At 66.2% G+C, this 457,953-nt stretch carries 453 protein-coding genes, 4 tRNA genes and 3 pseudogenes (1 of these 460 only partly in view); 128 read left to right on the plus strand and 332 right to left on the minus strand.

The features are described from left to right. Positions 1–21 precede the first annotated feature (21 nt). Positions 22–216: a hypothetical protein gene (locus JVX90_RS13680; RefSeq protein ID WP_205329288.1), complete on the plus strand. Its 195-nt coding sequence runs from the start codon at positions 22–24 to the stop codon at positions 214–216. Here the strand turns inward: JVX90_RS13680 and JVX90_RS13685 are convergent. From JVX90_RS13685 to JVX90_RS13890, 42 genes and pseudogenes are all read right to left on the minus strand, one after another. After that, positions 201–1,265 (minus strand): hypothetical protein, encoded by a 1,065-nt coding sequence (locus tag JVX90_RS13685; RefSeq protein ID WP_205329289.1) that lies wholly within the window; start codon positions 1,263–1,265, stop codon positions 201–203. The genes JVX90_RS13680 and JVX90_RS13685 overlap by 16 nt on opposite strands. A 1-nt stretch (position 1,266) precedes the next feature. Further along, positions 1,267–2,340 carry a hypothetical protein gene (locus JVX90_RS13690; RefSeq protein ID WP_205329290.1) on the minus strand — a complete coding sequence of 358 codons (1,074 nt, stop codon included), beginning with the start codon at positions 2,338–2,340 and terminating at the stop codon, positions 1,267–1,269. Next, positions 2,340–3,497 (minus strand): hypothetical protein, encoded by a 1,158-nt coding sequence (locus tag JVX90_RS13695; RefSeq protein ID WP_205329291.1) that lies wholly within the window; start codon positions 3,495–3,497, stop codon positions 2,340–2,342. The genes JVX90_RS13690 and JVX90_RS13695 overlap by 1 nt, the downstream gene beginning before the upstream one ends. After that, positions 3,497–4,402, minus strand: coding sequence for a hypothetical protein (locus JVX90_RS13700; protein WP_205329292.1), 906 nt, complete (start codon positions 4,400–4,402; stop codon positions 3,497–3,499). Before JVX90_RS13700 ends, JVX90_RS13695 begins: the two co-directional genes overlap by 1 nt. Beyond that, the gene (locus tag JVX90_RS13705; protein ID WP_205329293.1) at positions 4,395–9,767 is read right to left on the minus strand and encodes a hypothetical protein; all 5,373 of its coding nucleotides are present in this window, start codon (positions 9,765–9,767) and stop codon (positions 4,395–4,397) included. The genes JVX90_RS13700 and JVX90_RS13705 overlap by 8 nt, the downstream gene beginning before the upstream one ends. Positions 9,768–9,786: 19 nt before the next feature. Beyond that, entirely contained in the window at positions 9,787–10,134 is a 348-nt protein-coding gene (locus tag JVX90_RS13710; protein WP_205329294.1) for a hypothetical protein, read from the minus strand. A 137-nt stretch (positions 10,135–10,271) separates the two neighbouring features. Further along, positions 10,272–10,589 carry a hypothetical protein gene (locus JVX90_RS13715; protein ID WP_008380816.1) on the minus strand — a complete coding sequence of 106 codons (318 nt, stop codon included), beginning with the start codon at positions 10,587–10,589 and terminating at the stop codon, positions 10,272–10,274. A 21-nt stretch (positions 10,590–10,610) separates the two neighbouring features. Next, a complete protein-coding gene (locus JVX90_RS13720; RefSeq protein ID WP_205329295.1) occupies positions 10,611–10,811 on the minus strand; it encodes a hypothetical protein in 201 nt (66 codons plus the stop codon). A 100-nt stretch (positions 10,812–10,911) separates the two neighbouring features. After that, the gene (locus JVX90_RS13725) at positions 10,912–11,589 is read right to left on the minus strand and encodes a hypothetical protein (protein ID WP_205329296.1); all 678 of its coding nucleotides are present in this window, start codon (positions 11,587–11,589) and stop codon (positions 10,912–10,914) included. 82 nt (positions 11,590–11,671) lie between these two features. Then, positions 11,672–12,058, minus strand: coding sequence for a DUF3168 domain-containing protein (locus tag JVX90_RS13730; protein ID WP_205329297.1), 387 nt, complete (start codon positions 12,056–12,058; stop codon positions 11,672–11,674). After that, the gene (locus JVX90_RS13735) at positions 12,055–12,375 is read right to left on the minus strand and encodes a hypothetical protein (RefSeq protein ID WP_205329298.1); all 321 of its coding nucleotides are present in this window, start codon (positions 12,373–12,375) and stop codon (positions 12,055–12,057) included. Before JVX90_RS13735 ends, JVX90_RS13730 begins: the two co-directional genes overlap by 4 nt. Continuing rightward, positions 12,375–12,698, minus strand: coding sequence for a hypothetical protein (locus JVX90_RS13740; protein WP_205329299.1), 324 nt, complete (start codon positions 12,696–12,698; stop codon positions 12,375–12,377). The genes JVX90_RS13735 and JVX90_RS13740 overlap by 1 nt, the downstream gene beginning before the upstream one ends. Continuing rightward, a complete protein-coding gene (locus JVX90_RS13745) occupies positions 12,698–13,081 on the minus strand; it encodes a Gp19/Gp15/Gp42 family protein (protein WP_205329300.1) in 384 nt (127 codons plus the stop codon). The genes JVX90_RS13740 and JVX90_RS13745 overlap by 1 nt, the downstream gene beginning before the upstream one ends. Continuing rightward, a complete protein-coding gene (locus JVX90_RS13750; protein ID WP_205329301.1) occupies positions 13,074–13,340 on the minus strand; it encodes a hypothetical protein in 267 nt (88 codons plus the stop codon). The genes JVX90_RS13745 and JVX90_RS13750 overlap by 8 nt, the downstream gene beginning before the upstream one ends. After that, positions 13,340–14,248, minus strand: a complete 909-nt coding sequence (locus tag JVX90_RS13755) for a major capsid protein (protein ID WP_205329302.1) — start codon at positions 14,246–14,248, stop codon at positions 13,340–13,342. The genes JVX90_RS13750 and JVX90_RS13755 overlap by 1 nt, the downstream gene beginning before the upstream one ends. 14 nt (positions 14,249–14,262) lie before the next feature. Then, positions 14,263–14,637 (minus strand): capsid cement protein, encoded by a 375-nt coding sequence (locus JVX90_RS13760; protein ID WP_205329303.1) that lies wholly within the window; start codon positions 14,635–14,637, stop codon positions 14,263–14,265. A gap of 12 nt (positions 14,638–14,649) precedes the next feature. Further along, entirely contained in the window at positions 14,650–15,231 is a 582-nt protein-coding gene (locus JVX90_RS13765) for a hypothetical protein (protein WP_205329304.1), read from the minus strand. Between the two features lie 355 nt (positions 15,232–15,586). After that, complete coding sequence (locus JVX90_RS13770) at positions 15,587–17,113, minus strand: hypothetical protein (protein WP_205329305.1); 1,527 nt, start codon at positions 17,111–17,113, stop codon at positions 15,587–15,589. Further along, entirely contained in the window at positions 17,110–18,504 is a 1,395-nt protein-coding gene (locus JVX90_RS13775) for a phage portal protein (RefSeq protein WP_205329306.1), read from the minus strand. The genes JVX90_RS13770 and JVX90_RS13775 overlap by 4 nt, the downstream gene beginning before the upstream one ends. A 13-nt stretch (positions 18,505–18,517) precedes the next feature. Further along, positions 18,518–20,116 (minus strand): hypothetical protein, encoded by a 1,599-nt coding sequence (locus tag JVX90_RS13780; RefSeq protein ID WP_205329307.1) that lies wholly within the window; start codon positions 20,114–20,116, stop codon positions 18,518–18,520. Further along, the gene (locus tag JVX90_RS13785; protein WP_205329308.1) at positions 20,113–20,526 is read right to left on the minus strand and encodes a hypothetical protein; all 414 of its coding nucleotides are present in this window, start codon (positions 20,524–20,526) and stop codon (positions 20,113–20,115) included. The genes JVX90_RS13780 and JVX90_RS13785 overlap by 4 nt, the downstream gene beginning before the upstream one ends. Positions 20,527–20,704: 178 nt before the next feature. After that, complete coding sequence (locus JVX90_RS13790) at positions 20,705–20,998, minus strand: HNH endonuclease (RefSeq protein ID WP_205329309.1); 294 nt, start codon at positions 20,996–20,998, stop codon at positions 20,705–20,707. Beyond that, positions 20,995–21,408, minus strand: coding sequence for a hypothetical protein (locus JVX90_RS13795; protein WP_205329310.1), 414 nt, complete (start codon positions 21,406–21,408; stop codon positions 20,995–20,997). Before JVX90_RS13795 ends, JVX90_RS13790 begins: the two co-directional genes overlap by 4 nt. Beyond that, positions 21,405–21,824, minus strand: a complete 420-nt coding sequence (locus tag JVX90_RS13800) for a hypothetical protein (RefSeq protein ID WP_205329311.1) — start codon at positions 21,822–21,824, stop codon at positions 21,405–21,407. Before JVX90_RS13800 ends, JVX90_RS13795 begins: the two co-directional genes overlap by 4 nt. A 1-nt stretch (position 21,825) precedes the next feature. Then, positions 21,826–22,935: a hypothetical protein gene (locus JVX90_RS13805; RefSeq protein WP_205329312.1), complete on the minus strand. Its 1,110-nt coding sequence runs from the start codon at positions 22,933–22,935 to the stop codon at positions 21,826–21,828. A gap of 11 nt (positions 22,936–22,946) precedes the next feature. After that, positions 22,947–23,315 carry a hypothetical protein gene (locus tag JVX90_RS13810; protein ID WP_205329313.1) on the minus strand — a complete coding sequence of 123 codons (369 nt, stop codon included), beginning with the start codon at positions 23,313–23,315 and terminating at the stop codon, positions 22,947–22,949. Further along, a complete protein-coding gene (locus JVX90_RS13815) occupies positions 23,312–23,635 on the minus strand; it encodes a hypothetical protein (RefSeq protein WP_205329314.1) in 324 nt (107 codons plus the stop codon). The genes JVX90_RS13810 and JVX90_RS13815 overlap by 4 nt, the downstream gene beginning before the upstream one ends. A 132-nt stretch (positions 23,636–23,767) precedes the next feature. After that, positions 23,768–23,914, minus strand: a complete 147-nt coding sequence (locus JVX90_RS13820) for a hypothetical protein (protein ID WP_205329315.1) — start codon at positions 23,912–23,914, stop codon at positions 23,768–23,770. A gap of 258 nt (positions 23,915–24,172) precedes the next feature. Next, positions 24,173–24,931: a hypothetical protein gene (locus JVX90_RS13825; RefSeq protein WP_205329316.1), complete on the minus strand. Its 759-nt coding sequence runs from the start codon at positions 24,929–24,931 to the stop codon at positions 24,173–24,175. Beyond that, a complete protein-coding gene (locus JVX90_RS13830) occupies positions 24,928–25,086 on the minus strand; it encodes a hypothetical protein (protein WP_205329317.1) in 159 nt (52 codons plus the stop codon). Before JVX90_RS13830 ends, JVX90_RS13825 begins: the two co-directional genes overlap by 4 nt. Continuing rightward, positions 25,083–25,229, minus strand: a complete 147-nt coding sequence (locus JVX90_RS13835; RefSeq protein ID WP_205329318.1) for a hypothetical protein — start codon at positions 25,227–25,229, stop codon at positions 25,083–25,085. Before JVX90_RS13835 ends, JVX90_RS13830 begins: the two co-directional genes overlap by 4 nt. Next, positions 25,226–25,654 (minus strand): RusA family crossover junction endodeoxyribonuclease, encoded by a 429-nt coding sequence (locus tag JVX90_RS13840; protein WP_205329319.1) that lies wholly within the window; start codon positions 25,652–25,654, stop codon positions 25,226–25,228. The genes JVX90_RS13835 and JVX90_RS13840 overlap by 4 nt, the downstream gene beginning before the upstream one ends. After that, positions 25,647–26,705, minus strand: coding sequence for a hypothetical protein (locus JVX90_RS13845; RefSeq protein WP_205329320.1), 1,059 nt, complete (start codon positions 26,703–26,705; stop codon positions 25,647–25,649). The genes JVX90_RS13840 and JVX90_RS13845 overlap by 8 nt, the downstream gene beginning before the upstream one ends. Next, positions 26,702–27,049 carry a hypothetical protein gene (locus JVX90_RS13850; protein ID WP_205329321.1) on the minus strand — a complete coding sequence of 116 codons (348 nt, stop codon included), beginning with the start codon at positions 27,047–27,049 and terminating at the stop codon, positions 26,702–26,704. The genes JVX90_RS13845 and JVX90_RS13850 overlap by 4 nt, the downstream gene beginning before the upstream one ends. 188 nt (positions 27,050–27,237) lie before the next feature. Then, entirely contained in the window at positions 27,238–27,381 is a 144-nt protein-coding gene (locus JVX90_RS13855) for a hypothetical protein (protein WP_205329322.1), read from the minus strand. Further along, positions 27,378–27,626, minus strand: a pseudogene (locus JVX90_RS20600) (DNA translocase FtsK); the annotation flags it as partial. The pseudogene JVX90_RS20600 and the gene JVX90_RS13855, both read right to left, overlap by 4 nt. Before the next feature lie 842 nt (positions 27,627–28,468). Next, a complete protein-coding gene (locus JVX90_RS13865; RefSeq protein ID WP_205329324.1) occupies positions 28,469–29,356 on the minus strand; it encodes a hypothetical protein in 888 nt (295 codons plus the stop codon). Further along, complete coding sequence (locus tag JVX90_RS13870) at positions 29,353–30,240, minus strand: YqaJ viral recombinase family protein (protein WP_205329325.1); 888 nt, start codon at positions 30,238–30,240, stop codon at positions 29,353–29,355. The genes JVX90_RS13865 and JVX90_RS13870 overlap by 4 nt, the downstream gene beginning before the upstream one ends. Then, positions 30,237–30,539: a hypothetical protein gene (locus JVX90_RS13875; RefSeq protein ID WP_205329326.1), complete on the minus strand. Its 303-nt coding sequence runs from the start codon at positions 30,537–30,539 to the stop codon at positions 30,237–30,239. The genes JVX90_RS13870 and JVX90_RS13875 overlap by 4 nt, the downstream gene beginning before the upstream one ends. Positions 30,540–30,819: 280 nt before the next feature. Then, positions 30,820–30,963: a hypothetical protein gene (locus tag JVX90_RS13880; protein ID WP_205329327.1), complete on the minus strand. Its 144-nt coding sequence runs from the start codon at positions 30,961–30,963 to the stop codon at positions 30,820–30,822. 20 nt (positions 30,964–30,983) lie between these two features. Further along, positions 30,984–31,136, minus strand: a complete 153-nt coding sequence (locus tag JVX90_RS13885) for a hypothetical protein (protein WP_205329328.1) — start codon at positions 31,134–31,136, stop codon at positions 30,984–30,986. Next, positions 31,136–31,570 carry a hypothetical protein gene (locus JVX90_RS13890; protein WP_205329329.1) on the minus strand — a complete coding sequence of 145 codons (435 nt, stop codon included), beginning with the start codon at positions 31,568–31,570 and terminating at the stop codon, positions 31,136–31,138. The genes JVX90_RS13885 and JVX90_RS13890 overlap by 1 nt, the downstream gene beginning before the upstream one ends. 119 nt (positions 31,571–31,689) lie before the next feature. Here JVX90_RS13890 and JVX90_RS13895 point away from each other — a divergent pair, with 119 nt between their 5' ends. Then, positions 31,690–32,370, plus strand: a complete 681-nt coding sequence (locus tag JVX90_RS13895; protein ID WP_205329330.1) for a hypothetical protein — start codon at positions 31,690–31,692, stop codon at positions 32,368–32,370. A 5-nt stretch (positions 32,371–32,375) separates the two neighbouring features. Here the strand turns inward: JVX90_RS13895 and JVX90_RS13900 are convergent, their stop codons facing one another. Both JVX90_RS13900 and JVX90_RS13905 read right to left on the minus strand, forming a co-directional pair. Further along, positions 32,376–33,185 (minus strand): phage antirepressor KilAC domain-containing protein, encoded by an 810-nt coding sequence (locus JVX90_RS13900; RefSeq protein ID WP_205329331.1) that lies wholly within the window; start codon positions 33,183–33,185, stop codon positions 32,376–32,378. A 58-nt stretch (positions 33,186–33,243) separates the two neighbouring features. Beyond that, complete coding sequence (locus tag JVX90_RS13905) at positions 33,244–33,516, minus strand: helix-turn-helix transcriptional regulator (RefSeq protein ID WP_205329332.1); 273 nt, start codon at positions 33,514–33,516, stop codon at positions 33,244–33,246. A gap of 217 nt (positions 33,517–33,733) precedes the next feature. Between JVX90_RS13905 and JVX90_RS13910 the strand changes: the two genes are divergently transcribed. From JVX90_RS13910 to JVX90_RS13925, 4 genes are read left to right on the plus strand one after another with little or no spacing between them, the layout of a single operon-like run. Then, positions 33,734–35,980 (plus strand): hypothetical protein, encoded by a 2,247-nt coding sequence (locus JVX90_RS13910; protein ID WP_205329333.1) that lies wholly within the window; start codon positions 33,734–33,736, stop codon positions 35,978–35,980. Between the two features lie 36 nt (positions 35,981–36,016). Beyond that, positions 36,017–37,030, plus strand: coding sequence for a hypothetical protein (locus JVX90_RS13915; protein ID WP_205329334.1), 1,014 nt, complete (start codon positions 36,017–36,019; stop codon positions 37,028–37,030). Between the two features lie 13 nt (positions 37,031–37,043). Then, positions 37,044–37,607, plus strand: coding sequence for a hypothetical protein (locus JVX90_RS13920; protein WP_205329335.1), 564 nt, complete (start codon positions 37,044–37,046; stop codon positions 37,605–37,607). A gap of 38 nt (positions 37,608–37,645) precedes the next feature. Beyond that, entirely contained in the window at positions 37,646–38,098 is a 453-nt protein-coding gene (locus tag JVX90_RS13925) for a hypothetical protein (RefSeq protein ID WP_240193906.1), read from the plus strand. A gap of 25 nt (positions 38,099–38,123) precedes the next feature. Here the strand turns inward: JVX90_RS13925 and JVX90_RS13930 are convergent, their stop codons facing one another. Continuing rightward, positions 38,124–39,551, minus strand: a complete 1,428-nt coding sequence (locus tag JVX90_RS13930) for a recombinase family protein (RefSeq protein WP_205329336.1) — start codon at positions 39,549–39,551, stop codon at positions 38,124–38,126. Between the two features lie 32 nt (positions 39,552–39,583). On the opposite strand from JVX90_RS13930, the pseudogene JVX90_RS13935 reads away from it, so the two are divergent. Next, positions 39,584–39,982, plus strand: a pseudogene (locus tag JVX90_RS13935) (MinD/ParA family protein); the annotation flags it as partial. Positions 39,983–39,994: 12 nt separating this feature from the next. Here the strand turns inward: JVX90_RS13935 and JVX90_RS13940 are convergent. After that, complete coding sequence (locus JVX90_RS13940; protein ID WP_205329337.1) at positions 39,995–41,248, minus strand: NAD(P)/FAD-dependent oxidoreductase; 1,254 nt, start codon at positions 41,246–41,248, stop codon at positions 39,995–39,997. A gap of 123 nt (positions 41,249–41,371) precedes the next feature. On the opposite strand from JVX90_RS13940, the gene JVX90_RS13945 reads away from it, so the two are divergent. The 3 genes from JVX90_RS13945 to JVX90_RS13955 all read left to right on the plus strand — a co-directional run bounded on the left by JVX90_RS13945 (position 41,372) and on the right by JVX90_RS13955 (position 44,575). Further along, positions 41,372–42,238, plus strand: coding sequence for a LysR family transcriptional regulator (locus JVX90_RS13945; RefSeq protein WP_205329338.1), 867 nt, complete (start codon positions 41,372–41,374; stop codon positions 42,236–42,238). 105 nt (positions 42,239–42,343) lie between these two features. After that, a complete protein-coding gene (locus JVX90_RS13950) occupies positions 42,344–43,978 on the plus strand; it encodes an AMP-binding protein (protein ID WP_205329339.1) in 1,635 nt (544 codons plus the stop codon). Between the two features lie 42 nt (positions 43,979–44,020). After that, the gene (locus tag JVX90_RS13955; protein ID WP_205329340.1) at positions 44,021–44,575 is read left to right on the plus strand and encodes a hypothetical protein; all 555 of its coding nucleotides are present in this window, start codon (positions 44,021–44,023) and stop codon (positions 44,573–44,575) included. Positions 44,576–44,595: 20 nt separating this feature from the next. Here JVX90_RS13955 and JVX90_RS13960 read toward each other — a convergent pair whose 3' ends face one another. The 9 genes from JVX90_RS13960 to infA all read right to left on the minus strand — a co-directional run bounded on the left by JVX90_RS13960 (position 44,596) and on the right by infA (position 50,133). Next, complete coding sequence (locus JVX90_RS13960; protein ID WP_205329341.1) at positions 44,596–45,186, minus strand: TetR/AcrR family transcriptional regulator; 591 nt, start codon at positions 45,184–45,186, stop codon at positions 44,596–44,598. A 231-nt stretch (positions 45,187–45,417) separates the two neighbouring features. Continuing rightward, positions 45,418–46,251 carry a tRNA pseudouridine(38-40) synthase TruA gene (gene truA / locus JVX90_RS13965; RefSeq protein WP_205332428.1) on the minus strand — a complete coding sequence of 278 codons (834 nt, stop codon included), beginning with the start codon at positions 46,249–46,251 and terminating at the stop codon, positions 45,418–45,420. 62 nt (positions 46,252–46,313) lie between these two features. Further along, complete coding sequence (rplQ, locus tag JVX90_RS13970) at positions 46,314–46,997, minus strand: 50S ribosomal protein L17 (RefSeq protein ID WP_205329342.1); 684 nt, start codon at positions 46,995–46,997, stop codon at positions 46,314–46,316. A gap of 65 nt (positions 46,998–47,062) precedes the next feature. Then, positions 47,063–48,115, minus strand: coding sequence for a DNA-directed RNA polymerase subunit alpha (locus tag JVX90_RS13975; RefSeq protein ID WP_008375922.1), 1,053 nt, complete (start codon positions 48,113–48,115; stop codon positions 47,063–47,065). Positions 48,116–48,189: 74 nt separating this feature from the next. After that, positions 48,190–48,795 (minus strand): 30S ribosomal protein S4, encoded by a 606-nt coding sequence (gene rpsD, locus JVX90_RS13980; RefSeq protein WP_008375923.1) that lies wholly within the window; start codon positions 48,793–48,795, stop codon positions 48,190–48,192. 21 nt (positions 48,796–48,816) lie between these two features. Beyond that, complete coding sequence (gene rpsK / locus JVX90_RS13985) at positions 48,817–49,224, minus strand: 30S ribosomal protein S11 (protein ID WP_006895581.1); 408 nt, start codon at positions 49,222–49,224, stop codon at positions 48,817–48,819. Continuing rightward, positions 49,224–49,592, minus strand: coding sequence for a 30S ribosomal protein S13 (gene rpsM / locus JVX90_RS13990; protein WP_008375925.1), 369 nt, complete (start codon positions 49,590–49,592; stop codon positions 49,224–49,226). The genes rpsK and rpsM overlap by 1 nt, the downstream gene beginning before the upstream one ends. Before the next feature lie 175 nt (positions 49,593–49,767). Then, a complete protein-coding gene (gene rpmJ / locus JVX90_RS13995; RefSeq protein WP_024332746.1) occupies positions 49,768–49,881 on the minus strand; it encodes a 50S ribosomal protein L36 in 114 nt (37 codons plus the stop codon). 30 nt (positions 49,882–49,911) lie between these two features. After that, on the minus strand, positions 49,912–50,133 hold the full coding sequence (infA, locus tag JVX90_RS14000; RefSeq protein WP_007616247.1) for a translation initiation factor IF-1: 222 nt from the start codon (positions 50,131–50,133) through the stop codon (positions 49,912–49,914). A 246-nt stretch (positions 50,134–50,379) separates the two neighbouring features. On the opposite strand from infA, the gene JVX90_RS14005 reads away from it, so the two are divergent. From JVX90_RS14005 to JVX90_RS14020, 4 genes are read left to right on the plus strand one after another with little or no spacing between them, the layout of a single operon-like run. Beyond that, entirely contained in the window at positions 50,380–50,787 is a 408-nt protein-coding gene (locus tag JVX90_RS14005; protein WP_205329343.1) for a phage holin family protein, read from the plus strand. Continuing rightward, positions 50,784–51,413, plus strand: coding sequence for an SIMPL domain-containing protein (locus JVX90_RS14010; protein WP_205329344.1), 630 nt, complete (start codon positions 50,784–50,786; stop codon positions 51,411–51,413). Before JVX90_RS14005 ends, JVX90_RS14010 begins: the two co-directional genes overlap by 4 nt. 1 nt (position 51,414) lies before the next feature. Continuing rightward, positions 51,415–51,867, plus strand: a complete 453-nt coding sequence (gene dtd / locus JVX90_RS14015) for a D-aminoacyl-tRNA deacylase (RefSeq protein WP_205329345.1) — start codon at positions 51,415–51,417, stop codon at positions 51,865–51,867. 53 nt (positions 51,868–51,920) lie between these two features. Next, positions 51,921–53,156 (plus strand): glycosyltransferase 87 family protein, encoded by a 1,236-nt coding sequence (locus tag JVX90_RS14020; RefSeq protein ID WP_240193907.1) that lies wholly within the window; start codon positions 51,921–51,923, stop codon positions 53,154–53,156. On the opposite strand, the gene JVX90_RS14025 is transcribed toward JVX90_RS14020, so the two are convergent. The 10 genes from JVX90_RS14025 to rpsH all read right to left on the minus strand — a co-directional run bounded on the left by JVX90_RS14025 (position 53,142) and on the right by rpsH (position 59,154). Beyond that, complete coding sequence (locus JVX90_RS14025; protein WP_205329346.1) at positions 53,142–53,564, minus strand: hypothetical protein; 423 nt, start codon at positions 53,562–53,564, stop codon at positions 53,142–53,144. The two genes, JVX90_RS14020 and JVX90_RS14025, sit on opposite strands and share 15 nt — an antisense overlap. Before the next feature lie 17 nt (positions 53,565–53,581). Then, positions 53,582–54,376, minus strand: coding sequence for a type I methionyl aminopeptidase (map, locus tag JVX90_RS14030; RefSeq protein ID WP_205329347.1), 795 nt, complete (start codon positions 54,374–54,376; stop codon positions 53,582–53,584). Positions 54,377–54,386: 10 nt separating this feature from the next. Continuing rightward, positions 54,387–54,935, minus strand: coding sequence for an adenylate kinase (locus tag JVX90_RS14035; RefSeq protein ID WP_008375937.1), 549 nt, complete (start codon positions 54,933–54,935; stop codon positions 54,387–54,389). Then, entirely contained in the window at positions 54,932–56,263 is a 1,332-nt protein-coding gene (gene secY, locus JVX90_RS14040; RefSeq protein WP_205329348.1) for a preprotein translocase subunit SecY, read from the minus strand. Before secY ends, JVX90_RS14035 begins: the two co-directional genes overlap by 4 nt. Before the next feature lie 216 nt (positions 56,264–56,479). After that, positions 56,480–56,920, minus strand: a complete 441-nt coding sequence (gene rplO / locus JVX90_RS14045) for a 50S ribosomal protein L15 (RefSeq protein ID WP_205329349.1) — start codon at positions 56,918–56,920, stop codon at positions 56,480–56,482. A 3-nt stretch (positions 56,921–56,923) separates the two neighbouring features. Beyond that, positions 56,924–57,103, minus strand: coding sequence for a 50S ribosomal protein L30 (gene rpmD, locus JVX90_RS14050; protein WP_006895590.1), 180 nt, complete (start codon positions 57,101–57,103; stop codon positions 56,924–56,926). A 2-nt stretch (positions 57,104–57,105) separates the two neighbouring features. Then, positions 57,106–57,762, minus strand: a complete 657-nt coding sequence (gene rpsE, locus JVX90_RS14055; protein ID WP_008375941.1) for a 30S ribosomal protein S5 — start codon at positions 57,760–57,762, stop codon at positions 57,106–57,108. Positions 57,763–57,805: 43 nt separating this feature from the next. After that, positions 57,806–58,201 carry a 50S ribosomal protein L18 gene (gene rplR, locus JVX90_RS14060; RefSeq protein ID WP_205329350.1) on the minus strand — a complete coding sequence of 132 codons (396 nt, stop codon included), beginning with the start codon at positions 58,199–58,201 and terminating at the stop codon, positions 57,806–57,808. Between the two features lie 3 nt (positions 58,202–58,204). Beyond that, positions 58,205–58,741, minus strand: coding sequence for a 50S ribosomal protein L6 (gene rplF / locus JVX90_RS14065; RefSeq protein WP_205329351.1), 537 nt, complete (start codon positions 58,739–58,741; stop codon positions 58,205–58,207). Between the two features lie 14 nt (positions 58,742–58,755). Beyond that, on the minus strand, positions 58,756–59,154 hold the full coding sequence (gene rpsH, locus JVX90_RS14070) for a 30S ribosomal protein S8 (RefSeq protein WP_008375945.1): 399 nt from the start codon (positions 59,152–59,154) through the stop codon (positions 58,756–58,758). Positions 59,155–59,532: 378 nt separating this feature from the next. On the opposite strand from rpsH, the gene JVX90_RS14075 reads away from it, so the two are divergent. Beyond that, the gene (locus tag JVX90_RS14075) at positions 59,533–60,504 is read left to right on the plus strand and encodes a hypothetical protein (protein WP_205329352.1); all 972 of its coding nucleotides are present in this window, start codon (positions 59,533–59,535) and stop codon (positions 60,502–60,504) included. Between the two features lie 32 nt (positions 60,505–60,536). On the opposite strand, the gene JVX90_RS14080 is transcribed toward JVX90_RS14075, so the two are convergent. The 7 genes from JVX90_RS14080 to JVX90_RS14110 all read right to left on the minus strand — a co-directional run bounded on the left by JVX90_RS14080 (position 60,537) and on the right by JVX90_RS14110 (position 67,131). Beyond that, on the minus strand, positions 60,537–62,213 hold the full coding sequence (locus JVX90_RS14080) for a hypothetical protein (protein ID WP_205329353.1): 1,677 nt from the start codon (positions 62,211–62,213) through the stop codon (positions 60,537–60,539). 146 nt (positions 62,214–62,359) lie between these two features. Then, positions 62,360–63,370: a high-affinity nickel-transport protein gene (locus JVX90_RS14085; RefSeq protein WP_205329354.1), complete on the minus strand. Its 1,011-nt coding sequence runs from the start codon at positions 63,368–63,370 to the stop codon at positions 62,360–62,362. Further along, a complete protein-coding gene (locus JVX90_RS14090; protein WP_205329355.1) occupies positions 63,367–64,107 on the minus strand; it encodes an urease accessory protein UreD in 741 nt (246 codons plus the stop codon). Before JVX90_RS14090 ends, JVX90_RS14085 begins: the two co-directional genes overlap by 4 nt. Further along, positions 64,100–64,771, minus strand: a complete 672-nt coding sequence (locus tag JVX90_RS14095; protein WP_205329356.1) for an urease accessory UreF family protein — start codon at positions 64,769–64,771, stop codon at positions 64,100–64,102. The genes JVX90_RS14090 and JVX90_RS14095 overlap by 8 nt, the downstream gene beginning before the upstream one ends. After that, the gene (locus tag JVX90_RS14100) at positions 64,771–66,480 is read right to left on the minus strand and encodes an urease subunit alpha (protein WP_205329357.1); all 1,710 of its coding nucleotides are present in this window, start codon (positions 66,478–66,480) and stop codon (positions 64,771–64,773) included. The genes JVX90_RS14095 and JVX90_RS14100 overlap by 1 nt, the downstream gene beginning before the upstream one ends. After that, on the minus strand, positions 66,480–66,818 hold the full coding sequence (gene ureB, locus JVX90_RS14105) for an urease subunit beta (protein WP_205329358.1): 339 nt from the start codon (positions 66,816–66,818) through the stop codon (positions 66,480–66,482). The genes JVX90_RS14100 and ureB overlap by 1 nt, the downstream gene beginning before the upstream one ends. Before the next feature lie 10 nt (positions 66,819–66,828). Then, positions 66,829–67,131: an urease subunit gamma gene (locus tag JVX90_RS14110; protein ID WP_205329359.1), complete on the minus strand. Its 303-nt coding sequence runs from the start codon at positions 67,129–67,131 to the stop codon at positions 66,829–66,831. Between the two features lie 153 nt (positions 67,132–67,284). Between JVX90_RS14110 and JVX90_RS14115 the strand changes: the two genes are divergently transcribed. Together JVX90_RS14115 and JVX90_RS14120 are read left to right on the plus strand one after the other, a co-directional pair. Next, the gene (locus JVX90_RS14115; protein ID WP_205329360.1) at positions 67,285–68,646 is read left to right on the plus strand and encodes a wax ester/triacylglycerol synthase domain-containing protein; all 1,362 of its coding nucleotides are present in this window, start codon (positions 67,285–67,287) and stop codon (positions 68,644–68,646) included. A gap of 52 nt (positions 68,647–68,698) precedes the next feature. Further along, a complete protein-coding gene (locus JVX90_RS14120) occupies positions 68,699–68,881 on the plus strand; it encodes a hypothetical protein (RefSeq protein ID WP_205329361.1) in 183 nt (60 codons plus the stop codon). Here JVX90_RS14120 and JVX90_RS14125 read toward each other — a convergent pair. Beyond that, complete coding sequence (locus JVX90_RS14125; RefSeq protein WP_240194181.1) at positions 68,875–69,495, minus strand: TRIC cation channel family protein; 621 nt, start codon at positions 69,493–69,495, stop codon at positions 68,875–68,877. The genes JVX90_RS14120 and JVX90_RS14125 overlap by 7 nt on opposite strands. 165 nt (positions 69,496–69,660) lie before the next feature. Between JVX90_RS14125 and JVX90_RS14130 the strand changes: the two genes are divergently transcribed. Beyond that, positions 69,661–69,900 (plus strand): hypothetical protein, encoded by a 240-nt coding sequence (locus tag JVX90_RS14130; RefSeq protein ID WP_205329363.1) that lies wholly within the window; start codon positions 69,661–69,663, stop codon positions 69,898–69,900. Further along, the gene (locus JVX90_RS14135) at positions 69,897–71,267 is read left to right on the plus strand and encodes an AIM24 family protein (protein ID WP_205332430.1); all 1,371 of its coding nucleotides are present in this window, start codon (positions 69,897–69,899) and stop codon (positions 71,265–71,267) included. The genes JVX90_RS14130 and JVX90_RS14135 overlap by 4 nt, the downstream gene beginning before the upstream one ends. Before the next feature lie 37 nt (positions 71,268–71,304). Here JVX90_RS14135 and JVX90_RS14140 read toward each other — a convergent pair whose 3' ends face one another. From JVX90_RS14140 to JVX90_RS14150, 3 genes are all read right to left on the minus strand, one after another. Beyond that, positions 71,305–72,180: a glycosyltransferase family A protein gene (locus JVX90_RS14140; protein WP_205329364.1), complete on the minus strand. Its 876-nt coding sequence runs from the start codon at positions 72,178–72,180 to the stop codon at positions 71,305–71,307. Positions 72,181–72,341: 161 nt separating this feature from the next. Beyond that, positions 72,342–73,202, minus strand: coding sequence for a glycosyltransferase family A protein (locus JVX90_RS14145; protein WP_205329365.1), 861 nt, complete (start codon positions 73,200–73,202; stop codon positions 72,342–72,344). A gap of 48 nt (positions 73,203–73,250) precedes the next feature. Then, positions 73,251–74,132 (minus strand): glycosyltransferase family 2 protein, encoded by an 882-nt coding sequence (locus JVX90_RS14150; protein WP_205329366.1) that lies wholly within the window; start codon positions 74,130–74,132, stop codon positions 73,251–73,253. Positions 74,133–74,625: 493 nt separating this feature from the next. On the opposite strand from JVX90_RS14150, the pseudogene JVX90_RS20605 reads away from it, so the two are divergent. From JVX90_RS20605 to JVX90_RS14165, 4 genes and pseudogenes are all read left to right on the plus strand, one after another. Continuing rightward, positions 74,626–74,874 (plus strand): annotated as a pseudogene (locus JVX90_RS20605) (AMP-binding protein); the annotation flags it as partial. 76 nt (positions 74,875–74,950) lie between these two features. Then, entirely contained in the window at positions 74,951–75,406 is a 456-nt protein-coding gene (locus JVX90_RS20610; protein WP_240194197.1) for a hypothetical protein, read from the plus strand. 81 nt (positions 75,407–75,487) lie between these two features. Continuing rightward, positions 75,488–75,637 carry a hypothetical protein gene (locus JVX90_RS14160; RefSeq protein WP_205329368.1) on the plus strand — a complete coding sequence of 50 codons (150 nt, stop codon included), beginning with the start codon at positions 75,488–75,490 and terminating at the stop codon, positions 75,635–75,637. Beyond that, positions 75,610–75,918: a diguanylate cyclase gene (locus tag JVX90_RS14165; protein WP_205329369.1), complete on the plus strand. Its 309-nt coding sequence runs from the start codon at positions 75,610–75,612 to the stop codon at positions 75,916–75,918. Before JVX90_RS14160 ends, JVX90_RS14165 begins: the two co-directional genes overlap by 28 nt. Here JVX90_RS14165 and JVX90_RS14170 read toward each other — a convergent pair. The 8 genes from JVX90_RS14170 to JVX90_RS14205 form a co-directional block, all read right to left on the minus strand. Further along, positions 75,906–76,817: a LysR family transcriptional regulator gene (locus tag JVX90_RS14170; protein WP_205329370.1), complete on the minus strand. Its 912-nt coding sequence runs from the start codon at positions 76,815–76,817 to the stop codon at positions 75,906–75,908. The two genes, JVX90_RS14165 and JVX90_RS14170, sit on opposite strands and share 13 nt — an antisense overlap. 146 nt (positions 76,818–76,963) lie before the next feature. Further along, positions 76,964–77,149, minus strand: coding sequence for a type Z 30S ribosomal protein S14 (locus JVX90_RS14175; RefSeq protein WP_008375971.1), 186 nt, complete (start codon positions 77,147–77,149; stop codon positions 76,964–76,966). A gap of 1 nt (position 77,150) precedes the next feature. Then, positions 77,151–77,729 carry a 50S ribosomal protein L5 gene (gene rplE, locus JVX90_RS14180; protein WP_008375972.1) on the minus strand — a complete coding sequence of 193 codons (579 nt, stop codon included), beginning with the start codon at positions 77,727–77,729 and terminating at the stop codon, positions 77,151–77,153. A 2-nt stretch (positions 77,730–77,731) separates the two neighbouring features. After that, complete coding sequence (gene rplX, locus JVX90_RS14185; RefSeq protein WP_008375973.1) at positions 77,732–78,049, minus strand: 50S ribosomal protein L24; 318 nt, start codon at positions 78,047–78,049, stop codon at positions 77,732–77,734. Between the two features lie 3 nt (positions 78,050–78,052). Beyond that, positions 78,053–78,421, minus strand: a complete 369-nt coding sequence (gene rplN, locus JVX90_RS14190; RefSeq protein ID WP_008375974.1) for a 50S ribosomal protein L14 — start codon at positions 78,419–78,421, stop codon at positions 78,053–78,055. A gap of 210 nt (positions 78,422–78,631) precedes the next feature. Then, complete coding sequence (locus JVX90_RS14195) at positions 78,632–79,696, minus strand: hypothetical protein (RefSeq protein ID WP_205329371.1); 1,065 nt, start codon at positions 79,694–79,696, stop codon at positions 78,632–78,634. Further along, positions 79,681–80,913, minus strand: coding sequence for an ATP-binding protein (locus tag JVX90_RS14200; protein ID WP_205329372.1), 1,233 nt, complete (start codon positions 80,911–80,913; stop codon positions 79,681–79,683). The genes JVX90_RS14195 and JVX90_RS14200 overlap by 16 nt, the downstream gene beginning before the upstream one ends. Positions 80,914–80,929: 16 nt before the next feature. Further along, entirely contained in the window at positions 80,930–81,211 is a 282-nt protein-coding gene (locus tag JVX90_RS14205; RefSeq protein WP_240194182.1) for a LuxR C-terminal-related transcriptional regulator, read from the minus strand. Positions 81,212–81,439: 228 nt separating this feature from the next. Here JVX90_RS14205 and JVX90_RS14210 point away from each other — a divergent pair, with 228 nt between their 5' ends. After that, on the plus strand, positions 81,440–81,895 hold the full coding sequence (locus JVX90_RS14210; RefSeq protein WP_205329374.1) for an SRPBCC family protein: 456 nt from the start codon (positions 81,440–81,442) through the stop codon (positions 81,893–81,895). 59 nt (positions 81,896–81,954) lie between these two features. Here JVX90_RS14210 and JVX90_RS14215 read toward each other — a convergent pair whose 3' ends face one another. Next, positions 81,955–82,602 carry a response regulator transcription factor gene (locus JVX90_RS14215; RefSeq protein WP_205329375.1) on the minus strand — a complete coding sequence of 216 codons (648 nt, stop codon included), beginning with the start codon at positions 82,600–82,602 and terminating at the stop codon, positions 81,955–81,957. Positions 82,603–82,765: 163 nt separating this feature from the next. Between JVX90_RS14215 and JVX90_RS14220 the strand changes: the two genes are divergently transcribed. Both JVX90_RS14220 and JVX90_RS14225 read left to right on the plus strand, forming a co-directional pair. Next, positions 82,766–83,521, plus strand: coding sequence for an acetoacetate decarboxylase family protein (locus tag JVX90_RS14220; protein WP_205329376.1), 756 nt, complete (start codon positions 82,766–82,768; stop codon positions 83,519–83,521). Between the two features lie 61 nt (positions 83,522–83,582). Next, positions 83,583–84,065 (plus strand): hypothetical protein, encoded by a 483-nt coding sequence (locus JVX90_RS14225; RefSeq protein WP_205329377.1) that lies wholly within the window; start codon positions 83,583–83,585, stop codon positions 84,063–84,065. Between the two features lie 54 nt (positions 84,066–84,119). On the opposite strand, the gene JVX90_RS14230 is transcribed toward JVX90_RS14225, so the two are convergent. The 25 genes from JVX90_RS14230 to JVX90_RS14350 form a co-directional block, all read right to left on the minus strand. Continuing rightward, the gene (locus JVX90_RS14230; protein WP_205329378.1) at positions 84,120–85,187 is read right to left on the minus strand and encodes a hypothetical protein; all 1,068 of its coding nucleotides are present in this window, start codon (positions 85,185–85,187) and stop codon (positions 84,120–84,122) included. After that, positions 85,184–86,350, minus strand: a complete 1,167-nt coding sequence (locus tag JVX90_RS14235) for an ATP-binding protein (RefSeq protein WP_205329379.1) — start codon at positions 86,348–86,350, stop codon at positions 85,184–85,186. The genes JVX90_RS14230 and JVX90_RS14235 overlap by 4 nt, the downstream gene beginning before the upstream one ends. After that, positions 86,347–87,405 carry a hypothetical protein gene (locus JVX90_RS14240; protein ID WP_205329380.1) on the minus strand — a complete coding sequence of 353 codons (1,059 nt, stop codon included), beginning with the start codon at positions 87,403–87,405 and terminating at the stop codon, positions 86,347–86,349. The genes JVX90_RS14235 and JVX90_RS14240 overlap by 4 nt, the downstream gene beginning before the upstream one ends. Further along, the gene (locus JVX90_RS14245; protein WP_205329381.1) at positions 87,402–88,640 is read right to left on the minus strand and encodes an ATP-binding protein; all 1,239 of its coding nucleotides are present in this window, start codon (positions 88,638–88,640) and stop codon (positions 87,402–87,404) included. The genes JVX90_RS14240 and JVX90_RS14245 overlap by 4 nt, the downstream gene beginning before the upstream one ends. A 54-nt stretch (positions 88,641–88,694) precedes the next feature. After that, positions 88,695–89,042, minus strand: coding sequence for a hypothetical protein (locus JVX90_RS14250; protein WP_205329382.1), 348 nt, complete (start codon positions 89,040–89,042; stop codon positions 88,695–88,697). Between the two features lie 262 nt (positions 89,043–89,304). Then, a complete protein-coding gene (locus tag JVX90_RS14255) occupies positions 89,305–89,526 on the minus strand; it encodes an MbtH family protein (RefSeq protein WP_205329383.1) in 222 nt (73 codons plus the stop codon). Between the two features lie 69 nt (positions 89,527–89,595). After that, positions 89,596–108,042: a non-ribosomal peptide synthase/polyketide synthase gene (locus JVX90_RS14260; protein WP_205329384.1), complete on the minus strand. Its 18,447-nt coding sequence runs from the start codon at positions 108,040–108,042 to the stop codon at positions 89,596–89,598. Between the two features lie 37 nt (positions 108,043–108,079). Then, positions 108,080–125,683 (minus strand): non-ribosomal peptide synthetase, encoded by a 17,604-nt coding sequence (locus tag JVX90_RS14265; protein WP_205329385.1) that lies wholly within the window; start codon positions 125,681–125,683, stop codon positions 108,080–108,082. 27 nt (positions 125,684–125,710) lie between these two features. Further along, positions 125,711–133,621, minus strand: coding sequence for a non-ribosomal peptide synthetase (locus JVX90_RS14270; RefSeq protein WP_205329386.1), 7,911 nt, complete (start codon positions 133,619–133,621; stop codon positions 125,711–125,713). A gap of 179 nt (positions 133,622–133,800) precedes the next feature. Next, positions 133,801–134,625, minus strand: coding sequence for an ABC transporter permease (locus JVX90_RS14275; RefSeq protein ID WP_205329387.1), 825 nt, complete (start codon positions 134,623–134,625; stop codon positions 133,801–133,803). Further along, complete coding sequence (locus JVX90_RS14280; RefSeq protein WP_205329388.1) at positions 134,622–135,440, minus strand: ABC transporter permease; 819 nt, start codon at positions 135,438–135,440, stop codon at positions 134,622–134,624. The genes JVX90_RS14275 and JVX90_RS14280 overlap by 4 nt, the downstream gene beginning before the upstream one ends. Next, positions 135,437–136,888, minus strand: coding sequence for an ATP-binding cassette domain-containing protein (locus JVX90_RS14285; protein WP_240193908.1), 1,452 nt, complete (start codon positions 136,886–136,888; stop codon positions 135,437–135,439). Before JVX90_RS14285 ends, JVX90_RS14280 begins: the two co-directional genes overlap by 4 nt. A 392-nt stretch (positions 136,889–137,280) precedes the next feature. Next, positions 137,281–137,562, minus strand: a complete 282-nt coding sequence (rpsQ, locus tag JVX90_RS14290; RefSeq protein ID WP_008376011.1) for a 30S ribosomal protein S17 — start codon at positions 137,560–137,562, stop codon at positions 137,281–137,283. After that, complete coding sequence (gene rpmC / locus JVX90_RS14295; protein ID WP_008376012.1) at positions 137,559–137,792, minus strand: 50S ribosomal protein L29; 234 nt, start codon at positions 137,790–137,792, stop codon at positions 137,559–137,561. Before rpmC ends, rpsQ begins: the two co-directional genes overlap by 4 nt. Then, positions 137,792–138,208 (minus strand): 50S ribosomal protein L16, encoded by a 417-nt coding sequence (gene rplP / locus JVX90_RS14300; protein ID WP_008376013.1) that lies wholly within the window; start codon positions 138,206–138,208, stop codon positions 137,792–137,794. The genes rpmC and rplP overlap by 1 nt, the downstream gene beginning before the upstream one ends. Before the next feature lie 3 nt (positions 138,209–138,211). Beyond that, the gene (gene rpsC / locus JVX90_RS14305; protein WP_205329389.1) at positions 138,212–139,024 is read right to left on the minus strand and encodes a 30S ribosomal protein S3; all 813 of its coding nucleotides are present in this window, start codon (positions 139,022–139,024) and stop codon (positions 138,212–138,214) included. A gap of 3 nt (positions 139,025–139,027) precedes the next feature. After that, entirely contained in the window at positions 139,028–139,435 is a 408-nt protein-coding gene (rplV, locus tag JVX90_RS14310; protein WP_008376016.1) for a 50S ribosomal protein L22, read from the minus strand. Between the two features lie 2 nt (positions 139,436–139,437). After that, complete coding sequence (gene rpsS, locus JVX90_RS14315; protein ID WP_045823701.1) at positions 139,438–139,719, minus strand: 30S ribosomal protein S19; 282 nt, start codon at positions 139,717–139,719, stop codon at positions 139,438–139,440. 16 nt (positions 139,720–139,735) lie between these two features. Further along, positions 139,736–140,572, minus strand: a complete 837-nt coding sequence (gene rplB, locus JVX90_RS14320) for a 50S ribosomal protein L2 (RefSeq protein ID WP_205329390.1) — start codon at positions 140,570–140,572, stop codon at positions 139,736–139,738. Between the two features lie 30 nt (positions 140,573–140,602). Beyond that, the gene (gene rplW / locus JVX90_RS14325; protein WP_205329391.1) at positions 140,603–140,908 is read right to left on the minus strand and encodes a 50S ribosomal protein L23; all 306 of its coding nucleotides are present in this window, start codon (positions 140,906–140,908) and stop codon (positions 140,603–140,605) included. A 2-nt stretch (positions 140,909–140,910) separates the two neighbouring features. After that, on the minus strand, positions 140,911–141,567 hold the full coding sequence (gene rplD / locus JVX90_RS14330; protein WP_205329392.1) for a 50S ribosomal protein L4: 657 nt from the start codon (positions 141,565–141,567) through the stop codon (positions 140,911–140,913). After that, on the minus strand, positions 141,564–142,220 hold the full coding sequence (gene rplC / locus JVX90_RS14335) for a 50S ribosomal protein L3 (RefSeq protein ID WP_205329393.1): 657 nt from the start codon (positions 142,218–142,220) through the stop codon (positions 141,564–141,566). Before rplC ends, rplD begins: the two co-directional genes overlap by 4 nt. Positions 142,221–142,236: 16 nt before the next feature. Continuing rightward, a complete protein-coding gene (rpsJ, locus tag JVX90_RS14340) occupies positions 142,237–142,542 on the minus strand; it encodes a 30S ribosomal protein S10 (protein ID WP_003938093.1) in 306 nt (101 codons plus the stop codon). Positions 142,543–143,082: 540 nt separating this feature from the next. Next, a complete protein-coding gene (locus JVX90_RS14345; protein ID WP_205329394.1) occupies positions 143,083–144,012 on the minus strand; it encodes a type IV toxin-antitoxin system AbiEi family antitoxin domain-containing protein in 930 nt (309 codons plus the stop codon). A gap of 82 nt (positions 144,013–144,094) precedes the next feature. Then, positions 144,095–144,829, minus strand: coding sequence for a class I SAM-dependent methyltransferase (locus JVX90_RS14350; protein WP_205329395.1), 735 nt, complete (start codon positions 144,827–144,829; stop codon positions 144,095–144,097). Between the two features lie 46 nt (positions 144,830–144,875). On the opposite strand from JVX90_RS14350, the gene JVX90_RS14355 reads away from it, so the two are divergent. From JVX90_RS14355 to JVX90_RS14370, 4 genes are all read left to right on the plus strand, one after another. After that, complete coding sequence (locus tag JVX90_RS14355; RefSeq protein WP_205329396.1) at positions 144,876–145,373, plus strand: hotdog fold domain-containing protein; 498 nt, start codon at positions 144,876–144,878, stop codon at positions 145,371–145,373. A gap of 18 nt (positions 145,374–145,391) precedes the next feature. After that, on the plus strand, positions 145,392–146,120 hold the full coding sequence (locus JVX90_RS14360) for a thioredoxin domain-containing protein (RefSeq protein WP_205329397.1): 729 nt from the start codon (positions 145,392–145,394) through the stop codon (positions 146,118–146,120). Positions 146,121–146,275: 155 nt separating this feature from the next. Continuing rightward, entirely contained in the window at positions 146,276–147,016 is a 741-nt protein-coding gene (locus tag JVX90_RS14365) for a thioredoxin domain-containing protein (protein ID WP_240193909.1), read from the plus strand. 6 nt (positions 147,017–147,022) lie between these two features. Next, positions 147,023–147,679, plus strand: a complete 657-nt coding sequence (locus JVX90_RS14370) for a vitamin K epoxide reductase family protein (RefSeq protein ID WP_205329398.1) — start codon at positions 147,023–147,025, stop codon at positions 147,677–147,679. 77 nt (positions 147,680–147,756) lie between these two features. Here the strand turns inward: JVX90_RS14370 and mftG are convergent, their stop codons facing one another. From mftG to mftE, 3 genes are read right to left on the minus strand one after another with little or no spacing between them, the layout of a single operon-like run. Next, the gene (gene mftG / locus JVX90_RS14375; RefSeq protein ID WP_205329399.1) at positions 147,757–148,971 is read right to left on the minus strand and encodes a mycofactocin system GMC family oxidoreductase MftG; all 1,215 of its coding nucleotides are present in this window, start codon (positions 148,969–148,971) and stop codon (positions 147,757–147,759) included. Beyond that, complete coding sequence (gene mftF / locus JVX90_RS14380; protein WP_240193910.1) at positions 148,968–150,395, minus strand: mycofactocin biosynthesis glycosyltransferase MftF; 1,428 nt, start codon at positions 150,393–150,395, stop codon at positions 148,968–148,970. The genes mftG and mftF overlap by 4 nt, the downstream gene beginning before the upstream one ends. After that, the gene (gene mftE / locus JVX90_RS14385) at positions 150,392–151,105 is read right to left on the minus strand and encodes a mycofactocin biosynthesis peptidyl-dipeptidase MftE (RefSeq protein WP_205329400.1); all 714 of its coding nucleotides are present in this window, start codon (positions 151,103–151,105) and stop codon (positions 150,392–150,394) included. Before mftE ends, mftF begins: the two co-directional genes overlap by 4 nt. A gap of 155 nt (positions 151,106–151,260) precedes the next feature. On the opposite strand from mftE, the gene JVX90_RS14390 reads away from it, so the two are divergent. Then, positions 151,261–152,376 (plus strand): CaiB/BaiF CoA-transferase family protein, encoded by a 1,116-nt coding sequence (locus JVX90_RS14390; protein WP_205329401.1) that lies wholly within the window; start codon positions 151,261–151,263, stop codon positions 152,374–152,376. A 64-nt stretch (positions 152,377–152,440) separates the two neighbouring features. On the opposite strand, the gene JVX90_RS14395 is transcribed toward JVX90_RS14390, so the two are convergent. Together JVX90_RS14395 and JVX90_RS14400 are read right to left on the minus strand one after the other, a co-directional pair. Next, positions 152,441–153,241, minus strand: coding sequence for a mycofactocin-coupled SDR family oxidoreductase (locus tag JVX90_RS14395; protein ID WP_205329402.1), 801 nt, complete (start codon positions 153,239–153,241; stop codon positions 152,441–152,443). Positions 153,242–153,353: 112 nt separating this feature from the next. Then, a complete protein-coding gene (locus tag JVX90_RS14400) occupies positions 153,354–154,475 on the minus strand; it encodes a helix-turn-helix domain-containing protein (RefSeq protein WP_205329403.1) in 1,122 nt (373 codons plus the stop codon). 106 nt (positions 154,476–154,581) lie between these two features. On the opposite strand from JVX90_RS14400, the gene JVX90_RS14405 reads away from it, so the two are divergent. Together JVX90_RS14405 and JVX90_RS14410 are read left to right on the plus strand one after the other, a co-directional pair. Continuing rightward, entirely contained in the window at positions 154,582–156,114 is a 1,533-nt protein-coding gene (locus tag JVX90_RS14405; protein ID WP_240193911.1) for a hypothetical protein, read from the plus strand. Beyond that, on the plus strand, positions 156,111–156,740 hold the full coding sequence (locus JVX90_RS14410; RefSeq protein WP_205329404.1) for a hypothetical protein: 630 nt from the start codon (positions 156,111–156,113) through the stop codon (positions 156,738–156,740). The genes JVX90_RS14405 and JVX90_RS14410 overlap by 4 nt, the downstream gene beginning before the upstream one ends. A 72-nt stretch (positions 156,741–156,812) precedes the next feature. On the opposite strand, the gene JVX90_RS14415 is transcribed toward JVX90_RS14410, so the two are convergent. From JVX90_RS14415 to mftA, 7 genes are all read right to left on the minus strand, one after another. Further along, entirely contained in the window at positions 156,813–157,919 is a 1,107-nt protein-coding gene (locus JVX90_RS14415) for a serine/threonine-protein kinase (protein WP_205329405.1), read from the minus strand. A 15-nt stretch (positions 157,920–157,934) separates the two neighbouring features. Beyond that, positions 157,935–159,053 carry a protein kinase gene (locus JVX90_RS14420; protein ID WP_205329406.1) on the minus strand — a complete coding sequence of 373 codons (1,119 nt, stop codon included), beginning with the start codon at positions 159,051–159,053 and terminating at the stop codon, positions 157,935–157,937. A 4-nt stretch (positions 159,054–159,057) separates the two neighbouring features. Beyond that, positions 159,058–159,357, minus strand: coding sequence for a hypothetical protein (locus JVX90_RS14425; RefSeq protein WP_205329407.1), 300 nt, complete (start codon positions 159,355–159,357; stop codon positions 159,058–159,060). 342 nt (positions 159,358–159,699) lie between these two features. Then, positions 159,700–160,917, minus strand: coding sequence for a pre-mycofactocin synthase MftD (gene mftD / locus JVX90_RS14430; RefSeq protein ID WP_205329408.1), 1,218 nt, complete (start codon positions 160,915–160,917; stop codon positions 159,700–159,702). A gap of 26 nt (positions 160,918–160,943) precedes the next feature. Beyond that, positions 160,944–162,203, minus strand: coding sequence for a mycofactocin radical SAM maturase (mftC, locus tag JVX90_RS14435; protein WP_240194183.1), 1,260 nt, complete (start codon positions 162,201–162,203; stop codon positions 160,944–160,946). A gap of 5 nt (positions 162,204–162,208) precedes the next feature. Next, positions 162,209–162,550: a mycofactocin biosynthesis chaperone MftB gene (gene mftB / locus JVX90_RS14440; RefSeq protein WP_205329410.1), complete on the minus strand. Its 342-nt coding sequence runs from the start codon at positions 162,548–162,550 to the stop codon at positions 162,209–162,211. Next, positions 162,550–162,642: a mycofactocin precursor MftA gene (gene mftA / locus JVX90_RS14445; RefSeq protein ID WP_132992091.1), complete on the minus strand. Its 93-nt coding sequence runs from the start codon at positions 162,640–162,642 to the stop codon at positions 162,550–162,552. Before mftA ends, mftB begins: the two co-directional genes overlap by 1 nt. Before the next feature lie 140 nt (positions 162,643–162,782). On the opposite strand from mftA, the gene mftR reads away from it, so the two are divergent. The 3 genes from mftR (at position 162,783) to JVX90_RS14460 (ending at position 165,042) form a co-directional block, all read left to right on the plus strand. After that, positions 162,783–163,418 carry a mycofactocin system transcriptional regulator gene (mftR, locus tag JVX90_RS14450; RefSeq protein WP_205329411.1) on the plus strand — a complete coding sequence of 212 codons (636 nt, stop codon included), beginning with the start codon at positions 162,783–162,785 and terminating at the stop codon, positions 163,416–163,418. A gap of 140 nt (positions 163,419–163,558) precedes the next feature. Continuing rightward, entirely contained in the window at positions 163,559–164,617 is a 1,059-nt protein-coding gene (locus JVX90_RS14455; protein ID WP_205329412.1) for a ferredoxin--NADP reductase, read from the plus strand. 26 nt (positions 164,618–164,643) lie between these two features. After that, complete coding sequence (locus JVX90_RS14460; RefSeq protein ID WP_205329413.1) at positions 164,644–165,042, plus strand: hypothetical protein; 399 nt, start codon at positions 164,644–164,646, stop codon at positions 165,040–165,042. Positions 165,043–165,115: 73 nt separating this feature from the next. On the opposite strand, the gene JVX90_RS14465 is transcribed toward JVX90_RS14460, so the two are convergent. The 10 genes from JVX90_RS14465 to JVX90_RS14510 all read right to left on the minus strand — a co-directional run bounded on the left by JVX90_RS14465 (position 165,116) and on the right by JVX90_RS14510 (position 173,362). After that, positions 165,116–165,844, minus strand: a complete 729-nt coding sequence (locus JVX90_RS14465; RefSeq protein ID WP_205329414.1) for a DNA alkylation repair protein — start codon at positions 165,842–165,844, stop codon at positions 165,116–165,118. Continuing rightward, positions 165,841–167,037 carry an FAD-dependent oxidoreductase gene (locus JVX90_RS14470; protein ID WP_205329415.1) on the minus strand — a complete coding sequence of 399 codons (1,197 nt, stop codon included), beginning with the start codon at positions 167,035–167,037 and terminating at the stop codon, positions 165,841–165,843. Before JVX90_RS14470 ends, JVX90_RS14465 begins: the two co-directional genes overlap by 4 nt. Before the next feature lie 36 nt (positions 167,038–167,073). Next, positions 167,074–167,592: a hypothetical protein gene (locus tag JVX90_RS14475; protein ID WP_205329416.1), complete on the minus strand. Its 519-nt coding sequence runs from the start codon at positions 167,590–167,592 to the stop codon at positions 167,074–167,076. After that, entirely contained in the window at positions 167,589–168,191 is a 603-nt protein-coding gene (locus JVX90_RS14480) for a hypothetical protein (RefSeq protein WP_205329417.1), read from the minus strand. Before JVX90_RS14480 ends, JVX90_RS14475 begins: the two co-directional genes overlap by 4 nt. After that, entirely contained in the window at positions 168,188–168,691 is a 504-nt protein-coding gene (locus JVX90_RS14485; RefSeq protein ID WP_205329418.1) for a hypothetical protein, read from the minus strand. Before JVX90_RS14485 ends, JVX90_RS14480 begins: the two co-directional genes overlap by 4 nt. Further along, positions 168,688–169,269: a hypothetical protein gene (locus JVX90_RS14490; protein ID WP_205329419.1), complete on the minus strand. Its 582-nt coding sequence runs from the start codon at positions 169,267–169,269 to the stop codon at positions 168,688–168,690. The genes JVX90_RS14485 and JVX90_RS14490 overlap by 4 nt, the downstream gene beginning before the upstream one ends. A gap of 57 nt (positions 169,270–169,326) precedes the next feature. Then, a complete protein-coding gene (locus tag JVX90_RS14495; RefSeq protein WP_205329420.1) occupies positions 169,327–170,232 on the minus strand; it encodes an SDR family NAD(P)-dependent oxidoreductase in 906 nt (301 codons plus the stop codon). A gap of 26 nt (positions 170,233–170,258) precedes the next feature. Beyond that, positions 170,259–170,852, minus strand: coding sequence for a TetR/AcrR family transcriptional regulator (locus JVX90_RS14500; RefSeq protein ID WP_205329421.1), 594 nt, complete (start codon positions 170,850–170,852; stop codon positions 170,259–170,261). Beyond that, positions 170,852–172,192: a cytochrome P450 gene (locus JVX90_RS14505; RefSeq protein ID WP_205329422.1), complete on the minus strand. Its 1,341-nt coding sequence runs from the start codon at positions 172,190–172,192 to the stop codon at positions 170,852–170,854. Before JVX90_RS14505 ends, JVX90_RS14500 begins: the two co-directional genes overlap by 1 nt. A 111-nt stretch (positions 172,193–172,303) precedes the next feature. Further along, positions 172,304–173,362, minus strand: coding sequence for an o-succinylbenzoate synthase (locus JVX90_RS14510; protein WP_240193912.1), 1,059 nt, complete (start codon positions 173,360–173,362; stop codon positions 172,304–172,306). Positions 173,363–173,466: 104 nt separating this feature from the next. Here JVX90_RS14510 and JVX90_RS14515 point away from each other — a divergent pair, with 104 nt between their 5' ends. Continuing rightward, positions 173,467–174,384, plus strand: a complete 918-nt coding sequence (locus JVX90_RS14515; protein WP_205329423.1) for an oxygenase MpaB family protein — start codon at positions 173,467–173,469, stop codon at positions 174,382–174,384. Between the two features lie 80 nt (positions 174,385–174,464). Here the strand turns inward: JVX90_RS14515 and JVX90_RS14520 are convergent, their stop codons facing one another. From JVX90_RS14520 to JVX90_RS14535, 4 genes are all read right to left on the minus strand, one after another. Continuing rightward, the gene (locus JVX90_RS14520; protein WP_205329424.1) at positions 174,465–174,698 is read right to left on the minus strand and encodes a hypothetical protein; all 234 of its coding nucleotides are present in this window, start codon (positions 174,696–174,698) and stop codon (positions 174,465–174,467) included. Positions 174,699–174,817: 119 nt separating this feature from the next. After that, a complete protein-coding gene (locus JVX90_RS14525) occupies positions 174,818–175,210 on the minus strand; it encodes a VOC family protein (RefSeq protein ID WP_205329425.1) in 393 nt (130 codons plus the stop codon). A gap of 75 nt (positions 175,211–175,285) precedes the next feature. Continuing rightward, positions 175,286–175,741 carry a flavodoxin domain-containing protein gene (locus tag JVX90_RS14530; protein ID WP_240193913.1) on the minus strand — a complete coding sequence of 152 codons (456 nt, stop codon included), beginning with the start codon at positions 175,739–175,741 and terminating at the stop codon, positions 175,286–175,288. Positions 175,742–175,779: 38 nt separating this feature from the next. After that, positions 175,780–176,532 carry an alpha/beta hydrolase gene (locus JVX90_RS14535; protein WP_205329426.1) on the minus strand — a complete coding sequence of 251 codons (753 nt, stop codon included), beginning with the start codon at positions 176,530–176,532 and terminating at the stop codon, positions 175,780–175,782. Positions 176,533–176,587: 55 nt separating this feature from the next. On the opposite strand from JVX90_RS14535, the gene JVX90_RS14540 reads away from it, so the two are divergent. Then, on the plus strand, positions 176,588–177,532 hold the full coding sequence (locus tag JVX90_RS14540) for an EamA family transporter (protein ID WP_205329427.1): 945 nt from the start codon (positions 176,588–176,590) through the stop codon (positions 177,530–177,532). Here the strand turns inward: JVX90_RS14540 and JVX90_RS14545 are convergent. From JVX90_RS14545 to JVX90_RS14570, 6 genes are all read right to left on the minus strand, one after another. Continuing rightward, entirely contained in the window at positions 177,529–178,341 is an 813-nt protein-coding gene (locus JVX90_RS14545) for an SHOCT domain-containing protein (protein ID WP_205329428.1), read from the minus strand. The genes JVX90_RS14540 and JVX90_RS14545 overlap by 4 nt on opposite strands. Before the next feature lie 163 nt (positions 178,342–178,504). Then, positions 178,505–179,695: an elongation factor Tu gene (gene tuf, locus JVX90_RS14550; protein WP_205329429.1), complete on the minus strand. Its 1,191-nt coding sequence runs from the start codon at positions 179,693–179,695 to the stop codon at positions 178,505–178,507. A 175-nt stretch (positions 179,696–179,870) separates the two neighbouring features. Next, on the minus strand, positions 179,871–181,988 hold the full coding sequence (gene fusA / locus JVX90_RS14555; RefSeq protein ID WP_205329430.1) for an elongation factor G: 2,118 nt from the start codon (positions 181,986–181,988) through the stop codon (positions 179,871–179,873). A 103-nt stretch (positions 181,989–182,091) separates the two neighbouring features. Continuing rightward, entirely contained in the window at positions 182,092–182,562 is a 471-nt protein-coding gene (rpsG, locus tag JVX90_RS14560) for a 30S ribosomal protein S7 (RefSeq protein WP_008376088.1), read from the minus strand. A gap of 3 nt (positions 182,563–182,565) precedes the next feature. Next, positions 182,566–182,937: a 30S ribosomal protein S12 gene (gene rpsL / locus JVX90_RS14565; protein WP_008376090.1), complete on the minus strand. Its 372-nt coding sequence runs from the start codon at positions 182,935–182,937 to the stop codon at positions 182,566–182,568. Between the two features lie 356 nt (positions 182,938–183,293). Then, a complete protein-coding gene (locus JVX90_RS14570) occupies positions 183,294–183,959 on the minus strand; it encodes a FadR/GntR family transcriptional regulator (protein WP_205329431.1) in 666 nt (221 codons plus the stop codon). Between the two features lie 57 nt (positions 183,960–184,016). On the opposite strand from JVX90_RS14570, the gene JVX90_RS14575 reads away from it, so the two are divergent. Beyond that, positions 184,017–185,264, plus strand: coding sequence for an MFS transporter (locus JVX90_RS14575; protein WP_205329432.1), 1,248 nt, complete (start codon positions 184,017–184,019; stop codon positions 185,262–185,264). Positions 185,265–185,277: 13 nt separating this feature from the next. Here the strand turns inward: JVX90_RS14575 and JVX90_RS14580 are convergent, their stop codons facing one another. The 7 genes from JVX90_RS14580 to JVX90_RS14610 form a co-directional block, all read right to left on the minus strand. After that, the gene (locus JVX90_RS14580) at positions 185,278–186,003 is read right to left on the minus strand and encodes an anti-sigma factor (RefSeq protein WP_205329433.1); all 726 of its coding nucleotides are present in this window, start codon (positions 186,001–186,003) and stop codon (positions 185,278–185,280) included. Then, the gene (gene sigK / locus JVX90_RS14585; protein WP_205329434.1) at positions 185,996–186,637 is read right to left on the minus strand and encodes an ECF RNA polymerase sigma factor SigK; all 642 of its coding nucleotides are present in this window, start codon (positions 186,635–186,637) and stop codon (positions 185,996–185,998) included. The genes JVX90_RS14580 and sigK overlap by 8 nt, the downstream gene beginning before the upstream one ends. A gap of 13 nt (positions 186,638–186,650) precedes the next feature. Beyond that, positions 186,651–187,931, minus strand: coding sequence for a cyclopropane-fatty-acyl-phospholipid synthase family protein (locus JVX90_RS14590; RefSeq protein WP_205329435.1), 1,281 nt, complete (start codon positions 187,929–187,931; stop codon positions 186,651–186,653). Continuing rightward, positions 187,928–188,677, minus strand: a complete 750-nt coding sequence (locus JVX90_RS14595; RefSeq protein WP_205329436.1) for a DUF1365 domain-containing protein — start codon at positions 188,675–188,677, stop codon at positions 187,928–187,930. Before JVX90_RS14595 ends, JVX90_RS14590 begins: the two co-directional genes overlap by 4 nt. After that, entirely contained in the window at positions 188,674–189,996 is a 1,323-nt protein-coding gene (locus tag JVX90_RS14600) for an FAD-dependent oxidoreductase (protein ID WP_205329437.1), read from the minus strand. The genes JVX90_RS14595 and JVX90_RS14600 overlap by 4 nt, the downstream gene beginning before the upstream one ends. A 63-nt stretch (positions 189,997–190,059) precedes the next feature. Further along, complete coding sequence (locus JVX90_RS14605) at positions 190,060–191,403, minus strand: TIGR01777 family oxidoreductase (RefSeq protein WP_205329438.1); 1,344 nt, start codon at positions 191,401–191,403, stop codon at positions 190,060–190,062. Between the two features lie 45 nt (positions 191,404–191,448). Beyond that, positions 191,449–192,120: a fasciclin domain-containing protein gene (locus JVX90_RS14610; protein WP_205329439.1), complete on the minus strand. Its 672-nt coding sequence runs from the start codon at positions 192,118–192,120 to the stop codon at positions 191,449–191,451. 139 nt (positions 192,121–192,259) lie between these two features. On the opposite strand from JVX90_RS14610, the gene JVX90_RS14615 reads away from it, so the two are divergent. Continuing rightward, on the plus strand, positions 192,260–193,996 hold the full coding sequence (locus JVX90_RS14615) for a cytochrome c biogenesis protein DipZ (protein ID WP_205329440.1): 1,737 nt from the start codon (positions 192,260–192,262) through the stop codon (positions 193,994–193,996). Here the strand turns inward: JVX90_RS14615 and JVX90_RS14620 are convergent, their stop codons facing one another. Next, the gene (locus JVX90_RS14620) at positions 193,997–194,881 is read right to left on the minus strand and encodes an exodeoxyribonuclease III (RefSeq protein WP_205329441.1); all 885 of its coding nucleotides are present in this window, start codon (positions 194,879–194,881) and stop codon (positions 193,997–193,999) included. 111 nt (positions 194,882–194,992) lie between these two features. Between JVX90_RS14620 and JVX90_RS14625 the strand changes: the two genes are divergently transcribed. The 3 genes from JVX90_RS14625 (at position 194,993) to JVX90_RS14635 (ending at position 199,389) form a co-directional block, all read left to right on the plus strand. Then, positions 194,993–196,600 carry a helix-turn-helix domain-containing protein gene (locus JVX90_RS14625; protein WP_205329442.1) on the plus strand — a complete coding sequence of 536 codons (1,608 nt, stop codon included), beginning with the start codon at positions 194,993–194,995 and terminating at the stop codon, positions 196,598–196,600. Positions 196,601–196,748: 148 nt separating this feature from the next. Next, positions 196,749–198,245, plus strand: a complete 1,497-nt coding sequence (locus tag JVX90_RS14630; protein ID WP_205329443.1) for an aldehyde dehydrogenase family protein — start codon at positions 196,749–196,751, stop codon at positions 198,243–198,245. Between the two features lie 31 nt (positions 198,246–198,276). Continuing rightward, complete coding sequence (locus JVX90_RS14635) at positions 198,277–199,389, plus strand: NDMA-dependent alcohol dehydrogenase (RefSeq protein WP_205329444.1); 1,113 nt, start codon at positions 198,277–198,279, stop codon at positions 199,387–199,389. A gap of 496 nt (positions 199,390–199,885) precedes the next feature. Here JVX90_RS14635 and JVX90_RS14640 read toward each other — a convergent pair whose 3' ends face one another. The 9 genes from JVX90_RS14640 to JVX90_RS14680 all read right to left on the minus strand — a co-directional run bounded on the left by JVX90_RS14640 (position 199,886) and on the right by JVX90_RS14680 (position 210,510). Further along, positions 199,886–200,353 carry a hypothetical protein gene (locus tag JVX90_RS14640; RefSeq protein ID WP_205329445.1) on the minus strand — a complete coding sequence of 156 codons (468 nt, stop codon included), beginning with the start codon at positions 200,351–200,353 and terminating at the stop codon, positions 199,886–199,888. Positions 200,354–200,495: 142 nt separating this feature from the next. Then, positions 200,496–201,101, minus strand: coding sequence for a TetR/AcrR family transcriptional regulator (locus JVX90_RS14645; protein ID WP_240193914.1), 606 nt, complete (start codon positions 201,099–201,101; stop codon positions 200,496–200,498). After that, a complete protein-coding gene (locus JVX90_RS14650; RefSeq protein WP_205329446.1) occupies positions 201,098–201,895 on the minus strand; it encodes an enoyl-CoA hydratase family protein in 798 nt (265 codons plus the stop codon). The genes JVX90_RS14645 and JVX90_RS14650 overlap by 4 nt, the downstream gene beginning before the upstream one ends. Positions 201,896–201,936: 41 nt before the next feature. Beyond that, on the minus strand, positions 201,937–203,094 hold the full coding sequence (locus JVX90_RS14655; RefSeq protein ID WP_205329447.1) for an acyl-CoA dehydrogenase: 1,158 nt from the start codon (positions 203,092–203,094) through the stop codon (positions 201,937–201,939). 20 nt (positions 203,095–203,114) lie between these two features. After that, positions 203,115–205,112 (minus strand): biotin carboxylase N-terminal domain-containing protein, encoded by a 1,998-nt coding sequence (locus JVX90_RS14660; RefSeq protein WP_205329448.1) that lies wholly within the window; start codon positions 205,110–205,112, stop codon positions 203,115–203,117. Between the two features lie 8 nt (positions 205,113–205,120). After that, positions 205,121–206,716 (minus strand): carboxyl transferase domain-containing protein, encoded by a 1,596-nt coding sequence (locus JVX90_RS14665; RefSeq protein WP_205329449.1) that lies wholly within the window; start codon positions 206,714–206,716, stop codon positions 205,121–205,123. A 34-nt stretch (positions 206,717–206,750) separates the two neighbouring features. Further along, entirely contained in the window at positions 206,751–207,911 is a 1,161-nt protein-coding gene (locus JVX90_RS14670) for an acyl-CoA dehydrogenase family protein (protein WP_205329450.1), read from the minus strand. Positions 207,912–208,001: 90 nt separating this feature from the next. Then, on the minus strand, positions 208,002–209,726 hold the full coding sequence (locus JVX90_RS14675; RefSeq protein ID WP_205329451.1) for an acyclic terpene utilization AtuA family protein: 1,725 nt from the start codon (positions 209,724–209,726) through the stop codon (positions 208,002–208,004). A 1-nt stretch (position 209,727) separates the two neighbouring features. Beyond that, entirely contained in the window at positions 209,728–210,510 is a 783-nt protein-coding gene (locus JVX90_RS14680) for a TIGR03084 family metal-binding protein (protein WP_205329452.1), read from the minus strand. Positions 210,511–210,606: 96 nt separating this feature from the next. Between JVX90_RS14680 and JVX90_RS14685 the strand changes: the two genes are divergently transcribed. After that, a complete protein-coding gene (locus JVX90_RS14685; protein WP_205329453.1) occupies positions 210,607–211,491 on the plus strand; it encodes a PaaI family thioesterase in 885 nt (294 codons plus the stop codon). A 6-nt stretch (positions 211,492–211,497) separates the two neighbouring features. Here JVX90_RS14685 and JVX90_RS14690 read toward each other — a convergent pair whose 3' ends face one another. Continuing rightward, positions 211,498–212,301 carry an SDR family NAD(P)-dependent oxidoreductase gene (locus JVX90_RS14690; RefSeq protein WP_205329454.1) on the minus strand — a complete coding sequence of 268 codons (804 nt, stop codon included), beginning with the start codon at positions 212,299–212,301 and terminating at the stop codon, positions 211,498–211,500. A 201-nt stretch (positions 212,302–212,502) separates the two neighbouring features. On the opposite strand from JVX90_RS14690, the gene JVX90_RS14695 reads away from it, so the two are divergent. The 3 genes from JVX90_RS14695 (at position 212,503) to JVX90_RS14705 (ending at position 215,573) form a co-directional block, all read left to right on the plus strand. Next, entirely contained in the window at positions 212,503–213,720 is a 1,218-nt protein-coding gene (locus tag JVX90_RS14695; RefSeq protein ID WP_205329455.1) for an acetyl-CoA C-acetyltransferase, read from the plus strand. A gap of 87 nt (positions 213,721–213,807) precedes the next feature. Then, positions 213,808–214,518, plus strand: coding sequence for an SDR family oxidoreductase (locus tag JVX90_RS14700; RefSeq protein ID WP_205329456.1), 711 nt, complete (start codon positions 213,808–213,810; stop codon positions 214,516–214,518). Then, complete coding sequence (locus JVX90_RS14705; RefSeq protein WP_205329457.1) at positions 214,515–215,573, plus strand: isochorismate synthase; 1,059 nt, start codon at positions 214,515–214,517, stop codon at positions 215,571–215,573. The genes JVX90_RS14700 and JVX90_RS14705 overlap by 4 nt, the downstream gene beginning before the upstream one ends. A gap of 18 nt (positions 215,574–215,591) precedes the next feature. On the opposite strand, the gene JVX90_RS14710 is transcribed toward JVX90_RS14705, so the two are convergent. The 8 genes from JVX90_RS14710 to JVX90_RS14745 form a co-directional block, all read right to left on the minus strand. Beyond that, positions 215,592–215,888 (minus strand): EthD family reductase, encoded by a 297-nt coding sequence (locus JVX90_RS14710; protein ID WP_205329458.1) that lies wholly within the window; start codon positions 215,886–215,888, stop codon positions 215,592–215,594. Positions 215,889–216,324: 436 nt separating this feature from the next. Continuing rightward, positions 216,325–217,578, minus strand: coding sequence for a hypothetical protein (locus JVX90_RS14715; protein ID WP_205329459.1), 1,254 nt, complete (start codon positions 217,576–217,578; stop codon positions 216,325–216,327). Then, positions 217,578–218,165 carry a nuclear transport factor 2 family protein gene (locus JVX90_RS14720; RefSeq protein WP_205329460.1) on the minus strand — a complete coding sequence of 196 codons (588 nt, stop codon included), beginning with the start codon at positions 218,163–218,165 and terminating at the stop codon, positions 217,578–217,580. Before JVX90_RS14720 ends, JVX90_RS14715 begins: the two co-directional genes overlap by 1 nt. Position 218,166: 1 nt before the next feature. After that, a complete protein-coding gene (locus tag JVX90_RS14725; RefSeq protein WP_205329461.1) occupies positions 218,167–218,358 on the minus strand; it encodes a ferredoxin in 192 nt (63 codons plus the stop codon). A 3-nt stretch (positions 218,359–218,361) separates the two neighbouring features. Continuing rightward, positions 218,362–219,729 (minus strand): cytochrome P450, encoded by a 1,368-nt coding sequence (locus JVX90_RS14730; protein WP_205329462.1) that lies wholly within the window; start codon positions 219,727–219,729, stop codon positions 218,362–218,364. Beyond that, on the minus strand, positions 219,726–220,514 hold the full coding sequence (locus JVX90_RS14735; protein WP_205329463.1) for an SDR family oxidoreductase: 789 nt from the start codon (positions 220,512–220,514) through the stop codon (positions 219,726–219,728). The genes JVX90_RS14730 and JVX90_RS14735 overlap by 4 nt, the downstream gene beginning before the upstream one ends. Positions 220,515–220,520: 6 nt before the next feature. Further along, on the minus strand, positions 220,521–221,771 hold the full coding sequence (locus tag JVX90_RS14740) for a cytochrome P450 (protein ID WP_205329464.1): 1,251 nt from the start codon (positions 221,769–221,771) through the stop codon (positions 220,521–220,523). Continuing rightward, the gene (locus JVX90_RS14745; RefSeq protein ID WP_205329465.1) at positions 221,768–222,352 is read right to left on the minus strand and encodes a TetR/AcrR family transcriptional regulator; all 585 of its coding nucleotides are present in this window, start codon (positions 222,350–222,352) and stop codon (positions 221,768–221,770) included. The genes JVX90_RS14740 and JVX90_RS14745 overlap by 4 nt, the downstream gene beginning before the upstream one ends. Before the next feature lie 154 nt (positions 222,353–222,506). Here JVX90_RS14745 and JVX90_RS14750 point away from each other — a divergent pair, with 154 nt between their 5' ends. The 6 genes from JVX90_RS14750 (at position 222,507) to JVX90_RS14775 (ending at position 227,711) form a co-directional block, all read left to right on the plus strand. Beyond that, on the plus strand, positions 222,507–223,970 hold the full coding sequence (locus JVX90_RS14750) for an aldehyde dehydrogenase (RefSeq protein WP_205329466.1): 1,464 nt from the start codon (positions 222,507–222,509) through the stop codon (positions 223,968–223,970). 60 nt (positions 223,971–224,030) lie between these two features. Further along, the gene (locus JVX90_RS14755; RefSeq protein ID WP_205329467.1) at positions 224,031–224,774 is read left to right on the plus strand and encodes an SDR family oxidoreductase; all 744 of its coding nucleotides are present in this window, start codon (positions 224,031–224,033) and stop codon (positions 224,772–224,774) included. Continuing rightward, positions 224,771–225,655 (plus strand): NAD(P)-dependent oxidoreductase, encoded by an 885-nt coding sequence (locus tag JVX90_RS14760; protein WP_205329468.1) that lies wholly within the window; start codon positions 224,771–224,773, stop codon positions 225,653–225,655. Before JVX90_RS14755 ends, JVX90_RS14760 begins: the two co-directional genes overlap by 4 nt. Next, positions 225,652–226,038 carry a carboxymuconolactone decarboxylase family protein gene (locus tag JVX90_RS14765; protein ID WP_205329469.1) on the plus strand — a complete coding sequence of 129 codons (387 nt, stop codon included), beginning with the start codon at positions 225,652–225,654 and terminating at the stop codon, positions 226,036–226,038. Before JVX90_RS14760 ends, JVX90_RS14765 begins: the two co-directional genes overlap by 4 nt. A 10-nt stretch (positions 226,039–226,048) precedes the next feature. Then, a complete protein-coding gene (locus tag JVX90_RS14770) occupies positions 226,049–226,714 on the plus strand; it encodes a hotdog domain-containing protein (RefSeq protein WP_205329470.1) in 666 nt (221 codons plus the stop codon). An 82-nt stretch (positions 226,715–226,796) separates the two neighbouring features. Next, complete coding sequence (locus tag JVX90_RS14775) at positions 226,797–227,711, plus strand: amidohydrolase family protein (protein WP_240193915.1); 915 nt, start codon at positions 226,797–226,799, stop codon at positions 227,709–227,711. Positions 227,712–227,757: 46 nt separating this feature from the next. On the opposite strand, the gene JVX90_RS14780 is transcribed toward JVX90_RS14775, so the two are convergent. The 10 genes from JVX90_RS14780 to JVX90_RS14830 are packed head-to-tail and all read right to left on the minus strand — an operon-like array spanning position 227,758 to position 238,490. Further along, positions 227,758–228,774, minus strand: coding sequence for a cellulase family glycosylhydrolase (locus JVX90_RS14780; protein WP_205329472.1), 1,017 nt, complete (start codon positions 228,772–228,774; stop codon positions 227,758–227,760). A 2-nt stretch (positions 228,775–228,776) separates the two neighbouring features. Further along, positions 228,777–229,532: a Wzz/FepE/Etk N-terminal domain-containing protein gene (locus tag JVX90_RS14785; RefSeq protein ID WP_205329473.1), complete on the minus strand. Its 756-nt coding sequence runs from the start codon at positions 229,530–229,532 to the stop codon at positions 228,777–228,779. Continuing rightward, positions 229,529–230,776, minus strand: a complete 1,248-nt coding sequence (locus JVX90_RS14790) for an O-antigen ligase family protein (protein WP_205329474.1) — start codon at positions 230,774–230,776, stop codon at positions 229,529–229,531. Before JVX90_RS14790 ends, JVX90_RS14785 begins: the two co-directional genes overlap by 4 nt. After that, complete coding sequence (locus JVX90_RS14795) at positions 230,776–231,513, minus strand: hypothetical protein (RefSeq protein WP_205329475.1); 738 nt, start codon at positions 231,511–231,513, stop codon at positions 230,776–230,778. The genes JVX90_RS14790 and JVX90_RS14795 overlap by 1 nt, the downstream gene beginning before the upstream one ends. Beyond that, positions 231,510–232,214 (minus strand): hypothetical protein, encoded by a 705-nt coding sequence (locus tag JVX90_RS14800; RefSeq protein ID WP_205329476.1) that lies wholly within the window; start codon positions 232,212–232,214, stop codon positions 231,510–231,512. The genes JVX90_RS14795 and JVX90_RS14800 overlap by 4 nt, the downstream gene beginning before the upstream one ends. Then, positions 232,211–232,831: a hypothetical protein gene (locus JVX90_RS14805; RefSeq protein WP_205329477.1), complete on the minus strand. Its 621-nt coding sequence runs from the start codon at positions 232,829–232,831 to the stop codon at positions 232,211–232,213. Before JVX90_RS14805 ends, JVX90_RS14800 begins: the two co-directional genes overlap by 4 nt. Before the next feature lie 8 nt (positions 232,832–232,839). Then, on the minus strand, positions 232,840–234,807 hold the full coding sequence (locus JVX90_RS14810; protein ID WP_205329478.1) for a GDSL-type esterase/lipase family protein: 1,968 nt from the start codon (positions 234,805–234,807) through the stop codon (positions 232,840–232,842). Next, positions 234,800–235,648, minus strand: coding sequence for a glycosyltransferase (locus JVX90_RS14815; RefSeq protein ID WP_205329479.1), 849 nt, complete (start codon positions 235,646–235,648; stop codon positions 234,800–234,802). The genes JVX90_RS14810 and JVX90_RS14815 overlap by 8 nt, the downstream gene beginning before the upstream one ends. Continuing rightward, on the minus strand, positions 235,645–236,787 hold the full coding sequence (locus JVX90_RS14820) for a glycosyltransferase (RefSeq protein ID WP_205329480.1): 1,143 nt from the start codon (positions 236,785–236,787) through the stop codon (positions 235,645–235,647). Before JVX90_RS14820 ends, JVX90_RS14815 begins: the two co-directional genes overlap by 4 nt. Then, positions 236,784–238,490, minus strand: a complete 1,707-nt coding sequence (locus JVX90_RS14830) for a glycosyltransferase (protein WP_240193916.1) — start codon at positions 238,488–238,490, stop codon at positions 236,784–236,786. Before JVX90_RS14830 ends, JVX90_RS14820 begins: the two co-directional genes overlap by 4 nt. A 47-nt stretch (positions 238,491–238,537) precedes the next feature. Between JVX90_RS14830 and JVX90_RS14835 the strand changes: the two genes are divergently transcribed. Continuing rightward, positions 238,538–239,011 carry an acetyltransferase gene (locus JVX90_RS14835; protein WP_205329481.1) on the plus strand — a complete coding sequence of 158 codons (474 nt, stop codon included), beginning with the start codon at positions 238,538–238,540 and terminating at the stop codon, positions 239,009–239,011. On the opposite strand, the gene JVX90_RS14840 is transcribed toward JVX90_RS14835, so the two are convergent. Genes JVX90_RS14840 through JVX90_RS14850 form a run of 3 tightly spaced genes read right to left on the minus strand, consistent with a single transcriptional unit; the run spans position 238,991 to position 242,511 of the window. Beyond that, a complete protein-coding gene (locus JVX90_RS14840; RefSeq protein ID WP_205332439.1) occupies positions 238,991–239,953 on the minus strand; it encodes a GDP-L-fucose synthase in 963 nt (320 codons plus the stop codon). The two genes, JVX90_RS14835 and JVX90_RS14840, sit on opposite strands and share 21 nt — an antisense overlap. Further along, positions 239,941–240,966, minus strand: a complete 1,026-nt coding sequence (gmd, locus tag JVX90_RS14845) for a GDP-mannose 4,6-dehydratase (protein WP_205329482.1) — start codon at positions 240,964–240,966, stop codon at positions 239,941–239,943. The genes JVX90_RS14840 and gmd overlap by 13 nt, the downstream gene beginning before the upstream one ends. 33 nt (positions 240,967–240,999) lie before the next feature. After that, positions 241,000–242,511, minus strand: coding sequence for a sugar transferase (locus JVX90_RS14850; protein ID WP_205329483.1), 1,512 nt, complete (start codon positions 242,509–242,511; stop codon positions 241,000–241,002). 405 nt (positions 242,512–242,916) lie between these two features. Here JVX90_RS14850 and JVX90_RS14855 point away from each other — a divergent pair, with 405 nt between their 5' ends. Further along, entirely contained in the window at positions 242,917–243,939 is a 1,023-nt protein-coding gene (locus JVX90_RS14855) for a TIGR03617 family F420-dependent LLM class oxidoreductase (protein WP_205329484.1), read from the plus strand. Between the two features lie 56 nt (positions 243,940–243,995). Here JVX90_RS14855 and JVX90_RS14860 read toward each other — a convergent pair whose 3' ends face one another. The 3 genes from JVX90_RS14860 to JVX90_RS14870 are packed head-to-tail and all read right to left on the minus strand — an operon-like array spanning position 243,996 to position 248,750. Continuing rightward, entirely contained in the window at positions 243,996–244,733 is a 738-nt protein-coding gene (locus JVX90_RS14860) for an ABC transporter ATP-binding protein (RefSeq protein ID WP_205329485.1), read from the minus strand. Beyond that, entirely contained in the window at positions 244,733–247,447 is a 2,715-nt protein-coding gene (locus tag JVX90_RS14865; RefSeq protein ID WP_205329486.1) for a branched-chain amino acid ABC transporter permease/ATP-binding protein, read from the minus strand. Before JVX90_RS14865 ends, JVX90_RS14860 begins: the two co-directional genes overlap by 1 nt. 58 nt (positions 247,448–247,505) lie before the next feature. Next, the gene (locus tag JVX90_RS14870) at positions 247,506–248,750 is read right to left on the minus strand and encodes an ABC transporter substrate-binding protein (protein ID WP_205329487.1); all 1,245 of its coding nucleotides are present in this window, start codon (positions 248,748–248,750) and stop codon (positions 247,506–247,508) included. A 406-nt stretch (positions 248,751–249,156) separates the two neighbouring features. Between JVX90_RS14870 and JVX90_RS14875 the strand changes: the two genes are divergently transcribed. Next, positions 249,157–249,807, plus strand: coding sequence for a hypothetical protein (locus tag JVX90_RS14875; RefSeq protein ID WP_205329488.1), 651 nt, complete (start codon positions 249,157–249,159; stop codon positions 249,805–249,807). A gap of 25 nt (positions 249,808–249,832) precedes the next feature. On the opposite strand, the gene JVX90_RS14880 is transcribed toward JVX90_RS14875, so the two are convergent. Further along, positions 249,833–250,801, minus strand: a complete 969-nt coding sequence (locus tag JVX90_RS14880; protein WP_205329489.1) for an NADPH:quinone oxidoreductase family protein — start codon at positions 250,799–250,801, stop codon at positions 249,833–249,835. Between the two features lie 45 nt (positions 250,802–250,846). Here JVX90_RS14880 and JVX90_RS14885 point away from each other — a divergent pair, with 45 nt between their 5' ends. Continuing rightward, entirely contained in the window at positions 250,847–251,503 is a 657-nt protein-coding gene (locus JVX90_RS14885; protein WP_205329490.1) for a class I SAM-dependent methyltransferase, read from the plus strand. A 104-nt stretch (positions 251,504–251,607) separates the two neighbouring features. Here JVX90_RS14885 and JVX90_RS14890 read toward each other — a convergent pair whose 3' ends face one another. The 5 genes from JVX90_RS14890 to JVX90_RS14910 form a co-directional block, all read right to left on the minus strand. Beyond that, the gene (locus JVX90_RS14890; RefSeq protein WP_205329491.1) at positions 251,608–252,447 is read right to left on the minus strand and encodes an LLM class F420-dependent oxidoreductase; all 840 of its coding nucleotides are present in this window, start codon (positions 252,445–252,447) and stop codon (positions 251,608–251,610) included. A gap of 67 nt (positions 252,448–252,514) precedes the next feature. Beyond that, positions 252,515–253,573, minus strand: coding sequence for a prenyltransferase (locus tag JVX90_RS14895; protein ID WP_205329492.1), 1,059 nt, complete (start codon positions 253,571–253,573; stop codon positions 252,515–252,517). A gap of 3 nt (positions 253,574–253,576) precedes the next feature. Next, positions 253,577–254,290: a class I SAM-dependent methyltransferase gene (locus tag JVX90_RS14900; RefSeq protein WP_205329493.1), complete on the minus strand. Its 714-nt coding sequence runs from the start codon at positions 254,288–254,290 to the stop codon at positions 253,577–253,579. Next, positions 254,284–255,540, minus strand: a complete 1,257-nt coding sequence (locus tag JVX90_RS14905; RefSeq protein WP_205332440.1) for a glycosyltransferase family 4 protein — start codon at positions 255,538–255,540, stop codon at positions 254,284–254,286. Before JVX90_RS14905 ends, JVX90_RS14900 begins: the two co-directional genes overlap by 7 nt. Before the next feature lie 29 nt (positions 255,541–255,569). Beyond that, positions 255,570–257,237: an FAD-dependent oxidoreductase gene (locus JVX90_RS14910; RefSeq protein WP_205329494.1), complete on the minus strand. Its 1,668-nt coding sequence runs from the start codon at positions 257,235–257,237 to the stop codon at positions 255,570–255,572. 164 nt (positions 257,238–257,401) lie between these two features. Here JVX90_RS14910 and JVX90_RS14915 point away from each other — a divergent pair, with 164 nt between their 5' ends. Continuing rightward, positions 257,402–258,205: an acyl-ACP thioesterase domain-containing protein gene (locus tag JVX90_RS14915; protein WP_205332441.1), complete on the plus strand. Its 804-nt coding sequence runs from the start codon at positions 257,402–257,404 to the stop codon at positions 258,203–258,205. A 19-nt stretch (positions 258,206–258,224) separates the two neighbouring features. Here JVX90_RS14915 and JVX90_RS14920 read toward each other — a convergent pair whose 3' ends face one another. The 3 genes from JVX90_RS14920 to JVX90_RS14930 all read right to left on the minus strand — a co-directional run bounded on the left by JVX90_RS14920 (position 258,225) and on the right by JVX90_RS14930 (position 260,206). After that, positions 258,225–258,779 carry a DUF3558 domain-containing protein gene (locus JVX90_RS14920; RefSeq protein WP_205329495.1) on the minus strand — a complete coding sequence of 185 codons (555 nt, stop codon included), beginning with the start codon at positions 258,777–258,779 and terminating at the stop codon, positions 258,225–258,227. Then, complete coding sequence (locus JVX90_RS14925; protein ID WP_205329496.1) at positions 258,776–259,648, minus strand: DUF3558 family protein; 873 nt, start codon at positions 259,646–259,648, stop codon at positions 258,776–258,778. The genes JVX90_RS14920 and JVX90_RS14925 overlap by 4 nt, the downstream gene beginning before the upstream one ends. Before the next feature lie 168 nt (positions 259,649–259,816). After that, positions 259,817–260,206, minus strand: coding sequence for an SHOCT domain-containing protein (locus tag JVX90_RS14930; RefSeq protein ID WP_008381659.1), 390 nt, complete (start codon positions 260,204–260,206; stop codon positions 259,817–259,819). Positions 260,207–260,362: 156 nt separating this feature from the next. Between JVX90_RS14930 and JVX90_RS14935 the strand changes: the two genes are divergently transcribed. Beyond that, positions 260,363–260,881 carry a DUF4333 domain-containing protein gene (locus tag JVX90_RS14935; RefSeq protein WP_205329498.1) on the plus strand — a complete coding sequence of 173 codons (519 nt, stop codon included), beginning with the start codon at positions 260,363–260,365 and terminating at the stop codon, positions 260,879–260,881. A gap of 105 nt (positions 260,882–260,986) precedes the next feature. Further along, the gene (locus tag JVX90_RS14940; RefSeq protein WP_205329499.1) at positions 260,987–261,439 is read left to right on the plus strand and encodes a flavodoxin domain-containing protein; all 453 of its coding nucleotides are present in this window, start codon (positions 260,987–260,989) and stop codon (positions 261,437–261,439) included. An 8-nt stretch (positions 261,440–261,447) separates the two neighbouring features. On the opposite strand, the gene JVX90_RS14945 is transcribed toward JVX90_RS14940, so the two are convergent. Together JVX90_RS14945 and JVX90_RS14950 are read right to left on the minus strand one after the other, a co-directional pair. Continuing rightward, complete coding sequence (locus JVX90_RS14945; protein ID WP_205329500.1) at positions 261,448–262,299, minus strand: DMT family transporter; 852 nt, start codon at positions 262,297–262,299, stop codon at positions 261,448–261,450. Between the two features lie 72 nt (positions 262,300–262,371). Continuing rightward, positions 262,372–262,890, minus strand: coding sequence for an OsmC family protein (locus tag JVX90_RS14950; RefSeq protein ID WP_205332442.1), 519 nt, complete (start codon positions 262,888–262,890; stop codon positions 262,372–262,374). A 168-nt stretch (positions 262,891–263,058) separates the two neighbouring features. Here JVX90_RS14950 and JVX90_RS14955 point away from each other — a divergent pair, with 168 nt between their 5' ends. The 4 genes from JVX90_RS14955 to JVX90_RS14970 all read left to right on the plus strand — a co-directional run bounded on the left by JVX90_RS14955 (position 263,059) and on the right by JVX90_RS14970 (position 265,153). After that, the gene (locus JVX90_RS14955) at positions 263,059–263,328 is read left to right on the plus strand and encodes a hypothetical protein (RefSeq protein WP_240193917.1); all 270 of its coding nucleotides are present in this window, start codon (positions 263,059–263,061) and stop codon (positions 263,326–263,328) included. Beyond that, positions 263,325–263,807, plus strand: coding sequence for a histidine phosphatase family protein (locus JVX90_RS14960; protein ID WP_205329501.1), 483 nt, complete (start codon positions 263,325–263,327; stop codon positions 263,805–263,807). The genes JVX90_RS14955 and JVX90_RS14960 overlap by 4 nt, the downstream gene beginning before the upstream one ends. A gap of 69 nt (positions 263,808–263,876) precedes the next feature. After that, on the plus strand, positions 263,877–264,356 hold the full coding sequence (locus JVX90_RS14965) for a nucleoside deaminase (RefSeq protein WP_205332444.1): 480 nt from the start codon (positions 263,877–263,879) through the stop codon (positions 264,354–264,356). Beyond that, the gene (locus JVX90_RS14970) at positions 264,356–265,153 is read left to right on the plus strand and encodes an ankyrin repeat domain-containing protein (RefSeq protein WP_205329502.1); all 798 of its coding nucleotides are present in this window, start codon (positions 264,356–264,358) and stop codon (positions 265,151–265,153) included. The genes JVX90_RS14965 and JVX90_RS14970 overlap by 1 nt, the downstream gene beginning before the upstream one ends. 52 nt (positions 265,154–265,205) lie before the next feature. Here JVX90_RS14970 and JVX90_RS14975 read toward each other — a convergent pair whose 3' ends face one another. Together JVX90_RS14975 and JVX90_RS14980 are read right to left on the minus strand one after the other, a co-directional pair. Next, positions 265,206–265,628: a DUF1801 domain-containing protein gene (locus JVX90_RS14975; RefSeq protein ID WP_240193918.1), complete on the minus strand. Its 423-nt coding sequence runs from the start codon at positions 265,626–265,628 to the stop codon at positions 265,206–265,208. Between the two features lie 53 nt (positions 265,629–265,681). Next, positions 265,682–266,683 carry an alpha/beta hydrolase family protein gene (locus tag JVX90_RS14980; RefSeq protein WP_336818832.1) on the minus strand — a complete coding sequence of 334 codons (1,002 nt, stop codon included), beginning with the start codon at positions 266,681–266,683 and terminating at the stop codon, positions 265,682–265,684. Between the two features lie 63 nt (positions 266,684–266,746). On the opposite strand from JVX90_RS14980, the gene JVX90_RS14985 reads away from it, so the two are divergent. Next, on the plus strand, positions 266,747–267,904 hold the full coding sequence (locus JVX90_RS14985) for a DNA polymerase IV (RefSeq protein ID WP_205329504.1): 1,158 nt from the start codon (positions 266,747–266,749) through the stop codon (positions 267,902–267,904). Between the two features lie 60 nt (positions 267,905–267,964). Next, positions 267,965–268,411 carry an SRPBCC domain-containing protein gene (locus JVX90_RS14990; RefSeq protein ID WP_205329505.1) on the plus strand — a complete coding sequence of 149 codons (447 nt, stop codon included), beginning with the start codon at positions 267,965–267,967 and terminating at the stop codon, positions 268,409–268,411. A gap of 128 nt (positions 268,412–268,539) precedes the next feature. Here JVX90_RS14990 and JVX90_RS14995 read toward each other — a convergent pair whose 3' ends face one another. From JVX90_RS14995 to rplJ, 15 genes are all read right to left on the minus strand, one after another. Further along, the gene (locus JVX90_RS14995; RefSeq protein ID WP_205329506.1) at positions 268,540–272,496 is read right to left on the minus strand and encodes a DNA-directed RNA polymerase subunit beta'; all 3,957 of its coding nucleotides are present in this window, start codon (positions 272,494–272,496) and stop codon (positions 268,540–268,542) included. Between the two features lie 60 nt (positions 272,497–272,556). Continuing rightward, entirely contained in the window at positions 272,557–276,057 is a 3,501-nt protein-coding gene (locus JVX90_RS15000; protein WP_008377551.1) for a DNA-directed RNA polymerase subunit beta, read from the minus strand. Positions 276,058–276,388: 331 nt separating this feature from the next. Beyond that, the gene (locus tag JVX90_RS15005; RefSeq protein WP_205329507.1) at positions 276,389–277,114 is read right to left on the minus strand and encodes a hypothetical protein; all 726 of its coding nucleotides are present in this window, start codon (positions 277,112–277,114) and stop codon (positions 276,389–276,391) included. Further along, entirely contained in the window at positions 277,114–277,938 is an 825-nt protein-coding gene (locus JVX90_RS15010) for a hypothetical protein (RefSeq protein ID WP_205329508.1), read from the minus strand. The genes JVX90_RS15005 and JVX90_RS15010 overlap by 1 nt, the downstream gene beginning before the upstream one ends. A 79-nt stretch (positions 277,939–278,017) precedes the next feature. Then, a complete protein-coding gene (locus JVX90_RS15015; protein WP_205329509.1) occupies positions 278,018–279,259 on the minus strand; it encodes an MlaD family protein in 1,242 nt (413 codons plus the stop codon). Further along, entirely contained in the window at positions 279,256–280,590 is a 1,335-nt protein-coding gene (locus tag JVX90_RS15020; RefSeq protein WP_205329510.1) for an MCE family protein, read from the minus strand. Before JVX90_RS15020 ends, JVX90_RS15015 begins: the two co-directional genes overlap by 4 nt. Then, positions 280,590–281,834, minus strand: a complete 1,245-nt coding sequence (locus tag JVX90_RS15025; RefSeq protein WP_205329511.1) for an MCE family protein — start codon at positions 281,832–281,834, stop codon at positions 280,590–280,592. The genes JVX90_RS15020 and JVX90_RS15025 overlap by 1 nt, the downstream gene beginning before the upstream one ends. After that, complete coding sequence (locus JVX90_RS15030) at positions 281,831–282,910, minus strand: MCE family protein (RefSeq protein WP_205329512.1); 1,080 nt, start codon at positions 282,908–282,910, stop codon at positions 281,831–281,833. The genes JVX90_RS15025 and JVX90_RS15030 overlap by 4 nt, the downstream gene beginning before the upstream one ends. Position 282,911: 1 nt before the next feature. After that, positions 282,912–284,000 carry an MlaD family protein gene (locus tag JVX90_RS15035; RefSeq protein WP_205329513.1) on the minus strand — a complete coding sequence of 363 codons (1,089 nt, stop codon included), beginning with the start codon at positions 283,998–284,000 and terminating at the stop codon, positions 282,912–282,914. Then, positions 283,997–285,313 (minus strand): MCE family protein, encoded by a 1,317-nt coding sequence (locus JVX90_RS15040; protein WP_205329514.1) that lies wholly within the window; start codon positions 285,311–285,313, stop codon positions 283,997–283,999. Before JVX90_RS15040 ends, JVX90_RS15035 begins: the two co-directional genes overlap by 4 nt. Before the next feature lie 6 nt (positions 285,314–285,319). Further along, entirely contained in the window at positions 285,320–286,192 is an 873-nt protein-coding gene (locus JVX90_RS15045; RefSeq protein WP_205329515.1) for an ABC transporter permease, read from the minus strand. A gap of 2 nt (positions 286,193–286,194) precedes the next feature. Further along, on the minus strand, positions 286,195–287,001 hold the full coding sequence (locus tag JVX90_RS15050) for an ABC transporter permease (protein ID WP_008377541.1): 807 nt from the start codon (positions 286,999–287,001) through the stop codon (positions 286,195–286,197). Further along, positions 286,998–288,290 (minus strand): ABC transporter ATP-binding protein, encoded by a 1,293-nt coding sequence (locus JVX90_RS15055; protein ID WP_205329516.1) that lies wholly within the window; start codon positions 288,288–288,290, stop codon positions 286,998–287,000. The genes JVX90_RS15050 and JVX90_RS15055 overlap by 4 nt, the downstream gene beginning before the upstream one ends. Positions 288,291–288,687: 397 nt before the next feature. Beyond that, entirely contained in the window at positions 288,688–289,074 is a 387-nt protein-coding gene (rplL, locus tag JVX90_RS15060; RefSeq protein WP_008377539.1) for a 50S ribosomal protein L7/L12, read from the minus strand. A gap of 106 nt (positions 289,075–289,180) precedes the next feature. After that, entirely contained in the window at positions 289,181–289,711 is a 531-nt protein-coding gene (gene rplJ, locus JVX90_RS15065) for a 50S ribosomal protein L10 (RefSeq protein WP_205329517.1), read from the minus strand. A 299-nt stretch (positions 289,712–290,010) separates the two neighbouring features. On the opposite strand from rplJ, the gene JVX90_RS15070 reads away from it, so the two are divergent. After that, positions 290,011–291,177 (plus strand): glycoside hydrolase family 76 protein, encoded by a 1,167-nt coding sequence (locus tag JVX90_RS15070; RefSeq protein WP_205329518.1) that lies wholly within the window; start codon positions 290,011–290,013, stop codon positions 291,175–291,177. Between the two features lie 76 nt (positions 291,178–291,253). Next, positions 291,254–293,287 carry a CocE/NonD family hydrolase gene (locus JVX90_RS15075; RefSeq protein WP_205329519.1) on the plus strand — a complete coding sequence of 678 codons (2,034 nt, stop codon included), beginning with the start codon at positions 291,254–291,256 and terminating at the stop codon, positions 293,285–293,287. Here JVX90_RS15075 and JVX90_RS15080 read toward each other — a convergent pair. The 16 genes from JVX90_RS15080 to JVX90_RS15155 all read right to left on the minus strand — a co-directional run bounded on the left by JVX90_RS15080 (position 293,265) and on the right by JVX90_RS15155 (position 304,917). Continuing rightward, a complete protein-coding gene (locus JVX90_RS15080; RefSeq protein ID WP_205329520.1) occupies positions 293,265–293,756 on the minus strand; it encodes a TIGR04338 family metallohydrolase in 492 nt (163 codons plus the stop codon). The genes JVX90_RS15075 and JVX90_RS15080 overlap by 23 nt on opposite strands. Before the next feature lie 65 nt (positions 293,757–293,821). Continuing rightward, positions 293,822–294,778, minus strand: a complete 957-nt coding sequence (locus JVX90_RS15085) for an L-lactate dehydrogenase (RefSeq protein ID WP_205329521.1) — start codon at positions 294,776–294,778, stop codon at positions 293,822–293,824. Positions 294,779–294,830: 52 nt separating this feature from the next. Then, positions 294,831–295,667, minus strand: a complete 837-nt coding sequence (locus JVX90_RS15090; RefSeq protein ID WP_205329522.1) for a DUF2786 domain-containing protein — start codon at positions 295,665–295,667, stop codon at positions 294,831–294,833. A gap of 62 nt (positions 295,668–295,729) precedes the next feature. Beyond that, entirely contained in the window at positions 295,730–297,016 is a 1,287-nt protein-coding gene (locus JVX90_RS15095) for a hypothetical protein (protein ID WP_205329523.1), read from the minus strand. Next, the gene (locus tag JVX90_RS15100; protein WP_205329524.1) at positions 297,013–298,374 is read right to left on the minus strand and encodes a condensation domain-containing protein; all 1,362 of its coding nucleotides are present in this window, start codon (positions 298,372–298,374) and stop codon (positions 297,013–297,015) included. The genes JVX90_RS15095 and JVX90_RS15100 overlap by 4 nt, the downstream gene beginning before the upstream one ends. Then, entirely contained in the window at positions 298,371–299,777 is a 1,407-nt protein-coding gene (locus JVX90_RS15105) for a condensation domain-containing protein (protein WP_205329525.1), read from the minus strand. Before JVX90_RS15105 ends, JVX90_RS15100 begins: the two co-directional genes overlap by 4 nt. A 420-nt stretch (positions 299,778–300,197) precedes the next feature. After that, positions 300,198–300,908, minus strand: a complete 711-nt coding sequence (rplA, locus tag JVX90_RS15110; RefSeq protein ID WP_205329526.1) for a 50S ribosomal protein L1 — start codon at positions 300,906–300,908, stop codon at positions 300,198–300,200. Positions 300,909–301,005: 97 nt separating this feature from the next. Beyond that, a complete protein-coding gene (gene rplK / locus JVX90_RS15115) occupies positions 301,006–301,440 on the minus strand; it encodes a 50S ribosomal protein L11 (RefSeq protein ID WP_008377528.1) in 435 nt (144 codons plus the stop codon). Between the two features lie 77 nt (positions 301,441–301,517). After that, the gene (gene nusG, locus JVX90_RS15120; RefSeq protein ID WP_240194184.1) at positions 301,518–302,219 is read right to left on the minus strand and encodes a transcription termination/antitermination protein NusG; all 702 of its coding nucleotides are present in this window, start codon (positions 302,217–302,219) and stop codon (positions 301,518–301,520) included. 146 nt (positions 302,220–302,365) lie between these two features. Beyond that, entirely contained in the window at positions 302,366–302,752 is a 387-nt protein-coding gene (secE, locus tag JVX90_RS15125; RefSeq protein ID WP_205329528.1) for a preprotein translocase subunit SecE, read from the minus strand. A 38-nt stretch (positions 302,753–302,790) separates the two neighbouring features. Beyond that, a tRNA-Trp gene (locus tag JVX90_RS15130) sits at positions 302,791–302,863 on the minus strand. Positions 302,864–303,000: 137 nt separating this feature from the next. After that, entirely contained in the window at positions 303,001–304,047 is a 1,047-nt protein-coding gene (locus tag JVX90_RS15135) for a fused (3R)-hydroxyacyl-ACP dehydratase subunits HadA/HadB (RefSeq protein WP_205329529.1), read from the minus strand. 229 nt (positions 304,048–304,276) lie between these two features. Then, the gene (gene rpmG / locus JVX90_RS15140; RefSeq protein WP_008377524.1) at positions 304,277–304,444 is read right to left on the minus strand and encodes a 50S ribosomal protein L33; all 168 of its coding nucleotides are present in this window, start codon (positions 304,442–304,444) and stop codon (positions 304,277–304,279) included. An 89-nt stretch (positions 304,445–304,533) separates the two neighbouring features. Continuing rightward, positions 304,534–304,607, minus strand: a tRNA-Met gene (locus tag JVX90_RS15145). A 35-nt stretch (positions 304,608–304,642) separates the two neighbouring features. Continuing rightward, a tRNA-Thr gene (locus JVX90_RS15150) sits at positions 304,643–304,715 on the minus strand. A gap of 121 nt (positions 304,716–304,836) precedes the next feature. After that, positions 304,837–304,917 (minus strand) — tRNA-Tyr (locus JVX90_RS15155). A gap of 93 nt (positions 304,918–305,010) precedes the next feature. Between JVX90_RS15155 and JVX90_RS15160 the strand changes: the two genes are divergently transcribed. Then, positions 305,011–305,502, plus strand: a complete 492-nt coding sequence (locus JVX90_RS15160) for a YajQ family cyclic di-GMP-binding protein (RefSeq protein ID WP_205329530.1) — start codon at positions 305,011–305,013, stop codon at positions 305,500–305,502. A gap of 168 nt (positions 305,503–305,670) precedes the next feature. Here the strand turns inward: JVX90_RS15160 and htpX are convergent, their stop codons facing one another. Beyond that, positions 305,671–306,540 carry a zinc metalloprotease HtpX gene (htpX, locus tag JVX90_RS15165; protein ID WP_008377522.1) on the minus strand — a complete coding sequence of 290 codons (870 nt, stop codon included), beginning with the start codon at positions 306,538–306,540 and terminating at the stop codon, positions 305,671–305,673. 94 nt (positions 306,541–306,634) lie between these two features. Further along, positions 306,635–307,651: a polyprenyl synthetase family protein gene (locus JVX90_RS15170; protein ID WP_205329531.1), complete on the minus strand. Its 1,017-nt coding sequence runs from the start codon at positions 307,649–307,651 to the stop codon at positions 306,635–306,637. A gap of 103 nt (positions 307,652–307,754) precedes the next feature. On the opposite strand from JVX90_RS15170, the gene JVX90_RS15175 reads away from it, so the two are divergent. Further along, positions 307,755–309,026, plus strand: coding sequence for a geranylgeranyl reductase family protein (locus JVX90_RS15175; RefSeq protein WP_205329532.1), 1,272 nt, complete (start codon positions 307,755–307,757; stop codon positions 309,024–309,026). A gap of 133 nt (positions 309,027–309,159) precedes the next feature. Here JVX90_RS15175 and JVX90_RS15180 read toward each other — a convergent pair whose 3' ends face one another. From JVX90_RS15180 to menD, 3 genes are read right to left on the minus strand one after another with little or no spacing between them, the layout of a single operon-like run. Then, the gene (locus JVX90_RS15180; RefSeq protein WP_205329533.1) at positions 309,160–309,861 is read right to left on the minus strand and encodes a demethylmenaquinone methyltransferase; all 702 of its coding nucleotides are present in this window, start codon (positions 309,859–309,861) and stop codon (positions 309,160–309,162) included. A 10-nt stretch (positions 309,862–309,871) separates the two neighbouring features. Continuing rightward, a complete protein-coding gene (locus JVX90_RS15185) occupies positions 309,872–310,300 on the minus strand; it encodes a hypothetical protein (protein ID WP_205329534.1) in 429 nt (142 codons plus the stop codon). A gap of 11 nt (positions 310,301–310,311) precedes the next feature. Beyond that, entirely contained in the window at positions 310,312–311,982 is a 1,671-nt protein-coding gene (menD, locus tag JVX90_RS15190; RefSeq protein WP_205329535.1) for a 2-succinyl-5-enolpyruvyl-6-hydroxy-3-cyclohexene-1-carboxylic-acid synthase, read from the minus strand. A gap of 26 nt (positions 311,983–312,008) precedes the next feature. On the opposite strand from menD, the gene JVX90_RS15195 reads away from it, so the two are divergent. From JVX90_RS15195 to JVX90_RS15205, 3 genes are read left to right on the plus strand one after another with little or no spacing between them, the layout of a single operon-like run. Continuing rightward, positions 312,009–312,626, plus strand: coding sequence for a class I SAM-dependent methyltransferase (locus JVX90_RS15195; RefSeq protein WP_205329536.1), 618 nt, complete (start codon positions 312,009–312,011; stop codon positions 312,624–312,626). Between the two features lie 56 nt (positions 312,627–312,682). Further along, the gene (locus tag JVX90_RS15200) at positions 312,683–313,933 is read left to right on the plus strand and encodes a saccharopine dehydrogenase NADP-binding domain-containing protein (protein WP_205329537.1); all 1,251 of its coding nucleotides are present in this window, start codon (positions 312,683–312,685) and stop codon (positions 313,931–313,933) included. Beyond that, the gene (locus tag JVX90_RS15205; RefSeq protein WP_205329538.1) at positions 313,933–314,490 is read left to right on the plus strand and encodes a sugar O-acetyltransferase; all 558 of its coding nucleotides are present in this window, start codon (positions 313,933–313,935) and stop codon (positions 314,488–314,490) included. Before JVX90_RS15200 ends, JVX90_RS15205 begins: the two co-directional genes overlap by 1 nt. 46 nt (positions 314,491–314,536) lie before the next feature. On the opposite strand, the gene JVX90_RS15210 is transcribed toward JVX90_RS15205, so the two are convergent. Then, positions 314,537–315,193, minus strand: a complete 657-nt coding sequence (locus JVX90_RS15210; protein WP_205329539.1) for a PaaI family thioesterase — start codon at positions 315,191–315,193, stop codon at positions 314,537–314,539. Between the two features lie 131 nt (positions 315,194–315,324). Between JVX90_RS15210 and JVX90_RS15215 the strand changes: the two genes are divergently transcribed. Both JVX90_RS15215 and JVX90_RS15220 read left to right on the plus strand, forming a co-directional pair. Next, positions 315,325–315,825 (plus strand): hypothetical protein, encoded by a 501-nt coding sequence (locus JVX90_RS15215; protein ID WP_205329540.1) that lies wholly within the window; start codon positions 315,325–315,327, stop codon positions 315,823–315,825. 14 nt (positions 315,826–315,839) lie between these two features. Beyond that, a complete protein-coding gene (locus JVX90_RS15220) occupies positions 315,840–316,787 on the plus strand; it encodes a 1,4-dihydroxy-2-naphthoyl-CoA synthase (RefSeq protein ID WP_205329541.1) in 948 nt (315 codons plus the stop codon). A 195-nt stretch (positions 316,788–316,982) separates the two neighbouring features. Here the strand turns inward: JVX90_RS15220 and JVX90_RS15225 are convergent, their stop codons facing one another. Both JVX90_RS15225 and JVX90_RS15230 read right to left on the minus strand, forming a co-directional pair. Continuing rightward, a complete protein-coding gene (locus tag JVX90_RS15225; protein WP_205329542.1) occupies positions 316,983–317,168 on the minus strand; it encodes a hypothetical protein in 186 nt (61 codons plus the stop codon). Then, positions 317,168–318,226, minus strand: a complete 1,059-nt coding sequence (locus JVX90_RS15230) for an LLM class F420-dependent oxidoreductase (protein ID WP_205329543.1) — start codon at positions 318,224–318,226, stop codon at positions 317,168–317,170. Before JVX90_RS15230 ends, JVX90_RS15225 begins: the two co-directional genes overlap by 1 nt. A gap of 260 nt (positions 318,227–318,486) precedes the next feature. Here JVX90_RS15230 and JVX90_RS15235 point away from each other — a divergent pair, with 260 nt between their 5' ends. From JVX90_RS15235 to JVX90_RS15260, 6 genes are all read left to right on the plus strand, one after another. Further along, a complete protein-coding gene (locus JVX90_RS15235; protein WP_205329544.1) occupies positions 318,487–319,716 on the plus strand; it encodes an inorganic phosphate transporter in 1,230 nt (409 codons plus the stop codon). Positions 319,717–319,748: 32 nt separating this feature from the next. Continuing rightward, positions 319,749–320,021 carry a hypothetical protein gene (locus tag JVX90_RS15240; protein WP_205329545.1) on the plus strand — a complete coding sequence of 91 codons (273 nt, stop codon included), beginning with the start codon at positions 319,749–319,751 and terminating at the stop codon, positions 320,019–320,021. A 12-nt stretch (positions 320,022–320,033) separates the two neighbouring features. After that, positions 320,034–320,345: a DUF3349 domain-containing protein gene (locus JVX90_RS15245; RefSeq protein ID WP_205329546.1), complete on the plus strand. Its 312-nt coding sequence runs from the start codon at positions 320,034–320,036 to the stop codon at positions 320,343–320,345. A gap of 9 nt (positions 320,346–320,354) precedes the next feature. Then, positions 320,355–320,687, plus strand: a complete 333-nt coding sequence (locus tag JVX90_RS15250; RefSeq protein WP_205329547.1) for a DUF3349 domain-containing protein — start codon at positions 320,355–320,357, stop codon at positions 320,685–320,687. A gap of 38 nt (positions 320,688–320,725) precedes the next feature. Continuing rightward, complete coding sequence (gene menE / locus JVX90_RS15255) at positions 320,726–321,856, plus strand: o-succinylbenzoate--CoA ligase (RefSeq protein ID WP_205329548.1); 1,131 nt, start codon at positions 320,726–320,728, stop codon at positions 321,854–321,856. Positions 321,857–321,956: 100 nt separating this feature from the next. Further along, positions 321,957–322,826 (plus strand): 1,4-dihydroxy-2-naphthoate polyprenyltransferase, encoded by an 870-nt coding sequence (locus JVX90_RS15260; protein WP_205329549.1) that lies wholly within the window; start codon positions 321,957–321,959, stop codon positions 322,824–322,826. 28 nt (positions 322,827–322,854) lie between these two features. Here the strand turns inward: JVX90_RS15260 and JVX90_RS15265 are convergent, their stop codons facing one another. The 6 genes from JVX90_RS15265 to JVX90_RS15290 all read right to left on the minus strand — a co-directional run bounded on the left by JVX90_RS15265 (position 322,855) and on the right by JVX90_RS15290 (position 328,618). Further along, the gene (locus tag JVX90_RS15265) at positions 322,855–323,613 is read right to left on the minus strand and encodes a Clp protease N-terminal domain-containing protein (protein ID WP_205329550.1); all 759 of its coding nucleotides are present in this window, start codon (positions 323,611–323,613) and stop codon (positions 322,855–322,857) included. After that, complete coding sequence (locus JVX90_RS15270; RefSeq protein ID WP_008377501.1) at positions 323,606–323,872, minus strand: helix-turn-helix domain-containing protein; 267 nt, start codon at positions 323,870–323,872, stop codon at positions 323,606–323,608. The genes JVX90_RS15265 and JVX90_RS15270 overlap by 8 nt, the downstream gene beginning before the upstream one ends. 64 nt (positions 323,873–323,936) lie before the next feature. Further along, positions 323,937–326,459 (minus strand): FtsX-like permease family protein, encoded by a 2,523-nt coding sequence (locus JVX90_RS15275; protein WP_205329551.1) that lies wholly within the window; start codon positions 326,457–326,459, stop codon positions 323,937–323,939. Next, a complete protein-coding gene (locus tag JVX90_RS15280) occupies positions 326,459–327,142 on the minus strand; it encodes an ABC transporter ATP-binding protein (protein WP_205329552.1) in 684 nt (227 codons plus the stop codon). Before JVX90_RS15280 ends, JVX90_RS15275 begins: the two co-directional genes overlap by 1 nt. 10 nt (positions 327,143–327,152) lie before the next feature. Then, complete coding sequence (locus tag JVX90_RS15285) at positions 327,153–328,262, minus strand: PLP-dependent cysteine synthase family protein (protein ID WP_205329553.1); 1,110 nt, start codon at positions 328,260–328,262, stop codon at positions 327,153–327,155. Continuing rightward, positions 328,259–328,618 (minus strand): DUF4229 domain-containing protein, encoded by a 360-nt coding sequence (locus tag JVX90_RS15290; protein ID WP_205329554.1) that lies wholly within the window; start codon positions 328,616–328,618, stop codon positions 328,259–328,261. The genes JVX90_RS15285 and JVX90_RS15290 overlap by 4 nt, the downstream gene beginning before the upstream one ends. A gap of 189 nt (positions 328,619–328,807) precedes the next feature. Between JVX90_RS15290 and JVX90_RS15295 the strand changes: the two genes are divergently transcribed. After that, positions 328,808–329,032, plus strand: coding sequence for a BldC family transcriptional regulator (locus JVX90_RS15295; protein ID WP_205329555.1), 225 nt, complete (start codon positions 328,808–328,810; stop codon positions 329,030–329,032). 118 nt (positions 329,033–329,150) lie between these two features. On the opposite strand, the gene ccsB is transcribed toward JVX90_RS15295, so the two are convergent. The 15 genes from ccsB to JVX90_RS15370 all read right to left on the minus strand — a co-directional run bounded on the left by ccsB (position 329,151) and on the right by JVX90_RS15370 (position 343,405). Continuing rightward, positions 329,151–330,149 (minus strand): c-type cytochrome biogenesis protein CcsB, encoded by a 999-nt coding sequence (ccsB, locus tag JVX90_RS15300; protein ID WP_205329556.1) that lies wholly within the window; start codon positions 330,147–330,149, stop codon positions 329,151–329,153. 31 nt (positions 330,150–330,180) lie between these two features. Then, entirely contained in the window at positions 330,181–331,791 is a 1,611-nt protein-coding gene (locus JVX90_RS15305; RefSeq protein WP_205329557.1) for a cytochrome c biogenesis protein ResB, read from the minus strand. After that, complete coding sequence (locus JVX90_RS15310; protein ID WP_205329558.1) at positions 331,788–332,597, minus strand: cytochrome c biogenesis CcdA family protein; 810 nt, start codon at positions 332,595–332,597, stop codon at positions 331,788–331,790. Before JVX90_RS15310 ends, JVX90_RS15305 begins: the two co-directional genes overlap by 4 nt. Further along, positions 332,594–333,184 (minus strand): TlpA disulfide reductase family protein, encoded by a 591-nt coding sequence (locus JVX90_RS15315; protein WP_205329559.1) that lies wholly within the window; start codon positions 333,182–333,184, stop codon positions 332,594–332,596. The genes JVX90_RS15310 and JVX90_RS15315 overlap by 4 nt, the downstream gene beginning before the upstream one ends. 5 nt (positions 333,185–333,189) lie before the next feature. Next, positions 333,190–333,816, minus strand: coding sequence for a histidine phosphatase family protein (locus tag JVX90_RS15320; RefSeq protein WP_205329560.1), 627 nt, complete (start codon positions 333,814–333,816; stop codon positions 333,190–333,192). Beyond that, positions 333,816–335,159, minus strand: a complete 1,344-nt coding sequence (hemL, locus tag JVX90_RS15325) for a glutamate-1-semialdehyde 2,1-aminomutase (RefSeq protein WP_205329561.1) — start codon at positions 335,157–335,159, stop codon at positions 333,816–333,818. The genes JVX90_RS15320 and hemL overlap by 1 nt, the downstream gene beginning before the upstream one ends. 74 nt (positions 335,160–335,233) lie before the next feature. Further along, the gene (locus tag JVX90_RS15330; RefSeq protein ID WP_205329562.1) at positions 335,234–336,136 is read right to left on the minus strand and encodes an SGNH/GDSL hydrolase family protein; all 903 of its coding nucleotides are present in this window, start codon (positions 336,134–336,136) and stop codon (positions 335,234–335,236) included. Next, a complete protein-coding gene (locus JVX90_RS15335) occupies positions 336,129–336,677 on the minus strand; it encodes a DUF3093 domain-containing protein (protein ID WP_205332446.1) in 549 nt (182 codons plus the stop codon). The genes JVX90_RS15330 and JVX90_RS15335 overlap by 8 nt, the downstream gene beginning before the upstream one ends. 107 nt (positions 336,678–336,784) lie before the next feature. Further along, positions 336,785–337,255, minus strand: coding sequence for a hypothetical protein (locus tag JVX90_RS15340; RefSeq protein WP_205329563.1), 471 nt, complete (start codon positions 337,253–337,255; stop codon positions 336,785–336,787). Then, positions 337,252–337,800 (minus strand): hypothetical protein, encoded by a 549-nt coding sequence (locus tag JVX90_RS15345; protein WP_205329564.1) that lies wholly within the window; start codon positions 337,798–337,800, stop codon positions 337,252–337,254. The genes JVX90_RS15340 and JVX90_RS15345 overlap by 4 nt, the downstream gene beginning before the upstream one ends. 63 nt (positions 337,801–337,863) lie before the next feature. Further along, positions 337,864–338,841 (minus strand): porphobilinogen synthase, encoded by a 978-nt coding sequence (gene hemB, locus JVX90_RS15350; protein ID WP_205329565.1) that lies wholly within the window; start codon positions 338,839–338,841, stop codon positions 337,864–337,866. 14 nt (positions 338,842–338,855) lie between these two features. Beyond that, positions 338,856–340,478, minus strand: a complete 1,623-nt coding sequence (locus tag JVX90_RS15355) for a bifunctional uroporphyrinogen-III C-methyltransferase/uroporphyrinogen-III synthase (protein WP_205329566.1) — start codon at positions 340,476–340,478, stop codon at positions 338,856–338,858. 117 nt (positions 340,479–340,595) lie between these two features. Continuing rightward, complete coding sequence (hemC, locus tag JVX90_RS15360; protein ID WP_205332447.1) at positions 340,596–341,546, minus strand: hydroxymethylbilane synthase; 951 nt, start codon at positions 341,544–341,546, stop codon at positions 340,596–340,598. Between the two features lie 90 nt (positions 341,547–341,636). Continuing rightward, positions 341,637–342,995: a glutamyl-tRNA reductase gene (locus JVX90_RS15365; protein ID WP_205329567.1), complete on the minus strand. Its 1,359-nt coding sequence runs from the start codon at positions 342,993–342,995 to the stop codon at positions 341,637–341,639. 149 nt (positions 342,996–343,144) lie between these two features. Continuing rightward, positions 343,145–343,405, minus strand: a complete 261-nt coding sequence (locus JVX90_RS15370; protein WP_205329568.1) for a glutaredoxin family protein — start codon at positions 343,403–343,405, stop codon at positions 343,145–343,147. A 132-nt stretch (positions 343,406–343,537) separates the two neighbouring features. Here JVX90_RS15370 and JVX90_RS15375 point away from each other — a divergent pair, with 132 nt between their 5' ends. Both JVX90_RS15375 and JVX90_RS15380 read left to right on the plus strand, forming a co-directional pair. Beyond that, positions 343,538–344,680: an HAD-IB family hydrolase gene (locus JVX90_RS15375; protein WP_205329569.1), complete on the plus strand. Its 1,143-nt coding sequence runs from the start codon at positions 343,538–343,540 to the stop codon at positions 344,678–344,680. Between the two features lie 142 nt (positions 344,681–344,822). Continuing rightward, complete coding sequence (locus JVX90_RS15380) at positions 344,823–345,806, plus strand: type IV toxin-antitoxin system AbiEi family antitoxin domain-containing protein (protein ID WP_205329570.1); 984 nt, start codon at positions 344,823–344,825, stop codon at positions 345,804–345,806. A 48-nt stretch (positions 345,807–345,854) separates the two neighbouring features. Here the strand turns inward: JVX90_RS15380 and JVX90_RS15385 are convergent, their stop codons facing one another. The 9 genes from JVX90_RS15385 to JVX90_RS15425 all read right to left on the minus strand — a co-directional run bounded on the left by JVX90_RS15385 (position 345,855) and on the right by JVX90_RS15425 (position 353,466). Further along, positions 345,855–346,925: a lysophospholipid acyltransferase family protein gene (locus tag JVX90_RS15385; protein WP_205329571.1), complete on the minus strand. Its 1,071-nt coding sequence runs from the start codon at positions 346,923–346,925 to the stop codon at positions 345,855–345,857. 82 nt (positions 346,926–347,007) lie between these two features. After that, positions 347,008–348,063, minus strand: coding sequence for an NAD-dependent epimerase/dehydratase family protein (locus JVX90_RS15390; protein ID WP_205329572.1), 1,056 nt, complete (start codon positions 348,061–348,063; stop codon positions 347,008–347,010). A 55-nt stretch (positions 348,064–348,118) separates the two neighbouring features. Then, positions 348,119–348,220 carry an AURKAIP1/COX24 domain-containing protein gene (locus JVX90_RS15395; RefSeq protein WP_003402602.1) on the minus strand — a complete coding sequence of 34 codons (102 nt, stop codon included), beginning with the start codon at positions 348,218–348,220 and terminating at the stop codon, positions 348,119–348,121. 244 nt (positions 348,221–348,464) lie between these two features. Further along, complete coding sequence (locus JVX90_RS15400) at positions 348,465–348,707, minus strand: helix-turn-helix domain-containing protein (RefSeq protein WP_205329573.1); 243 nt, start codon at positions 348,705–348,707, stop codon at positions 348,465–348,467. Positions 348,708–348,938: 231 nt separating this feature from the next. Continuing rightward, on the minus strand, positions 348,939–349,769 hold the full coding sequence (gene proC / locus JVX90_RS15405; RefSeq protein WP_205329574.1) for a pyrroline-5-carboxylate reductase: 831 nt from the start codon (positions 349,767–349,769) through the stop codon (positions 348,939–348,941). Positions 349,770–349,817: 48 nt separating this feature from the next. Next, positions 349,818–350,687: a thioesterase family protein gene (locus tag JVX90_RS15410; protein WP_205329575.1), complete on the minus strand. Its 870-nt coding sequence runs from the start codon at positions 350,685–350,687 to the stop codon at positions 349,818–349,820. A 6-nt stretch (positions 350,688–350,693) separates the two neighbouring features. Next, a complete protein-coding gene (locus JVX90_RS15415) occupies positions 350,694–351,554 on the minus strand; it encodes a sugar phosphate isomerase/epimerase (RefSeq protein WP_205329576.1) in 861 nt (286 codons plus the stop codon). A 9-nt stretch (positions 351,555–351,563) separates the two neighbouring features. Further along, complete coding sequence (locus JVX90_RS15420; RefSeq protein ID WP_205329577.1) at positions 351,564–352,493, minus strand: hypothetical protein; 930 nt, start codon at positions 352,491–352,493, stop codon at positions 351,564–351,566. 25 nt (positions 352,494–352,518) lie between these two features. Continuing rightward, complete coding sequence (locus JVX90_RS15425; RefSeq protein ID WP_205329578.1) at positions 352,519–353,466, minus strand: Ppx/GppA phosphatase family protein; 948 nt, start codon at positions 353,464–353,466, stop codon at positions 352,519–352,521. A 92-nt stretch (positions 353,467–353,558) separates the two neighbouring features. On the opposite strand from JVX90_RS15425, the gene JVX90_RS15430 reads away from it, so the two are divergent. Next, positions 353,559–354,404, plus strand: a complete 846-nt coding sequence (locus tag JVX90_RS15430; protein ID WP_205329579.1) for a hypothetical protein — start codon at positions 353,559–353,561, stop codon at positions 354,402–354,404. Positions 354,405–354,483: 79 nt separating this feature from the next. Here JVX90_RS15430 and JVX90_RS15435 read toward each other — a convergent pair whose 3' ends face one another. The 7 genes from JVX90_RS15435 to mshA all read right to left on the minus strand — a co-directional run bounded on the left by JVX90_RS15435 (position 354,484) and on the right by mshA (position 361,319). Next, positions 354,484–355,173, minus strand: a complete 690-nt coding sequence (locus tag JVX90_RS15435) for a response regulator transcription factor (RefSeq protein WP_205329580.1) — start codon at positions 355,171–355,173, stop codon at positions 354,484–354,486. After that, positions 355,170–356,339, minus strand: a complete 1,170-nt coding sequence (locus JVX90_RS15440; protein ID WP_205329581.1) for an ATP-binding protein — start codon at positions 356,337–356,339, stop codon at positions 355,170–355,172. The genes JVX90_RS15435 and JVX90_RS15440 overlap by 4 nt, the downstream gene beginning before the upstream one ends. A 118-nt stretch (positions 356,340–356,457) precedes the next feature. Next, positions 356,458–356,763 (minus strand): GNAT family N-acetyltransferase, encoded by a 306-nt coding sequence (locus tag JVX90_RS15445; protein ID WP_205329582.1) that lies wholly within the window; start codon positions 356,761–356,763, stop codon positions 356,458–356,460. A gap of 159 nt (positions 356,764–356,922) precedes the next feature. Next, on the minus strand, positions 356,923–357,669 hold the full coding sequence (locus JVX90_RS15450) for a phosphoglyceromutase (protein ID WP_205329583.1): 747 nt from the start codon (positions 357,667–357,669) through the stop codon (positions 356,923–356,925). 68 nt (positions 357,670–357,737) lie between these two features. Further along, positions 357,738–359,342: an AMP-binding protein gene (locus JVX90_RS15455; protein WP_205329584.1), complete on the minus strand. Its 1,605-nt coding sequence runs from the start codon at positions 359,340–359,342 to the stop codon at positions 357,738–357,740. Between the two features lie 82 nt (positions 359,343–359,424). After that, a complete protein-coding gene (locus tag JVX90_RS15460; RefSeq protein WP_205329585.1) occupies positions 359,425–359,970 on the minus strand; it encodes a YbjN domain-containing protein in 546 nt (181 codons plus the stop codon). A 29-nt stretch (positions 359,971–359,999) separates the two neighbouring features. Further along, entirely contained in the window at positions 360,000–361,319 is a 1,320-nt protein-coding gene (mshA, locus tag JVX90_RS15465; RefSeq protein WP_205329586.1) for a D-inositol-3-phosphate glycosyltransferase, read from the minus strand. Positions 361,320–361,536: 217 nt separating this feature from the next. On the opposite strand from mshA, the gene JVX90_RS15470 reads away from it, so the two are divergent. From JVX90_RS15470 to JVX90_RS15480, 3 genes are read left to right on the plus strand one after another with little or no spacing between them, the layout of a single operon-like run. Then, complete coding sequence (locus JVX90_RS15470; RefSeq protein ID WP_205329587.1) at positions 361,537–362,454, plus strand: zinc ABC transporter substrate-binding protein; 918 nt, start codon at positions 361,537–361,539, stop codon at positions 362,452–362,454. Next, positions 362,451–363,245: a metal ABC transporter ATP-binding protein gene (locus JVX90_RS15475; protein WP_205329588.1), complete on the plus strand. Its 795-nt coding sequence runs from the start codon at positions 362,451–362,453 to the stop codon at positions 363,243–363,245. The genes JVX90_RS15470 and JVX90_RS15475 overlap by 4 nt, the downstream gene beginning before the upstream one ends. After that, a complete protein-coding gene (locus JVX90_RS15480; protein ID WP_205329589.1) occupies positions 363,242–364,096 on the plus strand; it encodes a metal ABC transporter permease in 855 nt (284 codons plus the stop codon). The genes JVX90_RS15475 and JVX90_RS15480 overlap by 4 nt, the downstream gene beginning before the upstream one ends. Before the next feature lie 164 nt (positions 364,097–364,260). On the opposite strand, the gene JVX90_RS15485 is transcribed toward JVX90_RS15480, so the two are convergent. Both JVX90_RS15485 and JVX90_RS15490 read right to left on the minus strand, forming a co-directional pair. Then, positions 364,261–364,758, minus strand: coding sequence for a DUF2599 domain-containing protein (locus JVX90_RS15485; protein WP_205329590.1), 498 nt, complete (start codon positions 364,756–364,758; stop codon positions 364,261–364,263). Further along, positions 364,755–366,326 carry a carboxylesterase/lipase family protein gene (locus JVX90_RS15490; RefSeq protein WP_205329591.1) on the minus strand — a complete coding sequence of 524 codons (1,572 nt, stop codon included), beginning with the start codon at positions 366,324–366,326 and terminating at the stop codon, positions 364,755–364,757. Before JVX90_RS15490 ends, JVX90_RS15485 begins: the two co-directional genes overlap by 4 nt. A gap of 53 nt (positions 366,327–366,379) precedes the next feature. Between JVX90_RS15490 and JVX90_RS15495 the strand changes: the two genes are divergently transcribed. Further along, on the plus strand, positions 366,380–367,120 hold the full coding sequence (locus JVX90_RS15495) for a 5-oxoprolinase subunit PxpA (RefSeq protein WP_205329592.1): 741 nt from the start codon (positions 366,380–366,382) through the stop codon (positions 367,118–367,120). Continuing rightward, positions 367,117–368,022, plus strand: coding sequence for an EamA family transporter RarD (gene rarD, locus JVX90_RS15500; RefSeq protein ID WP_205329593.1), 906 nt, complete (start codon positions 367,117–367,119; stop codon positions 368,020–368,022). Before JVX90_RS15495 ends, rarD begins: the two co-directional genes overlap by 4 nt. On the opposite strand, the gene JVX90_RS15505 is transcribed toward rarD, so the two are convergent. The 6 genes from JVX90_RS15505 to JVX90_RS15530 all read right to left on the minus strand — a co-directional run bounded on the left by JVX90_RS15505 (position 368,013) and on the right by JVX90_RS15530 (position 373,513). After that, positions 368,013–369,383 (minus strand): phosphatase PAP2 family protein, encoded by a 1,371-nt coding sequence (locus JVX90_RS15505; RefSeq protein WP_240193919.1) that lies wholly within the window; start codon positions 369,381–369,383, stop codon positions 368,013–368,015. The two genes, rarD and JVX90_RS15505, sit on opposite strands and share 10 nt — an antisense overlap. A gap of 99 nt (positions 369,384–369,482) precedes the next feature. Further along, positions 369,483–370,442, minus strand: coding sequence for a 23S rRNA (guanosine(2251)-2'-O)-methyltransferase RlmB (gene rlmB / locus JVX90_RS15510; RefSeq protein WP_205329594.1), 960 nt, complete (start codon positions 370,440–370,442; stop codon positions 369,483–369,485). Between the two features lie 3 nt (positions 370,443–370,445). Then, a complete protein-coding gene (gene cysS, locus JVX90_RS15515) occupies positions 370,446–371,840 on the minus strand; it encodes a cysteine--tRNA ligase (protein ID WP_205329595.1) in 1,395 nt (464 codons plus the stop codon). Between the two features lie 11 nt (positions 371,841–371,851). Further along, positions 371,852–372,316: a 2-C-methyl-D-erythritol 2,4-cyclodiphosphate synthase gene (ispF, locus tag JVX90_RS15520; protein WP_205332449.1), complete on the minus strand. Its 465-nt coding sequence runs from the start codon at positions 372,314–372,316 to the stop codon at positions 371,852–371,854. Between the two features lie 49 nt (positions 372,317–372,365). After that, a complete protein-coding gene (gene ispD / locus JVX90_RS15525) occupies positions 372,366–373,001 on the minus strand; it encodes a 2-C-methyl-D-erythritol 4-phosphate cytidylyltransferase (RefSeq protein WP_205329596.1) in 636 nt (211 codons plus the stop codon). A gap of 23 nt (positions 373,002–373,024) precedes the next feature. Continuing rightward, complete coding sequence (locus JVX90_RS15530) at positions 373,025–373,513, minus strand: CarD family transcriptional regulator (protein WP_008377447.1); 489 nt, start codon at positions 373,511–373,513, stop codon at positions 373,025–373,027. A 211-nt stretch (positions 373,514–373,724) separates the two neighbouring features. On the opposite strand from JVX90_RS15530, the gene JVX90_RS15535 reads away from it, so the two are divergent. Next, a complete protein-coding gene (locus JVX90_RS15535) occupies positions 373,725–374,441 on the plus strand; it encodes a copper-binding protein (RefSeq protein WP_205329597.1) in 717 nt (238 codons plus the stop codon). Positions 374,442–374,519: 78 nt separating this feature from the next. Next, entirely contained in the window at positions 374,520–375,899 is a 1,380-nt protein-coding gene (gene radA, locus JVX90_RS15540) for a DNA repair protein RadA (protein ID WP_205329598.1), read from the plus strand. A gap of 32 nt (positions 375,900–375,931) precedes the next feature. On the opposite strand, the gene JVX90_RS15545 is transcribed toward radA, so the two are convergent. After that, complete coding sequence (locus JVX90_RS15545; protein WP_205329599.1) at positions 375,932–376,450, minus strand: PaaI family thioesterase; 519 nt, start codon at positions 376,448–376,450, stop codon at positions 375,932–375,934. A 66-nt stretch (positions 376,451–376,516) separates the two neighbouring features. On the opposite strand from JVX90_RS15545, the gene disA reads away from it, so the two are divergent. Further along, the gene (disA, locus tag JVX90_RS15550) at positions 376,517–377,614 is read left to right on the plus strand and encodes a DNA integrity scanning diadenylate cyclase DisA (protein ID WP_008377443.1); all 1,098 of its coding nucleotides are present in this window, start codon (positions 376,517–376,519) and stop codon (positions 377,612–377,614) included. A gap of 12 nt (positions 377,615–377,626) precedes the next feature. On the opposite strand, the gene JVX90_RS15555 is transcribed toward disA, so the two are convergent. Beyond that, positions 377,627–378,358: a hypothetical protein gene (locus tag JVX90_RS15555; protein ID WP_205329600.1), complete on the minus strand. Its 732-nt coding sequence runs from the start codon at positions 378,356–378,358 to the stop codon at positions 377,627–377,629. 81 nt (positions 378,359–378,439) lie between these two features. Then, positions 378,440–379,096, minus strand: coding sequence for a carbonic anhydrase (locus JVX90_RS15560; RefSeq protein ID WP_205329601.1), 657 nt, complete (start codon positions 379,094–379,096; stop codon positions 378,440–378,442). Here JVX90_RS15560 and JVX90_RS15565 point away from each other — a divergent pair. Continuing rightward, positions 379,095–379,991 carry an A/G-specific adenine glycosylase gene (locus JVX90_RS15565; RefSeq protein ID WP_205329602.1) on the plus strand — a complete coding sequence of 299 codons (897 nt, stop codon included), beginning with the start codon at positions 379,095–379,097 and terminating at the stop codon, positions 379,989–379,991. The genes JVX90_RS15560 and JVX90_RS15565 overlap by 2 nt on opposite strands. Before the next feature lie 7 nt (positions 379,992–379,998). Here the strand turns inward: JVX90_RS15565 and JVX90_RS15570 are convergent, their stop codons facing one another. Both JVX90_RS15570 and JVX90_RS15575 read right to left on the minus strand, forming a co-directional pair. Next, the gene (locus tag JVX90_RS15570; protein ID WP_205329603.1) at positions 379,999–380,802 is read right to left on the minus strand and encodes an alpha/beta hydrolase; all 804 of its coding nucleotides are present in this window, start codon (positions 380,800–380,802) and stop codon (positions 379,999–380,001) included. Between the two features lie 90 nt (positions 380,803–380,892). Then, on the minus strand, positions 380,893–382,374 hold the full coding sequence (locus JVX90_RS15575) for a bifunctional phosphatase PAP2/diacylglycerol kinase family protein (RefSeq protein ID WP_205329604.1): 1,482 nt from the start codon (positions 382,372–382,374) through the stop codon (positions 380,893–380,895). A 231-nt stretch (positions 382,375–382,605) separates the two neighbouring features. Between JVX90_RS15575 and JVX90_RS15580 the strand changes: the two genes are divergently transcribed. The 5 genes from JVX90_RS15580 to JVX90_RS15600 all read left to right on the plus strand — a co-directional run bounded on the left by JVX90_RS15580 (position 382,606) and on the right by JVX90_RS15600 (position 387,280). Then, positions 382,606–382,911, plus strand: coding sequence for an antibiotic biosynthesis monooxygenase (locus tag JVX90_RS15580; RefSeq protein ID WP_205329605.1), 306 nt, complete (start codon positions 382,606–382,608; stop codon positions 382,909–382,911). A gap of 85 nt (positions 382,912–382,996) precedes the next feature. After that, on the plus strand, positions 382,997–384,454 hold the full coding sequence (locus JVX90_RS15585) for an aldehyde dehydrogenase (RefSeq protein ID WP_205329606.1): 1,458 nt from the start codon (positions 382,997–382,999) through the stop codon (positions 384,452–384,454). Positions 384,455–384,549: 95 nt separating this feature from the next. Continuing rightward, positions 384,550–385,233 carry a response regulator transcription factor gene (locus JVX90_RS15590; protein ID WP_205329607.1) on the plus strand — a complete coding sequence of 228 codons (684 nt, stop codon included), beginning with the start codon at positions 384,550–384,552 and terminating at the stop codon, positions 385,231–385,233. Then, positions 385,230–386,531 (plus strand): HAMP domain-containing sensor histidine kinase, encoded by a 1,302-nt coding sequence (locus tag JVX90_RS15595; RefSeq protein ID WP_205329608.1) that lies wholly within the window; start codon positions 385,230–385,232, stop codon positions 386,529–386,531. Before JVX90_RS15590 ends, JVX90_RS15595 begins: the two co-directional genes overlap by 4 nt. 56 nt (positions 386,532–386,587) lie before the next feature. Continuing rightward, positions 386,588–387,280 (plus strand): hypothetical protein, encoded by a 693-nt coding sequence (locus tag JVX90_RS15600; protein WP_205329609.1) that lies wholly within the window; start codon positions 386,588–386,590, stop codon positions 387,278–387,280. 80 nt (positions 387,281–387,360) lie between these two features. On the opposite strand, the gene JVX90_RS15605 is transcribed toward JVX90_RS15600, so the two are convergent. From JVX90_RS15605 to JVX90_RS15660, 12 genes are all read right to left on the minus strand, one after another. Further along, positions 387,361–387,957 (minus strand): hypothetical protein, encoded by a 597-nt coding sequence (locus JVX90_RS15605; RefSeq protein ID WP_205329610.1) that lies wholly within the window; start codon positions 387,955–387,957, stop codon positions 387,361–387,363. Continuing rightward, positions 387,957–388,817 (minus strand): hypothetical protein, encoded by an 861-nt coding sequence (locus JVX90_RS15610; protein ID WP_205329611.1) that lies wholly within the window; start codon positions 388,815–388,817, stop codon positions 387,957–387,959. Before JVX90_RS15610 ends, JVX90_RS15605 begins: the two co-directional genes overlap by 1 nt. After that, a complete protein-coding gene (locus JVX90_RS15615) occupies positions 388,781–390,205 on the minus strand; it encodes an MlaD family protein (protein WP_205329612.1) in 1,425 nt (474 codons plus the stop codon). The genes JVX90_RS15610 and JVX90_RS15615 overlap by 37 nt, the downstream gene beginning before the upstream one ends. Then, positions 390,205–391,497: an MlaD family protein gene (locus JVX90_RS15620; protein ID WP_205329613.1), complete on the minus strand. Its 1,293-nt coding sequence runs from the start codon at positions 391,495–391,497 to the stop codon at positions 390,205–390,207. The genes JVX90_RS15615 and JVX90_RS15620 overlap by 1 nt, the downstream gene beginning before the upstream one ends. Further along, on the minus strand, positions 391,494–392,750 hold the full coding sequence (locus tag JVX90_RS15625) for an MCE family protein (RefSeq protein WP_205329614.1): 1,257 nt from the start codon (positions 392,748–392,750) through the stop codon (positions 391,494–391,496). The genes JVX90_RS15620 and JVX90_RS15625 overlap by 4 nt, the downstream gene beginning before the upstream one ends. A 1-nt stretch (position 392,751) precedes the next feature. Further along, the gene (locus JVX90_RS15630) at positions 392,752–393,927 is read right to left on the minus strand and encodes an MCE family protein (RefSeq protein WP_205329615.1); all 1,176 of its coding nucleotides are present in this window, start codon (positions 393,925–393,927) and stop codon (positions 392,752–392,754) included. After that, positions 393,915–394,970, minus strand: a complete 1,056-nt coding sequence (locus JVX90_RS15635; RefSeq protein ID WP_205329616.1) for an MCE family protein — start codon at positions 394,968–394,970, stop codon at positions 393,915–393,917. The genes JVX90_RS15630 and JVX90_RS15635 overlap by 13 nt, the downstream gene beginning before the upstream one ends. After that, a complete protein-coding gene (locus JVX90_RS15640; RefSeq protein WP_205329617.1) occupies positions 394,963–396,138 on the minus strand; it encodes an MCE family protein in 1,176 nt (391 codons plus the stop codon). The genes JVX90_RS15635 and JVX90_RS15640 overlap by 8 nt, the downstream gene beginning before the upstream one ends. 3 nt (positions 396,139–396,141) lie before the next feature. Beyond that, entirely contained in the window at positions 396,142–396,993 is an 852-nt protein-coding gene (locus JVX90_RS15645) for an ABC transporter permease (protein ID WP_008377425.1), read from the minus strand. A gap of 1 nt (position 396,994) precedes the next feature. Then, complete coding sequence (locus tag JVX90_RS15650; RefSeq protein ID WP_205329618.1) at positions 396,995–397,759, minus strand: ABC transporter permease; 765 nt, start codon at positions 397,757–397,759, stop codon at positions 396,995–396,997. A 96-nt stretch (positions 397,760–397,855) separates the two neighbouring features. Next, positions 397,856–398,746, minus strand: coding sequence for a 3-oxoacyl-ACP reductase (locus JVX90_RS15655; protein ID WP_205329619.1), 891 nt, complete (start codon positions 398,744–398,746; stop codon positions 397,856–397,858). A 125-nt stretch (positions 398,747–398,871) separates the two neighbouring features. Next, on the minus strand, positions 398,872–399,060 hold the full coding sequence (locus tag JVX90_RS15660; RefSeq protein ID WP_205329620.1) for a ferredoxin: 189 nt from the start codon (positions 399,058–399,060) through the stop codon (positions 398,872–398,874). A 123-nt stretch (positions 399,061–399,183) separates the two neighbouring features. Between JVX90_RS15660 and JVX90_RS15665 the strand changes: the two genes are divergently transcribed. Genes JVX90_RS15665 through JVX90_RS15675 form a run of 3 tightly spaced genes read left to right on the plus strand, consistent with a single transcriptional unit; the run spans position 399,184 to position 403,002 of the window. Then, on the plus strand, positions 399,184–400,368 hold the full coding sequence (locus JVX90_RS15665) for an acyl-CoA dehydrogenase family protein (protein WP_205329621.1): 1,185 nt from the start codon (positions 399,184–399,186) through the stop codon (positions 400,366–400,368). Positions 400,369–400,399: 31 nt separating this feature from the next. Continuing rightward, on the plus strand, positions 400,400–401,503 hold the full coding sequence (locus JVX90_RS15670) for an acyl-CoA dehydrogenase family protein (protein ID WP_205329622.1): 1,104 nt from the start codon (positions 400,400–400,402) through the stop codon (positions 401,501–401,503). Then, the gene (locus tag JVX90_RS15675; protein ID WP_205329623.1) at positions 401,500–403,002 is read left to right on the plus strand and encodes an AMP-binding protein; all 1,503 of its coding nucleotides are present in this window, start codon (positions 401,500–401,502) and stop codon (positions 403,000–403,002) included. The genes JVX90_RS15670 and JVX90_RS15675 overlap by 4 nt, the downstream gene beginning before the upstream one ends. Here JVX90_RS15675 and rpsR read toward each other — a convergent pair. From rpsR to rpmB, 4 genes are read right to left on the minus strand one after another with little or no spacing between them, the layout of a single operon-like run. Beyond that, a complete protein-coding gene (rpsR, locus tag JVX90_RS15680; protein WP_240194186.1) occupies positions 402,999–403,193 on the minus strand; it encodes a 30S ribosomal protein S18 in 195 nt (64 codons plus the stop codon). The two genes, JVX90_RS15675 and rpsR, sit on opposite strands and share 4 nt — an antisense overlap. A gap of 26 nt (positions 403,194–403,219) precedes the next feature. Further along, on the minus strand, positions 403,220–403,525 hold the full coding sequence (rpsN, locus tag JVX90_RS15685) for a 30S ribosomal protein S14 (RefSeq protein WP_205329625.1): 306 nt from the start codon (positions 403,523–403,525) through the stop codon (positions 403,220–403,222). Then, positions 403,525–403,692 carry a 50S ribosomal protein L33 gene (rpmG, locus tag JVX90_RS15690; protein ID WP_205329626.1) on the minus strand — a complete coding sequence of 56 codons (168 nt, stop codon included), beginning with the start codon at positions 403,690–403,692 and terminating at the stop codon, positions 403,525–403,527. The genes rpsN and rpmG (JVX90_RS15690) overlap by 1 nt, the downstream gene beginning before the upstream one ends. Continuing rightward, complete coding sequence (gene rpmB, locus JVX90_RS15695) at positions 403,689–403,925, minus strand: 50S ribosomal protein L28 (protein WP_008377414.1); 237 nt, start codon at positions 403,923–403,925, stop codon at positions 403,689–403,691. Before rpmB ends, rpmG (JVX90_RS15690) begins: the two co-directional genes overlap by 4 nt. A gap of 107 nt (positions 403,926–404,032) precedes the next feature. Here rpmB and JVX90_RS15700 point away from each other — a divergent pair, with 107 nt between their 5' ends. Next, positions 404,033–405,346, plus strand: a complete 1,314-nt coding sequence (locus JVX90_RS15700; RefSeq protein WP_205329627.1) for a GTP-binding protein — start codon at positions 404,033–404,035, stop codon at positions 405,344–405,346. 1 nt (position 405,347) lies between these two features. After that, entirely contained in the window at positions 405,348–405,602 is a 255-nt protein-coding gene (locus tag JVX90_RS15705) for a type B 50S ribosomal protein L31 (RefSeq protein WP_205329628.1), read from the plus strand. Positions 405,603–405,744: 142 nt separating this feature from the next. Here the strand turns inward: JVX90_RS15705 and JVX90_RS15710 are convergent, their stop codons facing one another. Both JVX90_RS15710 and JVX90_RS15715 read right to left on the minus strand, forming a co-directional pair. Then, the gene (locus JVX90_RS15710; protein WP_205329629.1) at positions 405,745–406,878 is read right to left on the minus strand and encodes a nitronate monooxygenase family protein; all 1,134 of its coding nucleotides are present in this window, start codon (positions 406,876–406,878) and stop codon (positions 405,745–405,747) included. 32 nt (positions 406,879–406,910) lie between these two features. Continuing rightward, positions 406,911–408,527, minus strand: coding sequence for an acyl-CoA synthetase (locus JVX90_RS15715; protein ID WP_205329630.1), 1,617 nt, complete (start codon positions 408,525–408,527; stop codon positions 406,911–406,913). An 85-nt stretch (positions 408,528–408,612) separates the two neighbouring features. Here JVX90_RS15715 and JVX90_RS15720 point away from each other — a divergent pair, with 85 nt between their 5' ends. After that, the gene (locus JVX90_RS15720; protein WP_205329631.1) at positions 408,613–409,416 is read left to right on the plus strand and encodes a crotonase/enoyl-CoA hydratase family protein; all 804 of its coding nucleotides are present in this window, start codon (positions 408,613–408,615) and stop codon (positions 409,414–409,416) included. A 109-nt stretch (positions 409,417–409,525) separates the two neighbouring features. Beyond that, positions 409,526–409,993, plus strand: coding sequence for a hypothetical protein (locus JVX90_RS15725; RefSeq protein ID WP_205329632.1), 468 nt, complete (start codon positions 409,526–409,528; stop codon positions 409,991–409,993). Between the two features lie 214 nt (positions 409,994–410,207). Here the strand turns inward: JVX90_RS15725 and JVX90_RS15730 are convergent, their stop codons facing one another. Further along, complete coding sequence (locus JVX90_RS15730) at positions 410,208–411,242, minus strand: LLM class F420-dependent oxidoreductase (protein ID WP_205329633.1); 1,035 nt, start codon at positions 411,240–411,242, stop codon at positions 410,208–410,210. Positions 411,243–411,301: 59 nt separating this feature from the next. Between JVX90_RS15730 and JVX90_RS15735 the strand changes: the two genes are divergently transcribed. The 3 genes from JVX90_RS15735 to JVX90_RS15745 are packed head-to-tail and all read left to right on the plus strand — an operon-like array spanning position 411,302 to position 414,554. Next, positions 411,302–412,315 (plus strand): OB-fold nucleic acid binding domain-containing protein, encoded by a 1,014-nt coding sequence (locus tag JVX90_RS15735; protein WP_205329634.1) that lies wholly within the window; start codon positions 411,302–411,304, stop codon positions 412,313–412,315. A 23-nt stretch (positions 412,316–412,338) separates the two neighbouring features. Continuing rightward, complete coding sequence (locus JVX90_RS15740; RefSeq protein ID WP_205329635.1) at positions 412,339–413,379, plus strand: thiolase domain-containing protein; 1,041 nt, start codon at positions 412,339–412,341, stop codon at positions 413,377–413,379. Beyond that, the gene (locus tag JVX90_RS15745) at positions 413,379–414,554 is read left to right on the plus strand and encodes a thiolase domain-containing protein (RefSeq protein WP_205329636.1); all 1,176 of its coding nucleotides are present in this window, start codon (positions 413,379–413,381) and stop codon (positions 414,552–414,554) included. The genes JVX90_RS15740 and JVX90_RS15745 overlap by 1 nt, the downstream gene beginning before the upstream one ends. A 52-nt stretch (positions 414,555–414,606) precedes the next feature. Here JVX90_RS15745 and JVX90_RS15750 read toward each other — a convergent pair whose 3' ends face one another. Beyond that, the gene (locus JVX90_RS15750; RefSeq protein WP_240193920.1) at positions 414,607–414,957 is read right to left on the minus strand and encodes a helix-turn-helix domain-containing protein; all 351 of its coding nucleotides are present in this window, start codon (positions 414,955–414,957) and stop codon (positions 414,607–414,609) included. Positions 414,958–415,015: 58 nt separating this feature from the next. Between JVX90_RS15750 and JVX90_RS15755 the strand changes: the two genes are divergently transcribed. After that, positions 415,016–415,444, plus strand: coding sequence for a DoxX family protein (locus JVX90_RS15755; RefSeq protein ID WP_205329638.1), 429 nt, complete (start codon positions 415,016–415,018; stop codon positions 415,442–415,444). Between the two features lie 76 nt (positions 415,445–415,520). Here the strand turns inward: JVX90_RS15755 and JVX90_RS15760 are convergent, their stop codons facing one another. Further along, positions 415,521–415,958, minus strand: coding sequence for a nuclear transport factor 2 family protein (locus JVX90_RS15760; protein WP_205329639.1), 438 nt, complete (start codon positions 415,956–415,958; stop codon positions 415,521–415,523). 31 nt (positions 415,959–415,989) lie between these two features. Beyond that, positions 415,990–417,216 (minus strand): cytochrome P450, encoded by a 1,227-nt coding sequence (locus JVX90_RS15765; RefSeq protein ID WP_205332450.1) that lies wholly within the window; start codon positions 417,214–417,216, stop codon positions 415,990–415,992. Positions 417,217–417,436: 220 nt separating this feature from the next. On the opposite strand from JVX90_RS15765, the gene JVX90_RS15770 reads away from it, so the two are divergent. Further along, the gene (locus JVX90_RS15770) at positions 417,437–418,600 is read left to right on the plus strand and encodes a steroid 3-ketoacyl-CoA thiolase (RefSeq protein ID WP_205329640.1); all 1,164 of its coding nucleotides are present in this window, start codon (positions 417,437–417,439) and stop codon (positions 418,598–418,600) included. A 4-nt stretch (positions 418,601–418,604) separates the two neighbouring features. Continuing rightward, positions 418,605–419,084 carry a nitroreductase family deazaflavin-dependent oxidoreductase gene (locus JVX90_RS15775; RefSeq protein WP_205329641.1) on the plus strand — a complete coding sequence of 160 codons (480 nt, stop codon included), beginning with the start codon at positions 418,605–418,607 and terminating at the stop codon, positions 419,082–419,084. Positions 419,085–419,176: 92 nt separating this feature from the next. Here the strand turns inward: JVX90_RS15775 and JVX90_RS15780 are convergent, their stop codons facing one another. The 3 genes from JVX90_RS15780 to fadD8 all read right to left on the minus strand — a co-directional run bounded on the left by JVX90_RS15780 (position 419,177) and on the right by fadD8 (position 422,288). Beyond that, positions 419,177–419,596: a MepB family protein gene (locus JVX90_RS15780; RefSeq protein ID WP_205329642.1), complete on the minus strand. Its 420-nt coding sequence runs from the start codon at positions 419,594–419,596 to the stop codon at positions 419,177–419,179. Further along, positions 419,589–420,527 carry a hypothetical protein gene (locus JVX90_RS15785; protein ID WP_205329643.1) on the minus strand — a complete coding sequence of 313 codons (939 nt, stop codon included), beginning with the start codon at positions 420,525–420,527 and terminating at the stop codon, positions 419,589–419,591. Before JVX90_RS15785 ends, JVX90_RS15780 begins: the two co-directional genes overlap by 8 nt. A 135-nt stretch (positions 420,528–420,662) precedes the next feature. Continuing rightward, positions 420,663–422,288, minus strand: coding sequence for a fatty-acid--CoA ligase FadD8 (fadD8, locus tag JVX90_RS15790; protein WP_205329644.1), 1,626 nt, complete (start codon positions 422,286–422,288; stop codon positions 420,663–420,665). 149 nt (positions 422,289–422,437) lie between these two features. On the opposite strand from fadD8, the gene JVX90_RS15795 reads away from it, so the two are divergent. Beyond that, positions 422,438–423,100, plus strand: a complete 663-nt coding sequence (locus JVX90_RS15795; RefSeq protein WP_205329645.1) for a GNAT family N-acetyltransferase — start codon at positions 422,438–422,440, stop codon at positions 423,098–423,100. 238 nt (positions 423,101–423,338) lie between these two features. Here JVX90_RS15795 and JVX90_RS15800 read toward each other — a convergent pair whose 3' ends face one another. Beyond that, on the minus strand, positions 423,339–424,232 hold the full coding sequence (locus tag JVX90_RS15800) for an SDR family oxidoreductase (protein ID WP_205329646.1): 894 nt from the start codon (positions 424,230–424,232) through the stop codon (positions 423,339–423,341). 19 nt (positions 424,233–424,251) lie between these two features. After that, positions 424,252–425,034, minus strand: coding sequence for an SDR family oxidoreductase (locus tag JVX90_RS15805; protein WP_205329647.1), 783 nt, complete (start codon positions 425,032–425,034; stop codon positions 424,252–424,254). A gap of 60 nt (positions 425,035–425,094) precedes the next feature. Between JVX90_RS15805 and echA20 the strand changes: the two genes are divergently transcribed. Genes echA20 through JVX90_RS15825 form a run of 4 tightly spaced genes read left to right on the plus strand, consistent with a single transcriptional unit; the run spans position 425,095 to position 428,610 of the window. Continuing rightward, positions 425,095–425,856, plus strand: a complete 762-nt coding sequence (echA20, locus tag JVX90_RS15810) for a (7aS)-7a-methyl-1,5-dioxo-2,3,5,6,7,7a-hexahydro-1H-indene-carboxyl-CoA hydrolase (protein ID WP_205329648.1) — start codon at positions 425,095–425,097, stop codon at positions 425,854–425,856. A 2-nt stretch (positions 425,857–425,858) separates the two neighbouring features. Next, positions 425,859–426,749: a CoA transferase subunit A gene (locus JVX90_RS15815; protein ID WP_205332451.1), complete on the plus strand. Its 891-nt coding sequence runs from the start codon at positions 425,859–425,861 to the stop codon at positions 426,747–426,749. Further along, on the plus strand, positions 426,746–427,531 hold the full coding sequence (locus JVX90_RS15820; RefSeq protein ID WP_205329649.1) for a CoA-transferase: 786 nt from the start codon (positions 426,746–426,748) through the stop codon (positions 427,529–427,531). Before JVX90_RS15815 ends, JVX90_RS15820 begins: the two co-directional genes overlap by 4 nt. Continuing rightward, positions 427,528–428,610 carry a nitronate monooxygenase gene (locus JVX90_RS15825; protein WP_205329650.1) on the plus strand — a complete coding sequence of 361 codons (1,083 nt, stop codon included), beginning with the start codon at positions 427,528–427,530 and terminating at the stop codon, positions 428,608–428,610. The genes JVX90_RS15820 and JVX90_RS15825 overlap by 4 nt, the downstream gene beginning before the upstream one ends. Positions 428,611–428,804: 194 nt before the next feature. On the opposite strand, the gene JVX90_RS15830 is transcribed toward JVX90_RS15825, so the two are convergent. From JVX90_RS15830 to JVX90_RS15845, 4 genes are all read right to left on the minus strand, one after another. Further along, complete coding sequence (locus JVX90_RS15830; protein ID WP_275889952.1) at positions 428,805–429,812, minus strand: sigma-70 family RNA polymerase sigma factor; 1,008 nt, start codon at positions 429,810–429,812, stop codon at positions 428,805–428,807. Between the two features lie 5 nt (positions 429,813–429,817). Further along, positions 429,818–430,252, minus strand: coding sequence for a VOC family protein (locus JVX90_RS15835; RefSeq protein ID WP_205332452.1), 435 nt, complete (start codon positions 430,250–430,252; stop codon positions 429,818–429,820). A 101-nt stretch (positions 430,253–430,353) separates the two neighbouring features. Beyond that, positions 430,354–430,896 (minus strand): MOSC domain-containing protein, encoded by a 543-nt coding sequence (locus JVX90_RS15840; RefSeq protein ID WP_205329652.1) that lies wholly within the window; start codon positions 430,894–430,896, stop codon positions 430,354–430,356. 29 nt (positions 430,897–430,925) lie between these two features. Beyond that, positions 430,926–431,930, minus strand: a complete 1,005-nt coding sequence (locus JVX90_RS15845; protein ID WP_205329653.1) for a LacI family DNA-binding transcriptional regulator — start codon at positions 431,928–431,930, stop codon at positions 430,926–430,928. A gap of 98 nt (positions 431,931–432,028) precedes the next feature. On the opposite strand from JVX90_RS15845, the gene JVX90_RS15850 reads away from it, so the two are divergent. Then, positions 432,029–433,210, plus strand: coding sequence for an acyl-CoA dehydrogenase family protein (locus JVX90_RS15850; RefSeq protein ID WP_205329654.1), 1,182 nt, complete (start codon positions 432,029–432,031; stop codon positions 433,208–433,210). After that, positions 433,207–434,328, plus strand: coding sequence for a CoA transferase (locus tag JVX90_RS15855; protein ID WP_205329655.1), 1,122 nt, complete (start codon positions 433,207–433,209; stop codon positions 434,326–434,328). The genes JVX90_RS15850 and JVX90_RS15855 overlap by 4 nt, the downstream gene beginning before the upstream one ends. 15 nt (positions 434,329–434,343) lie before the next feature. Here JVX90_RS15855 and JVX90_RS15860 read toward each other — a convergent pair whose 3' ends face one another. Then, positions 434,344–434,697 (minus strand): nuclear transport factor 2 family protein, encoded by a 354-nt coding sequence (locus JVX90_RS15860; protein ID WP_205329656.1) that lies wholly within the window; start codon positions 434,695–434,697, stop codon positions 434,344–434,346. Positions 434,698–434,767: 70 nt separating this feature from the next. Between JVX90_RS15860 and JVX90_RS15865 the strand changes: the two genes are divergently transcribed. Genes JVX90_RS15865 through JVX90_RS15880 form a run of 4 tightly spaced genes read left to right on the plus strand, consistent with a single transcriptional unit; the run spans position 434,768 to position 437,531 of the window. Continuing rightward, positions 434,768–435,646, plus strand: coding sequence for a LysR family transcriptional regulator (locus JVX90_RS15865; protein WP_205329657.1), 879 nt, complete (start codon positions 434,768–434,770; stop codon positions 435,644–435,646). Positions 435,647–435,655: 9 nt separating this feature from the next. After that, complete coding sequence (locus JVX90_RS15870; RefSeq protein WP_205329658.1) at positions 435,656–436,768, plus strand: methyltransferase; 1,113 nt, start codon at positions 435,656–435,658, stop codon at positions 436,766–436,768. 32 nt (positions 436,769–436,800) lie between these two features. Next, the gene (locus JVX90_RS15875; RefSeq protein WP_205329659.1) at positions 436,801–437,229 is read left to right on the plus strand and encodes a nuclear transport factor 2 family protein; all 429 of its coding nucleotides are present in this window, start codon (positions 436,801–436,803) and stop codon (positions 437,227–437,229) included. Between the two features lie 11 nt (positions 437,230–437,240). Then, the gene (locus JVX90_RS15880) at positions 437,241–437,531 is read left to right on the plus strand and encodes a hypothetical protein (RefSeq protein WP_205329660.1); all 291 of its coding nucleotides are present in this window, start codon (positions 437,241–437,243) and stop codon (positions 437,529–437,531) included. Between the two features lie 9 nt (positions 437,532–437,540). On the opposite strand, the gene JVX90_RS15885 is transcribed toward JVX90_RS15880, so the two are convergent. From JVX90_RS15885 to JVX90_RS15905, 5 genes are all read right to left on the minus strand, one after another. Continuing rightward, positions 437,541–438,032 (minus strand): hypothetical protein, encoded by a 492-nt coding sequence (locus JVX90_RS15885; RefSeq protein WP_205329661.1) that lies wholly within the window; start codon positions 438,030–438,032, stop codon positions 437,541–437,543. Beyond that, complete coding sequence (locus tag JVX90_RS15890) at positions 438,029–438,535, minus strand: hypothetical protein (RefSeq protein ID WP_205329662.1); 507 nt, start codon at positions 438,533–438,535, stop codon at positions 438,029–438,031. Before JVX90_RS15890 ends, JVX90_RS15885 begins: the two co-directional genes overlap by 4 nt. Before the next feature lie 98 nt (positions 438,536–438,633). After that, the gene (locus tag JVX90_RS15895) at positions 438,634–439,230 is read right to left on the minus strand and encodes a TetR/AcrR family transcriptional regulator (RefSeq protein ID WP_205329663.1); all 597 of its coding nucleotides are present in this window, start codon (positions 439,228–439,230) and stop codon (positions 438,634–438,636) included. A 70-nt stretch (positions 439,231–439,300) separates the two neighbouring features. Beyond that, positions 439,301–440,569, minus strand: a complete 1,269-nt coding sequence (locus JVX90_RS15900; RefSeq protein ID WP_205332453.1) for an MFS transporter — start codon at positions 440,567–440,569, stop codon at positions 439,301–439,303. A 198-nt stretch (positions 440,570–440,767) separates the two neighbouring features. Beyond that, positions 440,768–441,343, minus strand: coding sequence for a TetR/AcrR family transcriptional regulator (locus JVX90_RS15905; RefSeq protein ID WP_240193921.1), 576 nt, complete (start codon positions 441,341–441,343; stop codon positions 440,768–440,770). 163 nt (positions 441,344–441,506) lie between these two features. Here JVX90_RS15905 and JVX90_RS15910 point away from each other — a divergent pair, with 163 nt between their 5' ends. The 3 genes from JVX90_RS15910 to JVX90_RS15920 all read left to right on the plus strand — a co-directional run bounded on the left by JVX90_RS15910 (position 441,507) and on the right by JVX90_RS15920 (position 444,780). Then, positions 441,507–442,235 carry an IclR family transcriptional regulator C-terminal domain-containing protein gene (locus JVX90_RS15910; RefSeq protein ID WP_205329664.1) on the plus strand — a complete coding sequence of 243 codons (729 nt, stop codon included), beginning with the start codon at positions 441,507–441,509 and terminating at the stop codon, positions 442,233–442,235. Positions 442,236–442,509: 274 nt separating this feature from the next. After that, complete coding sequence (locus JVX90_RS15915) at positions 442,510–443,106, plus strand: MFS transporter (RefSeq protein ID WP_205329665.1); 597 nt, start codon at positions 442,510–442,512, stop codon at positions 443,104–443,106. Positions 443,107–443,115: 9 nt separating this feature from the next. Beyond that, positions 443,116–444,780 (plus strand): thiamine pyrophosphate-binding protein, encoded by a 1,665-nt coding sequence (locus tag JVX90_RS15920; RefSeq protein WP_205329666.1) that lies wholly within the window; start codon positions 443,116–443,118, stop codon positions 444,778–444,780. A 72-nt stretch (positions 444,781–444,852) separates the two neighbouring features. On the opposite strand, the gene JVX90_RS15925 is transcribed toward JVX90_RS15920, so the two are convergent. Beyond that, positions 444,853–445,926: a TauD/TfdA family dioxygenase gene (locus JVX90_RS15925; RefSeq protein WP_205329667.1), complete on the minus strand. Its 1,074-nt coding sequence runs from the start codon at positions 445,924–445,926 to the stop codon at positions 444,853–444,855. 22 nt (positions 445,927–445,948) lie between these two features. Further along, on the minus strand, positions 445,949–447,685 hold the full coding sequence (locus tag JVX90_RS15930; protein WP_205329668.1) for an amidohydrolase family protein: 1,737 nt from the start codon (positions 447,683–447,685) through the stop codon (positions 445,949–445,951). Positions 447,686–447,853: 168 nt separating this feature from the next. Here JVX90_RS15930 and JVX90_RS15935 point away from each other — a divergent pair, with 168 nt between their 5' ends. Continuing rightward, complete coding sequence (locus JVX90_RS15935) at positions 447,854–448,447, plus strand: metallophosphoesterase (protein WP_205329669.1); 594 nt, start codon at positions 447,854–447,856, stop codon at positions 448,445–448,447. 52 nt (positions 448,448–448,499) lie between these two features. Here JVX90_RS15935 and JVX90_RS15940 read toward each other — a convergent pair whose 3' ends face one another. From JVX90_RS15940 to JVX90_RS15965, 6 genes are all read right to left on the minus strand, one after another. Beyond that, entirely contained in the window at positions 448,500–450,008 is a 1,509-nt protein-coding gene (locus JVX90_RS15940) for an aldehyde dehydrogenase family protein (protein WP_205329670.1), read from the minus strand. Between the two features lie 119 nt (positions 450,009–450,127). Next, complete coding sequence (locus JVX90_RS15945; RefSeq protein WP_205329671.1) at positions 450,128–451,117, minus strand: alpha/beta hydrolase family protein; 990 nt, start codon at positions 451,115–451,117, stop codon at positions 450,128–450,130. A gap of 30 nt (positions 451,118–451,147) precedes the next feature. Further along, complete coding sequence (locus JVX90_RS15950; RefSeq protein WP_205329672.1) at positions 451,148–451,780, minus strand: hypothetical protein; 633 nt, start codon at positions 451,778–451,780, stop codon at positions 451,148–451,150. Positions 451,781–452,382: 602 nt separating this feature from the next. Then, entirely contained in the window at positions 452,383–453,540 is a 1,158-nt protein-coding gene (locus JVX90_RS15955) for an acetyl-CoA C-acetyltransferase (RefSeq protein WP_205329673.1), read from the minus strand. A gap of 16 nt (positions 453,541–453,556) precedes the next feature. Continuing rightward, a complete protein-coding gene (locus JVX90_RS15960) occupies positions 453,557–454,390 on the minus strand; it encodes an SDR family oxidoreductase (RefSeq protein ID WP_205329674.1) in 834 nt (277 codons plus the stop codon). After that, complete coding sequence (locus tag JVX90_RS15965) at positions 454,387–455,649, minus strand: acyl-CoA dehydrogenase family protein (RefSeq protein WP_205329675.1); 1,263 nt, start codon at positions 455,647–455,649, stop codon at positions 454,387–454,389. Before JVX90_RS15965 ends, JVX90_RS15960 begins: the two co-directional genes overlap by 4 nt. 42 nt (positions 455,650–455,691) lie before the next feature. Here JVX90_RS15965 and JVX90_RS15970 point away from each other — a divergent pair, with 42 nt between their 5' ends. Beyond that, complete coding sequence (locus JVX90_RS15970; protein WP_205329676.1) at positions 455,692–457,236, plus strand: FadD3 family acyl-CoA ligase; 1,545 nt, start codon at positions 455,692–455,694, stop codon at positions 457,234–457,236. 44 nt (positions 457,237–457,280) lie between these two features. Here JVX90_RS15970 and JVX90_RS15975 read toward each other — a convergent pair whose 3' ends face one another. Further along, positions 457,281–457,953: the 3' portion of an AMP-binding protein gene (locus JVX90_RS15975; protein ID WP_205329677.1), read on the minus strand. It continues 881 nt past the right edge of the window; the window shows 673 of its 1,554 coding nt (coding positions 882–1,554); its start codon lies off the right edge, out of view; its stop codon occupies positions 457,281–457,283.

The raw sequence follows: 457,953 nt of genomic DNA on the forward strand, positions 1-457,953 counted from the left end.
GCCGACATACGGTTGGTGGCTGTGACTAGCGAGAAGACGTTGACGATCACCACACGGCACGGCCCCGAGACTTTCCTTGGCGACCAGTTCGAGCTCGTCGAGGATGCACTTGGGTTCCAAGCAGTGATCGATACGAAGCGGGATGACATCGTGTGGCAGGAATCTGCCGATGCCCGGATCATTTCAGTGACAGGCAGCGATCAGTCGACGATGTAGCGGAGCTGGCCCGTCACTACGAGGCCCTCCGTGTACTGGTTGACGATGCGCGGGTACCCGGTGTCCGGCTGGGCCGGAGACGACGCCGCCGACCGCCACGCCCTCATGCGAACATCCACCGACGACAACGCAGCGAAGATCAGTCCCGACGTCGCCCCCGACGAACACAGGACCTGCGCTCGCCAGTCCATGAGCCCGGTCGCCGGGGTCGCCAGATGTGCCGGGCACCAGCGGTCCGTCGTGCCCGTCCCGACTGGGACGGGCAGCGCGACGCTGATGTTTCCCCACCGAAAGTCCGAACCAGAGGTGCCTTTGCGGATCTCGAACTCGCCGTACAGCATGTTCCGGATGATCTTGTAGCGGCCGACCATGATGCCGCCCGTCCCGAGAACGATGTTGCCGCCGCCCGCCGACGTGAGCTGCGGAGTCCACGTCGACCACGGCTGCAGATTCGACTCGATGACCGACCACGAACCGTCGGCCAATCTGCAGTACCGCCACGCGTTCGTGTCCGTGACGAGTTCGGTGCCGACCGGTGCGTCGACCAGCTGAATCCACTGCGCCTGCAGCGCGTGCAGCGGGCCGCCCTTCCCGCCGTACGGGGCGATCGGGAACACCGCCGACCCTGTGAGTTGACCGGTGTTCGGTGCTACGCGCACTACGGCGAGCGGAGCCTCGTAGACGGTGCCCGGTGTGCGGGTCGGCGTCGGCGGGTTCACCGCGCCCGGCGTGCCCTGCTTGATGTCGAGCACCGCTGTCGACGCACCGAGACCCGCCCACACCAGCCGCAGGACCACCAGGTCGAGGCGGACCTGGCTGCCGGTGTTCGCGGCGAGCTGCAGCTGCCGGGCAGCGGTCTCGACGGTCGACACGCCGCAGACGAGTGCACTGCCGGCGGCGACCTGGACGGTCCGCTGCAGGCCGGTGACCGCAGTGACCTTGAAATCGTCCGGGGTGCGGACCATGAACGGGACACCCGCGCGCGCCCACCGCCCTGCACCGGTCGACTCGGTGACAGTGCCCTGGGTACCGAAATAGGTGATCGCCATGTCAGACCACCGAGTACAGCAGCGACAGGACGATGACCTTCGGGTTGGAGCGAGCGCTTCCGATGAGCGGGATGCCCTTGCCGGTGCCGTTCGTGGAGTCGGTGGCGCGCATCGGCTTCATGCGGCAGTCCGCGCCCGACGTCGGGCTGTACATGAGTGCGGTCGTCTCGCCGCCCTTCACCAGCGCTTGAATCGGCCAGTCCATCAGCGACTCGTCGGTGGTGTACAGGTGGCCTTCGAGCCACCGGTCGGCGAAGTTCGTGTCCGGGCCATAGCCGGGTGGCATGTCGATCGTCAGGTCACCGGCACCGAAGTTCCACCCCGCCGACCCGGTGCGAACCTCGATCTCACCGATCAGGAACTGGTCGACGACCTTGAACCGGCCACGCCTCACACCACCGGTGCCGAGGCTCGCCGTTCCAGCCTGGACGTTGCCGTCGCCCTTGTACCGGATGATCGGGTCGAAGTACTTCCACGGACTGTTGACGTCGGTGACGAGCGTCCACGACCCATCCGAATTGCGGCGGTACGTGCGCGTGGTGCCCTCGATTGCCATCTCCGCCCCGACCGCGCCGTCGGCGATCGCACAGTACGACTCCTGACTGATGCGCATTCGGCCGCCGAGGCCACCGTAGGTCGCGACGTTGAAGATGTTCGGGCTGGTGATCGTCGACACCGACGTGCCGACCGACACGACAGCCAGCGGCATCTCGTACGTCGCCCCTGCCGAGCGAGTGAGCGTCGGGAGGGTGCTTGACCCGGATGTTCCCTGCTTGACCACGATTGACACTGTCGACGACGCACCCGCCCACACCACGCGCAGCACGACGACGTCGAGTCGCGTGCCACCGCTGTTGGCGGCGAACGTCAGTGACATCGCCGCATCAGACTTCACGGTCACGCCGCACACCTGCGCGGTACCGGCGGCGACAGACACAGTGCGGGTGCCTGCGGCGGTGGTGACTCGGAGGTCGTTCGGGCTGTCGACGAGTGCGGGCGGCGCGATCCGGAGGAACCGTCCGGCCTCCTGCGACTCGCTGACCGGGCCTTGGAACCCGGCAGTGGACATCACCATCAGCGTCTCCTTCGTTCTGCGGCGACATTCGCCGCGAGCCTTCGCACCGCCTGGACCACGACGGCCTCGGGTGGTGGGGTGGGCGCGCCGATCTTCGGCGTGTACCCGACTTCCCCGTTGTCGCTGGCAGCGAGCTTGATCTGGCTGATCGGTGACCGCCAGTCGATCCCAGCGACCTGCCCGCCTGCGAGGTCGCCGAGTTGGTAGTCGTCCCACGCTGACCACGGCATCGCGTCCTCGACGGTGAAGTTCGCTGTGATGCCTCCGCGGACTTCGGCGAGCTTCGCCGCGCCTTTCGCGGCGATGTCTGCGGTGCCGGCGTCGACGTAGATCTCGGGGAGCCCGTACTTGCCGAGGCTCGCCGCGAGGTCATCGTTGCGCAGCTGCGTGTACTGCTTGTTCACGCCGTCGCCGGTGCCGCCGATCGTCGCCGTGTGCGCGGTCGGCGCAGTGAACGTCAGGTTGCCTTTGACGAGTTCGGCTTCGTCCCACAGCAGCCACGGCTGGACGCGCATCGGGACCGCATCGACAATGACCGTGCCTGGCGCGACGCCGGAGTCGGCGAGCGCCGGCGGCGGCTCGTCACCCGGGCCGAGCGTCGTCACCGTCAAACCGAGGTTCGCGGCGGCGAGGGCGTCCTCAATGAGTTCAGCGACGGTGTCCATGCGGGCCTTGATCGTGACGACCGGCGAAGGGTCCGGGTCCGGTGCCGGAGCGATGACGATGGGGACGCCGGCGCGGACGACGATGTCGGCGAGGATCGCCTTGATGACGGTCTCGGCTGGGCCGGTGCGGGTGTCGAACTCGGCATAGCCCTGCTGGTTGAGTGTGCCGAGCGGGTTCTGCCGCGCCAACAGCGCCTTGAGCCAGATCCAGTCGTCGACGAGCGTCAGCTCCATCTGCCACGACCCGCGGTTCCGGTCCAACTGCAGGTCGAGTTCGGTCACTCGGCCAGTCCACGGGCGCCGGTGATCGACGCGCGCGAGAACGACCTCGTCGGTCAGGGCTGCGATCGCCCCGAACAGCGGATGCAGCTCTGGGACGATCACACTGCCGGTACCGACCTGGTTCCACGTCCACACCACGTCGAGCTCGGTGTACGGCAGTTCCCCGATGAGCCGGTTGTCACGGTCGGCCAGCGACAGGATCGGCAGCATCAGTACGCCCCCAAGAACATCGGCTCGAGGGTGACTCGCACGTTCGATCCCGGACCAGCCGAAGCCATCTCGACCACGAGCGGCACCTGGTCACCAGCAGGGACAGGCTCGAAGCGACGGTTGTCGAGCTTGTGCCACGCCCGCGCCCCCGACTCGTCGAGCACGTCGCGGCGGATCGGGTTCGTGATGATCGTCAGCCGCTCGCCGTCGCCGAGGAACGGAACTGCCGTTGTCGCACCAGGCGTACCGATCGTCGCCTGCACCGGGCCTGTGATCTCCCACGTGAGCCACGAGTCGACATCGCCAGGGTTGGCGATCTCCACGCCCGACGACGAGTTGTTGCCGGCCGAGATCATCAGCGGTGGCCCCGACCCACCGTAGTAATCGGTCGTTGCGACCTCCTGGTACGGGAAGTCGATCGGGATCGGCTGCCCCTTCCAGAACGGTTCATCGTCGACAAGCTCGATGTCGTACTCTGCGAGTCCGCGAATGTCGGGCATCTTCTTGAGCTTGTGGCCGATCGACTCCAGACGCAGGTCCAGCCAACGCGACTGCCCATCAGCAGTGCAGGTGAGCCTGCCCGCCGCTGTCGGCGACACACTGGCCCGGACGCGACGATCCAACGTCCGCCATGCAGCACCGCTACGGTACTGGCCGCCCAAAGCGGCGACCTCCGCAGATGCGCGGGTATCGCACACCTGCAGAGTCGCCTCCACCGTCGCGGGCTTCCACCGGGTGCCGTTGTAGCGGCGCCCTGCCGGAGTCGGCGTCGTCAGCTGCTCGAAGTCCGGGAACAGGATCCCGTCGATGCCTTCGCCGAGGATGACGCCGGCAGTGCCGTCGAGCCAGTCCCACGTCGACCCGTCGGGGCCGGTCCAGTCGAGCCGGACACCACTGTCAGACAAGAGCCACCTCCTGGCGGATAGCGCGACGAACGGACCTGCGGGCCGTCGCCTGCTGGGCATCTGGATCGATGAGCCACTGGTTCTGCACGTGCTGGCCGACGTACGTCGACCCGGCACGCTCGTCCTCGATCCACCGCTGCGCGATGCCGACGAACGCTTCTGACTCCGACGGCGTCAGGACTGCTTCCGGCTTGCGGAAACCGTTGTAGTGCGCGCTCATGCCAGGCTCCATCCAGCCGCCCTGGTCGTAGCCGAGCTTGGCGACCAAGCCACGGGCTTGCGGCATCGCGTTGCCGTAACGATCCGGATATGCGGACCTTTGCACTGCCTGCGCTGCTGCGCCGGGATCCATCGACCGCCAGTCGATCTGCGACAACGCGTCGAAGAACAGTCCGGCAGATGCGCGCGGGTTCATGCGCTGCTGGAGCGTCCCCCACCCGGCCTGACGCTGCTGGAAGAGACCAACCGAATCGTGGTCTGAACCAACCGCATCGTGCGGGTACTTGAGGCTCTCCGGCACCGCGTGGTTGGCGTACATCTTCAACCCGGTCTCGACGATCGACGTCGCGACACCGATTGCGGCGCCCATCGGCCCCATGTTCCGCAGCTTCGCCGCGGCGATGATCTCCTTGGCGTAGAACTCGCTGCCCGATCCGAGCGGCCCCATGCCGCCCGACGCCAGGAGCTCCTCGACCTTCTTGTCGATCGTCTTCTGCGCCGCGCCTCGCATCGTGTCCCACGTCTTCGGCGGCAGGGTGCCGATCGTGCCCGCACCCTTGAACGCCGCCAAGGACGCGTTCACGCGACTGATGTGCGGCTTCATCGCGTCGGCGACCATCGCACCCGGGTCGATGTACTTGCCGTTGCCCGGAACAAACGACCCGTCGACGATCGCCATGTGGAACCGTCGATTGAACTGCGGATCGTCGGCACCGGTCGCCGGGCCACCGTAGGTCGCGCCGCCACCGGTACCGCCACCGGACTCGACGTTGACGTTCGGCAGACCCGGAACACCACCGAGCGTGCCTGCGGTGTGCGGATCGGAAATGCCGACCGAGAAGCCAGCGCCAAGACCGGGCACCCATGCGCCCTGCTGATCGCCGGGGAACGACATCGTCGCCCACTTGCGCATCATTCCGGAGCCGCCGAGGATGACGTCGGCGATCGACGACATGTAGCCCGAGCAGTCCGTGCCGTGGTGAGTGGCGAAGCTACCGCCCCACTCGTACGGGGTGCCGGACCACTTGCGGGCGAAGTCGTGGCCACGCTTGAGCGCATTCCACGCCGGGGTGCCCATCGCGACGCCGCCCTTGGCGTAGTACGACAGCAGGCCCTCGGGGCCGCCGGGAGTCTTCTTCCCCGACAGCGACTGACGTCGTGCAGATTCGAGCATCCCTGCGCCGCGGGACCAGTTGCCGCCGCCGATGTCCTCGACCATTTTCACCGGTGCGACGAACTCCTTGTTCGACAGCATCGCGGGGATCTTGTCCGACGTCGGACCACCCGGGCCGCGGACGGCGCCACCGGTCGCGAACCGAAGCGGGTACGTCGCCATCGTCTTCGTGCCGATCAGCTCACTGACCGAGTTCCACATGCCGACCAGGCCGTCGTTGAAGACCTGCGTGATCGTGAACCGGACCGGCGCGGCTGTGCCCTCGCGGACCTGCGACCACTGCGTCGCAATGGTGTTCGCCGCCGGACCGAACGAGTTCGCGGTGTTCCACAGAGCGTTGCGTGTCTCGGTGAACGCAGTGTTCATCGGACCTGCCTGGACAGCCCGGATGTTGGCTCCGGCCGCCGACCACTGCGGGTTGATTACGCCATTTACCGACGACACGAACGCCGACCCAGTCTGCGCCAGCGACGCGTTGACCGCGGCGAGCGACGGCGTGATCGTCCCCATCTGTACTGCCGAGATCGTCGACCCGAGAGCCGTCATCGCCGGACCAGCGATCGTGCCGAGTTGCGTCGTCGCTGTCAGAGCAAGCGAGGTCAGCTGGGACTCGACACCGAGAAGCGCCGGGCCGATCAGCGCGGTCGCCGACACGACGGTCTCGCCGAGTGCCCCGACAGCTGCGCCAGCCACTCCGGCACCTGCCCCCGTCACACCACCACCGGCGGCCGGAGCCGCGGCACCAGGACCACCGGTCGCCGTAGCCTGCTGCCCGGTGTTCCCGGCGATCGTCGACAGCAGTGCGACCATCTGCGCGAACGGATCACCCGACGGCGCAGCCGGTGCCGACGTCGGCGTACCGACGGCACCGCCAGTGGCGAACGCTGCGGCGACCTGCGGCTTGAACAGACCGGCGTTGACCTGCGGCTTGAACAGACCGGCGTTGACCTGGTTCATGAAGTCCACGCCGTACTTGCGGACGGCCGCGGTCTTCATCACGAACTCGCCGTTGGACAGCTTCGCGTCGATCTTGTCGTCCGTCGGGCCACCGGCACCCCGAACCGGGCCACCCGACGCCAGGTACGGGATGTCGGGTGTGTCCAGCGACTGCCCGCCGATCTTGAAATCGTTGTCGCCTGGCAGCGGGTTCGGGATGGTGATTTCGGGGAGCTTGAAGCTCAGGTCGTTCCACTTTCGGACGACCCAGTTCACAGCGGACTTGAAACCGTCCTTGATGCCGTCCCACAGTCCGGACGCCGCGTCGCGGACCTTCTGAGGCAGGCCACGGACGAAATCGACGACGGCAGTGAACTTTTCGACGATCCAGTCTTTCGCGTCCCGCGCAGCGTCCTTGATCATCGCTATCGCGAGCTGCATCCGCTCGCCCATTTTCGAGAAGTGGTCGGAGAGCTTCCCCGTCCACTCCGACAGCTTCTCGAGTGCCGGCATCACCAGCGGCATGATCACGTTGCTGATCCACCACGTCATCAGGCGAATCAGCTCGGTGATGATCGGCAGCATGATCTGCGTGTTCATCATGAACATCGGCAGCAGATCGACCGCGATTTTCAGCAGCGGCGGCAGGATCGGAAGCAACGCGTCTACCAGCTGCATGAACGCATCGACCATGGGCGTGATCAGCGGTGTCATCATCTGTATCGCCTGGACAAGGGCGTCGCCGAGGATCTGACCGACCTCGGCCAGGATCGGCGTCAGGGCCTCGATCACTGGGCGCAGTGCCTCGGCGAGTTGCGCGATCAGCGGGGCCGTCGCGTCGACGACGGCCTGGACGATCCCGATCAGTGGCGTCAGGATCGCCGACGCCAACTCGAACAGCGGCGGAAGGAGCGGCGCGACAGCCGCAAGCAGGGACGCCGCGAGTTCGGCCAACTTCGCGAACACGGGACCGGCGATCGGGAGGATCTGCGCGATCACCCGTCCGATGGTCTGAACACCCTGCGACAGCGGCGGGAGGATCGGGATCAGCGCCGTCGCCAACGCCGAGATCACCTGCCCGAGCACAGGGAGAATCGGCGTAAGCGCCTGCGCGAAAGCAGCACCCAGCTGACCCAGCTGCGGCGCGATCATCACAAGGGTGTTGCCCAGAGTCGACAGCAGCGGAGTCAGCGCAGGCATCACGGCGTTCGCGAGCGTCGTCAGGGTCCGGACGACGTCGCCGAGCAGCGGCCCGATCCCGGACTCGAGGAGCACGCCGAACGACTGGAACAGTTGCGTCATCGCGCCGCTGTTGGACAGTTCGGTGAACGCCTGCCCGATCTCGCCGAAGATCGCGCCGAAGCCCTCGCCGAGCTGCTTCGCGACCGGCGCCGCAGCAGCACCGAGATCGAGGACGCCCTGCGTCATGTCGAGAATCCCCGACTTCGCGCCAGCGATGACGCCAGCTGTCGCGGAGAATGCGAGGCCGACCTTGTCGACATTCGCAGGCTGCTGCAGCAGCCCAGCCATGCCGTGCGCGACACCGTTCATCTCGGTCGCGATCCCCGTCAGACCAGTCTTGAGGACAGGGAGATAGGTGGTCGCCAGGCCCTGGATCGACTCGGCAGCACCCTCGAACAGGGCGTCCTGCGTGGCGTGCTTGACCTCGTTCCACGCGTCACTCATGCCGTGGACCGTCTCCACGAACGCACGCGCATTCGGCGACAACTTCGCCAGCGCCTCCGCGACCGGGTCCTTCCCACCAGCCGCCGACGCCGTCGACTTCATTGCATCCGCGAGAGCACGCTGAGCCTCGACGACCTGGTAGTCGGCATCGGCGATGGCCTGCTTGGCCTTGACGACCTGGTCCGACCCTTCAACGCCCTTCTTGTTCGCCTCAGCCGTGTCGGCCGCCAGCCGCTTACCGCGCTTGGCAGCTTCCTCCTGACGCAGGACCGCCTGGTCGAGCGACAGTTGGGCCTTCTCGCGGTCACGCTTGGTGGCCTTCGAGTCGTTCTTGGTCTTGGCGAGTTCGTCGCGGGCGTCGGCGACAGCGATCGCCGCCTCACGCTCGTCGAGCGCGGACTGACGCAACGACATGTTCATGTCGTCGATCTCGCGGCGCGCATCCTTTCGGGCGCGAGTCAGATCCTCCTGGGCCTGCTTCGACCCACGCAGCGCCGTCTGCACACTGTGCTCGGCCGACGCGATGGCCGACGAGTTGTCGACCGCAGCCGCACCCGCGCCACCAGCGTCCTTGCCGAACGCCTTGAACGCCTCGCCGATCCCACGAAGTCCGACCGTGATCGCGCCAATCGCAGGTAGACCCGCAGCGGCCAGACCGGCCAGACCGATCGCGAGACCACCGACCGCGCCACCAGCCAAACCTGCTGCGCCACCGATCCCAGCGACCGCCGCCGTGACGAGCCCAACCTTGCCTGCAGCGGAACCGATCCGGCCAAAAGACGACGTCGCCCGGTTTGCCGAGTTCGACGCGTTGTTCGACGCGTTGTTCAGCTGGTTGAGATGACCGATGAGCTGCTGGAGCGTCGAGTTATCTGTGCGGATCCGGACGACAAGCGGATTGCCGTTGAGCCACGCCTGCATCTGGGCATGCACCGCGTGAAGCGATGCACTCGACCCGTCTACCTGCAGGCTCGTGTGGATCGTCCCCGACGGCAGTGCAGCCAACGCCGCATGGACGGCGGCTGTGTCCACATCGAGGGACGTCGGGATCGTGACCCGCAGATGCTCGACCTGCGCCCGGAAGTGAGCCGCATCGACCTGCAGCTTCGTCGGAACAGTGACGTTGAGGTTCTTGACCTGCTCACGGAACTGGGCCGCCGACACCGACAGCTTCACCGGAACCGTCACCTTGACGGCCTCTACCCGCGACTTGAACGCCGCAACGTCCGGGACGAGATCAACCGAAGCCGTCAGCTTCATCTTCCGCAGGTCCGTCGACGCCTTCTTGTGGAAGCCCGCGAGGGACGGGACCAGCTGAATCTTTGCGCTGGCTGCGGTAAAGGTCGCCACTGATCCCCCTGCTGTTCGGTTATTCGCCCATCATCTGAGCGATGATGTCGTCGGCTTCTTCCTGCTCGAGGACGCGTTTGCGTGCGTCGAGCGCGGCCTGTCGTGCCGTCTTCGGACGTGGCGCCGGTTTCACCGACGGCCGTTTGTTCTTCTTCGCGTGAGGCAACAGCGTCGCGACAATAACCTCGCCGAGACGATCGGTGATGTCCGCGGCGAGATCACGCCACGGATCCCAATCCGCCAGAGCTGGTTTCGGTGCCGATCCGGCCGCCGCGTCGAAGTCCTTGAGCGTGAACTTCTCCGCCCACTCCGCTGCGAGTTCCTCGTCGGAGTCGAGAGCCTTCTTGAACTTCGAGTGCCACGGCAACTGCCACGCGAGGCGGTGAAGTTTGGCCCACGGGTGGACTCCTCGAAAGAAGTCGAGGAGGTCCAGCCCGTTGAGCTCGTGGTGGAGGTCGTACTCGAGTTCGTCACCGAACTCGTCGACGAGCTCGACTGTCTCGATCAGTCGTCGGATGGCACGGCCGAGAGCTTCCGCGCTTTTCCCTTGTCACCGTTGAAGTGATCGAAGATGTCCTGCAGGAGCGACGACAGCACAGACGCCGGCACATCCTCGTAGGCGTCGAGAATCTTCTCGGCCTTCTTCGCGCCGAACAGGATCTCCAGCTGTTCGTCTTCGTCGTCGGTGCGCTTGAGCCGACGCGCCTGTCCGCCGCTGATCTGCTCCACGCGGACGGTCGTGCCATCCGGGAGGTCGAATTCGACGGGCTCACGCTCCGCCTCTCGTACGCGTGCGTCCCAGCCTGCGAGCTTCTTGGCCATGATGGTGTCTCCGATCGGTTGTTACTTGGTGGTGGGCTTGGTGTCCGGCTTCGCAGCCGCGGCGGGAGCCGTCGGCTCGGATGCCGGTGTGGGTGCCTGCTTCGGCACGTCCTTGGGTGCGACGAAGCCGCGCGAGAGCGCGGTGTGCAGCGCGGTCGGCGTCTCGCAGACCCACTGCTCCTTGGTCTTCGGGTGGGTGAGGGTGACGGGAAGGTCAGCCATGATGTCCTCCAGGGGACGGTGTCTCCGATTTCGGGTGGAATGTGGCCCGCGCGGCGCTCGGAGACGGTGACGCCGCGCGGACCACGATCAAAGGGGCGACCTACGGGGTCGCCGGGCCGAAGCCGTGGCCGGCGGTACCGCGGGCCTTGAAGCCCGGTCCGCCGATGAAGAACGCCTCGCTGTAGCCGACGGCCGGGTCAGGCTGGCCGGTCATCGTCATCGGGAACGCGAACTCGTCCTCAGCCGAGAACGACGAGGAGTCGACCTCGGTGATCTGCGCCTTCGGATAGAACCGACCGAAATACGTGGCCTGCGGACCGCTGCGGTCGCGAGCGATGATGAACGCGCGGAAGTCGATCAGACCCGGGGTGATCGGACGCGTGAACGTCACCTCACCGGTGTCCGCGTCGATGACGACACCCGACAGGTCCAGTCCGAAGTACTTCTCGAGCGAAGACCGCTTGAACTCCTGCAGGGCGTAGTTGATCGTGACGTCTTCCTTCTGGACGTCGCGTCGCGTCGGCGACGCGTAGCCCAGCGATTCAGTCTCGGAGATGTCGCGGTCGGCGCCGAACTCGAAGCCGCCGTCCTTCTTGATCAGGCCCGCAGGGATGTAGCCAGTCGGCAGCGTCGACAGGATCGGCGGACCGCCTGCTACACCTGCCTCGGTCATCTTCTCCGGGATCTCCGCGTCGGCTGGTCCGAAGAACAGGACCGCGCGGGTGAACTTCATGATGTTGCCGGCGTTGTCCTTCGCCAGCTGATCGAGATCGGCCATGACGGCCCTCCTCAAGGGTTGAGTGAACGCACCCACGCCGGACAGCGGGGTGCGAGGTGATAGGGAGTTGCGCGCCTGGCGCTTAGATCGGCGGCCGCATGTCGATGCGGACCGTCTGGACGACACGACGGTCGTCCGGGTTCTCTGTCGGGATCTGCTGCCCGGCCACCAGGACACGGGCGTGATCGACCCAGACTCCGGCGACGTCGCCACCAGATGCGAGAGCGTTGATGCGGTCACGGACCTTCGACGCGAGCTCCCACGCCTGGGGTCGGTCGACGTGCCAGACGTCGACCTGCACCTCCGCGCGGTCAGTCACGCCATCGTCGGTGCCACCGATGCGGGTGACGAGTAGGACCGGCAAACGCTGCTCGAAGTCCTTCGGAATCCACTTGCACGCGTACCCGAGATCCGTCAGGAGGTTCTCGGCGACCTGCTCGGCATCCGGGAACCCGACAGCCGCCGTCATGAGCTCAGCTCACGTGCGACGTCGCGGAGAACGTGACGTGCCTTGGATGCTCGGTTACCGAACTCGACAGCGGCGGCGTGCGGCGCGTCAGCCTCAGCCTCTCCGATCCACCGGCCATCGCGACCGCGAACGGTACGGGCCGTCACCGACCCGACGAGTTCACCAGTCTGACGAGGGAGGCGCGCAGCGATCATGATCGCCGCGGTATCCGCCGACTGCTGGGCGAAGTAGCGGAGACCGTTCGACGCCAGCAGCCGAGCCATTCCGGAACGGTCACTGGTGTAGCGGCCACCTGGGGCCGTCCAGTTTCCTACCATCAGTCGACCTCCTCGATCGAGAGTGTCGAGCCAGGACGCCACCCGGTGAATGGGGATTCGACAGGCAGCACCCGGCCGACCGCGTTCCACTTCCCCGGGATTCCTCGAATGATGATCGTGTCGTCCGCACCGATGTCGGGCGTGTGATCGAAGATCAACGTCGCCGTCGTCACGCTGCGGGGTCCACGGTCCGAGGTCTCTGTCGACGATCCCCACTGGACGCCGACATGCTCGATACTGGCCGCCAGGGCCAGGGAGCGGTCGCCGTCCCGGTTGCGGGCACCTCGCCAGACCTCGACGGTCGAGCCGTGCCGGAACTTCATCAGGCTCCCAGCATCGTCATCGAGATCGCACCGCGGTTGAGCCCGAGGGCATCTTCGATCTTCTGCGTGTCGGCAGAGGAGATGTACAGGGCGCCGTCGGGGTTGGCGACCTGTCGGGTCGTCGAGTGCGAGAACCCGAGTGCGGTCTCCGACGCTGTCGTCGATGCCACGCCGGCCTCGTCGTCGTCGACCGACATCGCCCGACGGACCATCGCGCACACGACCATGCGTGCCGCGCCCGCACCGGCGGCGGCGAGCGCCGGGTAGCGGTTCGCGAGCATCTCCGACGCGTCACCGAGCAGCACTGCTGCCCGGCTGAGCTCGGTCGTGTCCATCGGGCGCCACCGATCGACGAGGTCGGTGGTTGTGGCGAAGTCAGCCATTGGCCTTCGCCCGCGTGCGCCGCGGCTTCGGCTCCGGCTCCGGCTCAGGTTCCGGCTCGGGCTCAGGCTCAGGTTCCGGCTCAGGCTCCGGATCCACGAGAGACTCGACGACACGATCACCCACTGCGACTGCCTGCGCAGCGTCAAACGACGCGACGTACTCGTCATGGACATCGATCTCATCTCCACTCTCGGCCGTACGTGGATGCCCCTCGACATCCACGTACGACGCGAGCGTGACGACTACGCGGCGCTTCATCAGCCCGCCAGACCGGTGACCTTGACGACCGAGAACGGGTTCGTCACGACGTACACCGGGCGGACGCTGGACTGGACCCAGGTGCGCTCGGTCTCCTGCTCACGCCAGGTCTCCGTCGACAGCGGCTTCTCCAGACGCTGCTCACCGACCTGACGCTCCGCGACGACCCACGCAGTACCCGCGGGCACCTGGTTCGACGCCACCATGTCGACGTTCCAGTTAGCGAGAACGTCCTTCCACTGGTTGCCGTACACCGTCTGGAACGCCGACTTCTGGTTCGGGTTCACGATCCACAGCGAGAACTGCACGCCCAGCTCAGCCTTGTCGGCGATCAGCTGAGCCGCCGCGAGATCGGCCGCCGGCCAGCCCTGCGCCGACGTCTGACCGGCACCCGAGGTGACGACCGCACCCCAGTTGTGACCGGTCATGGTCTGCGCGGCAGCACCCAAGGCAGTCATCTCCGCGTCGAGGACGCCGAGCGCTCGAGCGTGAATCTTGCGCTGGATGGTGTTCGCCAGGCGCTGGGTGCCGACCTGGATCTGGTTGTTGTCGTTGCGGTCGCGTGCCTCGTCGGTGACGAAGAACTTGCCGCCGAACTTCTCGACCTGCGCGACGCGCGGCTCCTGCCGCTCGAAGTCGACGATCGGGAACTCCGCGCCGGGAGCGACCTGCTGAACGTCGCGGTCACCCTTGACGAACAGGTCGTTCTTGGTCAGCTGGTCGTAGACGACCGCGCCGCCGGAGGTGCCCCCGCCGTTGGCGAAGATCCGGTCGGCGAAGTAGCCCTTGAGCGTCAAGTCCGACAGGTACCGCGTGATGCGGGTCGGCTCCTTGAGCATCAGGTCGACAGTGATGTCGTTGCCAGTCAGCGTGGGAGCCGCGAGCGGGTACTGGATTGCGTTGCTCATGTCTGTCCTCCTTCTCAGTACAGTTCGATGAACACGTCGGCGTCAGCGGTGCCAGCGTCGAGTGCACGGCCGACGGCCGTACCGGAGGCGAGCTTGGCGGCCTTGCCGCCAGCGCCGACCTCGACCTCGTCGCCAGCAGCGAGCGTGCTGCCTGCGGTGACGGGCAGGATCGTCTTGGCGCCACGGATCACCGCGACGGTTCCGTCCTTCGGTGCGTCGAATGCTGCGACGCCGAATGCGAGTGCCCCGGCTGCCGCAGGTGCGACCTTGACGAGCTGGCCCGCCATCGCGCCGGACACGTTGACGAACGTCTTGCCCTTGACCGCAGCGGTCGGCGTCGCGGAGACGTCGGCACCCGGGCGGTACAGGGGAATGGCCTCATTTGCCATGAGGAGATCTCCTTACTGGTTGGGCAGGTGGTTGGGTCGCCACGCTGCCGGGTAGGAGTCGTCCGCGGGTGCGGGCGACTCAGGTGAAGCTCCGGGCTTCAACGACTCCACCGGCCGATCGGTCGGGGGCCGCGCAGAAGCCGAGCGTGCGGCAAGCCGCTTCGCCCGGGCTTCCAGTTCCTCTCGGGTGCCGGACCCGAGGAAGTCGTAATCGTCAGGCGCAATGCCGTACTCAGCAGCGACCGCCGCGAGCTCGTTCTGCGCGCGCAGGTCGGCGAGTTCACGCTCGAGTGCCTCGGCACGTTCGGTCTGTCGCTGCAGGTCGGTCTTGTCGGCCTCCTGCGCCTGCCGCTGCGCTTCGGCGAGCGGCTTCGCGTCCTGGTACTTGGTGCGCCAGTTCGCGGACTCCTTGCGGAGCTTCGCGACCTCGGCGCGCAGGACCTCCGGCGACGCATCGTCGAGCGATCGCGACGTCTCCGGTTCGGCCACCGCGGACGCTCCCGACGTCTCCGTGGTGTGCGGCGCCTGGTCTGCGGGCGGCTCAGCCCCCTCCGGCGACGGTGTCGCGGCAGGGTCGGTGATCGGTGCACTCATGGGTTGCCCTCCTGGGGTGTGATTCGTGTGCAGCACGAGATCCCCGAACCTCGTCGAGGCCGGGGCGGGAATGTGGTGGGTATGAAAAAGCCCCGCAACCAGGGGCTACGGGGCTATCAAGGTGGAAGTTGTTACGCTACGCGGTCGATCACCGCGGCAAAACCGCTCGATCGAAGACTGGCGATGAGCGATGGATCTAGTTCAGCGCGTCGCGCTGCGACGAACCGCGCGACTGCAGATTCTTGCTGTGTCCAATCCGAGTCGAGTACCCCAAGGTGCCGGAGAAGCCCGCGTGACGTCGCTGGCATGTACGAACCTGGTGCCACCAGGACAAGATCGTCCGTGAATCGGCTCATTAGACGCTCCTCCACAGGTCGACGACTATCACCGGCAACGTACTTGATCGATCAACTCCGACTATACGCATCGAGATCCCCGGCGGGAACAAGACTTCGCGCTGGTAGGCCAGCTTCGGATCACCGATCGGGGCGAGGTAAGCCGCTGGTGTCCCCTTCCTCGCGCGTACCCGAATCATCGCGTTTCCTCCGCGTAGTGACGGCTGTGAGAACTCCCTCTCTGCAACCTCTCGGGCGGACGTCGCTGCGGTGAACTGGTTTGGGGTGAACTCTCGTCCGATGAGGCTTTCCAGATCCGACGACTGCATGCCGAACGTCGCTTCACACGAACGGATCCCACGCCACAGCTCGCGATCCTGCGCGAGTTCGTGGGAGTAGACGAGATCTTCCATCTCATCTCGCACGGAGCGAGCTTCCGCATCGTCTGCGGTCGGCTGTTGGACTCGTTGATAGAAGCGGTCAGTCCCTTGCCAGCGTGTGACCGCTTCGATCTCATCAGCGGTTCGTTCTTGGGCCCATCCTGCGAATTCCTGTTCGATGCCTTCGGCGTCGTCGGGATCATCGGCGAACGTAACCGCAGTATCTGCTCCGTTGTCGGGTGGGTCGCCTCCGGACGAAGTCGGATCAATCGCGCCGATGTACTGATCGACGTCACCGTCATCGCGGATCTGGCGGAATCGTTTCTCGAAGTCCTTGCGACCGTCCGATTCGATCCACAGCTGTTCGAGGTTTTCCCACGCGTCCTTGCCGACCCAATCGTCGTCGATATCGAAGACGGGGACGATCAGGCAGTCGCAGCCATCGTGGTACTTGTCCTCTTCCTGGTTCTTTCCTCGGCGCTGCGCCGTCTCCTCGGTCTTGTAGATCGGACCACGCGAAGCGAGCATCGCGCAGAACCCGCACGACTCAGCACCAGTCAAGACTCGCGCCCATCCGATCGGGTCGCCGGACCGCTCCTCCTCAGCCTCGACAGCGGCCTTGACCGTGTCGCGGGCTGCCTGCTCGATGTGCCGGATGATCGCCCGGTCCACCCGCTGGTTGACCTTTTCCACCACCGCCGGGTCACGTCGATTCGACTCGTCGATCTCCACTCGAGCGTGCTCGAGCTCGACACCGAGATCGTCGAGACCCTCGATGACAACGCCGCGGGTCGGCGCAACCTCCAGGCCCTCGACCCTCGCCGTCTGCGTCGGCGTGGCGGGGACTACGTCGAGGCCATCGATCCGGATCTTCGGAGACGTCGCCCGCTCGAGAACGGACTCGATCGCGCCAGGCGGGTAGAACGGTGCCCGGCGCGGCCGCGAGGGCTGACGGCCAGCGCGGACGGCCTCGTCGTTGTAGAACGCCGTCGCCAGCTGTGCTGACTCGTCCCGCGCTCGGCGGACCGGGAACAGGATCTTCTGCGCCGCATCCTCACGCTGCTCGGGCGTCACCGGGACACCGTCGAACAGGAGGATCGACCGCATCTGCTGGCGAACGCGCCGCCAGATCAGATCACGACGGCGCCGATACTCGGTCGGCTTCACGACGTCGGCGGCAACTCAAGACCCGGGCCGCCGTTGAGCATCCCGCGCGCACGATCAGCCTTCTGCCGTGTCCACCCGGGGATGTCCTCCCACAGGGCCTCCGTCGGCACGCCGAGCATCGTCGCGAGCTTCCCCAGCCCGTCGACGGTCTGCGCGAAGCTCCGCGCCGACTGGTCGCGCCAGAGGACCTCGGACGCGAAGTCCTGCGCCGACACCATGTCGCCGGCAATGAACGCGCACGTTCGCAGCACCTGTTCCCAGGATTCGCCGAACGACGTCTCGATCTCGCTGGACTTGCGTTCCTTGCCCGTCTCCAACGCGGCGAGTGTCGCCTCGGAGATGTTGCTGATGCCGTCCAACCCGAGAGCGTGGGCAGGGATCTGTGCGGTCGCCGCGAGGTCGCGGATCGCACCCGCCTTCGACTCATGGAACGGCTTGATGTCCGTCGCGTCGAACTGCCCGACCTTGACGTCCTGGTCCTTGAAGAACCACGTCTCACCGACAGCCTGCCGGAACGCCTCACGCTCATCGGCCGGCATCCACCCCATCACGTACCGCTGCTTGAACGCCTCCCAGTACTGAGCAGTGTTCCCCTCGTACACGGTCTGGTCGATGTTCGACTGGATACCGAGAATCGGCTCGATGATCCCGAACTGCTCCTCACCATCGAGGAGCATCCGGTCACGGAACCGCACGACCGGACACACACCCACACCGTGAGCGCGGCCCTCGATGTAGTCGAAGTTGTCGGCCGACTGCAGCGCCGGGTCCTTCCAACCCATGCCGGACACGTTCGGGGCGCGCTTCGCACCGATGAAGTGCACCTGCTCCTCGTCATAGACGCGGATCTGGTTGCCCTTCACCTCCAACGCCATGATCGGCCAATCCGAATCGACCGGGCCACCGCCAGGCGTCCACTCCATCGGCTCGCCGTACAGCGTCGTCATCTCCCGCGGCGACGTACCGCGCATGAACGCGCCCTCGGCCTTCGGCGCGCCAGCGGGCGCCATCGACGGCAGCACCACCACATAGCTCGTGCCGTAGTGCAGCGCCGCACGGTGCACGCCTGTTTGCCGGGCGTCGAAGCCGTTCTTCTGCCACCACACCCACGCCGGTGACGCGTCCTTCGTCGCGGACGCCAGGTAGTTGTCGACCTTCATGCCCTGCGAGAACACGTCCAGGACCAGCGGCAGGAAGTTGCGCTGCGACCGCGCCGCGATCGCCTTAACGGTCTCCGCCGACGTCGTCTTCGTCGACGCAAACACCTTCGACGCCGCGTTCTCGGTGGTCCACGGCTTCATCGCGTCCGCCAGCGGGTCGAGCCGCTTACGTTCCTCCTCGCGGACCTGCAGAAGGTTGCGAGCTGCGTCGATCGCCTGCAGCTTGTTCACACAGACCTCCTGGTCAGAAGAAGAACGCCTCCCCAGTGCGGGGCTTAGATCGTTTGCCGGACTCTTGAAACTTGGCGCGCGCCATGTCAGCGAGCAGCAGTGCTGCCCAGCCGTCGACCTTGCGTGCCGACTCGCGGTGCTCCTTGCCGAAGCTGAGACCGAAGCTGTTCAGGCGGCGGCGGGCGTTCAGGACGTGCGTCCGAAGTAGGCGATCCAGCGGGGTGCCGGAAGCGACCTTCACCCGCTCATCGAGGACCGATGCGAGCAACGACTCGTTAGCCAGCGTCAGATCGCGTTTCCCACCGCGCATGTCCCAGCCAATCGCCGACCGCGTCGACGCTTTGACTGCGAGCTGGTCGCGGTAGTCGATCGACCAGGCGTCGATGTAGGACTCCCACAGCGCGACGTCGGCGAAGAATGCGACGACGTCGTACTGCTCGAGCGTGTTCCGGACGACGCCGTCAACCTCGGTGCGGTCGACCTCCCAGTCGCGGCCAGCCGGGCCGTCGGGTGCCTGCCAGATGCCGATCGGCTGAATCAGACGGTCCTCGACGCGCATCGCGATCAGGGCGGTCGCGTCGTCGGTCTTGCCGCCGTCGAATCCGAGAACGATCGTGTCGCCCGGGGTCAGGCGGCGGCCTCCGAGATCGGCGAGGCGATCCCACTCGATCGGCGTCAGCAGCGCATCCGACGCCGCGACGACCTGGTTCAGGTAGAAGCGGCGCGACATCTCCACCGGCGTCGCCGGATCGAGGATTTCTTCGACCAGTCGGTCGATGTCGAGCCACACCGAGTCGCCCCGGGCGGCCACGAGCCCGGCGCGCAGCGACTCCCGATCCGCCATCTCCGTCGACGTCGGAGCCTCGGTCGCGTCGTAGTACAACGCCGCCGCCGACCGACCTGTCGAAATGGCCTGCCACGCGTCGTAGTCGAGTTCGGCGACTGAGCCTTCCCCGGGCACATGCGCGTTCTGGATCGCCAAGGCACGCGCGGCGCCGTCTCGGGACTTGCCGAGGTTGCGGGTGACCACGCGCGCCATCTCGATGCCCTGATTCGCATCGATCCAGTGCTGAGTCTCATTCATCAGGCAGAACGAAGGCCGGCCACCCTCAAGGGCTCGCGGCGACGACGTCACCGCTTCGATTCGGCCAGTCCCGCGGACGTACGTGATTTCCTTGCCCAGGTCGACGTTGAACTCGGCGACCGCGTCCTTCGACAGCATCGGGCCGAGGAGCGTCATCGTGTTGCGGGTCTGCTCACGCGAGACCGCCGCGACCTGGATCCACGGTGCCGGGTGCTGCGTCAGGACGCCGTTCACCAGCCTGCAGCGACCGAGCGCCTCGAACCAGATCAGCGCCACAGAGAACGGGTCCTTGCCCCAGCCCTTCATCCGGCGCAACACACCGCGGCGATTGACGAACCGATCCCGCTCGTCGACCTCGTACCAGCGCAGACCAATCCGCAGCTGCTCGCGTGTGAGGCGGAGTGGCTGCCCGGCATCCGGACCGTCCGGCTGCAGCAGCCAGTCAGTGCAGAACTGCGCGAACTCCCAGCCGATCACCGCGGCACGCCCCGTCGGAACCGTGTCCGTCCAGGTGCGGACCGCGGTCATTCGGCTGCGCGGCGGTACTCGTCCATGATCGCGACCTTCGCCGGATCAGCCTCCGGCTCACCGCCACGCTCGAGCTCGATCCGCGCGCGCCGCCGGTCCCCCTCGGTGACCAGCAGCCGCTCGAACGACGAATAGATTGTCTGCAGCGCTACCGCGGACCGCTTGTCCGAGTTCTTGTAGTGCGACAGGTCATCCATCAGCGAGTACGCGAACGCCCAGTCCGACGGCTCATAGAACTCCGCCTGTCCCGAGTCCTTGAGCGACTGCCACAGTCGCTTGGCGATCGGGTGCCACGACGACGCCATTCGCGGCACCGACACGCTGCGCGCGCCGGCCGTCGTGACGACCTCGACATCGGACTTGTTGCGGCGCCGACGTTGGTCGGAGCGTTTCGGGACGGGACCGGGCATGGCAGCTGACCTCCTGGATCAAGCTCAAGGGGCGCGGAAACGCCTCCAGGGCGTCCGCGAGGGTCGATCGAACTCGCAGGTCACAAGGACCCGCAACGGTTGGAACCCGTACACGGCCAGAGGTGCTATGCGTAGCGGCGTGGGTGTGGGGCGGGTCGGGGGTGTACCCCCACCCCTGTCAGGTGAGTCCGGGGTGGGGTTCGGGTTGGCGTGTGCGTTTGGCGGTGCGGATCGCTTGGCCTTCGGCTGCTTCGCGTCGGGTCTTGCGGTCGTGGCAGGTGTCGCAGAGCCATTGGGCGTTGTCGATGGTGTTGTTGCCGCCTCGTGCGGTGTTGCGGATGTGGTCGAGGCGGAGCGGGCAGTTGGTGGCTCCGCATTCGGCGCACTGTGCGGGGAGTTCGCGTTGGGCTTGGCGTCGGACTGCGGCTGGGAAGTCGGTGTGGCGTCGGCCGTCGCGGTTCCATCCGGTCATGTGGGGATCATGTCGATGTAGCCGCTGATGATCTCGTTGGCGGTGGTGACCAGTTCGACCCACAGGTCGATGGTGTCTCCGTCGTTGATGGTTCTGGCGACTGGGGTTGAGGTCGACGTGACGGGTGTCGATGTCGAGTTCACGATGGTCGCTACTTGGGTGCCGTTGACGCGGATGTAGGCGCGTGCCCATGCTCCTGATCGGTTCCAGGTGATGGAGCCGGTGAGTGTGACTGGCCCTGTTCCTGCGGCGATGATGGTGTCGGAGGAGATCACTGCGGGGTAGGTGGTGTCTGATGCGATTGGCATGCGGGCGCCTGCTTGCGGTGGGTTCCAGTTGGTTCCGGTCTTGACTGCCTTCTGTCGCTGCAGTCCGCGTGTGCGGGCTGCTCGGTACCGTGGGCCGATCACGCCATGTCTCCTGCTGCGATCCACTGGTCTGTGCCTCGCTTGCGGAGGGTGATGATCGACCACTGTGCGCGGGTCTTGGTCGTCCCTCCGGCTCCGGCTGTGGAGATGGTGACGCCTGCGCCTGCTGCGGCACTGACCTGCCCAGCTCCGATCTGCACGATCTCGAGGACGGTGCCGATGGGGAATGCGGTGGTGCTGTTGGGCGGGACCGTGACGGTGACTGCGGTGGCAGATGACACTTCGACTGCGCGCCCTTGGTCTCCGAGTACGAGGGTGTAGGTGGCTGTCACTGAGTTGACGGGGACGAGTTGTGCTGCGGTGAGTGCTGTCTGTGAGGCCCAGCGTGCGTCGCCTTGGCCGAGGGTGACGATGTCGTCGGGCGAGACTGCGTCGGGTCCGCGGTACGGGACGCCCATATCAGCTGCGTGCGGACCAGGTGTACTGGTTCGTGGTGGGTGCGGTCTTGAACGTGGCGACGACGGCGTTGGCACCGGACTTGGCGATCTCGACCATGACCTGCTTGCCGGTGGAGGCTTCCCAGATGGTGATCTGGGCGGAGTCGGTGCCGAGGTTGTGGGTGATCGTGGCGTTGGTCGAGCCTGCGGGGACGGTGCCGGATGCGGTCCGGGCGATGGTGGCGTCGACGGCGATGCCGGTGCCGTCGACAGTGATACCGCCGCTGGCCTTGGGGAGCACGGAGAGTGTGCTGCCGGTCTTGGTGAGGCCGTTGCCCGCGGTGATGATCTCGCCGGTGGATCCGGCGACCATGCGGGTCCAGGTCTGGTTGGTGGTGCCGACGGTGATCGCGGCGTCGGAGACGAGGCCCCAGAGGGTGTCGGCTTCGGTGGTGCCTTCGCGGACGGCGACGAGGGTGCCGGGTGCGAGTTCGCCGGTCTCGTCGGCGTCGGTGGTGCGTGACCATGCACCGGCTGCGGCGAGGTAGATGCCGTTGGCGGCGGCGCTGGTTTGTCCTGCGACGAGGATGCGGTCGCCTGCGACGACGGCGACACCGTCGATGGTCTGCGCGCCGGTGAGGGTGATGTTGGTCTTGGCGACGGCGCGGACGGCGTTCTTGATGGCGATGCCGGATGCGGCGGCGTTGGCGACTGCTGCGACGGCGTCGAGCTGTGCCTTGGTGACGGCGTCGGCGGCGCCGGTGCCGGTCGCGAGGTTGGTGATGCGCTGGGTGCCCATCGACACGGCGGCGGTGGGCGCGGCGAACTCGTCGAGGCGCGACGCGATGACGGCGGCGTGGAAGTCGCTGATCGTCGAGGACGACTGGCTTCCGGTGTGGTTCGTGCGGTCGAGAAGCGACGCCTTTGTGGTGCCTTCGAGGGACGTCAGATTCTGCGGCAGCTGCATCCACGCGGCGGACCGGCACACGTAGAAGCGGTCGTCTTGGGTGTTGTAGACGACGTAACCGTTCTGGGCTGCGGTCGCGGTGGGGAGGCCGTTGAGTCGGGGGACGCGGAAGTCCTGGATCTCGTTGCCGCGGAGGTCGATGTCGTTGACGAAGGGAATGGCCATGTCGGTGCTCCTCAGCTGATGATGGCGCGGCCGGTGGCCGGGTGCTTGTGGTCGACGGTGACGGTCCGCCCGTCCGCTGACGTGTTCCAGTCGGCCATGACGTTTTCGCCTGCGGGTGTCGTCGGGTAGATGACGCGGCAGGAGGTGATCTGGCGGCCGAGTGGGTTGTCGATGGTCCAGACGGCGGCGAGCTCGGTCTGGATGTGGGTGTGGTTGAACGCGCCTTCGAGGACGATCTCGGCGTCTTTGCCGGGCGGTCCTGGAACGGGCACGGCGACGAGCGGCGCTGGGTCCGGCAGCGTAGCGGTGGTGACGGCGGGGTGGCGTGGGAGGCCGGTGACGACGTGGTGGCCGTCGCCGAGGCAGATTGGGGCGCTCATACCCACACCACGGACCCTTTGGCCCACACGAAGGGGCCTCGGCCGTCGTCGTAGTCGAGGGTGAGGCGTGCTCGGGTGCGGTCAGCGATCGTGTCGACGGTGTTGCTGTCGATGTCCCAGCGAAGGTGGGCTCCGTCGACGACCGCGGTCCACGTCCACTCGTCTTCTCCGGACGTGAGGAGCAGGGTTGCGGTGGTGCCTGTGGGCCAGTCGACGGGGACGCCTGCGTCGCTTTCGAGGCGGATGGTGTCGATGAAGTCGTCGCCTCGGCAGAGGAGGACTTCGAGGGCTTCGCGTTGGTCGCCGAGGCGCAGGGTCATTGGTCGTCTCGCTGTGCGCTGCAGCCGTGGGGTCGGCAGTCGCCGTGGCGGCGGGTTTGGCAGGGGCGGCAGTAGCGTCCGAGGTCGCCGGAGTCGCCGGGCCAGTGTTCGGGGTGCACGAGGTGGTCGCAGTCAGCCACGGTGGTCCTCCTCGAGGGTGATGCGGATGGTCACGTCGATGCGTGCGCGCCGCAGGATGTCGGTGGTGACTTGGGTGGCGATGGGGCGGATGGCTTCGGTGATCTGGTCGGTGAGCCATGCGGTGATCGATGAGAGCACGGTGTCTCCGCTCGACGGGGGTTGGTTCCTGGGGCGCAGCTCTCCCCTCGCCTCGAAAGGTAGGAGTGGGTCGTGGGCGCCCGCTAAGACTCGGGCGGCGGCACGTGATGGTGCGCGGAGGCTTGGCGCGGCTACTCGCCGAATGGTTGCGCTTTGACGCCCCAGGAATGCCGAAAGGCGCGGAACCATCATGGTTCCCGCGCCTACGGCGTTCAGCCTATCACCGTCGGTGGTGCACACAAGGCAACTGTCGGTGTTTCATCCGGCCCGCTTCTCGCCCGCCGCGATAAGCGCGAGTGCCTCATCCAGCCGGTACCGCCCGCCGCCGTGGTCGGCGAGCCGTCCGCGGCGGATCCAGCTGTTGAGGGTCTCGCGTTTGATGGGCTTCTTCGCGAACATGACCAGCGCGGTCCGCAGTTCGGTCTTGGCGAACAGTCGCGCACCCATCGCGGCTTCGGTCGCCACACGTAGGGAGGGTAGGTCGATGTCCTCTTGGCAGGTGCCGCAGTGGAGGGTGTCGCTGCGGCGGTCGGGTCTGCAGTAGACGCCGGCGCACAGGCCCTTCTGCCCTGCGTCTCGTGGTGCTTGGCAGGGGCCGACGAACTCGCTCGGGGTTGGGCGGTCGATGACGCGCATGAGGCGCTTGTGTGAGTCGCTGATCTCGTCGTATGCGGCGACTGCGTCCTCGGTCTTGGCGAGGTCGATGAGGTGCCGGTCGAGCCACTTCGCCCACGGTGCTGTGCGTTGTTCGCCGGGCCACGGGACAGCGGAGTGCTGACAGATGTGGTCGGCCCAGGCGCGGAGTGTGCCGTGGATGTCGTGGGCGACGTCGCTGGCGTGGAGGTTGATGTCGAGGGGGCGGTCGTCGGAGCGGATGGGGCTGCGGTCGTGGGAGACGACGCGGCAGACGGCGTCGTCGAGTGCTTCGGCTGCCCATTCGTGGATGTCGCGAAGGCGTCCGCTGAGCGTCCGGATGAGGGGACGGTCGAGGTACAGGTGGTCGTCGTCGGTGGTCACTGCTGGCCTCCGGCTGCTGCGGTCAGCAGGGACACGATGATGTGCATGGACTGTACTTCGGTGAATCCGGCGTCGAGGTAGGCGACGAACAGTTCGTGCGTCTGGTGAGCACCTTCCTGCATAGCGGTGAACGGGTCAGCTGGCTGGTCGGTCATTTGGTGGCCTTTCGTGCTGCGCGGATCTGGGCTTGGAGGTCGGTTGCTTCGACGACGACCTGATGGAGGGCGTCGAGGAGTTCGTCGTAGGTCGGGTCGCCGGCGAGGAGTTCGCGGGCGTCCTGCACGGGGTCTGCGCTCATGCGATACCCGCGTGGATGGTGTTGACGGTGATCGCGGCGCCGGAGGGTTCTCCGAGTTCTGCGATCCGTTTGGTGGCGTGGAGGGCGACGACGTGGGAGTCGTCGGCGATCCAGACGCCGGTGATGGCGTCGAGGACTGCTCGGGCGAGTTTGTCGACGTCGGGCCGTTTCACCGCGGGCGGTGTCGACGCTCGTTTCGGTGTCCCCTGCGGGCGTGGCATGACGAATCCGATCGAGACGGAAACCGGGCCCGGCGGGAGGATTCCGCCGCGCCTACGGGCCGATGCAGCGATCTGCTGCCGCCACGGCCCGACGTACTTCGATGACTCGACGAGAATCACTCGGCCGGACTTCGTTCGGCCTTTCGGGGACTTCGAGCCCTGCGGTGCTGGGCGGCCGACGACGAACACGTGACGGTCAGGCATCTGCGGTCTCCGTTTTCCGTGAGGAGGCGCGGACGAACGCTGCGCGGACATCGGCGATGCCGGCTGCGTTGGTCGCGGCCTGTTCGGCGTTGTGGTTGCAGACGCGGCCGTTGGCGTACCCGGTCTCGATGTCGCACATCCCGCAGGCGCGCCGTTCCGCTACTGCGGCTACTGCGATCGCTTCCCGTTCGGCGGCTCGGCGTTCCCGTTCGACGTCGACCTGTGCGGCGTCCCACGCCTCTGCGGAGAGTCGCGCGTCGCGGCACGCACCGCACGGAGGAACCACAATTTCGTCGGCGTGAAGGGGGCATCGAGGAGAGGGCCGCCCGGCCTCGCCCGCGCGCGACGTAACGTCCCCACTCAAGGTGACCCCCTCTTGTTGTTCTGTAGTAGGAGCAGGAGCTGGAGTAGGGCCGGGGTTAGAGCGGGGGTTAGCGGTGTGGGTTAGGTTTTCGGTAACACCGGTGTTGGACGTGGGGTTAGCGGAGGGGTTAGCCCAACCGTTAGCCGAAGGGTTAGAGCGGGGGTTGTCCATGCCGTTCTGGTCGGGGTTACCGCCGGGGTTGAACACGGGCAGCGACCCCGGATCGACCGCCTTCTGATCGAGCATCGACGCGACAGCGTCCCGCGTCCACGACGACGAATCGGGATGCTTCACGCGGATCTTCGCGACCTCGTGAACGACTACGCCTCGCAGGGCCCGCGACGACATCGACGCTCGAGCGTTCGCCATCGACACGGCCATGTTCGGGATCCGCCAGAGGCCGTCGTGCTTGATCCACGACCGGAGGAGGTACTCGCCCGTCTGCTCGTCGACGAGGAGGAACAGACGCTGCGATAGGACTGCGGCGGCGGCCTCCACCATGTCGACGGTGAGGTCGTCGGCGAGGGTCGCGATCCGACCCGGATGCCAGGTCGCCGAGCCGCAGTAGCTGAGATCGGGCGACGTCCACAGTGCGAGATACAGGTGCTGCGCCATCCACGGCAGATCCAGCCAGTCGTCGTCTCCCCAGATCGACAGATTGACCCGGGAGTGGTCCTTACCGCTCACACCTTCACCTTTCGTCTCACGCCGGCGCACTCCGGCAGACCGAGGACCGCAGCCGCGACCGCAGCCTGGTAGTGCCGCTTCCGCCCGCACCCGAGCGGGCAGGGCCTCGCGACCGGGGCACGCCGCTTCTCCACCCACTTCGCGGCGTCATAGTGCTTCCGGCACTTTCCGCCTGCGCAGTACGGTCGGGCGCACCCGTCGACATCGCAGCCACGACCACCGGTCAGCACGATCAGCGGATCGCCGTGGCGCCGGAACCGGGCGTGGTGCTTCTGGCAGAACCCCGACCACACGACGTACACAGGTCGCCCGCACCCTGCGATCGAGCACGGGCCCCACGTCATGACGCCACGTCCATACCTGGCACCTGGATTGCGCCGGTCGACGAGCCGCCAGCACCGCAGAACAGGTCGGTAAGGGTCAGCATGGTTGGCCTTTCATGGCTGGTAGAACGCTGCGAACACAAGGACCGCGATCGCGAGCGTGGTGATGATTAGGTTGATGACGAGCGCCTCGACGTGCGTGCAGCGCTTCACGACGCCTGCTGCACGGGCGTCTGTGCGCGGTCGCAGTCCGGGTGGTGGCCGCCCATCGCGGCGACGTGCCACTCGCAGGACTGGCACCGGCGGTGCTGAGTCCGCTCGTGCGCGGTGAGGACCTTCGGCGGCAGGCTCACTCCGGGTCCGCTTCGTCATCGGGGTCGTCGTCCTGGCTGGTGAGTGACGCGAACAGGACGTCGAGATCCTCGGGTTTGATGAACACTTCGCGGGCCTTCGACCCGTCGGCCGGGCCGACGATCCCGAGGCCCTCCATCTCGTCGAGGAGCCGCCCGGCCTTGGCGAACCCGACGCGCAGCTTGCGCTGCAGCATCGACCCGGACGCGAACTGCGTCGCCACGACGAGTTCGATCGCCTCGAGCAACAGGGCGTCGACCGCCGGGCGGTCTGCCGATGTCGGGACGTCGATCGTCTCCTGCTCACCGTTCGGCGCCGGGGCCTCCTCGGCGATCGGCTTGATCCCCAGGCCCTTCATCAGCGACTTCGACCACTCCGCGACTGCCTCCTCCGAGTCCGGCTCCCCCGACGGTTCGACGTTCAGGTCGGTCGTCGGCAGGTCCGTGACCTCCTCGACCGCCGACGCGAAGATGAACCCGCGCCACTCCTCGCCGATCTGCGCAAGGTGACGGCCCTCCGAATGCAGGCGCCACAACTTGAGGTTGTCGCCGCGACGCTTCTCCACCGCCAGCAGTGCACGCATCGCAGCACCACCCCACGACGTCAGGCGCGTGTCCGGTACCGACACGCCGAGCCTGGTCACCGACGTGTTCCCGGTGTCCTCGAGTGCCTTCACGACTGCCTCGTACGGGAACAGTGCCGGGTCCAGACCGGTGAACGACAGCTCGGTACCGGCGTCGAACAGGGCCGGTGTCTCGCGGATCGTGACCTGCCGGTCCGCGGTGATCTCGACGTCGATCGTGTGGTCGGCGCCGTGCAGTTTCACGGCCGACGCGAACACGGCCTTCACTGCCTTCACGTCGTCGATCGACCACACAGTCGGATCGAGAGTCCCCTGGCCGAGGCACCACGTGTGGCCGCCGACCATCCCCGACGTCGACACACCCGTCATCAGGGTGGTGCGGCCCGGCTCATCCCGCCAGTACCCGACCCGGGTCCGCAGGTGCACGCACTCCAACGAACCGACGCCCGCAGTCGCGATCAGATCGGTCAGGATCGCGAGGAACGCCTTCGTCGACACGGTCGCCTTCATGCCTGGCCCTCCGATGCGTCCTTGGCCTGCTCGTCGCGCAGGAACGTGATCATCTGGGCGGCCTCATCGGCAGTGAGCTGCTCTGTCGTCGTGAGCAGCTCCGAGCGGCCCAACTGCCCGGACAGCCACGCCAGTGCTTCGGTCTTGCTGCCGAGCCCCGGCTCCTTGGACATCAGGTCGACGAGCTCAGTGCGCTGGGCCGACGACGCGAACATCAGGTCAGGAGCCGAGGCGGCGCCCGAGCCTTCGATGCCCAGAGCCTCCATCACGCCAGCGACACCGCGGGCCTTCTGCGCTCTCTTCACGATCGGCGGCCCCTGCTCGAGGTCGAGTTCCTCCTTCGAGTGCGCCAAACCCAGGAGCACGTCGGGTGCGAGGTTCCGTGCGACTTCGGCCTGCGCCTTGGCTCGCAACATCTCGATCGGCATCGACTCGTACAGCTTGTTCGACGTGAACCCCGCCGCCTGCGCGCGTTCGATCGTCCACGTCGAAGTGAACTCGACACCCGAGTCGCCGCGCTTACCCGCCCACGTCACCGACGTGGTCGTCGCCTCGACCTCGGCCATGTGGTGCCCGGCGCCGATGACCTGCGCGACCATCGTCCGCGCGAACATCGCGGGCTTGCCGCGGACGACGAACAAGTTCTGCAGTGACTGCGTCGCCGACAGTCCGACTTCGGATCCGTACATGATCGCTGCGGCGCAGTCGTCGGGCTTGTCCTTGAAGTGCGAAGGAACCATCGACGTCCCTGCGAGGGCCGACCCGAGCTGGTGCGCGGCCTGCAGTGCCTGCGCCTGCTTGAGGAGTCGGTCGATCGCGGCGTCGGACGGGTCCGCCGACGGCACGACAGTGTTATTAGTGTGCTGGAGGTCAGTGCTGGTCATGCTGCGTGCTCCTGAATCTGAGAAAGGTTCTTGGTTGCTGGGTAGAGCGCGATCGAGTGTTTGCCTGCTCGGCGGTCGGCGACCTTGACGTCGCCGACGACGGCGACGCGGGCACGGCCCATCGCGTCGAGGACCTTCGTTTTCGCGCCCCTCGCTGCGGCTTCGATCTCCTTGCGCCGCGCGTCGAGTTCGAGGTAGTCGACCGCGAGGCCCTCGTCGATCTCGATTTCGACGTCGTCGATGTCGGGGTGCAGTGCGCGGACAGTCTCGTAGCAGGTGATCGAGTCGTCGAGGTTCGGTGGCGTCCCCGCCCGCAACGACTCGACCCAAGCGGCGCACCTGGCGACGATCGCTGCAGCGACGGCCTCGTTGAACGGCACCTTGTAGATCCGGGGCATCCCGTACTGCGGCCACACGACGAGATCTGCGTCATCGTGCCACCCTGAGATCAGCTGCTGCGTAAGGACCTGAGCGGCGTAGTCAGCCGGGACCTCACCGGACCCGTCATCGCCGTACTCGTAGAGATCACGTGCAGTCTTGACCTCGACGACGCGCCGCGACCTGCCGCGGCTCGCACGCCGGTCGATCGTCGCCAGATGAGCGAACGGAAGCGACGGATTGCGGAGCTGCACCTCACCCCTCGAGAGACGCCACCCCGCGTGCTTCCACTTCCAGTACTCGGCGGCAGCAGCCTCGGCGGCGTGCCCGTAGTCGTAGTCGTCCTGCTGACGCTCCGACACCGGCGCCGGAGCGACACTGCCGGCCATCTCGTGCCACAGAGTGAACTGCGACTTGAACCGAGAGACGCCCAGGATCGCGGGAACCTTCGACGGCGTGATCAGCCGCAACCACTCCGGGCTGCCCGGCACGATGAACCCCGTCACGATCGGCCTACCTCGGTGAGAATGTGGCTGACGAGCGAGCGCGCCGTGAACTCATCGACGGCCGAACCCGTGTAGTCGACGACGAACTGCACGAGTTCGGCGCGGAGATGGTCGTCCTGCTCGGCGATCTCCACCTCCGTGGCGAACGCTTCGAGACCGGCGACAGACCACTGCGTACCGCTGCCGGTGCGGGTGTTCGCTTCGCGGAGGACGCTCGCGGCGAACCGCAGCTTCGACGGGAACGTGTCGTCGATGACGATGCCGCCGTCGACCAACTGCTCAAGAGCTGGTGTGGTCATTTGGTGTAGCCCTTTCGGCGTGATTCGGCGACCGGACCTGTCGGATTACAGGTCCGTGAGTGAGACATGAACGTGGTGCCAGCACGGGCGCGCGTGTGGGCGGCCTGCACGTTCGTGAGGAGCCGACCACGGAGACGGGACGCGTCGTCCCTGGTGACTTCCCACCGGCCGTCCGACGACGGACGCCAGTCGAGCGCGACCCACCGCTGTTTGAACCTGGCGAAGAAGATCGGGGCGCCGCACGTCCGGCACGGTTTCGACGTCGGCGTGGTCGCCGCTGTCACAGCGCACCCCGCTGCGGGCCGTCGACGAACTCGCCGTCGACGATCTCGACGTCGAGGTGGTCGTCGTCCGTGCCGAGCAAGTACAGGGTGGCGATGGAGGCCCCAGCGAGCCCACCGAGGATGAAGAAGAACAAGTGCATGAAAGGTTCCTTTCGGAAGGTCACGCGTCGGCAGTGCCGCGGCGTGGAGGCTGAGAAGACTGGGGCCGGCGGGCCGTGAGCAGTTCACGGATCCGCGCGAACTGCTCGGGGGTGACGGGCGGTGCGTTCATGGCGTCTTCGCGTGCGGCGGCGAGCGCTTCGGGGCTGAGCATCACGGCACCTCGGCCTCTATCCGTGGCTCCATGCCAACTCCAGTCGTCGGGCGAGCATCCCCGCCCGCCCGACCACCGGCATCTCCTACGCTCGAACTTCCACATTCAGAGCAAGGAGAAGAATCATCATGGAGCTGCGAAACGGTGTTTGGTCCAGCCAATCCCGAGGCGACGACATCCGCGCCATCAAGCGCGCCGCGAAGGAAATCGTCGATCGCACCAACGACGAGGAGATCGAACGACTTGCCCGGCGCATCCAAAGACTGGCGCGCGATGTTGAGAGCGATCTCTAGTACGTGTTTCGCGTAGCCGACCGCAGCAAGTGCAGCCGCACCATTCGTAAGCCGGTCGGCCGGGTCGATCCGCGTCAGATCAGCGAGAGCTTCCGCGTAATCACGGGCATCACTTAGGGCACGGTAGGTATGGTTCGTCATGCTTCTTCGCTTTCGTGAGTGCGGAGGCCACCAGCAGCAGGCGTGCTGTTCTTGGCGGAAGGTCCGCCTACTGCTGGTGCCGAATCAGAGCCCACGTTGCGGGCAGAAGGGATGATGTCGTGGCGGACGCCCTTGGATGGATCGGAGCGGTCGGCGGAACCGTAGGCGCGGTCACCGGCCTCGCGGGGATCTACTTCGGACAGATCGGCAAGAAGACTGGCGAGAAGGCCCAACGCACGGCGGAGACCGCGAACGAGACCGCTGCCGAGGCTGTACGCATCGCCCGCGAAGCGAACCGCATCGCAGTAGAGGCGAACGACCTCGCGAGCGATGCGAACACGATCAGTAAGGACGCGCTCGCCGTCGCTTCGGACCAGCTCGACTACGCCTGGGTCCTCAAGGTCGAGGATGACGGTTCGGCCATCGTGATCAACGACTGCGCCCACATAGCCGTGGGCGCCACCGTCGTCGTCGACGTGAATGGCGAAGTGCAAGCCACCAGGTGCGGCGAGAACGTAGCCGCGTTCAAACAGCTCAGTCTCGACGCAACACGCGCATTCGAGAAGCACATCGAGGAAGTCCGCGCTCACCCCTACCGGAATTCGATCAGCAGCCCGGGCGTCTTCATCACTGGAAGTGCTGGAGACATCATCACAACCACATTCCGGGCGACGATCACGTGGAGCACGGAGTCCGGCGTCGAGCGATCGTGCGTGGTCAAGAACGATGTGCGTCACCGCATGGAGTACGGCGGTACGCCGGTCCGACTGAAGCCCGAGCGGCAAGCCACCAGGCACTGACCCGCTCATGCCGACACCGCCTCAGTGACGAACCGGACCGGCGCCGTTCCACCCATCAACTCGTGGAGCTTGCCGATCCCCTTCGCCGTCACCCGGATCGTCGGAGCCGGAAGCTCGTACTCCCCCGTCTTCGAGTTCAGGAACGGCGTCGCCGGACGCTCCACCAGACGGCCCGTATCGACCGCAGTCTGGTACGCCTCCCAACCACCGCGGTAGGAGCGGACCCGGAAGATCCACTTCTGGTCCGCCATGAACGCGAACAGGCGGTCACGGCCTGTGGTGATCTCCGGATCACGCGAGAGGATCTTCGCCGCCTCCGCGACCGAGAAGTCACCCGACGCGTCAGCGAGGAGCTGCCACGACTTCGCGGGCGCTTCCAGTTCGGCGATCCGGTCGTCCTTCGCGGCGATGATCTGCTGCGCGGCCATGAGGCCGTGAGCCATCGCGAGTTCCGGCGTCGGCTCGGCGACGAACGATCCGGTGCGGCGGATCTCCGGGAGCACAGTCCCGGTGAGCCAGCGGCGGAATGCGACCGCCTCCGGCTTGTCGGAGCGGAGCACCACCTCATACATTCCGGACTCGTTGACGACCGTCATCTGCTGGGTGCCGCCGAGGGTGTCCACCGGGCGGACACCCTTCTGATCGTCGGCGAGCCGCGCCGACACGTTCCGCGGATTGGCGATCGCGACCGCGCTGCAAAGGTCTGCGAGAACGAAACCGACTTCACCGGTACCGAACGCGTCGGCGATCGCGCGGACTGTGGTCGCGTCGTCGTATCTGAACAGCGCGGGTGCGCTGCTACGCTGGTCTTGCACTTCTTCCTCCTTGAAGATCTGCTTCGCCCTCACCTGTTGCCTCAGGTGGGGGCTTTTTCTATGCGATGGCGTGCGTGTGTCCAACGTCCATCAGGACGTTAGACACCGAGGGCTGAACAGGCGCCTCGTGGGCGATGAAGAGTTTCTCCCAGGGCCGCTCGAGGCGCGCAGCGATCGAGATCGCCAGATCCTCGGTGATGTTCTTGAGCTGCCCGGTTTCGAGCTTGTAGATCGTGGTGTGAGTTCGGCGGACCAAGAATGCGAGCTCGCGTTGTGTGAGGCGCTTCTCTTTCCGCGCCCGCCTGAGATCGGCGGGATCTCGGACTTCCATCCAGCATTCCTTCTTTCGAGGTGGGGTGCGTCTTGCGGTTCTCATCTTCAACCTCCGGGTTCCGTTCTGTCAACTGTCACATTGGATGCTAGACACCTTGTTGCCAGCCTGTCAACCGTCAAACAATCCACGTGACGTGGGACGATTGAATCTGTAGTTTCCGAGTGGCGTTTCCGCAGGCTGGAACAACAATTGCAACAGAGGTGACGATCTAGTCGTGAACGAGACAACGCTCCAGGACCTCCTGCTGAAGGCGCGTGACGCTGGCATGAGCTATCGGGCGATGGAGGAGAAAGTCGAGCGGGCAGAACGACGCAACCCGCGCGGAATGAAGATCAGCCGCGCGACAGCGAACAACATCGTTCTTGGTCGCCAGCGCTCCCCCGTGACCGACGAAGTGATCCGGGCAGTCGCCTGCATCGCAGACGTCCCCGAGCATGTCGCGTTCACCGCCGCCGGCCGCCGCACGAACGGATCCCCGTTCGCCGACGAACTTCCTGCCGGTGTCGACGACCTCGACCCGCGTGAACGACGTGTCGCATTGGACTTGCTCCGTGTGCTCATCGCTCAGCGCCAGGAGCTGAACCAGCATGCCGCTGAACCTGCCGATGACACCGCCGATCCGCCGACGGCCCCGCGAGCACAGGGCACCGAAAACCAGAAGATCGTAATGGACCTCCCGCTGGACGTGGCGCGGCAACGAGTCGCAGGCCACCTGGCAACGCGATTCGACGTCAACACGCGCGATCTGATTACGGCTTTCGTCGCCTACGACCTTGCATCTACCACGCTCGCAGACCTCGCCGGAGCACCCGGAAGTGGACAGTTCCAACCGATGATGCTGTGGTCTATCGGACAGATCCGCCTCCCCGAGACGGAGCAGAAGAAACTGCTCAAGTTCTGGTCCAAACGTACGAACCTGCAGCATCTGGACCCAGTAAGCTCCGAGATCTTCGCCAGCGCGCTGGCCGGAAACGTCCCCGCCGAGGTCCCCCACCTGAGCCCCGCCGACCGGTTCGAGATCCAGACCGCAGAAGGGATCCTTCAACGGCGGCTTCGACCGGAACCGCCAGCCAATCTCGAGTTGATCGCAACGGCTGGACAACGTCTGCGGCGCCCGGATTCAACCGCGGCTGATGCCGCCCGCGTGGCAATCAGCCTGCACGACCAGTTCGGGGTCGACCCAGTCCTCGCCTTCGAGTACGTCGTCGAATCATTCGACGGAACGACGCTCGACCATATGCTCGACAAACCGGACTCGACTTTCAACCGGTACGTCGGATGGAAACTCGGGTACCTCACACCCGTGTCAGAGGAGGAACGTCAGCAGTTCGAATCCGCTGACGCAGAGAAGGACTTCCAACGGGACCAAGTCCTTCTGCAGGGCCTCACGGACGGTGGGATTGCCGGTGCGCGCGCGACCTCGGACGACTGGCCCCTCTGGGATCCGAACAAAAAGACCCCGTACAAAAGCGGCATCGACTGGACGAACCGGACGCTCACTCTGTCGTCAATCGCTGGGCACTACACCGTCGGTGACTTGCTCGACGAAGTCGCAGGCATGTCCGACCAGGAGTTGGCGGAGGTGGCGCGACCCGGCACATGGATCGACGCCTACCTTGCGGACGTCAGGCCCGAGCTAATCAACCGCGATTACAACGTGTCCAACCCCGGCGTCGACCCGGCGCTGTGGGACAAGTTCATCGACAGCGTCGCTGAGTACGACGAGTCGGTTCGACGATGGAACATTGCCAATGCCGCTGCCGGCGACGTTCACGCCGGCGTTATCCGGATGCTCACGAACGTCGTGATCGTCTCAGACCGTCTCAACAGGGTCATCGACTACGCTCAGGAACTCGAGCCAGTTGGGGCCCTAGTCGGTTGGTTCGAGCCCCACTTCGGAGCGGCATGGGAGGCGATCGCATCCTTTGACCATCCAGACCTCGACGTCGATCGAGCTTTCATCGACGCAGCATTGCGAAGTGTGCGCAGCACGGAGGAGCGGCTATTCGGGATCCGTTCTGTTCTCACTGCAGCCGCTGATCTAGTCGCGGCCACCGACGCGATCCATGCATACGACCACGAAGTCTGGGCCAGCGGAACAGTCGACTACGTCAAGTACGCGGACCTGTCCGAGCACGTCATAGCAGCGGCGCTCCCCACAATCGCCGACCAGCACGGTCGCGGGCTCGCCAACGACGTCGTCGACCGCCTGCAATCATCCCTCGACGTGCTAAACGGAGCAGACGACGTCGACCCGCGGGTTGCGAAAACCATCGCAAGGCTTGAGAAAGTCATCGAGGTCGCAAAGGAAGCGGCAGCCGGACTCGACTCAACTGACGTCCAAGGCGACTACGCGCTGGTCGCCCGTACCCGCGATCCGCGGTTCCAGCCGCAGGACCCCGACGCATACCGGACTCCGGACCTACCGCCGGACGACGACGGCCCCGAGTTCGGTGCCTGACGACTCCCTCCCCATCCAGCAAGGAGCCCTTCCTTTATGGCAAACAGCTATGGCTATCGCCTGTACAAGTTCGAGATCTACAAGGGGAACGCCCGAAAGCCGCACCCCATGTACATCGAGAATGACAAAGGCGTCGACTGGTGGTACCGCGAGCACCTTGAAGTTGCTGCGCAGCCCTTCGTCGACCGGGCGGTTCACGGGATGCCGCCGCTTCTCAACGGTAATGACCGGAGTCAGGACCTTGACGAGGTTCCAGTCTTCCAACTCGTGTCTGTGGCACTGCGGGGAACCAACCTGTACGGCACAATCCGCCACGGCCGCCCCGGCGGGTACGATCTCGCACTCCCGAAGCCATCACTGGGCGGCGAGGCCACCCCAATCGACATCAGCGATCATTCCCCAACCCGGGAGTACCGATTTGTGGTCTACTTCCCGACCGTTGGCGATGAGGCTGTCCTCGCCGTCGAGGCAGTGTCAGGAGCCTGCCCCGTCCGCTACCTGACGAACTGGGCTCGCCGATGGTCGCAGCTCCACGGCGAGGACCATCCGGTCGACGGTGCGTCTGGGCCGTGGTTTAAGCCGACAGCCCACGCACTCGGGGACCCTCGCCAAATGACCCAGTTCATCGAGAAGAGCACACTTCTCGAGGTCGTCCTCGTGGCAGGCGGCCGGGGGAGGTCACGACTGCGTCGAGACGAAGCTTTCCGCGTGACGAGCACACTGGACGTCCAGGGGAAAGAGTCCGCACTGCGGAAGCTTGAAGGGGCGATCGTGGCAAAGAAGTCAGATGAGGAGATGGCTGCCGAACTCGCGGCGATGCTCGGCCGAGAGGTCGCAGATATCGACCTCGACGACGGATGGATTGTCCTAGACACGGAGTACGGTAGACAGCAGGTCAGCCCCAGTCGCATCCCCGACGTGTTCACCTACCCGATTGCTGAACAACGACCGAGTGACCCTACATTCCACCGTGAGATTGCGGCGAAGGCTGCCACCCTCGCCAGTCACCAGCTGAATAGCACATTCGACTTCACCAACACCGACGAATAGAAAGGCCGGGCCGATGACAGACCGATTCAACCTGAGGCCCCTGTTCGCCGGTCACTGGAAGACGCTCTCGATCGATCAACATGACGAAGAGGAGTCAACCAAACCGGATTGGCTGGCCCGGATCGGTCTACTTCTGCCTGCAGTGACTGTCGGCCTAGTGATGTGGTGCAACGAGGGACGCTTAGCGAACCCCGGAGCCATCCTCGCTGGTGCATCGCTCATGTCCGGAACACTTCTCGCGGTGTTTGCTCAGATAGCGAGCCTCCGCTTGAAGCTAGCTGATCGATTTGAGCGCGGATACAAAGGGGCAGACGCAGACAAAGACGCCCTCGACGAGAGTGTCTCCCACATCCTGTTCGCAGCACTGCTCACGTTCGTGTCCGCCGCCGTCATCACTATCGCGCTATCGATGGCGCCACCGGAGAGCAGGGCGATCACGGGGTTCCCTGCAGCTCTGGCGGGAGCATTGCTGAGCTACGTCCTGCTTCTGATCCTGATGCTGCTCCCGCGACTGCTGTATGCCTACAACAGAGTGAACAAGGTTCGAAGTCAACTCAACGGCTTCTACAAGGAATAACACTCACTTGTCAGACCTGCCCGATATGGTCCGGGCGCATGAAGCTCTGGCACCCGTGGCGGTGGCTCCGTGATCACCATGCCGACGTAGACGTCACGTACACTCCGCTCTGCCACGGTCGGATGGCCGAACTCGACGGCGCCAGGATCCGCTTGGAGTCCAGACTCACACAGGCGGAGCGGCGGTGCAGCCTCACCCACGAGCTTGTCCACATCGAACGCCGAGGCCGTGAACACCCGGACCCCGACGTCGAGGAACAGATCGTCGAACTCGAGTCAGCGCGACGACTGATCACCGTCGACCAACTCGCCGACGCATTCCGATGGCTCCGCTCCCCTGACCTCGCGGATCTCGCCGAACACCTATGGGTGGACGAGCCGACCGCGCAGTGCCGCATGGACCACCTCGATCCACTCGAAGTTGCACAGATCGAGGCCGCATGCGACGGCGACTGGTCGTGGATCCGCCCCGACGTCGCGCGCGGTGCTTGACCGGTCTTCAGCCAACGATGATGCGCTATGAGGTTTGCGCAGGCCGCCAATCGGCACTTCGGCGACGGCGCGATCGAGGTAATGGCGCATCGTCAGGACTAGTGCCGTGCCACCAGATCTGAACCGTGTCCGGATCGAAGTGCTTGCCGCGGACGTTCTTGAACAGTCGAACCTCAGCGAGGGCGTCGATGATCGCGCGCCGCATCATCAGCCCGCTGTCGAGATACGCCTGCCCAGGGTCCGGCGCCGACAGGGCCGCCGACAGGGCGGCCGTCGACTTCGTGCCACCGATCCGAGACTCCACCTCCGCGAGCTGAGCACGGAGACGCTCGACCTTCGCGCGGTGCAGGCGGCCGTCGATCTCGTCTGCCATGTACTCCTCGTCCACGGCCGCGATCCGACCGCGTAGCCGCGTCGACTCCGCGACCAACGGAGCTGAGTCAGGCGCGGCGTCGGCTAGGAGATCGATCGCGTCGTCGCGACGAAGCCGGGCGGCGATCACCACGTTCACGTACTCATCAATGACCGTACGGAGACGCGAGACATGCCCAGTGCACTGATACGAGCGGCCGGACTTCGACGCGACCCGGTAACCGCACTCCCCGCAGATATAGAGACCGCTCCCCTGGTAGCGCCGTGCGACCGGCACAGAGCGTGCCCGACGCTCCGGAGCGTTGATGATGGCGGACGCTCGGTCGAAGTCGACGCCGTCGATCAGCGGCTCCCATTGCGCCTCCACGCCGTCGAGGACTTCACCGTTCAGCGACACCCTCGCCGCATACAGCGGGTTCACCAGGATCGACCGGACCGACGCCGGGTGCCACGCCTTCGCGCCGCGGGTCGGCACACCGTCACGGTCGAGGCGGCGCGCGATGCCCGTTACCGTCTCCCCCGCTATGAACTCCCGGAAGATGCGGCGGACGACGTCCGCCTCCTCCGGAAGGATGTCACCGCCCTGCGTGTAGCCCGTCGGGCGCGGACCTTTCCGCCGCCACATCCCAGCGTTCGCACGTTGAATCTCCGCGCGCTTCTGCCGCGCTGACTTCCGTTCGATCTCACCGCGGGCGACGGCCGCCTTGATGCGCGCGTACATGCGCCCGCCGTCGGTTGTGAGGTCCGCTTCACCGTTCGATGTGACGATCGCCAGTCCTCGTGTCTCGGCGCGGTCGATCCAGTCTTCGAGCTGTCGCGGCTGTCGGGTGAGGCGGTCGAGGTCCCAGCAGACGAGCGCGTCGAACAGTCCGGCGTCGTAGGCGGCGAGTAGCCCGTCGTATCCTGGCCGGCGCACGGTGGAGTCGGACGCGGTGACGGAGTTGTCGGACCAGACACCTGCGACGTCCCAACCTCGTGCGGCGATGATCGCTCGGGCGTCCTCTTCCTGACGCTTCACGCCGAGGCTGTGGCCTGCAGCGTCTAGGCTGATTCGGGTGTAGATCGCGGCGCGGGTTGTCACCGTCGGAGCATAGCTGTTTGTGTTGCTACATGGGAATGTCGAACAGTTCCATGCGCGGTGTCCTCGATCTCGCGGACGCGATCGTGCTGGTCAGCTCGCCCGCGTTGGACGGGGCTCGCAGCGCAGGCGCCACCCTCGATTGGCTGCACGGGCACGGCTACGGGCACCTGATTCCGCGCTGTGTCGTCGTGTTGAGCTCGGCGCGACCCGGGTCGTCGTCGATCGACATCGGCAATCTCATGCAGCACTTCTTGACGCGGTGTCGGGCTGTGCACGCCGTCGCGTACGACGATCACCTCGCCGAGGGCGCCGACGTCGATCTCGACCTTCTCGGCAAGGCGGCGAAGCGGTCGTTCGTGGAACTCGCGGCGACGATCGCCGACGACTTCGGCGGGACGACCCTCCGACGACGACCGCCGTTCGAGGGCTGACCCGGGATCGGATCAGGCGGCGGAGCGGTCGTCCACCTCGGTCGAGGCGACGGGGACAACCTGCTCGAATCCGGGGCGCGCCCGTCCGACGAACGACTTGAACCACGAGGCGACGGCGGCCGCCTGGTTGCGGAATCCCACCAGGTAATACAGGTGGACGCCGAGCCAGGTGATCCAGCCGAGGGCGCCCGTCAGAGTGACTCCGAACGGCGCGTCGACAACTGCGTTGTGCCTGTTGACAACGGCCATGCTGCCCTTGTCGAGATACACGAACTCGGCGCCCGCCGGCTTCTTGCCGCGGATCACGTCGGCGACGAACCGGCCCTGCTGCATGGCGACCGGGCTCTGACCCGGGTACCCCTTGAGGCTTGTCATGTCGCCGATCGCGAACACGTCCGCGCGATCACCCACGGTCAGGTCGTTGTTGACGAGGAGTCGTCCGGCCCGGTCGGTCGCGCACCCGGTCGCCTCGGCGATCACCTTCGCCAAGCCTGTCGCTTGAACACCCGCCGACCAGACGACGGTCCGCGACTCCAGGACGCGCTCGTCGTCGCCGTTGCGTAGCGTCACCCGGCCGTCGCTTATGTCGGTGACGACAGTCCCGGTGAGGACTTCGACACCGGACTTCTCGAGGGTCCGGCGAGCGAATGTCGACAGTTTCCCGCCGTACACCGGAAGGACGTCGTCGGCCCCTTCTACGAGGTACACCTTCGCGGGCACGTCGGTGAAGTGTCTGGTGCTCAACTCACGGATCTGACCCGCGATCTCAACACCGGTCGCACCGGCGCCGACCACCACGTAGGTGTGTGCGTCGACATCGCCTACGGGCTGCGCGAAGCATTCCAACAGGTGAGCGCGCAGGCTGACGGCGTCGTCGAGGGTCTTGAGCGAGAAAGTCCGGTCCGCCCATTCATCGTGCCCGAAGTAGCCCTGGGCCACTCCCGCGGCCGCGACCAGGCTGCGGTAGCGGATCTGCTCGACTCCGGTGTCGGTGCGATAGGTGATCACCTTGTTCTCGGCGTCGACGTCGGTCACATGTCCGCGGACCACCGAGACGCTCTGGCGACTCGCGAGGACATCTGCAATGCTCGGGGCGATCTCCTCCGATTCGAGGACTCCGGTGGCGACCTGGTACAGAAGCGGCTGAAAGAGGTGCTCGTCGGTCGCCGAGATCAGCACGGTCTCGATCTTCGACTTCGCGAGCCGCTTGGCGGCGGCGAGTCCGCCGAATCCGGAACCGATGACAACGACGTCCGTGGTGCGCATTTCCCTCACTCCTGAGCAGATGAACCTTCTACAACCAGAGTGCTAGAACCCTCACACATCAACAAGCTCGTCGAACAGGCGATACCTTCTGGTTTCAATCTGCTTTGTTCATACAATGGCGGAATGGAGTTTCGACAGCTCGAGTACGTGGCCGCCGTCGCGGAGACCGGCGGCTTCTCCCGCGCCGCCCAGCGGTGTTTCGTTTCTCAGTCCGCGATCAGCCACCAGGTCGCCGCCTTGGAACGTGAACTCGGAGCCGAACTCTTCGACCGCAGTCAGCGTCGTGTCCGACTCACTGAGGCGGGCGAGACCCTTCTGCCGTTCGCCCGCGATCTCCTGGCGATGCGTGACGCGGCGATCGCGGCAACTGCACCGCGTCCCGAACGGGTTCGGATCGCGGCCAACATGTCGTTCGCCCGTTCGGCCCTCGCCGCGGTCTCCGCAGTCCGCGAACAGCATCCGGAGGCGGAGATCGACTTCCTGATCAAGCCGTTCACACAGCGCATCGACGCCGTCGCGTCAGGCGAGGCCGATCTCGCATTGATCCGCGGAACCGTCGACCGTGACAATCTGTACCTGGATCCACTGTGGGTGGACCAGCCCGTGATCGCGTTCAACTCCCGCCACCCGCTAGCCGCAGGCGGCCAGGCGCCCAGCCCCAACGATCTCGCGGCATACCCGTTGCTGCTGCCACCGCCGGACCGCCAGGTGCTCCTGCACCGCCTCGTCCAGCAGGCCTTCACTCGTGCGGACGCGGAGATCCAGTTCGGTCCCGAGATCCGTGAGGGCCACTCGGTGGCGTTCGAACTCGTCAATCGCCCCGAGGCGTGGACGGTGCTGTACGAGGACCCGCTGCAACCGGGCATCTCCTGCAGGCGCAGCCTGAGTTTCACGCTGCCCGTGTCCGCGGTCCTTCGTGTGGACGCGAAGCCGAACGCCCTGGTCGCCGAGCTCCTCACCGAGCTGTCGGGAGGATTCCGTCGAACCTGATCGGCACAGAACCTCCCGCCCATCGGACTCAAGTAGTTGACCTGCGTCACACTCGCCGCTAATTTCGTTTCGAGATAGAACGTAATTAACCGACGGGAGTCGACCGTGTCTGACCTCACCACGACCGCCGATCTGCTCCGCGCACGCCGGGACGACGACGCACGCGCGCTCTTGTTCGCCGACTCCGAGTGGACCTGGTCGCAGTTCGTCGTGGAATGCGAACGGCGCGCCGCGGCGATGCGGTCGGTGCACCACGACCTGCCCACCGGCGCCCCCTGGCACATCGGTGTGCTCATGGACAACAGCCCCGAGTACTTGTTTCTGATCGGCGGCGCCGCTCTGGCGGGCGCCACAATCGTCGGCGTCAATCCCACTCGGAGGGGAGCCGAACTCGTCGGCGACGTCGAACGCACCGACTGCGCACTCGTGATCGTCGGCCCGTCGCAGACCGATGTGGCGGCCGACCTCGACGGCCACGTCCGCCTGGTGGCCACCGACTCGCACGAGTACCGACGGCTGCTCGACGTCGAACCCGATGTCACGTCCGAGGGCCCGGCGAACCACACGCTCCTGCTGCTGTTCACCTCGGGATCGACGGGCGCCCCGAAAGCCGTCCGATGCAGTTCTGCGCGGCTCGCCGCCATCGGCATGTTGAACGTGCACGGCATTCGCCGAGACGACGTCGCCTACAACGCCATGCCGCTGTTCCACGGCAACGCCGTGATGAGCGCATGGGCGCCCATCCTCGGAGTCGGCGGGACATACGCACTTCGAGACAAGTTCTCGGCCTCCGGCTTCCTCCCGGACGTGCTGCGGTTCGGAGCCACGTTCTTCAACTACGTCGGACGCTCACTCGCCTACATCCTCGCGCAGCCCGAGCGTGCCGAGGAACGCACCACAGACCTTCGATTCGGGTGGGGAACGGAGGCCTCCGCACGCGACCGCGAAGAGTTCGAACGACGGTTCGGCGTTCCCGTCACCGAGTCGTACGGATCGTCGGAAGGCGTGTGCGTGATCGTCCGTGACGCGTCGACCCCTCGCGGCGCGCTCGGCGTTCCGAACCCGATGCTCGGGATGACGATCCTCAGTGACGCAGGTGAGGAATGTCCCGAGGCCGTCGTCACCGCCGACGGCACACTGGTCAACGGCGCGGAGGCCATCGGAGAGATCGTCGCCCGCGGCGGAGGCGACCGCTTCGAGGGCTACTACAACAACTCCGAAGCGACTGCGGAGAAGATCCGCGACGGGGACTACTGGTCCGGCGACCTCGCCTACCGGACACCCGACGGCGTCTATTGGTTCGCCGGTCGAACAAACGACTGGATACGTGTCGATTCGGAGAACTTCTCCACCGCACCGCTGGAGCGCATCATCGCCCGCTTCGACGGGGTGCGCGGCGTCAGCGCCTACGCCGTGCCCGACCCGCAGACCGGCGACCGAGTGATGGCCGCTCTGGAGACGGACGACACGTTCGATCCGATCGCATTCGCCGCCTTCCTCGACGCCCAACCAGACATGGGCCCCAAGTGGACGCCGCACCTCCTCCGACTGACTGAGCGGTTCCCGTTGACCGGCACCCGGAAGATCGACAAGTCCTCACTCCGCCGGGACGGATGGCGCACACCCGACCGTGTGCTCGTCCGGGACGGCGACCGGTACGTGCCGCTCGACGCAGACGCGGCGACTGCTCTCGAGGCCGCATTCGCCGAACACGATCGCACCCATCTGATTCCGAACTGACAGCACCTCCCCCACAGCCCAACGAGAGTAGGACAAACCCCGATGTCGAAGATCACCATCAATCAAGAAGCACTGTGCGACGTCATCCGCGCACGCATCGAGCGGACCTCGAATCCGCGACACCGCACGATGCTCGAGAGGATGCTCGAGCATGCGCACTACGAGCATCAAGGCCATCTCGACGGCCTGATGGGAACTCTCGGCCCCACGACGAACTACCACTTCTGGAATATGGAAGGAGATGTCGGCCCCAAGGGACTCGACGGTGTCCGTGTGTACTATTCGCACCTCGTCGAAGCGAACGCCCACATCCTCGAGTTCGACTGTGACCGCATGCTGGTCGACGACGACTGCATCGTCATCGAGGGCTGGCTGACCATGATCTCACCCGGTGCCTATGTCGCAGAGAACCCGAATGCGGCGGCGTTCGCCGACGTCACCAAGAATTACCTGGTCAAGATGCGGAATGTGATCTTCTGGCCGTTCGACGAGAACCTCTACATCGTGGGGGAGGACTCGTACACGGGTGGGCCGATGGAATTCCGCGAGCTCGCGGACGACGAGCTTCCCGACGCGTTCCGCGCGCTGATCGCCTGAGACAGGCGATCAGCCACGCGTCAGCAGGGAACGAGGACGCTCCACAGCGCGCGGTGGAGATCCGACCGCCACTGGTCGTCGAGGGCCTGCACCCCGCGCAGCATCACGGCCATCAGGGTCGCACCGAACGCGACTTCGATGAGCAGTGACGGATCGGACTCGATCTCCACCTCGTCGCGAGCGGCGGCGAGCGCCAGCCGTTCGGTCAGGTCTTCCCACACCGCGAAGCGAAGTCGGTCCGTCACCTCGCGCTGCAGGTCGTCGTCGTCGGCGAGTTCGCTGAAAACACCCATCAGGGCGCGGCGCAGCGCAGCGTCGGAGAACAGGCTCGCACAGCCGTCGATCACCGAGTCGAGCTCGTCGTCGAGGGTGGCGTGAGGATTCCGAGGCGGGATCGCGACCTCGACGGGAAACACCACCCGATGGACCAGATGCGATTTGCTGGGCCAACGACGGCGAATGGCGGGCACGGACGTACCCGCTCGCGCGGCGACTTCGGTCAATGTCAGTCCCGCATATCCGACTTCGGCGATGACATCGCGGGCAGCCTCGAGCACAGCGGCGTCGATGCGAGTGTCACGAGGACGCCCCGCGGTCGCGTCGTTCGCCATGAGCGGCCCTTCCTCTGATCGATCGAATCGTCGTATTCCACCTGGTGCCGACGCTTGTCGCGGTTGACGAGATCCGTGCCGTGGCATAAATTACGTTACCAGTCGGAATGTATTGCGATCGTCTCCCGAACGGTTGAATCACACGCTTAAGGCTCCCTCCCGAAGCCCCGACCGGGCCGGGCCGTGCAGACGCGCGGTCCGGCCCACCCCGCAGACCGAGTTCTGTCGGGCTCAGTCCCCGCAGCAACCGCCGCGCAGGTCTGACTCATCGCGTACGTCGCGCGTCAACGCGCTTCGAGCCGCCCACTCCGACTCCGGCGGATAGTCGACCCGCATCAAACAGAGACCGCGGGCCTGTGCCACCGGAACTTGAGCCGAGCGAGTCTTCTCGGACAGCAGTCCGACGCACCAATCCAGATCACGTCGTCCGTCACCGACGACGGCGACCGCTCCAACGAGTGAACGGACCATCGACCAACAGAAGGCATCGGCCTGCACACGTGCCACCAGCACACCGTCGTCGTCACGACGCCACGAGAACTCCTGGAGTTCTCGGATCGTCGTCGATCCCTCCCGAAACCGGCAGAAGGCCGCGAAGTCGTTGAGCCCCACCAGCGAGCCGGACGCGGCGTTCATCAGTTCGAGGTCCAGGCTTCGCTGCCAGTCCGCGGTGATTCGGGCGGCCGTCGGCTCCGCGCCCCACTGCGCATCGGCGAGACGGTATTCGTAGGTTCGAGCCAGTGCGGCGAAACGTGCGTCGAAGTCTGTGGAGACCTGATCGACAGCCTTCACACGGACATCGTCGGGCAGCATTTTGGCGAGACGGCGGACCAGCCGCGACGGATCACCGTCGATCGACCTCGACTGCAGTGACGCGACGGGGACGTCGCAGTGTGCGACCTGCCCGGACGCGTGGACCCCAGCGTCGGTCCGGCCCGCGACGGTCAGTCGAACTGGTGCTCGCACCACGGTGGACAGCGTTTTCTCGATGGTCTCCTGGACAGTGCGGAGTCCGGGCTGGGTGGCCCAGCCGGAGAAGTCGGTGCCGTCGTACCCGATCCGCAGGCGCAGACGACACTGCCCGCCCTCGTCATCGACGAGGACGGGCAGATGCGCGTGCTGAGGAATCAGTCTTCCTGCTGCGACGGCGGCAGCGAGTAGCCTGCAGCCTCCGCGTCCGCCTCAGTGGCGAACCAGATCTCCGCGACGGTCGACTCGTAGAAACGAGTGCCGGGGCGGTGGTACAGCTTCGACTGAGCGTTGCCCTTGATCGGGAAACCCTCGGGCGCAGCGTCGCCTTCGATCGGCTCGTGCGAGCCGGCCGGTGCGTCGGCTGCCGTGTCCGCGACAGCTGCGGGGGCCTCTGCGGCCTCCTTCGCTGCAGGAGCCTCGTCGGCGGCCTTGGCCTTCGACGCGGCCGCACGTGCGACACGGTTGGCCTCGTTCGATGCGGTCGACTCGCGAACCAGCTCGATCACTGCCATGGGGGCGTTGTCGCCCTTGCGCGGCAGCGTCTTGATGATGCGGGTGTAGCCGCCCGGACGCTCGGCGAAGTGCGGGCCGATCTCCGCGAACAGCGTGTGAACGATGTCCTTGTCGCGGATGTCCTTCATGACCTCGCGACGGTTGGCCAGCTGACCCGCCTTCGCGTGGGTGATCAGCTTCTCGGCGTACGGACGGAGCCGCTTGGCCTTCGCTTCGGTGGTGGTGATGCGGCCGTGCTCGAAGAGCGCCGTGGCGAGGTTCGCCAAGATCGCCTTCTGGTGGCTGGCCGACCCGCCGAGGCGGGCACCCTTAGTGGGCTTGGGCATTTCTCTCTCCTAGGAGGGGACTGACCGGTCTCGCGACCGGGAAGTCGTAGTGGTTCTTGCAGCCCTTACAGCTGTTCGGTCTCCGCGAAATCTTCACCGGAATCGGCGTCGTACGACGCCTCGTCCGTCCACGTGCCGGTGGCCGGGTCGTAACCGGCGACCTGCGACGGGTCGAAGCTGGCCGGGCTGTCCTTGAGGGACAGTCCAAGACCGTGGAGCTTCACCTTCACCTCGTCGATCGACTTCTGTCCGAAGTTGCGGATGTCGAGCAGATCCGACTCGGTACGTGCAACCAACTCGCCGACGGTGTGAACACCTTCGCGCTTGAGGCAGTTGTACGAACGGACGGTCAGCTCCAGATCCTCGATCGGCAGCGTGAACGCAGCGATGTGATCGGCCTCGGCGGGCGAGGGTCCGATCTCGATGCCCTCGGCCTCGACGTTGAGCTCACGAGCCAGGCCGAAGAGCTCGACCAGGGTCTTACCGGCCGACGCCAGGGCGTCACGCGCGGTGATGGAGTTCTTCGTCTCCACGTCGAGCACCAGACGATCGAAGTCGGTGCGCTGCTCGACGCGGGTGGCCTCGACCTTGTAGGTCACCTTCAGGACCGGCGAGTAGATCGAGTCGACCGGGATGCGGCCGATCTCTGCGCCGGAGGCCTTGTTCTGCACGGCCGGAACGTAACCGCGGCCCCGCTCGACGACGAGCTCGATCTCGAGCTTGCCCTTGTCGTTGAGGGTCGCGATGTGCAGGTCGGGGTTGTGAACCGTGACGCCTGCGGGCGGCACGATGTCGGCGCCGGTGACGGCTCCCGGACCCTGCTTACGGACGTACATGGTGACCGGCTCGTCCTCTTCGGAGCTGACCACGAGGCCCTTGAGGTTCAGGATGATGTTGGTGACATCCTCCTTGACTCCGGGGACGGTGGTGAACTCGTGCAGGACACCGTCGATGCGGATGCTGGTGACCGCCGCGCCCGGGATGGACGACAGCAGCGTGCGCCGCAGCGAGTTGCCGAGGGTGTAACCGAAGCCCGGCTCGAGGGGTTCGATGGTGAACTTCGAGCGGTTCTCGGCCAGCACCTCTTCGGAGAGGGTGGGTCGCTGTGAGATGAGCATGTGGTGAATTCTCCTTCGTGCCGACCACTATTTGACGGCGTGAAAGCGGGTCTGAACAGCGAGTGCTGTCAGATTTACTTCGAGTAGTACTCGACGATGAGCTGTTCGGTCAGCGGGACGTCGATCTGAGCACGCTCGGGCACCGAGTGCACGAGGATGCGCAGCGTCGACGGAACCACCTGCAGCCAGGCCGGAGGGGTCCGGTCGCCGACGGTCTCCAGAGAGATCTGGAACGGCGTCGACTGCAGCGACTTCTGACGAACGTCGATGATGTCGTACTGGCTCACGCGGTAGCTGGGCACGTCCACGCGGACACCGTTGACGGTGAAGTGGCCGTGGCTGACCATCTGGCGAGCCTGACGACGCGTGCGGGCGATGCCTGCACGGTAGACGACGTTGTCGAGACGGGTCTCGAGGATCTGGAGCAGCACGTCGCCGGTCTTACCCGAGCGGCGGTTGGCCTCCTCGTAGTAACGACGGAACTGCTTCTCCATGACGCCGTAGGTGAAGCGAGCCTTCTGCTTCTCCTGGAGCTGGAGCAGGTACTCCGACTCCTTGATGCGTGCGCGGCCGTGCTGGCCGGGCGGGTAGGGGCGACGCTCGAACGATGCGTCGCCGCCGATCAGGTCGACGCGAAGACGACGGGACTTCTTGGTGGCGGGGCCGGTATAACGAGCCATGTCTTATCTCTTCCTTTCCGCTTAGACCCGGCGCCGCTTGGGCGGGCGGCAGCCGTTGTGCGGCTGCGGGGTCACGTCGGAGATGGTGCCGACCTCGAGGCCGGCGGCCTGCAGCGAACGGATTGCGGTCTCGCGACCCGAACCCGGTCCCTTGACGAACACGTCGACCTTCTTGACGCCGTTCTCCTGAGCCTTGCGAGCGGCGTTCTCGGCAGCGAGCTGCGCGGCGAACGGGGTGCTCTTACGCGAGCCCTTGAAGCCCACGTGGCCGGACGACGCCCAGCTGATCACGTTGCCCTCGGGGTCGGTGATCGAAACGATGGTGTTGTTGAACGTCGACTTGATGTGCGCGTGGCCCAGCGGGACGTTCTTCTTATCGCGACGGCGGGTGCCCTTCTTCGGGCCTGCGCTACGTGACTTCGGAGGCATTACTTCTTCTTCCCGGCGATGGTCTTCTTCGGGCCCTTGCGAGTGCGGGCATTGGTCTTGGTGCGCTGACCATGGACCGGCAGGCCGCGACGGTGACGCAGACCCTGGTAGCAGCCGATCTCGATCTTGCGACGGATGTCGGCCTGCACCTCGCGACGGAGGTCACCCTCCACCTTCACCGAGGCTTCGATGTATTCGCGCAGCTTCGAGACGTCTGCGTCGGTCAGATCCTTCGCGCGCAGATCGGCCGAGAGACCGGTGGCGGCGATGATCTCCTTGGAGGTGGTACGACCAACTCCGTAGATGTACGTGAGTGCGATCTCCAGCCGCTTTTCGCGGGGAAGATCCACACCTGCAACACGTGCCATGTGGGGTGTTCCTTCTGTGTATCTCAGAGGTCTGCTTCCAGTCCGTCCCGAACTCATGCGTCGGGCCCCGGCCTCTGAACCGGGGGTCGGTGTCCACGCGTCTGCGGACACTGGTTCTGGAAGTTCATACGCGGTATTCAGTTGTGTGTTTCAAGCGACCTGTAAAAGGCGCTGATCAGCCCTGACGCTGCTTGTGACGCAGGTTCTCGCAGATCACCATGACCCGGCCGTTACGACGGATCACCTTGCACTTCTCGCAGATCGGCTTGACGCTCGGATTGACCTTCACGTCAGCGTTCTCCTTGTTGAACTTCTCGGGTTACTTGTACCGGTAGACGATTCGTCCACGGGCGAGGTCGTAGGGCGAGAGCTCTACAACGACGCGGTCTTCCGGCAGGATGCGGATGTAGTGCTGCCGCATCTTGCCGCTGATGTGGGCGAGAACCTTGTGACCGTTCTCCAGCTCAATGCGAAACATCGCATTGGGCAGGGGTTCGACAACGCGACCCTCAACCTCGATGGCTCCGTCTTTCTTAGCCATTTCCTCCGCGATTCTCCCGGTCACGTCGCTTTCGCGCGTTACCGAGCCTGGATCCTTCGTGCTTCCGGTACGGTGGCACTGAACGCGAGCCCCTCCCCTACCGGACGTGACAACGCCCGGGCGAGGACATGCGGGAACCCGCGCGACGCACCGAGGTTCGAGTCTACGTCAGATGTGTTGTATCGGCCAACTCCCGGCCAGGACGGTCTCCCGCGCACCTGCGACCACCCGTGCAACACTGGTCTCATGCGTGCATTCCTCATTCGCAGTGCCCTGACGGGCTTTGCACTCTGGGTCGCGGACGTCATCGTCCCCGGCGTCTACTTCGACTTCGGCGGTCTGAGCTCCTGGTGGGCGAAGACCGCCGTCGTCCTTCTCGTGGCGATGGTGTTCGGTCTGGTCAACGGCTTCATCAAGCCCATCGTGCAGGTGCTGTCGATCCCGCTGTACATCCTGACGCTCGGATTGATCCATGTCGTCATCAACGCGCTGATGCTGAACATCACGTCGTGGTTGACGACGGACGTCTTCCATGTCGGCCTCGTGGTCGACGGCATCTTCTGGTCGGGAGTGTTCGGCGCGATCGTGATCTCCGTCGTCGGGTGGATCACCGCGATGCTGCTGAAGGATCGACCGGAGAACCTGTACCGGTGAGCGACGTGGAGCGGACGGTGACCGTCGTCGGGCACGGCGCGGCGGAGACGGTTCCCGACGTGATGCACGTCGACCTCGGTGTGGAATGCCATGCGTACAGCGTCGGCGTCTCACTGCAGGATGCGGGCGCCGCTGTCGCCGATCTGATCGCAACGCTGACCGAAGCCGGCGTGCCGTCCCGTGACATCCAGACGTCCCATCTGTCGGTGCAGCCGCGGTACGGCGACCACGGGCCGAACGGCGCGCCGATCATCGGCTACACGTCGTCGCACACCATGACCGTGGTTCTCCGCGACCTCGAGCGAGTTCCGACCGTGCTCGCCGCAGCCGCCCGCGCAGGCGGTGACGCTGCGCGGATCCAGAACGTGTCGTTCGCGATATCGGACGACACCGGCCTCGCCGCCGCGGCACGCGACGCCGCATTCGCCGACGCCGTCTCCCGCGCCGAGCAGTACGCGATGCTCGCGGGCGCCCGGCTCGGGGCCGTGCAGTCGGTGACGGAAGAACCGGTGTCGGACGTCCGGCCGCTGTACGCCGCACGTGCGATGGCCGCGCCGATGCCGATCCAGGCCGGTTCGTCGTCGGTGTCGGCTTCGGTCACCGTCGTCTTCTACCTGGACGACTGACATGCGTGCGGTTCTGCAACGTGTCAGTTCGGCGTCGGTCATCGTGGACGGAGAGACCGTCGGCTCTCTTGACCTCATCGACGGAGCACAAGGTCTTGTCGCACTGATCGGCGTCACCCACGAGGACGACGACGACGACGCCCGTGCGCTCGCCGACAAGATATGGGGACTTCGCATTCTCGACGGCGACGCCGACCGCCCGCAAGTCGCTGCGGCCGACGTCGACGCCCCGATCCTCGTGATCAGTCAGTTCACTCTGTACGCGAACACCGCGAAGGGACGACGCCCGTCGTGGAACGCCGCGGCGCCCGGATCTGTCGCCGAGCCGCTCGTGGAATCCGTCGTCGACTCGCTCCGCGGTCTCGGGGCCACCGTCTCAACCGGCCGATTCGGCGCACACATGCACGTCGATCTCGTGAACGACGGCCCCGTGACGATCCTTCTCGAGACCTGAATCACTCCTCCCTGATTCGGCGTTTACGCAGGCAGCGCTGGTATTCTTGCCCGGTGCCGACACCGCTGACACTCCGCAATCGCTCCCCGAGGACTCTCGTGATCGCGGCTGTGGTGTTTCTCGCCGCCACCACTGCGATCGGCCTGACGCTGCGGGTCTGGCACGGCTATCTCGACTTGATGGTGTACCGCCTTGGCGCACAGACGTTCCTCGACGGAGACGACGTCTACGGCCCGCTCCCGCCGCTCGACGGGAACATCCACCTGCCGTTCACCTATCCCCCGCTTGCGGCGATCGTGTTCGCACCGTTCGCCGCGATGCCCGCCACAGTCGCCGCAACTGTCATGTTCGTGCTGACTCTCGCGTCCATCGGGCTGACCGTCTGGCTGGTCCTCGACCGCCTGCGTCCGACGATGGATCGCGGAGTCCGTCTCGCAGTCGTCCTGGTGGTACTCGCGTTCGCCCAGTTCCTCGAGCCGGTCCGAGAGACCCTCGGCTTCGGCCAGGTGAACGCAATTCTGATGGCCGCGGTCGCCTTCGACGTCCTCAACCGGTCCGAGAAGTGGCCACGCGGACTGCTGATCGGAATCGCGATCTCGATCAAGCTGACCCCTGCGGGTTTCCTGCTCCTGTTCCTGATCCGGAGGGACTGGCGCGCTTTCGTCACGACGATCTGTTCGACCATCGCATCGATCGGCGTCGCGTGGTTGATCATGCCCGGCGACTCGCACACCTACTGGTTCTCGAAGCTCCGTGAGACCGGACGGATCGGCGCACCGCACTTCGCAGGCAACGAGTCGCTGAAGGGACTCGCATTCCGCCTCGGCCTCGGCGAGACTGCGTCGTCCCTGGTGTGGATCGGCCTGTCCGCGATCGCCGTGGTGCTCGCAGCGATCTGGATGCGCAGGCTGCTCGCAGACGACAACCTCGCGACCGCACTGATCGTGAACGCCGCCGCGGTGCTTCTCGTCTCACCGATCAGTTGGTCGCACCACTGGGTGTGGGCGGTGCCCGCCCTCGTCGTCGCTCTCGACGCCATCGCGAAAGGGCGCCGCGACATCCCGTTCTGCCTGACGACAGGTGCCGCCGTGGTGATGTTCTATGTGGGTCCCCACTGGCTCATGCCTGCCCGCGACGATCGAGAACTGACGTGGTCGTGGTGGCAGCAGATCATCGGTGCGTCGTACGTTCTGGTGACATTCGCCGTGCTCGCGGTCGGTGCGTGGACCGCCCTGTCGAAGCGAACGAGCGGCAGCCGAGACTGCCAACCGGAGTCAGCGACCAGGTAGGTCCGCGATGCACCAGCCGTCGTTGTGCTTCTCCAAGCGCATGGGCAGGTCGGTGCGTACACCACGAGTGTCGAGGACTGCGTCGACCACAGCGCTCGAACCGGTGATCGTGACATCGTTGATGATCGCAGTCGACGGCACCACCACATCACCGGTCGGCTCCGCGACCGCGCTGCGCGCACTCGGCGTCGCCGAACACGATCGACCGACAGCAGCGATGAATGCACCACGCGACAGGTCGTTCACGTAGCCGCGGACCTGTTCTTCAATGAGCTCGCGGTCGGTCAACGCTGCCGGAGGCGACGGTTTGGCCAGTGCGAAGGCTCCAACGATGAGCACCGCCGCTGCGACTGCTCCGACCAGCCACCAGGCGATCCGCCTTGGCGCCGACCTCACTGCGTGAGGCATGTGGTTCGCACGGTGGATCAGGACGGACGGCGAGTCAGAATTCGCGGGCCGTCGGCCGTGACCGCGACCGTGTGCTCCCAGTGCGACGCGCGGGTTCCGTCGTCGGTGACGACAGTCCAGCCGTCGTCGAGCTCGGAGGTCTCCTCCGTGCCCAGAGTCAGCATCGGCTCAACGGCGAGCGTTGATCCGATCACCAGACGCGGGCCACGATTCGGCTTGCCCTCGTTCGGGAGAAACGGCTCCATGTGCATCTCACGACCGATGCCGTGACCACCGTAACCCGCGACGATGCCGAACCGCCTGCCGAACTTCTCACCTGCGGCGATCGTGCCGCGTTCGATGGCGGCGGAGACGTCGGTCAGACGCGCTCCGTCGACCATCGCAGCGATTCCGGCTTCCAGGGACAGACGAGTCGCCTCGTTGAGCTCGTGGTCCGGCGTCGACAGTTCACCGACGCCGAAGGTCCACGCCGAGTCGCCGTGCCAACCGTCGAGAATGGCGCCGCAGTCGATCGACACGAGATCGTGCTCAGCGAGCACGACGTCCTTGGACGGGATGCCGTGGACGACGACCTCGTTGACCGAGCTGCAGATCGATCCGGGGAAACCGTGATAGCCCTTGAACGACGGCACGGCGCCCGCGTCGCGGATCACCGCTTCGGCGACCTCGTCGAGGTCGAGTGTGCTCACACCGACGGCGGCGGCTTCGCGCACCGCCACGAGCGCGGCGCCGACGATCTCGCCTGCCGCTGCCATCGCGTCGAGCTCACCTGCCGAACGGAACGGAACGGCCTTGGGCTTGCGGAATCCCACGGGCGTCCGGTCAGGCCTTGCCGAGCGAGGTCAGGACGCGCTGGTGCACTTCCTGCACGTCGCCGACAGCGTCGATGCGGCTGACGGTCGACGCGTAGTGGTCGAGCAGCGGAGCGGTCTCGGCCGCGTACACCGACATGCGGTTGCGGATGACCTCTTCGGTGTCATCGGCGCGCCCGCGGGCGAGCATGCGCTCGACGACGACGTCGGCGTCGACCTCGAACGACAGGACGCCGTCGAGTGCGGTGCCGAGATCGTCGAGGATGCCTTCGAGTGCAACGGCCTGCTCGGTGGAGCGGGGGAAGCCGTCGAGGATGAATCCGTTGGAGGCGTCGGGCTCGGCGAGACGTTCACGCACCATGTTGATGGTGATCTCCGGCGGTACGAGGTTGCCCGCGTCGAGGTACTTCTTCGCTTCGACGCCGATCGGGGTGCCCTGAGAGATGTTCGCGCGGAACAGATCACCGGTGGAGATGTGCGGAATGCCGAGCGACTCCGACAGCAGCTCTGCCTGAGTGCCTTTACCCGCGCCGGGGGGACCGAGAATGACAAGTCTCACTTGAGGAACCCTTCGTACTTGCGTTGCATCAACTGACTGTTGACCTGCTTGATGGTGTCGAGGCCGACGGCCACGATGATCAGGAGTGCGGTACCACCGAACGGGATGTTCGCTGCGCTACCGCTGCCGATGTCCATGAAGAGGTTGGGGAGGATCGCGATGATGCCCAGGTACAGCGAACCGGGCAGAGTGATCCGGTTGAGGACGTAACCGAGGTACTCGGCGGTCGGGCGGCCGGGCCGAATACCCGGGATGAATCCGCCGTAGCGCTTCATGTCGTCGGCGCGCTCTTCCGGGTTGAACGTGACGGCGACGTAGAAGTACGTGAAGAACACGATCAGCGCGAAGTAGGCGACGATGTGGAAGGCGCTGGACGGGTTGATCAGGTTGTCCTGCATCCACGTCTGCCATCCCGCCACATCGGTGCTGTTCTGCGTCGTCAGCTGGATGATCAGCTGCGGGATGTAGAGCAGCGACGATGCGAAGATGACCGGGATGACACCGGCGGTGTTCACCTTGATCGGCATGTACGTCGACGATCCGCCGTACATCTTTCGTCCGACCATGCGCTTGGCGTACTGGACGGGGATCCGACGCATGCCCTGCTCGATGAACACGACGGCGATCAGGATGATGAGGATCGCGACGCAGACTAGGCCGAATCGCAGGCCGCCGCCACTGTTGAGGATGTTGCGTCCCTCGGAGGGGAGGCGAGCGACGATGCCGGCGAAGATCATCAGCGACATTCCGTTGCCGACTCCGCGCTCGGTGATCAGCTCACCGAACCACATGACGAGCATCGCGCCCGCCGTCATCACCATGACGATGATGACAAGACCGAAGATCGAGCGGTCGGAGATGATCTCCTGCGAGTTGCAGTCCGGGCCCGTGCTGGGGAGCAGGTTGCCGCTCGCGGCCAGCGCGACGATGCCCGTCGACTGGAGCACTGCCAGGGCCAGCGTCAAGTAACGCGTGTACTGCGTCATCTTGTTCTGGCCGGACTGGCCTTCCTTGCGCAGCTGCTCGAACCGCGGGATGACAACAGTGAGCAGCTGAACGATGATGCTGGCCGTGATGTACGGCATGATGCCGATCGCGAACACCGACAGCTGCAGCAGCGCGCCGCCGGAGAACATGTTGATCAGCGAGTAGATCTGACCGGAGTCGCCGCGGCTGGCGGCTTCGACGCATCGGTCGATCTCTTTGAAGTTGACGCCCGGCGACGGCATGGTCGTGCCGAGGCGATACAGCACCAGGATGCCGAGGACGTAGAAGATCTTCTTCCTCAGATCGGGCGTCCTGAAGGTCGCCACGAGGGGGGAAAGCACCAAGTCCTCCTATAAGCACCTGAAACATGCGGGCCTCTGCGGCCTCGGCGTGCTCGGGGCGTCACACTCGAAAAGATTCCAGGGCATTCAGTCGGAGAATGCCCCCACGAACTCTAACAGTCATCCAATCAACGACGGTCAGGTGAGCGCCCACAGGACGGTGTACGTCCCGAGATTGCTCACCTGACCGGCGTGATCAGAAATTCACCGATGTCTTTACAGCTCGGTGGCGGTGCCGCCGGCGGCGACGATCTTCTCCTTGGCGGAGCCGGAGAACTTGTTGGCGGTGATGTTCACCGCAACGGTCAGTTCGCCTTCGCCCAGCACCTTGACCAGTTCGTTCTTGCGAACGGCTCCGGCGGCCACGAGCTCGGCGACACCGATGGTGCCACCCTCGGGGAACAGTGCGGACAGGTCGCCGACGTTGACGACCTGGTACTCCACGCGGTTGCGGTTGGTGAAGCCCTTGAGCTTCGGCAGACGCATGTGCAGCGGCATCTGGCCGCCCTCGAAACGTGCGGGGACGTTCTTGCGCGCCTTGGTGCCCTTGGTGCCGCGGCCTGCGGTCTTACCCTTCGAGCCCTCACCGCGACCCACGCGGGTCTTCTCGGTCTTCGCACCCGGTGCGGGGCGAAGGTGGTGCAGCTTGATGGTCATGACTTAAACCTCTTCGACTGTCACGAGGTGACGGACCACGTTGATGAGACCGCGGTTGATCGGCGTGTCCTCGCGGGTGACGGTCTGGCGGATGCCCTTGAGACCAAGGGTGCGCAGGCTGTCACGCTGGTTCTTCTTGGTACCGATGGTGCCCTTGATCTGGGTGATCTTGAGTTCAGCCATGGTTATGCTCCCTTGTTCGCGGCGGCAGCAGCGCGTGCGCGCAGCATGCCGGCAGGGGTGACCTCTTCGACGGTCAGTCCGCGACGAGCAGCGACCTCTTCAGGCTGCTGCAGCATCTTCAGTGCGGCGACCGTGGCGTGGACGACGTTGATCGCGTTGTCCGAGCCGAGGCTCTTCGCGAGGACGTCGGTGACGCCTGCGCACTCGAGGACGGCGCGAACGGCGCCACCGGCGATCACACCGGTACCCGAGCTGGCCGGGCGGAGCATGACGACGCCTGCTGCGGCCTCACCCTGGACGGGGTGAGTCACGGTGCCGCCGATCAGCGGGACGCGGAAGAAGCTCTTACGAGCCTCCTCGACACCCTTCTGGATCGCCGCGGGAACTTCCTTGGCCTTGCCGTAGCCGACGCCGACCATTCCCTGGCCGTCGCCGACGACGACGAGAGCGGTGAAGCTGAAGCGACGGCCGCCCTTGACGACCTTCGAGACGCGGTTGATGGTGACGACGCGCTCGAGGTGGTTCTTCTCCTCGCGCTCGCGTCCGCCGCGGTTGTCACGACGATCGCCGCGGCCGCGGCCGCGCTCGTTGCCGCCGTTGGCGTTGCTGTTGTTGTTTCCGGCGGGTCCGTTGCCGCCGTCACGCTGACGTCCGGGCATCAGATGTCCCCTCCGTTGTTGGTCATGTCGATCGTGATCATCATTAGAAGCTCAGGCCTCCCTCGCGGGCGGCGTCGGCCAGAGCCGCGATGCGGCCGTGGTACGACTTGCCACCGCGGTCGAAGACGACGGCTTCGACGCCTGCAGCCTTGGCGCGAGCTGCGACGAGCTCTCCGACCTTGGCTGCCTGAGCCGACTTGTCGCCACCGGCTGCGCGGACGTCAGCCTCGATGGTGCTGGCTGCTGCCAGGGTGCGACCGGTCAGATCGTCGATGAGCTGGACGTGGATATGACGGCTGCTGCGCTTGACGGCCATGCGCGGACGCTCGGCCGTGCCGGAGATGTTCTTGCGCAGGCGGAAGTGACGACGCTTGGTCGCAGTGCGACGACGGGTCGAGACGTCCTTGCCGATGGGCTTACGAACGGTTGTTTCACTCATGTCTTACTTACCCGTCTTTCCGACCTTGCGGCGGATCTGCTCGCCTTCGTAGCGGACGCCCTTGCCCTTGTACGGGTCGGGGCGGCGCAGGCGGCGGATGTTCGCCGAGATCTGGCCCACCTGCTGCTTGTCGATGCCCGAGACCGAGAACTTGGTGGGCGATTCCACTGCGAAGGTGATGCCTTCCGGTGCCTCGATCGGCACGGGGTGGCTGTAGCCGAGGGCGAACTCGAGGTCCTTGCCCTTGGCTGCGACGCGGTAGCCGACACCGAAGATTTCCATCTTGCGGGTGTAGCCCTGCGTGACACCGATCACGAGGTTGTTGACGAGAGTGCGCGAGAGTCCGTGCAGTGCACGGCTGCGGCGCTCGTCGTTGGGCCGGGCGACGACGATGGAGTTCTCTTCCTTCGTCACGGTGATCGGCTCGGAGACGGTGAGGTTCAGTTCGCCCTTCGGGCCCTTGACCTTCACGTCCTGGCCGTCGATCGTGACGTCGACACCGGCGGGAATTGCGATGGGATTCTTACCAATACGCGACATTGTTCTACGCTCCCCTACCAGACGTAGGCGAGGACTTCGCCGCCAACGCCCTGGTTCTTAGCCTGGCGATCAGTGAGCAGACCGGACGACGTGGAGATGATCGCCACGCCGAGGCCGCCCAGGACCTTAGGCAGATTGGTGGACTTCGCGTACACCCGGAGACCCGGCTTCGAGACGCGACGGAGACCAGCGATGCTGCGCTCCCGGCTCGGGCCGTACTTCAGGGTGACGACGAGCTTCTTGCCGACCTCTGCGTCTTCGACGCTGAAGTCGGTGATGTAACCCTCGCGCTTGAGGATCTCGGCGATGTTCACCTTGATCTTCGACGACGGGAGGCTCACCTCGTCGTGGAACGCCGAGTTGGCGTTGCGCAGACGTGTCAGGAAGTCTGCGATCGGATCAGTCATGGTCATGGTGTGACCGTCAACCTTTCTCGTAGCGGTTCCCATACAGCAGTGACCTGCGGATTTCTCCGCCTGTTCGCCGGTGGGCCTTCCACGAAGTGGATAGTTGTGCATTGTTCTCGCCTACCGATGCCATTGGCTTTTCGCCGGCACCCGTGAGCTATGAAGTTGTGGCTCCCGGGGGCACACTTCACCCGGGCAACCACACAAGTGTAGGGAACTTGCTGGCCAGAGTCGAATCGAGGCGTCTGAGGCATCGTCGGCTGCTCGCTCCGAGCCCTGTGACCAGATAGCGGTCACGAGACTCGGAGGTAGCGCTACCGCCCGGTATCCACAGATCGCCGGATGGGTCTCGTTTTCATCGCCGCTCGGGTTCACACTGGGCGGATGGGGGACGATCAGCGGGCGTTGGCGCGTCTGGACCAGGTAATTCACGATCAATCCGGGGTTGTGTGCCGACGCCAGGTGCTCGACTGCGGCCTCGACTCCGCGTACGTCCGACGGCGACTACGGCGACGCGCGTGGGTGGCGGTGTTCAGCGGCGTCTACGTGACGCACACAGGGCCCCTCACATGGGTACAGCGCGCGTGGTGCGCACTTCTGCACACTACGCCGTCTGCGCTGTCCCACGGTTCCGCGTGGCTGCTGCTGACTGGACAGGGTCCGATGTCCGGACCGATCCATGTCGCGGTCGACGCCCGACGGAACCTTCGGCGGGTGGACGGCGTCGTCGTCCACTACCGCTCCGACTACGACGACGCGGTTGTCGCGACCGTCGCTCCACCGCGGGTGCGGCTGGAGCCGACGGTCATCGACCTCGCGGCCGACGCGGCGAAGGCAGTCGAGGTGATCGGAGTTCTGTCCGACGCGGTCGGGTCGCGGCGGACCACCGCGATGAGGCTGCTGACTGCACTCGACGCGCGCTGCCGCACCCGGAACGGCGGGTTCATCAGAGAGGTCCTGCAGGATGTGCACGCCGGGACCTGTTCGGTTCTCGAACACGAGTACCTGACCGCCGTCGAACGCGCCCACGGACTGCCCGCTCCCCTACGTCAGGCCCCGACCGGCGTCGGTCGGCCCGGCTTCCGCGACCTGGACTATCCCGAGTGGGGCGTGGTCGTGGAACTCGACGGGCGGCTCGGCCACTCCGACGCGGTGTCGCGGGACCGCGACATGGAACGCGACCTCGACGCAGCCGTCCACGCCGACCGCCGCACCTACCGGATCGGATACGGGCAGGTCCGCGATCGCGCGTGCAGCACCGCCGAGAAGGTTGCGATCGGACTCGGCAAAGGGGGATGGGCAGGCCGACCGCACCCGTGCAGCTCACCGTCGTGCACCTTGCTCCGAGCCGCGTGACCGCATACTGGTCACGCGGCTCGGAGCGAGCTCTACTTCTGTTCCGGCAACACGTGAAGGCCGGTCTTGTCGCAGGCGAGAGCCAGCGAGGAGATGTACTGTTTCGAGCCGTCAGCCGCGGGGACGGCGGACGCGAGCATGTCGGGGCGCTCGAACTCGACGCCGGAGACGCAGCAGAGCAGCTTCTCGTCGCTCGGGTTGCCGTACTCGTCGTACATCGGGAAGTCGATGCCGTCGTCGGTACGACGCAGGTAGTAGCGGCCCTTCGTCGCGACCGCCAGGATCGGAGGCAGCAGCATCGCCAGGATGGCGGCGACCAGCGGGGAGAAGGGCGCGATCCCGTCGCCGAACAGTCCGAAGAACACTGCGATCGACGCACCCGCGGCGACGATCACGGACACGAAGCCCACGGGGTTGACGGCGTACAACATGCCGCGGCGGAACTCCGGGTGCTTGGGGCTGATGCCGAGCAGATACTTGTTGACGACGATGTCAGTGGCGACCACGACGATCCACGCGATGCCGCAGTTCGCGTAGAAGTTCAGCAGCTCGGACAGGAAGCTGAACATGTTCGCCTCCATGAGCACCAGCGCGATGACCAGGTTGACCACAACGAACACCAGGCGACCGGGGTAGGTCTTGGTGACACGTGTGAACGAGTTGGTCCACGCCAGCGAGCCCGAGTAGGCATTGGTCACGTTGATCTTGATCTGCGAGATCACGACGAGGATCACGGCGAGAGTCATCGCCAGCCAGTGCGGCATCATCTCCTCGTAGGTGATCAGGAACTGGTGAACAGGCTGGTTCGCGATGCCCGCGCCGTCGGCGACGTTGGCGATCAGGTAGACGGCGAGGAACAGGCCGACGATCTGCTTGACCGCGCCGAAGAGCACCCAGCCCGGACCGGCGATCAGCACGGCGGACCACCAACGGCGCTTGTTCTCAGGCGTCTTGGGCGGCATGAAACGCAAGTAGTCGATCTGCTCGGCGATCTGAGCGATCAGCGACAGACAGACACCGGCGCAGAGCATGATTCCCGCCCAGCTGACGCCTTCACCGCGAGGGGCGCCGTTCTCGTCGACTCCGGAGAACGCGAGGAACTCACTGACCGAACCCGGATGTGCGGCCAGCAGATAGATGAGCGGACCGACCATCATGACCAGCCACAACGGCGTCGTCCACACTTGAAGTTTCGCGAGCGCCTTCATTCCGTAGATGACCAACGGGAGGACGATCAACGTCGACACGAGATATCCGACCGGCAAGGGGACGGACAGACCGAGCTTCAACCCCTGCGCCATGATCGAGCCCTCGAGGGCAAAGAAGATGAAGGTGAACGACGCGAAGATCAGGTTCGTGACGACCGAGCCGTAGTAGCCGAATCCGCTTCCCCGGGTGATCAGGTCGAGGTCCAGGTTGTACCGCGCCGCGTAGTACGCGAGCGGGATGCCCGTCGCGATGATGACCGCGGCGAACAGGCCGATGCCCCACAGCGCGTTGCCCGTGCCGTGCGCGATGCCGATATTGGCGCCGATCGAGAAGTCGGCGAGGTAGGCGATGCCGCCCAACGCCGATGTCGCGACGACCGCACCGCTCCACTTGCGGTAGCTGCGCGGCGCGAACCGCAGGGTGTAGTCCTCCAGGGTCTCCTTCAGCGCACCTGATTCGGCGCCCTGCGCGGGTTCGACCCGCGTCAACTGATCCGTCATCAAACCTCCACTCGCCGCCAGAAAGATTCTGGTGAGAGGAAAGTTATGCAGTCGGTGTCACGACGACGGTGCGGAAGTGTTTCGTCGGCGATACGGGTCGGTGCGTCGTGTTACGTCCGCGTGGCGGAGCCCTGTTCGACGGCCCGTCAGCGCGTCCGCGGCAGTAGATCGCGGCGCGACGCGAAGAAGACTGCGGCCCAGATGGCGAGGAGGACACCCGTCAGCCAGAAACCGAGAGTTTCGAGGTCAGCGCCGCCGATCCATGCGAACAGTCCGTGCCAGCCGAACTCGTCGACGGCGAGAGCGGACAGTTGGACGCAGGCGATCACAACGGCGACCGCAGCCGATATCCAGGTCATCAACGCGCTGTAGGAGAACAGGCGGGACCGTTCCCCCGCAGGTGACCACTGGTAGGCGCGACGCATCACGGCGCCCTGCACCGTGTCGAGCAGCGACATTCCCGCTGCGAACAGGATCGGGAGAGTGAGCACGGCCCACCAGGGGACCGCGCCGAGCGTCGCTGTTCCGGCCAGCGCCAGCAGCCCGATCTCGGTGGCCGTGTCGAATCCGAACCCGAAGACGAATCCGACGCCGTACATGCGTGTCGGACGGTCGACGGCGGCTTCGAAACGACCGAGCAGACGCCACATGACACCTCCGGGCGCCGCGTCGTCCGAGCTTCGGCGGCGCAGCGACCACACGTTGATGACCGCGATCACCACCAGGAAGATCGACGACACCATCGGCCCCCACACACCGGTGAACTGGTGCAGTCCGGACTCTTCGTCGGACACCGCCCGCCCGAGCGCTCCGATACCGACGACGAGTGCGAGGCAGAGCAGGAACACCACCGATGAGTGACCGAGGGAGAACCACAGGCCGACCGTCGATGCCGGGCGGCCGCGGTCGACGAAGCGGCGTGTGGTGTTGTCGATGGCGGCGATGTGATCGGCGTCGAACGCATGCCGGAGACCGAGCGCATACGCGCTGAGGCCAACGGCGAGGGCCGCCGGTCCGCTTGTCGAGTAGCTGACACCGGAGGGGAGGACGAGCAGCAACAACGCGCCCCAACCGAGGATGTGCAGGCCGACGATGACCCCTACCGCCCACTGCCAGCCCGGATCACGAACTTCCCGGCTCCGGGTCGTCGAGGTCATGTGTTGTCCTCCATCAGGGTTCTCGTCCATCGGTCCCACGTCGGGTCGAGTGGACTCTCGTGCAGGTGTTCACCGAGGTGGCGCGCCAATGCGCCGGGACCGGCCAAGTCCATCACATCACTCGTGTCGATGTCGGATGGTGCGCTATCGCCCGCTCCCGCGAGCAGGATCGACTCCATCACGCGGTGTCCGCCGAGCACACCCGGCTGCGGGTGGTCACCTCGAACGTCGAGAGACTCCACAAGAAGCGGAGTGTCGCCGCAGGTGACGGCGCTTTCGAGGAGGAGTCGGCCGCCACGCTCCCCGGACCGACCGAACACGGTGACCTCGCGGATCACCGCGCGAGCCGATTCCGCCATCGTGACGTCAGTACGTCGGTGCAGGTCTGCGCCGTCGGAGATCACCGTCTCCAGTCCGCGCCAGACGAGCCGGGCACCGGCGTCGAGGACTATTCGGGTGGTCCACCAGGATTCGACACCGTCCGCGTTGTAGACGACGGTCCCGCCGACCTCGCTGAGTTCGAGTAGGCATCCGGCGCCGACGTGGATGTCGAGGCTGATGGTGTCGCCGCCGAGGATCATCGCGCCGCCTGCGACAAGCGCAACACGCGCGGAGTTCTCGGTGCGGCCCAGGAGCCTCGGCACCAGTGTCGCGCCGACTGCCGCCGAGAGTCTCACGCGGGCCCGACCGGGTGCGGCGGTCACTCCGACTGCGGCGCGGAGCGCGGGCTCAGGCACGGAACAACCGATGCGTCGCGCGGGAGTGTCGCTGTGCCCACTCTTCGCTCTGCGGAGTTCCGGCACCGGGGATTCCAGCGGGGTCGGTGATGGCGGCGAGACCCGCGACCTGCGGCTCGGCGTACTCGCAGGTGCCGAGGATCCACGTCGTCGCCTCTGCCGGGTCTCGTGGATCGAGCTTCAGCAGGGCTCCGGCTGCGGTGGCCGCCTCGTCGTAGATCACCACCCGCACGAGTTCGTCGGCGCTCAGCCCCGCCTCCGCGGCGATTGCCCCGACGACGACGGGTCTGCTTGGCGACCACGATGCGGAACGCATGTGGGCCAGGGACGACGCAGCAGGCCACAACCGGAGTGCCAAACGGAGGTATCCCCTGGCCTGGGCGATCGAAGCCTCGCGCACCGCGGGTGCGGGCGTGCGAGCCGCCCAGGCGACATCGACGGCCCGGATGTCGGCGCCGGTGAGCACCGCGTGGCGGGCCGCGACAGCGGTTCCCGCCTCCACGCGAGACGAGGTCGCGGCCCGGGCGCGGAGGAAGTCCGGGACCTCTGACGCCGACAGGCCGCCCATCATCGCAGGCTCCAGACCTGCGGAGTAGGCGTGTCCGCCGGTGGGCAGCCTGCCGTCGGCCAGCAGCATCGCGACCAGAGTCGACGACGATTCCATCAGAACATCGTGTACAACTGCGCCAGCGGAAGGACGTCTGCCGGCGCGGGCGTGACAATCGTTTCGTCGATCGCGATCTCAAACGTGTCGGGCCGGATGTCGATCTTCGGCAGAGCGTCGTTGACCTTCATGTCGGCTTTTCCGGTGGCACGGGTGTCCTTCAACGCGGCGAGTGTGCGGCGGAGCCCGAGCCGACCGGCGAGGCCGTCGTCGAGGGCGTGGGGCGACACGAATGTGAGTGACAGGTCCGCTCCGATCGCGTCGCCGAAGGCGGGGCGCATGAGGACGGGCTGCGGAGTGGGGATGGACGCGTTCGGGTCACCGAGAGCACCCCAGACGATGCTCCCGCCCTTGATCACGATGGACGGTCGGACGCCGAAGAACCGAGGATCCCACAGGGTGAGGTCGGCGAGCTTGCCCTTCTCGATCGATCCGACTTCGTGGTCGATGCCGTGCGCGACGGCGGGGTTGATCGTGTACTTCGCGACGTACCGCTTGGCCCGCAGGTTGTCGGCCACGTCGCCGCCCGGCTCGTCGAGCCTTCCGCGGTGACTCTTCATCACGTGCGCGACCTGCCACGTCCGCGTGATGACCTCGCCGATCCGACCCATCGCCTGCGCGTCGGACGACGTGATGGACAGCGCTCCGATGTCGTGAAGGATGTCTTCGGCCGCGATCGTCGTGGCGCGAATACGGGACTCGGCGAAAGCCAGGTCTTCGGGCACCGCCGGGTTGAGGTGATGGCACACCATGAGCATGTCGAGGTGTTCGGCGACGGTGTTGACGGTGTGCGGGAGGGTCGGGTTCGTCGATCCCGGCAGTACGTTCGGCAGGCTCGCGATAGACAGGATGTCGGGTGCGTGTCCTCCACCGGCGCCTTCGACGTGGAACGCGTGGATGCTTCGGCCCGCGATCGCGTCGACGGTCGAGTCGACGAACCCTGCCTCGTTGAGCGAATCCGAGTGCAGAGCGACCTGCAGGCCCCACTCCTGAGCCGCGCGCAGCGACGCATCGATCGCGGCGGGCGTCGATCCCCAGTCCTCGTGGACCTTGTAGCCCGCGGCCCCGCCGAGGGCCTCTTCCTCCAGTCCCTTCCACGACACCGTGTTGCCCTTGCCGAGCAGGAGGATGTTCACCGGCAACGCGTCGAGCGACCGATGCATCTGCTGCAGGTGCCACGGGCCGGGCGTCACCGTGGTCGCCTTCGAGCCCTCGGACGGCCCCGTGCCGCCACCGATGAGTGTCGTCAGACCTGTTGCGAGCGCTTCGTGAGCCTGTGACGGGGACAGGAAATGAACGTGGGAGTCGATGCCGCCCGCGGTCAGGATCTTCCCTTCGCCCGCGATGACGTCGGTCGACGGTCCGATCACCAGGTCGGGGTGGACCCCGTCCGCGATGTCCGGGTTCCCCGACCGTCCGATGCCGACGATCCGTCCGTCTTTGATCCCGACGTCGGCGCGTTCGATTCCCCACCAGTCGAGAACGATGACATTGGTGATGACGGTGTCGAGCGCACCCTCACTGCTGGGGACGGTCGATTGCGCCATCGACTCGCGGATCGATTTCCCGCCGCCGAACACCGCCTCTTCGCCGCCGGCGGTGTGATCACGTTCGATCTCGATCCAGATGTCGGTGTCGCCCAGCCGGACCTGGTCCCCTGCTGTCGGCCCGTACAGCGATGCGTACGTTCCACGGCCGATGCTCACCATCAGCTGCTCCGCCCTTCGGTTCGGATCACGATGCCGGGAACGAGGCGTCGCCCACGGAATGCGACGGCGGCCACACGCTTGGACGCCCCCGGCTCGAATCGCACGGACGTCCCCGACGGGACGTCGAGGCGGAACCCTTCGACAGCGGCACGGTCGAAGTCGAGTGCACTGTTGGCGTCGGGAAGATGGAGGTGGGACCCGATCTGAACGGGCCGGTCACCGGTGTTGACGACGACGATCTCGCGCCTCTCGTCCGCCGTCCGGTCGGCGTTCAGTTCAATGGTTCCGGGCTTCACCCGGACCGCGCCGGGTCCGGAGGAACGTGGGGTCGAAGCCATGGTCGTCTCCTCAGTCGATCGGGTGATGAATGGTGACGAGCTTGCGACCGTCGGGGAACGTCGCCTCGATCTGGACGTCGTCGATCATCTCGGCGACACCCGGCATCACCTCGTCGCGCCCGAGCACCGTCCGGCCCGTCTCCATCAATTCGGTGACCGGGACGCCTTCCCTGGCGCGTTCGAGCACCCAGGTGGTCAGGAGTGCAACGGCTTCGGGATAGTTGAGCTTCACTCCCCGATCACGACGGTCGCGGGCGACCATGCCGGCCACCGACAAGAGGAGTTTCTCGGTGTCTGCAGGCGTGAAATGCATTCTGCGATACTGCCACGTTCTTCGTTGGCCGGCAGTGTCCGCACCCTTCGAGAATCCACAGCGATGTCATCCGATCAATGGACATTCACGAACCCGCCCATGCAGAATGTCCCACTGCTAGCGTGAGTCGCAGGGGGTTGACGAGAGGCCGCAGTGGAACGCATCGCATTGTCCGACGCCTTGTACCTGTACGGTGACCGGCCTCAAGGCGTGAGCACAGCGGTGACCGGTTGGGTGCTTCCCGAAACAGACGTGGACTCCGAGTCGGTCGTCGATTGGATAGCGGAACGGGCCGCAGCGATCCGACCCCTTCGGCTGTGCGTCGTCCACGCCCTGGGACACATCGGTGACGCCTACTGGAGCGAAGCCAGAGACTTCGACGCACGTGCACACGTCCACGTTCACAGTTGCAGGGACTGGACAGACGTCAAGCGTCTGGCTGTTGAACTGCACGGTCAACCGTTCGACGATCGGCGCCCCCTGTGGGAGGTACACGTCGCCCGCGGTGTCACCGGTGTCGGAGATCTTCCGGGACGACACATGGTGCTCCTCGTCAAGAGGCATCACGCGATCGCCGACGGTGCGCTCATCACCGCTCTCACCGAGAGCCTGCTTCGGCTCGACGTGCCGTCGCCAGAGGTCACCCGTCCGACATCGCGGTTCGCCGTCACCGCCCGCGAACTCGCCGTTCTCCCCCTCCGCCCATTTCTGATCGCCGCCGACGTCGCTCGACTGTTCCGCCTGCACCGCAGGATGGCGGCCGCCGATCGGGCAGCCGATGTGCCTGCCGTGGAACCCTCTCCTCGAACAGAGGTCAACGGGCCCCCCAGTGGGCTGATCGACTTCGACACCGTGTTCTGCTCGATCACTGCCTTGCGCCGGGAGGCCGATCGCATCGGCGGAGTGAGCGTCAACGACGTCGTGCTCACTGCGCTCGGCAGAGCACTGGCGAAGCATCTAGACCGCGACAACCCCCATCTCGTCGCGCAGGTGCCGATCAGCACCGAGCACGGCGCGGACGACGGTGTCCGGAATCATGTCTCACTGTGTTCCGTCGACCTCGGAGTCGGCGCATCCGTGGAAGACGCGTCCCGCGCAGTCCATCGTGCGGTGCGCGCGCAAGCGAAGCGGTTGCGGGCCTCCCCGCACGCGGAGTTGCCTGCCCACCTGCCGAGGCTGCCCGGTTTCGTCTTCACCGCACTGTTCGCCCGTCGGCTGAAGACCGTCGACTACGACGGCCCGACGCTCACTCACACGAACATCAGCAGCCCTCCGCCGTCCTCGTCCGCCGGCCTGAGCATCTGCGGTTCAACCCCGATCACACGATTCTCAGTCGGGTCGCTGGAGGACACCGGCACCAACCACATCATCAGCCGGTTGGACGATCAGCTGAGCATCACAGTCAGCGGCGACCCCCACCAGATCGATCTGCCCGCGTACCTCGCGACGATCCGTCACACGATCAACAGTCTCGGAACGGACTGCGACCAACGGCTGTCGACGTCGAATATGTGACAGCGAAGGGAGTGGCTGTTACATCCGACGAACTGTCGACGATAAATGCGACGTGCATGTTCGACATCAGACCATCAACGGCCTGCGGCGTGGGTACGGCCACACACGTCTCGGGCGGCCGGACGCGGGCTCCGTCAACCGGCGGACTGGGCGTCCGGCGTCACTCGGCGGACTGCGGGCTCCGGACGCCTCGCCGTGGTTGGCGCGACACGGAGTCAATCCGACCGGCTACTGACCATCCGTGTCGTCGACTCGACGAGCGACGTAGTGAGGCCGTGGACCGTGCCATCGGTACTTCAACGCGGCCAGGCGCCCCACGGTGATCAGCGCTGCACAGATGAGACCGATCCACGGCCGGTACCAGTCGAAATGCATGAGCGTCGTGGTGAGGACGGCCCCGATGAACGCCGGGATCGCGTAGAGCGGCTCGTCGGTTCGCAGGATCGCGGGGACTTTGCCGGACAGCATGTCGCGGATGATGCCGCCACCCACACCCGTCGTGAGCCCGAGCAGCGCCGCGGCCGGTGCACCCACTCCCCACGCGTAGCCGACTGCGGTGCCGGTGACCACGAACAGTCCGAGCCCGACGGCATCGGTGACGTCGAGCGGCCAGCGCTGCAGTATCGCGGGCGGATGCCAGAAGAAGATCACCAAGCCGGTCGCCGCGGCCGCCGCCAAGAACCTGAAGTCGGTGAAGGCCACCGGCGGCGTGTTGCCGATCAGCAGGTCTCGGATCACTCCGCCGCCCAACGCCGTGGTGACCGCGAGAAACACGATGCCGACGATGTCGAGGTTCCGTCGGACTGCAAGCAAAGCACCGGAGGCGGCGAATGCGACCACACCGACCATCTCGCCGATCTGATGGACCAACGACGCCGCGTCGTCGATTCCACTGGCCAGAAGAGTATGTGCTGCGCTCACAGCCCACTCCGTTCGTCATCCACGTGTACGAGTATCGGTCATCGAAACGCATACGATGGGGGCGACCCGGTTCGACGAGAAGGCGAGACGCACATGGCCAAGAAGAAGTGGAACGATCTCACCAACCGCCAGAAGAGTCTGATCATCGGCGGAAGCGCTCTGGACGCCGCTCTGCGCGTGTGGGCAGGCCGTGATCTGGCGAGCCGAAGCGCCGCCGAGGTGAACGGACCCAAGTGGCTGTGGGGAGTCGGTCTCTCGGCGGTCAACTCCGCGGGTGTCCTGCCGGTCGTTTATCTGGTGAAGGGTCGTCGCGCGCGCACCTCGGTAGGCTGACTCGCGTGAGATCTCTGTCCCCTGGCGAGAACCAGCCGCTGCCGACGTCGACGGTGGTCATTCAGGTTCGCAGCGCGTCTCCGGTGAACACGTCCGCACTGTTGCTGACCGGAGCAGGCAGGGTCCGATCCGACGCCGACTTCGTGTTCTACAACCAGCCCTCGGCGCGCGGTGTGCAGTACCGCGACGAAGGTCCGGTGGACGTCGTCACCATCGACACCACGGCCATCGAAGGCGCGATCGAGACGATCGCCGTCACCGCGAGCCTCGACGGCACAGGTCCCACCTCATTCGCCACGGCCGGCGTTCTGCAGGCGACCCTGTTCGACGCGAACCGCACCCCGGTGGCCGACTTCGTCGTCCCGGGACTCACCAGCGAGACCGCGGTCGTCTGCCTCGAGGTGTACCGACGCGGCGATGTGTGGAAAGTCAGGGCACTCGGTCAGGGCTACGACACCGGGCTCGCCGGTCTTGCGACCGCGTTCGGCATCACCGTCGACGACCCCGATCCTGTTCCGCAGCAGCCTCGGGTCGCCGACCCGCAGCCGTGGCCCCCGACGCCCGCTCCCACCCCACCCGCCCCTGCCGCGCCGGTCCCGAACCCGGCCGTCGCCCGTCCGTCTGGAGCCCCCATGCAAAGCGAACTGTTCAATCCCGCACACGCCGAGGTGCAGGCGCACGGCATCGCCAAGCAGGGCAGCAAGATGTGCCGGGTCGGCATGAACGGCGAGATCATGGCCCGCCAGGGGTCGATGGTTGCGTACCAGGGCAACCTGCACTTCGAGGCGCTCGGCGCAGGCGGCATCGGCCGAATGATGCGGCAGGCGATGACGGGCGAAGGTGTGCCTCTGATGAAGGTGACCGGGCAGGGCGACCTGTTCCTGGCCGACAACGCGAGTGAGGTCCATCTGATCGATTTGGACGGATCCGATGGTCTGACGATCAACGGCGCCAACGTCCTCGCATTCGACTCCACTCTCCAGTACAACGTGGAGCGCATGCACGGCGCCGGGTCGATGAGCAATGCGGGCATGTTCAACTGTGTCTTCACCGGACGCGGCCGCATCGCGATCACCACCAACGGCACGCCCGTCGTCTTGAACGTCGCCGGCGACACCTTCGCCGACCCGCAGGCTGCGGTCGCGTGGTCGTCGAGCCTGCGGACATCGGTGAAGACGAACGACAGCTTCGGCCTCGGCACCCTGATGGGCCGCAGCACCGGCGAGCGCTTCACGCTCGCCTTCGCAGGCCAGGGCTTTGTTGTCGTCCAGCCGTCCGAGCAGCCTCCGGGCGGCATGATCGGCGGCACCGGACAGGGTCAGGACGCGGGCGTCGGCGGCATGCTCGGCGGCTTCCTCGGGCGTTAGCGCCCGCCTCGATGCGGCTGAGTGGACACGTCGCTGATCAGGTTCGGCGACGTTCGACAGTCACATCGGCGACTTCGACAGGTAACCGCTGGACGAGCCGGGCCGGGCGCCATTTCTGTCGTTCGGGGTCCCACGGGCGAAATATCAGCCACATCACGGTGAAGACGATGAGGCGGAACACCAGATCCAGATACATCTGCCGTTCGCGATGCTTGTTCCCCCGCGCCCGCGCCGTACGGATCCCACCGGTCACGTAGTGCCAGTTCGTCCACGGCGAACGCTGAATCGTACGAGTCGAGGTGGCGACGAACATGGTCGGTGAGAAGAAGATCTTCATCCCTTGCTCCTCCATCGCAAGAGATAAGTCCATGTCCTCCCACACGTCCGCTCGGTTAGTGAGGGTGTCGCGCACTCGTGCCCATGCGGACGCGGTGATCGCATGATTCAGGCCGTGGACCGCGCCGATCGGCCCACCGTTCTCGAACCCTTTCGGAACCTTCCGCGCCTGTCTCTCGATGAATGCGAACGGGGGTCCGTCGTGCACAGTTGTGGGTCCGGTGAGCGCTGAGTACTGCGAGTTCTCCTCATCGTCGAAGAATGATTCGATTGTGGCGGCCCAACCCGGTTCAGCCCAGGTGTCGGCATCTACCCGGGCTATGACGTCGCCGGTCGCCGCGTCATAACCCGCTGCCCGCGCCGCATAACATCCCGGCCGGTCTTCAGAGATGAGGTGTATTGATGGATGCCGCTCAACGTACTCTTCGACGGCGAGCGCAGAACCGTCCGTCGACCCGTTGTCGACGACAATGATTTCGTCGAGTTCCCTAGTCTGGCCGAGTAGTGCGTCCAGACACGCTCCGATGCCGTCGACCTCGTTGTACATCGGTACTACAGCTGAGATAGTCACACTCACTGTCAGCGCCTTCGTTAGATACCCGACTTCATGATGTGTCGGCCCTTTCGAAAGCCGTTGACTCAACGCGGTCGATCGATTCCGTCTGCCGACTCTTCTACCGTAGCCAAATCTGCCCTATCCGCATTCAGAACGAAACATCCGGTCGGCCGAAGTCGCGCTCAGACTAGGTCCACCGGCGATACTCGAGATCGACGCAAGTTGCGCAGGCTCCACTGACGTGAGACAGGGTCGAAGGGCGCGACCAGCGCCCTCATGACGATCAGGTTGATCAGGTTCGGGAAGTACGTCAGGCAAAGCACCGCGACGCCCTTCTTGTCGCCGTGCCGACCTCGAGTACGGAAAGCCGCATGGAGATAGCGGAGATTCGACCCGAAACTTGCGGCGAACCTACGGGCGGACTGCCCCGCCAGGAGGGTCGGCAAGAAGCGGACCACTCCGCCCGATTCGATTACGCCATAGTAGAGGTCGAGGTCTTCGTGGAGATCGTCGTCGTCGAGCAGATGCTGCCGTGCTGCTGTCCAGGCGTTCTTCCGCAGAGCGCAGTTCGCTCCGTACAGGCCGGGAGCTTTCATGTCCCCCCGGCGGGCGGACGTCTTCGCGAGCTTGACCGCTGACCGGCGCATCGGGCCGTCGACCGGCGAATCGTACGGGTATGTCGCACCCATCACCCCGCTCACGTCGGCGTTCGTCATGAAGAAGTCGCGAAGTCGACGCGTCCATTGGGGGTCGAGGCGGGTGTCGGCGTCGATCCGGCCGACCACGTCCCCGGTCGATGAGTCGAATCCCGCCGTGCGCGCCGACCGGACGCCTTGCGTCTTCTCGTCGACGATCCGGAGTGGAAGTCGTCCGAGATATCCCTCGACGACCGCCCTTGTCCCGTCGGTGGAATTGTTGTCAACGACAACCACCTCGTCGATCGGGTGTGTTTGAGCGACAACGTGATCCAGACACAGCCCGATCACGTCCGCTTCGTTGTACACGGGGATGACAAGGCTGAGCCTCATAGTCTCGGAAGGCATGGGCTCAGGCTAGCCTGAATGCCCCAACGGGGGCTAAAGCGGACCAAATCACGGTTGTGAGCACTCCGATCCTGCCGGCTCCCCATGAACCGGAGACATCCGTTCGGACCACGCATTGCGGAACGGGCGCCACGTTCCCGTGACCGGGTCGTACGGGCGGATCAGTACCTGGAGAACTGCTACGTAGATCATCTGCACCGGGAGGACCGCCATGCCCGCCGCAGCGACTCGTTTCTGACCGTGCAGCCATGCGGTGCGCACGCCCGCGATGGCGTACGTGAGATTCGACCGCAACGACATCGCGAACCTTCGCACCGAGACACCCGCCAGCAGTGCTGGAAGTTGACGCACGTCCATCCCGAGCCCCCGCATCGCCCAGTACAAATCGTGATCCTCGTGTGTACCGACCGCACGGACCTGCTCGGCCCTCGCAGCTCGCCACGCGTCCTTGCGCACCATCATGTTCGCCCCGAACATCGTCGTCGCCGGCGGAGCCTCGCGGCGGGCGCGCACAGCCTTCATCGCGGCACCGCGAACGGCCGATCGTGATCGGCGATCGAACGGCGCGTCATGCGAGTAGGCGTAGCCGGACAACGCGACGACGTCCGGGTTGTCGTCGAGGTAACCGATGCCGCGTCGTGCCCAATGTCGATCGATGAAGGTATCCGCATCGATTCGACCGAGGACCTCATGCGACGCTGCCGCGAACCCCGCTTCCCTCGCCCACAGGACCCCCGGCTTCGCCTCCTTGACGATGCGGATCGGCAGACGATCGGAGTACGACTGCGCGATCGCCACCGTGGAATCCGTGCAATTGTTGTCGACGATCAGACACTCGTCGACCGGCCTGCTCTGTGCTGCCACATGGTCGAGACAGCGGCCGATCACTGCCTGCTCGTTGTAGACCGGAATGACGAGCGTCAAACCCACGGGGCGACTCCTCCTGGTTCGTTGGGTGACTCGATCCCTGATCGTAGTCATCCGAACGAATGACAGTTGGGTTATTGGTGAATAACAGTTTCACCGTCCGGCGAAGCCTCAGAACCGAGAGCAAGCAAAGTCCCCTGCCGGATCAAACGGGCGCCGTGCGCCCAATCGAGACGATGCCCACGAGTCGCCAACACCTCAAGCAAACCAGACATTCGCTGCATCGTTACCGTGCGAAGCAGTGGCCCCCGCCACGATTTGCGATCGTTACAGAAAACCCTCGATAACGCCCTGAAATCGTCCGATACCGATGCCTTCAAGCAATCATCACGCAAACGTAGGGTCGCTTACGCCCCCTCCAGATCGCACCTGAACTCAGCTCCTCCCAGGGTTGAGAACTGGCAGTCGTGACGAAAGCTCCCCAATGACCCCCACTTCCCTCGACAGACCGCACGGTCATGTCAGCTCCCCGCCGAACCCCGCATCTCTCCATCGGATGAATGAGGTGTTCGAGCGATCATGCGACCGCACGCCGTCTGCGGTCGCACTCGTGTGCGGCGACGACGAACTCACCTACGCCGAACTCGACGAAGAGGCCAACCAGCTCGCGCACGCGCTACTCGACAGGGGCGTTGGTGTGGACTCACGCGTCGGCATCCTCCTCCACCGCTCGATCGACACCTACGCAGCGTTGCTCGGCGTGCAGAAGGCCGGCGCAGCGTTCGTGCCGATCGACCCGCGAATGAGACCACCAAGGTCACCGCGACATCGCTACGCTCTGCGGCCCTGTACGTTCAGCCCGGCGGCACCATCGCACAGGCGTGGCCGCATCTGCAGGCGACCGCGTCGACCGTACCGAACTTCGTCGCGAACGGGGCGACTACCTCGGGTTCTGCCTCGGTGCGTACCTCGCCACGGCACAGTACGGTTTCGGTGTGTTCGGCGGCACCGCTCGCCGTCACGCGAACGCGCCGGGGTCATTGATCACCACGCTCGGTGCAACCATCGCCGATGTCGACTGGCGCGGTGTTCGCCGCCCGATGTTCTTCCAGGACGGTCCGCAGTTCACCGCGCCGTCAGGTGCCGACATCATCGCCCGCTACCCCGGCGGTGCGGCCGCGGCGCTCGTCAGCTCATACGGAAGCGGTCGCGTCGGGTTGGTCGGTCCCCATCCGGAGGCCACCAAGTCGTGGTTCCCCGCGGGCGCTTCCATCGACTCGCGTGCCGTTGATCCGTCGGCGGCCTACGACTTGATCGCGTCCACCCACCGTCGGTAGCCGAGGGGTCTGTCGTCCCATTTAGTGCAACTGGATTCACGCCCCCGATCGGACGACCCGAGGCGACATACAATCTGGCGGGTGACTGTCGGACTCCCCAGCTTCATCACCGGCGCCCTCCCGAGCCGAATGCTCACTCCGCACGACGAGGCGAATTTCCGCGTCTCATTCAACACGGCGGCCCGCACGTACCGTGCGGAGCTGTGGGTCATCATGATGGTCGGGACGTAGTCGTCGCACGTGTCGGCGGAGAAGAGTTCGCGGTACTCGTCCGCCGATGCGATCGGACCGACCTGTGCAGCGCCGTCGAGGCCGCGAGGCGGAAGCTCTCAACTGTGAGTTCCGACGTGTCGCCTCCCGCAGCTCTCACCCTGTCGGCGGGACTCGCATTCTCCACGGACGAGGACGACCTGATGTCCAGAGCGGACATCCAGCTGTACCGCGCCAAGGCCGAAGGTCGTGATCGGCTCGCTGTCGAGCACGCCGTGGAACCGACTGTTCACTCCGCCTGATCGCGCGCGACATACGCTTTGACCGCGCCGAGCACCACTGCGGCCGCGTCCGCGACTCGGTCGCGCCGTTCCATCGATTCGCGTCGGATGGCGAGGAACACCGTGTTGATCGGGGGCTCGTCCACCTCATGGACCTGGACGAGTAGACCCGAACGGAGTTCGTCTGCGACAAGGTACCGAGGGAGTACCGACATGCCACGTCCACTGAGAACGGCGGCTTTCACAGCGACGAGGTCGGGGACGACAACGCTGGCGTCGAAGACCGGCTCGGCGCCGAACACCATGTTCCAGTACCGCCGAATGATGGCGAGTTCCCGGTTGAAGGCCACAAATGGCGCCGCCGACAGTTCGGCGAGTGACCCCAGCGGAACGTCGAGGTGCGGTGAGGCGACGAGAACGAGTTCTTCGTCGGCAATCGGCGACACTGCGAACACCGCACTCCGCGGGCGCACTGTGGACACGACCATGTCCACAGAGCCGGCTTCGAGGGCTTGGAGCAGCGCGGCAGACGTGTCCGGCGCATATCTGATCCGGGGAAGGCGGTCGCCGACACCGCCGAGCGCGGGGATCAGGCAGGTGACGAGGAACTCGTGAGGACCTCCGATGACCACTTCATGCAACCCGGTCGCCGATCCCTCGTCGGCCACGATTCGGTCGATCTGATCAAGATGGACCGCCAGTTTATTCGCCAGTTCTCGACCGTAGACGGTCGGCTCCGCACCGGTCGTCGTCCGAACGAACAAGTCGCGGCCGAAATGCTCCTCGAGATTCCGGATGTGCGACGTCACCGTCGGCTGCGAGAGTCCGCTCCGTGACGCGGCTTCGCTGAACGTTCCCGCCCGGAAGACGTGCAGGAACGTGCGAAGCTGGTCGAGTGACAGGCGGCGGACAGAGGACACTCGACGATCATTCCACGATCAGGGCGTGGGATTGTGCGTCGCCGTCCTTCCTCCAACACAGAAATGCTCTCGGCCCCGTCTCCACGAAGGAGTCGGGGCCGAGAGCATTGACGTTCGGTGCGCGGACGCTCAGCGCCCGCGAGAAGTCACCAGCTGGACTTCTGCACACCCGGCAGCTCGCCGGCGTGAGCCATGTCACGCAGGCAGATGCGGCACAGGCCGAACTTGCGGTAGACCGAGTGCGGGCGACCGCACTTGTTGCAGCGCGTGTAGGCACGCACGGCGAACTTCGGCTTCTTGGCGGCCTTGTTGACCAGAGCCTTCTTTGCCATGTCAGTTGTCCTTAGCGTTGTTGTCCTTGAACGGGAAGCCCAGGGCACGCAGCAGCGCGCGGCCTTCCTCGTCGTTGGTGGCCGAGGTGACGACGGTGATGTCCATGCCGCGCGGCCGGTCGATGTTGTCGATGTTGATCTCGTGGAACATCGACTGCTCGGTCAGGCCGAACGTGTAGTTGCCGTTGCCGTCGAACTGACGGTCGCTCAGACCGCGGAAGTCACGGATACGCGGGAGGGCGATCGACACGAGGCGGTCGAGGAACTCCCACATGCGGTCGCCGCGAAGCGTGGTGCGGGCGCCGATCGGCATGCCCTCACGCAGCTTGAACTGTGCGATCGACTTGCGTGCGCGACGGATCTCCGGCTGCTGGCCGGTGATCAGAGCGAGATCGGCGACAGCGCCGTTGATGAGCTTGGCGTCACGAGCGGCGTCGCCGACACCCATGTTGACGACGACCTTGACGACGCCCGGGATCTGCATCACGTTGGCGTAGTTGAACTCGCTGTTCAGCGAGTCCTTGATCTCGGCGCGGTAGCGCTGCTTGAGGCGAGGCTGAACCTTCTCAGATGCGGTCATGTTCAGATGTCCTTCCCGGTCTTGCGCGAGATACGGACCTTCTTGCCGGTCTCTTCATCAACGCGGTATCCGACGCGGGTCGGGTTGCCCTCGGAGTCCACGACCATCACGTTCGAGACGTGGATCGGGGCTTCCTGGGTCACGATGCCGCCGGAGCTGGCACCGCGCTCGTTCGCCGACTCAGCGACGTGCTTCTTCATGCGGTTGACGCCCTCGACGAGGACCTTGTCGCGCTGCGGGTAGGCCTCGATGACCTTGCCCTTGGCGCCCTTGTCCTTGCCGGACACGATGATGACGGTGTCACCCTTGTGAACCTTCATGAATCAGATCACCTCCGGTGCGAGCGAAACGATCTTCATGAAGCGCTTGTCGCGAAGTTCGCGGCTGACCGGTCCGAAGATGCGGGTACCGCGGGGGTCGGTCTCGTTCTTGAGGATGACTGCGGCATTCTCGTCGAACTTGATGTACGAACCGTCTGCACGACGGCGCTCCTTGACGGTGCGAACGATGACGGCCTTGACGACCTCACCCTTCTTCACGTTGCCGCCGGGGACGGCATCCTTGACGGTGGCGACGATGACGTCACCAACGCCGGCGTAACGCCGCGACGAACCGCCGAGCACGCGGATGCAAAGGATTTCCTTCGCACCGGTGTTGTCGGCGACGCGCAGGCGGGATTCCTGCTGAATCACTGCTTGTCTCCTTGACCTGGATTTCTATGCCCGCCGGATTTCCGACCCGACGCGCACGGTCTGTCGCCACCAAAACATGCGCCTGCCTGGAATTTCTCCGCGGAAAGCAGATCGACCCCAATGGGTTCGCAAGTCGGTTCGCGGTGCACGCACCGCAGGCAACCGCTCAAGTGTAGGCGAATGTCCCGGTCAGGGCAAAATTCGGCGGCGTCACACCGTCAGGTCGACGGCGCCGAGCTCACGCAGGTCCACACCGCCACCCGACGCGACGGTGATCGTCGCGAAGGCTTGTCGCCCTTCGGGAAGCAGTCGGACGGTCACGTCGTCACCGCTCGACGAGTCGGTCAGTGTCGCGACGGCCGCCGCTCGTGCTGCCTCGAGGCGTCTGTCGTCGCCGTCGGGCCCCGGCAATGAGCCCCGATCGCCCCGATCGTCGAGCAGCACCACTCGCACCTGTCGTTCCCGTGCGGCCCACACTGCGTCGGCGACCATCGGCACATCGAGCCCCGGCGCCCGAATCCGATCGCGGAGTTGCGCTTCGACGAGCCTGCAGTGAACCAGCTCAGTCTCGTCGAGCGCGTCGCCGTCGGCGATGCGCCTGAGCAGAGGCCGGACTCGATCGTCGAGGCGGGCCAGTTCGTGATCCCGGATGGCGCGGACCGCGAGCGCCTTGCTCTCCCGCGTCGCCTGCCTGCGCAGCGCGAAGATCTGTTCGGCACGGGGACCGATGATGGCCGCGAATACAGTCATCATCACCAGTATCCCGAGATTGCCGCTCTGCGGTTCCGTGACGTAGTGGAGAGCGTCCGCTCGTTGCCGCCCGACCATTCCGAGGACCACGGTGACCAGCCCGAAGGCGACCCAACCACTCCCGACCCGACCACGCAGACAGAACAATGCACCGATCACCGCGGTTGCACCCGCGAAGGGCATCATCGCGCCGCGGTTCACCGGAACGATGGCCCAGACGAAGGCCGCCGCGGCGCCCACTTCGGCGATCACCGCCCCGACCGTCGCCCATCGTGCGGCCGGCGTGCCCGGCGCGAACAACAGCAGCCCGAACGCGGCGCCGATCGCACCGAACATCAAAAGGTAGAGCCAGGTGCGCTCCACTCCGCCGCTCATCAGCCCCAGCATGAGGAACACGGCCCACGCAGTGGCCAACGCGACGGCGGCGAAACCCGACTGCAGGCCGATGACGGCGGACGTGTCCTCCCTCTGGTCGGACTGCCACCAGCGCCGCTTATCCGGCGGTTCGATCAAGGTCTCGTCCACGACACCTCGATCATGGTTCCGGCGCCGGGTGTGCTCTGCACACTCGCGTGACCGCCCGGCAGTGTCTCCAACCGCCGGTGCACGCTGAGCGCCAGACCGAGGCGGTCGACGGCGACGGCCGAAGGATCGAAACCGACACCGTCATCAACGACCACGACGGACACACGGTCGGCGTCGACGGTGATCACCACGGCACGTTCGGCGTCCGACCCGGCATGGATCGCGCTGTTGCGCACAGCCTCGCCGACCGCTTCAGCGAGCGCGCGCACAGCGGCTGCCGGCACTCCAACGGTCACCGTGCGCAGCGTGTGCCCGTCTGGCACGTTGACCACGGTGTCGACCTGCGGATCGATGACGGTGCGCAGCCGAGCGACCATCTCCATGTGGGTGACGTGCTCGTCGTCGTAGACATGGTCGCCGGCGAGCGCATCGAGTCGGTCGAGAGCGGACACCGCCAACGCGGCGACTCGCGGATCGCTCGGATCCGAACCCGCAGCCACGAGCGTTGAGATCACGTGATCGTGGATGAGCCCGTCGAAACGAGCGAGTTCAGCGTTTCGGACGTGTGCTTCGACGAGCGCGGCCGCGGTCGACCGAGACCGGTCCAGCGCCGCACCCGACCGCACCACCATCACTGCCGTGCACACGAACAAGGTGGTGAAGACGACGCCGAAGACCGCTTCGCGGACCATGTCGGCGACGTCGGGAGACTCCTGGTGAGCGAGCGCCACGTAGGCGGCGACGGATTTGCCGAGCACGAGGAAACCCAGGGATTGCGGAATCGTGCAGACGAGACACGCTGCGACCGCGGTCAGCCCGACGAAGTCGAGCATCCAGACGGCAGGCGTCGGCGACGAACCGATTCCGACTGCGCCCCACAGGAGTCCTGCCGCGACCACCCCGATCTGAGACAGCAGGACCCACACGGTGATCCACCGAACCGGCTCGGCGACGTAACGAGCACCGAGCAGCATCAGTCCCGGCCCCATCGCCAGCGCGACGCCGACGGGCGGATACCACGCCGCGACGATCGAATCCGCTTGCGCGACCATCATCGGCACTGCGATCAGGGCGTAGACGATGTATCCGCCGCCGACGAACGTCGCCATCACCACGAGGATGCGCACGTGCTCGCTCGCATCGAGACGAAGACGGCTCCGCCCGTCACCTGAATTCCCAGGTTGCGGGCGGAGCCGAGTCAGCGTCTGAGCGGTCACCACAGAGACAATGGTCTCACCAGACGTCGAGCGTGGTGTAGCCGTCCTGCAAAGCGCGGGCCAGTAGATGCGCCTTGGTGGGTGCCGGGCGGGACACCCCGGAGTACTTGGTGCGGATCCGCGAGATGTGGGTGCTCACCGTCGACGCGGAGATGAACAGCTGCGCGGCGGCGTCTTCCTTCGACTCCGCGGCGAGCCAGGCGAGCAGCACTTCCACTTCGCGGGTCGAGAGCGCAGGCCGCACCAGCGGTCCGCCCACAACCGCGAGCGTCGGTGCGCTCTCGACAACTTCCCTCAACGTCGGTGCCGAAACCGTGTCCGAATCGATGAACGGATCAATTTCTGCAACAGTCACCGGTGACCTCCCTGCTAACTCCCCGACGAATGATGAACGACCTGGACTAGCCCTCTTCCAGGCTTGTCGTCAACCGTACGAACACACGACAGTTGCCGGTAGACCCAGAACTAGGGACACCGGAACATGGTCGCCAGACATCGAGTGCCCTCGGGCACTACTGTGGGCGACATGCCTTCGTTCTCGAACTCCCGATCCGTCGCGATCCCCGCGTCCGCCGATGCGATTCACCCGCTCATCAACGATTTCCGCGAGTGGCAGCGGTGGTCGCCGTGGGAGGGTCTCGATCCCGCGCTGCGCCGCACCTACTCGGGACCCGAGTCGGGCGTCGGGGCCACCTACGAGTGGGCAGGCAATTCCAAGGCGGGTGCAGGCACGATGACGATCGTTTCGTCGGACGCCTCGCGCATCGTGGTCGATCTGCTGTTCACCGCGCCGTTCACCGCGAAGAACGTCGCCACGTTCGAGCTCACCCCTGAAGGCACCGGCACCCGCGTCACATGGACGATGTCGGGATCGCGAAACCTGCTCATGTCCATCGGCGGGATGCTGTACTTCGACAAGGCGATCGGCAAGGACTTCCAGCGAGGGCTCGACGCCCTCGCGGAAGCCGTCAGGCAGGGCTGAAGCCCGCGCTCACGGTCGGCGACCGCGAGAAGAGTTCGTCTGAAGGGATGAGCACTACGTCAGTCGCGTCCGCGGTGCGGCATCGGGAGCCAACCGTCTTCGACCGCTCGTTTGAAGAGGTCGAGTTTGGTTCGGGTGGGCCGACCCGCGTCCGCGTACTTCTGGCGGATTCGCTTGAGGTACTCGTTGACGGTGTCCGCGGCGACGCCGAGCTCGCGTCCGACGCTCACCGATGTGCCGCCCGAGGCGTACAGCGTCAGGACCCGCTGCAACTGAGGACTGAGGTCGACGGTGTCCAGATTGGGGTCGCCGTCGATGGCGGCCGCCCACTCGGTGGTCAAGACTTCTTCGCCCGCGCCCGCACTCCGGACGGCGTGCAGGATCTCGTCCTCGGACGCCGACTTCAACACCACGCCGAGTGTGCCGGCACGCGCCGCGGACCGCAGAAGGTCGGGGTGCTCGCCGGAGGTGTACACGACCGTCCCGATGCCGAGGTCCGCAAGACGTTCGACGTTCTCGCGCGGCGTGGTGCCGTCGTTGAGCCGGAGGTCGAGGATCACGACGTCGAGATCGGATGATTTGGACAGCAGTTCCGACACTGTCGCCGCGGCGCATACGAAGTCGAGGTCGTCGTGCGGCTCCAGGATCCGATCGATTCCCCACACCGGTGACGGATGGTCGTCGACCATCCCCACGCGCACCGTCATGTCTTGCGTCCCCTCACCGTCGGTCCCGTGCTACCCGCGAGACTCGTACTTCAACGTAGTCCATTCCACCGACAAAACCGGGCACTCGGCGCAGCAGTAGGGACTTTGTGCCCTAGTCCTCGAAGTGGTTCCAATCCGACACTCGAAACCGTAGCGTCGGACCATGACGTTTTCGAGCCACACTGTCCTGGGAACCTCGGTGTCCATGCCGGTCGAGATCCGTTCGGCACGCTGTTTCATGGCCGGATTCTCCGCATCGGCGACCGCCGTCGACCGCGCCATCGCCGAGCGAGGCGACTCCGATCTGAAGCCGCTCCAGGTCCGTCCCGGGCGCACCATGTGCATGCTCGTGTTCGTCGACTACATCGACGGCGACCTCGGTCCGTACAACGAGTTCGGCGTCTGCTTCCTCGTCGAAGACCCCGGCAGTACCCGACCGTCGAAACTCGGCGCCCTCCGTTCGCTCGTCAAGGGCGACGCCCACGCGTTGATCCACGAACTCCCCGTCGACGGCGACTTCACACTGGCCGCGGGACGCGGGATCTGGGGCTTCCCGAAAGTCCTCGCCGACTTCGACGTCGACCACACCTCTCCGATCAAGACCGGCCGAGTCCTCCAGGACGGGAAGCTGATCGCCGAGCTCGATGTTCGGCGCGGGATCAGTGTTCCCGACAACTCGTCGGAGGCGGTTCTGCAGTCGTATGCGCAACTCGACGGAGTCACACGACGCACTCCGTGGCGTCTGACGTCGACAACCGGGACCCGTACCCGGATCGGCGGCGCCACACTGCGACTCGGTGATCATCCGATGGCGGACGAACTGCGTCGGCTGAAACTCTCGCGGCACGCACTCATGTCGAGCTCGGTGTCCGACTTGTCGATGCGGTTCGAGGACGCGGTGGTGATCACCCGTCCCTGAGCACCCGCGGAAACACGCCGACCACCATGTGTTAGGTTCGCCTTACACGAAAGGACCCCGCATGACTCTCAGCTCCACCTTCCGCCGCCCGCTCGTGGCAGCGGTCGCCCTCGCCGCAGGCGCAGCGATCGCACTGACCGGCTGCTCCAGCAGCGACGACGGCAACAGCTCGAACTCGTCGGCGTCGACGTCGGCCGCGCAGGCAGCCGAGCTGACCGTCGAGCAGGCGCAGACCACCCTGCGCAAGGCTCTCGACTCGAACACACCCGAGGCCGAGCTCGCGGGACTCGTCCAGTTCACCGACCCGTCGGTGCAGACGAAGCTCGTCGATTACAACAAGAAGGCCGCTGCGGCCGGCTACACCCCTGACATCTACACGGTGAAGTCCGTGAAGGTCGACGGCGACAAGGCCACCGCGGTCGTCGCGGTCAAGGGCCCCCATCAGCCTGCCGCTATCGACATGAACTTCGCGTTCGTCAACGTCGACGGCACCTGGAAGCTCGGTTCAGAGGCGGTCACCATGCTCGCCTCCATGATGCGCTGACATTCCACGTCGGCCGACGCGCTCTCACCCACGTCGGGTGAGGGCGCGTCGTCGTCAGGCGGATGCGACGACGTCGCCGGCCGTCCAACCGAGCGCGCCGTCGTCACGACTGCACACGATGCGTTCGACGGAGTCTGCGGTGACCGTGGTGATGACCGCGACATAGTCGCGACCCGGAGGCAGGATGCGGGCCGTGACCGCTCCACGCTCGACGGAGGCGAGGACTCCGGCAAGACCGCGGCGCAGCACGATGAGGTCTTCCGGGGTGAGGGCGCCATCGGCTGGGGTGTCGTCGAACACTCGGACCGCGATTCCACGCAGACGCGCATCGGCGAGCGACTCACGCGTGAGGCCGGAATGCCAGCCTCGACCGCGGACCGAGTCTCGGAGATCCTCCTCCAGCAGCCGAGCGCGGGCGGCCGACTCCTCGTCGAACACGGCGCCGTCGGCGACCCGCTGGACGAACGGGCGGACGTCTGCGTCGAACTGCTCGAGTTGGTCCGCTCGCTCGGACACCGTCGCGCTGGTCACCGCCATCGCGTGCATGGTCTGAGCGCGACGGGCCTCGAGGACGGCCGTCAGCTGCAGCATCGGACGGATCAGGACGGCCATCAGCGTCGACGGCAGCAGGGACACGGCGATCCGCAGTGTCAATTGGCCACCCGCGACAAGCGTTCCCCCGTGCTGCAGTGACCACACTGCGGCCATCACCACCGCGACGACGCTGCTCCCCCATGCGGTGCGCGAGCGTCCGCGCAGTGACAACAGGCCCGCGACGACGGCGAACACGACGAGGGGCGCGCCAGGCTGCACCCACTGGCCTGCGCCACTCGGCGTGGCCCACCAGGACGCCCCGAGGCCCCCTGCAGCCAGAGCGGCGACGGCTGAGGTCACCACCGGCGGCAGCGGGTCTGCGTCGCCGAGGACGACCAGGAAGACACTCGCCCCGAGTGCAAGGGCCCCGACTGCCTCGAGGAGCCACTGCCATCCGTGGCGGGGCTCGGCGAACGCCGTCATGCGTGTGATCGTGTACACGCCGAGCAGGACGAGCAGCATCACGCGGAGTCGCCGGGTGCGCAGTCCGAACATGACGGGAATGCGCACCGTGTCGGCGGCGGTCACTGTCGGCTCCATTCCAGGGACACCATCGTCCCGTCGAACGGCGCAGCCTCGACCGTCGCCGCCCCTCCGGGAAGGGCGTGCATTCGCTGCTGGATGCCGAGGACGATCCCCGATCGGTCCGGCGCGATGCGGGAGGGATCGAATCCTCGACCGTCGTCGACCACCCGGATCCGGACACCGGACCCGCAGACGATTCCGACCACCGCGGTCGACGCGTTCGGTCCGGCGTGAACCACTGAGTTGCCGACGGCTTCGACGAGAGCCGCTCCGACGGTGTCGACGACGGACACCGGCAAGTCGGCGGCGTCCTCGGCGGCCTCGACGGACACCAACAGGTGATCGCCGAATGCGATGACCGCTTCGCGTAGCTGGACGACGGCATCCGATGGAGACACGATTCCCGCCGCCGACGGATCGACGTCTGTTCCGTCGAGTTCGGCGAGGACCGCCTGCGCCTGACGTCGGTGACGTTCGTCCGGTGTGCCCGGGGTGATCTCGCGGAGCACCGCGATCACCTTGTCCCGCACCACGACGTCGAGGCGGTGCCGTTCCTCGACCCGGGCAGCGCGCGCCGCGGCGGCGACACTCTCGGCGAGGACGACGGCCCTCGTCGCGTCCACACTCCGTGCAATGCCCATCGCGGTCCCGAGCATCGCCAGGAACACCGCCACCAGAGAGCCGGTCAACATCTGATTGAAGTACGCGTCGGTGCCGTGACCGCCGAATCCGGCCCGTTGCTGAGCGACGGCCAACATGCTGAGCCCGAGCACCGTGTACGCCGCCGCCCACCGCACGGGAACCAGTGTCGCCAGCGCAACCGCGGGAAGGACGACGGTGTTGGCCGACCACACAGGCGGCGAGCCGAATCCGGCGTAGTCCAAGTGAGTCCACGCGGGGAACCACAGTGCCAGGGCGGCCAGGTTCGCCGCAGCGAGCAGCACCGCAGACCGGAACAGTGCGCGTGATCGACCGGCATCCGGTGCCGCTGCCACCAGCATCACGACAGCCGCACCGAGGATCAGCACAAACGATGTCGGCGTCCACCACACTTCCGTCACTCCCCTGCCGGCGATGATCGCCGGGACGATGGACATGAACGGCACCAACAGGGTGCTGATCGAGACGGTGAGTGCGGCGGCACGCTGCATCCGGTAGACGTTCATGTCTCCACCACCCGGTGGATCCGACCGTCGGCGGTCAGTTCGACGCGGCGACGGACGCTTCCCGAGACCACACCGACGGTGGCGATCGGATCACGTCCGGGTGGTGCGATCCGTGCGACGACGTCACCGCCGGACAGCCCGACGAGTTCTTCTTCGAGAACAAGAGCCGTCGCGTCGACGACGGCGTCGGCGCGCGCGGAGTCGAGTTCGGTCAGTCCGCCGTCATCGAGAACGGTGACCGACACTCCGCTGCGACGCGCGTCCCACACCGCTCGCCGCACCCGCGGCACATCGAGCGCTCTGCCGCGGATTCCGTCGCGGAGGCGGGCCTCGATGAGGCGAGCGTCCGTGACGTCGTCGTCGGTCACCGGATCTCCGTCGACGACCTTGGTCAGCAGCGGGCGGACGCGAGCGTCGATGCGTCGGATGCGGACGTCGCGGGCGGCGATGTCCTCCCGGACGTCGTCGACTCCTTTCCTATCGACCCTTCTACGGTCCGACAGAGCGTGGAGTTCGGCGACTTGAGGTGCGAGGAGCAGCGCGGCCCCGGTCGCGATGAACAGCATGGTGAAACTGGCGCGCGGGAGCACCGCGTTCAGCCATGTGGACGATCCGGTGAGCGGCCCGACGATGACGCCGACGACCGTGTTGATCGCGACGACGACCCACGCGAGCAACAGCCGACCGCGCATCATCAGCACAACGAGCACGATGGTGGCGGTGGACAGCATCGTCTGGAACGGGCCGAGTGCTGCGGATCCCAGAAGAGCCGCCGATCCCCACACCACAGCGACCGCCGCGATCACCGAACCGCAGACGACACCGGCCTGCCTGCCGGTCAGCGCTGACGTCGCCGAACTGACCGTCACCGTCATCGCGACCGCGAGCAGCAGGAATGCGAGGGTCGTCCCGACCCAGGTGACCGCGGTGAAATCGGCGAGGCGACCGGCGACGACAGTCCGCACGCCGAGAGCGACGAAGTAGACCGTGAGCACACCTCCGGCGATCCACTTGCCGGGGAGGTTCTCCAGAAAGTCTCCGGAGGAGCTGCTCACGGACGCTCCCACTGCAGTCGGACTCGGGTTCCGTGGCCGGGAGCGCTGACGATGCTGCTCGATCCGCCTGCGATAGACGCCATGCGTCCGGTGATCCCGAACGACAGTCCGAGCCTTCCCGCGCGGGTGGCCGACGGATCGAAGCCCGACCCGTCGTCCGCGATCGTGACGGTGATCTCCACGTCGGTCACTGCCGCGATGACGACGCACGAGGCGTCCGCGCCTGCGTGGCGATAGAAGTTGCGGACCGCCTCGGCAGTGGCGTCCAGCAGCGCATCGGTCACGTCGGCGTCGAACTGCGCGGTGGCGCCCGGGTCGAGGTCGCCGCGCACGACCACCGCATCGCCGAGGGAGGAGGCGGTGGTCCGGATCCGCTGTACGAACTCTCGGCCGTCGAGCAGATCGGATTGACCGACCGTCGGATCCCACCAGTGGTCGAGTTCGTCGATCACGCCGCCTGCTGCTGCCCGGAGCGCGGGCTCGGGCACTCCGGGTCTCAGCGCCAAGAGGAACGCGATGATCCGATCATGGACCAGGGCGTCCAGTCTGCGGCGATCGACATCGTGAAGGTCCTCGTTCTCGCGGTCGCGTGCCCTCATGAGAGTCGCGGCCCTGGCGAGGTCGAGTCGGCGTGCGAAGATGACGGCGGCGGCCGTCAGCAGCAGGTACACACCGCCGAAGGCGATCGACCAGAACGCTTGCACCCAGAATCGGTAGTCGAGCTGGCCGGTCGACACGAGCGCGGAGGTCGCTTCGCTGAGCGCTACTGCCACAACGAGATTGGCGACCGCGAGAACCGGGCGGCGACCGATCACGAGCGAGATGCTGGCGAGTTCGGGCAGCATGCTGATCCAGACGACGATGGTCTGGCTTCCCGAGTCGAGTTCGACAGTCCGATCGGTCCAAGCGGCGAACCACGACCCGATGACAATGAGGTAGGCGACTGCGCACCCGATTGCGACGTGTCCGAGAAGGTCGGGGCGAGCCGTGACGGCGACTCCGATCAGCGCGAGTCCGCTGCCCACCACCGAGACGATGCTGAGCGGCAACCACCACGGGTCGACCAGATCACCGAAAACTGTGAGCGAACCTGCTGCGGCGAACAGGTAGAAGAGGTATCCGCCACCGATGACCCCCGCGCCGACGGTTTGGAGGGTCTCCGACGCGGTGAGGTCTTTCCGTCGAGGCAGCGGCACTCGGAGCCGAGGCTCCGCATGGGGCGCTGTCCGAGTCATCGCCCCATACTTTCACGCGGCGAACTGCGCCGGAGACGTTACTCCGCGCCGACTTCAGGAGACTGAGCGAAGTCCGCGGCGTCCGACGACCGGCTCCGGGACGTCGCGGCCGAGCCATCCGACGATCTCGGTGAGGGCACGTGCCTGATCAGCCGGTTCGAGGGCGACCAGACCTGGCAAAGCAGTGCAGAGAGCCGCGGTGAGCGCACTCTCGAGAGACATTCCGTGAGTGCCGACGACACGCCGGTAGTCGTTCACGGAAACGGTGAGCGCATCGAAGGTGACCGAGTCACCCGCGTGACGCACAGCGACCATCCAGCCAGCGGTCTCGGCCCGATCGGCGAGGTGCACGCAGAGGTCGGCAATCCACTGGTCGCGGCCACTCTGTGCGATCGTGCTCATCGCTCGGTCCTCCGTTGCTCGGTTAGTCCTTGCTAACCATTCTGGCTGGTAGAACGTTATTTCGCCCTCCTACGCAAGCGTAACTTAACTCGCCAGTAGGAGCTAGGTCGATTCCGTGCCCGATCCGCCCACCATTCGTGCCATCGACATTGTCAGATTCCAGTGGACCACGTGACCAGCGGAAATACCGTAGTTAGCTGGCGTGTCGCCAGTTCGTTATTCAAGTGAGACGTCCATCACACATTGAAAGATGAGGTAACACTCAGCTTGACTTGTCGCTATTCATGGCGTCGATCAAGCTCTGCGGGCGCAGATCCGTCCAGGTTGTCTCGACGTACTCCAGGCACGCCGCACGTGAATCCTCGCCGAACACCTTGGTCCATCCTGCGGGGATGTCCGCAAACGTCGGCCACAGCGAATGCTGGTTCTCGGCGTTCACCAGAACGTAGAAGCGGCCGTCTTCGTCGTCGAACGGGTTGGTCATGTTCATCCTTTCGTAGCGCGTACAACGCGCCGGTCAGCATGGTCCGGTCGACTTTCGACCGAATCCAAGTTAATCACTGTCATCTGTCCGCGCCACGGTTCGCCGGGGCAACAAGGCGTCGTTCACAGCCGGCCCGATGATCGCGAGCGCCTGCGCGTCGGCCATCCCCAGGTGATGGGTCGGCACATCGACATTGTGGACCTCGCCGTCGACGTGATCGCCCCACGCGGCGCGGAAAGTCACCGGATCGGGCTTGTCCTCCGTGGCCGTGAAGAAGTGGACGTCACCGGAGTATCGGCCGGGTCGGTATCCGTTGAGGATGTCACCCGCCGACGCGAAGCTGTCCATGATTCGCTCCACTTGATCACTGTCGAGCAGTCCCATGCTCGCGATCTGATCCCGCACGATCGCCGCCACCTCGTCGGCACTCGCCGCCTGTACGTCGTCGCCGAGATCGAACAGGTCACGCCAGCTTCCGAGCAGATCCCCGACCGTCTCGGCGGTGTCCGGCGTCGAGTCCGGTTCCGACGACTGTTCGACCGTCAGCGACGCATCCATGACGCCGAGATACCCCACGTCGTGGCCTGCCGCCTCCAGCTGACAGGCCATCTCGTAGGCCAGGGTGCCTCCGATCGACCACCCGAGCACGTTGTACGGCCCCTCCGGCTGAACCTCTCGGATCTCGGAGACGTACCTCGCGGCCAGCGAGGCGACGTCAGGCGCCGACTCCTCCCCCGCCACCACATGCGGATCCTGCAGTCCGTACAACGGGCGGTCGTCCAGGTATGGAACGAGGCCACCGAAGAACCACGCCAGGCCGCCCGCGGGGTGGACGCAGAAGAGCGGGGCACGACTGCCGTCGGCGCGGAGCGGGATCAACACCGCTGTGCCACCGGATTCGGCGCCTTCCACTCGAGCAGCGAGGCCGCGCACCGTGGCGTCCTCGAACAGCCACGCGAGCTCCACCGACACTCCGTGCTCGTCACGCAGGCGCGCGACGACTCGAGCCGCGGAGAGCGAATTGCCTCCGAGGTCGAAGAACGACGTCGTCGCGGACACCGTGGCGACGTCGAGCAGGTCTGCGTACACCTTGGCGACCGCCTCCTCCAGCGGCCCGACGGGCGTCACGTACTCGGCAGTCCGGAACACGGGCTCCGGTAGATTCCGCCGATCGATCTTGCCTGCCGTGCTCAACGGCAAGGCGTCGACGATCATCCACGACGTCGGCCGCATGTATTCCAGCAAGTTCTGCGCGGCATAGTCGACGAGGGCCGCTTCAGACAGTTCGTGGCCCTCGACGTACGCGACGAGGACCTGGCCGCCGGACGGCGCGGACGTGACCACAGCCGCCGCTTGGCGGACGCCCGGCGCAGAGCCGAGCACAGCCTCGATCTCACCGAGCTCGATCCGCTGGCCACGCAGCTTCACCTGGAAGTCGGTGCGACCGAGGTACTCGAGTTCGCCGTCGTGATTCCAGCGAACCAGGTCACCGGTGCGGTAGAGCCGTTGTCCCGGTTCCCCGTACGGATCGGCGACGAACCGTTCTGCCGTCAATCCGTAGCGCCCGATGTATCCGCGTGCCACCTGGTCGCCGCCCATGTAGAGCTCACCGGCCACTCCGACGGGAACTTGATGCAGACGCGAGTCGAGGACACGGGCGATCGAGTACGCGGTCGGTCGACCGATGGGGACGACGGAACGACCTGCGGCGATCAGACTCAGCGTGCAGTAGACGGTGTTCTCCGTCGGTCCGTACCTGTTGTGCCCTTCGGCGTCGGGCCACGAGGCACAGATCGCGTCGGACAGGGCAGGAGTGACCGCCTCACCGCCGGTGTGCACGATGCGGACCGAGTTCATTCCGGCGAGTTCGTCGGCAGTCAGCTCCGACACCATCAACGAGAGCATCGACGGGACGAGCATCATGACGCTCACCCGATGGTCGACCACGTGGCGTTGCAGCGCCCACGGATCGCGTTGATCAGCAGGATCGGTCACGACAGTCAAGCCTCCGCAGATGGGACCGCGGAACAGGTCCAGCACCGACGGATCGAAGGTGTAGTCGATCACCATCAGGAACACGTCATCCGGTCCGAATCGGCCGTCGACCACGTCGGTGGCGAGGACGGACATCATGCTCCGGTGGGAGACCGTGACGCCCTTCGGTCGACCGGTCGAGCCCGATGTGAAGATCGTGTACGCCGCGTCGTCCGGTCGCAGCGGTGCACGCCGGTCCGCGTCGCCGACCGGCGTGACGTTCCCGATCACCGGGGCCCTCGTGTCGACCCCGATGACGGAGATCCCGTCGGCGACAGCCCACTCCGGCGGTCCGAGCAGATCGTCCACCAGGAGGATCTCTGCGCCCGCGGTCTCGATCACGTACCGGGCGCGATCGGCCGGTCCGTCGACCACGATCGGAACGTAGAAGCCGCCTGCCGTCATCACCGCGTGCAGGGCGACGAACATCTCGATCGAACGCGGAATGCAGACGGCGACGGCGACATCCGGGCCGACACCCGCGTCGATGAGTCGGCGCGCGAGGACAGTCACGCGGTCCATCAACTCCGCACCGGCGACGGTACGGCCACCCGCCACCAGCAGCGTCGACGTGCGGGCCTGCGGCGGAACGACCTCATGGAGGACGCCGCGCGCCTCTCGCGACGGAAGCGGCGCCGCGCTGTGAGCCCACGAACCGACTCGGCGTTCGTCCTCCTCCGTCAGCACGGGGAGGTCGCCCACGACGGCGGACGGATCGGCGGTGACGACGTCGAGGATGTCGACGAGCGCCGCTGCGACCTGTTCGACGGTGTCCGCATTGAACAGATCGGTCGCATACGTCACCGTCCCCGACCAGTCCGCACCGCCTGCTCGTGACCCGAGCGCAACATTGAGATCCACTCGAGCCGGTTGCTGAAGGTCCCCGGCCGGCTCGACGGACAGCCCACCGGGCTCGACCATCACGTCCCCGGGGCCCTCGTCCGCCTCATCGACGGACAACCACACCTGGCTGAGTGGTGCGAACGCTTCGGACCGGGTCGGATTGAGGACGTCGACGAGCGTCTCGAACGGAATGTCGGCGTTGGCGAATGCGTCGAGATCACCGGAACGGACGTCGCCGAGCAGTTCGGCGAAGGTCGCCCCGCTGTGGACGGTGGACCGCAATGCCAGTGAATTGACGAACATCCCGACCAACGGGTCGAGCACTCGCTGCCCACGCCCCGCGATCGGCGTTCCGACCACCACGTCGTCCGACGACGAGAGCCGTGCGAGAAGGACCGACAGTGCAGCGTGCACAACCATGAACGGCGTCGCTCCGTGTTGCGCGGCGAGCCTTCCGATCCGCTCTCCGACGGAACCCGGAACCGTGAACTCGATCGTCTGTCCGCGCATCGATGCGCGAGGGGGACGCGGACGATCGGTCGGCAGCTCGATGACGTCGGGGACTCCCCCGAGCCGGTCCCGCCAGTACGCCGCCTGCCGTCCCAGAACCGACTCCGGATCGTCTGCGGCTCCGAGGACTGAGTGCTGCCAGAGGGCGAAATCGGCGAACTGGACCGGGAGCGGCGGGAAGTCGGGGACACGTCCGTCTCGTCGCGCGAGGTAGGCGGTCACCACGTCCCGGACCATCGGTCCCATGGACTGACCGTCCGCCGCGATGTGATGCACGACGATCGCGAGGACATGTTCGCCCGGTCCGGTCGCCGCGAGTCGGACGCGGATCGGCAACTGCGTCGCGAGGTGGAACCCACTGGTCACCGCCTCGGTGACCCCGTCGACATCGGACATCGCCCAGTCGAAACGCTCGGCGGCATCCGACACGTCCAGGATCGCCTGCGACGGCGAACCGTCGTGCTCGACGAAGAGTGTCCGCAGCACTTCGTGGCGTTCGAGCACGTCGATGAAGGCGGCCTGCATCGCGTCGACGTCGAGAGGTCCGGTCAAGGTGAGCACCGCCGGAATGTTGTACACACCGGACGACGGATCGAACCTGTTGATGAACCACATCCGCTGCTGCGCGAACGACAGGGGAATCCGCTCCGGCCTGTCGCTCACCGCGACGATCGGAGCGAGGGCGGGTTTCGCGCTCCCGACGAGTTCCACGAGTTCGCGAACTGTCGGCGCTTCGAACACGTCACGAACAGACACCTCGGATCCGAGAGCGTCGCCTGCACGCGCCGCCAAGCGCATCGCAGACAACGAGTTGCCGCCGAGATCGAAGAAGCTGTCGGTGACGCCGATCCGGTCGACGCCCAGCACGTCGGCGAACGCCGCCGCGACTGCGGCCTCGTCCGCGCCGACAGGTGCGACGTACTCACCCGCGGTGAACTCGGGCACGGGCAGCGCCTTTCGGTCGAGTTTGCCTGCACTGTTGAGTGGAATCTCATCGAGTGGCATCCACACCGTGGGTCGCATGTACTCGGGCAGATCGGCGGCGATGGCGTGCCTGACGCCGTCCACATCCAGTACGTCTCCGGGCACACCCGCCACGTACGCGACCAGATGCTCGCCACCGTCCGGTGCCTGTGCGACCGTCACCGACGCGTGGACCACGCCGGGCGCCTGAGCGACGGCTGCCTCGATCTCACCGAGCTCGATGCGCTGACCGCGGAGCTTCACCTGGAAGTCGGTTCGCCCGAGGTATTCGAGCTCACCGGCGTGGTTGCGTCGAACGAGGTCTCCGGTCCGGTACATGCGGCTGCCCGCCGGCCCGAACGGATCGGCGAGGAACCGGTCTGCGGTGAGGTCCGGGCGCGCTGCGTATCCTCGCGCCAACTGCACGCCTGCCACGTACAGTTCGCCGGGCACACCCGCGGCGACCTGATTGAGCCTTCCGTCGAGGACGTACGCCGACGAGTTCCAGACGGGCACTCCGATCGGCACCACGTCGCCGATGGCGTCGAGCTGCTGGTACGTGATCTCAACCGCTGCTTCGGTCGGGCCGTACAGGTTGTAGAGCACCGCTCCCGGCACTTCGGCGCGGGTCTGCGCGGCGACCGACGGCGGCAGTGCTTCGCCCGTCGTCGAGATGATCCGCACCTTGTCGAGCCGGGCGAGGCGTTCGGGCCCGGCGAGTTCGAGGAACACCGAGAGCATCGACGGCACGAAGTGCACCATCGTTGCTCCGGCGTCCGCGATCAGGTCGGCCATGTACACCGGGTCGAGGTGGCCGTCGGGCTCGGCGATCAGCAGCCGTGAACCCTCCATGAGCGGCGCGAACAGTTCGGCGACCGAACAGTCGAACGTGTACGGCGTCTTCAGGACGACAAGATCGTCACCGTCGATCGGGAGCTCGTCCAGTCCCCACCGAAGCCGGTTGACGACCGCGTCGTGAGGCAGGGTCACACCCTTCGGCCGACCCGTCGACCCGGACGTGAAGATCGTGTACGCGGCGTGTTGCGGCAGCAGCGGCGCCCGCCGGTCCGCATCAACGACGGGAGCCACGGATTCGTCGACCGCGCTCTCGCTGTCGACTTCGATCACTGTGACGCCGTCGCCTGCACCGGCGATCGGAGCCGGTGTCGGGAGCCCTGCGTGAACGAGCGCGATCCGCGCACCCGCAGTGGACATCATGTACTCGACACGATCGGCGGGCGCCGAGGTGTCGACGGGCACGTACTGGCCGCCTGCCGCGACCACCGCGTGGATCGCGACGATCAATTCCACCGAGCGCGGGATGCACACCGCCACCGCGACGTCCGGTCCGACTCTCGCGGTGATGAGTTCCCGCGCCAATGTGTTCACACGCGCGCCGAGTTCGGCGTACGCAACGCTCCGATCGCGGAACAGCAGCGCCTCCCGGTGCGGGTGCGCTGCAGCCGCGGCAGCGAGCGCCGATGCGAGGTCTTCGGCCGGAAGCTGTCGTTGCACACCACGCTCGAGTCGTGTGGACTCCGAGATCTCTGCATCGGTCAGCAGTGCGGCGTCACCGACTGGGCCGTCGGTGTCGGCCGTGAGTGCGCCGAGAAGCCCAGCCAGTCGTTCACCGAACGCGACGACCGTCGACGCATCGAACAGGTCGGTCGCATACGTGATGGAACCGTGCCATGGTCCGTCGGTCGTGGAACTGACCGTGATCGTCATGTCGACCTGCGCGGGCGGGTCGACCGGTCTGATCGCGGAGATCACGATGTCACCCGCGGGCAGATCCATATCGGTGGCCGACGCACCGGGGTCGAGTGACAACATCACCTGCGCCAGCGGCGAGAACGCCTCACTGCGCACGGGGTTCACTGCCTCGACGACCGTCTCGAACGGAACGTCGGCGTTGGCGAATGCGTTGAGGACGTCGGCGCGCGTCCGTGCGAGGAGTCCGTCGAAGCTCTCGCCGAGATCAACACGCGACCGGAGGACGATCGTGTTGACGAACATTCCGACGACGGCGTCGAGTTCACGCCGTCCGCGTCCTGCGATCGGGCTGGCGATGGCCACATCGTCCGACGCGGACAACCGCGCCAGCAGCACTGCGAGCGCTGCGTCGAGAACCATGAACGGAGTCGCTCCCCGCTCGGAGGCGACACTGACGATCCGCTCCCCGACCTCGCGGGGAATCTCGAAGTCGGCGACGCCGCCCCGCCCCGATGCGGCCTGCGGCCGAGGACGGTCGGTCGGGATCTCCAGGACGTCCGGGATGCCCGCGAGCGCATCGCTCCAGTAGCCGACCTGGCGGCCCACGATGGACGTGGGATCGTCCGGCTCACCGAGGACTTCACGCTGCCAGATGGCGAAATCGGCGAACTGGACGTCGAGCGGCGTGAACTCCGGCTCACGACCTGAGCTGCGCGCGAGGTATGCGGTGACGATGTCGCCGATCAGCGGCTGAAGTGATTCACCGTCGGCGGCGATGTGGTGAGCGACCAGCGCGAACACATGAGTCGATGCGTCGACGGTGAGCAGACGGCCTCGGATCGGCCAGTCGACCGCAAGATCGAATCCGTCGGTCACCGCCGACGAGATCCCGGAGTCGGAGTCGACGTGTCCCCAGTCGAGACGGCCGTCGACGGCGTCGGCCGGCGCCACGTCCTGATACGGCACGCCGTCGTCGGTCGGGAACGTCGTCCGCAGCACCTCGTGTCGACGGACGACGTCTCCGAGAGCGGTACGGAGCGCGTCCGCGTCGAGCGGACCGGTGATGCGCATGACGACCGGGAGGTTGTATGTGGCAGAAGCCGGCTCGAAGTTGTTGATGAACCACATCCGCTGCTGCGCGAAGGACAGTGGAATTCGATCGGGCCTCGGCTGTGCCCGGGTGACCGGCGGCAACGCGGGCGCGCGGCCGGCGACACGGTGCACCAGAGTGCGGACGGTCGGCGCGTCGAACAGGTCGCGGACCCCGACCTCGACCCCCAGCGCGTCGGACACCCGAGAGACGACGCGCATCGCGGACAGTGAGTTGCCACCCGCGTCGAAGAACGACTCCGTCACCGAGACGTGTCCGGTGCCGAGGACGTCGGCGAACACTGCGGCGACCGCGGTCTCCGCCGGGCCGATCGGCTCCACGTGGTCGACTGCCCCGAACTCGGGCGAGGGCAGGCCTCGCCGGTCGACCTTGCCTGCAACGGTCAACGGCATCTCGTCGACGAGCATCCAGACAGTGGGTCGCATGTACGCCACCAGTCGACGCGATGCGTAGTCGGCGAGTTCGGCTCGATCCAGGTCGTCGCCCGACAGGTAGCCGACAAGGACTTCCCCGCCCGACGGCGCAGTCGCGACGACGACTGCGACGCTGCGGGCTCCCGGAGCGTGCGACAGCACCGACTCGATCTCCCCGAGTTCGATGCGTTGACCGCGCAGTTTCACTTGGAAGTCGACACGGCCCAGATATTCCAGGTCGCCGGACACAGTCCGCACGACGCGGTCGCCGGTCCGGTACATCCGTGTCCCGGCGGGGCCGAACGGATCGGCGACGAAGCGTGTCGCCGACAGATCGGGACGACCGAGGTAACCGAGAGCCAACGGGTCGCCGGTCAGGTACAACTCGCCGGGAACCCCGACGGGCACGGGCCGGAGGCCGTCGCCGAGTACAAGCGCGCCCAGGCCCGGCAGCGGGCCGCCGATGTGGATCGGACCGTCGATGGTCGACGGCTCGGTTCCGGTACCCCAGATCGTCGACTCGGTCGGGCCGTACAGGTTGAAGAACGTTCGACCCGCCCGCACCCATCGATTCCGCAGGTCGGGCGGGCACGCCTCGCCCACGCTGGCCAGGGTCGAGAGCTCCGGAACCTGCTCCGGGTCGAGTCCGTCCATCGTCGAAGGGGTGATCACGGCATGGGTGACCCCGCCTTCCGCGAGGACCTCGGCGAGTTCGTCACCGCCGTACACGTCGGCGGGGCTGATGACGATTCCCGAGCCCGTGCACAGCGCGACCAACTCGAAGATCGATGCGTCGAACGTCGGCGAAGCGACATGCAGCATCCTCGTGGCCGGGCCGAGGTGCAGGATGCGGCGTTGACCGTCGACGAGGTTCGCGAGACCGCGGTGGCTGAGCGCCGCGGCCTTCGGCTTGCCGGTCGATCCCGACGTGTAGATGAGGTACGCGAGATCGTCGGCGTGGACGGCCCGGGTGAGTTCGTCCCGACGGATCGGCTGAGCGGAGTGGTCCGCGACGGTGTTGTCGACGGCCAACCACTCCACGCTGTCAGGCAGGTCCGGTGTCCCGGTGACCGTGAGACCGAAGACTGCGCCGCTGTCGGCGAGAATCTCGTCACGCCGTTGCACGGGCTGCGTCGGATCGATGTTGACGAATGCGGCACCGGCCTTGCTCACGGCGACGACCGCGAGCACAGCGTGAATGCTGCGGCGCATCAGGATGGCGACCAGGTCGCCCGGACCGAGACCGCGGGACAGCAGTTCACGAGCGAGCCGGTTCGTCGCGGCGTCGAACTCGTCGCGCGACATCGACTGATCACCGATGATCAGATCGCTCGGCTCATCCGCACCGTGTGCGTCCCACAACTCGCCGAGCGGGCGCGGCTGCACCGCCGGTGTGGCCGGTGCGGTCAACACGGCGGTCTGTTCCGGTGACACGAGGTCCGCGACGCCCACCCGCGCTGTGTCGGGCGATGCGGTGAACTCGCTGAGGAGCCGAACCAGCGAGTCGGCGAACGACTCGACGGTGTCGGCGTCGAACAGGTCGGTGGCGTACTCGACCTTCAGTCGCCATTCGGCGTCCGTCGCTTCGACTGCGAAATGCAGGTCGAGTCGCGCCGACACGTCGAGTTGGTCGTAGGGGGCCACCCGCAGCGTTCCGGTGTCCACCCCGTCCCCGGCATCGGTCGGCAGGGCGCGGGTGAACTCGAGTGAGACCTGAGCCAGCGGTGCGAACGCCTCGCTGCGGACCGGGTCGACGGCGTCGACGACGGATTCGAACGGCACGTCGGAGTTCGCGAACGCTGTGGCGTCGACGTCACGGACCTGGGCGAGGAGTTCACCGAATGTCATTCCGGGCCGGACCGCTGCCCGCAGCGCCAACGTGTTGACGAACATGCCGACAAGACGTTCCAGGGCTTCCTGGCCACGTCCGGCGACTGCCGTCGAGATCACCACGTCGTCGGCGGCCGACAGTCGTGAGAGCAGTGCCGCGAGACTCGCGTGCAGCACCATGAACTCGGTGGCGCCCGCAGTGGATGCAACTGCCCGAACACGGTGTGCGACGTCGGAGGGAATCAGCGTCGAGACCGACGAACCTCTACCCGACGCGACGGGCGGCCGTGGGCGGTCCGTCGGCAGATCGATGGCGTCCGGTGACCCGGCCAGGGTCTTGACCCAGTGACGCAGCTGACGCGCAACCACGGAACCGTCGTCGTCGACGGCCCCGAGTGCCTCGTGCTGCCAGATCGCAAAGTCGGCGAACTGCACCGGGAGCGGAGCGAACTCGGGCAACCGGCCCGCGACGCGCGACTCGTACGCGGAGACCAGATCGCTGACGAGCGGAGCCATCGACTCCCCGTCCGCAGCGATGTGGTGCGCGACGAGGGCGAATACGTGCTCGTCGGGACCCACACGCCACAGGCGAGCGCGCAACGGCCACTGGTTCGCCAGATCGAACCCGTCGCCCACTGCGGAGATCACCTCGTCGCGCGATTCGACCATCTGCCAGTCCAACCGTGTCGCAACGGTGTCCGCGGGCGCGATCACCTGGCGGGGGGCGCCGTCCACGTCGGGGAACGTGGTTCGGAGCACCTCGTGACGGACCACCACGTCGTCGAGTGCGTGCCGAAGCGCGACGGCGTCGAGGGCTCCGGAGAGCCGAAGCACCGCCGGAATGTTGTACGTTCCGGCACCGGGTTCGAACCTGTTGAGGAACCACATGCGCTGCTGGGCGAACGACAACGGGATCACGTTCGGCCGCGGAGTCACCGCCGTGACAGGCGGCAGCGCCGGGGCGCGGCCTGCGGTTGCTGCGATGATCTCGCGCACGCTCGGCGCGTCGAACAGATCGCGGATCGTCACCTCGACGTCGAGTGCCTCGGAGACTCGCGCGACGAGCCGCATCGCCGACAGCGAGTTGCCGCCGACGTCGAAGAAGTCGTCGGTGACTCCGACGGAGTCGACGCCGAGCACGTCGGCGAAGGCGTCAGCGACGGCTCGCTCCGCGCGCGTGGCCGGAACGACTTGTTCGGTGGTTCCGAACTCGGGTGCGGGGAGCGCTTTGCGGTCGATCTTGCCCGCGGTGTTCAACGCGATGTCGTCGAGCACCATCCACACGGTCGGAACCATGTATCCGGGGAGTGCACGATGCGCCTCCGCCTTGACCGCGTCGACGTCGATCTGTTCCCCCGGTCCGCCGGAGATGTAGCCGACCAGGTGTTCGCCACCGCCGGGTGCCGCGGCGACAGTCGCCGCCGCGTGGACGACGCCCGGGGCGGCGGCGAGCACCGATTCGATCTCCCCGAGCTCGATGCGTTGGCCTCGGAGCTTCACCTGGAAGTCGGTGCGGCCGAGGTATTCGATTCCACCGTCGGGCATACGTCGGACGAGGTCGCCGGTGCGGTACATGCGTGCGCCGGAGTCGCCGTACGGGTCCGCGACGAACCGCTCGGCCGTCAGGTCGCTGCGCGCCGCGTACCCGCGAGCGAGCTGGATGCCGCCGAGGTACAGCTCTCCCGGAACTCCCGCAGGCACAATGCGCAGACGGTCGTCGAGGACGAGGGCGGACGAGTTCCAGATCGGTGTCCCGATCGGCACGGTCGGGTCGTCAGCGCCGACTTCACCGATCGCGTACGCCGTGATCTCGACCGCCGCCTCCGTCGGCCCGTAGAGGTTGTAGAAGAGGGCCGTCGGCCACGCCCGCCTGGTCGCCGCCGCCACTGCGGGCGGAAGTGCCTCGCCGGTCGTCGACAGGATCCGCACCGAATCGAGCGAACGGGCCCGCTCATGACCGACCACGTCCAGGAACACCGACAGCATCGACGGCACGAAGTGCACCATTGTGGCCCGCGTCCTGGCGATCTCGTCGGCGACGTAACCGGGATCGAGGTGCCCGCCGTCGCGCAGCACCACCAGGGTCGCGCCGACCATCAGTGGCGCGAACAGTTCCGGCACCGAGCAGTCGAAGGTGTACGGAGTCTTCTGGACGATCACGTCGGTCGTGTCGATCGGCAATTCGTCGACGCCCCACCAGAGTCGGTTCACCACGGCGTCGTGAGTGAGCGTCACCCCCTTGGGGCGGCCCGTGGAGCCGGAGGTGAAGAGCGTGTAGACCGCGCCGTCACCGCGGACCGGGCGTGTTCGGACGAGCTCCGCCAGGTCGGCAGGAGTGCCGGCCACGGGACCCGACTCGTCGAGAGTCTTGACCCTGACGCCCGCGTCGACGGCCGCAGTGACCACATCGTGGACCCGGTCGGTGTCGGAGACGAGAAGCATCACGGCGCCTGCCGTGCTCAACATGTACTCGGCGCGGTCAGTCGGGGCGCTGAGATCAATCGGCACGAACTGCGCACCTGCCGCCACGACCGCGTGGACGGCGACCATCATCTCCACTGAACGCGGGATGCACACGGCGACCGCGGACTCCCGGTCGACGCCCGCTTCGACGATCTCGCCGGCCAGACGCGCGACGCGTCCGGCGAACTCGCCGTAGCTGACCGTCCGCTCGCCGACGATGAGCGCCGTTGATGCGGGGGCCGCTGCCGCACGCGCCGACAGCGCTGAGCTGATCGACGAGATCGTCGGCAGGATCGGAGGCGGCCCGTCGTGAGTGGCGATCACGGCCGCCTTCTCCGCGTCCGACAGCAGCTCGACGTCCCCGACTGGTCGACCCGGGTCGGAGAGCAGTCCCGTCAGCAGTGATGTGAAGCGTGCAGTCGTGGTCGCGATGCTGCCCGCGTCGAACAGATCGGTGGCGAAGACGACAAGACCGTTCCAGTTCCCCGTGTCGCTCGGCGAGATGACGAACTGCAGATCGACCTGCGCGGGGGGGCTCGGAAGCGGGACTCCGGACACCGTCAGGTCTCCGAGGTCCAGGGAGCTCTCGCTGACCGATGCACCCGGGTCGAACGACAGCATCACCTGAGCGAGCGGAGCGAATGCTTCGCTCCGCGTCGGATTCACAGCATCGACGACCTGCTCGAACGGGACATCTGCATGCGCGAACGCGGCGAGGTCCACTTCGCGTGCCTCTGCCAGCAGCTCTCCGAACGTCATCGACCCGTCGACGTGGGTGCGCAGAACCAGTGTGTTGACGAACATGCCGACCAGCCGCTCGAGTCCGCCCTGTCCACGGCCGGCGACCGGTGTGGCGACCGCGATGTCGTCGGTTCCGGACAGTCGCGCCAGGAGCACCGCGAGGGCTGCATGCAACACCATGAACGGTGTCGCGCCGGTCTGCCTGGCCACCTCGACGACCCTGGCCGCGGTGGCTTCGTCGATCACGAAGTCCGACGTCTCTCCCGCTCCGCTGGCAACCGACGGCCGTGGACGATCGGTGGGCAGGTCGACGACACCCGGCATGGACGCGAGAGTGCTCGTCCAGTAGTCGAGTTGGCGGTCGACGACGGAGCCCCCGTCGCGGTTGCCGCCAAGCACCTGGTGCTGCCAGATCGCGAAGTCGGCGAACTGGAAATCCAGCGGGGTGATGGTCGGCGCATCCCCTGCGGCGCGGGCCGTGTAGGCGGCGACGAGGTCCGCGACGAACGGGCCCATCGACTCGCCGTCGGCTGCGATGTGATGGAGGACGATCGCGATCACGTGCTCATCCGGACCTGACGCAAGCAGTCGGGTGCGCAGAGGCGGACGGTGCACCAGATCGAAGCCTGCTGTCGCCGAGGCTTCGATGTCGGCCGGCGAGTCGACCTCCGCCCAGTCGAGCTGCTCGGAGATCAGGTCCGGCGAACCGACTGCCTGGTACGGGGTGCCGTCGACGTCGGGGAAGGTGGTGCGCAGCACTTCGTGATGTTCGACGACGTCGCACACGGCTGCCCGGAGCGCGGCGACATCCAACCGTCCGGTGAGGCGCAGTGCGAACGGGATGTTGTAGGTGCCCGAATCGGGCTCCAGCCGGTTGATGAACCACATTCGCTGCTGTGCGAACGACAGCGGAACACGCTCCGGACGCACTTCGACCGCTGTGATCGGCGGCAGTGCAGCAGCGCGTTCACCGATCGATGCGGCGAGGTCGCGGACCGTCGGTGCGTCGAACAGGTCGCGAACCGTCAGTTCCACTCCCCACGCGGTGGACAGTCGAGCCACGAGCCGCATCGCGGACAGCGAATTGCCGCCTGCGTCGAAGAACGATTCCGTGACCGAGACACGTTCGATGCCGAGAACGTCGGCGAACACCGCACACCCGGACCGTTCTGCGTCCGTCTCGGGTTCGACGATCTCCGCGGTGCCGAAGTCCGGGGCGGGCAGAGCCTTGCGATCGATCTTGCCCGCGGTGTTGAGCGCGATGTCGTCGACGACCATCCACACCGTGGGGACCATGTAGACGGGCAGTGCTCGCGCCGCCTCGGCTTTCACCGCGTCGAGATCGATCGAGTCTCCCGGCGTCCCGGCGAGGTAACCGACGAGATGTTCGTCGCCGCCGGCAGCCTTCGACACCGTTGCCGCGGCATGGACGACACCCGGCACACCGGCGAGAACCGATTCGATCTCACCGAGCTCGATCCGCTGCCCGCGCAGTTTCACCTGGAAATCTGTGCGCCCCAAGTATTCGATACCACCGTCGGCCATGCGTCGAACCAGGTCGCCGGTGCGGTAGAGGCGTTCTCCCGGCGCACCGTGGGGGTCGGCGACGAATCGTTCCGCAGTCAGGTCGGCACGCGCTGCGTAGCCACGCGCGAGCTGCACCCCGCCGAGGTAGAGCTCCCCGGGGACGCCCACCGGAACACGTCGCAGTCGGGAGTCGAGGATCACCGCAGACGAGTTCCAGATCGGTCGGCCGATGGAGACCGTGTGTTCGTCGCCACGCATCGAGCCGATGCTGAACGCAGTGATCTCCACGGCGGCTTCGGTCGGGCCGTACAGGTTGTAGAACTGCGCGTCCGGCCAGACGCTTCGGGTCTGTGCCGCGAGCGCCGGGGGCAGTGCTTCGCCGGTCGTCGAGACGATTCGGACACTGTCGAGTTCGGCGAGGCGCTGTTCACCGACGATCTCCAGGAACACCGAGAGCATGGAGGGCACGAAGTGGATCATCGTGGCGCGAGTGCGTGCGACCTCGGAGGCCACGTACAGCGGATCGAGGTGGCCGCCGTCGCGAAGCACGACGAGCGTCGCACCCCGCAGGAACGGAGCGAACAGCTCTGGCACCGAGCAGTCGAACGTGTAGGGAGTCTTCTGAATCACCCGGTCGCCGACAGTGATCGGCAGTTCGTCGAGGCCCCACCACAGGCGGTTGAGGACTGCATCGTGGGTGAGGGTCACGCCCTTGGGCCGACCCGTCGAACCCGAGGTGAACAGCGTGTAGGCGGCGTCGGCCCCGCTCAGGACGGGACCTGCGGACACCACGTCGTGCAGTGCACCGGCGGACGCGTCGACGACGTCGTTCTCGTCGACGACGATGACGGGCAGGTGCGCGCCTCTCGCCACGTCTGTGACATCGCGAGCGATGTCGGAGCCGCCCACCAGCAGTGCGTGCGCACCGGATGTGGTCAGCATGTATTCGGCGCGATCGGCGGGCGCCGACAGGTCGATCGGCACGTACTGGGCGCCGACGGCCATCGTCGCGTGCACTGCGACCATCATCTCGACCGACCGTGGAATGCACACGGCGACGGCGCTCCCCCGGCCGACTCCGCTGTCGGCGAGGACTCGTGCCAGTCGAGCGATGCGCGTTCCGAACTCGCCGTACGTCACCTCTCGATCGCCCGCGATGAGTGCGGTCACGTCGGGGGTGCGGTCGATCTGCGCGGCGACGCCTGCCGGGACCGTGGTCACGGCGGGCAGGTCGGCGGCCTCACCCCACTCGACGGCGGCTTCGCCTGCCTCCTGGCTCGCGGTGAGGAGCCGAGCATCGCCGATCACCGTGTCGCCGGGCGACACCAGTTCGGTGAGCAGGGCGACGAAGCGGCTCGCGATCGTCTCAGCGGTCGACGGGTCGAAGAGGTCGACGGCGAACAGCAGCGCGCACGACCACGACTGTCCGGGTTCGGCGGTCCGGACGCCGACGAGCAGGTCGTAGTCGTTCGACTCGATCGTCCCCTCGATCGGGCTGACCGCGACGTCGCCGACCTGCATGTCGACGGCGGACGGAGCGTCCGGCGCCACCGACAGCATCACCTGCGCCAGCGGGGCGAACGACTCGCTTCGAGTCGGGTTGAGAGCTTCGACCAACGCTTCGAACGGGACGTCAGAGGCGGCGAACGCGTCGAGGTCGACCGACCTGACGTGCGCGAGAAACTCCTCGAACGTCGACGACGGCGCCACCGTGGTGCGCAGTACGAGGGTGTTGACGAACATTCCGACCAGCGGGTCGAGATCGCTCTGACCGCGGCCCGCGATCGGCGTCGCCACGGCGATGTCGTCTGTTCCGGACAGACGCGCGAGGAGCACGGCGAGAGCCGCGTGCAGCACCATGAACGGTGTGGCCTTCGAGGCGGCCGCAGTGTCGACGAGTGCGCGCGTGACGCCGGCGGGGAGGTCGAAGGCGACGGAGTCGACCCGACCTGTCGCGACCTGGCGTCGCGGACGGTCTGCGGGCAACGCAAGCACGTCGGGCAGGCCGGCGAGTGCAGTCGTCCATTTCGTGAGTTGGCGTCCGACGACCGAATCGGGGTCGTCGACGTCACCGAGTACGTTGTGCTGCCAGATCGCGTAGTCGGCGAACTGCACCGTCAGCGGTGGGAACGACGGCTCGGTCCCCTCGACGCGAGCCGCGTAGGCCCCGAAGACGTCGCGCAGTAGAGGCCCCATCGACTCGCCGTCCGCCGCGATGTGGTGGACGATGATCGCGAGCACAACCTCGTCTGGACCTGTCCGGAGGACACGGACGCGCAGGGGCAGTTCTCGGGCGAGGTCCCAGCCGGTGCCGAGCACCGCCTCCAACTCGTCCTGCCCGGCGACCGTCGCGATGTCGAGCATGCCCGGGATCGACTCGACCGGGTGAATCACCTGGACCGGGTCGCCGTCGACAGATCCGATGGTGGTCCGAAGGACCTCGTGCCGCCCGACGACGTCAACCAACGCACGCTGCAGGGCGTCGACGTCGACCGGCCCGCTGAGCCGCAACAGCACCGGGATGGCGTACGTCGTCGACTCGGGGTCCAGGCGATTGATGAACCACATGCGCTGCTGAGCGAACGACAGCGGGACCGTCGTCGGCCGCGGCGACACCGCGGTGACCTCGGGCAGTGCGTGGGCCCGGCCGGTCACTGCCTCGACGAGTTCCCGGACCGACGGACTGTCGAAGACGTCGCGAACAGTCACCTCCACTCCGAGAGCGTCGGAGACGCGGGCGGCCAGTCTCGTCGCCGCCAGGGAGTTTCCACCGAGGTCGAAGAAGCCGTCGGTGACGCCGACGGTGTCGACGCCCAGTAGGTCGCCGTACAACGCCGCGACGATGCTCTCCGAGTCGGTGGACGGCGCGATGTATTCGGCGGCCTCTGCCCGCGGTTCGGGCAACGCCCGCCGGTCGACCTTGCCCGCGGAACTGAGCGGCATCTCGTCGAGTGCCACCCACGCGCTCGGACGCATGTAGGGCGGCAGAGCCTGGGCGATCGACTTCTCGACCACGTCGAGGTCGACGGATGCGGGTGCGACATAGCCTGCCAGCTGCTGTCCCGCAGGACCGTCGACCACCGCTGCGGCCGCGTGAACCACCCCGGGGGCCGCAGCGATCGCCGCCTCGACCTCGCCGAGTTCCAGTCGCTGTCCGCGCAACTTGACCTGGAAGTCGGTGCGACCGAGGTAGTCGATCGCACCGCTCGGGGTCCACCTCACGAGGTCACCCGTGCGGTACAACCTCCCACCCGCAGGACCGAACGGATCGGCGACGAATCGTTCGGCGGTCAGATCCGGGCGTGCCGCGTACCCGCGCGCGAGTTGGACTCCGCCGAGGTACAACTCGCCCGGCACACCCGCCGGCACCTGCTGCAACGCCGCGTCGAGGATGTACGTCGTCGTCGCGGGCACCGGACGCCCGATGGGCACCACGGCGTCGTCGAAGGTCACGTGATGCGCGGTGACGTCGACGGCCGCCTCGGTCGGGCCGTACAGGTTGTGCAGTTCGGCGGTGGGAAGGCTGCGAAGCACCGGGCCCGCGACTGCCGCCGTCAGAGCCTCACCAGAGGTGAACACCCTGCGGAGGGAGTCGAGACGTACCAGATCGTCACCTAGGACGTCGGAGAACGCCGCAAGCATCGACGGGACGAAATGGACCGCGGTCACGGCGTGCTCGACGATCAGTTCGGAGAGGTGGCCGGGATCGCCGTGACGTCCCGGTTCGACGAGCACCAGGGGCGCACCGATCGCTGCGGGCAGGAACAGTTCCCACACCGACACGTCGAAGGTGATCGGCGTCTTCTGCAGGAACACGTCGGATTCCGTCAGCTGGTAGAGATCCCGCATCCAGGCCAATCGGTTCACGATCGCCGAATGCGACACTGTGACGCCCTTGGGCCGGCCGGTGGATCCCGACGTGAAGAGCGTGTACGCGGGCGAGTCGCCGTGCAACGGCGAGCGGCGCTCCGCCGCGGTGAACGGCGCGACCTCGGGCACCGGCCCGGAACAGTCGATGCGCAGCGTCCCGTCGCTCTCCGCGGAAGCCGGGCCGACGAGTGTCAGTCGAGCGCCCGACGTCTCGAGCATGTAGTCGATGCGGTCGGCGGGCATGTCCGACCCGAGTGGCACGTAATGACCGCCCGCCAGGACGATCGCATGGATCGCGACCATCATCTCGACGGATCTGTCGATCTGTACGGCGACGGCCACGTCGGGTCCGACCCCCGCAGCGACCAGTTCTCTCGCGAGAGCCGAGGTGCGGCACGTGAACTCGTCGTAGGACACCACCCGAGCACCGTCGATCAGCGCGACCGACTCATCGCTGTCGATCGGCTTGATGCTGTCAGACGCCTTGAGTTCCGGCACCGTTCGTTCCTCGTTTCTCTCGCTGTGGTTCATGCAGTCAGTGCTGGTCCGCGATGCGCATGAGCTCGGGCAGGGTGCGTGGTCGCATTGGTGACACCCCACCGGACGACCATCCGGCGACCGTGTCCGCCTCTGACCCGATCATGATCGACGCGGCGCTGATCGAGTCGGCCGGAGCGGCGGTGAGTTGGTCGAGCAACTCGACCAGCCGTTCCGCGAAACGGACCATCGACGGCTCGTCGAAGAGGTCCGTCGCGTAGATCAACCCCAGATCCCAGTCCCCGTCACCGGTGGTGACAGTGACCGACAGGTCGTACTGCGCAGGGACGACCGGCGGGTCGATCGGTGCGACGGAGAGTCCCTCGACCTGCGCTCCGTCCGAATTGCGGTCGGCGACGAGTGTCAACATCACCTGCGCCAGGGGCGAGAACGCTTCCGAACGGACCGGCGCCAATCGATCAACGACCGCTTCGAACGGTGCGTCGGCGTTCGCGAACGCATCGAGGTCTGTGACGCGGACGTCGTCGAGCAGTTCGCTGAACGGCATCCGAGCCCGAACAGTCGATCGCAGCACGAGGGTGTTGACGAACATGCCCACCAATGGATCCGTCGCCGCTGACCCGCGGCCGGCGATCGGTGTTGCGACGGCGATGTCGTCGGACGCCGAGAGACGAGCCAGCAGGACCACGAGCGCACTGTGGATCACCATGAACTCGCTCACTCCACGGTCCGAGGCGAGGCCGCGGACGCGCTCCGCGACGTCTGCCGGAACGGGCATGGCAACGCTTGCACCGCGGTGCGATGCGACTGCAGGTCGTACCCGATCAGACGGCAGGTCGAGCACATCTGGAACGCCGGTCAACGTCGACTGCCAGTAGTCGAGTTGCCTGCCGACCACGGAGGACGGGTCGTCCGTCGATCCGAACGCCTCACGCTGCCAGATCGCGTAGTCGGCGAACTGCACCTCGAGTGGAACGAATCGCGGTGCCTCGCCTGCGGCACGAGCGAGGTAGGCGGTGACGATGTCGCCGATCAACGGGCCCATCGACTCGCCATCACCGATCAGGTGATGCATGACGGCGAGCAGGATGTGCTCGTGATCGTCCACCCGGAGGAGGCGAACGCGGAACGGGGGCGTCGTCGCAACGTCGAAACCGCTCGCGGCGGCCGCCGCCAACTCGTCGGCCGTGTCCACCGTTCGCCAGTCGGGTTCAACGTCGTCGAGGATGCGCTGCACCGGCTCTCCGTCCACCGACGGGAACACCGTCCGGAGGATCTCGTGCCTTTCGACGACGTCGCGGACCGCCGTGTGCAGGGCGTTCACGTCGAGTTCGCCCTGCAGGCGGACACCGATCGGAATGTTGTACGTCGCGGTGCCCGGCTCGAACTGCTCGATGAACCAGATGCGCTGCTGAGCGAACGACACCGGCAGGCGCTCCGGACGCGGGTCCGCCGGACGCAACGGCGGCAGGCCGCCGGTCCCGGGTGTGGCGCGTGCGGCGAGTTCACGAACCGTTCCCGCCTCGAAGACGTCGCGGACCGACACGGTTCCGCCGATCGCTTCGGACAGTCGAGCGGCCAGACGCGCCGCCGAGAGCGAATCACCGCCGGACGCGAAGAAGTCGGCGGACGCCGACACCTCGACGACGTCGATGCCCAAGACGTCGGCGAACACTCCCGCAACCGTCCGTTCGACGTCTGTGGCAGGTTCGACGAAGTCTGCGGCCTCGACGACAGGATCCGGAAGAGCGCGTTTGTCGAGCTTGCCCACCGGTGTCAGCGGCAACGCGTCGAGAACGGTGATCGACGCAGGAACCATGTGCGACGGGAGACGAGTCGCTGCGAACTCTCGGAGAGTCGCGAGGTCGGTTGATTCCGGCGCGACGACGTACGCCGCCAGCGAGGAGGCGACGGACCCGCCGACGCCGATGACCACCGCGGACTCGACGTCGGGATGATCGGCTAGAACCGTTTCGATCTCGCCGAGTTCGATGCGGAGACCGCGCAGCTTCACCTGGTCGTCGGACCGACCACCGTATTCGAGGGTCAGCTCCCCTGTCGCGGTGCGCACCCACCGGACGACGTCACCCGTCCGGTACATGCGGCGGCCACCTTGATCGTGGGGATCGGCGACGAACCGTTCCGCAGTCAGTCCCGGGCGGTCGAGGTATCCGCGCGACAGGGCGAGTCCGGCGACATACAGTTCGCCGGTGAAGCCCACCGGCACGGGCCGAAGCCGGTCGTCGAGGACCATCAAGTCCACTCCGCCGATCGGCCCGCCTAGCCGGACACGATCACCCGCTCTCATCGCGTCGCTGATCGTGATGCCGATCGTGGTCTCGGTCGGCCCGTACAGGTTGTGCAGGCGTCGACCCACCGACCAGCGGTCGACGACCGTCGACGGCACTGCTTCACCGCCCGCTGCGATCGACCGCAGGGACGGGACGTGAGCCGGGTCCATCGTCGCGAGCACAGACGGCGTCAGGAACGTGTGAGTCGCTCCGACCTGCTCGATGAACGTCTCCAACGGTCGACCGCCGACAGCGTCAGACGGGCGGTACGCGAGCGTGCCCGCGTTGACGGTCGCCAACAGGAGTTCGAGGACCGACGCGTCGAAGCTCGGCGATGCGAAGCCCAGGACAACGGGACCGTCGCCTGCGTCGAGCCGCGCGGACTCTTCGGCGGCGAAGTTGGCCAGTCCCGAATGTGTCACCGCGACGCCCTTGGGCCGTCCGGTGGAGCCGGAGGTGTAGATGACGTAGGCGAGCCCGTCGGTGTGCGCGGGCGCGCCGAGTTCAGCTGCCGTGATCGGGTCTCCGGACAGGCCTGCGACCGACTCCGCGGTGTCCGGCTCGTCGACCGCGTGCCAGGAGAACTCGTGGGCCGGGAGCTCGCCGACCGCGGACGTGGTCAGGCCGAGCACGGCTCCCGAGTCCTCGATCATCCCGGCGACTCGGTCGGCCGGGTAGTCCGGATCGACCGGCACGAAGCAGCCTCCGGTCTTGGCGACTGCCCAGATCGAGACCAACAGGTCCGTCGACCTTCCGATGGCGAGCGCCACCGGCCGCTCGGCCTCGATTCCGCGCTGAATCAGCCACCGAGCGAGTCGGTTCGACTGCGCATCCAGTTCGCGGTAGGTGATCCGACGGCCCTGCCCGTCCACCGCGGCCGCACGGTCCGGCGCGCGCCGTGCAGCGTCGGCGAACAGGTCGGACAGAAGTCGCGGTGCCGCGGGGCCTGCGACCGACACGGGAGTCAGTTCGGCCACGTCGACGACGGGCAGCACGGGCAGATCGGAGGTCGCCGCCGTCGGATCGGCCGCGATCGCCGTGAAGATCTCAACGAGTGCTCGTTCGACGACGGCCACCGCAGCTTCGTCGAACACTCCGGGCAGGTACTTGATCGCCAGGTCGAGTCCGTCCGCGTCGCGCGACGCGGACAGGTTGAGCGGGTAGTGGGTGGCGTCCGACGTGGTCGCCGACCGAACCCGGAGGCCGCCCTCCTCACCCGTGTCCACTCCGGACACCGAGTCCATGTTCACCGGGTACGACTCGTACACGGCCAGGGTGTCGAACAGCACCGGCAGTCCGGTCTGGGCGATCAACGCGGACAGCCCGATCTGCTGATGGTCGAGAACGGACACCTTGTCGTGCTGCATGGCGGCCAGGACGTCGGTGACCGATCGGTCGGGGTCGACGTCGACCACGGCCGGGAGGGTGTTGATGAACAGCCCGATCATGCTCTCGACACCGACCGTGTCGGGTGAACGCCCCGACACGGTCTCGGCGAATGTCACCACTCGATTGCCCGTCATTCGCGACAGGAGGACCGCCCACGCGAACTGGACGACGGTCGCCATCGTCACGCTGCTGCTCTTGCTGACGTTCTCGAGCCCCACCGTGATGTCGTCGGGAAGCACAAATCGACGGTCGGTCGGAGGCAGATCGGTCGTTGTGCCTCCCGGCGCCACGAGGGTCGGCTCCTCGATGGGCGCCAGGACCTCGGCCCAGGCCGCGAGTCCGTCAGTCGTGTCGACGGCCGCGACCGACCGGACGTGTGCTGCGAAGTCGGCCTCGCCTGCACCCGGAAGCGTCTCGGTGTAGGTGCGGCCCGTCGAGTACAGAGCCAGGAGGTCTGCCAGGACCAGCGGGCCTGACCATCCGTCCACCAGGAGGTGATGGTTCGTGATGACCAGTTCGGCGTGCCGGGAACCGACGACCAGAACGGCGCGAATCAGCGGAGGAGTCGCGAGGTCGAAGGGAGTGCTCTTCTCGATCGCCTCGATCGCTGCGAGTTCGCGTGTGAAGGCATCGTCGTCCAGACCAGTGTTGTCGATCACCCGCCAGTCGGGTGCCACCGACGGGCGGACGACCGCCACTGCGGCCCCGCTGTCGGCGCGGGTGAACGAGGAGCGGAGTGCCGCATGCCGAGTCAGCAGGAGTTCCAGCGCGCTTCTGAGCCGGTCTGCGTCGACCTGTCCGTCGAGCGACAACGTCGCCTGGGTGACGTAGACGTCGACCTGGCCGTCTGCGACCATGTCGGCCTCGAAGAAGAGCCCGTTCTGCAGCGGGGTGAGCGGCCAGAGGTCGGCGCCGGGGGCGTCGGCGAGCAACGCATCGATCTGCTGCTGATTCAGAGCCGCACCCGGAACGTCGGACGGGCTCGGCCCCGGATCGGCGCCATCTCCGATCTCGGCGGCGACTGCCTCGAGCTCGGCTGTCCAGCGCGCTGCGATGTCTTCAGCATCGTCGGTGTCGAGGACTCCATGCAGGTAGGAGAGGTCTGCGTGCAACCGCCCGTCGACTGTCGACACATTCATCGAGAGCACGGTGGACGCCGCCATCGCGCCGCTGACGGTCGCGGGCAGCACGGGTGCGTCGGGGGCCGGGAGGAACACGTCGTCGGGCGCATCCGTCCGGGCCGACGAGTTGCCGAGGTAGTTCAGACCGATGCTGGGCAGCGGACGTTCTGCGAGTGCGGAGTCGGCGAGGTACCGGAATGCACCGAAACTCGCAGCGGGACCTGGCCGTCCGAGCAGCGACTCCTTGGCCGACTTGACCGCGTGGATCATGTCGCCGCCCGGGTCGATCGCCACTGGTTCGATCGTGGTGAACCAGCCGACGGTCCGAGTGAGGTCAGCGATCCCATCGGCCCCGCCGACGGTCTCGTCGCGGCCGTGGTTCTCCACCTGGATCGTCACCGGACGGTCGTCGGTGATGCCCCGCTCCGTCTGCCACCCGCGGACGGCGCGAGCGAGCGCCGCGAGCAGCACGTCGTCGGTTCCACTGCGGAAGGCCGCCGGGACCGTGGTCAGGATCGCCTCGGTGGTGTCGGCGTCCACAACCGCCAGGTGATTTCCTTGGCTGCTCCAACGGTCCCGGTCTCGGTCGATCGCTGTGCCGAAGCGGGTGGGCTCCGCAGGCAGCCGCTCGAGCCAGTAGTCGAGCTGGTTGTTGTCGTCGAGCACCGCATCGGCGACCGCCTGTGCCATTCGCCGAGCCGACGTGACCTCCGGTCGGAGAGTGATTGGTGTGCCTTCGGCGTGCTGAGCCCATCCCGTCGCAAGGTCCTCGATGAGGATCGGCCACGAGACCACATCCACTCCGAGGTGGTGAACGGCAAGGACGAGCCGCCCTCGATCGTCGCCGCGGACGAGGACTCCGTGAACGAGTGCACCGCGAGCCGGGTCGAGGGCGGCGAGTGCGGATCGGTGCGCTCCGGCGATGGCGTCGTCGGTGACTTGCGGGACGTCCACGACGCTGACCTGCGCAGGTGAGCCTGCACCGCTCGTGAGCGACCACTCACCGCCCGATTCGACGAGTGTCGCACTGAGCATCGGATGCGCGTCGACCACGGCGTTGAGAACCGTGGCGACGTCGCCGGGGTCCGCGTCGCGGGGCACGCCGAGGACCACCGTCTGAGAGAAGTCGGCGAAGTCGGTCGCGGACTGGGAGTGCTCGAGCATCCATCGGACGATCGGCGGGACGGTCATCGGACCGCGTCCACCGCCGTCGAGTTCGGGCAACACGTCCCGTGCGGAGCCGCCTGCGACAGCTGCTGCCATCGCGCGGACCGTCTTCAGTTCGAAGATCTCTCGCGGGGTCAGGTGGAGCCCCGCCGCCTTCGCCGCCGACGCCAGCTGGATCGACATGATCGAGTCACCGCCGAGTGCGAAGAACGACTCGGTGACGCTCACGCGGTCCTCGCCGAGCAGGCCGGCGACGATACGTGCGAGCGACTCTTCTGCCTCGGACTCCGGTGCCGTGTACGCCGCGGCTTCGGCCGGAGTCGGTGCGGGCAATGCGTCGCGGTCCAGTTTGCCCGCAGGTGTCAGAGGGATCTCGGAGATGCTCACGGCGTGGGCGGGCACCATGTGCGCGGCGAGGCGCGCACCGGCTTCTGCGAGTACGGCATCGGTGTCGACGCTCTGCCCCGGTTTGGCGACGAGATACGCGACGAGCTGGACGTGTTTGCGGTCCCCCGCGGACGAGTCGACGCCGATGACGACGGCCTGCGCGACCCCCGGCTGATCGGCCATGACGGCCTCGATCTCACCGAGTTCCACACGCTGACCGTTGACCTTGATCTGGTGGTCGGCCCGACCCGCGAATTCGATGTCGCCGGACTTGGTCGTTCGGACGAGGTCGCCGGTGGCGTACATCCGGGCGCCGGGTCCGCCGAACGGATCTGCCACGAAGCTCGACGCCGTCAACGCTCCACGACCGAGATAGCCGCGCGCGAGGCCGTCGGCCGACAGGTACAACTCACCGACGACGCCCGCGGGGACCTCGTGGAGGCGAGCGTCGAGGACTCGAGTGGTGAAACCGGTGATCGCCTTGCCGATGGTGACGGGCTTACCGGCCATCATCCGGGAGCGGGTGGCCCACACGGTGGTCTCTGACGGCCCGTAGAAGTTGAAGATCCGACGGCCGCGCTGCGTCCACCGTTCCACGAGTTCGGGCGGGCACGCTTCGCCTGCCGTAGCGAGGTTCCGGACGGTGTCGGCGCGGTCCGGGTCGACGGTCGCCAGGACCGACGGGGTGATCACGACGTCGGTGACCTCGTCCCGTTCGAGGATCTCGGCGAGGGCGTCCCCCGCGTAATCCGCGTGCGGTGCGACCACCAGCGTGTGGCCTGCAAGGATCGCCCACGCCATCTCGAAGAACGATGCGTCGAAGCTCGGTGAGGCGACGTGCAGGATTCGGGTGTCCGGGTCGTCGTCTCGGGAGCCGGTGACCTTGGCGTGTGCATCGGCCAGATCGACGATGCCGGTGTGCGAGACTCCGACTGCCTTCGGTCGTCCCGTGGATCCCGACGTGTAGATCAGGTAAGCGAGATTGGTCAGTCGGACCGAGCCGTTGCGTTCGGCGTCGGCGATGTCGTCGGTGCCCTCGACGGCCGCCTCGAGGTCGGCGAGGTCAGTCCAGTCGCAGGCCGACGCACCGAGACGCTCACGCGTCGCGGCGTCGGTGATTCCGATCTCGACCGCCGAATCGGACAGCATGTACGCGATGCGGTCCTGGGGGTAGGCCGGGTCGATCGGCACGTAGGCGGCGCCCGACTTGATGACGCCCCAGACGGCGAGCACCGATTCGATGGACCGCTCGAGGCCGATCGCCACGACGTCCTCCGGAGCCACGCCCCGCGCAAGGAGAGCACGAGCGATCCGGTTGGTGCGGGACTCGAACTCGTCGTAGTCGAGTTCGACACCGTCACAGATCAGTGCCGGGTGAGTCGGATCCACGTCGCGACGTGCGAGCAGGTCGATGAGCGTTCCCTCGTCGACGTCTCCGCCGAACCCCGTGGCCCGTGGCGCGCGTGGGAGCGCGGACGGCCGGTGCTCAGCGAGCGCGATGTCGCCGACGGCGATGTCCTGATCGGCCACGATCGCCGCCAGAACACGGTTGTACACGTCGGCGAACCCGATGACCGTCGACTCGTCGAACAACGACGTGGCGTAGACGAGCTCGATGCTCATCGGCGACGTCTCGGTGCGTTCTTGCACTGCCGCCATGAGTTCGAACTTCGCATCGACCGTGTCCGGAGCGATCGGTCGGGCCTGGACATCGGCGACGTCCACGACGGCCGTCGAGTCGGCCTTGTCCCCGTAGGTGAAGGTGACCTGCGCGATCGGTGGGAATGCCGCCGATCGTTCCACACCGAGCACCTCGACGAGGTCGTCGAGAGCGACGTCGGCGTTGGCGAACGCATCGAGCACAGTGTCTCGCGTGCCGGTCAGCAGGTCGGCGACCGTGGTCGCCGGATCGACGTCAGTGCGGAGGACCAGGGTGTTGACGAACATGCCGACGACGTCGTCGAGCGCGGCGTCGGTGCGCCCTGCGACGACGGAGCCGACGACTGCGGTCCGGGTCGCCGCGAGGCGCGCGACGGTGACCGCGAACGCGGCCTCGGTGACCATGAACGGTGTCATCCCGTACGCCGACGCCACCGCGTCGACGCCGTCGGCGACCGAGTCGGCGATCGTCGCCACGATCCGCCCGCCCCCGGTCTCGGCGACGGCCGGACGTGGTCGATCCATTGGAAGGTCGAGTGAGGCCGGCAGCGAGGCGAGTTGCGTGCGCCAGTAGGCGGACTGCCGACCGAGCGGCGACGTCAGATCATCGAGCGAACCGAGTGTGCGGTGCTGCCACAGGGCGTAGTCCGCGTACTGGACGTCGAGGGAGTCGTCCGCCGACGTGCCGGTGGCCCTCGCCGCGTACGCGGCGAGGAGATCACGGGCCAGGACGTCGACGGACTCGCCGTCGAATGCGATGTGGTGCACGGTGATCGCGATGGCGACGCCGTCGTCGCCGACCAGGACACGACCGCGGATCGGCAGATCGACGGCGACGTCGAAGCCTGCAGTCGTCGACTCGAGCAGAGCCGAGTAGTCACTTGCGGTGGCCCAGTCGAGGGCGGCCGACGCGTCGGCCGCAGTCCGGACATCCTGAACGGGGCGACCGTCGACGGCCGGGTACACCGTGCGGAGCACCTCGTGCCTGCGCACGACGTCCCGCACGGCCTCGGTGAGCGCCGTGAGGTCGACGTCGCCGGTGAGGCGGAGCGCAAGAGGGATGTTGTAGGCGCCAGACGCCGGATCGAACTGGTTGAGGAACCACATCCGTTGCTGTGCACGTGAGACGGGCACGGGTACCGGCCGAGGATCGACACGAGTCACCGGTGGCAGGGCCGGCGCGCGATCGGCGAGGCGTGCCGCGAGATCGCGCACGGAGGGCGCATCGAAGACGTCGCGGACGGTGACGTCGGCGTCGAGCGCCTCTGAGACACGCGCGACGAGCCGCATCGCCGACAACGAGTTGCCGCCGAGTTCGAAGAAGGACGCTGTGGCCGACACCTCGGCCTCGTCGAGGCCGAGCAGACCGGCGAACACTGCGGCGACGGCTTGTTCCGCGCCCGATGAGGGAGCGACGTGCTCGACGACGGCAGCCGTCGGCGCGGGAAGCGCCTTGCGGTCGACCTTCCCCGAGACGGTGAGCGGAATGGCTGTCATCGGGACCCACGCGGTGGGCCGCATGTAGGCCGGAAGCGCCGACGCGACTGCTGCGATCACGTCGTCCACGTCGACCTCGGCAGGCGCGAAGTAGCCGACGAGCTGCTTACCCGCCGTCGAGTCGACCACGGTCGCCGCTGAGTGCACCACACCGGGTGCCGTGGCGATCGCGGCTTCGACTTCACCGAGTTCAAGTCGCTGACCGCGCAGTTTCACCTGGAAGTCGGTGCGTCCGAGGTAGTCGAGCTCACCGGCGCTGTTCCAGCGCACCGCGTCACCCGTGCGGTACAGCCGCGTACCCGGGGCCCCGAAGGGATCGGCGACGAAGCGTTCCGCCGTGAGGTCGGGACGTCTCGCGTACCCGCGCGCCACCTGCACGCCACCGAGGTACAGCTCGCCCGGCACACCGACGGGTGTCGGTCGTAGTCGCGCATCGAGGACGTACGTCGTTGTGCCCGCGACCGGACGCCCGATCGGGATCACGGGCTCCGCGACTGTCACCGTGTGCTCGGTGACGTCGACGGCGGCCTCGGTCGGCCCGTACAGGTTGTGCAGACCGACTCCCGGCAGGTGCTGCAGGACGGAATCCGCCACGGCGGGCGTGAGCGCTTCACCGGACGCGAACACGTGTCGCAGGGTCGCCAACGACGACACCCGGTCGCCGAGGACGTCGACGAACGCGGCGAGCATCGACGGGACGAAATGCAGCACGGTCACGCCGTGGTGCTCGATGAGGTCGGCGAGGTGTGCGGGATCGCCGTGCCGTCCGGGCTCCGCGATCACCAGCGGAACTCCCTGCACGATCGGCCAGAACAGTTCCCACACCGACACGTCGAACGTCACCGGAGTCTTGTGGAGCACGCGGTCGTCGGCGCCGATCGGGTAGCCCGCCTGCATCCAGGCGAGTCGATTGGCGACGGCCTCGTGCGAGACGGTGACGCCCTTCGGCCTGCCGGTGGAGCCCGATGTGAACAGCGTGTAGAGGGCGTGCGATCCCCGCAACGGCGATGTGCGGTCGGCGTCGGTCAGCGGTTGGACGTCGCCTGCAATGGACGCCGTGGCGTCGACGGCGACAACCGCGGCGTCGAGCGCCGCGACAGAATCGGGCACCAGATCATCCGCGCGAACCAACACGGTGGTCACGCCGGCCGTCTCCGCCATGTAGGCGGTGCGGTCGGCCGGGGCTTCCGGGTCGAGCGGCACGTACTGCCCGCCCGCTGCGACGATGGCGTGCACTCCGACGAGGAGTTCAACACTTCGGTCCATGCATATGCCGACCGCGGTGTCGGGGCCGACGCCGTTCGCGACGAGGGTGCGGGCGAGAACGTTGACGCGGCGGCCGAACTCGTCTCGCGACACGGTGCGGTCGCGGTGGATCACCGCGGGCGCCCCACCCGCGGCCGACGTCGCGGACACACACATGAGCTGATCCACGCCGTCGAGCGAGGGGCCTGCCGATCGCGCGAGGATCTCGTTGATCTCGTCGTCGGCGGTCACCGGGGCATCGCCGACTGGTCGGGTCGGATCGGCGACCAGCGACGCGAGCAGATCGACGTAGGTGGACGCCAACGCCTCGACGGTCGCCCTATCGAACAGGTCCGTGGCGTACACCGCCGAACCCGTCCATTCCTCGCCGGAGGAGACCACGATCGTCAGGTCGCGGTGCGCCGGGATCACCGGCGGTGTGAGCTCGGTGAACGAGACGCCCGCCACCTCGGCGAGGCCACCTCGAACAGAGCCGACCGGGTCGAAGGACAGCATCGTCTGCGCGAGCGGAGCGAACGCCTCGCTCCGCACCGGGTCGAGGGCGTCGACAACGGCCTCGAACGGGACACGTGCATTGTCGAGCGCCTGCAGGTCGACGTCCCGAACGGTGTCGACCAGGTCCTCGAACGGCGTGCCCGGGGCCACCTCGGTCCGGAGGACGAGCGTGTTGACGAACATTCCGACCAGGGCGTCCAACGATTCGTCGCCTCGGCCCGCAGACGGGGTGGCGATCGCGATGTCGGTGGTGGCAGACAGTCGCGCGATCAGCACGGCGAGTGCGGAGTGCAGGATCATGAACGGCGTCGCGCCGCGGGCGCTTGCCAGCGCCTCCACGGCACGGACGACGCCTGCGGGGACCGTGAAGTCCACCGCGTCTCCCCGACCCGAGGCGGCCTCGGGGCGCGGACGGTCCGATGGAAGGTCGATGACAGCGGGCAGCCCGGCGAGCGCGGTCCGCCAGTGATCGAGCTGGCCTGCGATGATCGATCCTTCGTCGGCCGGGTCGCCGAGCACCGCACGCTCCCAGAGCGCGACATCCGCGAATTGGACGGGCAGCGGCGCGAATTCGGGGGCCTGCCCCTGTGCTCGCGCACCGTAGGCGGTCAGCAGGTCGGAGACGAGCGGACCGAGAGACTCGCCGTCTGCGACGATGTGGTGGGCGACGATCGCCAGGATGTGCTCGTCGGAGGCGATCGGCACGAGCCTGGCCCTGATGGGCCGATCGGTACGGAGGTCGAATCCGCGTGCGAGATCGGCTTCGAGGGCGGACCGGTCGTCCAAGACAGCCCAGTCCGGAGTCGGGTCGGACGACACCGACTGGAACGGGACGCCGTCGTTGTCGGGGAACCGGGTGCGGAGGGTCTCGTGACGCGCGATGACGTCGGTGAAGGCGTCCGACAACGCGCCGACGTCGAGTGGGCCGGTGAGTCGGATGACCGCCGGGACGTTGTAGGTCGGCGCGGTCGGATCGAAGCGGTTGATGAACCACATCCGCTGCTGTGCGTACGACAGCGGAATCCGGTCGGGTCGTGGCGAGACAGGCGTCACCGGAGGCAGCGCGGCGCTGTGGCCTGCGATCCGAACGACCAGTTCGCGCACGGTAGGAGCGGAGAACACGTCGTTGATCGACGTCGTGACGCCGAGAGCATCTTCGACGCGTGCCGCGAGTCGCATCGCCGACAGCGAGTCACCGCCGAGGTCGAAGAAGCTGGCCGTCACCGACACCGTGTCGATGCCGAGGACTGCCGCGAACGCCGCCGCGGCGGCGGTCTCTGCGGCGGACTCGGGTTCGACGTGGTCGCCCGCGTCGAGGACGGGTTCGGGGAGCGCGTTCTTGTCGAGTTTGCCGACCGGGGTCAGCGGCAGCGCGTCGAGGAGGGTGATCGACGCGGGCACCATGTGGGCGGGCAGCCGATCGGCGACGAATCGTCTGAGGTCGGAGCCGTCGACCGAGCATTCCGCGCCGACGACGACGTAGCCTGCCAGTGCTGTCGTCACCGATTCACCGCCGGCGTCCCCGGATCCCGATCCGACTCCGACCACAACCGCGGACGTGACGTCGGGGTGCTCGGCGAGGACGGCCTCGATCTCACCGAGTTCGATCCGAAGACCCCTGAGCTTCACCTGGTCGTCGCTGCGTCCCGAGTAGTCGAGCACACGGCGTCCGGCCGAGTCGGTGCGCCATCGGACGAGGTCACCGGTCCGGTACATGCGGTCCCCGACGAGGAACGGGTTCGCCACGAAGCGGTCGGCAGTGAGGCCAGGCCGATCGAGGTACCCGCGTGAGAGCGCCGGGCCGCACACGTACAGCTCTCCGACGACACCGTCCGGCACCTGCCGCAGTCGGCCGTCGAGCACCGCGAATCCGATGCCGGAGATCGGGCCGCCGAGGGTGACGGGCTCACCGACCGCCATCGGCTCGCCGATCGCCACACCGATGGTCGTCTCCGTGGGGCCGTAGAGGTTCTGTACACGACGGAACGGCGTCCACGCGTCTTTCAGCGCCTGCGGCACCGCCTCGCCGCCCGCATAGATCACCCGAAGCGCGGGAAGCGCGAGCGGATCGAGAGTCGACAGGACGGTCGGGGTCAGGAAGGTGTGCGTCACGGCGCTGCGGAGCATCAGCTCGGCGAGTGGTGGGCCGCCGACAGCGTCGGACGGTCGGTACACGAGTGTGCCGCCGCTGACGGTCGCGAGCAGATACTCCAGCACGGACGCGTCGAAGCTCGGGGACGCGAACCCGAGAACTCGCGAGTACTCGTCGGCATTCGAGCGCCGGGCCTCTTCTACGGCGAAGTTCTTCAGACCCGAGTGTGTCACCGAGACGCCCTTGGGTCGGCCTGTCGATCCGGACGTGTAGATGACGTACGCGACGTTGTCGACTCGCGTGGGTCCGACCAGTTCGGCCTCGGCCAGCGGGGACACGTCGTCGGTGGGCGCTTCCGGCGAGTCGATCACCGTCCAGTCGAACCCGGTCGCCGGCAACGAGCCTGCGGCCGCCACGGTGAGCCCGAGGTGTGCGCCCGAATCCTCGATCATCGCCGCGACACGCTCGGCGGGATAGTCGGGATCGATCGGGACGTATCCCGCTCCGGTCTTGGCGACCGCCCAGATCGCGGTGAGCAGGGTGGACGAACGTCCGATGGCCAGTGCGACGAGTGTCTCGGGTCGGGCTCCGAGTGCCAGGAGTCGTCGGGCGAGTGCGTTCGACCTGGCGTCGAGTTGTGCGTACGTCAGGACGGATCCGTCCGGATCGACGACGGCCGAGCGCGGGCCCCACGTGGAGGCCGCGGCGGCGAACATGTCCCGCAGGAGCACCGGCTCGGAGCCGGGGCCGCCGTTGTCGATCTGTGAGGGCACTGAATCGGCCGGCGTCGGCACGTGTGCGGTGCCGGACGGCGAGCCGGCCTTCGCCGTCGTTGTGAGTGGCACGTCGCCGACGACGGTGGTCACATCCGATGTGCACGCGTCGAGGACGTCGACCAGCCAGGTTGTGATGTTCGAGGCCGTCTGCTTGTTGAACAGGTCGGCCGCGTAGATCAGTTCACCGTGCCACGCGCCCGCTTCCGCGCGCTCCACACGGACGAAGAGGTCGACCTTGGCAGGCGCATCGCCGATCGGCGTGGGCTCGATGGTCAGCCCGTCGACTGCACCGGACAGCGCACCACGCACCGACGTCTCGTCGAGGGTCAGCCACACCTGCGAGAGCGGTGCGAACGACGGGGAGCGTTCGGCGTCGACGGCGTCGACGACGTACTCGAACGGCACGTCGGCGTTGGCGAAGGCGTCGAGGTCGGAGCTCTTGACCGTCTCCAGGACGTCGCGGAACGCAGCGTCGGACGGCGTTTCGCTCCGCAGCACGAGGGTGTTGACGAACATGCCGACGAGGGGATCGAGGACGGCCTGTCCGCGACCGGCGATCGGGGTGCCGACGGCGACGTCGTCGTCGCCGGTGATGCGCGCGAGGAGTACAGCGAGCGCCGCGTGGACAACCATGAACGCCGACGCCGACGAAACTGCTGCGACTGCGTCGATCCGGCGAGCCAGGTCGTCGTCGATCACGAAGTCGACGCGGCCGCTCCGACCTGACGCGACCGCCGCGCGGGGCCGGTCGATCGGCAGGTTCTGCACCGACGGCAGGCCCGACAGCTGTTCCCGCCAGTAGGCGAGCTGACGTGCACTGATCGATTCGGGTTCGTCCGGTGCTCCGAGGGCGCGGTGTTCCCAGAGCGCGAAGTCGGCGAAGTGGACGTCGAGTGGTGCGAAGTCGGGCGCCTGCCCGTCCTTGCGCGCCCGGTACGCCGTCAGCAGGTCTGCCACGAAGGGTCCGACGGATTCACCGTCTGCCGCGATGTGATGCATCACGATGGCCACCACGTGCTCGCCTGGCCGAGTCTCGACCACCCGACCGCGAATCGGCAAGTCGGTGGTGACGTCGAATCCGGTGCCGAGAAGAGCGGTGATGTCGTCGACGGAGTCGGCGGTCGACCAGTCGAGCAGGTCGGCGACCGTGTCCGGGGATGCGATCTGTTGGACAGGCGCGCCGGCGACGGTGGGGAACGTGGTCCGCAAAGCGGCCTGCCGAATGACGACGTCGACGACGGCCTCTTGCAGAGCGGCGCGGTCCAGGTCACCGGTCACCGTCAGCAGTGCCGGAATGTTGTAGGCGGCCGACTCGGGGGAACGTCGGTTCACGAGCCACATCCGTTGCTGCGCGAACGACAGCGGAATCGTGTGCGGTCGCGGATCCACGGCGACGATCGGCGGCAGTGCCGGTGCATGACCGACAACGGCTGCCGCGAGTTCGCGCACAGTGGGCGCGTCGAAGAGATCGCGGACCGAGAGTTCAACGTCGAGAGCTTCGCCGACCCGGCCGACGATGCGGGCCGCGGCGAGCGAGTTGCCGCCGAGGTCGAAGAACGACGCGGTGGCGCTGATCGTCTCCACGCCGAGGACTGCCGCGAACTCGGCCGCGACCCGCCGTTCGGCGTCGGTCTCGGGTTCGACGAACTCCTGTGTCCCGAGCTGGGGTTCGGGCAGTGCCCTGCGGTCCAGTTTTCCGTTGACGGTGAGCGGAAGTCGGTCGAGTTCAACGATGACGTCGGGGACCATGTAGGCCGGAACGTGGGCGCCGATCGCCGCTCGCAACGCCGTCTGATCGATGGTCGTGCCGTCTGCGGGCACGACGTAGCCGACGAGGAGGTCGTCGCCGCTCGCGGCCTTGGTGACCATCGCCGCCGCACCCGACACCGCGTCGACGCGAAGCATGCCTGCCTCGACTTCACCCATCTCGACGCGGAACCCGCGCAACTGGACCTGGCCGTCGCTGCGGCCGAGGTATTCGATGGTGTCGCCGCGCCGGATGGCCATGTCGCCACTGCGGTACATGCGGTCGCCCGCCGCGCCGAACGGGTCCGCGACGAACCGGACCGCGGTGAGGTCGGAGCGGTTCTGGTATCCGCGGGTCACCTGCGGGCCACTGACGTAGATCTCGCCCGGAACGCCGTCAGGGGTGTGCTTGAGACGTTCGTCGAGGACATGGACAGTCAGTGCGGGCAGTCCGTCACCCACGTCGGACGCATCCGTGGACTCGACGAGTTCAGCGCTCAGCGCCCGGAAAGTCGTGTGGACGGTCGTCTCGGTGATGCCGTACATGTTGACCACAACGGTCGCCGAGTCAGGGAAGCTGCGGTACCAGCGACGCATCTGCTCGAAGCTCACGGCTTCGCCCGCGAGAATCACGTAGCGGATCGTCGGCGCCGCGACAGCCCGCTCTGCGGCTTCCACGTACTGGTAGAACGCTGACGGCGTCTGGCTGAACACGGTGACGCCTTCGGCTGCGAGCAGCGACACGAGTTGGTTCGGCTCGCGCGCGACGTCGCGGTCGACCACGACCAGACGCCCACCGAACAGGAGCGGCCCCCACAATTCGAACACCGACACGTCGAACGCGTGGGAGTGGAACATCGACCAGACGTCGTTCTCATCGAAGCCGTACTGGATCTGGGCTGCCGCCATCAACGCGACGACGTTGCGGTGTTCGACCTGGACGCCCTTGGGTCGGCCCGTTGATCCCGAGGTGTAGATGACGTAGGCCGACGACGACGGGTCGATGCGCGACGGCAGTGTGCCGGACGACGCCGCTCCGGCTTCGAGGAGCTCGTCGACGTCCCAGCGAGGGAGTTCCAGCCCGTCGAGGCGGTCGCCGACCGAGGAGTCGACGAGCAGCCCGCCGGGCCGAGCGTTGTCGACGATGTAGCCGAGTCGTTCAACCGGGTGCGCCAGATCAAGCGGAATGTATGCTCCGCCCGCCTTCATGATCCCGAGGATCGCCACGGGGAGGTGCACAGTGCGGTCGACGGCCATCGCGACCGTCGTGTCCGCGCCCACTCCACGGTCGACGAGCGCACGTGCGAGAGCGGTCGATCGTGCGTCGAGTTCACGGTACGAGAGCGTCGCACCGTCTCGGTCGACGACTGCGATCCGGTCCGCGAAGCGGCGCGCCGCGGACGCGAACAGACCGGGCAGCGATCCCCAGTCCGACGTTCCGAGCACCGCCTCGGCGGCCGCGCGGAGGCCGGCGACGGCTCCCGCCGCTGCCACGATCGCGTCCACGGGCGACATCTCGGGAGTCTTGACAATCGCGGACACTCCGGCGGTGACTGCTCCGTCGGTGTCGAGGCCTTGTGCGGCCAGGACGCCTGCGGTCGCGGACAGCCGCACATTCAAATCCCCGAACGTGACTGCTCCACCTGGCCCGGCGATCGCCTGGGCAGACGGCTCGACCGCTGCGGCCGCCCCGACCAGCCCGAGGGTGGTCGGCACAGTGCCCCAGTTTGCGCTCAAGGCCGTCGCGTCAGCCACAGTGTTCTTCTCCCATTCGTCGTACAACTATCGTGCGTCTGCGGGTGCGGCGTTCTCACGGAGCATCGCGAGCACACCACCGAGCGCGTCCGGACCGCCCGCAGAGACCGTCGGCAGCAGGCTCATCACGGTCATCGTCAGCAGCGAGTCGCGGTCCGTGCCCGGCATCGCGCCCTCCAGCGCCTCGATCGTGGACCCGATGTCGCCGAACGTGACCGCGGTGCCGTCGAGTTCGGCGGCGACTGCGCTCGGCGTCGCAGTTGCGGCCTCCGCAACCAGTTCGGCCAGGCTCCGCTGCGACTCCTCCTCGACCACGGGCTCCGGTCGGTCGTCGAGCTCGATGTCGCCGACGATCACCTCCGGATCCGCGGCGACCGCCGCAACGACGTGCAGGAACCGATCGACCATCGATTCCGCGGTCGCCTCGTCGAAGAGCTCGGTGGCGTAGATCAGCTGACCGCGGACACCGTCGGCCTCCTCATGATGCTTCGGGTCACTGGGAAGCTTCGGGTCACTGGGGAACAGTGTCAGCTGAACGTCGACCTTCGCCGACGTGAGCCGTTCGTCCTCGGGACTCACAGTCACACCGGCCATCTCCACGACCGGGAACTGCAGATTCTGAAAGACGAACATCGCCTGGAACAGCGACGTGCGCCCGCCGGCCCGGTCGACCGACAGTCGTTCGACGATGTCGTCGAACGCGACGTCGGAGTTTGCCATGGCCGCGAGATCAGCGACCCGCACCCTGTCGAGAACGTCGATGAAACGCTCCCCCGGCTCCACTCGGGTGCGGAGCGCGAGAGTGTTGACGAACATGCCGACCAGCCGTTCGACGAGCGGATGGTTCCGGCCCGCGTACGGGGTGCCGATGACGACGTCGTGCTGCCCGGCCAGTCGCGACAAGAGCACCGCGAATGCGGCGTGCGCGACCATGAAAACCGAGGCGCCTCGCGCCGCAGCGATGTCGTCTAGTGCGCGCATCACCCTGTGGTCGATGCTGAAGTCGACGGCCGAACCGGCGAACGACGGCTGCGTCGGCCTGGTCCGGTCAGTCGGCAGGTCCAGACTCGCCGGCGCGTCGTCGAGCGCATCCTGCCAGAAGTCGAGCTGACGGTCCGCCAGGGTCCGTCCGTCCGCACCGACCGCCGCGAGACGTTCGGCCTGCCAGGCGGCGAAGTCCGTGTACTGAACGGGCAGCTCGGTCCATGTGGGCTCCGCGCCGTCGACGTGGGAGGCGTACGCCGACATCATGTCGGTGGCGAGCGGTGCGATCGACGCACCATCCGCGCTGATGTGATGGATCGACAGCACCAACACGTGGTGCGCGTCGTCCAGACGCAACAGAGCTGCGCGGACGGGGAGGTCGTGCACCACGTCGAACCCGCGACCGGTCACCCCGGCGACGGCATCGCCCAGGTCGCCGACAACGTCGACGACTGTCATCTCGATGCGCGCCACCGCCGTCTCCGCGTCGACGACAACTTGGACCGGACCGTCACCGACCAGCGGATACACCGTCCGCAACGCTTCGTGACGTCTCACGACGTCACCGAGCGCGGCGCGCATCGCGGATACGTCGAGAAGCCCGTCTAGACGCAGTGCCATCGCGATGTTGTACGCGGCGGACTCGGGGTCGTTCTGGTTGACGAGCCACATCGAGCGTTGGGTGCCCGAGGTCGGGACCGGTGCGGTGTCGGTCCTTCGCCGCAGCGGTTCGTCTGTCCCGAACTCGGCACCCGCGAGGAAGGCCGCAAGCTGAGCGGCCGTCGGGTTGTCGAATACGTCGCGGAGCGCGATTCTGCGTCCGCGGAGGGAGCCGAGTCGCCCGCTGACGGCGACAGCGGACAACGACGTTCCACCGATGTCGAAGAAACTCTCGGTGACACTCACACGATCGACGCCGAGTTCAGTCGCGAACACCTCGGCGACCAGCCGTTCGGCGTCGTCCCGTGGCGCGACGAATTCACGCCCCGCAGAGAAGTCGACCGCAGGAAGAGCCGCGCGGTCGACCTTACCGACCGCGTTTGTCGCAAAAGCGTCGACCGGGACGACGGTGTGCGGAACCAGGTGGGAAGGAAGCACATCCGTGGCGTGTGCGCGCAGTCCTTCCAGATCGAGGTCGACGCCGTCCCGTGGAGCGACGTACGACACCAGCACGGTGCCACCGGACGGCCCGTCCATTCCGACGGTCAATGCCGCGGCGACGTCCGGATGAGAGGTCAGAGCGCCGTCGACCTCGCCCGGTTCGACGCGCATGCCGCGGAGTTTCAGCTGGAAGTCGGTACGTCCGAGGTACCGTAGGCTTCCGTCGGACAGTCGCGTGACTCGATCACCCGTCCGGTACATCCTGGTGCCCGGTTGTCCGAACGGCGCGGCGACGAACCTGCTGGTGGTGAGGTCCGGGCGATCGAGGTAGCCCAGGGCCAGCTGGTCGCCCGTCAGGTAGAGCTCGCCGGAGACTCCTACCGGGACCGGCCGAAGTCCCCCGTCGAGCACTAGCGCGCCGACGCCGGGGACGACATCGCCGATCGTCACCTCGTCACCGCCGCGCAGCGGCCCCGCGGCCGTCGCCCAGATCGTCGACTCCGTCGGACCGTACAGGTTGAAGAACCGCCGCCCCGCGGACGCCCAGCGTTCCACCAGGTCCGGGGGGCATGCCTCCCCCACGCTGATCACCGTCTGCAGGCTGGGAAGCGTCGCGGGGTCGAGGCCCGCCATCACCGACGGCGTCATCACCGCGTGAGTGACTGCGCCTCGGGAGATCACGTCGACGAGTTCGTCGCCCGCGAACACTTCCGGAGGGCTCACAACGAGGGCCGCTCCGGAGCACAGAGCCATCGTGATCTCGAATACCGACGCATCGAAACTCTGCGCCGCGACCTGCAACACCGAACTCGCCTGGTCGAGGCCGAGGATCGCACGCTGGTTCTCGATCAGGTTGGCCAGACCCCGATGACTGACGACCGCCGCCTTCGGTTTGCCCGTCGATCCGGACGTGTAGATGAGGTATGCGACATCGTCTGCCCGGACTGCGCGACGCAACTCGCCCGGTGCGACCGCAGCGTCGGGTCCGGTGATGTCCGGGCCCATGATCGGGAGCCAGTCGACGGTACCGACCGGGGACGAACCAAGCCCGAGGATCGCACCCGAGTCGGCGAGTATCTCCACTCGACGTTCATCGGGCAGTGCCGGATCGACGCTCACGAAAGCGGCGCCGGTCCGCGTCACCGCGACCAATCCGACCACCGCTGCGACACTGCGCGGCTCGCTGACGGCGATCACATCTCCCGGTCCGACGCCCCGGTCGAGAAGTGTCCGTGCCAGACGATGTGATGCCGCGTCGAACTCAGCGCGAGTCAGGCTCACTGTCCCGTCCGACACCGCGCCCGGTGTCGTGGCCCCGTGAAGATCCCAGAGTTCCCCGAGCGGGACCGCGGCGACTGCCGGGCTCGCCGACCGGGTGAGCGCAGCGAAGGACCGCTGGTCGACGATGTCGAACGCGCCGACCGGCACCTCGAGCGAGGCGTCGACGAACTGACCGAGCACCCGCAGTACTGCTCTGCCGAACCACCGGGCGGTGGCCTCATCGAACAGGTCCGTCGCGTAGGAGATCTCGAATGCGAGTTCGTCGGCCCTCTCGACGACGGTCACGGACACGTCGTACTTGGCCGCAGGCACTCGGGCGTCGAGGATCTCGAATCCCGTGGTGTCGCCGGCGAAAGCAGACGCCGTGTCGGTGAGCATCGTCAGACCGACCTGGAAGAGCGGGGTGTGCGCGGCGGATCGTGCCGGCGCGAGCGCCTCCACCACTTTTTCGAAGGGCACCGTCGCCCGGGCCATCGCGCGGGCACGGACTCGGTGCGCATCGCGTAGGAAGTCGCCGAGCACTGTTCGTTCGGAGACTCGTGTGCGCAGCACCACGGTGTCGATGAACATGCCGACGAGCCTGTTCAGCCTGTCGTCTCGCCGGCCGTCTACGGCGACGCCGACGGCGATGTCCGATGTTCCGCTGCATCGGGCGAGTACAACCGCTATCGCGGCGTGGATCACCGAGAAAGGGGTGACGCCCGCGGTCTTCGCGAGGTCTCGGACGCCGTTCGTCAAGACTCCGTCGGAGATGAGGTCGACGTAGCCGCCGCGTCCGCTGGCGACCGCAGGTCGCGGACGATCGGTCGGGAGCGGCAGCAATTCGGGTAGGTCGGCGAGTTCGACGCGCCAGAAGTCGAGGTCGTCGGCGACGGTCGTCGAGCCCACCCCGGCGAGATGCTCCTCCTGCCACAGCGCATAGTCGGCGTACTGGAGGCCATCCGCGTCGAGATCGGGCGCATGACCGGCCCGCCGGGCGGCGTAAGCGGCCCCGAGGTCGCTGATCAGCGGAATCAACGACTGTCCGTCTGCCGCGATGTGATGGACGACGACGACGAGCACGTACCCGCGGTCGTCACGGATCAGTCGCGCTCGAAACCCGGCTTCTACCGTGAGGTCGAATCCGGCGTCGGCGATCGCCCTGATCGCGACGTCGATGTCGTCGACCTCGGTCGGCCGCATGTCGATCGCCCGGCGGACGCTCGAGACGTCGTCGATCACTTGGACCTGTGTCCCGTCGTCGACGGTCACGAACCGCGTCCGAAGAATTTCGTGGCGGCTCACGACATCGCGGACCGCCTCGGCGAGCGCGTCGACTGCGACGTCGTTTCCGAGTCGAACGGCTCCGGGCATGTTGTAGGTCGCCGACGTCGGATCGATCTGGTTGACCAACCACAGTCGAGACTGCGCCGTCGACAGCGGGATCCGACTCGGTCGGGGATCGATTCGCACGAGCGGTGAGTCGGCGTCGTGGTCCGTGTGGATCGCACCAGCGGCCAGTTCTGCGAGATCCGCGGCCTCGAACACGTCGGTCAGTCGGAGGTCCACACCGAGACCGTCACGCGCCCGCGTGACGAGCCGTGCGGCGACGAGCGAATTGCCGCCCAATTCGAAGAGGTTGTCACGACGGCCCACTTGATCGACCCCGAGGACGTCCGCGATGATTCCCGCGAGTTCCATCTCTATCTCGGTCTGGGGCGGCTCGTACGCCGCCGTCCTCAGCACTGGCGCCGGGAGTGCACGTCGGTCGGTCTTACCGGACGAGTTGAGTGGGAAATCGTCGAGCACCACTACCGCGGTGGGCACCATGTGCGACGGCAGCCTCCGCCGACTCCACGCGAGGAGCTCGGGCTCCGCGGTGGTCGCCGAACCGACCTTCACGTAACCGACGAGCGTCGGTGTGGCCGCGACGTCGGCTCGGACGACTGCGACGGCCGCGTCGACGGCCGGGTGATCGACGAGGACGGCCTCGACTTCACCGAGTTCAACACGCTGGCCTCGGATCTTCACCTGGAAGTCGGTACGGCCGAGATAGTCCAGGCCGCCTTCCGCGTTCCACCGAACGAGGTCGCCCGTCCGATACATCCGAGTCCCGGACGGTCCCGTCGGGCACGCGACGAACCGTTCACTCGTGAGTCCCGTGCGCCCCACGTACCCGTGTGCGAGTTGTACGCCGGTCAGATACAGCTCACCGGGCACCCCCGGCGGAACCGGAACCAAGCGGTCGTCGAGGACGAGCGCCCCGGTGTTGGGCACCGGGGTCCCGATCGGCGGCATCGTCACACCGTGTGCCACACGGTGTTCGGTGACGTCGACGGCCGCCTCCGTCGGGCCGTACAGATTGACGAGGTCGACGGTTCCGCCGCTGAGCACCTGGTCGGCCGTGTTTCCGGTAAGTGCTTCGCCCGAAGTGAAGATCCGTCGAACGGTGTCGGGAAACAGCGTCTCGTCCATCGGCCTGGATGCGCGGTCGTCGAGATAAACGTCGAGCATCGACGGCACGAAGTGCAGCACCGTCACACTCTCCTCCGACATCACCCGATTGAGATAGATCGGGTCGCGATGCCCGTCCGGCTTCGCGATCACGATCGTCGCGCCCACTGCAAGCGGCCAGAACAGCTCCCATACGGACACGTCGAACGTGTACGGCGTCTTGTACAGAACGTTGTCGTCCGCTGTCAGCGGGTAATGCTCTTCGGTCCAGGCGAGGCGGTTGATCACCGCGTCGTGTGGCACCTGCACGCCCTTCGGGACACCGGTTGAGCCCGAGGTGAAGATGACGTACGCGGCGGCGTTCCCCGGAACCGACACCGTGTCGACGGGTCGGTGCCGTCGACTCCCGAGGACGAAGTCCGGATCGATGACGATCACCGCTTCGGATGCGTTGGTGACGAGGTCTCGGCGGTCCTGAGGATGTGTCGGATCGACGGGAACGTACGCTGCGCCGACGGTGACCACTGCGTACACGGCTGCGAGTTGGTCGATTCCGCGGTCGAGCGACACGACCACCCGATCGCCAGGTCGCACGCCGTCGGCGACCAGCCTTCCGGCGAGCCGTCGCCGACGAAGGTCGAACTCCGCGTAAGTCAGCTGGGTACCGTCGAACCTCAATGCGACGGCGTCCGGGTTCTCGGCGACCCGGCGTTCGAATCGCTCGAGGAGATTCCTGCCCGCCGAGGAGTAGTCGACTGCCGGCCCGGAACTGTTCCTCTCGAGAGCGGCGACGTCGGCGGGCAGCAGCAAGTCGACCTCGCCGATGCTCGTCTCCGGACATGCGACGGCCCGTTCGAAGAACGCGAGGAAACGATCGACGTGTACGGCCAGTTCCGATTCCGTGTACAGGTGCGGATTGCCGTGCAGATCCACAAAGACCGGGGCAGTCGGGCTCGCTTGATAGAAGTTGACTCGCAGGTCTTCGAGGATTCCTGACGAGAGAATGTGGTACTCGACGTCGGCGCCCGTGATGGCGATCGGTTTGTCGAAGAACACCATGTTGACGATCGGCCCGAACGACGCCGTCGCCGCATCACGCATCCCCGCGTCGAGACGGATGTCCTCGAAGCGATAGCGCTGATGCCTCAAGACACCGGTCAACTCGAGTTGAATCTGTGCGATCAGTTCATGGAGGGAGGCGTCTGCCGCGGCGCTGGCACGAACGGGGAGCATGTTCGACACCATGCCGCTGGCCCGCTTGGTCTTGGCTGTCGAACGTCCGGTCACCGGGACGCTCAGCACAACTTCGTCCGTCCCCGTCATCCGGGCGAGGTAGGCGGAGAAGCCCGCCGTGAGAAGCACCGCAAGCGAACTGGACTGCTCGGCGGCGAGTTCGGCGAGGCGTTGTTGGAAGGTCTCGTTGATCATTCGGCCCGCCACCAGATTGATCGGCGACAGGGGCGCGGTGGCGGCATGCTGGGCCAGCGTGACCCGTTCGGGCAGATCGGCGGCGCGCTCCACCCAGTACGCGCGGTCGCGGTCGCGTCGAGACCCGGTCGAATAGGCGATGTCGTCGTCGACGAGTTCCGCGAGATCAGCGTGGGGTTTCGGCTGGAAATCCTCGCCCGCCACTGACGCGTTGTAGCGCTCGACCATGCGCAGCGTGCTGTTGAGAGCTGCGTAGCCGTCGAGCAGCACGTGATGGCCGCGGAGATACCAGAAGGCACGTCCGTCTTCGATACGGATGAGGACGGACCTGGCCAACGACGTTGTGGCGAGCAACTCCACTGGACGCCGATAGTCGGTGTTCATCCATTCCAGTGCTTCGGCGACCGGGTCCTCGGCCGTGCGCATGTCGAGCACTTCGAGCGTGAAATGCATCGAGTAGTCGACAGTCTGCATCGGCGTTCCGTCGATGTCGACGATACGGGTGTACGCACTCTGGAGTTCACGCGCGGACTCGTCGTGAATTCGGATGAGCAGCTCGATGTCGAGGGAGCGGTCACGATCGCGGATGTCGAGGTACTGGCAGACGTTCACCGAGTAGTCGGGCGACATGTTCTCGGCGAACCACATGCCGCGTTGCGCAGCAGTCAGCGGCAACATCGGGCCGGCGGCCCCGCTGCTCGTCTCACTCATCTGTCCTTCACCTCTCCGCTTGTGCGCCGTCTGCACTGCCTGTGCCCGATCATCTGACCGGACCACCATCGCCTTCTCTCCTGCTCACTCGATCGGAGGACCAGTTCCTCTCCATCCAGCTAATTCCATCGTGACCGTTGCATACCCCGAAACGCTCAGAATCACGCCGCCTCGCCATGTCATCTGTTCGTGGCCGCCTTCCGGTAACCGACAAGTGCCGGATAGAGACTCAATCCAACAAAAAGGGCGGCCCACACCGTGAGTTTGATCAGCGGAGCTGTTATCTCACCACCCGCGGCGAGAGCGCGCATCAACTCGATTCCCGGAGTCATCGGCTGATTCGCAACGATCGGCTGCAGCCACCCGGGGTATCCCTCTACCGGCGAGAATCCGGAATTGAAGAACATCAAGACGCTCATGAACAGCCCCAGGAACTGCACCAATGGCGCACCGGGCGGCGAGTTCACAGCGAGCGCGAGGACAAAGACCGCGTATGCCGCTCCGAAGACGATGGGCACGCAGATCAGTCCGATCGCCGCCACCGGGCCTTGGGTGAACCTGAATCCCATCGCGTATCCGACTGCGAGCAGCACCAGGGTGAGAACGAAGATCCGCACCATCTCGGAGGCCACTCGCGAGGTCAGGTCGGCTGCGCGGTGAATGGGAAGCACGTACAGGCGAGCGAGCAGCCCGGTCGCGCCCTCCTTGTTCAGACGGACCGCCGACACCATCGACCCGCCCATCGCGCCGATGAGAATCATCAGAGGCACCGTGCCGTAGAGACTGTTCTGGCCGGTAGCGTCGCCGACAGCGTCGCCGAGGACCACTTTCATCAACACCATGGAGAGACCGGGAACGATCACGGACTGCAGAACGGTCGGCACGTCTCGCACGTACACGAGCAACTGACGCCAGGTCAGCACCGCACTGTGGGTGAGCCAGGCGCGTACAGAGGACTCTCTCGCCACTGGTTTCGTCTGGACGATCTCGTCGACGGCGGTCATCCGCGGGCCTTCCTGACACCCGCTCGGATCATCAGGACCGCGGCGATCGCAATGCCGACGCACCAGAAGACGGTGGGCGCGGCGACCGACCAGGTGAGGGGATCGGGCGAGTCCGCGACGCGCATCACCTGGACGAACTGCGAGATGGGCTGATTTCGCGCGAACGGTTGGATCCATTCGGGAAACCGCGACTCGGGGACGAAGCCGGTCGATGCCATGCCGAGGATCATCGTGGGGAATCCGAGTATCTGGCTGGTGGCCTCAGGACTGTTGGCCACCAGACCGAGCCCGTCGGACAGCAGTGCCAAGAGCATTCCGATTCCGAGCGTCAGAATGAAGAGCGTCGCCGTGCCGGTGAACCCACCATTGGGACGCCAGCCGATCAGAAGGCACGCGACCACGCCGCAGATCATGGAGACGAGAAGCAACGCGACGTTGGTGACGACTCGCGCGGCGAGAGGCACCCAGCCGGGCATCGGCAACACCCGGAAGCGGGTGTTGATGCCCTGGCTGACGTCGAAAGCCGCCCGCATCGCGGCCGACGTCGCCGCGAAACTCATCGCCTGCAACAGGATGATGGGCATGAGGAACGTGCCGTAGTCCATCCCCGGAGTCGAGTCCATGACCTTGCGCAGAGGCAGATAGAAGCAGAGCGCCAGAAAGGCGGGCGCCACGAAGGCGAAGACGAACTCGCCGTTGCGCAGCACCTTGAGCAGACCACGACTGGTCAGGGTCTGCCACTGTCGAAGAGTTCGCGTGCCGGTCGACAGCGGGACGGAATCGGTGATCGCAGGAGGATCAGCCTGTGCGGTCACTGGGCGTCGCTCCCCCCGACATGCGGATCTCCGGCCGCGCGCTCTGCGGTCAATGCGAGGAACACCTCATCGAGCGAGGGGCGGCGCAGCGCGATGTCGGCGAGCGGGATCTTCGCGGCTTCGGTCCGGCGCATCACCTCGGCGAGAGTCTCCGGGCCGTTGGGTGCGGGCACGGACACTGTCCGCTCGTCGAGGTCGGAGTCGTCGACGTCGGTGGGGCCGATGAGGTCGCGCAGGCGTGCACGGAGGCGCGGAAGGTAGGCGGGGTGCGCCGGTGTCACTTCGCAGTACGCGGCGCCGGTCTCCGCCTTCAGCTCGTCAGACGTGCCCTCGGCGATCACACGCCCCTTGTCGATGACGACGATGTTGTCCGACAACATGTCGGCCTCTTCGAGGTACTGCGTGGTCAGCAGGATGGTGACACCGCTGTCGCGAAGCTGCTCGACGAGCGTCCACACGTCCTGGCGACTCCGCGGGTCGAGACCGGTGGTCGGCTCGTCGAGGAACACCACCTCCGGCGAGGTGACGAGTCCGCAGGCGATGTCGATCCGTCGGCGCATACCACCGGAGTACTGTCCGACTCGGCGTCCGGCCGCCTCGGTCAGTGCGAACTCGTCGAGCAGCTCGTCCGCACGCTCCTGCGCCTTCTTCTTGGTGAGGCCGAGCAGCCTCCCGAAGAGGATCAAGTTCTCTCGCCCGGTCAGTGCTTCGTCGAGCGCAGCGAACTGACCGGTGAGCATGATCGACGAGCGGACACCAGACGGATCGTCGACCACATCGTGGCCCGCCACGGTCGCACTGCCGCCGTCCGGCGGAAGAAGTGTGCACAGCATGTTGACCGTGGTGGTCTTACCGGCGCCGTTCGGCCCGAGGATGGCCACGATGGTGCCTTTGGGCACCTGGAAGCTCACGTCGTGCACCGCGGTGAAGTCACCGAACGACTTCTTGAGGTTCTTGGCGACGATCGCATTCGGCACGTCACGGGGAACATCGAGCGAGGCGGGGTCGATCGACGGGAATGCGACGGTCCGCTCGTTGGCCAGGCGCAGCTCGGCCGCCGACTCGATCGGGGCGGGCGGGGTGGCGGACATGACGTTCCATGCAGCATGCCGTGCCCGACGAGGACGCGCCGGAGCGGGCGGCGCGACGGGGACCACCGGCGTCTGCGGCGTGTAGTCAGCGGGTGCGGACACCGCGGAGTAGGCGAGGTTCGGCGCATCCGCGCGGGAAGCCGCCGACACCGGGGACTCGCCGTCGGTCTCGACCGGAGCAGAGTCGGGGGCGGCGGGCTCACGAGTCGCGAGGTCATCTCGCCAGGCACGCAGCTGTCGCAGGATCGGGTCGTCCTCCGGGACCCACGGCATCGTCTGCTCGAGGGGCCCCGAGTCCGGACGCGGTGCTGCCGAGTGACCGGCCCTGCCGGCCGGACGGCCGCCTGCGTCTGACATCGAGTGATCCCCGTCCTGATGATGATTCGTAGTTCTTATGACCCTAGTAAAGATCCCTATGACTATCGCCAACGACCACGTCAGCGTTTCGCAACCCGCGAAGGCTCACATGCCTCGCCTCCCGGTACAGCCATTGGCCCGTCCTCGCCGGACAACCCTGACCAGGAGCGGATTCCTTGCAGCCCAAACACATTCGCTCACACGACACGCGCGAGAAGCAACACGCCGATATTAGCGTGTGCCCTCTCGGGGTAAGCGTGATCGTCGGCATTGAGATCGCATTGGAGAATATGGACCCACTTGCGCCGGACCTATTGTCGGAAACAGGAGAATCGCCCCTTCCCGTTTGGGAAGGGGCGATTCGTCTCGTCATCGCAGAGGATGAGAGGAGGCTACTTGGCCTTCTCCAGGACCTCGACCAGACGCCAGCGCTTGGTGGCCGACAGCGGGCGGGTCTCCATGATGCGAACGCGGTCGCCGACTCCGGCGGTCTCGTTCTCGTCATGCGCCTTGACCTTGCTGGTCGTGCGGATGATCTTGCCGTAGAGCTTGTGGCTCTTGCGATCTTCCAGCTCGACCGTGATGGTCTTGGTCATCTTGTCACTGACGACGTAGCCGATCCGCTCTTTGCGGCTGGCACGCTCTTCGACGTTCACGTTCTGGTCCTCACTCATGCGTCTTCACCTTCCGGTCCGGACGCCAAGCCCAGTTCACGCTCGCGCATGACGGTGTACACACGTGCGATCTCGCGACGCACGGTGCGCAGACGTCGATTGTTGTCGAGCTGGCCGGTTGCCATCTGGAAGCGAAGGTTGAAGAGCTCTTCCTTCGACTCCTTCAGGCGGTCGACCAGATCGGTGTCGCTGAGCTCGCGGAGCTCAGCAGCAGCGATTCCGAGTGCCATCAGAACTGCTCCTCTCTGGTCACGATCCGGGTCTTCATGGGGAGCTTGTGCTGTGCGCGACGCAGGGCCTCGCGAGCGGTCTCCTCATTGGGGTAGGTCATCTCGAACAGCACGCGGCCCGGCTTGACCGGGGCCACCCACCACTCGGGCGAACCCTTACCGGAACCCATGCGGGTCTCGGCGGGCTTCTTCGTGATCGGACGGTCCGGGAAGATGTTGATCCAGACCTTGCCGCCACGCTTGATGTGGCGGTTGATCGCGATACGAGCGGACTCGATCTGACGGTTGGTGATGTATGCACCTTCGAGCGCCTGGATGCCGTAGTCACCGAAGGTGACCTTGGTTCCGCCCGACGCCTGACCCTTCAGGCTGGGGTGGTGCTGCTTGCGGTGCTTGACCCGACGAGGGATCAACATGGGCTAGCCCTCCTGGTTCTCTGCCTGCGCAGGCGCAGGCGCATCGGCAGCCGAAGCCTCGGCGGCCGCGTTGCGGCCGGCCTCGGTGCCGGTCGCCGTGGTGCCCGAGGCACCGCTGCGACGCGGACGGCTGGGACGACGGGGACGACGGTCCTCTGCCGGAGCGGCCGCAGCCAGCTCACGACGACCACCGACGACGTCACCCTTGTAGATCCACACCTTCACGCCGATACGGCCGAAGGTGGTCTTGGCCTCGTAGAGTCCGTAGTCGATGTCGGCGCGCAGCGTATGCAGCGGCACGCGTCCCTCGCGGTAGAACTCCTTGCGGCTCATCTCAGCTCCGCCGAGACGGCCCGAGCACTGGACACGGATGCCCTTGACGCCCGGCTGACGCATGGCCGACTGAATGGCCTTGCGCATCGCGCGGCGGAACGCCACGCGGTTGCTGAGCTGCTCGGCAACGCCCTGCGCCACGAGCTGTGCGTCGGCCTCGGGGTTCTTGACCTCGAGGATGTTCAGCTGAACCTGCTTGCCGGTGAGCTTCTCCAGGTCGCCACGGATGCGATCGGCCTCGGCGCCGCGGCGACCGATGACGATGCCCGGACGGGCGGTGTGGATGTCGACGCGGACGCGGTCACGGGTGCGCTCGATCTCAACCTTCGAGATGCCTGCGCGCTCGAGGCCGGTGCTCAGCAGCTTGCGGACGGCGACGTCTTCCTTGACGTACTCCGCGTACTGCTTGTCGGCGTACCAACGCGAGCTCCAGTCGGTGGTGATGCCCAGCCGGAAGCCGTGCGGGTTGATCTTCTGGCCCACGGTTTAGGCTCCCTTCTTCTTCTGCTGGCGCGAACGAGCACGTCCGCCGTTCTCCGCTGCGGACACGACCACGGTGATGTGGCTGGTGCGCTTACGGATGCGGAACGCACGGCCCTGGGCGCGCGGCTGGAACCGCTTCAGGGTCGGGCCCTCGTCGGCGAATGCCTCCGAGACGATCAGGGTGCGACGATCCTGGCCCTGGTTGTTCTCCGCGTTGGCGATCGCACTGGCGAGCACCTTGTACACGGGCTCGCTGGCAGCCTGCGGTGCGAACCGCAGGATGTCCAGAGCCTCGTCGACGTTCTTGCCGCGGACGAGGTCGATGACTCGACGAGCCTTCATCGGCGTGACGCGAACGAACTTCGCTGTCGCGCGAGCGGTCTGCACTGCGTTATCGGTTTCAGTAGTCATGATTACCGGCGCTTCGCTTTCCGGTCATCCTTGATGTGACCCTTGAAGGTACGGGTGGGGGCGAACTCGCCCAGCTTGTGACCGACCATCGAGTCCGACACGAACACGGGCACATGCTTGCGACCGTCGTGGACCGCAAAGGTGTGACCGATGAAGTCGGGGATGATGGTCGAGCGGCGCGACCAGGTCTTGATGACCTGCTTCGTGCCCTTCTCGTTCTGCACATCCACCTTCTTCAGGAGGTGGTCGTCGACGAACGGGCCCTTCTTGAGGCTGCGTGGCATTTTTTACCTCCTCCTATTATCGCTTGTTCTTGCCGGTACGGCGGCGGCGGACGATCAGCTTGTCGCTGGCCTTGTTCTTGCGGGTGCGGCCTTCAGGCTTGCCCCACGGGCTGACCGGGTGGCGACCACCGGAGGTCTTGCCCTCGCCACCACCGTGCGGGTGGTCGACCGGGTTCATGACCACACCGCGGACGGTGGGACGCTTGCCCTTCCAGCGCATGCGGCCGGCCTTGCCCCAGTTGATGTTGCTCTGCTCGGCGTTGCCCACCTCGCCGACGGTTGCGCGGCAGCGCACGTCGACGCGACGGATTTCACCGGACGGCATACGCAGCGTGGCGTAGGGGCCTTCCTTGCCGAGGAGCTGGATCGACGCACCGGCCGAACGTGCCATCTTCGCTCCACCGCCCGGACGCAGCTCCACGTTGTGGATCTGGGTACCGGTGGGGATGTTGCGCAGCGGCAGGTTGTTGCCGGGCTTGATGTCGGCGTTGGGGCCGGACTCGACGATGTCGCCCTGCTTCAGGTTCTTCGGGGCGATGATGTAGCGCTTCTCGCCGTCGAGGTAGTGGAGCAGTGCGATCCGAGCCGTGCGGTTCGGGTCGTACTCGATGTGAGCGACCTTGGCGTTGATGCCGTCCTTGTCGTTACGACGGAAGTCGATCAGACGGTAGGCACGCTTGTGGCCGCCACCCTTGTGACGGGTGGTGATGCGACCGTGGGCGTTGCGGCCACCGGTGCTGTGGAGCGGACGCACCAGAGACTTCTCGGGGTGCGAACGCGTGACCTCGGAGAAGTCGGCGCCACTCGAACCACGACGGCCCGGCGTTGTCGGCTTGTACTTACGAATTGCCATGAGTGTTAGTCCCTAATCCTTCTCGGGCGGTCAGCTGACCGCTCCTCCGAAGATCTCGATGGGCTTGCTGTCAGCGGACAGCGTCACGATGGCGCGCTTGGTGTTCTTGCGCTTGCCGAAGCCCGAGCGGGTGCGCTTGCGCTTGCCCTGTCGGTTCGCGGTGTTGACGCTGGAGACCTTGACGTCGAAGATCTGCTGGACAGCGATCTTGATCTGGGTCTTGTTCGAATCCGGGTGCACCAGGAAGGTGTACACGTTGTCTTCGATCAGCCCGTAGGCCTTCTCCGAGATCACCGGCGCCAGGATGATGTCACGCGGGTTTGCGTGCGTAGCCATGCCTAGGCCTCCTTCTTGTTCTTGTCGACGAACGCTTCCAGCGTCTCAACGCTGAACACGACCTCGTCAGAATCGAGGACGTCGTACGTGTTGAGCTGATCAGCAGTGATGCCCAGCACGTTCGGCAGGTTCGCGATGCTCTTCCAGCCGGCCTGATCCTCACGGGTCAGGACGACGAGGAACTTGCGACGCTCGCTCAGCAGCTCGAGGAAGGCGCGTGCCGACTTGGTCGACGGCGTCTGTCCTGGGACGAGCTCGGTGATGACGTGGATGCGCTCGCTGCGAGCACGGTCCGACAGGGCGCCACGCAGAGCGGCGACCTTCATCTTCTTGTTGACCTTCTGCGTGTAGTCGCGCGGCTGCGGACCGTGGACGATGCCACCGCCTGCGAACTGCGGTGCACGGGTCGAGCCCTGGCGTGCGCGGCCGGTGCCCTTCTGGCGGTACGGCTTTGCGCCGCCGCCCGAGACCTGTGCGCGCGTCTTGGTCGCGTGCGTGCCCTGACGGCCTGCGGCCTGCTGTGCGACGACGACCTGGTGCATCAGTGCGATGTTGGCGGTCTGATCGAACAGCTCAGCGGGCAGCTCGGCGGTTCCGGCGACGGAACCGTCTGCTGCGCGGACGTCGAGCGTCAACTTGGTTGCGGTTTCGGTGCTCACTTGCTGCCACCCTTCACTGCCTCGCGGACCACCACGACGCCGCCCTTGCGGCCGGGGATCGCGCCCTTGATCAACAGCAGACCGGCTTCTGCGTCCACCTTGTGGACGGTCAGGTTCTGCGTGGTCACCTTGTCGCTGCCCATGCGGCCCGCCATGCGCATGCCCTTGAACACGCGACCGGGGGTTGCACAGCCACCGATGGAACCCGGCGCACGGTGCACGCGGTGCACACCGTGGCTGGCGCCCAGACCGGCGAAGCCGTGACGCTTCATGACACCGGCGAAGCCCTTGCCCTTCGAGGTTCCGGTCACGTCCACCTTGATGCCGTCGGCAAAGATGTCAGCGCCCAGCTCCTGGCCGACCTCGAACTCCGAGATGTCGTTGACACGAAGCTCGGTGAGGTGGCGGCGGGGGGTCACGCCGGCTTTGGTGAACTGGCCCGCGACGGGCTTGGTCACCTTGCGGGGGTCGATGGCGCCGTAGGCGAGCTGGACTGCCGTGTAGCCGTCGCGCTCCAGAGTGCGGAGCTGGGTGACGACATTGGAGCCGGTCGCGATAACGGTCACCGGGACGACCCGGTTGTTCTCGTCGAAAACCTGGGTCATGCCGAGCTTGGTGCCCAGGATGCCCTTGGTTGCGTTCTGCTTGCTCATTTTTTCCGATCCCCCGTCACTGGATGTTGACGTCGACGCTGGCCGGCAGGTCGATGCGCATCAGCGCGTCAACCGTCTTGGGCGTCGGGTCGAGGATGTCGATGAGTCGCTTGTGTGTACGCATCTCGAAGTGTTCGCGGCTGTCCTTGTACTTATGCGGCGAACGGATGACGCAGTACACGTTCTTTTCGGTGGGCAACGGCACCGGGCCGACGACGCGTGCACCCGTACGGGTCACGGTCTCCACGATCTTGCGCGCCGAAGCGTCGATCGCTTCGTGGTCGTAGGCCTTGAGCCTGATGCGGATCTTCTGTCCCGCCACGCTGTGTCCTCTTCCGTCTGGTTTCTCTCGACAGACGAACACCGCGCGACTCACACCCGTGCATGCACGGGCGGCAACTGGGCCACATGACCACCCCCGATGAGATCGGGTGGATCGACGCTGTTCTTCTGTCGTTGTACGCTGCCGGACTATTTCGTCCAGCTGCCGACTTTCGTCGGCTTCGCCTCCGGTACCCCGCGGTCGGGCGTGTCAAGACCGTGTCAATCAGCAAATTGCACGCGTTACACAACCCGGCCCACAGTTGCGGCCCTGGAAGTTTGTGCGCCCCAGTCGGGGCAACCTGACCAGTATGCAGCACCTCGCCCGTGATCTCAAATCGTTCCCGCAGGTCGGATGCAGTGAGATGCGTCTCCCGGTCGATGCCTGAGACGGCAGCGAGGTTCCCGTTCCGTCGCCTCATGGGGTTGTTCGTTTCGACCTACCCGCCTCATCTCGCTCCTACCTGCCTCAATGCGTCCTACCTGCCTGAGCTCAGGCAGGCGAGTCCAGTTGAAGCAGGGAGGAGCGAGATGAGGCAGGTCAGTCGAGCCATTCCCGCAGGATCGCGGCGACTCTGTGGCTCTCCAGGTCGGCCCATACCCACCGGACCATTACCAGCCCGGTGGCCCTCCGCAGTCGGTCTTCCCTGCGCTTCTCCCGGATGACAGCACGAGCTGTCGTCTCCCCTGGGCGAAGCAGACGTCCGTATTTGTGAAGACCGTCGTACTCGGCCATCAAGCGGCCGTGCCACTCGTAGTCGACGACGAAGGTGTCGCCGTCAACAGCATGTTCCACCTGCAGTTCCGGCAACGCGAGGCCGCCTTCGATCATCTGTGCGCGGCTCCACGACTCCCCGACCGACGCGGAACGGCCGTCAGCTACGACAATCGCCGGCCTCGCCTCGCGGGCACCCTTGGTACGACGACGACCGAGCTCGGACTCGATGCTCGCGCGGTCTGCGCCCGCCCGCAATGCGGCGTCGAACACAGTCAAAGCCTGAGCAAATGAGCCGGCCTCAGCAACGTCGACGGCAGTCCGCACGACGTCGGTGACTCGAATGCCGTCGACGTCGACGAGCTGAGCTTCGTCCAGGTGTCCACCGTGGACGTTTCGCCCACCGCGGATCAGTCCGCCGCCACGCGTCAACGAGGTCACGTGGATGTTCTCACGATTCGGCTTCAACAGAGGAAGACCGTGAACCGCGGCTGCGGATTGATGACTCAGCACCGTCGCACCTCCATCCCGCGCGTTGCTGACCGTTGCGATCGAGCGCAGGCGGTAGAGGCGATCTGCACCTTCGGGCCCGTCGAGGTCGACCCCAGCGATCGCATACACGCCGGTCGCGACTCGGATGAGTTCTCCCCGCCGAACCGCCGCGGACAACATCGCATCGGTCCATCCGGCTTCAAGCGCGGCCGCGCGCCTGACCAATCCGAATCGGTCTTGAGGCAACAGCAGTGCAATCGTCATGACGACCCCCTCGTCTTTGTCCGACCATGATCGGACAAAGACGAAATTCACGCGACCATGTTGTCCACAGGCCGTCGCACGACTACCTCGGTTTCAGGACGTAGGCGGTGTAGCCGAAGTCGGAGGCATTGCGGTCGCGGACACCGATCTCGGCCGCAGCGGCGTCGAGAACGTCGGGATCGAAGCCGTCGGCGCGGAGAGAGTCGATGCGTGCGGCGAGGGGGCCGTAGTACTCGTCCCAGTCGGCGTCGGGGAGGACGTAGGTCGCGACCACCCGATAGCCAGCCTCCCACGCCGCAGCGACGTTGCCAGTCGTCGACCGCATGCCTTCGTACTCTGCCCAGAACTCGCGGGCCTCGTCCGACGGAGTGTCGGTGAGCCATTCGCATTCGGTCAGGACGAGGACGCCACGTTCGGACAGCAGCGGACGCCAGGCGCGGAGCGCTGCGTCGAAGCCAATGATGTAGGCCGAGCCTTCGGACCAGAGCAGGTCGACGGTCCCCGGTTCGACGGGGAGGTCGTCCATCGATGCGGCGACGCCGGTCACCTGATCAGCGACGCCCGCACGCGCAGCTCGCTCTGAGAGTCCGGCGAGGAACGGTTCATGCAGATCAATTCCGGTCACCGTGCCGCCGGTCGCGACGGCCAACGGCACCGCCGCCGGACCGGTGCCACACCCCACGTCGAGGATGCGGGGCTGCCCAGGCAGGTCGCCCGCCAATTGCAATAGGAGCCCGAGCGTCGCCTCCGACCCCGGAGCCTCCCGGGGAAGACCGGAGTGGACGTGCATGAACTTGTCGAACTGATCATCGGGCACGCCCGACACTCTAGGAGACACGTCCGGCAGGCGGTAGCCTTCACACATGAGTGAGACCCCGAGTAACACACACCGCGACAGCGCAACGTACGCGCTTCGCCGCAAGCTGCCCGACAACCGACTCGGAGACGCCCTGTTCTCCCTCGGGATGATCGCGCGAGTCCCCTACTTCGGGACGATCCTCCCGCTCGTCGAGGAGATGGAGCCCGGATACTGCCGGGTGACCGCGCCGAAATGGTTCGGCGTCCACAACCACATCGGCACGTTCCACGCCATCGCCGCCTGCAACCTCGCCGAGACCGCGATGGGCATGCTGATGGAGGCGTCCGTCCCGACATCGCACCGGTGGATACCCAAGGCGATGAACACTCAGTACCTGACGAAGGCGAACACGCGGCTCACCGCGCACGCCGAGTTCGCCGAGCCCGTCGACTTCTCGACGATCACCGAGGGAACCGACGTCGTCGTGTCGATCCGCATCCTCGACAAGGAGTCGACCGAGGTGGTCCATTGCGACATCACGACGTGGGTCACGCCGGCCTGACCAGTAGGATCCGAACTCATGGCCGGAACCTCACGTGCCCGATTGGTCCTCATCCTCGCAGCCGTCGTGTTCCTCAGCTCGTGCTCGACAGACGGCAGGCCGGTTCGGGCAGCGAACGAGCCCTTCGGCGGAGACGATCAGACGACGTCGACCACCGACGCCCCAGGCGACGACGAGTCACCGGCAAAGAACGGCGAGGCCTTCCGGGTCTTCGCCGGCACCGGGGCGCCGAAGGTGACAGTGACGGTGATCGCCGACCTCGCATGCCCGGCATGCAAGGTATTCGAATCGACGTTCGGCCCGGTCCTCGACGCCTACCGCGGCGATCCCGACGTTGCCGTCGACTACCGGGTCATCTCGTTTCTCGACCGGATGTCATCGGACAGGTACTCCTCGCGTGCCGCGAACGCCTCGCACTGCGTGTGGCACGCCGCGGAGGCGACACCAGCGCACACCCAGGATTGGCGCGAGTTCCAGAGCATCATGTTCGAGAACCAGCCGCCTGAAGGCGGTCCGGGACTGTCCACCACACAGTTGGCCCAGTTCGCCACGACCGCGGGAATGCCGTCTGCCAATCGTTGCATCCTCGAGTCGAAGCGTTCCTCCGATGTGTCTGCAGTGACCCGCGCGGTGACGAACGACCCGACTTTCCAGGGCACTCCGACAGTGAAGATCAACGGCGACACATACACGCCGACCACACCAACCGCCCTGAAGTCGGCCATCGACCAGGCCAAGCGCAATTGATGTGCCGATCGGACGGGCTCACGGTCGACGCTGAAATCTCCGCAACCTGTCATCAAGTTCTCAGGATGATGCAAGTAGTCTGACTTCGAAGAACGCCACGTCGCGGACGACGGCCCCATGCCCGGCGCGACACGACCCGTGAAGGACCGTCTGCCGTGACCCAGAATCGCCCCAAGATCGTCGATCCCCGTGAGGCCGAACGACGTCGTTCACTGATGTTCAAGATCGGCGCAGCCGTAGTCCTGATCGCCATCGCCGCGGGTGTCGCCATCTGGGCGGTTGTGAGCAACCAGGAAGACGACAACGTCAGCGCATCCGGGACCCCGTCAGTCGTGAACCAGGACGGCGCGATCCGCATCACCACCGCGCCGAAGGGCTCCACCCCCAAGGCAGTCTTGACCATCGTCGAGGACTTCCAGTGCCCCGCCTGCAACTCATTCGAGCAGAATTTCGGCTCCACGGTGAACGAGCTCGCGAAGAATCCGAACGTCGCGATCGACTATAAGCCGATCATCTTCCTCGACCGTGGACGCGATACGAACTACTCGGCGAACACCGCGAACGCCTCCATGTGTGTCGCTGAAGCCACGGGCAAGAACGGCGACATGGCGTCCTGGAAGAAGTTCCACGACCTCCTGTTCGCGAACCAGTCCGAAGAGGGCGGCCCGGGACCGAGCGCAGACTCGCTGAAGAGCTGGGCTAAGGACGCGGGTGCGGGCGGCGCGGGTCAGTGCATCGATGACAACCGGTTCGGCGCATGGCTGAACGCTCGCAGCACCGAGATCCTGAAGGACCCGGGCTTCAAGGGCACGCCGTGGGTGCGACTCAACGGCACCACCGTCGAGCTCTCGACGCCGGACGCGCTGTCGGCAGCTGTCCTCGCCGCAGCCAAGTAGCCCGACATGACTGATCAGGAGGCGGCCGCCGCCCCGGAGCCGAGCACAACGGACGTCGCGCCGGCCGAGGACCACAACAACACTGCTTCGCTCACCGAGCGGCGGTCGGTGTCGACCGTCGCCGCGTGGGCCCTGTTGGTCCTGGGAGTCCTCGGACTCGCCGCGGCCGCGATGCTGACGATCGAACGCATCGAACTGCTGATCAACCCGCAGGCCGATCTTTCCTGCAACTTCAACCCGATCATCTCCTGCGGATCGGTGATGGAGACCGCTCAGGCGCGATTCTTCGGGTTCCCCAACCCGATCCTCGGTCTGCCCGCGTTCGCCGTCATCATCACCACCGCGGTCCTGTCGATCGGCCGAGTGAAGCTGCCGCGCTGGTACTGGATCGGTCAGACGATCGGTGCGTCGCTCGGATGGATCTTCGTCCACTACCTGATCTTCCAGAGCGCCTTCCGCATCGGCGCGCTGTGCCCGTACTGCATGGTGGTCTGGACGATCGTCCCGATCATCTGGGCGATCAGCCTGTCGCGTTCACTTCCGGACTCCACACTCGGACGTTCGGTCCGTGAATGGCTCGTCGTGCTGTTGCCTGTCTGGTACGTCGGTGTCCTGTGTGTCATCGGCGTCAAGTTCTGGGACTACTGGAGCACGCTCTTCTGAGCTGCAGACGCATCAGTTTCTCGCCCCGGTCACCCGCGCGATTCGCTCAGGTGACCGGGGCGAGTTTGCGTTGTGGGTCAGTTCCAGCGGGCCGCTATGAGAGCGGCGAGCATGACGATTGTGGCGTGCGGGCCGCTGGAGAGCGGGCCTGGCAGGATCGAACCGTCGATCACACGGAGTCCGAGTACCCCGTCGACGCGACCGTCCGCGTCGACTGCGGAGCCCGCCGGCAGCGTCCCCCACGCGTGCTGAGACATCCCGACTGTCGGGTCCACCCGAACCGATCCGGGCTCGACAAGGTCGGCGAACTCCGCCGATCCGAGCATCCGCACGACTGTCTCGACACCGGCGGACAGTCGGTTCGCTGAATCGGCGTCGGGTTCGCCCAGGTCGACGATGCCGTTCGCCACCGTGCCCTGAGCTCCGGCCATGTCCGCCACTCCGATCGGGACGCCCGTCGGGTCGAGCGAGGTGAACTCGGCGAAGTCGTTGGAGTACGGCCTGATCTCCAGACCTTCGGGAGTGTGAATCACCGTCTGCAGCAGCGCGGTCGACGTCAGGACTCGTCGGGGTGTGAACCGGACGATGCGCTCAGCGTGTTCGTGCAACGGCATAGGTCCGATGATCGGCGCCATCAACGACGACGTCCCGATCGTCCCTGCGCACATCACGACCTCGCCGGCACTGATCGTCTCTCCCGCATCGGTCAGGACGCCAACCGTCTTTCCTGCTCGGACGAGCAGACGAGCGGCCGAGGTGTCCGCGCGGACGGCGAGGTTCGGGCGGCCGGTCACGAGCAGGTTCGCCGTCGTCCATCGGTTCCCGTTGATGCTGTTGGTCCGCACTCGGTTGACCCCGATCCGAGGCCACACGCTGTCCTGTTGGGGACCCGCCCACGCTTCGATCGCCCGTGGAACCTCGCCCAACTCCGTGTCGCTGAACCGCCGGACTCGCATGATTCGCTCGGTCTCGGCGAACGCGGCCTCGATCTCCTGGAGCGTCCACGGCCAGTCGGTGTAGTCCGTTCGATGGCCGCGGAGAAAGTAGCCGCCGTTGATCGCCGACGACCCGCCGAGCCCCCGACCGCGGACCATCGGCCGCCCACGTCGCTCGACGATCTGCACCGCGCGCACCGGATGGTCGATCGGAAGCCGGTTCATGCTGGACTCGAACACAGCGCCCGGGCCCGACTCCACCATCAACACCTGGCGAGACGGGTCACGCGAGAGATACTCGGCGACAACACATCCCGCCGATCCCGCACCGACGACCAGTACGTCGGGCGTTGTCATCGGCGCGAGATCACCGGGCGTAGAGCACCGACGTCACGGCGGGCGATCACACCCTGCCACAGGCCTGCCCCATACGCGAGATCATCGAGGCGACGGAACACGATGTAGTGCAGTGGGCTCATCACCGGCGTCTCCGGGTCGACCAGCTGATTCCGCACCCACATCGCCAGCGCCTCGACCACTGCGACCCATCCGAACCACACTCGGAACCGGCGACTCACCGCACACGCGACCAACGACACCGGCCAGTAATGACGCAGCACCGCCGCCGCCACCTGGAGAAGTCCGAAACCGAACGCCCGACCCGTGTTGACCGCCGCGATCCTCTCCCGGTGCGGGACGTGTGCCACCGCGCGCGTCGTGTTGCGGCAGACGATCGCCGCGATCACCACCGCGACCAACATGCCGATGCGAGTTCGAGTCGCGAGTGCGACGACGCCCGCCGCGATCGGCGCAGTCATCACGAGGGGCGCCGCGAGTTCTCCGTGTCGGAGTGCGAGCTCGGCGGCACCGGTTCCGTAGAAACGTCGCCGATTGAGCATGCCCGACAACGACTCTCGGTGGTCGTGTGCCACTTCGGCGATGGGGTCGTAGCGGATGCGCCATCCAGCCTGGTGCGTCCGCCAGCAGAGGTCGACGTCTTCGGCGACACGAAGCGACTCGTCGAACGACAGGAAACCCGCACGGCGCACCACCATCGCCGCGCTCGGCACGTATGCGAGCGGCGTCCCAGGAGCGACCAGCGCTTCCCGCGGTCCCATGTCGAGCGAGGAGAACCGGTTGGCGTAGTCCGCGACGGACGACGTCGAGTCGCTCCCCGCCGCCACCGTCTGCAGTCCCACGATTCGGGGCGCGACTATTGCGACGGTGGGATCGGCGAAGTGCCCGAGCAGCATCGTCAGCCAGTCTCCGGTCGGCACGGTGTCGGAGTCGAGGAAGGCGACGAACTCAGTCGATGCCGCTGCGACTCCGGCGTTGCGGGCAGCCGCCGGACCACGATTCTCGTCGAATCGGATCAGTCCCACCTGTCCGCCGACCTCGATCGGGATGTCGGAACCGTCGTCGACGACGATGACCGACGCCTCCTGGTCTGACAATGCGTTGAGCAGTCTGTCGACTCCGGACTGGTTGCCGCGCACCGGAATCACCACGGTCACGTCGCCGACGCACGGTCCGGACATCGGACGCGGATGAGCGATGCCCGCATCGAGGAGACGGCGGGCCAGCACCTGAGTCCCGACATCAGCGACCGCGATCCGACCGTCCACGGACGTCATTCCGAGCGCTGGATCGGACAGTTTCATCACCCTCATCGGTGACCCGCCGACGAGGTAGCGGAGGTTTCCGCGCCGTGCGCACCGCGGATCGATCTGCACCTGGAAGCCGCTCGGCAGCACGGTGCTCGTCGGACCTGACGTCTTCACATCAGCCGCCCGTCGTCGCCGACAATCCACGACACCACCGACGCGGCGAGTGCACGCGACCGATCGTCGAGCATGTGCTCGCCCCGGGCGGCGTCGGCTCGCGTGGGGTCGCCGAGCACTCCCGTCGGGGCCACCGCGGCCACTCCGCCCTCACGCAGCGCCGTCATCAACGTGGCGATCGGCTCGGTGTTTCCGGGCGCGAGTTCGGACGTCCGGACCGCATCCGGGTCCACTGCCAGGAGGACAGAGGTCTCGGTGTCCCCGGCGTGTGCGTCGGCGCCGCGGAACGCGCACGGCCACCATGCGACGTCTCGCCCCTCGTATCGCAGGAGACGCACCGCGGCGGCCAACGCCGTCGCGTTGCCGCCGTGTCCGTTGACGAAGACGATTCGCTTGGCCCATCGACACGCACTGCGGCCGTACTCGACGATCAGTCGTTCCATCACGTCCCCGCCGATCGAGACGGTGCCGGGGAATCCCTCGTGCTCGCCGGAGGCGCCGTACGCGATCGCGGGGGCGATCATCGCGTCGAGGACGACTTCGGTCAGTGTCAGCGCGCGGATCGCGACCTCACTGGCGATTCGCCCGTCCGTGTCCATCGGGAGATGGGGTCCATGCTGTTCGACGGCCCCGACGGGGACGAGGATCGTCAGTTCCCTGTCGATCACGTCAGTCCACGTCGACGACCCCAATTCACGCACTGGCGTCATTCGGACAACCCTACCGATCACAACGCGTCTCGTCAGTACCCGAGTCGGACGAGATCGGTGACCCACGCCCGGACAAGTCCACTTATGCGGCGTGTGTAATGCTGAGTGAAACCAGGTGATTCACAGCACTCACCCGACTTCATCGGAGGCACTGCATGACCCCTACGACGAACCGCGCGCCCTCGGGCCGTTCCGGCCCGCTCGCGAACATTCGTGTCATCGAATTCGCAGGCATCGGCCCCGGCCCCCATGCCGCCATGCTCCTCGCCGACCTCGGCGCCGACGTCGTCCGCGTCCAGCGCCCCGGTGAACTGCCCGACCCCAACCGCAACGCCGACGCACTGCTCCGCGGACGCCGCGTCGTCGAAGCGAATCTGAAGAACCCTGCCGACCGAGAGACGATCCTCAACCTCGTCGCTAAGGCCGATGTTGTGATCGAGGGCTTCCGCCCGGGCGTCATGGAACGCCTCGGGTTCGGCCCCGACGACCTCGCGCAGGTCAACAGCAGTCTCGTCTACGGCCGCATGACCGGGTGGGGACAGGAGGGCCCGCGAGCGAATCTCGCAGGCCACGACATGAACTACATCTCGCTCACCGGCATGCTCCACGCGATCGGCCGCCCGGACGAGAAGCCCACTCCCCCGCTCAACCTCGTCGGCGACTTCGGCGGCGGTTCGATGTTCCTGGTCATGGGCATCCTCGCAGCACTGGTCGAGCGCAGCGTCTCGGGCAAGGGTGAGGTGATCGACGCCGCGATGTGCGACGGCGCATCGGTGCTCGGCCAGATGATGTGGGCCTTCCGCGGCACCGGACTGTGGCAGGACCGCCGCGGTGTGAACCTCCTCGACACCGGCGCCCCGTTCTACGAGGTGTACGAGACCTCCGACGGCAAGTGGATGGCCGTCGGCGCCATCGAACCGCAGTTCTACGCCGAGCTCATCAAGGGCCTCGGGCTCGACCCGGAAGCCATTCCGCACCAGATGGACTTCTCGAAGTGGCCCGAGCAGCGTGCGATCTTCGAGGAGACGTTCAAGACCAAGACCCGCGACGAATGGGCTGCGATCTTCGAGGGCACCGACGCGTGCACGTCGCCGATCCTGGACTTCCTCGAAGCCCCGAACGACCCGCATCTCGCAGCCCGCGGCTCTCTCGTGGAGATCGACGGCGTGATGCAGGCTCAGGTAGCTCCCCGATTCGCGCGCTCGGTGACCGAGACGCCCACCGGCCCGCACCGCACCGCGACCGACCCCGCCACCCTCTGGCAGGACTGAAATTCACAACGACTGCGGCCCACCGGAAATCCGGTGGGCCGCAGTCGTTGTTTCGAGCCAGTTGTCAGACCTTCGTCGCGCCCATGTCGATCTGGAACTCGGCGCCGGTGACCGCGGCCGCCGTCGACAGGTACAGGACTGCGTCGGTGAGGTCGTCGACGCTGGCGACCGGGTAGTGGTCCATCATCGACGGGAAGTGGCGGCCCCACTTCTCGAACGCGGCGAACGCCGACGGATCTTCGAGGCCCATCGGGGTGTGGACCGCGTAAGGGTGGACCGTGTTGACCCGGATCCTCTGGTCGCCGAGTTCCTTGGCTGCGGTCTGTGCGAGGCCGCGGAGTCCGAACTTCGACGCCGAGTACGACGCCTGCGCCGGCATCGCCTTGATGCCCGCACACGACGAGACGATGACGATGCTTCCGCCGTTGCCTGCCGCGATCATCGCGGGAATCGACGCCTTGAGCGTCTTCCATGTGCCGACGAGGTTGACGTCGACGACGTCGGTGAACTGATCTTCGGTCATCTCCCAGGTGAGGCCCCAGGTGAGGATGCCCGCGTTGGCGACGACATGGTCGAGGCGACCGAATTGCTCAACACCGTCGGCTACGAGCTGCTGCTGGAATTCGAGGTCGCGAGTGTCGCCCTGGCGAGCGAGGATCTTGCCACCGGTCTCTTCGACGAGGCGGATCGTCTCGGCGAAATCGTCGGCCGTCGCAGGAGGGTACGTGGTGTGGTCGGCGACGCGGTCGGCGATGTCCATGCCGATGATCGATGCGCCTTCCTTCGCAAAGCGAATGGCGTGGTTGCGCCCCTGACCACGAGCGATACCCGTGATGTACACGACCTGACCGTCGAGATTCCCCATTTGCCGTCACACCTTCCAGTTACACGTACGAATGGCCGAACTGTAACACGTTCTACTTGTCCTGATCGGGGTTCACCGGGCACCGGCACTTCGACAGCGAACGATCACGCGTTCAGCCGTCGACTGTCGACCCGACCGTCGCCAGAGCCGCCCAGATCTCGGCCTGAGCGCTCGGCGCGCGCCACCCGCCACCCAACAGGGCATCGACCCGGGACAGCCTGTTGCGCACCGTGTTCGGATGGACTGAAAGCCGCCGTCCGGCCCCGTCGATCGACCAGCCGCTCCCTTGCCATTGTCGGACCGTGTCAACCAAGTCGTGGCGGTCGTCAGCACGCAGCGGGTCGAGCCAACGGCGGCGCAACCGCTCTCCGAGGAGCGGGTCTTCGAACATCGGCACAAGCAAGCCGAGATCATCGAGCGAATGAACTCCGGGTCCACTCAGCTTCACGGCCACCCGGCAAGCGCGCTCGGCATCGGAGAGGGCGTCGGCGAGGTCGGATAACGTTCCGGGCCGAGACGAGCCGATGACCAGTGCGCCGACCGGTCGGGGCCTGCTGTTGACGAGACCGACCAGCACGTCCTGTTCACCGACCCACACGCCCGCCCCGGAATGACTGAAGCGAAGCGTTGCGGCGTCGACAACAAATCCACCCCCCGCACTGCGCGCCACCACGGCGAACCACCGCGCGCTCAGGTCGACCCCCGCACGGTCGCCGAGCGCGCGGATCAAACCTGGGTCGCGACGTTCGCGCAAGGCCGTCAGCAGCTCCGCTGCGGCCTGGTCTGCATCCGCGGCACGACGAGCAGCCTTCCCCAGCCCCTCCGCCGCCCAGACTGCGATCTGTTCCGCCCAGGCACGCGCCCGAACCATCGCCTCGAGCCGGGTCTCCGCATCCACACCCGCCTGAGCAGCTCGTTCCATGACTGACGCCTCAACCACACGCGCACCCAGCAGAACGGCGGCAGTCAGATCCTCCGTCGCGATTCCCGCCGCGGCACCCTGCACTCCTGTGCCATACGCGGCATCCCGATCCGCCTCCGTCGGGACCCCGAAGGAATCACCGAGAATACTGCGCTCAAGAATGCGGTTCATTCCGATCCAGACCTCGCTCGACGGGCTCGCCCCGTACGACACCAGCCTGGTGGTGACAGTCGCCGCGACTGCGCGCACAAGATCGTCGCGATCGTTCCAGACCGCTTCAACAAACGGCCGCATCACTGCCGAGACGTCCATGGCCAACATCCAAGCAGATCTCGTGTGAACAGCCACAAGAATGTCAGCAAATCCATGTGAAATTCTCCAAGATGAGGCCCTAGAACGCGTTCTAGCGTTTTCTACTGTGAAAACTCTTGTTGCTTTCGGGGCCCGTTCCACGGTAGCCGCCGCGGGTGTCGGGCTGATCCTCCTCTCGGCAGCCTCTCCGGCACCTGCAGTCGCCCGCCCCGGCGAACCCAGCACGACGTGTGTGCCCGTCGGCACCGCACAGCTTCCGCCCGGCCTACCGCCGAACACCTCGACGGCGGGCTTGCAGAAGCTGCGGCCGACCAATCGACCTGGCCTCCCTCGCACCGTGGAGCTCCGCACGCCGAAGCAGAGCTTCAATCAGCGGTGGGAGTTCACATTGGCGGGAGGCGATCTGTTGACTCGACAACGAGGCGGGAGCACGTGGCGGGTGCTCGGACTGCCCGGATGCCTGCGCGATCGACTGACCACGATCTCTGTCGACGACGACGAGATGCTCGCCGCCGATCGTCATGGCCGGGTGTTCACCCTCGACAACCTCCTGCGCGAGCCCGCGACCTGGAATTGGACGCGAGCGTGGGGAGCGCCGCTGTGGCAAGGAGACGGCACCCGGCTCCCAGCAACCACCGGCGACCGATGGTCCTGGTCGGTCTCGTCGCCATGGACGACTAAGACCTTCTCGGACGATGCGGGCACCAATCACCCACTCGGCCAGGGGAAGGTCTCGCACATCATCGCACTCGTCGGCGACGGAAGCAGGATCGTCACACAAGACCCATGGCTGGCAGACGACTACAGCTACGAGATCGGTTCCCCGCACAACGGCCGATTCCAGTCGGAGGCGCTGTCGGCGTCAGGATCGACGACGTTCATCATCAACAAATACGGCGACATGTACACGCGCCTCTACGACTTCGACAATTCCGGCTCTGACATCGTGTTCTACCGCTACTCGTGGGCCGACCAGCGAGGTAAGCCCGATGCCCCCGATCTCGGCTCGCAGCGTTTGAACCCGACGTATGCAGCCGTCCAACTGCCGTCGCCGGGTTGGCGTCAGCAGCCGAAGATTCCGGGCGAGATCACCTCGTCGATCTCGATCCACCAGACCGGCAGCGGTTCGCAGTCACGTGAACTCCGTGTCGAGGGCCGGAACTACGGCTTTACCGGTTTCTGGCACAAGCCGATCTACGGCAGCTCGTGGTCATTCACCCAGAGCGGTCGCCCGCTGCGCAAGCCACTTCTGGACAACTCTCCCGAGGATCGCAGTCTGCAGACTCTTGCCGCTCCATCGACCAAGTCGTTCACCGCGGCACTGCCCGTCCGTGGCAACGCCTCGGGGTACAAGCTCGAGGTCGATGAGTTCAACTGGGCCGCCTCCGCTCGTACCGCCACGGTGACCGCACCGACCGGCACGACCTTCACGGTTGTCCTGCACACGGTCGACGGGCTGCGTCAGCTCCCCATCCCGCAGGGCCTCTCGTCCACCCCGCGCGACATGTACGGTGCGATCGAACTCGCACCGGGTCAGAGCTCAACGGCGGCGAAGACGTTCAAGAAGCGCTGGCTCGGCGGAGCCGCGGTCTCACCGATCCAGATGACAATCACCAACCGATCGATGGTCATCCGATGACGCAGAATGCCCTCGACGCGCTCGAGACACTGCGGAGTGCAGCGAACTTCCAGTGGTCGATCGTCCCGATCATGGTGATCGTGATCTGGCTGTACGCCAACGAAGTGGAGAAGCGGAACTGGGGCGTCGTGTTCGGCGGTCTCGCGCTGCTCGCCGCCGACACGTTCAACGAACTGTGGAACTCGGCGTTCTTCCATATCACCGACCGCGCACCCGTGTGGGGTGCGCCCGGACACTCGTCGTTCCAGATCCTCATCGGATGGAACATCGAGATCGTCCTCATGTTCGCGACGCTCGGTCTTGCTGCAGCGAAGATGCTGCCGAAGGACCAGTCGATGCGCATCGCGGGTGTGCCGAATCGGTGGGTGCTCATCGCGGTCAATGCAGCGCTCGCCGTCGGCATCGAGGTGGTGCTCAACAGGATGGGTGTACTGACCTGGGACTGGTCATGGTGGTCGCCGCAGTTCCCGTTCATCGTGTGGCTCGTCGGCTACGTACCGTTCTTCGCCGCCTGCTTCTGGGTTCACGACATGTCGAACAACCGCAAGCGCGCCATCGCCGTCGGTTCGATGCTCGGAGCCAACGCCGCGTTCGCAACCGTCCTCGGCGCGGTCGGCTGGCTCTGATCCCAGAATGACGACAAGTGACCGTCCCGGACGGATTGCGTCACTAACAGTCGGCCCGAACGTCCGTCGTGATCACGCTACGGCAACGGCGAGGACAAGCAGGAGGAAACAAAGCGCGGCACATCCGACCATGACGACGCCCCTCGTCGGTAGCGGCTGCCCGGGCGGCGGAGGCGACAACACCGGCTCGGGCGACCCGTTCACGCCGGCCGCTGTCGCTAATTCAGGATCGATGCGAGTCTTCCTGAGTACGTCGGCGCTGTTCAGACGGTGCAGGCGCGCCGCGACGACGCCTTGCCGGGAAGAGTCTGCCTGCCGGAGCCCACGGGTGAATGTCAATGCGGCAGCGAGATCAGCAGCGAATGCGCGACAGTCGGGGTAGCGGTCGACCGGATTCTTGCTCATCACCTTCCGGAGCACCTGATCGACGACGGGGGCCAATTCCCGGTTGTGCATCGCCACTGAGGGAACTGGATGAGAAAGATGCCCGGAGACCACGTCCGGCAGATCGTCGAAGTTGTATGGCGGCCTACCTGTCAGCAGGTGGTAGGCGGTGCAGCCGAGAGCGTACTGGTCGGTCGCGGGGACCAGAGGCCCGTCCAGGAGTCGCTCAGGCGCGGTGTAGTCGACCGATCCGACGAGGGAGTCGACAGTGGTGATCCGCGTCGCGTCGTCGATGGGTCGAGCGATTCCGAGATCGGTGAGGTGGACCGAGGTGACCGTGCCTTCCCCACTGCCGAGGAGGATGTTGGCGGGCTTCACATCTCGGTGGATCACGCCCTCACTGTGAGCATAGTCGAGTGCGCTCGCGACGATCTGGACGATCTGAGCGACTGCGTTCGGGCGGAGCGGGCCGAACTCACGCACCCGGCGGAGCGCGTCGTCACCCTCGACGTATCGCAGCGAAATCCACAGCCGCCCTCGGTCCTCCCCTCGATCGTGGACGCCGACGATCGCCGGATGATCCAACCGCGCCGCCAGATCTGCTTCGCGTTCGAATCTCCTCCGGAACTCCCGGTTGTCGACGTGTTCGGGACTCAGGACCTTGAGCGCGACGACCCTGGGGAGACGTGGGTGCTGCGCCTGGTAGACCTCGCCCATACCTCCCCTCCCGACGATCCGCACGATCCTATGCCCGGCGAACAGATCGTCGGGTGCCAGCTCCGTGGTCGATGTCATGACTTCGGGCCCTTCCTACTTGATGTAATCGCCGACGCAGAGTGTGTCGACGGAATGGCTCGGCAATCCGCTTCGTTGCTCGGCCTGTCCGATCGCAGCCTGCTGTGCCGATGGTCGGTCGAAGCTCGTAGCGGCGACATAGCCGGGGGCAACCGGATCAGGGGCGGACATGGGTGCCGCAATCGCTGCACAGCCGGACGTGAACGATACGAGCACCCACGACCGAGGGTCATATCCCCAGCGACTCTGCGCCGAGGCGGAGAGTGATGCCGCGGTTCGATAGTCGCGAAACGCATAGCTTCGCCCCTGCGGGTCGACTGCGAGGCCCCAGGTCGAGCCCACGTCTTCCGCCGACCCCGAATCCGGTGATGTCATTTCACGGCGGAAGGAGTCCCCGGTTATCGTCTGCTCCTGCACGCTCCGAGTGGGATCGTGGGCGACCAGGTACCCGACTCCGGCTGCGGCCAGGACCGCGGACACTGCGATTCCAGCGGCAGCTCGCCGTCGAATGTAAGTGCGCCGAATAGGACGACGTTGCCGCTGATTAGGAGAGTGATGACGCTGGTCGTCCTGCCCTTTGACCTCGACTCCGAAGTCTCCCGATCTTCTCTGGGACTGGGGACGCAACGCCCGGGCCAACGCCTGCGCGAACTCGCCACACGACGGGTAACGGTCACCGGGATTCTTGGCCAGTGCTCGAGCGAACACTGGATCCGCGGCGAGATATCGAGGATAGGTCTCGGATATTCGAGGAATCGGCGCATTCGTGTGTGCTGCGATAAGGGCCGCCAGTGTCGCATGAGGATAGGGGAGCTCGCCTGTGAGGAGTTCGAACATTGTGCATGCGAAGGAGTACTGGTCAACTGCCGAATGGGATGCGTCACCGGCTATCGATTCGGGCGATGCATATCCGAGGGTTCCCACGAACGAACTGATTTCCGTCAATCCGGTAGCGGATATGACTTTCGCGACGCCGAAGTCGAGTATCGTCGCCTTCTCGACGCGGCCGTCGCGCGTCATCGCGATATGAATGTTCGCCGGTTTCACATCGCGATGAATCACTCCCTGCGCGTGCGCGTAGTCCAGTGCAGCCCCCACGTCGAGCGCGACCGTGCACAGGTCCGCGATCGACAATCGTTCAGCCTTGTCGAGGTCTGCCCCCCGGCAGGAACTGCATGAGAAACCAACTGAGGCCGTCATCGATCCCCGCCTCGTACACCGTCGCGATGCTCGGGTGATCGAGTGCAGCCATCACGGCGGCTTCCGCAGCGAATCGGTCCGCCGACAAGGCGCCGGCGACGAAAGGTGCGACTTTCAGCGCTTCCAAACGATTGAGTTGTGCATTTCGAACCAGGTAGACCTCCCCCATCCCACCTGAGCCCAAGAGCTTGATGATCTCTCGGCCAGCGAAGCTGGCCCCGATGCGCACACTGAGCATGCCTTCCCAACGCCTCCTGTCGCAGCCCTGTTTGCCGCTGCTGCAAGCGTAGGAGGGACCGGAAGCACGCCTTCGGATTACCAGTCGAACGCGATCAAATGTCATTACCGAGACATAAGGGATATGCGTAACGACGCGTTGTCAGATCAAATATCGACTGATCGGAGGATACACATAGTTGGTCCAGACGATAGGGCTGCGAAAACAGCGTCGAACACCTAGACGTTCGATGTGCGTAGCGGCTGGTTCGACCGCCGGCATTCGTCAACGATCGCCGTATAGAACAGCGAGCGGAGTCGAGAACTGGTCTCGACTCCGCTCGCTGGGATTCAGCTCAGAGACTCAGGCGCCGAACGTGCGCTCGAACCCTTCAGGAATGATCAGATCGTCACGGGAGAGATCCGCGACGTCCGACTTGCCGAGGCCCATGAGCGACGAGTCGACGCCCATGCGGAGCAGGTCGAGGACGTTCTCGACACCGGTCTGGCCGTTGGCGGCGAGCCCCCAGAGGTAGGCGCGCCCGATCATGACGGCCTTCGCACCGAACGCGAGTGCCTTCGTGACGTCGCTGCCGCGGCGAATGCCGCCGTCGAGCAGCACGTCGAGGTCGCCTCCCACCTCGTCGGCGATCGGTCCGAGGACGCGGATCGTCGCGGGCGTTCCGTCGAGATTGTTGCCGCCGTGGTTCGAGACCGAGATCGCGGTCGCGCCGATGTCGCGGGCACGCTTCGCGTCGTCGATCCGAGTGATGCCCTTGACCATGAACTCACCGCCCCACTGCTCGCGCAGCCACTCCAGGTCCTCCCACGTGGGAGGGGGCGTGTTCATCCACGTGCCGTAGACGTCGAAGAACGTCGGACCCGGCTCGCCTTTGTGGGCGATGTTCGGCGCCGACAGGTCGGGAATGATCAGCTTTCCGTCGCGGAACCAGCTCATCGCGTAGGCGGGCTTGGTGACCATCTCGGGTGCCAGCTTGGCGACCGCGCGCAGATCGACTTGCTCGGGGATCTCCGGGCTGCCCCAGTCGCGGCCGACGTTGAACACCCAGTCAGTGGTGACGATCAAACCCTTGCAGCCGGCTTCCCGGGCACGGTTCGCGCGAGCGAGGATGTCCTCCTTGCTGCCCAGCCAATAGATCTGGAAGAACACTTTGTCGTTGACTGCGGTGACTTCCTCGACCGGCTTGGAAGCGAAGCTCGACAGACCCATCGCGGTGCCGCGGTTGGCTGCGGCTCGTGCCACGGCCACTTCCCCGTCCGGATTGACGGCCTGCACCCCGGTCGGACTGATCATGACGGGGAACGGCAGTTCCTGACCCATCACCGTGGTCGTCAGATTGCGCTCCGGCGTCGCACCGACGACGTGCGGGGCGAAGCCGAGTTCGTTGAACGCCTCGACGTTGTCGTTGACCGTGATGCCTGCCTGAGTGCCCGCCACGAGCGACGAGTAGACGGTCTTGGGCAGACGCTTCTGCGCTCGACGCTGGGCTTCACCGACGGTCTCGAACCAAGGGTTCCGACGCCAGGGGTTCTTCTCCATCAGTTCGGAGAACTTCGACATTGTGTGGTTCCTATTCGTGAGCGCGGTCAGCAGGACGAACAGCCCGTGGCTGATGTCGGAGCGAAACCGGCGAGGGGGTTCTCATCGCAGTCGCGCGACGGAGGTCGGGTCATCAGCGTCAGCGGTACACCGCGCGAGTGATCCTTGTTGGCGGTCGGCTTCGACCGCTCACCTGCGAGCAGCTCTTCGCCATAGCCCTGCACACACTCCGGGTCGGGGCCGTCGAGCGGGAGCCCGGTGAAGAACTTGGCCGCCATGCAACCACCTCGGCACGCGTCGAAATGCTGACACTTCGTGCAGGCGCCGGCGTTCTGCGGCTCACGGAGCTCAGTGAAGAGGTCACTGCGCTGCCAGATCTCCTGGAAGCCGCCGTCGGTGGTGATGTTGCCCGCTAGGAAGTTCTCGTGGATCGCGAACGGGCATGCGTACACGTCGCCGACCGGGTCGATGAGGCACACGACGCGTCCGGCGCCGCACAGGTTGAGTCCGGGCAGACCACTCCCGCCGGAACCGGCGAACGCCGAGAGGTGGAAGAACGAGTCGCCGGTGAGGACGCGGTCTCCGTGGTCGACGAGCCAGTCGTACAGTTCGCGCTGCTGCTCGGGCAGCGGATGCAGATCGTCCCACACGTCGGCGCCACGGCCTGACGGACGCAGGCGCGTGATGCGCAGAGTCGCGTCATAGGTGTCGGCGAGGGCCTTGAACTCGTCGAGCTGCGCCACGTTCTGGCGGGTCATGACAACGCTGATCTTGGCGTCTTTGAAACCTGCGTTCTTCAGGTTCTCGAGCGCCCGAACGGCCATGTCGAACGATCCCTTGCCGCGGACCGCGTCGTTGACCTCGGCGGTGGCGCCGTCGAGCGAGATCTGGACGTCCACGTAGTCGGACGCGGCGAGGCGCTGCGCGACCTTCTCGTCGATCCGGAGTCCGTTGGTGGAGAACTTCACGCCCACCTGGTGGCTGGTGGCGTAATCGACCAGCTCCCAGAAGTCAGGGCGCACCGTCGGCTCGCCGCCGCCGATGTTCACGTAGAACACCTGCATACGCTGCAATTCGTCGATGATCGCCTTGCACTGTTCGGTGTTCAGCTCACGCGGGTCGCGCTTGCCCGAACTCGACAGGCAATGAACACACGACAGATTGCACGCGTAGGTGAGCTCCCAGGTCAGACAGATCGGGGCGTCGAGACCCTTCTCGAACTGATCGACGAGACGTCCCACCTTCGGCGTAGTGGGCGCGAGATCCAGTGGCGGCGTCGTGGTCGGAAGGGTCGAGGGCCGTTCGATTGTGGTCACGGGTTCACTCCTGAGGTGTCGCCTTCGATGATCATTCCCGACTCGGCGAGCGCGGAGAGTGCCTGAAGGTAGAGCGGACGGTCGGCGTCGGTGATGCCTGCGGACTGCAGCGCCGCATCGGCGCTCGGATGCTCGGCGAGGCTTCGGACCAGATCGACGACGGTCAGGTTCTTGAGGAACGACAGCTTGCGCGTTCCGAAGTGATACAGCAGGGCGCCGAACGGTTCGGGTCGCAGTGCGACCTTGGGGTTGAGCGTCCAGGCTGCGGCGGTGTCGAAGGCGGGACCGCTCCCGGCGGCAGCGGTGCCGCCGGGAACAGTGGTCGTTGCGGTTGTCATCAGTAGACGCCGCACATCCCGTCGATGGACACTTCTTCCACCAGCGACTCGGCGACGAGCTCGTCGTGAGTCTGGGCTGCCTGTTCGGCCATGTGAACCAACCTCCTGAAGTAGTTCTGTGTGGTTCGCTTCACACCGTAATGGCACCCAGTGCAGAATTGCTAGTGATTGCCGAGAATTTCTTCGGCGTACCATCGTGACCAGCGACGACACCGCCGAAGAAAGGCCAAGAATGACGACAGGACGTCCAGGTCCACTCGGCGGGCGCCCTGCGGCGACCACCCGTGGACGCCTGAGCGCCGTCGCGATCGAACTGTTCACAACTCGCGGATTCGACGAGACCAGCGTCGACGACATCGCGTCGGCCGCCGGCATCGCACGCCGCACGCTGTTCCGCTACTACCCGTCGAAGAACTCCCTGGCCTGGGGAGAGTTCGACGAACACCTCCAAGGCCTACGCGCGCTCCTCGCGGCGACCCCCGCCGACACCCCGCTCGGCGAGAGCCTCATCAACGCCCTCGTTCAGTTCAACGAAGTGCCGCACGACCTACTCGAGCAGCACCGCAGCCGGATGGCACTGCTGCTCGGCGTCCCAGCTCTCCAGGCGCACTCGATGATCATGTACGCCGACTGGCGACAGGTGATCGCCGAACACTGCGCGGCCCGCCTGGGCGTGGACGCCGACGGACACGTCCCCCAGACCATCGCCTGGATGACCCTCGGGACAGCGCTCGCCGCCTACGATCAGTGGTTGATCGACCCGGCGTCCGACCTCACCGAACTCCTTCAGATGGGCGGTCGCACACTCGTCGACGGAGTCGGTTCACTGACAACGTCGACCAGATCAGCCAAGCCACTCCATTCGTAGGATTCGCCTCGGGCGATGGATCAGATCACTCCCACAGGCCGGAACAACGGCTATGACACACTTTCAACCGCTGATATTCTTTTGTAGAACACGTTCTAGTTCCGACTGCCGGTCGGACGTCGCCGCACAGAGAGCGCACCATGACCGATCTGACCCCGCATAGCACGCGCAGCGCGATCCTCACCGTCGCCGAGGTGATCGACGAGACCGCCGACGCGCGCAGCATCGTCTTCGACATCCCGGACGTGCATGCCGAGAAGTTCGCCGACTACCTGCCCGGCCAGTTCCTCACCCTCCGAGTTCCGTCCGATCAGACCGGATCGGTTGCGCGTTGTTACTCACTGTCATCGGCGCCGAAGCACGACAAGCTGCCGAAGGTGACCGTCAAGCGCACCGTCGACGGGTACGGGTCGAACTGGATCTGCGACAACCTCGCGGCAGGTGTCCAGATCGAGGCGCTTCCGCCGTCGGGCGTCTTCACGCCGTCCAACATCCACGCGCCGATGCTGCTGCTCGCAGCGGGATCGGGCGTCACGCCGGTGATGTCGATCCTCAAGACCGCCCTCGCCACCGGCACCGGTCCGATCACGTTCTTCTACGCCAACCGCAGCGAGAACGACGTCATCTTCGCCGCCGAACTCCGCGAACTGCAGGACAAGCATCCGGGCCGCCTCACCGTGATCCACTGGCTCGAGACCGTCCAGGGGCTTCCCTCGGAGAAGAAGCTCGCGACGCTGTTCGCACCGATGGCGCACACCCACTCCGCGTACATGTGCGGCCCGGCACCGTTCATGGACGCAGTCCATCGTGGCCTCGCGAAGGCGAAGTTCGACCACCACAACGTCCACTCCGAGGTGTACAACTCCCTGTCGGGCGACCCGTTCGTCGAGGTCGAGCACGCTGAGGTCAGCGCAGAGGAGGCCGCGGACGCCGCACAGGTCGAGGTGGAACTCGACGGCGAGACCCACGAACTCGCATGGCCGCGCTCGCGCACACTCGTCGACGTCATGCTCGCGGCCGGGCTCGACGCGCCGTACTCCTGCCAGGAGGGCGAGTGCGGTTCCTGCGCCTGCACCCTGACCGAAGGCACCGTCGAGATGGAGGTGTCGGGCGCCCTCGATCCCGATGACATAGCAGACGGCTACATACTGGGCTGCCAGGCGAAGCCGACCTCCGACCGGCTCCGCGTCGAATTCTAGGGATGCACGGGGCATAGACTCGGGCCATGATCCATGAACGGCTCACGCGTGTCCTGTCGGCGATCCTGCTCGTGCCCGGAGTACTTCATTTCCTGGCGCCGAAGCCGTTCGACGAGATCGTTCCCGATGAGGTGCCCGGCGACAAGCGGATGTGGACGTACGCGTCCGGTGTCGCCGAGGTCGGCCTGGGCGCGGCAGTCCTGATTCCGCGTACCCGCCGCACCGCGGCAGGCCTCGCGGCGGCATTGTTCATCGCGGTGTTCCCGGCGAACGTCAACATGATCCGACTCTGGGTGGACAAGAGTGCCCTCATGAAGTCGATCGCGTGGGCCCGGCTCCCCCTGCAGATCCCGCTGATCGTTCTCGCGCTACTCGTTCGCCGTGGTGCGCCGACTCGCTCGGTCGAGGTCGCCCCCATCGACTGACCTGCGCATCCCGCGGCTCTCGTGAAATGTGCACCGAGCCGCGTCCACCGGCTCAGGTGCACATTTCACAGCATCACCTGAGCGAGCGGTAGTGAGCTCGGTCTTCGGCCGAGAACTTCTCCACCGCGTACGAAAGCGCGGTCCGTCCCATCTCGTGTGCATGCACGTCGAGGTACCGCGTGAGGATCTCGACGTCGATCCGTTCGCCGGTCTCTCGGAGCATCCACCCGAACGCCTTCTGAATGAGATCGCGTCGGTCGCCGACGACAAGCGGCGCGACGTCCAACAACGCGTCCGGCTGTCGAGCGCGGATGAACGCATAGGTCCCGATGATCCCGACGCGGCGTTGCCACAAGTCGTCGGACGCCGCCCACTCGAGCAGTTCCGCATGATCGGCTTCCGCGACAAGCCACGCACCCAGGATGTCGGCGGCGGAGCAGTCGACGAGGTCCCAGTTGTTGATCCGGCCGGCCCGCACCGCGTCGCGATACGTCTGAACCCACGCGGCTCGATCCGAGCCGCGAGCGGCGAAGTTATGCGTCATGGTGAAAAGCGCGAGATGGCGGACCTCGTGGACGCCGGAGGCGAGCAGGTCGACGATCACCGAAGCAGGCAGGCCCCGCAGAGTCCGGGACATTCTTCGCAGGTCGGGGACGCGGACACCGACGAACTCGTCGCCCTCCCCGTACTCGCCCGCGCCCGTCTTGAAGAACCGCCGCGCCGATGCGGCCTTGTCGGCGTCACCCATCGCAGTGACGGCCGAGACGATCTCGGCAGCGGACGAGTCCGGACCCGGCGTCATTCGCCGAGCAGTGCAGCGACGGGTGTGGGAGTCAGCAGATGCGGACGTGTCTTCATCAGCTTGCCGACGCGTCCCGCTCCGACGACCCCCGTGAGAATCCCGTCGCGGCTGTAGTACGCGAGGAAGCGACGGCCGTCGTCGTCGACCACGTGCACGTCGTCGTCGTTCTGTGGCGCTCCGAGCATCTGGATCTTGAGTCCGTACTGGTCACTCCAGAAGTACGGCACAGCCTGATGAGTGATCGGGTGGCCGAGGAGCGCGGACGCGACGATCGCCGCCTGATCGACGACGTGGTTCCAATGCTCGACGCGCTTGTGGTCACCACGCGCGTCCGTCCAGTTCGCCGCATCCCCGAGCGCGTAGACGTCGTCGGCTGCGCGGCCGACGCCATCACAGGCGATGCCGCCGCCTGCCTCGCGTGGCGCGAGTTCGAGGCCGGATCCGTCGAGGTAGTCGAGGTCAGGGTAGCCGCCGATTCCGACAACTACCAGGTCGGCGTCGACCGTCGTCCCGTCGGACAGCAGCACTCCGGACACCGCGCCGTGCGCGACGGTCAGGCTGTCCACTCCTGTTCCGACGCGAAGGTCGACGTCCGCCTCCCGGTGCAGTCTGGTGATCATCTCACCGATCGTCGCGCCGACAGCGACGGCGAGGGGCGTCGGCGCGGGTTCGATGAGCGTCACGGGAAGCTCCAGCTTCCGAAGGCTCGCAGCGACCTCGCAGCCGATGAAGCCGGCACCGATCACCGCGGCCCGGGTGGCCGACGCTGCGTCGGCACGCAGCGCCAGAGCGTCCTCGATCGTCCGGATCACGTGAACGCCGCGGACAGCGTCGTCGACGCCGGGGAACCGTCGGGCGACGAGTCCGGTCGCCAGCACGAGGGTTCCGTACGAGACCGCACTCGTCTCGCCGTCACGGACGACTGTCACGGTGTGCGCTTCGGGATCAACCGCGACGACGCGGGTTCCGGTGCGCAGGTCGATGTTCTTGTCGGCGTAGAAATCGGCGGGCTTGAGGTCAACACGTTCGTCGTCGCCGGTGACGACCGTCTTCGACAGCGGCGGGCGATCGTACGGCGGGTGCGACTCCTGCCCCAGGAGCACAACGTCGCCGTCGTAGCCGCCGTTGCGGAGATTCTCGGCGAGCCGGACGCCGCCGAGGCCTGCACCGACGATAACGATCGGTTCGTTCATGGATTCACCTTCATACTTGTGCGCAGCCCAGGACGATCATTGGGGTGTAACAGGTTCTAGTTTAGCCAGAAGCCACTGGTCACCCACACGCGTCATCCACGCCCAACGCGATACACCCGCCTTCGACGGGATGTCCTCGCGTTTTCCGACGACGATCGTCTGATCGGCGAACACGAGCACCCGCGCCGTCCGATCGGTCTGTGTGACCGTCGCCGCGTCGGTCACGTCGACGGTCATCGTCACCCTGGACTCGGCAGCCGACGGGAACACGACGTCAGGGCCTCTCAGCGCATAGTCGGCGGCCAGGACACCGGTGAGCCTTGATTCGACGTCGTCCCGCCGCCCCGAAGCGTCCGTCGGCGCGAATGTCATCAACTCCGTCACCGCCGACGCGGCCGCCGAGGACACACTTCGATCGGGATCGTCAGGCACCCGATTCGCCGGCACACTCAGCACTCCGACGACGATCGCCACCACCAGACCTGCGGATACGACGGCGAGCCATGCGGAGAGACGTCGACGGTCCGACGTCGCCAGTTCAGTCCATCGAGTCACAATCGCTCCGTGTCCGCGACGCGCCAGTCGCCGTCGATTCTGGCCATGGAAACACGAAGGGCAACCCGCTGCTGCCCTTGCCGACCGCCGACGAGTGTCGGGTCGGTCGCCTGTGCGACGAGGAGCACGTCGACGTCGGCACCGTCGCGTCTGGCCGCACCTGCCGACACGATTCGCCCCTCCGGACGGACCGTCAGCGCGCGGACGTACTCGGCGATCGCGCCGTGGTTCTGGTCGAAGCGAGTTCGCTGCGGGCCCGTGCTGACGTCGGTGATCGCGGCGAGGTAGCCCTCCGCGTTCGCCGGGTCCGGAGTCAACATCGTGACGACGGCCCCAGACGCTGCGGCGACCGCATCGTCGGTGGCCTCCGAGGTGTCGCGGAGCGACGATGCCGACAGCGTCGCCCACAGTGCGATGCCTGCGGCGACAAGAGTCACGATCAGCGCGGTGGCCATCCCGATCCGCAGCGCTGCGCGTCGGCGTCGCGCCCGATTCCGCAGGGCCGGCGCCGCCGCGATGCGCGCGAGACGCTCCTGTCGGATCGCGGTATCGAGGGATTCACGCGCCGCGCGGACACGTTGTGGTTCGAGTGCACTCATGCGAGGTCGTCCAATCCGGACAGTCGCCAGTGGTCGCCGCCGCGAACGAAGTCGGCATGCACCGACTTCTTCGTCGAGGTCGCGGCACCGGACGTAGGCGTGACTGTCACTCGGACCGTGAGCATGGCCGACCCGATGTCCCCGTCGACGTCGACGACGGCGATGGTCTCAGGCGCCCACTCGACGCGCTCGACTCCGCGCGGTGGGCCGTCGGCGAGCGCCGGTCGCAGCGTTGCCGCCAGCGGTTCGGCAAGCACCGCCCTCGCGGCCTCCCTGTCGTGCTGCCACGTCGCTCGGTGAACGGTGAACACGGCCGCGACCGCGACCGGCGCCTGCTCAGCGAGCTCGTCGCGCGCCTCGGTCGCTGAGACCTCTGCCGACCGGGACCCGAGCGCGGCGATGCACCAGACGAACACGCCGACGAGCACAACGACAGACGCGATGAGCGCCATCGAGGTCCGACGCGTGACCGGTGCTTCGAGGCGAGCGACAAGGTTCACGACAGCACCTCGATTCCGGCGATCTTCAACTCGCCCTCCTCTGGCGTCATCTGCACACGCATCCGGAACGCGGACGCCGCGTCGTCGGTCCCGTCTGCTGTCGTGATGCGGACGCTGGCTGCGACGAGCATCAACGCCGACTCACCGTCGCGTCGAGCGAGCGCGACACCGTCGACCGCCCCGGAACCCCGGGTTCGCGCGGACTCGATGTACTGGCTGTACGCGTCGGCCGACTGGGCGAACGAGTCGTGGAACTCGCCGGTCGCGCCCGACAGGATTCGCCTGGCCCGCGCGGGATCGGAACTGTCCGCCTCCAGCAGCAGGGACACCCTCTGCGTGGTCGCGGCAACGAACTCATCGTCCGAGAAGTGCTCCGGCGCGGTCGCAAACCGCCACGACGCGACGCCGACGAGAGCCACGACGACAACGGTGATCACCACAACCGCGGCCACCTGGCTGCGTCCGAGCCCGATACGACGACCGGCTGTCGCCTCGACGTCGATCAACTCGTCGTGGGCCTCGCGGACCGCACGCCGCGCGGCACGGAGTCGGGCGATTGGTCGGGCGTCGTCGGGCACGCTAGTCACCCTATGACACCGTCCCGCCCCCACCGCACGTCACAGACTCCGGAACGCTCACACGGCGTCGGACGAGCCCTGCCCGATGCGCGCGCTGTACTCGGCTCGTGCCGATTGATCCGCGTGCAGGAACATGGTGTCGGTCTTCGTCAGGCGGCTCATGCGCCGCTTGAACCCGATGGGCAAGGCCGGGTTCGCGTCCACCCAGCCGAGTGAGCGGGGAGCCGTCACACGCACACGCGGCGACGCGATCGAGGCGAGGACCTCTCTGGCGACGACATCGGTGTCCACCGACCTGACCATCGCGTTCGTCTGCAACCCGTCGATGAGCCCGGTGTTGGTGAACGACGGAAGCACCGTCGACACCCGGACACCTCGACCCATCAGTTCCGCATCCGCGGTCTCGGAGAACTCGATGACGCCCGACTTCGCGCCGTTGTAGACCGACAGTCCCGGGGCGGCGAGGCGACCCGCGACCGAGGCGACGTTCAGCACCTGCCCGCGCCCGCGTGCCACCATCCGGCGACCGGCGGCACGGGTGCCGAGGATGACGCCGATCAGGTCTATCTCGACGGTGCGCCGGATCAACGCCTCGTCGTATTCGAGGAATGAGCCGACAGGCATGATGCCCGCGTTGTTGATGAGCACGTCCACCGGCCCGACACGTTCCTCGACACTGTCGAGGAACGATTCGAACGATGCGCTGTCGGTGACGTCGAGGGCGATGCCTTCCACTCCCAGATCGGCCGCAGCCTTCCCGACGGCGTCGACGTCGATGTCTCCGAGAGCGACGTGTCCGCCCGCAGCGAGTACCTGACCTGCGATCTCGAATCCGATACCACGAGCACCGCCGGTGATCGCGACGACCTTTCCGGCGACTCCGGCGCGCACCTGCGCGAGACGGTCGTCGGCCCGAGCCCGACGAGAGAAGCGACTCAGAGGGAGACGGCTGAGCAGGGACATGAGGAAGCAGCTCCTTCTGGAGGCGGTCAGTAGATCATCGGGGCGAGGAACTTCGCGGCGACATTCCGCGCGTATTCGGGTGTTCGACGTTCAGGTTCGTCGACCGGGACTTCGAGGAACGACGTCACGAGCCGCACATGCAGTTCCACGGCTTGGCGGAGATCGTCGTCCGGCATCGTCGCCCCGGCCCGGCGCAGAGTGGTCGCGACCCGGTCGGTGATCATCGCGATGAACAACGAGCTGACAGTGGCGGTGATACTGCGGATCTCGACGTCCTCGAAGACGACGCGCCGCAACAACGGGTCGTTCTCGACCATGTCCGCGCCGGTCGCGAACGCCTCGATGACGGCGTCGGACGGCCCGAGACCCGCGACGTTCGCCTCGATCCGCGCCATGCCGTTCTCGAAGGTGCGGTTGGCGACTGCCAGCAGGAGGTTGTCCTTATTGGGGAAGCGGCGGTACAGCGTCGACCGGCTGACACCGGCGACCCTCGCGACCTCGTCCATGTTGGCGCGGCGGACGCCGACGTCTGTGAACTCGGCGGCCGCGGCTTCGAGGATCGCCTCCTCCTGCACGGACGGCGGCACTGTGACGCGGGGTTTTCGTGTGGACTGGGCCATCAACGACGCCGCATCGTGACGGGCAGCTTGTCCTTCGGAACCGGCAGCGCGCTGTAATCCATCGGCATCACGTAGTCGGCCGGAACGGACCACTCGTAGCCGCGGAGCAGATGATGCATGATCGTCTTGATCTCCATCTGCCCGAAGTACAGGCCGATGCATTTGTGAACGCCCCCACCGAACGGCATCCATGCCATGCGATGCGCCTTGTCTTCGGCGCGGTCGGCCGAGAAGCGTTCAGGGTCGAACATGTTCGGGTGCGAGAAGATGTCGCGGCGACGGTGGTTGGCCATCTGCGGGACCACGACCATCGTCCCCTTCGGGATGAAGAAGCCTTGGACCTGTGTGTCTTTGATCGCCATCCGCGGCTGCGCCGGAACGGGCGGACACATCCGCAACGATTCCTTCATGATCACGTCGATCGCCTCCATCGACGCGAGGTCGTCGTAGGTGAGGTGCTCGCCGAGCGCGAGGGACTCCTCCCGCGCGCGCTGTTGCCACTCCGGGTGCTTCGCCATGTGGTACGCCATCTGCGACATCGTGATCGTCGAGGTGTCGTGAGCGGCCATCAGGACGAAGATCATGTGATTGACGACGTCCTCGTCGGTGAACGTGTCTCCGTCGTCGCTCTCCGCGTGGCAGAGAACCGAGAACAGATCAGGCGTCTGCTCCGCGCGCTTGGCCGGGATGTGCTCGTAGAAGAAGTCTTCGAGGATCTTGCGGGATCGGACGCCCTTCCACCACCGTCCGCCAGGCACCGGTTTGCGAACGAAGGCGACACCGGCTCGCACGGTCTCGATGAACGCCTTGTTGAGACGGTCCGCCTCGGACTTCGGTAGTTCGAGACCGAGGAACACCTCCAGCGCGACGTCGAGCGTCAGCTGCTTGAACTCACTGAGCATCAGCACCCTGCCCGTCGGGAATCGGGTCATGCGCTCGGCGATCATCGGCTGCATCTCGTCCATGTAGCCCTTGAGCACCTTCGGAGTGAAGGCCTGCTGAAGGATGTGGCGATGGTGCCGGTGCTCGTCGAAGTCGAGGAGCATGACGCCGCGATTGAAGAACGGACCGATGAAGTAACTCCAGGCGGGGGCGTTGGCGAACGCACGGTCCTTGTTCATCAGGATCTCGTTCGCCGCTTCGGGTCCGCTGCACGTGACCATGCGGATGCCGAGCGCGTTCATGCCCGACACTTCACCGAATCGAAGTCGCTTCTCGTCGGCGAACGAGAACGGGTCGCGGCGCATCCGCAGGATCTCGAGCACTCCGTTGCGGTTGGTGACCGGCACGGGACGCAGACCGCTGTCGACGTCGGGCTGCGCGAGAATTGGTGTCGCCATTGAGATCTCCTCCTACGGGCGCCGTCACCTGTGACGCCGCTCTCATCCATTGGAACAGATTCTTGAGATTGTTTCTAGTACTCGTCTCAGTGCGCCCGCCCGGGGTGCCACTCAAGGATTGACCAGAAGTTCGTGACACCTGCGGAGACGGTCCTCCCACCACTGCCTGCGGTCGGGTGACGCGAGCGGCGCGTCGTCCGAGGGTGCGACGCTCCGCAGTTCGACGGCGCCCTCGTGCACCCGGAACGGAACTGCAACGTCGCGCGTGAACATCGCACCGGTCCCGAGCCCACATGCCCGGTGCAGGTTCGGCAACGCAGCGGCCGCGGCGACACCCGCGGACATCCCGACGGCCGTGTCGAGCGCACTGGACACCACGACGTCCATCGGCAGTCGAGCAGCCAACTTGATCAGGGAACGCATCCCACCAAGGGGCGCGACCTTGAGGACCGCGATGTCCGCCGCCCCAGCCTTCGCGACGCGCATCGGATCAGTCGACCGGCGGATCGACTCGTCGGCGGCGATCAACGCCGTGACCGACTTCCGTACCTGCGCCAACTCCTCGACCGTCTTGCACGGCTGCTCGACGTACTCGACGTCGCCGATGGCGGCGATGGCCTCGATCGCCTCCTCGACGGTCCACGCGCCGTTCGCGTCGATCCGCACCGTGGAGACGAGTTCCCGTGCGGCCGCGACCCGGTCGACGTCATCGGCAAGGGTCTGACCAGGCTCGGCGACCTTCACCTTCACCGTCGTCACCCCGGGGTAGCGCGCGATGATCGCTGCCACCTCATCGGCGGGGACTGCGGGCACGGTCGCGTTGACCGCCACGGTGTCGCGCAGCGGCTCGGGGGCACCCAGGAATGCCGCCTCGATTCCCGCCGCGAGCCACATTCTGGCCTCGGCGTCGTTGTACTCGGGGAACGGCGCGAACTCGCCCCAGCCCGCGGGCCCCTTGAACAGCAGTGCCTCACGGACTGTGATGCCGCGGAACTTCGTCCGCATCGGCAGGGAGACCACACGCGCGGTGTCGATCAGGTCGTCGGCCGTCGGCATCGACGGCGGAGGCGTGTCCTTCGGCTTCAACCGGAACGTCGGTGTCGGGTTGCGCTTGTCGGACGAGCCGAACAACGACTCCTTGTTCTTCCCTGAGGGCTGCGAGAACACCATGGGCCCAGGGTATCGATCAAGACCTCCACTGCTGCGAAGCGCGCATTTCAGCACGTTTGAAACGAACTCTAGATTTTGTTTCAAACTGGGGATAGTGTCTCGGCATGACCTCAACCGACTTCGACACACACGTCCGCGAAGCCGAGCCCGCGCCGGTCGACGACGTCGACATCGACTCGCTCGAGCTCCGACTCGGCGCAGACTCACTGGTGTGGAAGTTCTACGGCGACGTTCGCGGCGTGCTCGGATTCCAGCGACTCGCCGGTACCGAGAACTGCATCGAGCAGCTCGCCCAGGGCGTTGAGGACCACTCAGTGATCTTCAACGATTTCATCGGTCGCGCCCAGCGCAGCGGGCCACCGATCATGCGGACCATCTACTCCGACGACCCGCACAAGTGGGGCCGGATGGTTCGCGACTTTCACCGGGACATCAAAGGCACGATCAGCGACGGCTCGCGGTACCACGCACTGAACCCGGAACTGTTCTACTGGGCACACGCGACGTTCCTCGACCAGGCGCTCTTCATCACCGACACCTTCATCCGGCGACTCTCGTACGACGAGAAGCTGCAGATCTTCGAAGAGAGCAAGGTCTGGTACCAGCTGTACGGAGTGTCTTCGCGGAGCCAACCGCAGACGTACGACGAGTTCGTCGACTACTGGAACTCGATGCTCGACAAGTTCGTGCCGACTCGAACGATCGTCTACGCGACGGGCTACATCCGCAAAGGCGTTCCCGGACCGAAATGGATCCCGGCACCGGTGTGGCGGATAGCAAGCGCACCGCTCAACGGATTCATTCGGACAGTCATCGTCGGAACACTCCCCCAGCAGATGCGGGACGTCTGCGAGCTGGCGTGGGACGAGCGGAAGCAGCGCAACTTCGATCGTTTCGCGGGGTTCATGCGGGCGATCAACCCGGTGGTCAACCGGCTCCCGCGGAAGTGGCTGTACCTGTCGTGGGCCAATGAGGGTTGGGATCGAGTCGGCGTCGACCCGCGCAAGCTTCACAACGGCTAGGACCAAAGATCGGGCCGCTCACCGAGCACCGACGGCATAGTGCCGACGAGCATCGATGAGCGGACCGACTTCAGGAACCGTCAGCTGCAGCCGCCTCCATCACCGCCGCCTCCGCCGGAGTCGCCGCAGCTTCCGCCGTCGCCGCCCCAGCTGCTGCCGCCGTCACCACCCCAGCCCCAACCGCTTCCGGAGTCGGACGTCGTCCGACGCGCCCCCAGGCCGAACGACCGCCGCGGCCCGGCACGTCCCGCCGCGGCGCCGGCGATTGCGGCGAAGGCGAGGATCCCCATCACGACCAGCACCGAAACAAACATCACACACCTTCTTTCTCCATGTCGGAAGCCGGGTGGCATCCGTCTGCCGTCATTGAATACGACGGATTGACCGCAGTACCTGAGGCGGAGGTGTGAATATCAAAACCCCAGTTCAGGGCTCAATTGTCGCTGACCAACTGAATGAGATTGCCGCACGTGTCATCGATGACGGCCACCGTGACGGGTCCCGATTCCAGCGGTTCGGTCACTACCGCGACGCCTGCAGCCACCAACTCGGCACAGGCCACCCGAACGTCGTCAACCTTGAACGACGCACACGGAATACCGTCCGCCACCAAGGCGGCCTGATAGGCCTGCGCGGCCGGATGTTCGTTCGGCTCGAGAAGCAGCTCCGGGCCGTCGGGGACGTCGCCGCTGACCACCGTGAGCCATCGGAACGCGCCCGCCGGGACATCGTTCTTCACGACGAAGCCCAAATTGTCGGTGTAGAAGGCCTCGGCCTTCGCCTGATCGTCGACGAAGACGCTTGTCAGTTCGATGCGCGCTTTCATGATGCTCCATTCGAGTTGATCGGCCAGCGCCGTGAGATGACGCCGAGCGGGGACGTGTCGAGAGTGTGGCGCACGTCAGAGGAGTCCCCGCGCATACTCGCGCGCTGCCGCGAGGTCGGTTTCCGACGGACGCCCCTTGTTGACACCGCCGATCAAACCCAACGGCCCCATCGTGTCGAGACCACGGCAGTGGAACACCTCGTCCGCGACCGAGAAGCCGCGACTGGCCAGGAGATCACGCATGTTCGCCGTGTAACGCCGCAGCGGAGTCTCCGGCATCCCGCTGGTCGCGAATACGAACGCCCGGCCGCGATCGCGCTCCGGTAACGCTTCGACCCTGGCGACCAGTTCCGGCGCGAACGACATCCAGTAGATGCCCGATCCCCACCCCACCAAATCGGCCTGTTCGATGTCGGAGTCGGTGACCGTCTCAGGCGACACGACCTTCGCGTCCAACACCGACGCCATCGCGCCGGCGACGCGCATGGTGCTTCCGTTCGACTTGGACGTGCAGATGATTAGCGCAGTCATGACTCGATCGTCGCATCCAGGCAGCCGGACCGCCACCGTCAGACGTCGAGGTGCGCGACTGCCGCGCAGGCGAACTCGCGAGGGCGATCTCGATGAACGCTGTGTCCGGCGTCGATCGTCATGAAGTCGCCTGCCGGGAGTGCGTAGGCGACGTCGCGAAGGTGCTGCGGTGGCAGGAAACTCCGCTGACCACCGGAGACCACCAGCGTCGGAGCCGTCACCCTCGACAGCCCGCACCACCAGTCGGGTTCGGCAACGGCGAACGCATCGGTCACCGGACCGCCGAGCGCACGGTCGAATCGCAGGAAGGGCACCGGATTCCGCACCAAGGCGCCGACGCCGCGGATCCGTTCCCCGAAGGTCGCCGTAGGCGTGATCGCCTCTGCGAGATCGTCGGCGTCCCGCGGCATCGGTGGGACCTCCTCGAGCACCATCCTGCGCACTCGATCCGGCTCGGCCATCGCGTACCGGAGCGCCGTGTGCGCTCCGAGCGAGTGACCGACGAGGTCGACTTGCTGCGCCCCGATGTGGTCGATCACCGCACCGAGGTCGTCACGGAAGTCGCTGAGCAGATACGAGTCACTCCGACCGGTCAGCCCGTGACCACGGAGGTCGAAGCTCGCGACCGTCCGGCCGCGAGCACGCAGTTCGCGTGCCAGCGGCCGCCATGTCGACCGATCTCCGCCCATGCCGTGAACCATGACCACCGGGATCGACGGATCGAGGGGCCCGGACACCGTCACGGCCAAGGGCGGCCGCCCGTGACCCGGCACCTGATGATCGACACGCATTCTTCAAGCCTAGAACCCGTTCGAACGACAAGACATCTCGGCATATACTGAGTCAATGCTCAGTTCCGCATCTCGCCTGACAGCAGGCCTGGCGTTCGCCGTCGTCTCGGCCTGTTCGTTCGGACTCTCGGGATCGATGGCGCGCAGCCTGCTCGACACCGGCTGGACCGCAGGCGCCGCGGTGACCTTGCGCATCACGATCGGCGCAGTGGCTCTGATGATCCCCGCTGCCGTCGCCATGCGGGGACGTTGGACCGCCCTGCGCGAGCCCCGGGTGATCGGATCCCTCACCGGCTATGGCATCCTGGCCGTCGCGGTGCCGCAGCTCTGCTACTTCTACGCCGTCCAAACACTGCAGGTCGGCGTTGCACTGCTCATCGAGTACACGGCCCCGGTGGTGGTGATCGCATGGATGTGGATCCGGCATCGACAACGCCCGACCCTGCTCACTTTCGTCGGCGCGGTCGTCGCCGCGGCTGGGCTGACGCTCGTCCTCCAGATCTTCGGGTCCGTGTCGCTCGACGCCGCAGGCGTCGCCTGGGCGCTCGGGGCGATGGTCGGCGCCGCAGGCTACTTCGTGATGTCGGGGAACTCGGCATCGGAGATCCCCGGCATCGCGATGGCTGCGGGTGGACTGTTGTCGGCTGCCGTCATGCTCGGACTGTCCGGCGCAGTCGGCGTCCTCCCGATGTCGATGTCCACCGACGACGTCCAGCTGGCCGGTAACACCACTCCGTGGTGGGTGCCGATGGCGATCCTCGGCCTGGTGACCGCGGCCCTCGCTTACGCGACCGGCATCGCCGCCACCCGGCGCCTGGGTCCGCGTCTCGCGTCCTTCGTTGCGCTCGCCGAAGTCCTCGCCGCGATCGTCGCCGCCTGGATGTTCCTCGGCGAGGTCCCCGCCGCCATCCAGCTGGCGGGCGGCGCACTCATCGTCGCCGGTGTTGTGGTCGTGAAACTCGGCGAGCGGCCCGGCGAACCGGAGTCGGTCCCGGTCTAGACCGCGTCGATCGCCTTCGCTCGCAGTCGTTCGTACTCCTCGCGGGTGATGCGGCCGCCGGAGAAGAGCGAATCCAGCTCGGTTAGGCGTTGCGTGAGAGTCCTGGTGTCAGCCTGCGGAGTCGACGGCGACGGCACGACAGTCGGGGCATCACCGTACCGGTGGACGATCGCCATCACTTCGTCGCGGACTGCGGGATTGCTTCGGACGTCGATCATCGAGTTCAACGCGATGCCGTTGCGTCGGAGGACATCGACGATCTGCACCAGCGCCTCGGCGTTGCCGGTCAGATCATATGTGCGGCCGTCTGCGCTCGATTCGAACTTCGCGGGCATGGTTCCCGTGTACAGGCCAGTCGCGTCCCAGTCGATCGACGCGCTCGCGCCGTCATCGCCGACGAACACTCCGAGCACACCCTTTGCGATGGCGCCCGATGCGATCACGGGCAGAGCTGCCGACACCTCGGTGGTGAATTCAGAGACCCGCGGTCCGGTGACCCGCAGGGTGAACTTCACGACGCGTCGATCGTTGATCAGCATCCCCGTCTCGTGCATGCCGACGATGTGCCCCAGGCCCGGGACTCCCGACGCCTGCAGGACGCTGGTCCGTGCAGCGCTGCCCACCGTGAAACGCGCAAACACGTACGCGGCGATGACATCGACGGCCGTCCAGCCGATGCCGTTCCACAGCATCCACGACGGACCCTCATCCCCCATCAAGAAGTAGATGATCAGAAACGCAGGTCCGACGGCTCCGGCGACGAGCATGAAAGCCAACGACTTGAGGAAAACTCTCAGGAACGGCGACATCGTCAAAGTGTAGAACAGCAGAAACCCCGCCCCGACCGAAGTCGAAGCGGGGTTCGGTGTTGCTGACGCTACGTCAGAACAAGATCAGACAATCACTTGACGATCCGTGATGTCCCGCTCGGCTCGTCAGAATCTCTTCCGATCAGGGCCGAGCGGGATCGCATCACTTGACGATCTTGGTGACGCGGCCGGCACCAACGGTGCGGCCACCCTCGCGGATAGCGAAACGCAGGCCCTCGTCCATGGCGACCGGCTGGATGAGCACAACGCTCATCTCGGTGTTGTCGCCCGGCATGACCATCTCGGTGCCCTCGGGGAGGGTCACGACGCCGGTCACGTCCGTGGTGCGGAAGTAGAACTGCGGGCGGTAGTTGTTGAAGAACGGGGTGTGGCGGCCACCCTCGTCCTTCGACAGGATGTACGCCTGGCCCTCGAACTCGGTGTGCGGGGTCGTGGTGCCGGGGGCAACGATGACCTGGCCGCGCTCGACGTCCTCACGCTTCAGACCACGGAGCAGCAGACCAGCGTTGTCGCCGGCCTGTGCCGAGTCGAGGAGCTTGTGGAACATCTCGATGCCGGTGACGGTGGTCTTCTGCGACTTCTCGCGGATACCAACGATCTCGACCTCAGCGTTGACGTTGATCTCGCCACGCTCGACACGACCGGTGACGACGGTGCCACGACCGGTGATCGTGAAGACGTCCTCGACGGGCATGAGGAAGGGCTTCTCGGTCTCGCGGACGGGGTCCGGAACCGACTCGTCGACAGCAGCCATCAGGTCCTGGATCGACTTGACCCACTTCTCGTCGCCCTCGAGCGCCTTCAGCGCCGAGATCGGAACGACCGGTGCGTCCTCGTCGAACTCCTGAGCGGCCAGCAGTTCGCGGACCTCCATCTCGACGAGTTCCATGATCTCCTCGTCGTCGACCATGTCGGCCTTGTTGAGTGCGACGAGGATGTAGGGAACGCCGACCTGGCGGGCCAGGAGGACGTGCTCACGGGTCTGCGGCATCGGGCCGTCAGTGGCTGCCACGACCAGGATCGCGCCGTCCATCTGGGCAGCACCGGTGATCATGTTCTTGATGTAGTCGGCGTGACCCGGAGCGTCGACGTGAGCGTAGTGACGCTTCTCCGTCTGGTACTCGACGTGGGAGATGTTGATCGTGATACCACGAGCCTTCTCCTCAGGCGCCTTGTCGATCTGATCGAAAGCGAAGCTCTCGTTCAGGTCCGGGTACTGGTCCGCCAGAACCTTGGTGATGGCAGCCGTGGTGGTGGTCTTGCCGTGGTCGACGTGACCGATGGTGCCGATGTTCACGTGCGGCTTGGTCCGCTCGAACTTCGCCTTCGCCACTTTTTGTCCTCCTGGACTGTAAGAGTGCCGGGTGGTTCCCGACAGTCGTATGGGTTCTCCGCAGTGTGCGGAGAGGCTTTACTTGTCCCCCACCGGCGACGACAGGGCGTCGCCGGCGGAGATTTCTAGATCTTTCACGCCGAGGCGTGGTTCCGCCTAGACGGCAGACGAGTGACTACTCGCCTGTCGCCTTGGCGATGATCTCCTTCGACACGTTCGCCGGAACTTCAGCGTACGAGTCGAAAACCATGGAGTAGTTTGCACGGCCCTGAGTCTTCGACCGAAGGTCTCCGATGTAGCCGAACATCTCCGACAGCGGAACCTGAGCCTTGACGACTCGAGCACCGCTGCGCTCCTCCATGGCCTGGATCTGACCACGGCGGGAGTTCAGGTCGCCGATGACGTCGCCCATGTAGTCCTCCGGAGTCGTGACCTCAACGGCCATGATCGGCTCCAGAATGACGGGCTGCGCCATGCGTGCGGCTTCTTTCAAAGCCTGCGCACCGGCGATCTTGAAGGCCATCTCAGACGAGTCGACGTCGTGGTACTGACCGTCGATGAGACTGAACTTCAGGTTGACCAGCGGGTAGCCGGCGAGAACGCCGTACTGCATCGCGTCCTGCGCACCGGCATCCACCGAAGGGATGTACTCACGCGGAACGCGGCCACCGGTGACAGCGTTGTTGAACTCGTAGGTCGCGCCGTCTTCAGCGTCGACCAGCGGCTCAAGCTTGACGATGACCTTGGCGAACTGGCCCGAGCCACCCGTCTGCTTCTTGTGGGTGTACTCGTGCTTCTCGACGGTCTTGCGGATCGTCTCGCGGTACGCGACCTGCGGCTTGCCGACATTCGCCTCGACCTTGAACTCGCGCTTCATGCGATCGACGAGGATGTCGAGGTGGAGCTCGCCCATGCCGCCGATGACGGTCTGACCGGTCTCATCGTCGAGCTTGACCGAGAACGTCGGGTCCTCTTCAGCGAGCTTCTGGATCGCAGTGCCCAGCTTCTCCTGGTCGGCCTTGGTCTTCGGCTCGATCGAGACGTTGATCACCGGGTCCGGGAACGTCATGGACTCGAGAACGATCGGGTTCGCCGCATCACACAGGGTGTCGCCGGTCGTGGTGTCCTTGAGGCCGATCATCGCGTAGATGTGGCCGGCCACCGCGTCGTCGACGGGCATCTCCTTGTTGGCGTGCATCTGGAAGAGCTTGCCGATGCGCTCCTTCTTGCCCTTGGTCGCGTTGAGCACCTGGGTGCCCGGCTCGAGCTGACCCGAGTAGACGCGGACGAAGGTGAGCTTGCCGAAGAACGGGTGAGCCGCGATCTTGAAGGCAAGAGCCGAGAACGGCTCGTCCTTGCTGGGCTTGCGGATCAGCTCTTCTTCTTCGTTGTTGACGGCGTGACCGTGGACTTCGCCGATGTCCAGCGGAGTCGGAAGGAAGTCGATCACAGCGTCGAGCATCGGCTGCACACCGCGGTTCTTGAACGCAGACCCGCACAGCACCGGGTAGAGCTCGGAGTTGACGGTCATCTTGCGGATGGCGCCCTTGATCTCCTCGACCGAGAGCTCCTCGCCGCCGAAGAACTTCTCCATCAGCGCGTCGTCGGACTCGGCGACGGTCTCAAGCAGCTTCTCGCGGTACTCGGCCGCCTTGTCGGCGAGATCCGCGGGGATCTCCTGCACCTCGTACGAGGCGCCCATCGTCACGTCACCCTTGGCGTCGCCCGGCCAGACCAGTGCGCGCATCTCGATGAGGTCGACGACGCCCACGAAGTCGTCCTCGGCACCGATCGGGAGCTGGATGACGAGCGGCTTCGCGCCCAGACGATCGATGATCGTCTGCACGGTGAAGTAGAAGTCCGCGCCCATCTTGTCCATCTTGTTGACGAAGCAGATGCGGGGGACGTCGTACTTGGCGGCCTGACGCCAGACCTGCTCCGACTGCGGCTCGACGCCTTCCTTGCCGTCGAAGACTGCGACGGCGCCGTCGAGGACGCGCAGCGAACGCTCGACCTCGACGGTGAAGTCGACGTGGCCGGGGGTGTCGATGATGTTGATCTGGTTCTTGTTCCAGAAACAGGTGACCGCGGCGGACGTGATCGTGATGCCGCGTTCCTTCTCCTGCTCCATCCAGTCGGTGGTCGACGCACCGTCGTGGGTCTCACCGATCTTGTAGTTCACACCGGTGTAGAACAGGATTCGCTCGGTGGTGGTCGTCTTACCGGCGTCGATGTGCGCCATGATGCCGATGTTGCGGACCTTGTTGAGGTCGTTCAGCACTTCCTGTGCCATGTGGTTCCTTCGGAAGAGTTCGGGCTAAAGACTGCTAGTGGTCTCCAGGATGCCCGACCGCCGGAGACAGTGAAGTCTCCGGCGGGCCGGCCGTCCTAGAAAGTCACCAACGGTAGTGAGCGAAGGCGCGGTTGGCTTCGGCCATCTTGTGAGTGTCCTCACGACGCTTCACCGAAGCGCCGAGACCGTTCGAGGCGTCGAGGAGCTCGTTGGCGAGACGCTCGACCATCGTCTTCTCACGGCGCTGACGGCTGAACGTCACCAGCCAGCGGAGCGCGAGGGTGTTGGCGCGACCGGGCTTGACCTCGATCGGCACCTGGTAGGTGGCGCCACCGACGCGGCGGCTCTTGACCTCGAGGGTGGGCTTGACGTTGTCGAGCGCACGCTTGAGGGTGACGACCGGATCGGTGCCGGTCTTCTCGCGAGCCTGCTCGAGGGCTTCGTACACGATGCGCTCGGCGGTCGACTTCTTGCCGTCCAGCAGGATCTTGTTGACGAGCTGGGTGACCAGGGGCGAACCGTACACCGGGTCGTTGATCAGCGGGCGCTTGGGAGCGGGTCCTTTACGAGGCATGACTTAGCTTCCCTTCTTGGCGCCGTAGCGGCTGCGTGCCTGCTTGCGGTCCTTGACACCCTGGGTGTCGAGCGAGCCGCGGATGATGCGGTAACGAACACCCGGGAGGTCCTTCACACGACCGCCGCGGACGAGCACCATCGAGTGCTCCTGCAGGTTGTGGCCCTCACCCGGGATGTAGGCGGTGACCTCGACGCCACTCGTCAGGCGCACGCGGGCGACCTTACGAAGTGCGGAGTTCGGCTTCTTCGGGGTGGTGGTGTACACGCGAGTGCACACGCCGCGTCGCTGCGGGCTCCCCTTGAGGGCGGCGGTCTTCTTGATCGACGCCTTGTCCTTGCGGCCCTTACGGACCAGCTGGTTAATCGTTGGCACTGAGTTCTTTTCTCCTTGTGGGCCGGCTCCCGCCGGTCCGATGTGTAGTCACGGTTGGTGCTCCGGGCACTTCGGTCGGTGTCGCATTTCTGCACTCCGAGCGATGTCCGCAACTCGCCCCACCGGCACGTTTGCGCCGGTCAACTATGGAATCACTACCCCGAGGTCGGGCGTGTCAGACACGCCCGCGCGGATTCGCGACACCCTCGTTCAGGGCCGTCGTCGACGACCTGATCGAGGGCAGCACCTACCGTGGGTAGGCACCGACGAAATACTTTACCGCCCGGATTTACCGAGGTCAAAATCATTGACACAGCTCACCCAACGGCTCGTGAACGTCTGACGACAACGAGTGATCAGTCGAATTCCTCAACCCCGGCGAGCAGGTCACGCGCGGCGTCGCGGGCCGCGTTCTCGTCACCGTCGACCACCGCGTCGACGACCGCGTCGTGCAGGTCGGTGTACGACGGCCCTCTCGCGACGTCGCGCTGTGCCACCGACTGCCGGAGCGCCGGAAGCAACGAGTCGTAGAACTCCAGATACACGTCGTTGTGACTGGCCGCGACGATGGCACGGTGCAGTTGCGCGTCGGTGTCGACCGCAACGTCGGGGTCCACCAGACCGGTCCACGCACGATTGCGCAGTTTCTGCGCCGTTCGCAGGTTCTTGATGTCGGCGTCGTCGCGACGCCGGGCCGCCAGACCCGCCGCCGTCACCTCAAGCGCCTCCCGTAGTTCCATGAGGTCCTGCCGCCGCGCCGCCGCGAAGAAGTCGGTGAACGCGACCTCCTGCTCATCGGTCGCGATCACGTAGGTGCCCGAGCCCTGCCGTCGCTCGAGGAGTCCGGCGTGGACCAGCGACTGCACGGCTTCGCGGACGGTGTTGCGAGCCGTTCCCGTCATCTCGCACAGCGCGGGCTCGGTGGGGATCCGGTCGCCCACCGACCACCGGCCGGACGCTATCTCAGCTCGCAACTGGTCGGTCACCTGGGAGATGAGACTCTGACGCTTGATGGTCTGCACATTCTGTAGCGTAAAACACTTTGCAGGGATTCGACCATTCATCCTATGATTTCTGGCATGACTGCGACTGCCTCCACCGTCACCGACGCGTCGACGCCGCTGATGGGCGTCTGGCGTGGACGCATCGTCACCCTGATCGCCATCGTGGTGTTCGCGTTCACCCTCCGAACCGCCGTCACGTCGATGACGCCACTTCTCGGGCGGATCTCTGCCGACCTCGGTTTCAGCGACACCGTCAGCGGCCTGCTCGGCATGCTGCCGACCTTGGCGTTCGGCATCGCCGGAGTCGTCTCCCCCGCGCTCGGCCGCCGGTTCGGCATCGAGCAGGTGACGCTCGCCGCGGTGGTCATCACCGGCGTCGGCATCGGCACTCGCGCTCTGAGCGGCAGCGTTCCCGTCCTGGTCCTGCTCTCATGTGTCGCCCTCTTCGGCATGGGCATCGGCAACATTCTGATCCCGCCGCTGGTGAAGCGCTATTTCTCCGACCGGATCGCATCGATCAGCACCGCATACATCGTGTTCGTGCAGATGGGCACGATGATTCCGGCCGCAGTCGCGATCCCGCTGGCCGACGCGACAGACTGGCGCACGTCGCTAGCCGTCTGGGCGATCGTTCCGCTCGCCGCGCTCGGCCCGTGGATCTGGGTGGTCCGGGAGCGACGGACTGCCCTGCGCCGCGCCGCAGCGGAGTCCGACGGCGCACCGTCGGAGGCCGCGAAGCTGCCCGTGTGGCGCACGCCGATGGCCTGGGGCCTGACCCTGATGTTCGGCATGACGTCCGCCTGCACCTACGCCATGTTCACGTGGATGCCGAAGATCGTGACCGACGCAGGCGGAAGCGAGTCGCTCGGCGGTGGAATGGTCGCTACGTTCTCCGCGATCGGCCTCGCGGCGACGCTCATCGCTCCGTGGCTCTGCACCCGGTTCGCGAACCCATTCGGGTTCACCGTTCTGTTCGCGGCCTCGTGGCTCGCGGGCTTCGCCGGCCTGATGTGGGCACCGCTCTCGGCGCCGTTGCTGTGGGCTCTGCTCTGCGGTCTCGGACCGACGACCTTCCCGATGGCGTTGACGCTGATCAACGTCCGAACCCGCACGAGTTCCGGCTCGGCGTCGCTGTCCGGCTTCGGGCAGGGCGTCGGCTATCTGCTCGCCTGCGCCGGCCCGATGCTGTTCGGAGTGCTCCACGATGTCAGCGGCGGGTGGGGCACGCCGTTCCTGCTTCTCACCGCGATGACCGTTGTCATGCTTGGCGGCGCCTGGGTCATCTGCCGACCGCGGTACCTCGAAGACCAGTTGAAGGCCTGACCGAGCATCGCACCTAGCCGAGCGGCAGACTCGCCACCGGATCGGAGATCATCGTCTCCGGACGCGCCGCATCGCCGACGGTGAACGCGATGGACGTGGCGTCTCCGAGATCGTCGACGGTGGCGGTCGTCGAAGGTGCTACGTCGTCCGACTTCATCACACCGCCGAGACGAGCCCCGTTCGGACCGACCAGCCACAGCTGGTAGACGGTGCCTGCGGCGGGTGGCGGGACGTCGTTCATCACGAGGACGCCCGCTCCTGCCGACTCCGAGTATGTGACGGACGCCCGTCCGCTGGCCAGTGGACCGGTGGTGGTTCGCACGTCGGTCGCACCGAAGACTCGCTCGGCCGTCGTCTGTGTCGGCGGGTCCTGACGTGACGCGGTGTAGCCGATGATCCCGCCACCGACCGCGACGACAACCGCCGCGGCTGCTGCGGCAGCGATCCAACGCGGCCGCCGGGAATCAACGCGGCGTCCTCTGTCGACTCGAGCCGCCTCATCGAGGATCTCGTCGCGGAGTCCGACACGAGGCGTCTGTGCAGTGGCCTCGCTGAGGTCGGCCAATACATCGCGGACGGAGGCTACCTCCGTGCGGAACGCGTCCCGCACCGAAGCGTCAGCGGCCGCGACCCGTGCCTCGACTCTGGCTCGCCCGAGTTCGTCCAGTGCGTCGAGCGCGTAGGGAACAGCCATGTCGAGCAGGTCGTCGTGCTCGTTCGACTCCGGCATGTCAGTCATCCCCCAAACACCCCCTCAGACGCTTCAGTCCATCTCTGATCCGACTCTTCACCGCGGGCAGACCCACGGCGAGCCGTTCGGCGACCTCGCTGTACGAGAGACCTCCGTAATAGGCGAGCCCGACGGCTTCGGCCTGCAGCGCGCTGAGCGTGGACAGGCAGTGGCGCACCCGCCGTCCCGCTTCCCTCGCCTGGACCTCCTCGCTCACGTCGTCGACGATCGCGGTGATCTCTCGGGCTCCGTAGTCCGATTCGCGGCGGGATGCCGACGATTCCGATCTGACGCGGTCGACCGCTCGACGGTGCGCGATCGACAGGAGCCAGGAGACGGGCGCGCCTTCGGCAGGGTCGTATGCCGCGGCGCCTCGCCACACCTGCAGGTACACCTCTTGGGTGGTCTCCTCGGAGTAGCCGGGATCTCGGAGCACACGCAGCACCATCCCGTAGACGCGTGCGCTGGTCCGGTCGTACAGGTCGGCGAATGCTTCGACATCGCCTGCGGCAGACCGCGACAGCAGGTCGGCGAGGACGGTCGAGTCGGTGTCCGTGCCGGTCACGACGAGGTTCCAGAAGTCATCAGCGACCAGAGTAGCCCCGCTGCCCGGTCTCCTGTCGACAACCACACCGACCATCACTCACCGCCGCGGGTCAGTTCTTGTTCTTCACGAAACGCAAGTGCACCACGTCCAGATAGCGAGCGGCGAACCCGGCCTCGGAGTAGGCGAGATAGAACGTCCACATCCGCCGGAAGGTCTCGTCGAAACCGAGATCGGCGATCAGCGGCCACTGTCCCTCGAACCGTTCCCGCCACAACCGCAACGTCCGCGCGTAGTGCATCCCGAACTCCTCGACGGCGTCGATCCGCAGGCCCGCGCTCGCCGCGGCATCGCGCATGGCCTCGTCAGAGGGGATCTGCCCGCCGGGAAAGATGTACTTGTGGATCCACGTGTAAGTCCGCGCAGACGAGAGCATCCGGTCGTGGGGCATCGTGATCGCCTGAATCGCGGCTCGCCCGGCGGGAGCGAGGAGCCTCTCGACCGTCTTGAAATAGGTCGGCCAGTACGCCATGCCGACGGCCTCGATCATCTCGACGGAGACGACGGCGTCGTACTCGCCGTCGACAGCGCGGTAGTCCAGCAGGTCGACCCGGATGCGGTCGTCCAGGCCCGCTTCGTGTGCCCGGTGCAGGGCGTGCGCGCGCTGCTCAGCTGAGAGTGTCACCGAGCGGACCGTCGCCCCGCGGGCTGCGGCGCGCAGGGCGAGTTCACCCCAGCCGGTGCCGATCTCGAGGACGCGGGTTCCCGCCCCGACCTGCGCGTGGTCGAGGAGACGGTCGATCTTGGCGCGCTGCGCGTCGGCGAGTCCGTCCCATTCGGTGGCTGCGGCCTGCTCGTCCGATCCGAAATGCGCACTCGAGTAGGTGAGCGTCTCGTCGAGGAACAGCGCAAAAAGATCATTCGACAGGTCGTAGTGACGCGAGATGTTCGACCGCGTGTTGTCGACGGAGTTCTCCTCGTCGGACGGTTGGGTCGGAAGCAGCAGGCGTCGGAGTCGCTGCAGGGATCGCGGAACCACTGTCCCGATCCGCTCGGCGAACGGGACGAGCACACCGACGAGGTCGTCTGCGGTCCACTCCCCCGCCATGTACGACTCGCCGAGCCCGATCAGGCCGTCCGAGCCGATGCGACGGAAGAACGCGTCGGGGTCGGTGATAGTCATGGTCGGAAGGTCCCCATGGGTCCGGGCAGACGACGGCCCGTACTCCACGACGATCGGCAGTCGGTGCGCAACACGCTCGAAGAGGACACGTGCCGCGGCGCCCCGCAGCCCGGAGGTCGCCGCGGCAGGCGCATCCGGCAGAGCGACTGCCGGACGCCTCGTCCGGTCGGTGAGAAGGGTGGACGGGCGGTCGTCTCGGTCGACGGTCATCGGGCAGCCTCTCGTTCGGTGGTTCGGGTTCTGTTTCGGGGGACGATCGGGAGTCCCGCGGCCCACAGGCGGATGCCGTGGATGCGGATGCGCACCGCGACCAGCCATGGCGCGAGCGGAGTCGTCAGATTCGCCGCGAGCACGGCGGGAACGGTGGCAGGGCGGGCGTGCCCGGTCATCGTGGCGGTGAACGGCGGCATCCCCGGACGCTCCAGCACCACCGCGACCGACACCCGTCCGTCCGCGGTCGGTACGGGCAGGCTCAGACGGTAGACACCGTCCACCTCGTTGAACGGCGAGACGTAGAAGTCTTTGGCGACCCTCGCCCGGCCCACCTGATCGGTGCGCACCACGTAGCTGTGGCGTCCGCCGTACGTGTTGTGGACCTCCGCCACCACGTATTCGAGGCGGCCCGCCCGATCGTGGCACCAGTAGACGCTCAGCGGGTTGAACGTGTAGCCGGCCACTCGCGGAGACAGCAGCGCGGTGACCCTTCCAGTCGGCGCGGGCACGCCCTGCGCGCGCACAGCGTCGTCGAGCTTGGCGCGCAGACTCCGCCCCGTTTCACTCCCGCGGTCGAAATGGTCGTCGGCAGCGAACCGCGCGAATCCGCGCAACCCGAACGGCAACCGCGGCAGCTCGTCGAGGTCGACGAGCCACTGCAGGCTGCGGTGGGTGAACCGGTGATCCACCGGCGATCGGCGGATGTGCGAGATTCGCACCGGAACGATCTGTGCGCGAGTCATCGCACGGCCCCGGCCAGGAGGTCGTCGCCGGCTCGACCCCACCGCCCACCGAACCGGACGGCAGCCGATGCGCCCGCCGCCGCGCCGTCTTCGTGGAATCCCCACCCGTGGTACGCGCCGGCGAACGCCACCCTCGGCGTGTCCACTTCGGCGAGACGACGCTGCGCCGACACGGACTCGACATCGTAGATCGGGTGCTCGTACGTCATCTCGGCGACGACGGTGGACGGGTCGACGAGGTCGGTGCGCCCCATTGTGACCAGTGCTCTTTCCGCGGCGTCGGGCAGCCGCATCAGGCGCGTCAAGTCGTAGGTCACGGCGACCTCGTCGCCGTCGGTCCGGATCTGATAGTTCCAGGATGCGCGGGCCCGTTGTGCTTTCGGGAGGAGACTCTCGTCGGTGTGCAGCACCGCGTGCTTCGGCGCGTAGCGCATCGCACCGAGGACGGCGCGCTGCGCGTCCGACGGCTGCTCGAGCATCGCGAGCGCCTGATGGGGATGGGTCGCGACGATCGCCGCGTCGTAGACGTCGGTGGAGGTCGCGGTCCGGACGGCAACACCGTCTGGGTCCTCACGCAGCGCAATGACCGGCGACGAAGTGCGCACGGCTCCGCCGGACTCGGTGATGCCGCGAGCGACCGCCCGGACGTAGGTGTCCGAGCCGCCGACGACGGTTCGCCAGGTGGGGGATCCGAAGACCGTGAGCATGCCGTGGTGATCGAGGAAGGCGAAAAGGTATCTCGCCGGGTAATCGGCCGCGGTCGCCGAGTCGCATGACCAGACCGCCGCCACCAGTGGGAGCAGGAAGTTGTCGACGAAGTAGTCCGATAGACCCGCCGACCGGACGAAACTGCTGAGCGGGACGTCGTCGGACCGGTGGTCGAGAACCTCTCGGGCGAGAGAGTGGAAACGCTTCACCTCCGCGAGCATCCGGATGTGTCGAATGCTCAGCGCGTTGCGAATGCTCGGGAAGAGACCCCCGACGCCGAGCGCGCCCGCGTACTCCAGGCCGGTGACCGCGGACGACACGGACATCGACATGTCGGTGTCCTGGGTGGACACGCCCAGTTCGTCGAACAGCCGGAGCAGGGTCGGGTAGGTCCGGTCGTTGTGGACGATGAACCCGGTGTCCACGTTGTGGATGCGACCGTCCGAGGTGGGAAGCTGCTGGGTGTGCGCGTGTCCGCCGAGCCGTGCGTCCGCCTCGATGAGCGTGACGACGTAGTCGTGCGAGAGGAGATGAGCCGAGGTCAGACCCGCGACGCCGCTGCCGATGACGGCGATGGAGGATCCTGGCGAGAGTGGTTTCGGAGTGTTCACGCTAGGCGTTCGGAGCCGAGCGGGAATCGGATGGGTCCGATGTCCGCCCGGCCCCGAACGCCGTCACCGTCCGAGTTGGTGCCGCAACGACTCCTCGAGGATGGCGTGCCGGAATCGGTGCCCGACGTCGTTGAGCGCACGACTGTCGACGTGCTGGTCGGCGGCCGCCAGTTCTCGGACGCCCTGCCGACCCAGCAGCAGTGCGGGCCCGAACTCGGGAACGGGAAGCACCGCCGGACGATGCAGCACCCGCCCGAGCGTCTTCGCATACTCCCGACCGGTGACCGGTGCCGGCGCGACCGCGTTGACCGGACCGTCGAGACGGTCGTCGAACAGCGCACGCAGGTAGACGTCGACGAGATCGTCGAGGTCGATCCACGACAGCCATTGGCTGCCGTCGCCGATCGGCCCGCCGAGGCCCGCGGCGAAGATCGGGCGTTGCAGACGGAGCGTTCCGCCGGTCGGACTCTGCACGATGCCGGTCCGCACCTGGACGGCGCGCATGCCCGGCACCCGGGCCGCGCGCTCCCAGTCGTCGACGACGTCGGCGAGGAACCCGCCGCCCTTCGACGACGATTCTGTGAGCACTTCATCCGGACGTGCGTACCCGTAGAAGCCGATCGCGGACGCGCTGACGAAGGTTCGCACGGTGGACGAGGCTGCGGCGGCCTGCGCGAGCAGCCGCGTCGGCTCCACACGGGAGTCGCGGATCTCGGCCTTGTGCGAGTCGGTGAACCGACCTGCGATCGGCGCGCCCGCCAGATGGACCACCGCGTCGACCCCGTCGAACAGGTCGAGTGCCGGTCCGGTCGGATCCCAGATCCGCACATCGTCGCCACGCCCATCGTGTCCATGCCGGTCGAGCCGGATCACACGGTGACCACCGGTGGTCAGGAAGGCGCACAGCGCCGACCCGACCATCCCGGACGCTCCGGACACCGCGATCACCGACGGCTCGAAACCCCTCTCTCGCGCCGTACGGTGCGACGCGAGGTCGTCGGCCACCTGCCGGTGCCGGTATTCGAATGTCGACCGCAACAGAGCTTCGGGCACCGCGGTGTGAACGCGGTCGACCATCACAGTTCGTCCGTCCGGCGCCTCACGGAAATCATGCACGTGGCGCCACGGCCCGGCGAGGGCAGGCGGGATGCTCGTCGGCCCGTCGACGACACGCTCGTCGACGAACCGATGCGGCGGTGAGTAGTCGGACCCGACGTGCTGCGCCTGCCAGCGCAGCCCGCCGGGCAGTCCGAGGACCGCACGCCCGTCCGCGAGCGACCCGGCTTCGCTGATGGCGCGCATCGGCTGCCACGGCGGCAGGAGACGCCGGAGCGCGCCGGGCCTTCCGAACCATTCGAACACCTCATCGATCGGTGCGTCGACAGTACTTGTGAACTCGATGCTCATGACTCCAGCCTGCTCGTGGAAACGGTGCGGCGCCACCGACGGCGACTACTTCTTTGCCGGGGGCATGAGCACCTGGTCGATGAGGTAGACGGTCGCATTGGCGGTACGGACGCCACCGCAGATCACGTTCGCGCCGTTCACCTTCAGATCGTTCCCACTGCCGGTCACCTCGAGGGTGGAGCCTTCAACGGTCTTGTGCTCTCCCGCGACCTTGGACGGTGCGGCCTGCCCGCTGACGACGTGGTAGGTCAGCAGCGACTTGAGACCGGCGTCGTCGGTCTTGAGGGCGTCGAGTGTGTCGGCGGGAACCTTCTTGAAGGCGTCGTCGACCGGCGCGAAGACGGTGAACTCGCCGCCGTTGAGGGTGTCGACGAGGTTGACGTCGGGGTTGAGCTTGCCGGACACCGCCGCCGTCAGAGTGGTCAGCAGCGGGTTGTTCGACGCTGCGACGGCGACCGGTTCGGTCGACATGCCGGTCACCGATCCCGGACCTGTGGGGACCTTCGCCGCGTATGCGGAGCATCCGGGGCCGACAAGGTCCGCGGCCGGATCCGCCATCGTCCCCGATGTCGACATCGCTGTGGTCGTCGTAGTGGCGGTGGTCGAGTCGGCCGCGTCGGACGAGTCGTCGCCCGAACACGCTGCCATGGTCGCCGTGAGTGCGATGGCGAAGCCCATCGCGGCGATCTTCGCTCCGGTCGTCTGCTTGATGCTCATCGGTTCTCCCTACGTCGTTGATCCACAGCCCGTCGCCGGGATCAGTTGGTGTGACAGGAGCCATTCGGAACCGACTGGTGATCGGATGGGTGTGGATTCTCCGACCCATCCGCGATGCCGCCCGTGCCGAATGCCGACCATGTACACAGTCGTGCTCATCGGATTCGTCGGCGGCCTGATCACCGGCATCTCTCCGTGCATCCTCCCCGTCCTGCCCGTGATCTTCTTCTCCGGCGCGCAGAGCTCCCGCGAGGCCGGAGATGCCGAGACGGCCGCTCCAGACGAACCTCCACGCAAGCGCTTCGCGGAGGCCTCTCGGCCGTACCGAGTGATAGCGGGGTTGGTGGTCAGCTTCGCGACCGTGACCTTGATCGGGTCGAGCCTGCTGTCACTGCTCCGCCTGCCGCAGGACACGTTCCGGTGGGCAGGCTTGATCGTCCTCACGACCATCGGTGTGGGCCTGATATTTCCAGCGGTCGAACGGCTGCTCGAGAAGCCGTTCGCGCGACTGCCGATGCGGCAGGTCGGGGCGAACAGGTCGGGCTTCGGTCTCGGCCTCGCGCTCGGCGTCCTCTACGTGCCGTGTGCGGGACCGGTCCTGGCGGCCATCGTCGTCGCCGGGGCCACCGGCGAGATCGGACTGCAGACGGTCGCCTTGACTCTGGCGTTTGCACTCGGCGCCGCCTTGCCACTGCTGATCTTCGCGCTCGCCGGACGGCGGATCGTTGAACGGGTGTCGGCGTTCCGACGCCGTCAGCGCGGTGTCCGCATCGCGGGCGGCGTGATGATGATCGGGTTGGCCGTCGCGCTCGTGCTCGACGTCCCGGCTGCCTTGCAACGAGCCATCCCCGACTACGCCGGGACGTTGCAGGACTCGGTCGGGGGCGCCGACGACCTGACGTCACGGCTCCAACTCGGCGGAATCGTCACAGATGAGAATCGAGAGCTGTCCAAGTGCGATGACGGCGCCGAGCAACTGCAGAACTGCGGCCGGGCGCCCACGCTGTCCGGGATCAGCGAATGGTTCAACACCCCGGACGATGCGCCTCTCCGTCTCGACGACCTCCGCGGCAAGGTGGTTCTCATCGATTTCTGGGCGTACTCCTGCATCAACTGCCAGCGATCGATCCCCCACGTCGTCGACTGGTACGACAAGTACCGCGCCAAGGGCCTTGAGGTGATCGGCGTCCACACTCCCGAGTACGCGTTCGAGAAGGTCCCGTCGAATGTGTCTGCCGCGGCGCGCCGCCTCGGCATCTCGTATCCGATTGCACTGGACCCGTCGTTCTCGACGTGGACGGCGTACCGGAACAGTTACTGGCCTGCCCAATATTTGATCGACGCTACGGGCACCGTCCGCCACATCGAGTTCGGTGAGGGCGGCTACGGAACCTCTGAGCGTCTCATCCGTGAGCTGCTGGTCCAGGCTCGTCCGGGAGTCGCCCTTCCGGAGTCGTCCGAGCGGGACGACACCACGCCGACCGCCTCGACTACCCCGGAGACGTATCTCGGAGTCGGCAAGGTGGTCAACTTCGCGGGCGGCGGGTCGTATGAAGCCGGGACCGGCTCCTTCACGGCACCGGACGACCAGGCGGGCGACTCCTTCGCGTTGAACGGCCGATGGACGCTCGACTATCAGGGTGCGACCGCGGTGGCCGACTCGTCGATCTCACTGCATTACCGCGCGAAGAACGTGTTCATCGTCGCCGGCGGCACCGGAACCCTGCGCGTGACCCGCGACGGGGTCACCTCGGCGGTCCGGATCGACGGTCCGCCCACACTCCACCAGATCGTGTCGACCGAGGACAACGGCAGCGGCCGGGTCGACGTGTCCGTACCCGACGGACTGCAGGTGTACTCGTTCACCTACGGCTGATCAGTCGGCCACCGTGTGCGGCAGCTTCACCGACCCGGCGGCGACTCTCGCCGGACGCGACGGCGGCGGGACGACCGGGCCGATGTCGCCGTCGGGTGCGGTGTCGAGGTCGACGAACACGGGTGCGTGGTCACTCGGCTTGGTGCCCTTACGGGCCTTCCGGTCCACCCACGACGCCTGGACTCGTTCAGCGATCGGGCCTCCCGCGAGGATCAGGTCGATCCGCATTCCGAGGTCCTTGTGGAACATCCCCGCGCGATAGTCCCAGTAGGTGTAGATGCGCTCATCCGGCCAACGGTCCCGCATCACGTCGTGCAGGCCGAGCGCCTCGAGCGAGGCGAGCGCGTCCCGTTCGCGTGGAGTCACATGGGTGTGACCGACGAACGCCGAGGGGTCGAACGCGTCGGCGTCGGTCGGGATGATGTTGTAGTCGCCGCAGATCATCGTCGTCTCGGCTTCGCCGGCGATACTCGTGCGGAGCGCTTCGAGCCAGTTGAGCTTGTAGTCGTAGTGATCCGAGTCGACCTCGCGGCCGTTAGGCACATACAGGGAGTGGACGCGGACGCCCGCACACACAGCGGAGATCGCGCGCCCTTCAGGGTCTCCCGCTGGATCGGGGAAGCCCGGCGCACCGGGAAACGCGACCCGCACATCGTCGAGTCCCACCCTGCTGAGCAGGGCGACACCGTTCCACTGGCCCTGGCCCGCATGTGCGAATTCGTACCCGCGTGAGGTCAACTCGTCGCCGAGTTCAGCAGTGAACGCGTCGTCGGACACCTTGGTCTCCTGCAGGCAGACGACGTCGGGCTGCCGCTCGTCGAGCCACGGCAGCAGCCGAGGGACTCGCTGTTTCACCGAGTTCACATTCCAGGTCGCAACACGCATGCCGACCACCGTAGTCGTCGGCCCGGGCGACGCCGGCGCGAGATCGGTCGCGGCGAGGGCCTCGGCAGACGAACCTTCCACACCAGATGTAATTCATGCCACAGTGGACACGTGCCGACCGCCCTGCCACACCGTGATGTGATCGCCGCCTCCTGGCGGCGAGTCCAGTCGTCTGGGCTGCTCCCCGACGACCGACCCGAGCCCGTCCTGTCGGACATCGCGTCCGCCGACCCACTGCTCGACGCTGCACGTCCGGTACTGGCACGCGCAGCCGAGGTGCTCAGTGGGACGTCCACGGCGCTACTGCTCGTCGACAGCCAGAGCCGCATGGTAGCCCGCGTGTCGTCGGACTCGACGCTGGAACGGAGCCTGGAGGACATCGGCGCGATCGACGGCGCCTCCTTCCACGAGGAGGCGATGGGCACCACGGCACTCGGCACCACGGCCGAAGTCCGAGGTGACGTCATCATCAACAGCGGCGAACACTATCTGGAGCAGTTCCGCTCCCTGAGTTGCTTCGGCAGACCGATCATCCATCCCGCGACCCGGCGCGTGGCCGGCATCATCTGCATGACGGAAGTCGCTGACCGGATCAATCCGCTGTCGGTCCCGCTGGTGCGCGGGTTGGTCGACGACATCGCCGACCGGCTGCTCAGCCGTTCACACGCCGAGCACCGCACGGTGATCGCCGCATTCGAGCAGGCCTCGGCCCGCCGCGATTACGCGGTCGCGGCCGTCGGCGACGATCTCCAGCTCACCAACGCCCTGGCCGCCGGCCTGCTCGCCCCCGCCGACTTCGGGACGCTTCGTCTGCTTCTCCACGACCGCCTCACACCGTCCACGATCACGCTCGTGTCCGGTGCGGTCGCGCAGATAGCGATCGACCGGATTCCCGGTGTTGCACACGCAGCCGTGTTCCGCCTGCGCCCCGAGGTCGGCTCGGCGCCCGCGGTGCCACTCACCGTGCCGGTCGCCGTCGGGGCGACGACGGCGATCTGCGGCGAGCCGGGCACCGGCAGATCCACGCGAGCTCACGCCTGCCTGCCCGACGACCGGGTGACGGTCGTCGACGTCGCCGCGGCCATACTCGACGGCTCCCCGGTCGACGTGACGGCCGTCCTACGCCAGGCCCGACTGTCGGGCAACGGGGTGATCTTCGACGACGCCGACCTCCTCGACGAGAGGTCGCTGCGGCTCATGCACTCTGCTGTGGCGTCGAACAGCCCGTCCGATCCGCCGATCGTCGTCGTCACCGGACCTGGAGAATCACTCGCCCCGACTGTCGCCGCATTGACTGCGTGCTGCGGACGACGCATCGTCCTGACTCCGCTCCGTGAGAGGCTCACTGAGCTCGCGGCGCTCGGGCAGGAGGCCCTCGCCGGAATCGACCCGCGTCTGGACCTCGGGTCCGACGCCGCCGATGCGCTCGTGTGTCAGGAATGGCCGGGGAATCTCACCGAACTGACCAACGTCCTCCGACGTGCCGCCGACGCGTCGGCTGCCCGCGGCTCACGCACGGTTGGTTCGGTCGACCTTCCCGTCGGGTACCGGGCGTCGACTCGAGCGTCCAAGCTGATGGGACTCGAGCAGGCCGAACGTCAGGCGATCGTGGCGGCGCTGGCCACTGCGGAGGGCAACAAGAGCACCGCGGCCAGGGCTCTGGGCATCAGCAGGACAACGTTGTACGCCCGCATCCGGGCACTCGGAATCACCGGCTGACCTGCTCCGATGTCCGGCACTGCTTCCCGCCGGAACACCTGTCCAGTGGGAGTGTTCAGTTTCCGTACACGGCGGGTCCGCAGCCTCATGCGAGAAATGATGTGCGTCACAGTGGCGCGCTTCACATACTCTCGCCAGGAGGTCTCCGATGACCACGACCACAATTCCGGGATTGCTTCCCGCCGTCGCCGACTTCGTCTCCACTGACCGCAAGATGCTGATCGGCGGCCAGTGGGTCGACGCAGCGTCCGGACGCACGTTCGCCACGAATGACCCGGCCACCGGCCGCGTCATCACCAACGTCGCACAAGGCGAGGCCGCCGACATCGATCGTGCCGTCGCGGCCGCCCGCGCAGCGTATGAGGGCCCGTGGTCGCGGATGAAGCCGAACGAGCGGGAGCGTCTCATCTGGCGAGTCGGCGACATCCTCTCCGAGCGAGCCGAGATCTTCGGGCAACTCGAGGCGCTCGACAACGGCAAATCGGTGGCCATCGCCACCGCGGTCGACGTCGGATGGTCGGCCGACGTGTGGCGGTACAACGCCGGTCTGGCCACCAAGATCACCGGATCGTCTGTCACACCGTCGATGCCGTTCGCTCCCTACCAGCAGTTCCACGCCTACACCCGACGCGAGTCGATCGGTGTCTGCGGCCAGATCATCCCGTGGAACTTCCCCATCCTGATGGCGACGTGGAAGCTCGCACCCGCGCTCGCCGCAGGCAACACCGTTGTCCTCAAGCCTGCCGAGCAGACTCCTCTCAGCGCGCTGATGCTCGGCGAGGTGTTCGAGGAGGCCGGATTCCCGCCCGGTGTTGTCAACATCGTGCCCGGCTTCGGTGATGCGGGCGCCGCGCTGTCCGCACACATGGACGTCGACAAGGTGGCGTTCACCGGTTCCACCGAGGTCGGCAAGAAGATCGTTCATGCCGCCACCGGGAACCTCAAGAAGGTCACCCTCGAACTCGGCGGCAAGAGCCCGAACATCGTCTACAACGATGCCGATCTGGACGCGGCCGTCGCCGGTTCAGTGGCCGCGTGGATGTTCAACCATGGGCAGTGCTGCGTGGCAGGCACCCGCATGTTCGTGCAGCGGGACATCTTCGACGACTTCACGCAGGCCGTGGCGAACGCCGCGTCGCAGGCCAAGATCGGCCCGGGACTCGACCCGACGACCGAGCTCGGACCGCTGGTGTCGCAGGAGCAGTTCGATCGGGTGAGCGGTTACATCCAGCAGGGGCTCGCCGACGGCGCCCGGGCACTGACCGGCGGTGGCCGTTGGGGCGACGAGGGCTACTTCGTGGAACCCACCGTGTTCGTCGACGTGAAGCCCGAGTTCTCGATCGTCGAAGAGGAGATCTTCGGCCCGGTTGTGGTCGCCCTCCCGTTCGACGACGAAGACGACGTCGCTCGCGCCGCCAACGACTCGATCTACGGCCTGGCGGCGGGCATCTGGACCAAGGACGTCTCGAAGGCTCACCGCACGGCCGCAAGGCTGCAGGCCGGTTCGGTCTGGGTGAACCAGTACAACGGCTTCGACACCGCGCTCCCGTTCGGCGGGTTCAAGCAGTCCGGCTGGGGCCGTGAGCTCGGTGACTCCGCAGTCGATCACTACACGCAGACCAAGTCCGTCAACATCGCGCTCTGACTCCATCCCCACCATCGAAGAAGGACACCCCATGAAGACCAAGGCAGCAGTACTCCTCGAAGCAGGCAAGCCGTTCGAGATCATGGAACTCGAACTCGACGGCCCCGGCCCGGGCGAAGTGCTGATCAAGTACACGGCCGCGGGCCTGTGCCACTCCGATCTTCACCTCACCGACGGCGACCTCCCGCCCCGCTACCCGATCGTCGGAGGTCACGAAGGCTCCGGAATCATCCAGGAGGTGGGCCCCGGCGTGACGAAGGTCAAGGCGGGCGACCACGTGGTGTGCAGCTTCATCCCGAACTGCGGTACCTGCCGCTATTGCTCGACGGGTCGGCAGAATCTCTGTGACATGGGTGCCACAATTCTGGAGGGGTCGATGCCCGACGGAACCTTCCGGTTCCACGGCGACGGCGTCGACTTCGGCGCGATGTGCATGCTGGGCACCTTCTCCGAGTACGCGACCATCTCGCAGCACTCGGTGGTCAAGGTGGACGACTGGCTTCCGCTGGAGACTGCGGTCCTGGTCGGCTGCGGTGTGCCGTCCGGCTGGGGTACCGCGGTCAACGCCGGCAACCTCCGTGCGGGCGACACCGCCGTCATCTACGGCATCGGAGGACTCGGCATCAACGCAGTTCAGGGCGCCGTCGCAGCAGGCTGCAAGTACGTCGTCGCCGTCGACCCGATTTCGATGAAGCGTGACCAGGCGCTCAAGTTCGGCGCGACGCACGCGTTCGCGACGGCAGAAGAAGCGCAGGAGAAGGTCACCGAACTCACCTGGGGTCAGGGCGCCGACGCCGCACTGATCCTCGTCGGAACCGTCGACGTCCCGGTGGTTCAAGCTGCGACGGCGGTGATCGGCAAGGGCGGGCGCGTCGTGATCACCGGTCTGGCCGACCCGACCAAGCTCACCGTCCAGGTGTCGGGCACCGATTTGACTCTCAATCAGAAGACGATCATGGGTTCGCTGTTCGGTTCGATGAACCCGCAGTACGACATCGTCCGCCTGCTTCGCCTGTACGACGCGGGAGAGCTCAAGCTCGACGAGCTGGTCACCAAGCGCTACTCACTCGAAGACGTCAACCAGGGATACGAGGATCTTCGCAACGGTCTGAACGTCCGTGGTGTCATCGACCACGCGTCCTAGACCAGGAACCGAGTGAGCGGGTGTCGCTGATCATCAGATCGGCGACACCCGCTCTCGCGGTTGTGAGTTCAGAATCGGTACGACCGACTGACAAACCGGTGAAGGTCGGCGTCCTGCGGCGCATCGCGCAGCCTCTCACTCGCCACGACCATCCGGTCGAACAACGGCAGCCTCGTCGGCGCCGCGACGACAGGCGTGTTGTCGACACACCGCATCAGCGACGCCGCATCCGAACGCGTCGGTTCGACGATTCCATCGTCGGGACAGTGATCGGAAGGCTCATGTACTCGACGCTAGCCGCCACAGCCGCCACTGTCGACCGTTTGACCGACAAAGCGTGTCGACACGAGATGCCGAGGGTGCCACTGAGCCTCGGCCTGTCAGGTCACGGCTTCCCCACGAGCCACAGTCTCGTGCCTCAACTTCACGATCGTGCGTTTCTTGAGATGAAGCACGAACTCCTCTGCCATACGAGACAGGGCGCCAGGTGCCGAGATCACGCTCCGCATTCCATGGCGTAGCCGAATCGCTGCTGATTGCACCACGTGTTCGCGCCACCGAGGCTCATGAACACGGTTCCGTCTCTTGTCGAACGCACGAGCCCACCGGTGTAGATCCGGCCGTTGCGCATCGGAACACCTGTGCCCCAGGTCTGTACCCGCTTGTTGAGTCGAACGCGGATGCGGTTTCCGTTCGCGTACGTCCCCCACGAGACGAGGTGCTTCGCACCGTTCGACGCGCCGGAGAACAGGGTCATGTAGCCCCAGCCGTTCTTGTTCAGCGACATCTTTCGCGTGTGACCGACCCATACTCCGGTGAACTTGGCGCCCGCCGGGCCGACGTTCTTCACCTGGTGCTGTCCGATTGGCGCCGTGGGCGACGCGTCGGCTGTTCCCGGCGCAAGAAGCATCGCAACAGCTGCGACAGAACTCAGCAACGCGGCCGTGAACTTCGTGGACTTCATCTGACATACCTCCGGCTCGATTGGAAGCTCAGACTAGATCGCCCGACTCGACGCGTGGGCATCTCGATTCCACAGTTCGGACCAACCCCGAGCGAATTGAATCGAACGGATCACACGGGTCGGCGTACGCGACGACGCGCGCTCAGTCGGTCAACGTCAATGCTGTGGTCAGCTGCTCGGTCCAGGTTTCGATGACTTGGGCGCGGCGTTTGGAGTCGTCGGTGAGGGTGTCGGCGAGCCCGAGGCCACGCGCGAGGTCGAGCGTGGCCTGAGCGAGCCGGAAGGCGCGCGGATCGGTTCCATCGGGGTCGAACCCGTTGAGCGTCATCCGGTGCGCGGCACGCGCGAACTTCGCCTCGAGCGGTGTGATCTGTTCCCGGAGAAGTTCGTCGGAGGCCGCGGCAGCCCAGACCTGAAGAGCAGCCTTGAACTCTCGACCGGTGTAGATGTCGACGGCACGGTCGACGACGAGCCGGATCCGTTCGGGTCCGACCGGCAGTTCGGCACGCGACTCGGCCATCGACGTCAGCTGCGTGAACATCTCCTCCAGCGCTGCCGTGATCAACGCTTCCTTTGTCGGGAAGTGATGCTGTGCCGCACCGCGCGAGACGCCTGCCTCCTCGGCGACGCGAGCGACCGTCGCCGAAGCCCATCCCGCGGCGGCGAGGATGTCGAGCGTCGACGACAGGAGCCGCTCCCGGGTGATCCGGGAGCGGTCCTGTTGAGGCTCCCGCGACGGCTGGGTCACGACGCGCTCGCGTCCCAGGCGGCTTTCCGCTTGGTCAGGAACGCCGTCATGCCTTCACGCGCCTCGTCGGAGGCGAACAACGCCGCCGACTCCGACGCCCGAGCGGATGCACTATCGCGGAAGTCGGAGAGGAGCGCCGACGTCGTGAGACGCTTCGACGCCGCAAGTCCCTGCGGTGACGCCTTCCGGATGCCTTCGCAGATCGCGTGCAGTTCGTCCGACACGTCGCCGGTTGATTCGAGGGCCCTGCTGACCAGCCCGAACGATTCGGCCTGCTGCGGGGTGAACGTCTCACCGGTCAGGAAGTAGCGTCCCGCCGCGCGCGACGTCATCTTCGGCAACAGCACTATCGAGATCATCGACGGCGCGAGACCCAGCCGCGACTCGGTCAGCGCGAAGGTGGCGGCCGGACCGGCGAGTGCGATGTCGGCCGCCCCGAGGAGACCGAAGCCACCAGCACGAACGTGTCCGTTCACAACTGCGATGACAGGCTTGGTGATCTCGAGCATCGCGCTCATCAGGCCGATCATCGCCTCGGCGCCCTCAGCGGTCGCCTCCTCGGGGCTGAGTCCCCTACCGAGCGCTTCGCGTAGGTCGCCTCCAGCGCAGAACGTTCCACCCGTATGCGTGAGCACAACCGCGCGGATGTCGTCGTCTGCGGCAGCGTCGGCCATGGCCGACCGCAGCTGGGACACGAGCACCGAACTCAGCGCGTTCCGATTGGCAGGCGAGTCGAGGGTGATCACCGCGACCGCGGCATCGACCTCCGTCGTGACCACAACGTCAGCACTCATCGTCTTCTCCTTCTCACTACCAACGCCGATCGCAGTGGAACTCAGTACGACTTCGGGAGACCGAGGCAGGTCTGCGAGACGAAGTTGAGGATCATCTCGCGGCTCACCGGCGCGATCCGTGTCAGTCGAGACAGCGGGAGCATCGCGGCGAGGCCGTACTCGACGGTCAGTCCGTTTCCGCCGAGTGTCTGCACGGCCTGATCGACGATCTTCGCGGTCGCCTCGCCTGCGGCGTACTTCGCCATGTTGGCCGGTACCGCCGCACCCCAGTCGTCGCCCGCGTCGTACAGCGTTGCGGCCTTCTGCATCATCAGCTTCGCCATCTCGAGCTCGATCTTGCCTTGCGCGAGCGGGTGGGCGATCGCCTGGTGCGCACCGATCGGCGTCTTCCACACGGTCCGCTCGTTGGCGTATGCGACGGCACGTTCGAGGGCGTAGCGGCCCATGCCGACGGCCGACGCCGACGCCATGATGCGTTCAGGGTTGAGGCCCGCGAACAACTGCGACAGCGCGGCGTCCTCGGAACCGACAAGGGCGTCTGACGGCAGACGGACATCGTCGAGGAACAGGGTGAACTGCTTCTCCGGGTTGATGATGTCCATCTCGATCACCTGGGCTTCGAAGCCCGGTGCATCGGTCGGCACGATGAACAGCGCAGGCTTGAGGCGACCGGTCTTCGAGTCCTCGGTGCGGGCGACGATCAGGACTGCTTCGGCCTGGTCGACACCGGAGATGAACACTTTTCGCCCCGAGAGCAGCCATTCGTCTCCGTCGCGCCGGGCTGTTGTGGTGATCTGATGCGAGTTGGAGCCCGCATCCGGTTCGGTGATGCCGAACGCCATGGTGATCGAACCGTCCGCCAGGCCCGGGATCCACTTCTGTTTCTGCTCGTCGGTGCCGAACCGAGCGATGATGTTGCCGCAGATCGCAGGCGATACGACCATCATCAGCAGACCGCTGCCACCGGCCGCCATCTCCTCCATGACGATCGCGAGCTCGTACATGCCCGCACCGCCGCCGCCGTACTCCTCCGGCAGGTTGACGCCGATGAAGCCGAGCTCACCTGCCTCCTTCCACAGTTCATCGGTCTTGCGACCGGCGCGCGCGCAGTCGATGAAGTACTGGTGGTCGTATTTCTTGACCAGCCCGGCAACGGCCTCTCGCAGGGCGGCGCGTTCTTCTGTCTCGATAAAGCTCATGGGTGTTGTTCCCCTACTCTTCAGTCGTCGGATTCGGACGAGATCACGGCGAGCACGTCGCCGACGGACAGTTGGCGGCCAACTTCCACCGCGAGCACCGACACGATGCCGTCGGCGGGTGCGCTGATGGTGTGCTCCATCTTCATGGCCTCGAGCCATAGCAGCGGTTGTCCCGCGGTGACACGATCGCCCTCGCTGACGGCAACGCGGATCACGGCGCCGGGCATCGGGGCGAGCAGTGATCCCGGGCGCTCCTGCGCCGCCGGGTCGACATAACGCGGGACACGTGTCAACGACACCGATGCACCAGGCCAGTCGACGTGCACCGCGTCTCCGACAACAGTGACCCGGTACCGGCGCGTCACGCCCGACGTCGACAGGACCACCTCGTCGGGAGCGATCGACACGACGGCGGTGTCGGTGAGGTCGGGCACCTCTGTTGTGGTCCGCCCCATCCGGTACCGTGCGACGATCTCGTCGCCCGCAGCGGTCGTGTAGCTCTTCGACTGGAAGTCGGAGGCGATGTTGCGCCATCCCGACGGGAGCGAGCCGAGCATGCGGGCCGACGACCTGTTGGCAGCCGACTGAGCGAGAGCCGCGGCCACGGCGGCGACGTGCGTGTCGTCGTCGGAGGCCAGCGGCGCGGACAGGACGTCGAGTCCGACGGTGTCGAGGTACGCAGTGTCGGTGTTTCCGGACAGGAACGTCGCATCGCGCAGCGTGTTGACGAGCATGTCCCGGTTGGTGACCAGACCATGGATCGTGGCGTCCGACAATGCCCTCGCGAGCATGGCCGCCGCACGATCGCGGGTCGGCGCGAACGAGATGACCTTGGCGAGCATCGGGTCGTAGAAGGTCGAGATCTCACTGCCGTCGGCGATGCCTGAGTCCACACGCACCCCGGGCCGATCGAGGAGTTCAAAACGGGCGTCTGCGGGGAGGTCGATCGCGGTGATCGTGCCCGACTGCGGCTGCCAATCGTTCGCCGGATCCTCCGCGTAGAGACGGACCTCGATGGAGTGCCCCGATGTGGTCGGCTCCTGCGCGGGCAGCGCCTCGCCCTCGGCGACGCGGATCTGCCATTCGACGAGGTCGGTGCCGGTGGTCAGCTCGGTGACCGGATGCTCCACCTGGAGACGAGTGTTGGTCTCCAGGAAGAAGAACTTCCCGTTCTCGTCAGCGAGGAACTCCACCGTGCCCGCACCGCGATATCCGATGGACTCGACGGCCGTGCGGGCCGCGGCGTACAGGCGTTCCCGCATGTCGCCGCCGATGCGTTCGACGAGAGGTGCGGGTGCCTCTTCCACCACTTTCTGGTGACGACGTTGGATGGAGCACTCACGCTCGCCGACCGCCCAGACGGTGCCGTGGGCGTCGGCCATCACCTGGACTTCGATGTGGTGTCCACGCTCGATGTACGGCTCGCAGAACACTGTCGGGTCGCCGAATGCCGATTCGGCTTCTCGGCGTGCGCCGGCGACCTGGTCGGCGAGTTCGGACAGGTCGCGGACGACACGCATTCCGCGTCCGCCGCCGCCCGCGGAGGCCTTGATGAGCAGCGGAAGATCGTCGGCGGTGACGTTCTCCGGGTCGATGTCGGTCAGCACGGGGACTCCCGCGGCCGCCATCAGTTCTTTGGCGTTCACCTTGGACCCCATCGCAGTGATCGCGCCCGCGGGCGGACCGATCCAGGTGAGCCCGGCGGCGACGACTGCCTCGGCGAACTCGGCGTTCTCCGACAGGAATCCGTAGCCGGGGTGGATCGCGTCGGCGCCCGCCGCCTGCGCGGCGGCGATGATCTGCTCCGACCGCAGATAGGTCTCGGCCGATGTTGAGCCCGGCAGGTGAACGGCGGCGTCGGCCTGCCGGACGTGCGGGGCGTCGGCGTCGGGATCGGAGTAGACGGCCACGGTCCGCAGGCCGAGGGCCTTCGCGGTGGTGAACACGCGGCACGCGATCTCACCGCGGTTCGCGACCAGGACTGACGTGATCGGCGTGGGGGTGATCGGGTTGGTCATCTGATTCCTCACATCCGGAAGACGCCGAAGTTGCTGGTGCCCTCGACAGGGGCGGTAGCAATGGCGGACAGGGTCTGGCCGAGAATCGTTCGGGTGTCGCGCGGGTCGATCACACCGTCGTCGTAGAGCATCCCGGACAGGAACGTCGGGACCGACTCGATCTCGATCTGAGCTTCGATCATGGCGCGCATGCCTGCGTCCGCCTCTTCGTCGACGACGCCGCCGCGGGCCTCGGTGGCCGCACGGGAGACGATCGAGATGACACCCGCGAGCTGTGCCGCGCCCATGACGGCACTCTTGGCGCTCGGCCACGCGAACAGGAACCGCGGATCGTAGGCGCGGCCGCACATGCCGTAGTGGCCTGCGCCGTAGCTGGCGCCCATCAGGATCGAGATGTGCGGGACCGTCGAGTTCGACACCGCGTTGATCATCATCGCGCCGTGCTTGATGATGCCGCCCTGTTCGTACTCCTTGCCCACCATGTAGCCGGTGGTGTTGTGCAGGAAGAGCAGCGGAGTGTCACTGCGGTTGGCGAGTTGGATGAACTGAGTCGCCTTCTGAGCTTCCTGGGAGAAGAGGACTCCCTGTGCGTTGGCGAGGATGCCGACCGGGTACCCGTGGACGGTGGCCCACCCGGTCACCAGCGATGTGCCGTACTCGGGTTTGAACTCGTCGAAGTCGCTTCCGTCGACGATGCGCGCGATCACCTCGTGCGGATCGAACGGGATCTTGAGGTCCGACGGAACGATGCCCAGGAGGTCCTCGGCGTCGTACTGGGGCTCGACGACCGCTGAGGGCGTCGGTCCCTGCTTGCGCCAATTGAGGCGTGCGACGATCCGACGTCCGATGCGGACCGCGTCCTGCTCGTCGGCGGCGAGGTAGTCACCGAGACCCGACACCCGAGCGTGCATCTTGGCGCCGCCGAGTTCTTCGTCGTCGCTCTCCTCGCCGGTTGCCATCTTGACCAGCGGCGGACCGCCGAGGAAAACCTTGGACCGGTCGTCGATCATGACGACGTGATCACTCATGCCGGGGATGTACGCACCGCCGGCGGTCGAGTTGCCGAAGACGAGGGCGATCGTCGGGATGCCTGCCGCCGACAGGCGGGTGAGGTCGCGGAACATGCGCCCGCCGGGGACGAACACTTCCTTCTGCGTCGGGAGATCGGCGCCTCCGGACTCGACCATCGAGATCACCGGCAGACGATTCTGCATCGCGATGTCGTTGGCGCGCAATACCTTGCGCAGCGTCCAGGGATTCGACGTGCCTCCCTTGACCGTCGGATCGTTCGCGACGATCAGGCACTCGACGCCTTCGACCACACCGATGCCGACCACAACGGACGCACCGACGGTGAACTGCGAGCCGTGCGCGGCGAGCGCGCACAGTTCGAGGAACGGCGAGTCCTCGTCGATCAGCAGCTCGATGCGCTCGCGCGCCGTCAGCTTCCCGCGCTTGCGGTGACGCTCCACGTACTTCTCGCCGCCGCCGACGAGGACCTTGCGGAACTCGACGTCGAGTTCGGCCAGCTTGGTGTTCATCGCTTCGACGTTCGCGACGAACTCGTCGGACGTCGTGTCGATCTTGCTTCTCAGAACAGTCATCGGGTGCCCTTTCCCTTCGCTCGTGCAGTCGCGCTCATCCCTGGTACCCCAACACCTTGGCCGCGAGCCCCGTGAGGATCTCGTTGGTGCCGCCGCCGATGCCGATGATGCGGATGTCGCGGTACTGGCGCTCGATCTCCGACTCCCGCATGTAGCCCATCCCGCCGTGCAGCTGCACGCCCTTGTCGATGACCCATTCGGCGGCTTCGACGGCGGTGTTCTTGGCGAAGCAGATCTCCGCCAGCATCGGATCGCCGTTCATCATGTGCCGGTCGACGACGGACCGCGTGTAGGTGCGTGCGACGTCGACCTTGCGGGCCATCTCCGTGACGGTGTCCTGCACCGACTGGCGCTTGATCAACGGCTTGCCGAACGTGTCGCGATTGCGGACCCATTCCAAGGTCAGATCCAGCGACCGCTGCGCCTGCGCATAGGCCTGCACTGCGAGGGCGGCACGCTCTGACACGAATGCCTGCGCGATCTGCGCGAAGCCCGAGTTCTCCGGACCGATGAGGTTCTCCACCGGCACCCGGCAGTCGACGAACGAGAGTTCGCCGGTGTCCGATGCCAGCCAGCCCATCTTCTCGAGCTTGCGGTCGACGTTGAAGCCCGGGGTGCCCTTCTCGATCACGAGGAGTGAGACGCCCGCGGCACCGTCTCCGCCGGTGCGGACTGCGGCGACGATGTGGTCGGCACGCACAGCTGAGGTGATGAAGGTCTTGGCGCCGTTGACGATGAAGTGGTCGCCGTCGCGCTTCGCCGTGGTGCGCAGGTGTCCGACGTCGCTGCCGCCGCTGGGCTCCGTGATCGCGAGACTGCTGATCTTGTCACCGGCGAGTACCGGCGCGACCCACTTCGCGATCTGCTCCGGTGTCCCGTTGTTCGCGATGTGCGGCGTGGAGATCCCACAGGTGAACAGGCTCGCGAACACACCGCCGGAAACACCCCGGTAGTGGAGTTCCTCGCAGACGATGAGCGCGTCGATCCCGTCGCCGCCGCTGCCGCCCTTCTCCTCGGGTGTGCCGAGGCCGAGGAGACCGAGTTCACCGGCCTGCTTGTGAAGGTCCCGCGGGATCAGGCCATCGCGTTCCCACTGATCCTGAAACGGCAAGATGTGTTTGCTCGCGAAGTCTGCTGCGAGACTGCGCAGGTCACGACGTTGTTCCGAGTCCCAAATATCACTGGGGATGGGCATGAACTTTCCTCTCCCGCTCCAAGAGCGAGTTTCCTGCTCCTTGAGCGAGCTTCTGTTGTGCTCCTTGAGCGAGCTTGCGAGTCGAAAGGGTCAGCGACTGAACCGCTCAGGCACGTCGACGACGCGGGAGCGGAGCCATTCACCGAGGCCTTTGGCCTGCGGGTCGAACCGGACGTTCTCGGCGACGCCGCGTCCGAGGACGCCTTCGATGACGAAGTTGAGGGCGCGGATCTTGGGGAGCCGGTACCGGTGGACGGTCAGGTCCGCGATCTCGGGGAGCAGTTCCTTGAGCCGGTCGACGGTGAGCGTCTGATCGAGCCAGGCGAACTCGTCGTCCGACGGTTGAGCGGAGCGAAGGGACTGCCCGCCGACCCAGACGCCGATGTTCGCGCTGCCGCCCTTGTCGCCGCTGCGGGCGCCGACGATGTCGCCGATCGGGGCACGTCGGGTCGGGCCCCAGTCGCCGATGGGGCCGGAGTCGGGCACGCTCACGTCACGCGTCGGTTCGGTCCGCAGCGGCGACGGTTCGATGAGGACCGAGACTCCGTCCGGCTGAGTCACCCGATGCTCCACCACACCGGCGTCTACGTATCCGGGCACGAACACGCCGTAGGGCGCACCGTTTCCCGGCGGGGCGGTGAGGGTGAAGCCGGGGTAGCTCGCCAACGCCAGTTCAACGGCGGTCGCGCTGAATGCGCGGCCGACTGCGTTCGGGTCGGTGTCGCGAGCGACACAGCGGAGCAGGGCACTGGCCTGCTCTTCGGTGTCCGCGTCCGGCCTGTCCAGGCGAGACAGTTCCCAGGTGAGTTCGGCGGGTGAAGTCGGCAGTGAGGCCTCGAACTGCTCCTGGAACAGCGCTGCCTTGTCTTCGATGTCGAGCCCGGTGAGGACCACGTCGATCTGGTTGCGGATGCCCGCGAGGTGATTGAGCGACACCTTCAGGTCCGACGGCGGGGCTTCGCCACGGATGCCGCTGACACTGACCCGGTCGGGCCCCTCCTGCGTCACCTCGATGGTGTCCAGAAGCGCGGTCGCGTCGGGGTTGTAGTACCGCGGTCCTTGGATCTCGTACAGCAACTGCGCGGTGACGGTCCCGACGGTGACTGCTCCGCCGGTTCCTTCATGCTTGGTGATGACCGACGATCCGTCGGCGGCCACCTCTGCGATCGGGAATCCGAGGCGGCCCATCGGGATCTCCTTGAAGAAGGAGTAGTTGCCGCCGGTGGCCTGCGTTCCGCATTCGATGATGTGGCCGGCCACGATCGCGCCCGCGATCGCGTCGAGGTCTTTGTACCCCCACCCGAAGGCCGACGCAGCAGTTCCCACGGTGAGAGACGCGTCCGTCACCCGACCGGTGACCACTACGTCGGCGCCGCGATCGAGAGCGGCCTTGATGCCGAACCCGCCGAGATAGGCATTGGCCGTGATCGGGTTGCCGAGGCCGAGTTCGGCTGCGCGCGGCTGCAGGTCGTCACCGTTGACGAACGCGATCTGCGCGTCGACGCTCAGCTTCTCGGACAGTTCACGGAGCGCGACGGCGAGGCCGTGCGGGTTGAGGCCGCCCGCGTTGACGACGACCTTGACACCCTTGTCGACGGCCAGGCCGAGACTCGTCTCCATCTGACGAAGGAAGGTCTTGGCGTAGCCGCGCGACGGATCCTTGAGGCGGTCGCGGCCGAGGATCAGCATGGTGAGCTCGGCAAGGTAGTCACCGGTCAGGTAGTCGAGGTGCCCACCTTCGAGCATCTCGTGCACGGCGGTGAGCCGATCGCCGTAGAAGCCGGACGCGTTGCCGATGCGGACTGCGTTCGTCATGTCAGTTCCCTTCCGTCGAGGGTGCGCGGCCCGTTCCGGGCGGACCCGCGAAGCACTGAGCGATCTGGGACCAGGCCTGCGCGTCGTCGCCGATGAATTCGAGGCCGAGGTCGGCCACGGCGCGCCGCTGCGTGACGAGTTCGCAGAAGTCCACGGCGCTGCCGCGGACGATGTTCGACGCGGTCTCCGGGCCCCACGTCCAGGCCGCACCGCTCGGACCGGTCAGCTCGTAGCGGAACGGTTCGGCGGGTGCCGTCCGCCCGTTCACCATGTAGGCGAAGTCGCGGGTGCGCACACCGATGTGCGCGACGTTCCGTATCCGGTCGGTGGGTGTGCGCTGGACGCCGAGGGCGTCGGCTACGTCGAGTCCGTGCGCCCAGGTCTCCATGATGCGCGCGGTCATCATCGACGGCGCCGACATCGGCGGACCGAACCACGGCAATTTCACTCCGTCTTCGACGGCGGTGAGCGCGAGGAGCAACTGCTCACGCGTGCGTCGCCAGTCGGCGAGGAGTTCGTCAGGCGCCCGCTGCGCCTCGGTCTCGGCTGCAGCGTCGACGAAGCCGAGCGGATCCTGCCCTGCTTCGGCGAGCTGAGCCGCGAACTCGTCCGGATCGGTGGCCGCCAGCAAGGAGACGCGATCGGTCCACACGATGTGCCCGATCTGATGAGCGATGGTCCATCCCTCCGCGGGAGTGAGCGTGGCCCACTGGTCATCGGTCAGCTCGGCGACCAGACCGTCCAGCGACTCGTACTCGTCCCGCAGGTCCTCTGCAATCGACATGCGTCGAGCGTCACACAGCCGCCACAATAAATCAAGCACGCCTGATTGTTTCTTCACCGAGTAAGCGTTCGCTCAGGAATGTGCTAAACACGATCCATGACCTTCACGCCTACAGACGCTTTCCACGCCTTCGCCGTCGGGCGTGAAGACAACAGTCCGATGATCCAGATGACGCAGGCTCTCGGCACGCGCGTGACCGACCACCGCGGCCTCATCGATCTACCGGCCCTCGCGGTGCTGTTCGACGACCTCGGGGGCTACCCGTTCTGGGTGGCCGATCAGAGCGCAACCACCATGCAGGCCCGACTGTCCATGTCGATGCTGGACCGCCCCGACGTGACCGAGCGGCTCACCGCGGTCGCCGACCTGCGTCTGCACAACAACCTCTACGGATCGACGACCGTCGACATCACCGGCCACGGGGGACGACTCCTGTGCATCGGCAACGCACGTAACGTGCGCGTTCAGCGAGAACTGGTCGTCGCAGGCGACGGGGTCCCCCACCTTCCGGCACCAGCGACGCCGAACGAGGCAGCGATCGTCGGCGCACCCGATCCCGAACTGTCCGGTCGGGAGGTGATCAATCGGATCACCGCAGGAGACGCCCCAATCGGCCCGCTCAGCGAGCTGCTCAACGGATCGATCACGACAGTCGACCATGACGGCCTGACGTTCAGCTGCGTGAGCGAGCCGTGGATGGGCAACGTGATGGGCACCATGCACGGCGGAGTGATCGGCGCGATCGTCGCGCAGGGCTGCTCGTTCGCCGCCCAGTCGGAGATGCGCCCGGGCGGGCAGTACCAGATCGTCGACTTCACGGTCGCCTTCCTCCGCTCGCCGGAGGTCGACGGACGCAGCGTTCACGTCCACGCCACACCGGTCAAGCTCGGCAGGAGGCTCTCGATCTTCGACGCCGAACTCCGCGACGATGAGGGAATGCTCTTGGCCCGCGCCACTGCGGACGTCCGCTTCGACCTCTGAGCGAGATCACTCCCCCTGCAGCACCTTCTGGAAGCGGCGCATTCCGCGGATCCAGCGATCGTAGTCCGAGCCTTTGTGGCGGAACATCTCGAGCACCTCGGGGTGCGGAAGGATCAGGAACCGCTCCTCGTCCATCGCGGAGACCACGGCATCGGCGACGTCGGCGGGTTCGAGGACCGCGCCGGCCGACGTGACGGCTTTGGCCGCGGTTGTCGACAGCGCGGCGTCGTCGGTCAGAAGTTTCGTGTTGACGCCCATCGGGCACAGGCAGCTGACCCGGACACCTTGATCGCCGTAGGTGACTGACAGCCATTCGGCGAACCCGACGGCTGCATGCTTGGTGACCGAGTAGGGCGCCGAGCCGATCTGGGTGAGAAGGCCCGCCGCCGAGGCGGTGCTGACGAAGTACCCCTCGCCGCGCTCCACCCACCCGGGAATGAGGAGTTGCGCCGCGCGGATGTGACCGCGCAGGTTCACATCGATCACCAGGTCCCACACGGCGTCGTCCTGCTCGAGTCCATCGCCTGCGCCGATGCCCGCATTGGCGAAGTAGAGGTCGACCGGCCCGAACCGGGCTTCGGCGCGACCGATGACGTCCGCGATGTCGCCGGCAGCGGAAGCGTCGGCGCGCACGCCGATGGCGGCGCCTGGAGTGTGCGCCTCGATCTCGGCGACGACCTCGTCCAGACTTGCCTCGTCGAGGTCGGAGAGGACAACACGCGCACCGTCCGCGACGAGCCTGCGGGCGATCGCGGCACCGATTCCGCTGCCGGCTCCGGTGACGACGGCGACCTTGCCTGAGACCTTCATAGCTTGACCCTCCAACGACTGATCCGATGACCGACCGCTCACTCGGCAGTCGTCCTCGCAGCGTGTCACATCCCATCAGTGCAGGTCAATGCCTTCAAACCAATCCTTGACAAAGGTGTCAACCATCTGACTAGATATATGCAAAAGCATAGAAACTATGCATCTGCATATTCCGATAGTCACTCGAGTCCAGGAGGCACCATGCCCGAGGCCGTCATCGTTTCCATCGCCCGATCCCCCATCGGTCGCGCCATGAAGGGATCACTGGTCGGCATGCGACCCGACGATCTGGCCGCGCAGATGGTGCAGGCCGCACTCGACAAGGTGCCCTCGCTCGACCCGAACGACGTCAACGACCTCATCCTCGGATGCGGCCTCCCCGGCGGCGAACAGGGCTTCAACATGGGCCGCAACGTCGCCATCGAACTGGGCTACGACTCCATTCCTGGAACCACGGTCACGCGCTACTGCTCGTCGTCACTCCAGACCACCCGCATGGCGATGCACGCGATCAAGGCGGGCGAAGGCGACGTGTTCATCTCGGCAGGCGTCGAGACGGTGTCACGATTCGTTAAGGGCAACTCCGACTCGCTCCCCGACACCCAGAATCCGCTCTACGACGACGCACAGGCCCGCACCAAGGAGCTCGCCGCGGGCGGCCAGGAGTGGACCGACCCCCGCGAGTCGGGCAACGTTCCCGACGCCTACATCGCAATGGGCCAGACCGCGGAGAACGTCGCACAGATCACCGGCATCACCCGCGAGGAGCAGGACCGCTGGGCGGTTCGATCGCAGAACCGCGCGGAGGAGGCGATCGCCGCAGGTTTCTTCGCACGCGAGATCACGCCCGTCACCCTCCCGGACGGCACCGTCGTCTCCACCGACGACGGCCCGCGCGCCGGCACGACGTACGAGGGCATCAGCGGACTCAAGCCCGTCTTCCGCCCGGACGGCACAGTCACCGCAGGCAACGCCTGCCCGCTGAACGACGGCGCGGCCGCACTCGTGATCATGTCGGACACGAAGGCCAAGGAACTCGGCCTGACTCCATTGGCGCGCATCGTGTCGACCGGCGTGTCCGGTCTGTCCCCGGAGATCATGGGACTCGGTCCGATCGAGGCGTCCAAGCGCGCCCTCGCCATCGCCGGCCTCGGCATCGACGACATCGACCTGGTCGAGATCAACGAGGCCTTCGCTGTGCAGGTCATCGGCTCCGCACGCGAACTCGAGATCGACGAGGACCGACTGAACGTGTCCGGCGGCGCGATCGCGCTGGGGCACCCGTTCGGCATGACCGGAGCCCGCATCACCGCGACACTCCTCAACAACCTCCGCACGCACGACAAGCAGTACGGTCTCGAGACCATGTGCGTCGGCGGCGGCCAGGGCATGGCGATGATCCTGGAGCGACTCAGCTGACCTCCAGCAGCTGACGGCCGACGGCCCCGATCCCTTCCTCAGCACCCGGTCACCCCCACCGGCAACATTTAGGCTAGGCTCACCTTTGTGAGCAGAACCGTTGTCGTGACCGGAGCCGCAGGAGGGATCGGGGCCGCGTGCGTCTCCACCCTCAACGACAGAGGCTGGACAGTGATCGGACTAGACGTCGACGATAGCGACACCTCGTGGGCGTGCGATGTGACGTCGCGGGACGACGTGGAACGAGTCGCCGCACGCGTCGCCGATCTGGGCGGATGCTCAGCCCTGGTCAATGTCGCGGGCATCCTTCGACCTTCCCGGATCGCCGACATCTCGGCTGACGACATCCGCGCCATGCTCGATGTCAACGTGCTCGGAGTCCTTCACACCCTGCAGGGATTCGCCGACCAGCTCGTCGACAACCGAGGTGTCGTGGTGACGGTCGCGTCCAACGCAGCAGGCACACCGCGCACGTCGCTGGGCGCCTACGGCGCGACAAAGGCGGCGGCCACGATGCTGACCCATGCATTCGCATTGGAGAACGCGGCATCGGGCGTCCGAGGCAACGTGGTCCAGCCTGGTTCCACCCGAACGCCGATGCTCGAGAGCCTGTGGTCCTCACCGGCCGACGAGAAAGCAACCCTGCGCGGCGATCTCGCCGCTCATCGGCTCGGCATCCCACTCGGCCGGATCGCCGAACCGACGGATATCGCAGCCACCGTGGCATTCCTGCTCAGTGACGACGCTCGGCACGTCACTCTTCAGGAGCTCTACGTGGATGGGGGCGCGACGCTATGACGGCGACTATGCGATGGCGGTCGCCGGAGGCGGACGTGTCGGCGAGTGCCCTGCTCCGCGAAGGCCCGGCGGCGGCCGATCACACCCAGTTCGCACGATCCTTGCAGGCCGCGGCCTCAGACGCCCACCGCGGGCGCGTGTTCGCGGCACTGCCGTTCCACCGCGACGAGGCGTCGACGATTGTTGTCCCGACCGGGCCTGAGCCGGACCGCCGAACCAGCGCGCCGTCGGCATTCCTCGACGGGGGCGAGTCGTCGCCAGACGACTACCGCGACGGTGTTCGACTCCTGCTGGACGCCTTCGCCGACGGAGACGTCGAGAAGGCGGTGCTCGCTCGGTACCGCGATCTGTCGTGCACCGAGCCGTGCGATCCACTCGCGATCGCTGCACGTCTGGCCGCCGACCATCCGGCGGCGTACGTCTTCGCACTGCCGGTGGCGGACGCCCGACACCTCGTCGGTGCCAGTCCCGAACTGTTGATCGCCAAATCTGGAACAAGCGTGCGGTCCCATCCGTTGGCCGGATCGGCGCGGCGCTCTCCCGATGCGGCGACCGACCGCGCCCACGCGGACGCACTCAACTCGTCCGAGAAGGACCGCCGCGAACACGCGTACGTGGTCGAGGCGATCTGCGACATCCTCACCCCGTACTGCGCGCGTCTGACCGTCCCCGAACCGGGGCTGCTCGGCACCGACAGCATGTGGCACCTCGGCACTGAGATCACCGCGGAACTCCGAGATCCAGATGTGTCGGTGAGTGAACTCGCCGCGCTCCTACACCCGACTCCCGCCGTCTGCGGCACCCCCAGATCGGCCGCATACGACCTGATCAGCGAGGCCGAATCGTTCGACCGAGGCTTCTTCGCCGGTGCGGTCGGATGGGCAGACACACGTGGGGACGGTGAGTGGGCGGTCAGCATCCGGTGCGGCGACGTTTGGTCGGACCGAATCCGCGCCTACGCCGGCGCCGGGATCGTCGTCGGCTCAGATCCGGAAGCCGAACTCGCCGAGACCTCCGGCAAGCTCTCGACGTTTCTCGCCGCAGTCTCGGCGTAGTCGGCCCACCGGTCGCCGTCAGCCGGGCAGGAATGCCATCTGCACTCCGCCCGTGGCGAAGTTGGCGACATCTGCCCCCGCCGCCCTCCCCTCGGGCGACCCGAGTCCTGCGGCAGCCGCTTCGCGCGACTCGAACTGCAATTCGGTGATGATGTAGAACGCCGGTGCAGTGCCGTCGAGCGTCTCGCACTTCGTGATCGTCGCCCCCTGCAGTCCGGGCATCTTCTGAGCAATCGGCATGTGGGTGTTGTGGTAATACTCGTCGAAGGACGCCGCGTCGGTGGGCTGGCCGTAGAGGACTGCGACTCGATACATGGATGCTCCTTGATTGGCGCGAAGGTGAGGGTTGCCCCCACAATGGACGGTTTCAGAACACTTCGCTGACAGACGACGAATCCGAGCATCGCGATACAGCCTGACCGACCTTCGTCGACGTCGCCATGTTACGGAGCCTTGTGGCCACCTAGAAGATGACATCGACCAGCTGACCGATAGCGCTGAGGACCGCGAGAAACATGATCAGTGTCAGAAACCGATCCCACCAAGCATGCTTCAGCCTCCAATTCCCGTAGAGCTGGACGAGCTTTGACGACGCGGCACCGTCGATCCGGTGACGCCCTACCGAACGGGCGTCTGAATTCATATCCGACCGAGCCTCCCCTCGTACGCCCGCGGATCGTGCGTAGGCTAGCAACCTGTCTCGACACGAGCAACCTCTAGGCGAGCGACGCGGGTGAGGAATCTCGCCGACTCAGACGACGGAGAGCGGCAGCGGTCGTGACGGTCCGCGATCGGTGAAGGTGAACGACGATCCCGCAGAGAAGCGGACGATCGCCACTTCACCGGACTCCCGCTGAGCTTCACCGCGACCGATGCGGACAACAGTCTCCTCGCCACCGTCGACATCGACTTCGATGGACTCTCCGACCACCCATGTCGGGTCGATCGCCGTCGCAGCGGCCTGGAGCGCCGCGAGTCGTCCGGATACGAGCAAGCGCATCCAGCCACCGTCCTCGAGTGCCGCCGACGTGTGCGGGATGTGCACCTCGACATGCTCGTCGTCGATCAGTTCAGCGCGGAAGCCGGTGTACTGGACCGGCCCGAAGACAGGATTCAGGTCGAGTGCGTCGACGAGCGCCGCCGCGTCGGACCTGCGGCCCAGGACTGCGGCGGCGACCCGCTCGGAGGCGATCCCCGCAATGCCCGTGAGCTGCTTGTCGAAGATGTCGTCGGCTGTCGCCTCGTCCGTCCGTCGGCGCACCGAGTCGAGGAAGCCCAACGCGAGCAGTTGATGCTGCAGCGTCACCTCTTCGACGATCCTGATCAGCGCCGACGTCGACCACTCGCCGAATGCGAGATCGTCGACGACGGGTCCGCGGTAGTCGACGAGCCCGTCCGTGGCGGATCGGTCGATCGGACTGAGGGCAAGGGTCGCCGCTTGCGTCGCAAGCATCGGTTTCGTCACGTCGGGCAGCGGAAGTTCGTCGCGATCGGGTTCGATCGAGATGGTCCACTCGCAGTGTGGCGAACGATCCACGGGCATACGGGGAGGCCGATGGACCGGCCTGATCCGAGCACGACGGTTGGTCGCGATGGCCGTCGCGTCGAACGTCGGATCCTCGATGGTGTGGCACATCGCAGTGACGTACTCGTCGCCCATCGGCTCGACGTCGAGAAGCGCGCCGCAGTGATCGAGCACAAACGAACCGTGATACTCGTCGTCGATCCGGTAGCGGAAATCCATGAACTGCGGTGGCGCACCGATGTCGAGTTGAAGACACTTGATCATGTCGGCCACGCCGTCGCCGTCGATGCCGAGCGCGGTTCGAATGCGGCCGGTGTACACCGGGCTCGCGGCCATCCACTCCTCGATCGCGACGTCGGTCATCCCCTCACGACCGAACGCCGCGATCAGATGAGCCATGCCGCTGCGGTCGATGAGCTGGCCGGTCAGGAGAAGTTCAGGGACGAGCGTGGCGAGCTGATCGTGACTGAGACGGTTCATCACCGGTCCTGGTCCCACAGCTCGACGGGAGCCTTCCCCAGCGGATACCAGCCCGGCAGGTCACCCGGGGCCGACTTCTCGATCCGCTTGAGCATCCCGTCGCTGCACGCCTGGTTCGTGAGCATCTCCAAGAACAGAGCGGACACGTTGCCGAAGTCGAAGAAGTCGCGCTGCCAGCGGAACTGGAAGTTCCCGCCGTACTTGAACCAGCTGCCGCCCAGGCCATGGACAGCGTAGTTCGAGCCATCGGCGCGCGTGCCCTCGTTGACCTGTCGCCACAGACCGATCATGTCGCCCGTCTGCTCGTCGATCACCCACGCTTGGTACGGGTACTCCCAGCCTTCGAGCCCCTCCATCTCCTGGCCGAGCGCGATCTCCCGGATCTCGTCGCGGCCGACGGCCATGAAGTCCTTCTCCGGACCGTAGTTCCAGCCGTAGGTGGCGTCCTCGGTGTAGAACTCCGCGAGCGGGCGCCAGTCGCCTGCCTTCTCCGCCACGATGTTGGCGTCGAGCCAACGCTGCTTCATCTCGTCCAGTTCACTACGCGGGAATCCCCCGTCGCTTCGCGTACTCGGTTCGAACGGCATGTCAATCCTCCACGATCTTCAGGGCTTGGGTCGGGCAGTATCGGACGGCGGCCTCGACTTCGGCGCGCCGTGACTCGTCAGGTGTCTCGTCGAGCAGGTCGACGCTGTCGCGACCGGCCTCGAAGACATCGGGCGCTTCCAGCTCGCACATCCCGTGCCCCTGGCACAGGTCCAGATCCACGACGACGCGCATCGCTCAGTTCCCTCCGGGTGCGGCGGCGCGACGCTTGTACGCCACGCGGCAGGGTTGTTGGAGTTGGACGACCATCTTCGAGTGGTCGTTCCGGTAGGTGTCCGGCTCCTGTGCGAGCGAGAACTCGTAGTTGCGAAGAAGCACCGAGAAGATGGCTTTGAGCTGCATCATCGCAAACTGCGCACCCACGCAGCGATGCCGTCCCGCACCGAACGGGATCCAGGTCCAACGGTTGACGAGGTCTTCCTGACGACCGTCGGCGTAGCGGTCCGGATCGAACACGTCCGGATCCGGGAAGTCGTCGGGCAGACGATTCGACACCGCGGGAGACACCGCGATGGACTGTCCCTTGGCGACCGTCACCCCGCCGACTTCGAACGCCTCTTGCACCACGCGCATCAAGATGATCAGCGGCGGATGCAGACGCAGCGCTTCTTTGAGAGCGCCTTCGAGCTTCGGAATCTGGCGCATCGCTGCGAACGAGTACTCGGTTCCATCGGCGTAGATGCCGTCCAGCTCGTCGGTCACCTGAGCCAGGTAGTCAGGATTCTTGAGCAGTTCGATCAGCGTCCATGCGGCCGTCCCCGACGTCGTGTGATGACCGGCGAACATCATAGAGATGAAGATGCCGGTGACAGTGTCGGCGCTGAACATGAACGTTCCGTCGTCGTTCTTCAGCGACACCAGGACATCGAGCAGGTCACGATCGTCCTTGTCCGTCGGCGGGTTCGCGATCCGGCGTTCCATCACACCACCGATGAACTCGACCAGTTCGGCACGCGCAGCGTCCCGCCGTCGGAAGCTCTCGATGTCGGCGTGCATGTCCACGTAGGCGATGGGGTCGGTGCCCTTCTCCAGCTCGTGATAGAGGTGGGCGATGTGGCCGGACAGCTCCTCGCGGAACTTCCGTCCTATCAGGCACGACGACGACGTGTACAGGGTCAACTCGGCGAAGAACTCGAGCAGGTCGACCTCACCCTCGTCACCCCAGTCGGCGATGATCCGCTCCACCTCGTTCGGGATCGTCACCGCATGCTGCTTCATGTGAGCACCCTTGAGCGCCTGATTGTGCAGCATCTCCGACCGACGTTCCGGGCTCGTGTCGAAGACGACGCCCTCGCCGAAGATCGGTGTCATGAACGGGTACGCGGCCCCCTGGTCGAGAACCTCGTCCGGAGCCCGGAAGAACTCCTCGTTGGCGGCGGCCCCGCTGACAAGCACCACGTCGCGGTCGGCGAGCTGAAAGTAGCCGACATCGCCGCATTCGGCGACGACCCGCCGGAACAGACCGATCGGATCACTCGCTAGTTCGTCGAGGTGCCCGTGCTCCCCGGTTCCGCCGGACACACGCTTAGCGGTCACGCTGTTCATGAGTTCTCCTTCGGTCGAGTGAGTTTGCCCTCGGCCTCCACGTCGACAGCCTTCATGTGCGCCCCCGGCGGGAGCGTGACCATGGAGACCACCGCGTGCGCGAGGTTCTCCGGGCTCAGGAAATGTCCGTGGCGGGCGAGCCCGAACGCGATCCAGTCGTTGAGCATCGCCTCGGTCGCCTGCTGGTCGAGATTCATGCCCATGCCTGTCAGCGTCTGCCCCGGCCGGACGAGGCCGGCGCGAACTCCGGTGCCCTCGAGTTCCATGTGGGCGGTCGCGACGAGTCCCTCCACACCGAATTTGGCGGCGACATACGCGGATGACCACGGTCGCGGATGTGAGACGACGTCGGAACTGATGAAAACGAAGTCGCCGCGTCGGCGTTCGATCATCGACGGCACCGCCGCGCGGTAGAGGCGGTAGGCGCCCACGAGGTGGATGTCGATCTGCGACGCCCACTCGTCGACCGGCATCTCGTGGGCCCGCCCGATCTGCAGGTCTCCGGCGCCGGCGACGACGATCTCGATGTCGCCGAGAGTCTCGGTCGCCTTGTCCAATGCCCTGACGACGGAATTGTTGTCGGTGACGTCCAATGCAACCGCGATCGCTTCGCCGCCCGCGTCGACGATCTCCGCAGCGGTCTGCGCGCATTTCTCAACGCGTCGTGCACCGAGCGCCACCGGGTAGCCGAGCGCGCCCAGTGCACGCGCCGTGGCTTCACCGATGCCCGACGACGCTCCGGCGATCAGCACCGGGCGACGATCGGGGTGAGGCTTGAATCCCACGTCGGGTCACCGAGCCTTCACGGTCATCGGCAGATCCGCGAAGCCGCGGACGTTCACCGAATGGACACGGACTGACCGTTCGACGTCAACGTCGAACGAGCGGACAGTGCGGGCGATCTGAGCCAGTCCGATCTCGGTCTCGAGTCGCGCCAGATGTGCGCCGAGACAGAAATGGGTGCCGAGGCCGAAGCTGAGGATGGTTCGCGAGCTCTCGCGACCGATCCGATACTGGTCGGCGTCGGGTCCGAACACCTCTTCGTCGCGGTTCGCCGAACCGACGAGCAACAGCACACGATCACCCGCGGGGATCGTCTTGCCGCCGTACTCCACATCCTCGAGCACCCTGCGCAACAGCATCTGCGTTGACGTGTCGTACCGCAGCGTCTCCTGCACCCAGGGTGTGACGGCGTCGAGTGCGTCGTCGTGCGACGTCGACGCGGCGATCACCGACGCCACCTGGTCGGGGCTCTGCGCACCCCAGAAGATCGAGTTGGCGAGCAGCTTCGTGGTGGTCTCGTTGCCCGCGACCACCATGAGCATCATGAAACCGATGATCTCCTGGTCCGTGAGTGCGGTCCGCTCTCCGCCCTCCACCAGTTCGGCGGCGGTGAGGGCGGAGATCAGATCGTCACCGGGGTTCTTCCGTCTCTCGGCGAGCAACGACGTGTAGAACCCGTGGAGATCGAGGTACGCGTGGATCGCGGCCGGCGGGACGTCGGTGACGCCTTCCTCCCGGTGGATCAACAGGTCGGACTGCTTGCGGAGATGGGCTCGATCGGCCTCCCCGACGCCGAGAAGCTCGGAGACGACGTCCATCGGAAGCAATCCGGCGAAGTCGTGGACGAAGTCGAACTCGCCCATCTGCAGGCACCGGTCCCAGTGCTTCGCAGTGAGTTCGGTGATGCGCGGCGCGAGCTCCGACACCCGCCGCGGCGTGAAGCCCTTCGACACCAGCTTGCGCAGCCGCAGGTGACGCGGGTCGTCCATCGCGAGGAAGCTCATCGCGTACTCGGCGTTCGAGTTGTACGACGCCGGGTCCATCGACACACCCCAGCTGTTCGACAGTCGGACGTTGTCACGGAACGCGTCCGCGACGTCCTCGTGGCGGGCGAGCGCCCAGAAGTCGCCGTCTGTGTTGCGGTAGACGGGGGCCTCTGCGCGCAGACGCGCATACGTGGGATACGGATCCTCGTGGAAGTCGTAGTCGTACGGGTCGAACGGGATGCGGTGCTGCATCCCCGCAGTCGTGACAGTCATTTCTGTCCCATCAGTAGGTGCGCGGCTGCGACGAGCCGCTCGGAGGTGGCCTCATAGCTGAGATGCCCCATGCCCGCGGTGACCAGACCGCCCGCGTACAGCATCTGCAGGGCGTCGATCACCTGGGCGGAGTTGTCGAGTTCGTCGCCGACAGCCGCGGCGAGGCGATCGTGGATGAATCCGCCGATGCGCCAGCGGAGGTGCTCCGACTCCGGGTCTCCGCCCAGGAGCGCAACTGTGACCGCGGCGCCGAGCTGCCCCTCGCCCGCTACGACCATCGCGACGCCGCGGAGAACCTCGGCGACCCGATCGTGCGGCGATGCGGACGGATCGGGCTCCGGCACGCCCACGGCGAGCCTGCGCCAGAACACCTCGGCGACGAGGTGACTCTTCGAGCTGAAGTACGTGTAGGCCGTCGCGGGAGCTACGCCCGCACGTTTGGCGACGTCCCGTACTGACAGCTTCTCGTAGCCTTCCGCCGAGAGGATCTCGACGGCGGCGTCGGCCATTTTTGCGATCTTCTCGGCCTGTTGCGGGGTGAGGCGACGACGGGTTGATTCGCTCTGCACGGATGCGGTCATGTCGATCACCGTACCCGCAAACTGAAACCACGTCTAGACACGTGTCCAGAATGATTTCCACGCCGACGCGCGTCATCGCCGTAGACACGACCGAATCCATGCCGTAGCTTCACTGGAACAACGGTTAGACACCTGTCCAGATTGGATTCCAACCATGGCTCTGCGCCCGGAAACCGCCTCCCACCTGCTCATCGACGGCGAACTCAGCCCCGGCGGACGCGGCACATTCGACGTCGTCAACCCTGCGACCGAAGAGGTTATCGGCCAAGCCGCCGACGCGTCCGACGACGACATGGACGCGGCGATCGCCGCGGCTCGTCGCGCTTTCGACACCACCGACTGGTCGAGAGACCACACGTTCCGAGCTCGGTGCATCCGCCAGCTTCGAGACGCCCTCCTCGCCCACGTGGACGAACTCCGTGACCTCACCGTCGCCGAGGTCGGCTGTCCGGTGTTCCTCACCCACGGCCCGCAACTCGTCGGTCCGATCACCGACCTCGGCTACTTCGCCGACCTCGCCGAGAGTTACGAATGGCGACGCGATCTCGGCGAAGCGTCCCCGATGGGGATCAAGAACACTCGCGAACTGCGCTCCGAAGCCGTCGGTGTGGTCGGCGCCATCACCCCGTGGAACTTCCCGCACCAGATCAACTTCGCCAAGATCGGGCCGGCGCTCGCCGCGGGATGCACCGTGGTCCTCAAACCCGCCCCCGACACCCCGTGGTGTGCAGCTCTGATCGGCAAGGTGATCAACGAGGAGACCGACTTCCCCGCAGGCGTGATCAACATCGTGACCGGTACCGACCACCGACTGGGCTCCCGGCTCTCCACCGATCCGCGTGTCGACCTGGTGTCGTTCACCGGCTCCACCGCCACCGGCCGAGCAGTGATGGCCGACGCCGCGCCCACCCTCAAGAAGGTGTTCCTCGAACTCGGAGGCAAGTCGGCGTTCCTGGTCCTCGACGACGCGGACCTTCGAGCCGCCTGCTCGATGGCCGCGTTCTCGGTCGTCACCCACGCCGGCCAGGGCTGCGCCATCACCACCCGACTTGTGGTCCCCCGCGAACAACTCGCTGAGGCCACCGAACTCACCCGCAACGCGATGGCCGGTCTGACCGCCGACGATCCCACCAAGCCAGGAACCATCTGCGGGCCAGTCATCTCCGCACGCCAACGCGACCGCGTCGAAGGCTACGTGCAGCTCGCGCGAGACGAAGGCGGCACCGTCGAGATCGGCGGAGAGCGCCCCGACCGTCCGGGCTTCTACGTCGCGCCGACTCTCGTCTCCGGCCTCGACAACAGCGCTCGCGTGGCTCAGGAGGAGATCTTCGGCCCGGTGCTCGTGATCCTCCCCCACGACGGGGATCAGGACGCGATCGACATCGCCAACGACTCCCCGTACGGACTGTCCGGTGCCGTCTGGGGCTCCGATCCCGTCCGCATCAATGCCGTCGTCGACGGCGTCCGCACCGGGACCATGGGAGTCAACGGCGGCATCTGGTACTCCGCCGACGTCCCCTTCGGCGGCTACAAGCAGTCGGGCATCGGCCGCGAGATGGGGGTGGCCGGGTTTGAGGAGTACCTCGAAACCAAAGCCGTCGCTACCCCGGTCTCCTGAACGCCCCCTCCCCCGGGTGGGCGAAGCGTCTACACCCTCAAACCCAGCTAGGAGAAACAAATGACTGATCGAAACAATCGATTCACCGACAAGATCGCGATCGTGACCGGCGCGGCGGGCGGCATCGGCGAAGCCTACGCGCGTGCCCTCGCGGCTGAAGGCGCGACGGTGATCATCGCCGACGTGAACGACGAGGCAGGCCAGGCAGTCGCCGAGTCGATCGGCGGAACCTACGTGCACACCGATGTGTCCGACCCCGAATCGGCGGCCAATCTCGCGAAGACCGTCGTCGACGCACACGGCCGCATCGACGCGCTGGTCAACAACGCCGCCATCTACGGCGGGATGAAACTCGACTTCCTGACCACCGTGCCGTGGGACTACTACAAGAAGTTCATGAGCGTGAACCTCGACGGGGCACTCAACGTGACTCGCGCCTGCTACCAGCACATGCGGCACGGCGGGGCGATCGTCAACCAGTCGTCGACGGCCGCATGGGTGTACAGCGGCTTCTACGGGCTCGCGAAGGTCGGCGTCAACGGGCTCACTCAGCAGCTCGCCGTTGAACTCGGCGGCCAGCGTGTTCGGATCAACGCGATCGCTCCCGGGCCCATCGACACCGAAGCGACCCGCAACAGCACGCCTGAGGCCATTGTGAAAGACATGGTCTCCAAACTGCCGATCGGACGCATGGGAACACCTGACGACCTCGTCGGAATGTGCTTGTTCCTGCTGTCCGACGAGGCGTCGTGGATCACCGGCCAGATCTTCAACGTCGACGGAGGGCAGGTCATCCGCTCGTGAGCCCCGACGACAAGACTCTCCGGCTCGGCTACGTCGGACTCGGCAACATCGGTCGACCGATGGCGACGCGGTTCGTCGATGCACCGGGCGGCCTCACCGTGTTCGACGTCGATCATCTCGCCGTCGCCGAGCTCGTCGACGCCGGCGCCTCCGCCGCCGACTCGCTGTCCGCTCTCGGCGGAGCCTGCGACCTCGTCAGCATCTGTGTACGAGACGACGTGCAGGTGCGCGACGTCGTTGACGGACTGCTCCCAACGATGGCGGCCGGGTCGATGATCGTCGTGCACTCGACGATCTCGCCCGAGACCGCTACCGACCTCGCGTCCGTGTGCGGAGCATCCGGTGTGACTCTTCTCGACGCGCCGATCTCCGGCGGCGCTGTCGGCGCGAAGGACGGCAGGCTCGCGATCATGGTCGGCGGCGACCGCACCGCGTACGACCATGCCAAGCCGGCTCTCGCCCTGGCAGGCGACATGATCGTCCACGCAGGCGACCGCGCGGGCGACGGCACGCGGATGAAGCTCGCTCGCAACCTGCTGCACTTCGTGTCGTTCACCGCGACCACTGAGGCCGCTCGTCTCGCCGAAGCCGCGGGCATCGACATCGGCAAACTCGGCCGGGTCGTCCGGCACACCGACGCCATCACCGGCGGAGCCGGCGCGATCATGCTACGGGACACGACCGCGCCGATCGCACCGGACGACTTCTGGTTCGGCGTCTTCACCCACGTCCGCGACCTCGGCGAGAAGGATCTCGGTCTGGCCCTGGCGCTCGCTGACGACCTCGGCGTCGACCTCCCGCTCGGCCGACTCGCCCTGCGCGACCTCGCCGCCGGGCTCGGCGTACCCACTACCGACTCGTCCGAACAAGGAGAATCATGACTGAACCGACCGAACTCACCGACCAGCGCCGCAAGGGTCTGGCGATGATGACCGAGGTGTACGGCTGGGAGATGTCCGACGGCCCGGGCGACTTCTTCGCTCACACCGCCGACCAGGTGTTCGGCGAGGTGTGGAGCCGCGAAGGACTCACCCACCGCGATCGTCGGCTGATCCTCCTCGGGGCACTCGCCGCCAACGGGATGACCGACGTCGCCGAGATCCAGGCAGGTGCGGCACTGGGCAATGGCGAACTCTCGCCCGAGGAACTCAATGAGATCGGACTGTTCCTCTGCTACTACGTCGGCTGGCCGCTCGGAACCAAGATGACCATGATGTTCGGCGAAGTGATCAAGAAGCACCGGCGCTCCCAGCGTTCGGAATAAGGTCAGCCGCATGGACTTTCGCTTGGAAGACATCGACGACGCCGAGGTGGAACGCCGCCTGTCGATTGTCGAGCCCCTCACCGACGCCGTGCGCGAACTGGTCGACGCCGTCATCCGCACCGAAGTAGACGATGCCGAGTTGGTCGACGCACGCGAGCAGATCGAGGCGATCGTCGCTCGCCTGCGCGCGCAGCAGAAGGACAAGGGTTACGGCGTCGCATTCACCCGTGACTTCACCGGCATGCCGTGGGGCAACGCCGCGACCGGTGCGCGCAACGCCGTCGCGCCGCCGTTGCGCATCAAGAAGGTCGACGGCGTGACCCGAGCCGACGTTGTGCTCGGCGCAGCGTACGAGGGCCCCGGCGGGCACGTGCACGGCGGCGTTGCGGCACTTCTGCTCGACCAGTTGGTCGGTGAGACCGCTGCCGCCGACCACATGCCCAGTTTCACCGGCACGTTGACGGTGCGTTACCTGCGTCCGACACCGCTCGGCCCGGTCACCCTCGAAGGGCAGGTCACGGGGACCGACGGCCGCAAGACCTTTGTGCACGGCGAACTGTCCGACGCGGACGGCGTCACCGTCGAGGCCGAGGCGATCATGATTGCGCCGAAGAACTTCCCGGCCCGCGACGCGATCATCTCCACGATCTCCAAGTTGGAGAGCGACAGCGCCTGACCCTTGAGCAATCGCGTCCACCACCCGTGGTTGTCGTGCCCGCCGCTTCGTGGACGGGCATGCTATGGGTAGCGTCGATCACATGTGTGACGACCACGATGTCCAGCCGTTCACGACCGCCGAGGTCGATGCCGTCCGCGAAGCGTGGCAGAGCATCGGGCTCCCCGGCATCATCGACGTCCACACTCACTTCATGCCGGGCCGTGTCATGGACAAGGTGTGGGCGTACTTCGACTCCGCGGGCCCGATGCTCGGACGAGAATGGCCCATCGCCTACCGGGCCGACGAAGAGGTCCGCGTGTCGACCCTGCGTTCGTTCGGAGCTCTCGCGTACTCGTCGATGATCTACCCGCACAAGCCGGCGATGGCTCAGTGGCTGAACTCGTGGGGCGTCGAGTTCGCGGCCACTCACCCGGACTGCCTCCAGACCGCGACGTTCTACCCCGAGCCCGGCGCGGGCGTGTACGTCGGCGAGGCGATCGAGGCCGGCGCCCGAGTCTTCAAGTCGCACATCCAGGTCGGGGCCTACTCCCCGATCGACCCCCTCCTCGACGATGTGTGGGGTCGCATAGACGATGCACAGGTCCCGGTTGTGATCCACTGCGGCTCCGGTCCCGCTCCGGGCGAGTTCACCGGCCCCGACCGCATCAAGACCCTGCTGGCACGGTTCCCGACTCTCCCGCTGATCGTCGCGCACATGGGAACACCGGAGTATGCATCCTTCCTCGATCTCGCCGAGCAGTACGAGAACGTCCATCTCGACACGACGATGTCGTTCACCGATTTCTCCGAGCAGGGCGCGCCGTACCCGAGGGACCTGATGCCGCGTGTCCAGGCGCTCGGCTCGAAGATCCTGTTCGGCTCCGACTTCCCGAACATCCCGTACAGCTACCGCCACGCCCTCGACGCCGTCATCCGCCTCGATCTCGGCGACGACTGGGTCCGCGGCGTCCTGCATGACAACGCCGCCCGGCTCTTTGACGTACAGCCGGTGTGACGCTGTTGTCCAGCGACGGGTTCACCGTCGGCGCCGCGGCCGCCTCTCAGCGCGGCGCGAGACGCGAGACGATCGGCTTCGGACTGTAGTCGTAGCGGTACAACCCGAAGTTGAGGTCGGCGATCGACGGGTCGGTACTCCAGTCCTTGGTGGTGAAGAGGAACATCGGACCCATGGCCCGCTGACGCCGGACGAACGCCATGCTCGCCATGATGATGTCCGCTTGCTTCGACTCGCTGACTGCGATGTCGCTGGTCCCGGTCGGCTGGCCCCACTCGGTGATCCAGATCTTCTTCCCGCCATCGCCGCGCGAGTTCATCACGGTGCGCACCGCACTGATCGTCGGGTCCGATCCTGTCGCGCCCAGGACCTGCGGGAACGTGTACGGGTGCAGCCCGACCGCATCGAACGATCGTCCCGCACCCGCCAGATAGAGACTGGCCAGATAGGCACTGACACCGATGCCGCTGACGTCCGGTGACAGCCCGCCGGACACCACCACCGCGTTCTGGTCGGCCGCTTTGATCTTCGGATAGCTCAACTTCAGCAACTGCGCGTAGGCCACCGGATCCGGATTGATCCAATACCCGCGCAGGTTGGGTTCGTTCCACAGTTCCCACGCGGCCGCCCGCCCCCGGTACCGCTGGGCCAACACTCCCGCGAACGACGCGTAGTCCGCCGCCGACCGTGGCGGCGAACCCTGGACATTCGGGTACACCGCCGCCCAGGCGGGGGCGGGTCCCGCAACGAGCCCTAGGACCCGGAGACCGTGGTTTCGAGCCGCATCGACGGCAGCGTCGATCCGGTCCCACCGATAGTCGCCCGGCAGCGGCTCGGTTTCGTTCCAGTTCACGAAGATGCGTATCCACGATCCTCCCACCGCCGCGATCGCCGCGGCTTCCCGCTCGTAGCCGGCAGGTGTCCGATCAGCGAGAGTCGCGATGCTGGCCACGCCGAACTCGGCGGTCACGGCACGCGCAGGCGACACCGTGTCCACATTCGCGGTCGCCGCGGAGAGCGCCACCAACACCACAACGAGCATGGCAGTGAGTCGTCTGATCACCTTTACGTCCCATCTCTTCGGTGATGGCGCGCGGTCGACGCAGTCGTCGGCGGCGTCACCACCGGGAACTGTTCGGTGTCAGCGGTGCCGTCCGACGTCGACGACGCGGTCGCCTCGCCCGCGGCCGGTCGATCCTCAGTGTCCTCCGCCCCACGCGATTCGGCAGCCGAACGACGACGCCGTTGTAGGGCAAGAGCTGCAAGAACTCCGACAATCGCACCTAGTACGGCACCCGCACCGCCGGTAACCGGGTCGACGAGCGGATCGCGGACTGCGCCCTGAGTGCTCGGATCGACGATCTGCAAACGCAGCGCGCCCGGTCCACCCGCCTGGGGCGCCTCGAGTTTGTCGACGAGCCCGGTCAGATCCTGCGCGACGGCCAGCGCCAACTTCGGCGCATCGGTGGCGTTCTCGGTACGGATGGTGATGTCCATGACCACCGTCTGCGGCGGCACGCTCACCGTCATGTCGGCGATCACCGCGGCCGTCGACGTCGCCACCCCTGCCGCGTCGATGGCACGACTGACAACGGACGGATCGCTCGCCAGAGTCGCGAAGCTGCGGACACTTGTCTGCGCGGCCTGCGTTCCCTGATAGGCCTCAAGGAGATCCGCGGTCCCGGACACCACGTACAGACGGACGGTCGCCGAGTACATGCGAGGCTGCATCAGTGAGTAGCCGACCGCTCCCCCGACACCGAGAACGATGCAGGCGACGATGATCATCCAGCGCTGAGCGATCAGCGACACGAGCTTCATACGGGCTCCTTGACGTGAGGCGCGCGGACACGCGCACCTCGGTAGACGAAGAACGGGAGGATCGCGGCGAACGGCGCAATGCCGAGGAAGTACGGGACATAAACGGCCTCCATCGACGAGATGCAGAGGATCGTGGCGAAGTACACGACCAGCCACCCCCGCTCCCGGTGGGTGACCGACAGGGTCTTCACAACAGCGGCGACGACGATGACGACCGCGCCCCACACACCGGTCGACAGCAGAATCTCGAACCAGCCGTTGTGTGGGGAGTAGTTCGCGGTGAAGAGGGTCGACCGCCCGGAGTCCACCCAGTACGCGGGGTTGTACCCGAACATCAGCTGATCGGGAATGAGCCGCCGTGCCTCGTTCCACAGGTACCCCCGCAGGCTGAAGTCCGTCTCCGAGTAGCCGGCGTAGAGCGGGAAGAACGAGAACACGAGCGAACCCAGGAACAGCACACCGAGCCCGACATCACGTAGACGGCGATGCGGATCCGTCGACAGCAGGAGCGAACCCGCGCAAGCCACGCCGATTCCGATGAACGCGGTACGACTTCCCGCCAAGAGCCCGACCGCCCCGACTCCGACTACGAGGGCGATCACCCGGAGGGGCTCTGCTCGGTAGGCGACGAACGGCAGCAATGCGGTGACCATGATCCCGGCGAGGTTGCCGTTGCCCGCGAACGGCGAGGTCAACGCGGCCCCGATGTCGGTGCACTTGTCGATGCGACAATCCCCCACGACTGCGGAGGCGTTGAACGTGACCGATGCGAGGACACAGACGACCGACCCGACCAACGCGACTCGAGCCGCGTCGCCGACCTGCGCCAACGACACGTCGGACGTCCGGAGCACAAACCCCGCGAAGATCAGGACTGCGATGATCAGGTTCAGATGCTTGTCGGACGAGTCGATGACCATGGCGACGCCCGCCCCGACAAACAGGGAGGCGAGCATGGCCGCCGCGGGATCGACGACCAGCCGGTCCCTGGCGAGAGCACGGCCGACGGCAGCGAGACTGCAGAGCACCGCGGGCGCATACAGCAGCACCGTGAACTTCGATCCCGCAGACGGCGCGTCGGACCACAGCAGGGGCGCTATCGCGTAGATGACCACGATCGGCCACCCCGTGACCGACCCGACCCACAGGCCAGTCGTCGTGTCGAGACGCGCGAGCAGGCCACGGTCCCAGCATCCGATGAGGAGCGCAACCGCCGCCACCGCGAGAACCGCCGACGATCCCATCAGCCCGCCCAGAGTTCCGCGAATGCTGCGGGCTTCAGGTCGGGGGTCGCCTCGTAGAGCTCCCAGGTCGCGACGGGTCCGCGGTACGTACCGATCCGTGGGTCGGTGAGCGTGACCGCGGTGTCGTCCGGGAGCAGCACGGTCACGGTCGAGCCGACGAGTTGCACCTCGAACCGTGCACTCGACTTCTCGATCGGCGACCGATACCGTCCCCGCGCCAGCACGTCCTGTGCACGAGTGCCCTCCGGCCAGACGGCATAGCTCCACCCGTCCGGGTCGGCGACGAAATGGACGGCTGCGCTCGGTGCCGGATCGTCCTCCGACTTCGGCACCGGGTGCGCGCCGACCAGCAGCGCGATCGCCCCGGATGTTCCCCCGTCGGGGAAGCGGACGGTGGCGCCGATGCGGGTGACTGCATCGGCGGCCACCGACGTCGACGTGTAGAGCGCGGCCCCCGGCGCCTCGGGCGCTCCGTGGACGAGGAGCCCGTCGTGCACTCGAAAGCTCGGTACCCCGTTACGTCCGCGGTCGATCACGGTGAAACCCCGCAGCGGGGTCGACGGATCGTCGAAGCGGACGTGCACCTGTGCGGTGCCGGCAGCGGCGGGGGCGTGCGACGTCGGGACCACGGAGTGTGTCGACGTCCCGTCCGCCGGATCCGGGTTGGATGAGCACCCGGACAGCACGAGGGCACCGATCGTCACGACGGCCGCCGTCGTTCCGCGCGCAGAAGTCACAGGTCGCGCACCTCCCGAACCGGTGTGAAGAAACCGTCCCGATGCCACCAACTGCAGTCGGGAAGGTCCTTGCGCCAGCGTGCGGGCGAGCCGGCGTACAGTCCCTGCGGCAGTTCCTCGTCGGGACGTGCCGCGGTGACCGTCGACCCTGCGGCAACGATCGAGTAGGCGGGGACGCGAGCGTCTTTCAAGACCAGGCACGCAGTGGCGAGCATGGCGTTCTCGCCGATGCGCACGATGCCGACCGTCGTCTCATTGGCGACGATGTCGATCTCATGGGATTGCATGACGGTGCGGATGCCGCCGATTCCGGCGCGTCGGTCGAGCTCGATCCGCCCCGACACGTCGAAGTAGTGGCGATTGGTGATGATCGACTCGTCACCCATCACCAGGACGCCGCACCGGTCGCTGAACTCCTGGTACGCCGGGGCCGCCGTGACCTGGTTGAGCCTTCCGATGAACACGCCGTCGCCGATCTCGATGCGCGAGGCACTGCGGAACACGTTGAACGGGGACACGATCGACCCCGCACCGACCGTGAAGGTTCCGCACCCCAGCACCAGGTTGGGTCCGATTCTGGCGGTGTCGGAGATCGTGTGCCCGAGTCTGCGCAACAGCCAGACCTTGATCGGGGTGTGCGGCAGCAACCACGCCACCAGGCTGATGAAGGTGTTCGGTCGACTCGACGTCGAACGCGTCATGGTGTCTCTCCAATCGGTTCCGGTCCCCGACGGACATACGACGACGCCGCGGCGCGACGTCGGAGGTACAGGGTGATCCCGACCGCGGTCACCGCGGCGATGATCGACAACGCTCCGGTTCGCTGAATCGAGCGGTCGAAAGCCGCCGTCGCAGGCGCCGCGTCGATCACATGAACGGTGATCGGTGTCGGCGCTTCCAGTTCGGGAACCACCACCGCGAACTCTTCTGCGACGGCGGTCGCCGCCCTCGTCGAGACGTCCGGGTCGTCGGTCCGCACCTCGAAGTCGACGATTGTCGTCGTATGCGGCGACGTCACCCGGATCGCGGCCCGAAGCCGGTCGCTGGTCAGATCCAAGTGCTGCCGATCGATGACGCGACGCAGGAAGCTCTCGCTGTAAACCAGCACCGCGTACGACTCGATCGCGACCGAGAACATCGCGGGGACCCCGGCGTCGTATCCGATGTTCGGTCGGCCCTTCATCGGCGAGGCGAGGAGCACCGCGCGCGAGGTCGCCTGGTAGACGCCGCTCTGCGCGATCACAGTTGCCGTCGCCCCGGCCAGCACGACGATCACCGCGACCGCGGCGACGACCGTGGCGCCGATTCTGCTGCTCACCACCCGAGTCATGTCGTGCACTTCCCCGATCGAGCAGCCGACGCGAGGATCGGCGCCATGCCGTCGGCGATCATCTGGTGTCCCAGATCGGTCGGATGCCTGCCGTCTCCGCCCAGCACGGTGGCGACGGTGCCGCGAGCGAACCAATTCAATGTGTTCGGATCGACGAATGTCACCTTCTCGACGGCGGCGACCTTCTGCAAGGACGCTCGGACTGCCCCGGCACCTGGCGGGCGGCGCGCGCCCGGCACACGCAACGCCGAGGTGATCACGATCTGGACTCGCGGATTCACGGCGCGGGCCGCGGCGATCACGTGTTTCACGTGAATCCGATAGTTCGCACCGTTCCGGTACGCGGGCGACGAGTCGTTGTTGCTGCCTGCGAGAACCAGAACAGAGACGTCATCGGTCATCTGTGCTCGCACCTGATCGAGGAAGGTCGTGTGTCGGAGGCCGGAAGTCACGTAGCCTGCACCACCGCGGCCGGACACCCGAAGGACAACCGGGCAGGCCGCGGGTGATCGTCTCGCCAGCCGCGCCTGCGCGATGCGGGTCCAATTGTTGTCGCCGCGTCCGCCGAACACCGTCCCCTCGACCAGGGAGTCGCCGACCAGCAGGATTCGAACCGCCGGTCCGTCTGCCGGGGTCGTGATCAGGTGCGCGGCAGGAGCTATGCCACTGGTGGACGCAGGGCGGTCGACTATGGGGACGGCGACTGCGATGAGCGCCGCCACCACGGCTGCACCGACCAGCGCGACGCGTTCGAGGTTCGCGGTGACACGCGCCGCCAGCGGCCGCTCCCGCAGTCCGTCGACCAGGACCGCGAGAACAGCGGCCTGACCCGCGACGGGTGCAGCCCACACGAGGCCGGTCGCGTCGGCGTGCCCGCACACCGCCAACAACACGATGGTGACGCTGCCTCCGATCACGATCGCAGCCGTGACCCGTCCCGGACGTCCACGGGCGATGTACGACGCGCTGACCGACTGCGACACCGACGACACACCTGCGGCGACGATGAGCCCGGCGAGCATCGACTGTGCAGGCGAGTACTTGTCGCCGACCACCCGGACGACCAACCAGGCTCCGGGGATCGCGCCGAGGACGACGATGACGAGATACCCGACTGTCACCGCGAGATAGCGGCGGAAGATGCGGTCGAAGTCGTCGGTGTCGCCCACGCGGCGAGAGAGTTCGGGGATCAGGACCGTCGACATCGCCGCTGCGACGAGTGTCAACGGCCCGGTGACACGGGTTGCGAGCGCAAACCAGCCCACCGTCGTCGCCGTTGCGAAGACCGCGAACGCAGGCACCTGGAGTTGGGCGAGCACCCCCGACATAGACAGGGTCCAGTACCCACCGCCCACCTCGGAGGCGCGGCCGACTCGCCGTGCGCGCCCTCGGGCGTGTTGCACCGGCGCAGCCAGACCGAGGACGGCCGTCGCGGCGAAGGCGACGATCAAGACGGCGGGCGTGGACGATGTGCCGGCCTGATGTGCGGCGATGATCGCGGCGAGTGGGACGGCTCGCTGCGCAATGCCGAGCGCACTCGCGGACGAGTGACGCCCCAGCCCGGCCAAGTGCGACTGCGCATAGTTCTGCACCGTGTCGCTGTACGCGAACACGGCCCCCGCCACGAGCACAGCCACAGCGCCCGACAGTGTGAGCCCGACCAACGCGATTCCGAACGCCACCGCGGTCGCCGCCGTGTGGACCGTGAACTGCCACGAAGCTGCGCCGTCCGGGTTGTTGAGCGCGTTGACGCGCAGTACACGCATCGGCGCGCCCAACCCAGCGACGAGGCCGACGGCCATGCCCACCGTGTAGGCGAGGATGAAACGGCCGAAGTCGTCGACGGACATGGTGTTCGCCAACAGGAGAAGCGTCACGCCGAGGATCACCGAGCCTGCGGCGCGCGCACTGATACGCAGTGTCGCGTCGCGAAGTATCCGTCGTCCTCGAGCGTGGTCAGCCATCGCTGCTATGACCTGAACCGATCCCGCTGATCTTGCTCCGCAGAATGCGATACCCCCGAGTCTGGCGGAGGCCGAACACCACGAACGATGCAGCTTGTTCGCCTGTGCCGACAACTCCGAGAAGACGCTCACGCGGCGAGTTCGCGTATCGCATCCGCAACCCGTGCGCTTCGGTGATGAACGTGCGCCACAGGGTGGCGGTCTTCGATCCGTCGTGCAGTCGCAGGGCTCCGATCTGCGCTCGCACGGCCACTTGCCGCGGCTGCGCCTCCGCGATCCGGAACTGGAGTTCGTAGTCCATCGTGGCGTGCAAGGTGTCGTCGAAGCCGCCGAGGTCGCGTAGGAATTCTGAGCGGATGGCCACCGAACCGGAGAATGACGCGCACGTCGATCTGCGCAGCAGCGTGGTGAGCTCGATCGGGCGGCCGTGGAAGTCGTCGATCGTCTCGCCGTTCGCTCTGATCAACCGATGGTCCCCGGTGACGACGTCGACGTCGGGGTGCTCTGCGACTGCCGTCCGAACGGCGTCCAGGGCACCGGGCGACAGCACGTCGTCGGCGTTGAGCCACACGATCCAGTCGCCGACCGCGCGCCCGAGGGCCCGATTGAGGGCGTCGGACTGTCCGCCGTCCTTCTCGAACACCGGTCGCACGCGGGAGTCGGAAGCCGCCAGCTCGTCCAGCAGGTCTCGACTGCCGTCGGTCGAGCACGCGTCTTGCACGACGATCTCGTCAGCCGGACCGAGCTCGGCCAAGGCCGACGCGAGCGCTTCGGCCAGATAGGGGCCGGGGTTGTACGACGGGACCAGCACCGAGACGGTGACGTCCTGCGGCTCGTTCATGTCCACTCCTCGTCGTTGATCTCATCGCCCGCGTATCGGTCCGCGAGACGCTGTGCGACGGTCCGCGCGCCCCAGAACTCGACGACCGCGCGGCGTGCCCTGCGCCCTCGATCGCGCGCCAGCTCCAAGTCATCGAGCATCTCGGCGATCGCCGAGGTCAGCGTCGTCAGATCCTCGTCGACGACCGTGCCCGCGTCGGCCTCGGCGATCACCCGCGCCGCGCCGCAGCTGTCGGTGACGATCACCGGCACGCCGACCGACATGGCTTCGAGTACGGAGACGCCGAGCGGCTCACGCCGCGCGGGAAGGACGTAGACCTCGGCACGCGACATCCGGTCGAGGACGTCGACGGCATCAACGGCGGGTTCCCGGGACACGGTGCCAACGCGGTCGACCCCGTCGGCACGAGCCGCGTCGAGAAGCCCGTCGACAACCGAGGCCTCCCCTTCGTCCGGTCCGACGACGGTGAAGCTCGCACGGTGATCCCTCGCCAGGTCGAGTGCGGCCTCGACGAACGCTGCGGGCCGCTTGCGCTCGTGCAGTCGTGCCAAGAAGAGGACCTCGGGCGGCGTGAACGTCGAACGGTCTGTCTCCTCGACCTCGGGCACGCCGTTGGTGAGCCGGCGGAACGTCGGATCGTCGCCGACGGCTGCGCACAGAGTGGAACGTTCAGCGGCATTGAGGCAGAACACCGTGCGGGCGTTGTGCAGTACCGGCCGCGTGATCACAGCGTCGAGCACGCGGTGCACGGGCGAGTTCTTCGGTTTCACCATGCCGTGGGTCTGCACATGTGTCGCGACACGCCCCACCAGTATTCGCGCGGCCGGCCCCGACACGAGGTCGCGGCCCATGTGGACGTGCGCGACGTCGAACTCCCCACCGTGTGCGGCCAGCCAGCGGAGCATCGTCGGCGCGCAGATCCGGGTGAACGAGCGACCCGGCCCCAACGTCGTCACGGGGAACGTCCGCAGGTCGACGCCCACGACCGCCGGTGGCCGGTATCCGCCGCGCACACCGGCCACCAGGGTCACATCGTGTCCGAGTTCCACGAGCGCCCGGACCTGATTGACCGCAACAGTCGCGGGGCCGCCGTACTCGCCGCCGGGCGCGAGCAGGGTCACCACCTGCAGGATCCTCATGTGATCACCGCACCCGCGGGCACCTGGACTCCGTCACCGAGCCGCACTCCCTTCAGGAGGATCGCGCCGTCGCCGATCGAGCAGGCTGAACCGATCCACACCGGTTCGCTGGTCCGGTCGAATGTCGGCGACCGGTGATCGTGACCGCCGGAGCAGATGACGACCTCGTCACCGATCGTGCAGTCGGATCCGATCGTCACGGGTTCGGGATCGATCACCCAGACGTCTCGGCCGATGGCACTCCTCGCTCCGACGGTCAGCTTCCACGGGAAGTGCACACGGAACGACCGGTGAATCCTGGCGTCCTCGGCGATTGCCGCACCGAACGCCCGGAGCACCGCGCGCCTCGCCGCTGATCCACCGACACCGCTGCGCAGGACCGCTGCGGCAGCGATCCACAGAACCATCCACACGCGGTTTCGTCCACGGTCGCGCTTGTCGACGACGTAGTCGGCCAGACGCCGATCGTCGTCGAGTTCCTCCCCGAAGGACGGTGCATCGAGTCCGTCGTCCGCCAGCGCCGCCAGCCAAGATTGGAAACGCTCGACCGCCGCCTCGGCCGACAGTTCCTCGCGGGCGTATCTGACACCCGCATCGCCGAGCAGCGCAGCGCGCCGTGGGTCGGCCGCGACCGAGACGACTGCGTCGAGCAGCGCGCACCCGTCTCCCGCGGCGACGACGACGCCTGCACCCGACCGCTCCACTTCGCCCGCGGTGATACCCCCGCGCTCGACCGCCGCGACCACCGGACGCCCCGCGCCGAAGTAGGTGGTGAGCTTCGACGGAATGCTCATCTCGGCGACGCCGGGTTTCTCATTGACGATCAGCACGTCGGCGGCCGCCAACATGAGGTGGAACTCGTCGTCGGGCAGCGGGTCGACGAACGTCACGGCGCCGCAGCCGAGAGCCGCGCATTCGAGCGCACGCCTCTGGTTGCCGTCTCCCACCAGGTAGAACTGAACGCCCAGCGCCGCGCTCTCGGCCATACGAGCAGCGGCGACGACCGTCTCCAGGCCCTGTTTGACACCCATGTTTCCGGCGTGGACCGCGACGACCGTCGACGACGGGATACGCAGGCGCGCTCGCGCGGCTTGCTGATCGCCCCGGGCAGGTGGCCGAGACTGGTTCCAGTTCCGCATTTCCACGACACGACGTGCGTCGACCCGATGCTCGTCGACCACGGTCCGCGTGAACCTCTCGTGCACCACGGCGACCGAATCCACCGACCGGAGCACCGACGATTCGAGAGCACGAACGGCCTTAACCGTGAGCCCGCGGCGGCCGGCCGCCTCGACGACGGCCTGGGAGTAGAGGTCCTGAACCCACATCCCGACCGGGGTGGCCTGCCGCCGGAACCGCATGGCGGCGACGATCAGCCCGACGGCGATCAACGGCGGACTGGCGATCACCACAACCGCGTCCGATCGGACGCCACGCTGCAGTGCACGGACTCCGAACTCGAGCTCCATTCGCACCCGGCCCGCCATGCTCGGCGTCGCCGGGATGCTGTGCCGAACCCGTTCGACCTGCACACCGTCGTCGGCCACCGACGGCAGTTCCATCGGTCGCCACTGCGGGTAGTGAGGACGCCCCGTGACCACTCGGACATCCCACCCGGCTGCGGCGAGTCTTTGTGCGAGGTCCGTCGTGTAGGGCCCGATGCCGGTGACCTCCGGCGCGTAGTTGATCGCGACGATGTCCACTCGCCGAACTCTCGTCGCCGCCGCGGCACTCGGATACCGTCGAAGGGGTGAACCGCTACTCATCACTCGCCTGGCCCTCGGTGTCGCGTCTCACGGCGTTGGCGTTTGTCCCGAACCGAGTGCGAGTGGCGGCGCTGCGAGCGTTCGGCGCGCAGATCGAGCGAGGTGTGCTCATCCGGCCACGGGTCCGGGTGCACGCACCGGACCGCCTGCGCATCGGCGCGGATTCGTGGATCGGCGAGAACGTGACAGTCGCCAACAGCGAGGGCGATGTGCGGATCGGCTCCAACGTCGTGCTGTCGCAGTCGGCGTCTCTGATCACGCACGCCGCGACGGGCGAACCGATGGTGATCGACGACGGCGCGTGGATCGCGTTGCGCGCCACCGTGGTGGGGCCCGTCCACATCGGACGCCGGGCGGTCATCGGGGCCGCGGCGACGGCGGAGCACAACGTCGCGCCGGGCTCGGTGGTCCTGAGTCCGACGACGATTCGGGTCGATTCACTCACGCAGCGCCCCTGACTGCGCCCGAAACCAGTCGATGGTCTCTGCGATACCGTCGGCCAGGGGGATGCGCGCAGACCATCCGAGCGACGCCAGCCTCGACACGTCGAGAACCTTGCGCGGAGTCCCGTCGGACCGGTCGGTGTCCCAGTGGACTTCGCCGTTGAAACCCGAGCGGTCGGCGACGAGTCCGGCGATCTCCGCGATCGTGTGGTCGACTCCGGTGCCCACGTTGACGTGCTCGTCGCCGTCGTACGCGTCGAGGAGCGTCAAACAAGCATCGGCCATGTCGTCTACGTGCATCATCTCGCGCCGCGGTCTTCCCGTCCCCCAGTTCGTCACCGACCCGGCACCGCAGGCGACGGCATGCTCGTACCGTCTGATCAACGCAGGCAACAGGTGACTGGTCTCGGCGGCGAAGTTGTCGTTCGGCCCGTAGAGATTAGTCGGCATGGCCGAGATCCACGACAGTCCGTACTGCCTGCGAACTGCCTTGACCTGCATGATTCCGGCGATCTTGGCGATCGCGTACGCGTCGTTCGTCGGCTCGAGCGGCCCGGTCAGCAGCGCGTCCTCGGTGATCGGCTGGGGCGCGAACTTCGGATAGATGCACGACGATCCGAGGAACAGCAGCCGTGGCACACGCAGAGCGGCGGCCGCGTCCATCACGTTGCACTGGATTCGCAGGTTGTCCGACAGGAAGTCGACGGGGTACGACGAATTGGCGGCGATGCCGCCGACCCTCGCCGCCGCGAGGATCACCACGTCCGGGTCCGACTGTTCGAGGTGGGCGAATGTCGCCGCCCGGTCGCGGAGATCGAGGTCGGCGCTGGTTGCGCCGTCGATCCTCCGGCACCCCCGCGCGGTGAGGGCTCGGACGAACGCAGATCCCGCCAGTCCTCGCCGTCCCGCGACGTAGATCCGGGTCGACGGCCCCAGCGGCTCCATCAGCTCGCCCATGCGGTCAGGGACGGACTGTCGATCCACTTGCGCCCTTCGCAGGCCAGCGCCCGAATGTCCGCGTCGACCATGATCCGTGCCAATGACGGGGCGTCGACCGTGGCGCTCCACCCGAGGTGTTCCCGGGCGCGTGTCGCGTCCCCGATCAGGCTGTCGACCTCGGTCGGGCGGAGGTAACGCTCATCGAACTCGACGTGATCGCGCCAATCGAGGTCCGCGTGTTCGAAGGCCGCCGACAGGAAGTCCCGCACTGAGCAGGCACGGCCCGTCGCCAGGACGTAGTCGTCCGGTTCGTCCGCCTGAAGCATCCGCCACATGCCCTCGACGTACTCCGGCGCATACCCCCAGTCTCGGACCGCGTCCAGATTGCCCATGTACAACGAGTCCTCGAGACCGGCCTTGATTCTGGCGACGGCTCGGGTGATCTTGCGAGTCACAAACGTCTCGCCACGACGTGGCGACTCGTGGTTGAACAGGATTCCGTTGACCGCGAACAGTCCGTAGGCTTCTCGGTAGTTTCGGGTGACCCAGTAGGAGTAGACCTTCGCCGCGCCGTAGGGCGACCGGGGGTAGAAGAGGGTCGACTCGTTCTGCGGCGGCGGCGACGCGCCGAACATCTCCGAGCTCGACGCCTGGTAGTACCGGCATTCGATACCCGCCTGGCGGACGGCTTCGAGGAGCCGGATCGATCCCATCCCGGTCGTGTCGCCCGTGTGCTCGGGTTCGTCGAAGCTGACTCGCACATGCGATTGGGCCGCCAGGTTGTACACCTCGTCCGGGTCGATCTTCGAGATCAACGTGACCAGTCGGGCCCCGTCGCTCAGGTCCCCGTAGTGCAGGAACAGCCTGGCGTCAGGGTCGTGTGGGTCCCGGTAGAGGTGGTCGATTCGGCCGGTGTTGAAGGTCGACGCCCGACGGGTCAGGCCGTGAACCTCGTAGCCTTTCGCGAGCAGGAGCTCGGCGAGGTATGAGCCGTCCTGTCCGGTGATTCCGGTGATCAGTGCCTTCTTCATGACGGCCTTTCGGTTCGGTAGCGGGGCAGGACATCAGTACGCACCGTCCTTGGAGAGCACCGCGTGTGCGGTGCGGCGGAGAATGATCAGATCACCGGTCAGTGACCAGTTCTCTACATACGACAGGTCGAGTTGCGCCGATTCCTCCCACGAGAGGTCGCTGCGTCCTGACACCTGCCACAGTCCTGTGATGCCGGGCCGGACGAGCTGACGCCGGACCACCATGCGGTTGTACGTCTGGACTTCGTCGCGCAGCGGCGGGCGTGGCCCGACGAGGCTCATCGTCCCGCTCATCACGTTGAAGAGCTGGGGAAGCTCATCGAGGCTGTGTCGCCGCAGAAAGCGCCCTACGCGGGTCACCCGCGGATCGTCGTGGATCTTGAACAGGACACCGTTGCCGTCGTCGTGTTGAGCGAGGTCGGCGACCATCCTGTCGGCGCCGTCGACCATCGTCCGGAACTTCCACATGTAGAACGGAACGTTCTTCGCCCCGATCCGCTCACCGAGATAGAACACCGGACCACGGCTGTCGAGTTTGATCGCGATCGCGCACACCACCATGACCGGCGCGAAGACAACGATCGCGCACAGGCTGACAGCTTTGTCGAAGGCGACCTTCATGATCCGATTCGCGGCGTGGTGCCGCGGGCGGTCGACGTGCAGGAGAGGCAGTCCGGGTTCGATGCGGACGGTGATCCGGGGGCCCGCGACACCGGCGAGGCCGGGTGCGACCAGCAGGTCGATTCCCTGGTCGTCGAGTTCCCACATCAGATCGTGCAGCGCGTCGTGCCCGAGCACCTCTGCATCAGTGACGGCAGCGACCGCCGCTCCGGTCTCGGCGAGCGCGGAGTGCACGTCGGAGTAACCGGCGTACACGCTGATTCCCGCGTCGACGAGTTGTCGATCACTGCGAATGCGCAACGCGGCCTCGGCCGACGGCACACACACTCCGACCACCGTGTACCCGAGCGCAGCATTGTCGAGGAGCCTGCGAGCAAGAGCCGCCGCCGTCGTCGCATCGCCGATCACGAGCACAGCCTGGAGGTACCGTCCACGCGACCGCCCGCGGGCCACACGACGACGCCAGAGCCACCGCGACACCAGGAGCATCAAGGTTCCGAGCGGAAAGACGACGGCGAGATATCCGCGAGCGACGGACAGGTTCAATGCGAGGTCGACGATGGCGAGGGCCCCGAACAGGCAGAAACTCGCGGAGATCACGCGGTTGTACTCAGTCGCACCGCTGCACAGCACCCGCCGGTCCCTCGCCTGGGCGAGTCCGAGCGCCACCGTCCACCCGAAGACCAGACCGACCTCCCGCCACACCATCGGAGTTCCGAGAAGCCCCGCGGGCGCCGTCAGATCGGCATCGGCTCCGAAACGGACGAGATGTCCCGCCGCCACCGCTGCCGCGACGACGACGAAGTCGGAGAACCGGAGCCGACGGCTCAAGATGTCGAGCCACGGATGCGACCGTGCGATCCGGTGAACGACGGGATCGCGCGTTGTGCCCCATCCGATCTCCGCGTCGTACGGAACGCTCATGTGTCGTCTGCTCCCACTCCGAGACGCGTCTCGGCTTCCGGCGCAAGGACTCGTGGCCTTGCAGTCAGAAGATGGATCGAGAGAGACACAGATCACGTTACGTACGGTCACGCCTCGGGTCGTCGGCAACCTCCTGGCATAAATCGGACGCTTTCGACATCCGCGCACCCCACGAGCTGGGGCGCCGTTGGTAATCGACTCTTCAAAAGGGCAGGGTGAACGGTCGACAGCCGCTTTCGCAGGTCAGAGGGAGAATTTGGTCGTTCGCTTCACTTCTTGATCACGGGCCGACGTTCAATTCACACGTTCAGACGACAGGTCTCGTGGGGGCGTAGCGACCCGCTGGTTCACGCCGCCGCGGCACGAATCGGCGGCCTGAACCGTGACGCCCGGTAGCGTCGCACCATGTTCGTCGACACGACAATCACGTGCCCGCTGTCGGAGATGGGCGCATCCGCGGCCGAGGCGGAGAAGTCCGGATACGACGCCGTCTGGACGTTCGAAGGCGCACACGACCCATTTCTTCCCCTCCTGTTGGCCGCGGAACACACCGACCGGGTGACGCTCGGGACGTCGATCGCGGTTGCGTTCGGCCGAAATCCACTGCTGCTGGCGACACTCGGATGGGATCTCCAGGCGTACTCGCAGGGTCGCTTCGTACTCGGTCTCGGCACCCAGATCCGACCGCACATCACCCGTCGATACTCGATGCCGTGGAGCCGACCGGCCGACCGGATGCTCGACATGGTGACCGCGGTTCGCGCCGTCTGGGACGCGTGGGCCACCGGTGGACGGCTTGACCATCGCGGGGACTTCTACGAGCACACGCTGATGCCGCCGCTGTTTCGGCCCAACCCGTCCGAGGTCGACGGTTTCGGTCCACCGCCGGTGTGGCTGGCAGGCGTCGGGCCTCGGATGACCCGCGTCGCGGGCGAGGTGGCGGACGGTTTCCTCTCCCATCCACTGTGCACGCCGGAATTCCTGCGCGACACCACTCTGCCGTCGTTGGCGCATGGCGCAGCGTTGTCGGGCCGGGAACGCACGGCCGTCCACCATTCGGCGATGGTGATCATCGGCCACACGGATCACGACATGGCGGCAGCTCGGTCAGCCGTCCGGACGCAGATCGCCTTCTACGGCTCGACGCCCGCGTATCAGCCGATACTCGCATCGGTCGGGTTCTCCGACCTGCACCCGACGCTGCACACGATGTCGAAGTCGGGTGACTGGCAGGCCATGGGTCGACAGATCCCGGACGACCTCGTCGATTCGATCGCCGTCACCGTCGACGATCCACGAGACGGCGCGACGGAGCTGCTCCGACGATACGGCCCGTACGTCGACCGTCTCGGCTTCAACACCCCGTATTCAGCCGACACGAACCTGCTCTCTCGGCTCGCCGCCGAAGTCCGCGGCCCCTCCGCCTGATCACTGGCCCGCTGAACAGGAGGAATAGCCACTCTGCGAGCATGTGCTCGTTGCGATCAGCCGCCGAGGTACGCCTTCTCGAGGCGGCCCGGATCTGCTGCCAACAACGTCGCGGGCTCGTCGATGACGATGTCGCCGTGCACGAGGACAAGCGCTCGGTCGACCACGTCGAGCGCTAGCCGAACGTGCTGCTCGACGAGGATCACCGCGGTGCGGTCCGACGCCGCGACCTCACGCAGCACCGGGAGAATCGATTCGACGATCACGGGTGCCAGCCCCATGCTCAACTCATCGATCAACAGGACGTTCGGCCGCTGCAGGAGCGCGCGGGAGATCGCGAGCATCTGCTGTTCGCCGCCCGAGAGCTGCCCGGCTTTCACTTTCAGCCGCTTCTCGAGCGCCGGGAACCGGTTCACGGTCTGTGCCAGGCCCGCGGCCACGCTCCGCCTGTTCGACACCAGTCCGCCGATGGTTCTTTGCGGAATCGCGAGCGCGAGATTCTGCTCGGTGGTGAGGTTCTTGAAGAGTGCACGATCGTCGGGGACCAGGACCATTCCGGCCCGCACGGCGCGCCTCGCATCTCCCGACTTCACCGAAGCCCCGTTGACCGACACCGCCCCGCCGACCCGCGGCACCAGACCCGCAAGTGTCTCCAAGAGAGTCGTCTTACCGGCGCCGTTGGGCCCCAGGAGCGCAACCACCTGACCTTCGTCGATCGTCAGGTCGACACCCCGTACGCACGGGTTGTCCTGGAAGTACCCGCAGTCGAGGTTGTCGCACGCCAACACTGTCATCACTGAGCCTCCTGGTCGGCACCGGCGGGGGCGCCCAGATATGCCTGCACCACACGCTCGTCGTTGCGGATCTCGTCCGGCGTTCCGGACGCGATCACCTGGCCGAGGTCGAGCACGATGATCCGATCGCACAGTGACAGAACGAGGTCCATGTCGTGGTCGATCAGCAGCATCGATCCTCCGTTCGCCCGGACCGCCGACAGTCGTTCACCGAGCCAACGACTCTCCGAGCTGTCCAGCCCGGCGGCCGGCTCATCGAGCAGCGCAACACGCGGAGAGGCGACGAGCACACGCGCGACAGACACGAGTTGTCGTTGTCCTTGAGACAGATCTGCGGCCGGGCGATCTGCGAGGTCGGTGATCTCGAGGAGCGCCAACGTTCGCGCGATGGCGGCGTCCGTGCCGTTCCTGGGCGCCGCGACGAGCACGTTCTCCGCGACGGACAGTTCGTCGTACAGTTCGATGTCCTGAAACGTCCTGCCGAGCCCGGCCCGTCCGCGGCGATGCGGCACCATCCCGGACAACTCGGTCCCGTCGAGCGTGACTGAGCCCGTCGATGCGGCGAATCCGCTGATCGCGTCGACGAGTGTCGTCTTGCCCGCCCCGTTCGGTCCGATCAATCCGACGATCTCGCCTTGTCGAACGTCGAACGAGACTGCGTCGACGGCTTGGACCGGGCCGTAACTGACTCCGACGTCGGTCACGGTGAGGAGTATCTCTCCGACGCCGCGCACATCCGGCGACGGGTCCAGTTCTGCCGCGGGAATCGTTGTGCGTCGTACCGTCACGAGTTGCTTCGGCAACGGAATCCGCTGGAACGCACCCGCGATGCCGTCGGGGTTGAAGATCACCGTGACGACGAGCAGTGCTCCACTGATCAGCATGTAGTAGTCGCCGATGGAAAGGTAGGTGTCGACAAGGTAAAAGACGAGCCCGCCCGGCGCGAGGAACCCTGCGAGGATTCCTCCACTCAACGACGTGACACCTGCGATGTACACAAGCGCGAAGAAACCGATGCTCGTGAACACGGAGTACGTACTCGCAGCTGCAAGCGTCTGCTGGTAAGCGATCATCGCGCCGCCGAGACCGACGATGAACGACGAGATCGCGAACGCCATCAGCTTGGTCGCACCGACGTTGATCCCGCTGGCGGCGGCGGACCGTTCGTTGGCTCGCACCGCCAGCATCGCGGATCCGAGTCTGCTCCTACGAAGCAGCGCAACACCGACGGCCACCATCACCAAGACGACCAGGCACAACACACTGAAGCCCATCCGGGGTCGGTCCTCGCCCACACCCATCCCGAGGTCGATGCCGAACAGAGATGCAGGAGTGACCGGAGCGCCTACCATTCCGCCGTTGAGCGCCGGATTGCGGAACCAGAACGCTTCGAGGAACACCGCCAAGGCGAGTGTCGCCACCATCAACGGCAGCCCCCGCACGCGAAGCGCGGGCAGGCCGACGACGACACCGATGACGGCCGCCACGAGCGCAGCGAGGATGGGCGCTACCGGGAACGGGACGCCGAGGTCGTCGGTGAACCAGCTGAGTGAGAACGCGCTCGCGCCCGCGAGGGTCAGCTGCGCCAGAGAAACCTGCCCGGCGTACCCAGTCACGACCACCTGGGAGATCGCGACGACGGCGAAGGTCATCGATGCCACCAGGGCCAGACGCACACTTCCTTCGGTGAAGAGCAGGGCGATCAGCATGACGGCGCCGCCGACGACGGCGGGCAGCAGAATCCGGTTGGGGCGAGGGGCACGGCCGAGGTCGCTGCGAATCACCGCGCCGCGACCCGGCATCGGCTGGCCCCGAACCAAGAGGAACACCACGATGAGCAACAGCGGAACAGCTTCTGCGACACCGGCATCCGGAATCGCGTCAACAGTGACCTGCAGGTAGGCGGCTTCGGATGAGAGCATGCCGATCGCCAATCCGGCACCGACGGTGACGGCGACGCTGGTGAAGTTCCCGACAAGTGCGGCGGCGAGAGCTGGAACGATGAACATCGTGTACGCAATCGGGCTGAGCGGCACGATCGGGGAGATCACCACACCGCCGACGGCCGCCGTCACCGACGACAGTCCCCAGTTGGTGACGGCGATCCGATCCGGGGAGAGTCCGGTGACGAGCGCACCCTTCTCGGACTCGGCCGCCGCTTCCGTCGCGATGCCGAAGCGCGTGTACTTCAGGACCAGGCCCGACACAACCGCCAGCCCGACGATGACGGCGGTCAGCCACATCCGATCGGTCGGCACCACGGCATCGCCGATCGAGAACGTCCCTTCGGGGAAGATCGGCTTCACCGACGGCGCACTCTCGCCGACCTGAATGTTCAACAACGATTGCAGGACCAGCATGATGCCGATCGACGCGACTGCCTTCGCGAGAACCGGCGCATTCCTCATCGGCCGGAAGACCGCCAAGTAGAGGAGCACCCCGAGGAGTCCTGCGAGGAGCACCGCCACGATGAACGCCGGAGCGACACCCCATTTGTCTCCGACGTCGACTGTCGGCTCCAGACCCGGGACGGGAACGAGCAGTTCTCCCTTCCGCAGAAACGCGTACGTGTATGCGGCGTACAGGGCGACGGCTCCGGTCGCGAAGTTCACGACTCCGGAACTCTTGAAGGTCATCACCAGGGCGAGACCCAGTGCCGCGTAGACGGCGCCGTTGCCGAGTCCGAGGACGAAGTTGGCGAGATGAGATGTCATGGGCTCCCTCACATGAGTCCGGGGGCCGCATCCCTGCGGCCCCCGGAGTTCACGATGCTTACTTGTTCTCTACGACGGTGTTCTCGAAGGCCATGGCGGCCCCGATGTCACTCACGAGGATCGACTTTCCGCACAGGGTCGGCATCTGCGGAACCTGCTTGCCGTCACACGTGAAGGTCAGGCCGGGTGCCGCCGGAACCGGGAGATCCTTGGCGCCCTTCAGAATGCCGTGGATCTGCTCGGCCGTGACCGGGCCCGCGGGGAGGGCCTTGCCCGCCTCGGCGATCGACATGATTGGCTGGTAGCCGAGATACGCGAGTCCGCGGATATCGGTCGAGGGCGAATACTTCGCGAGCACACTGCGGAACAGGTTGACTGTCGGATCGTCGGTCAACGGATTCACTGTTGTGAACGCGACCGAACCCTCGATCGCCTCTTCGCCCGTCGCATCCGTGACATTGGTGTCGAGGCAGCTGGTGATCAGGTACTTCTTGGTGTCGGGTGCCACGGTCTCGAGGGCCTTGATCGCAGTGATGCACTGCTTGGCGTCCCCGAGGATCGACACGGCGTCCGGCTTGTCGGCCAGGCCTGCGGTGATGACGGGCACCACGTCGGCCGTGGACGTGGGGACGGTGACGACCTTGAACTCGACGCCGACCTGCTTGAAGATCATGCCGCCGAGCTTGCCGATCGACGCCGCTGCGTCGCCGGTGTCACCGATGATCACCGTCACCTTCTTATATTTGTTCTTGGCCGCATGCGCGGCCTGCCCTGCGAGCACTGCGTAGCCGCCGCCGGAGAGCATGTACGCGCCGGGCAGACCGTATTCGATCGCCGACACGGGCGCCTGCGAGATGTAGGGGATCTTCGCTCCCGCGATGATCGGTCCGATGACGGCGCCCATCGAACTGAACGGGCTGATCACCGCAGCGACCTTCTTCTCGACCATCTCGTTTGCACAGGCGGTCGCCGACGCCGCTTCCTCGTGTTGCTTGCAGACCACGAGGTCGATCTTGTGGCCGTTGATGCCGCCCGCGTTGTCGTTCAGGTATCGAACGGCGGCCTCGGCAGCCTCACGCGGCGCCGGAGCAGACACCGGCCCGCCTTCCGAGCTGATGACACCGATCTTGATCGCCTCGCCGGTCGCCGCCTTCTCGGTCAGCTCAATAGTCGGTCCGCTGCTCGCTGCACTGTTGTCGGAGTCGGACGAGCACGCGGTGAGTCCGCCAGCGACAAGCGCGCCGACGGCGGTGATGACGGCCGCGGATCGGAGCGTTCGCCGGAATGTGCGTGATGAGTTCAAAACGAGCCCCTTCAAAGGTGGGAGGTCGACCTGAGCCGCGAGGGATCTCGCGGTTCGCCGAAGCCGCCTGGAGGCTGCGAGCGACGCGCCCTCCGTTCGACTTAGAGACGGACAGTATCGTGATGCCCATCACATTCTCGAGGTATGGGGATATTGACGGGAGTATCCGACCTGTCTGGCACAAATCCGTCGCTCGGTCGGACTGCACGGCAGACGCGATTGCTCTCCCGACCTGGTCGATCGGCGTGCCTTGACGCCCTGACGCCGGTCGGACGAACGCCGTACCCTTCGAATCCGGCGGCACAGTTCCGACCTGCGCTAGGACGTGTTGAGACGGCCTCCGCCTCTGTCGGCTGAATGACAAGGTCGGCACCCTCTCAACACCGCGCACAGTTACTGTCGGCACATGAGCTACGACCTCTGGTTGATTCCGGCCGACGAGTGCACGTCCCCGTCGGCCGCATTGGTGTACGGCGAGACGGTCATCGCGACTACCGGTGGTGATGCCACGCCGCTCGCGGCGCGGCTGGCGGGGGTGATCAATGCGGCGGACGACGTCCTCGACGGCGACGGCGTCCTGTCGGTCAAGCCCATCAGCGCGCAGCGCGACTGCGTGTTCGTGCCGTCCCCCTACTCACTCGTCGAGGAGGCCAGGGCACTAGTTCTCCCACTCGCGTTCGCGGCGGGTTTTGTGGTGTGCGATCCGCAGAACGGGGTTGTTCTCGATCCCCGGACGTCGATCCCGGCAGCTGTCACGGCGAATGGGGACAGCAGGTATCCGGTGGTCAGTCCCGACCTCGTCGACCACGTCGTGTCGCGTCTCGATGTGGACGACTTCTTCATCGTCGAGACCGCCACGAACGTCTACGTGCAGACTCAGCGTCTGGGTCGTGGCGCGTTTGCGCTCGAGTACCGGGCGGGGTCGGCCGATGAACACTACGGAACCGAGGTCGCGTCGTCGGAGCAGGTCGCCGCCGCGATCCACGGATGGATTGCAGGCGACGACTCCGCCTACCGCGAATTGTCGTGGGAGAAGCTCGACCTCAGCTTTCCCTGACCTGGTTTGGAGAAGACACGATCGACTACTCCGAGACTCGGATGACAGCCTTGCCCTTCACGCGCCCTTCGGCGAGGTCGGTGAGCGCGGTCGGCAGATCCTCCAGCGAGTAGAGATGATTCACCGGCGGCCGCATCCCGGCCTCGATCATCTCGACGAGCTCGTCGTGGAGCAGCCCGGGAACGTCCGGATGTGTGCGGATGTACTCACCCCACGCCGCTCCGACCACGGAGATGTTCCGGAACAGGACACGGTTCAGTTTGACGGTGGGGATCCCACCCGCCGCGAAACCGATGACGACATAACGACCGTCCGCCCCCACGGTGCGGAGCGCCTCGTCGAACACCTCCCCGCCGACCGGGTCGATCAGGACGTCGACACCTCCGTCGGACAGTTCGAGAACCTTGTCCTTCCACCCGTCGGCCAGCTGGACCACTTCGTCGGCGCCGAGCGCACGAAGCATGCCCTCCTGGCCGGTGCGGTGCACAACCGCGATCACCTTGGCTCCCATCGCCTTCGCGACGAGGATCGAAGCGACTCCGACCCCGCCAGCCGATCCGAGGACGGCGACGACTTCACCGGGCGCGGTCTGCGCGCGCAGCTTGAGCGCAAACAGCGCAGTCTGGAAGTTGATGCCGAGTGCGGCGCCCTCGTCGAACGACAGCACGTCGGGCAACGGGTAGAGCTGCTGCTCGACAACCGCGACCTGTTCTCCGAAGCCGCCGAGCATCGACGCGACGACCACTCGGTCGCCCACCTGGTACGAACCGCCCTCGGGCGCGGTGGTGACAACGCCCGCCACCTCGGTGCCGGGAGTGAATGGCAGCGGCGGACGCAGCTGGTACTTGCCTTGGCTCATCAGCAGGTCGGGGAAGCACACTCCACACGACCGGACATCGACGACGTACTGCCCCGGAGCGGCCTGCGGGGCCGCAACGTCCTGGAGTTCGAGTCCGGTCGGGCCGGTCTCGCTGACAATCACTTGAGCCTTCATGGGTTTCACGGTAGCTGTTATCCGCGCCACCCGTACGATCGATTCATGTCTTCACCCACACGGTCCTCCACGCTGCCCGACGACCGCCGCTCCGTCGCCGACGAGGCCCCGGGATTCATGCCGGCGGACGAGGCCGATGCACTCCATGCTGTAGCGGATCATTATCTGTCCCAACTGGATTCGGTCGGTCTGGGAATCGAGATCGGAACGTACTGCGGAAAGTCGACCGTCTATCTGGGGGACGCCGCCGAGCGCCACGGCGCGCTGGTCGTGACGGTCGATCACCATCGCGGGTCCGAGGAGCACCAGCCGGGCTGGGAGTACCACGACACCACACTGGTCGACGCCCACGCCGGGCTCCTCGACACGGCGGCCCGCTTTCGCCGGACTATGTTCGACGCGAAGTTGGAGCAGACGGTGCTCGGCGTGGTGGCGCCGTCGACGACGGCGGCGCGCGTGTGGGGCCGCGAGGCCGACTTCGTGTTCATCGACGGCGGACATTCGATGGAGGCGGCACAGAACGACTACGACGGTTGGGCAGGATGGGTACGTGCCGGCGGCGCGCTGCTCATCCACGACGTGTTCCCGGACCCCGCAGACGGCGGCCGTCCCCCGTACGAGATCTACTGCCAGGCTCTCGACTCCGGTCTCTTCACCGAAGTCGCAGTCCACGGCTCCCTCCGCGTCCTCCAGCGCAACTGACCTACCGCTTACTGCTCGTTGCGGTCGCCGACGAAGTCACGTCACGCCGCTTCGACTCGCTCCGCTCGCTCGACGAACAGTGAGCGCACGAGCTGGGCAGGAGGTCAGAGACCTAGTTTTCCTGCGAGTTTCTGCAGGTAGGCGCGGGCGGTGTCGGCGTCCTTGTCGGGGAGACCGTAGAGGACGCGCGTGACGCCGAGGTCACGCCAGCGCGCGAGGCGGTCGGCGTCTGGACGCATGTCGAGGGCCACCACCTGCGGTTGTCCGTCGCGGCCGGCATCCGTCCAGATCTGCCGCAGGAGACGGACCGAGTCGTCGATGTCGGTCTCACCGGGTGTGGTGATCCAGCCGTCGGCGCTTCGGGCGATCCACTTGAAGTTCTTCTCGTTGCCCGCTGCTCCGACAGTGACGTCGATCCGACGCGACGGCTTCGGGAACGCCCAGCTCGGGCCGAATTCGACGAACTCGCCGTGGTACTCGGCCTCGTCCTGCGTCCACAGTGCGCGCATGGCTTCGAGGTACTCGCGGAGCATCGTCCTGCGGCGGCCTGCGGGGACGTGGTGATCGGACAGTTCGTCGAGGTTCCATCCGAAGCCGACGCCCAGCGCGATGCGACCACCCGAGAGGTGATCGAGGGTGGCGATGGTCTTCGCGAGGGTCAACGGGTCGGACTGGACCGGCAGCGCGACGGCGGTGGAGAGTTCGATGCGTGATGTCACCGCGGCGGCCGAGGCCAACGACGTCCACGGGTCGAGGGTGCGGGTGTACCGCTCGTCCGGAAGCGTCTCGTCGCCGGTTCGCGGGTGCGCGGCCTCCCGCTTGGTCGGAATGTGACTGTGCTCGGGAACGTAGTAAGCGTCGAAGCCCGCATCCTCGATGAGCGGCGCGAGCTCGTGCGGCCGGAGGCCACGGTCGCTGGTGAACTGCACGATTCCGAAGTCCACGGATTCTCCTTACGTGATGGCGCCCGACGTCAATCTGGACGACAGACTAGACACTTGTCCAATACGTCTATCGTAGTCGCGGAACACCTGAAACGACACCCCCGCGATCGATGTCGCGGAAGATCCCACTGCCTGGCGTCGCACGACTGATGGCGTCTGCGGCCAGCACCACCGCGGCCGACGTCCAGCAGCTCTGCTCCACCGGCCAGCGCTTCCCGTCAGAGAAGACGAGCCCGGTCCAGTACGACCCGTCGTCGTCGCGCAGATGCTGCATCGACTCGACTAGACGGGCCGCGCGGTCCACGTCGCCCAGCGACTCCACGGCCATCGCCAGCTCACACGTCTCCGCGCCGGTGACCCACGGATGATCGTCCACACAACGCGCGCCGAGTCCGTCGACAACGAAGTCGGACCAGCGATCGTCGATCAACTCGCGCCCGGAATCACCGCGAACCACCCCGCCGAGGACCGGGTAGTACCAGTCCATCGAATGGTTCGACGCGGAATCAAGAACCGACCGGTCCCCCATCCACCGATCGAACACCGCGGCGAGGCGATCGGCGGCACGGGTCCAGTGCTCCGCGGGTTCGTCGAGGATCCGCGCGATCTCGATCGCGCACCGCAGCGAGGAGTGGATGCTGGCGTTGCCGGTGATCAGCACGTTGTCGAACATGTCTCCGGTCTGGTGGTCCGCCGCCCACCGGAAGGCACCGTCGTCGCGCGCGAAGACCATCGTGCGATCCACGCCTGCGCGGACCGTCGGCCACATCCGCCGCAGAAACGCGGCGTCGTCCACGATCAGGAAGTGGTGCCACACCCCGACGGCGAGGTAGGCGCAGAAATTGCTGTCGACGCCCGGGTCGACGATGTCCCCGCCCCGCAACTCCATCGGCCACGACCCGTCGCTGCGCTGTGTTCGGCGGGACCACTCGTACGCGTTCTCCGCTTCGGCGCGAAACCCGGTCGCGGACAGGGCCATCGCCGATTCGACGTGGTCCCACGGGTCGGTCTTGCCCCCGGGGAACCACGGGAGAGCACCGGACGATTCCTGCATCGCCGCGATCGCCGCGCCGGTCGCGCGGACCGCGCGAGGGTCGACGACACCGTCGACGAAAGGAACGCCCATGACCTATGCGGGTTTACGCAGGTAGATGGCCACGGACTTGCCGACGATCGGATTGAGCACCTGCTCGCCGACGCGGGTGACCCACGGCTTGCTCATCATGTCCCAGACCAACATCTTGTGATAGCCCCGGACCAGCGGATTCTCGTCGTTGTCGACACCGACGGCACATTTGAGCCACCAGTACGGTGCGTGCAGCGCGTGCGCGTGCCCGCTGCCCGTCACCTCGAGCCCAGCGGCCGCCAGTTTGTCGGCCAGCTCCGACTCACGGTAGATCCGGACGTGACCGCCCTCGACTTCGTGATACTCGTCCGACAACGCCCAACAGATCTTCTCGGGCCAGAACCGCGGAACGGTCACCGCCGCCAGACCGCCCGGCTTCAGGATGCGGACCATCTCGGCGATGGCGGCTTCGTCGTCGGGGATGTGCTCGAGGATCTCCGACATCAGGACCACGTCGAACGATGCGTCGGCGTACGGCAGGCCGAGGGCATCGCCTACCTGCGTCCTCGCGTTGCCCGAGGCCGGAACCTCTCCTGCAGCGACGAGGGCGCCGAACATCTCCGAGACGTCGGACATGTCCTTCTCGTTCTGGTCGAAGGCGATCACATCGGCGCCGCGCCGCAGCATCTCGTACGAATGACGCCCCTGACCCGCACCGATGTCGATGGCGCGGATACCTGGGCCCACCTTGAGTCGATCGAAGTCGACAGTCAGCATGGCATTTCTCCCTGCGTGGATCGGATCGCGGCGCGGTACCGCTCGGCCGTGGCGGCGGCGACCGCGGACCAGCTGAACTGGGCACGAACGCGCTCGCGGCCGCCTGCGCCCAGGCGTGCACGGAGGTCCGGATCGTCCAACAGCCGGGTGAACGCCTCGGCGAGCGCACCCGCGTCGCCGGGTTCGACGAGGATCGCGGCCTCTTCGTTCTCGCCGACGACTTCCGGGATCGCTCCGGCACGGGTGGCGACCAGCGGGGTACCGCAACTCATGTGCTCAACGGCCGGCAGCGAGAACCCCTCGTACAGCGACGGCACACACGCGATCTGCGCTCCGGCGAGCAGTGCGGCGAGTTCGTCGTCGTCGATGCCCGACACCACGGACACCTTGTCGGTGATCGCCAGGTCGTCGATCAGTCGCGCGGACGGTCCGTCCGGGTCGAGCCTGGACACCAGGGTCAGTTCCACGTGCCGTTCGGCGGCGACCTTCGCGACCGCCTCGAGCAGATACGACACACCCTTGAGTGGCGCGTCGGCGCTTGCGATGCACACGATCCGGCCGGGGATTCGCTCTGCGCGGGGCGCGAACACTGTGGTGTCGACGCCGAGCGGGATTGTGGCGATGGCGTCGTCGGAAACTCTGAACGCCTGCCGGATGTCCTGGTCGCTGCTGCGCGAGACCGTCAACAGCGACGGGATCCGGCGCGCGACACGGCCCTGCATGGCCAGGAAAGAATGCCACCGCCATGCACTGATCTTCTTCAGCCCCTTCGCGGCCCGCACTGCCAACGCTCGGTCCTGTGTGATCGGATGATGGATGGTCGCGACCAGCGGGAACCCGGCGCGTTTGATCGCGAGGAGTCCGTACCCGAGGCACTGATTATCGTGGACGACGTCGAAGTCGGCTCGTCGTGAGCGAAGCAGCCGGGCGGCTCGCAGGCTGAAGGTGAGCGGTTCGCCGAACGCCGCGGTCCACATGGCTGCCACTTCGATCCAGTCGATCCAGTCACGGAACTCCCGCAGCTTCGGGGTTCGAAACGGATCGGGCTCGCCGTACAGGTCCAGGCTCGGCACCTTCGTCAGGGTGACCCCGGCGTCGAGCGCCGCCTGATCGAGTTCGGGATACGGCTGACCGGAGAATATCTCGACATCGTGCCCGAGCAGCGCGAGTTCCCGCGACAGGTGCCGGACGTACACTCCCTGCCCACCGCAATGCGGCTTGCTGCGGTACGACAGGAGCGCGATGCGCAAGGCCTCGCTGTTGCGAGCGGGCTCGCCGGTCACGAGTCGGCGGAGACGTGCGCCGCGGCTTCGAGTGCTTCCACGGTCACCAGCTTCACCCGTCGACGGCCGGCCTGCTTGCCCGCGTCGCGTTCGACGGCGTCGATGGCCTTCCATCCGTCGAGGTCGACGCGATGCGCACCCCGGGAGGTCACGAGTTCGACCACGTCGGATGCGTCGAGGTCCGGGTTGGTGACGGTGCCGTCGGCGAAGTCGGCGATGATCGCTTTCGCCGCCTCCTCGCCGCAATACCGGTTGCGGCCGATGCCGCCGGTCGGCCCGCGCTTGATCCAGCCTGCGACGTACAGGCCGGGCACCACTGCGCCGCCGGGTGCGTCGAGCACACGACTGTCGTCGTTGGGGACCACTGCGCGGTCGTCATCGAATGGCAGACCCGGGACCGGACGTCCCCGGTATCCGACCGAACGAACCACCATCCCGGCGTCGACCTCGCCGGTCTCGTCGGTGGCCTCGATCTTGCCGTCGTCGATGTAGCGGTTGCGCACGAATGCGACCTTCTCGACGCCGTCGGAGCCGACGATCGACGTCGGCGACGTGAGGAACTCGAAGACGATGCGGCGGTCGCCACCTCGCGGTCGGTCGGCGAACTCGCGAGCCAAGCGCACCTTGGTGGCGATCACCGAATCGAGCGACCCGTCGGCCTCGGCGGCCTCGGCGTCGGCGGACAGGACGAGCTCGTCCGGCATCACGATGTCGACGCCGTCGAGTTCGGTCAACGAAAGGAACTCACTGTTGGTGAATGCGCCGTGTTCGATGCCGCGGCGCCCCATGACGACGACTTCCCGGACCGACGAAGCACGCAGCGCCTCGAGCGCGTGGTCGGCGATGTCGGTGCGAGCCAACTGGTCCGGGTCACTGACGAGGATGCGCGCGACGTCGAGCGCGACGTTGCCGTTCCCGATCACGACGGCGCGTTCGGCCGAAAGGTCGAACGTGTGGTCCGTGTAGTCGGGGTGACCGTTGTACCAGGCGACGAAGTCGGTGGCCGCGATCGATCCGTCGAGGTACTCGCCTTCGATGCCCAGACGACGATCGTGCGGTGCTCCGACCGCGTACAGAACCGCGCCGTAGCGCTCGCGGAGCTCGTCGCCGGTGATGTGCGTGCCGACCTCGACGTTGAGGTGGTAGGTGAAGTTCCGCTTCTTCTCCACTGTGCCGAACGTCGATTCGACACCCTTGGTCTTCGCATGGTCCGGCGCGACACCGGCTCGGACGAGACCGTACGGGGTGGGCAGTCGATCGAACATGTCGACGTGGATCTGGCGCTTCTTGACCAGTTCCTCCGCGGCGTAGAACGCTGCGGGGCCGGCACCGACGATCGCGACGCGCAGTTCCTGACCTTCTGGCAACTGCGGAGGCTTCGGATGCCGGACAAGACCGCCCTCGACGTCGTGGTCCTTGTAGTAGTCGGCGTTGATCTGCAGGTACGGCTCGTCTTTTGCTTCGAGCTGATCGTCGGGGAAGATCGCGTTCACGGGGCATTCGTCCACACATGCGCCGCAGTCGATGCACGTGTCCGGGTCGATGTAGAGCATCTCCGCAGTGAGGAAGTCCGGTTCGTCCGGCGTCGGATGAATGCAGTTGACCGGGCAGACTGCTACGCAGGTACCGTCATTACAGCAGGGGCGGGTGATTACGTGCGCCATCGGTCTTCCTCCGTCGGCCGGGTAGCTGCAAGCCACAGGTGAACGTGTTCTAGTTTTGCCTTGAGCCTAGCCTAGCTGCCCACCGGAAGAGCGACCACCGTCACACGCCCGCCCGCGACACGAGGGGGACCCGGCCAGTGAGCACACCATACGAGTACGAGCCGATGACGGTCCGCAAGGACGGCGCGCAGTTCTACGCCGCCGACTACCGTGTCCGGACCGGCGACATCGATCAGGAGATGCGTGTTCGGCTCGATGGCGTCGCCCGCTACCTGCAGGACGTCGCGAACGACAACATCGCGATCACCGACTTCGCGGACACCGACCCCTTCTGGATCATCCGCCGCACTGTCATCGACGTGATCGAGCCGCTGACCTGGCCGTCCGACTTCGAAGTGGAACGTTGGTGCGGCGCACTGTCGACCCGGTGGACGGATATGCGAGTGAGCATCCGCGGGACGTCGCAGACCAACCGCTTCAATCCCGATCCCCGTCCGAACGGGCACATCGAGACGAACGCGTTCTGGATCAACATGACCGAGTCCGGCATGCCCGCCAGGATCAGCGACACCGCGATGACGACGCTGACGGCGATGACCGACGAGCACCGTCTCCGATGGAAGGCGATGAATCCAGGCGTGGCGCCGGAGGCGTCTGAGGTAGCGCTCCCCGATCGTGAACACGTCTTGCGGATCACCGACTTCGATCCGTTTCGCCATCTCAACAACGCCGCGTACTTCGAAGCGGTCGAGGACGAACTCGTCGATCACCCCGATCTGCTCGATGGCCCGCACCGTGCGGTCATCGAGTACCTGCGGCCCGTCACACCGGGCACACCGATCACTGTTCGTCGCACCCGCGACGGCGACTGCCTTCTGATGTGGATGCTGATCCCAGCCGATGACGGCGCGTTGGTCACCGCGGCCGCCGTCTCCGTCGCAAAGATCCCGGCCGCCGCTACTCCTTGAGTAGAGCCGAGCGGAGAGGTCAGTACGAACCGCTGAGGATGAGTTCCATCAGTTTGATCGGGGCAGCGCAGGCATCGTCGGCCGGTGCGGCTTCGGGCTCCACCCACCAGGTGTAGACACCGCTGCTCGGGGCCTTCGCCGTCACCCCGCAGACGCCCGGACGTTTCGGATCGCGCGCGGTGAACGCGGCGGTACTCCTGACCTGGATGTTCTCCGTGGTGAAGTCGAGACGCTTGGCGGTGTCCTTCTCGTGAGCGAAGGAGCCCCACTCGAACCAGTTGAACATCACATTCACGACGCCGCTCTTCGACGCCACGAGCCACCGACAGTTGGCGCCGTAGAAGCCGGGATCAGCGATGCTCCCTCCGACCGCTTTCCCGATCTGCACGGCGGACAGGATGTCGCATTCTTCGAGAAGCCTCTCGAACTTGTCGGTGTCCACACGACCGGTGTCGGTTCCGATGTCCCGCCCCGGACGGACCGGGGTCCCCTCGACAGTGCATGATGCCACCCCGAGGGTCGCCGCCATCGCGAGCGCAGCGACAGCCGTCGCACGCCTCAGTGGGCTCGTCATTGCGCTCCCTTCACGACAAACGTGGCGAGCGCCTTCGTCCCCTCGCACACCTTGTCCGACGTCAGGATGGACTGCCCGTTCACTGATGGTCCGGCGAATGAGATCTCGATGAAGTCGGCCTCCCAACCGACGCCTATCTCGCAGATGCTGCCCGCGTGCGCGATGAACCCCGACTGGCCGGCGATGGTGATGTCCTGAGTCAGGTCACGCGACAGTTGTTCGGTTCCCCGCTCCCGACCGATCGGCGATCCGCGGTACCAGTTGAACGAGACGGTCGGATTTCGAGTCGAATCGATCCGCCATTCGCAGGTCGACGGATTCTCGACCGCTAGCTTGAGCCCCTGCACAGTGGTCATACGGATGACGTCTGACGTCGTCAGCCCGCCGCAGCGTTCGAAGTCGGGGCCCGTCCCCGTCTTCGGTTCCGGAGTGTTCTCGGCGTCGGATGACGAATCACTTCCGCACGCGCTCAGTAGGAGTGCGAAGAGCGCGGCGACGATCGTGAGAAACGTCCCCGTGCGGAACTGATCGAGTTGACGGCGTTCCCGTTTGGTCGGCCTGCCTGCGCCTGCGTCGCGGCGCGGGATCGCCGCGATCACCTCCCGCGGGGGCGGCGGCGGGCTGTGATCGATGTAGTTCTCGGCAGCGACCGGCGCCGAGACTCGCTTGCTGATCAGGCCCGTCACCTCGACGATCCGTTCACGCCCTCCCACACGGTAGGTCACGCGGTCGCCGATCGCGACCTGTGCCGACGGCTTGGCGGTGGCGCCGTTCAAACGGACATGGCCTGCGCGGCACGCTGCGCCCGCGGCCGAACGAGTCTTCGTCAGCCGGATCGCCCATACCCAGCTGTCGATTCGCGTCGCCAATGCCGTCCCCTCCCGCGAGCCCAGATATGTGAGTCGATGGATCAAGACTAGCCGTCGTCACGGACTGTCGACTGTTTCACGACATACGGTTGAACGACGGGGCTGCCGAATGCAGAATGGCGATCCCCGCAGTGCGGGAATCGCCGTTCGAGCGAGAGAACTCTCAGTTCAGGATGCGAGCGCCTTCGCCTTGAGCGACTCGTACTCCTCCTGCGAGACGACGCCCGCATCGAGCAGCGACTTCGCGGTCGCGATCTGCTCTGCAGGAGACGCCTTGCCTGCGGCATTGCGGATGTACTCCTGGTTCGCGCGGTCGACGGCGACGGCCGTCGCACGGCTGCGCTCGGTCATGCCCTTGCCGCGTGCGATGACGTACACGAATGCCGTCAGGTACGGCAGGACGACCAGACCGATGATCCACAGAACCTTGTAACCGGCACTCAGCGTGTGGTCGCGGAACAGGTCGGTCAGGACCTGGAACAGAACAATCAGGTAAGCGACGAATGCAAAAACCAGGATGGTGTACCACAGCACACCCCAGAACGAACTCCAGTCCACGTCCGTGCACCTTTCCATTAATAGGGAACCTCAGCTTAGCCTCTGAAAAGCGGCAACGCTCCACTCGACCCACCTCGCCCGGCGGAGTCATTCGATCGTGTGATGCATCGGTGGATCACGTCCCGAGTCCGTGTATCGACTTCTACCGTCCAAGGTATGAACAACATGCGAGCTCTCGCCCTGTCGGCGCTGGTCGCCGTTCCATTCATCGTCTCGTGCAGCGTGTCCGTCGGAGGCTCGCCGATCGACCAGGACAAATTGAAGAGCGAGATCACCAAGACACTGGACGCGCAGTACACGACTATCGGCCAGAAAGTGGACTCGATCACGTGCGACGACCCGGGGGACGACCCAGCCGTCGACTCCACATTCCAGTGCATCGCGAAGGTGTCCGATGCCGACATCCGCGTCGAGGTCACTGTCACCAGCGACTCCGGAGACGTCAGATACGTCACGTTGGACCGCCTGGTCACCCTGCCCGCCGTCTCGAGAGAACTGACGTCGGCAGTCAGTGCAAAAGTCGGCCCGGTGCAGGTGGACTGCGGGACCGGCGTCAAAGCACAACCAGAGAACTCCCAGTTCGACTGCGCAGTGACCGACGATATGGGACAGACCGGGCGAGTCATCTACGTCGTGACCGACAAGCCCGAGAACGACCACTGGAAGCTCAACTGAGTCCTGCGACCGGGGCTAAAGTCCCTGGTCGGAGATTCGACCGAGAGGGTTGGTTACGCTACCGTATTCTGCGTCGTTCCCCCTCAACTCCAGGAGATCCCGACCATGGCAGCAGTCATCCTCTACGGCACCGAGACCGGTACCGGCGAACTCGTCGCCGACGCGATCGCTGACGTGCTGGCCGCCGACCACGATCCGGCGATCTACGACATGGCCGAGTACTCGGCTGAGGATCTCGATCCTTCAGACTTCCTCGTTGTCGTCTGCTCGACGTACGGCGAGGGTGAGCTGCCGTCCAGCGCGCTCCCGTTCGCCGATGAACTCGATGAGGACAAGCCTGATCTCGCCGGGATGCGTTTCTCGGTGTTCGGTCTCGGCGACACCGTGTACGACGACACGTTCAATCGCGGCGGCGAGATCATGGCCGAGAAGCTTGTCGCTCTGGGCGCCATCGAGGTCGGCGAGCACTACCGCCATGACGCGTCGAGCGCGGAGAAGCCCGCAAAGGCTGCCGAGGCTTGGGCAGAGAACCTGAAGGCCGTCATCAACGCGGGCTGATCGGCCCCTCATACCAGCGAATCCGCGGCGACCGACACACGTTGGTCACCGCGGATTGCTGCGTGTTTCGCCAATTTCACCACGGCCACGACTGACAGACCGAGGATCAGGCCGAGAAGGATCGTGGCCGGGAGACCCACCCTGATGTTCTCCCCGAGCAGCACAACGCCCAGGATCATCGCGACGGCCGGTTCCATCACGTTCATCGCAGGGAACGACGTCTGCAGATCGCCGGAACCGAATCCGCGTTGTTGAGCGACCACGGCGAGGACTATCACCGGGACAAGCAGGTACACCTCGTACTTGGTCAACACCGACAGCGGATCGTCGATGATCCGAAAGGTCACCGCTTTGATCAGCACGGCCGACACTCCGAACAGCGCGCCGGACGCGAGTCCGTAGTACAACGCTTTATGGTGTCGGTTGCAGCTGCGCTCAGCCACTGCCACCAGGGCGATGAGGCCCGCGATGATCGCACCGATCGTTATCCCCATGACCACCACTTGAGGCCGACGGTCGGTGGCGACGGGCCTGGCGATCAGGAGGAACGCCACCACGCAGGAGACGAGCACCGCCCCCCACATCCATTCGTTGGCGTGCGGGTGCCGGTGGTCGGCCCACGCTTCCAAGGGAAGCGCGAAGAGGACGGCCAACACGACGAGCGGCTGCACCAGCAGGATCGATCCGAGACCAAGTGCGCTGGCCTGCAGACTGAACCCGGCGAGAGCGATCCCCGCACCGATCCACCAGCCCCGGGTGATCGCGCCGCTCGACGCGGAGGACCGCTGCCTCAGCACGGTGCCTCCGGCGATCAGCAGTGCCGCGGCGGTGGCCAACAGCGCGGGGGCCCAGGTATGCATCCCCTCAAGCGTATCGGTCAGCGGTGCCCGCTCGCGCCGTGCAACCGGGTCACAGCGACGAGTGTCACCGAATCAGGCACCGGCGATGCGCAGTTCTGTGGCGACTGGGGTGCTCCGCTGCGTGAGATCCAGCACAGGGCAGTGCTTGTCGACGACGTCCTGCAGCTCTCGGTACCGTTCGGGCGCGTCGGGTCCGGCGACGTCGACCGTGACGCGCACCTGGGTGAATCCCGGCCGCACGTCGTCGTCGAGACCGAAGAAGCCTCGCACGTCGAGATCACCCTCGGCGTGCAGTGTGAGCGAGCTGAGTTCGACGCCGAGACGTTCCGCCCAGAACCGGTAGGTGACGACCTGGCAGGACAGCAGCGACGCGAGGTAGAACTCGACGGGGTTGGGTGCGGTGTCGCCGCCGCCGAGCGTCGGCGGCTCGTCGACGGAGACGCTGAACGAGCGGATGCCGATGTCACTGGACACGCCCTCCCCGGCCGTCGCCGATGCCGCGAACACAGCGACCGCGTTTGCCGGCTTGGATGCGACGGCGTCCGCCGTCTGCGCCGCGATGGTGTTGAGCTTGGTGCCGGTCGCCGGGATGCTGTGGGTGGGGCTGATCTCTGTAGTCGTCATGCCGTCGACCGTAGATACGAGAGCTCGCGCCGGGTACGGATGCGCGCACGGTGATTTCAACTGCCGTCCGCTGTCCGATCGACTCGGACCGCGCGCCTGGTCGAAAATGTCGGACGTCGGTTCTACCGTGAGGTCATGTACCACGATGATCTGGAACGTCTGATGACGCTGAGCACCGCCGACATCGCCGACGCGTGCCGTGGCGACCGACTGCAGGGCCTGATCACCCGGTGCTACGACGAGCACCTCGAGTTGGCCGAACTGGCCGACGACGCTGCTGTGGAGGGAGACCTCGATGCTCACGGCTACTACTCGCAGGAGAGTGCTGCCTGGCGTGCGACCGCCCAGATTCTGCGGACCATGGCCGCCGATCCGTTGCTGCACCGCACCGCAGGCGCGGCATGAGCCGGACACTGGTTCTGCTTCGTCATGGAAAGAGCGATTACCCGCTCGGCGTGCCGGACCACGACCGACCGCTCAACAACAGAGGCCGCCGGCAGGCCGCTCTCGCAGGCGACTGGATCCGTGGGGACGGCCTGACCGTCGACGCCGTGCTCTGCTCAACGGCCGAACGCACCCGTCAGACCCTCGAGCGAACCGGTATCGACGCACCGACCGAGTACCTCTCAGCGATCTACGGGTGCACTCCGGACGAGCTGTTCGAGACGATCCGGGTGTACGCACCGTCGGACGCATCGACTCTGCTCGTAGTCGGCCACTTCCCGGGCATGCCGGAGACCGCGTTGACCCTCGATCCGGCGGGGACGATCGACGAGTTCCCCACATCGGCATATGCCGTCGTCGACATCGGCGTCGAATGGGATCGCATCGGCCTGGATCTCGATCCCGACGCATCCCTGACCGCCCTCCGCGTCCCTCGCTGAACCCGTCCCCTCCGCCAAGGAAGGTGCTGAATCCGCTCAGGCTTCGCCGATAAACTCCCCCGCATGACTCTGACTCCCACCGATGTCGCTCATCTCCGACGCTGCGTCGAACTCGCTCGGGAAGCCGTCGACGCCGGAGACGAAGCGTTCGGTTCCCTGCTCGTGAACGCCGACGGCGACATCGTGTTCGAGGACCGGAACCGCGTGTCGGGAGGCGATTCCACCAGGCACCCCGAGCTGACCCTCGTCGAGTGGGCCGTGGCGAATATGACTCCCGAACAACGTGTCGCGTCGGTCACGTACACCTCCGGCGAGCACTGCGCGATGTGCGCCGCTGCCCACGCATGGGTCGGGCTCGGTCGAATCGTCTACGCAGGCAGCACTGCACAGCTCACGGGCTGGCGCGCCGAGTGGAACTTGCCGGCGTCGCCGGTGGCTCCACTGTCGATTCGCGAGGTCGCACCGGGCGTCGCGGTCACCGGCCCGATCTCTGAGTTCGCCGCGGACCTGCGTGCACTGCACGCACGTGCGGCGGGAGTGACGCTGTGATGACACCGCCGCGTTCGGCGCGATTGTCTGTCGCCGCTGCAGCGGCCGTCGCCGTGACCGCTCTGGCCGGGTGCGCCGGATCCGACGACACGGCGTCCGACGCCTCGACCGCGGGAACAACGACGACCAGGTCTGCCGCCGCGTCGTCAAGCACTCCCGCATCGATCGGTCGGCCTCAGTCGTCCGCACGCGTCAACCCCGCGGCGACTGCACGACTGCACGTCGCAGCGTCGAACGGCGACGTCGCCGAAGTGCACAAGGCCATCGCCGACGGTGCAGATCTCGAGTCGAGAGGCGCGAACGGACGAACACCGCTCGTCGCTGCGACCAAGAACCGCGACGCGGCGAGTGCGCTAGCGCTGCTCGACGCCGGCGCCGACCCGAATGCCAAGGACGACCTCCAGGACTCCGCTTTTCTGTACGCGGGTGCCGAGGGCTTCGACACGATTCTGGAGGGGACTCTCCGGCACGGAGCCGACGTGACCAGCCTCAATCGGTACGGAGGCACGGCGCTGATCCCCGCCTCCGAGCATGCGCACACCTCGACGATCTCAATCCTGATCAAGGCGGGCGTCCCGCTCGATGTCGTCAACAAGTCGGGGTGGACGGCGCTGTTGGAGGCCGTTGTCCTCGGCGACGGCGACGTCGCCCACGTCGATGCGGTGCGGCAGCTCCTCGACGCCGGAGCCGATCCCTCGATCGGCGATTTCGACGGAGTGACGCCACGCCAGCATGCGGTCGATCGTGGCCAGACCGCGGTCGTCGCCGAATTCGACCGTCCCCGTCCGAAGAGATAGCCGGCGCACCCCACCCGCTCGTCGAACCAACGCACTTCCCTGCTCGAAGCGTCTACACCGTGTCGTCCGACCTCGACCACGCGATGGCGATGAGTCTGCGGAGCACTGTCAGGTCGATGTCGTCGAGCTTCTTCACGTACACACAACCCGCTCCCTCGGTGAAAATCCCGAGTTCGGGGAGCAAGGCGGCGCCCTCGGGCAGATCCTTGAGCCCGTACAGCGACAGGCTCGCCTTGCGCGGCGAGAAGGCCGCCTTCGGCCAGTCGCCTCGTGTCCGCGGGTTTGCCGGCGAGACGTATCGGTAACTGCCGTACCCGATCATCGACGGACCCCACATGACCGGCGCGACACCCGTCACCTCCGCGAAGACCTCGGCGAGGACCATCCCGTCCGCGCGTCTGCGGACCGGCGCCACAGCATCGAGAAAGGCGTCGACACTTGCATCGGTCGGTCTCGTCTTCGGTTCGTTGCCCACGTCCGCACTGTATCCGCGATTCAAATTCTCAAGCGGCGACTCCCTTCCTCCGATCAGCGGACACCCAGCGCGCGGGCGATCAGCGGCCACGAACTGACGAGGTCGGCGTGGAACAGGCCCCAGGTGTGGACGCCGTCGGGACGGTGGACGAACGTCCGAGGAATGCCGAGAGACGCGAGCCGGTTCGCCATCGTCGTGGTGCAGTTCAACGCGATCGCCTCCATGACGTTTCCGCCCACGAACCCGCTGCCGTTGATCAGCGGATTGCCGTCGACGGGTCCGGGCACACCTGATCCGGCCGACAGGTAGATCGCCTTGCCACGGAGTTTGGAGGCGTTGACGACGGGATCGTGGCGGAACCACTGTGCGCTGCCCGGCGGCCCCCACATGTTGGCGACGTTCCCGCCGCCACGCGTGACGATCGCCGTATTCGCCACCTGCGCGAGGGGACTGGTCGTGCCGGGGCAGCCCGAGTAGGCGGCCACGGCGCGGTAGCGCCATGGTGCATGCGTGACGATGTCGAGGGCGGGGCCTGCGGACATCGACACCCCGGACAGTGCGTTCGCCCCGTTGGTGCGGTACGCCTTGTCGATCGCCGACGGCAACTCGTCGTTGATGTAGGTCTCCCACTTGTTGCGACCGAGGACGGGGTCGGTTGTGTTCCAGTCGGTCCACATCGAGAATCGACCGCCGATCGGCAGGATCACGTTCACACGCTTTCCCGCGAAGAAGCGCGGAGCGCCGCCGCTGTTGAACCAGGAGATCCCGTCCTCCGCACCGCCGGCACCCGGCAGCATGTAGAACGCGGGGAGTCCGGCGGGCTTTCCGACTGGATGCAACACGTGGTTGCGGACCACTCGACGCATCGATGGCGAGTAGACCGAAACGAGGTCGGTCGTCGGGTTCAGGTGTACAACCCCGACGATTCGCGCGGCAGCGGCGGACGGAAGCGACGGTGCCAGGCCGAGTATCACGAGCGCCGCCATCACCGCTGTCAGGACGCGCGTCGGCGTGGACCGCCCCTTCCCAGTTGTGACTGTTGAGTTCGGGGACATGAACTCCACCGTAACCGGACATAGACGGCCCACAGCCGTCGTGACCTGCCCGTTGCCCGATCGATGCTCCTCTGCCGCCGTACAGTTGAGAACGTGGCCGAGCAACCTTCGACGACTCGCTTCAGGCGTCTGCTCCACATCGACCTCGACCAGTTCCAGGTGTCGGTGGAGCGTCTTCGCCGGCCTGAGCTCGTCGGGGTGCCCGTGATCGTCGGCGGCGACGGGGACCCGTCCAGACCTCGGCAGGTCGTGACATGCGCATCCTACGAAGCACGTGCGCTCGGCGCGAGAGCCGGACTCGCGCTGCCCGCGGCAAGACGTAAGTGCCCCGACGCCGTGTTCCTACCGCTCGACATGCCGCACTATGAGGCAGTGTCATCGCAGGTCATGGATGTGATCCGCAGTTTCGGCCATCCCGTCGAAGTATGGGGGTGGGACGAGGGCTACATCGGAGTCGACCCATTCGACCAGACACCGACCCTCGACGACGCAGGCGCCGTCGACCTCGCACATCGAATCCGCGCTTCCGTGTTCGAGCAGACCGGCATCAACTGTTGCTTAGGCGTCTCCGACAACAAGCAGCGCGCCAAGATGGCAGCCGGGTTCGCCAAGGCCGCGGTACGCGACCCCGAGGCGACTCCCGACCGACGGGTGTTCGCATTGGACGACGCCAACTGGCCGACACTCATGGGCCCACGTCCGTGCCGGGATCTGTGGAGCGTGGGACCGAAGACCGCGTCCAAGCTCGCCGAGCGCGGAGTGGACACCGTCGACCAACTCGTCGCAGTCGACCGAGAGGATCTCGTGTCGATCTTCGGCCCCAGCCAGGGGAACTGGCTGTATGTTCTCTGCCGCGGTGGAGGCGACGATTCGATCGCAACGTCGCCGTGGATCGCGAAGTCGCATTCGAAGTCACGCACCTACCCTCGCGACCTCACCGACATCAACGACCTCCACGAAGCCGTCGAGGCCCTCACTCGCGACGTACTCGCCCAATCGATCGCCGAGGAGCGCATGCCGTTCCGCATCGGCTTGACCGTCCGGACGTCGACCTTCTACACGCGCACCAAGATGCGCAAGCTCCCCGAGCCGACGACGTCGTTCGACGAGATCGTGGCCGTCGCTCGTGGCCTTCTGGACGCTTTTCACGATCAGGAACCGCTCGGACCCGATCGACCGGTCCGGCTCCTCGCCGTGCGCCTCGAACTCCTCGACCCCTAGCGGTCTCGGTATTCGCGCAGGCAGCGAGCCACGCTCTAGAACGTGTTCTAGAATGCGGTCATGCCTTTGGTCACCGACAGTTCTATCACCATCAATGCTCCCGCCGACGTGGTGTGGAAGGTTCTCACCGACTTCGACTCGTACGGTGAGTGGAATCCGTTCCAGGTGGAGTGCTCCTCGACGCTGGTTCCGGGCGATCCGATCGACATGCGGTTCGAGCTGGGTCCCGGCGGCCTGAAGCACAAGCGTGAGTACATCGTCGACGTGACGCCGGGGACGACGTTCGCGTACTCGATGAAGCCCGCGCCGATGGGCGCGGTACGCAGCCTGCGTCGACACACCGTAGTCGACCTGGGCGCCGGACGCAGCCGCTACGACTCGCACTTCGAGATCACCGGTCCGGTGTCCGGACTGGTCAAACTGATGTTCGGCAAGGAACTCGTCGAGAAGTTCGCTGCGGTCACCGCGGCGATCGGCCCGCGCGCCGAGGCTCTCGCGCAGAGCTGACGGACAGAACCAGAACGAGCCGCCGTTGCTGCTGACGCTTATCTGACCTCGCTCCTCCGCACGTCGTGCCGCGGAGACGAAAGAACCCCCGTCCGACGAATCGGGCGGGGGTTCTCTGCGAACTCAGGTCAGCGGAAGTCGCTGCCGAAGCCGTAATCGTCCAGCGGAACGGCGGCACCGCTCGGAGCACCGAAGGGGCTGTCCGGGCTGTAGTAGGTGTCGTCGTACGTCGGGAGCGCGTACGCGGCGGCACGAGCTTCCTCGGTCGGCTGAACCTGGATGTTCCGGTACCGGTCGATGCCGGTTCCGGCCGGGATCAGCTTACCGATGATCACGTTCTCCTTGAGGCCCACGAGCTTGTCGCTGCGGCTGTTGATGGCCGCATCGGTGAGCACGCGAGTGGTCTCCTGGAAGGACGCCGCCGACAGCCACGAGTCCGTCGCGAGCGACGCCTTCGTGATGCCCATGAGGACGGGACGACCCGATGCAGGCTCGCCGCCCTCGGCGACGACGCCGCGGTTGGCGGCCTCGAACTCGGCGCGCTCGGTGAGCGAACCGGGCAGGAACTCGGTTGCGCCGGAGTCGATGATCGTCACGCGACGCAGCATCTGACGGACGATCGTCTCGACGTGCTTGTCGTGGATCGACACACCCTGGCTCCGGTACACCTCCTGGACCTCGTTGACGAGGTGGATCTGCACCTGGCGGGGACCCATCACACGCAGAACCTCGTGCGGATCGGCTGCACCCTCCATGAGCTGCTGGCCGACCTCGACGTGATCGCCGTGGGCGAGCAGACGCTCGGTGCCGTCCTCGTGCTTGAAGACGCGCATGCGCTGGCGCTTCGAGATCTTGTCGTAGACGACCTCGTCGCTGCCGTCGTCGGGAACGATCGTGATCTTGTAGAAACGATCGTCGTCCTCGATGTTGACGCGGCCGGACACCTCGGCGATCGGAGCCTTGCCCTTGGGGACGCGGGCTTCGAACAGCTCGGTGACTCGCGGAAGACCACCGGTGATGTCGTCACCGACACCACCCTGGTGGAACGTACGCATCGTCAGCTGGGTACCGGGCTCACCGATCGACTGAGCCGCGATGATGCCGACGGCCTCGCCGATGTCGACGAGCTTGCCGGTGGCCATCGAGCGGCCGTAGCAGTGAGCACACACTCCGGTGCCGGTGGCACAGGTCAGGACCGAACGGACCTTCACCTCGGTGACGCCTGCGGCGAGGAGCGCCTCGATCGCCGGGTCGCCCAGGTCGTGACCCTTCTTGATCACAACGTTGCCCGCAGCGTCCAGCGCGTCGACCGCGAGCGTACGAGCGTACGCCGAGGTCTCGACGTGGGCGTCGCGGATGATCGCGCCGTCGGCCGACTTCTCGGCCAGCGGGACCAGGATGCCGCGCTCGGTGCCGCAGTCGGTCTCGCGGACGATGACGTCCTGCGACACGTCGACGAGACGACGAGTCAGGTAGCCCGAGTCTGCGGTACGCAGAGCCGTGTCGGCCAGACCCTTACGAGCACCGTGTGTGTTGATGAAGTACTCGGCGACGGTCAGGCCCTCACGGAACGACGACTTGATCGGACGCGGGATGAACTCACCCTTCGGGTTCGTCACCAGGCCCTTCATGCCCGAGAGGTTACGCACCTGGGTCATGTTGCCCGTTGCGCCCGACTTCGGGATCATCGTGATCGGGTTGTCCTCGGGGTAGTAGTCCTCGAGTGCCTTACCGACCTCTTCAGTCGCCTGCTTCCAGATCTCGACCAGCGCGTCACGACGCTCGTCGGAGGTCAGACCACCGCGCTGGAACTTGCGCTCCAGGCCGTCGGCACGCTCCTCGTAACGCTCGAGGATCTCTGCCTTGGCCGGCGGCACGAGGACGTCCGACATAGACACCGTGACACCCGAACGGGTCGCCCAGTAGAAGCCGACGTCCTTCATCTTGTCGACAGTCTGCGCGACGACGATCATCGGGTAGCGCTCGGCGAGATCGTTGATGATCACGGCCTGACGCTTCTTCGGCATCTGCTCGTCGATGAACGGGTAGTCGTGCGGGAGCAGTTCGTTGAACAGCACGCGCCCCAGGGTGGTGGTGGTCTCCCACGCACTTCCGCGGCGCCAGCCCTCGGGGAACAGCTCCGCCTCGACGTCCGCGGACGGACGCTGATCGGTGAGACGGATCTTGATCGTCGCCTGGATGCTCAGCGCACCGCGGTCGACGGCCATGATCGCCTCGGCGGGGCTGGAGTACACACCGCGCTCGACGTCGTCCGCCGAACCCTCGGTGTACTCCCCGACCAGACCCGGCTTCTGGGTGGTCAGGTAGTACAGACCGGTCACCATGTCCAGACGCGGCATGGCGAGCGGACGGCCCGACGCAGGCGACAGGATGTTGTTCGACGACAGCATCAGGATGCGTGCCTCGGCCTGCGCCTCCGCGGACAGCGGGAGGTGCACAGCCATCTGGTCACCGTCGAAGTCGGCGTTGAACGCTTCACAGACGAGCGGGTGCAGCTGGATGGCCTTGCCCTCCACGAGCTGCGGCTCGAACGCCTGGATGCCCAGACGGTGCAGCGTGGGAGCACGGTTCAGCAGCACGGGGTGCTCGGCGATGACCTCTTCGAGAACGTCCCACACGGCGGGGCGCTGACGCTCCACCATGCGCTTGGCCGACTTGATGTTCTGCGCCTGGTTCAGGTCGACGAGTCGCTTCATCACGAACGGCTTGAACAGCTCGAGAGCCATCAGCTTCGGAAGGCCGCACTGGTGCAGCTTGAGCTGCGGACCGACGACGATGACCGAACGGCCCGAGTAGTCGACACGCTTGCCGAGGAGGTTCTGACGGAAACGACCCTGCTTGCCCTTGAGCAGATCGCTCAGGGACTTCAGCGGGCGGTTGCCCGGTCCGGTGACCGGACGGCCGCGGCGACCGTTGTCGAACAGTGCGTCGACCGACTCCTGCAGCATGCGCTTCTCGTTGTTCACGATGATCTCGGGTGCACCGAGATCGATGAGGCGCTTGAGGCGGTTGTTGCGGTTGATGACGCGGCGGTACAGGTCGTTCAGGTCGGACGTGGCGAAACGGCCACCGTCGAGCTGGACCATCGGACGCAGCTCCGGCGGGATCACCGGAACGGCCTCGAGGACCATCGCCTGCGGCGAGTTGCCCGAACGCTGGAACGCGGCGACGACCTTCAGTCGCTTGAGCGCGCGCAGCTTCTTCTGGCCCTTGCCCGAACGAATCGTCTCGCGCAGCGACTCGGCCTCTGCATCGATGTCGAACGTCTCGAGCAGCTTCTTGATCGCCTCGGCGCCCATCGAGCCGGCGAAGTACTCGCCGAAGCGGTCCTCGAGCTCGCGGTACAGACGCTCGTCGACGATGAGCTCGCCGGGCGACAGCTTGACGAACTTGTCCCAGATCTCGTCGAGCGCCTCGACCTCGCGGTTCGCGTGGTCGCGCATGCGCTTGAGCTCACGCTCGCCCGCATCGCGCACCTTGCGCTTGGCGTCGGCCTTGGCGCCTTCGGCCTCCAGCTCGGCCAGGTCGGCTTCGAGCTTGCTCTGGCGCTCGGCCAGTGCCACCTCGAGGTCGTCCATGATGGCCTTGCGCTCGACGCCGATCTCGGCCTCGCGGGTCGACAGCTCTGCGTGACGCAGTTCGTCGTCCACCGAGGTGATGACGTACGCGGCGAAGTAGATGATCTTCTCGAGATCCTTCGGCGCGAGGTCGAGCAGGTAGCCCAAACGGCTCGGCACACCCTTGAAGTACCAGATGTGCGTGACCGGGGCGGCCAGCTCGATGTGGCCCATGCGCTCACGGCGCACCTTGGCCTTTGTCACCTCGACGCCGCAGCGTTCACAGATGATGCCCTTGAAGCGGACGCGCTTGTACTTGCCGCAGTAGCACTCCCAGTCCCGGGTGGGGCCGAAGATCTTCTCGCAGAAGAGTCCGTCCTTCTCGGGCTTCAGGGTGCGGTAGTTGATGGTCTCCGGCTTCTTGACCTCACCGTACGACCAGTTGTGGATGTCGTCGGCCGTGGCCAGACCGATCTTCAGTTCGTCGAAAAAGTTGACGTCGAGCACGTGTTACCTTTCAGAGCTCTCTGGGTTCACCGGGGTGAACCCCGTCGTAAGTGGTGAGGGTCAGTTGGCGAGATCGTCGACAGTGGCGTTCTCGTTGCGCGACAGGTTGATGCCGAGGTTGGCAGCAGCGCGCTCGAGATCCTCGTCGTCCGAGTCGGCCATCTCGATGGCGGCGCCGTCCGACGACAGCACCTCCACGTTCAGGCACAGCGACTGGAGCTCCTTCAGGAGCACCTTGAACGACTCGGGGATGCCCGGCTCCGGGATGTTCTCGCCCTTGACGATCGCCTCGTAGACCTTCACGCGGCCGACGACGTCGTCCGACTTGATGGTCAGAAGTTCCTGCAGGGTGTAGGCGGCGCCGTACGCCTGCATCGCCCAGCACTCCATCTCACCGAAGCGCTGTCCACCGAACTGCGCCTTACCACCGAGCGGCTGCTGCGTGATCATCGAGTACGGACCGGTCGAACGAGCGTGGATCTTGTCGTCGACCAGGTGGTGCAGCTTGATGATGTACATGTAGCCGACCGACACGGGGTACGGGAACGGCTCGCCGGAACGACCGTCGAACAGCGTCGCCTTGCCGTCCGGGCCCACCATGACGTCGCCGTCGCGGTTCGGGAGCGTCGAGCCGAGCAGACCCGCCAGCTCATCGTCCTTGGCGCCGTCGAACACCGGGGTCGCGGTGTTCGTGTTCGGCTCGGCCGAGAGCATGTCGGCGGGCAGGCGCTTGGCCCACTCCTCCTCCAGCTGTGCCGTGTCGATGTTCCAGCCCGCCTTGGCGACCCACCCGAGGTGCGTCTCCAGGATCTGGCCGATGTTCATACGACGCGGAACACCGTGGGTGTTCAGGATGATGTCGACAGGCGTGCCGTCGGGGAGGAACGGCATGTCCTCCTGCGGGAGGATCTTGCCGATGACGCCCTTGTTGCCGTGGCGACCTGCGAGCTTGTCGCCGTCCTGGATCTTGCGCTTCTGCGCGACGTAGACGCGGACGAGCTCGTTGACACCGGGTGCCAGATCGTCGTCGTCGTCGCGGCTGAAGACGCGGACGCCGATGACCTTGCCGGTCTCACCGTGAGGCACCTTGAGGGACGTGTCGCGGACCTCGCGAGCCTTCTCACCGAAGATCGCGCGGAGCAGACGCTCCTCGGGCGTCAGCTCGGTCTCGCCCTTCGGGGTGACCTTGCCGACCAGCACGTCGCCGTCGCGGACCTCGGCGCCGATGCGCACGATGCCACGCTCGTCGAGGTCCGCGAGGACCTCGTCGGAGACGTTCGGGATGTCACGAGTGATCTCCTCGGCCCCGAGCTTGGTGTCGCGGGCGTCGATCTCGTGCTCCTCGATGTGGATCGAGGTGAGCGTGTCCTCTTCCACGAGGCGCTGCGACAGAATGATCGCGTCCTCGTAGTTGTGGCCCTCCCACGGCATGATCGCCACGAGCAGGTTCTTGCCGAGCGCCATCTCACCCTGATCGGTGCAGGGACCGTCGGCGAGGACCTGACCGGCCTCGACACGCTGGCCCTCGTCCACGATCGGGACCTGGTTGGCGCAGGTGCCGTGGTTCGAGCGCTCGAACTTGCGCAGACGGAAGCTGTCACGCGTGCCGTCGTCGGCCATCACTGTGATGAAGTCGGCCGAGACCTCCTCCACCACACCGGTCTTGCCGGTGACGATGACGTCGCCCGCGTCGACGGCGGCACGGAGCTCCATGCCGGTGCCGACCAGCGGCGACTCGCTGCGAACCAGCGGCACCGCCTGACGCTGCATGTTGGCGCCCATCAGGGCACGGTTGGCGTCGTCGTGCTCGAGGAACGGAATCATCGCGGTTGCGACGGAGACCATCTGGCGAGGCGACACGTCGAGCAGCTCGACCGAGCCTGCCGGCACGAACTCGACCTCGGCGCCCTTGAGACGGACGAGGACACGCTCGTCGGTGATGCGGCCGTCGGCGTCGTAGTTCGTGTTCGCCTGACCGATCAGGTAACGATCCTCTTCGTCAGCGGTCATGTAGGCGATCTCGTCGGTGACGACACCGTCGACGACCTTGCGGTACGGCGTCTCGATGAACCCGAACGGGTTCACGCGGGCGTACACCGACAGCGAACCGATCAGGCCGATGTTCGGGCCTTCCGGGGTCTCGATCGGGCACATGCGGCCGTAGTGCGACGGGTGGACGTCTCGGACCTCGAGGCCTGCGCGCTCACGCGACAGACCGCCGGGACCCAGTGCCGACAGGCGACGCTTGTGCGTCAGACCCGACAGCGGGTTGTTCTGGTCCATGAACTGCGACAGCTGGCTGGTTCCGAAGAACTCCTTGATCGCCGCCACGACGGGACGGATGTTGATCAGGGTCTGCGGAGTGATCGCCTCGGCGTCCTGGGTAGTCATGCGCTCACGCACAACACGCTCCATACGCGACAGGCCCACGCGGATCTGGTTCTGGATCAGCTCGCCGACCGTGCGGAGACGACGGTTGCCGAAGTGGTCGATGTCGTCGACCTCGACGGGAACCTCGACGCCGCCGGGGACGGTCATGTTCGAGATGTGGTTCGGATCAGCCTCGTGCAGGCGCACGAGGTACTCGACCGTCGCGATGATGTCTTCGCGGGTCAGGACCGACTCGCCGAACATCGGATTCGCGGTGAGGCCGAGCTTCTTGTTGATCTTGTAGCGACCGACGCGTGCGAGGTCGTAACGCTTCTCGCGGAAGAACAGGTTCTCCAGCAGACTCTCGGCGGACTCCTTGGTCGGCGGCTCGCCCGGGCGAAGCTTGCGGTACACCTCGAGGAGCGCCTCGTCCTGGTTGGACGTGGAGTCCTTCTCGAGCGTCGACATGAGGATCTCGGAGAAGCCGAAGCGCTCGGTGATCTCTTCACGCGTCATGCCGAGTGCCTGCAGCAGCACGGTGACCGGCTGGCGGCGCTTGCGGTCGATGCGGACACCGACGGTGTCGCGCTTGTCGACGTCGAACTCGAGCCATGCACCACGGCCCGGGATCACCTTCACGGAGTGGAGGGTCTTCTCGGTGGCCTTGTCGATGCTGGCGTCGAAGTACACGCCGGGGCTGCGGACCAGCTGGCTGACAACGACACGCTCGGTGCCGTTGATGACGAAGCTGCCCTTGTCGGTCATGATCGGGAAGTCGCCCATGAAGACGGTCTGCGACTTGATCTCGCCCGTGTTGTTGTTGATGAACTCGGCGGTGACGAAGAGCGGCGCCGCGTAGGTCATGTCCTTGTCTTTGCACTCGTCGACCGAGGCCTTGACCTCGTCGAAGTGCGGATCAGAGAAGGACAGCGACATCGAGGACGAGAAGTCCTCGATGGGTGAGAGTTCGCGGAGGACCTCCTCGAGTCCGCCGACCGGGTTCTCTTCCCCGCGGGCGATCGCCTTCGCGCGCCACTCGGGCGTTCCGACGAGCCAATCGAACGAGTCGAGCTGGACGTCCAGCAGACCCGGAACCTCCAGAGGCTCGTCGATCTTGGCGAATGAGGCGCGGTGCGGCGCGCCCGGGATGATACCCGCTGTGGTTGAGGTGGACTGGCGGTCGAGAGCCAAGATGCGTCCTTCCAACACGAAGTTTCTCGGTGCGTGGCGTAGTAGCCATTGGCCGTGGGGCCACGTGCGTGGCGAAACAACCTGAAGAAAGAACGTGTAATCAGGACGATCACCATGGTGATCGGCGGATCAACGAACAGCAGACAGGAGGCAGCCAGCGCAACGTCCAACTGTATCAGAAGATGTCCAGGGCTTGTCAACCCGGAAGGGAACCGAATTCCAGCGGGCTGCCACCTGCGTGCATTCGGTTGGTCACAGAGTGGACCCCGGAGGGCCCCTCCGTCAAGCGAACGCGCGGAAACAGATCAAAATGCCACCCTGAACTCACCTTCTACGGGTCCAGGAAGTCTGCAGCCTTCCAGCGGTCGCCGTCTCGCTCCATGACGATCCTCACCTGCGGGAACTGCGAATCGGTGATCGCACCGTTCTGGTTCGTGCTGACGACCAGGTTCGCGATGGCGGTTGCGCTGTCTCGCGACATCTCCGACAGTCCGACGGCGTCGACCCTGCAATCCGACGACGACTTGGTCTGCGTGATGAGTTCTCGCGAGGTCTTCAAGTTCGTCTGAAACAGTTCGAGCGATGACCCCGTCAAGTAGTCGCCGACCCTTCCCAGCCACTTGTCCAGGGTCCGGTAGTCGTACTGGAACGGAACGCACGCGGCATCGCGCGTGCCCGCGAGCACCTGCTCGGTCTTGCCCTGATCGACGAACGCCTTGTTGTCTGAGACGTCTGCGCCCGGGTGGAGCGCGAACAGGACCGCAACGGCGGCGACGACGGCAGCGGCTCCCGCGAGCACAGCCGCCAGGCGGTAGGTCGATCTCGTCCCACGCACCGAGGGTTCGACGTCGGCGACAGCACGCTCGGCTTGCGCCTCCGCACGGGCGTCCTCCACACGTTTGCGCTTGCGTTCGACTCCTGAGACGCCGACCGATGCGTTCGTAGGACCGGTGGCGGCGGCGCGCTTCGCGACGCCGACTTCGGAGACTTCGACCTTCGACGTGGCGCGTCCGGCGACCTTCGGTGTACGGCGGGGCTTGTTACCTCCGGCGGCCATCAGTTGCCCCCTTCGTTCAGGGTCGGTTGCGCCGAGTTCTGGTCGTAGGCGATGCCCGTGAGCGGGACGATCTTCGACGCCTTCCACGTACCGTCGGATTTCACCATCGTGATGAGATTCGACTGCGGCTGCGGGCGGTCCGGGGCCATCGACGACGTCGCCTGGGCGAACACCAACACGGTGGCGGTCTCCTCGTCGGCGTTCACCTCGGTCGCGGCACTTCGGATCACCTTCGCCTTGATGGTCAGATTCTTCTCCTTGGCGGCTTCGATCTGCTTGACGGCGCCATCGGACTCGGAGATCGCCTGCTTAAGCGCATCGCCGGTCAACGAGGACTTCATCCGCTCCTGCCACGCCTTCGGCGACGAGGAGTCGATCGACATGATGTTCAGCATCGCCTGCTCCGCCCCGTCGACCGCGGCGTTGCGCACTTCTTCACGGGCCGAGTCGACGGTGTAGGCACGGATGCCCGTGTAGCCGAAGTAGCCGAGACACACCACCGCTGCGACCAACGCCGCGGCAGCTCCCGCAAGTGCAAGAGAAGCGAGCCAGTGCCTGCTCTCCTCGTCGGGTGCGCTGCCAGCCGGCACGACTGTGTCCTGTTCAGCTGCTGCGCTCGACTCGTCGGTCGACTCGTCCGTGCTGTCAGCGGGATCCGCGTCGACAGAGGCCTCGTCTGCGCCGTCTTTGTCCAGCGATACATCAGCGGCGGCTGCTGCGTCGGCAGACTCGGGATCAGTTGCACCCGGCTTGGTCAGACTCACCGTGTCGTCGACGGCGGCGTCCTCTGCGGGATCGATCCCGTTGTTCTCGTCAGATTTCATCGTGCGCCACTGTACCTTCCCTCAGCAACAAGAACGGCCCGCCGATGGTCTGGTGACCTCCGACGAGCCGCTCTCGAGGCTACTTCTCGTGCACTCCCATGAGCCCGCCCAGCTGAGTGGCCAACGGGTTCAGGTTCAGCTTGTCGGGATCCTTCTTCGGCTTGTTGTCCCACGGCTGCGGGAAGTCCGGGTTGGCGAGTACGGCTCGGCGCGCGCCGCGCACGGCCGTCGGACTGCCTACGGGGACATCACAATTCGCCTGAGTATTCAAAGGGAAGTCATCGTAGTTGACGTCGAAATCCGGGTTGCGGCGCTTCATTTCGGCAATGATCGCGTCGGTGCTCTCATACCCTCGGGTACAGCTCGCCGGATTGCCCGTCTCCAGCACGATGCCGAAGTGGATCTGTCCGTCACCCGGTGCGGGCGAGTGGCTGCCTGCAGACAGTGCGGACAGCAACGCGAACGTGATTCCGGTGGCGAACGCCGCAGGCTCCGTGTAGTCGACTGTGGCGCCAAGCTGATGGATCAGCTTGCCCGCGTCGTCGCCGTTGCTCTGAATGAAGTGCGAGAGTGACGAAGCTGCCCGCGGTCCGTTCGACAGAATGCGACGGATCGCCGGGTCGGAACCTGCCAGCGTCGCGGTCACCAGTTCAAGATTGCGCGACCAGGTGAGGATCTCGTCCGACTGCTCCGCCTGCGTGCCGAGCACGACGTTCGAGTTCTTGATCAGCGAGATCGTGTCGTCGAGGTTCTCGACTCCGCTCTGCGAGAGCTTGTCGAGCGAATCGACCAGCCTCGTCAGATTCTCACCCTGACCGTTGAACGCCTTGCCGAGTTCGGTCACCACCGTCTTCAGATCGTCGACGGGGACGGTCTTGGTCAGACTGATCGCATCGGAGATCACGTTCTGCAGCTTCGGCGGCAGCATGTACTCCTTGATCGTGTCGCCGTCCTTGAGGACGGGGCCGTCGGAAGATGTCGGCTGCAGGTCGATGAACTGCTCACCGATCGCCGAGCGGTTGGTGACGACTGCCTTCGCCGACGCAGGCACCTCGGCCGCGCTCGAGTTCATGTTGAGAGTGACCTCAACACCGTCATTGGTCATCTGCATGTCGCCGACCAGGCCGACCGGCACACCGCGGTACGTGACCTCGGCGTTGGGGAAGATGCCTCCGGCGTCTTCCATCGGAAGTGTCACGTGGTAGGTCGACAGGCCTGCGAGTTTGTCGAGCCGGGCGTACTTGCCGCCGACGTAGACGATCGCGAGAACACCGACGACCGCGAACACGATCAACTGGATCTTGACGAGACGGCTGATCATGCGTCGTCACCCTTCACGAGCGAGAGAGTCGCGTCCAAGAAGTCCGAGCCGTCGCCCTGCGAGGGCAGCGGTGCGTACTGGTTCGACGAGCGCTTCTTCTTCGCCGTCGTCTTCTTCTTCGCGCCGGCCGGGTACGTGCCGCCGGAAGGCGGCGTGTTGGGTCCGGGGCGCGAGTTCAACGGCGGCGGAAGCAGCGAGATCGTCGGCCAACCCCAGCGCGGGCCGTTGCCATTGATGTACGGGTTGTTCGGGTCGACCTTCGGCGGATTGACCTTCGGCGGGCTGTACTTCGGGGTGCCCTGACCGACGCCGAGTGCCTCCAACTGATTCAGCAGCCGCAGGTCGAGCGTCATGAACAGGTTGGTGGCGTCGCCCTGCACTGCCGGAAGCAGATCGTCCGGGAACGGGTGCGTCAACATCAGCGGGACAGCGGTCACCGCGTCCTGAGCCGACTTCGACAATTCGGTCAGAATCGGGCGAAGTGCCTTGAGATCGTTGATGATCTCGTCGTGCGCCTTACCGAGGATGTCGGTCCCGACCTTGCCGAGATCATCGAGCTTGGTGAGGAGGTCGACGAACTGCGGTCGTTGCTCTTCGAGGACCTGCACACCGGCCGGAAGCTCATCGAGGATCCGTTCGATCTGAGTCGTCTGGTTGTTGGCGCGCTCGGACAGCCGGCTGACTCCGTCGATGGCCCGAACGATGTCGTCGCGCTGCGCGTTCAGACCGGTGATCAGCGTCTCGGTCTGACGGAGCAACGAAGCGAACCGACCCGGATCCGAGCCGATCGAGTCGTTGATCGCCTCGACGATCGGCTTCAACTGATTGATGCCGCCACCGTTGAGCAGCATGGACAGTGCGCCGAGCAGCTGCTCGATGTCGGTTGTCGTCCGGGTACGGCCGTTGTCCGACTTGATCATCTGCGACTCGGGCTGGCGCGGAGTAGACGACGTGACGCCGTCCGGCTCGGACAGAGACACGAACTTCTCACCGAGCAGGTTGGTCTGCTGGATGGCCGCGTGCGACTTGTCCGACAGATCCACCGAGTTCTTCACCTTGACGGTGACGACGGCCTCCCAGGAATCCTCGGGCACCTCGATCTTGGTCACCTGACCGACGGGGATGCCGTCCATCTTGACCATCGACTGAGGAACCAGGTCGAGGATGTTCGCGAACTGGATCCGGTACTCACGTGGGTTGTCCCCCACATCAACACCGCCGGGCAGCGGAACCGACTGGATGCCTGCACAGGCCGAGGTCACTGCGACAACGGTCGCCATGACGGCGCCGACCGCGGCGGTGCGCGCGCGCTTGCTGAGCGTCGCCTTCATCACTTGCCTCCGGGGAGTCGCGGATCGGGGTTACCCGAATTGGTGCCTGGTGCGGGGTTCTGCTGCTGCTTCTTCGCGCTCAGCAAGCCGAACGGGAGGATCGGGAGCATGGGCTCGAGGACCCCGTCGTTGATCTGCTTCGTCAAGCTCTTGCAGCCGTCGATGAGCGGCGCCATCTTCTTGCTGAAGTCGATGGCGAGCGGATTGCCCGGCATCAGATTCTTCAGGTCGAGGAAGCGGCACTGCGCTGCGAGCGGATTCTGCAGGTCAAGCAGGTTCAGTCGCATCGCGACGGTTCCGGACTCAGCATCGTATGCGTTGATCAGGTTGGAGATGGTCACGGGCAGCACTGTGAAGATCTCGAGCAGGTGCTTCTTGTTGTCCAGCAGTGCCTGACCGGTCGGCTGAAGATCGCGGATCGTATTGCCGAGACGGTCGTTGTTGTCCGAGATGAACGTCGCCACGTCGCCGAGGGCGTACGACAGCGTGTCGAGCGCCTTGCCGAGCTGGTTCCGCTCGCCCGCCATGAACTGGTTGAACGACGCCATCTGTGTGTTGAACTGGCGGACCTGAGCGTCGTTCTCCTTCAGCGCTCCGACGAAAACGTTCAAGTTCGAGATCGTCGAGGAGAGGTCACCGCGTCCGTCGGACAGCGTGGTCGCCGCCTTCGACAGGTTGGTGATCGCCTCGCCGAGCTTGGCGCCGTTGCCGTCGAGATTCTTGGCGGCCGTGGACACGAAGTCGGTCACCGCACCGTTCTTGTTGGCACCGTCCGGCCCCAGTGAGACTGACAGCTTCTGCAGATTCTTGTAGATCGCGTCGATCTCCACCGGCACCGCAGTCTTGTCGGTGCCGAGCCGGATCTCGCTGTCTGCTTCGGGTCCACCGTTGAAGGCAGGGGTGAGCTGGACGTAGCGGTCGGCGACGATCGACGGGATGATCTGCACCGCCCCGACGTTCTCCGGCAGCGTTACACCACGGTTGACGCGCATGTCGACGTCGACGACGTCGCCGTTCGGCGTGACCTTGGTGACCTTGCCGACGTCAACGCCGAGCACTCGGACGTTGCTGCCTTCGTAGATGCCCACCGCACTGCTGAAGGTGGCGTGCACCGTGGTGGTGCCGACCAGGGTCGATGCCCACCATCCGGCGGCGCCGATGATCAGCAAGAGGACCGTGCCGAGTGCGCCGAAGACGATGTTCCGCTTGTTGAACACCCCGGACTCGTTGTCTGCCGTGGTCATCGGCCCCCCGTTCCGCCGTTGTTGAGGTTCTTCTGCATGTTGGGCGGACGAGTGGTGTTCTGCTGCGGGAGTGCGGGCGGCAGAAGGTTGGTCACCGTCGACTCGAACCAGCGACCGTTACCGAGCACGTTCGCGTACAGGCGGTAGAACGGCGCCATGTAGGTGATCGTGTCGCGCAGATTCTGGTTCTGGCGGGTCAGCATGTCCGTGACACCTTCGAGAGAGTCGAGTGCCGGGCCGATCTGAGCCTCGTTGTCACGGACGATTCCGGTCAGCGCTCGACTCAGAGTCGTTGTGCTGGCGAGAAGTGCCGAAATGCTCCGCTGGCGGTTGTTGAGCTCTTCGAGCAGCGTTCCCGCGCCGGCGATGAGCCGAGTGAACTCCTCGTTGCGATCGGCGAGGATCTTCGACGAGTCCTTCGTCGCGCGCAGCAGGCGTTGCACTTCCTGGTCACGGCTGGCGATGGTGTTCGACAGCCTGGAGATCCCCTCAAGCGATGGGCCGATATCTCCGGAAGTACCGGAGAAGGCGTTCGCCAGGGTGCGGAGACTCTTGGCCACGTTGTCGGTGTTGACGTTCTCGATCTGGTCCGCCGCGTCGCCGAATGCCTCGATGACGTCGTACGGCGCGACCGTATCGGTGAATGTGACGTCCGGATCGGCGAGCTCGCTGCCCCGGGGGTTCAGCGCCAGGTACTTCTGACCGAGGACGGTCTTGATCTGAATGGACGCCTGAGTCTGATCGCCGATCCACGTGTTGTTCGCGCGGAAGTGGACGTCGACCTTGTTGCCGTTGAGCTCGACCCCGGTGACCTCGCCGACTTTGACGCCCGCGACACGGACCTCGTTGCCGGGCTTGAGTCCGGCGGCTTCGGAGAACGCTGCCGTGTACTGCGCGCCCGCGCCGAGGAGTGGCAGATCCTTCAGGTAGAAGGACGACACCGAGATCATGATCAGAATCAAGAGGCCGAGGCCGCCGATTCCTGTCGCACTGCGACGGCCGGCGAACCGCCTGCTCTTCTGTGGCGCCGGGGCCTCCTGATCGGAGGCGTCGGGTGTGTTCGGCTGTGTCGTCATGTCACTCCCCCGGTCGCTTGTTGTCCTTCCAGCACCGCGTGGCGGCACTGGTGTATAGGACGTGGTTGATGTCAGGAAGGCCGACGAGCGGCTGCGTGAGCAGCGTCGACTTGCCGTTGCCCGCGACGACGTCGATGCCGCACAGGTAGAACTGGAACCACGAACCGAAGGTGGCCGCACGGCCGATCTTCTGCAGCTTCACCGGGAGGTTCGTCAGTGCCTTCTCGATGTCGTCGGTCCGCGTGTTCAGCTGGTCCGACAGCGACTTGATGCCTGCGATGTCGCCCTGAATGGCCGGACGGGTCTTCGACAGGATCGAGCCCATCACCGTTGTCAGGTTCGAGACCGATGTGACCGCCGAGCCGACGGAGCCGCGCTGCGCCGCGAGACCCGTCACGAGCTTCTCGGTGTTGTCGAGCAGGCTCGTGAACTGATCGTCGTTGCGGTTGACCGTCTCGAGGACTTTGGTGAGGTTGGTGATCATGTCACCGATCACCTGATCCTTGTCGGCCAGTGCGTTCGTCAGTTCCGACGTCTGAGTGATCAGCTGGCTGATCGTCGTATCCATGTCGCCTTGGAAGACCTTGATCACGGTCTCGGCGAGCTTGTTCATGTCGTCGGGCGTGATCTGCTTGAACAACGGACGGAACCCGTTGAACAGTTCCGTCAAATTCACAGCAGGGTGTGTGTTCTGCACCTTCGGATCGGTGCCGAACGTGAAGTCCTTGCCGACCGTCTCTCGTGAGTCGCCCGGGCCCTTCTCGAGGGCCACGTACCGCAGACCGGTCAAGTTCCGGTAGCGGATGTAGACGTTGGTGCTGGCGGGCAGCGAGTCGCGGTCGACGTTGAACGTCACGAGCGCCTGATTGCGGTTCGTGATCTCAACGCTCTCGACCTGACCGACGCGCACCCCCGCGATACGGACGTCGTCGCCGGAGTTCAGCATCGCGGCATCGTTGAAAACGGCTTTGAAGCCGGTCCGGCCCCCGCCGCCCGCATTGGCGATCGTGAGTCCGAGCATCGCCGTCGCGACCGCGGTGATCACCGCGAACACGATCAGCTTGATCAGAGGCGCTGTCAATGACCTCACTTGACTGTCACCTGCGCTCCCTTTGCTGCTCCGCCACCGATGTAGGTGATCCACGTCGGTACTTCAGCCGGATCGACTCCGGTCGAGGCGCCGTAGACGATCTTCATTTGATTCCTGTAGTCCTGGTCGTCGTAGACGGCTCCGGCAGGTGCTCCACTGAACTGCGGCTGCGGAAGATCCGGCCAGGTCGTGGGGCCCGCGTTGCGCGACGGCGGCTGGTACGATCCGTCCGGAACGCCGCCTCCCGGGTACTGCGGGAACGGGCGACCGTTGGTCGCAGGCTCGTAGCAGCGCGCAGGCGGGTCGCGCCACAGCAGACGCGGCTCGTCCTGGTTCGGCAGGTAGCGACCGCGCGGGTTCACGAACTGCAGATTCACGCGGACACCGGGATTGTCGGTGCCCTTGCCGACGATGTCGCCGACCTTCGGCACGATCGTCGCGAAGTTGTGGAACATGCAGCGGAATGTCGGAGACTGCTTCGCCAGCGGGACCAGGAAGGACTCCGAGTCGATCGCCAAGTTGAGCAGATCACGACGGTTCTTCCGCAGGAACTTCGTGGTGTCCGTCGCCGCGACGCCGAGAGTGGAGATCAGGGTGCTGAAGTCGCCCTGGCGCTCCACCAGCGTGTTGCCGGTGACGCGAAGCGAGTCGAGCGCGTCGATCACGTCGGGAAGTGCCTCCGAGTACGTCTGCGAGAACGAGGCGAGACCGCGCAGGGTGCCCTGCAGGTCGTCCATGTTCGCGTTGACGCGCTTGAAGATCGTGTTCAGTCGGTCGATGGTGCCGCCGAGCTGCTTGCCCTTGCCGCCGATCGCCTGCGAGATCGACGTCAGCGTCACGTTCAGGTCCTGCGGCGGAATCGCCTTGAGGACCGGCATGAGCGCGTCGAACAGGTCCTCGACCTCAGCGGCGCTGCCGCGGGGATCGGTCTTGATGGTCTCACCGTCGGAGAGCGACCCGTGGCCGTTCGTCGGCACGGTCAGCGAGACGAAACGCTCACCGAACAGGGTCTTCGGCAGCACACGACCAGTGGTGCCCTGGGGCAGTTCCTTGGCCTTGTCGGGATCGAGCCCGAGTTCGACAAGCGCCTTGCCTCCCGGCTGCACCTTGATGCTCCGGACGGTGCCGACGATGACGCCGCGCGCCTTCACGTCGGAGTTCTCCGCGAGAGCGTTGCCCGCGTTGTCGGTCTGCAATGTGACCGTCGTGTACTTGTCGAACGTCCCCTGGAACTTCAGGATCGACGCCGCCAGCAGTCCGAAGACCACAACGAAGAACACCAGACCCAGCAGCCTGCGTTTTGCAGTCGCCACGTTTTCCTAACCTCCGACTCGGACCGACGTGGTGGTTCCCCAGATCGCCAGGCCCAGGAAGAAGTCCATGACCGCGATCAGCACCAACGCTGCGCGCACCGCGTGTCCAACAGCCACACCGACGCCCGCGGGGCCGCCGCTTGCGTAGTAGCCGTAGTAGCAGTGCACCAGGATGATGACGAACGCGAACACCAGCACCTTGCCGAACGACCACAGCACGTCGGCGGGCGGCAGGAACAGGTTGAAGTAGTGGTCGTACGAACCGGTCGACTGACCGTTGAAGACCGTGTTGATGGTGCGCGACGCGAGATACGCGGCCATCAGGCCGAGCACGTACAGCGGGATGACGGCGACGAAGCCTGCGATCACGCGTGTGCTGACGAGGAACGGGATGGACGGGACGGCCATGACCTCGAGGGCGTCGATCTCCTCGGAGATGCGCATGGCGCCGAGCTGGGCGGTGAAGCCGCAGCCTACCGTCGCCGACAGTGCCAGGCCCGCCACCAGCGGTGCGACTTCACGGGTGTTGACGTACGCCGACAAGAAGCCGGTCAGTGCCTGCGAACCGATCTGGTCGAGGGCCGCGTAGCCCTGCATGCCGACCACAACACCGGTGAAGCCCGACATCAGGACCATCACGCCGACGGTGCCGCCGATGACGGCGAGGCCGCCCGAGCCGAACGCGACCTCGGCGAGGAGGCGCATCACCTCACGGGTGTAGTGGACGAGGGTCTTCGGAATCCACGCGAGCGTGCGACCGTAGAACGACATCTGTTCGCCGGCGCCGTCGAGGATCTTCAACGGCTTGCCGAGTTGCTTGCGCGCCTCGTAGAGGTAGTACTCCGGGCGGCTCTTGGAGACTGTCACACCACGTGTCATGGCTAACTCACCTTCGCCGGGACGATCTGGAGGAACACGGCCGTGATGATCAGATTCGCGAAGAACAGAAGCAGGAACGTCACGACGACGCTCTGGTTCACCGCGTCGCCGACACCCTTCGGGCCGCCCTTGGGGTTGAGGCCCTTGTAGGCGGCGATGACACCTGCGATGACACCGAAGATCGCGGCCTTCAGCGTCGATATGTAGAGGTCCGGCAGCTGCGCGAGCGCGCCGAACGAGGCGAGATACGCACCGGGCGTTCCGCCCTGCACGATCACGTTGAAGAAGTAGCCACCGCCGATGCCGACGACGGCGACCAGTCCGTTGAGGAGGACGGCCACGAGGACCATCGCCAACACGCGCGGCACGACGAGGCGCTGCACGGGATTGATTCCGAGCACCTCCATCGCGTCGATCTCTTCGCGAATGGTTCGCGAACCGAGGTCGGCGGCAACGGCCGATCCTGCGGCGCCAGCGACAAGCAGCGACGTCACCAGGGGCGAACCCTGCTGGACGACGACGAGCACGCTCGCCGCGCCGGTGTACGCCTCGGCACCGAGCTGCTTGATCAGCGAACCGGTCTGCAGCGAGACGATTGCACCGAACGGGATCGCGATGAGCGCGGTCGGCAGAATCGTGACGCTGGCGATGAACCAGGCCTGCTGAATGAACTCGCGCAGCTGGAATGGCCGCACGAAGAGCTGGCGGGCGACGTCGACGAACAGCTGGACGATGTTGCCGGTCTGGGTGAGAGCACCCTCACCGGCCTTCGCGAGCTTGTCGACGCCACGCGTGGTGGCACTCGTCATGCCTGGTTACTCCCCTGTCCCTTGGACTGGTCGTTGATCGCCGTCTCGATGGCCGAGGTGTCGATCGGCTGCGTGAACGCGTCGTCGCCAGCGGGCTGAGCGACGGCGGTCTTCGCGAGATCCGGGCGTGTGACGACGTCGGTCTGCTGGTTCGCCTGAGTGTTGCCGTGTACGTCGGTCGGAGCGACGTACACGCCTTCCGGACCGCCCGGGAGACCGGTGTAGACGGCGTTCGGATCGCTGAAGTCGGTCTGCGACAGGGCCACCAGAGTGGTCGACGTCTCGGGCGTCTCCGCAGCGCGGCGGTCCTCTTCGGCGATCGAGTTGCGGATCGCGTGCTGCGCGTTCTCCGGGAGGGTGTGCAGCATGCTGAGGACGTTCGCACGGTGGCGGATCGCGGCCTTGCGGACAGGCATGCCCGGGTTCGGCTGCACCTGCGGGATGATCTCGGAGAAGTCGTCCGAGGTGCCGCCACCGGAGATGCCCGCGGCCTGCATGGCGGCCTCTGCCGCAGCGACCGACTCGTCCTTCTCCTCGGACATGCCGATGGGACCGAAGCGGTCGCCGGAGAGGAACTGCTTAACAACCGGCTGCTCCGAGGTGAGGAGCTGCTCGCGCGGACCGAACATGACGAGTTCCTTGCGGAACAGCATGCCGATGTTGTCCGGGATGGTGCGGGCGATGTTGATGTTGTGCGTGACGATGAGGATCGTCGCGTCGATCTCCGCGTTGATGTCGATGAGCAGCTGCGAGATGTACGCGGTGCGGACCGGGTCGAGACCCGAGTCGGGCTCGTCGCAGAGGATGATCTGGGGATCGAGCACGAGTGCGCGGGCCAGACCGGCGCGCTTGCGCATACCGCCGGAGATCTCGCCGGGGAGCTTGTCCTCGGCGCCGGCCAGACCGACGAGCTCGACCTTCTCCATGACGATCCTGCGGACTTCGTCTTCCTTCTTCTTCGTGTGCTCACGAAGCGGGAAGGCGATGTTGTCGTACAGGCTCATCGAGCCGAAGAGTGCGCCGTCCTGGAACAGGACGCCGAACAGCTTGCGGATCTCGTACAGCTCCTTGGCAGAGCACTGAGTGATGTCGGTGCCGTCGATGATGACGGAGCCCTGCTCGGGATGCAGGAGGCCGATGAGAGTCTTCAGGAAGACCGACTTACCGGTACCGGACGGACCCAGGAGAGCGTTGACCTCGCCCGCGGGCAGCGTCAGGCTGACATCTCGCCAAATGTTCTGTGAGCCGAACGACTTGGTGAGTCCCTCGACTGTGACCTCAACTCCCACTGCGTCCCTCCAGACGTTTCAGATACCGAATGGCTTCCGTTGTGCCCATCCGTGGACACGAAACCTGTGAGCTTTTAGCCCCCGCTCACTCCGGTGTGCCGTTTGTGGCTGCGGTCACTGTAACCCACCGCGTGGTATGACACACCTTCAGATCACTGTGGTGACCAGCCCGGCGAGGCATCTACTCAGCGGTAACTTTGTTTAGTGAGCTGAGAATACTCGAAGAAGCGAGTCAGGCCAAAGTGAACGCGGTCCGATCCGACACGCTGATGTGAGAGACCTCACATAGGTCGGTTTATGGACACCGAATGACACGAAAAGGGCCCGCAGGGTAGTCCCTGCGGGCCCGATTCGAAGCCGCTACGCGGCCTCAACGCCGTCGTACGACGGCATCAGATCACTTGAGCGAGATCTTGGCGCCGGCCTCTTCGAGCTTGGCCTTGGCAGCCTCAGCGTCGTCCTTGCTGACCTTCTCCAGGAGAGCCTTCGGTGCACCCTCGACGAGGTCCTTGGCTTCCTTCAGACCCAGACCCGAGACGACCTCACGGACGACCTTGATGACCTGGATCTTCTTGTCGCCGGCCGACTCGAGCACGACGTCGAACTCGTCCTGCTCAGCAGCGGCGTCGGCGCCGGCAGCCGGAGCACCGGCAGCAGCGACGGCGACCGGAGCAGCAGCGGTGACCTCGAAGACCTCTTCGAACTTCTTCACGAAATCGCTGAGCTCCAGCAGGGTCAGTTCCTTGAACTGCTCGATGAGCTCGTCAGCGGTGAGCTTCGCCATGGTGGCGTCCTTCCGTAATTCCCCGCCGGTGCGGGGGCGCCTGCAGTGCAGGCTCGATCATGGGTGTCGACCAGCTTGCGCCGGTCTGGGTGGAGAGCGTGAGGTCTCAGGCGGCGTCGCCCGAGGCCTCCTGCTTCTCCTGCAGAGCCGCAGCGAGACGCGCGACCTGCGACGCAGGCTGGTTGAACAGCCCTGCAGCCTTTGCCAAGTTGCCCTTCATGGCACCGGCGAGCTTTGCCAGCAGAACCTCGCGGGTTTCAAGGTCGGCGATACGCTCGACCTCGTCCACGGACAGCACGCGGCCGTCCATGTATCCACCCTTGATGATGAGGTTCTTGTTCTCCTTGGCGAACGTCTTCATCGCCTTGGCGGCTTCGGGAAGCTCGCCTTCGATGAATGCGATCGCGGTCGGACCGGTGAACAGCTCGTCGAGGCCCTCGACGCCCGCCTCTGCGGCGGCACGCTTGACGAGGGTGTTCTTGGCGACGGAGTAGGTTGCGCCTTCACCGAGCGTGCGACGCAGGGTTCCCAGCTGGGTGACGGACAGACCACGGAATTCCGTGATGACCGCCGCATTGGAGCCCTTGAACTGCTCGGTGATCTCTGCGACTGCAGAAACCTTTTCGGCCTTAGCCATACTTCGCCTCCTCTCGTGTCACTTCACGTCGACTCGGTTCCACCGAGTCGAATCGGACCCAGACCCCGTTGGTTCGTATGAAAGCGCTCGCGTGAAACACGAAACGCCCCGGGCGCAGGAGGCACGGGGCGTACACAAGCCAACTCGAGAGTGGCGGCGGTAATCCTCGTTCATCCTGCGTGGGTCGCCGGCCGGAGCCGGACCTTCGATCGGGACTCTCGTCCACGATGACCAACGGTCTCTGGTTGAACTTTGATGCACCGAGCGGACTCGATGCGTCGCCCCATAGGCTAACGACTATGACCGACGATGTCGAATCGACGCGGGCCGCCGCCGCCCAGGAGGCCCTTCGGGCCCGCCACCTCCGCAGACTCGGCGGGTGGGTTCCGTTCACCAGGATCGGCGTCGTCGCATGGCCGCCCGCAGGCCGACCCCTGTCCAAACAACGGATCACGTCGTCCTGGAACTACTGGTGGCAGGCCCACCTCGTGGACACCCTCGTCGACGGCGCGGTGCTGCGCGGCGACGAGCGGTGCGGCGCCGACGCAGTCCGGCTCCTACGCGGCATCCGAATCCGCAACGTGGGACGTTGGACCAACAACTACTACGACGACATGGCGTGGCTCGGTCTCGCGATGGAGCGCGTCGACCGCCATCTGCCGGGCCGAACGGGCGCGGGTCACCTCCGCGGCCTCCGCACCCTTCGGGATGTGATGTACAACGGCTGGTCCCCCGAACTCGGCGGCGGAATCCCGTGGCGGACGACCGATCACTTCTTCAACGCCCCAGCGAACGGACCGGCCGCGATCCTCCTCGCACGCGCCGGACGTCCCGAGCGTGCGATCGAGATGGCGAACTGGCTGCACGAGAACCTCACTCTCCCGTCCGGCCTGATCGGCGACGGCCTGTGGCGCCGAGCAGACGGCTCCCGCGAGTTCGACGACGCAGTCTTCACGTACTGCCAGGGTGTTGTCCTCGGCGCCGACGTCGAGGCCTATCGGCTGAGCGGCGATCCTCTCCATCTGTCACACATCGACGCCCTCCTTCGCGCCGTGTCCGACCGCATGACAGTCGACGGTGTCATCCGCGGCGCGGGCGGTGGTGACGGCGGACTGTTCGGCGGAATCCTCGCCCGGTACCTCGCACTGGTGGCGACCGATCTCCCCGACATCACATCGGACGTCCGCGCCCGTGCCGCAGCGATCGTCACGACGAGCGCCGACGCCGCCTGGACTCACCGCGCCGAGGTCGACGGGCACCCGATTTTTGGCCCCGACTGGTCCACACAGGCCGTTGTGCCGTCCACCGAAGGGCCGACGGCACAGAAGTTCGGCGGCGCAGTCGCCTCGTCGAAGATCCCCGAGCGAGACATGTCTGTGCAGGTCGGAGCCACAATGCTCCTCGAAGCAGCGGCCCGCGTAACGAACCGGTCACCGGAGCACAACGGTTACGCCACTCCCGATTAGGCATCTGGAATGCCTTCGTTTTTAATGGAATGACATTCGCGAGTGATGTGGGACACAGACGAGAGGGTGATCGAGCGTGACTCTGGAGTTGAGCGCTGACCACGGCGAGTTCGCCGGGCTCCACCGCAACGGTGTTCCCGCCTACCGCAACGCCGACGGCGGAGCCGCCGCGCGCGAGTGGCGAGCGGCAGTCGACGGCCGCCAGCCCTACCCGCGTGTCCACATCGACCGCAGCATCACTCTCGACATGAGCGACGGCACTCGCCTGCGGGCGACTGTTGTCCGCCCGGCGAACGTTCTCGGCACGCCGGTCAAGACGCCGTTCCCCGCCGTGCTCAACGTGAACCCGTACAACCGCGCCATACTCGACGCCATCGACCACGGTCTTCACGCGCCGGTCATCGGCAACGCCGTTCGGACCGCGAGCAATGCGATGACCGCCGACTCCGGCGCACTCGGCGGCATCTCCAGGCTCGGCAGGACGTTCGGCGCAGGCTTGTGGGACGTGTTCGGTATCAACCGGAATCTCGTCCGCTCGGGTTACGTCCAGGTGATCGTCGACGTTCGCGGTACCGGCTCGTCACACGGTAAGTGGGAGATCCTCTCACCCCGCGAACAGCAAGACTCCATCGAGATCATCGAATGGATCAGTAAGCGGTCGTGGTGTGACGGCAACGTCGGCATGACCGGATGGTCGTACTCGGCGATCAACTCGCTGCAGGCTGCCAGCCATCGTCCGTCCGCACTCAAGGCCGTGTTCGCCGTCGAAGGCAGCGAAGACGTGGTCCGCGACGTCTACATCACCGGCGGAATGCCTTCGGCCTTCATCCCGCTGTGGCTGGCTCTGGTCAACGGCCTCAAATGGCTTCCGAATCCGGCTACCGGCGTGGCCGATCTCCTACGCGGCGACGCGTACCGATGGCTTCGAGATCGGGTGAAGTCGCCCGCCTCCGAGATGCCGTCTCTGATGTGGGGGTTCCTGACCGCCCGCGACGACCGCATCTTCGACGACCCGTACTTCACCGAACGCAACCCGATCATCGAGAACATCGAGTGTCCGACGTTCACGGTCGGCGGCTGGCATGACCTGTTCGGCCGCAGCGCGACCCGCGTCTACCAGAAGCTGCAGATGACTCCTGGCCGCAAACAGATGCTCGTCGCCGACGGATATCACCTCGATCCGGGATGCGACCACGGAGCGCCGCACCGTCCGCCCCGCCTCGACGTACTCGAGCGCGCCTGGTTCGACAAGTGGCTCAAAGGCATCGACAACAGCGTCGAGGAGTACGGCCCGGTCACGATGGAGCAGCAGGGCGGCATGTGGTCGTGCGGCACCGCGTTCCCGCGTTCAGAAGTGACCCCGCGCCGACTGTTTCTCACCGAGGACTCCTCGGGAACAGCTGAGCACACCCGCCACGACGGTGGGCTGTCCGCCGAACCAGCACGTCGCCGTCGAGCGCTGCACGTGCGTCCCGATCTTCGCGGATTCCGCTCCCGAGACCTGGCGCAGGTCACCGCCGGCGCCGCGATCGTCCTCGGAGACGACTTCGCTGTCGACGCGCGCTATCAAGAGCACGGTGCGCTGTCGTTCACCAGCGAGGCCGTCGACGAGCCGACACAGCTGTCCGGCGAGATGAACCTTCGCCTCAACGTCGCGACCACCGCGCACGAGGGCATCTGGGCGGTCACCATCAACGACGTCGCGCCCGACGGTACGTCCCGCGTCTTGACCAATGGAGCCCTGACCTCGTCGAATCGTGCACTCGACCCGTCGCGCTCCACGTACACGCCCGACGGTGTGCTGCTCGACGCCGTGCACTACCTCTCCAGGGAACGGCGTCTGCCGGTTCCCGCAAACGAGCCGGTCCGCATCGACATCGATCTCGTCCCGACCGATGCCGTGCTCGCGCCCGGACATCGCCTGAGGGTCGACGTCTACGCCGCCAGCCTGCCCCGTTACCTGACGATCGTTCCGGACCTGATCAAGGCGCGTGGCCGTCGTCAACAGTTGGTGCTCGATCCGAACAAGCCGAGCTACCTGACCTTCCAGACCGACGGTGTGCTCGGCGCGGACCCGGTTCCGGTCGTCAGCGCACTCCGGCCTCTGTGAACAGGACTCGGTAGACGAGACCCACTTCCGGTCCGAGGACCAGTCCGACAAGCTCGATGAGCGTGTCGACGAACGACGCTCCATGCATCTGGCCGTCGTCCCGCGGATCGAGGTGATGCGCGAGTTCGTGCAGCACCACCAGTTCCCGCAGAGCCCAGGTTCCCTCCGCCGAGTCGGGGACGGCGATCACGTGCCCTGACGCTTCGTAGTGAGCCGCACGACTGCCCTTCCTGCGTCGGACCCGCACCGGTGCGGACGCGTTCACGAATCTCTCGCGAACTGGATGGAGAGCGAGGACGTCGTCGACATATCGAGCGACCGCGCCGACGTCGCCGAACTTGGCTTCCGCGGGAACTGTGAGCGTCGTGCCTGCGATCTGCAGTGTATGCGCTCCCCCGCCTGCGCGGTCCATCAATCGATGCGCGATCCGCTCCGTCTCGTAAACCCTTCCCCGGTTCGCATCGCGCACCCGCCCACCCTATCGACGTCCCTGCGCTTCAGACGGGGCGACTCTTCTCCAGTTCCGGCAGAGCGTCACAGGTCGAAGTGCCCCTGGGTCCGATGCAGGGTGTCAGCGGACGCGCGGAGCCCGGCGGCTTCGTCGTCCGAGAGGGACACCGCCAGTCGCTCTCCCGCACCTCGCGCATCCACGATCGTGGGCAGGGAGAGACAGACGTCATCGATCCCCCCGGGGCCGTCCGTGATCAATGTCGAAACAGGCAGCACACGGTGTTCGTCCCCGAAGATGGCCTCCGTGATTCGGACGGCTGCGAGCCCGATCGCATAGTTCGTAGCGCCCTTGCCCGCGATTATCCGGTACGCCGACTCGACGACATCACGTCTGATCTGTTCGCGGACTGCAGCATCGAGTGGGTCGCGCCCCTCCAATGGTCGCCACTGGTCCAGCGGGACCGCTCCGATGGTGGCAGTCGACCACAGCGGTATCTCGCTGTCTCCATGCTCACCGGCGATGTACGCGTGAACGTTCTGGACTGCCACACCGCAGTGGATCGCCAGCAAGTGCCGGAGCCGAGACGTGTCGAGGACCGTCCCCGACCCGAACAGGCGGTTAGGCGGGAGACCGGTGAACTTCAACGCCGCATACGTGACGACGTCGACGGGATTGGTGACCATCATGAACACTGCGTCCGGTGCCGCCGCCACGATCGGCGGAAGCGCTCGACGGGTCAACTCGATGGTCGCCTCTGCGAGTTCGAGACGGGACTGCCCCGGCTTCTGTTTCGCACCGGCTGTGAAGATCACAACGTTCGAGTCCGACGCCACCGAGGGATCGCTCCCACCGATCACCGTGGCGCCGGGCACGAACTCGAGGCCGTGCCGTAGGTCGAGCACTTCCGCTTCGACCTTCGCCTCGTTCACGTCGAGCAACGCAACAGTCCGGGCGACTCCCCTGATCAGCGCCGAGTACGCGATCGCGGTTCCGACTGCACCCGCTCCGACAACAGTGAGTTTTCGCCTACTAACCTCCATGCTCAGACGGTAGTCGCGATGAGGCCGCCTGACACGAGTAGCCGGAGAAACCTCAGCGGTCGATCCTGCGGCGACCGCTCGGCAGAGTCGGTTCGCCGGGTCCCAGCCGAGCCCTGCGGCCGGCACGATCACCCGCCTGCCGCGCGGCCGACGAGTAACCCGAGCGCGCCGACGTCGGACGCCAGGTGCCGCGAGCCGTCGTCGCCTGCGAGTAGAAGTCCTTCACCTCGAGTTCCTTGTTCCGCAGGGCGACCGCAGTGGACCCCGAGCCCCCGCCTGCACCGGCCGACTCCGCGGACATCGCCTCGGCGCGCTGTTCGTCGCGCGCTTCCTGGAGCCGACGGCCGATCCGTTCCGCGAACGCCGACTGGAAGTTGAGCCGAGCCGTGATCGGCGAGAGCGGCTTCTCCTCGATCGCCTTACGGCGGAAGTACCCCGCACCGACGGTGACCACTTGCCGAGCCGTCTGCCCTTTGTATCCACCGGACTTCAGGTAGGCGTCGCTGGCGGCGACCATCTGGATCACCAGCGAGGAGTACAGCGCCTCGGTCGCGTCGATGTCGGCCTCGAAACCGTACGCGATCACGTAGGTCGAGTTCGACGCCACGTCGCACGTCAGGTCGTTGGCACGGGCGATCTGCACGAACAGCTGGACGTAGGTCTTCAGGCCACGTTTCCCGGCTTCTCCGATCGTGACCTGGCGGGTCAGAGGAACGGCGGCAGCCCGTGCGGCCGGGTCGTGCGCTCGGGCCAACGCGAGATCGATCGACGACGCCGTCGCCAACCTCTGAGCCGCGGCCATGAACGCCTCGGCCTCATGCTCGTTGTCGGTCCCCTCCGCCTGCCGTAGCAGTCCGGCGATGCGGGTGAGCAGCTTGTCGTCGCGCATGCCCCACAGGGTATCGGCGTCCCCCGACACGGTCGATCACTCTGTCCACAGGTCCGCACATGTCAGTCGAGCCACACCTGCGCATACAGGTCCCAGCGTTCGAGTTCACCGAGGACCAGGTCCGTGAGACGCCGCCGGTCCGGAGTCGCGACTGGATCCAGCCCCGCGAAGCACAGGGTGACGACGCCGGGCGTCCGGGACGACCACGCGCTGACGCCGCCACCCGCTGACGCCAACTGCGCGGCGGAGGCGCCCACCGTCGTGGACCGCATGGCGACCGGTCCCGTCGTGGCGCCGCCGAGTGTCGCGAACGACGGCGGCAGGTCGCCCAGTGCCGATGCAAGACACAGCGGAGTGCCGGCACCCGCGGCGAGCCGCCGAACGACTGCGTCCGGCAGCGCTTGTGCGACCACAACGGTCGAAACGAACGGGTCAACGTCTCGTTCCCTGCGGACATAGGCCTCCTTGCACGATGCTCGCAGCTCAGAGAGGTCGTCATAACGATCGGCAGACACCGTCACCTCTGCGGTCGCGGCCGACGACGCATTCGACCGCAGATCGTCGTCATCGCCGCGAGTCGACACTGGCAGATTGATCTTTACATCGTCGCCGGTCGCCACCCGCCCCGATCGCTCGAGCACACCGAGCACCAGTGCCACGAACAGCGTGTTCGGTGTGCCGTTCGCTTCCAGCGCAGTCGCGTCGAAGACGGCAGAATCCACGGTGACAGCGATCGTGGGACACGTGAACGGCGCGTCGTCGGCAGCCTGACGCGGCTCTCGCGCCGCGCTCGGCGCCCTGTTCCGGAACAGTTCGCGTACGGCCGACGCCGCTGCTCGGCCCAGACTCAACGCATCGGCGATGGGACGTCCGCCGTCGACGTCCAGCGGCCGCGAACATCCACGAACAGCCTCGTCGACCGCGGCGAGGATCGCGCCTCCGTCCGCGACGACGTGGGAGAACACCAGTGACACCAGTGTCTGGCCGTCGCTGGTCGGTGCCGCAGTCAGCCTCCACGACGGCCCGGCGACGCTGTCGATCGGCGCCGCGAGTTGTGTCCGAGCCCAGTCGCCCTCCCCACCCGGCCGGACCGGCAGTTCCGAAGTCGCGACGACTCCCGCGGCAGGTGTGGACCTCCAGAGGTCGCGCGTCGGGCCGGCGGTGCGCACCGCCAGCCGCGAGAGTCTGCCTGCGCGCAGGCCCTCGCCAAGCCGGTTCACCAGGTCCGCATCGACGTCGGACCCGAGTCGCCACACGACCTGGTTGACCACCGGAAGGTCGACGACTCGCTCCATCACCAAGAACAGGTTGTCGTCGGCCGTCAATCGCCCCACTGCGACTGCGGTCACCGCTGGTCCACCGACGCCAGCACCTCAACGAGGGTGTCGAAGTACTTCGCGACGGACGCCTCGGCGATCGGGTTGTCCGGCCGCTGGGTGGCTGCGAACAGTCCGTCGTCGGTCCGGCTGATCCAAATGGACGCGTGGTCGGTGACGCCCTCTCCGGTGAAGATCAGCGCGTCCCGTAGACGGTCGGCCGCCGGGAACCATCGGAAGTCGAGATACGAGACCATCTGGGGGTTGGCGATCACCGACGGGTCCAGGACGCCCTTGCCGATCAGCACTCCGAGGGCGCCGTGGACCGGGTCCGCGGACATCTCCTTCGCCACCGCCAGGCCGCGCACCGCGTCGCCGAGGACATCGGCGAGATTCTCAGTCCGGACGTCGAACGCGACCGGGACGAAATTGATGTACCACCCCTGTGCGGCCACGTGGTCACCGCTCCGTGTGCTCAGCACGGTCGCCGTCAGGTAGCGCTCTCGCCCCACCAGCCTCCGTTCGGTGACGCCAAGCGCCGCGAACACCAGAGCCGACAGCCCGGCGCCTGACGCCTTCGCCCAGCCGGCGAGCCTCTCGACGCGGTCGGCGTCGGCGATCCGGACCTGGTCGATCCGCACCGGCTCCGACCGCCCGTCGACGATGCCGAGGTCGAGGGGGAACGACGGTATCGCCGGAGTGCTCCCTCCGAGGATCGACTCCCAGTGATGAACCGACGCCGTCTCGGTCGTCATCGCTTCCGCGCGAGCGTATTCGGACGCCGTGTGCTCGATGTGGCTCGCGCCCACGACCGGCCGGGGTCCGCCGTCGCCGTGATAGCGCGACAGGATCTCGGCGAGCCCGATCGCCTGTGAACTCGCGTCACCGAACGCGTGATCGATCGCGAAGTAGAAGTCGAACGAGTCGTCATGCGCCACCGCTCCGAACGCCACCGCGGGGAACACGTCGAACACAGCTGTTGATGGCAGGCGACGGTGCAGGTGATCGACCGGATCAGTTCCCTGCGGCAACACGTGCGCCTGGACTTCGATGTCGGACGCGTCGACCAGTCCACGCACCACGTCATCGCCGTCGAATCGAAACGTCGACCGCCACCCGTCGTGATCTCGGAGGAACCCGTTGAGGGCCGCCGTCATCCGGTCGAGATCGAGGACTCCGGGAACCGGGACCGTCGCGCAGGTGAAGGCGTGATGCTCTCTGCCGGCCACCCGATCGGCTTGCACTGCGACGATGTGATCCCGCTGCAGAAACGACGGGCCAACCGGATGCAGAGGGGCTGCCCGGCCGGCGGCCGCGGTGGCGTCGGTTGGTGCCCAGTCGACGACAGCGCCCGCGGCCGGTCGCCATTCCCGCCCGGCTGCGATCCTCACTGGACGATCCGGACGGGGCGGCCGAGCGCTGCATCGCCGGTTTCGACGACCTCGCTGAGGACGGCGGCGAACTCGGCGACGAATGCGTGGACCGACGACGCGGCGATCTCGTTGTTCGGGTACCTCATCGACAGGTTGAGCCCGCCTGCGGCACGGTTGATCCACAGATAGACCTCGGAGCCGCTGCGGACACGGCTTCGGAGGGCCCGCTCGTGTTCGGACCAGGCGTCGGCCCCGGGGACCGCTCGTCCGTCGACGAAGGACACCACGAACTCCGGTGCCCCCGGGACGTCGAGAATGCTCGTGACGCGTGGCAACGAGAAGGGCACGACATCCCGGTTTGCGCGGATCGCGGCCGAGGTGCCTGCGATCGTCTCGCCGAACGACGCCGCATGTCCGATCGGATCGTCGACCGGCATCACACCGACGAACCAGCCGGCCGCGGCCGCGAACTCGGGAGCATTGCGTGTGTGCATCGGCATGATGAATCGCAGACCGTCGGCGCCGAGTCGCCCAAGCGCGGTCTTGACCGCGCTCAGGAAGCCGCTCGTCTGAGATCCGCCGAATCCCTTCGCTGCCGCGACGAACGCCTCGGTCGCATCTGCGTCGAGCAACCATCTGGACAGGCTCGCCTGAAAATCGGGCGCCGTGTCACCGGTCGGACGGCGAACCGGTAGAGGGAACGACGGAAGTCGCCGGTCTGCGCCGAGGAACTCGGCCCACCGTTGGACGACGGGGTGGTCGTGGTCGAGCGCATCGTCGACCGCACGCTCGAAGGCGCTGAAGTCGACATACGACCCCACCGGCGGGAGGAGCGGCACACGCCCCTGCACCCGCGCCCGGTAGAGCTCAGTGAGCTCCGCGATCGCGATGACCTGCGTGTACGCGTCCATCACGGCGTGATCTGCGGCGAACACCACGGTGAACCACGGTGACGCCGAGTCGGGTTCGACGGTCACGACCGCCAGGTGAGGCCACCGGACGGCCGAGATGACATCGGCGAAGAAGCTCTCGATCCGACTGCAGATCTCAGCGCTTCCGCGAGGCTCCGGAGCACGACGAGCCTCGACGGTGATCGCCTCCGCAGGAACGGTGGCCCGAATGAACCCCCGACCGCCGACCGCGGGGACCGCGGTGGTGCGGTATGCCTCGTGACGAGCGACCCAGTCGCCGACCACCGCACCGAACGCGTCCGTGTCGAGGGGTTCGTCGACACGGAAGGCTGTGCCGATCCAGGAGCCCGCAGCCGCCTCGGGAGCATCGGTCGCGCACGCCACGTGTGTCTCATGGTCGGTCGAGAGCGGCCGGTGATCGTTTCGCCATGCCTCGGCACGCGCGGTCGGCACCCAACCGATCGTCTGCCCGCCGTGCAGCGGGTAGTCGGCGAGTTCGCTGTACTCCATAGTGTCCCCCTCGTGAGTCTGGCCCGGATCTCGGAGATTCGCGTCTTCTCGCGCCCCCTGAGAAAGGATCTACTCCTCGACGAAGCGTCGTTTCAAGACTCGTGACAGGCGTCATCGGTCTGCTCCGAGAGTCCTGGAGATCACAGTTCGCGTGTCTTCACGGCGGTCCTCCGTAGGGTGCGAACGCGGCACTGCAGACTGCCATCGAGGCAGGTGAACGCCCCAGAGCATCGTCTGATCGGACTACATTCGGCGCGGCGCATGTTCTGCTCGCCCCGCGCAGAACGCACGTGAACGCCGACCGGTGTGCTCGGTGGCCACGTCCCGTTAACAAAGAATTATCGGTATTCGACCCACAAAAAGGCGCCTCCCGCTTCAAGCGGGAGGCGCCTTTTGGCTACTGCTCGAGCCAGACCTGGATCAGGCCTCGTCGAGGAAGTTGCGCGACACGGCCGGGTCGACGGGGACGCCGGGGCCGGTGTTGGTCGAGATGGTGACCTTCTTGACGTAGCGGCCCTTGGCTGCCGACGGCTTCGCACGCATGATCTCGTCGTACGCTGCGCCGTAGTTCTCGGCGAGCTTGGCAGCGTCGAACGACGCCTTGCCGATGACGAAGTGCAGGTTCGCTGCCTTGTCGACGCGGAAGTTGATCTTGCCGCCCTTGATGTCGTTGACGGCCTTGGTCACGTCGGTGGTGACGGTGCCCGTCTTCGGGTTCGGCATCAGACCACGCGGTCCGAGGACACGTGCGATACGGCCGACCTTGGCCATCTGGTCCGGCGTCGCGATCGCGGCGTCGAAGTCGAGCCAGCCACCCTGGATCTTCTCGATCAGGTCCTCGGCGCCGACCTCGTCTGCGCCCGCAGCGGCAGCCTCGGTGGCCTTGTCGCCTGCGGCGAACACGATGACGCGGGCAGTCTTACCGGTGCCGTGCGGCAGGTTGACGGTGCCGCGGACCATCTGGTCGGCCTTGCGGGGATCGACGCCGAGACGGACGGCGACCTCGACAGTGGCGTCGGTGTTCTTCGACGACGTCTCCTGTGCGAGCTTCACAGCCTCCAGCGGACTGTAAAGGTTGTCGCGATCGATCTTCTCAGCTGCGGCCACATAGGCCTTGCTCTTCTTGCTCATGCTCTGTTCCTTCTCCCCGCGCGGGGCGGGAGTTAGTGGTTAATGGGCCGAGCACGGCCCTCCCACGGATGTTCTGGTGGTGCGATCCGAGTCGGGATCAGCCTTCGACGACGATGCCCATCGAACGGGCGGTGCCTGCGATGATCTTCGCTGCGGCGTCGATGTCGTTGGCGTTCAGATCCTCGGCCTTGGTCTTCGCGATCTCGCGGACCTGGTCCATCGACACCTTGCCGACCTTGTCGGTGTGCGGCACGCCCGAGCCCTTCTGCAGGCCTGCGGCCTTCAGCAGCAGCTTGGCTGCCGGCGGGGTCTTGAGCTTGAAGTCGAACGAACGGTCTTCGTACACGAAGATCTCGACCGGGATGACGTTTCCACGCTGGGATTCCGTCGCAGCGTTGTACGCCTTGCAGAACTCCATGATGTTGACGCCGTGCTGACCGAGAGCCGGACCCACGGGCGGTGCCGGGTTGGCCTGGCCCGCCTGGATCTGGAGCTTGATGATCCCGGAGATCTTCTTCTTCTTGGGAGGCATATCCTCTTGTCCTTTTTCCTACAGATCCGCGCACGCTGGATACGCGGAAGTCATTGCACGCTTGGCGGTGAAGCCGGTCAGATCTTCTCGACCTGGTTGAAGCCGAGCTCGACCGGAGTCTCTCGGCCGAAGATCGACACCAGGACCTTCACCTTGCGCTGTTCGGTGTTGACCTCGCTGATGGAGGCCGGCAGGGTCGCGAACGGGCCGTCCATGACGGTCACCGACTCGCCGACCTCGAAGTCGACCTCCACGAGGTTCGACGCGGCGGCTGCAGCAGCCTCGACGCTTTCGCCCGCCTCTGCGGCGGCCTTCGCCGCCTGGGCCTTGCGGACCTCGGCGCGCGGAAGCAGGAACTGAAGGACTTCCTTCAGTGACAGCGGCGACGGACGCGAGGTCATGCCGACGAAACCTGTGACTCCCGGGGTGTTGCGCACCGCGCTCCACGAGTCGTCGTTGAGTTCCATGCGGACCAGGATGTAGCCGGGAAGGACCTTGCGGTTGACCTTCTTCTGCTGGCCGTTCTTGATCTCGGTGACCTCTTCGGTCGGAACCTCGACCTGGAAGATGTAGTCGCCGACGTCGAGGTTCTGAACACGGGTCTCGAGGTTGGTCTTGACCTTGTTCTCGTAGCCCGCGTACGAGTGGATGACGTACCACTCGCCGGGTGCACGACGCAGTTCTGCCTTGAGCTGGGCGACAGGGTCGATGTCGGCTTCCGGCTCCGGCGTTGCGGCGGTCTCGGGCGCGGCGTCCTGCGTGGTCTCATCAGGCGTCACGTCACCGACCTCCGGCGATTCGATGTCGTTCTCCGGGGTGCTCACTGCGCCCAACTCCTTCATTGCTCACCCGGGCCGTCGGCCCGTCAGTACTACGGGGTGTGCCCCCGCAGTGTCGCGGGCGCAAACGCCCACTCTCGCACGTGTCAGCCGAATACGAGAAGCGCGAGCTTCGCGAATCCGATGTCCAATCCGGCGATGATCGACGTCACGACCACCAGGAACGCGAGGACTGCGATCGAATAGTTGACCATCTCACTGCGCGTCGGCCATACGACCTTGCGCATCTCGCTGATGACCTGCTTGAGGAACGACCAGATGCGCACAAACGGGTTGCGGCTCGTCGACGCACCGGTGTCGGTGCTGCGAGACGAGGTCGCGACCGTCGCCGATGCGGCTTCCGCCCGACGTCCCCGTGCCGAACGCTTACCGCTCGGACGAAGCTCGTCGTCGGCCCGGATGCCGTCGACCTCGATCGTGTCGTCGACCCCCGCGCCGTCCATTCGGCCAGCCTTGCGATCCCGCTTGGCCACCTTCTCACCGATCCCTTCGTATGCAAACTGCCCGAGGGCAGGGGCGACAGGACTTGAACCTGCAACCTGCGGTTTTGGAGACCGCTGCTCTGCCAGTTGAGCTACGCCCCTTTGTACCGGACTCGAGCCCGATACGGTCGTCGCTTACAAAACCAACGCGCCACCCTTAGGGCAGCGCGGAAGTCTGTGAAAGCTCAGACTCACACAGTGTAGAGCAAACCTGCGGTCGGCCCCAACTCGGTGGTAGATCAGGCGAACTGAACGAGCGCCTGCGCACGTCCGAAGATCTTCCGATCGCCCTGCTTCGCGACGAGCGCGATCACTCCGCGACGCGTCTCGGGGTCGAGCGAACGGACCTTTCCGGTGAACTCAACCTCGGCGTATCCGACTGGCGGGACGTACACCGGGCTCGTGAAGCGGACGTTGAACTCGTAGATGGCCGCTGGGTCGCCGACGAAGGAACTCACGACGCTCGCAGCCAGACCCATCGTCTGCATGCCGTGCGCCACCGGCTGTTCGAGGTCGATCGCCTTGGCCACCTCAGGGGAGAAATGGATCGGGTTCGGGTCGCAGCCGACCCCTGCGTAGTTCACCAGGTTCCCGAGTGTGAGCACCTTCGTCACCGGGGGAATCTCCTGCCCGACCACAAGCGAGTCGAAGTCGATGGCGCCGTACGGTTTCGGTTCGACCTGCGGATCAGGGTCCGAGTACCGGTCGAACGGACCGAACACGGTCTGTGCGGTACGCGGCTCGTTGTCGACCTTCATCATCACGTGCTCGAGTTTGTCGAGCATCGCCGGATCCGCCTCGACCGACGGACGCGCCACCACGGAGGTGAACGTGGTCATCACCGGCTCGTCGTGCTGGTTCCAGACGATGTTCTTCGTGACCATCATGTCGGTGCCCATCGACTGCCGGAACGACTCCAGCGAGACGTCGCAGACCAACTTGTCGCCCACCTTTATCGGCTGGTGGAACACGAGCCGCTGGTCTGTCTGCATCACCTGCCACACGTCGTACCCGGTGACCACCTCTTCGAAGAGGCGTCGCTGGGCGATGATGCCGAGCACGGAGATGAACGTCGGGGCCGCGATGAGCGAATCATGTCCGAGTTCGGCGGCCTTCGCCTCGTCCCAATGCACCGGATGGTCGTCTTGGACCGCTCGCGCGTGCTTGCGGATCTCCTCACGGCCGACCTCGTAATAGTCGTCGACCGTGTAGCTGTACCCCACCACCGACCTGGAGTGCGCCGCAAGCTCCTCCGGCGTCATCTTGGTCTCGACCTGCTGCGTCATCTGCTGCACTCTCCTCACACGCCCCCCGTGGGCCGTCTAACAACACCGCGGCCTTCGGGCTGGACCTGCGGCGCACACATGGTCTCATCTCACAAACGGATCGATACTCGATCGTTATATACGATTGTCACTCCCCGGTGGAGTGCAAACAAAATCAAGCGGGCCACCTCACATGGAGGTGGCCCGCTTGAAGGGTCTGTATCACGTCACGCGGAGGCGCGACGAGAAGTCAGCGCGACTCCTTGTGAGCCTCGTGCTTGCCGCAGTTCGGGCAGAACTTCTTCAGCTCGAGACGATCGGGGTCGTTACGACGATTCTTCTTGGTGATGTAGTTGCGGTGCTTGCACACCTCGCATGCCAAGGTGATCTTCGGCCGCACATCGGTTGAGGAAGCCACTTTGTTGCCTACTTTCGCGTCTAGCTTGTAATCGGGCCCGTATCGCGACCCAGGCTCTGGGCCGGGGCGTGCACCGGGTGTTCGATGTGTAGCGGTGGGGGGACTCGATCCCCCGACCTCACGATTATGAGTCGTGCGCTCTAACCAGCTGAGCTACACCGCCCTGTCGGTCCCACAACTCGCGAAGCGAAACCAGCGAGCCCCCTGACGGAATCGAACCGTCGACCTTTTCCTTACCATGGAAACGCTCTACCGACTGAGCTAAGGGGGCGTGCCTCACTACCCGACAGCATGTCGCCACCGTGACGTAAGAGCCTCAACGAGGTTACACACAAGCAGGTCCGATAACCAAAACCGCTGGTCAACTGTCCTACATGAAGGAACCACGTCAGTGGCAGATACAGGATTCGAACCTGTGTAGCTTGCGCGACGGATTTACAATCCGCTCCCTTTGGCCGCTCGGGCAATCTGCCATTGTGCTGCCCGAAGGCAACGGGAGAAAGAATACAACGAACCTCCCACCACCGCACAAACGCGCTGTTCAGGGACGGTGTAGTGTGCCCAGCATGGCTGATTCTTCGTTTGACGTCGTGAGCAAGGTCGACCGCCAGGAGGTCGACAACGCACTGAACACCGCAGGCAAGGAGCTCTCGCAGCGATACGACTTCCGCGGCACCAACACCACCATCGCCTGGTCCGGCGAAGAGAAGATCGTGATCACCTCCGACACCGAGGAACGGGCCCTCGCGGGCCTCGAAGTGTTCAAGGAGAAGCTGATCCGCCGGGACATCTCCCTCAAGGCGTTCGACGCCGGCGACCCCGTCGGCTCGGGCAAGACGTTCAAGATCTCCGGCGACATCGTCCAGGGCATCGACTCCGAGCACGCCAAGAAGATCTCCAAGAAGATCCGCGACGAAGGCCCCAAGGGCGTCAAAGCACAGATTCAGGGCGACGAACTCCGCGTCTCGTCGAAGAAGCGCGATGACCTCCAGGCGATCATCGCTCTCCTCAAGGGTGAGGACTTCGGCATCGCCCTCCAGTTCGTCAACTACCGGTAGACCGCCCGTGATGCCGCGCTGAAGCGTGGGCTGGGATTCCCACTCCTCGGCAGTCCTCGCGGGCTCGCCTAGCGGCTCGCGCGCTGTGGAGGGCTCGTCGTGAGAATCCCCGCCCACGCTTCAGTGCTCGCTTCACCGCGGGTGCCCTCGATTAGTCAGAATCGATGATCAGAACGACTGACCTTGATCGCGGGCCATCTGCTCCAGTCGGGCGATGCGCTCAGCGGTGGGCGGGTGTGTGGAGAACAGACGCGAGAGCTTCTCGCCGGCCCGGAACGGGCTCTCGATCATCAGATGCGACTGCGACGTCAGATCCGGCGTCGGCGGCAGCGGAGCCGACGCGATCCCGCCCGAGATCTTGCCCAGTGCAGATGCCAGCGCCAGCGGGTCGTTCGTCAGTTCCGCACCCGAGGCATCGGCCTGGAACTCACGAGACCGCGACACCGACATCTGGATGACGCTCGCGGCGATCGGCCCCAGCAGCGACACCAGGATCATCGCAAGCGGGTTCGGACCATTGTCCCGGTTGCCGCCGAACATGCCCATCCACATCGCCATGTTCGCCAGTCCGGTGATGACGGCGGCCATCGCGCCGGCGACCGAGCTGATCAGGATGTCTCGGTTGTAGACGTGCGACAGTTCGTGGCCGAGGACCGCGCGGAGCTCCCGTTCGGTGAGGAGTTCCATGATGCCGCTCGTGCAGCAGACGGCCGCGTTCTTCGGGTTGCGGCCTGTTGCGAAAGCGTTCGGCGACTCCGTCGGACTGATGTAGAGCGCCGGCATCGGTTGGTGCGCCTGCGTGGCGAGCTCACGGACGATCCGGTACAGCGCGGGAGCCTGCACTTCGGTGACAGGCTGCGCATGCATGGCCTTCAACGACAGCTTCGCGCTGTTGAAGTACGCGTACGCATTGGTTCCGACCGCCAACAGCACCGACACGAACAGGATCGTCGTGTTCTGGAAAGCAGCACCGATGCCGACGATGATCGCCGACATCAGACCCATCAACGCAGCAGTTTTGAGCCCGTTGAAATGCACGCCAGCCTCCTATGGTTCCTCTGAGACGTTCATACACTCAAACGCTCGGTGCGCGGAGAAAAGTTCCAGACGCAACCATTCGAGGCGTCCGACGTCAGCCGATCCGTTCCACGGTGTACCGCACCAGTGATGCGAAGGCGTTGTTGGCGTCACCGGCGGGCAGGGTTGCGAGGAGACCGTTCGCCTCGTCCGCCATCTCCTGCAGTTTGGCGCGCGCCGCGACCATTCCGTCGGATGCGACCAGCAGGTGAAGTGCCTCGGTCACCTCGGCGTCGTCGGTCACCGGACGGGCAGCACCCGTGTCGGCGTCGACGAGCAGTTCACGCAAGCGAACCGAGTCGGGCCCGTCGCCCTGCAGCGCGTAGATGACCGGCAGCGTGTGGACCCCCTCCCGGAGGTCGGTGCCCGGCGTTTTACCGGAGTCTCCGGTCACCGATGCGATGTCGATGACGTCGTCGGACACCTGGAATGCGGTACCGATGATGTCGCCGAGACGCTGCAGAGTGGCGGCGCGCTCCGGGTCCGCTCCCGCGGACATGGCGCCGAAGCGGCCCGCGGATGCGATCAGCGAGCCCGTCTTCTCCCACACCACGCGGAGGTAGTGCTCCACCGGATCTCGGCCCTGAGCGCCGACGGTCTCGCGCATCTGGCCGGTCACCAGTTCTGCGAACGTGTCGGCGATGATCCGCACCGCATCCGGGCCGAGCGTCGACACGAGGTGCGAGGCACGGGCGAACAGGAAATCGCCCGCGAGGATCGCGACCGAGTTCGACCACCGGGCGTTCGCCGACTGCGCACCCCGACGCAGCGGGGCCTCGTCCATCACATCGTCGTGGTACAGCGTCGCCAAGTGCGTCATCTCGATGACGGTTGCCGACGTGATGACGTCGTTGTTCTCCGGGTCGGGCCCGAAGTGCGATGAGAGGATCGCGAACATGGGACGGAAACGCTTGCCTCCCGCCTTTGCGAGGTGAGTCGCGGCCTCGGTGAGGATCTCGTCGCCCGACGAGAGTTCACTCAGCAACAGATCCTCGACGCGGGCGAGTGATGTCTGCACCTGCGTTGCGAACTCGTCTGCGCCGAGGTCCAGTCCGGCGAATGTGGACTTCACGGGTGTCGTGCCCCATCTCGTCTTCTCGGGTCGCCGCGTGTTCGGCGAGAGGTCGATGACACCGCCCACCCTATCGTCCGACACCGCCCGACATACTGGTCGGGTGACGAGCGCAACCCCCGGTGACCACGACAGCCCCAACGGTCTCCCATCCGACGCCGACCTTCTCGTCGTCGGTGCAGGTCCCGCCGGTGCCGCGGCAGCAGCGCACGCTGCGCGACGCGGACTCGACGTCGTTCTGCTCGACGCCGCGACCTTCCCGCGAGACAAGACCTGCGGCGACGGCCTCACACCTCGCGCGTACGCCGCGATGAAGCACCTCGGCATGGGGGATTTCCTCGCCGACCGACCGGCGATCCGCGGTCTCGAACTGAACGGGTGGGGCCGACGGCAGCAGGTGCCCTGGCCGTCGTCTGCCTTCGGCCCGGTCGGCAGCGCCGCGCCGCGATGGGAGCTCGACGACGCGATCCGCCGCTTCGCACTGGCGAAGGGCGCCCGCATGGTCGAGGGTGCCAAGGCGATCGGCGTCCAGATCACGGGCGGCCGGATCGAGTCGGTGACCGTCAAACGTGGTGGTGAGCACTCCGCGATCGCCGTGCGAAACGTTATCGTCGCCGACGGCGTCCGATCGGGGTTGGGCAAATCACTCGGTCGCGAGTGGCATCGGGACACGGCCTACGGAGTCGCTGCGCGCTCGTACGTCGCCTCGGATCGGTCCGATGCGGAATGGATGGGTTCCCATCTGGAACTGCGCGGCCCGGACCGGGAGCTGCTGCCCGGGTACGGCTGGGTGTTTCCGCTCGGAGACGGGACCGTGAACGTCGGCGTCGGCGCCCTGGCGACCGGGAAGCGTCCAGCGTCGATGGCCCTGCGGCCGGTCCTCGAACACTATGCGCAGATGGTCTCTGACGAGTGGGCGCTGACCGGCGCTCCGGAGCGCGTCGCGTCTGCGCTGCTTCCGATGGGCGGCGCGGTCAGCGGTGTCGCCGGAGCGAACTGGATGCTGATCGGCGACGCCGCGGCATGCGTGAATCCCCTCAACGGCGAAGGCATCGACTACGCGTTGGAGACAGCCGAGCTCGCAGTCGCGATGCTCGCCGACGAAGCCGACTTCACCACGGCCTGGCCGGCGTTGCTCCGTCGTGAGTACGGACCGGTTTTCGCGGCCGCACGACGCGCGGCAGGCCTGTTGACCGTGCCGAAGACGGTTCCCGTACTCGGGCGTCCCGGGATCCGGTCGGCGGCCCTGATGTCGACCGTGGTCAGGGTGATGGGGAACCTGCTGACCGCCGACGACTCCGACCTCATCGCACGCGCCTGGCGCGGCGCGGGGATAGCCGCGTCACGATTCGAGGCGCGTCCGCCGTTCTCCTGAGCCTGAGCCGTACTTCCACGCACTCGCGGATTTCGACGACGAACGCTGCATCCGACGACGCAGACCGACGCCTCGTTCGCAGCCGCGGCTCTTGTGAAGGTCGCGTCTGTCGGTGAGTGTCGCGAACAGGCCCCTACGACGGGCGAATCGCGTGATGGATGGCGGCGATGCCGCCGGTCTGGTCGATCCAGCCGACGTCGGTGAAGCCCGCGGCGGAGATCAGCGATGCCAGGCCGTCTTGATTCGGCCATTCGCGGATCGACTCGGCGAGGTAGACGTATGCGTCCGGGTTGCTCGACACCTTGGTGGCGACGGCGGGCAGCGCCTTCATCAGGTACTCCATGTAGACGGTCCGGAACGGCCGCCACGTGGGCGTCGAGAACTCGCAGATCACCAGGCGTCCCCCCGGCTTGAGCACCCGCTTGAGCTCCGACAGGGCAAGCGGTACGTCGTTGACGTTGCGGAGACCGAACGAGATCGTCGCGGCGTCGAACGACGCATCGGCGAACGGCAGATGCAGCGCGTCGGCCGCGACCTTCGGCACGTTGCGTCGAACACCGGCCCGCAGCATTCCGAGCGAGAAGTCCGCTGCGACGACGGTGGCGCCGGAAGCCGCCAGCTCCGTCGTCGACACCGCGGTTCCGGCGGCGAGGTCGAGGACCACGTCGCGGGGACGCAACGCGAGCGCGCGCCGCGTGTTGCGTCGCCACAGGCGGTCCTGGCCGAACGAGAGCACCGTGTTGGTGATGTCGTAGCGGCGAGCGACTCCGTCGAACATCTCGGCGACGTCGGCGGGCTGCTTGTCGAGACCGGCACGGTGGGGACCAGTAGTCATGCCACCGAGACTATCCGCGCCGCGTGCGGCGTCCCACTTCGGCCACGACGAGCATGAGCATGATCACGACAATCCATCCCGCGGCGACGATCGACACTGCCGGTTTGATCGACAAGTCGGCGCCGCGACCGGCAGGCCTGGCAAGGGTGTCGGGATCGGTGGAGTCGTAGTCGACGAGGATCCGCTGCCCGGTCGCCAGCTGCGTCGGATACAGGAGCCCGAGCTTCGGGTTCCGCAGGACGCCGTCGGGGGTCACGAAGTTGACGGCGGCATGGAGCCTGTCGGCGGCGATCACCTCGGCGACCGCGGTCGCCTTGTTCGCGTCGATCTTGGCGTCGTTGCGGTAGGCGCCGGCGACGATGACGGCCCCGATGAGCGTCACGACGACGCCGAGCGCGGCAAGCGTGATCTGCACGCGCCTCTGCAGTGTCGGGGTCATGGGGTGAGAGATTACCTCGCCAGTCGGCCGACGATGCGGTCGTGGACCGGTCGCAGACCTTCGCGGCTCGTCGCCACCTCGATGACCTCGATGCCGCCGTCGGGCGCTGGTTCGTCGAGCATCGCTCCGAGGTCGGCGAGGTTCGCGCGGCGGTGGCCGATGTGGAACCCGGCGCACAGGGACGCGAGGTCGGTGCGGTGCGGCGTGCCGAAGATCCGGTCGTACACACCCGTGTAGTCACCCGTGTCGAACCGCGGATCACCTTGTTCGAGGAGGCTGAAGATGCCGCCGCCGTCGTCGTTCGCGACGACGATCCGCAGATTGTGCGGACGTGGTTCGGCGGGGCCGATGACAAGGCCGGTCGCATCGTGGATGAACGTGAGGTCGCCCATGAGCGCAATGGTGCGTGCTTCGCGATCGGCGGTGAGCGCGACACCTATGGCGGTCGCGTTCGTGCCGTCGATGCCTGCGACACCACGGTTCGACATGACGGCCACGCCGTCGACCACACGCCCGGTGAGCGCGATGTCGCGCACCGGGTTGGACGCTCCGACCACCAGCCGATCCCCTGAACGCAGCACTGATGCGACGGTGCGAGCGACGTGCAGGCCGGTGGTCACACCGGTGGCGTCGAGTTCGGCGTTCACCGCGGACACCACACGTGCATGGACATCGGCGGCCTGAGCCAACCAGTCGGCGCTTGGGGCGCCTGCCGGTTCGGCGCGGGTGCCGGTCGCCCGAACGTTTCCGGACACGTCGGGCCAGCGCGGACCCGTGGTGAGTGCATAGACGTCCACGTCGGGGTCGGCGAGCAGTTTCGACACCGAACGGTGCAGTGTCGGCCGCCCACAGATGATGGCCTGCTGCGGTTTGAGTTCACGCAGTGCCAATGGGTGAAGTGGATTCGCCGGTCGCGGCGCGGTCGGCTCCGCGACGGTCGGGAGGGCGGCGAGCTCGGGATGGACTCCAGACCCGTGCCCCGACACGACGACGGTGTCGCGCGTCAGGTCGATGTCGAGTGGAATCTCGAGTCGCCCACCGGGCGAGTACGTCCACGGCTCATCGTCGGGACGGCCCGCGAACTTCCCGCCGGCCTCGTCGGCCAGATCCGCGGTCGGATCGTCGGACGCATCGGGGACGAGCGGCTCACGGAGCGGGATGTCGAATTGGACTGGCCCCGGGTTTCCCGTGCGCGCACCCCGCGCGGCCGCGATGACACGCCCGACTGCGGAACGCCACTGCGAGTTGGTGTCGAGGTCCTCCTCTGCGAGACCGAGGCTGATGGCCGCGCGGACCTGGGTGCCGAAGATGCCGAACTGCTCGATCGTCTGGTTGGCGCCGGACCCGAGCAGCTCGTACGGCCGATTGGCGCTGATGACGATCAACGGCACACGAGCGTAGTTCGCCTCGAAGACCGCGGGGCTCATGTTCGCTACGGCGGTCCCGCTCGTCATGACGACGGGCACCGGCCTCCGCGACGCGACCGCCAGCCCGACCGCGAGATATCCGGCCGATCGCTCGTCTATCCGCACGTGCAGTCGGAGGCGTCCCTGCTGGTGGGCTGCGTGCAGAGCGAAGGCGAGCGGCGCATTGCGCGAACCTGGGCACAGGACCGCTTCGCCGATGCCGCCGCGAATCATCTCGTCGACGATCACGCGAGCTTGCAGAGTGGACGGATTCATGACGAGAACCCTATTACCGTTGGCCCATGGGCTTTTATTCGGAGCGGGTGCTGCCGCGGATCATCACGAAGACGTGCGGGATGCCTGCGATGGACAAACTGCGTCGCGCCGCGTGCGAGCCGTTGTCGGGTCACGTCGTGGAGATCGGGTTCGGTTCGGGTTTCAACGTCGGCCAGTACCCGGATTCGGTGCGGCGGGTGTCGGCGATCGAGCCGAGCGACGGCGGATGGGCACTCGCTCGCGCGCGTGTCGCGTCGTCGACGATTCCGATCGACCGCGCGGGACTCGACGGTCAGCGGCTCCCGTTCGACGATGACACGTTCGACGCCGCGCTATCGACGTTCACTCTCTGCACGATTCCCGACCTGCCCGCGGCGCTCGCCGAACTGCGCCGCGTGGTCCGGCCCGGCGGTGTGTTCGCATTCCTCGAGCACGGGACCGCACCCGACGACGGCGTACGGCGTTGGCAGCGCCGACTCGAACCTGTTCAGAAGAGACTCGGCGGCGGGTGTCACCTGACGCGCGACATCCCGTCGACGATCGCCGACGCCGGCTGGGACGTCACCGCTGTCGACGCGTTCTACGCCAAGGCCTCCCCGAAACCGTTCGGCGCGTTTGTGATCGGCTCCGCCAGCAACCCCTGATCCGTGCCATGCCGAGCTCGCACCCTTCGTCACACATGTCGACTAGCCTCGTATCCATGAGTCGCGAATTCGACGTCGTCGTCTTCGGAGCCACGGGCTTCGTCGGCGAGCTGACCGCCCGTTACCTCGCCCAGCACGCGCCGTCCAACACCCGCATCGCGCTTGCCGGGCGTTCGGAGACCAAGCTCGCAGCGGTTCGGCGCAGGCTCGGTGAGAACGCGTCGGGTTGGCCGCTGATCGTCGCCGACTCGCAGGCGCCGTCGTCGCTCGACTCGATGTGTGCACGCACTCAGGTGGTGTGCACCACCGTCGGCCCGTACTTGAAGTACGGCGAGAACCTGGTGATCGCGGCCGCGACCGCCGGGACCGACTACGTCGACCTCACCGGCGAGGTGCCGTTTGTGCGTTTCGCCATCGACAAGGCCGACGACACTGCTCGTGCGACCGGCGCGCGCATCGTCAACGCGTGCGGGTTCGACTCCATCCCGTCCGACATCGGCGCCTACCTGCTGTACCGCCAGATCACCGAAGACGGCGAAGGCGAGATGACCGACACGACGATGGTCCTGACGTCCATGCGAGGCGCGGCTTCCGGCGGCACGATCGACTCGGTGCGCGTGATCACCGATCAGGCGAAGGACGCGCAGACTCGTCGCCTGCTCCTGAATCCGCAGTCCCTGTCCGGTGGACCCGGAGAGACACCGCGGGCCGGCATCAACTCCGAGCCGAGCGACATCTCACCGGTGGACGCACGCAAAGTCGACAAGTCACTCCGCGGCACTTTGGCGCCGTTCTTCATGGCCTCCTTCAACACACGCATCGTGCGACGCTCGAACGCCCTGCGCGACGGCGCCTACGGTGACGGCTTCCGTTACCAGGAGACCATGGCGGTCGGCAGCATCCCAGGCCTGTCCGCAGTCCTCGCGGGAGCGGTGTCGGTGGGTACCGGACTGTTCCTCGGCGCGATGAGCCTGCGTCCCACTCGCAAAGTGCTCGACTGGGTGCTGCCGAAGCCCGGCGAAGGCCCGAACGAGAAGTCGCGCGAGGCCGGTCATTTTGTCACCCAGACGTTCACGCAGACCACCACCGGCCGACGCTACCGCTCGCAGATGCGAGCGCACGGCGACCCCGGATACAAGGCGACCGCCGTCATGCTGGGTGAGAGCGCGTTGGCGCTCGCCCTCGACCGCGACAAGCTGCCGGACCGCTCCGGTGTTCTCACCCCGAGCGTCGCCATGGGAGACGCTCTCATCGAACGGCTGCGCGCCGCCGGTTTTGTCGTCGAGGCGCACCCGCTCGACGACTGATGGACGTCCCCTCACTCGTCTCCGGCGAGTGGTACCTGGACAGTCCAGCGCTGCGCACGCTGCGTGACGAGTGCGGGACTGCGATGGACCGATTCAACGCGCTGGGCGCAGCCGACCACGCCGGCCGGGCCGCGATCCTGCGCGCGGCGTTCGCCGAGTTCGGCGATGACGCCGAAATCGTTCCGCGTCTGCGCTGCAGCTACGGGTTCAACATCCGAGTCGGACGAGGAACGTTTGTCAACGCTGACGCGTTCTTGATGGACGACGGCCCGATCACCCTCGGAGACCACGTCCGGATCGGCCCGTCCGCCGTCCTCGCCACCGCACTTCATCCGATCGACGACCACGCGCTTCGTCGCGAGGGCTGGGAGCGGACCGCCCCGATCGTCATCGGCGACAACTGTTGGCTCGGCTCGAACGTCACCGTTGGTCCGGGCGTCACGATCGGCCGGAACACTGTCGTCGGTGCGGGCAGTGTTGTCGTCCGCGACCTACCGGATCACGTCGTGGCCGTCGGGTCGCCCGCTGTCCCCATCCGGGAACTGCCGACCGAGTGAGAACTGGTGAACTGTCGCCGCTGTACGACGATATTTCACCAAACGATCAGGCCTGGCCCGGCTTCAGTTCGATGAAGAGTGCGTCCATGTCGGCGCAGAGGCGGTCGCCGTCGTGCAGGGTGCCCTTGACGAACAATTTGCGGCCGTCGCGGCGCTCGACCCAGGTACGCAGTGACAGTGTGGTCTCGAGTGGAGTGAGCGAACGGTAATTGACCGTCAGGTACGCCGTCCGGGAGACGCCGCCGATCTTCAGAGCAGCCGCCATACCCCCGAGGTCGTCGAACGCGACTGCGACGTGACCGCCGTGCGCGACCCCGTTGCCACCGAGATGGAATCGACGGAAGGTGACGGTCGCGTCGACCCCGTCGGGTCCGCCCGCACTGATCTCATACGGCGGCAGCGTGATGTTGCCGCGCGACGGAAGGTCGATGCGGGTGCCGGACGGGCTCGTCCACTCGTCCACGAGCATCGTGTCGAGCTTCGCGTTGAGTTTGACGAGGTCTTCGATCACCTCGTCGGCCAACGCGTGGGTCGGGCTCGCGTATCGGACCTTGTCCATGAAGCTGCGGACCTGTTCGATCATGTCGCCGTACGTCGGGCCGCCGCGCTCCGTGGTCACCTGCAGGTCGGCGCGGAATCCGCCCTCGTGAGGCGAATCGTCCTTCGCCGGCACGTTCCAGTCCTGCTTCGAGATGTCCGTCATCGTCTCACCGTATCCGCACGACTGAACGCCCCCGCCGTCGGCCGGTCATCACATCCCCATGAATCGGGCACATAGGACGTCCGGTGCGGCATATTCTGTGCACCACAACAACTCTGGACGAAGGCTACGACATGTCGATCAAGAACATTCTCAGTGAATCGGACTACCGGCTCGTCCTCGCGACCGAAGACGACCAGATCGCGGATCTGTCTGAGCGCAAGCTCCTCAAACTCCATCGCCGCATCCGCCGGGCCCGCAACAAGCACGTCGGTCAGTATCGCCGCGCAGGAGCGGCGAAGGTGTCGAAGAAGGGCGCCCGGGGCCAGGCCAAGAAGGCGAACGTCAAGAGGGCCGAGCGTGCCGAGGTGTTCGAGGAGGCCCTGAGCCGAGTCAGTCGTAGGCTCGGCGTCGTCGCGCACGAGGCGGCCGAGGCGCTCAAGGCCGAACGTCTCGCGGCTGCCGCGGGTGGATCCGCCGGTCCCGGCAAGGACGGAAAGAAGGGGTCGGGAAAGGTCTCATCGAAGGGCAAGGCCAAGGTCGACGACACGCGTGACAAGTCGGGCCGCAAGAAGTACGAGGCGTCGTCGATCGCACAGGGCAAGCGCCGGCAGGCCAAGCGTGACAAGCGCTGACTAACCTGGAGTCCATGACTTCGAACCCGTTCGACCCGACGCAGTGGAAGCCGGTCCCCGGCTTCTCCGACCTCACCGACATCACCTACCACCGCCACATCGGTGAGGGCCGGGCGAACGGGATCGTCCGCATCGCTTTCGACCGCCCCGAGGTCCGCAATGCGTTCCGCCCCCATACCGTCGACGAACTCTTCCGCACGTTCGACCACGCGCGTCGCTCCCCCGACGTCGGCACCGTTCTGCTCACGGGCAACGGCCCGTCGAGCAAGGACGGCGGGTGGGCGTTCTGCAGCGGCGGCGACCAGCGCATCCGCGGCCGCAGCGGCTACCAGTACGCGGCCAGCCACGACTCCGACGTCGCCGCCGCGACCGTCGACGGTGTGGACGAAGCGCGAGTGAAGGCCGAGGGAGGTCGTCTCCACATCCTCGAGGTCCAGCGGTTGATCCGTACCATGCCGAAGGTCGTCATCGCCGTGGTCAACGGTTGGGCGGCAGGCGGTGGCCACTCACTGCACGTGGTGGCCGATCTGACACTGGCGTCCCGAGAGCATGCTCGTTTCAAGCAGACTGACGCCGATGTGGGCAGCTTCGACGCCGGATACGGCAGCGCCTACCTCGCGAAGCAGGTCGGACAGAAGTTCGCCCGCGAGATCTTCTTCCTCGGCGAGGCGTACGACGCGGAGACGATGCACAAGATGGGCGCCGTGAACCGCGTCGTCGATCACGCCGAACTGGAGAACACCGCGATCGAGTGGGCTCGCGCCATCAACTCGAAGTCGCCGACCGCCCAGCGCATGCTGAAATTCGCGTTCAACCTCACCGATGACGGCTTGATGGGTCAGCAGGTGTTCGCGGGTGAGGCGACCCGCCTCGCGTACATGACGGACGAAGCCGTTGAAGGCCGTGACGCCTTCCTCGAGAAGCGCCCCCCGAACTGGGACGACTACCCGTACTACTACTAGAGGCCGCCGCCCAAACGTCCGCCGGTCGCGCATCCGCTCATTTCGTCGACATCTGCTCACCTCCGGAGGTGAGCAGATGTCGATGAGATGAACAGTTGGTCGGCGAAGTGAGCAGGAACCTCATCATCGCTTTATCCCCACCATGACTCGACGATAGCGAAACCGGCGATCCGATTCCGCGGGTGTCAGAGGGTTTCAGAACCAAGGGATCTTGGCGAGGAGTCGGCCGATCCAGTCGAGGACGCCGAAGAGGCCGCGGCCGGGACGGGTGGACCTCACACGCTGTTCGTTCAGGTACACCACACACAGACCGCCGACAAGAACGACGACCGATGCGATGACCGCACCCGCGATCACCAACGCGAGGGCGGTGCTGGACATCAGCCGATAATCTCGGCGAGTTCCCGCATGCTCTCGACACGCTCGGCGTGAGTGTGGGCCGCAGGCGATGCGAGCAAGACCCCGACGTCGGCGCCACGGAACGCCTCGACACGCTCCTGCACATACGAGCGGGGACCGATCAAGCTCATCTTGCGGATCAGGTCGTCGGGCACCGCGGCCGCGGCCTCGTCCTTGCGTCCGTCCAAGTAGAGGTCTTGGACGAGCTTCGCCTCGTCGACGTAGCCGTAACGCTGCACCAGCGAGTTGTAGAAGTTCTTTCCGCGCGCGCCCATGCCGCCGATGTAGAGCGCGGCGTGGTGGCGGACTCCGTTGAGCGCGTTCTCCGCCGCGTCCTTGTCATCAGTGATGAGCGTCGACGTCTGGACGACGATCGACAGGTCGCCCAACGACGGGTCGCGCTTCGCCTTGCCCGCCGCGAGCGCCGGGCCGAACGCCTCTTGGACGTACTCAGGATGGAAGAGGAAGGGCTGGAACTCCTCGAACAGTTCCGCGGCCAGTTCGACGTTCTTCGGGCCGATCGCTGCGAGCAGCATCGGGATCTTCTCGCGGACCGGATGGTTGATGATCTTCAACGGCTTGCCGAGACCCGAGCCGCCGTCCTCCTGCGTCAACGGCAGCTGGTAGTGCTTGCCGCGGTACTCCAGGCGTTCACGACGCCACACTTTGCGGCAGATCTCCGCGTTCTCGCGGGCACGTCCAAGCGGGTAGTCGTACTTGACGCCGTGGAAGCCTTCGATCACCTGCGGGCCGGATGCGCCGATGCCGAGGATGGCGCGCCCGCCACTGATGTAATCCAGACCGGCGGCGGTCATCGCCAGATTGGTGGGCGTGCGCGAATACATCGGCAGGATGCCGGTCTGCAGTTCCATCGTCTCGGTTCGAGCCGCGATGTACCCGAGCTGACTGACCGCGTCGAAGCTGTACGCCTCCGGCACCGTCACCCGTCGCACGCCGACCGATTCGAAGTCGCGGAGATTCTCGATCGTCTCCCGGAAATCGCCCGCGTAGTTGATGGGCATGCCCAGCTTCAGCGTCATGCCGCGATTCTTGCACACCGCCTCGAAGCCGGATCGGAGACGGGATCGGCTCCTCCGCCCCGGCGTCTCGTTAACCCACGCGACACCTCAGAGAAAGCTGAGCGTCAGCCAAGAGGCACGCGGTTGGTGAAGCACTCGGATCACGGTGGTGAACTTTACGTGAATACGCCGATGACTTTCGGAAACCGCCAGGTCAGACACCTCAAATCGGGTAACCACGAGTTGACGGGGCGTACCGTTCGTCGCCCATAGTTATGCCCATGACCGCAGAGATGATCATTCTTGTGCTGTTGATCGTCACAGCCCTGGGCTTCGACTTCACCAACGGCTTCCACGACACCGGCAATGCCATGGCAACGTCCATCGCAACCGGCGCACTCAAGCCGAAGGTGGCCGTCGGCCTCTCGGCGATCCTGAACCTCGTCGGAGCATTCCTCTCCGTCGAGGTGGCGGCGACCATCACGAAGGACGTCCTCAAGATCCAGACGACGTCCGGCGACGCGAAGGGCGCCCTCATCGAAGGGCTCGACGCCAACAAGGCGTTGATCATCATCTTCGCGGGCCTCATCGGCGCCATCCTCTGGAACCTCTTCACGTGGCTGTTCGGCCTACCGTCCAGCTCCTCGCACGCGCTGTTCGGCGGCCTGATCGGTTCCGGTCTCGCCGCACTGGGCACCACCGGCATCAACTGGCACGGCATCCTGGGCAAGATCATCGTCCCGGCCCTGTTCGCTCCGCTGATCGCCTGCGTCGTCGCCGCGGTCGGCACACTCCTCATCTACGCGATCACCAACGGCATGTCCGAAGCCAAGAAGGAGACCGGATTCCGTCGCGGCCAGGTCGCATCCGCATCGCTCGTCTCCCTCGCACACGGAACCGGCGACGCACAGAAGACGATGGGTGTCATCGCACTCGCCCTCATCGCCACCGGCCACCTCGACGCGGCATCGGTCTCGCACGGTCTCCCGATCTGGGTCGTCGTCACCTGCGCCTCGGCCATCGCACTCGGCACCTGGCTCGGCGGCTGGCGCATCATCCGCACGCTCGGCAAGGGCCTCGTTGAGATCAAGGCGCCCCAGGGCATGGCGGCCGAGGCCTCGTCCGCGGCGATCATCCTGACCAGCTCGGCTGCGGGCATGGCCCTCTCGACCACACACGTCGCCACGGGCTCGATCCTCGGTTCCGGTCTGGGCAAGAAGGGCGCCGAAGTCCGCTGGGGCGTCGCGGGCCGAATGGCCGTCGCCTGGGTCACCACCCTTCCGGCGGCAGCACTCGTCGGCGCGATCTGCTTCTGGATCGCCCACCTCATCGGCGGTGCGCCGGGCGCGATCGTCATCTTCCTGATCCTCGCAGCGCTCTCCGGCTACATGTACTGGCGTGCACAGCAGCAGAAGGTCGACCACAGCAACGTCAACGCCGAGTGGGACACCGAGACCAACTCGGCCGTTCCCGCCGCAGACGACGCTCCGACGACCACCAACCAGGCCTGAGCGGCCGAGAAGTCTAGAAAAGGCTGCACCTCATGGACATCATCTCCTCCATCACCAAGGTCCTCGCCGTCGGACTCATCCTCGGCGCAGGCCTCCCGGCCCTGTTTGCACTCGGCATGCGTGCCGAGGCTGCCGGCGAAGGAACTCTGCAGCGCCCGGCGAACCCGGCGCTGAAGTACCTCGGCTACGTCCTGATCGGCCTGACGGCCATCGTCATCGTCGTCGGAATCCTGTGGATCACCCGCCAGACGCTGAACTACTACTTCGACCTCAAGATCTTCCCCGACTTCGCGTACAAGAAGTGAGCTGACACGACCATGGCACCCACACTCTTCGAGAACGTCGTCAACTGGATCCGCGCGGGCTACCCCGACGGTGTTCCCGCTGCCGACTATCCGCCCCTCCTTGCCCTGCTCACGCCAGTCCTGACCGAATCGGAGATCACCGATATCGTGCTCAAGCTCGCACTCGAACACGGTACCGAGAGCCCGGCGACCCCGGAACGCATCAAAGATGCGATCCACGCCGTCACCGAGCAGGCTCCGTCCGCGGAGGAACTCCGCCAGGTCTCGGCTCGTCTGGCCGCTGCCGGATGGCCGCTCGCCGTCTCCGTTCCGGCAAGCGAATAATCAACCGCCATGGAACGCCATTCGTTTCTCTCCACGATCCGGACCTGGCTGCGCGCCGGGTACCCGGAAGGCGTGCCGCAGAGCGATTACGTTCCACTCTTCGCGCTGCTGCGTCGCCAGTTGAGCGAAGAGGAGATCCGGCAGGTGGCGATCGACATGATCGCCGACAGCGAAGTCGAGACGATCAACCGCGTCGACGTGGGAGTCGAGATCTCCAAGGTCACCGACGAACTCCCCCGTGACGAAGACGTCGCTCGGGTCCGCACCACACTCGAAGCGGCGGGCTGGCCGTTCGACGACGCCCCGTTCTCATCGACAGACAGCCCGGAGGACAAGCCCTGAGACGCCTCGAACCGCTGGTTCTTCCCTCGAATCCCGCCGTGATTCACGCCCGGCGGGATTTGTCGGCTCTGCTCACCGGCGACGCCGCGTATCTGCCGCTGCCTGACCTCGACTCGAATGAGTCGTCACGGCTCCGCGCTCACCTCGGCGTCGGTGAGCCGATCGACGACAGGTGCTGCCTCGTCGTGTCGACGTCGGGCACCACCGGCGTTCCCAAAGGCGCCATGCACACCCACGACACGCTGCGCGCGTCCGCGCAGGCCACAGCCGAAGCCCTCGGCGGGCCAGGAGTCTGGTTGCAGACGCTGCCGCCGCACCACATCGCCGGCCTGCAGGTGATGCTCCGATCACTCGCCGCAGGCTTCGACCCCGTGATACTCGACCTGACCGACGGATTCGACGTCACGGCACTGCCCGCCGCCGTCGACGCGCTCGCCGGACCGCGCCGGTACACCTCGCTGGTACCCGTCCAGTTGCGCAAGGTTCTCGCCGACCCCGACGCCACCGCCGCGATGCGGCAGTTCGACGCGATCCTCGTCGGCGGCGCCGCCACTCCCCCGTCCCTGCAGCAGACGGCGCGCGACGCCGGACTGCAGATCGTCACCACGTACGGGATGAGCGAGACCGCGGGCGGGTGCGTCTACAACGGCATCCCCCTTGCCGGCACCACTATCCGCATCGACGACGCCGACTCGGACGGTGTCGGACGAGTTGTCCTCGGCGGAGCGACAGTCGCCCTCGGCTACCGGAATCTCGCGGACCATCCTGCCTTCGCCGAGCCCGGGTGGTTCCGCACCGACGATCTCGGCGTCGTCACCGACGGTGCGCTGCGCATCGTCGGTCGCGCCGACGAGGCCATCTCGACGGGCGGACTCACGGTGGTCCCCCAAGTCGTCGAGGCGGTGATCGTCGACCTCGACGCCGTCACCGACTGCGCGGTCGTGGGAGTACCCGATGAGCGGCTCGGTGAGCGTGTTGTGGCTGTTGTTGTACCCGCCGCCGGACACGACGCTCCGAGCGTCGACGAGATAAGGGAGATCGTCGTCGAACGCCTCGATCGCTACGCCGCGCCGCGCGAGGTGGTCTTCGTCGACGCTCTGCCCCTTCGCGGTCCGGGCAAGGTCGACCGTGCGGCGCTGCGAGATCGGCTCCGCCAGAACACTCTCTGATCGTCGTCGACCCGAGCAGCCGCCGAACGTGACAGATCTCGCGCCGCCTCCGGGTCGCCGGGAACCGGCTCGTCGACTGAACCGTGACATGCTTGATCCCGTGGCAACGGTCAACGAATGGATCCAGGGCGCACGACCGCGGACGCTTCCGAATGCGATCGCTCCAGTGGTGGCAGGCGTCGGTGCTGCGGCACGGATCGGCGACGTCGTGTGGTGGAAAGCCGGCCTCGCCCTCGTCGTGTCGTTGGCGTTGATCATCGGCGTCAACTTCGCCAACGACTACTCGGACGGGATCCGCGGCACCGATGACGATCGAGTCGGCCCGATGCGCCTGGTCGGCTCGAAGGTCGCTTCGCCGTCTGCGGTGAAGACTGCCGCCTTCACGTGTTTCGGAATCGGCGCGGTGTGTGGTCTTGTCCTCGCGGCGAGCACCGCGTGGTGGCTGATCGCAATCGGCGTCGTGTGCATCGCCGGTGCCTGGTTCTACACCGGAGGAAAGAAGCCGTACGGCTACCTCGGCTTCGGCGAGATCGCGGTGTTCGTGTTCTTCGGACTCGTCGCCGTCTTGGGGACTCAGTTCGTCACGATCGGTCGGATCGACTGGGTCGGCGGAGTCGCCGCTGTTGCCGTCGGATCGTTCTCGAGCGCGGTCCTGGTCGCGAACAACCTGCGAGACATCCCGACCGACACCGAGTCGGGGAAGATCACCCTCGCCGTCCGACTCGGCGATCGCGGCACCCGCGGACTATTCGTCTTCCTGATCGCCGTGCCGTTCGTCGGGACGATCGTTCTGATTCCGGTGACGACGGCAGCTCTCGCGGGCCTGGTCGCCGCGCCCTTGGCCGCAGTCGCACTGCGCCCTGTCGCGTCCGGCGCCAAGGGCCGTGACCTCATCCCCGCACTCGCGACGACGGGACTCGCAATGCTCGCATGGTCGGTCGCGACCGGATTGGCCCTCGCCTTCGCCTGAGATCGGCACGACGAATCTTGGGGACGCGTCAGACAGCGGCACGGCTCTCCAGGACTTCCGTCACCGCGCTGCGCAGGCTGTCGACGTCGGTCACCGATTCGATCACCGCGCGTGACGCGGGATCGCCTGCGTCGAGAATCCCGAGGAGCAGGTGCTCGGCGCCGATACTGCGGTCACCACGAGTCCTCGCCAGGGTGACGGCGGAATGCATGGCGTCCCTGACCGGGCCGTTCATGCGTGCACGGCCTCTGCCGCGAGGACCACGACGACCACGACCGCCCTCCCACGGGCCTTCGCCGTCCCAGCCCGGCCCACCGGGTCCACCCGGTGCACCGAACGGGCCGCCGAATCCCGGCCCACGACCGTGCGGACGGTGGTGACCGCGACGCTCGTCGCATCCGTCACCGCGGCGAGGTCCGCGGCCGCGGCCGCGGCGTTCGCCCCAACCGTCAGCGAGGTCGTCGCCGAACTTGTCTCGGACTGCGGCGCGCACGCGATCCAGGTCGATGCCGATGCTGGCGAGGGCGTCTCGGTCCTCGTCGTATCGGTTCTTCTCGTCCGACTCGGCGGTCGGCTCGTCGGACTGGTGGAACTCACGTACAACGCCGCGCGCAGCGTCGAGCGTGAGGCCCCGCTCCCCGAGCAGGGTGAAGATGGGGCTCCGCGCGTTGCAGAGCATCCCGAGGATCAGGTGGTCGTTGCCGAACGACGGGTGGCCCAGGTCGCGGGCCTCCTGCGTGGCGAACATGAACAGTGTGCGGTCTTCCCGCGAGAAACGGTCAAACATCGTTGCCGTCCTTTCCAGCTGCTGGTGCAGCCTCTCGATACGAGTGCTTCTGGTGCACGGCCTGCCGGCTGACCTGTAGGACGTCCGCGATCGCCTGCCAACTCCAGCCTGCGGCTCGAGCGGAGGCGACATGAACGTCTTCGAGGCGGTCCGCGAGAGTCCTCAGCGCTCGGACTGTTCCCAGTCCTACGGCGGGATCGGAACTCGCCGCGGTTCCCGTCATCGAGTCGGTGTCGGTCGGCATCTCTTCGTCGTGCATGTTGTCAGGTTATGTTGACACTACGCCTGTTGTCAACATTTATTGACGAACTGATTTTGCGAGACTACTCGGCCGCGATCGACTCGCTGATGTTCTGGCGTGACGCGCGGACTGCCGGGACAACGGCACCGAGAAGGCACAGCACAGCCGACACCGCGACGTACCAACTCGACGACCACAGTGGGCTGTAGACGATGTCGATGGAAGTCGTCTCGGTGAGAATCGCATCCGCGAGGACGTGCAGCCCGGTGCCCATCACCGCACCGGTCACCGCCCCGATCACGGCGATGGCGCCTGCTTCGGCGAGCACCATGCGGAAGACGAATCGGCGAGAGGCTCCCATCGACCGCAGCACGCCGATCTCACGTCGTCGTTCCAGCACCGACAGCAGGAGCGTGTTGAGCAATGCGATCGCCGCAGCCCCGGACACGATCCACTGGATCGCGACGGTGAATCCACCCGACTGCTCCGCCGTTCGCTGGGCGGCGGCCAACGCCTGCTCCCCTGTGTAGACGTTGACGGGCGAGCCGCCGACTCCGGGATGCGCGTCGGCGATCCTGGCGACCGCACGACGCACCGCATCGTGATCGGCCCCCGCGTCGATCATCACCTGGAGGTACGTGTCCCCCGGGCGCTTGAACCAGGTGTGCAGCAGGGTGATGGACACCGCAGCCACCCCGGAGTCCATCGAGACGTAGTTCACCGTCTCGAGGACACGCAACTGTCGGGGTCCGGCGGGTGTGGCCAGAGTGAGCTCGTCGCCGACATCTGCGTCCAACGTGCGGGCCAGAGTCCGCGACAACAGGATTCCCCGACCGTTCAGGACCTCGTCCGCCGCCTCCTGCGACGCTTTCCGCAGGAACGGGGCCGATGCTCCACGTTCGAGTCCCTGCACGACGATCCGAGCGTCTCCGAGGTTCACATTCGCCCACTGTCCGCCGATGACCCGCCGCACGCCCGGAGTCGCGGCCACTTCACGCCGGACGACCGGATCGAGTACCGGCCCGGTCGGAATCGACGCAGCGTCCTGCGACGACACGTAGAGGTCCGGTTCGCTCAACCCGCCGAGCGACGACGACAACGATCCGACGAGGTTGTTCAACGCACCTGATATCCCGATGCCGACCGAGACTGCGACGGCGACGGTCATCACCGTGGCCCATACCCGGCGGGGCGCACGTTCGGAGTTCACCGCGGCCAGTCGTCCCGGCCCGGCGAATCCGGTGGCCACCGCTCGCACCCCGGCCACCAGCAACGGGCTGAGAGCGAAACAGAGGATCAGTCCGCCGACGGCGTAGACCGCTCCCGCGAGGATCGCCGCGCGCCCGTCGACGGTCTCGACGATCAACCAGGCTCCGAGGACGCCCATCACACCCACCACACCCGACGTCCATAGGAGTCGCGGCGACACGCCTGCCGCCTCGGTCACCTGCCCGGGGGCCATCGCCTCCACCGGCGTAACCGAGAAGACTGCCTTCGCAGCGAGCGCCGTCGCACCGATACACGCGAGAACAGCTGCTCCGATTCCCGCCGCGGGGACCAACGCAGGCAGCGTGTAACTGACTTCCATCCCGACCGAGGACGATCCGCCCGGTACCCGACTCAGCGCCCACCGGCCTGCGACGACACCGATCGGGATGCCCGCGACGCCTCCGACTACACCGAAGAGCGCGGATTCGCCCAGCAGGTCGCCTGCGAGATGCCGCCGTCGTCCACCGAGGGCGCGGATCATCGCCAGGCTGCGTCGACGGGACGCGACCGCCATGTTCATGGTGTTGAACACCAGGAAGGCGGCGATGACCAGCGACACCATCGACACGAGGAGCGTCGAGTCACGGACGACCGAACTCGCGACCTCCGCCTGCCTGACGCGGAAGTCGGGGTCGACAACGCTCGCCCGATCTCCCACGACGTCCTCGACCGACTCGCGTAATGCGTCGGAGTCGGCGTTGGCGATCGGAACGATGAGCAACGAGTCGACTGCGTCACTCAGGCCTGCCAGCCGTTGTGCCAGTGGCAGGTACGCGAAGACGAAGCGGCCGCCGTTGAGACCGGACGCCTCGTCACCTAGCACCCTCCGGATCGTGAGCCTCTCGCCGGCGACGTCGACGGTCTGCCCCACGGCCAGCCCGACCGTCGGCCCGACCACGATGCCGTCGGCCAGGTCGTCGATGCTCAGCCCGGAATCGTCCGACTCCGCAGCGGCCCCGAGCTCCGGCGACAGCATCGAGGCCCGATAGTCCGAGCCGAGCAACACGGTCGGACTGCCGTCGATGACAATCGACCCGCGGACGATCGGGACCACCTCTTCTGCAAGCGGAACGTGCTCGCGCAGTTCCCCCGCGATCGACGCGGGCACGCCCGAATCGGTGATGCCGGCGACCTCGACGGTGGCGACGCCAGCGATCGCCGCGTTGAAGTCGCGTACCGACGCCGTCAACGAGCCGTACACCGAGAGCACCGCGACGAGCAGCGCGGACGACACCGTCACCACGAGCAGCGACGTGACGACCCTGAGTTTGTGCGATGTCAGCTCTCGCAGACCGAGCACCCTGATGCGGGTGAACCCGGCTCCGATGCCCCGCATCAGGCAGAACCGCTGATCACTCGCCCGTCCCGGACGGTCACCACCTGGTCGCACGATCGAGCGGCGGCGGCATCGTGCGTGACCATCAACACCAGCCGGTTCGCGTCCTCGTGCGCGACGTCGGACAGCAGTTGCAGAACATCGGCGCCGGTGTGGGAGTCGAGGTTGCCCGTCGGTTCATCGGCCAACACGATGGTCGGCTCCATGATCAACGACCGCGCGATGGCGACACGCTGCATCTGCCCGCCGGACAGTTCAGAGGGCCGGTGATCGATCCGGTGTCCGAGGCCGACCCGTTCCATGAGTTCCACCGCCCGCGGCTTCGCCTTCGCCAGCGAGCGAGAGTCGAGCAGCATCGGCAGTGCGACGTTCTCCCACGCCGACAGCGTCGGCACGAGGTTGAAGAACTGGAAGATGAATCCGACTCTATGCCTGCGGAACTCCGACGCCGCATCGTCAGACAGAGACGTCAGGTCGACGCCGTCGACCTCGATCGAGCCGGATGTGGGGCTGTCGAGTGCACCGACGATGTGCAACAACGTCGACTTTCCGGCACCGGACGGCCCGACGACCGACACGAACTGCCCGCCGTCCAGAGTCAGCGACGCACCGTCGAGCGCGCGGACCGTCTCCGTTCCCATGCGGTATTCACGGACCAGGTCGACGGCGTCGACGACGGGCATGGCGTCTCCTTCAGGAGTTCCAGACTCCCGTGGCGAAGTACTCGGTGAGCACGGCGGTGGGCGGCCCGAGGTCGAGTTCCTGCGCGGCGACCCATTCGTCGTTGTAGTAGGTGTGATCGTAGCGGTCGCCGCTGTCGCACAGGAGCGAGACCACACTGCCCGCGCGACCCGCGTCGGCCATCTCCGCCATGATCGTGCACGCGCCCCAGAAGTTGGTTCCGGTGGAACCGCCGACCCGGCGGCCGAGGCGTGCGCTGAGGAACCGTGCGGCGGCCACCGACGACGCGTCGGGCACACCGATCATCCGATCGATCACCTGGGAGACGAACGACGGCTCGACCCGAGGACGGCCGATCCCCTCGATTCGCGATCCGCCGGTCGAGGTGATGGTGCCGTCGCCTGCCTCATAGGCGGGCAGGAACACCGAGTTCTCGACATCGACGACGGCCAGACGCGTGTTGTGCTGCTGGTAGCGGACGTACCGCCCGAAGGTCGCCGAGGTCCCACCGGTGCCGGCGCCGACGACGATCCACTCCGGCACCGGATGAGGCTCGCCGGCCATCTGCGCGAACACCGATTCGGCGATGTTGTTGTTGCCGCGCCAGTCCGTCGCACGCTCGGCCATCGTGAACTGATCGATGAAATGACCGTCCAACTCGGCCTCGAGTCGCTGTGCGACAGCGTAGATCTCCGACGGCGAGTCGACGAAATGACAGCGGCCACCCTGCGCTTCGATGAGTTCAGTCTTACGGGGCGAGGTGCCCTTCATCATCACCGCGACGAACGGCACGCCGATGAGCTTGGCGAAGTACGCCTCGGACACTGCAGTCGACCCCGACGACGCTTCGATCACGGTGGTGCCGGGGCCAATCCACCCGTTGCACAGCGCGTACAGGAACAACGATCGCGCGAGGCGATGCTTGAGAGAGCCTGTCGGGTGTGTCGACTCGTCCTTCAAGTACAGGTCGATCCCGCCCGCTTCAGTCCGCGACCACGACGGCAGGTCGACTTTCAGAAGATGGGTGTCGGCACTGCGCAGACCGTCCGCCCCGATCCGACGGACCGCTTCGGCCGTCCACTCGCGATCAGACGTGTGCTCGACGATCCGCGTGGCGGTCATTCGCTGTCGCCCCGCAGACGCGACTGGAGTTCGTCGTGACGAGCACTGCGTGCGGCGTCGATGCGGGTGATCTGGTCGTTCACCCGGAGACGGAGGGTCTTGAACGCGACCATGCCCACTGGAAGTGCGATCAGGACGCCGAACACCGCGGCGACCACAAGCGGCACGTCGACGCCCGCGGCTTTGCCGACGAAGAAGATGACGGCCGCGATCGCGACGACCAGCGCGAGACGAGCAGCCGTGTAGAGAGCGATCGCGGTGATCAACGTCCCGGTCGTCGCAGGCTTCCCGCCTGGCCCAGCGTTCTTGGCGTCGGTGTTCTTGGTGTCCGCTTCCACGGGGAGGTCTTCACTCATACCTCCTAGGATACGGCCCACGACATGGGACGAACGCCGCGCCAAAGGTCCCTCAACGGACATTACGGCCTCTTTACCTACACCTGACTGTTCGAGCAACCACCCCAAGTGCGTGTACTAGTGGAGCCAGGACGGGGAATGAACCGACACGACGCAAACAGCGTCGTCCCACGACTCCAGGAGGGTCCGATGACCGCAATCGCAGATCAAGACGAGCAGGCCTCAGAACTGATCACTCCGGCTCTCGCCGCGCAGCACAACCTGACGCCCGGCCAGGTCGCCGCAATGTTCAACGTGAACCCGAAGACCGTCGCACGATGGGCGTCGTCCGGCGTCCTCAAGTCGATCCGCACGCCGGGCGGCCACCGCCGTTTCCGCGAGGCCGACGTCGTCGCCCTCCTCAACCGCGGCTGACTCTTCCCGCTCACTTCAGCAGCAAACCGCTCCCCTCGGCCGCATTCGCTCACTTGCACAAGTGAGCGGATGTCGCCGAGGGGAGCGGTTTGTCGTTGTGGGTCTCAGACAGTCCGACTCACAGGCCCGCGTAGGAGTGGAGGCCCGAGACGACGAGGTTGATGGCGAAGAGATTGAAGAGCAGCGCGACGAAGCCGGCCACGTTCACCCAGGCGGCGGCCTTGCGCCAGCCTGCGGTGGCACGGGCGTGGAGATACGCCGCGTAGATGACCCAGGCGATGAACGAGACGCTCTCCTTGGGGTCCCAGCCCCAGAACCGACCCCACGCCGCTTCGGCCCAGATGGCGCCGAGGATGATGCCGAGTCCGAACAGCGGAAATCCGACGACAACACACTTGTAGGCGACCCGGTCGAGGGCGTCGCTCGACGGAAGCAGCCGATCGATGACGGCCGCCGCGCCTTCGGACTGCTCGTCGCCCTTTGCAGCCCACCGCTGTCGGACGAGGTAGAGGACACTCGCGACGCCCGAGACCAGGAGGACGCCAGAGGCGACGGAGATGATCGAGACGTGGATGATCAGCCAGTACGACTTGAGCGCGGGCACGACGGGCGCGGGCTGCGTGTACAGGTATCGGCCGCCGATGAACATCAACAGCACCACCGGCAGCAGCACGAAGCTGAGGAGCGGCCGGTAGGCGGGTTTGCGCAGCGCGACGACGCCTGCGAGGACACACGCGAGCATCGTCAACGAGATGAACTCGTACATGTTGCCCCACGGCGCACGATCGGTGGCGACGCCGCGGAGAACGATCGACACGAGGTGCGCGAGGAATCCGACGAATGCAACGGCCCAACCCATGCCGGAGAGCACATCGCCGAGCTGACGGCGCGGCGCAGGACCGGCGACGCGGCCGGGGACCCGATCACCGGGCACACCGGCAGCCGGGACTAGTTCCTTCTTCTCCGCCTGTTCCGCGGTCTCCACTCTCGCGTACCAGACGGCCGCGAGGGACAGCAGGAACATCACCATCGCGAGGACGTACACCACGATCGAGGTGCCGTACAGCCAGTCCGAGAGCCGGGCCAGGTCCATGTCGACGTATCCGTTGTCGCCCATCAATGTTCCTTCGTGTTGTGCTCGCGGCGGGTCATAGTCGACCGCGTCCGCGCTTGTCGGCGTCGGTCAGCAGACCGTGCGCCTGGTCCTCGAAGCCCTCGCCCCAGCCCGCCTGATCGGTCCGGGCCAGTCCGGCCACTTCTACTACAGTACGTCGGACTTCGGTGTCGGGCACCAGTCGAGCCCAGATACGGCGGCGACGGATCAGCAGCGACACGAGCAGTCCGAGGACCATGACGACTGCCGAGATCAGGACTCCACCCTGCGCCGGATCGTGCGACACCTGAACCGAGACCCACCGTTTGTAGCCGTCGAACGAAACGCGAGTCCCGTCGTCGAGCACGGCGTCTTGCCCCACCTCGAGGTTGACCGACGCCTTCCGTGTCAGTCGTCCCTGGTCGATCAGCTTCTGGTCGAGGGTGTACACGTTCTGCGGTTGACCGGTGTCGATGCCGGTGTCTCCGCGATACACGCGGATCGCGACGGCAGGCGAGTTCACGACGGGCGACTGCGAGTCGAGCAGGTTGTGCATGAACACCGGGTCAGGCGCGAACAACCCTTCGATCGCGATCTGGTTCTTCCGACGGACGTCGGCGTCCGGGAACATGCCGGCGGGTGTGTCGAATCGGACCGCGCCCTCGGACAGCATCGTCTGAGTGGACTGCGGGATGAACGGCGCTGTCTGCGTTCGCTTCTGACCGTTGGGGAACGTGACCGTGAAGGTCGGCGCGAAACCGTTGCCGAGCACGTACACGCGGTCGCCCGAGACACGCAGCGGCTTGTTCACCTGGACCGACGTCTTGTCCCACGTCGCCGGGTCGGACGCCGGATCGTCGGTGTACGCCACCTTCGCGTCGTACATGTCCGGCTGACCGGACTTGAGGAACGTCGCGGAGAAGTCGTCGACGCGGAAGCAGAACGGTGCGAGTCCGGTGCCGTCGACCATGGCGCCCGATCGGAACGAGTCGTAGACGGCGGTCGAGGTGTTGCACAGGACCTGCTCGCCGTCTGCGACGAGCGTGCGGGTGCCTTCGTAGCCGAACATCTTGCCTGCGGCGATCGTCACCAGCAGCGACAAGAGCGCAAAATGGAAGACGAGGTTGCCGAACTCCCGGAGGTACCCCTTCTCCGCCGACACTTCGACGGCACCGTTCGGGTACTTCGTCGACGGCTCGACGGCGACGGTCCGTGTGCGCCATCCGCGCAGGTTTCCGGTGATCCGTTCGGCGATCTCGGCCGGCTCGCCGTCGATCGTCTCGGTGATGTGGCGCGGCAGTCGCTTGAGGTTGCGCGGCGCGGCGACCGGAGGGGTCCGCATCGCCTTGTAGTGCTCCCAGATGCGCGGTGTCAGGCAACCGACCAGTGAGACGAAGAGCAGCACGTAGATGGCGGTGAACCAGCTCGACGAGTACACGTCGAACAGCTGGACACGATCCATCCACACGCCGAGCTCACCGCGTTTGGAGATGTAGTCGAGTGTCTTCTGCTCGTTGAGATCACGCTGCGGCAGGAGTGCGCCGGGGATTGCGGCCAACGCCAGCAGGAACAGCAGCGCGAGTGCTGTCCGCATCGACGTCAGGCCGCGCCAGGTCTTACGGAGCGGCGCGATCACGAAGCGCTGCACCGGGTTTGGCGTACTCATATGCCCACTTCCCAGTCGCTGATCAGATGGAGGCGGATCCAGTTGACGAAGTCCATCCATGCTCCGGTCACCATCAGGGCTCCGAGGATGATCAGTGAGACGCCGCCGATGATCTGGATGACGCGAGTGTGTCGACGCAGGAAGCCGAGGCTCCGCACCGCCCAGGCCGACGATGCGGCCATGACCAGGAACGGAAGGCCGAGGCCGAGGCAGTAGGCGGTCACCAGCAACGCTCCGCGCCAGGCCGACGACCCCTCGGTCGACATTCCTGCGACGACGACCGCGCCGAGCGTCGCACCCGTGCAGGGCACCCAACCGATGGCGAAGACGCCGCCGAGGATCGGCGCTCCGATCACGCCGGAGTAGCGCCGCGGAGCCATGCGGCGGTCACGCTGCAGAAACGGGATCATGCCCAGGAACACCAGGCCCATGATGATCGTGACGACTCCGCCGATGCGCTGCCACAGCTCGAGTCGCTCAGCGTCGAGGAACGTCGCAGTGAGGCCGAACACCGCTGCCGTCGCCAGAACGTAGACGACGGTGAAACCGAGGACGAACAGTCCGGCAGCGCCTACGACCCGGAACCGCCCCCTTTTCTGCCCCTCGGCGGCTGACACGGCCGGCGCGTCGGCGCCGACGAGGCCTGCCAGGTACGACAGGTACCCGGGGACGAGCGGCACCACGCAGGGTGACGCGAACGAGACGAGCCCCGCGATCATCGCAGCGCCCATGCCGAGCAGGAGCGGACCGGAGGTGACCGTCGTGGCGAACGTCTCGCCGATCGATGCCAGGGGCGTCACCGTCATTTCGGTTCGCTCGCGACGCGGAGTACGGCCGCCTTCAGTTCGTCTGCGGTGATCGACCGCAGGTACACCACGGCGGGCCGGTGCTGGCGATCGAGGATCACCGTGGTCGGGACTGCGCCCACGGGGACCCCGAGCGAGGCCAACGACGCTCCGCCGTAGTCGAAGATCGATCGGTAGGCGACCTTGTTGTCGCTGACGAAGTCCTGCGCACTCGACTTGCTGTCCCGGAAGTCGATTCCGAGGAACGCCACGCCCTTGTCCCGAGTCGCGAGGTACGTGTTGTCGAGTTCGGTGAACTCCTTGCGGCAGGGTGCGCACCACGACGCCCATACGTTCAGGACGACGACGTCGCCCTCGAACTCGGAGATCGACAGCGTCTCGCCGGTCAGCAGGTCGGGGCCCTTGACGTCGCCGACGGTGCGTCGCTGGTCGATCGGGTACTCGATGACGATCTTGCCGTCAGGCGACACGAACTGGTTGCCCTGGGCTGGGACGACGGCGTCGTCACCGGTGCTGCAGCCTGCGATGACGGCGACAGCGGTGAGCAGCGCGACGGCGGCAGCCGTGACACGGCGAAGTCGAGCCATCGTCGTCACGCGCCCGTGATGCGAGGGTCCGACGCTCCGGCCGGCTCCGAGTACACGATGTCGATGAGCGCGTCACCGTCGTAGACCAGGCTGGTCAGCGAGGCCAGTGAGCACTGGCGCACCCGCGGGTCGTGCCAGAGGCGCTGACCTTCGAGGAATCGGCGGAGGGTGTACACCGGCAGCTGGTGACTGACGCACACGGCTTCGTGGCCGCGGGCGGCGTCGCGCGCCTCGCTGGCCGCGGCGAGCATGCGGTGAGCGATCTGGATGTACGGCTCGCCCCACGACGGGGTGAACGGGTCGCGCAGCTTCGCCCAGTGGCGCGGCTGACGCAGGGCGCCGTCGCCAACGGCTACCCGCAGACCTTCGAACTGGTTCCCGGCCTCGATGAGATCCGGAACGGTGATGATCTCCTTGCCGTGCGCGGCGGCGATCGGCGTGGCCGTCTCCTGCGCACGCTGCAGCGGCGAGGCGAACACATGGGAGATGTCGTGGTCGGCGAGCGCATCGGCGACGCGCTGTGCCTGATCGCGACCGTTCTCGGCGAGACGGAAGCCGGGCAGGCGGCCGTACAGGATGCCCTCGGGGTTGTGGACCTCGCCGTGGCGCATCATGTGGACGATCGTCTTCATCAGTTTCCCTCTCCGGGGGCGGGCGCTGCGGCCGCGGCGGCGGCAGCGGCGGGCAGTGCGTCGGCGATGCGCGAAAATGCATCGTCGTCGAGCGCTGCGGACACGAACCACGCTTCGAAGGCGCTCGGCGGCGCGTACACGCCACCCGCCAGCAGTGCGTGGAAGAACGGCGCGAAGCGCCAGGTCTCGGTCTTCTTGACTCCCGCGTAGTCGACGATCTGCTCATCGCTGTCGGTGAAGAAGAAGCTGAACAGGTTTCCGGAGAACTGCACGCGGTGCGCGACACCCGCCGCGGTCAGCGCGTCTCCGACCATTCCCGCGATCCGGTTCGCGTTCGCGTCGAGCGTCGCGTACACCTCGGCCGTCGCGTTCCGCAGCGTCGCCAGCCCGGACGCCACTGCGACGGGATTGCCCGAGAGCGTTCCCGCCTGGTACACGGGTCCAGTCGGCGCGAGATGCTCCATGATGTCGGTGCGGCCTCCGAATGCGGCGGCGGGCAGTCCACCGCTCATCACCTTGCCGAAGGTGTAGAGATCGCCCGCGACTCCGTCGATGCCGTAGTAGCCCGCGGGGCTTACTCGGAACCCCGTCATCACCTCGTCCATGATCAGCAGGGCACCGTGTTGAGCGGTGATCGCGCGCAGGCCCTCGTTGAACCCGGCGACCGGCGCGATGGCGCCCATGTTTCCCGCGGCGGCCTCCGTTATGACGGCCGCGATGTCGGATCCGTGCTCGGCGAATGCCGCTTCGACGGCCGCGAGATCGTTGTACGGGAGCACCAGCGTGTCGTGTGCGGACGCCCCGGTGACTCCGGGCGACGTCGGCAGTCCGAGTGTCGCGACACCCGATCCGGCGTCGGCCAGCAGTGCGTCGACGTGACCGTGATAACAGCCCGAGAACTTCACGATCTTGCTTCGGCCGGTGAATCCGCGCGCGAGACGGACCGCCGACATCGTCGCCTCGGTGCCCGAGTTGACGAGTCGGACGCGGGACACCGGGTCGACGCGGTCGATGATCTCTTCGGCGAGCTCGATCTCACCGACGGTCGGAGCTCCGAATGAGAGACCACCGGTGGCAGCCGTGCGAACCGCGTCGACGACGGCCGGATGCGCGTGTCCGAGGATCATCGGACCCCAGGAACACACCAGGTCGACATAGGTATTGCCGTCGACGTCGGTGAGGGTGGACCCGGAGGCCGACGTGATGAACCTCGGGGTGCCTCCGACAGCCGAGAATGCACGGACCGGGGAGTTCACACCACCCGGCGTCGCATGGGCGGCGCGGGCGAAGTACTCCTCGCTGCGAGCGGTGGACTGTGCGGTGTTCTCGGCTGGTGCGGCCATGACTTCCAGTGTCCCAAAACCTCAGCGATGCACCCAATCGGCCCAGGTTGTTCTCAGGTTCGACACGGGCGGGTTCAGCCGAGCGCGGCATCGACCGCATCGGCGATCGCCCGCTGGCCCGCGACATTGGGGTGCATCACGATCGGCGACGACCCGCCGACCATCGGTTCGATCCACCGGACGCCCTTCGCCGCGCAGGCGTCGTGGCCGCGGGACCGGACCGACATGTCGACGAACGTAGCCCCGGCAGCCGACGCGGCTCGAGCGATCGCCGAGTTGAGCCGCGACTGCACTCGTCGGACGTAGGGGATGTCGCCGTCGGCGATCCGGACCGCGGGCCTGCACGACGTCGACTGCGGCACCAGCCACGGATATCCGACGATGACGACCTTCGCGTGCGGAGCGCGGGACGCGATGTCGCGGAGCCCTCGCTCGACGGCCGGTCCGATCTCGTCTCGGATCGACACCGCAGGACCGGCGCCCAATTCGGTTCGACACGGAGCGCCGGACGGATCGGTGTCGGCGACGTCGGCGCAGTCCCGGATCAACGATGAGTAGAGCGACGCGTCGTTGCCGCCGACCATCACTGTGACGAGATCCGTGTTCGGAGTGACGGCATCGAGCTGCGGTCCCGCACCCTCGTACTGGTCCCGGTAGAGGTGTTCGGTCCGCGCTCCTGCGCAGGCGACGTCCACGAGGTGGTGACCGCGGCGGGCGGCGAGCACGGTCGCGAAGTCAGACGATGACCGTTGGCAGGTGAACTGGGAGTCCGGCTGGAGCGGCAGGATGCCGGTTCCCGCAGCGAAGCTGTCGCCGAGATTGACGTGCTGTATCATCCGGGCAGTGGATTCAGCGGTCCGGGAAGTGTCGTCGGGCGTGCCGCGCGAGTTCATCCACACCACGCCTCCGACAATCACCGCGAGTGTTGTCAGAACCACGGCCGCCGCAGCGGCGGGGCCGAATTTCCGGTCACTCACCAGTCGACTTCGTCCCCTTCGGCGGAAGGCCCAGCTTCACGGCGAGGTGCGCATCGGTCAGCTCCGAGCGGAATCGGTCGACATCGCGCGCCCACGCCTGCGCCAGCTTGCCGTTCTTCAGTTTGACGCCGACGCCTTTGCGACGGCGCGGGACCGCGTGCAACTCGCCAAGCGCTGGAGCGCTCTCCCAGTCCTGGAAGTCGCTGCCGCGGTTCTCCGGGTACACCGTCACGATGTCGGAGAGGGCGATGGTGCGGGCCCCCTGCTGGAGCGTCTGCTCGGTCAGTCGCACCGAGACGTGACGTCGGGCAGCTTTGACCTGCAGAATCGTGAAACCGATGAGCACCACGCCGAAGATCGTGAGGACCTCCCAGTGGATACGTCCCTTGCCTGCGATCTCGAGCCACAGCGTCAGCGCCAACAGGGCCGGTCCGATGACCACCACCCACCAACTGCCACCGGGTTCGTAGAACAGCGTCTCTCCCACGTCTTCCGGCAGCGGATCGAGCGCACCGGCGGGATCGGCCGCCTCCGCGTCCACCTCGTCCGGCTGGAAGTCCTCGTCCTCGGTCTCGTCGGTCTGGAGTTCCTCGGTCTGGAGTTCCTCGGTCTGGGGTTCCTCGGTCTGGGGCTCGTCCGACCGGTCGGTCACGACGCCGAGTCCGGTGTCGAATCGGATTCGCAGTCGCCGCTCAGTTTGCAGTTGAACCACTTGTCCGCCCGCGGGCGATACGCGAGCAGGGAACCGGCCAGGCCGATCACCGCACAGGCCAGGACAACGGCGAGGCCACCGCTCTGGAAGCCGATGGTCAAGGGCAGCAGCATCGCCACGACGACGCACGTCAGCGCCGACAGGGACGACCGCCACTGCAGTTCTCCGCGGTAGGTCTTCGCCCCGAGCAGCAGATAGGCGACGCCGAGCAGGATGATGAGCACCCCGATCGCGAGCGGACCGAACTCGAGTCCGACGTTGACAGACTGGTCGACGACGGTGAGAACGCCGAGCGCGATCAGCAGCGCACCGGAGATCATCCACAGTCGCATCGCCCACACCACGAGTGTCGGGCGGTCTTTCGGGTCAGGCTTCGGGCCTCGAGTTCGGGCTTTGATCTCGATCACCGCACACCGCCGTTCTGTCGATTGCCGGACCGCCACGCCGCGGTGTCGCGGCAGAAGACGGTGGTGTCTCGGTGCATCAACGCGACGAGCGCGCCGATCGCTGCGACACCTCCGATGATCTCGAAGATCATCGCCCATGCGGGAACGGTAGCCCCGTCGTTGCTGTCGGAGGTGATGAACAGTGAGATCACCCCGAAGACGAGTTGCACCGAGAGAAACGCACTGAACACACCCAACACCTGGCGTGCCCAGTTCCGCCCGTCCCACGTGAACTTGAGGACAACGCCGGCCACTGCCAGGAGAATGACCGACAGGATCACCATCGCGCCGATCGTCACCGCACTGGCACTGGCCGGCACTTCTTGGCCGTCCTTGATCATCTCGTCGATCGATTTCTGCATCGTCTCGCGCAGGACCGAGTACTGGGCGACGAAAGTGATCAACTCGGCGACGATCACCACGGCCCACAGTTCAACGGCGAGCCGCACACTGTCCGGACGTTTGGGGGCGTCCGTTGTGTCAGGTACGGGTGGAGGGACGGTCATGCTTCCCAGAGTAATTGGTCTAGCTGAGATCGGTTCACAGCGAGCATGTCCGCGCTTGGAGCGTCAGAGTCGACGCGCGAGGTCGACGGCGGCGTAGGTGAGGATGATCGAGGCGCCTGCGCGAGCGATGGACAGGACCGACTCGTAGAACGCGGCATCGGCGTCGATCCAGCCGTGGGCACCTGCTGCGGCGATCATCGCGTACTCGCCGCTCACCTGGTAAGCGGCGACGGGAGCATCGGTCCGGTCGGCGACGTCCCGCAGGATGTCGAGGTAGCTCATGGCCGGTTTGACCATCACCATGTCCGCGCCCTCGTCGAGGTCGGCGAGGAGCTCACGCTGCGATTCCAGCCTGTTCGCCGGATCCTGCTGGTAGGTCCGACGGTCACCCTGCAGCGACGACCCGACGGCCTCCCGGAACGGGCCGTAGAACGCGGACGCGTACTTGGCTGTGTAGGCGAGGATCGAGACGTCGGCGAAGCCTGCATCGTCGAGGGCCGCCCGGATCGCGGCGACCTGGCCGTCCATCATGCCGCTCGGCGACACGACATGTGCGCCGGCCCGAGCCTGTGCAACGGCCATCGACTCGTAACGCGGCAGGGTCGCGTCGTTGTCGACACGACCTTCCGCGTCCAGGACTCCGCAGTGCCCGTGGTCGGTGAACTCGTCGAGGCACGTGTCCGCCATCAGTACCGTGGTGTCGCCGAGATCGTCACGGAGCACTCGCAGCGCCCGGTTGAGCACACCGTCCGGATCGTCGGCGCCGGAACCTACGCCGTCCTTGTCGCCTTCCGTCGGGACGCCGAACAGCATCAACCCACCGACACCCGCGGCGACGGCCTCGGCGGCCGCCACGCGCAGGGACTCGAGCGTGTGCTGGTGGACGCCCGGCATCGACGTGATCTCGCGCGGCGCGTCGATGCCGTCGGCGACGAACATCGGCAGCACCAGCTGCGCGGGATGCAAGCGCGTCTCCGCGACGAGCCTACGCATCGCCGGGGTGGTCCGTAGACGACGAAGACGGGTGAAACCGGTGCTCATGCGGACCTCCTGCGTCACGAACGCGAGCGGCGGGACTTCTTGCGCGGGGGCGGCAACGCACCCTCGGCACGCAGCTGCGCCGCGTGGGCGGCGAGCGCGTCGACCAGGTCCGGGATGGAGGCCGACTCGGGCTGCACGTCCACGCGCAGACCGAACTCGACAGCCGTCTCGGCCGTCTTCGGCCCGATGCAGGCGACGATCGTGCGCGCGTGCGGCTTGCCCGCGATGCCGACGAGGTTGCGAACGGTGCTGCTCGAGGTGAAGCAGACGGCGTCGAAACCACCGGTCTTGATCATCTCGCGCGTCTCGACTGGCGGCGGAGCGGCCCGGACCGTGCGGTAAGCGGTCACGTCGTCGATCTCCCAACCACGCTCACGCAGACCTTCGGAGAGCGTCTCCGTGGCGATGTCGGCGCGCGGAAGCAGGATGCGGTCCACCGGGTCGAACACCTCGTCGTACGGCGGGAACTCGTCGAGCAGGCCGAGCGACGACTGCTCGCCGCTCGGGAGCAGCTCCGGGTTGACGCCGAAGGAGCGGACCTTGGCCGCGGTGGCTTCGCCGACGCACGCGATCTTGACTCCGGAGAACGCGCGGGCGTCCAGGCCGAACTCCTCGAACTTCTCCCAGACCGCGCGGACTGCGTTCGTGGAGGTGAAGACGACCCACTGGTAGCGGCCGTCGACGAGGCCCTTGACCGCACGCTCCATCTGCGCGGGGCTGCGCGGCGGTTCGACGGCGATGGTCGGCACCTCGCGCGGGATGGCGCCGTGCGATTCGAGGCGGTCGCTCATGTCGGCGGCCTGGTCCTTGGTGCGGGGCACCAGCACGGTCCAGCCGTACAGTGCACGCGATTCCCACCACGAGAACTTGGCGCGCTGGGTGACGACCTTGCCGACGGTCAGGACCAGCGGGCCGCTGAGAGCGTTGCCGAGGTCGTTGACGGTGGCAAGGGTGGCTTCGATGGTGCGCTGCGCACACGTGGTTCCGTTGACGGTGATGGCGACGGGTGTCTGCGGCGCCACTCCGTGCTCGGTCAGCTCGCTGGCAAGCTCGGCCAGATGGCCGGAGGTCGCATGGAGGACGAGCGGTCCCGGTGCCGCAGCCAGAGCGGCCCAATCGACGTCGCCGCGGACGTCGGCCACGGTGTGGCCGGAACCGATCGGCATACCTGCGAAGCTGGGGACGACGGCGTCCGACGGGATGCCCGGGAGCACCTCGAACGAGACCGAGGTGCGCGCGACGGCGCTGATCTCGGCGAGCACGGAGTCGGCGCTCATCGGGTCGCCCGCGACCACGCGGACGACGTTGACGCCGGTCTTCGCTTCGGCGACGAGGGTCTTCGCGACCTGTGTGGGATCGCCGAGCGCCGGGCGGACCACATCGACGGTGTCCTGCTCCGCAGTCTCAGCGGCTGCGGCCTCAGCGGCTTTGCGACCCGCACGCGTCGGCACGGGCTCGACTTGTGCATGGGCTGAACCGATCAGTCCGACAACAGCGGCGGGAACGTCCGGGTCGACGAATGCCGACGTCGCGTTCACCAGCACGTTCTGTGCCTTGACGGTCAGGAGGTCCGGGTTACCGGGACCCGACCCCACGAACAGGATTCGGCCGGGTTTAGCATTCTTCGTACGGCTCATGCGTTCGCACTCTCCTGCCCCCGCCCAGGGGGCTGCAGTTCGTTCGACGGCCCGGTCCGCCCGGCCCGTCGACTTCCTCCTGCTGGCGCGCAGACGGCCCGTGTCCGGGCCCAGGCGTCACTTCCTGGGCACGTAATCGGCCGCGCCGAGCTCCAGCAGTTCGGCGGCGAGACTCTCCCCGAGTTCAACGGCACGATCCACCGGGCCCACCACCGAAGCTCGGATCACGTCGGATCCGTCCTCGGCCGCGACTCCCGCGCGGAGCGAGAGTTCGTCGAAGATGCGCCCACCGGAATCGATCGACTCGACCACCTCCGCGATCGCTCCGACCGGGGCGGTGCACCCGGCCTCGAGGGCCGCGAGCACTGCGCGTTCGGCGTCGACCGCTGCACGGGTGGACGGGTCGTCCAACTCGGCGAGTATTCTCACCAGTTCGGCATCGTCGGCGAGACACTCGACGGCCAGGGCCCCCTGTGCCGGAGCAGGCAGCATGACCACGGGGTCAAGCGCCTCGGTGACTGCATCGGCTCGGCCGATGCGCACCAGTCCGGCTCGGGCGACCACTACCGCGTCCAGTTCCCCGTTCGCGACTCTGCCCAACCGAGAATCAAGGTTGCCTCGTAGGGGGCGAATTTCCAAACCGAGACCCAGTGCTTTAAGCTGCGCGGCCCTTCGCGGCGACGACGTACCGATCGTCGACCCCGCGGGAAGCTCACCGAGGACCATTCCACCCCGACTGACCAGCGCATCTCGCGGATCGACGCGCTCGGGAACAGCCGCCATCGCCAGGTCTGGCTCGGGTGCCGTGGGGAGGTCCTTGTAGGAGTGGATCGCGACGTCGCATTCACCGTTCCGCAGCGCAAGGCGGATAGCGGTCGTGAACACACCGATGCCGATCTGGGCGACCGGAGCACTCGACGTGTCGCCCGCGGTGCTGATGATGACCAGTTCGGCGGGATGGCCGTTGGCCGTCAGCCGATCCGCGATTCCCTGCGCCTGTGTGGTCGCCAGGAGCGATCCTCGTGTGCCGATGCGGATCACGCCCCGCTCCCCTGAGGTGTTCTCCAGCTCTCCGAGCGGAGTCGAGGGGATGTTCGCAGCATTAGACACGTTGAAGCCGTCCTGTCGTTCGTGATCGTCGAGTCGAGCGGGCCGAGCTCAATGGGAGTCAGAGTCGCCGCGTGCGGCGATCCCCGACTCGGAGGCCGAGACCGACTCGGCTGCACCGGGTTTGAGCTCGAAGAGTTCGCGAAGCGCTTCCGCGTAGTGATCGCCTCGACCAGTGGACGCGAGTTGTTTCACGCGCACAGTCGGCGCGTGCAGGAGCTTGTCGGCGACACGACGCACCGTTTTGGCGACCTCGTCGCGCTGTGCGGTGTCGAGGTCGGGCAGTCGTGACTGCAGGCGCAGGATCTCCGCTTCGACGAGGTCCGCGGCCCGTTGACGCAGCGCCGCGACCGTCGGCGTCACTTCGGCCTGACGCTGGGCCGCGAGGTAGTCGGAGAGTTCGGCGGCGACGATACCGCGGGCAGCGACGGCGTCGTCCTGCGCGGCCTTCGTCTCCTCATCGTCGCGGAGTCCCTCGATGTTGATGACGTGCACTCCGGGCAGCGCTGCCACCACGGGGTCGACATCTCGGGGGATGCCGAGGTCGCAGAACATGAGAGGCGCCGGGTTGGTGCGTTGTGTGAGCGCCGAGTGCACATCTGCCACACCGATCACGGAGCTGACTGACCCGGTGCACGTGACGACGACGTCGGCGTCGGCCATGACCTCGGCCATCGAGTCGAACGACGTTCCGTGAGCGGTCACGCCGTACCGTTCGGCGATGCCCTCGGCGAGCTCCGCCGCACGGGCCGCGGTCCGGTTGACGATGGTGATCTCTTGGACGCCGTCACGGGCCAGTTGGCTGGTGGCGAGCGACCCCATCGCGCCCGCGCCGAACACGACCGCCGACCGCATCGGCGCCTGCTCGGTTCCCGCGTTTCGCATGGCCTGCGCACGGTGCAAGGCAACCGAGACGACCGACGCGCCTGCGCGGTCGATGCCCGTCTCGTGGTGAACCCGTTTCCCGACCCGCAATGCCTGCTGGGCGAGCTCGTGCAGCGTGCGGCCTGCGGATTTGTGCTGGTCCGCCTCCGTGTACGCGGTCCGCAGCTGCCCGAGGATCTGCTGTTCGCCGACGACCATGGAGTCGAGTCCGGCGGCGACCGTGAACAGATGCTCCACTGCCGCCTCGGAGTACCGCACGTACGCGTGCCCGGTGAGTTCGGAGACGCTCATTCCGGTGTGCTGACCGAATACGTCGCCGACCGCTTCGAGCGCGGGGTGGAACGCCTCGACGACCGCGTACACCTCAACGCGGTTGCACGTCGACACCAGCATCGCCTCGGAGACGGCGGGCGATCTGACGAGCGCCTCGACGATCTTCGGTCGGTCCGTGTCGGAGACGGTGAGTCGTTCGAGAACCGACACCGGAGCGCTCCGATGGGACACCCCGAACAACAAGACACTCACTGCATCGCCCGTTTCCAGCCAACCGGTTTCCCGGCACCCCAGTGATGCCGATCCGATGGGCACATGTCTTTCCAGGCTAGTTCACGCGTTGGTACAAATGCACCTCTGCCGTCTCGATGTGGGGAGTCAGACATTTGATGGACAGTTGCCTAACGCAGACTGTCCAGGTCGGCGCGCAGTCGCGATTCGTCGACCTCCCAGTATCCGTGCTCTTCGCCGTCGACGACGACAACCGGCACCCGGTCCCCGTATTCGGCGCGCAGCTCCGGGTTCCCCGCGTCTGCGGCGGCATCCACGTCGACGATCCGGGCGGTGAGGCCGTAATCGGCGAGGATGCGGTGCAGGTCCTTCTCCGCGGCGGCGCATGCGTGGCAGCCGGCCCGCGACATCAGTTCCACAGTGACGTCCATGACGTCCAGTCTGCCAGTCCTGCGCGTTCTCTCCCGGCGAGCCGCTCGTCACAGCGTCCTCGTCGGCGCCCCGGGATAGGCTGGCAGCATTCCACTGTGGAGTGAGCACTCGTGACGAACGGGAGGTGGCCGATGAGCCGCGATTCGATGGAACCTGATCATGAGCACACGCCGGAGGAGGCCTCGGATCACGAGGCCGACCTGCACGAAGCCCGCGAGCTCGAGTCCGAGCAGTTCGACGTCGATCACACCGCAGACGTCGACGGGGACGAAGTCCTGCACGACCGCGACGGCGCCCGGCTCTCCGACGATCCGGACGTCGCCGAGTGGGACGGGCCGACCGAGGACGACGAGTTCCACCGGATGAGCGCGTGGCTCAACCGTCGTGCAGGTCGATTCCTGCAGACGGCGGAAGAGCTCCGGCAGGCGCTCGCCGGCGAGGCTTCGGCTCGCGCTGCGATCGAATCGCTCGGCAACCGGATTCCCGTCGACGAGACGCAGAGCCGCGACCTGACCGCCGCGGCCTTCTTCGACGTCGACAACACGCTGGTCCACGGCGCGTCGATCGTTCTGTTCGCGCGCGGCCTCGCCTCCCGCAAATACTTCTCGTACGGCGACATCGCGAACTTCGCCTGGCAGCAGGCCAAGTTCCGGGTGACCGGCAAGGAGAACGCGGAGGACGTCGCGCAGGGCAAGGACAAGGCGCTGTCGTTCATCGCGGGTCGCGAGACGTCGGAGCTGGTCGAACTCGGCGAGGAGATCTACGACGAGTTCATCGCCGACAAGATCTGGCCCGGCACCGCTGCGCTCGCCCAGCGTCATCTCGACGCGGGTCAACAGGTGTGGCTGGTCACCGCGACGCCCGTCGAGCTAGCTCAGACCATCGCCAAGCGCCTCGGCCTCACCGGAGCCCTCGGCACGGTCGCCGAGAGTGTCGACGGCAAGTTCACCGGGCGGCTCGTCGGAGACATCCTGCACGGGCCGGGCAAGGCGCACGCGGTCCGATCGATCGCCGTCCGCGAAGGACTCGACCTCAAGCGGTGCACCGCCTACTCCGACTCGCACAACGACGTCCCGATGCTGTCGCTCGTCGGGACCGCCGTCGCCATCAATCCCGACACGGACTTGAAGGAGATCGCGCGGGTCCGCGGGTGGGAGGCCTACGACTTCAGAACGGCCCGCAAGGCGGCCAAGTACGGCGTCCGTTCCGCCGTCGTCCTGGGCGTCGCGGGCGGCACCGCAGCCGCAGCGTCCCGCCTCCTCCGCCGCAAGTAGCCCGCCGCGTACATAGCCAACAGGAGGACTTTCCGCCGGTTGTGACGACATGTTCGTCACAACCGGCGGAAACTACCGGCGGCTTTGTCCACAGATCGCTAGATGGCCGGGATTTCCGTGATTTCCGGCCCATCCTGTGGACATGGGGGACAGCAACGACGTCGCTCACCGCGTCGAGCGGTTGGCACGCGAACAATCCGGGGTCATCAGCAGGCGGCAGGCCCTCGACTGTGGAGCCGACTCGGCGTTCGTTCGACGCCGCGTGTATCGGCGCGAGTGGGTCGCGGTGTACCGCGGCGTGTACGTGACGCACACCGGGCCACTGACCTGGGAACAGCGAGCGTGGTGCGCGATCCTCTACGCCGCACCTGCGGTGCTGGGATATCAGTCGGCGATCCACGCGACACTCCGGTCGAGCGACCCGACCGGTCCCGTGCACATCGTCGTCGACAGCCGACGCAGCGTGGAACCACGGCCGGGGTTGATCATCCACTACCGGTCCGGGTTGGACGACGTTGCGATGTGGAATGCCCACCCACCGCGAATGCGGGTCGAGCACGCAGCGCTCGACTGCGCAGCACACGCTCGGAACGTCGTCGATGTGATCGCCGCCCTCACCGATCCGGTCCAATCGCGGATCACCACGGCGGACCGTCTGCTCGGAGCGCTCGCGAACCGTCCGTGCACAAAACGGGCCACGTTCCTCGCGAAAGTACTACTCGATGTCCGCTCCGGTGCCTGCTCGACGCTCGAGCATCGGTATCTCTCCCACGTCGAGCGTGCTCACGGCCTGCCGCAGCCGATCCGACAGTCTCCGACCACAGTCGGTCGACCGGGCTTCCGTGACCTCGAGTACCGCGACTACGGACTCATCGTCGAACTCGACGGCCGTCTCGGCCACGACGACGCACACTCGCGCGACTCGGATATGGAACGAGATCTCGATGCGGCAGTCGGGGAGGACAAACGCACCGTGCGCGTGGGGTTCGGGCAGGCGTTCGACCGACCATGTGAGACAGCAGCGAAGATCGTCAGGCTTCTTCGCCGGCTCGGCTGGACGGGCCGTCCTCACTCATGCCGACGGCCGGACTGCCCACTTCGCGACGAGAGTTTCCGCCGCTTGTGACGAACATGTCGTCACAACTGGCGGAAACCCAGCCGTTCCCTACGCAGATCAGCCCAGGTAGACGCTGCCGCGGCGCGACAGCATCCGGAACAACGTCTGCTGGATCTCCTCGCGGACGTGATCGGTGAGATCGAAGACGACGAGCGGATCGTCGGCAGCCTGCTCGTCGTACACATCGGTCGCGATCGGCTTGCCGAAGTGGATGTGCCACTTCGACGGAAGCGGAATCATGCCGAGCGGTCCGAGCCATGGGAACAGCGGCGTCACCGGGAAGTACGGCAGACCGAGAGTGCGCGCGAGCGGCTTGAGGTCGGCGACCATCGGATAGATCTCCTCCGACCCGACGATCGAGACCGGAATGATCGGCGCCTTGGTGCGGATAGCCGTCGTCACGAACCCGCCGCGACCGAAGCGCTGCAGCTTGTAACGGTCCTTGTACAGCTTGCCGATGCCCTTGAAACCCTCCGGCCACACGGCGGTCAGCTCACCGCGCCGCAGGAGCGCTTCGGCGTCCGCGTTGCAGGCCAAGGTCGCACCGATACGGCGGGCGAGGTCGCTGATGACGGGCGTCTCGAACGCCATGTCGGCCGCGAGGACCCGCAGGTACCGCTCGTTCGGGTGATTGTCGCGGACAGCGAGCGACGTGATCAGCGCGTCCACCGGGATAGTGCCGGCGTGATTGGCGACCAGCAGAGCGCCTCCGCTTGTCGGGAGGTTCTCGATTCCGGTCACTTCAACGCGGAACCACTTCTGGTACACCTGGCGCACCGCCGGGAACCACACGGATTCGGCGAAATGCGGATCAAAACCGAAGTCGTCGACGGCGAAGTCGCCGGTCATGCGCTCACGGATGAATCCGGACGTCGCGATAAGGGTGTCGGCGACGGCACCGCGCAGACCGCCGAGGCTGAACAACGGTGAGTTGCGGTTCGGTGCGATGGGCAGCGGCTCGTCGTGCAAGTCGATTCCGTCGTGAATCGGTGTGACCGGCGCCGCCGGCCGGCCGAAGCCGTCTGTGTTCGGGTGTCCGGCGTCCGTGCGTCGGCCGAGTCGGGGATCCGTGTAGAGAGCGATCACCTTGGCGGTACGCGAATCGGTCGGCTTCTCTGCCGCGGCCATGGTTTCTCCTCTCACTCGTCGACGGCTACGGCCGTCGAACTCGACAAACGTCTCGGTCACATACTACGGGCGGACGGCCCCGTCATTGCAGTGCCGTGGCGGTCGCCACAGCCCTGGCCTCGAAGCCGCGCCACGCGTCGGCGGACAACACCGGTTCCGTCTTTCCGCGGGTGATGAAGTCGTCGAGGGTCTCAAGCGTCGTGAACTTCGGCTCGAATCCGAACTCCGTCCGCATCCGGGTGTTGTCCAGGACGCGCCCGTACGTCAGGTAGGCGGTGTGCTCCGATCGGATCATGGGCACTCCACCGTCCTGCAGAACGCCGATCAAGGGCGGGATCAGACTCGGAGCCACTGGCAACTGGATGTGGCCCGCACGATGAACCGCCTGGCCCAGACTCACCACGCCGTCACCCGCGACGTTGAACGTTCCCGGCTTCCGGTTGAGAGTCGCGTGCTCCATCGCGGCGAGTGCGTCCTCCTCGTGCAGGAACTGCAACCGCGGCGAGAATCCGAACGCGGTCGGGACCAGCGGCATCGACAGGTAGCCGCCCATGCGGGTCTTGATCCGTGGCCCCAGCATCGACTGGTAGCGGAGAATCGTGACGTCGATGTCCTGGCGCCTACGCGACAGACCGCGCACGTACCCTTCGACGTCGATCAGATCGCGCCCGTAGCCGTTGCGCGGCTCCTTGCGAGCGCGGGTGCCTTCGGTGAACGACGCCGGGTCTTTGGACGTCGCGCCGTACACCATCGAGCTCGAGCGCATGATGAGCCGCTTGACCGAAGGGCTGCGCTGGCACGCCGCACACACCTGCATGGAGCCGACGACGTTGAGCTCCTTGATCGCCGCCGAGTGCTCGACGTTGTCCATGATCGACGGCGCCGCGTGGACAACAGTGTCGACCTCGTACGTGGCGATCGCCTTGGCGATGGCGGGGCGTCGAATGTCCAGCCGTAGGAACTCCGCACGGCCCATGCGTCGCAGGAGGTCTTTGCGCGGCACCCGTGAGTCGACGGCCACCACTCGGTCGATCTCCGGGTTCGCCGCGAGCCTCGCGACCAGGTAGCCGCCGAGGAACGTCGACGCGCCGGTGACGAGCACAGATCGCGGCACGTGCTTCTCGGTGTCTTCGCTCATGGGCTAAGGATAGTGCCGAAACGAAAGAACCCGCCCTCGCGGGCGGGTCCATCGATCACTTGCCGAGTTTACGACGCTGCACACGTGTGCGGCGGAGCAGCTTGCGGTGCTTCTTCTTCGACATGCGCTTGCGGCGCTTCTTGATAACGGAACCCATGGGGCTCTCCCTCACGATCGATTGTGTGTCTCCCGCCCCACAGGGGGCCGGCATTGTTGTCCGGGGCCGTCGCCGACTCTTCAAGCTCATACGAGCCCAGGGGCGACAGCGACCTGATCGCCAATCCTACCGCCCGAATGAACACGAGGCGAAATCGGGCGGTGAAGCGGCCTGCATCAGACACGATCACACCGCCCGCCGTGGATGCACGATGGGCGGTGTGACCGGTGAAGAGCAGGAAAATCTATCCGGCGTCGAAGTACGACGTCTCGAGGTATTCGTGAACCGCCTTGGCGTGCACACGGAACGAACGTCCCACGCGAACGGCAGGCAGCTCGCCGTTGTGCACCAGGCGGTACACGGTCATCTTGGACACGCGCATGAGCGACGCGACTTCTGCGACGGTGAGGAACTGCGAGGCGGAAGATGCATTCGCAACTCCACGATCGGCGAATTCGTTCCGTTCACCCGGCTTTTCTGCAGCCATGTATTCATAACCTCCGGTGCACGCATCGCGGCCACCGGCTTCCCCTCCGGCGGACATCAGACACGTACGTGCTGGTTGTACCTTAGCGTGGCGGATGTGAATAGTGCGACGTGAGAGAAAGAATGAGTTCCGTCTCTTCGCCATTCATCAGGTGTTCACCACCATTGCCGCTGGCAGCAGCGTTACCACGCGCACCGGGCGAATTCACGGTTACGACACGCGAGTGGCGCATCAACCCTCAACTTCGGGTCGACGTGCCATGCGTGCACTGGTCTTCGCGCAGGCCGCGGTCGCTTCGTTCACCGCATGCCGGAGGCCGTAGCGTTCGAACTCGCGGAGCGCCGCAGCCGTCGTTCCACCAGGTGAGGTGACCGCAGCGCGCAGATCGACGGCTGTCAGACCCGACTCAGCAAGAAGCACACCCGAACCCTTCACCGTCTGAACCGCGAGTTCCGCCGACTGCTGACGCGTCAGGCCGAGCGCAACGCCCGAGTCGATCATCGCCTCGACCATCAAGAAGAAGTACGCAGGTCCCGACCCGGAGATCGCAGTGACCGCGTCCAGCGACTTCTCCGGGACCACCATCACCTTGCCGACCGACTCCAGCAGGCGCACCGCGACGGCCACCTGATCGTCGTTCGCGTAGCGCCCTGGGCTGACGGCGCACATGGCCTCGTTCACCAGCATCGGCGTGTTCGGCATGACGCGGATCACCGGCGAACCGGCGGGCAGCGACGCCTCGTAACGTTCCGCGGGGATGCCCGCGACGAGAGTGATCGTGATCCGTTCGTCGTCACCGGAGTCGTCTGCCTTCGCGAGCGGCGGGAGCACCGAGTCGACGGCGTCCGGTTTCACCGCGATGAACACGACCTGCGCGCCGCTCGCGGCGTCGGCGACGTCCGTCGTGACACGGACGCCGTAGTCCTCGATCAGTTCCGCGGACCGGGCCTTGGATCGCTCGACGACGACGAGGTCCTTCACCGGCTTCCCTGCGTTGATCAGGCCGGCGAGCAGCGCCTCACCGATCTTGCCGCCGCCGATGATCGCTACCCGCTCGCTCATGTCAGTTCACTGTCCTTCAATTTGTCGTGTCGTCTTGTCTGGCGGCCGTCAGCGACGAGCCGGAATCAGCGCGAGCTGTCGCGACTGCGCGACCACCGCACCGGTCGAGTCCACCACGAGGTGGTCCTCGGAGAACATGCCGCGTCCCACTTCGACTGTCGACGCCTCGTACCGCAGCCAGCCCGGGGCGGGGAGCCGTCGGACGTAGGTGGTCAATTGCACGGTCGGCGCCCAGCCGAACAGGCCGAGGTTCATGACCACAGGCGGTGAGATGTCGCAGACCAGAACCGGAAGGTCCAGCCCGAGGTCGGCAGGCTGCTGATCGATGTCCTTGGCCCGGACCCACCCGCGGATCACCGGATCGCCCTTCTCACCCCGCGCAACGGGGAACGAACCCGCGTCGAGGACGAAGTCGGCGGCCACACCGAGGTGCATCACCTCACCGACGGGACTGTCGGAGACTCCCAGTCCGTCCGACGTCGGCTCGACGGGCATCCCCGCGAGCAGACCCTCGGCGCGGTAGGCCGGTTCGCCCTCGTCGAGACGTCCGAGAGTGACAGTCGAGGTCACCATGGTCCGCTCGTTCTGGGTCACCTCGACGCGCGCGAGGGACACGGTCCTCCCTCGTTTGATGATCGAGACGTGGACCGCGACGTCCGCCGGGTCGGGTGCCGCGAGGAAGTCACTCGCCACCGCGATGGCGGTGACACCCTCGACGAGTGCGGGGTCGGCGTCGGGTGCGGCGAGATCACCGAGCGCGGCACGGGCCGCACGCGTGACGACCATCTGCAGGCTGCCTCCGTGCACCTTCGGGCCGATCGTGAACGCCTCGTCGATGACTGCCGCGTAAGTGATGGACGAGCCGTCCGCACCACGGGCGAGCGTCTCCAGACGCAGGAGGTCGGCGAGTTTGGTCATTGATTCCTACCTGTCGCGTTCGAGGTGAGTTCGCGCGAACTCGAGTGACCGGGCGAGCATCGCGGCACGCTCATTCTTCGTCTTCGCTCCCGACGTGTGCACTTCGAGGACCACGGAACCGTCGAAGTCGCTCTCGGCGAGTCTGCGGCACACCTCGATGCACGGCTGGGTTCCGTCGCCGGGGATCAGATGTTCGTCGTGAGCAGCGCCTGTGCCGTCCGTCAGATGCAGATGCTTGAGGCCCCGGCCCATCCGGTCGGCCATGGCGAGGGCATCGTCACCCGCCGTCGCGACGTGTGACAGGTCGAGGGTGTAGTTGTCGTAGCCGACCGATGTCGGGTCGATCGGCTTGCCGAACGCCGACGCACTGGCCCCTGGACCGCCACCGCGTTGCGCCATCCGCTGGGCCGGACGCGTCCCCCCGCCGAACAGACGATCCGCGCGCATCGGGAACATGTTCTCCACTGCCACGGACACGTCGGACGTCGACTCCAGTTCGGCGACGAGGTCGTCGAACGCTGCGACGTAGTCGCGCTGCCACCGGAACGGGGGATGCACGACGACCGTCGCCGCTCCGAGTTCCTCCGCCGCGCGCACCGATCGGGCGAGCTTGGCTTTCGGGTCGCGTCCCCACACCCGCTGGGAGATCAGCAGGCAGGGAGCGTGCACCGACAGCACCGGCACCTGGTACCTGTGCGACAAGCGGGCGACCTGCGGAATGTCCTGGCTGACCGCCTCGCCCCACACCATCAGCTCCACCCCGTCGTAGCCGAGTTCGTTGGCGTACGCGAAAGCCGCCTCGGTGTTCTGCGGGTACACGGACGCCGTCGAGAGGCCGATCGGAATCGGGAAACGCAGTTGGCTCACCGGATGCTTCTAGGGTTGCGCCGCGAGGAAGACGAGTGGCCCGATGGTCACGAGCATGCCGACGGCCAAGGCGAGCAGAGTGGTCGGAAGGTCCCTCTTGCGCAGCACATGAGCGAAGGTGACGATCGCGAAGATCACCACGATGGCAAGCACCAACGCCAGGTACACGTATTTCTTCCAGAGCTCGGTGAAGCCCCAGAACAGCCCGGCGCCCACGCCGAGACCGAGGACGATCTCACCCGCGAACGCAGCCCACCCGAGTGCTGCAGACGGCTCTGCGTCTTCACGGTCAGCGGCCCGTGCGGCCTTGGCTTCGGCCTTCGCAGCCTTCTTGGCGGCCTTCTCGTCTGCCCTCGCAGCCTTGGCCGCGGCCTTCGCAGCGGCGGCATCGTCCGAGTCGTCGAGGATCCCATCGGCGACGTCGTGCGATTCGTCGTCGAGGCTCGACTCGTCCGATGCGTCGGTCCGTTCGTCTGCGTCAGCTGCGACGAAGTCGTCGACCAGTGGGATCGACGTGGTGTCCTCGGCGGTGTCGGCAGTCCTGTGAGCCTCGACGGCCGACGTGTGGATCACTGCGGGCGGCAGGTCGTAGTCGAAGACGTCGTCCGCTTCGACCTTCCGCAGCGATCCCGTGTCAGCGTCATCGAACACCACCGGGATGACCCCGGTGGCGTCGTTCGATTCGGGTTCTACGGGCGTCGTGGGAGGCGTGTATCCGGGCATCCCGCTCGCTCCGACACCTCGCGGGGCGTCGACCGCCGACCTCTTCGTCGGCGCCGTGTACGACGGCATACCCGACGACGTGGTCCCGGTGCTTTCACTCCCGGGGCGTCGGACCGATACCGACTCCGACCTGGGGAAGGCGTCGTCACCCCCGGATCGTGCGATCAGTTCCGATACGGTGATCGGCTTCGACTCCGGCTCGGCCTCGTCCGCCATACGGTCGCACCATCCCTTCGTGCAGTCAGTTGGTGGTCATCGCGCCTGCGGGCTCCGAATCGAGGCGGCGCAAGATGACACCTTCCCGCAGAGCCCACGGGCAGATGTCCAGTGTATCGACTCCGAGCGCCCGCATTGCGGCCTCCGCCACCAGCGCGCCTGCGACGATCTGCGGGGCTCGGTCGGCGCTGACTCCTTCGAGTTCAGCGCGGTCGGCCGTCGTCATCCGGGAGATGAAGGCGGTGAGCTGGCGCAGTCCGCTGACGGTCAGGGTCCGCTTGACGCGTGGACCTGCACCGGAAGGTGCGGCACCGGTCAGGCGAGCGAGGGAGCGGAACGTCTTGGACGATCCGACTGCCAGGTCGGCCTTGCCCGCCGCGCGGAGTTCCTTCGCGGGTTCCTTCAGCTCGGCGTCGAGCCAGTCACGCAGAACTGAGACACGCCGCCTGCTGGGCGGGTCGCCCTGCAGCCATTCCCGGGTGAGTCGGCCTGCGCCGAGCGGCAGCGACAGCGCCACATCCGGTTCTTCGTCGACGCCGTTCGACATCTCGAGGCTTCCCCCGCCGATGTCGAAGGCGAGGATGCGTCCCGCGCTCCACCCGTACCACCGTCGGACGGCAAGCGACGTCAGACGTGACTCGTCGATGCCTTCGAGCACCTGTAGATCGAGGCCGGACGCGTTCTTGACCTTGCGGAGCACTTCATCGCAGTTGGTGGCGTCGCGTACCGCCGAGGTCGCGAACGCCATGACTTGCTCACAGCCGGATGACGTGGCGATACGGGTGAAGTCCTCGATCGTGGAGACCAGCGCGCGGGAGCCGGAGTCACGCATGCGTCCGTTCTCGTCGATCTCCTCCGCGAGCCGCAGCACCGCTTTGGTCGAACTCATCGGGTTGGGATGTCCACCCCGATGAGCGTCGACCACAAGCAGGTGCACGGTATTGCTGCCAACGTCGAGCACTCCAAGTCTCACCGGTCAAAAGTACTCGGCGAGTCCGATCCGCGCGACTCGGCCGGCGAGCGGACAGCTACCGTTGAGCCGCACGTCCAACAGGAAGGGCCCTTGTGTCCGACGATGAGCGGAAGTCCTCCCCCGCCCCCGAAGTGAGCCTCGACTTCCCGCGCGAATGGTACGAGTTCTTCGACCCGGCCGATCCCGAACACCTGATCAGCGTCGATCTGACGTGGATGCTGTCTCGCTGGACCTGCGTGTTCGGCACTCCCGCGTGCCAGGGGATCATCAGCGACCGGCAGCCCGACGGATGCTGCACACACGGCGCGTATCTGACCGACGACGATGACCGTGAACGGCTCGCGGCCGGTATGGCGATGCTGACGCCGGACGATTGGGAGTTCTTCGCCGAGGGTTCGGCGGACGATCCGCTCGGCCCCGGCGGCTATCTCGAGGAGAACGAAGACCTCGAGGGCGAGCCCGCGTTGAAGACTCGACTCCACGACGGTGCGTGCATCTTTCTCAACCGGCCGGGATTCCCTGCCGGACAGGGCTGTTCACTGCACGGGATGGCACTGCGGAAGGGCATCGAACCGCTCACGGTGAAACCGGACGTGTGCTGGCAGCTGCCGATGCGTCGGGAACAGGACTGGGTGACGCGCCCCGACGGCACCGAGATCCTCAAGACGACCCTGACCGAGTTCGATCGACGAGGCTGGGGTGAAGGCGGCCACGACCTCGACTGGTACTGCTCGGGTTCGCCCGACGCACACATCGGTGCGACGCAGGTGTTCGAGTCCTATAAGCCGGAGCTCATCGAGCTTGTCGGCGAACCCGCCTACAACGTCATCGCTGCCGCGTGCGGCCGGCGGAACCAGTTGGGACTCATCGCCGTCCACCCGGCGACCGCGGCCGCCACCTCGCGCCGCGCCACCGATCTCAAGTACGAGCACATGTAGTCCGGACCTTTCGACTCGCAAGCTCGCTCAAGGAGCAGGTGACCAGCGCCGAGTGAGTCGAAAGGTCCTGCCGATCAGATCACGGCTCGAATTTGTAGCCGAGACCGCGCACGGTGATGAGGTGCCGGGGTTGGGACGAGTCGGGCTCCACCTTCGAGCGCAGACGCTTGACGTGCACATCGAGCGTCTTGGTGTCTCCGACGTAGTCGGCGCCCCACACTCGATCGATGAGCTGGCTGCGTGTCAGGACTCGACCCGAGTTGCGCAGCAGATACTCGAGGAGGTCGAACTCCTTCAGCGGCAGCGTCACGTCGGTGCCACTGACGCTGACGGTGTGTCGCTGCACGTCCATGCGGACCGGTCCGACCTCGATGACGCCGATCGCTGCGTCCTCGTCGTCGGCCACCACTCCCCCGCGGCGCAGCACTGCGCGGATGCGGGCGATCAGTTCACGCGCCGAGTACGGCTTGGTGACGTAATCGTCGGCGCCCAGCTCCAGGCCGACGACCTTGTCGATCTCGCTGTCACGGGCGGTCACCATGATGACCGGCGTCGCCGACTTGGCGCGGATCAGCTTGCAGATCTCAGTGCCCGACACGCCGGGGAGCATGAGGTCGAGCAGGACGATGTCCGGGTTGATGCGCTCGAACGCGGGCAGCGCCTGCGTCCCGTCGTTGACGATGCTCGCCTCGAAACCCTCTTTGCGGAGTAGGAAGGCCAGCGGGTCGGCCAGCGATTCTTCATCCTCGACGATCAGTACGTGCGTCAAAGCGAAAGTTCCTCTTCTTTGTCCGGGTCGATGGGGATGTACAGGCTGAACGTGGAGCCGGTGCCCGGCTTGCTCCACAGCCCGATGTGGCCGCCATGGCTGGCTGCCACGTGCTTGACGATGGCGAGACCGAGACCGGTCCCGCCGGTTGCGCGCGAACGTGCCTTGTCGACGCGGTAGAAGCGTTCGAACACTCGCTGCTGATCGACCGGGGCGATGCCTATGCCTCGGTCGGTGATCGCGATCGCGATCATGTCGAGGTCGTCGATGACGACCCGCTTGCGGCTCACCGACACGACTTCGCCGGTCGGCGAATGATTGATCGCATTGACCAGCAGGTTGCTGAGAGCGGTGAGCAGCAAAGTGCGGTCCGCCTGCACGGACACCCGCGACGGCCCGTCGGTGACGAGGTCGATCTCGGCGATCTCCGCGGTGACGCCCGCAGCGGCGACGGCGTCGTCGACGAGGGCGTCGATGTCGACGCGCACGAAGTCGGCGATCGCTCCGTCCTGCAACCGAGACAGGCCGATCAACTCGTTGACGAGCGAGCCCATGCGCGTGGCCTCTTTGAGGACGCGGCGACCGAAGTGCTCGACGGCGGCCGGATCGTCACGGGACTCGAGCATCGCCTCGGCCATCAAACTGATGGCGCCGAGAGGTGTCTTCAACTCGTGGGAGACGTTCGCCGCGAAGTCACGGCGAGTGGCCTCGACACGCTGATTGGTGGAGTCGTCGTCGCCGTACACGAGGACGTAGCGCTGCCCGGTGAGGGCCGCGAGGCTCGCAACACACCGCACGGTCTCCACAGGGCGGTGCACCGTCCGGCCGGTGGAGACGAAGCCGAGCGACGACTGCGGAGGCGAGAAGTCGAAGTGCCGGTCCACGCCGGTGGTGAAGACCTCGGAGACCGCTTCGGCGACCCCGTCGGCCAGTACGTCCCGGACCATCCCGAGGTCTGCTGCTCGGTCGTTGTAGACGACCACGTTGTGGTATTCGTCGACGACGACGATGCCGGTCTCCGAGTGCGCGACCATCAAGGTCAGCAAGTCACTCCGCGAGACGTCTTGGGGCTGGAGGGCGTGAAGGTAGGAGGCGTCGACGTTCGCCGGGCCGAAGCGGCCGGCTGCGGCACCATCGATCAAGCGGTCACCGCTGGTCTCGGACACACCCGAATCCTACGTGTCATCGCCTGAAGTTCGCAGCCCGGGAAGCCACTCTTCGCGCAGCATTCACTGCCGGTCCACATGGGTTGCGTCGAGGTGAACCGACAGTGTGCGGAGCGTGTCAGGATGCGACGAGATCCGAGTACTCCGGATGCTTCTCCAGGTAACGCACCACGTACGAGCAGACGGGCACCACGGTCTGGTTCTTGGAGCGCACGTCGTCGAGGACGTGCTTGACGAGGTCTGCGGCGAAGCCGCGTCCACCGAAGCGGTCGTAGACCACCGTGTGCGTCAAGGCGAGTCGATCGCCGTCCTGCGTGTAGTCGACGTATCCGACCTCCAGCGCGTCGCCGTCGTCGTTCTCGAGGTCAGCGCGGTAGCGCTCACGCTCGGCCAGATGCGTCACCGAAATCGTCCCGTCAGCCATGCTTCCAATGTAGCCCAGGCCACACTTGTCTGCACGCGATGTCGGATGTCGCACGTTCAGCCTACGACCGGGCCCAAAGAGATCGCGCCACCTGCAGGTTTACCCTGCAGATGGCGCGATGTCCCGGTGTCTGCGAATCCGGCGAATCGACTCTTCGATCTACTTCGACTCGCCCTGAGCGGCGACGGCTGCCGCCCCTGCGGCAGCGGCCTCCGGATCGAGGTACTCACCGCCCGGGGTGACCGGACGGAGGTTCTCGTCGAGGTCGTAGCGCAACGGGTTGCCGGTCGGGATGTTCAGCTCCGCGATGTCGGCGTCGGAGATCCCGTCGAGGTATTTGACGAGGGCCCGCAGAGAGTTGCCGTGCGCTGCGACGAGAACTGTCTTGCCTGCGCGGAGATCGGCCTCGATCGTCTCGGTGTAGTACGGGATGAAACGTTCCACGACGTCGAGCAGGCACTCGGTGAGCGGCACGTCGATGCCGTCGTACCGCGGGTCCCCGGTCTGGCTGAACTCGGCGTCGGCCTCGATGGCCGGCGGCGGAGTGTCGTAGCTGCGGCGCCACAGCATGAACTGCTCGTCGCCGTACTTCGCCTTGGTCTCAGCCTTGTTGAGGCCCTGAAGTGCGCCGTAGTGACGCTCGTTCAGGCGCCAGTCGCGGACCACGGGGATCCAGTGCCGGTCGGCGGCGTCGAGCGCGAGCTGCGCGGTGGTGATCGCACGACGCAGGAGCGACGTGTAGAGCACGTCGGGGAGCAGGTTGTGCTCAACGAGCAGTTCGCCCGCGCGGACCGCTTCGGCGCGGCCCTTGTCGGTAAGGGCGACGTCGACCCAGCCGGTGAACTGGTTGGACGCGTTCCATTCGCTCTCGCCGTGCCGCATCAAGATCAAAGTGCCGTTGCTCATGGGAGCTAGTTTCTCATACGCCTTCCCTGTCGTTGAGCGACCGACGGCCGCTCAACGACAGGAAGGAGTTACTTGCGGAGGTCCTTGCGCAGGATCTTGCCCGACGCCGACTTCGGGACCGTCTCGATGAACTCGACCGCACGGACCTTCTTGTACGGCGCGACCCGCTCGGCGGTGAACGCGATGACCTCGTCCTCGGTCAGCTCGGCGCCCGGCTGGGTGACGACGAACGCCTTCGGGATCTCCTCGCCGTCGGCGTCATTGACTCCGATCACGGCGACGTCGGCGATCTGCGGATGCGTCAACAGCAGCGCCTCGAGCTCGGCGGGCGGAACCTGGTAGCCCTTGTACTTGATGAGCTCCTTGAGGCGGTCGACGATCGTGATGCAGCCTGACGCGTCGACGGTCGCCATGTCGCCGGTGCGCAGCCAACCGTCGTCTGTGATCGTCTCGGCAGTCGCGGCGTCGTTGTTGAGGTACCCGACCATGACGTTCGGTCCGCGGACCCACAGTTCACCGGGTGCCGAGACGCCTTCGCCGGGCTGATCGACGTCGGCGCCGGTGGCCGGGTCGACGATTCGATTCTCCGAGTTCGGGACGGCCCAGCCGACCGACGCGAGGGGTGCTTCGACTCCGACGGTTCCGGTTCCGCCGTCGAACGGGATCAGGTGACTGACGGGCGACAGTTCACTCATGCCGAATCCCTGCAGCATCCGCAGGTTCAGGCGCTGGGCGACGGCGTTGCCGAGCTCGGAGTCGAGCGGTGCGGCGCCGGACACCATCGTGTGCAGCGACGACAGGTCGTAGTTGTCGATGATCGGATGCTTGGCGAGCGCAACGGCGATGGGCGGCGCGATGAACGCATAGGTGACCTTGCGTTCCTGGATGTTCTCGAGGAACTCGACGAGGTCGAAGCGCGGCATGATGACCAGCGATGCGCGGGCGCGAAGTGCGGCGTTGAGCAGCACCGTCATGCCGTAGATGTGGAAGAACGGCAGGACGGCGATGATCACATCGTCTTCCTTCATTCCCTGCAGCGGGCGAATCTGCGCGACGTTCGACACCAGGTTGGCGTGGCTGAGCTTGACGCCCTTCGGGTTGCCGGTGGTGCCCGAGCTGTACGGGAGCGCGGCGATGTGAGTCGACGGATCGAAGGTGACGTCGGGTGCGGGGAGTCCCGCACCGAGCAGGTCGACGGCGTTCGGGTGACCGCTCGCGGCCTGCCCCTCACCGTCGAGCACCACGACGTCGGCGTCGTCGAAGCCCAGCTCACGTGCGGCTTCGAGCGCCTGCGGCGCCATCAGGGAGATCGTGACGATCATCCGCGCCTTCGAGTCGACGAGTTGCTTGCGGATCTCATTCGCGGTGAAGAGCGCATTGAGCGTGGTCGCAGTGGCGCCGGCGCGCAGGACTCCGTGGAAGACGGTCGCGAAAGCCGGAATGTTCGGCGACAGGATCGCGACGACGTCGCCCACCCCGATCCCGCGCGCGGCCAACGCACCTGCGGCAGCATCGATCTGGGCGACAAGCTGTCCGTACGTCGTCGTGGTGCCCGACTTCGGGTCGATGAGCGCGATCCGCTCGCGATCGGCGTCGGTCAGATCCGAGAACAGGAAGTCGTAAACGCCGACTTCCGGGATCTCGACGTTCGGGAACGGGGAAACGATGGTCATGTGGCGCCCTTCGGTGTGGGAGGAGTCACCGATGACCTTACCAACACTCGTTGTCAGAGTTAGGGCTGCCTCCCGCGGCGGGTCAGCCGTCGAGGGGAGCGATCTCGGGGAGATCGTCGGGATCGATGAGGTGAGCGAACGCCTCGAGGTTCTTCATCGGCTCGCCGCGCGCGGTGCGCCACGCCCATTCACGTTTGATCGACGTCAGAAAGCCGATCTCGAGGATCTGATTGAAGTCGCCGTCCGCCGCCTCGAGGACCTGACCGAGCACGCGGTCCACTTCATCCTGAGTCACCGCGTCGGCCGAGATCCGGCCGATCAAATAGATGTCACCCGCGTTGTCCAAGGTGTACGCCACCCCGTACAGGCGGCGGTTCCGCTTGAGCAGGTAGCGGTAGACCGCCTCGAACTCCTCGTCGGGTCTGCGGCACACGAAGGCCTCAACACGCACTCCATTGACTGCCGCGGTCAGCAGGACGGTGGTCTTGAGTTTTCGCTCACCCGGCAGCTCCACGACGAGGTGCTCCGACTTCGCGCCGCCGGACGACTTGCGCGCGTAATCGATCCCGGATGCGTCGAGCGCGGCGCGCAGCGGCTCGGAAAGGTCGTTCGCGTCGGATGTTGGCATGGGATGTCCCTCCAGTTCGTTTCGGTGCGTCAGACGGTGACGCGCGGGCGAGAGCGACGCCGACGCAGACCGAACAGCCCAGGCGAGCGGCCTGCGGCACGTCGGTAGGCGGTGGTCGCCCGCTCGTAGCTGGCGAGCAGCGCGTCGGTGGTGTGATCCCACGAGAACCCCTGGGCGTGCACCGCAGCGCGTGCACCGAGGCTGCGAAGTCGGGCGGGGTCGGCGAGGAGCGCGGCGAGCCGCGACGTCCACTGGTTGATGTCGTGGCCGTCGACGAGTTCGCCTGTCACCCCGTCGGCGACCGCGACTCCGAGTCCACCGACGTTCGCCGCGAGGACCGGAACCCCACACGCCTGAGCTTCCAGTGCCACCAGACCGAAACTCTCCGAGTAGCTCGGCACCGCCACCAGGTCGGACGCGCGGTACACGTCGGCCAGGTCGGTCGGCGATTGCGGCGGTAGGAAGGTGACACCCGCGGCGATCCCCAGGCTCGCCGCGAGTTCGATGAGTGCTTCGGGCAGTCCGAGTCCGTTGCCGGACGGTCCACCGACGACGAGTAGTCGGAGTCGGCCAGTCGAGTCGGCCCGGATCAGCGGCGCCATCGCCCGCATCAACACGTCGGGTGCTTTGAGCGGTTGAATCCGGCCGACGAACGTCACGATCACATCGTCGGGTGCAAGGCCGAAGCGCGCTCGAGCGGCGATCTTGTCGCCGGGCACGTAACGATCGAGATCGGCGCCGGGGACCACGATGTCCACCCGGTTCGGATCGGCTCCGTACAACTCGACGAGTTCGGATGCCTCGGTCGGAGTGTTGACCACCAGCAGATCGGCCTCGTCGACAACCTGCTGCTCGCCGATCACCCGCAGCTTCGGTTCCGCGGTGTCGCCTTCGGCGAGCGAGGCGTTCTTGACTGCGGCGAGCGTGTGCGCGGTGTGGACGAGCGGCACACCCCAGCGGTCCCTGGCCAGCCAGCCGACCTGACCCGACAGCCAGTAATGGGAGTGGATCAGGTCGTAGTAGCCGGGTTCCTGTGCGGCTTCTGCTCGCAGCACGTTCGCCGAGAAGGCACACAGCTGACCGGGCAGGTCACGCTTGTCGAGACCGTCGAACGGCCCGGCGGGCACATGCCGGACGGTGACGCCCGGCGCGGCCTCCACACTCGGTTCATCGGTCGACGATGTCGCCCTGGTGAAGATCTCCACCTCCACTCCTCGCTTCGCGAGGCGAGTCGCCGTCTGCCACGCGTAGACGTTGAGACCGCCCGCGTCACCGGTGCCCGGCTGTGCGAGCGGCGACGTGTGCACGGAGATGAGTGCCAAGCGCCGCGGGACATGTCGACCGGTCATGCCTCCAGGGTAGTGAATCCGCGGCCGGGTCTCCCCCGCGCCCGCACCCGCGACGTGACAGATGCGGGTTCGCGCATCGCTTCGACAAACGCGCGCGATCCGCTCTACGATTTGTCGGTAACGATTTTCATTACCTTCTGATCGTTCAGCCCGCATCACCGAGAGAGCCACGGACTTTTAATCCGCAGCTCGTAGAACCGAAAGTCTTCCTGTCGACATGTCTTCAGTCCGTTCATTCCGCGCCGTCGCGGCGCTCATCGCGGCCACCGCCCTGGTCGTCTCCTTGGCCGCATGCTCGGAGGAATCCGGCCCGAAGGACACCGACCATCCCGTCGTGGTCGCGTCGACCGACGTGTGGGCCTCCGTCGCCTCCGCGGTCAGCGGAGAGAACGCCGACGTCAGCGCACTCTTCTCGGTACCCGGCGGGGATCCGCATGAGTTCGAGCCGACAAACGCCGACACTGCGCGTGTGCTCGACGCGAATGTGATCGTCATGAACGGCGGCCATTACGACGAGTACATGGAGCGCGCCGCCGCCGACGCGAAGGGCGTCAAGGTGACCGCGCTGGAGGGCGCATCGGATGCGGGAGGCCACGAGGGACACTCTCACTCGGAGGAGCACGCGTTCTACGACCTCGCCGTCGTCGCCGACACCGCCGACCGCATCGCCGACGCGTTGGCCGAGGTGGCACCCGCACACGCCGACGCCTACCACTCGAACGCGAAGGCGTTCCGCACCGACGTCGACGCCCTGCGTGCCCGGATGTCCGTCATCGGACGCACACATCCGAACACCCGCGTAGCGGCGACCGAACCGCTCGCGACTGCTCTCCTCGAGTCTGCCGGGATCTCCGATGTGGCGCCTGCCGGATTCACGGCGGCCGTCGAAGAAGGCCAGTCCCCGTCTGCCGCGGACCGCGCCGCATTCGACGATCTGCTCACCGGTCGCAAGGTGTCCGCGCTGATCTACAATGTGCAGGCCGTCGACGCCGCCACCGAAGCCGTGCTCGCCACCGCGAACAAGGCCGGAGTACCCGTCGTTCAGTTCACCGAGACGCTGCCGGACGGCGTCACCGACTACATCGCATGGCAGTCCGCTCAGATCGCCGCGCTTGAGAGGGCCCTCACCAAGTGACCGAACCCGTACTGCGGTTCACCGGTTCCGAACTGTCGTTCGGATCTCGTACCCTCTGGCGTGACCTCGATCTCGACGTCGAGCCGGGTGAGTTCATCGCCGTGCTCGGACCGAACGGCTCCGGCAAGACGACTCTCCTGCGCACAGTCCTCGGCCAGACGTCGACAACGGCGGGGACGATGACCGTCAACGGCAGACTCGGGTACATCCCCCAGCAGCACGCCGACGATTCCGACACGATGATGCTCCGCGGCCGCGACCTCGTCGGGTTCGGCGCGGACGGCACTTCGTGGGGTCTGGGGCTCCGCGGACTGCGCACGCGTCGCGCCCAGGTCGACGCGGCTCTCGCCGAGGTCGACGCGACGCGCTACGCCTCGAGCCCTGTCGGTCTGCTGTCCGGCGGTGAGCAGCAGCGGCTGCGCATCGCACAAGCCCTCACTCGCGATCCGGCGATCCTGCTCTGCGACGAACCGCTCGCCAGTCTCGACCTGAAGAGCCAACAACTCGTCGTCGACCTGCTCGACGCGCGTCGCCGCCGGGCAGACACTGCGATCCTGTTCGTGACGCACGAGTTGAATCCCGTCCTCCCGTTCGTCGACCGCGTCCTCTACCTCGCGGGTGGGCAGTTCAGAGTCGGCACCGTCGACGAGGTGATGAACTCGAAGACCCTCTCCGAGCTCTACGGCAGTCCGATCGACGTGCTTCGCATCGGCGGTCGCCTTGTCGTCGTCGGCGGCGAGGACTCCCACCATTGCATCGAGCACGGATACGCCGACGAGGCCGTCTCGTGACGACCACCGTCCTCGCCGCCGACATGGGCAACTTCTGGAACTTCACACAGACCGGCGATCTGCTCTCGCGTGCGTTTGTGCAGCAGTCGCTTGTCGCCGTCGCACTGCTCGGCTTGATCGGCGGTGTGCTCGGCCCGATGATCGTGGCCCGTCAGATGAGCTTCGCCGTCCACGGTGCAGCCGAATTGTCGTTCACCGGCGCCGCGGCCGCACTGCTCGCCGGGGTCGGCGTGAACATCGGTGGCGTGATCGGCGCAGTCGTCGCGGCCGCCGTGTTCGGTCTGCTCGGGCAGCGCGCACGCGAACGGGACTCGGTGATCGGCGTCGTGATGGCGTTCGGACTCGGCCTCGGTGTTCTGTTTCTGAGCCTCTACGGCCGTGTCGGGACCGGATTCGCATTGCTGACCGGGCAGGTTGTCAGCGTCGGACGGGATGGACTGATCGCAGTCGGCATCACCGCCGTGGTTGTTCTCACCGTGTTCGCGATCATCTACCGGCCGCTGCTGTTCGCGAGTCTCGACCCGCGCGTCGCCGAGACGGCAGGCGTCCCCACTCGCCTGCTCTCGGTGGTCTTCGCCGTCCTCGTCGGCCTGGCCGCCGCGCAGGGCGTTCAGATCATCGGCGCTCTGCTGGTGATGAGCCTGCTCATCACGCCTGCGGCGGCAGCGTCCCGATTGTCGGCGAACCCGACCGTTGTGTTGATGCTGTCCGTGGTGTTCGCCGAGGCCGCCGCAGTCGGCGGCTTGGTGCTCTCGCTGGCTCCCGAACTCCCCGTCTCGGTGATGGTCACCTCGATCTCGTTCGCGATCTATCTGGGCTGCCGTGTGTTCGGAATGCGCCGACGAGACTGACTAGACGGTTGATTCCCGGGATGACGACCCCAATCCGCCACCGTCGGAACGTTGTGCCGCAAAAGTCACATAGGTGTGGTGCACGAAACGCGCCCCGGTGTTACGTTCCTGCCAGATCGTGGAGGAAGGACGCGTACCTCGAGAATCCCGCTGACGGTTGTCGCTCAGTTCGCCTCTTCCTTCGCACCCGGGTTGCATCGGGTCGAGATCATCTCGGTCTCGGAGACGACGGGGCGGGAAGGTTCGAGATTCCAGCTGGGCTTGTCCGGCTGAACGATCCTGGCGAAGGTCCAGTGGCAGTCGAACTGCGCCTTCATCCCCGGAGTGTCGCCGTCGGGTGCGATCGCGAGGACCTCACGCCACGCCTCCGCGCCCGCTGTGACGCCGACGACCCGACGACCGTTCGCTGTCGGACGGATCTGCAGGCTCGCGCCCACATCGGTCTGCACCCAATCGGCACCCGCGATGTACGGCGGCGGCAGGGTGTTCGGGATCGAGGAACTCCCGCTGCTCGACAGGTCTGAGCTCGAGGAGACCGGCGTGGACGACGCGGTGAGCGTGGGTGACGCCGGCGCGGCCGGGTCCGTCCCGCATGCTGCGAGAACGACGGCGCCTGCCGCGGCCGCGGCCACCACCAGCGACATCGGTCGCACGCGCCTCATCGGGTCGCCTCGACCAGCACCGCCGCGGGCACATGGACCCGCTCCCATGCAGCGCGACGTGCACCGTCGGGATCACGCACCACACGCGGTGGGTCGTCGAGGATCATCACGCGACGGTCGCCCTTCCGGTACGCGGGCCATGCGGGCGACGGCACACCCTTACGCGCGAACCACGTCCAGTTCGACTGCATGGTCGCGGTGATCCGCTTCGTCGAACCCCAACTGCCCGCCGCCGCGAGACCGACACCGATCGGGTCGCGGTAGATGCCGAACACCGCGAGGAGCTCTGTCGCATGCGTCGCGCCGATACCTGTCGCGTTGAGGAGGGCGGGCGCGTAGTCGTAGCGGTAGACGTAGGTCGGCGCCGTCTCGCTGTGGTACCCGGCGAAGCGGATCGTCGGTTCCCAGAACGTCGCATCCGCGGACATGCGAACCTGGTCTCGCTCACCCGGATACAGGAGCTCGAGCTCCATCCGGATCTCCGGATCGTCGACGCCGACGAGCGCCTGTGCGGCATCGGGCATGATGTCCCAGAATCTGGCGAACAACTCGCCTTCGTCCTTGTTGTTGCCGATGATCGTCGGAACCGGCAACGTGTTGCCGTCCCGAGCCGCGTCGAGCGGCGCCTGCGGCAGGTACTCGCCGTCCACGGTCGGCGCGAACGGCATCGGGTTCGACAGGTTCGCGCTGCGCGCGAACCCGAGCAGCTTGTTGCCGATCCGCAGCAGTTCATGCGCCGACGCGCCGTCGAGGATGCGCGCGACGTCTGTCGGGTCGAGTGGTTCCTCGGTGCGCTCGGGTCCCCTTCGGCGGGTCGGGTCGGCGACGAGGCGGACGAACTCGTCGGCGAAGATCCGCGAGTTCTCCTTCGACACGATCAGCTCGGGCGCAGGGCTCTGCGAGATGGCCCGCGAGAACAGCCCCCGTGCCGACGGCGTGGACAGCAGTGTCAGGACCGCCGAGCCGCCCGCGCTCTCACCGAAGACGGTCACCCGGTCCGGGTCCCCACCGAACGCGCCTATGTTGCGCTGGACCCATTCCAGTCCGGCGACCATGTCCCGGAGCCCGACGTTCGAGTCGAAACGCCGCTCGGGAGTCGAGTAGTCGCTGAGATCGAGGAAGCCGAACGGACCGAACCTGTAGTTCACGGTCACCACGATCACGTCGCGGCTCCGCGCCAGGTACGAACCGTCGTAGATGGGCGTCGACGTACCGCCGAGGATGTAGGCCCCGCCGTAGTTGAAGACCATCACCGGGCGTGGCGTCACTGACGCCGTGGTCGGCGCGAAAACGTTGAGCGTCAGGCAGTCCTCACTGCGCGGCTGGAACCGACCCGAAGCCCGCGCGGTGAACAGCTTCTCCTGCACCGGCGCCGGACCGTAGTCGAAGCACTCGAGCGTTCCCGGCCACGGCGTGACCGGTTCCGGTGCGTGCCAACGCTTCTCGCCGACTGGCGGCGCAGCGAACGGGATGCCCTTCCAGGAGATCGTGCCGCGACGCGAACCGCGTCCACGCTTGCCCTGCACCGCGCCCTCGACGAGCGACACCACCGTGTCCATCACTGCCATGACGCCAAGAGTATCCGGTGGTCGATCGGCGCCGGCGACACTAGGCTCGGTGCATGCCACGGCTCTGGATCGACCTCAACGCCGACCTCGGAGAAGGCGTCGGCGACGACAGCGCGATGATGCCGCTGATCAGCAGTGCGAACATCGCATGCGGCTTCCACGCAGGCACCCCGACAGTCCTTCTGAACTCCTGCCGAGAAGCCGTCCGATTCGACGTGCGGATCGGCGCCCAAGTGTCCTATCCCGACCTCGCGGGGTTCGGACGACGGTTCATCGACGTCGCGCCCGAGGACCTCATCGCCGACGTGCTGTACCAGGTCGGGGCGCTCACCGCGCTCGCGTCGACGGTCGGCGGCCGAGTCGCGTACGTGAAGCCCCACGGCGCGCTCTACAACACTGTCGTCCACCACGAGGCACAGGCGCGTGCGCTGGTGGAGGCTGTCCGGCGCACCGGCCTCGAGCTGATGTGCCTGCCTGGATCTGCCGCCCAGCGTTTCGCTCGGGAGGCGGCGGTTCCCGTGATCATCGAGGCCTTCGCCGATCGCGGATACACACCCGAGGGCACGCTGGTGCCCCGTTCGGAGCCCGGGGCCCTGCTGACCGACTCCGATGAGATCGCCGCCCGCGTAGTGGACCTGGCCAGAACCGGCCGGATCACCGCGGTCGACGGCACGGTGGTGGACGCGGAGGCCGACTCGGTCTGTCTCCACGGCGACACTCCGGGCGCCGTCGAACACGCCCGCGCCGTGCGCACCGCGTTGGCCGACGCCGGTGTGGACGTGGCGGCTCGATGAGGTCCGAATCGTCGAAGGGGCTGGCCGCGGGGCTTCTGGCGTACGGGACATGGGGATTGTTCCCCCTGTTCTTCGATGCACTGCGCCCGACCGGAGCCTGGGAGATCCTGGCTCACCGAATCGTCTGGACGCTGCTGCTGTGCCTGGTCGTCCTACTCGTGATGAGGGATTGGCGTTGGATCGCCGACCTCCGCGGACAGTGGCGGCTGCTGGCCGGCGTGAGCATCGCGGCCGTGCTGATCGCGATCAATTGGGTCGTCTACGTCGCAGCGGTGACCTCTGGCCACACCAGCGACGCCGCACTGGGCTACTTCCTCAATCCACTCGTCACCGTGGCACTCGGAGTGGTGGTTCTGCGCGAACGACTACGCCCGCTGCAGTGGGCCGCGGTAGGCGTCGGTGTGGTGGCCGGCCTGTACCTGTCGATCGCGGGTGGCCACTTCCCCACGACGTCCCTCGCCCTGGCCGGCTCGTTTGCGCTGTACGGACTGGCCAAGAAGAAGGTCGGGGCGCACTTGTCGGCGCTGCGTGGACTCACGTTGGAGACCGCCGTCTTGACTCCCGCCGCCGTGGTGATCCTCGGGCTGGTGGGAATGTCCGGATCGGGCCTCGACTTCGGGCGGCATGGGACGGTGCACACGGCCCTGCTCTGCCTGTCCGGCGTTGCGACCGCCGTTCCATTGCTGCTGTTCGCCTCGGCGGCACGGCGCATTCCGCTCGTGACGATCGGGCTGATCCAGTTCATCACACCGGTCATCCAACTGCTGTGCGCCGTCACGGTGCTCGGCGAGCATCTGCCCACTCAGCGTTGGATCGGTTTCGGCATCGTGTGGGCCGCGCTGATCCTGCTGTCGATCGACAGCGCCATGGCCATCCGGGCCGCGCGCACGCCTCAGATCTGAGAACGCTGCGCGAAGAATTTCGGGCGACGACCGGGAAGCGTCGGCCCGCCGGGGCGGTCTTCGACGGACAGCAGTTCCGGCCGTTCCACGAGGAGGAAGCCCGCCGCGGTCAGCACCAGGGGCGCGAGTAGAAGTGCAGTCGCAGCCGCCCCACCCGTCGCGAGCTCCATCGCGGCGTATCGCGTCAACGCGAGGAGGCCCGCGAACATCGCGGCACCCATCAAGACCACGCCCATCCGGATTCTGGTCCATCCGATCTCAGGGCGCGTGAGTGCGGCCTCCAAGGTCAAGGTGAAGACAGCGCCCGCGAGAACGTCGACGGCGTAGTGGAATCCGAACCCGAGAGTAGCGCCCGTGGTCGCGATCAACCAGAACGTTCCGAAGATCCGTGACGCGGTGGATCCCCGCCAGCCGTGCAGGAAGATCGCCATCGCCCACGCGGTGTGCAGACTCGGCATGCAGTTCCGAGCGATGAACTGGCTGTAGGGGGCGGCGACGGGCTCGGTGATGTCGGGGTTGACCCACGGCCACACGTCTTGCCAGCCCGCGCCCGCCAGCTCATGTCCGAACGCATAGGTCGGGCCGACGACCGGGAAGATGAAGTAGACGATCGGACCGATCATGCCAATGATCAGGAAGGTCCGCACGATGTGGTGTCGTGGGAAGCCGTCGCGAGCGACGTTCCGCAGTTGGAAGAACGCGATCACCGCGGCGCCGACCGGCAGGTAGACGTACACGCGGCTGCACACTTCGGTGAGGAAGGCACTGTCGGTGACCACTCGTCCGACCGCCCAGGACGGCGAGCCGAGCGCACGGTCCGCGAGTTCGACGTACTCGTCGAGCACGGTGGTGTTCGCCTTCGTCGACAGGACGAGCCAGGCGTCGCCCACGCGGCCCATGACGATGAGCATCATTCCGAGGCCGACGGCTTTGAGCGTGGCGGCCTTCTCGGTGCCGTGGAGCTTCCAGAACGCGAACACGGCCGTCCCGACCAGACCCCAGAGGATGCCGTTTCCGATGGTTCCCGGGTCGCCGACGATCAGCCGCTGCAGATTCCAGACGCCTTCGAGCGCAAGAACACCCCCGAGGACCCACCAGCGCAGCCGTGCGGGCATGCAGACGAGAGCAAGGATCAGGCCGGCCATCTTGATCTCACCGATGCCGGGCCGTCCGACGAAGTCGTGAGCGAGCAGGTCTACCGGACCGCGGATGTCGAAGTTCAACGACACGATCTGGATCACGACGACAAACGCCGCAAGAACCCCGACCACGAAGGACCATCCGCGCACGCCGAGTTCCACGCGCCGCTTCGACAGAACGCGGACGCGATCAAGAATCCCGAGCCGCGACTGGTACAACACGGGTTACAGGCTAACGAACAATCAGGAAAATCCGAGAATCCTGTTGCCCGAATGTCATTCAGATGACACCTTGCGCACGATATGTGCGCGGAAAGTCCCCTATGCCAGCCGGCGTTGGCGCGCGAACTCCGCCAGAACGACTCCCGCCGCGACCGATGCGTTCAGACTTTCCACATCACCTGCCATCGGGACCGACAGGATCGAATCACACGTCTCACGGACGAGGCGGGACAGCCCCTTGCCTTCCGATCCGACCACAACGACCACCGGGCCGGTGCCGTCGTACTCGTCGAGCGTCACGTCGCCGCCGGCGTCCAGTCCGACGATCTGCGCGCCCGACTTCGCCCACTCGACAAGAGTGCGTGTCAGATTCGGGGCTTGTGCGACGGGAAGTCGTGCCGCGGCACCCGCGCTGGTTCGCCAGGTGACCGCCGTGACACCCGCACTACGGCGCTGTGGAATCAGCACACCGTGGCCGCCGAACGCGGCGACCGAACGGATGACGGCCCCGAGGTTGCGGGGATCGGTGATGTTGTCGAGCGCCACGATCAGCGGCTGTCGCGACGACGCGCGCGCATCGGCCATCAGATCGTCTGGGTGCGCGTACCGATACTCGGGCACCTGCAGGGCGAGACCCTGGTGCAGGCCGTTCGGCGACATACGGTCGAGTTCGGGTTTGCCGACCTCGAGGATCGAGATGCCACGGTCTCCCGCGGTCTGCACGGCTTCACGGACTCGCTCATCGGCCTCGATCGAGGTCATCACGTACAGAGCCGTCGCGGGAACCTTCGCCCGTAGGCATTCGACGACCGGATTGCGGCCGAGGACGTACTCCGGACCGCCGTCGTCGGACTTCCGCTGATTTCGCGGACGCCCGGCCGCCGCCTTCGCGGTGGCCTTGGCCTTCTTGTGCGCCACGTGGTACACGCGGTCCTCGGCCTTCGGGGTCGCGCCGCGTCCCTCCAGGCCACGACGCCGCTGCCCTCCGGAGCCGACACTCTGGCCCTTCTTGCTGCCGTCCTTGCGGACGGCGCCTTTACGCTGCGAATTGCCGGCCATGCTTCAGTCCTTCGTCTTCAGCGCCCACTGGGCGCCGTCGGGTGTGTCGGTGACGTCGACGCCTGCCGCTGCGAGGCGGTCACGAACCTCGTCGGCGGCGGTCCAGTCCTTGGCGGCACGCGCGGTCGCGCGCCGATCGAGTTCGGCGCGAATCAACACGTCGAGTGCTGCAGTCGCCGCGTCGTCGGAGTCGGCCGACGACGCCCAGTGCTCGTCGAGCGGATCGGTTCCGAGGATCGAGGTCATCGCCCGCACCGACGCCGCGACCGCAAGCGCCTTCTCGCCGTCGCCCGCTTCGAGTGCGGTGTTTCCCTCACGTACCGCGTTGTGCACGGCGGCCATCGCCGCGGGGACGCCGAGATCGTCGTCGAGAGCCGTCGCGAAGTCGTCGTTGACGTCGCCGACGGGCACGTCCGCGACACGTTCCGCGACACGCTTCACGAACGACTCGATACGACGGAAACCCGCCGCGGCCTCGTGCAGGGCGCCCTCGGAGTACTCGAGCATCGATCGGTAATGCGCACTGCCGAGGTAGTAGCGCAATTCCACGGGCCGCACCTTGGTGAGCATCGTCGGGATGGAGACGACGTTGCCGAGCGACTTGCTCATCTTCTCGCCACTCATCGTCACCCAGCCGTTGTGCAGCCAGTACTGCGCGAAGCCATCGCCCGCGGCGTGACTCTGCGCTATTTCGTTCTCGTGGTGCGGGAACACCAAATCCATGCCGCCGCAATGGATGTCGAACTCGGGTCCGAGCAACGACGTCGCCATCGCGGAGCATTCGAGATGCCATCCGGGCCGACCGTGTCCCCACGGCGTGGGCCACGACGGCTCGCCCGGCTTCGCCGCCTTCCACAGTGTGAAATCGCGCGGGTCGCGCTTTCCGGTGCCCGCACTCTCACCCTGGTGGACGTCGTCGAGCTTGTGCCCCGACAGACTGCCGTAGTCCGGTTGGCTCATCACGTCGAAGTACACGTTGCCGTCGGCGACATACGCGTGTCCGCGGTCGATGAGGCGTTCCATGTACTCGACCATCTGAGTGACGTAGCCGGTGGCGCGCGGCTCCGCCGAGGGCGGCAAGACGTTCAGCGCGTCGTATGCGGACGTGAACGCACGTTCGTGCGTCGTCGCCCACTCCCACCACGGCCGTCCGGCCTCATCGGCTTTGCGGAGGATCTTGTCGTCGATGTCGGTGATGTTTCGGATGAACAGGACGTCGAAGCCACGGTGAGTGAGCCACCGCCGGAGGACGTCGAACGCGATCCCGCTGCGGACGTGCCCGATGTGAGGCACACCCTGGACTGTTGCGCCGCACAGGTACACGCCGACCGTCCCCGGTCGAAGGGGAACGAAGTCGCGGACCTCGCGGGAAGCGGTGTCGTACAGGCTAAGCGTCACGGCCTGCGATTCTACTTGAGCGCGAGCAGCGCGGTGGCCACTGCGGCGACACCCTCACCGCGGCCGGTCAGACCGAGCCCGTCAGTGGTGGTCGCAGACACCGACACCGGCGCGCCCAGGAGCCCTGACAGGACCTCTTGGGCCTCGCTGCGACGCGGACCGATCTTCGGTCGGTTGCCGATGATCTGCACGGCGGCGTTGACCGGCGTGAAACCCGCATCGTCGAGCAGTCCGACGACATGCCGCAGCATCGCCTCACCCGTCACGTTTCGCCATTCGGGTCGGTCGACTCCGAACACGAGACCGAGGTCGCCGAGTCCAGCGGCCGACAGCAGCGCATCGCACAGCGCATGGACGCCGACGTCGCCGTCCGAGTGGCCCGAGCAGCCGTCGGCGTCGGCGAAGAGGAGCCCGACCATCCAACAGTCACGGCCGGATTCGATCGGGTGGACGTCGGTTCCGATGCCGACTCGCATGCTGGTGGCCTCCTGAGGCGTGCGGACTGTGTGGTTCACGCTGTGTGGTTCACGCCAGCAGTCGTGCCAGGCGCAGGTCGAACGGTGTGGTCACTTTGAACGCCATCGCATCGCCGTCGATCACGTGGACGCCGACGCCGAGCGCCTCCACGAGGCCCGCGTCGTCGGTGGCGTCCTGCGCGCCCGCGTGGGCGCGACGCAGCAGGTCGGTGGTGAACCCCTGGGGTGTCTGCACGGCCCGCAGGACAGATCGATCGACAGTGTCGGTCACGAATTGTGCGTCGTCGACCCTCTTCAAGGTGTCGGCGACGGGAAGTCCTGGCACAACGGCCGCATCCCCACTGTGCAGTGCCTCGACGACCGCCGCGAACAGCGCGGGGGGTGTCAGTGGTCGCGCTGCGTCGTGGACGAGTACCAGTTCGGCGTCGGTGACGGCGAGGGCCGCCCGTACCGAGTCACTCCGTTCCGCACCCCCGACGACAACGCGCGCAGCGGGAACTAGCTGCTGCGCGCGGTCGACGAGTTCTTCCGGGACTGCTACGACGATGTCGTCGATCACCCCGGATTCGCGGGCGGCGGCGACGCTGCGCTCAAGCAGCGTCGAACCGCCCACCTCTACGAACGCCTTCGGCTTGGATTCACCCAGACGAGTGCCCATGCCTGCGGCGGGAATCAGTGCGGCCACCCGACGGCGGCCACTGTGAGCGATCAGGACGCTGCAGCCAGGATCTCGTCGAGGATGCTGTCGGCCTTCTCGTCATCGGTGTTGCGAGCGAGCGAGAGCTCGTCGACCAGCACCCGACGCGCACGGGTCAGCATGCGCTTCTCACCTGCGGAGAGCCCGCGGTCCTGCTCACGACGCCACAGGTCGCGGACGATCTCGGCGACCTTGATGATGTCGCCCGAGTTCAGCTTCTCCTGGTTGGCCTTGAAGCGACGGGCCCAGTTCGTGGGCTCCTCCACGTTCGGAGCACGCAACACCTGGAAGACTTCGTCGAGCCCCTCTTCGCCGACCACGTCACGGACGCCGACATACTCGAGCTTGCTCGAGGGAATCTGCACCGTCATGTCGCCGTCTGCGACCTTCAGGACCAGGTATTCGACTTCTTCACCCTTGATGGTCCGAACAACGATGTTCTCGATCCGAGCAGCACCGTGATGGGGGTACACAACGGTGTCGCCAACTTTGAAATTCAATGTTTCCCTACCCTTCCGAGTGTTACCAGTGTAACACCCGCCCTCCGACACCTTTTCCAACGGTGCAGGTCAACACTGGTCTCGCCCGATCAGCGACACATTTATCGGTCTATATGCCTACCCGAGGGAACTTTTTCCCACCGCGCCCACTACGCTGCGTAGTGAAGGTTCGCCGGCTGGCGGACAGTGCGACGACCACCCGGAGGAAAAGGTGTCAGTGCTCAATCGGACCACCGGCCGACTGGCCAAGGCTGCAGCCGTCGGCGCCCTGGGCGCAGCAGTCGTCCTCGGAGCTTCGGCCTGCGGCGCAGGCAAGATCTCGCAGACCAACAACCAGCTCGCCGCCGTCAACGGCGCAGGGGGTTCGGTCACGCTGAGCCCCGACGCGGGAAGCGACCTGGCCAACGGCACGATCGCCCTGCGCAACGTCCAGATCGTGTACCCGACGGACAAGGCCGACAAGACCTTCAAGGACGGCGGGCCGTTCGACGTGTCGTTCGCGATCTCGAACGACAGCAACACCCGTTCGGTCAAGCTCGTCGACGTCGTCGGTCCCGAGGGTTCGAACATCGTGCTGACACCTCCGTCGACGTCCAAGAAGGACGGCGACAAGACCGCTGATCCCAGCACGATCGGCCCGAACGGCGTACTGCTGGCAGGCACACCCGCGAACGTGAACACCTCGATCGCGCAGGAAGCCGACATCTACCGCTTCACCGCGACGTTGACGAACGCCGGCTCGTCTGTCGCATCAGGCGTGACCGTCCCCCTGACCTTCAAGTTCGAGGTCTACGACCTCAGCGGCAAGAAGGTCGAGGACAAGCAGGTCGTCATCGACACGCCCGTCGACAACGGCACCCTCGAGCACCGCCTCGACGTGGTCCGCGACCCGCAGGCTCACAACGAGGGATCCGAAGAGGGACACTGACCTCTGATCTACTTCGAATCGACCCTCGACCGACAGGTCGGGGGTCGTTTTGTCGGACGGTGCGTTTAAGGTCGGGGCGTGGCGAAGACAAAAGCGATCTACCGATGCACGGCCTGCGGACATCAGGTCGCGAAGTGGGTCGGCCGTTGCCCCGACTGCGGTGAATGGGGTTCGGTCGAGGAGGGCGCACCCGTCGTCGCCGCCGGAGCCGCGTCCGTAGCGCCACGCAGCCCGGCTCGACGCATCACCGAGGTCGACGCCGGGAGTGCTTCGGCGACTCCCATCGGCATCGCGGAGTTCGACCGAGTCCTCGGACGCGGCATAGTACCCGGATCCGTTGTCCTCCTCGCGGGCGAGCCCGGCGTCGGGAAGTCCACCCTGCTGCTCGAGACCGTCAAACACTGGGCGGCGGGAGGCCGTGTTGCGCTCTACGTGACGGGTGAGGAGTCCGCGGGCCAGGTGCGTCTGCGCGCCGAACGGACCGACGCCGTCCACGAGAACGTATTCCTGGCGTCCGAGACCGACCTCGGAACCGTCCTCGGCCACGTGGACGAGGTGCGTCCGACGCTGCTGATCGTCGACTCCGTGCAGACTCTCGTCGCGTCCGGCGTCGACGGCGTGACCGGCGGCGTCACGCAGATCCGCGCCGTCACAACCGCGCTGGTCTCGCTCGCGAAGACGAACGGTGTGTCGGTGATCCTCGTCGGCCATGTGACGAAGGACGGCAACGTCGCCGGTCCCCGTTCGCTGGAGCATCTGGTGGACGTCGTCCTGTCGTTCGAGGGCGACCGCCACTCGTCGTTGCGCATGGTCCGCGGTATCAAGAACCGGTTCGGGCCGTCAGACGAAGTCGGCTGCTTCGAGCAGCGTTCCGACGGAATCCACCAGGTCAGCGACCCTTCCGGGATCTTCGTGCACGAACACCCGTCCGATGTTCCAGGCAGCGTCGCACTCGTCGCGATGGACGGACGACGCGCGATGGTCGGCCAGATCCAGGCTCTGCTGAACAACTCCGAGATGACCTCACCGCGCCGCGCGGTGTCCGGTCTCGACCCGGCTCGCGTCGCGATGATGCTCGCCGTCACTGAGAAGCACCTTGGGGTCAAGACCGGCAAGCAAGAGGTGTACGCCTCGACCGTCGGCGGCATGAAGGTGACCGAACCGGCGGCCGACCTGGCCATCTTCCTCGCGATCATGTCGTCGGCGAAGACCAAGCCGGTGCCGTCGACGACCGTCGCGATCGGTGAGGTCGGACTCGCGGGCGAGATCCGTCGAGTGTCGTCCACCGCTCGACGTGTCGCCGAGGCCAAACGGCTCGGCTTCCGTCACGCGATCATTCCGGCCGGCACGGACGAGGAGCTTCCGAAAGGCATCCGGATCACCAAGGTGTCGCAGCTCGACGAGGCGTTCGCCGCCATCGGTCCACGACGCCTCGAAGCGGTCGACGCGCCGTTCTGACGCGCTTCTCGTGGTGCGTCTTCCAGGGGAGGTCAGAGGATGACGCGCTTGTCGTAGTGCTCGGCGAAATGCTTCTGGACGTCGATCGTGACGAAGAGCGCGTGGGCGCTCGCCACGATCTCCTCGGGGTCACCCAGGTGCGCCGATGCCGCGAGATAGATCTTGCGGCGCTGCTTGCCGAGAATCCGGGCCTCGAAGTGGAGAGTGCTTCCGAGCGGGATCGGCTTGGCGAAGTCGACCTCGAGGTGGACCGTGACGACGGGAGCTCCGATCAGCAACGGCGCGGTCCCCGTGACCTCATCGAACGCGGCGGAGAGCACCCCGCCGTGGATCACCCCCGGTCCGCCCTGCATCCAGTCGACCACGGGCATCTGCGCGGTCACCGACAGATCGTCGCCCGCGATCACCTTGAGGTGCAGTCCGAGTGGGGTGTCGTCGCCACAGCCGAAGCACGTGCTGTGGTGCAGCCCGATGTGCTCGCCCGGCGCCGTCGCCTTCGGGTGGCGGACGAGGGGCTCGAGGTCTGCGGGCGGAACAAAAGCATGCTTCACGTCCAGTTACGCTAGTACGGTCCCGGCGTCAGCCGGAACCTCAAGTCCCACGATTGCCGAGGTGCGATGAACGACACGTCAAATGCCGACGCCGACCGCGCCGATCTGACGCGCGAGACGCTGCGCCGTGTGGCACCGGGAACGGCGCTGCGCGACGGACTCGAACGCATCCTGCGCGGCGGCACCGGCGCCCTGATCGTCGTCGGATACGACGACGACATGGAACGCATCTGCGACGGAGGCTTTCACCTCGACGTCGAGTTCGCGCCGACCCGGCTGCGTGAGTTGGCGAAGATGGACGGCGCGGTTGTGCTGTCCGCCGACGGCCGACGCATCGTCCGCGCGAACGTCCAACTGGTCCCCGATCCGTCGATCCCGACCGAAGAGTCCGGCACTCGACATCGGGCAGCCGAGCGGACTGCGATCCAGATGCGGGTCCCGGTGATCTCGGTGAGTTCGTCGATGTCGATCGTCAGCGTGTACGCCGACGGGCAGCGCCGCGTGGTGGAGAATCCCGACGCGATCCTGTCCCGTGCGAACGTTGCACTCTCAACACTGGAACGCTACAAGTCGCGCCTCGACGAGGTGTCCTCCCAGCTGTCACGCGCGGAGATCGAGGACTATGTGCTGCTCCGCGATGCGATGAGTGCCGCACAGCGCATGGAGATGGTCCGACGCGTGTCCGTCGAGATCGAGGAGTACGTGCTCGAGCTCGGCGTCAACGGCCGCCAGGTGGCTCTGCAGCTCGAAGAGCTGATCAGCGACAACGACACCATGCGTGAGCTGCTGGTCCGCGACTACCACGCGTCACCGGAAGCTGCGGGTACCGAACAGGTGCGTCAGATCCTCGAATCGGTGGAGTCGTTGTCGGACGTCGATCTCCTCGACCTCACGATGGTGGCGGGCGCCTTCGGCTACCCGACCACCCTCGAAGCTCAGGACACTGCGATGAGTCCGCGCGGCTACCGCCTGCTCGCACGCATTTCGCGACTCCAGTTCGCGCACATCGACCGACTGGTCCGCCACTTCGGCACACTCCAGGCGCTCCTCGCGAGCAGCGCCGCCGATCTGGAAGCAGTCGAGGGCATCGGCAGCATCTGGGCCAGGCACATCCGAGAGGGCCTCTCACGCCTCGCTGAGAGCTCGCTCGAGCGATTCGACTAGATCTGGTTGGATCTACTGCTGGGCGGGCTTGACGACGTTGAACGTGATCGGCGCAGATTCCTTCTCGCCGATCTTGGCGAAGGCCTGGTACCCGCCTGCCGGGATCTGAACACGCGGCTTCTTGCAGCCTGCGCTGCTCGTCGTGCCGGACCAGGTGATCGTGTCGCTGAACTGCTGGCCCGGCTGCAGGAGCTGGTTGTTCACCGTCTTGTCGGGAGCACAGTCCTGCGCCGCCCACAGCGTCCGTGCGCCGTCCAATGAGCGGACGACGACGTTCTGGGCGTTCTTCCCGAGGTCACGCGAGCATTCACTGAGTCCGCCGTTGGTCACGACGACTGTGAACACCGGCTGGTCGCCGACCGTGTACGTCGGCTTGTCGGTGTACAGGACAACCGACAGGCTCTGGTCGGCGCAGGCGTTCTGAACCGCGGGATCCGCAGGAGGAGGCGGCGCGGGCGTGGTGCTGCTCGGGCCGCCGTCGGAACCGTGATCTCCGCCGCCCGACACCGGCTCACTCGTGGTCGGCCCTGGGGCGCTCGACGACGGCGGCGGCGGAGTCGCCGCTGCGCTCGACGACGTCGACGATGCGGCGGCCGCATTCTTCGGCGACGAATCGTCGGAGGAACTGCCCGCCCAGATGATCAAGGCGATGACCACGACGATCGCCACCACTCCAGCGCCTACCGCCACGAGGCGGCGACGCCAATACACCTCGGAAGGCAGGGGTCCCTGGGGTTCGATCACGATTGCAACGGTATCGCCGCCGGGCCTCGCACGACGGCGTCGAACTTCGGCGTGTCGCGGATTGGTCCACGCCGCGGCGGGTTATTCTCCCCGACCGGCCTTTCGCGGGTCACTTTCGGGCAGTTCGCCGATGTCGCCGATGACTTCCACGAGATGCACCTGGCCGTCGTCGAGACGGTAGCTGAGGCCTACGATGGCGAGGTCGCCGTCCTCGACCCGCTTGGCGATGATGCGGCTGCGCTGCATGAGTACACGGCTCGTCTCCTGCACGTGGCGGGTGACGAACTCGAAGTACTCGGTGAGTCCCTCGCTGCGCCCGGCCAGGATGCTCGGCGCGACCTTCTCGACGACGTCGCGGATGTAACCGCCGGGCAGATTCAGGTTGTCCAGTGCGTCGAGGGTGGCGCCGACGGCCCCGCAGCTGTCGTGACCGAGCACGATGATCAGCGGAACGTTCAGGATGTCGGCGCCGTACTCGATGGTGCCCAGCACCGCCGAGTCGAGGACGTGCCCTGCGGTTCGAACGACGAACATGTCGCCCAGCCCCTGATCGAAGATGATCTCTGCGGCGAGACGCGAGTCGCCGCAGCCGAACAGCACAACGTGCGGCGACTGGCCGCCGACGAGCGCCTCACGGTCGGCGATACCCTGGCTCGGGTGAATCGGTCGACTTTCGACGAATCGCTGGTTGCCTTCTTTGAGAACAGTCCATGCCTGAGCGGGGGTCAGATCCTTCATGACTTCGAGTGTGCCACCGACCACTGTCCTTGAGTGGTTCGGGTACGCCGAACGCGACCTTCCGTGGCGTTCGACAGATCTGACCGGTTGGCACGTCCTGATCAGCGAGATCATGCTCCAGCAGACCCCCGCCGCACGAGTTGTCGAACCATGGACACGGTGGGTGGAGCGCTGGCCGAAGCCGTCGGCGATGGCTGCAGAGTCCACAGGCGAAGTGGTCCGCGCGTGGGGGAAACTCGGCTACCCGCGCCGCGCGATGCGACTGCACGAATGCTCGAAGGTCCTCGCCGACCAGTACGACGACGTGGTTCCGTCGGACGTCGACACCCTGCTGACGCTCCCCGGCATCGGTGACTACACGGCCCGCGCCGTCGCCTGTTTCGCCTACGGGCAGTCGGTACCGGTGGTCGACGTGAACGTGCGCCGAGTGATCGCTCGCGCCGTCCACGGCAAGCAGCATCCCGGAAACCCTGGACGTCGCGATCTCGCCGACGCCGAGGCACTGTTCCCGCGCACGGGCGACGGTGCCCCGGCACCGGAGACCCCACGCTTCTCGGCCGCGCTCATGGAGCTCGGCGCGCTGGTGTGCACCGCTCGCGAAGCCCGCTGCGACAAGTGCCCGCTCGAGCCAACGTGTGAGTGGGTTCGGCTCGGTCGCCCCGAGCACGAAGGCCCCGTGCGGAAGGTCCAGAAGTTCGAAGGCACGGACCGTCAGGCCCGCGGACGACTCCTCGACGTGCTTCGCGGAACATCGGGGCCGGTGGAACGAGCGGCGCTCGATCTCGCGTGGGAGCGCGACCCGGGTCAGCGCGCTCGGGCCCTCGACTCCTTGCTTGTCGACGGCCTCATCGAACTGACCGACGACGGCCTGTTCGCACTCGCAGGCGAGGGCTGAACACGCCCTAGGGCCGCAGGTCGCTCAGGAACGCCTCGACCGCTCCGCGATAGACACCGGGCGCGTCATCGTGGAGAAGGTGACCCGCACCGTCCACCCGCAAGTACGACGCCGACGGCTTGCGCGCGGCCATCTCCGCCATCTGCCCGGGCGGTGTCACCGAGAAACCCGCCTCCAAGAGCAGGGTCGGGACTGCCACGTCTGCCCACTGGTCCCAGAAGTGCCTTGTCCCCCATTCTTCGGCGATGTCGGCCCAGACCGGAATCGAGCCGTGCAGCCGTCCGTCGTCGAACGCCTCGTAGAAGTAGCGCCCCGCCACGTCCCCGAACATGTCGACTGCCGCCTGCAGGTCCGGGAACCGGTCGGGCCAACTGCTGAACCACGGCTGCCACGTTCCGGTGGTGCGTCCGCGGAAGTCGGGTGCCATGTCCTCGACGACCAGTGCCGACACGAGTTCCGGGTACGTCGACGCAGTGCACCACGCGTGCAGACCGCCCATCGAGTGCCCGATAAGCACCGCGGGGCCGCGATCGATCCACGTGATCACCTCGGCGAGGTCGGCGACGAACCGCTCCGTCGAGATGTCGGAGGAGTCGACCGAACAGGCGCCCTGGTGATTCGCCGAGTCGAATGTGAAGACTCGCCCGTAGTCGCGCAGCCACGGGATCTGCCGTCGCCACGTGCGGCCGCGACCCATCAGACCGTGGACCAGGACTATTGCTCCAAGGCCGCCTTCGACTACGTCGAGGCCGCCGTGATCGAGCAGGCCGGTGTCGGCGATCGCAGGTGCGTCGGGCGAGTCGGAGTCCACCCCGTCGACACTATCCGGGCCCCTTCGAGCCGACGTGCGCCGACACGTCCGATCGGGGGCGGATTGCATCTGGGACCGCTGCCAGGCGGCTCATCTCACGCGACTGGCGCCGAAGACCCGCAGTTCGCGATACGCGACGCGGAAAGTCGCTCGTGTGTGCAGGTCACCCGCCTCTCCGTCGTGCGCCACCCGGAACGGCTCGTCCGCCTCTATGGTGACGACCGGCGCCTGCACCTCCCGATACACCTTGGAGTTCCTCATCCGCCCGCTCAGAAGTGAGAACAGCAGCCTTGTTCCCGCATACCGATGTCCGCCCTCGAGGTACCGGACATCGAGCACTCCGTCGTCCAGGCGTGAGCGTCGGCCTGGCGCAAAACCCGGCGCGCCGTACATCGAGTTTCCGAGGAAGAAGAACGAGACGGTGGCCGGTCGCCCCTCAATTCGCACCCGCGCGGGTGAGGTCTTGATCAGCACCCGACGCATTGCCCGAACGGTCGCGGTGACACGGCCGATCCGGTGTCGTTGGTAGCGCGACCGCGCGCGGACGAACTCCGGATAGGCACCGATGCTCGCGGTGTTCAGCAGCAGCTTCTCGTCGTTCAGCCACACCGCGTCGACACGCGCGATCCGACCGCTTCGGATCGAGTCGACCACATCCGCCACGGTCGCGGCACCGATGTCCTTCGCGAAATGGTTGAAGGTGCCTGCGGGGAACACCGCAAGCGGCTTTCCCGACTGCACAGCGTGGGCAGCAACCGTCGCCACCGTCCCGTCGCCACCGGCGACGCCGAGGAACTGTGCTCGCAACGCCGCATCCGCGGTGACCGCGTCGAGGTCCGAGTCTTCGGCGAGCTCCACGATCTCGGCTTCGGGCAACGTCCGACGGATCTCTGCGGCGACCCGCGACCCGGTACCGTCGCCAGAGGCGGGGTTCAGGACCACAACAAGACCTGAGCCGTCCGGCTCCACGGCGACGGTCTCGGCCGTCGGCTCGGGGATCATGACGCGGCTGTCGTCGACCTGAGGAATCACGCGAGCCCCGGCGATCGCGACGCCTGCACCGATTGCGAACCCCGCGAGGACGTCACCGGGATAGTGCGCACCCGTCGCGACCCGAGACAGTCCCACCGCGCCGGCGAGGCCGCTCAGGAGATATCCCGCGGAACGGTTCTCGAGGCCGACCCCGATCGCGAAAGCCGCAGCGGCCGCCGAGTGCCCGGAGGGGAACGACGACGACATCGGCTGACGCCGGAAACGCGCGACGGGTACGGCGTCGAAGACAGGGCGTCGGCGAGGAAGAACGCGTTTGAGACCCTGGTTCACGACGAGGCTCGTGACCGCCAACGACGCCAATCCGCGGACGGCCCCTCGTCGTGATGAGAGGCCGCCGAATCCCAATCCGGCGGCGATCGCCATCCACAGTTTCGAGTGGTCCGCCGCAGCGGACAACGGTCGCATCGTCGCGTCGAGAAGAGGACTCGGAGACTTCGCCACTGCGTCGAAGAGATGAGAGTCGAGTTCGTTCAAACCCGAGTTGATCGTCCGAAGGGCACGCAGCGAAGGTTGGGCCATGACTCGAAAGTACGCGCGGTGGGCGTCGCCCTGACGATTTCGCGGGTTCGTCGGCCACTCACTCGCCTCAATGAACGGCAGCCCCGAAGCCGGACATTATGGTGTCGAGTACGGGCCCGTCGTCAGCGCCCTCATCTGAGGGGCCTGCCCGGAGAGCCCGCCTGGCACATGGATGCCGTGTAACCGATCAGGTGAAGACCACGCCTGACCTGAACGAAGGATTGAGATCTCATGAGCGTAGTCAAGATCAACGCGATCAGCGTCCCCGAAGGCGCCGGACCCGAACTCGAGAAGCGTTTTGCAGCTCGTGCGGGCACTGTCGACGGCGCCGCGGGTTTCCTCGGTTTCCAGCTCCTCCGCCCAGTGAACGGCGAGGACCGCTACTTCGTCGTCACGCAGTGGGAGGACGAGGCGAGCTTCCAGGCGTGGGCAGGCGGTGACGCGCGTGCCGCCCATTCGGGCGACCGAAAGCCTGTCGCAACGGGAGCGAGTCTTCTCGAATTCGAAGTTGTCATCAACGTCGAACCGAGCGCCTGAATCGTCACCGAGAAGATTTTTCTAGAACGTGTTCTAACTGTGCTCTAGTATCGGAGGAAACCCCCTCGCGATCTCAGGAGCACGCATGACCGACCCGATCGAGACCACACAGCTGTACATCGGTGGAGAGTGGGTGGATCCGCACTCCACCGAAGTGCTCGAGGTGTTCTCGCCGGCAACCGGCGAGAAGGTCGGGTCGGTCCCGTCCGCCGATGCGACGGACGTCGACAACGCCGTCCGCGCAGCGCGCGAATCATTCGACTCCGGCGTCTGGCGCAACACACCTCCGGCCCAGCGAGCTGCGGTGATCCGGCGAGCAGTAGAGCTGATCAACGAGCGCGGCGCGCAGATCGGAGCCCTCGTCTCCGCCGAGATGGGCGCCACCCCCGGCGACGTCGCCACCCTCCAGCAGCTCGCAGGCACCGGCTGCCTCTCGGCCTACGCCGACGCCGCCGAGCAGTATCAGTGGGAGGAGACCCGCACCGGCCTGTTCGGCGAGACCCTCGTGGTCCGCGAAGCCGTCGGCGTGGTCGGCGCGATCATCGCGTGGAACGTCCCACTGTTCCTCTTCTGCAACAAGTTCGGCCCGGCGCTCGCCGCCGGCTGCTCGGTGGTCCTCAAGCCCGCCCCGGAGACCCCGCTCAACGCGAACATGCTCGCCGAGATCTTCACCGAAGCCGGTGTTCCCGCAGGCGTCATCTCGATCGTTCCGGGCGGCGTCGAGACCGGCAAGGCCCTCGTCGATCACCCGGACGTCGACAAGATCACCTTCACCGGATCGACCCTCGCGGGCCAGTCGATCGCTGCGCGCTGCGGCGAACAGCTCAAGCGCTGCTCGCTCGAACTCGGTGGGAAGTCGGCAGCCATCGTCTTGGAGGACGCCGACGCGGCCGCCAGCGCACCGATGCTCGTCTTCTCCGGCATCCTCAACTCCGGGCAGGCGTGCGTCGCCCAGACCCGCGTCCTGGTCCCCCGTTCGCGTCACGACGAGATCGTCGACGCCATGGTCGCCGTGGCATCAACTTTCACCCCCGGCCTCCCCACTGATCCGGAGACCAAGCTCGGCCCGATCATCAACGACAAGCAGCACGCGAAGGTGACCGGCTACATCGCGAAGGGCAAGGCAGAGGGCGCGACCGCGGTCCTCGAAGTGGAGGCTCCCGCCGTCGGAACCGGTAACTTCGTCGGCCCGACGATCTTCACCGGCGTCACCAACGACATGGCGATCGCCCGGGAGGAGATCTTCGGCCCCGTCATCAGCGTCATCGCCTACGACGACCTCGACGAGGCGATCGCGATCGCCAACGACTCCGACTACGGTCTCGCGGGCTCGGTCTGGACTTCGGACGTCGCGAAGGGCATCGAAGTGGCCAAGCAGGTCCGCACGGGCACCATGGGCATCAACTGGTACGCGATCGATCCGTCGTCGCCCTTCGGCGGCTACAAGAAGTCGGGCATCGGCCGCGAGAACGGCAAGGAAGGGCTCGAGAGCTACCTCGAGCACAAGGCCATCCTCATGCCGATGGGCTACACCTCGGCGTAGCTCTCACCTCCGCAACGCTGCGCGGCACACCACCCCGGTGTGCCGCGCAGCGTCGTTCAGGCGCACTTCAGGTGGTCTCGGTCAGACTGGTGATCATGCGAATCCTTCTCGTCGACGACGAAGTCCGGCTCGCCGACGGGATCCGCCGCGGTCTGGAGGCCGAGGGCATGGTCGTCGACGTCGCACACAACGGAGTCGACGGGGTTCGGCTCGCGACCGACGGCGACTACGACGCGATCGTTCTCGACGTGATGATGCCCGGCATGAGCGGATACCGCGTGTGTCAGTCGCTCAGAGCCGACGACGTGTGGACCCCCGTCCTGTTCCTCACCGCGAAGGACGGCGAGTGGGACGAGGTCGAGGGCCTCGACACCGGCGGAGACGACTGGCTGACCAAACCGTTCTCCCATCCAGTGCTGGTCGCCCGGATCCGAGCGCTGGTGCGCCGCGGAGGTCGAGCGAGGCCACCCGTCCTCATCGCGGGTGATCTGCGGCTCGATCCAGCCGCGCGACGCGCCTTCCGCGGCGACGTCGAACTCTCGCTCACCGCCCGTGAGCTGTCCGTGCTCGACTACCTCCTCCGTCGCCGCGGCGAGGCCGTGACCAGGCGTGAGGTGATCGCGAACGTGTGGGGCGGCGACTTCGACGGTGATGAGAACATCGTCGAGGTCTACATCGCCCATCTGCGGGCGAAAATCGACAAACCGTTCGGCCGCGAATCGATCGAGACGGTTCGTGGAACCGGCTACCGCCTGTCCGGGACCGGGGGCGTGAGGTGAATGCACGTCAACGGATCACACGATCGATCCGTGCGAGGGTGACCGCGGGCGCGTTCGCCGTCACCGCAGTGGTCCTCGGAGTCGCGGCCGTCTCGACGGTCTTCATCGTCCGGGACGCGTTGACAGACGGTGTGGCCGTCTCACTGGAACAGGATCTCGACTCCATCGGCGATCGTGTCGAGGCCGATCCGGCGTCCGTCACGTCGATCGACGACGACCTCCTCGTCCGGCTGGACAGCCCGACGCCGGCGATGAACGACGACGACGCATCGTCGATCCCCGCAGTGGATGGGACCCCGTCCCGTGTGACCGTCGACGGAGATTCGTTCCTCGCCGCGTCCGACGACACCGACCGCGGACGCCTGACCGTCGCACGACCGCTCGACCACGTGGACGATTCCGTCGGGACGACCACGGTCTTGTTGGCGGCAGGGGTCCCCGCCGTCATCGTGTTGATCTGCGTCGTGGTCTGGGTGGTCAGCGGGCGGGCACTCGCGCCCGTTGAGCGACTCCGCCGGGAGGTCGACGCCATCGGAGCCGACGATCTGAGCGAACGTGTGGAGGCCGGCCGAGACGACGAACTGGGTGCGCTCGCGTCGACCATGAACCGATTGCTCGACCGGATCGAACAGGCACGCCTCGCACAACGAAGGTTCGTCAGTGATGCCTCGCACGAACTGCGTTCACCGTTGGCCACGATTCGTCAGCACGCCGAAGTGGCCGACGTCCATCCGTCGTCGACGTCTCTCGCCGAACTCAGCGGAGTGGTGTTGGCGGAGGGCGCTCGGATGCAGGAACTCGTGGAGGGGCTCCTGCTGCTCGCAAGGCTGGACGAACATCGCGGCCACACAATCGCCTCGGTGGACCTCGACGACATCGTCCTACGCGAGGCGAGTCGGCTCCGAGGCATCGGAGTCGACGTGGACACACGCGGTGTCGGGGCTGCGCGGATCGACGGGAACGAAGCACTGCTGGATCGAGTGGTCCGGAACCTCGCCGACAACGCGGCCCGCCACGCCTCACAGCAAGTCACGTTCCGACTGCACGCCGATTCTCGGTATGTGCGGTTGGATGTCGAGGACGACGGGACAGGCATTCCGATCGAACACCGAGAGCGAGTCTTCGAGCGGTTCACCCGTCTCGACGAAGCGCGAGCTCGGGACGCCGGAGGCAGTGGCCTCGGCCTCGCGATGACTCGGGAGATCGTCCGCAGCCACGGCGGCGACGTCCGAGTGTCCGACGGTTCCGTCGGCGGCGCGCTCCTCACGGTGACGCTTCCCACCGACGGCCGATCCTGAAAACCTCTTCAGCTCGCTTCAGAACTCGTTAAGCGCATCGAAGAGAGGATGCACGTATGAACGACAACGAAGACACCCGCCCTCTGCCTGAAGCCGACTCTGCGCCGACGCCGTTCGCAGGCGACCCGGGACAGACGCCGCACGGATCGGGAAAGGCTCGACGACGCACACTGTTGATCGGCTCGGCGGTGGTCATCGCACTGCTGACCGGTGGTGGTGTCGCCTATGCTCTGTCCACCGGATCGGACGACACTCCTGTCACCGTCTCCGACCAGTCTGTCGCGGACGACGCTGATCCAGATGATGTCGACGACAAGGATGACGAATCGGATCCTCAACAGAACCCGACGACGAGTGTCTCCGCGCTGCGTGACGCCGCGCGGGCCGCCATCACTGCGACCGGCGCCGTCGGCGCCACCTCAGTGGACGTGGAGAGGGACGGATACGACGTCGAGGTGCGTCTGTCCGACGGCCGTGAACAAGACGTGCACGTCCGCTCGGACGGCGCCGTCGTCCAGGAGACTCCCGACCGGACAGACGATCCGAGTGAAGTGCTGGACCTCAACCGCTTCGACGCAGTGGCCGCCGCTGCGACCGCCGCGGTCGGCGGCGGCAGCATGGAGTCGATCTCGTCGAGCGACGACCGCGGAGTCCGATACGACGTCGGCGTGCGGCTCACGGACGGACGTGACGCCGATGTGGACCTCACGGACGACCTGCGGGTCGTCAGCAGTGATGTCGACGACTAACAAGAACGAGGCACTCGACGACAAACGAGGCATGCATGCATGCCTCGTTTGTCATTGAAAGCCGCGGGAACCGCTGAGAATCAGGAGGTCGGAGTGGGCGACGCAGGTGCGCTCGGGGCAGACGACGGGATGGGAACGGCACCGGACGGGGTGGTATCGGGCTTCTGCACTCGCGAACGCAACGACTCGTCGTCGAGGATGTCGATCGCGCTGATCATCCACGTACCGTCCCGACGAACCATGTCATAGACGAGACGACTCGGGTCGATCTGCACGTCTTCGACAGTGTTTCGGGTCGTCGACAGATTCATGTAGACGAGCACCTTTGCGGTGTCACGGGTGTTCGACATGACGCCGGCGCCCTGAATGGTCACGGCGGAGACGATCTTGTCTTCCTTGACCTTCTTCGCGATGTCGAACTCGGAGACGTTCCGCTGGAACTCTGCCTTGGCGTTCCCGGTCAGGAAACTCATCGACTTGTTGATGTTGTCGGTGACAGTCTTGGGGTCACGCGCGAACATCGTCTCGGTGTACGCGGTGGCAGCTGACAGCGCACTGTCGCGTGCATTCTCTTCCGCCTTCATGCTCCAGTACCGGACGCCGGTGACCACGGCCGACGCTACGGCGGCAACCACGAGAAGGGATGCAACAGCGATGAGGAGGCGCTTCTTCGACATCAGTTCACCCACTCGAAGTTCGTCATCTTGAGGTCGTCGTTGATCCGAGTGATCGAGATCCTCGCGCGGAACGTCTGGATGTCCGGCTGCTGCGGGGCCTCGGGCGCGATCCCCTGCCAGACGAACACGACGAGCACACTGCCCGCGTCCTCATCCGCGTCCTCAACGGCAGACGCGGCGATCGTTGTGGTCGTCTTCATGTCGTCCGCCCGGATCAGGTCGGTCGCCTGCTTCATCGAATCGCGGAACTGCTGCTGAGCACGCCCGCTCGTGTGCTCCTGCATGAACTTGTACATGCTGTCGGCGTTCTCTTTGTTGAGAGTGGTCATCTTGATGACCACCTCCTGCGCGAACTGGTCATAACTGGTCCGGAGTTCGCGATTGTCGTCGATTCGAGACGAACCGACGAGGAAGCCGGCGGTGAGCACCACAGACGCGATCAACACCACAGCGGCGACGATGCCTGCAATAGCGGGCAACAGAACCTTCTTCGCCGACGGCGACGCCGACACGGGCGCCTTCACCGAACTACGGCGCGCGCGGTACGAGACACCTTCGGTCGGCACGTATGCCGCGTCGACGCCGTCCGACTCCGCAGTGGCATCGGCGGCGACATCAGCGCCTGCCTTGGCCGACTCGACATCGGCCCCTCCGTCGGTGGCGGCCGCCTCCGCCGTCACGTCGTCGTCGACGGTCACGTCGTCGGTCGACTCCTCCGAGACGACCGGGGCGGGCGCCTTGCCTGTCGACTTGCGACGACGCGAGACCGGGCTCGACTTGCGGACCGTTGCCGGCTTCTTGGCGACGCCATCGGACTCCGGTTTCAGGACTCCACCGTCTTCGTGATCAGTTCGTACCATTGCTTCTTCTGGTTGCGGTTGTCGGCGCCGGCCTGGGTCTTGTACTTCTTGCCGTCCGGGCCGATGAACTCCCCTGTCTCCGGATCGTACGTTGTCGCGTACGTGGCCGGCGAAGCGTCGTAGTCGGACGGGGTGCCGGGCACCACGTGTCCGGCGGGCTGACGCGGCAGGTCGGTACCGGGGAACCCGTTGGGAAGTGCGACGTTGTCACGCTTGGACGGAACGAATCCGGTCCGGCACTCCGCCGGGGTCGGGGCACGACGTCCGGGGAACTCCACACACGGGAAGTTGCGAGCGCCGCGAACAGAGCTCTGCGCGTCCTGCGGCAGGCGGCACAGAAGTCCCGGCGGCAGGTCCTGCGGTGTGGTGGCCGACGGGAATCGCCACTGGTCGGGCGGCAGGAAGCCGACCGTGCAGGTGGGCGGATCCTGGAAGCCGAGAGTGAAGTTCACGTTGGCGCCATGACGGTTCGATCCAGTGTTGATGGCCGTGATCAGCGCCGACAGCACCCGCGGGTACAGGACGATCGTCTGACGAAGGTTCGGCAGATACACCGCCATCGTCTTCGCGGCGACGCGCAGGTTCGACATGCCGAGCGCAAATCCCGGCGCCATGTCGTCGAACAGGCTCTTGGCCTGATTCGCGACACCGGGTCCCTTCTTCAGGATGTCGGTGATATCGGGATTGCTCGCGCGGAGCTGGTCGGTCACCTTCGTCAAGTCGGCTGTCCAGCTGCGAATGGCGTCAGCCGTCTGGTTCTGCGTTGCGAGGATCGGGCCTGCCTGACGCACCAGGTCGAGGGTCACGTCGACGTTGTCGTTCATCGCCCCGACGAACAGGACCATGGAGTCCATCATCCGCTGCAGTTCGTCCGCGGTGCCGTTGAACGCGGCGAAGGCCTCGTCCATCACCGCACGGACCTTCGAGTTGTCCACGTCGGCCAACAGGTTGTCTGCCTGGTCGAGCATCGCGGAGATCTCGACGGGAACATCGTCGGTCGACACCTTGGCACCGTCGGACAGCATCGATCCGGAGGCGTCCGCGGGTGGTGTGAAGTCGACGAACTGCTCACCGACGGCCGAGACGCTGCGGATCGCGACGGCCGAGTCGGCGGGGATGTCGGTCCCCGAGTCGATCGTCAGGTCTGCGACCACACCGTCGGAGGTGAGACGGACACCGGCGACCTTGCCGACGTTGACGCCGCGGAAGCTGACGTTGGCGTTCTGATACAGCCCGCCGGTGCTCGGCATGGCCACCTGAACGGTGTAGCTGCCGACGCCGAACATCTGCGGGATACGGATGTAGAACACGGCCATCACGATCAGTGAGACGACGGTGACGACGCTGAAGATCGCGAGTTGCATGCGAACGAAACGAGTGATCTTCATCAGTTGCCACCGCTCTTCTTCGTGGTGGACGGCTTCGCGGTGGACGGTGTTCTCGACGACTTCGGCATCAGCTCACCGGGGGTGGGATTGGCCGGGTCCTTGATCTTGGGCTGTGTGATGCCGGGGATCAGCGGCGCGGTGAACGGATTGGTCCCTCTCTTGGCGGCGTTCGCAGGCTTGCCGGTCACTCCCTCCGGGTTCGTGACCGAGGCGACCATCGTCTTGTTGAGACGACTCCACGTCAGGTCGAGAACCAGGTCGGAGTTCACGTAATCGCCCTTGACCAGACTCGGGATCTTGTCTTCGAGGAACGGGAAGGTCAGCAGCAGGCGCAGCGAGTTCGCGAGCGCGGGCCCGGTCATCGACAGCTGCTCCATGAGCTTGCGCATGTTCGGGACGATCGTCTTGATGTCGTCGCCGTTCTCTCGGAGCACGTCGTTCACTGTCGCCGACAGGTTTCCGACGTTGTCGAGCGCGGTCGTGAGGTTCGTCCGCTGGTCGACGAGCAACTGCAGTATCTCCGGACCGGAGTCGAGCGCACGCTGGACGGTCGGCGTCTGATCGTTGATGGCTTGCGTCAACCGGTCCATCCCCTCCATTGCGGAGATGATGTTCCCGGTCTGGCCGTTGAGGTCGTTCACGAGGGTGTTGATCCGCGGGATCAGGGTGCGGATCTGCTCGTCGTTGCCGCCGAGCGCCTGGCTCAGCTCATGGACGATGTCGCCGACCTGCGAGAGGCCGCCGCCGTTGAGCACCACCGACAGCGAGCTGAGCACCTGTTCGGTGGTCGGGTACATGCACGGGTCCACCTGCTGTGCCGCGTTGATGTCGGCAACCGGCTTCGTGGCCGGTTTGCTGATGTTGCCCTGCTTCGGGCAGTTCGGCAGGGAGAGACTGCCACCGGCCGACAGGTACTGTCCGGTCGTCTTCTCCGGCGGCACGATCGCGATGTGCGACGAACCGAGCACACTTGTCATGCCGATCATCGCGTGCGATCCGGTCGGGATCTTCACACCCTCGTTGAGGCGAAGCGTGATCTCCGCGCTCCAGTCCTTGATCGCTATGTCGCCGACGCTGCCGATGGTCGCATCGCTCATCATCACCGGAGCATTGCGGACGAGGCCTGCGGCAGACGGGATCCGCGCGCTGATCGTGTACGCGCCTGCACCGGTGCCCTCGGCGCCGATCGACGACAAGGACGTGACGGGATTGCCACTGCACGCGGTGGCGACCGGTGCGAGAAGCAGGAGCCCGGCGGCCAAAGCGACTGCGCGAGTACGTCCGCGCATCATCCTTCACCTCCGAACGGAACGAGCAGCTTGGTCAACGGATCGCGCGCGGCGGCACGCGACTCGGCGTCGCGCTCCACCACACCCTGGCGGGCTCGGGCCCGCACGTCGGCATTCTGGTAGGTGATCTGGTCGGGCCGCGCAGTCCGGCCGATCACCGGGTTCGCCATGAACGGCGGGTAGTTGACGACGATGTCCTTCATGATCGGCGCCAGTAGGTCGACACATTGCTCGACGTCGACCTTCGTGTCGCCTGGACGCGCCGTCGACTGGAACGTGCCGCAGAGCAGCGAGATGAGGTTGTTGCCCATGCCGAGGCCGAACACACCGTCTAGCGAGCCGGTCAGCGGGTTGTAGATGTTGAAGAAGTTCGACAACTGCGTGGGCGCCGAGTGTAAGAGGCCGCGCAACTGCTCGTCCTTCTTCTTCAGCGTGCCGGTGAGCTGCGCTAGCTTGTCGACTGTGGAGACCACGGTTGAACTGTTCTCCCCGAGGAACCCCTCGAGATCGCTGATCGCGCCGTTCAAGTTGGTCATCGCGTCGCCGAGCTCGGTGCTGCTGCCCGCGAGTACTGAGCTGACCGATGCCATGCGACCGTTGAACTGGACCAGCTGCTCGTGGCTCGTCGACAGCTGCTCGGTGAGCTTCTGCAGGCTCTTGACGGCACCGAACACGTCGTCTCGGTTGTCCGAGAGAGTGCCCACGACGGTGGACATCTGACGGATCGACTCGGCGATCGCCTCACCGTTGCCCGACAGGTTCATGTCGAACACGTCGACGGCGCGCGATGCGGGTCCGCGGTCGGCGCCCTTCGGCCCGAGCGCGGTACTCAACTCGGACAGCTGCTTCTTGACGTCGTCCCACTCCATCGGGACGGCTGTCCGTTCCATCGGGATGTCCGCGTCGCCGTCGAGTTCCGGGCCCTTCGTGTAGCCCGGGGTCAGCTGGACGAATCGTCCGGACACCAGCGACTGTGCGACGACCACGGCGCGAACGTCGGCGGGGATGGGTGTGCTGCGATCGATCCGCATGGTCACCTTGACGTCGCCCGAGCGGGGTTCGATAGAGGTGACCTTGCCGATCGGCACACCGATGACGCGAACCGAGTCACCCTCGAAGAGGCTGGCTGCGGTCGCGAAGTACGCGGTGATCGTGCGGGTCGTGGCGCGCTGGACGCCGAACCACACACCGGCGGCGACGAGAGCGAGAACGACGACTGCTGCGACGGTCGCCCATACACGGCGAGAGATCCGCATGTCAGTTGCCTCCGTTCTGCGGTGTCGGATAGGTGCGCTTGGGCGTCGGGCGGCTCACGTCCGGAGCACCGGCGTTCGGTCCCTGGTTCCAGTTCTTCGGGAACAGCGGGTTTCCGGAGAAGTCGTAGAAGTACTTCCACGCCTCGGGGTACTTGCGCTGCAGCACCTTCTGGAACGCGCCGAAGTAGTCGCCGAACGTGGCGACGCCGACGAGCGAGCTGAAGTACGGGCCGGAGCTCACGGCCTCGCCGAGGATGTTCGCGTACGGACCCAGGTTGTCGATGGCCTTGCTGAAGTTGTCCTCGTTGTCGTTGAGGATGTCCATGACCCTGTTGAACTTGTCCAGCACCGGGCGGAGCTGCTCGCCGTTGTCGTCGATGAATCCGCTCACCTGCGCCGTGAGGTCACGGGTCCCGGAGATCACCTGGCGCACTGCGGCGCGACGCATCTCGAGCTCGCCGAGCAGAGCGTTCGCGTCGATGAGCATCGTCCGGATCTGCTCGCTGCGTTTGCCGACGACGTCACTGACGCCCTTGGCGCGCTCCAGCAGATCGTTGAGTGCGTTGTCGCGGTCGGCGATCGCCTTCGACACACGGCCGACACCCTCAACGGCGCCGCGAACGTTCGCAGGCGTCTTGGAGAACGTGTCGGTCATCGTCTCGAGTGCCTTGTTGAGCTGGTCGGTGTCGGTCTCGCCCAGCGTCGTGGTCGCCTGATCGAGCGCGTCGGTCAGCGAGTACGGCGACGCCGTCGACTCGACGGGAATCGACTGCCCCGGCTTGATCCGGCCGTCGCCGATCGGGGTGAGCGTCAGATTTCGGCGGCCGAGGACGGTCTCGGTCTTGATCGCCGCACGAGTCCGGTCACCAAGAGCCACCGTGTCGTCGATGCGGAACCCGACCTTGGCTTGCAGACCGCCGTCGTTCTCCGCGATGGAGATGTTCTCGACGGTGCCGACCTTGACGCCGGCGACCATCACGACGTCCCCCGCGACGAGGCCGCCCGCGTCGTCGAAGTAGGCGTCGTAGGTGCTGACCTGCGTGAAGAACGGCAGGCGGTCCATGTTGAGCGCGCTGATGACGAGCATCGCAGTCAGGAGGAAGCCGATGACACCGACGGATGCCTTCGACCGCTTGGTCTTACGGTCCGGCGTCTGTTCACCACTCACGTCGCGCACCTCCCGCCTGCGGTCGTCTTGTCGCCCATCACGTCGATAGCCGTGAAGTAGTACTGCGTGTTGCCCGGCCCGGGGAGGAGCAGGCGGATGCGGCAGAAGTAGATCTGCAACCACGAGCCGTAACTGCCCAGGTTGGAGAGGGTCTTGAAGTCACCCGGGAGCCGTCCGAGCAGGTCCCGGATGAACGGCTCGGCTTTGAGCGCTTCCTCGGACGTCTTGCCGAGTCCGGTGAGCGCCTTCTTCATGTCCGGGCGGACGGTGCTCATCAGGTCGGCGAGTCCGGTGGTCGCCTTCGCACTCTCGCTGATGGCGCGTCCGATGACTTCCTTGTCGCCCGCGAGGCCGCTGATCAGCTGCTGGAGCCGGTCGACGCTCTGGTCGAGTCCCTTGTGATCGGCCTGCAGGGTGCCGAGCGTGGTGTTCAGATTGTCGATGACCGATCCGATCAGCGCGTCGCGGTCGGCGATCGTGTTGGTGAACTCGGCGGTGTTCGCCAGGAGCTTGTTCAGCGAACCACCCTGCCCCTGGAACACGGCGATCAATGCCGACGAGAGCTGGTTGACCTCGTCACCGCTCATGGTGCGGAACAACGGCTTGAAGCCACCGAGGAGCTTGTCGAGGTCGAGTGCGGGTTCGGTCTGCGAGATCGGGATCTCGTCTCCCGGCGACAGTGTGTCGCTCAGCGACCCGTTGCCCGGCTGCAGTTCGAGGTACCGATCGCCGGTGAGGTTTTGGTACCGGATGAGCGCAACCGCGGTCTTCGGCAGACGGTAGTCGTCGTTGACGTTGAACTCGATCCGCGCCTGGTTGTCGCGCGTCAGCTCGATCTTGTCGACGGTTCCGACGTCGACGCCTGCGATCTGGACGACAGATCCCGACTTCATCGCCGATGCACTGGTGAACATCGCCGAGTACGACTCGGAACTGCCGCCCTGGTAGCGGCTGAACACCAGGACCAGCCCGGTGAGGACCAGCAGCATGGCGACAGCGAATGTCGTGAGCTTGATGACGGTGGCGCGGAAGGCGCGTGCGCGACTATCCACGTGGCGTACCTCCGAACAGCAGATTGAAGAGCTTGCGCGACTCCACCTTCGGGGTGGTACGCGGCTGGTAGGGCTGGTCCGCGTTGTCGATCACGTAGAATGGGACCTTCTCCTTGGACTGGATGTCCGACAGACCCGCCTGGCAGGTGGGTGGACCGTCGCCGCGGACCTCGGGGAGGTCCTCGGGGTAGCGGTAGGGGTCCTGGCCGGGGATGAGACCCGCGTCGAGTAGGAGCATGCCGTTGCGGTCGCCGAGGAGCGGTCCGGCGATGTCGACCGCGTCGCTCGCGCCGGTGATGAAGCATCGCAGGCCGGGCGCCTGGTACCCGAGAAGGGCAGAGACCGGGCTGAGGTTGCTCAGCGTCGAGATCAAGTCCTTCTTGCTCTTGGAGAGCACACCGTTTCCGCTGCGCGCCATGCCGGTGACGTTGATCAGCAGGCTGTCGAGGTTCGAGGCGTTGTCGACGAGGGTGTTGCCGAGCACCGTCGCGTTGTCGACGGTCCGCATCAGATCCGGCATCGCGTCGGCGAGCACATTCGTCGCAGAGCCCGCCTCGGAGAACAGACGTCGCAGTTCCGGAAGGTGCTTGTTCGTCTTACCGAGGACGTCGTTCAGTTGGACGAGAGCGGTGCCGATCTTGTCCCCGCGCCCGGACAGCGCATCGTTCACGGCGCCGAGGACCACGTTCAGGCGATCGGGTTGCACCTGGGCCAGCACGTTGACGAGCTGCTGGTATACCGTGTTGAGTTCAACCACGACGTGTTCGGTGTTGATCACCGAGCCCTTGCTCAGGGTGCCCTTCGGCCCTTCCTCAGGGATGACGAAGTTGACGGCTTTGGCACCGAACACCGTGTTCGACTTGATGTCGGCGCGCACGTTTGCGGGAATCTTCGACAGTTGATCGGTGTCCATGTCGAGGACCAGGCGCGCGGTGTCGCCGTTGTTCTCGACGCTGGCGACGCGTCCGACTGTGACTCCTCGCAGCTTGACCTTCGCATCGGGGTTCATGACCAGACCGGCCCGCGGCGCGTTCAGCGTGACGGTGGTGGTGCTGTCGAACCAGCCGAGGAACTGCCCGGATGCGAGGGCGACGATCGCGACGAGCCCGCCGACCATGATGGTGGCGGCGAGCTTGCGCACGCCGTTGCCACGAGTCTGCTTAGCCATGTCTCACCCGGCCAGGTTGAAGTTGCCGTCGGCGCCGTAGATGGCGAGCGACGTGAGAAGGGTGATGACGACGACCACGACCAGCGACGCACGAACCGCGTTGCCGACGGCCACACCGACGCCGACGGGGCCGCCCGAGGCGTTGAAGCCGTAGTAGGTGTGGATGAGCATCACGGCGACGGCCATGCAGATCGCCTGGACAAACGACCACAGGATGTCCGACGGGATGAGGAATGTCGAGAAGTAGTGGTCGTAGACGCCGGACGACTGCCCGTACAGAACGACTGTGGCGAATCGACTGGCGATGAACGACGCGAGTGCAGCCAATGAGTACAGCGGGATGATCGCCACCAGGCCTGCGATGATGCGCGTGCTGACCAGATATGGGATCGATGAGATGGCCATGACCTCGAGGGCGTCGATCTCCTCGCTCACGCGCATGGCGCCGAGCTGCGCCGTCGCGCCTGCGCCGATGGTCGCCGCCAACGCGATGCCCGCGATCACGGGGACGGCGATGCGCACGTTGATGAATGCAGAGAAGAAGCCGGTGAGGGCCTCGACGCCGATGTTGGCGAGGGAGCTGTAGCCCTGGACTGCGATGGTGCCGCCGGTGAACAGCGTCAAGAAGCCCACGACGACAACCGTGCCGCCGATCATCGCGAGGGCGCCGGTGCCCATGGAGATCTCTGCGATCAGACGCAGCGTCTCCTTCTTGTACAGGCGGAGTGCACGCGGGATCGACGCGATCGAGTCCCAGTAGAAGAGCGCCTGGTCGCCGATCTTGTTCCAGTCATCACCCGCACGCTTGAGCGCGACGCGGGCGGTGAGGAGTCGTGTTGTACCTGGAAGAACCATGTCAGCCCATCGTCGCTTTCAGTCCGACCGCAGTCACGACGACGTTCACCACGAACAGCGCCATGAAGGAGTAGACGACGGTCTCGTTCACGGCGTCGCCGACGCCTTTTGCGCCGCCCTTCACGTTGAGTCCGCGGTAGCAGCCGACGAGCCCTGCGAACAGCCCGAACAACGCTGCCTTGATCATCGAGATGACGAGCTCACCGAGGCCGGTCAGCAGGGTGAGGTTGGCGATGAAGGCGCCTGGGTTCACGTCCTGCAAATACACGGAGAAGACGAATCCACCCGCGATGCCGATCGTGCAGACGAGGCTGTTCAACAGGAGAGCCACTCCGGTGGACGCGATGACGCGCGGGACGACGAGCCGGTGGATCGGGTTGATACCGAGAACCCGAAGCGCGTCGATCTCTTCACGAATCGTTCGGGCGCCCAGGTCCGCGCAGATCGCGGTGGCGCCTGCGCCTGCAACGATGAGCACGGTCACGATCGGCCCGATCTGCGTGATCGTGCCGAGGGCCGCGCCTGCACCGGAGAGGTCCTGCGCACCGATCTCTCGGAGCAGGATGTTCAATGTGAAACTGACAAGAACGGTGAACGGAATTGCGACGAGCAACGTCGGGACGAGGGAGACGCGGGCGATGGCCCACGACTGCTCTACCGTTTCGCGCCACTGAAAGGGACGACGGAACAGCTCCCGGGCTGATTCGACACCCAGTGCGACGAAGTCCCCCACACCGTTCATCGGGGCAGCAAGCTTGGTGAGCAAGTCCCCTCCTCCCACTTGTGCACGCAATCTAACACGCGTACCGGGCACGTCAGTGCCACTAATCGACATAGTTCCTGTTGATGGGTTACTTCGTTTTCAGTCGGTCAAGTCCGACGCCGAGAACGAACCACTACTGGTCGGTAGCGAAAAGTACTCGGACAGTGAACCGGACAACGCGTCTACAGTCCAGTCGTCGCCGTCTGCCTCGAAGACCTCGCGGATACGTGGTGCGGCCATCAGCGTGACCTTGGGCCCGTAGACGACGAACACCTGTCCGTTGACCGCCGCCGCCGCGGGGCTCGCGAGATAGCGGACCAGCGTCACGACGTGCTCGGGCGACAGCGGATCGACGGTGCCCTCCGGGGCGTCGCCGAAGACGCCGGCCGTCATCGCGGTGCGTGCACGCGGGCAGATCGCGTTCGCCGTGACCCCGTATCGAGACAGCGCGCGGGACGCCGACAGCGTCAACGCGGTGATGCCGGCCTTGGCCGCCGCATAGTTCGCCTGCCCGGCGGGGCCGAGAAGACCTGCTTCCGACGAGGTGTTGATCAGGCGGCCGTACACGGGCGCACCCGCGGCCTTCGACGCGCCGCGCCAGTACGCCGCAGCGTTGCGGTTGAGCAGGAAGTGGCCGCGCAGATGCACGTTGACCACAAGGTCCCACTCGTCGTCGCTCATGTTGAAGAGCATGGTGTCGCGGGTGATGCCCGCGTTGCTCATGACGATGTCGAGCCCGCCGAGGTCCTCGGTCGCGGTGCGCATGATCTCGCGCGCGGTCGCGGCGTCGGAGATGTCACCCGCCACCGGCACGGCCTTTCCGCCCGCCGAGGAGATGACGTCGAAAACGTCGCTGGTCTGCAGGGACCTGTCCAGATCGTTCACGATCACGGTGGCCCCGTCGGCCGCAAGACCGATCGCCTCCGCGCGCCCCAGACCTGCACCTGCACCGGTGACTACGGCGACTTTGCCTTCAAGCGACTTACCCACGGCGGACTCCTACTCTCCGGCGTCGCCCCGCGACGCTCGGTCTCTGACCCGAACAAGATTAGAACACGTTCTAACACTTCAGGTCGAGAAGTGAAGAAAGTACAACGCCCCGGACCAGTCGGGGATCATTCGATCGACAGTGCCGATCGTGGGCACGAGGCGACCACCTGGCGCATCTCCTCGACACGCTCGTCCGGAACCTCGTCGTTGAGAATGACCAGGTAGTCGTTGTCGTCGAGCTCGAAGACGTCGGGAGCCATCCCGACGCAGACGGCGTTCGACTCGCACAGATCAAAATCGGCCTTGATTCGCATTGCATCCTCCTCGCGTCGCGTGCCCGGCGGTTGACGGACTCGGTGATTACACGTTAGAACGTGTTTCAGAAGTAGCCAAGCACACCGGTGCCACGAGCGCCGGAAGATCGCAGGAGACACCGCATGCGGATCGCATACACCACTGAGCAGGAGGAGTTGCGCCGCGAACTGCGCGACTACTTCACCGGGCTCATGACCACCGAGCGCCGCGCCGCCCTGACCGGCGGAGACGGCGAACTCGGCGAAGGCGACGCCTACCGCGACGTGGTCCGCCAGATGGGTCGCGACGGATGGCTCGCACTGGGCTGGCCGACCGAGTTCGGCGGCGCCAACCGGTCGATGATGGACCAACTGATCTTCACCGACGAGGCCGCCATCGCCGGTGCCCCGGTTCCGTTCTTGACGATCAACTCGGTCGCGCCGACGATCATGCACTACGGCACCCCGGAGCAGAAGGACTTCTTCCTTCCGAAGATCGCAGCGGGCGACCTGCACTTCTCCATCGGGTACTCCGAGCCCGGAGCGGGCACAGATTTGGCGTCCCTGCGCACAACTGCGGTCCGCGAAGGCGACGAATACGTCATCAACGGCCAGAAGATGTGGACGAGCCTCATCCCGTACGCCGACTACGTCTGGCTCGCGTGCCGCACCGACCCGGAGGCCTCCAAGCACAAGGGCATCTCGATGCTCATCATGCCGACGACCGCGGACGGCTTCTCGTACACGCCGGTCCACACGATGTCGGGTGTCGACACCAGCGCGACCTACTACCAGGACGTCCGCGTACCCACCAGCGCCCTCATCGGCGAAGAGGGCGGCGGCTGGTCACTCGTCACCAACCAGCTCAACAACGAACGCGTGGCTCTCTGCAGCGCGGCGCCGATCCAGACCGCGTTCAACGAGACGCTCGCATTCGCCAGGGAGCAGAGCTACGGCGGCGGACGTCTCATCGACGTCCCGTGGGTCCAGGCCAACCTCGCCCGAGTGCACGCCAAGGTCGAGTTCCTCAAGCTCGTCAACTGGAAGATCGCGTCGATCGCAGCGTCCGGCGGGTCGCCGTCGCCCGCGGACGCCTCGGCCACCAAGGTGTTCGGCACCGAGTTCGCCACCGAGGCGTACCGCCTGCTCATGGAGGTCGCCGGGCCAGCGGCGACATTGCGACAGGGCACTCCGGGCGCTCATCTTCAGGGTCGGCTCGAGCGGTTCGCCCGCACCTCACTGATCCTCACCTTCGGGGGCGGCACCAACGAGATCCAGCGCGACATCATCGGCATGCTCGCACTGAAGCTGCCCCCGGCCCGGCGCTGACCCGAACTTCCTCTCGACCAAGGAGCATTCCATGGACTTCACTCCCACCGAGGCGTCGGGTGATCTGACCGGCCTCACCACAGACATCGTCGCCCGCCTCGCCACGCCGGAACGGACCGCGCAGCTCGAGGCCGACAACACCCCGATCGATCGTGATCTGTGGCGCGAGATCGCGGCCTCGGGTCTACTCGGCCTCGCCGCATCGTCAGGCCGGGCAGGCGACGCCGCGGCCGACCTGACCACGCTCGAGACCACAGCCGTCGCGACTGCACTCGGCCGAGCACTGGCGCGTGTGCCCTATCCGCAGCACGCCGTCGCCGCGGTTCCGCTGATCGATGCGCACGGCCCGGCCGAGCTCACCGAGTTGCTGGCGCGTGCGGCCTCCGGCGATGCCGTGCTGACCGCGGCTGTCGAGGAGGACCTCAGTTACGACCTCCTCGCACCGACCGCGACGATCACCGACGGCCGGGTGTCGGGCGTCAAGGCGAACGTGCCGTACGCATCGGCCGCCGACGCGTTCCTCGTGATCGCAGCGGGCGCCGACGGACCGGTAGCCGCCGTCGTGTCCGCCGGTGACGGTGTGGACCTCGTCGAAGTCCGCTCGACGGGTCTCACACCGACATTCACGGTCACTTTCACCGCGGCCGAGGCCGTCATCCTCGGCGGCGGCGCCGCCACCGCCGAACTGGCTCGCGATCTGCTGCGTCTCGGTGTGGCCGCGGATCAGGCCGGTGTGGTCGCAGGCGCTCTCGACGCGACCGCCGAGTACGCCCGCGACCGCGAGCAGTTCGGCCGCAAGATCGGCTCGTTCCAGGCAGTCGCGCAGCGCCTGGCCGACGACTACATCGATGCACAGGCGCTGGCGCTGACCGTCGCACAGGCCGCTTGGCTGCTGTCCGGTTCGGACGATGCGGAGGCCGACGCGGCTTCGGACGCCGTCGGCACGGCCGCGTTCTGGACTGCCGAGGCAGGCCACCGCGTCGCCCACACCACGGTGCACGTGCACGGCGGCGTCGGCCTCGACACCTCGCATCCGGTGCACCGATTCTTTCTTCGCGCCAAGCAGAACGAGTTCACCTACGGTTCGGCACCGGTTGTCCTCGCCGAGCTCGGCGGAGCTCTGGCCTCGCGATGACCGGCCCGGCCGTCACCGATCCGCGAACGATCGGCGAACTCCTCGAACCGCTGGCCGAGGTGGTCGACCGCGGCGTCTGGTTTGAGGGCGAGTTCACTTCGTGGCGGGATCACCTGCTCGACGCCCGCCGTCGCGCGGCGGCCGTCCGGTCGATGCTCGACGCGTCCAGACCGGCGCACGTCGGCATCCTTCTGCCGAACTCAGTCGAGTTCTCCAGCCTCTTCGCGGCGGCTGCGCTCGGCGGGTTCGTGCTGGTCGGACTCAATTCGACGCGGCGCGGCGCGGCGCTGACGGCGGATGCGGTCCGGTCCGACTGCCAGCTCGTCCTCGTCGACTCGGCATCATCGGGCCTGTTCGACCCCGCGCCCGGAATGCGGGTGATCAACGTCGATTCCTCGGAGTGGTCCGACCTCCTCGCCGCGACGTCGGGGGCGGATTTCGTTCCAGCACACACCTCGCCCGACGACCTGGTGATGCTGATCTTCACTTCCGGAACAACGGGCGATCCGAAGGCCGTCCGGTGCAGTCAGCGCAAGTTCGCCGCGGCCGGAGCGATGCTCGCCGACCGGTTCGGCATCGGGCCGTCGGACGTCGCTTATCTCGCGATGCCCATGTTCCATTCCAACGCGCTGATCGCAGGGTGGTCGGTCGCGGCCGCGGGCGGCGCGTCCATCGCGATCCGGCGGAGCTTCTCGGCCCGAGGGTTCGGTGATGACGTGCGCCGCTACGGCGTCACCTACGCGAACTATGTGGGCAAGCCGCTCCACTACATTCTCGCGACCGAGGAGCGTCCCGACGACCGCGATGTGCCCCTGCGCATCATGTACGGCAACGAGGCGTCGGCGTCCGACCGAGCCGAGTTCAATCGCCGCTTCGGCGCACGGGTGATCGACGGGTTCGGTTCCACCGAGGGCGGTGTCTCGATCTCACGGACGCCCGAGACGCCGGACGACGCGCTCGGTCCGCTGCTCGCGCCGAACGCGATCGTCGATCCCGACACCGGCGAAGCGGTGGCGCCCGGTGTGGTCGGAGAGATCGTGAACACCTCGGGCCCAGGCCTGTTCGACGGCTACTACGGCGACCAGGCCGCGACCGACGAACGTCTCCGCGGCGGGATGTACCGAACCGGGGACCTCGGATGGGTGGACGACGAAGGATTTGTCCACTTCGCCGGTCGCATCGGGGACTGGCTGCGTGTGGACGGCGAGAACCTCGGCACCCGGCCCATCGAAACCGTCCTGCGGCGTCATCCCGCAATCCGTGAGGTCGTCGTCGTCGGAGTCCCGACCGAGATCGGCGACGCCGTCGGCGCGGTGCTGGTCGCTCCGGGTCTCGACCGTCCCGCCTTGGACGAGTTCCTCGACGCTCAGCCCGACCTCGGACCGAAACAGCGCCCGACCCGCGTCTGGCTGGTGGAGGCACTCCCCGAGACCGCGACATTCAAGACCGCCCGCGCCGCTCTCGCCGCCTCGCTCGGCGATCCGTCCTGGATCGCCTAGCGGCCGAAGGGCAGCAGCGCCATCTCGCGGGCGTTCCGCACGGCTGTTGCGAGTTGTCGCTGCTGCTGCGGCGACAGCCCCGTCACGTCGCGACGCCGAATCCGTCCACGGTCGTTGAGGAAGCGCCGAAGCGTTTCGGTGTCTTTGTAGTCGAACGTCAATCGGGGGTCGGCGCTTCGTCGCGCCTTGATCGACTTCGGTGTGGTCCTGGTCTTCTTCACCAGCTCGCCTTCTTGATTCCGGGCAGTTCACCACGGTGCGCCATCTCGCGGAACCGGACCCGCGAGACACCCGCCTTGCCGATGTAGCCGCGCGGTCGGCCGTCGACGGCATCGCGGTTCCGCAATCGAGTCGCGCTGGCATCGCGCGGCTGACGCGCGAGTTCGGCGCGCGCCGCCTCCTTCTCCTCTGGCGACGCCGCGGCGTCTGCCATCAGGGCCTTCAGCTCGGCGCGCCGGGCCGCATATCGTTCGACGATCACCCTGCGCTGTTGTTCTTTCACGATCTTCGACTTCTTGGCCATCAGCGGCTCTCCTTGAACTCGACGTGCCGTTTCACGATCGGGTCGTACTTCCGCAGCGTGAGACGGTCGGGATTGTTTCGGCGGTTCTTCCTGGTGACGTAGGTGTAGCCGGTGCCGGCGGAAGAGGCGAGTTTGACGATCGGACGTAGGTCGGTGCCGCGACTCATCGAAGCCTCCCCGCAGCAGCGATTCGCCCGACAACGGCGTCGATGCCGTCTCGGTCGATGATCTTGATCCCCGTCGTGCTGACCCGGAGCGTCACTCGGCGCCCCAGCGAAGGAACCCAGTAGGTCTTGCGCTGCACGTTCGGTCGCCACTGGCGCGACGTCCGACGATGCGAGTGCGACACCTGCTTTCCGAAGCCCGGGACCTTACCCGTGACCTGACATACGGCCGACACATTCACCCCTTCTTATTGGTAACGATTCGCATTAACACTGAGAGCGAGGCTACAGTCGGAATGAAATAAATGGAAATCGTGTTCATTAACACGTGAGGAGGAGCCACATGGCAGACGCACTGCAGCGCACCCCGGTGACGCTGGTGACCGGCCTGCACCGCACGACGAACGCTCGTATCGCGTACACCCTGCTGAGACCGGGCACCACCGTCGTCTCGCACGACCTCCGTGACGTCGCCACTGGACGCGTCACGCGGATCCAACATCGGATGGCGCCAGACGGCGTCGACAGCCTGATGATCGACGACATAGAACTCGAGCACGGCTGCGTGTCGTGCACTCTGCGGCTGGACCTGTTGCCGATGCTCAGAACGCTGCACCGCGATCCCGATGTGGAACGGATCGTCGTCCTTCTCGACCCGGCGATCGAACCAGAGTCGCTGAGTGTCGAGATCCGGCACACGATCGTGGAAGCTCGTGGAGCCGCTCCCGCCCCCGCGGGGACCGACGTCGAGGTCGTGGCGACCGTGTGCGGGATCGACGCACCGACCTGGCTCGTCGATGCGACCGGCGACCTGACGCTGCACGAGTCCAACCTCGTCGCGTCTGAGGACGAGCGCACCATGGCCCAGGTGACCGTGGGACAGACTCGTTTCGCCGACGCGATCATCGTCGACAACGCGGACGGCTCAGACACCGCCTACGATCTCGCCCGCCTGCACGCGACGCTGCTCCGACTGGCGCCGGCGGCCGGTATGCGAACCCTCAACAGTCAGCAGTCGTTGACGCGGGACCTCGTCGAATCGTCGATCACCTCGGCGCAGCCGGAGTCGCCCCGAGGACGTCCGACTCACCCGTTCGACCCACTGCTCGCAGGCAGTCCGGACCTCGACTCCGACTGCGGGGTCACCCTCGTTCCGTTCGAGGCCGACCGTCCGTTCCACCCGACCCGACTGCACGACGCGCTCGACGTCCTGTTGGACGGAGTCGTCACAGCACGGGGCCGACTGTGGCTCGCGTCGGACCCCGACGACGTCATGTGGTTGGACTCCGCGGGCGGAGCGCTCGGCATCCGACACGTCGGAACGTGGATCGCATGTGCGGACGAGACCGCTCAGGTGGCGCCCGAGCACCGCGCACTGGCCGCTCTCCGATGGGACCCGGAGTACGGCGACCGCCACACGTCATTGACAGTGCTCTGCCACCGCGCCGATCCAGACACGATCGTCCGCACGCTGACCGCGGCGCTTGTCGACGACGACGAGATCGCACAGGGACCCGCCTATCTCGCCGCGTTGCCGTCGCCGTTCGGACATGCGCACCGCGACCCGTGCGACGACCTCGACCGCCCCGACGAATCAGCTGCCGACTCGATGACCACGACTCGCACCGAGTCGAGAACAGATACAGAAGGAGAATGACATGAAGACCGGAATCCACCCCGCCTACGGGCCAGTCGTGTTTCGCGACGCCGCCACCGGCAAGGAGTTCCTGACGCGTTCCACCACGACCTCGGAGAACACCGTCGTGTGGTCGGACGGGAACACGTACCCGCTGATCACGGTCGACGTGACGAGCGATTCACACCCGTTCTGGACGGGCGCGCAGCGGGTCATGGACACCGAGGGCCGCGTCGAGCGGTTCCGTCGCCGGTACGGGCTCCCCACTGCTCCTTGAGCGCCTTTCGACTGGCAAGCTCGCTCAAGGAGCAGGGAAGCGAGTCCCTACTGCTCGTTGAGCGAGCGAAGCTAGTCGAAGCGAAGACGGCCGGACGATCGCCCTGTTCGATCGTCCGGCCGTCTGCGTGCGCTCCGTCGAATTACTCGACGGTCGCGTTCATGCGGGCCACCGCGTCCTTGTACTCGGCGACCAGCCCGTCGATGAGCTCGGCCACCGGAGTGATCTCGTTGCATCGCCCGACGATCTGGCCCGCGGGCATCGCGACGACTCCTGGATCGTCGGCCAGCGAGATCCGAGCGTGAGCCTCGCCGACGAGCAGGTTCTGCAGCGGCATGGGCAGAGCGTCCGGCGCGCCGGGGGCGTCCCACGCGTCGGTCCACTTGGTCTTGAGAAGTCGGGCGGGCTTGCCCGAGTAGATGCGGCGCCGGACGGTGTCACGCGAGGTCGCGGCGAGCAGAGCTTTCTGCACCGTGGACGGGCCGTCACCGGTCGCGCCGAGGTTGTACTCGGCGGCGGTCAGCCAGTAGGTGCCCATCCAGACACCTTGCGCGCCCATGGCGATCGCCGCGGCGATCTGCCTGCCGCTGCCCACGCCTCCCGCGGCGAGAACCGGAGCCGCGTCGCCGAGCGCGTCGACGAGTTCCGGCCAGAGGATCATCGACGTGACCTCGCCGGTGTGGCCGCCGCCTTCGTAGCCCTGCGCGATCACGATGTCGACGCCTGCGTCGACGTGGCTGAGCGCGTGCTCCTTGGCGCCCGCGAGAGCCGCGACCTGCACGCCGTTCTCGTGTGCGAGGTCGATGACGTCCTTCGGCGGCGAGCCGAGAGCGTTGGCGATCAGCTTGATCTGTCCGTACTTGCGGGTGTGCTCCATCGCGACATCGACGTGCGAGCGCGCCACCGAGTGCAGCCAGCCGAGGACGCCGGTGTTGATGCGGTCGCCGCCGTCGGGCAGTGCGGGAACGCCGAGCTCGTCGAGCGTCCGCTCGACGAAGGCCCGATGCTCCGGCGGAATCATGGTGTCGAGATCGACCTTGGAGCCCTCGGTCGGAATCTTGGCGGGCATCACGACGTCGACGCCGAACGGCTTGCCGTCGGTGTTCTCGTGCATCCATTCGAGTACGGCGTCGAGTTCCTCCGGCTCGTTGAATCGCACGCATCCCAGCACGCCGAGGCCACCCGCACGGCTGATCGCCGCTGCGACGTGCTCGCTGGGTGTGAAGCCGAAGATCGGGTATTCGATGCCGAACTTCTCGGCGAGATCAGTCTTCATGAAAGTCCTTCGTTATCGGGGCACTGCGGGGTCTAGAAAGCTTCGTCTGCGGGGCGCGACGTGGTGATGCTCGACGCCCAGCGGTAGTCGGGCTTGCCTGCGGGCGAACGCTTGAAGTCATCGACGAACCACACGCTGCGTGGGGTCTTGTAGCCGGCGAGTTCGGCGCGGACCACCTCGTTCAGGTCGGTCAGTGAGGGCCGAGCACCGTCGCGCGTTGCGATCACCGCGGCGACACGCTGCCCGAACCGATCGTCCGGGACTCCGACGACGCTGACGTCGAACACGTCCGGATGCGCCTTCAGGGCCGCCTCGACCTCTTCGGGGAACACCTTCTCGCCACCGGTGTTGATCGACATCGAACCGCGGCCGAGCATGGTGATGGTGCCGTCGGCCTCCACCCGGGCGTGATCCCCGGGAAGGGAGTACCGGACGCCGTTGTACTCGACGAAAGTGGACGCACTCTTCACCGGATCGTTGTGGTAGCGAAGCGGGATGTGCCCGGTGCGAGCCAGCATGCCGGTCTCGCCGCTGCCGGGCTCGATCTGCGTGCCGTCCTCGCGGAGCACATGCGTGTTGGGGTCTGCCTTGACCGTCGGCGCGCCGACCCTGCTCTGCCCCTTGACCGCCATGCCCATACCGCCGAAGCCCGTCTCCGATGAGCCGATGGCGTCGACGATCACCGCATTCGGGAAAGCCTCCAGGTAGCGGTCCTTGACGGACGGCGAGAACAATGCCGCCGACGACGCGACGGAGAACACCGACGACGTGTTGTACTCACCGGCTTCGAGCGCGTCGATCATCGGACGGCCCATCGCATCACCGGTGATGAAGACGACGTTCACCTGGTGCTTCTCAACGGCCCGCCAGACGGCTTCGGCGTCGAAGTCGGGGTAGACGACGGCTTTGCCGCCCGCGAACAGCGATTGGAAGATGGCCCACTGGCTTCCGCCGTGGATGAACGGCGGAATCGGGAACCGAACAAGCTGGCCGCCGTCGGCCCCGGTCTTCGCGTGTTCCCACTCGTCGTCGATCGGGCGGCCCGAGTACCAGTCGATGCCGCCGCCCAGCACCCGCCACACGTCTTCCTGCCGCCAGACGACGCCCTTGGGCTTGCCGGTGGTCCCACCCGTGTACAGCATGTACAGGTCGTCGTTGCTGCGCTCTTCGAAGTCGCGCTCAGTGGAGGACGACGCGATCGCGTCCTCGTAGTCGAGGACCGTCTCCTCTGCTCCCTGAGCCGAGTCGAGGGAATTGATCACGATGCGCGCAGTGATGTCGTAGCTCGAATTCGAGAACACGTTGCAGACGCGCTCGGAGTACAGTCCTTCGTGGATGAGGACTCTCATGCCGGAGTCGGCGAAGATGTGCTCCAGTTCGGCCTCCACGTAGCGGTAGTTGACGTTCACCATCACCGCTCGCGCCTTGAAGATGGCGATCATCGCCTCGACCGATTCGATCGTGTTTCGGCTGTACAGACCCACTGCGTCGCCGGGTCGGACGCCCAGCTCGCGCAGCTTGTGGGCGAGCGCGTTCGATCGCGCCTCCATCTCGGCGTAGGTGCGCTGCTGGTCGCCGGATTCGAGAGCGATGCGGTCGGGCATCAAGTCGACGGCGTGCTCGATCAAGTCGGCAATCGTGAAGGCCATACGTCAAAACTAGAACGTGTTATCGTTCGCGGCAAGGATTTCGTGACACTCGGCGCATCCCGCCCAGTCGACGACAGGAGCAACCATGACCACCGAGACCCAGACCGCGCCGGAATGCCTCGTCGAGAAGCGCGGGCACGTCCTGATCGTCACGATGAACCGTCCGCAGGCGCGCAACGCCCTCTCGGGCGAGATGATGCGCATCATGGAGGACGCCTGGGACCAGGTCGACGCCGATCCGGAGATCCGGGTCGCGATCCTCACCGGAGCAGGCGGGTACTTCTGCGCGGGAGCCGACCTCAAGGCCATGAATCAGAAGGCCCCGGGCGACAAGTTCGCCGAGGGCGGCTGGGACCTGACGCGCCTGCCCGCACTGCTCAAGGGACGTCGTCTGACGAAGCCTCTCATCGCCGCTGTCGAGGGTCCCGCCATCGCCGGCGGCACGGAGATCCTGCAGGGCACCGACATCCGTGTCGCGGGCGAGAGCGCCAAGTTCGGCGTCTCCGAAGCCAAGTGGGGCCTGTTTCCGCTCGGCGGCAGCGCCGTCCGCCTAGTCCGCCAGATCCCGTACACGATCGCCGCCGACATCCTCCTGACCGGCCGTCACATCACCGCGGCCGAAGCCAAGGAGTACGGCCTGATCGGATACCTCGTGCCCGACGGCTCCGCTCTCGACAAGGCCCTTGAGATCGCCGATCAGATCGCCGCCAACGGCCCGCTCGCCGTGCAGGCCATCCTCAAGACCATCCGCGACTCCGAGGGCCTTCACGAGGAAGAGGCGTTCAAGATCGACGCCGAGCTCGGCGCGGCCGTGTTCAAGTCGGCCGACGCGAAGATCGGTCCCCGCGCGTTCGCGAATCGCGAGAAGCCGGTCTTCACCGGCGAGTGACACGCGGGGTCTTGGGGCGGCGCCTCGATCGAAATCCGGCGAACGGACTAACAAATCCGTGCCAGGCGACGACAATCAGGACATAGACCGTTCAACCCAGGAGGTCCCCATGTCCGTCCGCACTCGACTCGCCGCGGGAGTCGTCGCCGCAGCCGGCGCCGCAGCCCTGATCGCCGCCCCCGCCGGCGACGCCTCAGCTGTCACCAAGGCGTATCCGATCGGCGACTGCACCAACTTGAGCCCGAACGTCGTCGACATGCCGTACCAGCCGAACCGAGTGTTCGTGTCGGAGTACGCGGGGACCGTCTACATGCAGATCACGTACGGCAGCCTGTGGGTCGGCCTCGGCTACGACTCCCACGCACGTCTCGCGTGGAAGAACCTCAACACCGGCCGCAACGGCGTCCTCGTCGCCAACAGCAGGGTTCGCCCACCGAACACCGGCGTCCACAACTTCACCGTCAAACGGTCGTCGTTCGGTCCCGGCAAGGTGCGCCTCAGTCTGACGACCACGAATCGCAACGCGGTCTGGGCCGTTCCGGCCCGAACGTGCACGTCGACCGTCGTCGCGCCGTAAGCCGGGCTCGAAGTCGGACACCGCGGCGCGGCGCGGGCCATCAGCGCAGCGAGGCCCGTCACCACACGAGAGGAACCCCGATGCCCGACTACGACTCAGTGGCTGACGACTACGAGACAAACTCCCGACCGCCGACGAAGTCCTATCCGTGACCGTCGCAACCTAGTGTTGAGGCCCGCCGTCGCGCAAGGCGCCATCACCATGGGAGATCGGATCAGACGAGGGTGGCAAGCTCTCGGATGGTGTCGGCATCGCGGGCGGTGACCATGAGAGTCGTGACGCCGGAGGCCTCCCATTCCTTGATCTGCTCGCGGACCTGATCCTTCGTCCCGACGAGCATCGTCTCGCGGACCATCTCGTCCGGCACCGCGGCGACGGCCTCGGCCTTCTTGCCGGAGAGGAAGAGGCGGGTCACCTCGTCGACCACGTCGCCGTAGCCCATCCGGCGGTACAGATCGGCGTGGAAGTTCTTCTCCTTGGCGCCCATCCCGCCCACGTACAGGGCGGCGGACGGGCGATAACGATCGAGAGCGGCGGCGACATCGTCGGTGATCACGCACTGAGCGTTCGCGGCGATCTCGAAGGTCTCGCGCGTCCGTCGAGCACCTGGCCTCGCGAAGCCCTCGTCGAGCCAGCCGTTGAACATGGGCGAGATGCGCGGCGTGTAGAACACGGCGAGCCAACCGTCGGCGATCTCGGCCGTCTGCGCGACGTTCTTCGGCCCTTCGGCGCCGAGCCAGATCGGGACGTCTGCACGTAGCGGATGTGTGATCGGCTTGAGCGGCTTGCCGAGACCGGTGACGCCGGGCCCCTCCGCGAGCGGCAGCGGGTAATGCGGGCCGTCGTTGCGAACGGCGCCCTCCCGAGCGAGCACGTCCCTTACGACCTGGACGTATTCGCGAGTGCGGGCCAGCGGTTTCGCGAACGGCTGGCCGTACCAGCCTTCGACGACCTGCGGACCTGACACACCGAGACCGATCACATGCCGACCGCCCGACAGATGATCGAGCGTCAGGGCCGCCATGGCCAGCGACGTCGGCGGACGCGCCGACAACTGTGCAACGGCGGTCCCGAGCCGAACACGTGATGTCTGCGAACCCCACCACGCGAGCGGTGTATAGCAGTCCGAACCCCATGACTCCGCGGTGAACACCGAGTCGAAGCCCGCCGCTTCCGCCGCGACGACCAGTTCCGCCGCGTTCGGGATCGGGCCCGCGCCCCAGTAGCCGAGTTGCAGACCAAGTTTCACGCGCACACCTCTCCAAAGGATTCCTTGCCAGCAATACTAGAACGTGTTCTACTTCGAAGGTGACCAATAGTGCAGAAACCACGAGCCCCGAAGTAGCGGTGCCCGACCCGGAGTCGGTGATCCTGTCCGCCGAGCTGAAGAACTCCTTCGACTACACGAGGTCTCTCGGCCCCGTCCTGTCGCAGTTCGCCCTCGCACTGCGCGACGGTCGAATCGTCGGTAGCCGCGGATCCGACGGCCGAGTCAGCGTCCCGCCGACGGAATTCGATCCGACGACGGGCGCTGCGACGTCCGACATCGTCGAGGTCGCCGCCGTCGGAACTGTCCAGAGTTGGACGTGGCAGCCGTCGCCGTCACCCGAGCAGCCCCTGGACCAACCGTTCGCGTGGGCCCTGATCAAGCTCGACGGCGCCGACACCGCGCTGCTGCACGCCGTCTCCGCGGATACGGCATCCGAGCTGAGCACCGGCGCACGTGTTCACGCCGTCTGGCGTGAGGTCCGCACCGGCCGCATCGACGACATCTCACACTTCGCCGTCGGCGACGCGGCGTCGCAGGCCACGCCGTCCGACGGCGAGTCGATCGCCGACGCCGCCGGCAACGTCGTCATCACCACTCCCATCGGCATGACCGTCAAGCACACCGCCACCGAGTCTGAGTCCTGGTACCTCGAGGGCCTCAAGGCGGGCAAGCTCATCGGCGGACGTGTGGAGACCGGCGAGGTGTACTTCCCGCCGCGCGTGGTCTCGCCGGCCGACGGCTCGCTGACCACCGAACGCGTCGAGCTCCCCGACACCGGCACGATCACCACGTTCTGCATCGTCAACGTGCCGTTCCTCGGCCAGCAGATCAAGCCGCCGTATGTCGCGGCCTATGTGCTGCTCGACGGCGCCGACATCCCGTTCCTGCACCTGATCCTCGACGTCGAGGCGTCGGAGGTCCGAATGGGCATGCGCGTGAAGGCCGTCTGGCGGCCCGAGGAGGAGTGGGACCACACCCTGCGCAACGTCAGCCACTTCGCACCGAGCGGCGAACCCGACGCCGACTTCGAGTCGTACCGAAACCACCTGTGACCCGCGAGAGGAGAGAAAAACACATGAGCACGAACTTCCCGCGGATCGCGGTGGTGGGCTTCGCCCACAGCGCGAACGTCCCGGAGAGCACCGGCACCACCAACGGTGTCGAGATGCTGATCCCCTGCTTCGACAAGCTGTACGCCGACCTCGGCATCAGCCGCACCGACATCGACTTCTGGTGCAGCGGCTCGTCCGACTACCTGGCAGGCCGCGCGTTCTCGTTCATCTCGGCCATCGACGCCATCGGCGCAGTTCCGCCGATCAACGAGTCGCACGTCGAGATGGACGCCGCCTGGGCCCTCTACGAGGCCTGGGTCAAGATCGCCACCGGGGAGGTCGACCTCGCCCTCGCCTACGGCTTCGGCAAGTCGTCCGCAGGCGACATGGACCAGGTCCTCGCCCTGCAGACCGACCCGTACACCGTCGCTCCTCTGTGGCCCGACGCACCGTCGCTCGCCGGACTGCAGGCGCGCGCGGGCATCGATGCCGGCGCGTGGTCGGAGGCCGACATGGCGGCCGTCGCCGCCCGCGCCACCGGTGCGAACGTAGACGAGCTGCTCACCGCCGAGTACGTCCGCGAACCGTTGCGCGGAAGCGACATCGCACCGTACGCCGACGCCGCCGCGGCGATCGTCCTCGCCAGCGAGGAGCGGGCACGCGAACTCGTCGAGAATCCTGCGTGGATCACCGGCTGGGATCACCGGATCGACACCCCGAACTTCGGGGCACGCGACCTCACCCGGTCACCGTCGACCAAGCTGGCGGGCGACACCGTCTTCGGCGACCGCAGCCGTGACGTGGATGTCGCCGAGATCCATGCGCCGTACACGCATCAGGAACTGATCATCCGCAACGAGCTCGGCCTCGGAGAGCGCACGCAGATCAACCCGTCCGGCGGGGTCATGGGCGGCAACGCCCTGTTCTCAGCCGGCCTGCAGCGGATCGGCTACGCCGCCCACGCGATCCACACCGGTCAGGCGCGCACCGCATTGGCGCACGCCACCAGCGGACCCCTGCTGCAACAGAACATGGTCGTCACTCTGGAAGGCGGAGACAACTGATGGGCCGCAATCGCGCCGCCGTGCTGGGCACGGGGCAGACGAAGTACGTCGCCAAGCGCAACGACGTGACCATGGCGGGCATGTGCCGTGAAGCCATCGATCGCGCCTTGGCCGACGCGCAGGTGAGTCTGGACGACATCGACGCCATCGTCATCGGAAAGGCCCCCGACCTGTTCGAGGGTTCGATGATGCCGGAACTCGCGATGGCCGAGGCCATCGGAGCCGTCGGCAAGCGACTGATCCGTGTCCACACGGCGGGCTCGGTCGGAGCTTCGACAGCCGTCGTCGGAACGTCGCTGGTCACCAGTGGTGTGCACCGCCGCGTCCTGGCAGTTTCGTGGGAGAAGCAGTCCGAGTCGAACGCCATGTGGGCGCTGTCTATTCCGGTGCCGTTCACGATGCCGGTCGGCGCGGGCGCGGGCGGGTTCTTCGCACCGCACGTCCGCTCGTATATCCACAACTCGAAGGCGCCCGGACACATCGGTGCGATGGTCGCCGCCAAGGACCGCCTCAACGGTTCGCTGAACCCGCTGGCACACCTGCAGCAGCCCGACATCACCGTCGAGTCGGTCCTCGCCTCGCAGATGCTGTGGGATCCGATCCGCTTCGACGAGACGTGCCCGTCGTCCGACGGCGCCTGTGCGGTGGTGATCGCCGATGAGGCCGCCGCCGACGACGCGATCGCCGAGGGTCGACCGGCCGCGTGGATTCATGCGACCGCCATGCGCACTGAGCCGCTGTCGTACGCACACCGCAACGTCGTCAGCCCGCAGGCCGGACGGGACGCCTCTGCCGCCCTGTGGAAAGCCGCGGGCATCACCAATCCCCTCGAAGAGATCGACACCGCCGAAATCTACGTGCCGTTCTCCTGGTTCGAGCCGATGTGGCTCGAGAACCTGGGCTTCATGCCCGAGTACGAGGGTTGGAAGCTGACGGAGGCCGGCGACACCGCGATCGGCGGAAAACTGCCGGTCAACGCATCGGGCGGCGTGCTGTCGTCCAACCCGATCGGCGCGTCAGGAATGATCCGCTGCGCCGAAGCCGCCATTCAGGTGATGGGCAAGGCCGGGGCACACCAGGTCGCGGATGCCCGCAAGGCCTTCGGCCACGCCTACGGCGGCGGATCGCAGTACTTCTCGATGTGGGTGGTCGGCGCGGATAAGCCGGAGCACTAGGCCCTCGACTCCGCTCGGGGAGCAGGAAGTGCATGACGCGCGGCGTCGGAGTTCAGGCTCCGGCGCCGCGCGTCATCACGTTCTCGATCGATGTGATGAGGGAGCGGACGGCAAAAGCGACGTCGTCACCCGCCTCCGTGAGCTGATACACCGGGTGGCCCGGACTGTCAGCAGGGACGCTTCGAACCACGAGGTGGTCGTCGCACAGGGTCCGGAGCGTCTGGGTCAGCAGCCGGTCGCTGATGCCGTCCACTTGGCTGCGGATCTGGCCGAATCGCTGCGGGGTCCGTGTGAGGCGCCCGAGAACGAGGGCACCCCACTTGCCCGTGACGTGTTCGAACACACGACGCGACGGGCACGCCTTGGCGAAAACGTCGAACGGGAGGGCTGCGGACTCGGACACGCGGATCAATCTACGCCCTTGACTTGAACTTACAAAAGGTAAGTGATGAGATCATGGCATGAATCCGCTCAAGCACGCGCAGGGCCTGTCCACGGCGATCGCCCGCATCATCCTCGGCATCATCTTCCTGGCTCACGGCTGCCAGAAGTTCTTCGTCTACGGCATGGACAACGTCGCCACCAACTTCGACATGATGGGCGCGCCGTTCCCGACTCTCTCGGCGTGGATCGCCGCGATTCTCGAGTTCGTCGGCGGCATCGCCCTCATCGCGGGCATCGCTGTCCCGCTCTTCGCATTGCTTCTGATCTTCAACATGATCGGTGCGATCTTCATCGCCCACATCGACTTCGGCTTCTGGGCCGGCGACGGCGGCTACGAGCTCCCGCTGGCTCTCATCGCAGGCCTGATCGCCGTCGCGATCGCCCAGCAGGGTGTGCTCTCGGTCGACGGCCACCTCACCAAGCGATTCACCCCTTCACAGAAGTAGCGCCCCCGCGACAACAGCGAAGCCCCGCCCATTCGTCCGAATGGGCGGGGCTCCGTTGTACGGACCTCAGTGTGGGTCAAGCCTTGCGCAGCGACTTCATCGTCGCTTCGACCTCCCAGAACGCGCGGAGGGCGAGTAGATCGCCGTTCGCGTCGGCCTTGTAGGTGAAGACGCCTTCAGCCTCGGAGATGTGCCCCGCGATGTGAGTGACGATCTTGCCGATGTACGCCACTTCGTTGCCGCAGATCACCTCTTTGTCGAAGAGGAACTCGAGCTTCTCGGTGGTGCCGATCGTCTTGTCCCAGAACGCGGACAATCCGTCCGCGCCTCGGTGACCGACACCTTCCTCGTCGAACATCGACGGCCCGACGGGATCCTCGACGGATCCGTCGACGGCGAAATTCGCCAGCCACGCGGCCTTGTCGCGGGCCTCGACCGCTTCACGCGACCGACGTCCGGCGAGTACCGCGGGATGATTCTCGCGGTCGATGTTCAGGTACGCCGGGGTCGTCACGACATCACCTCGGTTCCTGGGCGCGAAGCGTTCACGACTTTGTGCCGTAGTCGACCTGGAGTTCCTTGATGCCGTTGATCCAGCCGTGGCGAAGACGGTTCGGCTCAGCCAGCTTGGTGATGTCCGGCACCATGTCGGCGAGGGCATTGAACATCAGGTTGATCTCCATGCGAGCCAGGTTGGCGCCGATGCAGAAGTGTGTGCCGTTGCCGCCGAAGCCGACGTGCGGGTTCGGGTCGCGCAGGATGTTGAAGGTGTACGGGTCCTCGAAGATGTCTTCGTCGTAGTTCGCCGAACCGTAGAACAGACCGACGCGCTGACCTGCCTTGATCTCCTGGCCGCCGACGACGGTGTCACGGACAGCGGTGCGCTGGAAGCAGTTGACGGGCGTCGCCCAGCGGACGATCTCGTCGACCGCCGTCGCGGGACGCTCCTTCTTGAACAGCTCCCACTGGTCCGGGTTGTCGAGGAAGGCGTTGATGCCGTGCGTGATCGCGTTACGCGTGGTCTCGTTGCCCGCAACCGTCAGCAGGATGAAGAAGAAGCCGAACTCGGCCTCGGTGAGTCCCGCGCCGTCGATGTCGGCTTCGACGAGCTGGGTGACGATGTCGTCGGCCGGGCACTTGCGACGCTCTTCGGCCATGTTGTAGCCGTAGCCGAGGATCTCCATGTTCGCAGTGAGCGGGTCGATCTCGAAGTCGGGATCGTCGCCGTTCATCATTGCGTTCGACCAGTCGAACAGCTTGACGCGGTCCTCTTCCGGGACGCCGAGGAGGTCGGCGATCGCCAGGAGCGGCAGGTCGACGGCGACCTGCTCGACGAAGTCGCCGCTGCCGGCTTCCGCCGCCTTGCGGACGATCTCGCGTGCCGCGTCGTCGAGCTTCTCTTCGAGCGCGTGCACCGCCTTCGGAGTGAACGCACGCGACACGATCTTGCGCAGGCGGGTGTGCTCCGGCGGATCGTGGTTGATCAGAAGAGCCTTGGTGACGTCGATCTGTTCTGCCGGCATCTCGTCGTCGAAACGCATGATGACGCCGTTGGCGTTCGCCGACCAGTCTTCCGCGTTCTTGGAGATCTCACGGATGTCGTCGAGCTTGGACACCACCCAGTAGCCGCCGTCGTGGAAGCCGCCGCCCTTGCCGGGAAGCTGCGCGTTCCACCACACGGGAGCGGTCTTGCGGAGCTCCGCGAACTCCTTGACCGGCAGACCCTGCTGCAACATGTCGGGGTTGGTGAAATCCCAACCCTCTTGATGCATGAACGGGCACTTACCCGCTGATTCCTGGGACGAGCCCGCCGCATCGATGTCCTGTGCCTGGGTCACGCCATCACCTCATTCCAAAGGTCGCGGGTCTCGCCCCTGTCAACGAGAACCCGTTACAATTTGCTGTAGGTCACACTCTGCCACACTGGATAGACGCGAACAAGAACTTGTTCTAGTTTTGACGCAGATAGTCTTTCAGAGAAGAGGTCCTGTCATGGGTGTACCCGTCATCGTCGAAGCCGCACGCACGCCGATCGGCAAGCGCAACGGCTGGCTGTCCGGCCTGCACGCCGCCGAGATCCTCGGCGCGGCACAGCGCGGCGTCATCGATCGCGCCGGCATCGACCCGGCGCTCGTCGAGCAGGTCGTCGGCGGCTGCGTGATGCAGGTCGGCGAGCAGGGGAACAACGTCACCCGGACCGCATGGCTGCATGCCGGACTCCCCTGGCAGACGGGCGCCACCACCATCGACTGCCAGTGCGGTTCGGCCCAGCAGGCCAACCACATGATCGCCGGGCTGATCGCGTCGGGCGCCATCGACGTCGGCATCGCCTGCGGTATCGAAGCGATGTCGCACGTTCCGCTCGGCGCCAACGTCGGCACCGACGCCGGGCCCCGCCGACCGGAGTCGTGGGACATCGACATGCCCAACCAGTTCGACGCCGCCGAGCGAATCGCCAAGCGCCGCGGTATCACCCGGGCCGACGTCGACGCCCTCGGCGTCGCCTCGCAGGCCAACGCCAAGCGTGCATGGGACGAAGGTCGCTTCGATCGCGAAGTCCTGTCCGTCAAGGCCCCCGAGCGCACCAAGGACGGCCAGCTCACGGGCGCGATCCTCGATGTGAACCGTGACCAGGGCCTCCGCGAGACGACCCTCGAGTCACTCGGCAATCTCAAGCCCGTCCTCGAAGGCGGCATTCACACCGCGGGCACGTCGTCGCAGATCTCCGACGGCGCCGCCGCCGTCCTGATCATGGACGAGGAGAAGGCGAAGTCCCTCGGCCTGCGTCCCCGCGCCCGCATCAAGAGCCAGGCCCTCGTCGGAGCCGAGCCGTACTACCACCTCGACGGCCCCGTGCAGTCGACCGAGCGGGTGCTCGCCAAGACCGGCATGAGCATGAACGACATCGACGTCGTCGAGATCAACGAAGCCTTCGCATCAGTCGTCCTCAGCTGGGCCCAGGTCCACAACGCCGACATGTCGAAGGTGAACGTCAACGGCGGCGCCATCGCCCTCGGCCACCCTGTCGGCAGCACCGGCTCGCGCCTGATCACCACTGCGCTGCACGAGCTCGAGCGGTCCGACAAGCAGCACGCGCTGATCACCATGTGTGCGGGCGGCGCTCTGTCGACTGCCACCATCATCGAGCGCATCTGACCTCATGGATGCCAACGCCCGCCCGGCGCAGCTTGATTCACCGATCGTCGGGCGAATCATCAAGATCGCGTCGCGCCTCAACACGCGGCTGTACAAGCTGACCGGCGGGCGTCTCGGCGGAACGTGGCGGGTCGGTGCGGCGCTCAAGAAGCCGACGCCGGTCTGCCTGCTCACGAGCACCGGCCGCAAGTCTGGCGAGGCCCGCACAGTTCCGCTCCTCTATCTGACCGACGGCGGCGACATCGTGGTGGTCGCATCGCAGGGTGGGCTGCCGAAGAATCCGGCGTGGTTCTACAACGTTCGCGCCGATCCGTCGGTGCAGATCCAAATCGGCTCCGACACAAGGCCGTACACCGCGCGTATCGCCGGCGACGCCGAACGCGCCGAGCTGTGGCCCCGTCTGGTGCAGCTGTACGCAGACTTCGACACCTACGCGGCGTGGACCGACCGCGTGATCCCGGTGGTCATCTGCTCTCCGGCCTGACATCCGCGGGCCAATGGCGCTGAGATTGCTCCGCTCATCGACGCACGAGGGCATATTGCCCTCGCAACCTGATGAGCGGTGCTATTTCAGCACTACGGCCGTGGGATGAATGCGTGCGCCTGCGCGCGCTGAGTTCGTGACGCCTGCGGGTTCAAGTCCCCGACCCATGGCGGGTAGACCCGGAATCCACGCTTGCCCGAGGACCGGGCTCCCGAGGTGACGCCGAGCCGAACGAGATGATCGGCGGTGAACCGGAACACTCCGTGGTGTTCGCCGTCGTCGACGAAGACGATCAGCCCTGCTACCGCTTCGTCTGCGGGGAAGGGCTCGGTGCCGCCGTCTGCCGCACGCCTCCAGACCGAGACGAACGCTCCAGGCTTCGTCGGCGTGATCCGAGCCGTCCGTACTCGCCACACCTCGGCCCCGATCCGCGCGATCCGACCGGCGTAGTCGAGATTCGTCTCGTCCGGTGTCAGGGTGACGTCGTCCCCGAAGTACCAGAAGTCACCCACGTCGGGCCGACGACGGATTCAAGATCGAGACCGTTCCGTCTTCTGAGCCGAGGACCAGCGAATGCTTGTCGGGAGTCAGTGCCACCGAGGTGATCGGACGGCCCGCGTTCACAGTGCAGCGCTTGCCCGTCGGCAGATCGACGACGATCAACTGGCCGGTGGTGGTGGCCGCGGCGATCGTGCGGTCGCCCACGAGCGCGATGTCGTCGACGACGCCGGGCACCGGCGAAGTCAGGTCGGCCGCGGTGCTCACCTTGCTCGGATCGTCGAGCGGAATACGCAGGACACGGCCGGTGAGACTCTGCGTCATCGTCGCGTAGGCCGCTCCACCACTGATCACGATGCCGTTCATGCCAGTTCCGTTCACCGTTGTGTTCGGTGCGAGATTCTTGGGTGCACGGGCAGTCCAACTGTGGTCGATCGAACCGTTCTTGCGTACCTTGACCACGCCGAGGTTCGAGTCGGCGACATACATGGTTCCGTCGTGAGTGATCGCCATACCGTTCGGCATTCCGAGGCCGCGCGCGACAGTACGCGCCGTCGGCTTCGTCGACGTCGGATCGAACGACACGACGCGGCCGCGGAGCGGTAGGCCCGGAATCATGTTGATCGTGGTGTCCCCCGACGTCACGTACATCAGACCGTCCGGGCCGAGGCGGACCGCTCCGGGTGAATCGACACGAACCGTCCCCGTCTTACCGCCCCGGGCGTCGTACCGTTCGACGACGTTCTGCTGCACCCTCGAGACCCACAGGCTCCCGGCTTTGTCGTAGCCGAGGTTCTCCACCCAACTCAGCAGCGGGACAGGCGCCGGAATGAGTGTGCGGACGGTCGACGTCGTGCAGGCCGGCGACGCCGCTGCCGACGGCGCCACCACCGTCGCCGCAGCCATCCCCGCTACCAGTACTGATGCCGCAATCGACTTCCGCATGCCGTCCCCTTCGTCGCCGTCGACCCGAAAGGACTGTACTGCGCCCGACACACCCCCGCACGCGCGAAGGGCGTCTAGCCGAACATGCCAGGATCAGGCGAAAGAGCTTCTCCGCGGTAGTGCCGAAGTTCGGTCTCAGCCGACCGACCGGCCGTGGCCTTCCCAGAACTGAGCGCGCAGGGCCTTCTTGTCGGGCTTGCCGAGCGCAGTGAGCGGGAGCGCATCGGCGAAGACGACCTGCTTGGGCGATTGGACCGCGCCCTTGCGGCCCTTGACCGCCGACTGCACCGCGGCGGCGACTGCGGCCTTCGCGTCTTCGGACGAGTCGGCATCGGGACGCAGCACCACGACGGCAGTGACGGCCTCTCCCCACTTCTCGTCGGGAACACCGATCACACCGACCTGAGCAACCGACGGGTGTTCTGCGATCACGTCCTCCACTTCGCGGGGGAAGACGTTGAATCCGCCGGTCACGATCATGTCCTTGGTGCGGTCGACGATGAACCAGAAACCGTCCTCGTCTTCGCGCGCCACATCGCCAGTGTGGAGCCAGCCGTCGCGGAACGTCTCGGCTGTCTGCTCGGGAAGCCCGAGGTAGCCACCGGCGAGCAGCGGACCGGACACACAGATCTCGCCCGGCTCGCCCTGCGCGACAGGTTCGCCATTCGGTCCGGCGAGCTTGGTCCGAAGGAACGCCGAGGGCCGGCCACAGCTTCCGAGCCGGGCCTTGTCGTGCTCGTCCTTGCGCAGGTAGCTGATGACCATCGGACTCTCGGACTGGCCGTAGTACTGCGCGAAGATCGGTCCGAAACGCTCGATCGCCTCCGCGAGACGGACCGGATTGATGGGAGAAGCACCGTAGTAGACGGTTTCCAGAGACGACAGGTCACGAGTCTGGGCGTCGGGGTGATCCATCAGCGCGTACAGCATCGACGGAACGAGCATCGTGGCCGTGATCCGTTCACGTTCGATGGTGGCCAGGACCTCGGCCGGGTCGAACTTGGCGAGCACGATCATCGTGCCGCCCTTGATCAGCGTCGGCACGAAGAAGGCCGCTCCCGCATGCGACAGAGGTGTGCACATCAGGAACCGCGGACGCTCAGGCCACTCCCACTCGGCCAGCTGAATCTGTGTCATCGTCGACATCGCACGAGCCGTTCCGACGACACCCTTCGGCTTCCCGGTGGTTCCGCCGGTGTAGGTGATGGACACGACGTGCTCGGGATCGAGGACTTTCGCAGTCAGCGGCTGGACCGGATACTCGGCCGCAGCGGCGATCACGTCGACGGCCGATCCGACAAGAGCGTCCGGAACGGGTCCGAGCGTCAGGATCTGCGTGAGGCTGTCGACCTTCTCCAGAAGCGCGACGGCGCGTTCTACGAACATCGGAACCGGGTCGATGATCAGCGTCGAGACGCCTGCGTCCGACAGGACGTACGCGTGGTCGTCGAGCGAACCGAGCGGGTGCAGTGCGGTGCGCCGCCAACCCTGCGTCTGTCCGGCGCCGATGACGAACAGAACCTCCGGACGATTGAGCGCGAGCAGGCCGACCGCGGTCCCGGTGCCCGATCCGAGCGCCTCGCACGCCTGGACGTACTGGCTGATCGCGTCGGCCATCTGACGGCCGGTGAGTTCAACGTCGCCGAGTTGCAGGACAGGACTGTTGGCGTGCCGTTTGAGAGCGGCGACCATCAGGTCGCCGAGATGCACCGGTGTATGCAGCAACTGATCGGCTGCCAGGACTGACTGTTCTCCACTCATGAAATCCACACTAGAACGTGTTCTAACTTTACGAAAGGTGCGATCTCGAACCCGCCACAGAACCGGCATGTTGCGAGCAGGTCAGGGGACGGAAAACTACTCGTGGGTAGACGTGCAGGTAACCGAAGAAGCGTGTAACTATCGGTGACATGACTGATGTAGACCAGGCCACGACCCGACGCGACATCACCGATGCTCTGCTCAAGGCATTCGAGCGCAGGCACGAGGTCTTGGACGCGATCTTCGACGCCGACGATCGTGATTCCGCGGCCGACGCGATAGCGACCCTCCTCGACACTTCCCGTCAGGGCGTGGACGCCGTCCTGCACATGTCGCTCGATCAGCTCACCAAGGATTCCCGCCGCAAGAATCAGGCCGCGCTCGACGATCTGAACTCGGAGATCACGTTCACCCTTGCCGAGCGCCCGGCGAGCAGCGGCGACACCCTCGACCTCCGGCCTTTCTCAGCCGACGACGACGCCGACATCTTCGCCGAGCGCACCGCCGAGCAGGGTGTGGCCGGCGACGGTTCGGGCGCCCCCGCCGGTGAGCTGGGCGAGGAGATCTCCGCGGCATCCGACCGCGTCGACTCCGAGGACGCGGTCTGGCTCGTCGCCGTCGACGACGACGAGAAGGTCGGCATCGTGTTCGGGGAACTGACCGACGGCGCAGTCGACGTCCGTATCTGGATTCGTCCGGAAAGCCGCAAGAAGGGCTACGGAGTCTCAGCCCTGCGACGCTCACGCACCGAGCTCGCCGCCTACTTCCCCGGCGTCCCACTCACCATCCGCGCCCCCGGCGCCACCGCCTGACGGTCACCATCCGTCGATCGCGCAGAGACCAATGAAGGCCGGACCCCTGGGGGTCCGGCCTTCATTTGTTTTCACACGTGATCAAGCTCGCCACTCACGCCGGACGGAGCGGTCGTGGAGATTCTCCCGACGAGCCCTCCGCAGCGCGCGAGGCGATAGCCGAGCCCGCGAGGACTGCCGAGGAGGGAGAATCTCCACGCCCGTCAACGCAACGACAAACGGACACGAAATAGAGGGGTCAGCGAGCGCCGTAAGCCTTCACCTGCTGCGGAGAGTCGGCGATGAGGCCGCGGACGACGTCGCCGAGCTCTGACGGCTCCCAGCGCGCGCCCTTGTCCTTGCTCGCGGCGCGCTGCCAGCCGTCGAGCACAGTGACGGTTCCACCCTCGACCTCAAACAGTCGGCCCGAGACGTCGCCCGACTCCGCGGACGCCAACCAGACGACGAGCGGCGAGATGTTCGCCGGGTCCATCGAGTCGAACGAGCCGTCGGCCGGGGCGGCCATCTGCTCGGCCATCGCTTCGCCGGCGCCCAGCGTCATCTGAGTGCGCGCTGCGGGCGCGATGCCGTTGACGGTGATCCCGTACCCGCCGAGTTCAGCTGCGGCTTGGATGGTGAGTTCCGCGATCGCGGCCTTCGCCGCGGCGTAGTTGCCCTGACCGACGGAGCCGAAGATGCCCGCGCCGGACGATGTGTTGATGATGCGAGCCTGCGGCTTCTGACCGGCCTTGGCCTGTGCGCGCCAGTACTCGGCGGCATGACGCAACATCACGAAGTGCCCCTTCAGATGCACTCGGACCACAGCGTCCCACTCGTCCTCACTCAACGAGACGAGCATGCGGTCGCGCAGGAAGCCCGCGTTGTTGACGAGTGCGTCGAGTCCACCGAAGGTGTCGACGGCGGTCTTGACGATAGCGGCGCCGGTCTCCCAGTCGGCGACATCGCCCGCGGCGACGACTGCTTCGCCGCCCGCGGCGACGATCTCGTCAACAACCGATGCGGCAGAGTCGGCCGCGTAGTCGTTCACGACGACCTTCGCGCCGTCGGCCGCGAACGCGAGTGCGTGCGCACGGCCGATTCCCTGGCCTGCGCCGGTGACGATGACGACGCGACCGATGTTTGTCTTGCTCATGTGGGTGTTCGCTTTCTTCTCAGACTTGGTTGTCGGTGTTGCCCGCGGAGAGGAAGGCCGGCTTCTCGCCGCCTCCGTGGACGGTGAGTGTGGAACCGGAGATGTACGACGCGAGAGGTGAGAGCAGGAATGCGACGGCGTTGCCGACGTCGGCGGGCTGCGCGAGGCGGCCCATCGGGATGGTTCTTCCGACGGCCGCGACACCATCGGCGTCGCCGTAATGCATGTGCGACAACTCAGTCTCGACTGGACCGCAGATCACCGAGTTGAGGCGGACCGCGGGGGCCCATTCGACGGCAAGCGATTCGGTGATGTTGTCGAGCCCCGCTTTCGCTGCACCGTAGGCCGCGGTGCCCGGGGATGGACGGTGGCCGCTGACGCTCGACACGTTGACGACCGCGCCGCCGCCTTCTTGGCGAGCCATCACCGCATGCGCGGCACGCGCCACGATGATCGGCGCAAGCAGGTTGAGCTCGAGGATCTTCTGCGTGAAGCGGTCGGACGCGTCTGCGGCGAGCGCGAACGGCGAACCACCCGCGTTGTTGACGACACCGTCGATCCGGCCGTGCTCGGCGACGATGGCTTCGATCATGGCGGCGACGGCGTCGGAGTCGCGGACGTCGCAGGAGTGGAACTCACGATCGGAGCCTTCCACCGGCCGGCGTGCGCAGACGACGGGGGTGGCTCCGAGCCCTTCGAGGACGTCGGCGATTCCGGCTCCGACGCCGCGGACGCCGCCGGTGACCAGGACGATTCGCCCGGTCAGCCCGAGGTCGACGGATGTGTGCGCTGGTGTGGACATGGTGCTACCCTACCAAACAACCAAGCATTTGCTTGGGTGAGCAGAATGTAAGGAGCAGGTGTGCCGATCACCACGGCCCGCGCCGAATCGGGCATCGTCACCGTCACGGTCGACTTCCCGCCGGTCAACGCGCTGCCAAGCGCAGCATGGTTCCAACTGGCCGACGAGATTCTCGCCGCAGGCAACGACCCCGAGACCACCGTCGTGATCCTGCGTGCCGAAGGCCGTGGCTTCAACGCCGGCGTCGACATCAAGGAGATGCAGGCGACCACCGGCTTCGACGCCCTCGTCAACGCCAACAAGGGATGCGCCGCCGCGTTCTCCGCCGTCTACGACTGCGCCGTCCCGGTGATCGTCGCCGTCAACGGTTTCTGTGTCGGCGGCGGCATCGGACTGGTCGGAAACGCCGACGTGATCGTCGCGTCCGACGACGCGATCTTCGGTCTCCCCGAAGTCGATCGCGGAGCACTCGGCGCCGCAACTCACCTGGCCCGACTCGTCCCCCAGCACATGATGCGCACCCTGTACTACACCGCGCAGAACGTGACTGCCCAGCAGCTCGTCCACTTCGGATCGGTCTACAAGGCCGTCCCCCGCGAAGACTTGCTTGAGACCGCCCTCGAGGTGGCTCGCATGATCGACGCCAAGGACACCCGCGTCATCCGCGCCGCGAAGGCGGCGATCAACAACATCGACCCCGTCGACGTGAAGACCAGCTACCTGCTCGAACAGCGCTACACGTACGAACTCAACCTCGCAGGCGTCGCAGACGAGCACCGCGATGCCTACGTGGAAACCGGCAAGACCCTGAAGGAGAAGTGACCGTGGCAACCGACAAGACGAGCACGCTCGACGACGTCGTCGCTGAGCTGCGCGACGGCATGACCATCGGCATCGGCGGCTGGGGTTCACGGCGCAAGCCGATGGCCCTGGTCCGCGCGATCGCTCGCAGCGACGTCAAGGACCTCACCGTCGTGACGTACGGCGGCGCCGACCTCGGCCTGCTGTGCGCAGCCGGCAAGGTCCGCCGCGCCTACTACGGTTTCGTGTCTCTGGACTCCGCGCCGTTCTACGACCCGTGGTTCGCGAAGGCCCGCATCTCGGGCGCCCTCGAGGCCCGCGAGATGGACGAAGGCATGGTCAAGTGCGGCCTCGAAGCCGCCGCCGCTCGCCTTCCGTTCCTGCCGATCCGCGCCGGTCTCGGTTCGGACGTCCTGAAGTTCTGGGAAGGTGAACTCAAGACGATCGAGTCGCCGTACGCCGACGCCGACGGCCGCACCCAGACGCTGATCGCGATGCCCGCGCTCAAGCTAGACGCAGCGTTCGTCCACCTCGACGTCGCGGACGTCCACGGCAACGCGGGCTACACCGGAGTCGATCCCTACTTCGACGACCTCTACCTCGCCGCCGCCGACCGTCGCTACGTCGAGACCGACCGACTCGTGAGCACCGAAGAGCTCGTCGCCGAACTCCCCGTGCAGCGACTCATCGTCAGCCGCATGAATGTCGACCGCGTGGTCGAGACCCCGAACGGCGCACATTTCACGTTCGCGGGCGGCTACGGCCGAGACGAGGCGTTCCAGCGCTTCTACGTCGAGTCGGCCGGTTCCGACGACACCTGGGCCGCCTTCAAGACGCGCTTCCTCGACGTCGACGAAGCGACCTACCAGAACGAAGTCAGCAAGTGGCAGTCCGAGCAGGAGGAAGCCAAGTGAGCACCCCTGACAACACCAACGCAGCCGGCACCGACACCGCCATCACTCGAGCCGAGTACTGCGTCGTGTCGTGTTCCGACATCTTCACCGGTGCAGGCGAGATCATGGCGTCGCCCATGGCGCCGACTCCGCTGTTGGGCGCACGTCTGGCGCGCCTCACAACCGAGCAGGATCTGCTGATCACCGACGGTGAATCGCTGATCCTCGCCGACACCCCAGCCATCGGCAAAGTCGGTCCGATCGAGGGCTGGATGCCTTTCCGCAAGGTGTTCGACGTCGTCGCGTCGGGCCGCCGCCACGTGGTGATGGGCGCCAACCAGATCGACCGGTTCGGCAACCAGAACCTGTCGGCGTTCGGCCCGCTGCAGCAGCCGACCCGTCAGATGTTCGGCGTCCGCGGCGCCCCCGGCAACACGATCAACCACCCGACGAGCTACTGGGTGGCACGTCACTCGTCGCGTGTGTTCTCCGGTGACGTCGACATCGTGTCGGGTGTCGGCTTCGACAAGGTCGACGAGCGCAACCCCGCGTTCGACTCGCTGAACATCCATCGTGTCGTCACCAACCTCGGCGTGTTCGACTTCAACGGCCCGGGCCACACGATGCGTGCCCTCTCGCTGCATCCCGGAGTGACGGCTGACGAAGTCGCCGAGAACACCGGCTTCCCGATCGCGGGGCTCGACAACGCACCCGTCACCGCGACCCCGAGCGACGAGCAGCTCCGGATCATCCGTGAGGTCCTCGACCCCAAGGGCGTCCGCAACCGCGAGGTGAAGTCGTGACGGCCGAAGGTTTGAACACCCGTTTCACCGAGCTGGTCGGCGTCAAGTACCCGATCGTGCAGACCGGCATGGGATGGGTCTCCGGTCCGTCTCTGACCGCGGCGACCGCCAACGCAGGCGGTCTCGGAATCCTCGCCTCGGCGACGATGACGTACGACGAACTCGAGTTCGCGATCAAGAAGACGAAGACGCTCACCGACAAGCCGTTCGGTGTCAACCTCCGCGCGGACGCCACCGACGCGAACGAGCGAGTCGACCTGATGATCCGCGAAGGCGTCAAAGTCGCGTCATTCGCACTCGCTCCGAAGAAGGAGCTGATCGCGAAGCTGAAGGATCACGGCCTCGCCGTGATCCCGTCGATCGGCGCCGCGAAGCACGCCGTCAAAGTCGCCTCATGGGGCGCGGACGCAGTCATCGTGCAGGGCGGCGAAGGCGGCGGCCACACCGGCCCCGTCGCGACCACCCTCCTGCTTCCGTCCGTGGTCGACGCCCTCGGCGGAGCAGGTGAGACGTCCATCCCCGTGGTCGCCGCAGGCGGATTCTTCGACGGACGTGGACTGGTCGCGGCCCTGTCGTACGGCGCCGAAGGCGTCGCGATGGGGACCCGTTTCCTCCTCACGTCCGACTCGGCCGTGCCCGACAGCGTGAAACAGGAATACCTGCAGCGCAACCTCAACGACACCGTCGTGTCGCTGAAGGTCGACGGCATGCCGCACCGCGTCCTGCGGACCGAACTCGTCAACGCACTCGAGAACGGATCACGCGCCAAGGCCCTCATCGCCGCCGCCCGCAACGCCAACGAGTTCAAGCAGATGACCGGCATGCGGTGGACCACCATGCTCCGCGACGGCGCATCGATGAAGAAGTCAGGCGAACGCTCGTGGCAGCAGATCATCATGGCGGGCAACACCCCGATGCTTCTCAAGGCCGGCCTCGTCGACGGCAACACCGAAGCCGGAGTGCTCGCGTCGGGCCAAGTGGTGGGGATGATCTCCGATCTCCCGTCGTGTGACGATCTGATTCAGTCGATCATGACTCAGGCTCATGCCCGTCTGGATGCGTTGGCGTCGTTGCGTTAGTTCGTTTCATCGTCCGAACGGTGGGCGGTGGGATTCTCTCCCTCGGCAGTCCTCGCGGGCTCGTTGAGAGAATCCCACCGCCCACCGTTCTCGTTGAGGCTGTCAGCGGAGTTTCATTTGTAGTTGTGAGGACTGCCGAGGCGGAAGAATCTCCGACCCCGCACCCCGGACCAACAGCAGAACAGCAACAAATATCAGCGCAACACTGACGGCAACCCGGCCAAGTCGAACAGAGACCGCTCGAAGAACGCACCCACGTGAACGATCTCGCCGTCGACGAACGTGACGACATCCATCTGGAACGGCACCCACACGTCGCCGTCGCGCATGTACATGCCCGCCGCGGGCTGACCGTTGCAGGTGGTCGGGACCATCTTGATGTCGCCGGGAGCGGCCGCGGGGCACTGGGTCGCGGTGAGCACACCGATCTCGGCGTTGCCCTGATACCAGCCGGGAAACGGCGGCATCTCCCAGACCGCGTCGGCGGCGAGGACTTTCACCACACCGTCGATGTCATGGTCCTCGAACGCGCGACAGAACTCGGCGAACACCGCACGCTCGCGGTCCGTGAGTTCCGCGGCGCGCCTGCCGTCGCGAGTCGCGCCGTCGCCCATCGTCTTACGCGCCCTGGCGAGTGCACTGTTCGCGGACGCGACGGTGATGTCGAGCATCCCCGCCGTCTCCGCCGCGCTGAAGGCGAGGACGTCACGAAGGATGAGCACTGCCCGCTGGCTGGCAGGCAGGTCCTGCATCGCTGCGACCATGGCGAGCCCGATGCTCTCGCGCCGGGTCGCCGTATCGGCGGGGTCCCCGAGCGCGGCGTCGGGGAGCGGTTGCAGCCAGAGGCGCTCCTCATCGGCGACGACTGTCTCCCTCGGGTCAGATGCATCGGTTCCCAGGCCTGTGGGAAGCGGCCGTCGGGCGCGACCCTCCAATGCCGTGAGGCATGTGTTGGTGGCGATCCGGTAGAGCCAGGTCCGCACCGACGACCGACCTTCGAAGCGGTGGAACGCCTGCCATGCGCGGAGATAAACCTCCTGCAGCACGTCTTCGGCGTCGGATGCCGAGCCGAGCATGTGATAGCAGTGCGCCAGCAACTCGGCGCGAAACTCAGACGTCGCGGCATCGAACGTCGTGCCTTCTGCGCGTGTCGTCATGTCCTCATCCTCGCATCGTGTCGGCCGCCGGCGGCCGGTTTCCAGGCCGATCAGCCCTGCTGGTCGGCGAACGCTTCGGGCCCGACTTCGGCTGCGGCCTGGTCCATCCACATGACCTCCCAGGTGTGACCGTCTAGGTCGTCGAACGCGCAGCCGTACATGAATCCGTGGTCTTCGGACCGACCGATGGTGGCGCCCGCAGCTTCGGCCTTGGCCTTGATGGCGTCGACCTCGTCGCGACTCTCGGCACTCAGTGCGACGAGGACACCGCTGGTGGAGGTGGCGTCGACGACGGCCTTGCCCGGCACGAACGTCTGGTAGAAGTCGCGGCGCAGAAGCATGGCGACGATGTTGTCACCGAGGACGAGTGCGGCCGCGTTGTCGTCGGAGAACCGATCGTCGAAGGTGTAGCCCATCGACTCGAAGAAGGTGCGCGAGCGTGCGAGGTCGGCGACGGGCAGGTTCACGAAGATCATCTTGTGCATGGGAGCCTCCAAGGTCTGCGGCATCTGTTTTGATGCCGTCACAGATATAGACCGTCGGAGTCGCCGGAACTGATCGGTCGTGGCGAAAGAATTTCCCGATTCTACGAAATCCCCAGTTCACGGATGGTCGGCGCGTCGTCCGGGACGTTGATGACAACGATCGGATCGCCCGCTGCGATCGTCCCGCGGTGGACCACTCGAAGGTACGGACCGAGCCGGTTCTCAGTGGCGAACCGCTTCACCCAGCCGTGCCCGTCGTCGCCCATACGTCGCGCGAAGGTCTGACACGGAATCCGCGGGCTCGTCACTTCGACGACGACGGTGTCGCCGATCCGCCACTGCTCGCCGACGCGGGCGGCGTTGACGTCGATGCCGACGGTGCGGAGGTTCTCCCCGAAGAATCCTGCGGGGATGTCACGGTCCAATTCGTCGGCCCAGAAGTCGGCGTCCTCCTGCGCGTACGCGTACAGGGCCTTGTCGGGCCCGCCGTGGTGCTTCCGGTCGGCCTGGATGTCGGCGTACGCGCCGTAGTCGCCGATGCGGACAGACCCGTCGACCGGCCGCTTGTCGATCCCGGTGACCCCGACATGACCGGAGTCCGGCAGGAGTGCATGGACGACGCAGATGTCGGACACGTGAGGCATGGCGTCATCGTACCGAGCGACTCCCACGGTCAGGTGGTGCCGCGAACGACGAGTTCCACGGGCAGGCGGATGTTGTTCACCGGCTGCCCGTCGACGGCTCCGACGAGCGATCGGCACGCTGTCGCGCCGATCTCGCGTGCCGGCGACCGCACGGTGGTGAGCGGGACCGGCAGTTGGGCGACGATCGGGATGTCGTTGTATCCCACGAGTGCGAGGTCGTCGGGCAGCACGAGGCCGAGGTCGCGTGCCACGCCGAGGACTCCGACGGCGATGACGTCGGAGACGGCGAAGATCGCGCGAGGCCGGTCAGGCGAGTCGAGCAGCAGCCGCGCCGCACGTACACCGCCGTCGACGTCGAGCGTCGAGTGCACCACACGGTCCGATCTCAGGGCGATACCGAGATCGCTGAGCGCCGATTCGAACCCGTGCACCCGGTCGAGCGCGGTGGTCGCGTGGCCGGGCCCCGCGATCACGGCGATGTCGCGGTGGCCGCGGTCGACGAGATGACGTGCGGCGAGCGCACCTCCGTCGACGTCGTCGGCCACCACGAACGGCAGATCCGATTCGCCGTGGCGTGTCACTGCGATCATCGGGATCGAGCCGACTGACAGTTCGTCGACGAAGGGTTGGGCGGGCGCGTGGAGGCCGCCGAGGAGCAGACCGTCAACTTGGCGTCCGACGAGCAGTTCGATCGCGCGCCGCTGCGCCGCCGGTTCGTCGGGCGGGCTCGACAGCAGCACCGAGTAGCCGGCGAGAGCCGCGGCTTCTTCGATTCCCTGATATGTCGTTGCGACGACGCCGTCGGTGAGTCGGGTCATCACCACACCGAGGGTGTTCGTCTTTCGTGTGCGCAGGCTCGCCGCCCACTGGTTCCGCTGGTATCCGAGTTCTTCGGCGACCTCGCGCACTCGACGCGCCGCGTCGGACCACCCGTCGGCGGGCTCGCTCTGGCGAAGGACACGGGACACCGTCGAGGTGTGCACACCCGCGATCCGCGCGATCTCTTTGAGCGTCGCGGCCCGTTCGTCGGCCATCGTCGACTCCCTCGCCTTGTGGTTGACCAATCGTCATCCACACCTTAGCGTGTCCTGTGCAATCGTTTGCGCAATCGTTCTCACTAGGAGTTTCGGCCATGCCCCAGTCCATCGAATCGCTGTTCGCCATCGACACCCTGATCGACGACGAAGAGCGTGCGATCCGCGACACCGTCCGCAAGTTCGGGGTCGATCGGCTGCGGCCGCACATCGCCGACTGGTTCGAAGAGGCTCGGTTGCCCGCACGTGAGCTCGCGCAGGAGCTTGGCGCACTCGGCGCACTCGGCATGCATCTCGACGGATACGGGTGTCCGGGTGCAAGCGCAACCGCTTACGGCCTCGCATGTCTTGAACTGGAGGCCGTCGACTCGGGCATCCGCAGCCTCGTCTCGGTGCAGGGCTCGCTCGCGATGTTCTCCATCCACCATTGGGGCAGCGAGGAGCAGAAGCTCGAATGGCTGCCCGGCATGGCGGCAGGCGAGAAGATCGGCTGCTTCGGCCTGACCGAACCCGACTTCGGCTCCAACCCCGCCGGAATGCGGACCAACGCACGCCGGGACGGCGACGACTGGGTTCTGAACGGCACCAAGATGTGGATCACCAACGGCTCCATCGCCGACGTCGCCGTAGTCTGGGCCCAGACCGATCTTGAAGTCGGTGCACGCGGCATCCGAGGGTTTGTGGTTCCGACGAACACCCCGGGGTTCTCCGCACCGGAGATCACCAAGAAGATGTCCCTGCGGGCATCGGTCACATCCGAACTCGTGCTCGACGACGTGCGTCTGCCCGCAGCCGCGATGCTTCCGAAGGCCGAAGGCCTCCGCGGTCCGCTGACTGCACTCGGCGAGGCCCGATTCGGGATCATCTTCGGCGCGACCGGCGCAGCACGAGACTGCTTGGAAGTGGCGGTCGACTACGCCCGGAGTCGTGAGGTGTTCGACAAACCGCTCGCCGGCTACCAGCTCACCCAGGCGAAGATCGCGGACATGGCCCTTGAGGTCGGCAAGGCGAATCTCCTCGCCCTGCACCTCGGCCGGTTGAAGGACCGCGGAGAGGTCACCCCCGCGCAGGTCAGCACCGGCAAGCTCAACAACGTCCGGGAAGCCATCAAGATCGCCCGCCAGTGTCGGACCATCCTCGGCGCCAACGGCATCACCCTGGAGTACCCGGTGATCCGCCATGCCAACAACCTGGAGTCGGTCCTCACGTACGAGGGCACATCCGAAGTGCATCAGCTCACCATCGGTCAGGCACTGACCGGAGAGAGCGCATTCCGGTGACCCTCGCTCCGCCGGAGTCCGCACTCGGCGGGCTCGTCGTAGCCGACTTCGGTCGAGTCCTCGCCGGACCGTACGCGACGATGCTGCTCGCCGACCTGGGAGCCGAGGTGATCAAGGTCGAGCGGCCCGGCGTCGGCGACGACACCCGATCGTGGGGACCACCGTGGGTGGGCGACGAATCGTCGTACTTCCTGTCGGTCAATCGGAACAAGACCTCCGTCGCCCTCGACCTCAGAGACACCGCCGACCTGGGCCGCGCTCGTGAACTGGTGGCGCGCGCCGACGTCGTCGTCGAGAACTTCCTTCCCGGGACCATGGACCGCCTCGGCCTCGGCTACGACGACGTGGCGCACACCAATCCGGGTGTCGTGTACTGCTCGGTGACCGGTTTCGGCGGAGAGAACAGCCTGCCGGGCTACGACCTGCTGATCCAGGCCGTCGGCGGTCTGATGAGCATCACCGGACCCGATCCGCAGACCCCGACCAAGGTGGGCGTTGCCATGGTCGACGTGATCACCGGATTGCACGCCACCGTCGGAATCCTGGCGGCACTGCGGCACCGTGACCGGACGGGGCAGGGCCAGCGCGTTGAGGTGAACCTGCTGTCGTCGTTGCTGTCGGCACTTGTCAATCAGTCGTCGGGGTACGTGACGGCGGGGGTTGTGCCGAGCGCGATGGGCAACAGTCATCCGAGCATCGCCCCGTACGCGGTCTTTCAGGCCGCCGATCGACCGTTTGTCCTCGCGGTCGGGAACGATCGACAGTTCGCGGCGCTCGTCGATGCATTCGACGGCCCCGAGCTCGCCGCCGATCCACGCTTCTCAACCAACGCTGCACGGGTGGCCAACCGTGACGAACTATCACGCATCGTCGACGCCGCGCTCGCGCGTGACACCGCAGATCGCTGGTACGAAGTGCTGACCGAGCGCGGCGTGCCGTGCGGGCCGCTGAACGACCTGGCGGACGCTTTTGCTCTCGCCGAGCGCCTGGGCCTCCATCCGGTCACGACGATCGACGACCCCGGACGTCCGGACTCGAGCCGGACCGTCTCCAATCCGATCCGACTGAGCCGCACCCCTCCGACGTACCGCACCGCCCCACCCCGTCTCGATTCCTGAGCCCTTCTCCGTTCCCTACGCCGAGGCGGCCAGGATCTCGCGAGGGTCGAAGGTGACGTGCACGGCGGTGATCAGCCCGTTCTCGACGTGGGTCCAGTTCGCGACGGCGGTGGCCGGCGCTCCGCCCATGCCGAGGTCGAACCAGGTGATCACATCGGTCTCGTCGGCGATCCGCTTGCGGACGTTGAGCGAGTCGGTTCCGGCAGCCATTCCGGTCAGTCCACGGACGAACTCGTCGGGTCCCTGTGCAACGCCGAACACACCGGTGAACGTGCAGTCCGGCGACAGATGCGGCGCGAGGTCGGTGAAGTCTTTGCGTGCCCAGCAGTCGAAGTAGAGGGCGGCGATGGAAGCGGGTTTTGTTGTCATGCGTCCACTCTCACCCGATGTCGATCAGCAGTCCAACAGATAGTTCTGCTAGTTGCTAGCATCAATGATTATGGAGTTGCACCAACTTCGCTATCTCGTCGCGGTGGCCGACTCAGGTTCGTTCACTGCCGCCGCAGCGAGTCTGCACGTGAGCCAGTCGGGAGTGTCGGCGCAGGTCGCGAAGCTCGAGCACGAGGTCGGACACCGACTCCTCGAACGCGGCGGGCGAACCGTCCATCTCACCGACGCCGGCGCGCAGATCCTTCCGCACGCCCGTGCGGCGCTCGACGCGGTCGCGACGATCGGATCGGTAGCCGACGAACTGTCGGGAGTGGTTCGCGGCAACCTCCGCCTCGGCACGGTCATCGGGTGCACGATCCCCGGGTATCTCGCGGGCTTCGCCGACTTCCGTCGAGCTCACCCCGGTGTGCAGGTCTCGGTGGTCGAGGACAACTCCGACAGGCTGATCTCCAACCTGGAGACCGGCCGACTCGATGTCGCGCTCGTTGCACACGCAGGGCCCCTTCCGAACGCCGTGACGGCCCAGACTCTGGTCAGGGAGCCGCTGGCCGCAGTGGTCCCCGCCGATCACCCCTGGGCGTCGAAGATATCGGTGACTTGCGCGGACCTGGCTGCAACGACTGTCCTCAGCCTCCCGATCGGAACCGGCGTCCGCTCGGCGTTGGCATCGACGTGCGCAGGCGAACGTGTTGAGGTCACTCCGGCCGTGGCCGCGCACTCCCCCGAATCGATCCTGTCGCTTGTGGAACTCGGCAGTGGCGTCGGCTTGCTGACTCCGTCGATGGCTAGCGGGCACCGCAGTCTGGCAGCAGTTCCGGTGGCCCGATCCACTCGGTCGATGCTGTCGCTCGCAATCGGCCCGGCGCCGTCCGCCGCCGCTCGGGCGATGGCCGCCGCCCTGGCCGCCCATCTGCTGCCGGCTCGGTAGTCTTTCAGGGTGGATCTCGAGGATTTGAGACGGTTTCCCGACGTGGACGGGCCTGGGCTCTCTGCATCGGACGCCGCGGACCGGCTGATCCTCGACGAGGCCGCTCAGCTTCTGGCGGCCGCTCCGGCCGGGTCGGTCGCCGTGATCGACGACGCGTACGGCGCCCTCACGCTGGGCTCTCGGGCCGACGGGGTCCGGGTCCATCAGGATCTCGTCACCGGTGAACGAGCACTCGCCGCCAACGCGGCGACCTTCGGCGTGACCGATATTCGGGCTCTCCCGTTTGGACCGGACGTCGTCGACGGCGCACGGATCGTCCTCGTTCGACTCCCGCGGTCGCTCGACCGTCTCGCCGAAGTCGCAGCGTTGATCGCGGCCAACGCCGACGACGACGTCGTGGTCGTCGCGGGCGGTCGGATCAAACACATGTCGGTCGCGATGAACGACGTGCTACGCGAGTACTTCGACCGCGTCGATGTGAGCCGCGCTCGCCAGAAGTCACGTGTGCTGTTCGCGCGCGGTCCCAGGCGCGACCACGCCGTGGAACGCCTCGCCGCGTGGCCCCAGACCCAGACGCACACCGATCCCGCCGTCACCGTCGCGGCGCACGGCGGAGTGTTCGCCGGCACTCGCGTCGACATCGGAACGCGTCTCCTGCTCGGTGTTCTCGACGCCGCTCGCCCTGACGCGGACAGCATCGTCGACCTCGCGTGCGGCACCGGAGTCATCGCCGCGTCGCTCGCTGGGGCTCGACCGTCGGCGTCCGTCGACGCAACAGATCGGTCGGCCGCCGCCGTCCGGTCGGCCCGCGCCACCGCCGAGCTGAACAGTGTGGGCGACCGTGTGCGCGTTGAGCAGGCCGACGGCTTGGAGAACGTCGCCGACTCGTCCCAGCACCTGATCGTGTTGAACCCGCCGTTCCACAGTGACGCGGCCCTGTCGACGGGGATCGCTCACCATCTGTTCGCTGACGCATCACGTGCTCTCGCACCCGGCGGAGAACTGTGGTGCGTCTGGAATTCGCATCTCGCCTACCGCGGTTCGCTCGGCCGGATCGTCGGGCCGACTCGCCAGATCGTGCGGAACCCCAAGTTCACCGTGACGGCGTCGACCAAGCTCTGACCTGACGCTCTCTGCCGTGCGACAGTCGAGGGATGGACGTCACCGAACTCATCGACCGCCATCAGATCACCGCCTTGATGACCGCCTACACCAGGGCGGTCGACACCAGCAGCTGGGACGACCTCGACCGCGTGTTCTCCGCGGACGCAGTCCTCGACTACAGCGCTCCGGGCGGCCCCGTCGGGACGCTCGCGGAGGCCAAAGCGTTCATCCGCAGCCTCGAGGGCTTCACCAGGTGGCAGCACATGCTCGGGCAGTTCGACGTCTCTCTTGAACCGGGAGCCGACAGCGCCTCAGGAGTCACCTACTTCTTCAACCCGATGATCGCCACCCGCGCCGATGGAACGGAACAGTTGTGGGAGGTCGGCGGCTATTACCATTTCGACGCGATCCGCACGTCCGACGGCTGGCGTCTCTCCAAGCTGGTCGACGACATCGTCTGGACCCGCGTCCAACCCTGAGAGGACCCACGATGACCGACTCTCCAAGTACACCCGCCTCAGCGTTGTACGGCACGCCGATTCGTACGTCGGATCACGTGACCGTGATTCCCGTGAGCATGCCCGCGACGCGGTTCCGGCCGTCCCGCGCCCTGGGCGTGTTCGTCGTGACCGACGACGGCGACACCACCTGGCGATCGGCAGTCGACGACACCCGGATCGCCCAACTCGGCATCACTGTCGGGCTGGTCGCCACAATCATGTCCCTCGCCGCCGTGATTCGGCGTCCACCATGGCCTGACCTTCGGCGCGAGGACCTCTGAAACACTCCGTCACTTCGCGACTGAGGTCGCTGCGACCAGATTCGCTTCGAATCCCGGTCCGATCAAGGGTTTCAACAGCATCAGTCGGCGCTTGCTCTTCAACTCGACGAGCAGGACCTCGTCGATCCAGAACACGGTCCTCAATGTCGAGACCTGCAGAATCAGCTGCCCACTCGCGTCCATTATCCGGAGTACGCCTGCGTCGAGCCCGACCGCCGCCTCGCGACCTGATTCCGCCCACCAGAACGCCTTTCTCATCCGATAGGCCGTCACCACGAAGAAGAACAACGTCATTGCGGGGATACCCAGCAGATACAGCAGCTCGTCGAACTGTATCGCGCAGAGCCCGAACGCCACGGTCTGCACGGCGATCATGATCCAGAGCCCGCGGTTATGCGACAGCCACAGAATCCAGGCCACGCGGCGCAACTTCGCTCTGTCACCCTGCACGTACGTGTACTCGTGGTCGAACTCGGGCACATAGCCCTTCGGAGTCGTCATCGCCGCATGCCCGCGTACACGCGGTTGTACGCCTCGGGCGGCATGAGCTCGGGGCCTGCGATGAGGGCCGCACCTCGGAGATGCTTCGTGCGCATCGCTGTGGCCCGCTTGTATGCACGCAGCGAGACGACGTCGGTGTACGGGATCTCAGCGGGGAGCTTCTCCGCGAGCGGACCGTAGTAGGAGAAGCCGTTCTCGCGGAAGACGAGTTCCTGTTGCCCGGGCTTCCGGTTAACGCGTCGAACGACGACCAAGCAGACCAGTCCGAGCAGGATCGGACTGACAAGCAGGTACACGAATCCAACCAGTGCGGACAGCCCGTCGAATGGCGAAAGCACCGTCGTCATGAGAACCATGACGACCACGCTCCACGCAACCGCGGGGCGTCGGAAGAACTCTGGAATCAGGACCGTCACGATGATCGCCAGCGATTCGGACCAGTCCCACTCATCAGGACCGAAGTTCTCCCGGTAGCGAAGCTCCGCGACCCGTGACTGTTCCATAGTCGTCCCCCTGAACAACCGAAAGCACGCAGACCCCCTGCGCCGTTGATTCTTACCACATAGTGGTCACGATCTACGGCATAGCGGACACGCGTCGGTCAGCGCGGGAGGATTCCGTCCAGAACGATGGAGAGGTACTGGTCGGCGATCTGCTCGACAGTCTTGGCGCCGCCTGGGCGGTACCACCGGACGGCCACCCACACAGTGTCGCGCATGAATCGGTAGACGAGGTCCACGTCGAGGTCGGGCCGGAAGTCGCCCTCGGCGACGCCGCGGCGCAAGACCGAGGCCCACAGTTCGCGGTTCTCGCGGTTGCGTTCGTTGATGTAGGAGAAGCGTTCCTGACCAGTGAGTTGACGCGCTTCGTTCTGATAGATCGCCACCGCCGTGTGTCGGGTGTCGATAGCCTCGAACGAAGCGATCACCAACTGCCGCAAGGTCTCGGCAGCGCTCAGGCCCGCGGCGTCGATCTCGCGGTACCGGGAGAACAGCGTGTCGAGGAAGTCGCGCAGCAGTTCGTCGACCATCGATTCCTTGGAGTCGAAGTGGTGGTACAGACTGCCAGAGAGAATTCCCGCGGTGTCGGCGATGTCGCGGACTGTCGTCGACCGTAGGCCGCGCTCGGCGAACAGTTCACCCGCGATACCGAGCAGCTCATCGCGTCGGGTCGAACCCGACGTCGCCTTCGACGTCAACGTGGCCTCCTCGAGTGGTCACCTCCACCCTACCAAGCGCTTGTTTGCCAATCCTCCACGACGCCTCCTGTCAAGCCTGCTCCGACGCAGGCTCCGAGTTCAAATCCCTGCCCCTGGTCTCCGATACAGCCCAGATCGCGCCGACAGTGATCGCACCGCCCGCAACGATCAGCAGACTGAGCGGAAGGCTGGAGCCACCCGACGACTCGACAAGGGCCGTCGCAACCATCGGCGTGAAGCCCGCACCGATAAGACTCGCCGCCTGGTATCCCATCGACACGCCGGTGTAGCGCACACCGGTACCGAACATCTCCGACAGCATCGGCGCAAGCGGTGCATACATCGCGTTCTGCGCAACTTGCGCGATCATCATTCCGAGAGTCAACAGCAAGACCGAACCCGAATTGACCATCGCGTACAGCGGAAACGCGACGACGACCGAGCCGACCACGCCTGCCAGGCTCACGGTACGGCGACCGACACGATCGGAGAGCGCCGAGAACAACGGAATGCAGACCATGGCGACCACCGAAGTGAACAGCATCGCGCGCACCACATCGGACGACGCGAACCCGACTCCCTTCGCGTAGGCGAGCATCTGAGAAGTAATCAGGGCGGTCAGCACGAACGGACCGATACCGACGCCACACGCGAGAATCACGTTCTTCGGGCGACGAAGGACCTCCAGCGCAGGTGGTCGCAATCGAGCCCCGTCGAGCGACTTCTTCGCCGCTTCGGCGAAGATCGGACTCTCGGCGACCGACATCCGCACATACAAGCCGATCACGAGCAGAATTCCGCTCAGCAGAAACGGGATCCGCCAGCCCCACGAATAGAACTGCTCGTCGGGCAGCATCGTCACCAGCATCACCGCGACGCTCGACGCGAACGACCCCAGCGGTGATCCCAACTGCATGAGCCCTACCCAGGCGCCGCGGCGTCGAGGATCCGCGTGCTCGATCACCATCAGTGCGGCCCCGCCCCACTCGCCGCCGACAGCGACACCCTGAACCACCCGCAGAGCGACGAGCAGGATCGGAGCCGCCATGCCGATCTGATGGAAAGTCGGCAGAACGCCGATCAGGAAACTCGCACCACCCATCAGGACCATCGACAGGACAAGCATCGTCTTGCGCCCGACGCGATCACCGAAGTGCCCGAAGAGGATTCCCCCGACCGGGCGCGCGACGTAGCCCGCCGCGAGCGTTCCGAACGCCGCGATCGTGGCTGTGGCGCCACTCGAGTTCGGGAAGAACAACCGACCGAACACGAGAGCGGCCATGGTGCTGTACAGCAGAAAGTCGTAGTACTCGATGACAGTGCCGAGCAGGCTGGACATGGCGACTCGCCGGATGCCCGAATACGTCTGTCGTACGGCGGGATCGTGGACGTCTGGCGTCCGGTCTAGATCAGTCACGGGCAGCTCCCTTGGCTCAGCCGTCGGCCGATCCGACGACGAGGAACGACCGTAAGGAGCAGCGCGTCGCTCGCGCCACAGGATGTCCCGATCCACGGGACGGCGAGTGCCGAATCGCGGTCAACGCGCGGCAGCGAACACCTCACGCAGGTATGCGTAGACCCGCTCGTCCAGTTCGTCTTGGGGGACGTCGTCGAGCCCGGAAATGAGTCGTAGATAGGGACCGAACAGGCCCCAGCCCATACTCATCCCGGTGAGAACCGCAGCGTGCAAGCGTGCATCCGCGATACCCGACCCGTCGTCGGCGTCGTCGTCGAGACGCCGGACCAACTCCTTCATCGCAGGATTGCTGCCGACGAGCACAGACGGGTCCCGGCCTTCGAGGATCACGTGTGCGAGCATGCGGACATACGTGCTCGATTTCGCGCGAAGCAGCACCCCTGCCGCCGACTCGGCGCCTCCAGCGGAGGCGAACGCGTCGGTCCACACTTCGGACGACCTGGTGAACACGAGTCGGAGCAACTGCTCCTTGGTTCCCACGTACTGATGAATCAGCCCATAGTTCACTCCGGCACGCTGCGCGACCTCTCGGAGAGACACACGTGCCGGCCCGCGTTCGGAGTACAGCTCCAACGCGGCGTCGACGATCCGAGCGGTGTCGCGCTCCTTTCCCGTCTGCGCGATGCTCTCGTTCATCAATCCCTCTCTCACCAGCCACGACCTGATCGACGAGGTCGCCTCGCCAAGGGTTGACTTCCCCCAATTCCGGGGCCTAGTGTAACCGGCACCACAATTACTAGCCATTTGGCTAGGGCCGTCTTAGATATCCGCCTCCCGGGCGGTGAACTGGAGCCTCGACATGACAAGCGGAATCCTCGGACGCGCCTCGGTCGTCCTCGAAGACATGCGTTGCCAGCACGGCCGCCCGGTGACCTTGGCTGACGTCACCCGGCGAACCGGTATCCCACGTTCCTCGGTCCATCGGATCTTGGACCAGCTCGCCGGTCTCGGATGGATCGCACGCGCGGGCAACGAGTATCGACTGGGTTCACGCATGTTCGACTTCGGCATAGGTGCAGCCCAGGGCGACGCCGAGATGGCGTGTGCCTGGCCGGTAGTCCAAGGCCTCGCCGCCAGAACCGGACTGATCGCATGCCTCGGCACTATTCGCGATTCACAGGTCGTCATCCTCGAGAAGGCCGGAGGCCCCCCATCGACGACTTCTCCGTTCCGGGTCGGCGCACGTCTGCCCGCGCAGCGCACCAGCCTCGGCAAGGTGCTGCTCTCTGCAGCGGGCAACGAGGCCCACGAGAACATCGACGCCAGACGTCGTGACGAACTCGGCCGCGTTCGCGAGACCGGAGTGGCCCACACGTTCGACGACCTCGTCCCTGGGATCGGGTGTGTGGCATCGGTGGTTCGAGTGCACGGGCGCCCCGCCGACGTCGCTCTCGCCGTCAGCGGCTCGTCACTACAGGTTCGCAACCGCGTCTTTCGGCTCAACGTGCAAGCGGCTGCAGCAGCACTCGGCAGGGCACTGGAGGCGAATGCCACTCGCATCGCCCCCGAACGCCTCACCTCCGTCTGAGCCACGCCACTCCGCCCAGTATTCGGCGTCGGCCTTCAGTGCGACGCCAGAGATTCCCCCTGGCCTCATCCGCCCCCGCATTCGACCTCTCCCATGAGTTGTCCTTCCATTCGCCTCGACAGTGAGCTCCACCTTCGACCGAAGTCGCAGTCGTCTCCACGGGCATTCCCGATTCACGGGAGACGGCGTTGTCGCGACCCATCGCACCGGCGATCGTTACCGACACCCTCGCCGCACGTGCCGGCGAGCACACATACGAGAAAGGGCGGTCGCAGTGAGCGGTCACTCACCAGACGGAGACTCAACCGTCGTCGACAAGAAGCTCAGCAATCCAGGTGAGCCGGAGCGATCCACGGCCTACTACATCGGCATCATCGTCATGCTCGGGCTCGCGCTCGAGGGGCCTCGGCTCCTGCTAACCCTGGTGACCACCGCCTGCTTCGGCTTCACCATCTCCGGGTGGGCGTACGTCCTCCCGCAGTTGCTGCAGACCCCGGCAACACCGCACGGGTTCGGTCTCACCGCATGGGACGTCGCACTGTGGCAGGGAATGCCTCAGGGGCTCGGTTCGATGACCGCGGGCGTCCTGGCCGGATTCCTCGCCCGCCGCTATGGGCCCCGAATCGTTCTCATCGGCAGCGGAGTCTTCTTCGCTGCTCCGTGCCTCATACTAGCCGGGTCGATCGGCACCGACAGTGCAACGCTGGTCCGCACCTGCGCCGTGATGATCGGCATCGCGACCGGCTTCTACTTCGGCAACACCCAGAACCTGATCGTGGAAGCCGTTCCAGCCGACCGCCAAGGGGCGAGCGGCGCGATGAACTTCACCGCGCAGAGCGTCTTCGGCGGCGTCGCATCGGGAACGCACTGAGGTCCGGCGATGACAGACACGACGATCGTCGACGGCGGCACGGCCGCTGCCCTCGCCCTCGAAGCCCTCGGAGTCACCAAGGTCTTCACCGTCCCCAGCGCCCACAACCTGACGATTCTCAAAGCGCTGCACACACGTGGTTCGATTCAGGTGATCGGATGCCGCCACGAACAGGGTGTGGTGCACGCGGCGGACGGGCACGCGCGGGTCTCCGGGGAGCTCTCCGTGGGGATCGTGAGCACCGGCCCCGGCACCGCCAACACCATGGGCGGCCTTTACGAGGCGCACTACGCTTCGTCTCCGGTGCTCCTCATCACCACCCAGATCCCGACGACCGAGATGGGCCGTGGGCGCGGGTTCGTTCACGAAGCCGACGATCAAGCCGAGATGCTGCGGACCGTGTGCAAACGAGTCGTCACTGTCGACCGCCCCGAAGCAGTCGCGAACACAATCGTCGAGCTGGGCCTCGAAGCGACACACGGCCGTCCCCGACCGGTGGCCGTTGAGATCCCCATCGACGTCCAAGACATGCCGACCGCGGTCGATACGTCGCTGCTGTTCGACGCAGTTCGCCCCGCGGGACGGCTCGTTCCGGCGGCGGCGGACCTCGAAGCGGCAGTCGCGATACTCACCTCCGCATCACGTCCAGTCATCTGGGCCGGTGGTGGAGTCCTCCGCTCCGGCGCCGAGAAGTCTTTGCTCGACTTCGCCCGCGCGTGGAACGCCCCCGTCCTGACGACCAGGGAGGGACGCGGGGCGTTGCCGGACGACGACTCACACAGCCTCGGGGCGCTGGGGACCACGACTCCGCTGCCCGACTATCTCGCCACCTGCGATGTGATGCTCGCCGTCGGCACTCGATTCCAACAGTTCCCGACCGCGGAATGGTCATTGCCGTTCCCTGACTCGCTTGTGCACCTCGACGTCGATCCGGACGTGATGAATCGTTCGTATCGGGCTGCGGCGACCATGGTCGCCGACGCCGACGAGGGTCTCCGGGCCCTTGTCGACACTCTGCCGTCGCCGGACACGACAACGGCGAAGGTCCGCGCGGAGCACCTCGCCGCAGGGCAGGCGGCCGCAGCGAGCGCACGCGACCTCGTCGTCCGGCGCATCGGTGCGGACCACGCCGCTATCTGCGCGTCTATCAACTCGCGCCGTGCGCGCGGCGGCCCCGTCGTCCGCGACGCGACCGTCCCGGCGTACGCGTGGGGCGAGACCCTGATGTCGGTGTGGGAGCCTCGCACCTCCGTCCGATCGACGGCGGCGGGGATCGGCCCTGGCCTCCCGCTGGCGATCGGCGCGGCCCTGGCCGCGAACGAGCACACCATCTTGCTCCAGGGCGACGGAGGGTTCATGTTGAGTGTCGGCGAGCTGGCGACCGCAGCGCAGGCGAACGCACCAGTGGTGATCTGTCTGTTCAACGACAGCGGTTACCAGATGCTCCGGAACATCGAAGGAGGCATCGGCGACGGCGACCTGCACGACGTCGACCTGGTGGCCCCCGATTTCACGGATCTGGCGCGATCGTTCGGGATCCGGGCGGAGAAGGCGTCGAGTGCCGCCGAATTCGATCGTGCACTCGCCGGAGCGCTGGCCTACCGCGCACCGACCCTGATCGAGATCGACATGGGAGCGCTCACTCCGCTCACGTTCCCCTTCGGGAGCGATTGAGCCCCTGGCACCCGGACGACTGCGCCGCCCACGACCTCCTGGTCGCGGGCGGCGTGATCGTTTCGAGTGAGGTCAGACGCCGAGCGCCTGCCGGTAGCGGCTGGGAAGCTCCATGAACGGCTCCCGGTATCGCGCCCAGTTCGGCAGGTCCTCCATCGAGTAGACGTCCTGCTGGACTGCGGCTCGACGCGGCCAGGTCGGGATGTTCACCCAAAGCCGGAGAAGATGCCGACGACGTTCGATCTCATCGTGATCGGTGTATGGCGTCCGCCCGTGGACGATCAGGCGGTTGTTCAGGAACTGGATGTCACCGGGAGCGATCTTCATGTCGAGGTAGAACTCCGGAGACGCCGCCAGTTCGCAGAACAACTCCAGAGCGGCTTCCTGCGCGGGAGTGATGTCGAAGTAGCCCGCTCGTGCCGCATCCCGAGTCTGCGCGACGTGCACACACGACGCGAACACCCCGTCCGGCTTGGCGAACATCGCCACGCGATCAGGAGTGACGATGTGTCCGTCTCCGCGTTCGGCGTCCAGCCGACTCCGCATGATCGGCATTCCATCGTACAGCAGCGCAGCGAGGGCGGGAGCCACGTCGACCATGCGGTCATGGACGGCGGCTGCGCTGGCGATCCGGCTGGCGCCTCCGACCTTCGCCTCTTGCAGACAGAGCAGGGACACCACGTCGTGGCCGTCGCTGTGCATGTTCATCGCCTGCGCCGTTCGGTAGCCGCGCAGCGACTCCTTCACCTTGTCGGCGACGTTCATGACGTGACCGAGGACTTCACCGTTGCCCGACTGGGGAATGACGGTGCCGAGATGCGCGCCGAGTCCGCAGTAGATGCGTGCGAGGTCGTCGTCGCTGTACTCATCGCGCGACAATCCGCGGATCAGCACGAACCCCCGCCCGGCCCACAGTTCGTCTCGAAGGCGCGCGATGAGAGCTCCGACCCGGCGGAGCGGGAAGGTGTCGACGGTGATCTCGGTCAGGTCGAGGTCGCCGAGAGATTTGAGTGTCTCAAGCGCGCTTGCGATGTCGGCCAGCTCGTCCTGCGACAGGGTCCACAGCCCGTCCTGCCGGTAGTCGAAGCTGCTGCCGAGCCATGCTCCACGGCCGCCCACTTCTGTGAGGTCGTGTCTGCCTTTCATCTTGTCGAGCCTTTCTCTGAGGTCAAGAGCGTTCCAGCGCGGGGCCGGCCTGCGGACCGCGGACCAAGCGGCCCGGCAGCGCTCCGGTCGGTCGACCGTCTCGGCTGACGACAACACCCGCGACGACTGTCGCGGTGTAACCCTGGGCGTCCTGCATCAACCGGCGTCCACCGGCAGGGAGATCGCGGACCACGCGAGGCAGATCGAGCTTGAGCCGATCGAGATCGATCACGTTGAGATCCGCCCGATGGCCTGGGGCGACGAGGCCGCGGTCGTGCAGACCGACCATCTCGGCGGAGCGCCTGGTCATGAGGTGGATCAGATGTGGAATCGGGATCCGGTCGCCACGGCGCCGGTCTCGTCCCCAGTGGGTGAGCATGTGGGTGTAGATGCTGCCGTCGCAGATCACTCCGAGATGCGCACCACCGTCGCCGAGCCCAGGGATCGCGTGGCGGCTCAGAAGCATCTCACGGGATGCTTCGAGCGAGAAGTCGGCGTAGTTGGAGAACGCCAGGTACAGAATCGTCCGCCCGTCTCCCTCCACCATTCGGTCGTAGACGAAGCTGTCCGGGGTGACGCCTGCCGCAGCGGCCTGTGCTCCGATGCTGGCGGTTGCGTGCGGCTCGTAGTCGAAGTCGTCGCCCATTTCGAAGAGATGGTCGTAGTCACGGACCCGGAGGCCGATCTCCATCACCGGATTCGGGTCGTTTCCCTCCGCGAGGATCCGAGCCCTGACCTCGGGCTTGCGGAGTTTCCGGAGCCGCTCGTCGAGCGGTCGTTCGGCCATCGCCTGATAGGTCGGCGTCGAGTAGAACGGATTCAGCGTGAGCTCGAGACCGAGCAGCACCCCGAGTGGGCGTGGGAGGACCTGGACGGTGGCTTCGCCGCCCGCCTCGTTCGCCGCGTCGACCTTGGCCATGATCGACCGCCACAATGTCGGATTGCGGTGGCTCTGCACCAACGACATGGTGAACGGTCGACCGGCGTCGGCCGCCTGACGCAGGCCCATGTCGAGCACTCGCTCCCAATCCTCGTCGTATTCGATGACGAACTGGACACACCCCGATCCGGCACGCTCGAGTGCTCGAGTGAGACCCGCGTACTCGTCGTCTGTCGCCGCGATGGTCGGGGTGAGCTGTCCGTCGCTCGACTTGTGGAACATCGTCTGCGACGTTCCGAATCCGAAGGCCCCCGCCTCGACTGCCTCCTCCAGCAGTGCCGCCATCTGGTCGATCTCGGACCGGGTGGCGGGTTCCCTCCGGTATGCGCGCTCACCCATCACATAGGTGCGAAGCGCGGCGTGCGGAACGTAGCTGCAGACGTCGGCATCGAACGTCCTGGAGGCGAGATGGTCGAGATACTCGGGATAGGTGGTCCACTGCCAGTCGACCCCTTCGCTGAGGACGACGTTCGGGATGTCCTCGACGCCCTCCATCAGCCGGATCAATAGATGCCGATCCTCGGGCTTGCACGGCGCGAACCCGACGCCGCAGTTCCCCATCAGAACGGTCGTCACGCCGTGATTGGTGGACGGAACCAGCCGGTTCTCCCATGTGACCTGGCCGTCGTAGTGGGTGTGAACATCTACGAAGCCCGGCGTGACGAGCAGTCCGGTCGCGTCGATCTCCTCGCGCCCCGCACCGACGTCGCCGATCGTGGTGATCGCACCGTCCACGACGCCGACGTCCGCGACGTACGGATCACCTCCCGACCCGTCGACGATCGTGCCGTTTCTGATGACGAGGTCGAAGTCCGACATCGCTGTCTCCTCACGCTGCGTTGATCCGGTCGATGACCAGGAAAACTACGTCAGGACGCCGAGCTTCGACCATGCGTTCTCCCGAATGCCGGGAGCCCGCCGCGCACCGAGCCCGTGTCCTCGGACTACGAACCGGAAATTGTCAGATCCTCATGCGAGAGTCGGCGCATGGCTCCCAGTCGCACCTTCTACACGTCCGACCTCCATCTCGGGCACCAGTTGGTGGCGGATCTTCGTGGATTCACCACCACTGTCGACCACGACTCATGGATCGTCGACATGTGGGCGGCGTCGGTCACCGACACCGACTGCGTCTGGATCCTGGGAGATCTGACCGGAGGCGGTCCCGGCAAGCAGCTGCGTGCACTGGAGATCCTGGATTCACTTCCGCGGAGGAAGTTCCACATCCTCGGCAACCACGATCTCGCGCACCCGATGCACAAGCGAGCCCGCACTTGGACGGCGAAGTACAACGAGACGTTCGACTACGTCGGCATCGCAGCTCAGGTCCAGATCAACAACACCGCAGTGATGCTGTCGCACTCCCCCTACGCCCCCGCTGAAGCCGCGAGCCCACGGCACACGCGCCACCTGCAGTGGCGACTGCCCGACGTCGGAGCGCCACTCTTGCACGGTCACACGCACCGTGAGACGGCCACGCACCCCGACGCGCCGCGGCAGTACGACGTCGGCCTAGACGCACACCGGTCCCTCGTGTCCGAAGCCGTCGTCGCGAATGCCGTCGCCACGATGACCCGGTGAACGACGAGGGCCGCCCGCACAAGCGGACGGCCCTCTGTCGGAAAGCGGGAGATCAGCGCTTGGCCGACTTGCGGCTGGCGCGACCCTGGATGAAGTTCCACATCTTCATCTGGGCGTTGGTCAGGCGGGTGTCGCTCTTGGTGAACGGCGCGGAGACGAGCTCGGCGAACTTGATCGGCATCGTCGACACCGTGACCGCGCGAGCATGGCTGAACGTGTCGAAACCGAACTTGCCATGGTAATTGCCCATGCCCGACCGGCCGACGCCGCCGAACGGCAGACCGTGCGAAAGCAGATGCAGAGCAAAGTCGTTGCCGCTGATCGATCCGCTGCGGGTGTTGTCGGCTACGCGCTTGAGGTTCTCGTTGTCGTCACCGACCCAGTACAGGGTCAGCGGGTGTCCCGCCGAGTTGATCTTGTCGATCGCCTCGGACAGGTTGCGGTACGGGTACACGGTGAGGACCGGGCCGAACACCTCGTCCTCTTCGATCTTCATGCCGGCCTTGACACCGGTCAGGAGGGTCGGCGGGATCTTCCGGGCATCGGCGTTCGGCAGCGCCTCGCCCGCGGGGATCACCTGGTGCTTGGTGGCGCCGAGTTCGACGGCGTCGTCGATCAGGCCGGTGATGCGCGTGTAGTTCTTCTCGTTGATCGTCGAGGTGTACTGATCGTTCTTCTCGATCGTCGGGAAGTTCTTGGTCCAGCGGGCGATCACCTTCTCGGTGAACTCGCCGACCTTGCTCTCCGGCACGAACACGTAGTCCGGGCACAGGCACACCTGACCGCCGTTGATCATGCGGGCGTCGGCGATGAAGTCTGCGGCCTCGGTGATGTCCTGGGTGGCGTCGACGATCACCGGGTTCTTGCCACCGAGTTCCAGGGTGACGGGGGTCAGGTTCTTCGCGGCCTCCTGCGCGACCGACGCACCGACTTCGGGTGAACCGGTGAAGAACATGTGGTCCACCTTCAGCTTCGCGAAATCGGAGCCGCCACCGTGGGCGGAGGTGACGACAGCGAGTTCCTCGATCGAGAAGTAGTCGGGGGCCACGCGCGCGATTACTGCGGTCGTCTTCGCGGTGACCGACGACGGGCGCAGGAGCACGCGGTTACCAGCGGCGAACGCCGAACCGGCGGGGACGATCGTCAGCTGCAGCGGGAAGTTCCAGGGGCCCATGATGCCGACGACGCCGAGCGGATCGTGGCGCAATCGCTGTTTGTAGCCGAGCGCACCCTGGATCTTGGAGACGTTGGTCTCCTTCATCCACTTCTCTGCCGAACGACGTTGGTGGGTGAGGTCGATGAGGCAGCCTGCGACGTCGGTGGCGATCGACAGTTCGCGGGGACGGGTGCCGAAGTCCTCGTTGAGCGCAGCGGTGATCTCGTCGGCGTTGTCGAGGAGCATCTGGCCGAGACGGTTGATCCGGTCGACGCGGGTCGCAGCGTCAGGGATGCCGTCGCGCAGGAAGGCAGCCTTCTGGATGTCGAGGAGCTCGGTGAGACTGTGCGATTCCGACGAGACCTTGTCGCCGGCGCGCACCGGGGTTTCTGCAGGCTTGGTCATACGACCCTCCACTTCATGGCGAACTGCTCGATGTTGAGACGAATTCTGAATGCCATCCCATACTACCGGCCGGGTGGCCCGAATCACAGGGCCGCCCAGCCGGTGAGCGCGACAGCGAGTCAGGCGCCGATCGCCCGGCCGAGCTGCGGCCACGACTTGTGCAGCTGGTCCTGCCAGTAGGGCCACGAGTGCGTGCCGCCGACTGGACGGTCGACCGTCGCCGGGATGTGCAACTGTTGCAGACGGGACGCCAACTGTTCGGTGCACACGCGCGTTGCGGTCTCGATCGCGCCGCCGACGACGAGCCTGTCGGCGAGAGTCCCCACCTCTGGCACCTCCCGGAGGTTGTCGTGTTCACCGGGAAGCCCTGTCGCCGCACTCAGATAGAGCGACAGCCCGCGAAGTCCCTCCGCGTGGCGGATCGGGTCGTTCTTCTTCCACAGTGGGCCGCGGAGTTCGCCCCACATGTTCCGGACGTCGCCTCCGCCACGGGTCTCGACGACGATCCGCATGAACAACGTCCCGTGCTCGCTCGATGTGCTGGCACAGCCGCTGTACGAACCGACCGCACGGTAGAGGCCCTTGTTCGCGATCGCGAGATTGAGGACCGACGTCGCCGACGACGAGATGCCTGCGATGGCGTTCTTGCCGGTCGTCTTGTACGAACCGTCGATGGCGGGCGGCAGTTCGTCGGCCAGAAAGGTGCCCCATTTGTTGACGCCGAGCTTCTCGTCGGCCTTGATCCAGTCGGTGTAGTACGAGAACGCGCCCTGCATCGGGATGACCACGTAGACGTGCTTGTTCGCGAAGAACTTCACGATGTCGGTGTTGAGCTGCCAGGTCGCCGAGTCCTCGCCGCCGCCTGCGCCGTTCAGCAGGTAGAGCACCGGGGCGGGTTTCGACGTGTCTTTGGGCTTCAGAACCGTCAGCGGGATGTCGCGCCCCATCGCAGCCGAGTGCACCGTGATGTCGGACATCTGGGTCGTGACCTCGGTCGAGGTGATAACCCCGCTCGGCTCCGCGTGCGCAATGGCAGGCAGCGCGGTCAGCGTCATCGCCGCCGCGGAGGCGAGTGCGGCCGCGCGGAGGATGCGTCGCGAGCGCGTCATGGTGACTCCTTCAGAAGTGGTGGTAGACGGTCAGGAATGGGTACGACTCGAAGAGAGCACCGGCGGCCGCGCGGAGGCCAATCCGTACAAGGGCGCCTCCCCATCGAGGCGTCGCTCGGCGAACGGGGTGAGACTCCACGCCGCGCAGTAAATGTCACGCAGGTCCTCGCGGGCGGTCCACGTACAGAATCGGACACCGTCGGCCATGCACGCCTCCTCGACGACACGGACGAGCGACCTGAGGACGCCGCTGCTCCGATGGGTTTTCGCGACTGCCGCGATCGAGATCGTCACAGCGTCCGGCTCCGGGGTCGGGAGTGCAGGTTCGTTCACGCGCGCAAGCAGGCGGGTCGCGAGGTCCGGGTGAGACAGGAGGAAGTCGAGGTCGGCTGCCGTCGACGATGTGTCGGAATCAAGCGCACCGACCGATGGTCGATGCATCACGAGCAGCCCCACGAGACGCCCGTCGTCGTCGACGCCGACAACACAGCCGGCGTTGATCAACGGTCGGAGGAAGACACGCGCCAGAGAGTCGCACACGACTGGGTCCGCGGCGTGGGCGCCGAGAACGGCGGCGTACTCCGGAATCTCGGGAAGCCCTTCGGCCAGCACCACGGCAGCCGTGACGAGATCGTCGGCGACCAGCGGCCGGGCTGCGGACATCGGTACTCCTGTGCAGGATCGTGAGTGGACGAAGGGGTGTCGGGCCGCGCAGTGCGCGGCCCGACGTGCGAGCTTGAGGCCCGCCGTGCCAGTCGTCAGGCGGACGGAGTCTGGCTTCCGCCGTTCTCGTTCGAGCCGGCCTGGTTCAGAAGCGCGTTGAGCGTCTTCATCAGATCGTTGATGCCGGAAATATCGGGGATGTTGCCCATGATGGAGGCCTTTCGCGGGGTGTGGATTAACAATTGAGACCCGGACTCGTGAGTGCACGCACACGGCATGCGCGACGTGACCGCGCTCTCATGTCGCAGTCAATCAGTCGATCAGATGAACCACTAATTGAGTTATCCAATCGTTACTGAATGGCCACTCAGTGCCACCAGGCATAAGCGTCCAATCCGGCGTAAGTGCGCACCCCAACGCCGCCTTTTCAACCAATCGGACGACACTTTCATCCCATGATCGGACTACTCGTCGGCACCGAAACCACTAGTGGGGCACTACGAGACGACGTCAGAACCACTCGACCGCTCATCGGAGACGACAACAGCCCGGGCAGCATGTGCCCGGGCTGTTGGTGAAGGTCGAATCTGTGCCAGCCGAGATCAGCCGAGTCGTTCGATGATCGTGACGTTGGCGGTTCCGCCACCCTCACACATCGTCTGAAGTCCATAGCGTCCGCCGGTGCGCTCGAGTTCGTTGAGGAGCGTTGCGAACAGCTTGGCACCGGTTGCGCCGAGGGGATGCCCCAGAGCGATGCCGCCGCCGTTCGGGTTGACGCGGGCCGGGTCGGCGCCCGTCTCCTTGAGCCATGCGAGAACAACCGGAGCGAACGCCTCATTGATCTCCACGACATCGATGTCGTCGATGCTCATGCCGGTCTTCTCCAGCGCCCACTTCGTCGCCGGAATCGGAGCCGACAGCATCATCACCGGGTCGTCACCGCGGACCGACATGTGATGGATGCGGGCGCGCGGCGTGAGGCCGTACTCCTTCAGTGCCTTCTCCGACACCACCAGGGTCGCCGACGACCCGTCGCAGATCTGCGAGGCCACAGCGGCGGTCAGATCGGAGCCCTCGGCGAGGACATTGAGTGACGCCATCTTCTCCAGCGACGTCTCGCGCGGGCACTCGTCGACGACGCAGTCTCCAAGCGGGACGTACTCTCCCGAGAAACGGCCCGCGGCGATCGCGGCGCGGGCGCGCTCGTGGCTCTGCAGTGCCCATGCCTCCATGTCGCCCCGGCTGATGTCCCACTTCTTGGCCATCATGTCGGCACCGACGAACTGGCTGATCTCGGCATCGCCGAAGCGCTCGACCCAGCCCTTCGACTCGGCGGTGGGCGTGGTGAATCCGAGTTCCTGGCCTGCAATCATCGCCTGGCTGATCGGGATGGCGCTCATGTTCTGAACGCCGCCCGCGAGGACGACGTCCTGCGTGCCGCTCATCACTGCCTGAGCGGCGAAGTGGATCGCCTGCTGGCTTGAGCCGCACTGGCGGTCGACGGTGGTGCCGGGAACGCCGAGCGGCATGCCCGCGGTGAGCCATGCGGTACGGGCGATGTTGCCCGCCTGCGGGCCGATGGTGTCGACGCAGCCGAAGATCACGTCGTCGACGATCTCCGGGTCGATCCCGGTACGCTCGACGATCGCCGAGATCACGTGTGCGCCGAGGTCGGCGGGGTGGACCGAGGCAAGTGAACCGCCGCGCTTGCCGACCGGAGTGCGGACGGCGTCGACGATGTAGGCCTGAGGTGCGGTCATGATGGTTGACTCCTTGCTATGCGCGCTGGCTGGAGATCGACACGATCTCGCCGGTGAGGTAGGTGGTGTAGTCGCTGGCGAGCATCGCGATGGTGGCGGCGATCTCCCACACTTCTGCGGCCCGGCCGTACGCCTCGCGGGAGGCGAGCTCGTCGAGCAGGTCGTCGCTCGTCACCTTCGCGAGAAACGGATGACGGGCGATCGACGGTGCGACGGCGTTGATGCGGACGCCGTAGTCGGCGGCCTCGACCGCGGAGCAACGGGTGAGCGCCATGACGCCCGCCTTGGCTGCCGCGTAGTGCGCCTGGCCCCGCTGTGCGCGCCAGCCGAGAACGGATGCGTTGTTGACCAGGATGCCGCCGTGGCCGGCGTCCCGGAAGTAGCGAAGAGCGGCACGAGTGGCGCGGAACGTGCTGGTCAGCGTGATGTCGACGACGCGATCCCACTGCTCGTCGGTCATGTCGGCGACCGGGGTCTCCCCGCCGAGTCCGGCGTTGTTGACCAGGACGTCGATGCGTCCGAGCTTCTGCGCCGAAGCGGTGATCAACGCGTCGACCTGTTCGGTGGACGACACATCGCAGACGTGGGAGGTGACACGCTCGGCGCCGAACTCTGCGGCGAGCTTATCGACCGTCTCGCCGAGGCGACGCTCATGAAAGTCGGATACGAGGACGTCGCCGCCTTCGAGGAGCACACGGCGGGCGGTGGCGAAGCCGATGCCGGTTCCGGCGGCGGCGGTGACCACGACCTTCTTGCCTTTGAGCAGGTCGTGGCCTGCGATCTCCTCGGGCGGGGTGGCGAGTGGGGAAACAGGCTGGTGCGAGGAATCGAGGGGGGATGTGGTGCTCATGGACGTGCCTCTCGGGGAAGGCCGAGGACGCGCTCGGCGATGATGTTCCGCTGTACTTCGTTGGAGCCGCCGTAGATCGTGTCGGCGCGGGTGAACAGGAGCAGTCGCTGCCACTCGTCGAGTTCGACGTTCTCCGGATCGGAGATGTTGTTGGCTCGCCCCTCCGTGGTGGCGGGCGGGCCGATCAGCGACGGCGCACCTGCGACGGCGACCGCCAGTTCACCGAGGTCCCGGTGCCAGTTGCCCCACAGCAGCTTGGTGACCGACGCGGCACCCGCTTCCGACACGATGTCGCCGGCCAGGGTGCGGCGAGCGTTGGCCTCCATCACCGACAGGCCGACCTTGGCGCGTCGCAGGCGAGCGGCGATCTCGGGATCGGCCGCCGCACCATTGCGCTCGGCGAGGTCGATCACGTTGTCGAGCTCGCGGTGGAAGCCCACCTGTTGGCCGAGTGTGGACACGCCGCGCTCGAACTGCAGGAGACCCATCGCGACCTTCCACCCGTCGCCCGGCTCGCCGACAATGAGGTCGGCGGAGGTCTTTGCATCGTCGAAGAACACTTCGTTGAACTCCGACGTTCCGGTGATCTGTTGGATCGGCCGGATGGTGACCCCGTCGGCGTCGAGCGGAACGAGCAGGAAGCTCAGACCCTTGTGCCGACTCGAGCCCTTCTCGGTGCGTGCGATCACAAAGCACCACTGCGACAGGTGAGCCAACGACGTCCAGATCTTCTGGCCGTTGATCACCCACCGGTCGTCGTCGAGCACCGCGGAGGTCGCCACACCGGCGAGGTCGCTGCCCGCCCCCGGCTCGGAGTAGCCCTGTGCCCACAATTCGGTGACGTCGACGATGTGCGGCAGGAAGCGAGCCTGCTGTTCGGGCGTGCCGTATTCGATCAGTGTCGGACCGAGAAGTTCCTCACCGAGGTGATTCACCCGCGCGGGGGCGTTGGCCCGCGCATACTCCTGGTGGAAGATGATCCGCTGTTCGATGGTCGCTCCGCGGCCGCCGTGTTCAACGGGCCATCCGAGGCACGTCCAACCGGACGCGGCGAGGTGACGGTCCCACTCGAGGCGTTCGGCGAAGAACTCGTGTTCACTGCCAGGTCCGCCGCGTCCGCGCAGCGACGCGAAGTCGCCCACCAGGTTGTCTGAGAGCCAATCGCGCACGGCCTGCGCGAAGACGGTTGCCGCATCAGGGGTGCGGGCCGCCCATTCGCCGAGGTCGACGGCCCGATCGGCGAGATTGATCGTCGTCATGACCGCTAGCTTAACCTACCAAGCATTTGCTAGGTTTTGTTCATGCTTCCGACTCCGCTGACCACCCCCGCAGCACTCCACCGCGCGGAACAGTTGTGGCCCGACCTTCCAGCGATCGTCGACGACCAGTGGGCCGAGCCGGTCCGACTCACCTGGAGCCAGTTCGCCGACCAGGTACGACGCTTCGCCGCGGGCCTTATCGACCTCGGCGTTCAGCACGGCGACCGAGTCGCCGTGTGGGCCCCCAACAGCCACCACTGGCCCATCGCCGCACTCGGCGTCCACTACGCGGGAGCCGTCCTCGTTCCGCTGAACACCCGCTACACCGTGACCGAAGCTACGGACATCGTCGACCGATCGGGCGCACGAGTAGTCGTAGCGTCGGGCGTGTTCGCGGGCATCGACCGTCTCAGCGAAGTGCTCGACTCACCGATCGTGCAGGACCGCACCGTCGTCGGGATCCCCCTCGAGCAGGCCGTCGATCCGGCGACCGGCGCCGTGCCGTGGAACGACTTCGTGAACGTCTCCGCGGAGGCAGCGGAGGCCACTCGCGAACGGGCGAACGCCGTCACCGGAGACGACCTGTCGGACATCCTGTTCACCTCCGGCACCACCGGTGCGCCGAAGGGTGTGCTCGCCGAGCATCAGCAGACCGTTGCAGGCTCGCATGCCTGGGGCGCTAACGGGCGTCTCACCGAAGCCGACCGGTACCTGATGGTGAATCCGTACTTCCACACGTTCGGCTATAAGGCCGGCATCCTGCCGTGTGTGTTGTTCGGCGCCGCGATGCTCCCGCTCGCCGTCTACTCTCCCACTGAGGCATGCAAGCTCACGGCCGCCGAGTCGGCGACTGTGTTCCCCGGGGCCCCGACGATCTTCCAGACGATCCTCGACGACCCCGCACGCGGCGACTACGACCTGTCGAGCCTGCGGCTGATCGTCACCGGCGCCACGATCGTCCCCGTCGTCCTGATCGAACGTCTGCAGTCCGAGCTCGGGGTCGAAACCGTCGTCACCGCCTACGGTCAGACCGAGACGAGCGGCTTCATCACCACCTGCAGGCCGGACGACGACGCGGTGACCGTCGCGACGACCTGCGGTCGGGCCTTCGACGGCATGGAGATCATGCTGTCCGACGCAGGCGAGATCCTGGCGCGCGGTGCGATGGTGATGCGTGGCTACCTCGACGACCCGAGGGCGACCGCAGAGACGATCGACGCCGACGGCTGGTTGCACACCGGCGACGTCGGCACCATCGACGAACGCGGCAACCTGAAGATCACCGACCGCCTCAAGGACATGTACATCTGCGGCGGATTCAACGTGTATCCGGCCGAAGTGGAACAGGTCCTTTCCCGCATCGACGGTGTCACCGAGGCCGCCGTCATCGGAGTCCCCGACGAACGGCTCGGCGAGGTCGGCAAAGCGTTCCTGACCGTGCGCGACGGCGCGAACGTCACCGCCGAACAGGTGACCGCGCACGCGCGCGAGCACCTCGCCAACTTCAAGGTTCCGCGGTCTGTCGAGTTCGTCGACACATTCCCCCGCAACCCGTCCGGCAAGGTCCTCAAGCGCGAACTGTCGTAGGCGACCGCTCAGGTCGTCTCGACCACCCGTCGCCTGACTGCGGGTCAAGCACCTTCGCGACGCAGGACGAAACGCTGCACCTTGCCACTCGGGGTCTTCGGCAACGACTCCACGAAGTGGACGGTACGCGGGTACGCATGCTTCGAGTACTCGTCGCGCACCAGGTGCTTCAACTCCGTGGCGAGATCGTCACTTGCAGTGAAACCGGTGTTCAGGACAGCGAACGCTTCCACCACCTCACCGCGAATGCCTTCGGGGTCGGGTCGCCCGACGACGGCGACCTCGGCGATCGACGGGTGCACTGCCATCACGCTCTCCACGTCGAACGGTCCGATGCGATAGCCGGCGGCGAGGATCACGTCGTCGTCGCGCGCGGTGAAGGAGAAGTACCCCTCGTCGTCGACCTTCCCCGTGTCGGCCGAGAGGTACCACGCGCCGTCTTCGGTGAACCGCTCGGCCGTCTTCTCCGGCGCGGCGTCGTAGCCGGTGTACCAGAGGAGCGGACTGCCCTTCACGTCGAGCGCGATCTGACCGTCGACGATGCCCGCCGCGTACCCGGGCATCACCTGTCCCATCGATCCCGGCTTGAGCGGAAGCGCGACATCGGACTGCCAGTGATTGCCGATGACCATCCCCGTCTCCGTCTGGCCGTAGTGGTCACGGACCTCGGTGCCGAGCCGTGTGACCCCGAACTCGACGATGTCGGGAGTCAGCGGC

It is taken from the genome of Gordonia sp. PDNC005 (genome assembly GCF_016919385.1).
Lineage (GTDB): Bacteria > Actinomycetota > Actinomycetes > Mycobacteriales > Mycobacteriaceae > Gordonia.

What these genes read in the sequence shown, in the direction of transcription:
- JVX90_RS15640 (WP_205329617.1), bottom strand. Translation starts at nt 396,138, where the DNA reads ATGGCTAAGCAGACTCGTGGCAACGGCGTGCGCAAGCTCGCCGCCACC.
- JVX90_RS15160 (WP_205329530.1), top strand. Translation starts at nt 305,011, where the DNA reads ATGGCTGATTCTTCGTTTGACGTCGTGAGCAAGGTCGACCGCCAGGAG.
- JVX90_RS13735 (WP_205329298.1), bottom strand. Translation starts at nt 12,375, where the DNA reads ATGGTAGGAAACTGGACGGCCCCAGGTGGCCGCTACACCAGTGACCGT.
- rarD (WP_205329593.1), top strand. Translation starts at nt 367,117, where the DNA reads ATGAGGTCCGAATCGTCGAAGGGGCTGGCCGCGGGGCTTCTGGCGTAC.
- JVX90_RS15945 (WP_205329671.1), bottom strand. Translation starts at nt 451,117, where the DNA reads ATGACGCGCTCGCGACGCATCCTCCGCGCGGCCGCACTCGCCTCCGCG.
- menD (WP_205329535.1), bottom strand. Translation starts at nt 311,982, where the DNA reads ATGAATCCGTCCACTCTGCAAGCTCGCGTGATCGTCGACGAGATGATT.
- JVX90_RS13810 (WP_205329313.1), bottom strand. Translation starts at nt 23,315, where the DNA reads ATGAGCGCCCCAATCTGCCTCGGCGACGGCCACCACGTCGTCACCGGC.
- JVX90_RS15025 (WP_205329511.1), bottom strand. Translation starts at nt 281,834, where the DNA reads ATGACCACGGCAGACAACGAGTCCGGGGTGTTCAACAAGCGGAACATC.
- JVX90_RS14990 (WP_205329505.1), top strand. Translation starts at nt 267,965, where the DNA reads ATGCCTTTGGTCACCGACAGTTCTATCACCATCAATGCTCCCGCCGAC.
- JVX90_RS14715 (WP_205329459.1), bottom strand. Translation starts at nt 217,578, where the DNA reads ATGAACCGTCTCAGTCACGATCAGCTCGCCACGCTCGTCCCTGAACTT.
- rpsH (WP_008375945.1), bottom strand. Translation starts at nt 59,154, where the DNA reads ATGACCATGACTGATCCGATCGCAGACTTCCTGACACGTCTGCGCAAC.
- JVX90_RS13875 (WP_205329326.1), bottom strand. Translation starts at nt 30,539, where the DNA reads ATGACCACACCAGCTCTTGAGCAGTTGGTCGACGGCGGCATCGTCATC.
- JVX90_RS14220 (WP_205329376.1), top strand. Translation starts at nt 82,766, where the DNA reads ATGACGTTTTCGAGCCACACTGTCCTGGGAACCTCGGTGTCCATGCCG.
- JVX90_RS15900 (WP_205332453.1), bottom strand. Translation starts at nt 440,569, where the DNA reads ATGTCCAGCCTGCTCGGCACTGTCATCGAGTACTACGACTTTCTGCTG.
- JVX90_RS15355 (WP_205329566.1), bottom strand. Translation starts at nt 340,478, where the DNA reads ATGAGCCGTACGAAGAATGCTAAACCCGGCCGAATCCTGTTCGTGGGG.
- JVX90_RS15210 (WP_205329539.1), bottom strand. Translation starts at nt 315,193, where the DNA reads ATGACGGACATCTCGAAGCAGGACTGGAACGTGCCGGCGAAGGACGAT.
- JVX90_RS14800 (WP_205329476.1), bottom strand. Translation starts at nt 232,214, where the DNA reads ATGACGCGTTCGACGTCGAGTCGACCGAACACCTTCATCAGCCTGGTG.
- JVX90_RS14850 (WP_205329483.1), bottom strand. Translation starts at nt 242,511, where the DNA reads ATGAGCGTTCCGTACGACGCGGAGATCGGATGGGGCACAACGCGCGAT.
- rplX (WP_008375973.1), bottom strand. Translation starts at nt 78,049, where the DNA reads ATGAAGGTTCACAAGGGTGACACCGTCATCATCGTGTCCGGCAAGGAC.
- JVX90_RS14630 (WP_205329443.1), top strand. Translation starts at nt 196,749, where the DNA reads ATGACCACGACCACAATTCCGGGATTGCTTCCCGCCGTCGCCGACTTC.
- JVX90_RS15485 (WP_205329590.1), bottom strand. Translation starts at nt 364,758, where the DNA reads ATGAGGCGCGTGCGACCGATGTCGCTGGTGGTGGCCGCGGCCGCGGCA.
- JVX90_RS15320 (WP_205329560.1), bottom strand. Translation starts at nt 333,816, where the DNA reads ATGAAGACGATCGTCCACATGATGCGCCACGGCGAGGTCCACAACCCC.
- JVX90_RS14460 (WP_205329413.1), top strand. Translation starts at nt 164,644, where the DNA reads ATGATCCATGAACGGCTCACGCGTGTCCTGTCGGCGATCCTGCTCGTG.
- rpmG (WP_205329626.1), bottom strand. Translation starts at nt 403,692, where the DNA reads ATGAGTCGCGGCACCGACCTACGTCCGATCGTCAAACTCGCCTCTTCC.
- JVX90_RS14465 (WP_205329414.1), bottom strand. Translation starts at nt 165,844, where the DNA reads ATGACGCCGGGTCCGGACTCGTCCGCTGCCGAGATCGTCTCGGCCGTC.
- JVX90_RS15030 (WP_205329512.1), bottom strand. Translation starts at nt 282,910, where the DNA reads ATGACGACACAGCCGAACACACCCGACGCCTCCGATCAGGAGGCCCCG.
- JVX90_RS15455 (WP_205329584.1), bottom strand. Translation starts at nt 359,342, where the DNA reads ATGACCATCGTTTCCCCGTTCCCGAACGTCGAGATCCCGGAAGTCGGC.
- rlmB (WP_205329594.1), bottom strand. Translation starts at nt 370,442, where the DNA reads ATGGCCGGCAATTCGCAGCGTAAAGGCGCCGTCCGCAAGGACGGCAGC.
- JVX90_RS14980 (WP_336818832.1), bottom strand. Translation starts at nt 266,683, where the DNA reads ATGTCCCCGAACTCAACAGTCACAACTGGGAAGGGGCGGTCCACGCCG.
- JVX90_RS15960 (WP_205329674.1), bottom strand. Translation starts at nt 454,390, where the DNA reads ATGAGCACCACATCCCCCCTCGATTCCTCGCACCAGCCTGTTTCCCCA.
- JVX90_RS15845 (WP_205329653.1), bottom strand. Translation starts at nt 431,930, where the DNA reads ATGGCCGACGAACGGGCCGCGACGCTCAAAGAGATCGCGCGGATCGCG.
- JVX90_RS14245 (WP_205329381.1), bottom strand. Translation starts at nt 88,640, where the DNA reads ATGACTCGGACAGCGCCCCATGCGGAGCCTCGGCTCCGAGTGCCGCTG.
- JVX90_RS15710 (WP_205329629.1), bottom strand. Translation starts at nt 406,878, where the DNA reads ATGAAGACTGATCTCGCCGAGAAGTTCGGCATCGAATACCCGATCTTC.
- JVX90_RS15215 (WP_205329540.1), top strand. Translation starts at nt 315,325, where the DNA reads ATGTCGATCAAGAACATTCTCAGTGAATCGGACTACCGGCTCGTCCTC.
- rplP (WP_008376013.1), bottom strand. Translation starts at nt 138,208, where the DNA reads ATGTTGATCCCTCGTCGGGTCAAGCACCGCAAGCAGCACCACCCCAGC.
- JVX90_RS14985 (WP_205329504.1), top strand. Translation starts at nt 266,747, where the DNA reads ATGCTCCTCTGCCGCCGTACAGTTGAGAACGTGGCCGAGCAACCTTCG.
- rpsN (WP_205329625.1), bottom strand. Translation starts at nt 403,525, where the DNA reads ATGGCCAAGAAGTCGAAGATCGTGAAAGAACAACAGCGCAGGGTGATC.
- JVX90_RS14535 (WP_205329426.1), bottom strand. Translation starts at nt 176,532, where the DNA reads ATGCGTGTCGATCATCAGGTGCCGGGTCACGGGCGGCCGCCCTTGGCC.
- JVX90_RS15860 (WP_205329656.1), bottom strand. Translation starts at nt 434,697, where the DNA reads ATGACAACAAAACCCGCTTCCATCGCCGCCCTCTACTTCGACTGCTGG.
- JVX90_RS13730 (WP_205329297.1), bottom strand. Translation starts at nt 12,058, where the DNA reads ATGACGGCGGCTGTCGGGTTCCCGGATGCCGAGCAGGTCGCCGAGAAC.
- JVX90_RS15865 (WP_205329657.1), top strand. Translation starts at nt 434,768, where the DNA reads ATGGAGTTGCACCAACTTCGCTATCTCGTCGCGGTGGCCGACTCAGGT.
- JVX90_RS15590 (WP_205329607.1), top strand. Translation starts at nt 384,550, where the DNA reads ATGCGAATCCTTCTCGTCGACGACGAAGTCCGGCTCGCCGACGGGATC.
- JVX90_RS15715 (WP_205329630.1), bottom strand. Translation starts at nt 408,527, where the DNA reads ATGGCCTTCACGATTGCCGACTTGATCGAGCACGCCGTCGACTTGATG.
- JVX90_RS15610 (WP_205329611.1), bottom strand. Translation starts at nt 388,817, where the DNA reads ATGGTACGAACTGATCACGAAGACGGTGGAGTCCTGAAACCGGAGTCC.
- rpsG (WP_008376088.1), bottom strand. Translation starts at nt 182,562, where the DNA reads ATGCCTCGTAAAGGACCCGCTCCCAAGCGCCCGCTGATCAACGACCCG.
- mftB (WP_205329410.1), bottom strand. Translation starts at nt 162,550, where the DNA reads ATGACAACCGCAACGACCACTGTTCCCGGCGGCACCGCTGCCGCCGGG.
- gmd (WP_205329482.1), bottom strand. Translation starts at nt 240,966, where the DNA reads ATGAAGAAGGCACTGATCACCGGAATCACCGGACAGGACGGCTCATAC.
- rplO (WP_205329349.1), bottom strand. Translation starts at nt 56,920, where the DNA reads ATGACCATCAAGCTGCACCACCTTCGCCCCGCACCGGGTGCGAAGACC.
- JVX90_RS15205 (WP_205329538.1), top strand. Translation starts at nt 313,933, where the DNA reads ATGGACGTCCCCTCACTCGTCTCCGGCGAGTGGTACCTGGACAGTCCA.
- JVX90_RS14580 (WP_205329433.1), bottom strand. Translation starts at nt 186,003, where the DNA reads ATGACTGACATGCCGGAGTCGAACGAGCACGACGACCTGCTCGACATG.
- JVX90_RS13830 (WP_205329317.1), bottom strand. Translation starts at nt 25,086, where the DNA reads ATGACCGACCAGCCAGCTGACCCGTTCACCGCTATGCAGGAAGGTGCT.
- JVX90_RS13755 (WP_205329302.1), bottom strand. Translation starts at nt 14,248, where the DNA reads ATGAGCAACGCAATCCAGTACCCGCTCGCGGCTCCCACGCTGACTGGC.
- JVX90_RS14670 (WP_205329450.1), bottom strand. Translation starts at nt 207,911, where the DNA reads ATGCCCATCCCCAGTGATATTTGGGACTCGGAACAACGTCGTGACCTG.
- JVX90_RS13750 (WP_205329301.1), bottom strand. Translation starts at nt 13,340, where the DNA reads ATGAAGCGCCGCGTAGTCGTCACGCTCGCGTCGTACGTGGATGTCGAG.
- JVX90_RS14505 (WP_205329422.1), bottom strand. Translation starts at nt 172,192, where the DNA reads ATGGCGACACCAATTCTCGCGCAGCCCGACGTCGACAGCGGTCTGCGT.
- JVX90_RS13905 (WP_205329332.1), bottom strand. Translation starts at nt 33,516, where the DNA reads ATGGAAGTCCGAGATCCCGCCGATCTCAGGCGGGCGCGGAAAGAGAAG.
- JVX90_RS13740 (WP_205329299.1), bottom strand. Translation starts at nt 12,698, where the DNA reads ATGAAGTTCCGGCACGGCTCGACCGTCGAGGTCTGGCGAGGTGCCCGC.
- JVX90_RS14395 (WP_205329402.1), bottom strand. Translation starts at nt 153,241, where the DNA reads ATGGGGAATCTCGACGGTCAGGTCGTGTACATCACGGGTATCGCTCGT.
- JVX90_RS15105 (WP_205329525.1), bottom strand. Translation starts at nt 299,777, where the DNA reads ATGGAGTACAGCGAACTCGCCGACTACCCGCTGCACGGCGGGCAGACG.
- JVX90_RS15230 (WP_205329543.1), bottom strand. Translation starts at nt 318,226, where the DNA reads ATGACGCTGAAGCTGGGCATGCCCATCAACTACGCGGGCGATTTCCGG.
- JVX90_RS14920 (WP_205329495.1), bottom strand. Translation starts at nt 258,779, where the DNA reads ATGACGAGCCCACTGAGGCGTGCGACGGCTGTCGCTGCGCTCGCGATG.
- JVX90_RS13925 (WP_240193906.1), top strand. Translation starts at nt 37,646, where the DNA reads ATGAAGCTCTGGCACCCGTGGCGGTGGCTCCGTGATCACCATGCCGAC.
- JVX90_RS14495 (WP_205329420.1), bottom strand. Translation starts at nt 170,232, where the DNA reads ATGTCCCTGCTCAGCCGTCTCCCTCTGAGTCGCTTCTCTCGTCGGGCT.
- JVX90_RS14945 (WP_205329500.1), bottom strand. Translation starts at nt 262,299, where the DNA reads ATGCATACCTGGGCCCCCGCGCTGTTGGCCACCGCCGCGGCACTGCTG.
- JVX90_RS14575 (WP_205329432.1), top strand. Translation starts at nt 184,017, where the DNA reads ATGACTGCGACTGCCTCCACCGTCACCGACGCGTCGACGCCGCTGATG.
- JVX90_RS15675 (WP_205329623.1), top strand. Translation starts at nt 401,500, where the DNA reads ATGACCGGCCCGGCCGTCACCGATCCGCGAACGATCGGCGAACTCCTC.
- mftE (WP_205329400.1), bottom strand. Translation starts at nt 151,105, where the DNA reads ATGACGCCAGTGCGTGAATTGGGGTCGTCGACGTGGACTGACGTGATC.
- JVX90_RS13920 (WP_205329335.1), top strand. Translation starts at nt 37,044, where the DNA reads ATGACAGACCGATTCAACCTGAGGCCCCTGTTCGCCGGTCACTGGAAG.
- JVX90_RS15835 (WP_205332452.1), bottom strand. Translation starts at nt 430,252, where the DNA reads ATGCACAAGATGATCTTCGTGAACCTGCCCGTCGCCGACCTCGCACGC.
- rpsK (WP_006895581.1), bottom strand. Translation starts at nt 49,224, where the DNA reads ATGCCTCCGAAGTCACGTAGCGCAGGCCCGAAGAAGGGCACCCGCCGT.
- JVX90_RS15795 (WP_205329645.1), top strand. Translation starts at nt 422,438, where the DNA reads ATGACTGATGTAGACCAGGCCACGACCCGACGCGACATCACCGATGCT.
- JVX90_RS15700 (WP_205329627.1), top strand. Translation starts at nt 404,033, where the DNA reads ATGGCAGACGCACTGCAGCGCACCCCGGTGACGCTGGTGACCGGCCTG.
- JVX90_RS14615 (WP_205329440.1), top strand. Translation starts at nt 192,260, where the DNA reads ATGTACACAGTCGTGCTCATCGGATTCGTCGGCGGCCTGATCACCGGC.
- JVX90_RS14345 (WP_205329394.1), bottom strand. Translation starts at nt 144,012, where the DNA reads ATGACGATTGCACTGCTGTTGCCTCAAGACCGATTCGGATTGGTCAGG.
- JVX90_RS15045 (WP_205329515.1), bottom strand. Translation starts at nt 286,192, where the DNA reads ATGACACGTGGTGTGACAGTCTCCAAGAGCCGCCCGGAGTACTACCTC.
- JVX90_RS15970 (WP_205329676.1), top strand. Translation starts at nt 455,692, where the DNA reads ATGCTTCCGACTCCGCTGACCACCCCCGCAGCACTCCACCGCGCGGAA.
- JVX90_RS14590 (WP_205329435.1), bottom strand. Translation starts at nt 187,931, where the DNA reads ATGACCGTCGACCGAGACGACCGCCCGTCCACCCTTCTCACCGACCGG.
- JVX90_RS15615 (WP_205329612.1), bottom strand. Translation starts at nt 390,205, where the DNA reads ATGAAGATCACTCGTTTCGTTCGCATGCAACTCGCGATCTTCAGCGTC.
- JVX90_RS15245 (WP_205329546.1), top strand. Translation starts at nt 320,034, where the DNA reads ATGGCACCCACACTCTTCGAGAACGTCGTCAACTGGATCCGCGCGGGC.
- JVX90_RS14685 (WP_205329453.1), top strand. Translation starts at nt 210,607, where the DNA reads ATGACCTTCACGCCTACAGACGCTTTCCACGCCTTCGCCGTCGGGCGT.
- JVX90_RS14540 (WP_205329427.1), top strand. Translation starts at nt 176,588, where the DNA reads ATGCTCAGTTCCGCATCTCGCCTGACAGCAGGCCTGGCGTTCGCCGTC.
- JVX90_RS14525 (WP_205329425.1), bottom strand. Translation starts at nt 175,210, where the DNA reads ATGAAAGCGCGCATCGAACTGACAAGCGTCTTCGTCGACGATCAGGCG.
- JVX90_RS15950 (WP_205329672.1), bottom strand. Translation starts at nt 451,780, where the DNA reads ATGTCCGCAGCCCGGCCGCTGGTCGCCGACGATCTCGTCACGGCTGCC.
- JVX90_RS14855 (WP_205329484.1), top strand. Translation starts at nt 242,917, where the DNA reads ATGTTCGTCGACACGACAATCACGTGCCCGCTGTCGGAGATGGGCGCA.
- mftD (WP_205329408.1), bottom strand. Translation starts at nt 160,917, where the DNA reads ATGTCGAAGTTCTCCGAACTGATGGAGAAGAACCCCTGGCGTCGGAAC.
- JVX90_RS15925 (WP_205329667.1), bottom strand. Translation starts at nt 445,926, where the DNA reads ATGAAAGGCAGACACGACCTCACAGAAGTGGGCGGCCGTGGAGCATGG.
- JVX90_RS15470 (WP_205329587.1), top strand. Translation starts at nt 361,537, where the DNA reads ATGTCTTCAGTCCGTTCATTCCGCGCCGTCGCGGCGCTCATCGCGGCC.
- JVX90_RS14740 (WP_205329464.1), bottom strand. Translation starts at nt 221,771, where the DNA reads ATGACTGTCACGACTGCGGGGATGCAGCACCGCATCCCGTTCGACCCG.
- JVX90_RS13835 (WP_205329318.1), bottom strand. Translation starts at nt 25,229, where the DNA reads ATGAGCGCAGACCCCGTGCAGGACGCCCGCGAACTCCTCGCCGGCGAC.
- JVX90_RS14410 (WP_205329404.1), top strand. Translation starts at nt 156,111, where the DNA reads ATGACGCAGAATGCCCTCGACGCGCTCGAGACACTGCGGAGTGCAGCG.
- JVX90_RS15285 (WP_205329553.1), bottom strand. Translation starts at nt 328,262, where the DNA reads ATGACCGCCACGCGGATCGTCGAGCACACGTCTGATCGCGAGTGGACG.
- JVX90_RS14640 (WP_205329445.1), bottom strand. Translation starts at nt 200,353, where the DNA reads ATGAAGTCCACGAAGTTCACGGCCGCGTTGCTGAGTTCTGTCGCAGCT.
- JVX90_RS13745 (WP_205329300.1), bottom strand. Translation starts at nt 13,081, where the DNA reads ATGGCTGACTTCGCCACAACCACCGACCTCGTCGATCGGTGGCGCCCG.
- JVX90_RS13890 (WP_205329329.1), bottom strand. Translation starts at nt 31,570, where the DNA reads ATGACGAACCATACCTACCGTGCCCTAAGTGATGCCCGTGATTACGCG.
- JVX90_RS13960 (WP_205329341.1), bottom strand. Translation starts at nt 45,186, where the DNA reads ATGGCGAACGACGCGACCGCGGGGCGTCCTCGTGACACTCGCATCGAC.
- JVX90_RS15850 (WP_205329654.1), top strand. Translation starts at nt 432,029, where the DNA reads ATGCCCCAGTCCATCGAATCGCTGTTCGCCATCGACACCCTGATCGAC.
- JVX90_RS13840 (WP_205329319.1), bottom strand. Translation starts at nt 25,654, where the DNA reads ATGCCTGACCGTCACGTGTTCGTCGTCGGCCGCCCAGCACCGCAGGGC.
- JVX90_RS15725 (WP_205329632.1), top strand. Translation starts at nt 409,526, where the DNA reads ATGTCCGTCCGCACTCGACTCGCCGCGGGAGTCGTCGCCGCAGCCGGC.
- JVX90_RS14425 (WP_205329407.1), bottom strand. Translation starts at nt 159,357, where the DNA reads ATGCTCAGTGTGCGCATCGGGGCCAGCTTCGCTGGCCGAGAGATCATC.
- JVX90_RS14370 (WP_205329398.1), top strand. Translation starts at nt 147,023, where the DNA reads ATGACTGATCAGGAGGCGGCCGCCGCCCCGGAGCCGAGCACAACGGAC.
- JVX90_RS14515 (WP_205329423.1), top strand. Translation starts at nt 173,467, where the DNA reads ATGACCTCAACCGACTTCGACACACACGTCCGCGAAGCCGAGCCCGCG.
- JVX90_RS15785 (WP_205329643.1), bottom strand. Translation starts at nt 420,527, where the DNA reads ATGCGGAAGTCGATTGCGGCATCAGTACTGGTAGCGGGGATGGCTGCG.
- rplB (WP_205329390.1), bottom strand. Translation starts at nt 140,572, where the DNA reads ATGGCAATTCGTAAGTACAAGCCGACAACGCCGGGCCGTCGTGGTTCG.
- JVX90_RS14750 (WP_205329466.1), top strand. Translation starts at nt 222,507, where the DNA reads ATGGCTCTGCGCCCGGAAACCGCCTCCCACCTGCTCATCGACGGCGAA.
- JVX90_RS15940 (WP_205329670.1), bottom strand. Translation starts at nt 450,008, where the DNA reads ATGACCAAGCCTGCAGAAACCCCGGTGCGCGCCGGCGACAAGGTCTCG.
- JVX90_RS15195 (WP_205329536.1), top strand. Translation starts at nt 312,009, where the DNA reads ATGGGCTTTTATTCGGAGCGGGTGCTGCCGCGGATCATCACGAAGACG.
- ccsB (WP_205329556.1), bottom strand. Translation starts at nt 330,149, where the DNA reads ATGGGCGACAACGGATACGTCGACATGGACCTGGCCCGGCTCTCGGAC.
- JVX90_RS15840 (WP_205329652.1), bottom strand. Translation starts at nt 430,896, where the DNA reads ATGCCTCACGTGTCCGACATCTGCGTCGTCCATGCACTCCTGCCGGAC.
- rpmD (WP_006895590.1), bottom strand. Translation starts at nt 57,103, where the DNA reads ATGGCTGAACTCAAGATCACCCAGATCAAGGGCACCATCGGTACCAAG.
- JVX90_RS15275 (WP_205329551.1), bottom strand. Translation starts at nt 326,459, where the DNA reads ATGCGGGGCATCGGAGCCGGGTTCACCCGCATCAGGGTGCTCGGTCTG.
- JVX90_RS15020 (WP_205329510.1), bottom strand. Translation starts at nt 280,590, where the DNA reads ATGAAGGCGACGCTCAGCAAGCGCGCGCGCACCGCCGCGGTCGGCGCC.
- JVX90_RS15495 (WP_205329592.1), top strand. Translation starts at nt 366,380, where the DNA reads ATGCCACGGCTCTGGATCGACCTCAACGCCGACCTCGGAGAAGGCGTC.
- JVX90_RS15375 (WP_205329569.1), top strand. Translation starts at nt 343,538, where the DNA reads ATGAGCCGCGATTCGATGGAACCTGATCATGAGCACACGCCGGAGGAG.
- JVX90_RS14635 (WP_205329444.1), top strand. Translation starts at nt 198,277, where the DNA reads ATGAAGACCAAGGCAGCAGTACTCCTCGAAGCAGGCAAGCCGTTCGAG.
- JVX90_RS15920 (WP_205329666.1), top strand. Translation starts at nt 443,116, where the DNA reads ATGACAGACACGACGATCGTCGACGGCGGCACGGCCGCTGCCCTCGCC.
- rplQ (WP_205329342.1), bottom strand. Translation starts at nt 46,997, where the DNA reads ATGCCCAAGCCCACTAAGGGTGCCCGCCTCGGCGGGTCGGCCAGCCAC.
- JVX90_RS15755 (WP_205329638.1), top strand. Translation starts at nt 415,016, where the DNA reads ATGAATCCGCTCAAGCACGCGCAGGGCCTGTCCACGGCGATCGCCCGC.
- JVX90_RS15420 (WP_205329577.1), bottom strand. Translation starts at nt 352,493, where the DNA reads ATGGCGGACGAGGCCGAGCCGGAGTCGAAGCCGATCACCGTATCGGAA.
- JVX90_RS14815 (WP_205329479.1), bottom strand. Translation starts at nt 235,648, where the DNA reads ATGAACGAGCCGCAGGACGTCACCGTCTCGGTGCTGGTCCCGTCGTAC.
- JVX90_RS14610 (WP_205329439.1), bottom strand. Translation starts at nt 192,120, where the DNA reads ATGAGCATCAAGCAGACGACCGGAGCGAAGATCGCCGCGATGGGCTTC.
- JVX90_RS13800 (WP_205329311.1), bottom strand. Translation starts at nt 21,824, where the DNA reads ATGGGCGTCCCGTACCGCGGACCCGACGCAGTCTCGCCCGACGACATC.
- JVX90_RS14710 (WP_205329458.1), bottom strand. Translation starts at nt 215,888, where the DNA reads ATGTATCGAGTCGCAGTCCTCTACGGCCAGCCCACCGACGCGGCGTCC.
- JVX90_RS15265 (WP_205329550.1), bottom strand. Translation starts at nt 323,613, where the DNA reads ATGTTTGACCGTTTCTCGCGGGAAGACCGCACACTGTTCATGTTCGCC.
- JVX90_RS15560 (WP_205329601.1), bottom strand. Translation starts at nt 379,096, where the DNA reads ATGAAGGATCTGACCCCCGCTCAGGCATGGACTGTTCTCAAAGAAGGC.
- JVX90_RS14955 (WP_240193917.1), top strand. Translation starts at nt 263,059, where the DNA reads ATGTACCACGATGATCTGGAACGTCTGATGACGCTGAGCACCGCCGAC.
- JVX90_RS14840 (WP_205332439.1), bottom strand. Translation starts at nt 239,953, where the DNA reads ATGGGCGAGCTGATGGAGCCGCTGGGGCCGTCGACCCGGATCTACGTC.
- ispF (WP_205332449.1), bottom strand. Translation starts at nt 372,316, where the DNA reads ATGCGAGTCGGCATCGGAACCGACGTCCACCCGATCGAATCCGGCCGT.
- JVX90_RS13850 (WP_205329321.1), bottom strand. Translation starts at nt 27,049, where the DNA reads ATGACGTGGGGCCCGTGCTCGATCGCAGGGTGCGGGCGACCTGTGTAC.
- JVX90_RS15880 (WP_205329660.1), top strand. Translation starts at nt 437,241, where the DNA reads ATGACCGACTCTCCAAGTACACCCGCCTCAGCGTTGTACGGCACGCCG.
- JVX90_RS14100 (WP_205329357.1), bottom strand. Translation starts at nt 66,480, where the DNA reads ATGGTGAGCATCGGCCGTGGAACGTACGCATCGCTGTACGGGCCGACA.
- JVX90_RS14005 (WP_205329343.1), top strand. Translation starts at nt 50,380, where the DNA reads ATGCGTGCATTCCTCATTCGCAGTGCCCTGACGGGCTTTGCACTCTGG.
- JVX90_RS15090 (WP_205329522.1), bottom strand. Translation starts at nt 295,667, where the DNA reads ATGCGCGACGACAAGCTGCTCACCCGCATCGCCGGACTGCTACGGCAG.
- JVX90_RS13685 (WP_205329289.1), bottom strand. Translation starts at nt 1,265, where the DNA reads ATGGCGATCACCTATTTCGGTACCCAGGGCACTGTCACCGAGTCGACC.
- JVX90_RS14250 (WP_205329382.1), bottom strand. Translation starts at nt 89,042, where the DNA reads ATGAGCACGATCGCACAGAGTGGCCGCGACCAGTGGATTGCCGACCTC.
- JVX90_RS13805 (WP_205329312.1), bottom strand. Translation starts at nt 22,935, where the DNA reads ATGGCCATTCCCTTCGTCAACGACATCGACCTCCGCGGCAACGAGATC.
- JVX90_RS15565 (WP_205329602.1), top strand. Translation starts at nt 379,095, where the DNA reads ATGACTTCGAGTGTGCCACCGACCACTGTCCTTGAGTGGTTCGGGTAC.
- JVX90_RS14500 (WP_205329421.1), bottom strand. Translation starts at nt 170,852, where the DNA reads ATGGCCCAGTCCACACGAAAACCCCGCGTCACAGTGCCGCCGTCCGTG.
- JVX90_RS15240 (WP_205329545.1), top strand. Translation starts at nt 319,749, where the DNA reads ATGGACATCATCTCCTCCATCACCAAGGTCCTCGCCGTCGGACTCATC.
- JVX90_RS15070 (WP_205329518.1), top strand. Translation starts at nt 290,011, where the DNA reads ATGACCGACGATGTCGAATCGACGCGGGCCGCCGCCGCCCAGGAGGCC.
- rpsS (WP_045823701.1), bottom strand. Translation starts at nt 139,719, where the DNA reads ATGCCACGCAGCCTCAAGAAGGGCCCGTTCGTCGACGACCACCTCCTG.
- rplE (WP_008375972.1), bottom strand. Translation starts at nt 77,729, where the DNA reads ATGACCGCATCTGAGAAGGTTCAGCCTCGCCTCAAGCAGCGCTACCGC.
- JVX90_RS15720 (WP_205329631.1), top strand. Translation starts at nt 408,613, where the DNA reads ATGACCACCGAGACCCAGACCGCGCCGGAATGCCTCGTCGAGAAGCGC.
- disA (WP_008377443.1), top strand. Translation starts at nt 376,517, where the DNA reads ATGAACGACACGTCAAATGCCGACGCCGACCGCGCCGATCTGACGCGC.
- JVX90_RS14095 (WP_205329356.1), bottom strand. Translation starts at nt 64,771, where the DNA reads ATGGAATCGTCGTCGACTCTGGTCGCGATGCTGCTGGCCGACGGCAGG.
- JVX90_RS15935 (WP_205329669.1), top strand. Translation starts at nt 447,854, where the DNA reads ATGGCTCCCAGTCGCACCTTCTACACGTCCGACCTCCATCTCGGGCAC.
- JVX90_RS14810 (WP_205329478.1), bottom strand. Translation starts at nt 234,807, where the DNA reads ATGGCTGACCACGCTCGAGGACGACGGATACTTCGCGACGCGACACTG.
- JVX90_RS14110 (WP_205329359.1), bottom strand. Translation starts at nt 67,131, where the DNA reads ATGCATTTCACGCCTGCAGACACCGAGAAACTCCTCTTGTCGGTGGCC.
- JVX90_RS14210 (WP_205329374.1), top strand. Translation starts at nt 81,440, where the DNA reads ATGCCTTCGTTCTCGAACTCCCGATCCGTCGCGATCCCCGCGTCCGCC.
- JVX90_RS14935 (WP_205329498.1), top strand. Translation starts at nt 260,363, where the DNA reads ATGAACAACATGCGAGCTCTCGCCCTGTCGGCGCTGGTCGCCGTTCCA.
- JVX90_RS14470 (WP_205329415.1), bottom strand. Translation starts at nt 167,037, where the DNA reads ATGAACGAACCGATCGTTATCGTCGGTGCAGGCCTCGGCGGCGTCCGG.
- JVX90_RS14885 (WP_205329490.1), top strand. Translation starts at nt 250,847, where the DNA reads ATGTCTTCACCCACACGGTCCTCCACGCTGCCCGACGACCGCCGCTCC.
- JVX90_RS14730 (WP_205329462.1), bottom strand. Translation starts at nt 219,729, where the DNA reads ATGAACAGCGTGACCGCTAAGCGTGTGTCCGGCGGAACCGGGGAGCAC.
- JVX90_RS15400 (WP_205329573.1), bottom strand. Translation starts at nt 348,707, where the DNA reads ATGGCTGCAGAAAAGCCGGGTGAACGGAACGAATTCGCCGATCGTGGA.
- hemL (WP_205329561.1), bottom strand. Translation starts at nt 335,159, where the DNA reads ATGGCCGCACCAGCCGAGAACACCGCACAGTCCACCGCTCGCAGCGAG.
- JVX90_RS14360 (WP_205329397.1), top strand. Translation starts at nt 145,392, where the DNA reads ATGGCCGGAACCTCACGTGCCCGATTGGTCCTCATCCTCGCAGCCGTC.
- JVX90_RS14545 (WP_205329428.1), bottom strand. Translation starts at nt 178,341, where the DNA reads ATGTCGCCGTTCCTGAGAGTTTTCCTCAAGTCGTTGGCTTTCATGCTC.
- rpsE (WP_008375941.1), bottom strand. Translation starts at nt 57,762, where the DNA reads ATGCCCGGACGTCAGCGTGACGGCGGCAACGGACCCGCCGGAAACAAC.
- JVX90_RS15010 (WP_205329508.1), bottom strand. Translation starts at nt 277,938, where the DNA reads ATGAAATCTGACGAGAACAACGGGATCGATCCCGCAGAGGACGCCGCC.
- JVX90_RS13760 (WP_205329303.1), bottom strand. Translation starts at nt 14,637, where the DNA reads ATGGCAAATGAGGCCATTCCCCTGTACCGCCCGGGTGCCGACGTCTCC.
- JVX90_RS15740 (WP_205329635.1), top strand. Translation starts at nt 412,339, where the DNA reads ATGAGCACGAACTTCCCGCGGATCGCGGTGGTGGGCTTCGCCCACAGC.
- JVX90_RS13880 (WP_205329327.1), bottom strand. Translation starts at nt 30,963, where the DNA reads ATGCACTTGTTCTTCTTCATCCTCGGTGGGCTCGCTGGGGCCTCCATC.
- JVX90_RS14225 (WP_205329377.1), top strand. Translation starts at nt 83,583, where the DNA reads ATGACTCTCAGCTCCACCTTCCGCCGCCCGCTCGTGGCAGCGGTCGCC.
- JVX90_RS15625 (WP_205329614.1), bottom strand. Translation starts at nt 392,750, where the DNA reads ATGCGGATCTCTCGCCGTGTATGGGCGACCGTCGCAGCAGTCGTCGTT.
- JVX90_RS13885 (WP_205329328.1), bottom strand. Translation starts at nt 31,136, where the DNA reads ATGCTCAGCCCCGAAGCGCTCGCCGCCGCACGCGAAGACGCCATGAAC.
- JVX90_RS15305 (WP_205329557.1), bottom strand. Translation starts at nt 331,791, where the DNA reads ATGAGTACGCCAAACCCGGTGCAGCGCTTCGTGATCGCGCCGCTCCGT.
- JVX90_RS14355 (WP_205329396.1), top strand. Translation starts at nt 144,876, where the DNA reads ATGAGTGAGACCCCGAGTAACACACACCGCGACAGCGCAACGTACGCG.
- JVX90_RS14725 (WP_205329461.1), bottom strand. Translation starts at nt 218,358, where the DNA reads ATGCGCGTCGTCGTGGATCTGGACCTGTGCCAGGGGCACGGGATGTGC.
- JVX90_RS15805 (WP_205329647.1), bottom strand. Translation starts at nt 425,034, where the DNA reads ATGTCCACACCAGCGCACACATCCGTCGACCTCGGGCTGACCGGGCGA.
- JVX90_RS15580 (WP_205329605.1), top strand. Translation starts at nt 382,606, where the DNA reads ATGAGCGTAGTCAAGATCAACGCGATCAGCGTCCCCGAAGGCGCCGGA.
- rplJ (WP_205329517.1), bottom strand. Translation starts at nt 289,711, where the DNA reads ATGGCTAAGGCCGAAAAGGTTTCTGCAGTCGCAGAGATCACCGAGCAG.
- JVX90_RS13955 (WP_205329340.1), top strand. Translation starts at nt 44,021, where the DNA reads ATGTCGAAGATCACCATCAATCAAGAAGCACTGTGCGACGTCATCCGC.
- JVX90_RS14175 (WP_008375971.1), bottom strand. Translation starts at nt 77,149, where the DNA reads ATGGCAAAGAAGGCTCTGGTCAACAAGGCCGCCAAGAAGCCGAAGTTC.
- JVX90_RS14125 (WP_240194181.1), bottom strand. Translation starts at nt 69,495, where the DNA reads ATGGTCGGTGTGGTCGCATTCGCCGCCTCCGGTGCTTTGCTTGCAGTC.
- JVX90_RS13695 (WP_205329291.1), bottom strand. Translation starts at nt 3,497, where the DNA reads ATGCTGCCGATCCTGTCGCTGGCCGACCGTGACAACCGGCTCATCGGG.
- JVX90_RS15225 (WP_205329542.1), bottom strand. Translation starts at nt 317,168, where the DNA reads ATGTCCAGCACCGCCCTCGCGTTGGTGATCGCGGGTGCGGTCATCGCA.
- proC (WP_205329574.1), bottom strand. Translation starts at nt 349,769, where the DNA reads ATGAGCGAGCGGGTAGCGATCATCGGCGGCGGCAAGATCGGTGAGGCG.
- infA (WP_007616247.1), bottom strand. Translation starts at nt 50,133, where the DNA reads ATGGCTAAGAAAGACGGAGCCATCGAGGTTGAGGGTCGCGTTGTCGAA.
- JVX90_RS15135 (WP_205329529.1), bottom strand. Translation starts at nt 304,047, where the DNA reads ATGACGCAGCAGGTCGAGACCAAGATGACGCCGGAGGAGCTTGCGGCG.
- JVX90_RS15670 (WP_205329622.1), top strand. Translation starts at nt 400,400, where the DNA reads ATGGACTTCACTCCCACCGAGGCGTCGGGTGATCTGACCGGCCTCACC.
- rplL (WP_008377539.1), bottom strand. Translation starts at nt 289,074, where the DNA reads ATGGCGAAGCTCACCGCTGACGAGCTCATCGAGCAGTTCAAGGAACTG.
- JVX90_RS14285 (WP_240193908.1), bottom strand. Translation starts at nt 136,888, where the DNA reads ATGTCAGACGCAGGCGGCCGTCCGGCCGGCAGGGCCGGTCACTCGGCA.
- JVX90_RS14865 (WP_205329486.1), bottom strand. Translation starts at nt 247,447, where the DNA reads ATGACATCTCATCTCGCCAACTTCGTCCTCGGACTCGGCAACGGCGCC.
- rpsQ (WP_008376011.1), bottom strand. Translation starts at nt 137,562, where the DNA reads ATGAGTGAGGACCAGAACGTGAACGTCGAAGAGCGTGCCAGCCGCAAA.
- JVX90_RS15745 (WP_205329636.1), top strand. Translation starts at nt 413,379, where the DNA reads ATGGGCCGCAATCGCGCCGCCGTGCTGGGCACGGGGCAGACGAAGTAC.
- JVX90_RS14660 (WP_205329448.1), bottom strand. Translation starts at nt 205,112, where the DNA reads ATGACCAACCCGATCACCCCCACGCCGATCACGTCAGTCCTGGTCGCG.
- rpmC (WP_008376012.1), bottom strand. Translation starts at nt 137,792, where the DNA reads ATGGCACTCGGAATCGCTGCTGCTGAGCTCCGCGAGCTCAGCGACACC.
- JVX90_RS14960 (WP_205329501.1), top strand. Translation starts at nt 263,325, where the DNA reads ATGAGCCGGACACTGGTTCTGCTTCGTCATGGAAAGAGCGATTACCCG.
- JVX90_RS15585 (WP_205329606.1), top strand. Translation starts at nt 382,997, where the DNA reads ATGACCGACCCGATCGAGACCACACAGCTGTACATCGGTGGAGAGTGG.
- JVX90_RS14145 (WP_205329365.1), bottom strand. Translation starts at nt 73,202, where the DNA reads ATGCCTTCCGAGACTATGAGGCTCAGCCTTGTCATCCCCGTGTACAAC.
- JVX90_RS14415 (WP_205329405.1), bottom strand. Translation starts at nt 157,919, where the DNA reads ATGACATCGACCACGGAGCTGGCACCCGACGATCTGTTCGCCGGGCAT.
- JVX90_RS14860 (WP_205329485.1), bottom strand. Translation starts at nt 244,733, where the DNA reads ATGACAGTGTTGGCGTGCGACAACCTCGACTGCGGGTACTTCCAGGAC.
- JVX90_RS14705 (WP_205329457.1), top strand. Translation starts at nt 214,515, where the DNA reads ATGACGGCGACTATGCGATGGCGGTCGCCGGAGGCGGACGTGTCGGCG.
- JVX90_RS15620 (WP_205329613.1), bottom strand. Translation starts at nt 391,497, where the DNA reads ATGATGCGCGGACGTACTCGCGCAGTCGCTTTGGCCGCCGGGCTCCTG.
- fadD8 (WP_205329644.1), bottom strand. Translation starts at nt 422,288, where the DNA reads ATGAGTGGAGAACAGTCAGTCCTGGCAGCCGATCAGTTGCTGCATACA.
- JVX90_RS14510 (WP_240193912.1), bottom strand. Translation starts at nt 173,362, where the DNA reads ATGGTGTTCTCGCAGCCCTCAGGGAAGAACAAGGAGTCGTTGTTCGGC.
- JVX90_RS15575 (WP_205329604.1), bottom strand. Translation starts at nt 382,374, where the DNA reads ATGGCCCAACCTTCGCTGCGTGCCCTTCGGACGATCAACTCGGGTTTG.
- JVX90_RS14025 (WP_205329346.1), bottom strand. Translation starts at nt 53,564, where the DNA reads ATGCCTCACGCAGTGAGGTCGGCGCCAAGGCGGATCGCCTGGTGGCTG.
- JVX90_RS13720 (WP_205329295.1), bottom strand. Translation starts at nt 10,811, where the DNA reads ATGGCTGACCTTCCCGTCACCCTCACCCACCCGAAGACCAAGGAGCAG.
- JVX90_RS15290 (WP_205329554.1), bottom strand. Translation starts at nt 328,618, where the DNA reads ATGAGTGAAGACCTCCCCGTGGAAGCGGACACCAAGAACACCGACGCC.
- JVX90_RS13785 (WP_205329308.1), bottom strand. Translation starts at nt 20,526, where the DNA reads ATGCCCGGTCCCGTCCCGAAACGCTCCGACCAACGTCGGCGCCGCAAC.
- JVX90_RS15450 (WP_205329583.1), bottom strand. Translation starts at nt 357,669, where the DNA reads ATGAGCAACGGCACTTTGATCTTGATGCGGCACGGCGAGAGCGAATGG.
- JVX90_RS15180 (WP_205329533.1), bottom strand. Translation starts at nt 309,861, where the DNA reads ATGACTACTGGTCCCCACCGTGCCGGTCTCGACAAGCAGCCCGCCGAC.
- JVX90_RS14215 (WP_205329375.1), bottom strand. Translation starts at nt 82,602, where the DNA reads ATGACGGTGCGCGTGGGGATGGTCGACGACCATCCGTCACCGGTGTGG.
- JVX90_RS14085 (WP_205329354.1), bottom strand. Translation starts at nt 63,370, where the DNA reads ATGACCTCGACGACCCGGAGCCGGGAAGTTCGTGATCCGGGCTGGCAG.
- JVX90_RS15220 (WP_205329541.1), top strand. Translation starts at nt 315,840, where the DNA reads ATGACTTCGAACCCGTTCGACCCGACGCAGTGGAAGCCGGTCCCCGGC.
- JVX90_RS14755 (WP_205329467.1), top strand. Translation starts at nt 224,031, where the DNA reads ATGACTGATCGAAACAATCGATTCACCGACAAGATCGCGATCGTGACC.
- JVX90_RS15705 (WP_205329628.1), top strand. Translation starts at nt 405,348, where the DNA reads ATGAAGACCGGAATCCACCCCGCCTACGGGCCAGTCGTGTTTCGCGAC.
- JVX90_RS14080 (WP_205329353.1), bottom strand. Translation starts at nt 62,213, where the DNA reads ATGACGGATCAGTTGACGCGGGTCGAACCCGCGCAGGGCGCCGAATCA.
- JVX90_RS15315 (WP_205329559.1), bottom strand. Translation starts at nt 333,184, where the DNA reads ATGGCTCGACTTCGCCGTGTCACGGCTGCCGCCGTCGCGCTGCTCACC.
- JVX90_RS14785 (WP_205329473.1), bottom strand. Translation starts at nt 229,532, where the DNA reads ATGAAGCTCGTGTCGCTGATCGCTCAGCGCTGGATGATCATCGTCGCC.
- JVX90_RS13865 (WP_205329324.1), bottom strand. Translation starts at nt 29,356, where the DNA reads ATGACCAGCACTGACCTCCAGCACACTAATAACACTGTCGTGCCGTCG.
- JVX90_RS15460 (WP_205329585.1), bottom strand. Translation starts at nt 359,970, where the DNA reads ATGCCAACATCCGACGCGAACGACCTTTCCGAGCCGCTGCGCGCCGCG.
- hemB (WP_205329565.1), bottom strand. Translation starts at nt 338,841, where the DNA reads ATGAGCACCGGTTTCACCCGTCTTCGTCGTCTACGGACCACCCCGGCG.
- dtd (WP_205329345.1), top strand. Translation starts at nt 51,415, where the DNA reads ATGCGTGCGGTTCTGCAACGTGTCAGTTCGGCGTCGGTCATCGTGGAC.
- JVX90_RS15085 (WP_205329521.1), bottom strand. Translation starts at nt 294,778, where the DNA reads ATGGAGGTTAGTAGGCGAAAACTCACTGTTGTCGGAGCGGGTGCAGTC.
- JVX90_RS14605 (WP_205329438.1), bottom strand. Translation starts at nt 191,403, where the DNA reads ATGAGCATCGAGTTCACAAGTACTGTCGACGCACCGATCGATGAGGTG.
- JVX90_RS14650 (WP_205329446.1), bottom strand. Translation starts at nt 201,895, where the DNA reads ATGAGTGCTGACGTTGTGGTCACGACGGAGGTCGATGCCGCGGTCGCG.
- JVX90_RS15370 (WP_205329568.1), bottom strand. Translation starts at nt 343,405, where the DNA reads ATGGACGTCACTGTGGAACTGATGTCGCGGGCCGGCTGCCACGCATGC.
- JVX90_RS14680 (WP_205329452.1), bottom strand. Translation starts at nt 210,510, where the DNA reads ATGTCGATTGCAGAGGACCTGCGGGACGAGTACGAGTCGCTGGACGGT.
- mftG (WP_205329399.1), bottom strand. Translation starts at nt 148,971, where the DNA reads ATGACAACGCCCGACGTACTGGTCGTCGGTGCGGGATCGGCGGGATGT.
- JVX90_RS14745 (WP_205329465.1), bottom strand. Translation starts at nt 222,352, where the DNA reads ATGACCGCATCCGTGCAGAGCGAATCAACCCGTCGTCGCCTCACCCCG.
- ureB (WP_205329358.1), bottom strand. Translation starts at nt 66,818, where the DNA reads ATGGCTTCGACCCCACGTTCCTCCGGACCCGGCGCGGTCCGGGTGAAG.
- JVX90_RS13780 (WP_205329307.1), bottom strand. Translation starts at nt 20,116, where the DNA reads ATGACCGCGGTCCGCACCTGGACGGACACGGTTCCGACGGGGCGTGCC.
- JVX90_RS15385 (WP_205329571.1), bottom strand. Translation starts at nt 346,925, where the DNA reads ATGGCCGCGGCAGAGAAGCCGACCGATTCGCGTACCGCCAAGGTGATC.
- JVX90_RS14900 (WP_205329493.1), bottom strand. Translation starts at nt 254,290, where the DNA reads ATGCTGACTGTCGACTTCGATCGACTCAAGGTGGGCCCAGGTATCCGC.
- JVX90_RS15905 (WP_240193921.1), bottom strand. Translation starts at nt 441,343, where the DNA reads ATGAACGAGAGCATCGCGCAGACGGGAAAGGAGCGCGACACCGCTCGG.
- JVX90_RS14875 (WP_205329488.1), top strand. Translation starts at nt 249,157, where the DNA reads ATGAGCTACGACCTCTGGTTGATTCCGGCCGACGAGTGCACGTCCCCG.
- JVX90_RS15390 (WP_205329572.1), bottom strand. Translation starts at nt 348,063, where the DNA reads ATGAGCGAAGACACCGAGAAGCACGTGCCGCGATCTGTGCTCGTCACC.
- JVX90_RS15775 (WP_205329641.1), top strand. Translation starts at nt 418,605, where the DNA reads ATGGATGCCAACGCCCGCCCGGCGCAGCTTGATTCACCGATCGTCGGG.
- rplW (WP_205329391.1), bottom strand. Translation starts at nt 140,908, where the DNA reads ATGGCTACGCACGCAAACCCGCGTGACATCATCCTGGCGCCGGTGATC.
- JVX90_RS14770 (WP_205329470.1), top strand. Translation starts at nt 226,049, where the DNA reads ATGGACTTTCGCTTGGAAGACATCGACGACGCCGAGGTGGAACGCCGC.
- mftR (WP_205329411.1), top strand. Translation starts at nt 162,783, where the DNA reads ATGACGACAGGACGTCCAGGTCCACTCGGCGGGCGCCCTGCGGCGACC.
- JVX90_RS13790 (WP_205329309.1), bottom strand. Translation starts at nt 20,998, where the DNA reads ATGACCGGATGGAACCGCGACGGCCGACGCCACACCGACTTCCCAGCC.
- JVX90_RS14400 (WP_205329403.1), bottom strand. Translation starts at nt 154,475, where the DNA reads ATGGACGTCTCGGCAGTGATGCGGCCGTTTGTTGAAGCGGTCTGGAAC.
- JVX90_RS13715 (WP_008380816.1), bottom strand. Translation starts at nt 10,589, where the DNA reads ATGGCCAAGAAGCTCGCAGGCTGGGACGCACGCGTACGAGAGGCGGAG.
- JVX90_RS14255 (WP_205329383.1), bottom strand. Translation starts at nt 89,526, where the DNA reads ATGACCAACCCGTTCGACGACGAAGACGGCCGCTTCTACGTTCTGGTG.
- JVX90_RS14620 (WP_205329441.1), bottom strand. Translation starts at nt 194,881, where the DNA reads ATGCGTGTTGCGACCTGGAATGTGAACTCGGTGAAACAGCGAGTCCCT.
- JVX90_RS15800 (WP_205329646.1), bottom strand. Translation starts at nt 424,232, where the DNA reads ATGAGCAAGACAAACATCGGTCGCGTCGTCATCGTCACCGGCGCAGGC.
- JVX90_RS15600 (WP_205329609.1), top strand. Translation starts at nt 386,588, where the DNA reads ATGAACGACAACGAAGACACCCGCCCTCTGCCTGAAGCCGACTCTGCG.
- rpsM (WP_008375925.1), bottom strand. Translation starts at nt 49,592, where the DNA reads ATGGCACGTGTTGCAGGTGTGGATCTTCCCCGCGAAAAGCGGCTGGAG.
- rplV (WP_008376016.1), bottom strand. Translation starts at nt 139,435, where the DNA reads ATGACTACTGAAACCGATAACGCAGTGCAGACCGCTCGCGCGACAGCG.
- JVX90_RS15955 (WP_205329673.1), bottom strand. Translation starts at nt 453,540, where the DNA reads ATGACCGCACCTCAGGCCTACATCGTCGACGCCGTCCGCACTCCGGTC.
- JVX90_RS14665 (WP_205329449.1), bottom strand. Translation starts at nt 206,716, where the DNA reads ATGACTGTTCTGAGAAGCAAGATCGACACGACGTCCGACGAGTTCGTC.
- rplK (WP_008377528.1), bottom strand. Translation starts at nt 301,440, where the DNA reads ATGCCTCCCAAGAAGAAGAAGATCTCCGGGATCATCAAGCTCCAGATC.
- JVX90_RS14940 (WP_205329499.1), top strand. Translation starts at nt 260,987, where the DNA reads ATGGCAGCAGTCATCCTCTACGGCACCGAGACCGGTACCGGCGAACTC.
- JVX90_RS14675 (WP_205329451.1), bottom strand. Translation starts at nt 209,726, where the DNA reads ATGACGAACGCAGTCCGCATCGGCAACGCGTCCGGCTTCTACGGCGAT.
- JVX90_RS14765 (WP_205329469.1), top strand. Translation starts at nt 225,652, where the DNA reads ATGACTGAACCGACCGAACTCACCGACCAGCGCCGCAAGGGTCTGGCG.
- JVX90_RS14270 (WP_205329386.1), bottom strand. Translation starts at nt 133,621, where the DNA reads ATGAGTGAGACGAGCAGCGGGGCCGCCGGCCCGATGTTGCCGCTGACT.
- JVX90_RS15660 (WP_205329620.1), bottom strand. Translation starts at nt 399,060, where the DNA reads ATGCGAATCAAGGCCGATTTTGATCTGTGCGAGTCGAACGCCGTCTGC.
- JVX90_RS15890 (WP_205329662.1), bottom strand. Translation starts at nt 438,535, where the DNA reads ATGGAACAGTCACGGGTCGCGGAGCTTCGCTACCGGGAGAACTTCGGT.
- JVX90_RS14690 (WP_205329454.1), bottom strand. Translation starts at nt 212,301, where the DNA reads ATGAAGGTCTCAGGCAAGGTCGCCGTCGTCACCGGAGCCGGCAGCGGA.
- JVX90_RS14075 (WP_205329352.1), top strand. Translation starts at nt 59,533, where the DNA reads ATGGGGGACGATCAGCGGGCGTTGGCGCGTCTGGACCAGGTAATTCAC.
- rpsD (WP_008375923.1), bottom strand. Translation starts at nt 48,795, where the DNA reads ATGGCTCGTTATACCGGCCCCGCCACCAAGAAGTCCCGTCGTCTTCGC.
- JVX90_RS13940 (WP_205329337.1), bottom strand. Translation starts at nt 41,248, where the DNA reads ATGCGCACCACGGACGTCGTTGTCATCGGTTCCGGATTCGGCGGACTC.
- JVX90_RS14970 (WP_205329502.1), top strand. Translation starts at nt 264,356, where the DNA reads ATGACACCGCCGCGTTCGGCGCGATTGTCTGTCGCCGCTGCAGCGGCC.
- JVX90_RS15280 (WP_205329552.1), bottom strand. Translation starts at nt 327,142, where the DNA reads ATGCCCGTCGTCGACGCCGTCGACCTGGTCCGTGAATACCGCATGGGA.
- JVX90_RS15005 (WP_205329507.1), bottom strand. Translation starts at nt 277,114, where the DNA reads ATGGCCGCCGGAGGTAACAAGCCCCGCCGTACACCGAAGGTCGCCGGA.
- JVX90_RS14820 (WP_205329480.1), bottom strand. Translation starts at nt 236,787, where the DNA reads ATGAGGATCCTGCAGGTGGTGACCCTGCTCGCGCCCGGCGGCGAGTAC.
- JVX90_RS15270 (WP_008377501.1), bottom strand. Translation starts at nt 323,872, where the DNA reads ATGCACGACGAAGAGATGCCGACCGACACCGACTCGATGACGGGAACC.
- JVX90_RS15885 (WP_205329661.1), bottom strand. Translation starts at nt 438,032, where the DNA reads ATGACGACTCCGAAGGGCTATGTGCCCGAGTTCGACCACGAGTACACG.
- fusA (WP_205329430.1), bottom strand. Translation starts at nt 181,988, where the DNA reads ATGGCACAGGAAGTGCTGAACGACCTCAACAAGGTCCGCAACATCGGC.
- JVX90_RS15965 (WP_205329675.1), bottom strand. Translation starts at nt 455,649, where the DNA reads ATGACGACGATCAATCTCGCCGATCGGGCCGTCGACCTCGGCGAATGG.
- JVX90_RS13945 (WP_205329338.1), top strand. Translation starts at nt 41,372, where the DNA reads ATGGAGTTTCGACAGCTCGAGTACGTGGCCGCCGTCGCGGAGACCGGC.
- JVX90_RS15910 (WP_205329664.1), top strand. Translation starts at nt 441,507, where the DNA reads ATGACAAGCGGAATCCTCGGACGCGCCTCGGTCGTCCTCGAAGACATG.
- rplC (WP_205329393.1), bottom strand. Translation starts at nt 142,220, where the DNA reads ATGAGCAAGCAGAACGCAACCAAGGGCATCCTGGGCACCAAGCTCGGC.
- JVX90_RS14915 (WP_205332441.1), top strand. Translation starts at nt 257,402, where the DNA reads ATGACGGTCCGCAAGGACGGCGCGCAGTTCTACGCCGCCGACTACCGT.
- JVX90_RS13765 (WP_205329304.1), bottom strand. Translation starts at nt 15,231, where the DNA reads ATGAGTGCACCGATCACCGACCCTGCCGCGACACCGTCGCCGGAGGGG.
- mftA (WP_132992091.1), bottom strand. Translation starts at nt 162,642, where the DNA reads ATGGCCGAACAGGCAGCCCAGACTCACGACGAGCTCGTCGCCGAGTCG.
- JVX90_RS15345 (WP_205329564.1), bottom strand. Translation starts at nt 337,800, where the DNA reads ATGACCGTCCCTCCACCCGTACCTGACACAACGGACGCCCCCAAACGT.
- JVX90_RS14775 (WP_240193915.1), top strand. Translation starts at nt 226,797, where the DNA reads ATGTGTGACGACCACGATGTCCAGCCGTTCACGACCGCCGAGGTCGAT.
- JVX90_RS15295 (WP_205329555.1), top strand. Translation starts at nt 328,808, where the DNA reads ATGACCGCAATCGCAGATCAAGACGAGCAGGCCTCAGAACTGATCACT.
- JVX90_RS15395 (WP_003402602.1), bottom strand. Translation starts at nt 348,220, where the DNA reads ATGGGTTCCGTTATCAAGAAGCGCCGCAAGCGCATGTCGAAGAAGAAG.
- JVX90_RS15875 (WP_205329659.1), top strand. Translation starts at nt 436,801, where the DNA reads ATGGACGTCACCGAACTCATCGACCGCCATCAGATCACCGCCTTGATG.
- JVX90_RS15770 (WP_205329640.1), top strand. Translation starts at nt 417,437, where the DNA reads ATGGGTGTACCCGTCATCGTCGAAGCCGCACGCACGCCGATCGGCAAG.
- JVX90_RS14520 (WP_205329424.1), bottom strand. Translation starts at nt 174,698, where the DNA reads ATGTTTGTTTCGGTGCTGGTCGTGATGGGGATCCTCGCCTTCGCCGCA.
- JVX90_RS14530 (WP_240193913.1), bottom strand. Translation starts at nt 175,741, where the DNA reads ATGACTGCGCTAATCATCTGCACGTCCAAGTCGAACGGAAGCACCATG.
- JVX90_RS14480 (WP_205329417.1), bottom strand. Translation starts at nt 168,191, where the DNA reads ATGAGTGCACTCGAACCACAACGTGTCCGCGCGGCGCGTGAATCCCTC.
- rplR (WP_205329350.1), bottom strand. Translation starts at nt 58,201, where the DNA reads ATGAGTGAAACAACCGTTCGTAAGCCCATCGGCAAGGACGTCTCGACC.
- mshA (WP_205329586.1), bottom strand. Translation starts at nt 361,319, where the DNA reads ATGACCGGTCGACATGTCCCGCGGCGCTTGGCACTCATCTCCGTGCAC.
- JVX90_RS13915 (WP_205329334.1), top strand. Translation starts at nt 36,017, where the DNA reads ATGGCAAACAGCTATGGCTATCGCCTGTACAAGTTCGAGATCTACAAG.
- JVX90_RS15645 (WP_008377425.1), bottom strand. Translation starts at nt 396,993, where the DNA reads ATGGTTCTTCCAGGTACAACACGACTCCTCACCGCCCGCGTCGCGCTC.
- JVX90_RS15490 (WP_205329591.1), bottom strand. Translation starts at nt 366,326, where the DNA reads ATGGCAGTGATGGACACGGTGGTGTCGCTCGTCGAGGGCGCGGTGCAG.
- JVX90_RS15665 (WP_205329621.1), top strand. Translation starts at nt 399,184, where the DNA reads ATGCGGATCGCATACACCACTGAGCAGGAGGAGTTGCGCCGCGAACTG.
- JVX90_RS14275 (WP_205329387.1), bottom strand. Translation starts at nt 134,625, where the DNA reads ATGACCGCCGTCGACGAGATCGTCCAGACGAAACCAGTGGCGAGAGAG.
- JVX90_RS15050 (WP_008377541.1), bottom strand. Translation starts at nt 287,001, where the DNA reads ATGACGAGTGCCACCACGCGTGGCGTCGACAAGCTCGCGAAGGCCGGT.
- JVX90_RS15185 (WP_205329534.1), bottom strand. Translation starts at nt 310,300, where the DNA reads ATGACCCCGACACTGCAGAGGCGCGTGCAGATCACGCTTGCCGCGCTC.
- rplF (WP_205329351.1), bottom strand. Translation starts at nt 58,741, where the DNA reads ATGTCGCGTATTGGTAAGAATCCCATCGCAATTCCCGCCGGTGTCGAC.
- JVX90_RS14880 (WP_205329489.1), bottom strand. Translation starts at nt 250,801, where the DNA reads ATGAAGGCTCAAGTGATTGTCAGCGAGACCGGCCCGACCGGACTCGAA.
- JVX90_RS14695 (WP_205329455.1), top strand. Translation starts at nt 212,503, where the DNA reads ATGCCCGAGGCCGTCATCGTTTCCATCGCCCGATCCCCCATCGGTCGC.
- JVX90_RS15015 (WP_205329509.1), bottom strand. Translation starts at nt 279,259, where the DNA reads ATGATCAGCCGTCTCGTCAAGATCCAGTTGATCGTGTTCGCGGTCGTC.
- JVX90_RS13815 (WP_205329314.1), bottom strand. Translation starts at nt 23,635, where the DNA reads ATGACCCTGCGCCTCGGCGACCAACGCGAAGCCCTCGAAGTCCTCCTC.
- JVX90_RS14910 (WP_205329494.1), bottom strand. Translation starts at nt 257,237, where the DNA reads ATGGCGCACGTAATCACCCGCCCCTGCTGTAATGACGGTACCTGCGTA.
- JVX90_RS14655 (WP_205329447.1), bottom strand. Translation starts at nt 203,094, where the DNA reads ATGAGCTTTATCGAGACAGAAGAACGCGCCGCCCTGCGAGAGGCCGTT.
- JVX90_RS15380 (WP_205329570.1), top strand. Translation starts at nt 344,823, where the DNA reads ATGGGGGACAGCAACGACGTCGCTCACCGCGTCGAGCGGTTGGCACGC.
- JVX90_RS15930 (WP_205329668.1), bottom strand. Translation starts at nt 447,685, where the DNA reads ATGTCGGACTTCGACCTCGTCATCAGAAACGGCACGATCGTCGACGGG.
- JVX90_RS14895 (WP_205329492.1), bottom strand. Translation starts at nt 253,573, where the DNA reads ATGGGCGTTCCTTTCGTCGACGGTGTCGTCGACCCTCGCGCGGTCCGC.
- JVX90_RS14595 (WP_205329436.1), bottom strand. Translation starts at nt 188,677, where the DNA reads ATGACTCGCGCACAGATCGTTCCGGTGCGAATCTCGCACATCCGCCGA.
- JVX90_RS13975 (WP_008375922.1), bottom strand. Translation starts at nt 48,115, where the DNA reads ATGCTCATCTCACAGCGACCCACCCTCTCCGAAGAGGTGCTGGCCGAG.
- rplA (WP_205329526.1), bottom strand. Translation starts at nt 300,908, where the DNA reads ATGAGCAAGAAGAGCAAGGCCTATGTGGCCGCAGCTGAGAAGATCGAT.
- JVX90_RS15200 (WP_205329537.1), top strand. Translation starts at nt 312,683, where the DNA reads ATGAGTCGCGAATTCGACGTCGTCGTCTTCGGAGCCACGGGCTTCGTC.
- JVX90_RS13690 (WP_205329290.1), bottom strand. Translation starts at nt 2,340, where the DNA reads ATGGTGATGTCCACTGCCGGGTTCCAAGGCCCGGTCAGCGAGTCGCAG.
- JVX90_RS14455 (WP_205329412.1), top strand. Translation starts at nt 163,559, where the DNA reads ATGACCGATCTGACCCCGCATAGCACGCGCAGCGCGATCCTCACCGTC.
- JVX90_RS15445 (WP_205329582.1), bottom strand. Translation starts at nt 356,763, where the DNA reads ATGGCTGACGGGACGATTTCGGTGACGCATCTGGCCGAGCGTGAGCGC.
- JVX90_RS14790 (WP_205329474.1), bottom strand. Translation starts at nt 230,776, where the DNA reads ATGGGATCGTCGGCGGTTCTCGCGGTGGCGGCGGTTGCGCTCCTCATC.
- JVX90_RS15410 (WP_205329575.1), bottom strand. Translation starts at nt 350,687, where the DNA reads ATGACCAAACTCGCCGACCTCCTGCGTCTGGAGACGCTCGCCCGTGGT.
- JVX90_RS15765 (WP_205332450.1), bottom strand. Translation starts at nt 417,216, where the DNA reads ATGCATCAAGAGGGTTGGGATTTCACCAACCCCGACATGTTGCAGCAG.
- JVX90_RS15250 (WP_205329547.1), top strand. Translation starts at nt 320,355, where the DNA reads ATGGAACGCCATTCGTTTCTCTCCACGATCCGGACCTGGCTGCGCGCC.
- JVX90_RS13725 (WP_205329296.1), bottom strand. Translation starts at nt 11,589, where the DNA reads ATGGCCGATCTCGATCAGCTGGCGAAGGACAACGCCGGCAACATCATG.
- JVX90_RS14130 (WP_205329363.1), top strand. Translation starts at nt 69,661, where the DNA reads ATGGCCAAGAAGAAGTGGAACGATCTCACCAACCGCCAGAAGAGTCTG.
- JVX90_RS14235 (WP_205329379.1), bottom strand. Translation starts at nt 86,350, where the DNA reads ATGAACGTCTACCGGATGCAGCGTGCCGCCGCACTCACCGTCTCGATC.
- JVX90_RS15605 (WP_205329610.1), bottom strand. Translation starts at nt 387,957, where the DNA reads ATGTCGAAGAAGCGCCTCCTCATCGCTGTTGCATCCCTTCTCGTGGTT.
- JVX90_RS15310 (WP_205329558.1), bottom strand. Translation starts at nt 332,597, where the DNA reads ATGACGGTGACGCCCCTGGCATCGATCGGCGAGACGTTCGCCACGACG.
- JVX90_RS14390 (WP_205329401.1), top strand. Translation starts at nt 151,261, where the DNA reads ATGACCCCTACGACGAACCGCGCGCCCTCGGGCCGTTCCGGCCCGCTC.
- JVX90_RS15235 (WP_205329544.1), top strand. Translation starts at nt 318,487, where the DNA reads ATGACCGCAGAGATGATCATTCTTGTGCTGTTGATCGTCACAGCCCTG.
- JVX90_RS14720 (WP_205329460.1), bottom strand. Translation starts at nt 218,165, where the DNA reads ATGCCGTTCGAACCGAGTACGCGAAGCGACGGGGGATTCCCGCGTAGT.